This window comes from Paracidovorax wautersii (assembly GCF_031453675.1).
Taxonomy (GTDB): domain Bacteria; phylum Pseudomonadota; class Gammaproteobacteria; order Burkholderiales; family Burkholderiaceae_C; genus Paracidovorax.
Map to the genome: position 1 here is coordinate 3,863,728 of NZ_JAVIZX010000001.1, position 452,534 is coordinate 4,316,261.

400 protein-coding genes, 14 tRNA genes, 1 other RNA gene and 6 pseudogenes (2 of these 421 only partly in view) are annotated in these 452,534 nt (G+C 67.6%); 200 read left to right on the forward strand and 221 right to left on the reverse strand.

The window, feature by feature from the left end:
* From QE399_RS17375 to QE399_RS17395, 5 genes are all read right to left on the reverse strand, one after another.
* Positions 1-67: the 5' end (the start) of an adenylate/guanylate cyclase domain-containing protein gene (locus QE399_RS17375; protein ID WP_309830682.1), read on the reverse strand. Its footprint begins 887 nt before the window's first position; the window shows 67 of its 954 coding nt (coding positions 1-67); its start codon is at positions 65-67; its stop codon lies beyond the left edge, outside the window.
* 43 nt (positions 68-110) lie between these two features.
* Positions 111-1,034, reverse strand: a complete 924-nt coding sequence (locus QE399_RS17380; protein WP_309832163.1) for an LD-carboxypeptidase — start codon at positions 1,032-1,034, stop codon at positions 111-113.
* A complete protein-coding gene (tadA, locus tag QE399_RS17385) occupies positions 965-2,572 on the reverse strand; it encodes a tRNA adenosine(34) deaminase TadA (protein ID WP_309830684.1) in 1,608 nt (535 codons plus the stop codon). Before tadA ends, QE399_RS17380 begins: the two co-directional genes overlap by 70 nt.
* Before the next feature lie 54 nt (positions 2,573-2,626).
* Positions 2,627-2,872: a hypothetical protein gene (locus tag QE399_RS17390; RefSeq protein ID WP_309830686.1), complete on the reverse strand. Its 246-nt coding sequence runs from the start codon at positions 2,870-2,872 to the stop codon at positions 2,627-2,629.
* Positions 2,873-3,021: 149 nt separating this feature from the next.
* Positions 3,022-4,179 (reverse strand): branched-chain amino acid ABC transporter substrate-binding protein, encoded by a 1,158-nt coding sequence (locus tag QE399_RS17395; protein ID WP_309830688.1) that lies wholly within the window; start codon positions 4,177-4,179, stop codon positions 3,022-3,024.
* A gap of 220 nt (positions 4,180-4,399) precedes the next feature.
* On the opposite strand from QE399_RS17395, the gene QE399_RS17400 reads away from it, so the two are divergent.
* The 3 genes from QE399_RS17400 (at position 4,400) to QE399_RS17410 (ending at position 8,374) form a co-directional block, all read left to right on the forward strand.
* A complete protein-coding gene (locus QE399_RS17400; protein ID WP_309830690.1) occupies positions 4,400-6,406 on the forward strand; it encodes a peptidase U32 family protein in 2,007 nt (668 codons plus the stop codon).
* Positions 6,407-6,595: 189 nt separating this feature from the next.
* Positions 6,596-7,879 (forward strand): O-acetylhomoserine aminocarboxypropyltransferase/cysteine synthase family protein, encoded by a 1,284-nt coding sequence (locus QE399_RS17405; protein ID WP_309830692.1) that lies wholly within the window; start codon positions 6,596-6,598, stop codon positions 7,877-7,879.
* A 45-nt stretch (positions 7,880-7,924) separates the two neighbouring features.
* Positions 7,925-8,374: a TonB family protein gene (locus QE399_RS17410; RefSeq protein ID WP_309830694.1), complete on the forward strand. Its 450-nt coding sequence runs from the start codon at positions 7,925-7,927 to the stop codon at positions 8,372-8,374.
* An 87-nt stretch (positions 8,375-8,461) separates the two neighbouring features.
* Here the strand turns inward: QE399_RS17410 and egtB are convergent, their stop codons facing one another.
* Together egtB and egtD are read right to left on the reverse strand one after the other, a co-directional pair.
* Positions 8,462-9,835, reverse strand: a complete 1,374-nt coding sequence (egtB, locus tag QE399_RS17415) for an ergothioneine biosynthesis protein EgtB (RefSeq protein WP_309830696.1) — start codon at positions 9,833-9,835, stop codon at positions 8,462-8,464.
* A 10-nt stretch (positions 9,836-9,845) separates the two neighbouring features.
* Positions 9,846-10,739 carry an L-histidine N(alpha)-methyltransferase gene (gene egtD / locus QE399_RS17420; RefSeq protein ID WP_309832165.1) on the reverse strand — a complete coding sequence of 298 codons (894 nt, stop codon included), beginning with the start codon at positions 10,737-10,739 and terminating at the stop codon, positions 9,846-9,848.
* 467 nt (positions 10,740-11,206) lie between these two features.
* Here egtD and QE399_RS17425 point away from each other — a divergent pair, with 467 nt between their 5' ends.
* Positions 11,207-12,244 carry a metal-dependent hydrolase gene (locus QE399_RS17425; protein ID WP_309830698.1) on the forward strand — a complete coding sequence of 346 codons (1,038 nt, stop codon included), beginning with the start codon at positions 11,207-11,209 and terminating at the stop codon, positions 12,242-12,244.
* A gap of 93 nt (positions 12,245-12,337) precedes the next feature.
* Here the strand turns inward: QE399_RS17425 and QE399_RS17430 are convergent, their stop codons facing one another.
* From QE399_RS17430 to purL, 3 genes are all read right to left on the reverse strand, one after another.
* Entirely contained in the window at positions 12,338-12,973 is a 636-nt protein-coding gene (locus QE399_RS17430) for an OmpW/AlkL family protein (protein WP_309830700.1), read from the reverse strand.
* A 154-nt stretch (positions 12,974-13,127) separates the two neighbouring features.
* A complete protein-coding gene (locus tag QE399_RS17435; RefSeq protein WP_309830702.1) occupies positions 13,128-14,135 on the reverse strand; it encodes a DUF808 domain-containing protein in 1,008 nt (335 codons plus the stop codon).
* A gap of 114 nt (positions 14,136-14,249) precedes the next feature.
* Positions 14,250-18,260: a phosphoribosylformylglycinamidine synthase gene (gene purL, locus QE399_RS17440; RefSeq protein ID WP_309830705.1), complete on the reverse strand. Its 4,011-nt coding sequence runs from the start codon at positions 18,258-18,260 to the stop codon at positions 14,250-14,252.
* 179 nt (positions 18,261-18,439) lie between these two features.
* On the opposite strand from purL, the gene map reads away from it, so the two are divergent.
* Positions 18,440-19,255: a type I methionyl aminopeptidase gene (gene map, locus QE399_RS17445; protein WP_309830707.1), complete on the forward strand. Its 816-nt coding sequence runs from the start codon at positions 18,440-18,442 to the stop codon at positions 19,253-19,255.
* An 84-nt stretch (positions 19,256-19,339) separates the two neighbouring features.
* Entirely contained in the window at positions 19,340-21,976 is a 2,637-nt protein-coding gene (locus QE399_RS17450) for a [protein-PII] uridylyltransferase (RefSeq protein WP_309830708.1), read from the forward strand.
* A gap of 74 nt (positions 21,977-22,050) precedes the next feature.
* Here the strand turns inward: QE399_RS17450 and def are convergent, their stop codons facing one another.
* Entirely contained in the window at positions 22,051-22,590 is a 540-nt protein-coding gene (def, locus tag QE399_RS17455; protein ID WP_309830710.1) for a peptide deformylase, read from the reverse strand.
* A gap of 127 nt (positions 22,591-22,717) precedes the next feature.
* Between def and QE399_RS17460 the strand changes: the two genes are divergently transcribed.
* The 3 genes from QE399_RS17460 (at position 22,718) to QE399_RS17470 (ending at position 23,438) form a co-directional block, all read left to right on the forward strand.
* Complete coding sequence (locus QE399_RS17460; protein ID WP_309830712.1) at positions 22,718-23,143, forward strand: YbaN family protein; 426 nt, start codon at positions 22,718-22,720, stop codon at positions 23,141-23,143.
* An 81-nt stretch (positions 23,144-23,224) separates the two neighbouring features.
* A tRNA-Asn gene (locus QE399_RS17465) sits at positions 23,225-23,300 on the forward strand.
* Between the two features lie 62 nt (positions 23,301-23,362).
* Positions 23,363-23,438, forward strand: a tRNA-Asn gene (locus QE399_RS17470).
* A 244-nt stretch (positions 23,439-23,682) separates the two neighbouring features.
* Here QE399_RS17470 and ssrA read toward each other — a convergent pair.
* The 4 genes from ssrA to ompA all read right to left on the reverse strand — a co-directional run bounded on the left by ssrA (position 23,683) and on the right by ompA (position 26,195).
* Positions 23,683-24,061, reverse strand: a transfer-messenger RNA (tmRNA) gene (gene ssrA / locus QE399_RS17475).
* Positions 24,062-24,073: 12 nt separating this feature from the next.
* On the reverse strand, positions 24,074-24,748 hold the full coding sequence (locus QE399_RS17480) for an HAD family hydrolase (protein ID WP_309830714.1): 675 nt from the start codon (positions 24,746-24,748) through the stop codon (positions 24,074-24,076).
* Positions 24,745-25,458, reverse strand: a complete 714-nt coding sequence (ubiG, locus tag QE399_RS17485) for a bifunctional 2-polyprenyl-6-hydroxyphenol methylase/3-demethylubiquinol 3-O-methyltransferase UbiG (RefSeq protein WP_309830715.1) — start codon at positions 25,456-25,458, stop codon at positions 24,745-24,747. The genes QE399_RS17480 and ubiG overlap by 4 nt, the downstream gene beginning before the upstream one ends.
* A 77-nt stretch (positions 25,459-25,535) precedes the next feature.
* A complete protein-coding gene (ompA, locus tag QE399_RS17490; RefSeq protein ID WP_309830716.1) occupies positions 25,536-26,195 on the reverse strand; it encodes an outer membrane protein OmpA in 660 nt (219 codons plus the stop codon).
* A gap of 225 nt (positions 26,196-26,420) precedes the next feature.
* Here ompA and gyrA point away from each other — a divergent pair, with 225 nt between their 5' ends.
* The 16 genes from gyrA (at position 26,421) to mnhG (ending at position 45,375) form a co-directional block, all read left to right on the forward strand.
* Positions 26,421-29,069 (forward strand): DNA gyrase subunit A, encoded by a 2,649-nt coding sequence (gyrA, locus tag QE399_RS17495; RefSeq protein ID WP_309830718.1) that lies wholly within the window; start codon positions 26,421-26,423, stop codon positions 29,067-29,069.
* Between the two features lie 110 nt (positions 29,070-29,179).
* On the forward strand, positions 29,180-30,289 hold the full coding sequence (gene serC, locus QE399_RS17500) for a 3-phosphoserine/phosphohydroxythreonine transaminase (RefSeq protein ID WP_309830719.1): 1,110 nt from the start codon (positions 29,180-29,182) through the stop codon (positions 30,287-30,289).
* Between the two features lie 97 nt (positions 30,290-30,386).
* Positions 30,387-31,484, forward strand: coding sequence for a prephenate dehydratase (pheA, locus tag QE399_RS17505; RefSeq protein WP_309830721.1), 1,098 nt, complete (start codon positions 30,387-30,389; stop codon positions 31,482-31,484).
* A 60-nt stretch (positions 31,485-31,544) separates the two neighbouring features.
* Positions 31,545-32,429, forward strand: coding sequence for a prephenate dehydrogenase (locus tag QE399_RS17510; RefSeq protein WP_309830722.1), 885 nt, complete (start codon positions 31,545-31,547; stop codon positions 32,427-32,429).
* Positions 32,429-34,456 (forward strand): bifunctional 3-phosphoshikimate 1-carboxyvinyltransferase/cytidylate kinase, encoded by a 2,028-nt coding sequence (locus tag QE399_RS17515; protein WP_309830724.1) that lies wholly within the window; start codon positions 32,429-32,431, stop codon positions 34,454-34,456. The genes QE399_RS17510 and QE399_RS17515 overlap by 1 nt, the downstream gene beginning before the upstream one ends.
* 184 nt (positions 34,457-34,640) lie before the next feature.
* Complete coding sequence (rpsA, locus tag QE399_RS17520) at positions 34,641-36,326, forward strand: 30S ribosomal protein S1 (RefSeq protein WP_309830726.1); 1,686 nt, start codon at positions 34,641-34,643, stop codon at positions 36,324-36,326.
* Positions 36,327-36,419: 93 nt separating this feature from the next.
* Positions 36,420-36,737, forward strand: a complete 318-nt coding sequence (locus QE399_RS17525) for an integration host factor subunit beta (protein ID WP_309830728.1) — start codon at positions 36,420-36,422, stop codon at positions 36,735-36,737.
* Between the two features lie 152 nt (positions 36,738-36,889).
* Positions 36,890-37,207, forward strand: coding sequence for a LapA family protein (locus QE399_RS17530; protein WP_309830730.1), 318 nt, complete (start codon positions 36,890-36,892; stop codon positions 37,205-37,207).
* 14 nt (positions 37,208-37,221) lie between these two features.
* Entirely contained in the window at positions 37,222-38,379 is a 1,158-nt protein-coding gene (gene lapB, locus QE399_RS17535) for a lipopolysaccharide assembly protein LapB (RefSeq protein ID WP_309830732.1), read from the forward strand.
* A gap of 54 nt (positions 38,380-38,433) precedes the next feature.
* Complete coding sequence (locus QE399_RS17540; protein ID WP_309830733.1) at positions 38,434-38,835, forward strand: ComEA family DNA-binding protein; 402 nt, start codon at positions 38,434-38,436, stop codon at positions 38,833-38,835.
* Positions 38,836-39,176: 341 nt separating this feature from the next.
* Entirely contained in the window at positions 39,177-42,152 is a 2,976-nt protein-coding gene (locus QE399_RS17545; protein WP_309830735.1) for a monovalent cation/H+ antiporter subunit A, read from the forward strand.
* A complete protein-coding gene (locus QE399_RS17550) occupies positions 42,152-42,517 on the forward strand; it encodes a Na+/H+ antiporter subunit C (RefSeq protein ID WP_309830736.1) in 366 nt (121 codons plus the stop codon). The genes QE399_RS17545 and QE399_RS17550 overlap by 1 nt, the downstream gene beginning before the upstream one ends.
* The gene (locus QE399_RS17555; RefSeq protein ID WP_309830738.1) at positions 42,517-44,241 is read left to right on the forward strand and encodes a monovalent cation/H+ antiporter subunit D; all 1,725 of its coding nucleotides are present in this window, start codon (positions 42,517-42,519) and stop codon (positions 44,239-44,241) included. The genes QE399_RS17550 and QE399_RS17555 overlap by 1 nt, the downstream gene beginning before the upstream one ends.
* Positions 44,238-44,729, forward strand: coding sequence for a Na+/H+ antiporter subunit E (locus QE399_RS17560; protein ID WP_309830740.1), 492 nt, complete (start codon positions 44,238-44,240; stop codon positions 44,727-44,729). Before QE399_RS17555 ends, QE399_RS17560 begins: the two co-directional genes overlap by 4 nt.
* Positions 44,726-45,007: a K+/H+ antiporter subunit F gene (locus QE399_RS17565; protein WP_309830741.1), complete on the forward strand. Its 282-nt coding sequence runs from the start codon at positions 44,726-44,728 to the stop codon at positions 45,005-45,007. The genes QE399_RS17560 and QE399_RS17565 overlap by 4 nt, the downstream gene beginning before the upstream one ends.
* Positions 45,004-45,375 carry a monovalent cation/H(+) antiporter subunit G gene (mnhG, locus tag QE399_RS17570; RefSeq protein ID WP_309830744.1) on the forward strand — a complete coding sequence of 124 codons (372 nt, stop codon included), beginning with the start codon at positions 45,004-45,006 and terminating at the stop codon, positions 45,373-45,375. Before QE399_RS17565 ends, mnhG begins: the two co-directional genes overlap by 4 nt.
* 92 nt (positions 45,376-45,467) lie before the next feature.
* Here mnhG and QE399_RS17575 read toward each other — a convergent pair.
* Positions 45,468-49,178, reverse strand: a pseudogene (locus tag QE399_RS17575) (hydantoinase B/oxoprolinase family protein).
* Between the two features lie 203 nt (positions 49,179-49,381).
* Here QE399_RS17575 and QE399_RS17580 point away from each other — a divergent pair.
* Positions 49,382-51,187, forward strand: a complete 1,806-nt coding sequence (locus QE399_RS17580; RefSeq protein ID WP_309830746.1) for a peptidase M14 — start codon at positions 49,382-49,384, stop codon at positions 51,185-51,187.
* An 89-nt stretch (positions 51,188-51,276) separates the two neighbouring features.
* Here QE399_RS17580 and QE399_RS17585 read toward each other — a convergent pair whose 3' ends face one another.
* On the reverse strand, positions 51,277-51,807 hold the full coding sequence (locus QE399_RS17585) for a winged helix DNA-binding protein (RefSeq protein WP_309830749.1): 531 nt from the start codon (positions 51,805-51,807) through the stop codon (positions 51,277-51,279).
* 190 nt (positions 51,808-51,997) lie between these two features.
* Here QE399_RS17585 and QE399_RS17590 point away from each other — a divergent pair, with 190 nt between their 5' ends.
* The 3 genes from QE399_RS17590 to QE399_RS17600 all read left to right on the forward strand — a co-directional run bounded on the left by QE399_RS17590 (position 51,998) and on the right by QE399_RS17600 (position 55,006).
* Positions 51,998-52,990, forward strand: coding sequence for a TRAP transporter substrate-binding protein (locus QE399_RS17590; RefSeq protein ID WP_309832168.1), 993 nt, complete (start codon positions 51,998-52,000; stop codon positions 52,988-52,990).
* Positions 52,991-53,007: 17 nt separating this feature from the next.
* Positions 53,008-53,541: a TRAP transporter small permease gene (locus QE399_RS17595; RefSeq protein WP_309830751.1), complete on the forward strand. Its 534-nt coding sequence runs from the start codon at positions 53,008-53,010 to the stop codon at positions 53,539-53,541.
* A 154-nt stretch (positions 53,542-53,695) separates the two neighbouring features.
* Entirely contained in the window at positions 53,696-55,006 is a 1,311-nt protein-coding gene (locus QE399_RS17600; protein ID WP_309830752.1) for a TRAP transporter large permease, read from the forward strand.
* Between the two features lie 124 nt (positions 55,007-55,130).
* On the opposite strand, the gene QE399_RS17605 is transcribed toward QE399_RS17600, so the two are convergent.
* The 3 genes from QE399_RS17605 to QE399_RS17615 form a co-directional block, all read right to left on the reverse strand.
* On the reverse strand, positions 55,131-57,305 hold the full coding sequence (locus QE399_RS17605; protein WP_405044142.1) for an FUSC family protein: 2,175 nt from the start codon (positions 57,303-57,305) through the stop codon (positions 55,131-55,133).
* A gap of 178 nt (positions 57,306-57,483) precedes the next feature.
* Positions 57,484-59,019 carry a glutamate--cysteine ligase gene (gshA, locus tag QE399_RS17610; RefSeq protein ID WP_309830756.1) on the reverse strand — a complete coding sequence of 512 codons (1,536 nt, stop codon included), beginning with the start codon at positions 59,017-59,019 and terminating at the stop codon, positions 57,484-57,486.
* Positions 59,020-59,148: 129 nt separating this feature from the next.
* Entirely contained in the window at positions 59,149-60,072 is a 924-nt protein-coding gene (locus tag QE399_RS17615; RefSeq protein WP_309830758.1) for an SDR family NAD(P)-dependent oxidoreductase, read from the reverse strand.
* Positions 60,073-60,318: 246 nt separating this feature from the next.
* Here QE399_RS17615 and QE399_RS17620 point away from each other — a divergent pair, with 246 nt between their 5' ends.
* The 10 genes from QE399_RS17620 (at position 60,319) to tolA (ending at position 67,943) form a co-directional block, all read left to right on the forward strand.
* Positions 60,319-60,600, forward strand: coding sequence for a DUF427 domain-containing protein (locus tag QE399_RS17620; protein ID WP_309830760.1), 282 nt, complete (start codon positions 60,319-60,321; stop codon positions 60,598-60,600).
* A gap of 598 nt (positions 60,601-61,198) precedes the next feature.
* Positions 61,199-61,495, forward strand: coding sequence for a 2Fe-2S iron-sulfur cluster-binding protein (locus tag QE399_RS17625; protein ID WP_309830762.1), 297 nt, complete (start codon positions 61,199-61,201; stop codon positions 61,493-61,495).
* 348 nt (positions 61,496-61,843) lie between these two features.
* Positions 61,844-62,965, forward strand: a complete 1,122-nt coding sequence (gene ribBA / locus QE399_RS17630; protein WP_309830764.1) for a bifunctional 3,4-dihydroxy-2-butanone-4-phosphate synthase/GTP cyclohydrolase II — start codon at positions 61,844-61,846, stop codon at positions 62,963-62,965.
* A 69-nt stretch (positions 62,966-63,034) separates the two neighbouring features.
* Positions 63,035-63,499 carry a 6,7-dimethyl-8-ribityllumazine synthase gene (gene ribH / locus QE399_RS17635; protein ID WP_309830766.1) on the forward strand — a complete coding sequence of 155 codons (465 nt, stop codon included), beginning with the start codon at positions 63,035-63,037 and terminating at the stop codon, positions 63,497-63,499.
* A complete protein-coding gene (gene nusB / locus QE399_RS17640; protein WP_309830769.1) occupies positions 63,496-64,038 on the forward strand; it encodes a transcription antitermination factor NusB in 543 nt (180 codons plus the stop codon). The genes ribH and nusB overlap by 4 nt, the downstream gene beginning before the upstream one ends.
* A 109-nt stretch (positions 64,039-64,147) precedes the next feature.
* Positions 64,148-65,332: a pyridoxal phosphate-dependent aminotransferase gene (locus QE399_RS17645; RefSeq protein ID WP_309830771.1), complete on the forward strand. Its 1,185-nt coding sequence runs from the start codon at positions 64,148-64,150 to the stop codon at positions 65,330-65,332.
* Between the two features lie 19 nt (positions 65,333-65,351).
* Entirely contained in the window at positions 65,352-65,774 is a 423-nt protein-coding gene (ybgC, locus tag QE399_RS17650; protein WP_309830772.1) for a tol-pal system-associated acyl-CoA thioesterase, read from the forward strand.
* Entirely contained in the window at positions 65,771-66,472 is a 702-nt protein-coding gene (gene tolQ, locus QE399_RS17655) for a protein TolQ (protein ID WP_309830774.1), read from the forward strand. Before ybgC ends, tolQ begins: the two co-directional genes overlap by 4 nt.
* Before the next feature lie 17 nt (positions 66,473-66,489).
* Positions 66,490-66,915, forward strand: a complete 426-nt coding sequence (locus QE399_RS17660) for an ExbD/TolR family protein (protein ID WP_309830776.1) — start codon at positions 66,490-66,492, stop codon at positions 66,913-66,915.
* Positions 66,916-66,956: 41 nt separating this feature from the next.
* The gene (tolA, locus tag QE399_RS17665; RefSeq protein WP_309830777.1) at positions 66,957-67,943 is read left to right on the forward strand and encodes a cell envelope integrity protein TolA; all 987 of its coding nucleotides are present in this window, start codon (positions 66,957-66,959) and stop codon (positions 67,941-67,943) included.
* Between the two features lie 161 nt (positions 67,944-68,104).
* Here the strand turns inward: tolA and QE399_RS17670 are convergent, their stop codons facing one another.
* On the reverse strand, positions 68,105-69,445 hold the full coding sequence (locus tag QE399_RS17670) for an MFS transporter (RefSeq protein WP_309830779.1): 1,341 nt from the start codon (positions 69,443-69,445) through the stop codon (positions 68,105-68,107).
* A 263-nt stretch (positions 69,446-69,708) separates the two neighbouring features.
* Between QE399_RS17670 and cyoA the strand changes: the two genes are divergently transcribed.
* Genes cyoA through QE399_RS17705 form a run of 7 tightly spaced genes read left to right on the forward strand, consistent with a single transcriptional unit; the run spans position 69,709 to position 76,588 of the window.
* The gene (gene cyoA, locus QE399_RS17675; RefSeq protein WP_309830780.1) at positions 69,709-70,755 is read left to right on the forward strand and encodes a ubiquinol oxidase subunit II; all 1,047 of its coding nucleotides are present in this window, start codon (positions 69,709-69,711) and stop codon (positions 70,753-70,755) included.
* 51 nt (positions 70,756-70,806) lie between these two features.
* Positions 70,807-72,807, forward strand: a complete 2,001-nt coding sequence (gene cyoB, locus QE399_RS17680) for a cytochrome o ubiquinol oxidase subunit I (protein ID WP_309830782.1) — start codon at positions 70,807-70,809, stop codon at positions 72,805-72,807.
* On the forward strand, positions 72,800-73,432 hold the full coding sequence (cyoC, locus tag QE399_RS17685) for a cytochrome o ubiquinol oxidase subunit III (protein WP_309830784.1): 633 nt from the start codon (positions 72,800-72,802) through the stop codon (positions 73,430-73,432). Before cyoB ends, cyoC begins: the two co-directional genes overlap by 8 nt.
* On the forward strand, positions 73,432-73,854 hold the full coding sequence (gene cyoD / locus QE399_RS17690) for a cytochrome o ubiquinol oxidase subunit IV (RefSeq protein ID WP_309830785.1): 423 nt from the start codon (positions 73,432-73,434) through the stop codon (positions 73,852-73,854). The genes cyoC and cyoD overlap by 1 nt, the downstream gene beginning before the upstream one ends.
* A complete protein-coding gene (locus QE399_RS17695; protein ID WP_405043865.1) occupies positions 73,851-74,705 on the forward strand; it encodes an SURF1 family protein in 855 nt (284 codons plus the stop codon). The genes cyoD and QE399_RS17695 overlap by 4 nt, the downstream gene beginning before the upstream one ends.
* Positions 74,689-76,041 carry an ATP-binding protein gene (locus QE399_RS17700; protein WP_309830787.1) on the forward strand — a complete coding sequence of 451 codons (1,353 nt, stop codon included), beginning with the start codon at positions 74,689-74,691 and terminating at the stop codon, positions 76,039-76,041. The genes QE399_RS17695 and QE399_RS17700 overlap by 17 nt, the downstream gene beginning before the upstream one ends.
* Before the next feature lie 4 nt (positions 76,042-76,045).
* On the forward strand, positions 76,046-76,588 hold the full coding sequence (locus QE399_RS17705) for a response regulator transcription factor (protein WP_309830789.1): 543 nt from the start codon (positions 76,046-76,048) through the stop codon (positions 76,586-76,588).
* Positions 76,589-76,688: 100 nt separating this feature from the next.
* Here QE399_RS17705 and QE399_RS17710 read toward each other — a convergent pair whose 3' ends face one another.
* The gene (locus QE399_RS17710) at positions 76,689-77,462 is read right to left on the reverse strand and encodes a sulfite exporter TauE/SafE family protein (RefSeq protein WP_309830791.1); all 774 of its coding nucleotides are present in this window, start codon (positions 77,460-77,462) and stop codon (positions 76,689-76,691) included.
* 230 nt (positions 77,463-77,692) lie between these two features.
* Between QE399_RS17710 and QE399_RS17715 the strand changes: the two genes are divergently transcribed.
* Positions 77,693-78,583 (forward strand): LysR substrate-binding domain-containing protein, encoded by an 891-nt coding sequence (locus QE399_RS17715; RefSeq protein WP_309830793.1) that lies wholly within the window; start codon positions 77,693-77,695, stop codon positions 78,581-78,583.
* A 179-nt stretch (positions 78,584-78,762) separates the two neighbouring features.
* Positions 78,763-80,127, forward strand: coding sequence for a prephenate-dependent tRNA uridine(34) hydroxylase TrhP (gene trhP / locus QE399_RS17720; protein ID WP_309830795.1), 1,365 nt, complete (start codon positions 78,763-78,765; stop codon positions 80,125-80,127).
* Positions 80,128-80,355: 228 nt separating this feature from the next.
* Here trhP and QE399_RS17725 read toward each other — a convergent pair whose 3' ends face one another.
* The 6 genes from QE399_RS17725 to QE399_RS17750 form a co-directional block, all read right to left on the reverse strand.
* Positions 80,356-80,613, reverse strand: coding sequence for a DUF3079 domain-containing protein (locus QE399_RS17725; RefSeq protein WP_309830797.1), 258 nt, complete (start codon positions 80,611-80,613; stop codon positions 80,356-80,358).
* Between the two features lie 301 nt (positions 80,614-80,914).
* Positions 80,915-83,515, reverse strand: a complete 2,601-nt coding sequence (gene acnB, locus QE399_RS17730) for a bifunctional aconitate hydratase 2/2-methylisocitrate dehydratase (RefSeq protein WP_309830799.1) — start codon at positions 83,513-83,515, stop codon at positions 80,915-80,917.
* A 109-nt stretch (positions 83,516-83,624) separates the two neighbouring features.
* On the reverse strand, positions 83,625-84,251 hold the full coding sequence (locus tag QE399_RS17735) for a hypothetical protein (RefSeq protein WP_309830800.1): 627 nt from the start codon (positions 84,249-84,251) through the stop codon (positions 83,625-83,627).
* A gap of 47 nt (positions 84,252-84,298) precedes the next feature.
* Positions 84,299-85,309 (reverse strand): HpcH/HpaI aldolase/citrate lyase family protein, encoded by a 1,011-nt coding sequence (locus QE399_RS17740; protein WP_309830802.1) that lies wholly within the window; start codon positions 85,307-85,309, stop codon positions 84,299-84,301.
* Entirely contained in the window at positions 85,306-86,082 is a 777-nt protein-coding gene (gene tam / locus QE399_RS17745) for a trans-aconitate 2-methyltransferase (RefSeq protein WP_309830804.1), read from the reverse strand. The genes QE399_RS17740 and tam overlap by 4 nt, the downstream gene beginning before the upstream one ends.
* A gap of 21 nt (positions 86,083-86,103) precedes the next feature.
* Positions 86,104-87,090 carry a malate dehydrogenase gene (locus QE399_RS17750; protein ID WP_218386189.1) on the reverse strand — a complete coding sequence of 329 codons (987 nt, stop codon included), beginning with the start codon at positions 87,088-87,090 and terminating at the stop codon, positions 86,104-86,106.
* A 204-nt stretch (positions 87,091-87,294) separates the two neighbouring features.
* On the opposite strand from QE399_RS17750, the gene QE399_RS17755 reads away from it, so the two are divergent.
* The 7 genes from QE399_RS17755 to gltA all read left to right on the forward strand — a co-directional run bounded on the left by QE399_RS17755 (position 87,295) and on the right by gltA (position 93,250).
* Positions 87,295-88,083, forward strand: a complete 789-nt coding sequence (locus tag QE399_RS17755; protein WP_309830808.1) for a GntR family transcriptional regulator — start codon at positions 87,295-87,297, stop codon at positions 88,081-88,083.
* 131 nt (positions 88,084-88,214) lie between these two features.
* Complete coding sequence (gene sdhC, locus QE399_RS17760; protein WP_309830810.1) at positions 88,215-88,649, forward strand: succinate dehydrogenase, cytochrome b556 subunit; 435 nt, start codon at positions 88,215-88,217, stop codon at positions 88,647-88,649.
* Between the two features lie 55 nt (positions 88,650-88,704).
* Positions 88,705-89,070: a succinate dehydrogenase, hydrophobic membrane anchor protein gene (gene sdhD / locus QE399_RS17765; protein WP_309830812.1), complete on the forward strand. Its 366-nt coding sequence runs from the start codon at positions 88,705-88,707 to the stop codon at positions 89,068-89,070.
* Positions 89,071-89,096: 26 nt separating this feature from the next.
* Positions 89,097-90,902 carry a succinate dehydrogenase flavoprotein subunit gene (gene sdhA, locus QE399_RS17770; protein WP_309830814.1) on the forward strand — a complete coding sequence of 602 codons (1,806 nt, stop codon included), beginning with the start codon at positions 89,097-89,099 and terminating at the stop codon, positions 90,900-90,902.
* A gap of 28 nt (positions 90,903-90,930) precedes the next feature.
* Complete coding sequence (locus tag QE399_RS17775; RefSeq protein ID WP_309830815.1) at positions 90,931-91,632, forward strand: succinate dehydrogenase iron-sulfur subunit; 702 nt, start codon at positions 90,931-90,933, stop codon at positions 91,630-91,632.
* Positions 91,632-91,937, forward strand: coding sequence for an FAD assembly factor SdhE (locus tag QE399_RS17780; RefSeq protein ID WP_405043874.1), 306 nt, complete (start codon positions 91,632-91,634; stop codon positions 91,935-91,937). The genes QE399_RS17775 and QE399_RS17780 overlap by 1 nt, the downstream gene beginning before the upstream one ends.
* 2 nt (positions 91,938-91,939) lie before the next feature.
* Positions 91,940-93,250: a citrate synthase gene (gltA, locus tag QE399_RS17785; protein WP_309830819.1), complete on the forward strand. Its 1,311-nt coding sequence runs from the start codon at positions 91,940-91,942 to the stop codon at positions 93,248-93,250.
* A 149-nt stretch (positions 93,251-93,399) separates the two neighbouring features.
* Here gltA and QE399_RS17790 read toward each other — a convergent pair whose 3' ends face one another.
* Complete coding sequence (locus QE399_RS17790) at positions 93,400-94,422, reverse strand: GlxA family transcriptional regulator (protein ID WP_309830820.1); 1,023 nt, start codon at positions 94,420-94,422, stop codon at positions 93,400-93,402.
* Positions 94,423-94,702: 280 nt separating this feature from the next.
* Here QE399_RS17790 and QE399_RS17795 point away from each other — a divergent pair, with 280 nt between their 5' ends.
* Together QE399_RS17795 and fghA are read left to right on the forward strand one after the other, a co-directional pair.
* Positions 94,703-95,818: an S-(hydroxymethyl)glutathione dehydrogenase/class III alcohol dehydrogenase gene (locus QE399_RS17795; RefSeq protein ID WP_309832172.1), complete on the forward strand. Its 1,116-nt coding sequence runs from the start codon at positions 94,703-94,705 to the stop codon at positions 95,816-95,818.
* Between the two features lie 115 nt (positions 95,819-95,933).
* The gene (fghA, locus tag QE399_RS17800; RefSeq protein ID WP_309830822.1) at positions 95,934-96,803 is read left to right on the forward strand and encodes an S-formylglutathione hydrolase; all 870 of its coding nucleotides are present in this window, start codon (positions 95,934-95,936) and stop codon (positions 96,801-96,803) included.
* Positions 96,804-96,941: 138 nt separating this feature from the next.
* On the opposite strand, the gene QE399_RS17805 is transcribed toward fghA, so the two are convergent.
* The 5 genes from QE399_RS17805 to QE399_RS17825 form a co-directional block, all read right to left on the reverse strand.
* Positions 96,942-98,162, reverse strand: a complete 1,221-nt coding sequence (locus QE399_RS17805; protein WP_309830824.1) for a PepSY-associated TM helix domain-containing protein — start codon at positions 98,160-98,162, stop codon at positions 96,942-96,944.
* Positions 98,162-100,621, reverse strand: coding sequence for a TonB-dependent siderophore receptor (locus QE399_RS17810; RefSeq protein WP_309830825.1), 2,460 nt, complete (start codon positions 100,619-100,621; stop codon positions 98,162-98,164). The genes QE399_RS17805 and QE399_RS17810 overlap by 1 nt, the downstream gene beginning before the upstream one ends.
* A 286-nt stretch (positions 100,622-100,907) precedes the next feature.
* Positions 100,908-101,921, reverse strand: coding sequence for a FecR family protein (locus QE399_RS17815; RefSeq protein WP_309832173.1), 1,014 nt, complete (start codon positions 101,919-101,921; stop codon positions 100,908-100,910).
* A complete protein-coding gene (locus tag QE399_RS17820) occupies positions 101,921-102,478 on the reverse strand; it encodes an RNA polymerase sigma factor (protein ID WP_309830827.1) in 558 nt (185 codons plus the stop codon). The genes QE399_RS17815 and QE399_RS17820 overlap by 1 nt, the downstream gene beginning before the upstream one ends.
* A 65-nt stretch (positions 102,479-102,543) precedes the next feature.
* Positions 102,544-103,659 carry a PA0069 family radical SAM protein gene (locus QE399_RS17825; RefSeq protein WP_309830829.1) on the reverse strand — a complete coding sequence of 372 codons (1,116 nt, stop codon included), beginning with the start codon at positions 103,657-103,659 and terminating at the stop codon, positions 102,544-102,546.
* A gap of 194 nt (positions 103,660-103,853) precedes the next feature.
* On the opposite strand from QE399_RS17825, the gene rnk reads away from it, so the two are divergent.
* Positions 103,854-104,267: a nucleoside diphosphate kinase regulator gene (gene rnk / locus QE399_RS17830; RefSeq protein WP_309830831.1), complete on the forward strand. Its 414-nt coding sequence runs from the start codon at positions 103,854-103,856 to the stop codon at positions 104,265-104,267.
* A 19-nt stretch (positions 104,268-104,286) separates the two neighbouring features.
* On the opposite strand, the gene QE399_RS17835 is transcribed toward rnk, so the two are convergent.
* From QE399_RS17835 to QE399_RS17870, 8 genes are all read right to left on the reverse strand, one after another.
* Complete coding sequence (locus QE399_RS17835; protein WP_309830833.1) at positions 104,287-105,405, reverse strand: acyltransferase family protein; 1,119 nt, start codon at positions 105,403-105,405, stop codon at positions 104,287-104,289.
* A gap of 231 nt (positions 105,406-105,636) precedes the next feature.
* A complete protein-coding gene (locus tag QE399_RS17840; RefSeq protein WP_309830835.1) occupies positions 105,637-106,596 on the reverse strand; it encodes an NAD(P)H-dependent flavin oxidoreductase in 960 nt (319 codons plus the stop codon).
* Positions 106,597-106,846: 250 nt separating this feature from the next.
* On the reverse strand, positions 106,847-108,667 hold the full coding sequence (locus QE399_RS17845) for an acyl-CoA dehydrogenase (protein WP_309830837.1): 1,821 nt from the start codon (positions 108,665-108,667) through the stop codon (positions 106,847-106,849).
* Positions 108,668-108,752: 85 nt separating this feature from the next.
* Positions 108,753-109,685, reverse strand: coding sequence for an electron transfer flavoprotein subunit alpha/FixB family protein (locus QE399_RS17850; RefSeq protein WP_309830839.1), 933 nt, complete (start codon positions 109,683-109,685; stop codon positions 108,753-108,755).
* A 26-nt stretch (positions 109,686-109,711) separates the two neighbouring features.
* Complete coding sequence (locus tag QE399_RS17855) at positions 109,712-110,461, reverse strand: electron transfer flavoprotein subunit beta/FixA family protein (protein ID WP_309830841.1); 750 nt, start codon at positions 110,459-110,461, stop codon at positions 109,712-109,714.
* Between the two features lie 494 nt (positions 110,462-110,955).
* Complete coding sequence (locus QE399_RS17860) at positions 110,956-111,414, reverse strand: carboxymuconolactone decarboxylase family protein (protein WP_309830843.1); 459 nt, start codon at positions 111,412-111,414, stop codon at positions 110,956-110,958.
* 228 nt (positions 111,415-111,642) lie between these two features.
* Entirely contained in the window at positions 111,643-112,953 is a 1,311-nt protein-coding gene (locus tag QE399_RS17865; RefSeq protein WP_309830844.1) for a mechanosensitive ion channel family protein, read from the reverse strand.
* An 80-nt stretch (positions 112,954-113,033) separates the two neighbouring features.
* Positions 113,034-113,939, reverse strand: coding sequence for a histone deacetylase family protein (locus tag QE399_RS17870; protein ID WP_309830846.1), 906 nt, complete (start codon positions 113,937-113,939; stop codon positions 113,034-113,036).
* Between the two features lie 93 nt (positions 113,940-114,032).
* Between QE399_RS17870 and QE399_RS17875 the strand changes: the two genes are divergently transcribed.
* From QE399_RS17875 to mltB, 4 genes are all read left to right on the forward strand, one after another.
* The gene (locus QE399_RS17875; RefSeq protein ID WP_309830848.1) at positions 114,033-114,953 is read left to right on the forward strand and encodes an AAA family ATPase; all 921 of its coding nucleotides are present in this window, start codon (positions 114,033-114,035) and stop codon (positions 114,951-114,953) included.
* 3 nt (positions 114,954-114,956) lie between these two features.
* Positions 114,957-115,976: a DUF58 domain-containing protein gene (locus QE399_RS17880; protein ID WP_309830850.1), complete on the forward strand. Its 1,020-nt coding sequence runs from the start codon at positions 114,957-114,959 to the stop codon at positions 115,974-115,976.
* A gap of 108 nt (positions 115,977-116,084) precedes the next feature.
* A complete protein-coding gene (locus QE399_RS17885; RefSeq protein ID WP_309830852.1) occupies positions 116,085-118,127 on the forward strand; it encodes a transglutaminase TgpA family protein in 2,043 nt (680 codons plus the stop codon).
* Positions 118,128-118,136: 9 nt separating this feature from the next.
* Entirely contained in the window at positions 118,137-119,201 is a 1,065-nt protein-coding gene (gene mltB, locus QE399_RS17890; RefSeq protein WP_309830854.1) for a lytic murein transglycosylase B, read from the forward strand.
* 71 nt (positions 119,202-119,272) lie between these two features.
* On the opposite strand, the gene QE399_RS17895 is transcribed toward mltB, so the two are convergent.
* From QE399_RS17895 to QE399_RS17905, 3 genes are all read right to left on the reverse strand, one after another.
* Positions 119,273-122,125, reverse strand: coding sequence for an HD domain-containing phosphohydrolase (locus tag QE399_RS17895; RefSeq protein ID WP_309832175.1), 2,853 nt, complete (start codon positions 122,123-122,125; stop codon positions 119,273-119,275).
* Between the two features lie 212 nt (positions 122,126-122,337).
* Positions 122,338-123,603: a branched-chain amino acid ABC transporter substrate-binding protein gene (locus QE399_RS17900; RefSeq protein WP_405043883.1), complete on the reverse strand. Its 1,266-nt coding sequence runs from the start codon at positions 123,601-123,603 to the stop codon at positions 122,338-122,340.
* Positions 123,604-123,896: 293 nt separating this feature from the next.
* On the reverse strand, positions 123,897-124,580 hold the full coding sequence (locus tag QE399_RS17905) for a DUF2242 domain-containing protein (protein ID WP_309830858.1): 684 nt from the start codon (positions 124,578-124,580) through the stop codon (positions 123,897-123,899).
* A 314-nt stretch (positions 124,581-124,894) separates the two neighbouring features.
* Between QE399_RS17905 and QE399_RS17910 the strand changes: the two genes are divergently transcribed.
* A complete protein-coding gene (locus tag QE399_RS17910; RefSeq protein ID WP_309830861.1) occupies positions 124,895-125,272 on the forward strand; it encodes an Hsp20/alpha crystallin family protein in 378 nt (125 codons plus the stop codon).
* A 138-nt stretch (positions 125,273-125,410) separates the two neighbouring features.
* On the opposite strand, the gene tsaD is transcribed toward QE399_RS17910, so the two are convergent.
* Both tsaD and QE399_RS17920 read right to left on the reverse strand, forming a co-directional pair.
* Positions 125,411-126,460: a tRNA (adenosine(37)-N6)-threonylcarbamoyltransferase complex transferase subunit TsaD gene (gene tsaD, locus QE399_RS17915; protein ID WP_309830863.1), complete on the reverse strand. Its 1,050-nt coding sequence runs from the start codon at positions 126,458-126,460 to the stop codon at positions 125,411-125,413.
* Positions 126,461-126,574: 114 nt separating this feature from the next.
* On the reverse strand, positions 126,575-127,735 hold the full coding sequence (locus QE399_RS17920) for a branched-chain amino acid ABC transporter substrate-binding protein (protein ID WP_309830865.1): 1,161 nt from the start codon (positions 127,733-127,735) through the stop codon (positions 126,575-126,577).
* 444 nt (positions 127,736-128,179) lie between these two features.
* Between QE399_RS17920 and QE399_RS17925 the strand changes: the two genes are divergently transcribed.
* From QE399_RS17925 to QE399_RS17940, 4 genes are all read left to right on the forward strand, one after another.
* Entirely contained in the window at positions 128,180-128,806 is a 627-nt protein-coding gene (locus QE399_RS17925) for an ANTAR domain-containing response regulator (protein ID WP_309830867.1), read from the forward strand.
* Between the two features lie 407 nt (positions 128,807-129,213).
* Positions 129,214-130,458, forward strand: coding sequence for a CmpA/NrtA family ABC transporter substrate-binding protein (locus tag QE399_RS17930; RefSeq protein WP_309830869.1), 1,245 nt, complete (start codon positions 129,214-129,216; stop codon positions 130,456-130,458).
* A 63-nt stretch (positions 130,459-130,521) separates the two neighbouring features.
* Positions 130,522-131,487 (forward strand): nitrate ABC transporter permease, encoded by a 966-nt coding sequence (gene ntrB / locus QE399_RS17935; RefSeq protein ID WP_309830871.1) that lies wholly within the window; start codon positions 130,522-130,524, stop codon positions 131,485-131,487.
* Positions 131,484-132,290, forward strand: a complete 807-nt coding sequence (locus tag QE399_RS17940) for an ABC transporter ATP-binding protein (protein WP_309830873.1) — start codon at positions 131,484-131,486, stop codon at positions 132,288-132,290. Before ntrB ends, QE399_RS17940 begins: the two co-directional genes overlap by 4 nt.
* Before the next feature lie 161 nt (positions 132,291-132,451).
* Here the strand turns inward: QE399_RS17940 and QE399_RS17945 are convergent, their stop codons facing one another.
* The 4 genes from QE399_RS17945 to baeS form a co-directional block, all read right to left on the reverse strand.
* Positions 132,452-132,892: a CBS domain-containing protein gene (locus tag QE399_RS17945; protein WP_309830875.1), complete on the reverse strand. Its 441-nt coding sequence runs from the start codon at positions 132,890-132,892 to the stop codon at positions 132,452-132,454.
* A gap of 320 nt (positions 132,893-133,212) precedes the next feature.
* The gene (locus QE399_RS17950; RefSeq protein ID WP_309830876.1) at positions 133,213-134,874 is read right to left on the reverse strand and encodes a methyl-accepting chemotaxis protein; all 1,662 of its coding nucleotides are present in this window, start codon (positions 134,872-134,874) and stop codon (positions 133,213-133,215) included.
* Positions 134,875-135,130: 256 nt separating this feature from the next.
* Positions 135,131-135,844 (reverse strand): response regulator, encoded by a 714-nt coding sequence (locus QE399_RS17955; RefSeq protein ID WP_309830879.1) that lies wholly within the window; start codon positions 135,842-135,844, stop codon positions 135,131-135,133.
* A complete protein-coding gene (gene baeS, locus QE399_RS17960; protein WP_309830881.1) occupies positions 135,841-137,292 on the reverse strand; it encodes a sensor histidine kinase efflux regulator BaeS in 1,452 nt (483 codons plus the stop codon). The genes QE399_RS17955 and baeS overlap by 4 nt, the downstream gene beginning before the upstream one ends.
* Before the next feature lie 189 nt (positions 137,293-137,481).
* Here baeS and QE399_RS17965 point away from each other — a divergent pair, with 189 nt between their 5' ends.
* The 9 genes and pseudogenes from QE399_RS17965 to QE399_RS18005 all read left to right on the forward strand — a co-directional run bounded on the left by QE399_RS17965 (position 137,482) and on the right by QE399_RS18005 (position 151,924).
* Complete coding sequence (locus tag QE399_RS17965) at positions 137,482-138,798, forward strand: efflux RND transporter periplasmic adaptor subunit (protein WP_309830883.1); 1,317 nt, start codon at positions 137,482-137,484, stop codon at positions 138,796-138,798.
* A 12-nt stretch (positions 138,799-138,810) separates the two neighbouring features.
* Positions 138,811-142,008, forward strand: coding sequence for an efflux RND transporter permease subunit (locus tag QE399_RS17970; protein WP_309830885.1), 3,198 nt, complete (start codon positions 138,811-138,813; stop codon positions 142,006-142,008).
* On the forward strand, positions 142,005-143,597 hold the full coding sequence (locus QE399_RS17975; protein ID WP_309830889.1) for an efflux transporter outer membrane subunit: 1,593 nt from the start codon (positions 142,005-142,007) through the stop codon (positions 143,595-143,597). The genes QE399_RS17970 and QE399_RS17975 overlap by 4 nt, the downstream gene beginning before the upstream one ends.
* Before the next feature lie 703 nt (positions 143,598-144,300).
* Complete coding sequence (locus tag QE399_RS17980; protein ID WP_405043890.1) at positions 144,301-145,587, forward strand: NAD(P)/FAD-dependent oxidoreductase; 1,287 nt, start codon at positions 144,301-144,303, stop codon at positions 145,585-145,587.
* Positions 145,584-146,429, forward strand: coding sequence for a type IV pili methyl-accepting chemotaxis transducer N-terminal domain-containing protein (locus QE399_RS17985; protein WP_309830891.1), 846 nt, complete (start codon positions 145,584-145,586; stop codon positions 146,427-146,429). The genes QE399_RS17980 and QE399_RS17985 overlap by 4 nt, the downstream gene beginning before the upstream one ends.
* 77 nt (positions 146,430-146,506) lie before the next feature.
* Positions 146,507-149,345, forward strand: a pseudogene (locus QE399_RS17990) (nitrate reductase).
* 104 nt (positions 149,346-149,449) lie between these two features.
* Entirely contained in the window at positions 149,450-150,379 is a 930-nt protein-coding gene (gene ybiB, locus QE399_RS17995) for a DNA-binding protein YbiB (RefSeq protein ID WP_309830893.1), read from the forward strand.
* Positions 150,376-151,209: a uroporphyrinogen-III C-methyltransferase gene (gene cobA / locus QE399_RS18000; protein WP_309830894.1), complete on the forward strand. Its 834-nt coding sequence runs from the start codon at positions 150,376-150,378 to the stop codon at positions 151,207-151,209. Before ybiB ends, cobA begins: the two co-directional genes overlap by 4 nt.
* Positions 151,210-151,276: 67 nt before the next feature.
* The gene (locus tag QE399_RS18005; protein WP_309830896.1) at positions 151,277-151,924 is read left to right on the forward strand and encodes a type IV pili methyl-accepting chemotaxis transducer N-terminal domain-containing protein; all 648 of its coding nucleotides are present in this window, start codon (positions 151,277-151,279) and stop codon (positions 151,922-151,924) included.
* Between the two features lie 46 nt (positions 151,925-151,970).
* Here the strand turns inward: QE399_RS18005 and QE399_RS18010 are convergent, their stop codons facing one another.
* On the reverse strand, positions 151,971-152,471 hold the full coding sequence (locus QE399_RS18010; RefSeq protein ID WP_309832177.1) for an acyl-CoA thioesterase: 501 nt from the start codon (positions 152,469-152,471) through the stop codon (positions 151,971-151,973).
* Between the two features lie 98 nt (positions 152,472-152,569).
* Here QE399_RS18010 and QE399_RS18015 point away from each other — a divergent pair, with 98 nt between their 5' ends.
* From QE399_RS18015 to QE399_RS18035, 5 genes are all read left to right on the forward strand, one after another.
* Complete coding sequence (locus QE399_RS18015) at positions 152,570-153,694, forward strand: sterol desaturase family protein (protein ID WP_309830898.1); 1,125 nt, start codon at positions 152,570-152,572, stop codon at positions 153,692-153,694.
* Between the two features lie 161 nt (positions 153,695-153,855).
* Entirely contained in the window at positions 153,856-154,389 is a 534-nt protein-coding gene (locus tag QE399_RS18020; RefSeq protein ID WP_309830899.1) for a sigma-70 family RNA polymerase sigma factor, read from the forward strand.
* A complete protein-coding gene (locus QE399_RS18025) occupies positions 154,386-155,417 on the forward strand; it encodes a FecR family protein (protein ID WP_309830901.1) in 1,032 nt (343 codons plus the stop codon). Before QE399_RS18020 ends, QE399_RS18025 begins: the two co-directional genes overlap by 4 nt.
* A 149-nt stretch (positions 155,418-155,566) precedes the next feature.
* Positions 155,567-158,029: a TonB-dependent siderophore receptor gene (locus QE399_RS18030; RefSeq protein ID WP_309830903.1), complete on the forward strand. Its 2,463-nt coding sequence runs from the start codon at positions 155,567-155,569 to the stop codon at positions 158,027-158,029.
* A gap of 116 nt (positions 158,030-158,145) precedes the next feature.
* Entirely contained in the window at positions 158,146-159,474 is a 1,329-nt protein-coding gene (locus QE399_RS18035; protein ID WP_309830905.1) for a BaiN/RdsA family NAD(P)/FAD-dependent oxidoreductase, read from the forward strand.
* Between the two features lie 10 nt (positions 159,475-159,484).
* On the opposite strand, the gene QE399_RS18040 is transcribed toward QE399_RS18035, so the two are convergent.
* Positions 159,485-160,222: an ArsR/SmtB family transcription factor gene (locus QE399_RS18040; RefSeq protein WP_309830906.1), complete on the reverse strand. Its 738-nt coding sequence runs from the start codon at positions 160,220-160,222 to the stop codon at positions 159,485-159,487.
* Between the two features lie 86 nt (positions 160,223-160,308).
* On the opposite strand from QE399_RS18040, the gene QE399_RS18045 reads away from it, so the two are divergent.
* The 5 genes from QE399_RS18045 to QE399_RS18065 all read left to right on the forward strand — a co-directional run bounded on the left by QE399_RS18045 (position 160,309) and on the right by QE399_RS18065 (position 163,370).
* Positions 160,309-161,580, forward strand: coding sequence for an MFS transporter (locus QE399_RS18045; RefSeq protein WP_309832179.1), 1,272 nt, complete (start codon positions 160,309-160,311; stop codon positions 161,578-161,580).
* A gap of 39 nt (positions 161,581-161,619) precedes the next feature.
* The gene (locus QE399_RS18050) at positions 161,620-161,976 is read left to right on the forward strand and encodes an NIPSNAP family protein (RefSeq protein ID WP_309830908.1); all 357 of its coding nucleotides are present in this window, start codon (positions 161,620-161,622) and stop codon (positions 161,974-161,976) included.
* Positions 161,973-162,317, forward strand: a complete 345-nt coding sequence (locus QE399_RS18055; protein ID WP_309830910.1) for an antibiotic biosynthesis monooxygenase family protein — start codon at positions 161,973-161,975, stop codon at positions 162,315-162,317. Before QE399_RS18050 ends, QE399_RS18055 begins: the two co-directional genes overlap by 4 nt.
* 174 nt (positions 162,318-162,491) lie before the next feature.
* Complete coding sequence (gene rpsU, locus QE399_RS18060; RefSeq protein WP_007833691.1) at positions 162,492-162,704, forward strand: 30S ribosomal protein S21; 213 nt, start codon at positions 162,492-162,494, stop codon at positions 162,702-162,704.
* A gap of 219 nt (positions 162,705-162,923) precedes the next feature.
* Positions 162,924-163,370, forward strand: coding sequence for a GatB/YqeY domain-containing protein (locus tag QE399_RS18065; protein WP_309830912.1), 447 nt, complete (start codon positions 162,924-162,926; stop codon positions 163,368-163,370).
* Positions 163,371-163,553: 183 nt separating this feature from the next.
* On the opposite strand, the gene QE399_RS18070 is transcribed toward QE399_RS18065, so the two are convergent.
* Positions 163,554-164,528 carry a LysR substrate-binding domain-containing protein gene (locus QE399_RS18070; protein WP_405043896.1) on the reverse strand — a complete coding sequence of 325 codons (975 nt, stop codon included), beginning with the start codon at positions 164,526-164,528 and terminating at the stop codon, positions 163,554-163,556.
* 110 nt (positions 164,529-164,638) lie between these two features.
* Here QE399_RS18070 and QE399_RS18075 point away from each other — a divergent pair, with 110 nt between their 5' ends.
* Complete coding sequence (locus QE399_RS18075; RefSeq protein ID WP_309830917.1) at positions 164,639-165,727, forward strand: tartrate dehydrogenase; 1,089 nt, start codon at positions 164,639-164,641, stop codon at positions 165,725-165,727.
* A gap of 108 nt (positions 165,728-165,835) precedes the next feature.
* Here the strand turns inward: QE399_RS18075 and QE399_RS18080 are convergent, their stop codons facing one another.
* A complete protein-coding gene (locus QE399_RS18080; RefSeq protein ID WP_309832181.1) occupies positions 165,836-166,177 on the reverse strand; it encodes an antibiotic biosynthesis monooxygenase family protein in 342 nt (113 codons plus the stop codon).
* A gap of 37 nt (positions 166,178-166,214) precedes the next feature.
* A complete protein-coding gene (locus QE399_RS18085) occupies positions 166,215-166,841 on the reverse strand; it encodes an FMN-binding negative transcriptional regulator (protein ID WP_309830919.1) in 627 nt (208 codons plus the stop codon).
* A gap of 96 nt (positions 166,842-166,937) precedes the next feature.
* On the opposite strand from QE399_RS18085, the gene pdxR reads away from it, so the two are divergent.
* Entirely contained in the window at positions 166,938-168,437 is a 1,500-nt protein-coding gene (gene pdxR, locus QE399_RS18090) for a MocR-like pyridoxine biosynthesis transcription factor PdxR (protein WP_309830921.1), read from the forward strand.
* 31 nt (positions 168,438-168,468) lie between these two features.
* On the opposite strand, the gene QE399_RS18095 is transcribed toward pdxR, so the two are convergent.
* Complete coding sequence (locus QE399_RS18095) at positions 168,469-169,395, reverse strand: LysR substrate-binding domain-containing protein (protein WP_309830923.1); 927 nt, start codon at positions 169,393-169,395, stop codon at positions 168,469-168,471.
* A 119-nt stretch (positions 169,396-169,514) separates the two neighbouring features.
* Here QE399_RS18095 and QE399_RS18100 point away from each other — a divergent pair, with 119 nt between their 5' ends.
* The 4 genes from QE399_RS18100 (at position 169,515) to hpaI (ending at position 174,652) form a co-directional block, all read left to right on the forward strand.
* A complete protein-coding gene (locus tag QE399_RS18100) occupies positions 169,515-170,504 on the forward strand; it encodes a tripartite tricarboxylate transporter substrate binding protein (protein ID WP_309830925.1) in 990 nt (329 codons plus the stop codon).
* Positions 170,505-170,564: 60 nt separating this feature from the next.
* Positions 170,565-172,112 (forward strand): UxaA family hydrolase, encoded by a 1,548-nt coding sequence (locus QE399_RS18105; RefSeq protein ID WP_309830926.1) that lies wholly within the window; start codon positions 170,565-170,567, stop codon positions 172,110-172,112.
* 79 nt (positions 172,113-172,191) lie between these two features.
* Complete coding sequence (locus tag QE399_RS18110) at positions 172,192-173,664, forward strand: NAD-dependent succinate-semialdehyde dehydrogenase (RefSeq protein ID WP_309830928.1); 1,473 nt, start codon at positions 172,192-172,194, stop codon at positions 173,662-173,664.
* Positions 173,665-173,833: 169 nt separating this feature from the next.
* Positions 173,834-174,652 (forward strand): 4-hydroxy-2-oxoheptanedioate aldolase, encoded by an 819-nt coding sequence (gene hpaI / locus QE399_RS18115; RefSeq protein WP_309830930.1) that lies wholly within the window; start codon positions 173,834-173,836, stop codon positions 174,650-174,652.
* A gap of 61 nt (positions 174,653-174,713) precedes the next feature.
* Here the strand turns inward: hpaI and QE399_RS18120 are convergent, their stop codons facing one another.
* The gene (locus QE399_RS18120; protein WP_309830932.1) at positions 174,714-174,899 is read right to left on the reverse strand and encodes a hypothetical protein; all 186 of its coding nucleotides are present in this window, start codon (positions 174,897-174,899) and stop codon (positions 174,714-174,716) included.
* A gap of 306 nt (positions 174,900-175,205) precedes the next feature.
* On the opposite strand from QE399_RS18120, the gene QE399_RS18125 reads away from it, so the two are divergent.
* From QE399_RS18125 to QE399_RS18135, 3 genes are all read left to right on the forward strand, one after another.
* Positions 175,206-175,415: a hypothetical protein gene (locus QE399_RS18125; RefSeq protein WP_309830933.1), complete on the forward strand. Its 210-nt coding sequence runs from the start codon at positions 175,206-175,208 to the stop codon at positions 175,413-175,415.
* A gap of 143 nt (positions 175,416-175,558) precedes the next feature.
* A complete protein-coding gene (crcB, locus tag QE399_RS18130) occupies positions 175,559-175,939 on the forward strand; it encodes a fluoride efflux transporter CrcB (RefSeq protein WP_309830935.1) in 381 nt (126 codons plus the stop codon).
* Positions 175,940-176,001: 62 nt separating this feature from the next.
* Entirely contained in the window at positions 176,002-176,862 is an 861-nt protein-coding gene (locus QE399_RS18135) for an LOG family protein (protein WP_309830937.1), read from the forward strand.
* Between the two features lie 137 nt (positions 176,863-176,999).
* Here QE399_RS18135 and QE399_RS18140 read toward each other — a convergent pair whose 3' ends face one another.
* From QE399_RS18140 to QE399_RS18165, 6 genes are all read right to left on the reverse strand, one after another.
* The gene (locus QE399_RS18140; protein WP_309830939.1) at positions 177,000-178,199 is read right to left on the reverse strand and encodes an MFS transporter; all 1,200 of its coding nucleotides are present in this window, start codon (positions 178,197-178,199) and stop codon (positions 177,000-177,002) included.
* A 1-nt stretch (position 178,200) separates the two neighbouring features.
* Positions 178,201-179,928: a DNA recombination protein RmuC gene (locus tag QE399_RS18145; protein ID WP_309830942.1), complete on the reverse strand. Its 1,728-nt coding sequence runs from the start codon at positions 179,926-179,928 to the stop codon at positions 178,201-178,203.
* A 75-nt stretch (positions 179,929-180,003) separates the two neighbouring features.
* Positions 180,004-180,990 (reverse strand): 2-hydroxyacid dehydrogenase, encoded by a 987-nt coding sequence (locus QE399_RS18150; protein WP_309830943.1) that lies wholly within the window; start codon positions 180,988-180,990, stop codon positions 180,004-180,006.
* Positions 180,991-181,016: 26 nt separating this feature from the next.
* Complete coding sequence (locus QE399_RS18155; protein WP_309830945.1) at positions 181,017-182,426, reverse strand: sodium:proton antiporter; 1,410 nt, start codon at positions 182,424-182,426, stop codon at positions 181,017-181,019.
* Positions 182,427-182,499: 73 nt separating this feature from the next.
* On the reverse strand, positions 182,500-183,720 hold the full coding sequence (pncB, locus tag QE399_RS18160; RefSeq protein WP_309830946.1) for a nicotinate phosphoribosyltransferase: 1,221 nt from the start codon (positions 183,718-183,720) through the stop codon (positions 182,500-182,502).
* A gap of 212 nt (positions 183,721-183,932) precedes the next feature.
* On the reverse strand, positions 183,933-184,421 hold the full coding sequence (locus QE399_RS18165; protein WP_309830948.1) for an acyl-CoA thioesterase: 489 nt from the start codon (positions 184,419-184,421) through the stop codon (positions 183,933-183,935).
* A 243-nt stretch (positions 184,422-184,664) separates the two neighbouring features.
* Here QE399_RS18165 and QE399_RS18170 point away from each other — a divergent pair, with 243 nt between their 5' ends.
* From QE399_RS18170 to QE399_RS18180, 3 genes are all read left to right on the forward strand, one after another.
* A complete protein-coding gene (locus QE399_RS18170; RefSeq protein WP_309830950.1) occupies positions 184,665-185,213 on the forward strand; it encodes a phasin family protein in 549 nt (182 codons plus the stop codon).
* A 310-nt stretch (positions 185,214-185,523) separates the two neighbouring features.
* Complete coding sequence (locus tag QE399_RS18175; RefSeq protein WP_309830952.1) at positions 185,524-186,573, forward strand: extracellular solute-binding protein; 1,050 nt, start codon at positions 185,524-185,526, stop codon at positions 186,571-186,573.
* Positions 186,574-186,688: 115 nt separating this feature from the next.
* A complete protein-coding gene (locus QE399_RS18180) occupies positions 186,689-187,447 on the forward strand; it encodes a 3-hydroxyacyl-CoA dehydrogenase (RefSeq protein ID WP_309830954.1) in 759 nt (252 codons plus the stop codon).
* 217 nt (positions 187,448-187,664) lie between these two features.
* Here QE399_RS18180 and QE399_RS18185 read toward each other — a convergent pair.
* The 12 genes from QE399_RS18185 to folC all read right to left on the reverse strand — a co-directional run bounded on the left by QE399_RS18185 (position 187,665) and on the right by folC (position 195,410).
* Positions 187,665-187,741, reverse strand: a tRNA-Asp gene (locus QE399_RS18185).
* A gap of 49 nt (positions 187,742-187,790) precedes the next feature.
* Positions 187,791-187,866, reverse strand: a tRNA-Glu gene (locus QE399_RS18190).
* 26 nt (positions 187,867-187,892) lie between these two features.
* Positions 187,893-187,968, reverse strand: a tRNA-Ala gene (locus QE399_RS18195).
* A 64-nt stretch (positions 187,969-188,032) separates the two neighbouring features.
* Positions 188,033-188,109: transfer RNA gene (locus tag QE399_RS18200), tRNA-Asp, on the reverse strand.
* A gap of 49 nt (positions 188,110-188,158) precedes the next feature.
* Positions 188,159-188,234, reverse strand: a tRNA-Glu gene (locus tag QE399_RS18205).
* A 35-nt stretch (positions 188,235-188,269) separates the two neighbouring features.
* Positions 188,270-188,345, reverse strand: a tRNA-Ala gene (locus QE399_RS18210).
* A gap of 65 nt (positions 188,346-188,410) precedes the next feature.
* Positions 188,411-189,811 carry a glutamate--tRNA ligase gene (gltX, locus tag QE399_RS18215; protein WP_309830956.1) on the reverse strand — a complete coding sequence of 467 codons (1,401 nt, stop codon included), beginning with the start codon at positions 189,809-189,811 and terminating at the stop codon, positions 188,411-188,413.
* 12 nt (positions 189,812-189,823) lie between these two features.
* A complete protein-coding gene (locus tag QE399_RS18220; RefSeq protein WP_309830959.1) occupies positions 189,824-191,044 on the reverse strand; it encodes an O-succinylhomoserine sulfhydrylase in 1,221 nt (406 codons plus the stop codon).
* A 38-nt stretch (positions 191,045-191,082) separates the two neighbouring features.
* Positions 191,083-192,588: an amidophosphoribosyltransferase gene (purF, locus tag QE399_RS18225; RefSeq protein WP_309830961.1), complete on the reverse strand. Its 1,506-nt coding sequence runs from the start codon at positions 192,586-192,588 to the stop codon at positions 191,083-191,085.
* A gap of 72 nt (positions 192,589-192,660) precedes the next feature.
* A complete protein-coding gene (locus QE399_RS18230) occupies positions 192,661-193,149 on the reverse strand; it encodes a CvpA family protein (protein ID WP_309830963.1) in 489 nt (162 codons plus the stop codon).
* 42 nt (positions 193,150-193,191) lie between these two features.
* Positions 193,192-194,070 carry an SPOR domain-containing protein gene (locus tag QE399_RS18235; protein WP_309830964.1) on the reverse strand — a complete coding sequence of 293 codons (879 nt, stop codon included), beginning with the start codon at positions 194,068-194,070 and terminating at the stop codon, positions 193,192-193,194.
* 14 nt (positions 194,071-194,084) lie between these two features.
* Positions 194,085-195,410, reverse strand: coding sequence for a bifunctional tetrahydrofolate synthase/dihydrofolate synthase (gene folC, locus QE399_RS18240; RefSeq protein ID WP_309830966.1), 1,326 nt, complete (start codon positions 195,408-195,410; stop codon positions 194,085-194,087).
* Positions 195,411-195,510: 100 nt separating this feature from the next.
* On the opposite strand from folC, the gene QE399_RS18245 reads away from it, so the two are divergent.
* The 4 genes from QE399_RS18245 (at position 195,511) to argG (ending at position 198,537) form a co-directional block, all read left to right on the forward strand.
* Positions 195,511-195,903, forward strand: coding sequence for an ArsC family reductase (locus QE399_RS18245; RefSeq protein ID WP_309830969.1), 393 nt, complete (start codon positions 195,511-195,513; stop codon positions 195,901-195,903).
* A gap of 139 nt (positions 195,904-196,042) precedes the next feature.
* Positions 196,043-196,663, forward strand: a complete 621-nt coding sequence (locus QE399_RS18250) for a glycine zipper 2TM domain-containing protein (protein WP_309830971.1) — start codon at positions 196,043-196,045, stop codon at positions 196,661-196,663.
* A gap of 140 nt (positions 196,664-196,803) precedes the next feature.
* Entirely contained in the window at positions 196,804-197,121 is a 318-nt protein-coding gene (gene ppnP / locus QE399_RS18255) for a pyrimidine/purine nucleoside phosphorylase (protein ID WP_309830973.1), read from the forward strand.
* 72 nt (positions 197,122-197,193) lie between these two features.
* Positions 197,194-198,537 carry an argininosuccinate synthase gene (gene argG, locus QE399_RS18260; RefSeq protein ID WP_309830975.1) on the forward strand — a complete coding sequence of 448 codons (1,344 nt, stop codon included), beginning with the start codon at positions 197,194-197,196 and terminating at the stop codon, positions 198,535-198,537.
* Between the two features lie 109 nt (positions 198,538-198,646).
* Here the strand turns inward: argG and QE399_RS18265 are convergent, their stop codons facing one another.
* Complete coding sequence (locus QE399_RS18265) at positions 198,647-199,312, reverse strand: 7-cyano-7-deazaguanine/7-aminomethyl-7-deazaguanine transporter (RefSeq protein WP_309830978.1); 666 nt, start codon at positions 199,310-199,312, stop codon at positions 198,647-198,649.
* A 411-nt stretch (positions 199,313-199,723) separates the two neighbouring features.
* Positions 199,724-200,794: a UDP-N-acetylmuramate dehydrogenase gene (gene murB / locus QE399_RS18270; protein WP_309830980.1), complete on the reverse strand. Its 1,071-nt coding sequence runs from the start codon at positions 200,792-200,794 to the stop codon at positions 199,724-199,726.
* Positions 200,795-200,860: 66 nt separating this feature from the next.
* On the opposite strand from murB, the gene QE399_RS18275 reads away from it, so the two are divergent.
* From QE399_RS18275 to QE399_RS18300, 6 genes are all read left to right on the forward strand, one after another.
* Positions 200,861-201,346 (forward strand): YajQ family cyclic di-GMP-binding protein, encoded by a 486-nt coding sequence (locus tag QE399_RS18275; protein ID WP_309830981.1) that lies wholly within the window; start codon positions 200,861-200,863, stop codon positions 201,344-201,346.
* 36 nt (positions 201,347-201,382) lie between these two features.
* On the forward strand, positions 201,383-202,042 hold the full coding sequence (locus QE399_RS18280) for a retropepsin-like aspartic protease family protein (RefSeq protein WP_309832183.1): 660 nt from the start codon (positions 201,383-201,385) through the stop codon (positions 202,040-202,042).
* Positions 202,043-202,044: 2 nt separating this feature from the next.
* The gene (locus QE399_RS18285; protein ID WP_309830983.1) at positions 202,045-203,049 is read left to right on the forward strand and encodes an HD-GYP domain-containing protein; all 1,005 of its coding nucleotides are present in this window, start codon (positions 202,045-202,047) and stop codon (positions 203,047-203,049) included.
* A gap of 25 nt (positions 203,050-203,074) precedes the next feature.
* Positions 203,075-203,833, forward strand: a complete 759-nt coding sequence (gene aat / locus QE399_RS18290) for a leucyl/phenylalanyl-tRNA--protein transferase (protein WP_309830985.1) — start codon at positions 203,075-203,077, stop codon at positions 203,831-203,833.
* Positions 203,830-204,576, forward strand: a complete 747-nt coding sequence (locus tag QE399_RS18295; RefSeq protein WP_309830988.1) for an arginyltransferase — start codon at positions 203,830-203,832, stop codon at positions 204,574-204,576. The genes aat and QE399_RS18295 overlap by 4 nt, the downstream gene beginning before the upstream one ends.
* A 78-nt stretch (positions 204,577-204,654) precedes the next feature.
* Entirely contained in the window at positions 204,655-205,464 is an 810-nt protein-coding gene (locus tag QE399_RS18300) for an IclR family transcriptional regulator (RefSeq protein WP_309830990.1), read from the forward strand.
* A gap of 97 nt (positions 205,465-205,561) precedes the next feature.
* Here QE399_RS18300 and QE399_RS18305 read toward each other — a convergent pair whose 3' ends face one another.
* From QE399_RS18305 to QE399_RS18330, 6 genes are all read right to left on the reverse strand, one after another.
* A complete protein-coding gene (locus tag QE399_RS18305; protein WP_309830992.1) occupies positions 205,562-206,650 on the reverse strand; it encodes a serine hydrolase in 1,089 nt (362 codons plus the stop codon).
* A 115-nt stretch (positions 206,651-206,765) separates the two neighbouring features.
* On the reverse strand, positions 206,766-208,304 hold the full coding sequence (locus QE399_RS18310; RefSeq protein ID WP_309830994.1) for a 2-isopropylmalate synthase: 1,539 nt from the start codon (positions 208,302-208,304) through the stop codon (positions 206,766-206,768).
* 211 nt (positions 208,305-208,515) lie between these two features.
* Positions 208,516-209,349 (reverse strand): CDP-diacylglycerol--serine O-phosphatidyltransferase, encoded by an 834-nt coding sequence (gene pssA / locus QE399_RS18315; RefSeq protein ID WP_309830996.1) that lies wholly within the window; start codon positions 209,347-209,349, stop codon positions 208,516-208,518.
* A 201-nt stretch (positions 209,350-209,550) separates the two neighbouring features.
* Positions 209,551-210,567, reverse strand: a complete 1,017-nt coding sequence (gene ilvC / locus QE399_RS18320) for a ketol-acid reductoisomerase (protein WP_309830998.1) — start codon at positions 210,565-210,567, stop codon at positions 209,551-209,553.
* Positions 210,568-210,646: 79 nt separating this feature from the next.
* Positions 210,647-211,138: an acetolactate synthase small subunit gene (gene ilvN / locus QE399_RS18325; protein WP_309830999.1), complete on the reverse strand. Its 492-nt coding sequence runs from the start codon at positions 211,136-211,138 to the stop codon at positions 210,647-210,649.
* A 141-nt stretch (positions 211,139-211,279) separates the two neighbouring features.
* Complete coding sequence (locus QE399_RS18330) at positions 211,280-213,061, reverse strand: acetolactate synthase 3 catalytic subunit (RefSeq protein WP_309831001.1); 1,782 nt, start codon at positions 213,059-213,061, stop codon at positions 211,280-211,282.
* A gap of 286 nt (positions 213,062-213,347) precedes the next feature.
* Between QE399_RS18330 and QE399_RS18335 the strand changes: the two genes are divergently transcribed.
* From QE399_RS18335 to QE399_RS18360, 6 genes are read left to right on the forward strand one after another with little or no spacing between them, the layout of a single operon-like run.
* Positions 213,348-213,917 (forward strand): RNA polymerase sigma factor, encoded by a 570-nt coding sequence (locus QE399_RS18335; RefSeq protein ID WP_309832185.1) that lies wholly within the window; start codon positions 213,348-213,350, stop codon positions 213,915-213,917.
* Positions 213,914-214,381: a DUF3619 family protein gene (locus QE399_RS18340; RefSeq protein WP_309831003.1), complete on the forward strand. Its 468-nt coding sequence runs from the start codon at positions 213,914-213,916 to the stop codon at positions 214,379-214,381. Before QE399_RS18335 ends, QE399_RS18340 begins: the two co-directional genes overlap by 4 nt.
* Before the next feature lie 19 nt (positions 214,382-214,400).
* The gene (locus QE399_RS18345; RefSeq protein WP_309831005.1) at positions 214,401-215,258 is read left to right on the forward strand and encodes a DUF3106 domain-containing protein; all 858 of its coding nucleotides are present in this window, start codon (positions 214,401-214,403) and stop codon (positions 215,256-215,258) included.
* A 19-nt stretch (positions 215,259-215,277) separates the two neighbouring features.
* Complete coding sequence (locus QE399_RS18350; protein WP_309831007.1) at positions 215,278-215,859, forward strand: RDD family protein; 582 nt, start codon at positions 215,278-215,280, stop codon at positions 215,857-215,859.
* 57 nt (positions 215,860-215,916) lie between these two features.
* Positions 215,917-216,318 carry a diacylglycerol kinase gene (locus tag QE399_RS18355; RefSeq protein ID WP_309831008.1) on the forward strand — a complete coding sequence of 134 codons (402 nt, stop codon included), beginning with the start codon at positions 215,917-215,919 and terminating at the stop codon, positions 216,316-216,318.
* Complete coding sequence (locus QE399_RS18360) at positions 216,311-216,904, forward strand: LOG family protein (RefSeq protein ID WP_309831010.1); 594 nt, start codon at positions 216,311-216,313, stop codon at positions 216,902-216,904. The genes QE399_RS18355 and QE399_RS18360 overlap by 8 nt, the downstream gene beginning before the upstream one ends.
* Before the next feature lie 291 nt (positions 216,905-217,195).
* Here the strand turns inward: QE399_RS18360 and QE399_RS18365 are convergent, their stop codons facing one another.
* From QE399_RS18365 to QE399_RS18375, 3 genes are all read right to left on the reverse strand, one after another.
* On the reverse strand, positions 217,196-217,534 hold the full coding sequence (locus QE399_RS18365; protein WP_092950874.1) for a P-II family nitrogen regulator: 339 nt from the start codon (positions 217,532-217,534) through the stop codon (positions 217,196-217,198).
* 75 nt (positions 217,535-217,609) lie between these two features.
* Complete coding sequence (locus QE399_RS18370) at positions 217,610-219,262, reverse strand: NAD+ synthase (RefSeq protein ID WP_309831017.1); 1,653 nt, start codon at positions 219,260-219,262, stop codon at positions 217,610-217,612.
* A gap of 248 nt (positions 219,263-219,510) precedes the next feature.
* Positions 219,511-220,083: a flavin reductase family protein gene (locus QE399_RS18375; RefSeq protein ID WP_309831019.1), complete on the reverse strand. Its 573-nt coding sequence runs from the start codon at positions 220,081-220,083 to the stop codon at positions 219,511-219,513.
* 82 nt (positions 220,084-220,165) lie between these two features.
* Here QE399_RS18375 and QE399_RS18380 point away from each other — a divergent pair, with 82 nt between their 5' ends.
* Positions 220,166-221,575 (forward strand): GNAT family N-acetyltransferase, encoded by a 1,410-nt coding sequence (locus QE399_RS18380; protein ID WP_405043914.1) that lies wholly within the window; start codon positions 220,166-220,168, stop codon positions 221,573-221,575.
* Here QE399_RS18380 and QE399_RS18385 read toward each other — a convergent pair.
* Complete coding sequence (locus QE399_RS18385) at positions 221,572-222,489, reverse strand: LysR family transcriptional regulator (RefSeq protein ID WP_309831023.1); 918 nt, start codon at positions 222,487-222,489, stop codon at positions 221,572-221,574. The two genes, QE399_RS18380 and QE399_RS18385, sit on opposite strands and share 4 nt — an antisense overlap.
* A gap of 148 nt (positions 222,490-222,637) precedes the next feature.
* On the opposite strand from QE399_RS18385, the gene QE399_RS18390 reads away from it, so the two are divergent.
* Positions 222,638-224,074: a M20 family metallopeptidase gene (locus tag QE399_RS18390; RefSeq protein WP_309831024.1), complete on the forward strand. Its 1,437-nt coding sequence runs from the start codon at positions 222,638-222,640 to the stop codon at positions 224,072-224,074.
* 32 nt (positions 224,075-224,106) lie between these two features.
* Complete coding sequence (locus tag QE399_RS18395) at positions 224,107-225,099, forward strand: Bug family tripartite tricarboxylate transporter substrate binding protein (protein WP_309831026.1); 993 nt, start codon at positions 224,107-224,109, stop codon at positions 225,097-225,099.
* Between the two features lie 129 nt (positions 225,100-225,228).
* On the opposite strand, the gene QE399_RS18400 is transcribed toward QE399_RS18395, so the two are convergent.
* From QE399_RS18400 to QE399_RS18415, 4 genes are all read right to left on the reverse strand, one after another.
* The gene (locus QE399_RS18400; RefSeq protein ID WP_309831028.1) at positions 225,229-227,112 is read right to left on the reverse strand and encodes a methyl-accepting chemotaxis protein; all 1,884 of its coding nucleotides are present in this window, start codon (positions 227,110-227,112) and stop codon (positions 225,229-225,231) included.
* Positions 227,113-227,201: 89 nt separating this feature from the next.
* Entirely contained in the window at positions 227,202-227,711 is a 510-nt protein-coding gene (locus QE399_RS18405) for a chemotaxis protein CheW (protein WP_309831030.1), read from the reverse strand.
* 212 nt (positions 227,712-227,923) lie between these two features.
* Positions 227,924-228,463, reverse strand: a complete 540-nt coding sequence (gene ppa, locus QE399_RS18410) for an inorganic diphosphatase (protein WP_309831032.1) — start codon at positions 228,461-228,463, stop codon at positions 227,924-227,926.
* A 238-nt stretch (positions 228,464-228,701) separates the two neighbouring features.
* Complete coding sequence (locus QE399_RS18415) at positions 228,702-229,235, reverse strand: Mpo1 family 2-hydroxy fatty acid dioxygenase (RefSeq protein ID WP_309831034.1); 534 nt, start codon at positions 229,233-229,235, stop codon at positions 228,702-228,704.
* A 148-nt stretch (positions 229,236-229,383) separates the two neighbouring features.
* On the opposite strand from QE399_RS18415, the gene QE399_RS18420 reads away from it, so the two are divergent.
* Complete coding sequence (locus tag QE399_RS18420) at positions 229,384-230,091, forward strand: Crp/Fnr family transcriptional regulator (RefSeq protein ID WP_309831036.1); 708 nt, start codon at positions 229,384-229,386, stop codon at positions 230,089-230,091.
* Between the two features lie 87 nt (positions 230,092-230,178).
* On the opposite strand, the gene plsY is transcribed toward QE399_RS18420, so the two are convergent.
* The 3 genes from plsY to QE399_RS18435 form a co-directional block, all read right to left on the reverse strand.
* Entirely contained in the window at positions 230,179-230,811 is a 633-nt protein-coding gene (gene plsY / locus QE399_RS18425) for a glycerol-3-phosphate 1-O-acyltransferase PlsY (RefSeq protein ID WP_309831038.1), read from the reverse strand.
* Positions 230,812-230,900: 89 nt separating this feature from the next.
* Positions 230,901-231,401 (reverse strand): Cys-tRNA(Pro) deacylase, encoded by a 501-nt coding sequence (gene ybaK / locus QE399_RS18430; RefSeq protein ID WP_309831040.1) that lies wholly within the window; start codon positions 231,399-231,401, stop codon positions 230,901-230,903.
* Between the two features lie 264 nt (positions 231,402-231,665).
* The gene (locus tag QE399_RS18435) at positions 231,666-232,727 is read right to left on the reverse strand and encodes an aldo/keto reductase (RefSeq protein WP_309831042.1); all 1,062 of its coding nucleotides are present in this window, start codon (positions 232,725-232,727) and stop codon (positions 231,666-231,668) included.
* A 175-nt stretch (positions 232,728-232,902) separates the two neighbouring features.
* Between QE399_RS18435 and QE399_RS18440 the strand changes: the two genes are divergently transcribed.
* The 5 genes and pseudogenes from QE399_RS18440 (at position 232,903) to QE399_RS18460 (ending at position 238,984) form a co-directional block, all read left to right on the forward strand.
* Positions 232,903-233,829, forward strand: a complete 927-nt coding sequence (locus QE399_RS18440) for an alpha/beta fold hydrolase (protein ID WP_309831044.1) — start codon at positions 232,903-232,905, stop codon at positions 233,827-233,829.
* A 177-nt stretch (positions 233,830-234,006) separates the two neighbouring features.
* Positions 234,007-235,111, forward strand: a protein-coding gene (gene prfB, locus QE399_RS18445; RefSeq protein ID WP_309831046.1) for a peptide chain release factor 2 whose coding sequence is annotated in 2 segments (ribosomal slippage) — positions 234,007-234,087 and positions 234,089-235,111 — 1,104 coding nt in all. Because the reading frame shifts where the segments join, the coding sequence is not laid out codon by codon here.
* Between the two features lie 27 nt (positions 235,112-235,138).
* A pseudogene (gene pepN, locus QE399_RS18450) lies at positions 235,139-237,848 on the forward strand (aminopeptidase N).
* A 41-nt stretch (positions 237,849-237,889) separates the two neighbouring features.
* Positions 237,890-238,897, forward strand: coding sequence for a class 1 fructose-bisphosphatase (locus QE399_RS18455; RefSeq protein WP_309831048.1), 1,008 nt, complete (start codon positions 237,890-237,892; stop codon positions 238,895-238,897).
* A gap of 11 nt (positions 238,898-238,908) precedes the next feature.
* Positions 238,909-238,984, forward strand: a tRNA-Thr gene (locus QE399_RS18460).
* Positions 238,985-239,029: 45 nt separating this feature from the next.
* On the opposite strand, the gene QE399_RS18465 is transcribed toward QE399_RS18460, so the two are convergent.
* The 4 genes from QE399_RS18465 to QE399_RS18480 form a co-directional block, all read right to left on the reverse strand.
* Positions 239,030-239,785: a tyrosine-type recombinase/integrase gene (locus QE399_RS18465; RefSeq protein WP_309831049.1), complete on the reverse strand. Its 756-nt coding sequence runs from the start codon at positions 239,783-239,785 to the stop codon at positions 239,030-239,032.
* Positions 239,715-240,038: a hypothetical protein gene (locus QE399_RS18470; RefSeq protein ID WP_309831051.1), complete on the reverse strand. Its 324-nt coding sequence runs from the start codon at positions 240,036-240,038 to the stop codon at positions 239,715-239,717. Before QE399_RS18470 ends, QE399_RS18465 begins: the two co-directional genes overlap by 71 nt.
* Positions 240,035-240,964 (reverse strand): replication initiation factor domain-containing protein, encoded by a 930-nt coding sequence (locus QE399_RS18475; RefSeq protein WP_309831054.1) that lies wholly within the window; start codon positions 240,962-240,964, stop codon positions 240,035-240,037. The genes QE399_RS18470 and QE399_RS18475 overlap by 4 nt, the downstream gene beginning before the upstream one ends.
* Positions 240,965-241,437: 473 nt before the next feature.
* Positions 241,438-241,656, reverse strand: a complete 219-nt coding sequence (locus QE399_RS18480) for a hypothetical protein (protein WP_309831056.1) — start codon at positions 241,654-241,656, stop codon at positions 241,438-241,440.
* 425 nt (positions 241,657-242,081) lie between these two features.
* Between QE399_RS18480 and QE399_RS18485 the strand changes: the two genes are divergently transcribed.
* On the forward strand, positions 242,082-242,885 hold the full coding sequence (locus QE399_RS18485; protein WP_309831058.1) for a hypothetical protein: 804 nt from the start codon (positions 242,082-242,084) through the stop codon (positions 242,883-242,885).
* 19 nt (positions 242,886-242,904) lie between these two features.
* Here the strand turns inward: QE399_RS18485 and QE399_RS18490 are convergent, their stop codons facing one another.
* The 16 genes from QE399_RS18490 to rpsB all read right to left on the reverse strand — a co-directional run bounded on the left by QE399_RS18490 (position 242,905) and on the right by rpsB (position 258,192).
* Positions 242,905-243,675 (reverse strand): TrmH family RNA methyltransferase, encoded by a 771-nt coding sequence (locus QE399_RS18490; RefSeq protein ID WP_309831060.1) that lies wholly within the window; start codon positions 243,673-243,675, stop codon positions 242,905-242,907.
* A 73-nt stretch (positions 243,676-243,748) separates the two neighbouring features.
* A complete protein-coding gene (rnhB, locus tag QE399_RS18495; RefSeq protein WP_309831062.1) occupies positions 243,749-244,405 on the reverse strand; it encodes a ribonuclease HII in 657 nt (218 codons plus the stop codon).
* Positions 244,377-245,534, reverse strand: coding sequence for a lipid-A-disaccharide synthase (gene lpxB / locus QE399_RS18500; RefSeq protein WP_309831064.1), 1,158 nt, complete (start codon positions 245,532-245,534; stop codon positions 244,377-244,379). The genes rnhB and lpxB overlap by 29 nt, the downstream gene beginning before the upstream one ends.
* Before the next feature lie 16 nt (positions 245,535-245,550).
* A complete protein-coding gene (gene lpxA / locus QE399_RS18505; RefSeq protein WP_309831066.1) occupies positions 245,551-246,339 on the reverse strand; it encodes an acyl-ACP--UDP-N-acetylglucosamine O-acyltransferase in 789 nt (262 codons plus the stop codon).
* A gap of 20 nt (positions 246,340-246,359) precedes the next feature.
* On the reverse strand, positions 246,360-246,800 hold the full coding sequence (gene fabZ / locus QE399_RS18510; protein ID WP_309831068.1) for a 3-hydroxyacyl-ACP dehydratase FabZ: 441 nt from the start codon (positions 246,798-246,800) through the stop codon (positions 246,360-246,362).
* Between the two features lie 12 nt (positions 246,801-246,812).
* Entirely contained in the window at positions 246,813-247,793 is a 981-nt protein-coding gene (gene lpxD, locus QE399_RS18515) for a UDP-3-O-(3-hydroxymyristoyl)glucosamine N-acyltransferase (RefSeq protein WP_309831070.1), read from the reverse strand.
* A gap of 24 nt (positions 247,794-247,817) precedes the next feature.
* Positions 247,818-248,333 (reverse strand): OmpH/Skp family outer membrane protein, encoded by a 516-nt coding sequence (locus tag QE399_RS18520; RefSeq protein WP_309831072.1) that lies wholly within the window; start codon positions 248,331-248,333, stop codon positions 247,818-247,820.
* Positions 248,333-250,630: an outer membrane protein assembly factor BamA gene (gene bamA / locus QE399_RS18525; RefSeq protein WP_309831074.1), complete on the reverse strand. Its 2,298-nt coding sequence runs from the start codon at positions 250,628-250,630 to the stop codon at positions 248,333-248,335. The genes QE399_RS18520 and bamA overlap by 1 nt, the downstream gene beginning before the upstream one ends.
* Before the next feature lie 48 nt (positions 250,631-250,678).
* Positions 250,679-252,046, reverse strand: a complete 1,368-nt coding sequence (gene rseP, locus QE399_RS18530) for an RIP metalloprotease RseP (protein ID WP_309832187.1) — start codon at positions 252,044-252,046, stop codon at positions 250,679-250,681.
* Positions 252,047-252,190: 144 nt separating this feature from the next.
* Positions 252,191-253,369, reverse strand: coding sequence for a 1-deoxy-D-xylulose-5-phosphate reductoisomerase (ispC, locus tag QE399_RS18535; protein WP_309831076.1), 1,179 nt, complete (start codon positions 253,367-253,369; stop codon positions 252,191-252,193).
* The gene (locus tag QE399_RS18540) at positions 253,366-254,220 is read right to left on the reverse strand and encodes a phosphatidate cytidylyltransferase (protein WP_309831079.1); all 855 of its coding nucleotides are present in this window, start codon (positions 254,218-254,220) and stop codon (positions 253,366-253,368) included. Before QE399_RS18540 ends, ispC begins: the two co-directional genes overlap by 4 nt.
* 27 nt (positions 254,221-254,247) lie before the next feature.
* A complete protein-coding gene (uppS, locus tag QE399_RS18545; RefSeq protein ID WP_309831081.1) occupies positions 254,248-254,985 on the reverse strand; it encodes a polyprenyl diphosphate synthase in 738 nt (245 codons plus the stop codon).
* A 32-nt stretch (positions 254,986-255,017) separates the two neighbouring features.
* Complete coding sequence (gene frr / locus QE399_RS18550; RefSeq protein WP_309831083.1) at positions 255,018-255,578, reverse strand: ribosome recycling factor; 561 nt, start codon at positions 255,576-255,578, stop codon at positions 255,018-255,020.
* Between the two features lie 49 nt (positions 255,579-255,627).
* Positions 255,628-256,350 (reverse strand): UMP kinase, encoded by a 723-nt coding sequence (gene pyrH / locus QE399_RS18555; protein WP_309831086.1) that lies wholly within the window; start codon positions 256,348-256,350, stop codon positions 255,628-255,630.
* A 58-nt stretch (positions 256,351-256,408) separates the two neighbouring features.
* Entirely contained in the window at positions 256,409-257,335 is a 927-nt protein-coding gene (tsf, locus tag QE399_RS18560) for a translation elongation factor Ts (protein WP_309831089.1), read from the reverse strand.
* Positions 257,336-257,442: 107 nt separating this feature from the next.
* A complete protein-coding gene (gene rpsB, locus QE399_RS18565; RefSeq protein WP_309831091.1) occupies positions 257,443-258,192 on the reverse strand; it encodes a 30S ribosomal protein S2 in 750 nt (249 codons plus the stop codon).
* 169 nt (positions 258,193-258,361) lie between these two features.
* Here rpsB and QE399_RS18570 point away from each other — a divergent pair, with 169 nt between their 5' ends.
* The 4 genes and pseudogenes from QE399_RS18570 to QE399_RS18585 all read left to right on the forward strand — a co-directional run bounded on the left by QE399_RS18570 (position 258,362) and on the right by QE399_RS18585 (position 262,961).
* Entirely contained in the window at positions 258,362-259,732 is a 1,371-nt protein-coding gene (locus tag QE399_RS18570; RefSeq protein ID WP_309831093.1) for an amidase, read from the forward strand.
* A 50-nt stretch (positions 259,733-259,782) separates the two neighbouring features.
* Positions 259,783-261,031, forward strand: a pseudogene (locus QE399_RS18575) (FAD-dependent oxidoreductase).
* Positions 261,032-261,095: 64 nt separating this feature from the next.
* The gene (locus QE399_RS18580) at positions 261,096-262,616 is read left to right on the forward strand and encodes an NAD(P)H-hydrate dehydratase (RefSeq protein WP_309831094.1); all 1,521 of its coding nucleotides are present in this window, start codon (positions 261,096-261,098) and stop codon (positions 262,614-262,616) included.
* A 165-nt stretch (positions 262,617-262,781) separates the two neighbouring features.
* Entirely contained in the window at positions 262,782-262,961 is a 180-nt protein-coding gene (locus QE399_RS18585; RefSeq protein ID WP_309831096.1) for a hypothetical protein, read from the forward strand.
* Positions 262,962-263,051: 90 nt separating this feature from the next.
* Here the strand turns inward: QE399_RS18585 and QE399_RS18590 are convergent, their stop codons facing one another.
* The 4 genes from QE399_RS18590 to QE399_RS18605 form a co-directional block, all read right to left on the reverse strand.
* Positions 263,052-263,738 (reverse strand): hypothetical protein, encoded by a 687-nt coding sequence (locus tag QE399_RS18590; protein ID WP_309831098.1) that lies wholly within the window; start codon positions 263,736-263,738, stop codon positions 263,052-263,054.
* A complete protein-coding gene (locus tag QE399_RS18595; RefSeq protein ID WP_309831100.1) occupies positions 263,735-264,736 on the reverse strand; it encodes an MlaD family protein in 1,002 nt (333 codons plus the stop codon). Before QE399_RS18595 ends, QE399_RS18590 begins: the two co-directional genes overlap by 4 nt.
* A gap of 20 nt (positions 264,737-264,756) precedes the next feature.
* Positions 264,757-265,566: an MlaE family ABC transporter permease gene (locus QE399_RS18600; RefSeq protein ID WP_309831102.1), complete on the reverse strand. Its 810-nt coding sequence runs from the start codon at positions 265,564-265,566 to the stop codon at positions 264,757-264,759.
* Between the two features lie 137 nt (positions 265,567-265,703).
* A complete protein-coding gene (locus tag QE399_RS18605) occupies positions 265,704-266,162 on the reverse strand; it encodes a Cd(II)/Pb(II)-responsive transcriptional regulator (RefSeq protein ID WP_309831104.1) in 459 nt (152 codons plus the stop codon).
* A gap of 85 nt (positions 266,163-266,247) precedes the next feature.
* Between QE399_RS18605 and QE399_RS18610 the strand changes: the two genes are divergently transcribed.
* Positions 266,248-268,452, forward strand: coding sequence for a heavy metal translocating P-type ATPase (locus tag QE399_RS18610; RefSeq protein WP_309831106.1), 2,205 nt, complete (start codon positions 266,248-266,250; stop codon positions 268,450-268,452).
* A 65-nt stretch (positions 268,453-268,517) separates the two neighbouring features.
* Here QE399_RS18610 and QE399_RS18615 read toward each other — a convergent pair whose 3' ends face one another.
* Positions 268,518-270,659 carry a TonB-dependent siderophore receptor gene (locus tag QE399_RS18615; protein WP_309831108.1) on the reverse strand — a complete coding sequence of 714 codons (2,142 nt, stop codon included), beginning with the start codon at positions 270,657-270,659 and terminating at the stop codon, positions 268,518-268,520.
* A 425-nt stretch (positions 270,660-271,084) separates the two neighbouring features.
* On the opposite strand from QE399_RS18615, the gene QE399_RS18620 reads away from it, so the two are divergent.
* The 6 genes and pseudogenes from QE399_RS18620 to QE399_RS18645 all read left to right on the forward strand — a co-directional run bounded on the left by QE399_RS18620 (position 271,085) and on the right by QE399_RS18645 (position 276,104).
* On the forward strand, positions 271,085-271,708 hold the full coding sequence (locus QE399_RS18620) for a YitT family protein (protein ID WP_309831109.1): 624 nt from the start codon (positions 271,085-271,087) through the stop codon (positions 271,706-271,708).
* Positions 271,709-271,757: 49 nt separating this feature from the next.
* Positions 271,758-272,213, forward strand: coding sequence for a hypothetical protein (locus QE399_RS18625; protein ID WP_309831111.1), 456 nt, complete (start codon positions 271,758-271,760; stop codon positions 272,211-272,213).
* A gap of 187 nt (positions 272,214-272,400) precedes the next feature.
* Positions 272,401-272,895, forward strand: a pseudogene (locus QE399_RS18630) (cupredoxin domain-containing protein); the annotation flags it as partial.
* A gap of 89 nt (positions 272,896-272,984) precedes the next feature.
* Positions 272,985-273,500 (forward strand): DUF411 domain-containing protein, encoded by a 516-nt coding sequence (locus QE399_RS18635; protein ID WP_309831113.1) that lies wholly within the window; start codon positions 272,985-272,987, stop codon positions 273,498-273,500.
* Positions 273,501-273,744: 244 nt separating this feature from the next.
* On the forward strand, positions 273,745-274,749 hold the full coding sequence (locus QE399_RS18640; RefSeq protein WP_309831115.1) for a P1 family peptidase: 1,005 nt from the start codon (positions 273,745-273,747) through the stop codon (positions 274,747-274,749).
* Positions 274,746-276,104, forward strand: a complete 1,359-nt coding sequence (locus QE399_RS18645) for a TAXI family TRAP transporter solute-binding subunit (RefSeq protein WP_309831117.1) — start codon at positions 274,746-274,748, stop codon at positions 276,102-276,104. Before QE399_RS18640 ends, QE399_RS18645 begins: the two co-directional genes overlap by 4 nt.
* Positions 276,105-276,142: 38 nt before the next feature.
* Here QE399_RS18645 and QE399_RS18650 read toward each other — a convergent pair whose 3' ends face one another.
* The 3 genes from QE399_RS18650 to QE399_RS18660 all read right to left on the reverse strand — a co-directional run bounded on the left by QE399_RS18650 (position 276,143) and on the right by QE399_RS18660 (position 280,596).
* On the reverse strand, positions 276,143-278,290 hold the full coding sequence (locus tag QE399_RS18650) for a DUF1631 family protein (protein WP_309831118.1): 2,148 nt from the start codon (positions 278,288-278,290) through the stop codon (positions 276,143-276,145).
* 64 nt (positions 278,291-278,354) lie between these two features.
* Positions 278,355-280,016 (reverse strand): energy-dependent translational throttle protein EttA, encoded by a 1,662-nt coding sequence (ettA, locus tag QE399_RS18655; protein WP_309831120.1) that lies wholly within the window; start codon positions 280,014-280,016, stop codon positions 278,355-278,357.
* A gap of 139 nt (positions 280,017-280,155) precedes the next feature.
* Complete coding sequence (locus QE399_RS18660; protein ID WP_309831122.1) at positions 280,156-280,596, reverse strand: F0F1 ATP synthase subunit epsilon; 441 nt, start codon at positions 280,594-280,596, stop codon at positions 280,156-280,158.
* A 295-nt stretch (positions 280,597-280,891) separates the two neighbouring features.
* On the opposite strand from QE399_RS18660, the gene QE399_RS18665 reads away from it, so the two are divergent.
* Both QE399_RS18665 and QE399_RS18670 read left to right on the forward strand, forming a co-directional pair.
* Positions 280,892-282,670, forward strand: coding sequence for a DEAD/DEAH box helicase (locus QE399_RS18665; protein ID WP_309831125.1), 1,779 nt, complete (start codon positions 280,892-280,894; stop codon positions 282,668-282,670).
* 194 nt (positions 282,671-282,864) lie between these two features.
* Entirely contained in the window at positions 282,865-284,706 is a 1,842-nt protein-coding gene (locus QE399_RS18670; RefSeq protein ID WP_309831127.1) for a M14 family metallopeptidase, read from the forward strand.
* A gap of 311 nt (positions 284,707-285,017) precedes the next feature.
* On the opposite strand, the gene QE399_RS18675 is transcribed toward QE399_RS18670, so the two are convergent.
* Complete coding sequence (locus QE399_RS18675; RefSeq protein WP_309831129.1) at positions 285,018-286,757, reverse strand: cation:proton antiporter domain-containing protein; 1,740 nt, start codon at positions 286,755-286,757, stop codon at positions 285,018-285,020.
* A gap of 207 nt (positions 286,758-286,964) precedes the next feature.
* On the opposite strand from QE399_RS18675, the gene QE399_RS18680 reads away from it, so the two are divergent.
* The 4 genes from QE399_RS18680 to QE399_RS18695 all read left to right on the forward strand — a co-directional run bounded on the left by QE399_RS18680 (position 286,965) and on the right by QE399_RS18695 (position 289,294).
* A tRNA-Arg gene (locus tag QE399_RS18680) sits at positions 286,965-287,041 on the forward strand.
* Between the two features lie 89 nt (positions 287,042-287,130).
* Positions 287,131-287,553 (forward strand): hypothetical protein, encoded by a 423-nt coding sequence (locus QE399_RS18685; RefSeq protein WP_309831131.1) that lies wholly within the window; start codon positions 287,131-287,133, stop codon positions 287,551-287,553.
* 578 nt (positions 287,554-288,131) lie between these two features.
* On the forward strand, positions 288,132-288,353 hold the full coding sequence (locus QE399_RS18690; protein WP_309832189.1) for a helix-turn-helix domain-containing protein: 222 nt from the start codon (positions 288,132-288,134) through the stop codon (positions 288,351-288,353).
* Positions 288,350-289,294 (forward strand): hypothetical protein, encoded by a 945-nt coding sequence (locus tag QE399_RS18695; protein ID WP_309831133.1) that lies wholly within the window; start codon positions 288,350-288,352, stop codon positions 289,292-289,294. Before QE399_RS18690 ends, QE399_RS18695 begins: the two co-directional genes overlap by 4 nt.
* A 51-nt stretch (positions 289,295-289,345) precedes the next feature.
* Here QE399_RS18695 and QE399_RS18700 read toward each other — a convergent pair whose 3' ends face one another.
* On the reverse strand, positions 289,346-289,927 hold the full coding sequence (locus QE399_RS18700; protein WP_309831135.1) for a restriction endonuclease subunit S: 582 nt from the start codon (positions 289,925-289,927) through the stop codon (positions 289,346-289,348).
* 101 nt (positions 289,928-290,028) lie between these two features.
* Complete coding sequence (locus QE399_RS18705; protein WP_309831137.1) at positions 290,029-291,627, reverse strand: HsdM family class I SAM-dependent methyltransferase; 1,599 nt, start codon at positions 291,625-291,627, stop codon at positions 290,029-290,031.
* 501 nt (positions 291,628-292,128) lie between these two features.
* Between QE399_RS18705 and QE399_RS18710 the strand changes: the two genes are divergently transcribed.
* The 4 genes from QE399_RS18710 to mobF are packed head-to-tail and all read left to right on the forward strand — an operon-like array spanning position 292,129 to position 296,709.
* Positions 292,129-292,482, forward strand: coding sequence for a plasmid mobilization protein (locus QE399_RS18710; RefSeq protein ID WP_309831138.1), 354 nt, complete (start codon positions 292,129-292,131; stop codon positions 292,480-292,482).
* Positions 292,479-292,814 carry a hypothetical protein gene (locus QE399_RS18715; RefSeq protein WP_309831140.1) on the forward strand — a complete coding sequence of 112 codons (336 nt, stop codon included), beginning with the start codon at positions 292,479-292,481 and terminating at the stop codon, positions 292,812-292,814. The genes QE399_RS18710 and QE399_RS18715 overlap by 4 nt, the downstream gene beginning before the upstream one ends.
* On the forward strand, positions 292,811-294,085 hold the full coding sequence (locus QE399_RS18720) for a type IV secretion system DNA-binding domain-containing protein (RefSeq protein ID WP_309831141.1): 1,275 nt from the start codon (positions 292,811-292,813) through the stop codon (positions 294,083-294,085). Before QE399_RS18715 ends, QE399_RS18720 begins: the two co-directional genes overlap by 4 nt.
* On the forward strand, positions 294,079-296,709 hold the full coding sequence (gene mobF, locus QE399_RS18725; RefSeq protein WP_309831143.1) for a MobF family relaxase: 2,631 nt from the start codon (positions 294,079-294,081) through the stop codon (positions 296,707-296,709). The genes QE399_RS18720 and mobF overlap by 7 nt, the downstream gene beginning before the upstream one ends.
* Positions 296,710-296,746: 37 nt before the next feature.
* Here the strand turns inward: mobF and QE399_RS18730 are convergent, their stop codons facing one another.
* The 12 genes from QE399_RS18730 to QE399_RS18785 all read right to left on the reverse strand — a co-directional run bounded on the left by QE399_RS18730 (position 296,747) and on the right by QE399_RS18785 (position 308,352).
* Entirely contained in the window at positions 296,747-297,652 is a 906-nt protein-coding gene (locus tag QE399_RS18730) for a site-specific integrase (RefSeq protein WP_309831145.1), read from the reverse strand.
* A 16-nt stretch (positions 297,653-297,668) separates the two neighbouring features.
* Positions 297,669-298,484: a DUF6538 domain-containing protein gene (locus tag QE399_RS18735; RefSeq protein ID WP_309831148.1), complete on the reverse strand. Its 816-nt coding sequence runs from the start codon at positions 298,482-298,484 to the stop codon at positions 297,669-297,671.
* A gap of 105 nt (positions 298,485-298,589) precedes the next feature.
* Positions 298,590-298,665 (reverse strand) — tRNA-His (locus QE399_RS18740).
* Between the two features lie 55 nt (positions 298,666-298,720).
* Positions 298,721-300,634, reverse strand: coding sequence for a SurA N-terminal domain-containing protein (locus QE399_RS18745; RefSeq protein WP_309831150.1), 1,914 nt, complete (start codon positions 300,632-300,634; stop codon positions 298,721-298,723).
* 74 nt (positions 300,635-300,708) lie between these two features.
* Positions 300,709-300,784, reverse strand: a tRNA-Val gene (locus QE399_RS18750).
* Positions 300,785-300,799: 15 nt separating this feature from the next.
* On the reverse strand, positions 300,800-301,072 hold the full coding sequence (locus QE399_RS18755; RefSeq protein WP_309831152.1) for an HU family DNA-binding protein: 273 nt from the start codon (positions 301,070-301,072) through the stop codon (positions 300,800-300,802).
* A 300-nt stretch (positions 301,073-301,372) separates the two neighbouring features.
* Positions 301,373-301,942, reverse strand: coding sequence for a CDP-diacylglycerol--glycerol-3-phosphate 3-phosphatidyltransferase (gene pgsA / locus QE399_RS18760; RefSeq protein WP_309831154.1), 570 nt, complete (start codon positions 301,940-301,942; stop codon positions 301,373-301,375).
* A 63-nt stretch (positions 301,943-302,005) separates the two neighbouring features.
* Positions 302,006-303,964 (reverse strand): excinuclease ABC subunit UvrC, encoded by a 1,959-nt coding sequence (uvrC, locus tag QE399_RS18765; RefSeq protein ID WP_309831156.1) that lies wholly within the window; start codon positions 303,962-303,964, stop codon positions 302,006-302,008.
* Positions 303,965-304,072: 108 nt separating this feature from the next.
* Positions 304,073-305,050, reverse strand: coding sequence for a Bug family tripartite tricarboxylate transporter substrate binding protein (locus QE399_RS18770; RefSeq protein ID WP_309831158.1), 978 nt, complete (start codon positions 305,048-305,050; stop codon positions 304,073-304,075).
* Positions 305,051-305,129: 79 nt separating this feature from the next.
* Complete coding sequence (locus tag QE399_RS18775) at positions 305,130-306,116, reverse strand: Bug family tripartite tricarboxylate transporter substrate binding protein (RefSeq protein WP_309831160.1); 987 nt, start codon at positions 306,114-306,116, stop codon at positions 305,130-305,132.
* Positions 306,117-306,172: 56 nt separating this feature from the next.
* A complete protein-coding gene (locus QE399_RS18780; RefSeq protein WP_309831162.1) occupies positions 306,173-307,153 on the reverse strand; it encodes a hydroxymethylglutaryl-CoA lyase in 981 nt (326 codons plus the stop codon).
* Positions 307,150-308,352, reverse strand: coding sequence for a CaiB/BaiF CoA transferase family protein (locus tag QE399_RS18785; protein ID WP_309831164.1), 1,203 nt, complete (start codon positions 308,350-308,352; stop codon positions 307,150-307,152). The genes QE399_RS18780 and QE399_RS18785 overlap by 4 nt, the downstream gene beginning before the upstream one ends.
* Before the next feature lie 127 nt (positions 308,353-308,479).
* Between QE399_RS18785 and QE399_RS18790 the strand changes: the two genes are divergently transcribed.
* The 3 genes from QE399_RS18790 (at position 308,480) to efp (ending at position 311,222) form a co-directional block, all read left to right on the forward strand.
* Entirely contained in the window at positions 308,480-309,379 is a 900-nt protein-coding gene (locus QE399_RS18790; protein ID WP_309831166.1) for a LysR family transcriptional regulator, read from the forward strand.
* Positions 309,376-310,506, forward strand: coding sequence for an elongation factor P maturation arginine rhamnosyltransferase EarP (gene earP / locus QE399_RS18795; protein ID WP_309831168.1), 1,131 nt, complete (start codon positions 309,376-309,378; stop codon positions 310,504-310,506). Before QE399_RS18790 ends, earP begins: the two co-directional genes overlap by 4 nt.
* A 161-nt stretch (positions 310,507-310,667) precedes the next feature.
* Positions 310,668-311,222: an elongation factor P gene (efp, locus tag QE399_RS18800; protein ID WP_309831170.1), complete on the forward strand. Its 555-nt coding sequence runs from the start codon at positions 310,668-310,670 to the stop codon at positions 311,220-311,222.
* 267 nt (positions 311,223-311,489) lie between these two features.
* Here efp and rimO read toward each other — a convergent pair whose 3' ends face one another.
* The gene (gene rimO, locus QE399_RS18805; protein ID WP_309831172.1) at positions 311,490-312,902 is read right to left on the reverse strand and encodes a 30S ribosomal protein S12 methylthiotransferase RimO; all 1,413 of its coding nucleotides are present in this window, start codon (positions 312,900-312,902) and stop codon (positions 311,490-311,492) included.
* Positions 312,903-313,207: 305 nt separating this feature from the next.
* Positions 313,208-313,615: a winged helix-turn-helix transcriptional regulator gene (locus tag QE399_RS18810; RefSeq protein ID WP_309831174.1), complete on the reverse strand. Its 408-nt coding sequence runs from the start codon at positions 313,613-313,615 to the stop codon at positions 313,208-313,210.
* 294 nt (positions 313,616-313,909) lie between these two features.
* Between QE399_RS18810 and QE399_RS18815 the strand changes: the two genes are divergently transcribed.
* The gene (locus QE399_RS18815) at positions 313,910-314,422 is read left to right on the forward strand and encodes a nuclear transport factor 2 family protein (RefSeq protein ID WP_309831175.1); all 513 of its coding nucleotides are present in this window, start codon (positions 313,910-313,912) and stop codon (positions 314,420-314,422) included.
* Positions 314,423-314,499: 77 nt separating this feature from the next.
* Positions 314,500-315,096, forward strand: a complete 597-nt coding sequence (locus tag QE399_RS18820; RefSeq protein WP_309831178.1) for a hypothetical protein — start codon at positions 314,500-314,502, stop codon at positions 315,094-315,096.
* A gap of 93 nt (positions 315,097-315,189) precedes the next feature.
* Here the strand turns inward: QE399_RS18820 and phaR are convergent, their stop codons facing one another.
* The 4 genes from phaR to QE399_RS18845 all read right to left on the reverse strand — a co-directional run bounded on the left by phaR (position 315,190) and on the right by QE399_RS18845 (position 319,640).
* Positions 315,190-315,771 (reverse strand): polyhydroxyalkanoate synthesis repressor PhaR, encoded by a 582-nt coding sequence (gene phaR, locus QE399_RS18825; RefSeq protein ID WP_309831180.1) that lies wholly within the window; start codon positions 315,769-315,771, stop codon positions 315,190-315,192.
* A gap of 485 nt (positions 315,772-316,256) precedes the next feature.
* Positions 316,257-316,333: transfer RNA gene (locus QE399_RS18835), tRNA-Val, on the reverse strand.
* A 104-nt stretch (positions 316,334-316,437) separates the two neighbouring features.
* Positions 316,438-318,627: a RelA/SpoT family protein gene (locus QE399_RS18840; RefSeq protein WP_309832192.1), complete on the reverse strand. Its 2,190-nt coding sequence runs from the start codon at positions 318,625-318,627 to the stop codon at positions 316,438-316,440.
* A gap of 50 nt (positions 318,628-318,677) precedes the next feature.
* Positions 318,678-319,640, reverse strand: a complete 963-nt coding sequence (locus QE399_RS18845) for an alpha/beta fold hydrolase (protein ID WP_309831182.1) — start codon at positions 319,638-319,640, stop codon at positions 318,678-318,680.
* A 69-nt stretch (positions 319,641-319,709) separates the two neighbouring features.
* Here QE399_RS18845 and QE399_RS18850 point away from each other — a divergent pair, with 69 nt between their 5' ends.
* Positions 319,710-320,492, forward strand: a complete 783-nt coding sequence (locus tag QE399_RS18850; protein WP_309831184.1) for a 3-hydroxybutyrate dehydrogenase — start codon at positions 319,710-319,712, stop codon at positions 320,490-320,492.
* Positions 320,493-320,651: 159 nt separating this feature from the next.
* Here QE399_RS18850 and QE399_RS18855 read toward each other — a convergent pair whose 3' ends face one another.
* On the reverse strand, positions 320,652-321,308 hold the full coding sequence (locus QE399_RS18855) for an SIMPL domain-containing protein (protein ID WP_405043938.1): 657 nt from the start codon (positions 321,306-321,308) through the stop codon (positions 320,652-320,654).
* Between the two features lie 276 nt (positions 321,309-321,584).
* Between QE399_RS18855 and ompR the strand changes: the two genes are divergently transcribed.
* Positions 321,585-322,316, forward strand: a complete 732-nt coding sequence (gene ompR / locus QE399_RS18860) for an osmolarity response regulator transcription factor OmpR (RefSeq protein WP_309831188.1) — start codon at positions 321,585-321,587, stop codon at positions 322,314-322,316.
* Between the two features lie 106 nt (positions 322,317-322,422).
* Positions 322,423-323,922, forward strand: coding sequence for a sensor histidine kinase (locus QE399_RS18865; RefSeq protein WP_309831190.1), 1,500 nt, complete (start codon positions 322,423-322,425; stop codon positions 323,920-323,922).
* 232 nt (positions 323,923-324,154) lie between these two features.
* Here QE399_RS18865 and ispF read toward each other — a convergent pair whose 3' ends face one another.
* Positions 324,155-324,640: a 2-C-methyl-D-erythritol 2,4-cyclodiphosphate synthase gene (gene ispF / locus QE399_RS18870; protein ID WP_309831192.1), complete on the reverse strand. Its 486-nt coding sequence runs from the start codon at positions 324,638-324,640 to the stop codon at positions 324,155-324,157.
* 46 nt (positions 324,641-324,686) lie between these two features.
* On the reverse strand, positions 324,687-325,541 hold the full coding sequence (locus QE399_RS18875; protein WP_309831194.1) for an IspD/TarI family cytidylyltransferase: 855 nt from the start codon (positions 325,539-325,541) through the stop codon (positions 324,687-324,689).
* A gap of 428 nt (positions 325,542-325,969) precedes the next feature.
* On the opposite strand from QE399_RS18875, the gene mfd reads away from it, so the two are divergent.
* The 5 genes from mfd (at position 325,970) to QE399_RS18900 (ending at position 333,205) form a co-directional block, all read left to right on the forward strand.
* Entirely contained in the window at positions 325,970-329,455 is a 3,486-nt protein-coding gene (mfd, locus tag QE399_RS18880) for a transcription-repair coupling factor (protein WP_309832193.1), read from the forward strand.
* A 51-nt stretch (positions 329,456-329,506) separates the two neighbouring features.
* Positions 329,507-330,169 (forward strand): hypothetical protein, encoded by a 663-nt coding sequence (locus tag QE399_RS18885; RefSeq protein ID WP_309831196.1) that lies wholly within the window; start codon positions 329,507-329,509, stop codon positions 330,167-330,169.
* A 138-nt stretch (positions 330,170-330,307) separates the two neighbouring features.
* A complete protein-coding gene (locus tag QE399_RS18890; protein ID WP_309831198.1) occupies positions 330,308-331,291 on the forward strand; it encodes a Bug family tripartite tricarboxylate transporter substrate binding protein in 984 nt (327 codons plus the stop codon).
* A 172-nt stretch (positions 331,292-331,463) separates the two neighbouring features.
* Positions 331,464-332,177, forward strand: a complete 714-nt coding sequence (serB, locus tag QE399_RS18895; protein WP_309831200.1) for a phosphoserine phosphatase SerB — start codon at positions 331,464-331,466, stop codon at positions 332,175-332,177.
* A gap of 239 nt (positions 332,178-332,416) precedes the next feature.
* On the forward strand, positions 332,417-333,205 hold the full coding sequence (locus QE399_RS18900) for a MetQ/NlpA family ABC transporter substrate-binding protein (protein WP_309831202.1): 789 nt from the start codon (positions 332,417-332,419) through the stop codon (positions 333,203-333,205).
* A gap of 169 nt (positions 333,206-333,374) precedes the next feature.
* Here the strand turns inward: QE399_RS18900 and QE399_RS18905 are convergent, their stop codons facing one another.
* Both QE399_RS18905 and QE399_RS18910 read right to left on the reverse strand, forming a co-directional pair.
* Positions 333,375-333,767 (reverse strand): hypothetical protein, encoded by a 393-nt coding sequence (locus tag QE399_RS18905; protein ID WP_309831204.1) that lies wholly within the window; start codon positions 333,765-333,767, stop codon positions 333,375-333,377.
* Between the two features lie 110 nt (positions 333,768-333,877).
* The gene (locus tag QE399_RS18910; protein WP_309831206.1) at positions 333,878-334,528 is read right to left on the reverse strand and encodes a LysE/ArgO family amino acid transporter; all 651 of its coding nucleotides are present in this window, start codon (positions 334,526-334,528) and stop codon (positions 333,878-333,880) included.
* A 70-nt stretch (positions 334,529-334,598) separates the two neighbouring features.
* Here QE399_RS18910 and QE399_RS18915 point away from each other — a divergent pair, with 70 nt between their 5' ends.
* Entirely contained in the window at positions 334,599-335,501 is a 903-nt protein-coding gene (locus QE399_RS18915; protein ID WP_309831208.1) for an HTH-type transcriptional regulator ArgP, read from the forward strand.
* A 54-nt stretch (positions 335,502-335,555) separates the two neighbouring features.
* Here the strand turns inward: QE399_RS18915 and QE399_RS18920 are convergent, their stop codons facing one another.
* Positions 335,556-336,026: an RrF2 family transcriptional regulator gene (locus tag QE399_RS18920; RefSeq protein WP_309831210.1), complete on the reverse strand. Its 471-nt coding sequence runs from the start codon at positions 336,024-336,026 to the stop codon at positions 335,556-335,558.
* A gap of 88 nt (positions 336,027-336,114) precedes the next feature.
* On the opposite strand from QE399_RS18920, the gene ytfE reads away from it, so the two are divergent.
* Positions 336,115-336,855, forward strand: a complete 741-nt coding sequence (gene ytfE, locus QE399_RS18925) for an iron-sulfur cluster repair protein YtfE (protein WP_309831211.1) — start codon at positions 336,115-336,117, stop codon at positions 336,853-336,855.
* A gap of 38 nt (positions 336,856-336,893) precedes the next feature.
* Here ytfE and QE399_RS18930 read toward each other — a convergent pair whose 3' ends face one another.
* Complete coding sequence (locus QE399_RS18930) at positions 336,894-337,124, reverse strand: DUF3820 family protein (RefSeq protein ID WP_309831212.1); 231 nt, start codon at positions 337,122-337,124, stop codon at positions 336,894-336,896.
* Positions 337,125-337,128: 4 nt separating this feature from the next.
* The gene (locus QE399_RS18935) at positions 337,129-337,488 is read right to left on the reverse strand and encodes a translation initiation factor Sui1 (RefSeq protein WP_309831213.1); all 360 of its coding nucleotides are present in this window, start codon (positions 337,486-337,488) and stop codon (positions 337,129-337,131) included.
* Positions 337,489-337,670: 182 nt separating this feature from the next.
* On the opposite strand from QE399_RS18935, the gene QE399_RS18940 reads away from it, so the two are divergent.
* Positions 337,671-339,002, forward strand: a complete 1,332-nt coding sequence (locus tag QE399_RS18940) for a DEAD/DEAH box helicase (protein WP_309831215.1) — start codon at positions 337,671-337,673, stop codon at positions 339,000-339,002.
* Between the two features lie 112 nt (positions 339,003-339,114).
* Here QE399_RS18940 and QE399_RS18945 read toward each other — a convergent pair whose 3' ends face one another.
* The 3 genes from QE399_RS18945 to QE399_RS18955 all read right to left on the reverse strand — a co-directional run bounded on the left by QE399_RS18945 (position 339,115) and on the right by QE399_RS18955 (position 341,463).
* A complete protein-coding gene (locus QE399_RS18945) occupies positions 339,115-339,486 on the reverse strand; it encodes a DUF6172 family protein (RefSeq protein ID WP_309831217.1) in 372 nt (123 codons plus the stop codon).
* Between the two features lie 143 nt (positions 339,487-339,629).
* A complete protein-coding gene (cysE, locus tag QE399_RS18950) occupies positions 339,630-340,412 on the reverse strand; it encodes a serine O-acetyltransferase (protein ID WP_309831219.1) in 783 nt (260 codons plus the stop codon).
* A 166-nt stretch (positions 340,413-340,578) separates the two neighbouring features.
* A complete protein-coding gene (locus QE399_RS18955; protein WP_309831221.1) occupies positions 340,579-341,463 on the reverse strand; it encodes an RNA methyltransferase in 885 nt (294 codons plus the stop codon).
* Between the two features lie 223 nt (positions 341,464-341,686).
* Between QE399_RS18955 and QE399_RS18960 the strand changes: the two genes are divergently transcribed.
* The gene (locus tag QE399_RS18960; RefSeq protein WP_309831223.1) at positions 341,687-342,586 is read left to right on the forward strand and encodes an inositol monophosphatase family protein; all 900 of its coding nucleotides are present in this window, start codon (positions 341,687-341,689) and stop codon (positions 342,584-342,586) included.
* A gap of 314 nt (positions 342,587-342,900) precedes the next feature.
* On the opposite strand, the gene QE399_RS18965 is transcribed toward QE399_RS18960, so the two are convergent.
* Together QE399_RS18965 and QE399_RS18970 are read right to left on the reverse strand one after the other, a co-directional pair.
* The gene (locus tag QE399_RS18965) at positions 342,901-344,034 is read right to left on the reverse strand and encodes a response regulator (protein WP_309831225.1); all 1,134 of its coding nucleotides are present in this window, start codon (positions 344,032-344,034) and stop codon (positions 342,901-342,903) included.
* A 38-nt stretch (positions 344,035-344,072) separates the two neighbouring features.
* Positions 344,073-348,500, reverse strand: a complete 4,428-nt coding sequence (locus tag QE399_RS18970) for a response regulator (protein ID WP_309832194.1) — start codon at positions 348,498-348,500, stop codon at positions 344,073-344,075.
* A gap of 564 nt (positions 348,501-349,064) precedes the next feature.
* Between QE399_RS18970 and QE399_RS18975 the strand changes: the two genes are divergently transcribed.
* Both QE399_RS18975 and QE399_RS18980 read left to right on the forward strand, forming a co-directional pair.
* Positions 349,065-350,153 (forward strand): mechanosensitive ion channel family protein, encoded by a 1,089-nt coding sequence (locus QE399_RS18975; protein WP_309831227.1) that lies wholly within the window; start codon positions 349,065-349,067, stop codon positions 350,151-350,153.
* A gap of 86 nt (positions 350,154-350,239) precedes the next feature.
* Positions 350,240-352,078, forward strand: coding sequence for a gamma-glutamyltransferase family protein (locus QE399_RS18980; protein ID WP_309831228.1), 1,839 nt, complete (start codon positions 350,240-350,242; stop codon positions 352,076-352,078).
* Positions 352,079-352,213: 135 nt separating this feature from the next.
* Here the strand turns inward: QE399_RS18980 and QE399_RS18985 are convergent, their stop codons facing one another.
* Entirely contained in the window at positions 352,214-352,654 is a 441-nt protein-coding gene (locus QE399_RS18985) for a cupin domain-containing protein (protein WP_309831230.1), read from the reverse strand.
* A gap of 602 nt (positions 352,655-353,256) precedes the next feature.
* The gene (locus tag QE399_RS18990; RefSeq protein WP_405043948.1) at positions 353,257-353,691 is read right to left on the reverse strand and encodes a VOC family protein; all 435 of its coding nucleotides are present in this window, start codon (positions 353,689-353,691) and stop codon (positions 353,257-353,259) included.
* Between the two features lie 115 nt (positions 353,692-353,806).
* On the opposite strand from QE399_RS18990, the gene dnaG reads away from it, so the two are divergent.
* The 8 genes from dnaG to QE399_RS19030 all read left to right on the forward strand — a co-directional run bounded on the left by dnaG (position 353,807) and on the right by QE399_RS19030 (position 366,954).
* Positions 353,807-355,837, forward strand: a complete 2,031-nt coding sequence (dnaG, locus tag QE399_RS18995; protein ID WP_309831232.1) for a DNA primase — start codon at positions 353,807-353,809, stop codon at positions 355,835-355,837.
* A gap of 254 nt (positions 355,838-356,091) precedes the next feature.
* Positions 356,092-358,482 (forward strand): RNA polymerase sigma factor RpoD, encoded by a 2,391-nt coding sequence (rpoD, locus tag QE399_RS19000; protein WP_309831234.1) that lies wholly within the window; start codon positions 356,092-356,094, stop codon positions 358,480-358,482.
* A gap of 478 nt (positions 358,483-358,960) precedes the next feature.
* A complete protein-coding gene (locus QE399_RS19005) occupies positions 358,961-360,601 on the forward strand; it encodes a methyl-accepting chemotaxis protein (protein WP_309831236.1) in 1,641 nt (546 codons plus the stop codon).
* A 160-nt stretch (positions 360,602-360,761) separates the two neighbouring features.
* Entirely contained in the window at positions 360,762-361,670 is a 909-nt protein-coding gene (locus tag QE399_RS19010; protein ID WP_309831237.1) for a LysR family transcriptional regulator, read from the forward strand.
* 295 nt (positions 361,671-361,965) lie between these two features.
* Positions 361,966-362,922 (forward strand): ketopantoate reductase family protein, encoded by a 957-nt coding sequence (locus QE399_RS19015; protein WP_309832200.1) that lies wholly within the window; start codon positions 361,966-361,968, stop codon positions 362,920-362,922.
* 380 nt (positions 362,923-363,302) lie between these two features.
* Positions 363,303-364,496 carry an ABC-three component system protein gene (locus tag QE399_RS19020; protein ID WP_309831238.1) on the forward strand — a complete coding sequence of 398 codons (1,194 nt, stop codon included), beginning with the start codon at positions 363,303-363,305 and terminating at the stop codon, positions 364,494-364,496.
* Positions 364,493-364,981: a three component ABC system middle component gene (locus tag QE399_RS19025; protein ID WP_309831240.1), complete on the forward strand. Its 489-nt coding sequence runs from the start codon at positions 364,493-364,495 to the stop codon at positions 364,979-364,981. Before QE399_RS19020 ends, QE399_RS19025 begins: the two co-directional genes overlap by 4 nt.
* On the forward strand, positions 364,978-366,954 hold the full coding sequence (locus QE399_RS19030) for a DUF3732 domain-containing protein (protein ID WP_309831242.1): 1,977 nt from the start codon (positions 364,978-364,980) through the stop codon (positions 366,952-366,954). Before QE399_RS19025 ends, QE399_RS19030 begins: the two co-directional genes overlap by 4 nt.
* Before the next feature lie 330 nt (positions 366,955-367,284).
* Here the strand turns inward: QE399_RS19030 and QE399_RS19035 are convergent, their stop codons facing one another.
* Both QE399_RS19035 and QE399_RS19040 read right to left on the reverse strand, forming a co-directional pair.
* Complete coding sequence (locus QE399_RS19035; protein WP_309831244.1) at positions 367,285-367,413, reverse strand: hypothetical protein; 129 nt, start codon at positions 367,411-367,413, stop codon at positions 367,285-367,287.
* A 39-nt stretch (positions 367,414-367,452) separates the two neighbouring features.
* Positions 367,453-368,337 carry an AraC family transcriptional regulator gene (locus QE399_RS19040; protein ID WP_309831246.1) on the reverse strand — a complete coding sequence of 295 codons (885 nt, stop codon included), beginning with the start codon at positions 368,335-368,337 and terminating at the stop codon, positions 367,453-367,455.
* Positions 368,338-368,485: 148 nt separating this feature from the next.
* On the opposite strand from QE399_RS19040, the gene QE399_RS19045 reads away from it, so the two are divergent.
* Positions 368,486-369,556, forward strand: coding sequence for an aldo/keto reductase (locus tag QE399_RS19045; RefSeq protein ID WP_309831248.1), 1,071 nt, complete (start codon positions 368,486-368,488; stop codon positions 369,554-369,556).
* Positions 369,557-369,691: 135 nt separating this feature from the next.
* Here QE399_RS19045 and QE399_RS19050 read toward each other — a convergent pair whose 3' ends face one another.
* The 4 genes from QE399_RS19050 to QE399_RS19065 all read right to left on the reverse strand — a co-directional run bounded on the left by QE399_RS19050 (position 369,692) and on the right by QE399_RS19065 (position 373,596).
* On the reverse strand, positions 369,692-370,861 hold the full coding sequence (locus tag QE399_RS19050; protein WP_309831250.1) for a mandelate racemase/muconate lactonizing enzyme family protein: 1,170 nt from the start codon (positions 370,859-370,861) through the stop codon (positions 369,692-369,694).
* Between the two features lie 41 nt (positions 370,862-370,902).
* Positions 370,903-371,613 (reverse strand): SDR family NAD(P)-dependent oxidoreductase, encoded by a 711-nt coding sequence (locus QE399_RS19055; RefSeq protein WP_309831252.1) that lies wholly within the window; start codon positions 371,611-371,613, stop codon positions 370,903-370,905.
* The gene (locus QE399_RS19060; protein WP_309831254.1) at positions 371,603-372,583 is read right to left on the reverse strand and encodes a Bug family tripartite tricarboxylate transporter substrate binding protein; all 981 of its coding nucleotides are present in this window, start codon (positions 372,581-372,583) and stop codon (positions 371,603-371,605) included. Before QE399_RS19060 ends, QE399_RS19055 begins: the two co-directional genes overlap by 11 nt.
* 74 nt (positions 372,584-372,657) lie before the next feature.
* Positions 372,658-373,596 carry a dihydrodipicolinate synthase family protein gene (locus tag QE399_RS19065; protein ID WP_309831255.1) on the reverse strand — a complete coding sequence of 313 codons (939 nt, stop codon included), beginning with the start codon at positions 373,594-373,596 and terminating at the stop codon, positions 372,658-372,660.
* A 122-nt stretch (positions 373,597-373,718) separates the two neighbouring features.
* Here QE399_RS19065 and QE399_RS19070 point away from each other — a divergent pair, with 122 nt between their 5' ends.
* The 4 genes from QE399_RS19070 to QE399_RS19085 all read left to right on the forward strand — a co-directional run bounded on the left by QE399_RS19070 (position 373,719) and on the right by QE399_RS19085 (position 378,036).
* Positions 373,719-374,705, forward strand: coding sequence for a LysR family transcriptional regulator (locus QE399_RS19070; RefSeq protein WP_309831257.1), 987 nt, complete (start codon positions 373,719-373,721; stop codon positions 374,703-374,705).
* Between the two features lie 282 nt (positions 374,706-374,987).
* Positions 374,988-376,625 carry a sensor histidine kinase gene (locus QE399_RS19075; RefSeq protein WP_309831259.1) on the forward strand — a complete coding sequence of 546 codons (1,638 nt, stop codon included), beginning with the start codon at positions 374,988-374,990 and terminating at the stop codon, positions 376,623-376,625.
* Entirely contained in the window at positions 376,622-377,305 is a 684-nt protein-coding gene (locus tag QE399_RS19080; RefSeq protein WP_309831261.1) for a response regulator transcription factor, read from the forward strand. Before QE399_RS19075 ends, QE399_RS19080 begins: the two co-directional genes overlap by 4 nt.
* Positions 377,306-377,532: 227 nt before the next feature.
* Complete coding sequence (locus QE399_RS19085; protein WP_309831263.1) at positions 377,533-378,036, forward strand: SgcJ/EcaC family oxidoreductase; 504 nt, start codon at positions 377,533-377,535, stop codon at positions 378,034-378,036.
* Between the two features lie 121 nt (positions 378,037-378,157).
* Here QE399_RS19085 and QE399_RS19090 read toward each other — a convergent pair whose 3' ends face one another.
* The 8 genes from QE399_RS19090 to QE399_RS19125 all read right to left on the reverse strand — a co-directional run bounded on the left by QE399_RS19090 (position 378,158) and on the right by QE399_RS19125 (position 386,391).
* Positions 378,158-379,579, reverse strand: coding sequence for a sulfite reductase subunit alpha (locus QE399_RS19090; RefSeq protein WP_309831265.1), 1,422 nt, complete (start codon positions 379,577-379,579; stop codon positions 378,158-378,160).
* Positions 379,576-380,631, reverse strand: coding sequence for an FAD:protein FMN transferase (locus tag QE399_RS19095; RefSeq protein ID WP_405044148.1), 1,056 nt, complete (start codon positions 380,629-380,631; stop codon positions 379,576-379,578). The genes QE399_RS19090 and QE399_RS19095 overlap by 4 nt, the downstream gene beginning before the upstream one ends.
* 41 nt (positions 380,632-380,672) lie before the next feature.
* Entirely contained in the window at positions 380,673-381,476 is an 804-nt protein-coding gene (locus tag QE399_RS19100; RefSeq protein ID WP_309831267.1) for a DUF4198 domain-containing protein, read from the reverse strand.
* Positions 381,477-381,524: 48 nt separating this feature from the next.
* Positions 381,525-382,064 (reverse strand): DUF2271 domain-containing protein, encoded by a 540-nt coding sequence (locus QE399_RS19105; RefSeq protein ID WP_405043957.1) that lies wholly within the window; start codon positions 382,062-382,064, stop codon positions 381,525-381,527.
* Between the two features lie 18 nt (positions 382,065-382,082).
* Positions 382,083-382,712 (reverse strand): PepSY-associated TM helix domain-containing protein, encoded by a 630-nt coding sequence (locus QE399_RS19110; RefSeq protein ID WP_309831268.1) that lies wholly within the window; start codon positions 382,710-382,712, stop codon positions 382,083-382,085.
* A gap of 237 nt (positions 382,713-382,949) precedes the next feature.
* Positions 382,950-383,993, reverse strand: a complete 1,044-nt coding sequence (locus QE399_RS19115; RefSeq protein WP_309831270.1) for a tripartite tricarboxylate transporter substrate binding protein — start codon at positions 383,991-383,993, stop codon at positions 382,950-382,952.
* A 119-nt stretch (positions 383,994-384,112) separates the two neighbouring features.
* Positions 384,113-385,351, reverse strand: a complete 1,239-nt coding sequence (locus QE399_RS19120) for a CaiB/BaiF CoA transferase family protein (RefSeq protein WP_309831272.1) — start codon at positions 385,349-385,351, stop codon at positions 384,113-384,115.
* 41 nt (positions 385,352-385,392) lie between these two features.
* Positions 385,393-386,391, reverse strand: coding sequence for a hydroxymethylglutaryl-CoA lyase (locus QE399_RS19125; protein WP_309831274.1), 999 nt, complete (start codon positions 386,389-386,391; stop codon positions 385,393-385,395).
* A 113-nt stretch (positions 386,392-386,504) separates the two neighbouring features.
* Between QE399_RS19125 and QE399_RS19130 the strand changes: the two genes are divergently transcribed.
* The 3 genes from QE399_RS19130 to QE399_RS19140 all read left to right on the forward strand — a co-directional run bounded on the left by QE399_RS19130 (position 386,505) and on the right by QE399_RS19140 (position 388,465).
* The gene (locus QE399_RS19130) at positions 386,505-387,419 is read left to right on the forward strand and encodes a LysR family transcriptional regulator (RefSeq protein WP_309831276.1); all 915 of its coding nucleotides are present in this window, start codon (positions 386,505-386,507) and stop codon (positions 387,417-387,419) included.
* A 252-nt stretch (positions 387,420-387,671) separates the two neighbouring features.
* Complete coding sequence (locus QE399_RS19135) at positions 387,672-387,977, forward strand: winged helix-turn-helix transcriptional regulator (protein ID WP_309831280.1); 306 nt, start codon at positions 387,672-387,674, stop codon at positions 387,975-387,977.
* A gap of 128 nt (positions 387,978-388,105) precedes the next feature.
* Entirely contained in the window at positions 388,106-388,465 is a 360-nt protein-coding gene (locus tag QE399_RS19140) for an FKBP-type peptidyl-prolyl cis-trans isomerase (protein WP_309831282.1), read from the forward strand.
* Positions 388,466-388,566: 101 nt separating this feature from the next.
* Here the strand turns inward: QE399_RS19140 and QE399_RS19145 are convergent.
* The 5 genes and pseudogenes from QE399_RS19145 to ppsA all read right to left on the reverse strand — a co-directional run bounded on the left by QE399_RS19145 (position 388,567) and on the right by ppsA (position 394,997).
* Positions 388,567-389,398: pseudogene (locus QE399_RS19145) on the reverse strand (sulfite exporter TauE/SafE family protein).
* 123 nt (positions 389,399-389,521) lie between these two features.
* Entirely contained in the window at positions 389,522-389,977 is a 456-nt protein-coding gene (locus QE399_RS19150; RefSeq protein WP_309831285.1) for a hypothetical protein, read from the reverse strand.
* A gap of 195 nt (positions 389,978-390,172) precedes the next feature.
* Entirely contained in the window at positions 390,173-392,266 is a 2,094-nt protein-coding gene (locus QE399_RS19155; RefSeq protein WP_309831287.1) for a VC_2705 family sodium/solute symporter, read from the reverse strand.
* Positions 392,259-392,588: a DUF4212 domain-containing protein gene (locus QE399_RS19160; RefSeq protein WP_309831289.1), complete on the reverse strand. Its 330-nt coding sequence runs from the start codon at positions 392,586-392,588 to the stop codon at positions 392,259-392,261. Before QE399_RS19160 ends, QE399_RS19155 begins: the two co-directional genes overlap by 8 nt.
* 15 nt (positions 392,589-392,603) lie before the next feature.
* On the reverse strand, positions 392,604-394,997 hold the full coding sequence (ppsA, locus tag QE399_RS19165) for a phosphoenolpyruvate synthase (RefSeq protein WP_309831291.1): 2,394 nt from the start codon (positions 394,995-394,997) through the stop codon (positions 392,604-392,606).
* A gap of 254 nt (positions 394,998-395,251) precedes the next feature.
* On the opposite strand from ppsA, the gene ppsR reads away from it, so the two are divergent.
* Positions 395,252-396,073: a posphoenolpyruvate synthetase regulatory kinase/phosphorylase PpsR gene (ppsR, locus tag QE399_RS19170; protein WP_309831293.1), complete on the forward strand. Its 822-nt coding sequence runs from the start codon at positions 395,252-395,254 to the stop codon at positions 396,071-396,073.
* Between the two features lie 118 nt (positions 396,074-396,191).
* Here ppsR and QE399_RS19175 read toward each other — a convergent pair whose 3' ends face one another.
* Positions 396,192-397,166, reverse strand: a complete 975-nt coding sequence (locus tag QE399_RS19175) for a LysR family transcriptional regulator (protein ID WP_309831295.1) — start codon at positions 397,164-397,166, stop codon at positions 396,192-396,194.
* Positions 397,167-397,353: 187 nt separating this feature from the next.
* Between QE399_RS19175 and QE399_RS19180 the strand changes: the two genes are divergently transcribed.
* On the forward strand, positions 397,354-397,659 hold the full coding sequence (locus QE399_RS19180; RefSeq protein ID WP_309831296.1) for a DUF2798 domain-containing protein: 306 nt from the start codon (positions 397,354-397,356) through the stop codon (positions 397,657-397,659).
* Positions 397,660-397,962: 303 nt separating this feature from the next.
* Here the strand turns inward: QE399_RS19180 and QE399_RS19185 are convergent, their stop codons facing one another.
* The 3 genes from QE399_RS19185 to ahpC all read right to left on the reverse strand — a co-directional run bounded on the left by QE399_RS19185 (position 397,963) and on the right by ahpC (position 400,910).
* The gene (locus QE399_RS19185; RefSeq protein ID WP_309831299.1) at positions 397,963-398,307 is read right to left on the reverse strand and encodes a hypothetical protein; all 345 of its coding nucleotides are present in this window, start codon (positions 398,305-398,307) and stop codon (positions 397,963-397,965) included.
* Between the two features lie 284 nt (positions 398,308-398,591).
* Positions 398,592-400,160, reverse strand: coding sequence for an alkyl hydroperoxide reductase subunit F (gene ahpF, locus QE399_RS19190; RefSeq protein ID WP_309831301.1), 1,569 nt, complete (start codon positions 400,158-400,160; stop codon positions 398,592-398,594).
* A gap of 174 nt (positions 400,161-400,334) precedes the next feature.
* A complete protein-coding gene (gene ahpC, locus QE399_RS19195; RefSeq protein WP_309831304.1) occupies positions 400,335-400,910 on the reverse strand; it encodes an alkyl hydroperoxide reductase subunit C in 576 nt (191 codons plus the stop codon).
* A 276-nt stretch (positions 400,911-401,186) separates the two neighbouring features.
* Between ahpC and bfr the strand changes: the two genes are divergently transcribed.
* From bfr to flhC, 3 genes are all read left to right on the forward strand, one after another.
* Positions 401,187-401,663 carry a bacterioferritin gene (gene bfr / locus QE399_RS19200; protein WP_309831305.1) on the forward strand — a complete coding sequence of 159 codons (477 nt, stop codon included), beginning with the start codon at positions 401,187-401,189 and terminating at the stop codon, positions 401,661-401,663.
* A 552-nt stretch (positions 401,664-402,215) separates the two neighbouring features.
* Positions 402,216-402,545, forward strand: a complete 330-nt coding sequence (gene flhD, locus QE399_RS19205) for a flagellar transcriptional regulator FlhD (RefSeq protein ID WP_309831307.1) — start codon at positions 402,216-402,218, stop codon at positions 402,543-402,545.
* A 57-nt stretch (positions 402,546-402,602) separates the two neighbouring features.
* A complete protein-coding gene (gene flhC, locus QE399_RS19210; protein ID WP_309831309.1) occupies positions 402,603-403,142 on the forward strand; it encodes a flagellar transcriptional regulator FlhC in 540 nt (179 codons plus the stop codon).
* Between the two features lie 167 nt (positions 403,143-403,309).
* On the opposite strand, the gene QE399_RS19215 is transcribed toward flhC, so the two are convergent.
* Entirely contained in the window at positions 403,310-403,879 is a 570-nt protein-coding gene (locus QE399_RS19215) for a FlgO family outer membrane protein (RefSeq protein WP_309831312.1), read from the reverse strand.
* Positions 403,876-404,538: a hypothetical protein gene (locus tag QE399_RS19220; protein ID WP_309831314.1), complete on the reverse strand. Its 663-nt coding sequence runs from the start codon at positions 404,536-404,538 to the stop codon at positions 403,876-403,878. Before QE399_RS19220 ends, QE399_RS19215 begins: the two co-directional genes overlap by 4 nt.
* A 324-nt stretch (positions 404,539-404,862) precedes the next feature.
* On the opposite strand from QE399_RS19220, the gene QE399_RS19225 reads away from it, so the two are divergent.
* Complete coding sequence (locus QE399_RS19225) at positions 404,863-406,182, forward strand: AI-2E family transporter (protein WP_309832205.1); 1,320 nt, start codon at positions 404,863-404,865, stop codon at positions 406,180-406,182.
* A gap of 122 nt (positions 406,183-406,304) precedes the next feature.
* On the opposite strand, the gene yccS is transcribed toward QE399_RS19225, so the two are convergent.
* Positions 406,305-408,524, reverse strand: coding sequence for a YccS family putative transporter (gene yccS / locus QE399_RS19230; protein ID WP_309831316.1), 2,220 nt, complete (start codon positions 408,522-408,524; stop codon positions 406,305-406,307).
* Between the two features lie 130 nt (positions 408,525-408,654).
* A complete protein-coding gene (ppc, locus tag QE399_RS19235; RefSeq protein ID WP_309831318.1) occupies positions 408,655-411,504 on the reverse strand; it encodes a phosphoenolpyruvate carboxylase in 2,850 nt (949 codons plus the stop codon).
* A 128-nt stretch (positions 411,505-411,632) separates the two neighbouring features.
* On the opposite strand from ppc, the gene hemC reads away from it, so the two are divergent.
* From hemC to galU, 7 genes are all read left to right on the forward strand, one after another.
* On the forward strand, positions 411,633-412,565 hold the full coding sequence (gene hemC / locus QE399_RS19240) for a hydroxymethylbilane synthase (RefSeq protein ID WP_309831320.1): 933 nt from the start codon (positions 411,633-411,635) through the stop codon (positions 412,563-412,565).
* 31 nt (positions 412,566-412,596) lie between these two features.
* Complete coding sequence (locus QE399_RS19245; protein WP_309831322.1) at positions 412,597-413,409, forward strand: uroporphyrinogen-III synthase; 813 nt, start codon at positions 412,597-412,599, stop codon at positions 413,407-413,409.
* Positions 413,399-414,487: a uroporphyrinogen-III C-methyltransferase gene (locus QE399_RS19250; protein ID WP_309831324.1), complete on the forward strand. Its 1,089-nt coding sequence runs from the start codon at positions 413,399-413,401 to the stop codon at positions 414,485-414,487. The genes QE399_RS19245 and QE399_RS19250 overlap by 11 nt, the downstream gene beginning before the upstream one ends.
* A 25-nt stretch (positions 414,488-414,512) precedes the next feature.
* On the forward strand, positions 414,513-415,790 hold the full coding sequence (locus QE399_RS19255; RefSeq protein WP_309831326.1) for a heme biosynthesis protein HemY: 1,278 nt from the start codon (positions 414,513-414,515) through the stop codon (positions 415,788-415,790).
* A gap of 364 nt (positions 415,791-416,154) precedes the next feature.
* The gene (locus QE399_RS19260; protein ID WP_309831328.1) at positions 416,155-416,778 is read left to right on the forward strand and encodes a VOC family protein; all 624 of its coding nucleotides are present in this window, start codon (positions 416,155-416,157) and stop codon (positions 416,776-416,778) included.
* Between the two features lie 304 nt (positions 416,779-417,082).
* The gene (locus QE399_RS19265) at positions 417,083-419,956 is read left to right on the forward strand and encodes a valine--tRNA ligase (protein WP_309831330.1); all 2,874 of its coding nucleotides are present in this window, start codon (positions 417,083-417,085) and stop codon (positions 419,954-419,956) included.
* Between the two features lie 153 nt (positions 419,957-420,109).
* Positions 420,110-420,991 carry a UTP--glucose-1-phosphate uridylyltransferase GalU gene (galU, locus tag QE399_RS19270; protein ID WP_309831332.1) on the forward strand — a complete coding sequence of 294 codons (882 nt, stop codon included), beginning with the start codon at positions 420,110-420,112 and terminating at the stop codon, positions 420,989-420,991.
* A 110-nt stretch (positions 420,992-421,101) separates the two neighbouring features.
* Here the strand turns inward: galU and QE399_RS19275 are convergent, their stop codons facing one another.
* The 3 genes from QE399_RS19275 to cysM all read right to left on the reverse strand — a co-directional run bounded on the left by QE399_RS19275 (position 421,102) and on the right by cysM (position 422,918).
* A complete protein-coding gene (locus tag QE399_RS19275) occupies positions 421,102-421,329 on the reverse strand; it encodes a sulfurtransferase TusA family protein (RefSeq protein ID WP_309831334.1) in 228 nt (75 codons plus the stop codon).
* Positions 421,330-421,366: 37 nt separating this feature from the next.
* Positions 421,367-421,918 carry an NUDIX domain-containing protein gene (locus tag QE399_RS19280; RefSeq protein ID WP_309831336.1) on the reverse strand — a complete coding sequence of 184 codons (552 nt, stop codon included), beginning with the start codon at positions 421,916-421,918 and terminating at the stop codon, positions 421,367-421,369.
* A gap of 94 nt (positions 421,919-422,012) precedes the next feature.
* Positions 422,013-422,918 (reverse strand): cysteine synthase CysM, encoded by a 906-nt coding sequence (gene cysM, locus QE399_RS19285; protein ID WP_309831338.1) that lies wholly within the window; start codon positions 422,916-422,918, stop codon positions 422,013-422,015.
* Between the two features lie 43 nt (positions 422,919-422,961).
* Between cysM and QE399_RS19290 the strand changes: the two genes are divergently transcribed.
* Together QE399_RS19290 and QE399_RS19295 are read left to right on the forward strand one after the other, a co-directional pair.
* Positions 422,962-423,046: transfer RNA gene (locus tag QE399_RS19290), tRNA-Leu, on the forward strand.
* Positions 423,047-423,230: 184 nt separating this feature from the next.
* Complete coding sequence (locus QE399_RS19295) at positions 423,231-423,698, forward strand: DUF7448 domain-containing protein (protein ID WP_309831340.1); 468 nt, start codon at positions 423,231-423,233, stop codon at positions 423,696-423,698.
* On the opposite strand, the gene QE399_RS19300 is transcribed toward QE399_RS19295, so the two are convergent.
* The 9 genes from QE399_RS19300 to QE399_RS19340 all read right to left on the reverse strand — a co-directional run bounded on the left by QE399_RS19300 (position 423,678) and on the right by QE399_RS19340 (position 436,136).
* Positions 423,678-424,841 (reverse strand): glycoside hydrolase family 19 protein, encoded by a 1,164-nt coding sequence (locus QE399_RS19300; RefSeq protein ID WP_309831343.1) that lies wholly within the window; start codon positions 424,839-424,841, stop codon positions 423,678-423,680. The genes QE399_RS19295 and QE399_RS19300 overlap by 21 nt on opposite strands.
* Positions 424,838-425,119 carry a hypothetical protein gene (locus tag QE399_RS19305; protein ID WP_309831344.1) on the reverse strand — a complete coding sequence of 94 codons (282 nt, stop codon included), beginning with the start codon at positions 425,117-425,119 and terminating at the stop codon, positions 424,838-424,840. The genes QE399_RS19300 and QE399_RS19305 overlap by 4 nt, the downstream gene beginning before the upstream one ends.
* 41 nt (positions 425,120-425,160) lie before the next feature.
* Positions 425,161-425,577: a hypothetical protein gene (locus QE399_RS19310; RefSeq protein ID WP_309831345.1), complete on the reverse strand. Its 417-nt coding sequence runs from the start codon at positions 425,575-425,577 to the stop codon at positions 425,161-425,163.
* 9 nt (positions 425,578-425,586) lie between these two features.
* Entirely contained in the window at positions 425,587-427,317 is a 1,731-nt protein-coding gene (locus QE399_RS19315; protein WP_309831347.1) for a hypothetical protein, read from the reverse strand.
* Entirely contained in the window at positions 427,314-428,105 is a 792-nt protein-coding gene (locus tag QE399_RS19320; protein ID WP_309831349.1) for a hypothetical protein, read from the reverse strand. Before QE399_RS19320 ends, QE399_RS19315 begins: the two co-directional genes overlap by 4 nt.
* Positions 428,105-429,043, reverse strand: coding sequence for a hypothetical protein (locus tag QE399_RS19325; protein WP_309831351.1), 939 nt, complete (start codon positions 429,041-429,043; stop codon positions 428,105-428,107). The genes QE399_RS19320 and QE399_RS19325 overlap by 1 nt, the downstream gene beginning before the upstream one ends.
* Positions 429,040-433,905 carry a tape measure protein gene (locus tag QE399_RS19330; RefSeq protein WP_309831353.1) on the reverse strand — a complete coding sequence of 1,622 codons (4,866 nt, stop codon included), beginning with the start codon at positions 433,903-433,905 and terminating at the stop codon, positions 429,040-429,042. The genes QE399_RS19325 and QE399_RS19330 overlap by 4 nt, the downstream gene beginning before the upstream one ends.
* 443 nt (positions 433,906-434,348) lie before the next feature.
* Positions 434,349-434,912 (reverse strand): hypothetical protein, encoded by a 564-nt coding sequence (locus tag QE399_RS19335; protein WP_309831355.1) that lies wholly within the window; start codon positions 434,910-434,912, stop codon positions 434,349-434,351.
* Between the two features lie 9 nt (positions 434,913-434,921).
* A complete protein-coding gene (locus tag QE399_RS19340) occupies positions 434,922-436,136 on the reverse strand; it encodes a phage antirepressor N-terminal domain-containing protein (RefSeq protein ID WP_309832207.1) in 1,215 nt (404 codons plus the stop codon).
* On the opposite strand from QE399_RS19340, the gene QE399_RS19345 reads away from it, so the two are divergent.
* Positions 436,048-436,455, forward strand: a complete 408-nt coding sequence (locus QE399_RS19345; protein WP_309832232.1) for a hypothetical protein — start codon at positions 436,048-436,050, stop codon at positions 436,453-436,455. The genes QE399_RS19340 and QE399_RS19345 overlap by 89 nt on opposite strands.
* Before the next feature lie 57 nt (positions 436,456-436,512).
* Here QE399_RS19345 and QE399_RS19350 read toward each other — a convergent pair whose 3' ends face one another.
* Positions 436,513-436,683, reverse strand: coding sequence for a toxin-antitoxin system HicB family antitoxin (locus tag QE399_RS19350; RefSeq protein WP_309831357.1), 171 nt, complete (start codon positions 436,681-436,683; stop codon positions 436,513-436,515).
* 21 nt (positions 436,684-436,704) lie between these two features.
* On the opposite strand from QE399_RS19350, the gene QE399_RS19355 reads away from it, so the two are divergent.
* From QE399_RS19355 to QE399_RS19370, 4 genes are all read left to right on the forward strand, one after another.
* Positions 436,705-437,235: an Arc family DNA-binding protein gene (locus tag QE399_RS19355; protein ID WP_309831360.1), complete on the forward strand. Its 531-nt coding sequence runs from the start codon at positions 436,705-436,707 to the stop codon at positions 437,233-437,235.
* A 39-nt stretch (positions 437,236-437,274) separates the two neighbouring features.
* Complete coding sequence (locus tag QE399_RS19360) at positions 437,275-437,517, forward strand: hypothetical protein (protein ID WP_309831363.1); 243 nt, start codon at positions 437,275-437,277, stop codon at positions 437,515-437,517.
* Positions 437,518-437,823: 306 nt separating this feature from the next.
* A complete protein-coding gene (locus QE399_RS19365; protein ID WP_309831365.1) occupies positions 437,824-438,309 on the forward strand; it encodes a DUF4145 domain-containing protein in 486 nt (161 codons plus the stop codon).
* A 1-nt stretch (position 438,310) separates the two neighbouring features.
* The gene (locus QE399_RS19370; protein ID WP_309831366.1) at positions 438,311-438,604 is read left to right on the forward strand and encodes a hypothetical protein; all 294 of its coding nucleotides are present in this window, start codon (positions 438,311-438,313) and stop codon (positions 438,602-438,604) included.
* A 40-nt stretch (positions 438,605-438,644) separates the two neighbouring features.
* Here the strand turns inward: QE399_RS19370 and QE399_RS19375 are convergent, their stop codons facing one another.
* The 22 genes from QE399_RS19375 to QE399_RS19475 all read right to left on the reverse strand — a co-directional run.
* Positions 438,645-438,911 carry a hypothetical protein gene (locus QE399_RS19375; RefSeq protein ID WP_309831368.1) on the reverse strand — a complete coding sequence of 89 codons (267 nt, stop codon included), beginning with the start codon at positions 438,909-438,911 and terminating at the stop codon, positions 438,645-438,647.
* A 138-nt stretch (positions 438,912-439,049) separates the two neighbouring features.
* Positions 439,050-439,454, reverse strand: a complete 405-nt coding sequence (locus QE399_RS19380) for a hypothetical protein (protein ID WP_309831369.1) — start codon at positions 439,452-439,454, stop codon at positions 439,050-439,052.
* 6 nt (positions 439,455-439,460) lie between these two features.
* Entirely contained in the window at positions 439,461-439,898 is a 438-nt protein-coding gene (locus QE399_RS19385) for a Panacea domain-containing protein (RefSeq protein WP_309831370.1), read from the reverse strand.
* A gap of 128 nt (positions 439,899-440,026) precedes the next feature.
* Positions 440,027-440,335, reverse strand: a complete 309-nt coding sequence (locus QE399_RS19390) for a DUF1799 domain-containing protein (RefSeq protein ID WP_405044151.1) — start codon at positions 440,333-440,335, stop codon at positions 440,027-440,029.
* Positions 440,332-440,649, reverse strand: coding sequence for a phage tail assembly chaperone (locus QE399_RS19395; RefSeq protein WP_309831372.1), 318 nt, complete (start codon positions 440,647-440,649; stop codon positions 440,332-440,334). The genes QE399_RS19390 and QE399_RS19395 overlap by 4 nt, the downstream gene beginning before the upstream one ends.
* Before the next feature lie 89 nt (positions 440,650-440,738).
* Positions 440,739-441,395 (reverse strand): phage tail tube protein, encoded by a 657-nt coding sequence (locus tag QE399_RS19400; RefSeq protein ID WP_309831374.1) that lies wholly within the window; start codon positions 441,393-441,395, stop codon positions 440,739-440,741.
* 207 nt (positions 441,396-441,602) lie between these two features.
* Positions 441,603-441,959: a tail completion protein gp17 gene (gp17, locus tag QE399_RS19405; protein WP_309831376.1), complete on the reverse strand. Its 357-nt coding sequence runs from the start codon at positions 441,957-441,959 to the stop codon at positions 441,603-441,605.
* Complete coding sequence (locus tag QE399_RS19410) at positions 441,956-442,384, reverse strand: HK97-gp10 family putative phage morphogenesis protein (protein WP_309831378.1); 429 nt, start codon at positions 442,382-442,384, stop codon at positions 441,956-441,958. The genes gp17 and QE399_RS19410 overlap by 4 nt, the downstream gene beginning before the upstream one ends.
* A complete protein-coding gene (locus QE399_RS19415) occupies positions 442,381-442,707 on the reverse strand; it encodes a phage head closure protein (protein WP_309831380.1) in 327 nt (108 codons plus the stop codon). Before QE399_RS19415 ends, QE399_RS19410 begins: the two co-directional genes overlap by 4 nt.
* A complete protein-coding gene (locus QE399_RS19420; RefSeq protein WP_309831383.1) occupies positions 442,704-443,024 on the reverse strand; it encodes a head-tail connector protein in 321 nt (106 codons plus the stop codon). The genes QE399_RS19415 and QE399_RS19420 overlap by 4 nt, the downstream gene beginning before the upstream one ends.
* Positions 443,021-444,091: a phage portal protein gene (locus tag QE399_RS19425; RefSeq protein ID WP_309831385.1), complete on the reverse strand. Its 1,071-nt coding sequence runs from the start codon at positions 444,089-444,091 to the stop codon at positions 443,021-443,023. Before QE399_RS19425 ends, QE399_RS19420 begins: the two co-directional genes overlap by 4 nt.
* Positions 444,088-444,615, reverse strand: a complete 528-nt coding sequence (locus QE399_RS19430; RefSeq protein WP_309831387.1) for a hypothetical protein — start codon at positions 444,613-444,615, stop codon at positions 444,088-444,090. The genes QE399_RS19425 and QE399_RS19430 overlap by 4 nt, the downstream gene beginning before the upstream one ends.
* Positions 444,608-446,008, reverse strand: coding sequence for a phage portal protein (locus tag QE399_RS19435; RefSeq protein WP_309831389.1), 1,401 nt, complete (start codon positions 446,006-446,008; stop codon positions 444,608-444,610). Before QE399_RS19435 ends, QE399_RS19430 begins: the two co-directional genes overlap by 8 nt.
* A complete protein-coding gene (locus QE399_RS19440) occupies positions 446,008-446,364 on the reverse strand; it encodes a hypothetical protein (RefSeq protein WP_309831391.1) in 357 nt (118 codons plus the stop codon). Before QE399_RS19440 ends, QE399_RS19435 begins: the two co-directional genes overlap by 1 nt.
* A gap of 54 nt (positions 446,365-446,418) precedes the next feature.
* On the reverse strand, positions 446,419-447,990 hold the full coding sequence (locus QE399_RS19445) for a phage major capsid protein (protein ID WP_309831393.1): 1,572 nt from the start codon (positions 447,988-447,990) through the stop codon (positions 446,419-446,421).
* Between the two features lie 9 nt (positions 447,991-447,999).
* On the reverse strand, positions 448,000-448,581 hold the full coding sequence (locus QE399_RS19450; RefSeq protein WP_309831395.1) for an HK97 family phage prohead protease: 582 nt from the start codon (positions 448,579-448,581) through the stop codon (positions 448,000-448,002).
* 127 nt (positions 448,582-448,708) lie between these two features.
* A complete protein-coding gene (locus QE399_RS19455; protein WP_309831397.1) occupies positions 448,709-450,463 on the reverse strand; it encodes a terminase large subunit in 1,755 nt (584 codons plus the stop codon).
* Positions 450,408-450,794 carry a hypothetical protein gene (locus tag QE399_RS19460; protein WP_309831399.1) on the reverse strand — a complete coding sequence of 129 codons (387 nt, stop codon included), beginning with the start codon at positions 450,792-450,794 and terminating at the stop codon, positions 450,408-450,410. The genes QE399_RS19455 and QE399_RS19460 overlap by 56 nt, the downstream gene beginning before the upstream one ends.
* 113 nt (positions 450,795-450,907) lie before the next feature.
* Positions 450,908-451,573, reverse strand: a complete 666-nt coding sequence (locus tag QE399_RS20795; protein ID WP_405043974.1) for an HNH endonuclease — start codon at positions 451,571-451,573, stop codon at positions 450,908-450,910.
* Positions 451,574-451,593: 20 nt separating this feature from the next.
* A complete protein-coding gene (locus QE399_RS19465; RefSeq protein WP_309831401.1) occupies positions 451,594-451,899 on the reverse strand; it encodes an HNH endonuclease signature motif containing protein in 306 nt (101 codons plus the stop codon).
* 62 nt (positions 451,900-451,961) lie between these two features.
* Positions 451,962-452,336, reverse strand: a complete 375-nt coding sequence (locus tag QE399_RS19470) for a hypothetical protein (protein ID WP_309831403.1) — start codon at positions 452,334-452,336, stop codon at positions 451,962-451,964.
* A 104-nt stretch (positions 452,337-452,440) separates the two neighbouring features.
* On the reverse strand, positions 452,441-452,534 hold the 3' portion of the coding sequence (locus QE399_RS19475) for a hypothetical protein (protein ID WP_309831405.1). The gene runs 290 nt beyond the window's last position; 94 of the gene's 384 nt are visible here — the last part of the coding sequence; its start codon lies beyond the right edge, outside the window; the stop codon is at positions 452,441-452,443.

Consider the following 452,534-nt stretch of genomic DNA (forward strand, 5'->3'; position numbering starts at 1 on the left):
CCAGGGTGTCGAACAGGGCCGTGCTGCCGACGATGTCGGCGAACACGACGGTATGCACCGAACTCACGCGCGGCCTTTCCGCTGGGGAGGACTCAACCGGTCGGACCGCGTCAGTGGACGTGGCCCCAGTACAGCAGCGCGTCGCGTCCTTCGACCGAGAGCGACACCTGCCCGCCCACGGGCAGCAGCACCTTGGTCGGCACATGGCCGTAGGGCAGATTGGTGAGCACCGGTGCCTTGATCTGCGTGCGCAGCCAGTCGATCACGCTCTGCAGCTTGAAGCCCTTGTCGTGCGGGGACAGCTTGTAGTCGGTGAACTGGCCGAGGATCACGGCCTTCTGCCTCGCCAGCACGCCGGCGTGCAGCAGCTGCGTGAGCAGGCGTTCCACCCGGTAGGGATGTTCGTTCACGTCTTCGATGAACAGGATGCCGCCCTTCACCTCGGGCAGGTAGGGCGTGCCGACCAGGGAGCCCAGCACGGCCAGGTTGCCGCCCCACAGCGTGGCGTTCTTGATGTACACGTCGCGCACGGCGGGCTGGCCGTCGGCCCGGGGCTTTTCGGCGTTCATGCGCCAGCCGCTGCCCTCGCCATGGCCGGTGAACAGGTCGTCCAGGCAGGCCAGCATGATGTCGTCCGGCTCGCCTTCGCAGCCCAGATCGCCCACCAGCGCGGGGCCGGCCCAGGTCACGGCGCCGGTTTGGGCCAGCAGCGCGTTCTGGAAGGCGGTGAAGTCGCTCACGCCGATGAAGCGCGTGCCGCCCGCCACGGCCTTGGCGACGGCCTTGTAGCGGATGTCGCCCAGCAGCCGGGTGATGCCGTAGCCGCCGCGCGAGATCAGCGCGACATCGGCGCCGCTGGCGGCCGCGCGGTGGATGGCGGCCAGCCGCGTGGCATCGTCGCCGGCAAAGCGGGTGTGCGAGGCCAGCGCGTCCACGTCGACCTCCACCTCATGGCCCATCGCCTTCAGCCGTGCCACGCCCCGGCGGAACGCCGCCTTGTCGCGCACCGCCCCCGAGGGCGAGTAGATGTAGATGTGCTGCGGGCCGTGGTGGTGGCTGCAATGGGAATGGTCGTGGTCTGCGGACAAGAGGCGTTCAGGCCGGGCGGCCTGCTCCTAGGTGAATTAAGCGGTAGCGATCCCGAAGGCGGTTGCGGGCCGGGGCCTGCGTCAGGGGCGAAAGTATTCCACAGCCCGCTCGGCGATGGCCTGGCCCTGCTCGGGCAGGAAGCGCCCCCCCTCCGGCAGCACCCACACACGGGCGGGCACCCGTGCAGACGCTGGCGCAGCACGTCCGCAGCGTGGCGGCCAACAGCGTCGCGTTCTCCGGCAGCCAACGCACTCTTGCCGCGCCAGTCGCCCTGCCAGAAGGCCGACGAGGCCTCTTGCAGCGCGCCCATGTCCTGCCGGGCGACATCCGAGACGAGCGCACGCAGGCCTGCGCGGTAGCCGGCATCGGGAAACGGCGCGTCGTACGCCGCTGCCTCCGCAGCCGATAGCGCCGGGCCGTGCGCCGCCACCAGGGCACCGACGGCCGGAGCCTTTCGCAAGGCCACCGCGCGCAGATCCTCTTGCCAAGCGGCCGCAGCAGGGGCCGACGCCCCCGCGCCCTCCAGCGGCAGCGCCGCCGCGTCCAGCACCAGCAGGCCGCTGCAGCGTTGCGGCGCTGCCGCCGCCAGCGCCAGGGCCAGCGCCGTGCCTTCGCCATGCCCCACCAGCACCAGGCCGTGGGCATCCAGCCGCTCGATCCAGTCGAGCAATACCTGCAGGTGCCATGCGAGCCGGTGCGCGCCTTCCTTCTTGGGCTTGTCGCTGCGGCCGAAGCCGATCAGGTCCGGCGCCAGCACGCGGTCGCCCGCCGCGGTGAACACCGGCAGCATGTGGCGGTACAGGTAGCTCCAGGTGGGGCTGCCGTGCAGGCACAGCCAGGTGCGCGGCGCGTCCCGCGGGCCTTCGTCGAGGTAATGCAGCCGCAGGCCGGCCAGGGCCGGCAGGTCGCTCAGGTAATGCGGCGGCCAGGGGTAGCCCGGCAGAGCGGCCAGAGCGGCATCGGGCGTACGCAGCGCGTCGTCGCGCAGCGGGTGCGCTGCCAGGGCCTGGGCGCGCTGCTGCTGGCGGCGGGTGCGGAAGAAGGCGGCGAGCAGCGCACCGCACTCCTCGGCCAGCACCCCGCCCTGCAGCTGGGTGTGGTGGTTCAGGCGTGGCTCGGCGAATAGATCCACCACCGAGCCGGCGGCGCCGGTCTTGGCGTCGGCCGCGCCGTAGACCACGCGCGGCAGGCGGGCGTGGAGCATGGCGCCGCTGCACATGGCGCAGGGCTCCAGCGTCACGTACAGCGTGCAGCCGTCCAGCCGGTAGTTGCCCAGCCGCTGGGCGGCGGCACGCAAGGCGGCGATCTCGGCGTGGGCGGTCGGGTCGTGGCCGGCAATGGGGGCATTGCGCCCGGTGGCGATGACCTCGCCCTGGCGCACCACGACGGCGCCCACGGGCACTTCGCCGGCGTCGGCGGCCTCGCGGGCCTGCGCCAATGCCAGGCGCATCCAGTGCGCGTCGTCGTCGGCCAGAGAATGCATCGGTATCAAATTGATAGCTAGTGGCGCTTACGCATCAAGCGCTGGATGCCATTTTTACTTGGAATCTTCGTCCGGCATGGGCCGGGGCTGCTGCATCAGGCTTTCCACCTGCTGCTGGATCTGGCGCTGCACCTGCTGGCCCTGGACGCGGACGATCGCGTCGGAAGCGCCCTGTGCCGGCGCCGACGCGCCCGGAACAGCGGGCACGGTGACGCGGGTGGCATCCACCTGCTTTCTGGCCAGCACGGCCACGATCGCCAACGCGGCCAGCACGCCCGCCAAACCCCATCCCATCCGCATATGCCGTTCTCCTGTGCTTGGTGACCTGGTTCCCCTCACGCTACAAGGTGGGCGGACGGTCACGCCCCGCACTGTAGCGACAACGCGTGGTACCCGCAAAAGACAAACGGCCGCCCCGCAGGACGGCCGTTTCAAGCACCCGCTGCCGGTCAGTTCAGCGCCACGCGGGCGTTGGCGGGGTAGTGGTACAGCGTGACGGCCGGGGCCGTCAGCTCCCCCTTGGGCGTGAACGACACGTTGGCGGTCACCCCCTTGTAGTTGGTCTTGGCGATGAACGGCGTGTACTTGCGCGGGTCGACCGAGTCGGCGCGCTTCATGGCGTCCACCAGCACCATGGCCGCGTCGTAGGCGTAGGGGCTGTAGATCTGGAACTGGCCGGGGAACTTGGCGTCGTAGCGTTTCTTCCATTCGGCGCCGCCTTGCATCTTGGTGACCGAGGCACCGCCCGTGGCGCAGGTCACGTTCTTGAGCGCGGCCACCTTGCTGGCCAGCTCGGGCAGCTTCTCGGTGCACAGTGCGTCGCCGCCGAAGTACTTCACCTGGCCCAGGCCCAGCTGCTCCATCTGGCGCAGCATGGGGCCGGCCTGCGCGTCCAGGCCGCCGTAGAAGATGCCGTCGGGCTTCTTGTTCTTGAGCGAAGTGAGGATGGCCATGAAGTCCGTGGCCTTGTCGTTGGTGAACTCCTCGCCCACCACCGTCAGGCCCTTCTGCTGCGCCGTGGCCTTGAACACCTGCGCCACCCCCTGGCCGTAGGCCGTGCGGTCGTCGATGATGGCCACGGTCTTGAGCTTGAGGTGGTCGGCCGCGTAGATGGCCAGTGCCGCGCCCAGGGCGCTGTCATTGGCGATCAGGCGGAAGGCGGTCTTGTAGCCGGGCTTGGTCAGGTCGGGGTTGGTGGCCGACGCCGTGATGTGCGGCAGGTCGCACTTGTCGTAGATGGTGGATGCAGGAATCGACGTGCCCGACTGCAGGTGGCCCACCACGCCGGCCACCTTGAAGTCGCACAGCTTCTGCGCCACGGCCGTGGCCTGGCGCGGGTCGCCGGCGTCGTCTTCGGCGGCCAGCTCGAACTTGATCTTCTTGCCGCCGATCACCAGGTTCTGCGTGTTCAGCTCGTCCACCGCCATGCGCACGCCGTTCTCGGTGTCCTTGCCGATGTGGGCGATGCCGCCCGACACGGGGCCGGCGTGGCCGATCTTGACGGTCTGGACTTCCTGGGCGGAAGCGGCACCTGCGGCCAGGGCGCAGGCGATGGCGGTCAGCGCCAGGGGCGAGCGCAGGCGGGAAACGTTGGACGGCACGTTCATTCGATCTCCGGAAAATCAATCACTCACAACAGCCCAAGCCGGCTGCACAGCGGCGCCTATGCTAGCGGCACTGCGCCCCGTTTTCGTGCAAGCCAGCACCACAAAGGCGCACGCTCTGTGGATTTCTCAGCGGATTCGTCCAGCTAATGGTGCGGGTCGGGCCTCCCGGCGCCCGCCCCGCCCCCCCGCCATGGCGCGGCGCTGGGATAATCCGTGCCTTATGTCTTTGCTGCCCCACCAACTCGAACTCCTGTCCCCCGCCCGCGATGCCGACATCGGCATCGAGGCCGTGAACCACGGCGCCGACGCCGTCTACATCGGCGGGCCGGCCTTCGGAGCGCGGGCGACGGCGGGCAACGATATCCGCGACCTGGAGCGGCTCATCCGCCACGCGCACCGCTTCCACAGCCGCATCTTCATCACGCTCAACACCATCCTGCGCGACGACGAGCTGGAGGACGCCCGCCGCATGGCCTGGCAGGTGTACGAAGCCGGGGCCGACGCGCTCATCATCCAGGACATGGGCCTGCTGGAGCTGGACCTGCCCCCCATCCAGCTGCACGCCAGCACGCAGACCGACATCCGCACGCCCGAGAAGGCGCGCTTCCTGCAGGACGCCGGCCTGTCGCAGATCGTGGTCGCCCGCGAGCTGGACCTGGACCAGATCGCCGCCGTGCGGGCCGCCACCGACCCTGCCCGCACCACCATCGAATTCTTCGTGCACGGCGCGCTGTGCGTGGCCTATTCGGGCCAGTGCTATATCACCCACGCCCACACCGGCCGCAGCGCCAACCGCGGCGACTGCAACCAGGCCTGCCGCCTGCCCTACGAGGTGCTGGATGGCCAGGGCCGCATCCTGGCACACGAGAAGCACGTGCTCTCGATGAAGGACAACAACCAGAGCGACAACCTGCGTGCGCTGATCGACGCCGGCGTGCGCAGCTTCAAGATCGAGGGCCGCTACAAGGACATGGGCTACGTGAAGAACATCACGGCCCACTACCGCAAGCTGCTCGACGAGATCATCGAGGAGCGCGAGTTCACCGCGCAGCCGCTGGCGCGGTCGTCCTCGGGCCGAACCACCTTCACCTTCACGCCCGATCCCGATCAGAACTTCAACCGCGAGTTCACCGACTACTTCGTCAACGGCCGCAAGGAAGACATCGGCGCCTTCGATACGCCCAAGACGCCGGGCCGCGCCATCGGCTGGGTGACCCAGGTGGGCGAGAACTTCGTCGAGCTGGAGCTGTCGAGCCCCGAGACCGTGCTGCACAACGGCGACGGCCTGTGCTACTACGACCTGCAAAAGGAACTGGTGGGCCTGCAGATCAACCGCGCCGAGGCCGTGAACGCCCAAAAGGGCCGGTGGCGCGTGTTCCCCAAGGACCCCATCGCCGGCTTCAAGGACCTGCGCCGGGGCCTGGAAGTGAACCGCAACCGCGACATGGACTGGGTGCGCACGCTCGACAAGAAATCGAGCGACCGCCGCATCGGCCTGTGGGCGCAGCTGTCGGAGACTTCGGACGGCTTCGACCTGACGCTGACGGACGACGATGGCTTTGTGGGCAGCGCGGCCATTCAGCATGCCCACCAGCGCGCCACCGATGCCGCCCAGGCCGAGGCCACGCTGCGCGAGCAACTGGGCCGCTTCGGTGCCACGAGCTTCTCGGTACACGACATCGCGCTCAGCCTGTCGCAGCCCTGGTTCATTCCGGCGTCAGCGCTCAACCAGCTGCGCCGCGACGCCGTCGCCGCCCTGGAATCGGCACGCGCTGACGGCCTCGCGCGCCTGCCGCGCGCCACGCCGGTCGAGCCGCCAGCCCCCTTCCCCGAAGACACGCTCACCTACCTGGCCAACGTGTACAACCAGAAGTCCCACGACTTCTACATGAAGCACGGCGTGAAGGTGATCGACGCGGCCTACGAGAGCAAGGAAGAGGAAGGCGAGGTCAGCCTGATGATCACCAAGCACTGCGTGCGCTTCTCCATGAGCCTGTGCCCCAAGCAGGCCAAGGGCGTGATCGGCGTGAAGGGCACCATCAAGGCCGAGCCGCTGCAGCTCATCAACGGCAAGGAAAAGCTCACGCTGCGCTTCGACTGCAAGCCCTGCGAGATGCACGTGGTGGGCAAGATGAAGAAGTCGGTGCTGAACCAGCACGCCAAGGACATGCAGATTGCGCCGCTGCAGTTCTACCGCACGCGGCCCGCGCCCTCATCGCTCTCATAACCATAGCTGCCTGCGCTTGCTGCATAAGCACAACAGGCCGATTTGGCTTGGATTTTCAAGCCCCTTTGGCAAGGCATAAGCTCATCGCCAAAGATTCGATCCCTGGGCGAAGGCCCGGTGCCAGAATGGCCGCGACCCGCCCGCCCCGTGCGGTGCGCGGCACCCATTCACACACCGGAGACCTGCCGCATGAAGATCGAAACGCTTGCCGTCCACGCGGGCTACACGCCCGACCCCACGACCAAGGCCGTGGCCGTGCCCATCTACCAGACCGTGGCCTACGCCTTCGACAGCGCGCAGCACGGCGCCGACCTGTTCGACCTGAAGGTGGCGGGCAACATCTACACCCGCATCATGAACCCGACGAACGACGTGCTGGAAAAGCGCGTCGCGGCGCTGGAGGGCGGCATCGCCGCGCTGGCGGTGGCCTCGGGCATGGCGGCCATCACCTACGCCATCCAGACCATCGCCGAGGCGGGCGACAACATCGTGTCGGCCAGCACGCTCTATGGCGGCACCTACAACCTGTTCGCCCACACGCTGCCGCAGCAGGGCATCACCACCCGCTTCGCCGACCCGCGCGATCCGTCCAGCTTCGCCGCGTTGATCGATGAGAAGACGAAAGCCATCTTCATCGAGTCCATCGGCAACCCGCTGGGCAACGTGACCGACATCCGCGCACTGGCCGACGTCGCCCACGCGCACGGCGTGCCGCTGATCGTGGACAACACGGTGCCCAGCCCCTACCTGCTGCGCCCCATCGAACACGGCGCCGACATCGTCGTGCACTCGCTCACGAAGTACCTGGGCGGCCACGGCAACAGCGTGGGCGGCGCCATCGTGGACAGCGGCAAGTTCCCGTGGGCCCAGCACAAGGCGCGCTTTCCCCGCCTGAACGAGCCCGACGTGAGCTACCACGGCGTGGTCTACACCGAGGCGCTGGGCGAGGCCGCCTTCGTCGGCCGCGCCCGCGTGGTGCCGCTGCGCAACACCGGCGCAGCGCTCGCGCCGCAGAACGCCTTCCTGATCCTGCAGGGCATCGAGACGCTGGCGTTGCGCATGGACCGTATCTGCGACAACACGCTGGCGCTGGCGCAGTACCTGCAAAAGCATCCCAAGGTCGAGTGGGTGCGCTACGCGGGCCTGGCCGACCACCCGGACCACGCCATCGTGCAAAAGCAGCTGGGCGGGCGCGCATCGGGCATCCTGTCGTTCAGCCTGAAGAGCGACGGCGGCGAGCCGCGCGCAGCCGGGGCGCGCTTTCTCGATGCGCTGCAGCTCTTCACCCGCCTGGTCAACATCGGTGATGCGAAGTCGCTGGCCACGCACCCCGCGTCCACCACGCACCGCCAGCTCAACCCCGAAGAGCTGGCTAAGGCCGGGGTGAGCGAGGGCATGGTCCGCCTGTCCGTGGGCATCGAGCACATCGACGACCTGCAGGCCGACCTGGCGCAGGCGCTGGACGCGGTCTGACCTGGCAGGCCGCAGGGGGGCGATGTTGGGAGGATACTCAGGGGCATGAACCGCACTCATGCCCTCCTCTCCTGCCTGCTGGCCGGTCTCGTCCTGGCCGGCTGCTCCACCTCTTCGGTCAACCTGCCGCCGCGCGGTGCCGAAGCGACCGAGGTCGACGCCACCAACTTCCGCCAGGGCGAGGCCGAACGGATGCTGCGCCAGCAGATCAGCCCGCCGCTGGACGCACCGCTGCGCATCGTGGAGTTCGCCGAGCCGCGCTACCCGTCCTTCCTGCTGGCCGATAGCGCGCGCAGCCCCCGTGGGGACGTGGTGGTGTCGTTCGAACTGTTGCCCAGTGGGGCCGTGGGCGCGACCAAGGTGCTGTCGAAGACCGACGAAACCCTGAACAAGGCCGCCGTCGCCGCCATCCGCAGCTGGCGCTTTTCGCCGCCGCTGCGCGACGGCAAGCCGGCCCGGCTGTTCCTGCAGCACACCTTCCGCATCGAACCCTGAGCGGCCAGGCGCGCAAAGCCTGCCGTGCGTGCTGGCCGCCCGGCGGCGGCTTTTTCCATCGCCACGGGCGCGCCACTGCGCGCCAGCTCAGGCGTCGCGGGCCAGCCGCAGCCCGCTGAACTGCCACTGCGCCGTGGCAGGGAAGAAGTTGCGGTAGCTCGCCCGCACATGGCCTGCAGGTGTCGCGCATGAGCCGCCGCGCAGCACATACTGGTTCACCATGAACTTGCCGTTGTACTCGCCCACGGCCCCGGGCGCCGTGCGAAAGCCGGGGTACGCCGCGTAGCTGGACTGCGTCCATTCCCAAACGTCCCCGAACAGCTGCTGCAGCGCCGCGGATGGCCCCGTGGCACCGTCCAGCGCTGCGGACGGGACGGCACGCGGGTGCAGCACGCCGCCGTCGGCGAAGTGGCCGTGCTGCGGCGCAGCGCCCGTCGCCGCGGCCGCGGCCTCCCACTCCGCTTCGGTCGGCAGGCGCGCTCCGGCCCAGCGGGCATAGGCGTCGGCCTCGTAGTACGACAGATGCACCACGGGCTGGTCGGGCACCAGCGGCTGCAGGCCAGCCAGCGTGAACTCATGCCAGCCGCCGTGCCCGTCGCGCTGCCAATACATCGGCTGCTCCAGCTGCTGGCGCCGGCGCCAGTCCCAGCCCTCGGCCAGCCAGTGGGCTGGGTCCCGGTAGCCACCGGCCGTGATGAAGGCCAGGTAGTCGGCATTGGTCACCAGCCGCGACGCCATCTGGTACGGCGCCAGGTACAAGCGATGGCGCGGCGTCTCGTTGTCGAAAGCAAAGCCCGGCCCGCCGTGCCCGATCTCTTGCAGCCCGCCGCCGAAGCGGTGCCACGTCAGCGGCAAGGCTACCCGCCGTACCGCGCGCTCCTGTCCCTGTTGGCGCAGTGCGGCCGGCCCGTCCGCCTCGTGGTAGGCAGGCCAGAGCGGATTGCACGACAGCAGGTGCTTGACGTCGGTGACGATCAGTTCCTGGTGCTGCTGCTCATGCTGCAGGCCCAGTTCGACCAGGGCAGCCAGCTCGGCATCGTCGGCACGCGCGCGCAGCAGCTGCTGCATCCGCGCATCCACATGCGAGCGGTAGGCCAGCACATGGGGCAGTGCCGGGCGCGTCAGCAGCCCGCGCTGCGGCCGCGGGTGCTGTTCGCCCACGCCGTTGTAGTACGAGTTGAACAGCACGCGGAAAGCCGGATGGAACGGGGTGAAGTCGGCGGCATACCGCTCCAGCAAAAAGGTCTCGAAGAACCAGGTGGTGTGCGCCAGGTGCCATTTGACCGGGCTGGCGTCGGGCATGGACTGCGCGCAGCAATCCTCGTCCGACAACGGCTGCGCCAGAGCGACGGTCTGCTGCCGCACCTGGGCAAAACGCCGCTCCAGCAGCGTCTGCCGCCCCGGCAGCGGCGGGTACGGAGAAGGGACGGCAGAGGCTTCACGCGTGGCGATGGCAGACATCACCGTCTCCTCAGGTGCGGGCATGCACCATGGCATACCAACCGCGCTCGTCCGTCCACGCCTGCGGCTGCGAGAAGCCGGCCTGCGCCAGCATCTTGGAAAACACGGGCACGGTGTACTTGTAGCTGTTCTCCGTGTGGATGCGCTCGCCCGCAGCGAAGTCGCGCCCGCCACCGGCCCAGCGCACACGCTGCGGCGTCCGGGCTTCGAGGTGCATCTCGATGCGCGACGTCGCCGTGTTGAAGAACGCGCGGTGCTGCCACTGCTGCGGGTCGAAGTCGGCCTGGATGAGCCGGTTCACATGGGACAGGATGTTGCGGTTGAATGCCGCCGTCACGCCAGCCGCATCGTCGTAGGCGGCCTCCAGCACGGCCGTGTCCTTCGGCAGGTCGATGCCAATGAGCAGTCCGCCGTTGGCGCCCGCCAGCTCCCGCATGTGCGTCAGCAGCTCAACGGCCTGTGGCGGATCAAAATTGCCGATCGACGAGCCGGGGTAGAACACGAGCCGATGGGTCTGCGGCAGATCAGCCGGCAACTGCACGCCGCGCGTGATGTCGCCACCGACGGCCCGCGCATCCAGACCGGGCAGATCGGCGCGCAGGCGGGCCACGCCGTCCTGCAGATAGTCCGCCGAAATATCGATCCCGATGAAGTAGAACGGCTGGAGCAGCCTGCAGAGCCCACGCGCCTTTTCGCAGCTGCCGGCGCCCAGTTCGATGACCACGCCCCCCTTGCCGATGGCCCGGGCGATGTCCGGGCCGTGCCCGACCATCAAGGCGTGCTCGGTGCGCGTGGGGTAGTACTCCGGAACCTCCGTAATCTGGGTGAAGAGCTCGGACCCCTTCTGGTCGTAAAAATATTTGGGAGAGATGCCCGGCACCTCCCGCAGCAGCCCGTCGATGATGTCCTGGTAGGCATGTCGGCCCCGCGCGCGGGCATCGCCCCTCTGCTTCGGAGCGGCAGAAAGAGCCGCAGGCGTTCGCCGGTCAAACCAGGCGGTCCGGGGGAACAAGGAGGCGCGGGGCGAAGGAAGGGCTGTAGGCATAGGCTCATAGCCTAGGGTGGTACCGCCCCGCCTGGCGCAAGCCGGCATGGCGAGGCGCGGTAGGACGGTGGCGCGTACCGACAAAGCGCCCTTGCGCACGAGCGCCATTCGTGATGGGGCCTCCATGGCCGACGGGCATGCCTGCGGCCAACCTCATCAGGGTGCACCCGCACCACAATGCCCGGCGCAGCGCAGGCCCAACGGCCAGCGATGTGCAGCGTGCATGGAACTGCTGCACACTCGCGCCGCTCCAGGTTGTGGCGGCTGCGGCGACTGCCCATCCCCGGCGCCGCCTGGTCCGATATCCCACTTTTGCTTTTACCGCCATGGATTCACTGACCCAGATCGCCCTCGGTTCCGCCGTCACCCTGGCCGCCATGGGCCGGCGCACCGCCGCCTGGAAAGCCGTGTTATGGGGCGCCATCGCCGGCACGCTGCCCGACCTGGACGCGTTCATCGACCACGGCAACGCCATCGCCAACATGGTGCGGCACCGCGGCGAGAGCCACGCGCTGCTCTACCTCACGCTACTGTCCGTGCCGCTCGGCGGATTGGTAGCACGGCTGCACGGGGAGACGCAGCAGTGGCGGCGCTGGTGCTTCGCCTTGTGGCTGGCCCTCATCACGCACCCGCTGCTGGACTGGATGACGGTCTATGGCACGCAACTGCTGCTCCCGTTCACCGACTACCCGTTCGGCGTGGGCAGCATCTTCATCATCGACCCGCTGTACACCGTGCCCCTGCTGGTGGGTGTCACCGCCGCCCTGCTCCTGCACGACCGGAGGGGCTTGCACTGGAACGGGTGGGGCCTGGTCTGCAGCAGCCTCTACCTGGCCTGGAGCGTGGCAGCGCAGCATTACGTGACCGGGGTGGCGATGGCCTCGCTGCACGCCCAGGGCGTGCGGGCCGAGCGCGTTCTCGTCACGCCTTCCCCCTTCAACACCCTGCTGTGGCGGGTGGTCGCCGTCACCCCCACCCAGTACCTCGAAGGCTTCTATGCGCTGGCGGACGGCGATCGGCCGATGCGGTGGAGCCGGCACGAACGCGGCGCCGACCTGCTGGCCCGCTACCGGAGCCAGGTGCATGTGCAACGTCTGCAACGCTTCAGCCACGGGTTCATGCGCATGGAACAGGACGCACGCGGCCATGTCTTCGCGACCGACCTGCGCATGGGCCAGGAGCCGCATTACTTCTTCCACTTCGATCTGGGGCCGGCGGATGACTTGCAGGGCAGCGGCGGCCCCGTCACGCAGCACGGTACGCGTCCTGACATCGCCGCGGCCCTCCCGGCCTTGTGGCACCGCATGTGGGGCCGTGACGGAGGCGAAGGGGCTTACGGCGCAGACGCATCGGGCCGCCCCTGATCCTTCGCCCGTCCGGCCTCCTCGCTCACGCGTCCCCAACGAAAAAGGCCGGCGCATGCGCCGGCCTTCCCGCCATGAAGGAAACGGACCGTTTTAGAAGCGGTAGCCCACGCCCACGCCCACCAGCAGCGGGTCCACTTTGAACGTGCCCACCTTGGTGCCGGCCGAGCGCACGTCGGTCTTGATGTAGACCTTCTTCACGTCGAAGTTGAGGGACCAGTTCTTGTCCAGGGCGTAGTCGAAGCCGATCTGGAGCGCGCCGCCAAAGCTGTTCTTCTTGACGGAAGGCTGGAGGGCCGCGTCCACGGCGGGGTCGAAGCGCACGCTGGAGAAGCGGGTGTAGTTCACGCCAGCGCCCACGTAGGGCTTGAACGCGCCGAAGTTGGTGAAGTGGTATTGCGCCGTCAGCGTGGGCGGCAGGTGCTTGAGCGAACCGATCTTGCCCAGATTGCCCAGAGCGCCGTTGGAGCGCAGGTCGTGCTTTTGCGGGTACGTCAGGATCAGCTCGGCAGCGAAGTTGGGCGAGAAGAAGTAGCTGATGTCGAACTCGGGGAACGTTTTGTCGTTGATCGACAGACCCAGGTTGGGGTTGGTGGAGCCCCCGTTGTCGCTGTCCAGGTGCAGGGCACGCACCCGCACTTGCCATGGGCCAACGTCGGCCTGCTGCGCGAAGGCAGCACCAGAGGTCATTGCGCACAGGACGGCCACGGCCAGCAGATTCTTTTTCATAGGAACTCGATGCGGTTGAACGGGGACGACCCCCGTGCAACGTATTGGGCCTACAAAGCGTAGGGACTGCCTTGCCGCAGATCAAACGCTTCGCCGATGCCGCAGCGTCGCCCGCAGACGTTGCGCCCGTGCATCGGGCGGCCTGTGCAGCCGGTCAGGAGGCGTGGGGCGCAGCACCGCTGCGGCCGCGCAGCCGCTGCACCAGCGTGACGCCCATCAACACCACCGCACCCGCCACGATGCCGACCAGGGCGTTCAGCGCGCTGGAAGCCAGCACGCTCCAGAGGCCCGCCGCGGGGCCACGGGCGGCCGCCGCGGCCAGGCCCTCCACGGCGTGCGCCAACACGGGCACGCCATGCACCAGGATGCCGCCGCCGACGAGGAACATGGCCGCGGTGCCGGCCACCGACAGGCCCTTCATCAGCCAGGGCGCCGCGGCGACGATGCCGCGCCCCAGGGCCTGCGCCGCGCTGGCGTTCTTGCGGCTGAGCCACAGGCCCAGGTCGTCGAGCTTGACGATGCCGGCGACGAAGCCGTACACGCCCACCGTCATCAGCACGGCGATGCCCGCCAGCACGGCCACCTGCTGGCCGAACGGCGCGTCGGCCACAGTGCCCAGCGTGATGGCGATGATCTCGGCCGACAGGATGAAGTCGGTGCGCACGGCGCCCTTCACCTTGTCCTTCTCGAAGGCCGCCATGTCCACCGCCGGATGGGCGTTCGCCTGCGCGTGTGCCTCGCGGGCGGCGTCCTCGCGCGGCGCGTCGTGGCGGTGCAGGAACTTGTGGGCCAGCTTCTCGAACCCTTCGAAGCACAGGAAGGCACCGCCCACCATGAGGAGCGGCGTCACCGCCCACGGCAGGAAGGCGCTGATCAGCAGTGCCGCCGGCACCAGGATCGCCTTGTTGACCAGCGAACCCTTGGCCACCGCCCAGACCACGGGCAGCTCCCGCTCGGCGCGCACGCCCGTGACCTGCTGCGCGTTGAGCGCGAGGTCATCGCCCAGCACGCCGGCCGTCTTCTGCGCGGCGACCTTGGTCATGGCGGAGACGTCGTCGGCCATGGCGGCGCTCTTCTTGGCGGCCACCTTGGTCATGAGGGCCACATCGTCGAGGACGGTGGCGATATCGTCGAGCAGGGTGAGCAGACTGGCACCGGCCATGGGAGCGCTCCGGGAGGATGGATCGGAAGCGCATTATCAATAAAAATGCTCTCAGCGCTTGTCAGACAAGCGCTGAGAGCTATGCTTTTGATAGTGCGCCGATGCGGTGCGCGGTCAGCCCACCCACTTGCGCGCGTTGCGCCAGATGCGCATCCACGCGCTGAACTGGTCAGCGTCGCCGCTGGTCCAGCTCATCTGGATGTTGCGGAACACGCGCTCGGGGTGCGGCATCATGGCCGTGAAGCGGCCGTCCGCCGTGGTCACCGCCGTCAGGCCGCCCGCGCTGCCGTTCGGGTTGAACGGGTACTGCTCGGTGGCTGCGCCGTGGTTGTCCACGTAACGCATCGCCGCAATCGCCTGCGCCGCATTGCCGCGGCGGCTGAAGTTGGCGTAGCCCTCGCCATGTGCCACCGCGATCGGCAGCCGGCTGCCGGCCATGCCGGCAAAGAACAGGCTGGGTGACTCCAACACCTCCACCAGCGACAGGCGGGCCTCGAAGCGCTCGCTCTGGTTGGTGGTGAAGCGCGGCCAGGCTTCGGCGCCGGGAATGATGTCGGCCAGCTCGGCGAACATCTGGCAGCCGTTGCACACGCCCAGGCCGAACGTGTCGGTGCGGCCGAAGAAGCCCTTGAACTGGTCCGCCAGTACCGGGTTGAAGGTGATGGAACGCGCCCAGCCGATGCCGGCACCCAGCGTGTCGCCGTAGCTGAAGCCGCCGCAGGCGACCACGCCCTTGAAGTCGGCCAGATTCGCGCGGCCGGTCTGCAGGTCGGTCATGTGCACGTCGTACGCCTCGAAGCCTGCCTCGGTGAAGGCGTAGGCCATCTCGATGTGCGAGTTCACGCCCTGCTCGCGCAGGATGGCGACCTTCGGCTTGGCGAGGTTCAGGAACGGTGCGGCCACGTTCTCGGTCGGGTCGAACGTCAGGGCGACGTGCAGGCCCGGGTCGGTCGGCTCGCCGGCAGCGGCGTGCTCGGCATCGGCGCAGGCGGGGTTGTCGCGCTGCTGGCAGATCTTCCAGCTCACGGCGTCCCACACCTGGTGCAGGTCGGACAGCGTGGCGCTGAACACGCTCTTGGCATCGCGCCACACCTGCAGCTCGCCCTTGCCCACGTCCATGCTGGACGACTGCGGGCGCGTCTTGCCGACGAAGTGGCTCCACTTACTCAGGCCGTGCTCGCGCAGCGTCTGCATCACGTCATTGCGGTCGGCCGTGCGCACCTGCAGCACCACGCCCAGCTCTTCGTTGAACAGTGCCTTCAGCGTGAGTTCTTCGCGGCGCGCGCTCACCTGCTGGGCCCAGTTCTTGGCGTCGCCGGTTTCCATGCGGCTGTCGCTGATGCCGTCGCCTTCGGTGACCAGCATGTCCACGTTCAGTGCCACGCCCACGTGGCCGGCGAAGGCCATCTCGGCCGCTGCGGCCAGCAGGCCACCGTCGCTGCGGTCGTGGTAGGCCAGGATCTGGCCCTTGGCACGCAGCGCGTTCACGGCGTTGACCAGGTTCACCAGGTCCTGCGCGTCGTCGAGATCGGGCGCTACGTCACCGGCCTGGCCCAGCACCTGGCCCAGGATGGAGCCGCCCATGCGGCACTGGCCCTTGCCCAGGTCGACCAGCACCAGTGTGGTGTCTTCTTCCGTGGCGTCGAGCTGCGGCGTGAGCGTGCCGCGCACGTCGGGCAGCGTGGCGAAGGCGCTCACGATCAGGCTCACGGGCGAGGTCACCTTCTTGGCCGCGCCGGACTCGTCCTTCCACTGCGTGCGCATGGACAGCGAATCCTTGCCCACGGGGATGCTGATGCCCAAAGCGGGGCACAGCTCCATGCCCACGGCCTTCACCGTGGCATACAGATCGGCGTCTTCACCGGCTTCGCCGCAGGCGGCCATCCAGTTGGCGGACAGCTTCACGCGCGGCAGCTCGATAGGCGCGGCCAGCAGGTTGGTGATGGCCTCGGCCACGGCCATGCGGCCGGATGCGGGCGCGTCGATGGCAGCCAGCGGCGTGCGCTCGCCCATGCTCATCGCCTCGCCGGCAAAGCCTTTGTAATCGGCCAGCGTGACGGCGCAATCCGCCACCGGCACCTGCCAGGGGCCGACCATCTGGTCGCGGTGGCTCAGGCCGCCCACCGTGCGGTCGCCGATGGTGATCAGGAAGCGCTTGGACGCCACCGTGGGGTGCGCCAGCACGTCGATCACGGCCTTTTGCAGCGGCACGCCGGTCAGGTCGATGGGCGCCAGTTCCCGCTTCACCGTGGTCACGTCGCGGTGCATCTTGGGCGGCTTGCCCAGCAGCACTTCCATGGGCATGTCCACGGGCAGCTTCTGGTCTCCGGACGCAACGGCGGTGTCTTCCAGCACCAGCTGGCGCTCGCCCGTGGCTGTGCCGATCACGGCAAACGGGCAGCGCTCGCGCTCGCAGAACGCGCGGAACTGTTCCAGCGATTCCGGAGCGATGGCCAGCACGTAGCGTTCCTGGCTCTCGTTGGACCAGATTTCTTTCGGAGCCATGCCCGACTCTTCGAGCTGCACGGCGCGCAGGTCGAAGCGCGCGCCACGGCCCGCATCGTTGGTCAGCTCGGGGAAGGCGTTGGACAGACCGCCCGCGCCCACGTCGTGGATCGCCAGGATGGGGTTGGCCGCGCCTTGTGCCCAGCAGTGGTTGATGACTTCTTGCGCGCGGCGCTCGATCTCCGGATTGCCGCGCTGCACGGAGTCGAAGTCCAGCTCGGCCGCGTTGGCGCCCGTGGCCATCGAACTGGCCGCGCTGCCGCCCATGCCGATGCGCATGCCGGGGCCGCCCAGCTGGATCAGCAGCGAGCCGGCCGGGAACTCGATCTTCTGCGTGAGGCCGGAATCGATCACGCCCACGCCGCCCGCGATCATGATGGGCTTGTGGTAGCCGCGATCGATGCCGCCCACGGTCTGCTCGTATTCGCGGAAGTAGCCCAGCAGATTGGGACGGCCGAATTCGTTGTTGAACGCGGCGCCGCCCAGCGGGCCCTCGACCATGATCTGCAGCGGGCTGGCGATGTGCTCGGGCTTGCCGAACTCACCGCCCCACAGCTTGGACACGGTGAAGCCCGTCAGGCCGGCCTTGGGCTTGGAGCCCCGGCCCGTGGCGCCCTCGTCGCGGATTTCTCCGCCCGCGCCGGTCGATGCACCGGGGAAGGGCGAGATCGCCGTCGGGTGGTTGTGCGTTTCCACCTTCATCAGGATGTGGTTGGTCGCACTACTCTTTTCATAGCTGGAAGCGCTTGCTACACCTGCGCTGGAGGCCATTTTGGCCACAAAACGCTCCACCGGCACGCCTTCCATGATGGAGGCGTTGTCCGAGTACGCCACCACCGTGTGCTGGGGCGCCAGCTGGTGCGTATTGCGGATCATGGCGAACAGGCTCTTGTCCTGCTTTTCGCCGTCAATGGTGAACTGCGCGTTGAAGATCTTGTGGCGGCAGTGCTCGCTGTTGGCCTGCGCGAACATCATCAGTTCCACATCGGTCGGGTTGCGCTTCAGGGCCGTGAAGGCGTTGACCAGGTAGTCGATCTCGTCTTCCGCCAGCGCCAGGCCCCAGCGGGTGTTGGACGCCACCAGCGCCGCGCGGCCGCCGCCCAGCACATCGACGAACTCCATCGGCGCGGCCGGCAGCTCGGTGAACAGGCCGGACGCATCGGCGCGGCTCCACACCACCGATTCGGTCATGCGGTCATGCAGCAGCGCGGCGACCTGCTGGCGCTGCGCCTCGGTCAGCTCCGGCGCGCCCCCCAGCAGGCCGGCCTTGAGCGCCACACGGTACTCGGTGATGCGCTCCACGCGGCGGATGTCCAGGCCGCAGTTGCGGGCGATGTCCGTCGCCTTGGAGGCCCAGGGCGACACCGTGCCGATGCGCGGCGTGACGATGATGGCGGGGCCGTCGACCGGGCCGGTATAGGCATCGCCGTAGGTGAGCAGCGCCGACAGGCGCTCGCGCTCGGCGGGCGTGGGTTCGGCATCGGTCGCCACCACATGCACGAAGCGCGCTGCAATGCCGGTGATCTTGGGGTGGATGGCCTCGAGGGCGGGCTGCAGTTGCTGGGCGCGGAAGGAGCTGAGGGCATTGCCGCCCTCCAGCTGGGTCAAGTGCAAGGTCACGGTAGCGGCCTGTGTGGTGGGGAAACGGGGCGATGAAGAGCGCCATGCCGGGCGGCCGCTGAATGGGGCCGCGGCGTGCGGGGCGCCGGTATCTTTGGAAACCCTGCATTTTAGCGGTGCCGGCCCGCCACCCGCCGGCTGGCTGCAGGGAATGGGACCGGGTGGGATAATTCGGCCCCATGAGCATCAACATCAAAGACGCCGCGGGCATCGCGGGCATGCGCGAAGCGTGCCGGCTCGCCTCGGAAGTGCTGGACTACATCGCGCCCCACATCCGTCCCGGCATCACCACCAAGGACGTCGACCGCCTGGGCGCCGAATGCATGGCCCAGCAGGGCACCGTGTCCGCCACCATCGGCTACCAGCCGCCGGGCTATCCGCCCTACCCCGGCCACCTGTGCACCTCGCTCAACAACGTGGTCTGCCACGGCATCCCGAACGACAAGCCCCTGAAGAAGGGCGACATCATGAACGTGGACGTCACCGTGATCACCAAGGACGGCTGGTACGGCGACAACAGCCGCATGTACCTGATCGGCGACGTCTCCATCGCGGCCAAGCGGCTGTGCGCGTTGACCTTCGACGCCATGTGGCTGGGCATCCAGCAGGTCAAGCCGGGCGCGCGCCTGGGCGACGTGGGCCATGCCATCCAGAAGTTCGCCGAGGGGCATGGCCTGTCGGTGGTGCGCGAGTTCTGCGGCCACGGCATCGGCCAGAAGTTCCATGAGGAGCCGCAGGTGCTGCACTACGGCCGCCCCGGCACGCTGGAAGAGCTGGTGCCGGGCATGGTCTTCACGATCGAACCCATGCTCAACGCAGGCCGCCGCGAGGTGAAGGAACACGGCAACGACGGCTGGACCATCGTCACCAAGGACCGCAGCCTGTCGGCCCAATGGGAGCACACCGTCCTCGTCACCGAGACGGGCTACGAGGTGATGACCCTGTCGGCGGGCTCCCCGCCGTTGCCTCCGTTCGTGACCGCCACGCGCACCTGACGGCCAGCCGCCACACGGTGGCGGCCGCCTCCCGGGGTCACGTTCGGCGTGTCCATCGCATGTTTCTTGCATGATGCCGCTGCCATGTCCCTTCGCACGCCCTCGCCCCCTTCCACTCCCGCCTGCCTGGCGGAGCTGCACTCTCTGCGCGATACCTACCGGCGGGACAAGGCCGCACTGCTGGCCTCGCTGGCATCCGCCGGCGCCTCCACGCGCAGCATCCGCACATTGCTGGCGCGGCTGTCGGCACTGACGGACCGGCTGCTGTGCCAGCTCTGGCACCGGGCCGGCCTGCCGCAAGACGTGGTCCTGGCGGCGGTCGGTGGCTACGGCCGTGCGCAGCTGTTTCCACACTCTGACGTCGACGTGCTGGTGCTGCTGCCCGCAACGGCCGACTCTGGCGACTGCGGCCCGCTGCGCGCGCCGATCGAGGCCTTCATCGGCAGCTGCTGGGATGCGGGGCTGGAGATCGGCTCCAGCGTGCGCACCGTGGCCGAATGCCTCACCGAGTCCGCCGCCGACGTCACCGTGCAAACCTCGCTGCTGGAGGCCCGGCGCATCTGCGGCAGCCAGGCGCTGTTCGACGAGTTCAGGGTGCGCTACGACCAGCAGATGGACCCCGCCGCCTTCCTCGTCGCCAAGACGCTGGAGATGCGCCAGCGCCACAACAAGTACGAGAACACGCCCTACTCCCTGGAGCCCAACTGCAAGGAATCCCCGGGCGGCCTGCGCGATCTGCAGACCGTGCTGTGGGTGGCGCGCGCAGCCGGCCTCGGCAGCCACTGGAGCGAGCTGGCTGCCAGCGGCCTGGCCACGCCGCTCGAGGTGAATGCCATCGAGCGCACGGAAGCGCTGTTGTTCCTGATCCGCACCCGCCTGCATGCCATTGCGGGCCGGCACGAAGACCGGTTGGTGTTCGACCTGCAGACCGCCGTGGCCGAGGCTTTCGGCTACCGCTCCACCTCGCCCGACGGCAAGCGCCTGGCCATGCGCGCCAGCGAGACGCTGATGCGCCGCTACTACTGGGCCGCCAAGGCCGTGTCCCAGCTCAGCCAGATCCTGCTGCTGAACATCGAGGAACGGCTCAGCCCCTCCACGCACGAGCTGCGCCGCATCAACGATCGCTTCTTCGACAAGGCCGGCCTGATCGAGGTCGCCAGCGACGACCTGTACGAGAAGCATCCGCACGCCATCCTCGAAACCTTCCTGCTCTACGAGACCACGCCCGGCCTGCAGGACCTGTCGGTGCGCACGCTGCGCGCGCTGTACAACGCACGGGGCGTGATGGACGCGGCCTTCCGCCGCGATCCGGTCAACCGCGCCAACTTCATGCGCATCCTCAAGCAGCCGTCGGGCATCACCCACGCCATGCGGCTGATGAACCAGACCTCGGTGCTGGGGCGCTACCTGTGGCCGTTCCGGCGCATCGTCGGGCAGATGCAACACGACCTGTTCCACGTCTACACCGTGGACCAGCACATCCTGATGGTGCTGCGCAACGTGCGCCGCTTCTTCATGCCCGAGCACGCGCATGAGTACCCCTTCTGCTCGCAATTGGCCGGTGGCTGGGACAAGCCGTGGCTGCTTTATCTGGCCGCGCTGTTCCACGACATCGGCAAGGGCCGCGGCGGCGACCACTCCAAGATCGGTGCCGAGGAAGTGCGCCACTTCTGTCGCCAGCACGGCGTGGGCAAGGACGATGCGGCCCTCGTCGAATTCCTGGTCAGCGAGCATCTGGCCATGAGCCAGGTGGCGCAGAAGCAGGATCTGTCGGACCCCGACGTGATCGGTGCCTTCGCGCGCCGGGTGGGCAACGAGCGCAACCTGACAGCGCTGTACCTGCTGACCGTGGCCGACATCCGCGGCACCAGCCCCAAGGTCTGGAACGCCTGGAAGGGCAAGCTGCTGGAAGACCTGTACCGCGCCACGCTGCGCACCCTGGGCGGCCGCGCACCCGACGCCGCCGCCGAAATCGAAGCCCGCAAGCGCGAGGCGCTGGTGCTGCTGGCACTGAGCGCCCAGCCTTTCGAGGCCCACAAGAAGCTGTGGGACACGCTCGACGTGGGTTACTTCATGCGCCACGAGGCAGCCGACATCGCCTGGCACACGCGCCATCTCTCGCGCTTCGTGGGTTCCGCCAAGCCGGTGGTACGGGCACGCCAGTCGCTGGCGGGCGAGGGACTGCAGGTCATGGTCTATGCGGCGGATCAGCCCGACCTGTTCGCCCGCATCTGCGGCTACTTCGACCGGGCGGGCTTCAGCATCCTGGACGCGCGTGTGCACACGGCGAACAACGGCTACGCGCTGGACACGTTCCAGGTCGTGGCCTCCGACCAGGCCGGGCACTACCGCGAGCTGACCAACATGGTGGAAAACGGCCTGGTGCAGGCCATCGAGGAAGGCGGCCCCCTGCCCGAGCCGGCCCGACGGCGCGTGTCGCGGCGCGTGAAGAGCTTTCCCATCGCGCCCCGCGTGGCACTGCGCCCGGACGAAAAGGCACAACGCTGGCTCATCAGTATCTCTGCCAGCGACCGCGCGGGCCTGCTGTACCTGGTGGCGCGGGTGCTGTCGCAGCACCACCTCAGCGTGCAACTGGCCAAGGTCAGCACGCTGGGCGAGCGCGTCGAAGACACCTTCCTGGTGCAAGGGCCCGAACTGCAGAACAACGCGCGGCAGATCCAGATCGAGACCGAGCTGCTCGACACGTTGTCCGCGCACTGATTGCTACGCTTTATATAGCATCATGCGCTTATTCATGAAGCGCTGCAGCCTGTTTGATACGCAACAGGTCGACGTCAGTCATCCTCTGCCGCATCGATGCCGGGGAACAGCACCTCGGTGTAGCCGAACTGCGTGAAGTCGCGCACCCGCATCGGATAGAGCTTGCCCACGAGGTGATCGCATTCATGCTGCACCACACGCGCATGGAAGCCCTCAGCCACGCGGTCAATGGGGTCGCCGTACGGGTCCACGCCGGTATAGCGAATGCGCGACCAACGCGGCACCAGCCCGCGCAGGCCCGGCACCGACAGGCAACCCTCCCAGTCACTGTCTTCCTCCGGACCCAGGGGCGTGATCACCGGATTGATCAGCACCGTGGGTGGAACGAGAGGCCGGTCCGGATAGCGCGGATTGCGGTCGTTGGAGCCGAAGATGACGAGTTGAAGGTCCACGCCGATCTGCGGCGCCGCCAGCCCTGCCCCGTTCACCGACTGCATGGTCTCCCGCATGTCGCGCACCAGCAGGTGCAGCGCATCGGTATCGAACTCCGTCACAGGCTGGGCCACCCGCAGCAAGCGCGGATCGCCCATCTTCAGAATGGTGTGAATGGTCATGGGAATGCAGTGGGGGATAGATGGCAGCGGCTCCCAAGTCCTTGAACGCCGCCACACGTGACACGGACCGCAGCATAACCCTGTGTGCCCCGACAGACGCGCCCATGCAGGGCACAATCCACAGGCCATGCAGGAACCGCAGCCGCCCCTCCCTCCGCCTCCCCAACATAAACGCCTGCCGCTGGTTGCACGCTGGCTCCTGCTGCTGTTCGCTGCACTGTGCCTGGTGATGGGTGTGATCGGCATTTTCGTGCCCGGCCTGCCGACAACGGTCTTCATCCTGATGGCAGGCTGGGCAGCCGCCCGTAGCTCACCGCGCTTGCACGCCTGGTTGTGGCGCCACCCGCTCTTCGGATCCATTCTGCGCAACTGGGCCAACGGCGGCCGGGTGAGCCGTCGCGCCAAGTGGAGCGCAACCCTTCTGATGGCCCTGTGCGCCGTCGTTCTGATCGTGAGCAGCGCCCCGCGCTGGGTTGCACTCACGGCATCACTGTGCATGGGCTGCGTTCTGCTCTGGCTCTGGCGCCGGCCCGAACCGCCGTCGGTGCCGTAGGGCCGCACGCCAAGGCACCCCATCGCCTGGGCTTCGCTTTTCCTAAGAGCCCCATTTTTGTGTATATAATCTAAGTCTTGTTCCTCGATAGCTCAGTCGGTAGAGCGCCGGACTGTTAATCCGTAGGTCCCTGGTTCGAGCCCAGGTCGAGGAGCCAAGATTTTTGTCTTGTGCTTAGTCAACATCACAAGATCAACCGACATTCGACATACCGAATATTCCTCGATAGCTCAGTCGGTAGAGCGCCGGACTGTTAATCCGTAGGTCCCTGGTTCGAGCCCAGGTCGAGGAGCCAAACAAATGCCACCCTAGGGTGGCATTTTTTATTTCCAGATAGGCATTCACCGCTGGCCACGGACGTCGCCCACTTCACAGCGCCCCGCTTAACAGAACCACGTCCAATCTCAACCGACTGCAGCGGATAGTGACACCTTCTACACAAGTAGATGAGCGCGCAATTGAGACGCCAAACAACACCGGCAGCGGACAAAGAAAAACCGCCACAGCCCGGGTGATCCGGAGTGTGGCGGTGTCTTGGGTGGTGGAGCTGGGGGGAATTGAACCCCCGTCCGCAAGCCTTCTTCGGGCAGATCTACATGTTTAGCGGTCTGTTTTGAATCTCACTCCCGACATCGCGCAGTCGCACGCTATGCCGGAAGCCAGCACCCTTGGATCTCGCTCAACACCAAGGTACCCGGTGCCAAGCCAGCTGATGTGAATAACCTTGCAGCCGGGAGGCCTTGCGGCCCCCTTGCCCAGCCCATCAGCGTGCTGTTGCAAGGCTCACCGGTTATTAAGCGGCGAGTGCGAAACGTTCGTCGTTTGCAGTTAGTTTTTTGAATGCAGATTTACGAGCGCCACTCAAGCTCGACATGCACCACGCCGATTCCGAACCCACGTCGAAACCAGGGCAGCCCCTTGTCATCCATTTTAGTCCCAGCCCAGCCATTTCAAGAGCTCGACTGGAGATTTAATCAGGACGTCCGCTTTCCACGACGCCGGATCCTTGGCGGCCAGATAGCCCCAGGTGGCCGCAGCAGTTCGCATTCCTGCCGCACGACCTGCTTCGATGTCACGCTCATCGTCGCCCACGTACACACAGCGCCCGGGATCCACCCCCAACCGACGGGCAGCCTCGAACAAGGGCTCCGGATGCGGCTTGGAGTGTGGCGTGGTGTCGCCGCTCACGACGGTACCCGCGCTAGCGAAAAGCGGCAACGCGGCAGTCAAGGGCTCTGAAAATCGGGCCGCCTTGTTCGTCACCACCCCCCAAGGCACCGACCGCAGACGCAGGGCGGCGATCAGTTCCGGCACTTCCGCAAATATGACCGTTCGATCGTGGAGGCAGGCTTCGTAATTGCGAAAGAACTCTTCTCGCAATGACAAGAAGTCAACGTGGTCCGGCCCCATGCCAAACGCGACAGCCAACATGCCGCGCGCTCCGGCTCCAGCCATGGGCCGATAAAGCTCGTATGCCAGCGACGGCAGGCCACGGTCCGTTCGCAATTTGTCGGCTGCCGCACCCAGATCGGGTGCGCTGTCGACCAATGTGCCATCCAGATCGAAAAGGATGGCATCCACGCCGCCGAATGCACCTATCTTCATGCTGCAGGGCGCTTGGTGGCAAACATATAGTTCACGCTCAAATCGGCGCTCAGCCAATAACGCCCCGTCACCGGATTGTGCTCCAGCCCCTTGGTTTGCAAAACGTCCAGTTGCGCCCCACGGCAAGCAGACGCCAATTCGCTCGGGCGGATCAGCTTTCCATACTCGTGCGTCCCCTGCGGGAGCATTTTGAGCAGATATTCAGCCCCCACGATGGCCAACAAAAAGGCCTTGGCATTCCGGTTGATGGTCGAGAAGAAAACCCATCCACCGGGTTTGACCAGTTCGGCGCAAGCCCTCACCACAGACGCAGGGTCGGGCACGTGCTCAAGCATCTCCATGCAGGTCACGCTGTCGAAGGCACCCGGCATCTCGCGCGCCAAAGCCTCCACACTGATCTCTCGGTACTGCACGTTGGGCGTGCTGGCCTCGACAGCATGCAACTGGGCCACCCGGAGAGCCTTGGTCGCCAGGTCGATCCCCAGCACCTCCGCCCCGCTGCGCGCCATGGAGTCGGACAAAATGCCTCCGCCACAACCTACGTCCAAGACCTTCTGGCCCTGCAGAGGCGAGAGACCATTGATCCACTCCAGCCGAAGCGGGTTGATCTGGTGCAGAGGCTTGAATTCGCTTTCGGGGTCCCACCACCGATGGGCAAGTTCCGAGAATTTGGCCAGTTCAGCCGGGTCGGCATTCAAGGTTTCACTCATATCTTGATTGTCCCATCAGGAACCAAATGGGCATAAAAAAAGCCCCGTCGCCGGGGCTTTTCTTTGACCTGGGAAGATCAGTTGGAGGCGCGGGTGCCCACCACTTCGATTTCCACGCGACGGTTCTTCGCGCGGCCTTCCTTCGTCTTGTTGTCGGCGATAGGCTGCTTCTCGCCCTTGCCTTCGGTGTACACGCGGTTCTTTTCCACGCCCTTGGACACCAGGTACGCCTTCACGGCTTCGGAACGACGGACCGACAGCTTCTGGTTGTAGGCATCGCTACCGATGGAGTCGGTGTGACCCACGGCGATGATCACTTCCAGGTTGATACCCTTGATCTTGGACACCAGATCGTCCAGCTTGGCCTTGCCTTCAGGCTTCAGCACGGACTTGTCGAAGTCGAAGAACGCGTCGGCAGCGTAGGTCACTTTCGTGGCCACTGCGGGAGCAGGAGCGGGTGCCGGAGCGGGAGCCGGGGCGGCCGCAACGGGAGGAGCCACCGGAGCTGCGGCAGGAACCACCAGAGCGCCGTCGCAGCCAACAGCTGCCGTAGCAGGCGTCCAGCTCGCATTGCGCCAGCACAGTTCGTTGGTGCCGTTCTTCCACACCAGTTCGCCCGTGCCGTTTTGCCAGTTGTCGACGACCTTGCCGCCGTCAGCTGCCTGCACTTGAGCGCCGGCCGAGGTCGCAATCACGGCAGAGGCCAACAACATCGCCACTTTGTTCAGTTTCTTCATGGTTCTCCTCTTGGGGAAAAAGCCGCAGCCGGGCTGCGAATCAGGGACGTCGTCAGTGACCATCACTAAAAACGTTGAAATGATTGTGCCATACGTAACAACCCAAACGCCGCTCCGGTCCAGCCCCAACCGTAGGACAAAAGCGCAATACCCCCGGATGTGTTGCTAAGCTGCGACAGGCTCTTGGAACTAAAATGATCGCCTCCCGCCGCCCTCAAAGTCGCTATGACCCAGTTCGCTAAAGAAACCCTGCCCATCAGCCTAGAAGAAGAGATGCGGCGCAGCTATCTCGATTACGCCATGAGCGTGATCGTGGGTCGGGCACTGCCAGATGCGCGAGACGGTTTGAAGCCGGTCCATCGGCGCGTGCTGTTTGCCATGCACGAACTGAATAACGACTGGAACCGTCCATATAAGAAGTCTGCGCGTATCGTGGGCGACGTGATTGGTAAGTACCACCCGCACGGCGACAGTGCGGTGTACGACACCATCGTTCGCATGGCCCAGGACTTTTCGCTGCGCCACATGCTGGTGGACGGCCAGGGCAACTTCGGATCGGTGGACGGTGATAACGCTGCGGCCATGCGCTACACCGAAATCCGGCTCGCGAAGATCGCCCACGAAATGCTGGGTGACATCGACAAGGAAACCGTCGACTTCGGCCCCAACTACGACGGCTCGGAGAAAGAACCGCTGGTTCTGCCCAGCAAGCTGCCCAATCTGCTGGTGAACGGCTCGGCAGGTATTGCCGTGGGCATGGCCACCAACATTCCGCCGCACAACCTGAACGAAGTGGTGGATGCCTGCCTGCACATGCTGCGCAATCCGGAAGCCTCGATCGACGAACTGATGGAAATCATTCCGGCGCCTGACTTCCCTACGGCCGGGATCATCTACGGCATCAACGGCGTGAAGGACGGCTACCGCACGGGCCGCGGCCGCGTGATCATGCGCGCCAAGTGCCACTTCGAGGACATCGACCGCGGCCAGCGCCAGGCGATCATCGTCGACGAGCTGCCGTACCAGGTCAACAAGAAGACGCTGCAGGAGCGCATGGCCGAGTTGGTGCACGAGAAGAAGATCGAGGGCATCAGCCACATCCAGGACGAGTCCGACAAGTCGGGCATGCGTCTGGTGATCGAGCTCAAGCGCGGCGAAGTACCCGAGGTGGTACTGAACAACCTGTACAAGCAGACGCAGCTGCAGGACACCTTCGGCATGAACATGGTGGCGCTGGTCGACGGCCAGCCCCGCCTGTGCAACCTGAAGGACCTGATCGTCGTCTTCCTGCAGCACCGCCGCGAAGTGGTGACGCGCCGGACGGTGTTCGAGTTGCGCAAGGCGCGCGATCGCGGCCATGTGCTGGAAGGCCTGGCCGTCGCCTTGGCCAACATCGACGACTTCATTGCCATCATCCGCAACGCGCCCACGCCCCCCGTGGCCAAGGCGGAGCTGATGACCCGGTCCTGGGACAGCAAGCTCGTACGTGAAATGCTGACCCGCACCCGTGCCGACGGCGGCGTGGTCAGCGCCGATGACTACCGCCCCGAGGGCCTGGAGCGCGAGTTCGGCATGGGCCAGGACGGCCTCTACCGGCTGTCGGACACCCAGGCCCAGGAAATCCTGCAGATGCGGCTGCAGCGCCTGACCGGACTGGAGCAGGACAAGATCGTGGCCGAGTACAAGGACGTCATGGCGGTCATCGAAGACCTGCTGGACATCCTGTCCAAGCCCGAGCGCGTGTCGACCATCATTGGCGACGAGCTCACCTCGATCAAGCAGGAGTTCGGACAGCACAAGCTGGGCGCACGCCGCAGCATCGTCGAGCACAGCGCACAGGACCTCTCCACCGAAGACCTGATCACCCCGACCGACATGGTGGTGACGCTGTCGCACACCGGTTACATCAAGAGCCAGCCCCTGTCCGAGTACCGCGCTCAGAAGCGCGGCGGCCGCGGCAAACAGGCCACGGCCACCAAGGAAGACGACTGGATCGACCAGCTCTTCATCGCCAACACGCACGACTACATCCTGTGCTTCTCCAACCGCGGCCGCCTTTACTGGCTCAAGGTGTGGGAAGTGCCCGCCGGCTCGCGCGGCTCGCGCGGCCGTCCCATCGTCAACATGTTCCCGCTGCAGGACGGCGAGAAGATCAACGTCGTGCTGCCGCTCACCGGCGACATGCGCACCTTCCCGGCCGACCGCTTCGTGTTCATGGCGACCAGCATGGGCACCGTGAAGAAGACGGCGCTGGATGAGTTCAGCAATCCGCGCAAGGGCGGCATCATCGCCGTCAACCTCGATGATGGCGACTACCTCATCGGCGCGGCGCTCACGGATGGCAAGCACGACGTGATGCTGTTCAGTGATGGCGGCAAGGCCGTGCGCTTCGACGAGAACGACGTGCGCCCGCTGGGCCGGGCTGCGCGCGGCGTGCGCGGCATGATGCTGGAGGATGGCCAAAGCGTCATCGCCATGCTGGTGGCCGAGGACGAAACGCAGAGCGTGCTGACCGCCACCGAAAACGGCTACGGCAAGCGCACCAGCATCGTCGAGTACACGCGCCACGGCCGTGGCACCAAGGGGATGATCGCCATCCAGCAGAGCGAACGCAACGGCAAGGTCGTGGCCGCCACGCTGGTGCATGCGGACGATGAGATCATGCTCATCACGGACAAGGGCGTGCTGGTGCGCACCCGCGTATCGGAGATCCGCGAACTGGGCCGTGCCACCCAGGGCGTGACGCTGATCGCTCTGGACGAAGGCTCGCAATTGAGCGGCCTGCAGCGCATCGTGGAAAACGACGCGAACGTGGCGGATGCCGATGCCGACGCTCCGGATGCCCAGGAGACGCCGCCGGCCGGCGAAGCCTGAACCTGCCCTGCCTTGCAAGGCGCCCCGCTGCGCGGGGCGTTTTGCTACGGATAATATAGCTGCATGCGCTTATGCATCAAGCGCCAGCGCCCTGTTTGATGTCAAAGACCATGAACCGCCCGTACAACTTTTCCGCCGGCCCTGCCGCCATCCCCGCCGAAGTCCTGGAGACCGCCGCCGCCGAGATGCTGGACTGGCATGGCAGTGGCATGGGCGTGATGGAAATGAGCCACCGCGGCAAGGAGTTCATTGCCATCTACGAGCAGGCGGAAGCCGATCTGCGCGAACTGCTGGCCGTCCCGGCCCACTTCAAGATCCTGTTCATGCAAGGCGGCGGCCTGGCCGAAAACGCCATCGTCCCGCTGAACCTGTCCCGCGCCGCCACGGTGGATGTCGTCGTGACGGGCAGCTGGAGCCAGAAGTCGCAGAAGGAAGCGCGCAAGTACGCCTCCGAGGTGCGCGTGGTGGCCTCCGGCGAAGGCAGCCACTTCACCACCCTGCCCGATCCTTCCACCTGGCAACTCAGCCGTGGCGCCAGCTACGTGCACCTGTGCAGCAACGAGACCATCCACGGCGTCGAGTTCCATGAGCTGCCGGACCTGCAGGCGCTGGGCAGCGACGCGCCGCTGGTCATCGACTTTTCTTCGCACGTCGCCTCCCGGCCCGTGGACTGGTCGCGCGTGGGCCTGGCCTTCGGCGGTGCACAGAAGAACCTGGGGCCGGCCGGCCTCACCCTGGTCATCGTGCGCGAAGATCTGTTGGGCCACGCCCTGCCCGCCTGCCCCAGCGCATTCGACTACAAGGTGGTGGCCGATAACCAGTCCATGTTCAACACGCCGCCCACCTGGGGCATCTACATGGCCGGTCTGACCTTCCAATGGCTCAAACGCCAGAAGGAAGGCGACGCCACGGGCATCGCGGCCATGGAGCGCCGCAACATCGCCAAGGCGCAGCTGCTCTACAGCTACATCGACCAGTCGCAGCTCTACCTGAACAAGGTGGCACCCAACGCGCGCTCGCGGATGAACATCCCCTTCTTCCTGCGCGACGAGTCCCGCAACGACGCGTTCCTGGCGGGCGCCAAGGAACGCGGCCTGCTGCAGCTCAAGGGCCACAAGTCCGTGGGCGGCATGCGGGCCAGCCTCTACAACGCCATGCCGCTGGCCGGCGTCGAGGCGCTGGTGTCCTACATGCGAGAATTCGAGCAGCACCAGGCCTGAGCCGCGCGCGCGAACACGGCGCTCCCGCCGGCTGCACACGCGCCCGGCCGGCCTCCCCTGTAGACGGCTGCGCCGCGGCCGCACACACCAAATTCCGATGTCCTCTCCCCAAACCTCTCCCGACCTGTCCAGCCTGCGCGTGCAGATCGACAACATCGACCAGCAGCTGCTCACGCTGCTGAACCAACGCGCTCTGGTGGCCGAGCGGGTGGGCGAAGTCAAGAAGCGCGAGGGCACGCCTTTCTTCCGCCCGGACCGCGTAGCCCAGGTGATCGACAAGATCCAGCACGCCAACCCCGGCCCGCTGAAGGGCGCGCACGTGACGGCCATCTGGCGCGAGATCATGTCTGCCTGTCTGGCGCTGGAATCGCCGCAGCGCGTGGCCGTGCTGGGCCCGGCCGGTACGTTCTGCGAACAGGCAGCCGTCGAATTCTTCGGCGGTGCCGCAGACCTGATGTACTGCGCCAACTTCGACGAGGTGTTCCACGCCACGGCGGCCGGCAGCGCGCAGTACGGCGTGGTCGGCGTCGAGAATTCGGTCGAGGGCGTCGTCACGCGCTCGCTCGACCTGTTCCTGCACACGCCTTGCCATGTCGTCGGCGAGGTCAGCCTGCTCGTGCGACACAACCTGCTGCGCCAATCGAACGCGCTGGAAGGCATCGAAGTGGTGCTGGCCCATCCGCAGGCGCTGGCCCAGTGCCAGGCCTGGCTGACCAAGCACCTGCCGCATGCCGAGCGGCGGCCCGTCTCCAGCAACGCCGAAGGCGCCCGTCTGGCCGCCACCAACCCTGCGTGGGCGGGCATTGCCAGCGAGCGCGCGGCATCGCAGTTCGGCCTGCACATCGTGTCGCACGCCATCCAGGACGATGCCTACAACCGCACGCGCTTCGCCATCATCTGTCTGCCGCACACGCTGCAGACGCCGCCGGCCAGCGGCAAGGACTGCACCAGCCTGGTGGTCTCCGTGCCCAACCGGCCCGGCGCCGTGCACGATCTGCTGGTGCCGTTGAAGACCCATGGCGTGTCGATGACGCGCTTCGAGTCGCGCCCCGCCCGCACGGGCCAGTGGGAGTATTACTTCTACATCGACCTGGACGGCCACCCCTCGCAGTCCCATGTGGCACGCGCGCTGGAAGAGCTGCGCAGCCTGTGCGCTTTCTACAAGGTGCTGGGTTCCTACCCGGTGGCGCCATGAGCGGGAATGCCAACGGCGGGGCCGCCTGCGCGATGTGCCTCACGCGCGCCGGGAGCCGGCATGTTTGAGCAACTGGGCCTCATCGGCTGCGGCCTCATGGGCGGCTCCTTCGCGCTGGCCCTGAAAAAGGCCGGGCTGGTGAAGCGCGTGGTGGGCTACAGCAAATCGCCCTCCACCACGGACCGCGCGCGGCAGCTCGGGGTGATCGACGTCGAAGCGCCCTCGGCGCTGCTCGCCGTGGCCGGTGCGGACATCGTTCTGCTGGCCGTTCCGGTCGCCGCCACGGAATCGACGCTCAAGGCCATCAAGCACCTGGTGACGCCGCAGATGCTCATCATGGACGTGGGCTCCACCAAGGGCGACGTCGTGGCCGCGGCCCGCAGCGCGCTACGCGACCAGATCGGCTCTTTCGTGCCGGCGCACCCCATCACGGGGCGCGAAGTGTCCGGGGTTGAGTACGCCGATGCCGATCTGTACAGCGGCCGCCAAGTCATCCTGACGCCCATCGAACGCACGCTCACCCTGCAGCTACGCCGCGCCGAGGAAACCTGGGCCGCCCTGGGCTGCCGTGTGCAGAGCATGTCGCCCGAGTCGCATGACGCCGCCTTTGCGGCCGTCAGCCACCTGCCGCACCTGCTGGCGTTCGCCATGATGAACAGCATCACCGCCCAGCCCGAAGGCGATGCCTTCCTGTCGCTGGCCGGGCCCGGCTTCCGCGATTTCACGCGCATCGCCGCAGGCGATCCGAAAATGTGGCGCGACATCCTGCTGGCCAACCGCGAGGAACTGCTGACGCAGTCCAAGCTGTTCCAGCTGGCACTGCAGCAGTTCGAGCACGCCATGAAGAAGGACGACGCGCAGGCTGTCGAAGACATGATCACCCTGGCCAGCGAGACCCGGGCGCACTGGCGCATGGGTGCGCAGCGCACCTCCAAGCACTCCTGATGTACGACACCGCCTTTCTCGACCTGCCGCCGCTGGCTTCCGCCGGCGGAGAGGTTCTGCTGCCTGGCTCCAAGAGCATCTCCAACCGCGTGCTGCTGCTGGCCGCGCTGAGCGAAGGCACGACCACCATCCACGATCTGCTGGACTCTGACGACACGCGCGTCATGCTCACCGCGCTGCGCGAACTGGGCTGCCAGGTCACGCCCGCCCAGGCCACACCGGGCCAACCCGTGCAGATCACCGGCATCGATGGTGCCCTGCCCAACAATGCGCGCGTGCAATTGTTCCTCGGCAATGCCGGTACCGCCATGCGCCCGCTGACGGCGGCCCTGGCCGTGTTGGGCGGCAGCTTCGAGATGACCGGCGTGCCGCGGATGTACGAGCGCCCCATCGGCGACCTGGTGGACGCCCTGCGGCAGCTGGGCTGCCACATCGACTACCTGGGCAACCCCGGTTTTCCGCCGCTGCGGATCGGCCAGCCCGACTCCAGCCAGCTGAGCGATGCGCCCATCACCGTACGCGGCGATGTTTCCAGCCAGTTCCTGACCTCGCTGCTGATGGCCCTGCCCCTGCTGGCGACGGAACGCGACATTCATATCGAGGTGGTGGGCGAGCTGATCTCCAAGCCCTACATCCACATCACGCTGGAGCTGCTGGCCCGCTTCGGCATCGCTGTGCGCAACGAAGGCTGGCAGCGCTTCGTGATTCCGGCCGGCAGCCGCTACCGCTCGCCCAGCACGATCCATGTCGAGGCCGACGCCTCGTCCGCTAGCTATTTCATAGCGCTTGGCGCAATTGCAGCAAGCGCCGAAGGCCAAAATGGCATCAAAATCCTGGGCGTGGGCCTGGATTCGATCCAGGGCGACATCCGCTTCACGGAAGCCGCCCAGGCCATGGGCGCCGCCATCACCGGCGGGCCCAACTGGCTGCACATCCGGCGCGGCACGTGGCCGCTCAAGGCCATCGACCTGGACTGCAACCACATCCCAGACGCCGCCATGACGCTGGCCGTCATGGCGCTGTACGCCGAAGGGACGACCACGCTGCGCAACATCGCCAGCTGGCGGGTCAAGGAGACCGACCGCATCGCCGCTATGGCGACCGAGCTGCGCAAGCTTGGTGCCACCGTGGAGGAAGGCGCAGACTACCTCCGCGTCACACCGCCCGCCGGCCCGGGCGGCTGGCGCATCGGCAGCATCCACACCTACGACGACCACCGCGTGGCCATGTGCTTCTCGCTGGCGGCCTTCAACCCGGCGGGCCTGCCTGTGCGCATCGAAGACCCGAAGTGCGTCGCCAAGACCTTTCCGGACTACTTCGAGGCGCTGTTCAGCGTCGCCCACACGGCGACCGCGTCCGTGCCCGTGATTTGCATCGACGGTCCCACCGCCTCGGGCAAGGGCACGGTAGCGGCTGCGGTCGCCCGCCGCCTGGGCTACCGCTTCCTCGACTCCGGTGCCATGTACCGCATCACCGCGCTCGCTGCAGCGCGCGCCGGGCTGGCGATCGATGCGCAACACGAACCGCAGATCGCAGCCCTCGCCCGCACCCTGCCCGTGCGCTTCGAGGACGGCCGCATCTGGCTGGGCCAGGACGACGTGACCGATGCCATCCGTACCGAAGAGGCCGGCATGAACGCCTCCCGCGTCTCGGCCCTGCCCTCGGTGCGCGAGGCGCTGGTGGCGCTGCAGCACGGCTTCCGGCGCCTGCCGGGCCTCGTCGCTGACGGGCGCGATATGGGCACGGTGATCTTCCCGGAAGCCCCGCTCAAGGTCTATCTGACCGCCAGCGCCGCCTGCCGCGCGGAGCGCCGGCATAAACAATTGATTTCAAAGGGAATTTCGGCTAACATAGCCGACCTTCGCGCCGACCTAGAGGCGCGCGACGCACGGGACAGTTCTCGCAGCGTGGCGCCCTTGAAGCCTGCCGAAGATGCTTTGGTGCTGGACAACTCCACGCTCACGGTCGATGAGGCCGTTGAACAAGTGGTTGCCTGGTGGCTGGAGCGCCAGCCTTTCGCTACCTGAGCGGGGGCCGGCATCCGAAGCCGCGAGGCCTCGGGCGGGCCCGCACAGCCCCCATCGCGCCTCCAGCGCCCGGCCGTGCGGTTTCACAACCTAACCGCGGTTCTGCCGCAAAAAACCTCCGCAAGCAGCTATAAAAACGATGGCAACGGTGCCACCGGAATCCTGTTTGCGGCTGAGGAAACACATGTCTGAATCTTTTGCCGCCCTTTTTGAAGAGTCGTTGACGCGCACCGAAATGCGCCCAGGCGAAGTCATCACCGCTGAAGTCGTGCGCGTCGAGCACAACTTCGTCGTGGTGAACGCAGGCCTCAAGTCCGAAGCCTACGTGCCCCTGGAAGAGTTCAAGAACGACAAGGGCGAAGTCGAAGTCCAGGTGGGCGATTTCGTCTCCGTGGCCATCGGCTCGATCGAAAACGGTTACGGCGACACCATCCTGTCGCGTGACACCGCCAAGCGCCTGGCTTCGTGGCTGGCGCTGGAAAAGGCCCTGGAATCCGGCGAATTCGTCACCGGCACGACCAGCGGCAAGGTCAAGGGTGGCCTGACGGTGCTGGTCAACGGCATCCGCGCCTTCCTGCCCGGTTCGCTGATCGACACGCGTCCGATCAAGGACCTGACGCCCTACGAAAACAAGACCCTGGAATTCAAGGTCATCAAGCTGGACCGCAAGCGCAACAACGTGGTGTTGTCGCGCCGCGCTGTGGTGGAAGCCTCCATGGGCGAAGAGCGCGCCAAGCTGATGGAAACCCTGAAGGAAGGCTCCATCGTGCAAGGCGTGGTCAAGAACATCACCGAATACGGCGCGTTCGTGGACCTGGGCGGCATCGACGGCCTGCTGCACATCACCGACATGGCATGGCGCCGCGTACGTCACCCCTCGGAAGTGGTGACGGCTGGCCAGGAAATCACGGCCAAGATCCTGAAGTTCGACACCGAAAAGAACCGCGTGTCCCTGGGCCTGAAGCAAATGGGCGACGACCCCTGGATGGGCGTTTCGCGTCGCTATCCTTCGGGCACCCGCCTGTTCGGCAAGGTCACGAACATCGCCGACTACGGCGCGTTCGTGGAACTGGAACCCGGCATCGAAGGCCTGGTCCACGTGTCCGAAATGGACTGGACGAACAAGAACATCGCTCCTTCCAAGCTCGTGTCGCTGGGTGACGAAGTCGAAGTCATGGTCCTCGAGATCGACGAAGACAAGCGCCGCATCAGCCTGGGCATGAAGCAGTGCAAGGCCAACCCCTGGCAAGAGTTCGCCCAGAACACCAAGCGCGGCGACCGCGTGAAGGGCCCGATCAAGTCGATCACCGACTTCGGCGTGTTCGTGGGCCTGGCTGCCGGCATCGACGGCCTGGTGCACCTGTCCGACCTGTCGTGGAACGAGGCTGGTGAAGCCGCTGTCCGCAACTACAAGAAGGGCCAGGAAGTCGAAGCCATCGTGCTGGCCGTGGACGTGGACCGCGAACGCATCTCCCTGGGCATCAAGCAGCTCGACGGCGACCCGTTCACCACGTTCGTGACCGTGAACGACAAGGGCCAGACGGTGACCGGCAAGGTCAAGACCGTGGACGCCCGTGGCGCTGAAATCGACCTCGGCGAAGACATCGTAGGCTACCTGCGCGCTTCGGAAATCTCCCGCGACCGCGTGGAAGATGCCCGCAACGTGCTGAAGGAAGGCGACGAAGTCACGGCCGTGGTGGTGAACGTGGATCGCAAGACCCGCAACATCCAGCTGTCGATCAAGGCCAAGGACATGGCGGACGAGCAAGGCGCCATGGCTTCCCTGTCGCAACAGTCGGCCCGCGAAAGCGCCGGCACGACCAGCCTGGGCGCCCTGCTGCGCGCCAAGCTGGACAACTCCGACAAGTAAGCAAAGCGAAGGCATGCCGGCCGGGCTCTCCGGCTGGCAACGGCGGGCGCCTTGTGCGCCCGCCTCTTTTTGTGAACCACGCAGCTCCTTTCCATGACCCGATCTGACCTCGTCGAAGAACTGGCCGCGCGCTTTGGCCAGCTCACGCAGCGCGACGCCGAGTACGCCGTCAAGACCATCCTGGACGCTGTCGGCGACGCCCTGGTGCGCGGACACCGCATCGAGATCCGAGGCTTCGGCAGCTTTTCGGTCAACCGGCGGCCGCCCCGCATGGGCCGCAATCCCCGCAGCGGCGAGGCCGTGGCCATCCCGGAAAAGCGGGTGCCCCATTTCAAGCCGGGCAAGGCCCTGCGCGAGGCCGTTGATGCCCGCACCGCACAGTTGAAGGACAGGCCAGAAAACGCTATTTAAACAATAGCAAACTGCGCTTATCAGTCCTGCACCGAGGCCACTTTTGACATACAGTTGAACGTTCGCACACCTTAGCCTCTCCGGACGGCAACAGTGCTTGCGACCACCGGCCAGCACTCCTCTTAGAATCTCCCCACCACCCGAGGAGACGCATGAAATACCTCCTGTGGCTGCTCAAGGCAGCCATTTTTTTTACGCTTTTCGCTTTCGCGCTGAACAACCAGCAAGACGCCACCGTCCACCTCTTCTTCGGCACGCACTGGAGCGCGCCGCTGGTGCTGGTGGTGCTCACGGCGTTCGCGGCCGGCCTGATCGTCGGGGTGCTGGGCATGGTCCCGCGCTGGTGGAAGCACCGCAATGCCGCGCGCCGCGCACAGTCTGGCTCCCCCGCCACGGACGCCCCGCCGCCTGACGCAGGCCTGCGCGCCGCCGTCCCCTCCCCCGCCTCTTCCGCCGACCCTCTGGCCTGACCGGCCCGCGCTCCATGGAATTCGATCTCAGCTGGATCCTTCTGGGCCTGCCCCTGGCCTTCGTCCTCGGGTGGCTGGCCTCCCGCTTCGACCTGCGCCAGTTGCGCGAGGAAAACCGGCGCGCGCCCAAGGCGTATTTCAAGGGGCTGAACTTCCTGCTCAACGAGCAGCAGGACCAGGCCATCGACGCCTTCATCGAAGCCGTGCAGAACGACCCCGACACCTCGGAGCTGCACTTTGCGCTCGGCAACCTGTTCCGGCGCCGGGGCGAGTACAACCGCGCCGTGCGGGTGCACGAGCACCTGCTCTCGCGGGGGGACCTGAGCCGCAGCGACCGCGAACGGGCGCAGCATGCGCTGGCACTCGACTTCCTGAAAGCCGGACTGCTCGACCGGGCCGAGGACGCCTTGCGGCGCCTGGAGGGCAGCCCCTTCGAGGGCCAGGCCCGGCTGGCGCTGCTGGCCATCTACGAGCGCTCACGCGACTGGCCCCAGGCGACCGCCATCGCCGGCAAGATGCACGGCTCACACCAGGGCGACTTCAGCACCCGGCAGGCCCATTACCTGTGCGAGCAGGCCCTGGCCCAGGCGGCACACGGCGACCTGCCCGCGGCGCAAGCCCAGCTGCGCGAGGCCATCGCGGCAGCGCCGCAAGCGCCGCGCGCCTACATCGAACTGGCCCGCCTGCAACAGCGCATGGGCCAGCCGGCCGAAGCGCTGGAAACGCTGCTCAGGCTGGAGCAAACCGCGCCCGCCGCCCTGCCCCTGGCTGCGCCACTGCTGGTGGAAGCCGCCCAGGCCACGCAGCGCACCGACGCGGTGTACGACCTGCTGCGGGAGCGCTACGCCCAGGCCCCGTCGCTCGACCTGCTGGAAAGCATCGTGGCGATGGACGCAGCCTCGGGCCAGCCGGACGCGCCGGGCCGCGAATGGTATGTGCGCCATCTGGAGAAGGAGCCCTCGCTCGTTGCTGCCGCGAAATGGCTGGCTGGCGAAAAGCTCGAACACGAGCAGTTCCATCCCCAGATCCAGCGCGCCCTGGACCAAGCAGCCAAGCCGTTGACGCGCTACCGCTGCGCGGCCTGCGGCTTCGAGGCGCGCCAGCATTTCTGGCAGTGCCCTGGGTGCCAGACCTGGGACAGCTACCCTGCCCGCCGGGTGGAAGAGCTGTAAGAGCCTGTTCAAGGCCTGCCGCTGCCTGCCGTGGCGGGGTGCGCGCCCAGGCCCTTGCCCGGCCCGGATCAGTTTCACGTCAGCAAGGCAACCCAACATGGCTTGCGCAGCACCATCGCTGCGCAAGACAAGGGGTGGGTCATGTGGAAAAATTTGCTCGGCTTCATCGCCATGCTGGCGGCCGCCACGGCCTTCGCAGCCGTGGACATCAACAAAGCCTCGGAAGCCGACCTGGACGGCATCAAGGGCATCGGGCCGTCGCTGTCAGGCCGCATTCTGGCGGAGAGAAAGAAGGCGCCTTTCAAGGACTGGGCAGACCTGATCGCGCGGGTCCAGGGCGTGGGTCCAGGCTCCGCCCGCAAGTTTTCTGCCGAGGGGCTCACAGTGAACGGTGCTGGCTTCGACGCCACGCAGGCAGCAGCGGCTGGCGCGGCGGCCCAGCCTGCCAGCCGCTAGGTCGGGCACGAGCGCTGCGGCCCACGCGGACCCGCGCTTCGTGCACCGACGGCAGGCCTGCCGCGCTGCCCCCTGAAAACTGCCCCCTGAAACCTGCTCCGTGGCCCTGCCCGCGGCATCAACAGAGCACCCTGTGCCGCAGTAGCGCCCCGCCCGGTGCGGGCTAGAGCGATTGAAGCGGCATCCCTCCGGAAACGCGTAGAGGGGCCCTGAGCGAAACCCCCGGAAGAACGGCCAGACATTCATCGCATGTTTTCTGCTGCCGGCCCAAGGCCAATGGCCCGAGTCTGCTCGGGTTTTCATAGCGGCGGTTGGGGGCTTGCCCGTAGAATCTTTCGCACATGCCCCTCGTACTCCTCATCCTCCTGCCCTTCCTCGGCAGCCTGGTAGCCGCCGTGCTGCCGGCCAACGCCCGCAACACCGAGTCCACGCTGGCAGGGCTGATCGCCGTGGCCTGCACGGTGCAGGTAGCGATGTGTTTTCCGGAGATCGCTGCCGGCGAGGTGCTGCGGCAGGAGATCGCCTGGCTGCCATCCCTGGGGCTGAATCTGGTCATCCGCATGGATGGTTTCGCCTGGATGTTCTGCATGCTGGTGCTCGGCATCGGCTCGCTCGTCGTGCTGTACGCGCGCTACTACATGTCCGCGGCCGACCCGGTGCCGCGCTTCTTCTCGTTCCTGCTGGCCTTCATGGGCGCGATGACCGGCGTGGTGCTCTCGGGCAACATCATCCAGCTGGCGTTCTTCTGGGAGCTGACCAGCCTCTTCTCGTTCCTGCTGATCGGCTACTGGCACCACCGCCAGGACGCCCGCCGCGGCGCGCGCATGGCGCTGACGGTGACCGGCACCGGTGGCCTGTGCATGCTGGCCGGCATGCTGGTCATCGGCCACATCGTGGGCAGCTACGACCTGGACCGCGTGCTCGACGCCGCCCAGCAGTTGCGTGACCACCCGCTCTACCTGACGGCCCTGGTGCTGGTGCTGCTGGGCGCACTGACCAAGAGCGCGCAGTTCCCTTTCCATTTCTGGCTGCCCAACGCCATGGCCGCGCCCACGCCGGTGTCCGCCTACCTGCACTCGGCCACCATGGTGAAGGCGGGGGTGTTCCTTCTGGCGCGCTTCTGGCCGGCCCTGGGCGGCACCGAAGCCTGGTTCTGGCTGGTGGGCGGTGCCGGCGTGTGCACGCTGCTCATCGGCGGCTACGCCGCCATGTTCCAGCACGACCTGAAGGGCCTGCTGGCGTATTCGACCATTTCCCACCTGGGCCTCATCACGCTGCTGCTGGGCCTGAACAGCCCACTGGCCGCCGTTGCCGCCGTCTTCCACATCATGAACCACGCGACCTTCAAGGCCTCGCTGTTCATGGCGGCGGGCATCATCGACCACGAAAGCGGCACGCGGGACATCCGGCGCCTGTCCGGGCTGCGCAAGATGATGCCTGTGACCGCCACGCTGGCCACCGTGGCCAGCGCATCGATGGCCGGGGTGCCGCTGCTCAACGGCTTCATCTCCAAGGAGATGTTCTTCACCGAGACGGTCTTCCTGGATGCAACGCCCCTGGTCGCCACGGCCCTGCCCATCGCCGCCACCGTGGCCGGCATGTTCAGCGTGGCCTATTCCCTGCGCTTCATCGTCGACGTGTTCTGGGGCCCCGAGGCCACCGATCTGCCGCATGAACCGCACGAGCCGCCCCACTGGATGCGCGTGCCCGTGGAACTGCTGGTGCTGGCATGCCTGGTGGTGGGCATCGTGCCGGCGTGGTCCGTTGGCTCCTTTCTCAACGCGGCCGCCCTGCCGGTGGTCGGCGGTGAGCTGCCCGAGTTCAGCTTGGCCGTGTGGCACGGCTTCAATACGCCCTTTCTGATGAGCCTGGTGGCCATGGTGGGCGGCACGGCCCTGTACCTGCTGCTGCGCTGGCAGAGAGCGGCTGGCCGGGTCGATGCGCCGCCGCTGATGTACCGCATCAGCGGCCGCCGCGTCTTCGAAGGCACGCTGGCGCTGCTGACGCAGAGCGGGCGGCGCGGCCGTCGCATGCTCTCCACCCACCGTCTGCAGTGGCAGATGCTGTGGCTGGTGATCGCCGCGCTGGCCGCCGGAACCATGCCGCTGTGGACGCAGGGCCTGCAGCTGGGCGACCGCGGCACGCTGCCCCTGTCGCCGGCCTTCGTGCTGCTGTGGCTGCTGGGGGTGGTCTGCGCCGTAGGAGCCGCCTGGCAGGCCAAGTACCACCGGCTGGCTGCGCTCACCCTGATGGGCGGGGCGGGCCTGTGCACCTGCATTACCTTTCTGTGGTTCTCCGCACCTGATCTGGCGCTCACGCAGCTGGTGGTCGAAATCGTCACCACCGTGCTGATTCTGCTGGGCCTGCGCTGGCTGCCCAAGCGCGACGAGCGCCTGCGCGGCATGGATTCGGACGGCGCGGTGGCCAAGGCGCGCCGCGTGCGCGACCTGCTGATCGCCGTGGCGGCCGGCGGCGGCATGGCATGGCTCGCGTTCGCGATGATGAGCCGGCCATTCGCCGACAGCGCTTCCACCTTCTTCCTGGAACGTGCGCTGACCGAGGGCGGCGGCACCAACGTCGTGAACGTGGTGCTGGTGGACTTCCGCGGCTTCGACACGTTCGGCGAGATCGTCGTGCTCGGCGTCGTGGCGCTCACGGTGTATGCGCTGCTGCGCCGCTTCCGCCCCGCACGCGAGACCATGGACTTGCCCGAGCAGCAGCGCTACCTGCCAGCCGACCTGCAGACCGACCTGCTGAACCCGCGCAACGCCAAGGACACGGCCGTGGGCTACCTGATGGTGCCCGCCGTGCTGGTGCGCCTGCTGCTGCCCTTCGCCGCGCTGGTGTCGTTCTACCTCTTCATGCGCGGCCACAACCAGCCGGGCGGCGGCTTCGTGGCCGGCCTGGTGCTGTCGGTGGGCCTGCTGCTGCAGTACATCATTTCGGGCACCGAATGGGTCGAGGCGCACCTGCCGCTCTATCCGCGGCGCTGGATCGCTACCGGTCTGCTGTTCGCCCTGGGCACGGGCCTGGGTGCCGTGGCGCTGGGGTACCCGTTCCTCACCAGCCACACGGCCCACCTGAGCCTGCCGGTCATCGGCGAGATCCACGTGGCCAGCGCGCTGTTCTTCGACATCGGCGTGTTCGCGCTCGTCGTCGGCTCGACCCTGCTGATCCTCACCGGCATCGCCCACCAATCCGTGCGCGGCCACCGCTACCACGCCCGTTTGATGGAGGAAGCTCAGGAAGAGCGCGAGCGCCAGGACCAAGAAGCACAACAGGCAGCCAACGGCGCCGCACCGGAAGGAGCCCGCTGATGGAAATCGTCCTCACTATCGCCATCGGCATCCTGACCGGCTCGGGCGTGTGGCTGCTGCTGCGCCCGCGGACCTTCCAGGTGATCATGGGCCTGTCGCTGCTGTCCTATGCGGTCAACCTGTTCATCTTCAGCATGGGCCGCCTGGGCCTGGCCATCGACAAGGAGCCGGTGCTGGTGCCCGGCGTGCCGCAGGACCTGCAGCACTATGCCGACCCCATGCCCCAGGCGCTGGTGCTCACGGCCATCGTCATCGGCTTCGCCATGACGGCGCTGTTCCTCGTGGTGCTGCTGGCCTCGCGCGGCATCTCGGGCACCGACCATGTTGACGGCAGCCATTCGCGTGACGTGCAGGAAATGCCATGATGAGCCAGTTCAGTGCGCTCACGTCGGCCCTCATGCCGCACCTCATGCTGGCGCCCATCGCGCTGCCGCTGCTCACGGCGGCGCTCATGTTGCTGCTGCGCGAAGAGCGCCAGCGGCTCAAGCTCGGGCTCAACATCCTTTCCACCTTGCTGGGGCTGGTGATCTCCATCGCCCTGCTGCGCTGGTCGCACCAGGCGGGCAGCACGCTGACCATGGGCGTGTACCTGCCCGGGAACTGGCCGGCGCCCTTCGGCATCGTGCTGGCGCTGGACCGGCTGTCGGCCATGATGCTGGCGCTCACGAGCGGCGTGGCGCTGTGCTCCATCGTGTTTTCGGCCACGCGCTGGCACCGGGCCGGGGTGCATTACCACCCGCTGTTCCAGTTCCAGCTGATGGGCCTGGCGGGCGCCTTCCTGACGGCGGACCTGTTCAACCTGTTCGTGTTCTTCGAGATCATGCTGGCCGCCTCCTACGGCCTGCTGCTCCACGGCTCGGGCCGCACGCGCATCCAGGCCGGCCTGCACTACATCGCCATCAACCTGGCCGCGTCGTCGCTGTTCCTGATCGGCGCGTCCATGCTGTACGGCATCACCGGCACGCTCAACATGGCCGACCTGGCGCGCGCCATTCCGCAGGTGGCGGCCGCCGACCGCGGTTTGCTGCATGCAGCGGCCGGCATCCTGGCGACGGCCTTCCTCATCAAGGCCGCCGTCTGGCCGCTCAACTTCTGGCTGGTGCCGGCCTACAGCGCAGCCACGGCGCCGGTCGGCGCCCTGTTCGCACTGATGACCAAGGTGGGCGTGTACACGCTGCTGCGCCTGTGGACGCTCATGTTCAGCAGCGAGGCCGGTCCCTCGGCCCTGTTCGGGGGCCTGTGGCTCATAGGCGGCGGCATGCTCACCATGGCCTTCGGCGCCATCGGCATGCTGGGCTCCCAGCGGCTGACCCATCTGGCGGGCTTTGCGGCGGTGCTGTCGTCGGGAACGCTGCTGGCAGCGGCGGGCTTTGGGCAGAACCTGCTGACGGCGGGCTTGCTGTACTACCTGCCGAGTTCCACGCTGGCGGTGAGCGCGCTGTTCCTGCTGGCCGACCTGATCGACCGCTGGCGCAACGATGGCTCCTCGCTGGACGTGGACGACGAGGACGCGCCCTTCCTCAACGCCCAGCTCATCCCCACCCCCGGCCTGAACCTGGACGAGGACGAAGTGGTGCTGATCGGCCGTGTGATCCCCGCGGCCGCAGCCTTCCTCGGCCTGGCGTTCCTGGTGTGCACGCTGGTGGTTGCCGGGCTGCCACCGCTGTCGGGCTTCGTGGGCAAGTTCACGATGCTGACCGCCCTGCTCAACCCCATGGGGCTCGGCTCCTCCGCGGGCCACCAGCTGGGCCTGCCGGGCTGGACGCTGCTGGCGCTGATGATCGCCACCGGCCTGCTGGCGCTCATCGCGCTCACCCGCGTGGGGGTGCGCCACTTCTGGGCGGCGCACGACCGGCCCACGCCGCGGCTGCGCATTGCCGAAGGCCTGCCGGTGGCCGTGCTGCTGGCCGGCTGCATCGCCCTCACGCTGCAGGCCGATTCCGTGATGCGCTTCACCCTGGCTACCGCCAACGCCCTGCATTCCCCGGGCACGTACATCAACGCCGTCATGTCCACCGTGCCCCGCCCCGGCCCCACCCATGCGGGCCCATCGCCGGCGGCTACGACGCCGGGAGGAACGACCCCATGATCCGACGCCTGTTCCCTGCCCCGCTGCTGTCGGTGGTGCTGTTCATTCTCTGGCTGCTGCTCAACCATTCGGTGAGCGCGGGGCAGATGGTGCTCGGCTGCCTGGTGGCTATCGTCATCCCGGTACTGACCAGCGGCCTGCGCCCGCTGCCCGTGCGCATCCGCCGGCCCGGCACCGTGCTGCGGCTGGCCCTGCGCGTGGTGAAGGACACCATCGCCTCCAACCTGGCGGTGGCACGGCTGTTCATCCATCCCTCCAGCCGGCGCTACCCCTCGGGCTTCGTGCACATTCCCCTGAAAATGCGCGACCCCAACGGGCTGGCTGTGCTGGCCATGATCGTGTGCATCACGCCGGGCACGGCCTGGGCCGAGCTGTCCCTCGACCGCACGGTGCTGCTGCTGCACGTGCTGGAGCTGGACGACCCGCAGGCCACCATCGCGCACGTGCAAAGCTGCTATGAACGGCCCCTGATGGAGATCTTCGAATGAACGGCCCCATCCTCTCCTGGGCGCTGCCCGCCGCCCTGTTCCTGCTGGGCGTGGCGATGGCCTGCTGCCTGGTGCGCATGGTCAAGGGCCCCTCGGCGCAGGACCGCGTGCTGGCCCTGGACTGCATGTACCTCAACGGCATGCTGCTGATGCTGGTGCTGGGCATCTACTACGGCAGCTCCAACTACTTCGAGGCCTCGCTGCTGATCGCCCTGCTGGGCTTCGCCAGCTCCACGGCCATGGCCAAGTTCCTGCTGCGCGGCGAGGTGATCGAATGACCGACCCCGCGCTGCCCCTCTGGGCCGAGGCCCTCATCGCCGCCCTGGTGCTGCTGGGCGCCGCCATTGCCTTGCTGGGCTCGCTCGGCCTGCTGCGGCTGAAGACCTACTTCGAGCGGGTGCACGCGCCCTCCATCATCGCCACCATGGGGTGCTGGAGCATCATGCACGGCACGCTGCTGTACTTCTCGCTGCAGGGCCACGGGCTGGCGGTGCACGCGCTGATGATCGCGCTGTTCGTATCCATCACCGTGCCGGTCACCAACATCTTCCTGATGCGCGCCGCTCTGTTCCGCGCGCGGCGCGCCGGCAAGGACGTGCCGCCCAGCCTGAGCCGCACCGTCGCGGCCGATGAGCGCGATTCCTGAAGCCTCGGCCGCAGCCACGTTCATTGCTATATATTTTATAGCTGTAAGCGCTTATAAAAAAAGGGCTGCAGACCGATTTGGCTTGAAAACCCTCAGCGGCTACCGAACCCGCCGCCGCCGGGCGTGTGCACCTCGAACACATCCCCCGCAGCCATCTGCGCCTGGCCGATGTGGGCCAGCGTCTCCACCGTGCCATCGACCCGCACCACGCGGTTGATGCCGGGCTGGCCCGGCGCCCCGCCCGCCATGCCGAAGGCGCCGTGCTGGCGCCCGTTCGACAGAATGCTGGCCGTCATGGGCTCCAGGAACCGGATGCGGCGCACCCCGCCCGGCCCGCCCGGCCAGCGGCCGGCCCCGCCCGAATCCGGCCGCAGCGCGTAGCTTTCCAGCCGCACGGGGAAGCGGAACTCCAGCACCTCGGGATCGGTCAGGCGGGAGTTGGTCATGTGCGTCTGCACCACGCCCGTGCCGGCAAAGCCGCCCACCAGCCCGCCGGTCTCGTCGAAGAGCCCGCCCGCACCGCTGCCGCCCGAGATGGTCTCGTAGTATTGGTAGCGGTCGTTGCCGAAGGTGAAGTTGTTCATCGTGCACTGGCTGGCCGCCGACACGCCCAGCGCGCCCAGCAGTGCGTTGGTGATGCAAGTGGAGGTCTCGACATTGCCCGCCACCACCGAAGCCGGCGGGTGGGGGTTCAACATGGAGCCCGGCGGAATGATGACCTCGATGGGCTTGAGGCAGCCCGCGTTGAGCGGAATGTCGTCATCGACCAGTGAGCGGAACACGTACAGCACCGCCGCCATGCAGACGGCCGTGGGCGCGTTGAAGTTGTTGGCCTGCTGCGCGCTGGTGCCGGTGAAATCGATCACCGCGCTGCGCCGCGCGCCGCGTCGATGCGCACGGCCACCTGGACCTGCGCGCCGTTGTCCAGCGGCAGCGTGAAGCGGCCGTCCTGCAGCCGCGCGGCCAGCCGCGTGATGGCGCGGCGCACCGACTCTTCGGCGTTGTCCTGCACATGCCGCATGTAGGCCTGCACCACCGGCAGGCCGAACTGCTGCACCATGCGGCGCAGCTCCTGCACGCCCTTTTCGTTGGCCGCGATCTGCGCCTTCAGGTCGGCCAGGTTCTGCTGCGGGTTGCGGCTCGGGTAGCGCGCGCCCTCCTGGCCGTCCACGGCTTCACCGGCCAGCAGCGCCTGCATCTCGGCTTCGCGCAGCACGCCGCGCTCGACCAGCTTCACGTTGTCGATCTGCACGCCCTCTTCCGCGATGTGCGTGGAGAACGGCGGCATGGAGCCGGGCGTGATGCCGCCCACGTCCGCATGGTGCCCGCGGCTGCCCACGTAGAAGGTGGGCGCGGCCTCGTCGGCCAGGTAGACCGGGGGTGATGACGGTGATGTCCGGCAGGTGCGTGCCGCCGTGGTAGGGGTCGTTCAGCACGAACACGTCGCCGGGCTGCATGCGGCCCGCGTTGCGCGCGATCACCGTCTTGATGCTCTCGCCCATCGAACCCAGGTGCACCGGCATGTGCGGGGCGTTGGCGATCAGCTGGCCTTCGGCGTCGAACAGCGCGCAGCTGAAGTCGAGCCGCTCCTTGATGTTGACGGAGTGCGCCGTGTTCTGCAGCTGCAGGCCCATCTGCTCGGCGATGTTCATGAACAGGTTGTTGAACACCTCCAGCAGCACCGGGTCCACGGCCGTGCCGGCGGCGTGCTGCACCACGCGCGGGATGCGCCGCTCCAGCACCAGGTGGTCGCGCGCGGTCAGCATGGCGCCCCAGCCCGGCTCCACGATGGTGGTGGCATTCTTTTCCGCAATGATGGCCGGGCCGGCGATGGCGTCGCCGGGGCGCAGGTCCTCGCGCACCAGCAGGGCGGCGTCCTGCCATGCCGGCGCGCCATCGGCCCCCACGGTGTACATGCGCACGCTGCCGCGGCGCGGCGCCTCGCGCGCAGGCTGCAGCGGGTGCACGGCCTCGTGCGGCGCCTCGCCGGCGACCACCGCCTCGACCGAAACAGCCTCCGCCACCAACCCCTTTCCGGGCATCAGGAAGGCGAAGCGCTGCCGGTAGGCGGCCTCGAAGCCCGCCACGATGGAGGCCAGATCGCCGAAGGGCACGACCAGCGCGGCATCCGAGCCCTCGTAGCGCACATGCACTCGGCGGTTCACGCGCACGGGACCGGCGCCCGCGGGCTGCTGCGCCAGCGCTGCGTGTGCTGCATCGGCCAACCCATCCAGCGTGGCGGCAATGCCGCCCAACGCCGGCTGCGTCAAAGGCTGCTCCACCGACTGCTCGCGGATCACGCTCTGGTCCGCCAGCCCCATGCCGTAGGCCGACAGCACACCCGCCAGCGGATGCACGAACACGCGCTGCATGCCCAGCGCATCGGCCACCAGGCAGGCATGCTGGCCGCCCGCGCCGCCAAAGCACTGCAGCGTGTAGCGCGTCACGTCGTAGCCGCGCGCCACCGAGATCTTCTTGATGGCGTTCGCCATCTGCTGCACGGCGATCTGGATGAAGCCGTGGGCCACATCTTCGGCGCTGCGGCCCGTCTCGGCGGCCAGGGCCGCGAAGCGCTCGCGCACCACGGCATCGTCCAGCGGCTCGTCGGCCTTGGGGCCGAACACCCGGGGAAAATGGGCGGGCTGGATCTTGCCCACCAGCACGTTGGCATCCGTCACCGCCAGCGGCCCGCCCCGGCGGTAGCTGGCCGGACCGGGGTGCGCGCCCGCGCTCTCCGGCCCCACGCGAAAGCGCGCACCGTCGTAGCCCAGCAGGGAGCCGCCACCGGCCGCCACGGTGTGGATGCTCATCATCGGCGCGCGCATGCGCACGCCGGCCACCTGCGTCTCGAATTCCCGCTCGAACTCGCCCGCGTAGTGGCTCACATCGGTGGAGGTGCCCCCCATGTCGAAGCCGATCACGCGCACCGGGCCGGGGCCTGCCTCTGGGCCCGCCACGGCCTCCGTGGCGCCGCCAAAAGCCAGCTCCGCCGTGCGCGCCATGCCTACGATGCCGCCGGCGGGCCCGGACAGGATGGCGTCCTTGCCCTGGAAGCGGTGCGCGTCCGTCAACCCGCCTGACGACTGCATGAAGTACAGCGGCACGCCGGGCATCTCGGCAGCCACCTGCTCCACATAGCGGCGCAGGATGGGCGACAGGTAGGCATCCACCACGGTGGTGTCACCGCGGCTGATGAACTTCATGAGCGGGCTGGTGCCGTGCGAAGTGCTGATCTGCGTGAAGCCGGCGGCCTGCGCCAGCGCAGCGGCGCGCTGCTCGTGCGCGGTGAACCGGTAGCCGTGCATGAAGACGATGGCCACGCTGCGCAGGCCGGCATCGTAGGCGGCCCAGAGGCGTTCCTTGAGATGGTCCTCGTCCAGCGGCTCGATCACGTCGCCGTGCGCCCCCACGCGCTCGACGGCTTCGATCACGCGGCTGTAGAGCAGCTCCGGCAGCACGATGTGGCGATCGAAGAGCCGCGGGCGGTTCTGGTAGGCGATGCGCAATGCATCGCGAAAGCCGCGCGTGGTCACCAGCAGCGTGGGTTCGCCCTTGCGCTCCAGCAGCGCGTTGGTGGCCACCGTGGTGCCCATCTTCACGCATTCCACCTGGGCCGGCGTGACCGGCTCGCCCGGTTGCAGGCCCAGCAGGTGGCGGATGCCGGCCACGGCAGCGTCGCGGTACTGGCCGGGGTTTTCGGACAGCAGCTTGTGCGTCGCCAGGCTGCCGTCCGGACGGCGCCCCACGATGTCGGTGAAGGTGCCGCCGCGGTCCACCCAGAACTGCCAGAGTTTGGTCGCCATTGCCGTTTTCTCCCGGTGTGTATGCGTGCGGCGCGGGGCCGCCTCGCGGCATGAGCCGGCCCCGGCCCCGAGCACACAAAAATGCTTTTTGCCGATAAATCGTCATCGATATGATGACATGGAAGCCCGATTTGCAGGGACCGTGCCAGCCTCTGGCGCGGCACCTGTTTACGATCGGCCCACCCGCTCCCCCACAACGCGCCATGACCGACCACGCTGCTTCCTCCACGTTGCTCCTCGACACCACGGTGGAGCGCACCCTCACCGCCTGGGAGTCCGAATGGGCCCAGGCGCCTTGGCGCAACGCGCATGTCGAAGGCTGGCTGTTCGAAGGTGTGGCGGAGCGCCGCGCCGCCGAACGCCGCCTGGCCGCCGCGGGCGTGCACGCACGGCTGCGGTGCGCCTACAAGCCGCTGGTGCACTACTTTCTGGAAGAAGTGGCGGCCGAGCAGGTAGCGCAGGCCGTCGTCCGCTGCCCTGCGCCCATCCACGGAGCAGCACGGCGGTTTCAGGTCGAGGCCTATCCGCTGGCCGCTCTGCTGCGCCCCGGCGCCCTGCGGTGGGACGACACGCGCCCGGGCCACGGCCCCTGGTACGACGTCACGCTGACGATGGACGACGGCACGGTGCAGAGCCACCGCGTGTTCGTGCCCCTGCGCGCACACGCGGACGCCATCGGCGCCCCGCAGGTCTCACCGACCGGCTGGCTGCGCGTGGGCCGCGGCCCGGGCGGCGGGGAGCTGCGCGACGAGGCCGTCACCACCGACTTCGAGGCCCTCTTCGCCCACGTGATCGACACCGTGCGGCGCCACCCCTGGCCGCAGCAGGAGCCCTACTTCGAACGGTTGGACATCCGCATCGACCTGCATGGCTTCGAACAGGCGCTGCCGGGCATGGACGAGGTCATGAGCAGCTATGAGGCGCTGCACGAGGACGTGTACTTCTCGCTGCTGGAGATGTTCCAGCAGCACTCCGGCCGCGCCACCGGCGACCGGCGCCTGCAGCCGGGCCAGACCGTGCCCGATATCCGCCCGGCCACGGGCGCACCACGGGTGCGCATCGCGCTGCGGCCCTTCGACACCGCGGCCCAGGATGCGAGCGCCTGGACCGACGCCACCGCCGGCCAGCCCTTCGAGGCCATGGGCATGGCACCCCCGCCGGAGCGGGTGGCCGCCACGCTGGCGCAGTGGCCCGGCCAGCGCTTCGGCGCCACCTCGCGCCAGGGCCGTGCAGTGCAGGGGCTCTACCACCCCGGCAGCGACGTGCCCGTGTTCATCAGCGGCGGGCAGCATGCCAACGAGACCTCGGGCGTGGTGGGGGCACTGCGCGCGGCGCAGGCCCTGCTGGCGCAGCGGCCGGGCGCGCATTTCGCGCTGCTGCCGCTGGAGAACCCCGACGGCTACGCCCTGCACCGCGAGTTGGGCGCCCAGCACCCGCACCACATGCACCACGCCGCCCGCTACAGCGCCCTGGGCGACGACATCGCTTACCGTGAAGGGGAAGGCGCGCCGCTGTACGAGCGCGCCGCGCGCGAGCAGGCGCTGGCCCTGTCTGGTGCACAGCTGCACATCAACCTGCACGGCTATCCGGCACACGAGTGGACGCGCCCGCTGTCGGGCTACGTGCCGCGCGGCTTCGAGCAATGGATGCTGCCCAAGGGCTTCTTCCTCATCCTGCGCTGCCACGCCGGCTGGCAGGACCGGGGCCGCGCGCTGCTGCAGGCCGTCACCGCCGCGCTGCGCAGCGTGCCTGGGCTGCCCGAGTACAACGCGCGCCAGATGGCGCTGTACGCGCAGCATGCCGGTCCCATCCCCTTCGAGGTGCTGCACGGTACGGCCTGCCTGCAGTCGGAGACCTCCGATGGCGCACCCGTCACGCTCATCACCGAATTTCCGGACGAGACCATCGGCGGCGACGCCTTCCGTTTCGCCCATACGGTGCAGAAGGCGACCGTGCTGGCCGCGCAGCAGGCATGGCAGGAGATTGCCGCCAGGCCCCAGCAACCCTGAGCCGCGCCGCGGGGCGGCCGCACCATTCAAGAAAAAATCGGCCTCTAGCGCTTATCCATCAAGCGCATATAGCTATCAAATAAATAGCACTACAACGAAGCCGCCGCGCGGGCGGCCTGGTCGTACATGCCCGACAGCACGCGCAGCAGCCGGGCCAGTTCGCCAATGTCGCGGTTGAGCGCGTCGTCGGCGTTGAGCGCGTCGATCAGGCAGCTCTCGCGGATCTCGCGGTAGCGCTGCACATACGCCTTGCCGGCCTCGGTGGCGGCATAGGTCACGTCCTTGCCGTTCTTGCTCGACGCCACCACCCTCAGCGACAGGAGCTTCTTGAGCGAGTAGTTCACCACGTGGGTGTCCTCCACGTTCATGATGAAGCAGATGTCCGCCAGGCGCTTGTCGCGCGCCCGGTGCGTGACGTGGTGCAGCACGATCACGTCCAGCGGCGTCAGGTCGCGCAGGCCCGCCGCCGCCATGCAGTGCACGATCCAGCGCTCGAAGGCATTGCCCGCCACGATCAGTCCGAACTCGAACTCGCTCATCTCCGCGCTGTGGGCCGACACGAGATGCGCCGACGACACGATGGGCGCATGCCCGGGCTTGGGTTGGGCGGCTGGCTTCATGGCAGGAATCCCCTTCTTGGAACACGGTGCTGGCATGGCTTGTGCATGCCGACTGATTGTAGGCAGCACCCCGATGATTTGCCGGCGATTTGTCGACACACAGGTAAAGCCCCTAGGCCGTGCCGGCCCACCCCGGCTTACAGTCCGTCGCGGAAGCGAACGTCCCAACCACTGTGGAGTACCCAAGATGATGAAGCGTAGAACCCTTTCCTTGCTCGCCATCGGTCTGGCCGGCAGCCTGGGCGTGCCCTCGGCCATGGCCCAGACCAAGTGGGACCTGGCGTCCGCCTACCCGATCACCAACTTCCACACCGAGAACCTGCAGCAGTTCGCCAAGGACGTGGACGCGGCCACCAGCGGCAAGCTCAAGATCACCGTGCACGCCAACGCCTCGCTGTTCAAGGCCAACGAGATCAAGCGCGCCGTGCAGGGCGGCCAGGCGCCTGCGGGGGAAATCCTGCTGCCCAACTTCGAGAACGAGAACCCCATCTTCGGCGCCGACGGCATCCCCTTCCTCGCCACCTCTTATGCGGACTCCAAGCGCCTGTATGACGCGCAGAAGCCCGTGCTGGAGAAGCTGCTCAACGCCCAGGGCCTGCGCCTGCTGTACACCGTGGCCTGGCCGCCGCAGGGCATCTACGCCAAGAAGGAACTGGCCTCGGTGGCCGACCTGCGCGGCATCAAGTGGCGGGCCTACAGCCCCGCCACGGCCAAGATCGCCGAGCTGATCGGCGCGCAACCCGTCACCATCCAGGCGGCGGAACTGTCCCAGGCCATGGCGACCGGCGTGGTCGAGTCGATGATGACATCAGGCTCCACCGGGTACGACAGCAAGCTCTACGAGAGCATCAAGTACTTCTACGACACGCAGGCCTGGCTGCCCAAGAACGCGGTCATCGTCAGCAAGAAGGCATTCGACGCGCTCGACAAGCCCGCGCAGGACGGCCTGCTCAAGGCTGCGGCCGAGGCCGAGGCGCGCGGCTGGAAGGTCAGCGCCGAGAAGAATGACTGGTACAAGAAGGCCCTGACCGAGAAGGGCATGAAGATCCTGCCGCCCTCGCCCAAGCTGGTGGCGGACATGCGCCAGGTCGGCGACATCATGCTGGCCGACTGGCTCAAGAAGGCCGGCCCCGACGGCGAGGCCATCGTCGCCGCGTACCGCAAGTCCGCGCCGGCCAAGTGACGCGACGGACGCTGACGATGCGCCGCTTTCTTGACCGCCTCTATCTCGGCGCCGGCGCCCTGGGCGCCGTGTTCGTCGCACTCATCTGCGTGCTGATGATCGCCCAGAGCGTGCTGCGCGAGATGGGCGTGCGCACCGGCGCGCTGAACGACGTGGTGGCGTGGTTCTGCGCCGCCGCTGCCTTCTTCGCCATGGCACACGCCTTCAAGCACGGTGACTTCGTGCGCGTCACCCTGCTGCTGGAGAAGCTGCCGCCGCGGCGGCGCCGGCAGTTCGAGGTGGTGAGCCTGGCCATCGGCTCGGTGGCGGTGGCGTACCTGGCGTGGTCGGCCTGCCTGTTCACCTACGAAAGCTGGGAATTCAACGACATCGCCCAAGGGCTGCTGCCCCTGCCGATGTGGATTCCGCAGCTGAGCTTCGCCATCGGTTCCGTGCTGCTGCTGGTGGCCGTGGTGGATGAATTCGTCATCGTGCTGCGCGGCGGCGTGCCCACCTTCGTGCGCGAGGTCGAGGAGCGGCACGCACGCGGCGACTTCTCCTCCGACATCTGAGCATGGCGACCCCATGGCCCGGCCTGTCACGCTCCCGCACCCGGCAGCGCGCGGGCTGTGCGTTGCCCACTGCGCCGCCAGCACGGCAGCACGGCAGCACTGCGCAGCAGCTTGCGCCTGATCCCCTCCTCTCCCTAGGCTTCGAAAGTTCCCCATGGATATCCTGATGGTGGGCGGCATCCTGTTGCTGCTGATGATCGTGCTGCTGGCCGGCGGCGTGTGGATCGCCATGACGCTGGCCATCTGCGGCTGGGTCGGCCAGGCCTTCTTCACCTCGACCCAACCGGGCAAGAACCTGTTCTCGGCCTTCTGGGAGAGCAACGCCAGCTGGGAGCTGGCCGCCCTGCCGCTGTTCATCTGGATGGGGGAGATCCTCTTTCGCACCAAGCTCAGCGAAGAGATGTTCGAGGGCCTGCGCCCCTGGCTCAACCGCATTCCCGGCCGGCTGATGCACACCACCATTCTGGGCTGCGGCATCTTCGGCTCGGTGTCCGGCTCCTCGGCCGCCACCTGCGCCACCATCAGCAAGGTGGCCCTGCCGGAACTGCTCAAGCGCGGCTACGACGAGCGCATGGCGCTGGGCTCGCTGGCCACGGCGGGCACGCTGGGCATTCTGATTCCGCCGTCGATCACCATGGTGGTGTACGCCGTCGCGGCCGATGCCTCCATCATCCGCATCTTCCTGGCCGGCTTCCTGCCCGGCCTGCTGCTGATGCTGCTGTTCTCCGGCTACATCGGCTGGTGGAGCCTGCGCAACCCGGACAAGGTCCCGCCGGCCGACGCACCCACCACGTTCGCCCAGAAGATCCGCCAGTCGGGCAACCTGATTCCCGTGGCGGTGCTCATCGTCTTCATCGTGTGGGTGCTGGTGGCCGGCTACGCGACGGCCACCGAGTGCGCGGCCTTCGGCGTGGTGGGCTCGCTGGGCCTGGCGCTGTGGAGCCGGTCGCTCACCTGGAAGAACTTCAGCGAAGGGCTGATGAGCACCACGCGCACCAGCTGCATGATCATGTTCATCCTGGCCGGCGCGGCCTTCCTGACCAAGACCATGGCCTTCACCGGCATTCCGCGCGAGCTGGCGGAATGGGTCAACGCCATGAACCTGTCGCCCTTCGCCCTCATCGGCGTGCTGACCATCGTCTACCTGATCCTCGGCACGGCGCTGGACGGCATCAGCATGATCGTGCTGACCAGCGCCGTCGTGCTGCCCATGATCCAGAAGGCCGGGTTCGACCTGATCTGGTTCGGCATCTTCATCGTGCTGCTGGTCGAGATCGCCGAGGTCACGCCGCCGGTCGGCTTCAACCTCTTCGTGCTGCAGAACATGACGGGCAAGGACAGCACCCTCATCGCCAAGGCCGCCATTCCGTTCTTCCTGTGCCTGGTGGTGTGCATCGCGCTGATCACCGCCTTCCCCGAGATCGTCACCGCGCTGCCCGACATGGTGATGGGCAAGGAGCGCTGAACGCGCGCCAGGGCGGTTCGCCGATAACCACCCACTGCCCACACAGGGAGGGCACTGGGCACCGTCCACGCCACTTGGCCGAGGGATCGGGCGCCCCGTGCTACCCGGCCCGGCGCCCGCCGATTCAGACGAAGCGGCTGCGCACCTCATCGGCGTCGGCGCGCAGATCGGCCGCCAGCGCCTCGGCCAGCGCCAGCCGGCGCAGCAGCCACGGATGGAGATCGTGCTCGAACGGGTCCGGCAGCGGCTCGGGCCCCGCCGCCACGGCGCGCCGCCGGTCACCGTCCAACGGAGCCGCAGGGTGGGCCCCGGTAAGCACGGCGTCGATGCGTTCGGCCGTGTGCGCCAGCGGGCCCTCCACCCGCTCGGGCTGCAGCCGCCCCCGGCGCAGCAGCAGCATGGTCTTGACCGCCGTGAGCTGGGCCAGCAGCTGGTAGCAATGGGCCTGCAGGCGTTCCAACGTGGCGACCGGTGGCCGCACCGCGCGGGGCTCCCTGAGCGAGCGGCCGGTCGCCTGCACCAGGGCGGACAGGCTGTCGTAGGCCTCGCGCCGCGCCAGGCGCCAGGCCAGCTCAGGGGCGTTGTCCACCGCCTGCAGCTGGCCCAGCGCGAGCGCCACGCGCGCATGCCGCGCCTGGGCCGCCACCGTGCGGGCGACCAGCGCTGGAATCTGTGAGCGCTCCCACGACGGCAGCACGTAGCTGCACGCCCAGGCGATGCCCGTACCGATCAGCGTATCGGCCATCCGCTCGAACAGCGCGAAAGTCGTACTCACGCCGTGGTTGAGCATGTGCGACTGCACCAGCCCCAGCACCGTGGCCGCCACGGCGGTAATGAGGTAACGCCGCACCGCAAAACCATGCGCCACGGCCTGGGCCAGCGTCAGGCAGGCGATCAGCGCCAGCGGTGAAAAGTGCGCGGAGAGCACGCCCAGCGCCAGCACGCAGCCCAGGAGCGTGCCGGCCACGCGGGCGTTGCGCCGCTCCAGCGTCTGCGCCAGGCTGCCGCGCAGCACCACCACGATGGTCAGCAGAATCCAGTACGCATGGGTGCCCCAGGGCAGTGCGAGCGACACGGCATAGCCGGTGCCGATGGCCAGGGACGCCCGCAGCGCGTGGCGCAGCGGCGGCGCGTCCCACCGCCACAGGCCGGCGAAGGGCTGCCACGACCAGGCCGTGGGGCTCACGAACATCTGCCAGTTGGCGCGCACCACGGCCAGGTTGGGCTCGGCCGTTCCGCGCGCCAGGGCCACCAGCCGCTGCAGTTCGTCGCTGATGTGCCCCATGCGGTCGGCCAGTGCTCGGGCCAGCAACTGCGGCGAAGGCCCGCTTCCCTGGGCCGGTGGCAGGCCGGCATCGGCAGACCAGCGCAGCTCGGCCAGCCGGGCGCGGCGGTCGGGCACCGGCTGCGGCGTGCGGCCCAGCAGCAGGGCGTCGGCCAGGCGCGCCACATCACGGGCCATTTCGCGCAGCAGCGCCTGCAGACCCAGCAGCACCGGAGCATGGCCGGGATGGGCCTGCAGCGTATCCAGGTCGAGCTCGCAGGCCAGCAGGTGATCGCGCATCTCCAGCACCAGCACCAGCATGCCGGCCAGCCGCTGGCGCCGCGGCGTCCGGGGCGACTCCAGCACCACGTCGCGCGCCGACTGCAACTGGTCCGCCAGGGCCGCGTGGCGGCTCAACAGTTCCCCCGTCAGCGGCCGGCCCGCGGCACCATCGCCCCCGCGGCCGGTGGAGCCGAACTGGCGCATCTGCACGCGCATCAGCGCCGCCAGCGCCAGCAGCGCGTCGGCCACCAGCTGCACGCGGTAGCGCCCGTTGAGCGCCAGATGGGCAAGCACGCTGTACAGCACGTACAGGCCCGCGCCCAGGCCGAAGAAGCCAGTGGTGCGCAAGGACGCGGCGAGCGCGCCCGGCCCTTCGTGCGCGGGTACCGCCATCGAGAACAGGGCCGAGAACATCAGCGCCACCGCGATCGGAATGCCCCGCCGGCCCCAGGCCATCGCCAGGAAGGACACGAAGGTGGCCGGCACGATCAGCGCCCCCAGGGCCAGCAGCTGGTCCTGCAGCAACTGCACGCCGAGGAACAGCGGCAGCCCCAGCAAGGGCGCCGGCAGCATCTGCAGGAACTTGCCGCGGCGCGGCCCCGGCAGGTCCGGCGGCGCGGTGACGATCACCCCCACCGACGCCGCCGAGGCGGCCGCGGCACCGAACAGCACATGCACCAGGGCCGAGATGAGCATCAGCCCGACGGCCACCGAGATGCCATTGGCGACGTAGTGGCTCAGCGCCACGCGCATGGCGGCACGCAGCCGGCTGCGCACGGAGGAACGAAGAGGCAACGGATTCACGGAAGGCAGTGTGCGATGGCGGCCCCGGTGGCACAAGCGGCGCACCAGCGATGCACTGCGTAGGCCGCAGGCTCAGGACCGGTTTCTTGCGCGACGGTCCTGATCACCTGGCCACGTCGCCCCCCGCTCAAGCCAAGGGGCGGATGGCCATGTACTGCTGGCGCCAGGCCTCGAACGGCAGGGAGTCGGCCGCTTCGATGGCCTTCTGATCGGCCAGCGATTGCTCAGCCAAGGCCGCGAACTGACGCTGCTGGGCATCGCTCCAGGGCAGCGCCAGAAGATCGTCCCGGGCGACCTCGGCCCGGTGCAGCGCGAACGCGGTGAAGCTGTCGGCGTGGCGGCCCTGCAGTTCGGCCAGCACGCGGGCCGACGGCGTCTGCTCGGGCGCAGCCACGAGCGCCCTCGCCTGCTCCAGTGCGGCTGCATGGGCGTCGCCGCCCTGGGCCTTGTCCAGCGCGGCGGCCAGGGGCACGCATTCGGCCAGCACCTCGGCCGCCCAGTCGGCCAGGACAATGCTCTCGCCCCCCCGCTGCAGGCGCAGCCCAGGCTCGCGGCCGCGCTCGGCGGCCAGGTGCTGGTTGCGCTTGAGCTCGGCAATCTCCTGCGGCGTGTCCAGAGGGCTGTCCGACAGCAGGCAGTGCAGCAGGAAGACGTCGAGGAGGCGCATCGTCTGCGCGGTGATGCCGACGGAAGCGAAAGGGTCGAGGTCCATGAGACGCACCTCCACGTACTCCACGCCGCGCTCGTGCAGGGCGTCGAGCGGGCGCTCTCCGCTGCGCACCGTGCGCTTGGGGCGGATGGTGCCGTAGAACTCGTTCTCGATCTGCAGCAGGCTGGTGCCCAGCTGGTTGTATTCGCCGCCCGGATTGAGCACGCCGACGGCTTCGTAGGCCGGGTACGGCCGCGTCAGCGCCTCGTACAGCGAGCGCGCGTAGCCTTCCAGCCCGTTGTAGCTCACGGCCAGCGTCGCCTGCGCATCGCTCTGGTAGCCCAGGCGCCCCATGCGCAGCGAGGTGGCGTGCGGCAGGTACAGCGCATGCTGGCCGGTGCCGAGCGGCTGCAGCGCATGCTCGCGGCCGGCCACGAAACAGGGGCACAGCGCCGGCGAGGCACCAAACAGATACAGCAGCACGAAGGCCTGCCGGCGGAAATTGCGGATCAGCGCGAAGTACTCCTCGCTCGTCACGCCGGGCAGCGACCAGTTGTAGTGCACGCCCGAGATCGTCTGCATGCGCCGCCCGTAGCGGTGGCCCAGCCCCATGCGGTACACGCTCTTGGCCCGGCCCACGTTGGATGCGCCGTAGCGCGCCAGCGGAATGGTCTCGTCGGTGGGCAGTCCGCAGGGCATGCTGGACACCCAGAGCATCTCGCCCCCGGGCTGTTGCTGCTGGAGCACGCGGTAGACGAACTGGTGCGTGGCGGTGAGCTCGTCCAGGCTGGCCTGCACGCTCCGGTGGGCTCCGGTGATCAGCTCGATCTGCGATTCCGAATAGTCGGTGGTGATATGGGGATGCGTCAGCGCGGACCCCAGGGCCGGCGGATGCGGCGTGAGCGCAAGCCCGCCGCCAGGCAGCACGCGCAGGCCTTCCTTTTCGATGCCGCGGCGGATGCCGGCCAGGCGCTCGGGGGGCTGCGCTTGGATGCGCTCGTGCAGTTTGCTCATGTGTTTATTGCCGATCCATCTCTTGTGGGGCCGGAACTTAGCACGCCGGGCGCCCGGCTGCCCGGCGCCCCGTCAAGCGCTGGCCGGATCACAGGGCACTTTGGCCGTCCGCGCGCCTGCCCGTGCCGTTTACGGTATAGCGCGCGGCGTGCGGGCAGCGAGCGCCTTGCCCACCTCGTTCGTGCCCTGCGCCGCTCCGCTGGCCGGCACCGTATCGCCCGCGCGGTCCACCACCTCGCCCAGGCGGGCGGCCAGTTGCTCGGGGGCGTCGTCGCCCGCGCCGATGTGCACCCCCTGCGTCAGCGTGATGTGCGCGGCTTCGAAGGTGCCCGCCCCGGCGCACAGGATGGTGCGCGTCGGCGCGGTCTCGTGCGCCAGCACCAGCATCGCGGGCACCACCGCTTCGGGTTTGAGAGCAGCCAGCACGTCCTCGGGCATGAGGCCTTCCGTCATGCGCGTGGCGGCCGTGGGTGCGAGGGCGTTCACGTGGATGCCGTGCTTGGCGCCTTCGATGGCCAGCGTCTGCATCAGGCCCACCTGCGCCAGCTTGGCCGCGCCGTAGTTGGCCTGGCCGAAGTTGCCGTACAGGCCTGTCGACGAGGTCGTCATGACGATGCGGCCGTACTTCTGCTCCACCATGCGGGCCCACACCGCCTTGCAGCAGTGCGCGGCGCCCATCAGGTGCACGTCCACGACCAGCCGGAAGTCGTCCATGTCCATCTTGGCGAACGACTTGTCGCGCAGGATGCCGGCGTTGTTCACCAGGATGTCCACGCGGCCCCAGGCATCGACGGCCTGCGCCACCATCGCCTGCACGGCGGTGAAGTCGGTGACCGACGCGCCGTTGGCCAGCGCCTGCCCACCGGCCGCGCGGATCTCATCCACCACGGCCTGCGCGGCGGACACCGAGCCACCGCTGCCGTCAACCGTGCCGCCCAGATCGTTCACGAGCACCTTCGCGCCGCGGGCCGCGAGCGCCAGTGCATGCTGGCGGCCCAGCCCGCCACCGGCGCCGGTCACGATGGCCACGCGGCCTTGGAAGTCGAGGGACATGTCTTGGATCTCCTGGGTTGTGATTTGTGATGTAAGTGGAGGCGGTGTACCGGCCCGCAGTGGCTGCGCGGCCCGCCGTGCCACTCCGCGCGCCACTGTACGGCAGCCGCAGGGTGTCGCGCAGCATCCTGCGCGACGCACGGCCGGCGCGGCCCCCGCCACACAGGTCACGCCTGCGCCACCCACACCGGGCATGATGGGCGGCGGCATCCATCCCCCCTCCTCACCTCCCAGAAAGGAGTTCCCATGAAAGCCACCTGGAACGGCGCTACCCTGGCCGAGAGCGACGACACCGTGCTCGTTGAAGGCAACCATTACTTTCCTGAGGCTTCGCTGCGGCGCGAGCACTTCACGTTCAGCAACCACAAGACCTCCTGCGCCTGGAAGGGCCAGGCCACCTACCTGTCGCTGCTGGTCAACGGCGAGCTGAACGCGGACGCCGCCTGGACCTACGCGGACCCCAAGCCCGACGCCGAGCACATCCGCGGCCGCGTGGCCTTCTGGAAAGGCGTCAAGGTCGAGGAGTGAACGGCGGCGGCGCAGTTATGCCCGCATCCGCTGGACAATCGTGTGGATAACCCTGAACAACCGCTGTATGACCACGGCAAGTCGTTGATTTGCAAGGCCCATCGTCGTATTGCCTCCTTTTTAGGCAAGCGGGCATGGGGCAAACAGCCACCCTTGCGCGCATGGAACCGGGCGCCACCGAACGCGGCGCCAAAGCCTCACCGAGGCATCCATGGTGCGGCGAGGCCTCGGTTATCCCTGCGATCGCTGGACAATCGTGTGGATAACTGAGGACAAGCGCTGTATGGGGATTCCAAGTCCTTGATTTGCAAGGGATCCGGTCATGCTGCTGTTTTTTTAAGCACCCTGGCCCGCGCCGGGCCTTGGTTATCCCTGCCGGCGCTGGACAATCATGTGGATAAGTTTTGACAACCGCTGTATGGCGGCCGCAAGCCCTTGATTCATAAGGCAAGCCGCTGGAGTGCTGAAAAATGAGGCAGACGAGCGGGCAGCGCCTGCACGGCCAGCCGATCGATCAAATGCTATACTATTTATAGCTTTATGCGCTTATCCCATAAGCGCCAGAGCCACAAAACACCCTCAACACCTCGCACTGTCCATGGCCGACGCTCCCCTGCCCCCTTTCTTCATCGCCCGCGTGGGCGACGACGGCACCCAATGCGATGCCTGGCCCGAGCAGCCGCTGCTGCATTCGCTGGAGCAAGGCGGCATCGACTGGCCCAGTTCGTGCCGCAACGGCACCTGCCGCACCTGCATCGGCGTGCTGGCCCATGGCAGCGTGCGCTACGAGATCGAATGGCCCGGCCTCTCCGCCGAGGAAAAGGCCGAGGGCTGCATCCTGCCCTGCGTGGCCTACCCGACCAGCGACCTGCAGCTTGAAGCGCCCGGCATTTGACGTTGTCCAAGCCGGGGCGCCCTGCGCTTAGGGCGGCGCTGAACAAGTCACCGCGAAGCGGCGCGCCCTGCCGGGGGATGTGGCTGCAAGGCGCGAACCAAGGCACCAGCCGCCGCGATGGCGGGGGTTGGCAACGTGGCAGACCGCCCCCAGCAGAGATGCGCAGCGCGAGAGGAGTTTGTTCAGCGTTGCCTTAGAATCGCCCGCTGGGAGCGCAGCGCTCCCGCACCGTGCGGCCCCGCCGCATCGCCTGTTCTTTGGGAGCGGCTCCGCCAGCAGGAGCCCGCCGCCGCCTCCGGAGACACGCGTTGCGCCCGGCCCGGCGGCCCACCCGAAAGCCCCAGCCCCATGAACTCCCCCCTCAGTCCCGCCCCCATCTCGCCGGTCGAAGACATCGTGGCCGAGATGCGCGCCGGGCGCATCGTCATCCTGGTGGATGAGGAAGACCGTGAGAACGAAGGCGACCTCGTGCTCGCCTCCGACCACGTCACGCCCGAAGCCATCAACTTCATGGCCCGCTTCGGCCGCGGCCTGATCTGCCTGACCCTCACCCGCGAGCGCTGCGAACTGCTCAAGCTGCCGCCCATGGTGGCGCGCAACGGCACCAAGATGGGCACGGCGTTCACCGCCTCCATCGAAGCCGCGACGGGCGTGACCACCGGCATCTCGGCCGCCGACCGCGCGCGCACCGTTCAGGCCGCCGTCGCCCCGAATGCCGTGGCGGCCGACCTGGTGCAGCCCGGCCACATCTTCCCGCTGCAGGCCGTGGACGGCGGCGTGCTCATGCGCGCCGGCCACACCGAAGCCGGTTGCGACTTGGCCGCCATGGCCGGCTGCAGCCCGTCCTCCGTGATCTGCGAGGTGATGAAGGACGACGGCACCATGGCCCGCCTGCCCGACCTGCAGGTCTTCGCGGCCGAGCACGGCCTCAAGATCGGCACCATCGCCGACCTCATCGAATACCGCAGCCGCCACGAATCGCTGGTGCAGAAGGTCGGCACGCGCCAGCTGCCCACCGCCTTCGGCGAATTCACCGCGCACGCCTTCCGCGACGAGCCCAGCCAGGCCGTGCACCTGGCGCTCGTCAAGGGCGAGTGGGGTCCGGACGACAGCGTGCCCGTGCGCGTGCATGAGCCGCTGTCCGTGCTGGACGCGCTGGAAGTGAACCGCGCCATGCACTCGTGGGGCCTGGATACCAGCCTGCAGTACATCGCCAGCCAGGGGCGCGGCGTGGCCGTGCTGCTGAACTGCGGCGAGACGGCCGAGCAGCTGCTCGAACAGTTCGAGGGCAAGGCCCGCTCCGCGCACGCGCCCGAGCGAGGCCGCATGGACCTGCGCACCTATGGCGTGGGCGCGCAGATCCTGCGCGAATGCGGCGTGGCCAAGATGCAGCTCATGGGCCAGCCGCGGCGCATGCCCAGCATGGCCGGCTACGGCCTCGAAATCACCGGATACATCCCCAAGGCCTGACCGCCGGCGCACACGCGAACCGGCGCCTCCCGGCACGAGGGGCACGCAACGACAAGAAGGAACAGCACCATGTTTGGCGCAGACAAAGGAACGGCGAACAAGCTCGATGGCAAGAAGCTGCACATCGGCATCGTCCAGGCCCGCTTCAACGAAAGCATCACCAACACGCTGGCAGCAGCCTGCCGCGCGGAACTGATCGCGCTCGGCGTGCAGGAAAAGCACATCCACCACGTGCTGGTGCCCGGCGCACTCGAAGTGCCCGTGGCCCTGCAGGCCATGGCCGAGCGTGACGAATACGACGCGCTCATCGCCCTGGGCTGCATCATCCGTGGCGAGACCTACCACTTCGAGCTGGTGGCCAACGAATCCGGCGCCGGCGTGACGCGCCTGGCACTCGACTACCAGATCCCCATCGCCAACGCGATCATCACCACCGAGAACATGGAGCAAGCCATCGCCCGCCAGACTGAAAAGGGCGCGGACGCTGCCCGCGTGGCCGTGGAAATGGCCCATCTGCTGGAGGAACTGGCGTGAGCGATTCGACCCCCGGCGCCAAGCGCCCGCCGCGCCAGTCACGCACCGGCGTCACCAGCACCGGCGCCCGCAAGGCCGGCTCCAAGTCCACACGCAGCCGGGCCCGCGAATTCGCCCTGCAGGCGCTGTACCAGCATCTGGTGGCCCGCAACGAGGCCACGGCGATCGACACCTTCACACGTGACCTGGCGGGCTTCCACAAGGCCGACTCCGCCCACTACGACGCGTTGCTGCACGGCTGCATCAACACCGCCGAAGCGCTGGACGCGCTGATCGCACCGAAGCTGGACCGCAAGATGGCCGAGATCTCGCCCATCGAGCACGCCGCCATGTGGATCGGCGTGTACGAGTTCCAGCACTGCCTGGACGTGCCCTGGCGCGTGGTGATCAACGAATGCATCGAGCTGGCCAAGGAATTCGGCGGCACGGACGGCCACAAGTACGTTAACGGCGTGCTCAACGGCCTGGCGCCCCAACTGCGTGCGGCGGAAGTCGCGGCAGACAAGAGCCAGGCAGCACCCGCCGCGCCGGGAAACTGACGAGGGCCTGCTGCCGCATGCATCCCGTCGCAGGCAGCGTGCCTTCCGCCACTGTCTCGCCCCGCCCTCCCTGCATCGCCGGCGCTTCGCCCGCCGCAAACACCAGCCCATGAAGTTCTCCACACGCGCCGAGCGCATCGAACCGTTCTATGTGATGGAGGTGGCCAAGGCCGCCCAGGCCCTGGCGCGCAACGTGGCCGGCACGCGCGACCCGATGATCTTCCTGAACATCGGCGAGCCCGACTTCACCGCGCCCCCGCTGGTACAGGAAGCCGCCGACCGCGCCGTGCGCGCCGGCGCCACGCAGTACACCAACGCCCTGGGCCTGGAGGCCCTGCGCGAGCGCATCAGCGGCTGGTACGCACAGCGCTTCGGCGTCGACGTGCCGGCGCGGCGCATCGTGGTCACGGCCGGGGCCTCGGCGGCGCTGCAGCTGGCCTGTCTGGCACTGATCGAGTCCGGCGACGAGATCCTCATGCCCGACCCGAGCTACCCCTGCAACCGCCACTTCGTGAGCGCTGCGGAAGGCCGGGCGGTGCTGATCCCGACCACCGCCGAGGAGCGCTTCCAGCTCAGCGCCACCAAGGTCGAGGCGGCATGGGGCGCCAGGACACGCGGGGTGCTGTTGGCGTCGCCCTCCAACCCCACGGGCACGTCCATCGCCCCCGAGGAACTGCGCCGCATCCACGGCGTGGTGCAGGCGCGCGGCGGCATCACGCTGGTTGACGAGATCTACCTGGGCCTGTCCTACGAAGACGCGTTCAGCCAGACCGCCCTGGCCATCGACGAGAACGTCATCAGCATCAACAGCTTCAGCAAGTACTTCAACATGACGGGCTGGCGCCTGGGCTGGATGGTGGTGCCCGAGGCCATGGTTCCCGTGGTGGAGCGTCTGGCGCAGAACCTGTTCATCTGCGCCTCGACCATCGCGCAGCACGCCGCGCTCGCCTGCTTCGAAGCCGAAAGCATCGCCGAGTTCGAACGCCGCCGCGCGGAGTTCAAGGCCCGCCGCGACTTCTTCATCCCTGCGCTGCAATCGCTCGGCCTGACCGTGCCGGTGATGCCCGACGGGGCGTTCTACGCCTGGGCCGACTGCACGCAGGCCGCGCAGCGGCTGGGCGTGGAAGGCAGCTGGGACTTCGCCTTCGCGCTCATGCAGCGCGCCCACCTGGCGATCACGCCCGGCCGCGACTTCGGCACGGCAGACACGCAGCGCTTCGTGCGGTTTTCCACGGCCAACTCCATGGAGCAGCTGCAGGAAGCCGTGGCGCGGCTGCGCACGCACATCGGCTGAAGGCGGGCACGGCAACACCATGGCATTCCACTGGCCGGTACGCATCTACTGGGAGGACACCGATGCCGGCGGCATCGTGTTCTACGCCAACTACCTCCGATTCTTCGAGCGCGCGCGCACCGAGTGGCTGCGCTCGCTGGGCGTGGGCCAGCAGTCCCTGCGGGAACTCACGGGCGGCATGTTTGTCGTAACCGACGCGCAGCTGCGCTACCACCGTCCGGCGCGCCTGGATGACACACTGATTGTTACCGCCGACCTACAGGAAGCCGGTCGGGCTTCCATGACAATACGCCAGCAAGCGCTCCTGAAACCAGAGCAAATGACTGAATCTAGCCCTGTGCTGCTGTGCGAAGGCACGATCCGCATCGGATGGGTGGATGCCTCCACCCTGCGTCCCGCGCGCATTCCGGGCACCCTTCTGGAAACTCTCTCAAGACCATGAATTCCCAAGACATGTCCATCGTCAGCTTGGTGCTGAACGCCAGCTGGGTCGTCCAGTTGGTCATGCTGCTGCTCATCGGTGTCTCGATAGCGAGCTGGGCCGCCATCTTCCGCAAGCTGTTCGCGCTCAAGCGCGTGCGCTCGCTCAACGAAGACTTCGAGCGCGACTTCTGGTCGGGCAACAGCCTCAATGACCTGTATGCCGGCGCCGTGCAGAACGCCAAGAACGCCGGCCCGATGGAACGCATCTTCGCCAGCGGCATGCGCGAATACCAGAAGCTGCGCGAGCGCCGCATCTCCGACCCCGGCACGCTGCTGGACGGCGCACGCCGCGCCATGCGCGCGAGCTTCCAGCGCGAGATGGACGTGGTCGAGTCCAGTCTGTCCTTCCTGGGTTCTGTCGCCTCCGTTTCGCCCTACGTGGGCCTGTTCGGCACGGTGTGGGGGATCATGCACGCCTTCACCGGTTTTGCCGGCATGGAACAGGTCACGCTGGCCACGGTGGCCCCCGGCATCGCCGAGGCGCTGGTGGCGACCGCCATCGGCCTGTTCGCCGCCATCCCGGCCGTGATCGCGTACAACCGCTTCGCCCGCGACATCGACCGCGTGGCCACGCACCAGGAGACCTTCATCGAAGAGTTCTCCAACATCCTCCAGCGCAATCTGGGCTCGCAGCCCGGCTCGCCCTCGGGCCATTGACGTAACGGAGAGCTGATATGCCTGCAATGGCCTCCCGTGGCGGCAGCCGCCGCCGTTCGATGAACGAAATCAACATGGTGCCGTTCATCGACGTGATGCTGGTGCTGCTGATCATCTTCATGGTGACTGCGCCCATGCTCACGCCCAGCAGCATCAACGTCCCTTCCGTGGGCAAGGGCGTCAAGGCGCCCAAGACCTTTGGGCAGGTGATCGTCCAGCGCGACGGCAGCCTGCAGCTCAAGACGGATGGCAACGAGCGCACCGTCACCCTGGACAGCCTGGGCGCCGCAGCGCGCTCCTGGCAGGCCACGCAGCCCGAGGGCACGCCCGTGCTCATCACGGCCGACAAGGCCGTGAGCTATGAATCCGTGGTGAAAGCCATGGACGCCCTGCAGAAGGCCGGCGTCCAGCGCGTCGGCCTGTCCGTCAAGTCGGGCAGCTGACCGCCCGGCGGCTGCCCCGTTTTTTGCTTCTTTCCCAACGCATGCACGCCACCAACGACCGCGACCAGCTTGCCCCGCCCCGCCCTCCCGGCCGCATGCGCGCCGTGGCCCTCGCGGTGCTCGTGCACGTGGCGCTCATCGGCGCGCTGACCTGGGGCGTCAACTGGAAGAGCAGCGCGGACCAACCGGCCGTGGAGGCCGAGCTGTGGTCCGCCGTGCCCCAGCAGGCCGCGCCGCGCGAGGTCGCCCCGCCGCCACCGCCCGAGCCCGAGCCGCCCAAGCCGGAACCCGCCCCGCCCCCACCGCCAGCGCCCCCTCCTCCGCCTCCGCCCCCCAAGGCCGAGCCGGACACGCGCGAGGCCGACATCGCCATCGAGCGCGAGAAAAAGCGCCTGGAACAGGAAAAGAAGGCGCGCGAAGAGCAAGCCGAGCGGGACAAGCGCGAACGTGAGCGCAAGGAAAAAGCCGAGCAGGAGAAGAAGGACCGCCTGCAGAAGGAAAAGGCCGAGCGCGAAAAAGCCGAGAAGGCGGCCAAGGACAAGGCCGAGCGGGACAAGGCCGAACGCGAGAAGGCCGAGCGCGAGAAAGCCGCCAAGGCCGAGCAGGACAAGAAGAAGCAGGCCGAAGACAAGCGCAAGGCGGACGCCGAGGCCAAGCGCATCGAGGCACAGCGGCAGGAGAACCTGCGCCGCATGGCCGGCCTGGCAGGAGCGACCGGCGGCGAAACCGCCACCGGCAATGCCCAGCGCAGCTCCGGCCCTTCCGGCAGCTACGGCGGCAAGGTCGCGGCCAAGGTGCGGCCGAACATCGTCTATCCCGAAGCGGTGTCGGGCAACCCGCGTGCCGAGGTCGAGGTGCGGGCCGCGCCGGACGGCACCATCGTCAATGTGCGCCTAACCAAGTCCAGCGGCAACACGGCCTGGGACGAGGCCGTGGTGCGCGCCCTGCACAAGACCGACACCTTGCCCAAGGATGTGGATGGGCGGGTTCCCTCCTCGCTGACCATCGGCTTCAGCCCGAAGGACTGACCGCGGGCCGCGGGCCGCCAGGCTCGGCAATACGCCCCATGAAAAGGGCCTCAAGGAAAATCCCCTTGAGGCCCTTGATTCATAGGCGCTTGCAGCTATCTTTTTGATAGCAAATAGCCACTTATCCAAGGTAAGCCGTGGCCTCCCCTATGGCCGCTCGCTCACACCTCGCGCCGTTCCACCAGACGGTTGATGCGCAGGGCCAGCAACGTGCAGGCGGCGCCCGACAGCAGATAGAGCGTGACGGCCACCAGGCCGAACTTGGCTGACAAACCCAGTGCCACCAGGGGCGCGAAGGCGGCCCCGAACAGCCACGCCAAGTCCGTCGACAGCGCCGCCCCCGTGTAGCGGTAGCCCGACGAGAAGTTGGATGTCACCGTGCCCGATGCCTGGCCATACGACAGCCCCAGGAGGATGAAGCCGACGATGATGAACACGTTGTTGCCCAGCGCGCCGCCGCTCAGCAGCCACGGGGTGAACAGGCTGAAGAGGCCGATCAGCACCGCCATGGTGCCCAGTGTGTTGCGCCGGCCGAACCGGTCCGCCAGTTTGCCGGAGGCCATGATCGCCGCCGCCGCGCAGAACGCGCCAAACACCTGCACGCCCAGCACATGGGTGATCGACTGCTCGGAGTACATGGAGATCCAGGACAGCGGAAACACCGTGACCACATGGAACAGGGCGAAGCTGGCCAGCGCGGCGAAAGCGCCGATGACCACGTTGCCACCCTCGTCACGCACCAGCCGGGCCACGCCGACCGGCTCCAGCTCCCGCTGCTCCATCAGGTCGGCGTACGACTCGCCCACCACCAGCCGCAGCCGGGCGAAGAGCGCCACCACATTGATGGCGAACGCCACGAAGAAGGGATAGCGCCAGCCCCATTCCATGAACTCGGCCACGCTCATGTTGCTGTACAGGTAGGCGAACAGGCTCGCCGCCAGGGCAAATCCCACGGGTGCGCCGAGCTGGCCCACCATCGCATACCAGCCGCGGCGCTCCTGGGGTGCCGACATGGCCAGCAGGGACGGCAATCCATCCCACGAACCGCCGAGGGCCAGCCCCTGTCCGATGCGCAGCAGGATCAGCAGCACGATGGCGGCCGGCCCGATGGACTGGTAGCCGGGCAGGAACGCCATGCCCGCGGTGCTGGCTCCCAGCAGGAACAGCGCGATCGTCAGCTTGGTGCCGCGCCCCCAGCGGCGTTGGATCGCCATGGAGATCGCCGTGCCCACCGGGCGGGCAATGAACGCAACGGCGAAGATCGCGAACGCCATCAGCGTGCCGTCCAGCCGCGACATGAAGGGAAACAGCAGAGACGGGAAGACCAGGATGCAGGCGATCCCGAAGACGAAGAAGTCGAAGTACTCGGACGATCGGCCGATGACCACACCCACTGCGATTTCGCTGGGAGTCACGTCCTCGTGCGTGCCGGAATGGGCCAGATATTCCGAATGATGGGATCCGGAGGGGGAAAGTGTCGCGGTAGCACCAAGTCCACTCATCGCTAGGCTCCTTGTAGTCACGCTGATGACCACGTTCTACACCCATGCCCTGGGGTCCACAATGCGACTTTTTCTCACAACGCTGCGGATTTACCCTAGTTACATCCTTGTCCTGGGGCAACCGGCGGCGGGATCGGCCGGGCCAACGCCCCCTCTTTGACCGTGGACAAAATGTCCAATCGACAAATCTGCTGCTGGTATTACATTTGGCCCCATTCAGTAACCCGCGCTTCTACCTAGCGCGATTTTGGTGCGTCCCTAGAATGCTCAAACTCAAGGATCTCCGTAGGCCCGCGTGGCTTGCCGCGGCCGTGATGGCAGCCAGCCTGACTGGCTGCCAGAAGGCTGTCGTACTCAACCCAGCAGGCGACGTCGCTGCGCAGCAGGGCCAGCTCGTCGTGACCGCGACGCTGCTGATGCTGATCATCATCGTTCCGGTGATCCTGCTGATCTGCCTGTTCGCCTGGAAATACCGCCAGTCCAACACCGAGGCCGAGTACGACCCCGACTGGCACCACTCCACCACGCTGGAACTGGTGATCTGGACGGTGCCGCTGATGATCATCATTGCGCTGGGCGCCCTGACCTGGATCAGCACCCACAAGCTGGATCCGTACCGCCCGCTGGACCGCCTGGACGCGAGCCGCCCCATCCCTTCGCATGTGAAGCCGCTGGAGGTGCAGGTGGTGGCCATGGACTGGAAGTGGCTGTTCTTCTACCCCGAGCAAGGCATCGCGACGGTGAACGAGCTGGCCGCACCGGTAGACCGCCCCATCCTCTTCAAGCTCACGTCCACATCCACGATGAATTCGTTCTACGTGCCTGACCTGGCCGGCATGATCTATGCCATGCCGGGCATGCAGACGGAACTGAACGCCGTGATCAACAAGCCTGGCGTGTTCCATGGCCTGGCATCGCACTACAGCGGCGCCGGCTTCTCGGGCATGACGTTCAAGTTCCATGGCCTGTCGGATGGCGAGTTCACCCAGTGGGTCGACAAGGCCAAGACCGAAGGCAAGCCGCTGGACGCCAAGACCTACCTCGCCCTGGCCAAGCCCAGCGAGCGCAACCCGGTCGAGCGCTTCTCCACCGTGGAAACCGGCCTGTACGACAAGGTGCTGAACCGCTGCGTCGAAGAAGGCAAGATGTGCATGCACCACATGATGGCGATCGATGCCAACGGAGGCGAAGCCTTCCTGAAGGCCTCCGGCATGAACCTGCCCCAGGACGTGTGCACGGCCAACAACGCGGCCCAGGTGGTTGCGTCGCTGGAAACGCCTGCCGCCCCCCGCTCCACCACCCCGCAATAACTCTGCTGGGCCCGGCACGGCGTGCCGGGTCTGCTTTCCAAGAGACTCGATATGTCTGAACATCCTTCTGCGTCTCACTGGGCCCTGGGTCGGCTCACGTGGGACTCCGTACCGATGGCGCATGAGCCCATCGTGCTGTGGACCTTCATTGCCGTGGTGCTGGGCGGTCTGGCCGTCTTCGCCGCGATCACCAAGTTCCGCCTGTGGGGGCCGCTGTGGCGTGACTGGATCTGCAGCATCGACCACAAGAAGATCGGGATCATGTACATGATCCTGGGCATCGTCATGCTGCTGCGCGGCTTTGCCGACGCCGTGATGATGCGCCTGCAACAGGCCATCGCCTTCGGCGACAACATGGGCTACCTGCCGCCGCACCACTACGACCAGATCTTCACCGCCCACGGCGTGATCATGATCTTCTTCGTGGCCATGCCGCTGGTGACGGGCCTGATGAACTACGTGGTGCCACTGCAGATCGGCGCGCGCGACGTGTCCTTCCCGTTCCTGAACAACTTCAGCTTCTGGATGACCACCGCCGGCGCCATCCTGGTGATGGTCTCGCTGTTCCTGGGCGAGTTCTCCACCTCTGGCTGGCTGGCGCTGTCCAACCTGGGGGCGCAGAACCCGGGGGTGGGGCTGGACTACTACCTGTGGTCGCTGCAGATCGCAGGGGTGGGCACCACGCTGTCGGGTATCAACCTGATCGTCACCATCATCAAGATGCGCGCGCCCGGCATGAACCTGATGAAGATGCCCGTCTTCACCTGGACGGCTCTGTGCACCAACGTGCTGATCGTGGCCACGTTCCCCATCCTGACGGCCGCCCTGCTGCTGATGTCGCTGGACCGCTACCTGGGCATGAACTTCTTCACGAACGACCTGGGCGGCAACGCCATGCTGTACGTGAACCTGATCTGGATCTGGGGCCACCCTGAGGTCTACATCCTGATCCTGCCGATCTTCGGCGTGTTCTCCGAAGTCGTCGCCACGTTCTGCAAGAAGCGCCTGTTCGGCTACACCTCCATGGTGTACGCGACGGTGTGTATCACCATCCTGTCGTACCTGGTGTGGCTGCACCACTTCTTCACGATGGGCTCCGGCGCGAGCGTGAACACCTTCTTCGGCATCACGACGATGATCATCTCGATCCCGACGGGCGCCAAGATCTTCAACTGGCTGTTCACCATGTACAAGGGCCGCATCCGCTTCGAGCTGCCCATGATGTGGACCGTGGCCTTCATGATCACCTTCGCCATCGGCGGCATGACCGGCGTGCTGCTGGCCGTGCCCCCGGCCGACTTCGTGCTGCACAACAGCCTGTTCCTGATCGCCCACTTCCACAACGTGATCATCGGCGGCGTGGTGTTCGGCCTGTTCGCTGCCATCAACTACTGGTTCCCCAAGGCCTTCGGCTTCAAGCTGGACCACACCTGGGGCGTGCGCTCCTTCTGGCTGTGGGTGATCGGCTTCTGGGTAGCGTTCACGCCGCTGTACGTGCTGGGCCTGATGGGTGTGACCCGTCGCGCCAACCACTTCGAAGATCCGTCCCTGCAGATCTGGTTCGTCATCGCCGCCGTCGGCGCGCTGATGATCGCCGGCGGCATCGCCTGCTTCCTGGTCCAGATCGCGGTGAGCGTGCTCAAGCGCGACCAGCTGCGCGACGTGACGGGCGACCCTTGGGACGGCCGCACGCTGGAGTGGGCGACCTCCTCGCCTCCGCCCCAGTACAACTTCGCGTTCACGCCCGTGGTGCATGAGATCGATGCCTGGTGGGACATGAAGAAGCACGGCTATGCACGTCCGCTGAAGGGCTTCCAGTCCATCCACATGCCGCTGAACACGGGCTCGGGCGCGGTCATCTCCGCCCTGTCGCTGGTGCTGGGCTTCGCCCTGATCTGGCACATGTGGCTGCTGGTCGGCGCATCGTTCGCGGCGATCGTGATCGCCTCGATCGTCCACACGTTCAACTACAAGCGCGACTACTACATCCCGGCTGAGGACGTGGTCGCCACCGAAGAAGCCCGCACACTCCAACTGGCCCGCCATGTCTGATATCCGCCTCCAAGCAGGCGCCGCCGGCGCCCTGACCTCGCGCGACTACCACCTCGCCGAGGAGCCCCATCCAGAGAACGGCACCTCGCTGGGCTTCTGGCTCTACCTGATGAGCGACTGTCTCATCTTCGCGGCACTGTTCGCCACCTACGGTGTGCTGGGCCGCAGCTATGCCGCCGGCCCGACCGGCGCCCAGCTGTTCGACCTGGGGCTGGTGGCCATCAACACGGCCTTCCTGCTGGCCTCGTCCATCACCTTCGGCTTCGCCATGCTGCGCAAGCAGAAGAACGATGTGCGCGGCACGCTGCTGTGGCTGGCCATCACCGGCCTGTTCGGCCTGTGCTTCCTGGCCCTGGAAATCTATGAGTTCCACCACCTGATCCACCAGGGCGCAGGCCCGCAGCGCAGCGCCTTCCTGTCCGCGTTCTTCACGCTGGTGGGCACCCACGGCCTGCACGTGACCTTCGGCCTGATCTGGCTGGTGGTGCTGATGCTGCAGATCGGCAAGCATGGCCTGATCCACGAGAACAAGCGCCGACTGATGTGCCTGTCCATGTTCTGGCACTTCTTGGACGTGGTCTGGATCGGCGTTTTCACCTTTGTGTACCTGATGGGAGTGCTTTGATGAGCGCACAACACACGCATGCACACGCCCATGACGGGCATGACGACCACCACGGTGACGTGGGCCCGCACAGCACGTTCTCGGGCTACATGATCGGCTTCGTGGCCTCCGTGGTCCTGACGGCCATCCCCTTCTGGCTGATCATGGCCAAGGTGATCACCGATCGCAACACCGGCGCCCTGGTGCTGGGCGCCTTCGCGGTGGTGCAGATCCTGGTGCACATGGTGTACTTCCTGCACATGGACGGCAAGGCCGAAGGCGGGTGGACGCTGCTGTCCACGCTGTTCACCGTGATCGTGGTGGCCATCGCCGTCGCCGGCACGCTGTGGGTCATGTTCCACATGAACGCCAACATGATGCCCGACCACGCGATGCCGGGCAGCCCGCCCGCCACGTCCGCTCCGGCGGCCACGACGCCTTGAACGCCTCTGCGGCACCCTCGAACGCCGGCCCCCTGGGCCGGCGTTCCCGTTTCACCCGGGTACTGCTGGCCCTGGTGGGGCTGGCCCTGTTCGCCGGCTTTCTGGCACTGGGCACCTGGCAGGTGCAGCGGCGCGCCTGGAAGCTGGACCTGATCGAGCGCGTCGACCAGCGCGTGCACGCCAGCCCGGTGCCCGCGCCCGGCCCTGCCCTCTGGCCACAGGTGGATGCCGCTGGCTACGAATACCTTCCCGTGACGGCGCAGGGCCGCTGGCTGCGGGACAAGACGGTGCTGACGCAGGCGGCCACCGAGCTGGGTGCCGGCTTCTGGGTGCTGACCCCGCTACAGCAGGCCGATGGCACGCAGATCCTCGTCAACCGCGGCTTCATCCTGCCTGACCAGCGCCAGCGCTGGCTGGAGAGCGCCGCTTCAGCCCCGGCGGTGGATGCGGCATCGGCCTCGGCGCCGGTGCAGGTGCAAGGCCTGCTGCGCATCACCGAGCCGCGCGGCGGCTTCCTGCGCACCAACGACCCCGCCGCCGGCCGCTGGCATTCGCGCGACGTGGCCGCCATCGCCGCCGCGCAGGGCCTGACGCACGCCGCGCCCTATTTCATCGACCTCGGCCTGCCCGACCTGCGGGCGGCGCAGCCCGCCTTGCAGGCGCCGCCGGCCAACGGCGAACCCCGCTCCGGCATGACCGTGATCCGGTTCGCCAACAGCCACGCGGTGTACGCGTTGACGTGGTATGGCCTCGCCCTGATGGTGGTGGGCGCCGCCTGGTATGTGGCACGATACGAGCTTCGTCTGCGTGCCGCGCCCCGTGCGCCCTCCGTCCATGAGTCCCAGCGCTGAACCCGGCCCGCCCGCGACCGTTTCCGCCCCTGCCGCCCCCCCTGCTCCGCGCGCACCGCGCTCCGCCAACACCGCTGCCGGCCTGAAGAACCTGCAGCAGCTGATCCAGCTGCGCTGGATCGCCGTGATCGGCCAGGTGTTCACCATCGAGGTGGCGCACTACAGCCTGGGCCTCGCCCTGCCCCTGCGCGAGATGCTCATGGTGGTCGGCTGCCTGGCCGTGTTCAACACCATCAGCCTGCTGCGCTGGCGCACCGGCCGCGGCGTGCGCAACGTCGAGCTGTTCCTGGCGCTGTTGATCGACGTGGCGGTGCTCACCGTGCAGCTGTACCTGAGCGGCGGCACGGGCAACCCGTTCGTGTTCCTGTACCTGCTGCAGATCGCCCTGGGCGCCGTGCTGCTGCGCGGCGGGTACATCTGGTCCATCGTGCTGATCACCACCGCGTGCTTTACGCTGCTGGCGCAGAACCATCTGCCGCTTCCGCCCGAGCCGGACCTGCACCGCGGCTTTCCCAGCCTGTACATGCAGGGCCTGCTGGTGTGCTTCGTGATCAATGCCATCCTGGTGGTGATCTTCATCACCCGCATCGGCCGCAACCTGCGCCAGCGCGATTCGCGCCTGGCAGCCGCGCGCCAGCGGGCGCTGGAAGAGGAGCACATCGTGCGGCTGGGGCTGCTGGCCTCCGGCGCCGCGCACGAGCTGGGCACGCCGCTGGCCACCCTGGCCGTGATCCTGGGCGACTGGCGGCACGACCGCACGCTGGCCGGCAACGCCGCGCTGCAGGAGGACATCGCCGAGATGCAGGCCCAGGTGCAGCGCTGCAAGCACATTGTGAGCGGCATCCTGCTGTCCGCCGGCGAGACGCGCGGCGAGGCCTCGGCCCAGACCACCGTGCGCACTTTCGTGGATTCGCTGGCCCGCGACTGGCAGGCCACGCGCTCGGTCACGCGCTTCGAGTACGACAACCGCTTCGGCGCCGACACGCCCATGGTGTCCGACACCACGCTGGAGCAAATGGTTTTCAATGTGTTGGACAATGCGCGGGACGCTTCCCCCGAATGGGTCTGCCTGCGCGTAGACCGCGAGGACGACGCCCTGCGCATCACCGTGACCGACGGCGGCCCGGGCTTTGCACCGGCCATCCTGGCGCAGCTCGGCAAGCCCTACCAGTCCAGCAAGGGCCGCCCCGGCGGCGGCCTGGGGCTGTTCCTGGCGATCAGCGTGGCACGCACGCTGGGCGGCAGCGTCAAGGCGCGGAACCTGGCGGAGGGTGGCGCCGAAGTCGTCATCCACCTGCCCCTGGCAGCCATCGCGCTGCCATCAACCGGACACTGAATTCATGGACGTCGAGGAAGAACGCCTGCTGCTCATCGTGGAGGACGACGAGGCCTTCGCGCGCACGCTGGCGCGGTCGTTCGAGCGGCGCGGCTACCGCGTGCTGCAGGCCGACAGCCTGGCCGAGGTCGAGGACATGCTCACCCAGCACAACCCCGGCTACGCGGTGGTCGATCTGAAGCTCAAGGGCGAAGCCTCGGGCCTGGCCTGCGTGCAGAAGCTGCACGCGCGCAACGAAGACATGCTCATCGTCGTGCTCACGGGTTTTGCCAGCATTGCCACGGCCGTCGAAGCGGTGAAGCTGGGCGCCTGCCACTACCTGGCCAAACCGTCCAACACCGACGATATCGAGGCCGCCTTCGGCTTCACCGAGGGCAACACCGAGGTGGAACTGACCAACCGCTCCAGCTCCATCAAGACCCTGGAATGGGAGCGCATCCACGAGGTGCTGGCCGAGACCGGCTTCAACATCTCCGAGACGGCGCGCCGCCTGGGCATGCACCGCCGCACGCTCACGCGCAAGCTGGACAAGCGCCAGGTGAACTGAGGCCTTGCAAAAAGCATAGCTGCTTGCGCTTGATACGCTTGGTTTTCAGCATTCCAGGGCATGCAATCGCAATGAACACCAGCGCAAGCAGCTCTTTATTTCATAGCAACACAGCCCTGCCGGCCCACACGAGATAGCCGCCCAGCGCCAGCAGGCTCGCCAGCATGCAGCGCCGGAAAGCCGGGGGCGACAGCCGCTGGCGCAGCCACTGCCCGGCGGCCATGCCCAGCAGCGCAGGCACCAGCATCCCCAGCGACGCGACCCACACCGCGGGCGGCAGACTCGCCTGCGCGATCAGGCCACCGGCCAGGGCCAGCGTGGACACGGTGAAGCTCAGCCCCATGGCCTGCACCAGTGCATCGCGCTGCAAGCCCAGGGACTGCAGGTACGGAACGGCCGGCACCACGAAGACCCCGGTCGCGGCCGTCACGGTCCCCGTCACTACGCCCACCAGCGGCCCCAGCCAGCGCTCGTGCCGCGGCGGCGTCACCCCCTGCGCCCCGGCCAGCGACCACAAGGCGTAGGCGATCAGCGCCACGCCCAGGGCCAGGCGGGCGCCCTCCCCCGCGGGCGCACCCAGCCACCATGCGCCGCCCCATGTCCCGGCGCACACGCCCAGCTGCAGGCCGGCCAGCCGGCGCCACAACGGCGGCACGCCCTGCCAGGGACGCATCTGCCACACATTGGTCAGCAGCGAGGGCACGACCAGCAGCGCCGCGGCCTGCGCCGGCGCCATCCACAGCGCCAGCAGCGCCATGGCCACCGTGGGCAGGCCCAATCCGACGACACCTTTCACCATGCCCGCCACGGCGAAGACACCCGCCGCCGCCAGCGTGCCCCAGGCGGCAGTGCCGGCCAGGTCAGCGAAAGCCATACGCCCGCCCCCCATCCTGCGTTGTCCTCGATACCCTGGCCTGCATAGCGTGGCTCCGTCCGTTGCGATGCCGTATTGCAACCGCGCCGCGCCGCCCAGGGAATGCGGAAGAAGCGCAGGCCGGCTCAGGCCCCGCCTGAGCCCCCCGGCGCCACCGCGCCCCCCGGCCACAGAACCGCCCGCCGGCGCGGCGCACGCCGCTCCGGCACCGTCGGCGGCACAATGGGCCGATGCGCTTCGACCTCACCGACCTGCGGCTGTTCCTCCACGTCCACGAGGCCGGCACCATCACCGCGGGCGCCGAGCGGTCGCACATGACGCTGGCGTCGGCCAGCGAGCGCATCCGTTCGATGGAGCAGCAGCTGGCCACCCCGTTGCTCACGCGCACGGCCCGCGGCGTACAGGCCACGGCCGCCGGCGCCACACTGGTGCACCATGCGCGGCTGGTACTGGCGCAGATGGAACAACTGCGCGGCGAGCTGGGCGAACATGGCGCAGGGCTGGCCGCCCGGGTGCGCTTGCGGTGCAACACCTCCGCGCTCAGCGAACACCTTCCCGACCGGCTGGCGGCCTTTCTGGCACGGCACCCGCAGACGGCACTGGACCTGGAAGAGCACGGCAGCTCCCAGGTGGCCGAGGCGGTGCGCGATGGCCTGTGCGACATCGGCATCGCCTCCGACGCAGCCGACCTGCGCCATCTGCAGGTGCGGCCGTTTGCGGACGATCCGCTCGCGCTGATCGTGCCTGCAGGCCACCCGCTCGCAGGCTGGCAGACGGTCGCGCTGCAGGACGCCGCGGCCTACGATTTCATCGGCCTGCCCGACGCCACGCCGCTGCAGGCGCACGTGGCGCAGCAGGCGCGCTGGCAAGGACAGCGCCTGCGCTACCGCGTGCGCCTGCGGCATTTCGACGCCATCTGCCGGCTGGTGGGCCTGGGGGCCGGCATCGCCATCGTGCCGCGGGCCACGGCGGCCCGGCTGGCGCGTTCCAGCGGCGTGCGACGGCTGCGGCTGGCGGACGGCTGGGCGCAGCGCCGGCTGGTGCTGTGCACGCGCGATGCGCCCGACAGCCTGCCCGCTCCGGCACGGGCGCTCTTCGAACACCTGGCGAGTCGGGCCTGAACGACGCCGGGCAGGCGCCCCCCCCGGCAGCGCCCCGCTGCATCTTGGCAGCACCCTCGGCGTCTCGTTCGGGCCGATGCTTGACGGCCATCAAGGCACGGTGGCCAGCGGCTGCGCACAATCACGCGCCTTTCCAGCCTGACCGCGGCGGTGCTCTGCACCGTGGCGACGCCCCACCGATGACCTCCGCCCCCGAACTTCTGCTCCCCGCCGGCTCGCTCGACAAGATGCGTGCCGCCTACGATTACGGCGCCGACGCCGTCTACGCGGGCCAGCCGCGCTACTCGCTGCGCGCACGCAACAACGAGTTCCGGCTGGAGCAGATCGGCGAAGGCATCGCGCACGCCCATGCGCGGGGCAAGAAATTCTTCGTCACCAGCAACCTGCTGCCGCACAACGACAAGGTGCGCACCTACCTGCGCGACATCGAGCCCGTCATTGCCCTCGGGCCCGACGCGCTCATCATGGCCGACCCGGGCCTGATCATGATGGTGCGCGAACGCTGGCCGCACGTGCCCATCCACCTCTCGGTGCAAGCCAACACGGTCAATTACATGGCGGTGAAGTTCTGGCAACGCGCGGGCATCGCCCGCATCATCCTGTCACGCGAACTCAGCCTGGACGAGATCGAGAAGATCCGCCAGGAGTGCCCGGACATCGAGCTGGAGGTGTTCGTGCACGGTGCGCTCTGTATCGCCTATTCCGGCCGCTGCCTGTTGTCGGGCTACTTCAACCGGCGCGACCCCAACCAGGGCACCTGCACCAACGCCTGCCGCTGGAGCTACGCGCCCCGGGCAGGCACCGACGCCAGCGATACGGGCGAGGTGCTGCCGGCCGCGCGGCTGGACAGCGACTTCGCCTTCGCCGAGGAGCAGCAGGATGCGGACGCGCGCTTTGCGGCGTGCGGCGGCAGCGCGCGCCACCCACTGGCGGACCAGGTCTACCTGCTGGAGGAAAAGGAGCGGCCCGGCCAGCTCATGCCCATCATGGAAGACGAGCACGGCACGTACATCATGAACAGCAAGGACCTGCGCGCCGTCGAGCACGTGCAGCGCCTGGTGCAGATCGGCGTGGACTCGCTCAAGATCGAGGGCCGCACCAAGAGCCAGTACTACGTGGCGCGCACCGCCCAGGTCTACCGGCGCGCGATCGACGATGCCATGGCCGGCCGCGCTTTCGACCCGGCCCTGCTGACGCAACTGGAGAGCCTCTCCAACCGCGGCTACACCAGCGGCTTCCTGGAGCGGCGTCCGGCCCAGGACACCCAGAACTACGCCACCGGCAGTTCCACATCACAGCGCAGCCAGTACGTGGGCCAGGTGCTGTCGGCCGAGGGCGGCTGGGCCGAGGTGGAAACCAAGAACCGTTTTGCCGTGGGCGACACGCTGGAAGTGGTCCACCCCACGGGCAACCGGCAGGTGCGCGTGGAGCGCATGCGGTCCCTGGACGGCGCCGCGCTGGACGTGGCCGCCGGCAGCCCGCTGCGCGTGCGCATCCCCCTGGACGGCCCGGCGGACGGCGCCATGCTGGCGCGGCTGTTCTGATGGCGCTGCCGGGGATTCTCCGGCGCAATGCGCAACGAAGGATCGATCAGCAGATTCAAGCCGAATCGGGCTCCAGCGCTTTCCTATCCAGCGCAGACAGCTATCAAATCAAGAGCAATACCACCGAACAGGTGCAGGGTGTACCCCGCCTTCCAGGACCCGCGACCCGACGGTTCGAGCCCGTCGCGCCTGCCTGGTGCGCGAGGCCACCCGGGAGCTGGGCTGCCGCTACCGTTCCGCAGGCGCAGGCGCAGGCGGGGCGATGCCGGCGGACGCCTCCGTGCCGCACCCTTCGCCCTGCGCAGAGCCGCCCGTGCCTGGAGCGCTCCACTCCGCCCAGTCGTCACCGAACAGCTCCATGGGGTGCTGCGTGCGCTCCGACCCGTTGCCGCACAGCATCGACCCCGCCGCGCAGTACTTGTCGCACCCCCAGCAGTTGCGTTCGGGGTGCGGCGGATGGATGGGGAATTTCTTCGAAGTGGCCATGGCGTTTGCGGTCCCCTGGCGGCGCGCTGCCGGAGCCGGTGCACGGGCCGGCGCCGCAGGGAACGCCACCAGTGTGCGCACATGCGCCCCTCAGGGATTTGCTCCGGATCAAGGTGCCCCCCGCTTCTTCCCTTTGTCTTCCACCGTCTGGGCACCGCTGGGCTGCACTGCGCCCGCTGCCGAACGTTGTCACGGCCTTGCCATGGCGCGCCGCGCGCCCCCGCAGAAACGACAAAGCCCGCCGAAGCGGGCCTTGTTCAGGGGCTTGCCTCACCGACCGGGGCCGGTGCAGCGCGCCGGATCAGCAGGCGGGAGCGGCTTCGGCCTTGGCTTTCTCCGCGTACTCCTCGATCTGGTCGAAGTTCATGTAGCGGTACACGCTGGCCTTGTCCGCGTCGATGATGCCCATCTCCTTGAGGTACTCCTCCTTGGTGGGCAGCTTGCCGATGCGCGAGGCGATGGCGGCCAGCTCGGCCGAGCCCAGGAACACGTTGGTGTTCTTGCCCAGGCGGTTCGGGAAGTTGCGGGTGGAGGTGGAGATCACCGTCGCACCTTCACGCACCTGCGCCTGGTTGCCCATGCACAGCGAGCAGCCCGGCATTTCGGTGCGCGCACCGGCCGTGCCGAAGGCCGCATAGTGGCCTTCCTTAATCAGCTCGTTCTGGTCCATCTTGGTCGGCGGCGCGACCCACAGCTTGACGGGAATGTCGCGCTGGCCGCCCAGCAGCTTGGCGGCTGCGCGGAAGTGGCCGATGTTGGTCATGCACGAGCCGATGAAGGCTTCGTCGATCTTGGTGCCAGCCACTTCGGACAGGAACTTGGCATCGTCCGGATCGTTGGGGCAGCAGACGATGGGTTCCTTGATGTCGGCCAGGTCGATCTCGATGACGGCGGCGTATTCGGCGTCCTTGTCGGCTTCGAGCAGGTCGGGCTTGGCCAGCCAGGCTTCGACCTTCTCGATGCGGCGCTGCAGCGTCTTGGCGTCGGCGTAGCCGTCGGCGATCATGTTCTTCATCAGAACGATGTTCGACGTCAGGTACTCCTTGATCGGCTCGGGGTTGAGCTTGATCGTGCAGCCGGCGGCCGAGCGCTCGGCCGAGGCGTCGGACAGCTCGAACGCCTGCTCGACCTTCAGGTCCGGCAGGCCTTCGATTTCCAGGATGCGACCGGAGAAGGCATTGATCTTGCCGGCCTTGGCCACCGTCAGCAGGCCCTGCTTGATGGCGTACAGCGGAATCGCGTGCACCAGGTCGCGCAGGGTCACGCCGGGCTGCATTTCGCCCTTGAAGCGCACCAGGATGGACTCGGGCATGTCCAGCGGCATCACGCCCGTGGCGGCGCCAAAGGCCACCAGACCAGAGCCTGCGGGGAACGAAATGCCGATGGGGAACCGCGTGTGCGAGTCACCGCCGGTGCCCACGGTGTCGGGCAGCAGCAGGCGGTTGAGCCAGCTGTGGATCACGCCGTCGCCGGGACGCAGGGCCACGCCGCCGCGGTTGCTGATGAACGCCGGCAGCTCGCGGTGGGTCTTCACGTCCACGGGCTTGGGATAAGCCGCGGTGTGGCAGAACGACTGCATCACCATGTCAGCGCTGAAGCCCAGGCAGGCCAGATCCTTCAGCTCGTCGCGGGTCATGGGGCCCGTGGTGTCCTGCGACCCCACCGTGGTCATGCGCGGCTCGCAGTAGGTACCGGGGCGCACGCCCTGGCCTTCCGGCAAGCCGACAGCGCGGCCGACCATCTTCTGGGCCAACGTGAAGCCGGCATTCGTCGTGGCCGGAGCCGTGGGCAGGCGGAACGCGGTGGATGCGCTCAAGCCCAGGAACTCACGGGCCTTGGCGGTCAGCGAGCGGCCGATGATGAGGTTGATGCGGCCGCCGGCGCGCACTTCGTCGAACAGCACGTCGCTCTTGAGCTGGAATTCGGCCACGGTTCCGCCGTTCTTCACCAGCTTGCCGTCATAGGGCAGCACGTCGATCACGTCGCCCATCTCCAGCTTGGAGACGTCCACCTCGATCGGCAGCGAACCCGAGTCTTCCTGCGTGTTGAAGAAGATGGGGGCGATCTTGCCGCCCAGCGTGACGCCGCCGAAGCGCTTGTTGGGCACGAAGGGAATGTCCTGGCCGGTGGCCCAGACGATGGAATTGGTGGCCGACTTGCGCGAGGAACCCGTGCCCACCACGTCGCCCACGTAGGCAACCAGGTGGCCCTTCTTCTTCAGGTCGTCGATGAACTGCATGGGGCCGCGCTTGCCGTCTTCCTCGGGCTTGAAGGCCGCGTCGGGACGGGTGTTCTTGAGCATGGCCAAGTAGTGCAACGGGATGTCCGGGCGGCTCCAGGCATCGGGTGCGGGCGACAGGTCGTCGGTGTTCGTCTCGCCGGGCACCTTGAAGACGGTGACGGTGATCTTCTTTTCGACTTCGGGGCGCGAGGTGAACCACTCGGCATCGGCCCAGCTCTGCATCACTTCCTTGGCCTTGGCATTGCCGGCCTTGGCCTTGGTCGCCACGTCGTTGAAGAAGTCGAACATCAGGAGCGTCTTCTTCAGCGCGTCGGCGGCCACGCCAGCGACTTCCGCATCGTCCAGCAGTTCGATCAGGGGGTGCACGTTGTAGCCACCCACCATGGTGCCCAGCAGCTCGGTGGCCTTGGCCTTGGAGATCAGACCGACCTGGATGTCACCGTGCGCCACGGCCGCCAGGAAGCTGGCCTTGACCTTGGCAGCGTCGTCCACGCCCGGGGGCACGCGGTGGGTGAGCAGGTCCAGCAGGAAGGCGTCTTCGCCGGCGGGCGGGTTCTTGATCAGCTCGATCAGATCGGCCACCTGCTTGGCATCCAGGGGCAGCGGCGGGATGCCCAGCGCAGCGCGCTCGGCCACGTGGTCGCGGTAGGCTTTCAACATTTTCTTCTCCGGTGGGTTCTAGTTTCTCAAGTGGGGCAAAGCTGCGCCCAAGGCGCTGCGTGCGGCAGCCACCCTGCGGGCGCGGCAGGGTGCGCCGCGGGAAGGCGATTTACTTCGGATCGGGGTCGAGGACGCTGCGGGGCGGGTTCTTCTTGATGGCCTCGGCCACGAGCATCTGCTGCGGGCTCATGCATTCATCGGCCAGACGCTGCCCCGCCTTCTGGTTCATCAGCATGGACTTGTTGGCGATCTGCAGCCAGACCGCACCGCCGTTCTGGTCTTCCAGGCGCACCGTGCCGGTGGTCGTCGCCACGGGCGTCATGCGGTACTTGAAGCCCTTGCCTTCCAGGTTGAAGCGGCCGGGCGAAGCGGGATCGGCCTCGATGGTGACGTGCGCTCCCAGTTCGCAGTCGATGCGGCCGGTATACACGCGCTCGGCAATCGCCAGCTCGTCGGGCGACAGGGCGGCCTCGGCCGCCATGATGCCGGAGGCCACTTGGTTGGTGGCGCTCTTCAATTGGGTGCGGCTGCTGGTCGGCTTGGCCTTGGCCACCGTGGTCTTGTCCGCGGACTTGGCCTTGGCGGTGGACGACTTCTTGGCCGGGGCGTCGGACTTGGCCTTGGCGGCCGGCTTGGCGGCGGCCTTGGTTCCGGCCTTGGCAGGCTCGGAAGCGGTCTGCGCGAGCACCAGCGTGGGAGCCAGCAGCATCAGAGCGGAGGCGATCAGGTTCTTCATGGGGACTCCTGCGTGAGGACGGAAGCGTGAAAAATGACTCGGAACGGTCAGTGGGAAAGGGGACGGGTGTCGGCAAACCAGCCGCGCGCCGCGTCGGGCAGCGCTCGGCCGGTCTGGTGGGCACGCTCCAGGATCTGCCAGAAATAACGGTAACTGGCACGGTCGTGCAACACGCCGTCGGCGCTGATGGGGGCCCAGTCGGCACCGGCGGCGGCAGAGAGGATACGGGACGCCAGCTCGATCTCCGCAGTCTGCGGAGCGAAGGCGGCCAGGATGGGGCGGATCTGCCCGGGATGGATGCTCCACATGCGGGTGAAGCCGAACTCCTGCGCAGCCCGCTGCGCAGCGGCCTGCATGGCCTGCGGATCGTGGAATTCGGTCACCACACAATGCGAGGGCACCTTGCCGTGTGCATGGCAGGCCGCGGCGATCTCCAGCTTGGCGCGAACGACCAAAGGGTGCTCAAACTGGCCCTTGGCACTCATGCCGGCGGCCGGAATCGCGCCACCGTGCGCAGACACGAAATCCATCAGCCCGAAGCTCAGGCTCTGCACCCGCGGATGCGCCGCGATCTCGAACGCGCGCTGCACGGCGGCGGGTGACTCGATCAGGACGTGCAGCGGCAGGTGCCCTGCGCCGGCCGCCTGCAAAGCACGCTCGGCCTGCAGGACATCGTCGACCGACTCGACCTTGGGCAGCATCAGGTGGCAGAGGCGGTGGCCTGCCTCGCCGGCAATCGTGGCCACATCGTGGGCGAACGCGGGATGGTCCACCGCATGCACGCGGGCAGCCACGCGTGCCTCGGGAGCCGCATCCCGGGCCAGGGCGGCCACCAGCACGGCATGCTCTCGTTCCAGGCCCACGGGCGCTCCGTCCTCACAGTCGAGCGTCACGTCGAAAACGCAGTGGCCGTACTCCGCCGTCAGCTCGGCCTGCAACTGCAGGCTCTTGCGCATGCGCGATTCGACGCCGCTGTAGTGGTCGCAAACCGGCAGGCGATTCGCCCCCGCCTGCGCACCCAGCAGGATTTGCGCGGGATGGACGGACTGTGCGCTCATGAGGGCCTGCGCGCGATGAGGAACATGCGCGGGAATGCCAGCAGTCGGCTGCCGTCGCTGCGCACCGCGTAGGCCGCGTCGATGCGCTGTTCGTACTCGGCCAGATAGCTGGCCTTCAGGGGCTCGGTCAGCGGATCGATGAAGGGGCGCAGCCCGGTGCTGCGCACCCACTCGACGATGGCGCCGGCCGAGGGCATGACATGCTGGTACACGGCGTGCCAGACGTCCACATGGCTGGCATGCGGCGCCAGCCAGTCGTAATAGGTACCGATGCCAAAGAGATCGGTGCGCAGCCGCTCGGCATCTCCGATGGCATCACGCCACGGCGAGAGCTTCGCAACCTCGCGCATCAGGCGATGGGTGGGTTCATCACGGTTGTCCGGCATCTGGACGGCCAGCACGCCGCCGGGAGCCAGGCTGCGCAACAGCCGCGGAAAGAGTTGTTCATGCCCGCCCACCCATTGCAGGGCAGCGTTGGCATAGATCAGGTCGGGAGCCTCGTCGGGCACCCATTGGGCGATATCGCCCTGCACGAAGTCCACGCCGGGCAGCCGCGCGCGCGCGCTGGCCAGCATGGCTTCGGAACTGTCCAGCCCGGTCACCCGGGCCTGGGGATAGCGCTGCACCAGCAGTTCCGTGGAATTGCCCGGCCCGCATCCGAGGTCCACCACGCGGGTGGGCGCCGGGTGCGGCACGCGTGCCAACAGCTCCTGGGCCGGGCGCGTGCGCTCGTCCTCGAAGCGTCGGTAGAGCGCGGGATTCCAGTCGGCCATGCTCAGGTGGGTCGCCAGCGATTACAGCAGGTGCTTGACGCCGTCTTGCTCGCCTTGCAGTTCGGCCAGCGTCTTGTTGATGGCTTCTTGCGAGAAGGCATCGATCTCCAGGCCTTCGACGATCTTGTACTCGCCGTTTTCCGTGGTGACGGGGAAGCCGAACACGATGCCGGCAGGAATGCCGTACTCGCCATTGGAAGGCACGCCCATGGTGACCCACTCGCCATTGGAGCCCAGGGCCCAGTCACGGATGTGGTCGATAGCGGCGTTGGCGGCCGAAGCTGCCGACGACAGGCCACGGGCGGCGATGATCGCGGCACCGCGCTTGCCCACGGTGGGCAGGAAGGTCTCGGCGTTCCAGACCTGGTCGTTCACCAGGTCCTTGATCGACTTGCCGTTGGTGGTGGCGAAGCGGTAGTCGGCGTACATGGTGGGCGAGTGGTTGCCCCACACGGTCAGCTTCTTGATGTCGCCGACCTTGGTGCCGGTCTTGGCGGCCAGTTGCGAGGCAGCGCGGTTGTGGTCCAGGCGCAGCATGGCGGTGAAATTCTTGGCCGGCAGATCGGGCGCCGACTTCATGGCGATGTAAGCGTTGGTGTTGGCGGGGTTGCCGACCACCAGCACCTTGACGTTGCGCGATGCCACGGCGTTCAGGGCCTTGCCCTGGGCGGTGAAGATCTGGGCGTTGGCGGCGAGCAGGTCGGCACGCTCCATGCCGGGGCCGCGGGGACGGGCGCCCACCAGCAAGGCGTAGTCGGTGTCCTTGAAGGCTTGCAGCGGGTCGCTGTGGGCTTCGATGCCGGCCAGCAGCGGGAACGCACAGTCTTCCAGCTCCATGATCACGCCCTTCAGCGCGTTCTGGGCCTTCTCATCCGGGATTTCCAGCAGTTGCAGGATGACGGGCTGGTCCTTGCCCAGCATTTCGCCGGAGGCAATGCGGAACAGCAGGGCGTAACCGATTTGGCCTGCGGCGCCGGTAACGGCAACACGGACGGGCTTCTTGCTCATGTGAGAACTCCAGAAAGAATGAAGAAACGGGCGTGGATGCAAGGTTGCACCAGCGCCAGTCATCAGCAGCCCGTGCCCTGCAAAACAGCCTTGGAGTGTACCGCTGATTCATGCGCAGGGTCAATTTGTCTTATGTCTTATATAAGATATGATCTCTGCGTTGACCGGCTGCCGACATGGCGGGCGGCTCGCCTCCTCCGCTCCATGTCCTCCACGCCCTTCGCCACCTCCGACAGCGCCACCCCACCCCAGGGCGCGGGCGCCGCCACGCCGGCGTTCAGCCCCCTGTACCAGCAGATCAAGGCATTGATCCTGCACAGCCTGCAGCACGGCGAGTGGAAGCCCGGCGAGGCCATCCCCAGCGAAATCGAACTGGCCGCCCGCTTCAGGGTGAGCCAGGGCACCGTGCGCAAGGCCATCGACGAACTCGCCGCGGAAAACCTGGTGATGCGCCGCCAGGGCAAGGGGACGTTCGTCGCCACCCATGCCGAGCGGCATGTGCAGTACCGGTTCCTGAAACTGCAGCCCGACGTGGGCGACGCGCGCGAGGAAGGCCCGGCCCAGCGCCGCATCCTGGAGTGCCGGCGCATGCGCGCCACGGCGGAGATCGCCCGCTCGCTGGCGCTGCGCACCGGCGACCCGCTCATCCAGGTGCGCCGGGTGCTGTCGTTCAGCCACATACCAACCATCCTCGAAGACATCTGGCTGCCCGGCCAGGCGTTCAAGGGCCTGACGGCCGAGCAGATGGCCGATTACCAGGGGCCGACCTACGCGATGTTCGAGCTGGACTTCGGCGTACGCATGGTGCGCGCCCAGGAAAAAATTCGGGCCGTGGTGCCGGACGAGGGCCAGGCGCAGTGCCTGGAAATTCCCGCCACCACGCCCCTGCTGAGCGTGGAGCGCATCGCCTATACCTACAACGACGTTCCCATGGAGTTACGACGCGGCCTGTACCGCACCGACACGCACCACTACCGCAATGACCTGAGCTGAGGCACCCACGTCCTCTCCGGCGTCTCGAAAATACGCAGTCCCCACAACGCCCCCTTGCTGCATTGCAATAGAATTTTGGGCTGTCTGCACCCGCGCAATTACAACGCAGTTACATCCACGAAAGCACCGCCATGACCGAGCTAGCCAAAAAACGGCCTGAATTTCGCAACATCAACGCCATCACGGATCTGCCGACCTACCGGCTGCCGGCTGCCGGCTGGGTGTCCATCCTGCACCGCGTGAGCGGCGTCATCATGTTCGTGCTGCTGCCGTTCATCCTCTGGCTGTTCGACACCTCGGTGTCTTCCGAAATCTCCTTCGCCCGCTTCACGGCGGCCTTCACGGCCGGCATCGGCTTCGTTCCCGGCTGGTTCGTCAAGCTCGTGACGCTGGCCATCATCTGGGCCTACCTGCACCACTTCACCGCCGGCCTGCGCCACCTGTGGATGGACGTGAGCCACGACGCCGTGAGCAAGCAGTTCGGCAAGACCTCGGCCGTCGTCACGCTGGCCCTCAGCCTGGGCCTGACCGTGGTCCTGGGCGCCAAGCTGTTCGGCCTGTACTGAGGCTTGCCGGTACCCGCCTCGCCCCGCACATCCAAAACAAGATAAGGAAGACCCCATGTCCGTGAATTACGGCTCCAAGCGCACCGTCGTCGGTGCCCACTACGGTACGCGCGACTGGCTGAGCCAGCGCGTGACGGCAGCCCTGATGGCGCTGTTCACCATCGTTCTGCTCGCCCAGTTGATCTTCACCTCCGGCCCGATCGGCTACGACCGCTGGGCCGGCATCTTCTCCGCTCAGTGGATGAAGGTGCTGACGCTGTCGGTCATCGTCGCCCTCGCGTGGCACGTATGGGTCGGCATCCGCGACGTGTTCATGGACTACGTCAAGCCCGTGGGCCTGCGCCTGGCCTTGCAGGCATTCAGCATTTTCTGGCTGGTCGGCTGTGCCGGCTGGGGCATCCAGGTTCTCTGGCGTCTCTGATTCCCCGCGACTGAAGGCAAACAACAATGAGCTATACCAAAGCGAACATCACCACGCGCAAGTTCGACGTCGTCATCGTCGGCGCGGGCGGCTCCGGCATGCGTGCCGCCCTCGAACTCTCGCGCGCCGGCCTGAACGTGGCCTCGCTGTCCAAGGTGTTCCCCACCCGCTCCCACACCGTGGCGGCGCAGGGCGGCGTGTCGGCCTCCCTGGGCAACATGTCCGAGGACAACTGGCACTACCACTTCTACGACACCATCAAGGGCTCCGACTGGCTGGGCGACCAGGACGCCATCGAGTTCATGTGCCGTGAAGCACCCAACGTGGTGATCGAGCTCGAGCACTTCGGCATGCCGTTCGATCGCAACCCCGATGGCACGATCTACCAGCGCCCGTTCGGCGGCCACACCGCCAACTATGGCGAAAAGCCCGTGCAGCGCGCCTGCGCCGCGGCCGACCGTACCGGCCACGCCATGCTGCACACGCTGTACCAGCAGAACGTCAAGTCCAAGACCAACTTCTTCGTCGAATGGATGGCGCTGGATCTGATCCGCAACACGCAGGGCGACGTGGTGGGCGTGACGGCACTCGAGCTGGAAACCGGCGAGCTGTACCAGTTGCACGCCAAGGCCGTGCTGCTGGCCACCGGTGGCGCGGGCCGCATCTTCGCGGCCTCCACCAACGCCTTCATCAACACCGGTGACGGCCTGGGCATGGCGGCACGCGCCGGCATCCCGCTGCAGGACATGGAGTTCTGGCAGTTCCACCCCACCGGCGTGGCCGGCGCTGGTGTGCTGCTGACCGAAGGCTGCCGCGGCGAAGGCGCCATCCTGCTCAACAGCAACGGTGAACGCTTCATGGAGCGCTACGCGCCCACGCTGAAGGACCTGGCACCGCGCGACTTCGTGTCCCGCTCCATGGACCAGGAAATCAAGGAAGGTCGCGGCTGCGGTCCCAACAAGGACTACATCCTGATGAAGCTGGACCACCTGGGCGCCGACACCATCCGCAAGCGCCTGCCCTCGGTGGAAGAAATCGGCCACAACTTCGCCAACGTGGACATCACGAAGGAGCCGATCCCCGTGGTGCCCACCATCCACTACCAGATGGGCGGCATTCCGACCAACATCAACGGCCAGGTCGTCGTGCACGACGGCGTGCAGAACAAGATCGTCAACGGCCTGTACGCGGTGGGCGAATGCTCCTGCGTGTCGGTGCACGGCGCCAACCGCCTGGGCACCAACTCGCTGCTCGACCTGCTGGTGTTCGGCAAGTCGGCGGGCCGCCACATCGTCGAGTTCGTCAAGGGCTCGGGCGAGCGCCAGCCGTTGCCGGCCGACGGCGCCGACCGCACCCTGGCACGCCTGAACCAGCTCCAGGAATCGAACGAAGGCACCTACGCCCAGGACATCGCCAACGACATCCGCGCCACGATGCAGCAGCACGCTGGCGTGTTCCGCACGCAGGCCAGCATGGACGAAGGCGTGGTCAAGGTGAACGGCATCCGCGAACGTGTGGGTGCGGTCACGCTCAAGGACAAGTCCAAGGTCTGGAACACCGCGCGCATGGAAGCGCTGGAAGTGGACAACCTCATCGAAGTGGCCCAGGCCACGATGACGTCCGCTGCCGCCCGCACCGAATGCCGCGGCGCCCACACGGTGTACGACTACGAGCACCCGGCCGACCATCCCGAGTTCCCGCTCGGCCGCAACGACAAGGAGTGGATGAAGCACACGCTGTGGCACAGCGCTGACAACAGCCTCACCTACAAGCCGGTCAACCTGAAGCCCCTCACGGTGGACAGCGTGCCCCCGAAGGTCCGTACGTTCTGATCCCCACGCAGCCTCACGAGAACCCCACATGAAGCGCACCTTTCAAATCTATCGCTACGACCCGGACAAGGACGCCAAGCCCTACATGCAGACCGTCGAGATCGAACTCGACGGCCACGAGCGCATGCTGCTGGACGCCCTGGTCAAGCTCAAGGCCCAGGACCCCTCCATCTCGTTCCGCCGCTCCTGCCGCGAAGGCGTCTGCGGCTCGGACGCGATGAACATCAACGGCAAGAACGGTCTGGCGTGCCTGACCAACATGAACACGCTCAAGGGCACCATCGTGCTCAAGCCGCTGCCCGGCCTGCCGGTGATCCGCGATCTGATCGTGGACATGACGCAGTTCTTCAAGCAGTACAACTCGATCAAGCCGTACCTGATCACCGAAGGCATTCCGCCCGAGAAGGAACGTCTGCAGTCCCCCGAGGAGCGCGACGAGCTCAACGGACTGTACGAGTGCATCCTGTGCGCGAGCTGCTCGACGAGCTGCCCCAGCTTCTGGTGGAACCCCGACAAGTTCGTGGGCCCCGCCGGCCTGCTGCAGGCCTACCGCTTCATCGCCGACAGCCGCGACGAAGCCACGGGCGCGCGCCTCGACAACCTGGAAGACCCGTACCGCCTGTTCCGCTGCCACACCATCATGAACTGCGTGGACGTGTGCCCCAAGGGCCTCAACCCCACGAAGGCCATCGGCAAGATCAAGGAACTGATGGTGCGACGCGCCATCTGATGACAATGGCCGAAGAACTTTTGGACGAACGTGAAAAGGCCAAGCTGCAGTGGCGCTGCCGCCGCGGCCTGGTGGAGAACGATCTGTTCATCGAGCAGTTCTTCGCCACCTACGGCCCGCGCCTGACTGCCAGCCAGGCGCAAGGTCTCACGACCCTGATGGACCTGTCCGACAACGACCTGCTCGACTTGCTGCTGCGGCGCAAGGAGCCTGCGGGCGAGGTCGACACCCGGGAAGTCAGGGAAGTGCTTGAACAGCTGCGCCGCAGGGCGCCAGCATCCCCTCCGCTCAAAGAAGGAAACTGAAAATGAAACTGGCAGACAACAAAGCGACGCTATCGTTCAGCAACGGCAGCCCGAGTGTGGAACTCCCCGTGTACCAAGGCAGCATCGGCCCGGATGTCGTCGACATCCGCAAGCTGTATGCGCAGACGGGCATGTTCACGTACGACCCCGGCTTCCTGTCGACGGCCGCCTGCCAGTCTTCCATCACCTACATCGACGGCGACAAGGGTGAGCTGCTGTACCGCGGCTACCCCATCGAGCAGCTCGCCACGAACTGCGACTACCTCGAAACCTGTTATCTGCTGCTGAACGGCGAACTGCCCAACGACACGCAGAAGAAGGAATTCAACGACCGCGTGACCAACCACACGATGGTCCACGAGCAGATGCAGTTCTTCCTGCGTGGCTTCCGCCGCGACGCGCACCCGATGGCCGTGCTGACCGGTCTGGTGGGCGCCCTGTCGGCCTTCTACCACGACAGCACGGACATCAACAATCCGCAGCACCGCGAGATCTCGGCCATCCGCCTGATCGCCAAGATGCCCACCCTGGTGGCCATGGCGTACAAGTACGGCAAGGGCGAGCCCTACATGTACCCGCAGAACGACCTGTCGTACGCCGGCAACTTCCTGCGCATGATGTTCGGCACGCCCTGCGCCGAGTACAAGGTCAACCCCGTGCTGGAACGCGCGCTGGACCGCATCTTCATCCTGCACGCAGACCACGAACAGAACGCCTCCACCTCCACGGTGCGCCTGTGCGGCTCGTCCGGCACGAACCCGTTCGCAGCCATCGCCGCCGGCGTGGCCTGCCTCTGGGGCCCTGCCCACGGCGGCGCCAACGAAGCGGCCCTGAACATGCTGCACGACATCCAGGCCCAGGGCGGCGTGGAGAAGATCGGCGACTTCATCAAGCAGGTGAAGGACAAGAACTCCGGCGTTAAGCTGATGGGCTTCGGCCACCGCGTGTACAAGAACTACGACCCCCGCGCCAAGCTCATGCAAGAGACTTGCAATGAAGTGCTGGCCGAGCTGGGCCTGGAAAACGACCCGTTGTTCAAGCTGGCCAAGGAGCTGGAAAAGATCGCCCTGGAAGACGACTACTTCGTGCAGCGCAAGCTCTACCCGAACGTCGACTTCTACTCCGGCATCGTGCAGCGCGCCATCGGCATCCCGGTGAACCTGTTCACCGGCATCTTCGCCCTGGCCCGCACCGTGGGCTGGATCGCCCAGCTGAACGAAATGATCGGCGACCCCGAGTACAAGATCGGCCGTCCCCGCCAGCTGTTCGTGGGCGCCGAGCGCCGCGAAGTGCAGCCCATCGGCAAGCGCTGATCGGCCCCTGCGGACCGCTACGGTCTGCACGGAAAGCCCAGCCCGCAGGCATCGCTGCCTGCGGGCTTTTTTCATGGAGCGCCCGGTGACCGTCGGCAGCGCGCAGGCCACGGAGCCCCGCGCCGTGGTGGGCCCGCCGCCTTCCGGTTTCAGCGCCGTGCAGCGCCTCCGAAACGCTCGCGGTAGGCCTGCGGCGTGATGCCCAGGTGGCGCACGAAGAGATGGCGCAGCGCCTGTTCCGAACCCAGGCCCACGCGCGCGGCGACGGTCTTGAGCGGCAGGGCCGATTGGGACTCCAGCAGGCGCCGCGCGCCCTCCAACCGGGCGGATTCGACGAAGGCCGAGGGCGTCTGCCCCGTCTCCTGCGCGAACACGCGGCGGAAGTGGCGCTCGCTCATCGCGGCGCGCGCGGCCAGCGCCGCCAGCGGCATGGGCTCTTCCAGGTGCTGCAGCACCCAGTTCTGCACGGCATGGATGTCGCGGTGCACGGTGGCCTGGCTGGCCAGCTGCACGCTGAACTGCGATTGCCCGCCCGGCCGCTTGAGGTACATGACCAGATCGCGCGCCACTTCCAGCGCCAGTTCATGGCCGAAGTCCTCCTCCACCACTGCCAGCGCCAGGTCGATGCCGGCGGTCACGCCGGCCGAGGTCCACAGATGGCCGTCGCGCACATAGATCGCGTCCGGGTCCACATCGATGGCCGGGTAGCGCTGGCGCAGCAGGCCCGCCACGCCCCAGTGCGTGGCCGCGCGGCGGCCATCGAGCAGCCCGGCCGCGGCCAGAAAGAAGCTGCCCGAGCACAGCGCGATCAGCCGCGCCACCTGGGGCGCCACGCGCGCCGTCCACGCCACGAGGTCGGGCGAGGCGGCCAGCACCTGTTCGATGTTGCGCGAGCCGACCAGCAGGACGGTGCAGCCCGTGCCGTCCTGCTCCAGCTCGGCCAGGGTGTGCGTGGCGTTCAGGGCCATCAGCGTGTCCGACGGCACGGCGCCCTTGTGCGCGGCCACCACGCGCACCTCATAGCCGTCCGGCCGCCCGTGCTGGCGCAGGTGCACGTTGGCATAGTCGAAGACCGACATCGGCCCCACGGCCTCCAGCGCCTTGAAGCCGGGGTAGACGACGAGGTCGATGCGGTGGGCGTGGGCGTGAGCGTGCGGAGGGTGGTGGTCCATGGGGCGGCAAGAACAAGGCGAGGTGGCGGGTACGGGTGCCCGCGCGAAGGGCGCCCGACTATACGTGAGCGGGCAGGCGCCATGTCCGCACGGGCCGCGTACCCTCAGATTCGGCCATATCCCCAAAACGAGCGGCCATCCGCCCCGGTGGCCGGAGCACATCGCCTACAGTGCACCTTGTTCACCCGAGACCGTTCACCGCGTGTGACCGCCGGCCACCCACCGATGCCCGCGGCATGCGCGCCCTCCCCCCTGTACCGACATACACCACACCATGAGCATCAAGTCCAAAGCCGCCGTGGCCTTCAAGGCCGGAGAACCCCTGCAGATCGTCGAGATCGACGTGGCGCCGCCCCAGAAGGGCGAAGTGCTCATCAAGATCACCGACACCGGCGTCTGCCACACCGATGCCTTCACGCTCTCCGGCGAAGACCCCGAGGGCCTGTTCCCCGTGGTGCTGGGCCACGAAGGCGCGGGCATCGTGGTCGAAGTGGGCGAAGGCGTGACCAGCGTGAAGCCCGGCGACCATGTGATCCCGCTGTACACCGCCGAATGCGGCGAGTGCCTGTTCTGCAAGAGCGGCAAGACCAACCTCTGCGTGGCCGTGCGCGCCACCCAGGGCAAGGGCGTGATGCCCGACGGCACGACCCGCTTCAGCTACAACGGCCAGCCCATCTACCACTACATGGGCTGCAGCACGTTCAGCGAATACACCGTGGTGGCCGAGGTCTCGCTGGCCAAGATCAACCCCGACGCCAACCCCGAGCAGGTCTGCCTGCTGGGCTGCGGCGTGACGACCGGCCTGGGCGCCGTGAAGAACACCGCCAAGGTGCAGGAGGGCGACACCGTCGCCGTATTCGGCCTGGGCGGCATCGGCCTGGCCGTGATCCAGGGCGCCAAGCTGGCCAAGGCCGGCCGCATCATCGCCATCGACACCAACCCCAGCAAGTTCGACCTGGCCAAGACCTTCGGCGCGACGGACTGCATCAACCCCAAGGACTTCGACAAGCCGATCCAGCAGGTGATCGTGGAGATGACGACCTGGGGCGTGGACCACTCGTTCGAGTGCATCGGCAACACCCATGTCATGCGTGCTGCGCTGGAATGCGCGCACCGCGGCTGGGGCCAGTCGGTCATCATCGGCGTGGCCGGCGCGGGCCAGGAAATCAGCACCCGCCCCTTCCAGCTGGTGACGGGCCGCAAGTGGCTGGGCACGGCCTTCGGCGGCGTCAAGGGCCGCAGCGAGCTGCCCGGCATGGTGGAAGACGCCATGGCCGGCAAGATCCAGCTGGAGCCGTTCGTGACCCACACCATGGGCCTCGACCAGATCAACGAAGCCTTCGACCTGATGCACGAAGGCAAGTCCATCCGCTCGGTGGTGAAGTACGCCGCCTGATCCGTATGCAATAAAGATAGCAGCCAGCGCTTCAGCCATAAGGGTTTCAGATATAAAAGTATCTGAAACCCTTTATTTAAAAGCGCTACCAGCTATTGTTTTTGATGGAATTCCCATGGCCAGTCCTTTCGAACTCCTGAACGCGCATGCCTGCTTCGGCGGCGCGCAGCGCTTCTACCAGCACGACTCCGCAGAGATCGGCCTGCCGATGAAGTTCTCGGTCTACCTGCCGCCGAACGCCGTGGCGGGCGACAAGGTGCCCGCCCTGCTCTACCTGGCCGGCCTGACCTGCAACGAAGAGACCTTCATGACCAAGGCCGGTGCCCAGCGCCTGGCGGCCGAGCTGAACCTGGCCCTGATCGCGCCGGACACCAGCCCGCGCGGCGAGGCGGCTGAATCCATCGACGGCGCCAAGGCGAGCTGGGATTTCGGCATCGGCGCGGGCTTCTACCTCGACGCCACGCAGGCGCCCTGGCGCACGCACTGGCGCATGGAGAGCTACCTCGTCCAGGAGCTGCTGCCGCTGATCGCGCAACACCTGCCCATCGACGCCCAGCGCCTGGGGATCTTCGGCCATTCGATGGGCGGCCACGGCGCGCTCACGCTGGCCCTGCGCCACCCGGGCGTGTTCAAGTCCCTGTCGGCCTTCGCGCCCATCAGCGCGCCCACGCAGTGCCCGTGGGGCGAGAAAGCCTTCACCGGCTACCTCGGCCCGGACCGCAGCACCTGGACCGAGCACGACGCCACCGCGCTCATGCAGCACCAGCCGATCGCGCCCTACCCCGCCGGCATCCTGATCGACCAAGGCATGGCCGACAAATTCCTGCACGAAAAGCAGTTGCTGCCCGAAGCCTTCGAGGCCGCCTGCACCGCCATCGGCCAGCCCCTGACCCTGCGCCGCCAGCCGGGCTATGACCACGGCTACTACTTCATCCAGACCTTCATGGAAGACCACCTGCGGCACCACGCGCAGGCCCTGGGCTGAATCAGCTAGCGCCCGGCTCGGCGGCAGGGCCGCGTGCCTGCCGGCGGCAGGACCCCGCCTGGATGAGGGCCGCGCCCCGGCTTGGCGCAGGGAGCGCGGCCAGCCCGCCGGACGCCGTTGGCACGGCAGGCCAGCGCCTTACCGCATCCGCCGGGCGCGCGCTTTGCGCCGCCAGATCAGCACGCCCGTCACGCTGAGCAAGGCCACGCCGGCACCCGCGAGCGTGACCGCCAGCTTGTAGGGCCACCCGCCCACGGCCGCCATGTGCAGGCTGCTCATCCAGGTGACGAAGGTATCGCCCGCCGCGCCGCCGGTGGGCAGCCAGGCGAGCACCAGCGCGCCGGTGCCGGCGTCCAGAAACAGCCGAGTGCTGCCGCCCTGGTCCTTGATGTCCAGGCTGCTGCGCACGTCGTAGCGGTACAGCCCGCGCCCCGGGTCGTAGGCCAATGAGCTTTCAGCCAGCACCGTGAACCCGCGCTGCGCGGCGACCGTGTGCATCAGCTCCCGCGCGCGCTGGTGGGCAGCCGGCCAGTCCAGCGCGGGCTGGCGCAGCGGCGCGGCCCGCCGGGGCAGGTCGGCCAGCGCGGGCTGCTGCGGGACCACGCGCTGGAGCAACGGGTCGTGCCACTGGGGCAGGTTGAGGGCAAAGCTGCTCCAGGCCAGGACGAACAACGCGGGCCACAGCCACAGGCCGCCGGCGCGGTGCAGATCGAAGGTGGCGCGCCAGCGGCTGCCGAGGTCGAGCTGCCACGACCGCGCCCAGCGCGCAGCCCAGCCCGCGCGTCCCGTCTTGCCCCCGCGGGCCGCGCCGCTGGCCCTGGCAGGCAGCGTCAGGTACGCGCCCACGACGCTGTCGACCATCCACAGCAGCGACACCAGCCCCAGCAGCCAGGTGCCCACGCTTCCCAGCGCCAGCGAGTAATGCAGGCGGTACAGGAACGGCACCAGGTTGCGCCAGGTCTGCGACAGGTCGCCCCAGCGCCGCTCGCCGAGGATGCGGCCGGTGTAGGGATCGACGAAGACTTGGTCGTTGTCCAGCGCCGCGGCGCCGGGCTGGGGCCGCAGCCAGAAGACCGCGGCGCGGCCGGGCTCCTGGGCCAGGGGGACACGCGCCACTACCGCCCCGGGGTAGCGTGCCTGCACAGCGTCGCGCAGCGCCAGGCCGTGCAGCCTGGGCGCATCGGCGCTCGCGGGCGCCATCCGCAGCCAGTGGGGGTTGAGCGCCGCGTCCAGCTCTGCGTTCCAGGCCAGCACGCTGCCGGTCAGCCCGGCCACCAGCAGGAAGGCGGCCAGCGCCAGGCCCGCGACGCGGTGGGCCACCACCAGGGTGCCCCGCAGCGACGCGCGGCGCGTCGCCATCACCAGCGGTAGGTCAGGTTGGCGGCCACCTGGCGCTCGTCGCCGTAGCGGCAGATGGCGAACTCGCAGTGCGTGAATTTCTTGTCGGCCAGATTGGCCACGTTCAAGCTGAGGTCCCAGTGTGGGTCGATGCGGTAGCGGACCAGCGCGTCGAGCATGGTGTATGCCGGAATGGCCGTGGCGATGCCCGATGCTTTGGTTGCGCCCTTGTAGCGCGCGCCAATCCCCACGTTCAGGCCGGGTAGGCCCCACTGCGAGAAGCTGTAGTCGAGCCAGACCGAGACCTGGTTGTAGGGCGTGTCCTCACTGCGCTGACCAATTTCGCTGGCAATCGTGCTGCGGGTGATGCGTGCGTCGGTATAGGCGTAGGAGGCGACCGCGTTCACGCTCTTGCTCAGTGCTCCCTTGGCCTCCAGTTCCAGGCCGCGAGAGCGAACTTCGCCGGCCTGCAGGTAAAGGTCGCGGCTGGCGTCGTACTTCAGCACGTCGGTCTGACGCAACTCATAAACGGCAGCGCTCAGCAGAAAATCGCGGCCCGAGGGCTGGTAGCGCACGCCGACCTCGTATTGACGCCCGGCGGTGGGTTTGAACTGCTGACCGGCGGCATCGGCCGCCTGAACCGGGTAGAACGACTCGCTGTAGCTCAGGTAGGGCGCCACGCCGTTGTCGAACTTGTAGACCAGCCCGGCGCGCCAAGTGGTTGCCTGGTTGTCCTGCGTTGCGCGAGCCTGGTTGCGATGCTGGGTCTGCTTTTGGTCAGCCCAGTCGTGGCGCACGCCCAGCAGCGCGGTCCAGTGCTCGCCGATGTTGATCTGGTCCTGCATGTAGAGGCCGGCCTGGGTGGTTTCGATGAGCGATCCGCGGTCCAGGGCGGTGGTGCGCACGACGTTGACTGGCTGGCCATAGTCATAGGTCGCCAGGTTCAGCGAAGGCGCATTGGCGCGGAAGTTGGTCGAGTCCCATTCGGTCTTGTATGCGTCCAGGCCCACCAGCACGCGGTGTTCCACATCGCCGTGATGGGCGGTCCACTCCAGACGGGTGTCGGTGGCCAGGCCTTCAGGACGCTCGCGGCGGTCGCTGTACTGGCGGGCCAGGATGCCGGTGGTGGCCGCGGTACGGATGGCGGCGGCGCTGGTCTGCACCTGCAAATAGTTCCAATCGACTTCGGACTTGAAATAGCGGGCTCGGTGGCTGAGCTTCAGGCTGTCGCTGAACGTGTGGTCCAACTCATAGCCAAGCGCGAACATCTCGCCCTTCATCTCGTCGTAGCCCGGCTCGCCGATGAAGGCGCCACGGCTGATCCGGTAGGGGCCGGTGGCGTGACCGTCCACCAGTTGGTAGGGCAGCGGCGCGGAGAAGCGGGTGTTGGTCTTTTGATAGAACGAAAGCAGGCTCAGCGAGGTGGCAGCGCTGGGCTGCCAAGTGAGCGACGGGGCGAAGTAGATCTTGTCGTCCTGGATAAAGCGTTGCGCGGTATCGCTGTCGCGGCCCAGGAAGGTGAGGCGGTAGGCCACATCGTCGGCCAGGGCACCGCCGAAGTCGGCCGTGACCTGCTTGCGGCTGTGGTTGCCCAGTTGCAGGCCCACTTCGCGCAGCGGCGTGAAGGTCGGCCGTTTGCTGACCGCATTGACCAACCCGCCTGGCGACAACTGCCCATAGAGCACGGAGGCTGCACCACGCACCACCTCCACGCGTTCCAGACCGTAGGGTTCCTGCACGCCGTCGTAGGAGTTGCTTTGTAGCCGCAGGCCATCGCGCAGTGAACCGCCCGTGGCGGCCTCGACGTCCATGCCGCGGATGCGGAAGCGGTCGGCGGTGCGGCTGAAGCTGGTCGACTCGCTCGTCACGCCGGGCGTATAGGCCAGGGCCTGGCCCAGCGTCTCGGCCTGGCGGCTGCGCAGTTCATCGCTGGTCACCACCGAGATGGATTGCGGGATTTCGGCGATGGGCGTGTCCGTCTTGCTGGCCGTCGCGCTGCGCCGCGCGACGTAGCCGCGTACCGGGCCGGTCGCGGTCTCCCGCTCGGCACCGGCCGTCACCGTCACCTCGCGCAGCGTGGCCGCCGTGCCACCGGCCGCGGGCGCGCTCCGCAGCACGAAGGCCCCGCCCTGCTCCACGGCCAGCAGGCCCGAGCCCGTCAGCACCCGGTCCAGCGCCTCGCGCGGGGTGTAGCGGCCCTGCAGCGCCGGCGCCTGCCGGCCGGCGGCCAGCCCCGCGTCCACGGCAATGGCCGCGCCGGTCTGGCGCGACAGCGCATGCAGTGCGGACTCCAGCGGTTGTGCGGGCAGATCGATGGCCACGGAAGGGCTCTGTGCATGGGCCGCCGCCATGCTGCCGGGCCAGAGGCCGACCGCCGCAGCGCTGCCCAGGCCCAGCAGACAGGCGAGCGCGATCGGGCTGCGCGACGGGCCGTGCAGGGTGAGGAATGGAGGGCGGTGCGGGTGAGCGTCGGCGCGCATGGCGGGTGGTTTCCTTGGGAATTTGGAGAGAAATCACCCAGGAAGACGAACAGGTCGGCCGATACCCCACAATTTTTTTTGAACCCTGCGCGGCGGACGCGACGGCCAGGGGTCTGCGCGGCACGAGGCCTCGAAAGCGATCGGGGGTTCTGGCAAAGAAAGTGGTTGCCGGGGCCGCGGGTCCTGGATCCGAGATGGGCCGACCAGCCGGTTGGAGAAAGGGCCGCCGCGCCCCATTCGCAGGCCGTCCGCAGCCGACGACTCTTTCGTTCTGCCGCGCAGCCTCCTAGCCTGCAGGCTCGATGCGCCAGCCGTCGCCGTCAGGCCGCACGCGCACCGGCAGGGCGCGCGGCAACGCCTCCAGCAGCACCTGCGGCCGCTGGATCGGAAAGCTGCCCGTGAGGGTGAGCGCGGCAACGGCCGGCGCCACGTGCAGCGGCCGGGCGCTGTAGGCGCTGAATTCGGCGGCCACATCGGCCAGCGGCACCGCCGTGAACCGCCACCAGCCTTCACGCCAGGCGGCCACATCGGACAGGCCACCCTGGGCAAAGGAGTGCACATCGCCCAGCGTGGCGGTGGCCGAGCCGTCGCCACCGGGGTGCAGCACCACGGCCTGCCCCGCCACCAGGTCGCGGCGGGTGCCATCGCCAGAGCGCACCCGCACCTGGCCGCGCTCCACGCGCACCGCCACGTCGCCGCCCCGATCGCTCACGGCGAAGGCCGTGCCCAGCACCTCCACTTGGCCCAGCCGGGTCTGCACCGTCCAGGGCCGCTGCGGGTCGCGGGCCACATCGAAGTACGCATGCCCGCGGTCCAGCACCACGTTGCGATCCCGGCGCGAGAAACGGGCCCGCAGCGCGCCGTCGGCGGCCAGGGCCAGCACGCTGCCGTCGGGCAGCGGAATGCGCGGCAACTGCTCGCGCGGCCGCGTGGTCCACCGGGCTTCGTACGTGGGCGCATGGTTCCAGTGGCGCAGTCCGAACCAGCCGGAGAACGCGGCCATCCCCAGCAGGCCGGCGCCGCTGCCGGCACGGCGCAGCCACTGGCGCCGCGCCGCGCGGACCATGGGCAACGCTTCGTCGGGAAACACATCGGCCCGCAACTGCGGCGCCAGGCCGGCGACGGCCTGCCAGCGCGCATGGGCCGCCTGCCATGCGGATTCGTTGGCGGGCGTGCGGGCCCGCCAACGCTCGGCCTGCGCCTGGGCCTGGGCGGCGCGGGCCGCATCGCCGCCATGCAGGGCCGCCAGATAACCCAGCGCCTGCTGCACCCGGCGCGGGTCGGCCGCGTCTCCGTGCATCACGCGGCGCCCCCGGGCCTGCAACTGGCGGCCAGGTCGGAGAGATCGAACACCGCCCGTGCCACGTGCTGCTCCACGGCGCGCTGCGAGAGCCCGAGCGCCGAGCCCACTTCCGCGTGCGTATGGCCATGCAGGCGCACGCGGGCGAACACGTCACGGCGCAGGCGCGGCATGCGGTCGATGCGTGCGATCACGCGCGCCAGCTGCTCGCGCGCGGCAACGATGCGCTCGGCGCTGGGCACCGTGTCGTCCTGACGCGCGAGCCAGGCTTCCAGGACCGAGGCTTCGGTACGCCGCCGGCGCTGGCCGTCGATCCACAGATTGCGCGCCGCCTGGAACAGCAGCGCCCGCGCATTGGTGACCGGATGTTCCAGCGCGTGGGCATAGGCCTGCGCAAAGCTGGACTGCGCGATGTCGCCCGCATCGGCAGCGTTGCGCAGCCGCCCGGCCAGATAGTGGCGCAGGTCGGCGTAGCTGGCCAGCAGATCGGCCAGCGCCTGGCGCTGCGGCAGCGCGGCGCTGTGGGTCGGTTCCAGGGGTTCGCAGGATGCCTGCATGCGATGCCATTTATTGCAAATCGTTCGCATTCTAGGGCGCAACCGATGCCCCTGCCGGTCGTTTTTCAGAACAGGCAGCCCTGCCCCCGCGCCAATGCGGGCCGGAACTGGGTGACATCCAGTTCGATGCGCCGGCGGTTCAGACCCAGGCGCCGGCAGGCGTGGGCGAAGCGCTGGCGCAGCAGGTCGGCCCACAGCCCCGTGCCCTTCATGCGCGTGGCGTGGTCGGCGTCGTACGCCTTGCCGGCCGCACGGCCGGCCTCGTCGATGCCGTGGAGGTCCTGGATGCGCGCCAGCACCCGCGCGGCGCGCTGGGGGTAGTGCTGCTCCAGCCATTCGCGCATGAGCGGGTTCACCTCCCACGGCAGGCGCACGACGGTGTAGAAGGCCGACGTGGCGCCCGCATCGCGCGCGGCCTCCAGCACCTGCTCCATGTCTTCGTTGATGAAGGGGATCTGCGGCGCCACGCTCACGCCCACCGGAATGCCGGCCTCGGCCAGCGTGCGGATGGTGCGCAGCCGCCGGTGCGGGGCGGCCGCGCGCGGCTCCAGGATGCGGGCCAGGCGCGCATCCAGCGTGGTGATCGTGACGTAGGCCGCAGCAAGCCGCTCGTGCGCCAGGGGTGCCAGCAGGTCCACATCGCGTTCCACGCCGCTGGACTTGGTGATGAGCGAGAACGGATGGCGCGCATCGCGCATCACCTCGATGAGGCCGCGCGTCAAGCGCAGCTCCCGTTCCACGGGCTGGTAGCAGTCCGTCGCCGAGCCGATATTGACCAGCGTGGGCACGTGCGCCGGCCGGGCCAGTTCGCGGCGCAACAGGTCGGCGATGTTGTGCTTGGCGATGATCTGCGTCTCGAAGTCCAGCCCCGGCGACAGGTTCAGGTAGCTGTGCGTGGGCCGCGCGTAGCAATACACGCAGCCATGCTCGCAGCCGCGGTAGGGGTTCACGGACTGGTCGAAGAAGATGTCGGGCGAGTCGTTGCTTGTCAGCGCGCTGCGCGCCGTCTCCAGGATGACCCGGGTGGCAGGGGCCGCTGCGGGCTCGCCGCCGTGCACCTCGTCCAGCGTGCTCCAGCCGTCGTCGAACGCATCGCGTGCCTCGCGCGAGAAGCGGTGGGCGTGCTGCGAGGCCAGCCCGCGGCCCTTGATGGCTTGGACGGGAATGAAGGCGTCGGACATGGCGGCAGGCGTGCTTGAAGTAACTGTTTAAATATACAGTACTTATCAGACACGTGCCTGCCGGCTGCCGTCGTTCGGCGGGCTCGTGGCCGCGGCCATTGCCCCGCCGCCGCAGTGCGAGATTGCGCGTGGGCTACAGTCCCGCCCTTTCATCGAACCCTTTCCAACCACCCCTCCATCACAAGGTGAACACCATGGCGCGCAAGCCCTCCATCACACTGTCCTCCCTGGACGTGGACCGCATCGAAGCCCTCATGGCCGGCATTCCGGCCAGCGCCTTCCCGGGCAAGGCGGACCTGCAGGCGGAGCTGGACCGCGCCGACGTGGTGGCGCCCGAGCAAATGCCCGCCGACGTCGTCACCATGAATTCGACCGTGCAGTTCGCCATCCGCGAGACGGGCAAGGACTTCTGCCTGAGCCTCGTCTACCCGCGGGACATGGACGGCAGCGCAGACCGCGTGTCGATCTTCGCGCCCGTGGGCAGTGCCCTGCTGGGACTGTCCGTGGGCGACGAACTGGCCTGGCCCGGCCCGGGCGGCAAGCCCATGACCGTGCAGGTGAAGCAGATCGTCTACCAGCCCGAGAGCGCGGGCGACCTGCACCGCTGACGGGGCGACGGCGACGCGCTCAGCCCAGCAGCGCGCCCGCCAGCGCCACGGCCAGGCCGGTGCCCACCAGCCCGGCCTGCCAGCGCAGCGCCTGCGTCCACGACGGCACGTGGCGCTCCACCCGCTGGTACAGCAGCCGCCCCGCCATCAGCGACAGCAGGAAGGCCCCGGCCATGCCCAGAGCGTTGAGCAGCGGCGCGCCCGGCCACCAGTGGCTGACCAGGGCATTGACCAGCAGGCACACCGGGAAGTGCACCAGGAACACCGAGTACGACATGCGCCCGAGCCGCTGCAGGCGCTCGCCCCCCTGCGCCGCCCAGGCCGGAGCCGGTTCGCGCAGCAGGAACACGAGGACGATGGCCGTGCACAGCGCCAGGGCGATGCGCCCGCGGAAGTCCACCGCCAGCGACATCCCGCCCAGGAAGGCCATCGCCGCCAGCCAGAGCCCCGGCCGCGGCGAACGCACCGCCCAGCAGGCCATCATGCCCAGGCCGTAGGCGCCCCAGAAGTACAGGGCCCACATGTCCAGCCCCGGCTGGCGGTTGAAGACCAGCAGCGACGCCGCCGTGCCGGCCACCACCAGCACCTGGGCCACGCGCGCCTTGCGCTGCGCCTGCGCCCCCGGCCACAGGCGCACGGCCGCGAACAGCAGCGCCGTCACGGCGAACAGCTGGAAATCGATCGCCACGTACCAGACGCCGGCGGACAGGGCCTCTTCGCCCACGATGTCCTGCAGCAGCAGCGCGTTGGCAATCAGCTGCGACAGGCCCGGGTCGGCCGGCACGGACGGGTGGTCCATCCAGGGCCGCACGGCAGCGGCCGCCAGCACCGCGCCCACCAGCGCGACGGCGTACGGCACAACCAGCCGCACGAAGCGCCGCCCGATCTGCTGCGAGGCGCTGTCGAAGCGGGCCACGCCGGCGGGCGCCAGGCTGGCCGCCGCCAGGTAGCCGCCCAGCACCAGGAACACCTGCACCGCCATCCGGCCGTAGGTGCTGAACCAGTCCACGACCGCCGGCATGAGCGGCAGGGCCGCATCCGACATGGGGCCGTAGAACGCGAGGTGGTGGCAGACGATGGTGGCGCAGGCCAGGCCCTTGATCGCGTCGATCAAGGTATTGCGGGACGAGGAAGACATGCGGAAGGCGGAAAGCAGAAGCGCAGCGCGGCGGTGCTGTGGAGGGGATGCCTGCGGGGCAAAGCCCGCTATTGTGCCCCTGGCGTGCATCGCGTGCACGCCCCTGCGCACCGCGCCTTGCCCGTTGTGCCGGCCACATGACGGAGCGCGCTGCCGCGCGAGGGGCGCCGCCGCGCAGCGGCCGGTGCGCGGACGGCGGGCGCGGGTCCGCCCGCCTCCGTGCCGCCCGCGTCAGGCCAGGGCCAGCCGTTCGCGCGCTGCGCGGTACTCGCGCTCCAGGCGGGCGACCAGTTCGCCGGCGCCCACCACGGCATCGACCGCGCCGATGCCCTGGCCGCAGCCCCAGATGTCCTTCCAGGCCTTGGCCGCGCCAGCGCCGGCGAAGTTCATCGCGCTCGGGTCGGACACCGGCAGGTTGGCCGGGTCCAGCCCTGCCGCAACGATGGACGGCGCCAGGTAGTTGCCGTGCACACCGGTGAACAGGTTGGAGTAGACGATGTCGTCGGAGTCGGCATCGACGATGGCCTGCTTGTACGCGTCGCTGGCGCGCGCCTCGTGCGTCGCGATGAAGGCCGAGCCGATGTACGCGAAGTCGGCGCCCATGGCCTGCGCGGCCAGCACCGCGCCGCCCGAGGCGATGGAGCCCGACAGCGCCACCGGGCCGTCGAACCACTGGCGGATTTCCTGGATCAGCGCGAACGGGCTCTTCACGCCCGCATGGCCGCCGGCACCGGCCGCCACGGCGATCAGGCCGTCGGCACCCTTCTCGATCGCCTTGTGGGCGAACTTGTTGTTGATGATGTCGTGCAGCACCACGCCGCCCCAGCCGTGCACGGCCTGGTTCACGTCCTCGCGCGCGCCCAGGCTGGTGATGACGATGGGCACCTTGTACTTGGCGCACACCTGCATGTCGTGCTCCAGCCGGTCATTGCTCTTGTGCACGATCTGGTTGATGGCGAAGGGGGCCGAGGGGCGGTCGGGGTTCGCCCGGTCCCACGCGGCCAGGGTCTCGGTGATTTCCGCCAGCCACTCGTCGAGCAGTTCCGCAGGCCGCGCATTGAGCGCCGGCATGGAGCCCACGATGCCGGCCTGGCACTGCGCGATGACCAGCTTGGGGTTGCTGATGATGAACAGCGGCGAGCCGATCACCGGCAAGGCGAGTTTTTGAAGCACGGGCGGCAACTGGGCCATGGCGGGTCTCCTGTGTTGAATACGAACCAAAACCGGCTGCAGCGCTTATCCATCAAGCGCAAGCAGCTATTAATTCAATAGCAAATACTTCTGCATCCTGCTGTGCCGCCGCGACCGAGGGCTCTGCCGCGCACAGCCCAGGCCGCCCGGCGGCGGCTGCATGCCGGCGACCGCGCGGCCATCGCTCGCCACCTCTTGCCGCAGGCGATGCGAGGACGAGGCAGCGCGGCCACGCGGGGCGATGCGCCGTTCAGAACGCGTCCAGCGGCAACGCCGTCACGCTGCCCGCGCCTTCGACGATCGCATCGCGCAGGCCGCCGGCCTTGACGAGGATGTGCTCGGCATAGAAGCGCGCAGTGGCGATCTTCGCGTTCAGGAACGCCGTGTCCTGTCCCGTGGGCAACAGCGTCTGCGCCACCAGCAGGGCCCGCGCCATCTGCCAGCCGGCCACCAGGTTGCCCGCCAGCATCAGGTAGGGCACGCTGCCCGCGAAGACGGCGTTGGGGTCGGACTTGGTCTGGCCGGCCACGAAGCCCACCACGTCCACGAAGGCCTGCCGCGCCGCGGCCAGGCGCTGCGCGACGGCGCGGGCGGCCTCGGTACCGCTGGCCTGCAGTTCGGCCTCGGTCTTCTCGACCTGGGCTGCCAGGGCCTGGGCGGTCTGGCCGCCGTCGCGCGCCGTTTTGCGGCCCACCAGGTCGTTGGCCTGGATGGCGGTGGTGCCTTCGTAGATGGTGAGGATCTTGGCGTCGCGGTAGTACTGCGCCGCGCCCGTCTCCTCGATGAAGCCCATGCCGCCGTGCACCTGCACGCCCAGGCTGGTCACCTCCAGGCTCATCTCGGTGCTGTAGCCCTTGACCAGCGGCACCAGGAATTCGTAGAACGCCGCGTTGTCCTTAGCAACACGGGCATCCGGGTGGTGGTGGGACGCGTCGTAGGCGGCCGCAGCCGTGGTGGCCATGGCGCGGCAGCCCTCGGTGTAGGCCCGCATCGTCATCAACATGCGGCGCACGTCAGGGTGGTGGATGATGGGCGCGCTGCCCGCCACGCTGCCGTCCACGGGACGGCTCTGCACGCGGTCGCGGGCGTAGCCCACGGCCTTCTGGTAGGCACGCTCGGCGATGGCGATGCCCTGCAGGCCCACGGCATAGCGGGCGGCATTCATCATGATGAACATGTATTCCAGGCCGCGGTTCTCTTCGCCCACCAGATAGCCCACGGCGCCGGGTCCGGCGCTGTCCGCGATGCTCGCCGCCAGGCCGTCGCCGAACTGCAGCACGGCCGTGGGCGAGGCCTTGATGCCCAGCTTGTGTTCGATGGAGACGCAGTGCGCATCGTTGCGCTCGCCCAGCGAGCCGTCTGCGTTCACCAGGAACTTGGGCACCACGAACAGGCTGATGCCCTTGACGCCCTCCGGCGCACCGGCCACGCGCGCCAGCACCAGGTGCACGATGTTGGCGGCCATGTCGTGCTCGCCGTAGGTGATGAAGATCTTGGTGCCGAAGACCTTGTAGCTGCCATCGCCCTGCGGCTCGGCGCGCGTGCGCACCAGAGCGAGGTCACTGCCGGCCTGCGGCTCGGTCAGGTTCATGGTGCCGGTCCATTCGCCCGTCACCAGCTTCTCCAGGTAGGTGGCCTTGAGCTGCTCGCTGCCGGCGGTGATCAGCGCCTCGATGGCGCCATCGGTCAGCAGCGGGCACAGGGCGAAGCTCATGTTGGCGCTGTTCAGCATCTCGCTGCAGGCCGCGCCGATGGTCTTGGGCAGACCCTGGCCGCCGAAGCCGGCCGGGTGCTGCAGGCCCTGCCAACCGCCTTCGGCGTACTGGCGGAAGGCCTCCTTGAAACCTGGCGTGGTCGTGACCACGCCGTCTTTCCACGACGAAGGGTTGCGGTCGCCCTCCACGTTCAGCGGAGCGACCACGCCCTCGGTGAACTTGGCGCACTCCTCCAGCACCGCCTGCGCAGTCTCCAGGCCCGCATCCTCGAAGCCAGGCAGTTGCGCAACCTGGTCGATGCGCGCCAGGTGCTCGATGGCGAACAGCATGTCCTTGACGGGGGCGGTGTAGCTCATGTCGTTGTCTCCGGGGGCAAAAAATGTCGAAAAAAAGGCATCGCAAGCGATGCCTTCGTCAGCGCGCTGGCTCGGTCCGCGGCGCTTACAGCGCCTTGACCAGCTCCGGTACGGCGGTAAAGAGATCGGCCTCCAGCCCGTAGTCGGCCACGCTGAAGATCGGCGCCTCGGGGTCCTTGTTGATCGCCACGATCACCTTGGAGTCCTTCATGCCCGCCAAGTGCTGGATGGCGCCCGAGATGCCGGCTGCGATGTACAGTTGCGGCGCCACGATCTTGCCCGTCTGGCCCACCTGCAGGTCGTTGGGGGCGTAGCCCGCATCCACCGCTGCGCGGCTGGCGCCGATGGCCGCGCCCAGCTTGTCCGCGAGCGGCGTGATCACTTCGTTGAACTTCTCGCTGCTGCCCAGCGCCCGGCCACCGGAGACGATGATCTTGGCGGCGGTCAGCTCGGGGCGGTCGCTCTTGGTGACTTCGCGGCCCACGAAGCTGCTCTTGCCGGAGTCGGCGGCGGCGTCGGCTTTCTCGACCGCAGCGGACCCACCGGTGGCGGCTGCGGCGTCGAAGCCGGTGGTACGCACGGTGATGACCTTCACGCTGTCGCTGCTTTGCACGGTGGCGATGGCGTTGCCGGCGTAGATGGGGCGCTCGAAGGTGTCGGGGCTGTCCACCTTGGTGATGTCGCTGATCTGGGCGACGTCGAGCTTGGCAGCCACGCGGGGGGCCACGTTCTTGCCGCCGGCGGTGGCGGGGAACAGGATGTGGCTGTAGTGGGACGCAATGGCGAGCACCTGGGCGGCGACGTTCTCGGCCAGGCCGTCCTTCAGGCTGGCGCCGTCGGCCAGGATGACTTTGCTGACGCCGGCGATCTGGGCGGCGGCCTGGGCGGCGGCGTCGGCGCCGCTGCCGGCCACCAGCACGTGCACGTCGCCGCCGCAGGCGATGGCGGCGGTAACGGTGTTCAGGGTGGCGGGCTTGATGCTGGCGTTGTCGTGTTCTGCAATGACGAGTGCGGTCATGTCGTGTGTTCCTTGTCTCAGTCCGTTCAGATCACTTTGGCTTCGTTCTTCAGCTTGTCGACCAGGGCGGCCACGTCGGCCACCTTGACGCCGGCGCCGCGCTTGGCGGGCTCGGTCACCTTCAGGGTCTTCAGGCGCGGCTTGACATCGACGCCCAGGTCTTCGGGCTTGACGGTGTCCAGCTGCTTCTTCTTGGCCTTCATGATGTTGGGCAGGGTGACGTAGCGCGGCTCGTTCAGGCGCAGGTCGGTGGTCACCACGGCCGGCAGGCTCAGCTGCAGGGTCTCCAGGCCGCCGTCCACTTCGCGGGTGACGCTCACCTTGTCACCGGCCACTTCGACCTTGGAGGCGAAGGTGGCCTGGGGCAGTTCGGCCAGGGCCGCCAGCATCTGGCCGGTCTGGTTGCTGTCGTCGTCGATGGCCTGTTTGCCCAGGATGACCAGGCCGGGTTGTTCCTTGTCCACCAGGGCCTTGAGCAGCTTGGCCACGGCCAGGGGCTGCAGCTCTTCGGTGGTCTCCACCAGGATGGCGCGGTCCGCCCCGATGGCCATGGCGGTGCGCAGCGTTTCCTGGCATTGCGTGACCCCGCAGGAGACGGCGATGACCTCGGTGACCACGCCCTTTTCCTTCAGGCGCACGGCTTCCTCGACGGCGATCTCGTCGAACGGGTTCATGCTCATCTTCACGTTGGCGATGTCCACCCCCGTGTTGTCCGACTTCACGCGGACCTTCACGTTGTAGTCCACCACGCGTTTGACCGGGACCAAAACCTTCATTGCTGCGGCTCCTTGGAAATTGTTGATCGATTGACGTTCACGTAAACCGAACCATTTTATGCCCGGCCTCCGGACCGAATCCCTTCACGGGCTCAGGGTTGCGGCGGCAGCGGAGAAAAAAGAACGACCGTGCTTTTCGAAGGATTATAGCCAGCCCTTGGGGCGCGGAAAACGCAGGCGGCCTGTGGTGTCGCTGCGGCGACTTTGCTGGTCCCCGCCGAAGCGGACCGGACGCAGGAGCGAGCCGAGGCGGGCCTGGCACCCGCGGGCAGCGCTAGCGCCCTCTTCCCGATCTGGCGTGCTGCGCCCGTGCGTTGCGCTCGCGCCCGTCACAGGCAGCATGGCTTTCGGAGGGCAGGTCCGCAGCGGCGGTCCCCCGCGCGGGCCATCTGACGACCGTGCCTTGTCTGGAACGGCAGCATGGGCAGCGCGCGGCACTGTACCGTCGCCGCCGCAGGCCGCTCCCTCCCGGCAGCCCGCCCGCTAGGGCTGCATCAATGGCGGTCGGACCTGGCCCGCGGCTTCATGCGGAAGCTGACGCCCATGCGGTTGATCGCGTTCATCGCGGCGATCGTCAGCGTGAGATCGACCAGTTCCTTTTCGGAAAAGACGGCCGATGCCGCCGCGTAGGCCGCGTCGGAGGCGTGGGTTTCGCTGACCCGCGTAACCTCTTCCGTCCAGGCCAGGGCCGCCCGCTCCTGTTCCGAAAACAGATAGGCGGCCTCGTGCCACACGGGTACCAGCACCACGGTGTCGATCGCCATGCCGGCCTGGAGCAGGTCCCGCGTGTGGATGTCGATGCAGTGCGCGCACCCGTTCATCTGCGAGACGCGCAGAAAGACCAGATGGATGAGCCGGTCGGGCAAGCCTGTGCCCGTCGTGACGAAATGGTGCAGGCCCGAGACGGCCTTTGCTCCTTCTGGAGAAACCGCGAACCAGTTTGCGCGTTGCATACCTTCCAACCCTTGTGTGAAGTGCCATCGCCCCGCGGAACCGCCCGCAGGACAGAAGGGCATTCTGCGAACGCATGGCACAGCCCGCCAGAGCCAAGAATCACCCAACGGCATAGGCCATGCCGCAACGCAGAGGCCGGCGGCACGCCTGCGGTAGTCAGCTCGCCCTCCCCCTGCCGCCTGGGAGCGCGCAGTTTTTCCGTCCGGCGCAGCGCTGCCGAACCCGGCTCAACCTCGTCGGGGCGGCGGCTCCACGGCCTGCTGCACAGGCGAATCGGCAGCAGTCCGCACGGCCACGCTTTCAGCCCCTTTGATCTGCACGACGCGCTGCGGATAGGGAATGTCCACCCTGGCCGCGCGCAGGCCTTCGAGGATGGCGATATTGATGGCCGAGCGCAGGTTGACCGTGCCCGCGCCGGGGTCGCTCACCCAGAAGTTCAGGCTGAACTCCAGGCCGTCCGGCGCGAAGTTCACCAGATAGGCCACGGGCTCGGGCGTCTTGAGCACGCGCGGCTGCGCGGCGGCCGCGGCGCACAGGATCTGCTGCACCTGGGCCACGTCGCTGTCGTAGCCGACGACGATGTTGGAGGTGACGTTGAACTTGCGGTCGGCGTCCGAGAGGTTCTCCACGCGCTGGGTGATGAGCGTCTCGTTCGGCACGATGGATTCGCGCCCGTTGCCGGCGCGGATCAGGGTGTAGCGGGTCTTGATGTCGGTGATGCGGCCCTCGAAGCCGTCCACGCGCACGTTGTCGCCGATGCGCAGCGAGCGTTCCAGCAGGATCACGAAGCCGCTCACATAGTTGGACGCCAGCTTCTGCAGGCCGAAGCCCAGCCCCACGCCCACCGCGCCGCCCAGCACCGACAGCGCCGTCAGATCCACCCCCACCGCGGACAGCGCGAACAGCATGGCGATCAGCAGCAGTACGGCGCGGGTCGCATTGACCGCCACCTTGCGCATGGAAAGGTCGGCCACCGATCGGTCGAGCACGCGCCGCTCGATGGTGGACGAGATCCACAGCGTGACGACCAGCACCAGGCCGGCCGAGAGCGTGCCCTGCAGCAGCATCAGCAGGTTGGTCTGGGTCTTGCCGAAAGAGATGCCGATGCCGGCCAGTTCTTCGCGCACGACGGGCAGCAGCCCGACGATCCACAGCACGGCCACGCCCCAGGCCAGCCACGAGACGATGCGCTCCACCAGCCGCATCAGCGACGAGCGCGGAAACACCGTCGCCAGCACCCGCGCGCACAGCCGGATCAGCGCCAGCGACGTCAGCACCGGCACCGCCACGCGCAGCAGGAACACCGGCTGGTAATACGCCACGCCCACCTTGGCCGCGTAGACCAGCGCCAGCGCGAGCAGCGGGAACATCAGCCCGTCGACCGTGCGCCGGCCGAACCAGACGGAATCCGGCGGCTGCTGGCGCCCGACGGCGCGGCTTATAAAGTAGGCGGCGGCCAGGCACAGGGCCAGCACGCCCAGCTCCAGCCAGGTGCTGGAGTTGTTGAAGTCACGCAGCAGCTTGTCGAAAAGTTCCATGGTGTCCGGGCAGGGGCGCCTGCGCCGCGGGGGCGCAGGGTGCTTCGATTCAATATCGCAGGATCAGGGGTTCAAGCGTTTCAGAGATCGGCCAGCACGCGCAGGTGCGCTTCCACGCTGCGCGCCAGCGGGTCCATCATGTAGCCGCCCTCCAGGCAAGAGACGATGCGCCCCTTGCTGAAGCGGCGCGCCACGTCCTTGATGCGCTGGGTGATCCAGGTGTAGTCCTGCTCGGTCAGGCCGAGCTGGCCCATGTCGTCGTCCCGGTGGGCGTCGAAACCGGCCGAGACGAAGATCATCTCGGGCTTGAAGGCCTCCAGGCGCGGGATCCACATCATCTCGACGATCTCGCGCACATCCATGCCCTTGGTGTAGGCCGGCACGGGCACGTTCAGCATGTTGGCGGCCGGCGCCTGGTCGCCGCTGTAGGGATAGAACGGGTGCTGGAAGATGCTGACCATCAGCGCGCGCGGGTCGCCCGAGAGGATGTCTTCCGTGCCGTTGCCGTGGTGCACATCGAAGTCCACCACCGCCACGCGGCTGAGCTTGTAGCGCTGCAGCGCGTACTTGGCGGCGATGGCCACGTTGTTGAAGAAGCAAAAGCCCATGGCCTTGCTGCGCGTGGCGTGGTGGCCCGGCGGGCGCACGCAGCAAAAGGCGTTCTCCACATCGCCTGCCAGCACGGCGTCCGTCGCGGCCAGCGCCGCGCCAGCGGCCCGCAGCGAGGCGGCCCAGGTGTGGGTGTTGATGGAGGTGTCGGTGTCGATCTGCGCGTGCTCGGGGCCGCCCGCCAGCAGTTCCTCGGCCAGGCGGTCGGACATGCCGCGCAGCGAGGCCACGTACAGCCGGTCATGGGCCAGCTCGACGTCGGTGAGGGAGGCCTCGGGCGCTTCGTAGCGCTCCAGCGCGTCGGCCACGCCGGTGACGAGCAGGCGGTCTTCGATGGCGTCCAGCCGGGCGGGACATTCGGGGTGACCCGGACCCATCTCGTGCTTCCAGCATTCGCGGTGGGTGAAATAGCCTGTCTTGCTCACAGTGATTCCCCGATGCCTCGTTCTTTTTTCGGATAACGTCGCGCCATGCACGCACAGCACAAGATCAAGTCTCTTCTGGACCAGCTTAACACGGTGATCGTCGGCAAAGAGGCCCATGTGCAGGACTGCGTGGCATGCCTGCTGGCCGGCGGGCACCTGCTGATCGAGGACGTTCCCGGGGTCGGCAAGACCACCCTGGCGCACGCGCTGGCGCGCACCTTCGGGCTGCAGTTCTCGCGCGTGCAGTTCACGGCCGACCTGATGCCCAGCGACCTGACCGGCGTGTCGGTCTACGAGCGCGGGCGCGAGTCCTTCGTCTTCCATCCGGGCCCGGTCTTCGCCCAGGTGCTGCTGGCCGACGAGATCAACCGCGCCAGCCCCAAGACCCAGAGCGCGCTGCTGGAAGCCATGGAGGAAAAGCAGGTGTCGGTGGAAGGCGAGACCCGCGCCCTGCCCCACCCGTTCTTCGTGATCGCCACGCAGAACCCGCATGACCAGCTCGGCACCTTCGCCCTGCCCGAGTCGCAGCTGGACCGCTTCCTCATGCGGATCTCGCTCGGCTACCCCGACCGTTCCGCCGAGCGCCTGCTGCTGGCCGGCAGCGACCGCCGCGACATGGTCGATTCGCTGCTGCCGCTGCTGTCGCTGCAGGAGCTGGCCGCGCTGCAGCAGCAGGTGCTGGCCGTGCACACGGCCGACCCGCTGCTCAACTACGTGCAGGACCTGATCGCCGCCACGCGCTCGGGCCGCTGGTTCCTGCAGGGCCTGTCGCCCCGCGCGGGCATTGCCTTGATGCGCGCCGCCAAGGCGCAGGCGCTGATCGCCGGGCGCGACTATGTGGCGCCGGACGACGTGCAGGCCATCCTGCCGCAGACCATCGCGCACCGCCTGGTGCCCGTGGGCGACGCCGGCCGCGGCGCCGTGGAGCAGGTGCGCGCCATGGTCGACGCCACTCCGCTGCCCTGAGCCATGGCACCCCCCGCCGCCGCCCTGCCCGCGCCGGATGGCCGCGCACGTGTGCCGCATCCCTGGGCCGCACTCTCGCGCCGCTGGCAGCGCTGGTGGCAGGCCCGCCTGCCGCGCACCGATACGGTCACGCTCACGCAGCGCAACGTCTACATCCTGCCCACCGGCGCGGGCTGGATGCTGGCGCTCACGCTGCTGGTGCTGCTGATCGCGTCGATCAACTTCCAGCTCAACCTGGGCTACCTGCTCACCTTCCTGCTAGCGGGCAGCGCGGTGGTGGGCATGCACCTGTGCCACGCCACGCTGCGCGGCCTGACGCTGCACCTGCTGCCGCCGGAGCCGCAGTTCCTGGGCAGCAGCACGGCGTTCGAGATCCAGCTCACCAGCGCGCGCGCGTCCACCCGCTACGGCGTGGGTGTGGCGGTGCACGGCAGCGGCCAGTGGGTCTGGACGGACGTGCCCGCCGAAGGCAGTGCGACGGTGCACGTGGCCTTCCGCCCCGAGCGGCGTGGCCTGCACCCCGTGCCCACCCTCACGGCCGAGACGCGCTTTCCGCTGGGCACCTTCCGCGTCTGGACGCTGTGGCGCCCCGCCGCCGAGGTGCTGGTGTATCCCCAGCCCGAGATGCCGGCCCCGCCGCTGCCGGCGGGCGAGCCGCGCGTTGGGGGCGCAGGCAGCGCAAGTGCCCAGGGCATCGGCGAGTTCGACGGCGTGCGGGCCTACCGGCGCGGCGACCCGCTCAAGCTGGTGGTGTGGAAGAAGGCCGCCAAGTCGCTCGGCACGGGCACGGACGACCTGGTGAGCCGCGATGCGCAGCAGGCCCAGCGCCAGGAACTGTGGCTGGACCCCGGCGCCACCGGCCTGATGGACCCGGAAGCGCGCCTGAGCCGCCTGACGTCGTGGGTGCTGCAGGCCGACCGGCTGGGTGTGGAATACGGCCTGCGGCTGCCGGGTGGCGAGATCGCCCCGGACAGCGGAGCCGTCCACCAGAGGCGCTGCCTGGAGGCTCTGGCCCTGGCCTGACGCAGCGAACATGAGCATCAAATTGCCCTCCAGCGCAATATCCACAAGCGCATACAGCTACATTATTGATAGCAAACAACTCTGCAGCTTGTGTTGCGCGAGGGTCGCATGAGCCTGCGCCAGCAACTGCAGACCCTGCCGCGCGATGCGCGGGACACCCTGTTCCTGCTTGCCGTGGTGGCCTGGGTCATCCTGCCCCAGGTGGGCCGGCTGCCGCTGTGGACGAGCGCCTTCGCGGGCGCCTTGCTGCTGTGGCGCGGCGCGCTGGCCTGGCGCGGCCGGCCCCTGCCCGGCCGCTGGATGCTGGGCGGCCTGCTCGCGCTGACGCTGGCGCTCACCGTGGCCACGCACCGCACCATCGTGGGGGCCGAGGCCGGCGTCACGCTGATCGTGATGCTGCTGGCGCTCAAGACGCTGGAGCTGCGGGCGCGGCGCGATGCCATGGTGGTGTTCTTCCTGGGCTTCTTCACGATGCTCAGCAACTTCCTGCATTCGCAGTCGCTTCTGACCGCCGCCGCCATGCTGGTGGCCCTGCTGGGCCTGCTCACCGCCCTGGTGAATGCGCACATGCCGGTCGGCCGGCCGCCGCTGGCGCAGTCCATGCGCCTGGCCGGGCGCATGGCGCTGCTGGGCGCGCCCATCATGCTGGCGCTGTTCGTGCTGTTTCCGCGCATGGCGCCGCTGTGGGGCACGCCCAGCGATCCGAACCAGGGGCGCAGCGGCCTGTCGTCCGAGATGCGCATCGGCAACATCGCCTCGCTGGTGCTGGACGACAGCGTGGCGCTGCGCGTGCGCTTTCTCACGCCGGGCGGCCAGCCGCCGCCGCAGAGCGCGCTGTACTTCCGCGGGCCCGTTCTGACGGCCTTCAACGGCCGCGACTGGTATGCCCTGTCGCAGCCCGAGGGCCAGGCCCTGGCCGGCGCCTCGCCTGCGCCGGCCCGGCTGGAGGTGCAGGGCGAGCCGCTGCGCTACGAACTCACGCTGGAGCCGCACCGCCAGCCCTGGCTGCTGACGCTGGATGCGGCACCCGAAGCCCCCCAGGTGCCCGAAGGCCTGCGCGCCTTCATGTCGCCCGAGCTGGCGTGGACGGCCAACCGTCCCATCCGCGAAGTGCTGCGCTACCAGGCGCAGAGCTACCCGCGCTTCACCCACGGCCCGGAGACCCGCACCCGCGCCCTGCGCGCCTATGTGCAGCTGCCGGCCGGCCTGAACCCCCGCACGCTGGAGCTGGCCCGCCAAATGCGCCAAGACCCGCAACTGGCCGGGGCCGATGCCGAGGCTTTCGTGCAGGCCGCGCTGCAGCGGCTGCGCACCGGGGGCTACACCTACACGCTGGAGCCCGGCGTCTACGGCCAGCACACGGCCGACGAGTTCTGGTTCGATGCCAAGCAGGGCTTCTGCGAGCACATCGCCTCGGCCTTCGTGGTGCTGATGCGCGCGCTGGACATCCCGTCGCGCATCGTCACCGGCTACCAGGGCGGCGAGCTGAACGGCGTCGACGGCTACTGGACGGTGCGCCAGGCCGACGCCCACGCCTGGGCGGAGGTCTGGATGGAAGGCCGCGGCTGGCTGCGCGTGGACCCGACCGGCGCCGTATCGCCCAGCCGCGTGGGCGCGTTCCAGCGGCTGCAGGCGCCCCGGGGCGCCTTCGGCAACGCCATGGATGCGGTCATCGATCCGTCGCTGGTACAAAGCCTCCGCGCCGTCTGGGAGGCCGTGAACAATGGCTGGAACCAGTGGGTGCTCAACTACACGCAGGCCCGCCAGATCGACCTGCTCAAGGCCCTGGGCATCGAGAGCCCCAGCTGGCAGGACCTGGCACGGGCGTTGGGCGGACTGGCCGCGCTGGCGGCCCTGGGCGGATTGGGCTGGATGCTGTGGGAGCGCAGCCAGCACGATCCCTGGCTGCGCCTGCTCGACCGCGCACGCCGCCGCTTGGCGCGCGCCGGGCTGCCGCTCGCCTCCCACCTGCCGCCGCGCACGATGGCGGCCCGGGCCCAGGCACAATTCGGCCCATCCGCCGACGCGGTGGCCGCCTGGCTGCTGCGCGTGGAGCAGGCCCGCTATGCCGCCCGCCCGGCCAGCGCCATCGCACAGCTGCGGCGCGAGTTCCGCGGCCTGCCCTGGCCCAGCACCGCACCGTCTTCCTGAACGCCCCGCATGTCTTCGCTTGCCAAGAACGCTCTTCTTTTCATAGCTGCTTGCGCTTTCTCCATAAGCGCTGCAGCCCAAAAACCCTCCAAGAAGACAGCCGCCCCACCCGCCCCGGTTTACTACGCCCAGCGCGACGAGGCTTTGCGCTTCGCCGACGATCTGGCGGCCCGCCGCGACCTGGACCGCGAATGGGTGCGCCAGGCCATCGGCCAGGCCCGCTTCCTGCCACAGGTACCGCGTCTGATGCTGCCGCCTCCCGCCGGAACGCCCAAGAACTGGGCGCTGTACCGCAGCCGTTTCATCGACCCGGTGCGCATCCGCGCCGGCGTGCGCTTCTGGCAGGAGAACGCGGACACCCTGGCGCGCGCCGAGCAGGCTTACGGCGTGCCGGCCGAGATCATCGTCGGCATCATCGGTGTGGAGACGGTCTACGGCCAGCAGATGGGCAGCTTCCGCGTGATGGATGCGCTGGCCACGCTGTCGTTCGACTTTCCAACAGCGCACCCGCGCGCGGCCGACCGGGTGGCGTTCTTCCGCGGCGAACTGGAGCAGTTCCTGCGCCTGATGGACCGCACCGGCATCGACCCGTTCGAGCCGCGCGGCAGCTACGCCGGCGCCATGGGGCTGGGCCAGTTCATGCCGTCGAGCTGGGTGCGCTGGGCCGTGGACTTCGACGGCGACGGCCGCATCGACCTGTGGAAGAGCCCGGCGGACGCGATCGGCTCGGTCGCCAACTATTTCAAGGCGCATGGCTGGCAGACGGGCATGCCGGTCTGGTACGGCGTGGAGTTCGACGCGGCGCGCCTGCAGCTCGCCACCCTGCTCGGGCCCGACATCCTTCCCACCTTCACCGCCACCCGCATGGCCGAGCTGGGCGCCACGCCTCTGGGCGCGGGCCAGCAGCACATGGGCCCCTTGGCGCTGGTGGAACTGCAGAACGGCAACGCGGCGCCGCTGTACGTGGTGGGCACGCAGAACTTCTACGCCATCACGCGCTACAACTGGTCGAGCTACTACGCCATGGCGGTGGAAGAGCTGGGCCGCGAGGTCGCCGCGGCGCGCGGCCGGTAGCGGCAAGGCCTGCGCTCCCACCAGCCCATCATTGCGCCGGCGAGGGCGGCGCACACGACGCCGGCGCCGTGTCAGCCCAGGTACGGCCCGATATCTACCGCGTCGATCTGCTCGGGGGCCAGGAAGCGGTGTGCGTACTCCAGGTACACGCCCGATGTGAGGAACAGGTCGAACAAATCGCCGTCGATGTGCTTCTTGGCCTTGAACTTGGCCAGGATGCGCACGGCCTCCGACAGCGGCTTGGCCTTCTTGTACGGACGGTCGGATGCGGTCAACGCCTCGAAGATGTCGGCAATGGCCATGATGCGCGCCGGAATCGACAGCTGCTCCGCGCTCAGGCCGCGTGGGTAGCCGGTGCCGATCAGCGTCTCGTGGTGCGTGCCGGCGTACTCGGGGATGCGGCGCAGGTTGTCCGGCAGCGGCAGTTGTTCCAGCATCACGATGGTCTGCACGATGTGGTCGTTGATCTTGTAGCGCTCCTCGGCCGTGAGGGTGCCGTACTCGATCAGCAGGTTGTGCACCTCGCCCAGGTTGTACAGGTGCTCGGGCACCTCCATGTTGAAGCCGTAGCGCGGATCCTGCTGGTCGTGGCCGGTGCGCGGAATGATGTGCTGCGGCTTGTCGGCCAGCAGCGTCTCGACCGCCGGCAACGGCTGCGCGCGCACCTGCGCCAGGCGGGTCTCCTCGCCGTGCGACAGGCCCAGCCCGTCGTCGAAGTAGCGCAGCCAGGTCTGCCCGCCGATCTCCATCAGGCGGTCCCGGTAGCCGGGTGCCATGCTCTCGGTGCCGATGTTGCACACCGCGACGAACGCGAAGTCGTCCTGGAGCTGCTGGCAGCGGGCATGGAAGCGCGCCCGGGCCTCGGTCTCGCTGGCTCCGTCCAGGCGCTGACGCAACATGTCGATCTCCGCATCGCGCCGCAGCACCTCGAAGCGTGTACGGATCTCGTGGATGCGGTTGTAGATGGTTTCCAGCTTGGTCGCCTTGTCCACCACGTGCTCCGGCGTGGTGACCTTGCCGCAGTCGTGCAGCCAGGTACCGATGCGGAATTCGCGCCACTCGTCCTCGGTGGTGAAGCGAAACGACGCCAGCGGCCCGGTGTGGACCTCGCTCGCCTGCTGCGCCAGCATGGCGGCCAGCTCGGGGACGCGTGCGCAATGGCCGCCGGTGTACTCGCTCTTGGCGTCGATGGCGCTGGCCACCAGCCGGATGAGCGACTCCATCAGCTCGCGCTGGCTGCGCAGCAGCGACTGGTTTTCCAGCGCGATGCCGGCCTGCGATGCCAATGTCTGCGCATAGCGGGTGAGCGACTGATCGGCCGCGGGCTCCGATGGATCGCCGGGCGGCCGCAGCGGCACTTCCAGCACCATCACCCCCAGGCACCGGTCCTCGCGCGCCAGCACGGGCACGGCCACCACATGCATGTCGACACCGCCGCGCTGGGTCAGCCAGCTGGTGCCCTCGCGCCGCGCGTAGACGCGGCTGACCAGATCCTCTGCCGCCAGGTCATCGGGCTCGCTCCATACGCCCTGCTGGGCAACGAGCTGCAAAGCGTCGGGGCCGTTGCCCAGCCAGAACTGCCCGCCCTGGGCCCGGGCCAGGTCGCGCGCGCTCTCCAGCGAATGCAGCACCACCTCGTCCTGGTCGTGGCAGGCCGGCAGCTGCACGCCGCTGTCCACCAACCGCTCCAGGCGCTGGTGCGTGGCCTGCAGGGCCTGGTCGCGCTCCTTGAGCGCCTGCTTCATGGTGTGCTGCGCGCTGCCCAGCAGATCGATCTCGTAGAACATCGAACGGACGGGCTCGCCGCCGCTGAAGTCCAGCCGCTGGATGCGCTCGGACTCCGCCGTCAGCGCCCCCAGCGTGTCCGCCACCCGCCGCGAGGCAAAGTACGCCAGCGGCAGGAACACGCACAGCAGGCCCAGGCACGACAGCAGGATGTCGTCGCGGGCGCGCTCGATCATGCCCACGTAGGGGCTCATGGGCGCGAACGCCACCACATGCAGGGCGTTGTGGGGCGCCGAGCGCACGGCCTGCGTGGCATAGGCGTATTTCTCATCGCCCACCGGGACGATGCGGCTGCCCTCCTCGCCGTAGAAGCTGGCCGCGGCTGCGAGCAGCGGATGGGCCTGCTCTCCCAGCGCCCGCTGCCGCACGGGCACCGGCGCGGCCAGCGCTCCGGAGGCCTGGGCCGCCAGCACGCGGCCCAGCCGGTCGGTCACGACGATACCGCCCTCGCGTCCCGCGAGCGACGTACCCGCAAAGCCATCCAGCCCTGCCAGGCTGATGTCTGCACCCGCCACGGCGTCGCCGCCCGGCAGCGCCTGCGAGAGCGTGACACCCAGCGCCTGGGAAGACTCATACACATAGGGCTCCGTCATGTGCAGCCCCGCACGGGACCGCGCCGCCGTGTACCAGGGCCGGCTGCTCGGCCCGTAGGTGGCGGGTCCTTCGGCGCGGCCCAGCACGCGGCCTTCTGCCGACAGGAACTCCCACGACTCGTTGCGCTGGCCAGGAAAGGCCGGGTCCGCCAGGGTCACCCGCACGGCCGACGCCGTGCCCTCGGGCGCCTTCAGGGACTGGCGGATGCGGGCATCGTCGCGCACCCCGATGACCTGTATGAAGTCATCGTTCTCGAAACCCAGGTAGTAGCTGTAGCTGAACGGATGGATGCGCAGCGCCGTGACGAGCGCCGCCACCAGACGGTCGCGCCGCCCCGGATCACGCAGATCCTCGCTGCGCAAGGGCGCTTCGGATTGGTGGCGCACCACGCGCGCGGCGTCCTCGACGATCTCGGACAGCTGGTCCACATTGCGCTGTGCGATCAGCGAGAACACGTTGCGCGCGCTCTCCTCGCTCATGGTCTCGAACCGCGCGACGGCGATGGTGACCGTCACCAGCGTGATGACGACGAGAAACGTCGCCATCAACACGGTGGGCAGTAGATAAAACCGGAACCTGGGTTTCATGGGGTGCCCGACCGGAGCCGAGGTGCTGGCGAAAAGTCACATTCTGTAGCACTCGCCGGAAACCCACAACGGAAATAAAGGCGGCCCCAGCCGCCCCACAACGCAGCACAACGCAGCACAACGCCGCAAGCGCCGCGTAAGCCGGCTGCGTCACCGCAGCCGCGCGCCGTTCAGGACGGGCGCGCCATCTGGCAGGTCGTCGGCTGCTGCGCCTGTTCGGCCGGGATCTGGCGCACCACCCGGAAGCCATAGCCCGAGCCTTCCACGTCGAACTTCACGCCGGGCGTTCCCTGCTTCTGCATCACCCCTACCACCAGCGCCTGCTGGAACTGGTGGTCGGCGGCGCGCATGCTGCCCGCCTGGCCGCTGAGCTGCACGCTGGCCTTCTCCATCTGGCGTGCCACGGCTACCGCATCGGTGCTGCCGGCGCGCTCGATCGACTGCGCCAGCGCCTCGACCATGAGCTGCATGCGCATGTGGACATAGTCATCGGCCGGATGAGGGAAGCGGTCGCGGAAGGACCGGTAGAAGCCCTCGCTCTGCGCGCCTGGCACGTTGGGCAGCCAGTCGGCCACGGCCACGACCTTGCCCACCCCGGCGTCGCCCAGCGCGGCCGGCGCACCCAGCGCATTGCCGTAGAAGGTGTAGAACATGCCGTCGTAGCCGACCTCCCGCGCGGCCTTGACCAGCAGCGTCAGGTCGTTGCCCCAGTTGCCGGTGATGACGGCCTGGGCGCCGCTGGCCTTGATCTTGACGGCGTAGGGAGCGAAGTCCTTCACGCGGCCCACCGGGTGCAGTTCATCGCCCACCACGGCCACGTCGGGGCGCTGGGCGCCCAGCTGCTTGCGGGCTTCGCGCAGCACGGCCTGGCCGAAGCTGTAGTCCTGGCCGATGAGGTACACGCGCTGCAGCGCCTTGTCGCCCTGAATGACGCCCATCAGCGCGGCCATGCGCATGTCGGCATGGGCATCGAAGCGGAAGTGCCAGAAGCTGCACTTCTCGTTGGTCAGGATGGGATCGACAGCGGAGTAGTTGAGGAACACCACCCGCTTGCCCGGCTCGCGTTCGTTGTGCTTGTTGATGGCTTCGATCAGCACGGCCGCCGTCGCGGACGAATTGCCCTGCAGCACGAAACGTGCACCGTCATCGATGGCGGCGCGCAGCGCGGACAGAGCTTCCTCGTTCTGCCCCTTGCTGTCGAAGCGGGTGAGCAGCAGCGGGCGCACCCCGCCCGCGCTGGCCGGCAGGGCCACGCCGCCGCGCGCATTGACGCGCTCCATCGCCCAGGCCACGTTGCGAAAAACGGCCTCGCCGGTGTTGGCGAACGGCCCGGACAGGCTCTCGATCAGCGCCACCTTGATGGGCGTGCCGGCCGGAGCGGCCTGGGCGCGTACGGAGGGAGCGGCCACCAGGGCCGAAGCGGTCAACAAGACCATGGCGCAGGCCTTCCAGGCCTGGCGTCGTGCGAAAGCAATCATTCACTGATCCAAAAGAAAGCCGGCGTTCCGTAAGAACCTGTTCTAAGGACCGACGGCGGGGGATTTCCGGGTGGCGCGCAGTGTAGCCGTGCGTGCCCAGCGGCCCTGCCCGGTGCCGAGGGGATCGGCTTGCCCGCGGCAAGGCCCTGCCGCGAGCCTCTGCAGACAGACGCGGAGCCTGCCTCCAGCACCCAGCGCCCGGCCAGTTGCGGCCCGTGGCCCGCGCTGTCTGCCGCCCGCCCCCTTCTGACTTACTGCGGGGCGGGGGGCTGCGGCGGCTCGTTGTCCGCGGGGTCCACGGCCTCGCGCTCCTCCAGCGGCGCCGGGCGCGCCACCATGGGCGTCGCGGCATCGGCCCGGGCCATGGGCTGGGCACTGGGCGGGCGCACGTAGCGGTCGAAGAGCTGGAAGAAGCGGTCGTAGAAGCGCGCGTCGGTGACGGTCTCGCTGCCCACCTTGACCAGCGTGTCGTCGGTGGCGGACACGGGCAGGGACACCGAGCCCAGCACCCCGACGCCGAGAGAGGCCGAGTTGTTGATCTTCTTGATCACGTACCGATCCTGGAGGGCACTGGCGAAGGCGGCCGTGCGCTCCTGATCAGTGCCTTCCGCGGCACACACCACGCGCATCTCGACCTCGTAGTGCGTGTCGCTCGTGGGCTGGAAGTATTTGCGGCCCGTGACCAGTTCGGCCGTGGCAGTGTTCACCAGGTAGCCCTGGCTGAGCAACGCGCGGCGGGCGGCTTCACAGGCCTGCGCTTGCGGGGCACTGATGTGGCGCGTGTGCATGCTCACGCTGTCGAAGTCGTCGGGGTCGAAGCGCACCTTGCGCTCCAGGCTGGGCATGGAGTCGGAGACGCTGGAGCAGCCCGCCAGCAGCACCGCGCACAGCAGCAAGGCCAGGGCGGATCCCGAAGAAGAACGGAGTCGATTCATGGCAGTCAGCAATCAGGAAAGGGGCGGGGCATGGGGCGCACCCCGAACAGCGCCATTGTGACCCGGCGGCATGCCCCCATTTGGTTCGGTGGGACATTGGAGGTGGGCCTGGCCGGCAGGTTCACCCCGAGATGAAGCAGGCCAGGCCCCGGCCGGGCCCACCCCTCCTCGGACTGGGTACTTTTCACGCATTCGGCGGCATCGAAAAAAAGCCTCTTGAAATGTTTGCAGGCAATCGCATGTTGGATGCAAGCGGCAAACATCCCTGGCAAAAGTTGCCAACGGCCGCGAATCATCATCATCAGGAGTTAACCATGATCTTCGCCCCCGTGATCCACCGTGCCGCTTTTTCCGCCCCCCGTGCTGCCGATCTGGCCGTCCAGCGGTTCCTGCACAACACCCTGGCCTCCCCTGCCGCTCCTGGCTACAGCGCCACCCAGGATGACAAGTCCGTAACCCTGCAGCTGGATGTGCCCGGCCTGTCGCGTGAGCAGCTTCAGCTCACCATCGAAGGCAACCAGGTCCGCCTGAACAGCGTCGAGGGCGCGCCCCGCCAGGTCCAGCGTGCCTGGGAACTGGCCGACGAGATCGACGTGGCTGCCAGCTCGGCCAAGCTGGAGAACGGTGTGCTGACGCTGACGCTCGCCAAGATTGTGCCTGTCAGCAAGGCTGCGCAGCTGGCCATCCAGTAAGCGCCTCGCGTCCCGCCTCCGCCGCCAAATCAGTGGCGCCGAGACAGGACCTGCAAAGAGCAAGGGCTGCCGGATGGCAGCCCTTTTCTTTTTTCCGAAAGCGGCAGCGAAGGTGGAAACGCCCGTGCCGCAACGGCGTCAGGCCGCCTGCAGCAGGCTGTCCAGCGGCCAGCGCGGCTTCACGTCGAACGCGTAGTCGCGGTTGGGTTGCTGCTGGCCGGCCTGCAGCCGCATGGCCGCCGCCATGGCGATCATGGCGCCGTTGTCGGTGCACAGGTGCAGCTCGGGGTAGTGCACACGCACCTGCAAGCGGGCGCAGGCGGCGTCCAGCTGGGCGCGCAGCAGGCGGTTGGCACCCACGCCCCCGGCCACCACCACGCGGCGCAGCCCCGTGTCCTTCAGCGCCGCCAGCGTCTTCTTGACCAGCACTTCCACGATGGCCGCCTGCGTGCTGGCCGCCAGATCGGCCTTGCGGGCCTCCAGTTCGTCGCCCAGTTTCTTCGCCTGGGTGAGCACGGCCGTCTTCAGGCCCGCAAAGGAAAAGTCGAGGTTGCCGCTGTGCAGCAAGGGGCGCGGCAGCTTGAACGCGGTCGCATCGCCCTGCTCCGCCAGCCGCGACAGGGCCGGCCCGCCCGGGTAGCCCAGCCCCATCAGCTTGGCCGACTTGTCGAACGCCTCGCCCGCGGCGTCGTCGATGGTTTCGCCCAGCAGCGCATATTGGCCCACGCCGTCCACGCGCATGAGCTGCGTGTGTCCGCCAGAGACCAGCAGCGCGACGAAGGGAAACTCAGGCGGGTCCGCACTCAAAAAGGGCGACAGCAGGTGGCCCTCCAGGTGGTGCACGCCGAGCACGGGGCGGTCCAGCGCCGCGCCGAGGGCGCAGGCCACTCCTGCTCCCACCAACAGTGCGCCGGCCAGGCCGGGGCCGCGGGTATAGGCCACCACATCGACATCGCCCAGCGAGCGCCCGGACTCGGCCAGCACCGCCTCGGTGAGGGGGAGCACGCGCCGGATGTGGTCGCGGCTGGCCAGCTCAGGCACCACGCCACCGTAGGCCTGGTGCATCTCGATCTGGCTGTGCAGCGCGTGGGCCACCAGTGTCGGCACGGCCTGCGGCGTGGTGGACTCCACCAGGGCCACGCCGGTTTCGTCGCAGGACGATTCGATTCCGAGGATCAGCAAACTCATTCCCGGGAGTTTATGCGGGTGGCGCCCCGTCCGGGCGCCCTGGGCAGCAGCAGCCCCGCGGCGGGTACAGGCTTGGACACCCGGCCGGACCGGCCGCGCCGTAGCCTGCCGCGCCTACCAGCGGTCGGAGCGCATGCGCAGCTCCCAGTTGCCGCCGCGCAGCCCGTACACGCCCACCGCTCCGTAGCGCTGCTCCCCCTTGTCGTCCCAGGTCATGGAACCGGTCACCGGCGCGTAGCCGTTGAGCTGGTGCAGCGCGGCGGTGATGTCGCCGGGCTGGGCCGAGCCGGCGCGCTTGATGGCGGCAGACAGCACGTACATCGCGTCGTAGCTGTAATGGCCGCCATAGGCTGGCGGCTTCTTGAAGGCGGCCAGGTACTTCTCCAGAAACTGCCGGCCGGTGACGAACTCGCGCGCCTCCAGCACGGGCGAGGTGGCATAGATGGCATCCACCATGCCCTGGCCCTTGGCCATGTCCGTGGTCTTGATGGTGTCGCCCCCCAGGATCGACACGCGCGTGTGGCCGACCTTGCGCAACGCTTCCATCAGGGCCACCACCTGGAAGTCGTTCAGCGTGGTGACGATCACCCCGACCTGCGCGGCCTGCAACGCGGCGGCCAGGGCGTCGAACTGGGTGGTGCGGTCGTCGAACGACTGGCGCACCTGCACGGTCTTCTTTTCAGCCGCCAACTGCTGGGCGGCGCCGTCCGCCAGGCCCTTGCCGTAAGGCGTGCCGTCGTCCAGCACGGCATAGCGGTCAGTGGCCAGCTGCGTGGCGGCGAACGAGCCCATGGCCTTCGCCTGCAGCGTGTCGTTGGCCACCAGCCGGAACGTGGTGGGCAAACCCAGCTCCGTGAAGCGCGGGTTGGTCGAGATGGCCAGCTGGGCGACCTGCGCTGCACCGTAGATGGGCGCCGCCTCGATGCTGACGCCCGAGTTGAGGTGGCCGATGACCGCGATCACGCCGGCATCAACCAACTGCTGCGCTGCGGCCTTGCCCGAGGCTGCATCCGCACGGTCGTCCTGCGCCACCACTTCCAGCTTGACGCGCTTGCCGTCCACCACGAAGCCGGCCTGGTTCAGCTCGTCCACGGCCAGGGTGACGCCGTTGAGCAGGTCCTGCCCCAGCGCCGCGAGGTTGCCGGACAGCGGCTGGGCCACGCCGATCTTGAGGGTGTCGGGCACCTTGCTGCAGCCCGCCATGAGCCAGGCCGCCGCCAGTGCGGCGAGGGCCCCGCGGCCAAGGTTCCGATACCGATCCAAGCGCTTTGACATCTTCGACACTCCGTCTTGTAGAAATGAGAGGCTCCCGGTCCGCCGGGACCCGCAGCGACGGATCGCGGCGGGCACGCTGCCGAAGGGCACGGCGATGGGTATGGAAGCTCCCGATCCGATAGCAAGAATCAGCCCAGGAGCCTTTAGAACATGTTGACGATCTCCCAGGGGTTGCGCAGCGGTGCGGGCGGGATGGGATGCAAGGCGCGGTGCGCAGTGGATAGCTCGGCTATCCACCAGCGCCGCAACGCTGCAGACCGCCCGCCCACACCGCTGCCCTTCGGGTTGAAGCGAAATCGGGCGATTGAACGCCCCGGCTGCTTGCATGGGCACGAGCCCATGCGGCGCACCCGCAGCCTCCACTCATCCCGATTGCGCTCCAACGCGACCCCTACGAGATCGTCAACACGTTCTTAGGCGTATTTCTTGCTTCCACAGGCTCCCATGACCGAACCCCTGCGCATCGTGGTGGTGGCCCCCGACCTGGCCTTCACCGACCCGGACGACGAGCACGCCCTGCTTCAGGCAGAGCGTTCGCGGGCCCTGCGGATCGGCCTGCTGGAGAACCACTTCAACCTGGTCGCGACGCTGCCGGGCGATGTCTTTCTGGGCGAGCGGCTGGCGCAGCTGCAGCCGGACCTGGTCATCGTCGACGCCGAGAGCGAGGCGCGCGACGCGCTGGAGCACGTGGTGCTGGCCACCCGCGACGCGCGCCGGCCCATCGTGATGTTCACGAACGACGAGGACACCTCCCACGTGCGCGACGCCGTGGCCGCGGGCGTGACGGCGTACATCGTCGCGGGCCTGGCGCCGCAGCGCATCCGGCCGATCCTGGAAGTGGCAATGGCGCGCTTCCAGCACGAGCAGTCGCTGCGCGCCGAACTGGCCGACGCGCGCTCCGAGCTCAAGGACCGCAAGACCATCGACCGCGCCAAGGGCCTGCTGATGCAGCGCCAGGGCCTGACCGAACAGGCGGCCTATGAAAAACTGCGCAAGACAGCCATGGACAAGGGCCTGAAGCTGGTGGACGTGGCGCAGCGCATGCTGGACGTGGCCGACCTGCTGGGCTGAGCCTGCGCATCGACCGCGCTGCACCATGGTGCGGCGCACCATGTCCGCGCCACCGCTCTGGCAGGCGCACAACGCGGGTGCGCCGGCCCGCAAGTGCCAGGCACCCGCCGTGCGCGCGGCGCCCGCCGGCTGGATAGCGATTCAAACAGCCCGCGACACCCGAATCACAAGCGCCTGCAGCTATTATTTCAATAGTAGTTAGCAGCCCAGCACAAGCTGGCACACCGCTTGCATCAGGGCTGGCAGACCCTCAGGGGTCAGCGGTGTGCCCTCTTCAACGACGAAGCGGGCCATCCCCCAGGACAAAGGCGTCCCCACCCGTGCCAGGCAGCAGTCCGCTGTTGCCAGCCCGGCGTGAGGACGCCTTTTTTGTTTGTCGTTTCCCTCTCCTGTTTCGAGGACGCCCCATGACCGATCTGTTGAAAACCAGCCTCAACCGCCGCACCGTGCTCCAGGCCGCCGGCGTCGGTGCCGTCGGCATCAGCCCGGCACTGCGCGCTCTGGTCCATGCCCAGGGGTCCGACGCGCCCGAGAAGAAGGAAGTCAAGATCGGCTTCATTCCGCTGACCGACTGCGCCAGCGTGGTGATGGCGTCTGTACTGGGCATCGACCAGAAGTACGGCGTGAAGATCATTCCCAGCAAGGAAGCGAGCTGGGCCGGCGTGCGCGACAAACTGGTCAACGGCGAGCTGGACTTCGCCCACGTGCTCTACGGCCTGGTGTACGGCGTGCACCTGGGCGTGGGCGGCCCCAAGAAGGACATGGCCGTGCTGATGAACCTGAACCAGAACGGCCAGGCCATCTCGCTGAGCAAGAAGCTGGCGGACAAGGGTGCGATCAACGGCCCCACGCTCGCCAAGCTGATGGCCACCGAGAAGCGGGAATACACCTTCGCCCAGACCTTCCCCACCGGCACGCACGCCATGTGGCTCTATTACTGGCTGGCCGCCAACGGGATCGATCCGATGAAGGACGCCAAGGTCATCACCGTGCCGCCACCGCAGATGGTGGCCAACATGCGCGTGGGCAACATGGACGGCTTCTGCGTGGGCGAGCCCTGGAACCACCGCGCCATCATGGACGGCATCGGCATCACGGCCACCACCACGCAGGCGATCTGGAAGGACCACCCCGAGAAGGTGCTGGGCACCACGTCGGAGTTCGTGCAGAAATACCCCAACACGGCCCGCGCCGTGACCGCCGCCATCCTGGAAGCCGGCCGCTGGATCGACGAAGGCCTGGCCAACAAGAGCAAGATGGCCGAAACCATCGCCGGCAAGGCCTACGTGAACACCAGCGTGGACGCGATCAACCAGCGCATCCTGGGCCGCTACCAAGACGGCCTGGGCAAGACCTGGGACGACCCCGACCACATGAAGTTCTACAACGGCGGCGCGGCCAACTTCCCGTACCTGTCCGACGGCATGTGGTTCCTGACCCAGCACAAGCGCTGGGGCCTGCTCAAGGACCACCCCGACTACTTGGGCGTGGCCAAGTCCATCAACCGCATCGACCTGTACAAGCAGGCCGCCACCGCCGCCAAGGTGCCGTTGCCGTCCAGCGAAATGCGCACCGCCAAGCTGGTGGACGGCGTGGTGTGGGACGGCAAGGAGCCGAAGAAGTACGCCGACGGCTTCAAGGTGAAGGCCTGACGGCCCCTGCCGACGCCGCCCCGCGCCCCCACCGCCCTCTTGCCAACGCACCCGGAGCCCACCATGGTCAGTGCCGTCTTCCATTCGCCCCGCGACCCCGCGCCTGCGGCCGCAGCCCCCGCTGCAACTGCCGCATCGCCCGCTATCGCAAACATAGCTGCCAGCGCTTACCCAGTAAGCTCCAAAGGCCAAAATGACTCTCAGTTTGCGGTCGCCCCGTCCAAGCCGCCGCGCGACTGGGCCGCGCTCTCGCGCAGCTTCTGGCTGGCCGTGCTGCCGCCGCTGTGCGGCCTGGGCCTGCTGATCGGCGTGTGGGCCATCGTCTCGGCCACCACCGGCCAGAGCATTCCCGGCCCGGTCGAGACCTGGGCACAGGCCGTGGAGATCTTCAGCAACCCGTTCTACCGCAACGGCCCCAACGACCAGGGCGTGGGCTGGAACGTGCTCATGAGCCTGGAGCGCGTGGCCGTGGGCTTCGGGCTGGCGGCGGTGGTGGGCATTCCGGCGGGCTTCGTGATCGGCCGGTTCGCCTTCCTGTCGCGCATGTTCAACCCGCTCATCAGCCTGCTGCGCCCCGTGTCGCCGCTGGCCTGGCTGCCCATCGGCCTGCTGGTGTTCAAGGGCGCCAACCCGGCCGCCATCTGGACCATCTTCATCTGCTCGATCTGGCCCATGGTCATCAACACCGCCGTAGGCGTGCAGCGCGTGCCGCAGGACTACATGAACGTGGCCCGCGTGCTCAACCTCTCCGAATGGAAGATCGCCACCACCATCCTGTTCCCCGCCGTGCTGCCCTACATGCTGACCGGCGTGCGCCTGGCCGTGGGCACGGCATGGCTGGTGATCGTGGCGGCCGAGATGCTGACCGGCGGCGTGGGCATCGGCTTCTGGGTGTGGGACGAGTGGAACAACCTCAACGTCAAGAACATCCTGATCGCGATCTTCGTCATCGGCATCGTCGGGCTGCTGCTCGAATGGGCCCTCGTCAAGCTGGCCACGGCCTTCACATTCGAAGAGGTGAAATCATGAGCACTGCACCCAAGTTCATCGAAGTCCAGGGCGTCGCCCAGACCTTCAAGACCACCAAGGGCCTGTTTCCCGCCCTGCGCGACATCCACCTCACCATCGCCAAGGGTGAGTTCGTGGCCCTCATCGGCCACTCGGGCTGCGGCAAGAGCACGCTGCTGAACCTGATCGCAGGGCTTACCGTACCCACCTCGGGCGTGCTGATCTGCGCCAACAAGGAGATCACCGGCCCCGGGCCGGAGCGCGCGGTGGTCTTCCAGAACCACTCGCTGCTGCCCTGGCTCACCTGTTTCGACAACGTGTACCTGGCCGTGGAACGCGTCTTCGGCCGGCGCGAAACCAAGCCCCAGCTGCGCACGCGCACCGACGCAGCCCTGGCCCTGGTCGGCCTCACCCACGCCGCGCAGAAGCGCCCCGGCGAGATCTCGGGCGGCATGAAGCAGCGGGTGGGCATCGCCCGCGCCCTGTCGATGGAACCGCAGGTGCTGCTCATGGACGAGCCCTTCGGCGCGCTGGATGCCCTCACCCGCGCCAAGCTGCAGGACGAGCTGCTGGAGATCGTTGCGCGCACGCAAAGCACCGTGGTGATGGTCACGCACGATGTGGACGAAGCGGTGCTGCTGTCCGACAAGATCGTGATGATGACCAACGGCCCCGCCGCCACCATCGGCGAGGTCCTGGATGTCGGCATTGCCCGCCCGCGCAACCGCGTGCAGCTGGCCGAAGACCCGCGCTACCTGCAGTGCCGCAAGGCCGTGATCGACTTCCTGTACACGCGCAAGGGGCACGTCGAGAAGGCCGCCTGACCCGGCTGCGCCCGGGCGGATGGAGGCACGGCAGCGCCAACACCGGGTGCCAGCCCACGGCGCACGCCCTTCGCACCCCCGGTCTGCCGGGGCCGCCTGGCGCCGGGGCTTCGTCAAGGGCCGTGAAAGGCCGTGACACGGGGCAGCGGGTCAGCGCCCTGTCACCGGCCGCCGCCCGTGATGTACTGCTCCATCTGCTCGATGATGAACTGCTGCTCCGACATGATGTTCTTCACCAGGTCGCCGATGGACAGCAGCCCCACGAGCTGGCCGTCTTCGACCACCGGGAGGTGGCGCAGGCGGTTCTCGGTCATCAGCGCCATGCACTGCTCGCTGCTCTGCGCGGGCCGCACGAAGCGCACGGCGCGCGTCATCACGTCGCCCACCGGCGTATCGCCCGACGAACGCCCTTGCAGCGCCACTTTGCGAGCATAGTCGCGCTCGGTGAAGATGCCGGCGATCTGGTCGCCCTGCAGCACAAGCAGCGCGCCGATGCCCTTATCGGCCATCAGCCGCAAGGCCGTCAGCACGGTGTCCTGCGGCCCCACGGAAAAGACCTGCGCATGGGGTTTGGTCTTGAGAATCTCGGCAACTGTGGTCATGGCACCTCCCGGGCGGTTGAATGGACAGCGGGCCGCTCCGGCCCGCGCCGCACCTGCCCCGCATCCCCTTCTGTCGGTCTCTGATGGCAGGGCAGACGGCACGGCAGCGGCGAAGCGCGGCACGGCCCCAAGCGAGCAGGCCCGCCGGCACAGTGTCCGCCGAACCCGGGCGTTTGCGCAACCGCCCGCCTGGCCCGGAACGCCCCTGCCCTGCGGTGGGGGTTTCCTCTTGTTGCAAAGACCGGGCGCCGCCCGTTCACGAGTCGCTCACCGCCACACCGCGGCCGGAACCGCACCGCTGCATGTCGGACGCGCGAGGCTCAGGCGCTCCCGACGGAAGGCTGCGCGCTGCCTGTGTGGCTGGCGGTCTTCATCGATTTGCGCAGGGCCACCGCGTCGGGCACTGGGGCCCTGGCCCCGCCGTCGATGCGGAACACCTGGACCGTTTCGGTCACGGTCTGCGCCTGGGCCTGCAGTTGCAGGGCCAGGCCGGCGCTGTGCTCCACCAGGGCCGCGTTCTGCTGCGTGATGGTGTCCAGGTGCGCCACGGCGGTGTTTACCTGCGAGATGCCGGTCAGCTGCTCGTTGGCTGCACTGTGGATCTCGCCGATGAGCACGCCCACGTTGCGCACCAGTTCCAGCGACTCGGCCATGGTGGCCTGCGCGCCGTCGGTCTTGCGGTGCCCATCCTGCACCTTGGCGGCCGAGTCGTCGATGAGCGCGCGGATCTCCTTGGCCGCGTTCAACGTGCGGTGCGACAGGCTGCGCACCTCGGTGGCCACCACGGCGAAGCCCCGGCCCTGCTCGCCCGCACGGGCCGCTTCCACTGCGGCGTTCAGCGCCAGGATGTTGGTCTGGAAGGCGATGGAGTCGATCAGCTGCGTGATCTCGCCGATGCGCCCCGACGCCGCCTGGATCTGCTGCATGGTGGCGGCAACGCTGTTCACCGCGTCGCTGGTGCGCTCGGCCACATCGGTGGCCCGGGTGGCGAGTTGGGTGGCCTGGCGGGCGGACTCGGCCGTGAGCTTGACGGTGCCGGTGATCTCCTCCATCGAGGCCGCGGTCTGCTCCAGGTTGCTGGCCTGGGTCTCGGTGCGGGCCGACAGGTCGCGGTTGCCGGTAGCGATCTCCTGGGTGGCCGCGCGCATCTTTTCGCTTTCCTGGCGCGCATCGCGCACGATGGACAGCAGGTTCACGTTCAGCTGGCTCAAGGCTTTCTGCAGGTCGCCCACCACGTCCGCCCGCGTCACGCCCAGCGCCTGGGTCAGGTCGCCCGCGGCCATGCGGTTGGCGGCCAGCACCATCTGGCGCAGCGGCAGCACTGCCGAACGGTAGACATAGCCGGTGGCGAGCAGCGTCACGCAGGCCACGGCGATCCAGGCCGCCACGGCAGCGAGCGTGCCGGCACTGCCGCCGGCCCAGGCAGCCAGCAGCGCGGCGGCAAAGACCGCGCCGAATCCCAGCGCCACCTTGCCGCCCAACCCCACGCTCAACAGCTCGGCCAGCTGCCCCGCCGCCGTGCGCCGCACCACGCGCCCGGCACGCAGCACGTGGACCGGCCGCCCGGCCTCCTTCTCGGCCCGCATGCGGGCGTACAGCGCGTCCGAGGCCTGGATCTGTGCGCGCGTGGCCTCGGTACGCACCGACATGTAGCCGACCGGTCGGCCCGCCTCCATCAGCGGCGTGACGTTGGCCATCACCCAGTAGAAATCGCCATTCTTGCGCCGGTTCTTCACGGCCGCGGACCACGGCAGGCCGCTGGAAATGGTGTCCCACATGTCCCGGAACGCCTCTTCCGGCATGTCGGGATGGCGGATCATGTTGTGCGGCTGGCCGAGCAGGTCTTCGCGCTCGTAGCCGCTCACCTCGATGAACATGGGATTGCAGTAGATGATGCGCCCCTTGAGGTCGGTGGTGGACACGAGCGTCTCACCCTGGGGGAAAGCATATTCCTGCGTGCTGACGGGAAGATTCACGCGCATAGGGGAGAGCCTTTCGATCTGTCCAGGGGCCTGAGGCGGGCGGCAGCCCGCGGCGGAGGTCGGCGAATGCGTTACACCATGTTATGACAAGGGACTTCTGTTGCAAACAGGATTTTTGCGAACAGCCGCTGCGCCGGATCGCTGGCCCGCCAAGACCGGGCGCCTGGGGACTGTTGCGCCTTACTTCGACGCCCAAGATCGCCCTGACGTCTCGCTGACATAGGGGGGCGCCCGGCCGCCTATCCAGGGAATCGGTTCAGAGCTCCAGGCGAAAGCCGACGCCGTAGACCGCTCGGATGGGATCGCAATGCGGGTCGACCTGCTCCAGCTTGCGGCGCAGGTTGCGGATGTGGCTGTCCACCACCCGGTCGGAGACCACGCGGTGATCGTCGTGCAGGCGGGTGAGCAGCACATCGCGCGAGAACACATGGCCGGGCATGGCGGCCAAGGTCTTGAGCAGCCTGAACTCCACCGGCGTCAGGTCCAGCAGCACGCCCTGGAAGTAGGCGCGGTAGCTTTCCACATCCACCCGCAGCACGGGCACCACCGGGCCCGGCGCCGGAGCGCGGCGGCTGCGGCGCAGGATGGCCTTGACCCGGGCGACGATCTCGCGCGGGCTGAACGGGGTCTTGCAGATGTAGTCGTCGGCGCCGCACTCCAGACCGGCCAGGCGGTCGGCCTCTTCCACGCGTGCCGTGAGCATGACGACGGGCACGTCGCTGAAGCCGCGGATCTCTCGACACAGCTCCAGGCCGTCTCGGCCGGGTAGCATGACATCCAGCAGCACTAGGTCGGGCGCCTGTTCTCGTACGAAGGGCACGACGGCGGTGCCATCGGTCAGGCCATGGGCTTGGTAGCCCGCGGCCTTGAGGTAGTCCATGACCAGCGCAGCGAGTTTGGGCTCGTCTTCCACGACGAGGATGCGTGCGGCCGGCATCGCGGCGGTGGAGGTGGAGGTGGTCTCCGTCATGGATCGGCCCCTGGCAACGGCTGCGGCGGCAACACCGGAAAGTGCATGGCCACGCCCAGGCCGCCCAGCGGCGAGGGCCCGGCCTCGATCCGGCCGTGGTGAGCCTCGACGATGCGGCGGCTGATGGACAGGCCCAGTCCGGCCCCGCCGCTGGCGCGGCTGCGCGAGGCCTCGACCCGGTAGAAGCGGTCAAAAAGCCGCGGCAGATGCTCGGCCGCCACGCCAGGCGGCGAGTCGGAGAAACGCACGACGATCCAGTCGCCCTCGCGCTGGGCCTCGATGCGCAGCGTGCCGCCCCGGTCCGTGTAGCGCACGGCGTTCTCCAGCAGGTTGCCGAACAGCTGGTGCAGTCGCCGCGCATCGCCCGACATCACCAGCGCCTGGGCCGCAAGCCGCATCTCCAGCGCGACTCCGGCCTCGGCCAGGCGCGGCCGGAAGGTCGCCGCGCTGGCCTGCAGCAGCTCAGCGACGTCCAGCGGCGTGTGCAGGTAGGTCATTGCGCCAGCCTCGGCCAGTGACAGGTCGTACAGGTCGCTCACCAGCTTGTTGAGCGTGGCCACCTCGGCCTGCAGCGACTGGATGGAGGCCCGGGTGAGCGGGCGTACCCCGTCCTCCATGGCCTCCAGCTCGCCGTTGAGCACGCCCAGGGGCGTGCGCAGTTCGTGCGAGATGTCGGCCATGAAGTCACGCCGCATCTGCTCGTTGCGCTCCAGTGCCAGTGCCAGGCGATTGAAGTCGCTGGCGAGCTGGCCCACCTCGTCGCGCGAGGGCACCTCCACGCGGATGGCATAGTCGCCCGCCGCCAGGCGGTGCGTGGCCGCCGCCACTTGGCGCAGGGGCCGCAGCAGGGTGCGCGCCGCCCACAGCGCGATCAGCGCAGCCAGCACCACCGAAACCGCGCCCATGGTCCAGCTGGCGCGGTACTGGCTGCGCTCGAAGCGCACGTCGCCCGCGGCGCTCACGCTCTCGAACGGCATGGTGGTGATCCAACCGACGACACGCCCTTGCACCTCCAGGGGCCAGCGGTGGGCCGAAGGGCGGAAGTCGGCATAGCCCACGACGAACTGCTGGTCGGCGTCCAGCAGCGTGGAGCGCAGTCCCGCCCCGGTCAGGTCAGAAGCCAGCGGCGTGGCGCTGGGGGGGGCGCCATCGGCCGGCCCCACGGCAGCAGCCTGGCGCAGCAGCTTGAACCAGCGGGAGCGGTCGTTGCGCAGGAAGTCCCAACTCGCGCCGTTCTCCAGATAGGCTTCGACGAAGCGCGGCCGGGCGGACTGCAGCCGCTCGGCGGCCAGTTCGTTCAGGTAGCCGAGGAAGCCCCGGCTGAAGCTCCACTGCGCGGCCACGCCCATGGCCACCACCACGAAGACGGCGGTGGTCAGCACGGCCAGGAAGAGCTTGGCCGTGATACCGGGTTTGATGCGATGCCAGAACGAGGACACAGGGGACACAATCGGTGCGCGCCAGCCTGGCACACCCTGTGCAAGGCCGTCCGGCAGCGGAATGCGCCGGTCGCGCCGTCTTATTACATCACCCGCGTCGCGCTGCACGCGCCATGGCCCAGGCCGGCCAGGGGACCTCCCATGTTTCTTCAAGATTCAGGCCCAGAATGTTCGCCATAACAAGGATCGCGCCCGCACATGAATCCCACCCGCTGTGACCGCCTGCCCCTGAACCGCCCTGCCTTGACGCCTTCCTGCCCGACCACTGTTCCCCCCGGCCGCAGCCGCACCGGCCTGCGCCTGGCAGCCGCCGCGCTGCTCGCCCTGGCCGCCGCGGCCTGTTCAGACAAGTCAGCCCAGCAGCCGGCGCCGCGCGCGCCCGCCACCGTGGGCATGGTCACACTGCAGCCGGAGCGGCAGACCGTCACGACCGAGCTGCCGGGCCGCACCAGTGCGTTCCTCACCGCGGAAATCCGTCCCCAGGTGGGCGGCATCGTGCAGAAGCGCCTGTTCACCGAGGGGGCCGACGTCAAGGCCGAACAGGTGCTCTACCAGATCGACCCGGCCAGCTTCCAGGTGGCCCTGGCCAGCGCCGAGGCGGCGCTGGAAAAGGCGCGCGCCACCCTGGGCACCACCGAAACGAATGCCCGCCGCAACGCCGAGCTGGTGAAGATCGATGCCATCAGCCGCCAGGTCTTCGACGAGAGCCAGGCCGCCGCCGTGCAGGCGCGCTCCGATGTGGCCGTGGCCCGCGCCAACCTCGACACGGCGCGCATCAACCTCGGCTACACCGCCATCAAGGCGCCCATCAGCGGCCGCTCCTCCACCTCCACCGTCACGCCCGGCGCGCTGGTCACCGCCAACCAGACGACCGCCCTGACCACCATCACGCAGAACGATCCGCTGTACGTGGACGTGACCCAGTCCAGCACCGAGGTGCTGCGGCTCAAGAACGAGATGGCCCGCGGCCGCTTCCAGCGCGTGGGCAATGCCGAGGCGCGCATCACGATCAAGCTCGAGGATGGCAGCGACTATGCCCACCCCGGCCGGCTCCAGTTCAGCGGCGTCAGCGTGAACCCCACCACCGGCGCCATCACGCTGCGCGCGATCGTGCCCAACCCCGATGGCCTGCTGATGCCGGGCATGTACGTGCGCGCCGTGCTGCAGGCCGGAGTGAACGAACAGACACTGCTGGTGCCCCAGCAGTCCGTCACCCGCGACGCGGCAGGCAACCCCAGCGTGCTGCTGGTCACGGCCGACGGCAACAAGCTCGAGCGCCGCCGCATCACCACGGGCGCCGCCGTGGGCAGCCGCTGGGAGGTCGTCTCGGGCCTGGCCGCGGGCGACCGCGTGCTGGTGGACGGCGCGCAGCGCGCCCGGGCGGGCGATACGGTCAACCCCGTGCCCTGGCAACCAGCCCCCAACAAGGCCGCCAACGGCAGTGCGGCCCCGTCGGGCGCGCCGGCAGCTGCGGCATCCGTCCCCGCTTCGGCCCCCGCCAGCGCTGCACGCTGAAGGGCCCGCGCCATGGCCCAGTTCTTCATCAACCGCCCCGTGTTCGCGTGGGTGCTGTCCATCGTCATCATGCTGGCGGGGGGCATGTCCATCTACACGCTGCCGCTGGAGCAGTATCCCGAGATCGCGCCGCCGCGCGTGACGCTCAACACCACCTACACCGGCGCCTCGGCCGAGACGGTGGAAAACTCCGTCACGCAGGTGATCGAGCAGCAGCTCAAGGGCCTGGACCGGCTGCTCTACATGAGCTCCACCAGCGACTCCGCCGGCCGCTCGCGCACGACCCTCACCTTCGCCCCCGGCGCCAACATCGACGTGGCCCAGGTGCAGGCGCAGAACAAGCTGCAGGGCGCCGTCAACCGGCTGCCCGACGCGGTGAAGAGCCGCGGCGTGTTCGTCAACAAGGGCGGGCAGGACTACCTGGTGACCTATGTGTTCACCTCGCCCGACCCGAGCGTGTCGCAGGTGACCATCGGCGACTACCTCACCAGCAACGTGGTGGACGTGATCGCCCGCGTGGACGGCGTGGGCGACGTGACGGTGTTCGGTACCAACTACGCCATGCGCATCTGGATGGACCCGGCCAAGCTCGAGAAATATGCGCTGATGCCCACCGACCTGACGACGGCGCTCAATGCCCAGAACGTGCAGGTCTCCGCCGGCCAGCTCGGCCAGTTGCCCGCCGTGGGCAACCAGATGCTGAACGCCACGATCACCGCCCGCACGAAGCTGCAGACGCCCCAGGAGTTCCGCAACATCGTGCTCAAGTCGGCCACGGATGGCTCCGTGGTCACCATGGGCGACGTGGCCACCGTGGCACTCGATGCCGACAGCCTCACCGTCCGCTCCATCCTCAACGGCCAGCCCGGGGCCGGCCTGGGCATCGTTCTGGCCGATGGCGCCAACGCCATGGAAGTGGCCGACAACGTCGCCAAGAAGATCGCCGAGCTGGCCCCCTTCTTCCCCGACGGCATCACCGGCTTCGTCAGCTCGGACTCCACCCCGTTCGTGCGCTCCTCGATCGAGGAAGTGGTGAAAACGCTGGTGGAGGCCATGCTGCTCGTCACGCTGGTGATGTTCATCTTCCTGCAGAACCTCCGCGCCACGCTGATCCCCGCCATCGCGGTGCCGGTGGTGCTGCTCGGCACCTTCGGCGTGCTGTCGGCCATGGGCTACTCGATCAACATGCTGACCATGTTCGCCATGGTGCTGGCCATCGGCCTGCTGGTGGACGATGCCATCGTGGTGGTGGAGAACGTCGAGCGCGTGATGAACGAGGAAGGTCTGTCGGCCAAGGAGGCCACGCGCAAATCCATGGCCGAGATCACGCCGGCGCTGGTGGGCATCGGGCTCACGCTGTCGGCGGTGTTCGTGCCCATGGCGTTCTTCGGCGGCTCCGTGGGGGTGATCTACCGCCAGTTCTCGGTGACCATCGTCGCGGCCATGGCGCTGTCGGTGTTCGTGGCGCTCACGCTCACGCCCGCGCTGTGCGCCACGCTGCTCAAGCCCACGCCCCACCACCGGCACGACGCCGCACCGCGCGCGGGCGTGCTGGGCTGGGTGGACCGGTTCTTCCACTGGTTCAACCACCATTTCGACAAGAACGCGGGCCGCTACCAGAGCACGGTGGGCAAGCTGCTCAAGCGCACAGGGCGCATGGGAGTCCTCTTCGCCGTCATCGTGGGCGCCGTGGCCTTCATGTTCCACCGCCTGCCCACCTCGTTCCTGCCGAACGAGGACCAGGGCTTCGTGCGCGCCATCGTCACTTTGCCCTCCGGCGCCACCGACAAGCGCCTGATGGAGGTGATGGACCAGCTGCGCCTCTATTTCGAAGGCGTGCCCGAAGTGGTCAGCGTGAATGCCATCCTCGGCAACAACGGCAACCAGAGCTCGGGGTCGGTCTTCATCCGGCTCAAGCCGTGGGCGGACCGCCCGCTGCGCAGCCAGTCGGCCGAAGCGATCGCGAGCAAGGCCACCAAGGACCTCACCCGCATCCGCGACGCACGCATCTTCGTCACCCTGCCCCCCGCCGTGCGCGGGCTGGGCTCCAACGCGGGCATCAACTTCGTGCTAAAGGACCTGAACGGTCTGGGACACGATGCGCTGGTGAAGGCCAAGGACGACTTCATCGCCGCCACGCGTAACAAGCCGCAGCTGACCAACGTGCGCACCACCAATTTCGACGACACGGCCGAGCTGCGCGTGGTGGTGGACGACCGCAAGGCCTCCGCGCTGGGCCTGTCGCTGGCCGACGTGAACAGCACGCTGTCGAGCGCGATGGGCGGCAGCTACGTGAACGACTTCATCCACCAGGGCCGCGTCAAGCGTGTGTACATCCAGGGCGATGCGCCCTACCGCATGCTGCCGCAGGACATCGCGCAATGGTCGGTGCGCAACAAGAACGGCGAGATGGTGCGCTTCTCGGCCTTCTCCACCGTCACCTGGGCCAGCGGATCGCCGCAGCTCATGCGCTACAACGGCAGCCCTGCGCTGGAGATGGAGGCCGAAACACCCCAAGGCACCAGCTCGGGTGCGGCCATGGCGGCGGTGGAAGAGATCATGAAGACCATGCCGGCAGGCATCGGCATCGAATGGACCGGTGCCTCGCTGCAGGAGCGCCAGTCGGGCTCGCAGGCACCGCTGCTGTACGCCATCTCCATCCTGTTCGTGTTCCTGTGCCTGGCCGCGCTGTACGAGAGCTGGAGCGTGCCGGTGTCGGTGATGCTGGCCGTGCCGCTGGGCGTGATCGGCGCGCTGGTGGCCACCTACACGCGCGGCATGGCCAACGACGTCTACTTCCAGGTGGGCCTGCTCACCACCGTGGGGCTGGCGTCGAAGAACGCCATCCTGATCGTCGAGTTCGCCGTGCAGCTGCAGGAGCGCGGCATACAGTTGGTCGACGCCACGCTGCAGGCCGTGCGCATGCGGCTGCGACCCATTCTGATGACCTCACTGGCCTTCGGCTTCGGCGTGCTGCCGCTGGCCATCGGCACGGGCGCGGGCGCCGGCGGGCGCCAGGCCATCGGCACCTCGGTGCTGGGCGGCATGGTGTTCTCCACGCTGCTGGGCATCTTCTTCGTGCCGGTGTTCTTCCTGATCGTGCGCCGGCTGTTCGACCGCGGCGCCCGCAGCGACCACAGCGGCGGTGCGAACGGCCATCCGCCGCCCGCCCCGGCCTCGCACCCACCCGCACCGGAGGGCTCGGCATGAGCGCCCCCACCGTGAACCCTTCCGTTTCCGCCCCTGCCCGCTATCGCACGCTGCTGCTGGCGCCGGCCCTCGCGCTGGCCGGCTGCATGTCGCTGGCGCCGGACTACCAGGCGCCCGCCCTGCCCGTGCCGCCTACGCTGCCGGCAACGCCATCGTCCGCACCGGCACCCACGGATGCGGCCGCCCTGTCCGTGGCCGAAGGCCCCATCGCCTGGCGCGACTTCGTGCAGGAGCCGCGGCTGCGCGCGCTGATCGCGCTCTCGCTGGAGAGCAACCGCGACCTGCGCGTGGCCGTGCTCGCCATCGAACGCGGCCGGGCGCAGTACGGCGTGAGCCGGGCGGATCTGCTGCCGAGCGTGAACGCCACCGGCGCCGGCTCGCGCAGCCGCACGGCGGACGACCTGACTGCCGCGGGCCGCTCCAACACCGGCAGCCAGTACAACGCACAACTGGGCTTCACCAGCTACGAGATCGACTTCTGGGGCCGCGTGCGCAACCTGAACGAGGCCGCGCTGCAGGAGTTCTTGCGCGCCGCGGACAGCCGCCGTGCCGTGCAGCTGGGCCTGGTGACCGACGTGGCCAACGCCTGGCTCACGCTGGACGCCGACGCCCGGCGGCTGCAGCTGGCGCGCGAGACGCTGCGCACCCGCCAGCAGTCGCTGGACCTCACCCGCCGCAGCTACGAGCTGGGCGCGACCTCCGGCCTCACGCTGGCGCAGACGCAGACCTCGGTGGACAGCGCCCGCGTGGACGTGGCCACCTTCAGCGCCCAGGTGGCACGCGACCGCAATGCCCTGCAGCTGCTGGCCGGCGCGCCCGTACCCGCGTCCCTGCTGCCGGCCAGCGTGGCCGCGCTGCAGGCGGCCGAGACCGCCGACACCCGCGATGCGCGGGCCGACAGTCCCGCGCTGGTGCCGCCCGCGCCCGCCACCGCCTTGCTCGCCGTGCCGGCGGAGCTGCCGTCCACCGTGCTGCTGCGCCGCCCCGACGTGGGCGCGGCCGAGCGCACGCTGCGCGGCAGCTATGCCAGCATCGGCGCGGCGCGCGCGGCGTTCTTTCCCAGCATCACGCTGACGGGGTCGGTGGGCACGGCCAGCGTTGCGCTGTCGGGCCTGTTCGACGGGGGCAATGGCACCTGGAGCTTTGCGCCGCAGATCCGCCTGCCGATCTTCGACGCCGGCCGCAACCAGGCCAACCTGCGCGTGGCCGAGGTGGCGCAGCAGACCGCCGTGGCGCAGTACGACAAGGCCATCCAGACCGCCTTCCGCGAGGTGGCCGACGCCCTGGCCGACCGCAGCACGGTGGACGAGCGGCTGGCGGCCCAGCGTTCGCTGCTCGATGCGACGCAGCGCGCGTTCGATATCTCGCAGGGCCGCTTCCGCCTGGGCGCCGACAGCTACCTGGCCGTGCTGGACGCGCAGCGCTCGCTGTACGCCGCGCAGCAGACGCTGATCACGCTGCAGCTGGCCGAGCAGGCCAACCGGATCACGCTGTACAAGGTGCTGGGCGGCCATTGGGCCGATGGCGCCGTGGACCGGGACGACGTGGGCCGTGCGCCGGCAGGTGGTGGAGCCGCTTCGGCGCCCTGAGAACGTGTTTACGATCTCCCAGGGGCCGCGCAGCGGCGTTTGCGGGAGGGGATGCAAAGCGCGGCGCGCAGTGGATAGCTCGGCTATCCACTGCGCGCCGCAACGCCGCAGACCGCCCGCAAACGCCACTGCCCGAAGGGTTGGAGCGAAATCGGGCGATTGAACGCCTCGAATGCTTGCATGGGTATGAGCCCGTGCGGCGCATCCGAGACATCCACTCATCCCGATTGCGCTCCAACGCGACCCCTGCGAGACCGTAAACACGTTCTGAGAGCGGCCCACCCCGCCCTGGCCCGCGCCGGGCCGGGCCAGGGGGCTGAGGGACCGCCAGCACCCCGGCCCCATTCCGCCTTCGGCCGCCCGCGCACGCACCAGGCTGGTGAATCGACCGCCCACAGCGGGCAACGGGGCCGGTGGGCCAAACCCATATCACTATTATTTTGATAGCTTCATGCGCTTTACCCATAAGCGCCAGCGGCCTATTTCACTCCAACCTTCCGCAGCACCATCCACTGGCACGGCCATTGCTTGAATCCGGGGGCGGCCACTGCAGGCCGCACGGCGCACCCTCTCCAACGGCGGAGCGGGCCGCCAGGACGAAGGCGTCCCCACGTGCGTGCCAGGCCCAGCCCGGCGCGCCGTGCGGACGCCTTTTTTTCGTGGGTACCGGGCCGCATGGCCCGCTGGGCGGAGGGTGACGGCAATGGCAAGCAAACGACTGCGGCTGGTGATGGTGGGCAACGGCATGGCCGGCGTGCGCACGCTGGAGGAACTGCTGAAGATCGCGCCCGGGCTGTACGACATCACCGTCTTCGGCGCCGAGCCGCACCCCAACTACAACCGCATCCTGCTGTCGCCGGTGCTGGCCGGCGAGCAGACGCTGGACGACATCGTGCTCAACGGCTGGGAGTGGTATGCGCAGCACGGCATCACGCTGCATGCCGGCTGCCAGGTGCACACGGTGGACCGCGCGCGCCGCGTGGTGCACGGCACCGACGCGGCGGGCCAGGCCATCGAGACGCCCTATGACCGGCTCATTCTCGCCACCGGATCCGACCCGTTCATCCTGCCCGTACCGGGCCGCGCCCTGGAAGGCGTACTGGCTTACCGCGACATCGCCGACACGCAGGCCATGATCGATGCGGCCGCCCGCTACCGCGAGGCCGTGGTGATCGGCGGTGGGCTGTTGGGGCTGGAGGCCGCCAGCGGCCTGATGCAGCGTGGCATGCAGGTCACCGTGGTGCATGCCGGCGGCTGGCTGCTCGACCGCCAGCTCGACGCCGCAGCGGGCGCGCTGCTGCAGCGCTCGCTGGAGCAGCGCGGCATGCGGTTTCAACTGGAAGGCCAAACGGAGGCACTGGTCGGCGACGGCGACGCCGCGGACACGGGCCGCGTGCGCGCCGTGCGCCTGCAGGACGGCACCGAGCTGCCCGCGCAGCTGGTGGTGATGGCCGTAGGCATCCGCCCCCGCACCGCGCTGGCCCGGCAAATGCGCCTGCACGTGGAGCGCGGCATCGTCGTCAACGACACGCTGCAGACCGTGACCGACCCGCGCATCTACGCCGTGGGCGAATGCGCCCAGCACCGCGGCATCGCCTACGGGCTGGTGGCGCCGCTGTTCGAGCAGGGCCGCGTGCTGGCCAGCCACCTGGCCGAATGGGGCATCGGCCGCTACCAGGGTTCGCGCCTGTCGGCCAAGCTCAAGGTGACGGGCATCGACCTGTTCTCCGCCGGCAACGTGCAGGGTGGCGACGGCACCGAGGAGATCGTCGTGCGCGACCCGGCCGGCGGCGTCTACAAGAAGCTGGTGCTGCAGGACGGGCGCCTGGTAGGCGCCTGCCTGTACGGCGACACGGCCGACGGCAGCTGGTACTTCCGCCTGCTGCGCGAGGGACTGGCCGTGGAAGGCCTGCGCGAGCAGCTGATGTTCGGCGAGCCGCCCACCCCGGCCGGCACGGCCCTGCAGCCAGCGGCCCGGGAGGCCGCATGAACCACGACGCCACCTCCTGCCGCCCGGCGGCACAACGCCGCGCCTGGCTGGCGCAGGCCGGCGCCCTCGCCTGCGGCCTGGCGCTGCCGGCCACCGCCGCCCGCGCCCAGGTCAGCGACCTGAACGATGCCATCAACAAGGCCGGCCGACAGCGCATGCTGAGCCAGCGCATGGGCAAGGCCTGGCTGGCGCTGGCCCATGGGGTGGAGACGGCCGGCGCGCGCCAGGTGCTGAAGCGCTCCATCGCCCTGTTCGAGCGCCAGCTCGACGAGCTGCAGGCCTTTGCCCCGCGCCCGGACATCCGCGCCACCTATGCCGAGCTGGGCACGGCCTGGGCCCGCTACCAGGCCGCGCTCACCCGGGGCGCCCCCGCCGCGGCCGACGCCGCGGCGCTGCTGCAGGCCGACGCGCGCGTGCTGTCCCTGGCGCACCAAGGCACCGTGCAGTACGAAGCGGAGCAGGCCCAGCCGGTGGGCCGGCTGGTGAACATCGCCGGCCGCCAGCGCATGCTGAGCCAGCGCATGGCCAAGTTCTGCCTGGCGGCTGCGCTGGGCGTGGACGCCGCCGCCGCGCAGGCCGAGATCGCGCAGGCACGCACCGAGTTCCTGCAGGCCATGCAGACGCTGCGCCAGGCGCCCCAGGCCACCGACCGCATCCGCGGCGCGCTGCAGATGGCTGACGCGCAGTGGGTGTTCTTCGACGCCGCGCTGGGCCGGCTGCAGGGCGGCGACGGCCCGCGCGGCATGGGCACCCGTGCGCTGTCGGAAGTGTTCGTCGCCAGCGAACACCTGCTCACGGTGATGGACCAGGTCACCGGGCTGTACGCCGCCGTGAAGGCGTAGCGGAATAGCTACACATTGAATAGCTGGATGCGCTTTCTGGACAAGCGCTACAGGCCGAAAACACCATAAACCCCGCCATGCAAGAAACCCGTTCCACCTGCCCCTACTGCGGCGTCGGCTGCGGCGTTCTCATCGCCACGGAAGGCACGCAGATCACCGGCGTGCGCGGCGACCCGGAGCACCCGGCCAACTTCGGGCGGCTGTGCACCAAGGGCTCCACGCTGCACCTCACCGCCACGCAGCAGGTCACGCTGCAGACCCGCCTGCTGCAGCCGCAGTGGCGCACGGCACGCGGCCAGGCGCCCCAGCCCATGGATTGGGACACGGGCCCTGGACACAGCGGCGCAGCGCTTCGCCGACACCATCGCCCGCCACGGCCCCGACGCCGTGGGCTTCTACCTGTCGGGCCAGTTGCTGACCGAGGACTACTACGCCTTCAACAAGCTGGCCAAGGGCCTGATCGGCACCAACAACATCGACACCAACTCGCGCCTGTGCATGAGCAGCGCCGTGGCCGGCTACAAGGCCACGCTGGGCGCCGACGCGCCGCCCGCCTGCTACGACGACGTGAACCACGCGCAGTGCCTGTTCATCGTGGGCAGCAACACGGCCTGGGCGCACCCCATCCTGTTTCGCCGCATCGAGGACGCGCGGGCCGCCAACCCCCAGCTGAAGATCGTCGTGGCCGACCCGCGCCGCACGGACACCGCCGCTATGGCCGACCTGTTCCTGCCGCTGCTGCCCGGCAGCGACGTGATGCTGTTCCACGCCATGCTGCACGTGATGCTGCGCGAGGGCTGGGTGGACCGCGGCTACATCGCACGCCACACGCAGGGCTTCGACGCACTGGAGGCCCTGGTGGCCGACTGCACGCCCGCGCGCGCCGCGGCGGTGTGCGGCCTGCCGGCGGAGGACATCGTTACCGCGGCGCGGTGGTTCGCCGGCGTGGACGGCAGCGCAAACGGTGGCGGCGCTGCCCGTGCTCCCGCGCTCAGCCTGTACTGCCAGGGCCTGAACCAGAGCACCAGCGGCACCGCCAAGAACGCCGCGCTCATCAACCTGCACCTGGCCACGGGGCAGATCGGCCGACCCGGCGCCGGGCCGTTCTCGCTCACCGGCCAGCCCAATGCCATGGGCGGACGCGAGGTGGGTGGCATGGCCAACCTGCTGTCGGGCCACCGCGACCTGGGCAACGCACAGCACCGCGCCGAGGTGGCCGCGCTCTGGGGCGTGGCCGACGTGCCCGCCCGCCCGGGCAAGACGGCGGTGGAGATGTTCCAGGCCGCGGCCGACGGCGAGATCAAGGCGCTGTGGATCGCCTGCACCAACCCCGCGCAGAGCCTGCCCGACCAGGCCACCGTGCGCCGCGCGCTGGAACGTGCCGAGTTCGTCGTCGTGCAGGAGGCCTTCGCCACCACCGCCACGGCGCAGTACGCCGATCTGCTGCTGCCGGCCACCAGCTGGGGCGAAAAGACCGGCACCGTCACCAACAGCGAGCGCCGCATCTCCCGCGTGCGCCCCGCCGTGCCCGCGCCCGGGGCCGCACGCCACGACTGGGCGGCAGCGGTGGACTTCGCCCAGCGCCTGCAGGCCCGGCTGCGGGCCCCCGGTTCGGCCGACCTCTTCCCCTACCCGCTGGACGACGCAGAAGCCGGCGCCGAGGCCCTCTGGAACGAGCACCGCGCCAACACGCAGGGGCGCGACCTGGACATCACCGGCCTGTCGTGGCCGCTGCTGGAGGCGCGCGGCCCGCAGCAATGGCCCTGGCCCGCTGGACAGGCCCAGGGCACGGCGCGCCTGTACGCCGACGGCGTCTTCCCCACGTCCGACGGCCGCGCCCGCTTCGCGGCCCAGCCCTGGCAGCCCGTGGCCGAGCCCTGCGATGCGGACTATCCCTTCGCCCTCACCACCGGCCGCCTGCGCGACCAATGGCACGGCATGAGCCGCACCGGCACCCTGGGCCGGCTCTTCGGCCACGCGGCCGAACCCGCCGTGCAGCTGCATCCAGACGACATGGCCGCCCTGCGGGTGGCCGACGGCGATCTGGTGCGCCTGGACAGCCGCCGGGGCACCCTGGCCCTGCCGGTGCAGCCCGATGCCGGCGTGGCGCGCGGCCAGGCCTTCCTGCCCATGCACTGGGGCAGCGAATTCCTGATGGGCCGCGGCGCGGACGGCCGGCCTCTGGGCGGCGTCAACACGCTCACCAACCCGGCCTACTGCCCCGGCTCGCGCCAGCCCGAACTCAAGCACACCGCCGTGCGCATCGCCCGCGCGGGTGACTGGGCCTGGCACCTGCTGGCGCTGGCCTGGCTGCCTCAGGACAGCGCGCACACCACGCGCACGGCGTTGGCGGCGGTGCTGGCCGAGCTGCCCTACGCCCATTGCGTGCCCTTCGCCAACGCGGCCGGCCGCACCGGCGTGCTGCTGCGCGGAGCGGCCCCCAGCGCACCGACGTCTGGCCTGATCGAACGCATCGAAGGCCTGCTGGACCTGGCCGGCGAAGACACGCTGCGCTACGCCGACACCGCCCGCGGCCAGCACCGCGCCATGCGGCTGGCCGTGGACCCGGGCGGCCAGGCCACGCTGGAGGCCCTGCTGCTGGGCGGCGACGCCCGGGCCGGCGCCTGGCTGCGCACGCTGCTGCTGGACGCCCTGCCCGTGCAGAGCTACGGCCGCCTGCTGCTGCGCCCCGGCAGCGAGGCGCCGGTCGCGGTGGTATCGCGCGGCAAGCCGGTGTGCGTGTGCCTGGACGTGACCGACACCGCCATTGAAGCGCAGCTGGCGCAATGCCACGGCGACGATGCCGACCGGCTGGCCCAGCTGCAGGGCGCACTGCGCTGCGGCACGCAGTGCGGCTCGTGCGTGCCGCAGCTGCGGCGCATGGTGCGGCATTCGCTGTCCGCACAGCCCGCCTGACGCTTCTGCCGTCACGCTCCACCACACGGATATAACGGCTGGTTATCAAAGATCCGGGACAATATGCACCCTCTGTTTCCCGCTTCCCATTTCGCACATTGCCCATGGCCATCAGCCACTACCTGAAAGAGATCGGCCGCGGCGCGCGCGGCGCCAAGGCGCTCAGCCGCGAGCAGGCGGCCGACCTGTTCGGCCAGGTGCTCGACGGCCAGGTGACCGACCTGGAGATCGGCGCTTTCTGCATCGCCATGCGCATCAAGGGCGAGACGGCCGAAGAGATGTGCGGCTTTCTGGACGCAGTGCACGCCCGCATCGCGCGCGTGTCCGGCGGCGCGCCGGGCTGCCCGGTCATCGTGCTGCCCAGCTACAACGGCGCGCGCAAGCTGCCGGTGCTCACCCCACTGCTGGCCCTGCTGCTGGCCCGCGAAGGCCTGCCCGTGCTGCTGCACGGCATGCGCACCGAGGCCCGCCGCATTCTGGCGTCCGACGTGCTGGAAGCGCTTGGCGTGCCTGCGCTGGATGCTCCTCAGGCCATAGCACCCGGGCAGGTTGCGCACCTGCGCACCGAATTGCTGCATGCCGGCCTGGCACGCCTGCTGGCGGTGCGCGAGGTGGTGGGATTGCGCAATCCCGGGCACAGCGTGACCAAGCTGCTCAACCCGTGCGCGGGCCCGGCGCTGGTGGTCACCAGCTTCACGCATCCGGAGTACTTCGACATGCTCTGCAACACCTTCACCACGCTGCGGCTGAACGCCTTGCTCTCGCGCGGACTCGAAGGGGAAGTGGCCGCCGATCCGCGGCGCACGCCGCGCTACGACGCCTTCCTGCAGGGCACGCACCGCGTGGTGCAGGAGCAGCAGCCCGGCACCGCCGCAGACGTGCCCGGCCTGCCCACCGAGATCGACGTACAGACCACCGCCGCCTACACGCGCCGCGTGCTGGACGGCGACCTGCCCGTGCCGCCCGCGCTGGCCCGGCAGGTGGAACACATCTTGCAATTGAGCACGCAGACCACTGCGGAGACAACCCCATGAACGGCACCACCGACTCTCACTCCTCCACCCCGGGCACACCTGCCGGCAATGCACTGCGCGGCAGCTGCACGCTGGTGGGCGCCGGGCCGGGCGACCCGGAGCTGCTCACCATCAAGGCCCTGAAGGCCTTGCAGGCGGCCACCGTGCTGCTGGTCGATGACCTGGTGAGCGACGAGATCGTGGCGCTGGCCGCGCCAGGTGCGCGCGTCGTGCACGTGGGCAAACGCGGCGGATGCAAGAGCACGCCGCAGGCCTTCATCGAAAAGCTCATGGTCATGGCCGTGAACGAGGGCGAGAACGTCGTGCGCCTCAAGGGCGGCGACCCGTTCATCTTCGGCCGCGGCGGCGAGGAGGTCGAGCACCTGCGCGCGGCCGGCATCGAGGTCACGGTCATCAACGGCATCACCGCCGGGCTGGCCGGCATGACGCTGCTGGGCACGCCGCTCACGCACCGCGAGCACGCCCACGGCGTGGTCTTCGTCACCGGCCACGCCAAGCCCGGCGACGCCGGCACCGACTGGCGCCAGCTCGCGGCCACGGCCCGCGATGCCCGCCTGACGCTGGTGATCTACATGGGCGTGAGCAGCGCGGCGCACATCCAGCAGGAACTGCTCACCGGCCTGCCGCCCAGCACGCCGGTGGTGGTGATCCAGCACGTGAGCCTGCCGCACCAGCGCCATGCGCTCACCACGCTGGGCGAGCTGTGCCACACCATCGAGCGCGAGCAGTTGGGCAGCCCCTCGGTGATCGTGATCGGCGACGTGGTCCGCGGCGTGGCCGCGGCGCAGGCGCCCGGCGCCCTGCCGTTGATGAGGCACGCGGCGGGCTGACCCCGCCACCTCGGCACGCGGCTTGCAAGAGGCCAGGTACCGCCGCAGCGACTGCATCAGGAACCCCATGGCCACCCCACTCCGCACCAGCCCCATCTCCCTCGTGAACCTGGCCGCGCGGCAGCGCATGCTGTCGCAGCGCATGGTGCTGCAGACCATGCTCGCCACGCAGGGCAGCGAACCGCACCTGAAGGCCGCGCGCCAGTCCCTCGCCCTGTTCACGCAAAGCCAGGCCTCCCTGGTGGACACGCCCCGCACGCTGGATGCCGAGAGCGCCCAGGCGGTCCGCCAGGCCTACCACGGCCCTGCGGGTGTGGCGGCCACCATCGACGCCTTCGCCCGCCAGGTCGCCACCACGCTGGACCTGGCCGAACACCACAGCCCCCGCGCCGCAGCGGCCCTGGCCACGCTGGTGGAAAGCGTGGACGGCGCGCTGGAGGCCCTCAACACCGCCACCACCGCGTTCGACGTGTCCAGCAAGGCCCGTTCGGACGCGATGATGCAGGAGCTGAGCCACATCGTGGCTTCCATCCAGACCGTGGCGCGCGAGGCCAAGGTGGTGAGCTTCAACGCCCAGGTGATGGCCGCGCGGGCCGGCCAGCATGGGCGCGAATTCGCCGTGGTGGCCAATGTGCTGTCGGGCATCACGCATGAGATCGACAGCCTGTCCCTGCAGGCCGTGTCGCTGGCCGGGCGCAGCCGCGCAGCGGTCTGAACGCCAAGTCCGGGGCCAGGGCCCCGTCAGCCATCCAGGGAAGGGCTCAGGCCGCGGCCTGGCCGGCCGCCTCCAGCCGCACCTGCTCGAAACGCGCCGCCTGCTCCTTGCGCAGCTCCTTGCGCAGCAGCGCGGCCGCCCAGCGGCGGCGCTCGTCCGGCGTGGAGGGCGACAGCTGCGGCACGGCCGTCGGCTTGCGCGCCTCGTCCACGGCCACCATGGTGAAGAAGCAGCTGTTCACGTGCCGCACGATCTGCGTGCGGATCTCCTCGGCCACCACCTTGATGCCGACCTCCATCGACGAATGGCCGGTGTAGTTCACGCTGGCCAGGAAGGTCACCAGTTCGCCCACGTGGATGGGCTGCAGGAAGGTGACCTGGTCCACGCTGAGGGTGACGGCATAGCAGCCCGAATAGCGGGCCGCACAGGCGTAGGCCACCTGGTCGAGCAGCTTGAGCACGGCCCCGCCGTGCACGTTGCCCGAGAAGTTGGCCATGTCGGGAGACATCAGCACGGTCATGCTGAGCTGGTGCGCGGGAATATTCATTGTCATGCATCAATTTTAGGAGCGCCCGCCTGAGGTAGGCATGCTTGATGCTGCTTCGCTACACTCGCGCCTCATCTTTCCGCGGGATGGACCCACGCATGCTCGACAAACTCAACGAATTCACCGCCAGCCATGGCGAACTGCGCCCCGGCAAGGGCAAGATTTCCGGCGTGATCGCGCTCTCGCTGGGCATCCTGTGCTTTCTGGGGGTGCTGGCCTTCCACTTCCCGCAGTACCTGACCACGCCGGAGCTGCGCAAGGCCTACAACGTCGATGTGATCCGCATGATCATGCTCGCCGCGCTGGTCGTCGCGGGCGGGCTGTCGCTGGTCAACATCCTGTTCAACCGCTCGCGCTGGCTGTCCTCGGCCGCTTTCCTGCTCGTGGTGTCTTCCGCCATGCTGGGCGGCCACAAGGTGCCCGTGCACGACTTCGCCGACAACACGCCCTACATCGGGCTGGACTGGTTCATCCTGGACCTGCTGGGCAGCGCACTGATCTTCATCTTCATCGAGAAGCTGTTCGCCCACCGCAAAGACCAGCCCATCTTCCGCGCCGAATGGCAGTGCGACTTCCACCACTTCATCGTCAACCACATGGTGGTGGGCTTCGTGCTGCTGGCCACCAACCTGATGGTGCACAAGTTCTTCGGCTGGGCGGCCAACGACGGCATCCGCGGCTGGGTGCAGGGCCTGAACTTCTGGGTGGCGCTGTTCCTCATCATCCTGGTGGCCGATCTGGTGCAGTACTGGACGCACCGCGCCTACCACGAAGTGCCCACGCTCTGGCGCCTGCACGCCGTGCACCACAGCGTCAAAAGCATGGACTGGATGGCCGGCTCGCGCCAGCACATACTGGAGCTGCTCATCACCCGCACGCTGGTGCTCGCGCCCATCTACGTGCTGGGCTTCAGCAAGGAAGTGATCGATGCCTACATCGTCATCGTCGGCTTCCAGGCGGTGTTCAACCATGCCAACGTGAGCGTGCGCCTGGGCCCGCTGCGCTACCTGATCGTCACGCCCAACTTCCACCACTGGCACCACAGCCAGGACGACGCCGCGCTGGACCGCAACTACGCGGCGCACTTCGCCTTCCTCGACTACCTCTTCGGCACGGCCGTGAAGAGCGACGAGCTGTGGCCCAAGGACTATGGCGTGAAGGGCGACTACGTGCCCAACGGCTTCGTACAGCAGCTGAAGTTTCCGTTCACCTGGAAGGGCTGAGCGCCGCGGCGGACGGAATGCCGCCTCCCGTGCGCACGATCGCAGTTACGAACGATTGGCATTTAACGCTACCATCGCTCCCCTGAACCAGCCACGCCGTGCCCTCTCGTTGCAGCGCAGCCAGCCAGGTTGACCGCTTTCAACGCCCTGAGGAGCCACCCATGTCATCGCACAGCCTGCGCGGCCCGGCCGATCCGCCCCATCCGGCAAGCCGCTGGTATGCCAGCCACCACACCTGGCTGGTGGGCTGGCTGCACCGCAAGATCGGCTGCCCGCACGGCGCGGCCGACCTGGCGCAAGACACCTTCCTGCGGCTGCTGACTGCGCGGCCGATCGACCATGTGGCCGAGCCCCGGGCCTTCCTGACCACGGTCGCAAAGCGGGTGCTGTTCACCCACTGGCGCCGGCATGCGCTGGAGCAGGCGTATCTGCAGGCCCTGGCCGAACTGCCGCAGGCCACCGCGCCGTCGGTCGAAGACATGGCGTTGCTGCAAGAGGCGCTGCAGGCCATCGACCACCGCCTGAACGGCTTGCCGGGCAAGGTCCGGCAGGCGTTTCTGCTGCACCGCATCGACGAGATGACGCATGTGCAGATTGCCGCCGCCATGGGTGTGTCGGTGGCCAGCGTGGAGCGCTACGTGAAGCAGGCGTACCTGCACTGCTGCCGGCAGGACGGCGACGCCCACGCCCCATGAGCCCCCGCGTGCCCCCCGCCGCAGCCGACGACTGCATGGAAGCCGCCGTGGACTGGCAGGTGCGGCTGACCTCCGGCAACGCCTCGGCCGCCGACCGCGAAGCCCTCGCCCGCTGGCGCCAGGCCGATGCTCGCCACGAGGCCGCGTGGCAGCACGTGCAAGGGGTGCTGGCCGAGCCGGTGCGGCAGATCCACCGCATCGACCAGCACCACCCCGGGCAGTTGCCTGCCGTGCACCGCAGCCTCGACACGGCGCCCTCGCCGGCCGGGCGCCAGCGCAGGCGCATCGTGGGCGGCACCGCCCTGCTGCTGGTGGCCGGCGCCGTCGGGTACGCATCGCACCGCAGCCAACCGCTCCGTGATCTGCTGGCCGACGTGCACACAGGCACCGCAGAGACGCGGCACACCGTGCTGCCCGACGGCAGCGGCCTGGAGCTGAACGCGCGCAGCGCCGTGGACATCCGCTTCACCGCCGAACGCCGCCTGGTGACCCTGCGTGCAGGCGAGCTGCTGGTGCAGGTGGCGCGCGACCCGGCCGCCGATGCGCTGGCCCGGCCCTTCGTCGTGCAGAGCCGGCACGGCACAGCGCAGGCCCTGGGCACCCGCTACCTGGTGCGCGAGGAGGCCGACCGCAGTCTGGTCGTGGTGTTGGAGCACAGCGTCATGCTGCAGACCGGCGACGGCGTGCAGCAGCTCTTGCGCGAGGGCGAAGCCGCCTGGATGGACGGCCAGCGCATCGAGCGGGCCGCACAGCGCATGGCGCACCGCGCCGCGTGGGCCGAAGGCGTTCTGGATGTGCGCGACGAGTCCCTGGGCGAGGTCGTCGCGGCCCTGCGGCCCTGGCGCAAGGGGCTGCTGCGCATCAGCCCTGCGGCCGCGCGGTTGCGGGTGTTCGGCGTGTTCCGGCTGGGCGACACGCAAGGAGCGTTGCAGGTACTGGTGGACACTCAGCCCATCACCGTGACCACCTATGGCCCGATGCTGACCTTGATCGACCTGGATCCGGCGCAGCGAGCTGCAAGGCGTTGAAGACAGGCTTCGGGCAGATCCGGAAGAGAGCCTGGTGACCGACCGGGAGCCCGTCAGAAAAAAATGAACGGGTTTTGAGGGGTTTTGCCCGGCTCGTTCGACAGGGGAAGAACGCCTTCCTCCAACGCTCCGCACAGGAACCCGATCCCATGCCACACACCACCCTTCGCCCGCGCCTGCTGGGAGCGGCATTGGCCGCTGCCCTGGGCAGCGCCAGCTTCGCGCAGACCGCCACGACCGCTACGACCGCCGCGCCCTCCGAAGGCACACGTGCCAGCCCTGCCCAGGCGGCGCAGCACTGGGATCTGCCCGCCGGCCCGCTGGGCGACACCCTGGCCCGCATCGCGCGCCAGAGCGGCGGGGTGCTCTCCGCCGACCCGGCCCTGCTGCGCGGCAAGACGGCGCCCGCGGTGCGTGGCAGCTTCGGTAGCGAAGAGGCCGCGCAGCGCGCCCTGGCGGGCTCGGGCCTGGAGCTGCGGCGCCTGGGGGGCAACGCCCTCACCGTGCTGCCAGCCAGCGCACCGGCCGGGCCGGCGCCGGCCCCTGCCGGCAGTTCGGCCGCCGAGCGCAGCCTGGGCACCGTGACGGTGGAAGGCTCGCGCGACCCCAACCTGCTGTACCAGCCCTTCGCGGGCGGGCAGGTCGCCAAGGGCGCGCGCCTGGGTGCCCTGGGCAACACCGCGTTGCTGGACTCGCCCTTCGCCATCAGCGGCTACACCGAGCAGGCCGCGCGCGACGCGCAGGCCCGGCGTCTCATCGACGTGCTGGCGGTGGATCCGGCCGTGCGCTCCACCAACTCCGAGAGCCACGCCGTCGATGTGTTCTTCCTGCGCGGCCTGCCCATGCTGAGCCAGGACATCTCCTTCAACGAAACCTTTGCGGTGGTGGATGCGCGGCGTATCGCGGTGGAACAGTTCGAGCGCATCGAAGTCCTCAAGGGCCCCAGCGCGCTGCTGAACGGCATCGGGCCCAACAGCTCCACCACGGGCGGCACCATCAACCTGGTGCCCAAGCGCGGCACCGACGTGCCGCTGACCCGCCTGACCCTGTCGGGTACGTCCCATGGCCAGATGGGTGCGCACTTGGATGCCGGGCGCCGCTTCGGTCCCGACAACCAGTGGGGCGTACGCGTGAATGCAGCCACCCGCGATGGCGGCACCACCGGCGTGCACGACGAGAAGGTGGGCACCGACCACCTCTCGGCCGCGCTCGATTACGCGGGCGAGAGGCTGCGTGCCAGCCTGGACGTGGCCCAGAACCGCCGCCACTACGACGGCTTTCCGCAGTTCATGCGCTTCAACGAAGGCTTTGCGCTGCCCTCGCCTCCTTTGACGACCCACACCTACAGCCAGTCGTGGGACCGCAGCGACACCAAAAGCTCGGCCGCGGTGTCGCGCATCGAGTACGACCTGACGCCCGACTCCACCGTTTTCGGCGTGCTGGGCGGCGTCAACTACGAAGAGTCCAACGTGAATGCGGGCAACCCCCGCATCACCTCGGCCAGCGGCAACTTCAGCGCCCAGCCCAGCATCTTCAAGACCGAATCGCAGCTACGCTCATCCGAACTGGGCTGGCGCACGCGCTTTGCCACCGGCCCCGTCAAGCACCGCGTCGTGCTGGGCTATTCGCGCGTCACCGGCGTGGGGCAAAGCCTGAGCCAGCCCATGGGCCGCGCGCTCGCCAGCAACCTGTACAACCCCGTCTTCATCGACCAGCCCGCGCTGCCCACCGGCGGCAGGCTGCTGCGCTTTCAGGATACCAAGTCCGAGAGCCTGGCGCTGATGGACTCCCTGCACCTGCTGGATGAGCGCCTGCACCTGATCGCCGGTCTGCGCTACCAGAAGCTGGACATCGGCGAGTTCGCCGCGGGTGTGGAGCAGCGCCGCTTCGAGCAGAGCGCCACGGCGCCTTCGCTCGGTGCCAGCTTCAAGCTGATGCCCACTTTGTCGATCTACGCCAACTACGCCGAAGGCCTGTCGCAAGGCCCCGTGGCGCCGGGCTCGACCGCCAACGTCGGCCAGGTGTTTCCGCCGTTCAAGGGCAAACAGATCGAGACGGGCGTGAAATACGACGCCGGCCCGTTCGGCGCCAGTGCCTCGCTGTTCCAGATCCGGCAGCCCGTGTCGTTCGTGAACGGCTCGAACTTCCTGGTGGTCGACGGCGAGCTGCGCAACCGGGGCCTGGAGTTCTCGGTGTACGGCGAAGTGGCGAAGAGCGTGCGCCTGAATGCGGGCCTGGCGCTGTTCGATGCCGTGCAGTCCAAGACCCTGAACGGCGCCAACGACGGCAAGAAGGCCATCGGCGTGCCCGACTACAGCCTGGTGCTGAGTGGCGAGTGGGACCTGGCCCCCGTACCCGGCCTGACGCTCACCGGCCGCTACACCAAGGTCGCCAGCCAGGTCGCGAGCGCCAACAACGCGCAGCGCATTCCCGGCTACGACAGCTACGACCTGGGCCTGCGCTACGCCACGCGCCTGGCCGGCAAGGCCACCGTCTTCCGGCTCACCGTGGAGAACGTGGCGGACTCGTCGCACTGGTTGGCGGTGCGCACCGGCTTCCTCACGCGCAGCACGCCCCGCACCGCACTGTTCTCGGTCAGCACCGATTTCTGACCACGGCGGCGCCCGCCCGCGCCCCCAGGGCGCGCGGGCTACGCCAGCCCCGGTGGCCGGGCAGCCCGGGCGAAGGCGGCACAATCGCCTCCTTTCGCGCTACCCCACCCCACACCGTGCCGACACTTTCCTCCTTCGACGCCGTCATCATCGGAGCCGGCGCGGCCGGCCTTTTCTGCGCCGCCCAGGCGGGCCAGCGCGGCCTGAAGGTGCTGCTGATCGACCACGCCGAGAAGGTGGCCGAGAAGATCCGCATCTCGGGCGGCGGGCGCTGCAACTTCACCAACCGCGACCTGGACGTGCGCGCGCCGCACAAGCACTTCGTGGGGCAGAACCCGCAGTTCGCGCGCTCGGCCCTCTCGCGCTACACGCCGGCGGACTTCATCGCGCTGATGGACCGCCACGGCATCGCGCACCACGAGAAGCACAAGGGCCAGCTGTTTGCCGACCGGTCGGCCGAGGACATCATCCAGATGCTGCTGGCCGAGTGCGCGGAGGGTGGCGTGGAGCGCTGGCAGCCCTGCAGCGTGAAAAAAATAGCCTTTTCGACCTCCAGCGCAGATGCAGCAAGCGCAAGCAGCTATCAAATCGATACCGATCGCGGTCCGGTGCAGGCGCGCAGCCTGGTCATCGCCACGGGCGGACTGTCGATCCCGAAGATCGGCGCCACCGACTTCGGCTACCGGCTGGCGCAGCAGTTCGGCATTCCGCTCATCGAGCGGCGCCCAGGACTGGTGCCGCTCACCTTCGACGGCGAAGGCTGGGCGCCGTATGCGCAACTGGCGGGCCTGGCCTTGCCGGTCGAGATCAGCACCGGGATGCATCACAGCCCCCACGCTCCGCCGCTGAGCGGGTCGCTGCCCCCCGAGGGGGCCGTTTCTGCCTCGGGGCGGCCCAGCGGCAGAAAGAAAGACCGCATGGCCTTTCTGGAGGATCTGCTGTTCACACACCGCGGGCTCTCCGGTCCGGCCGTGCTGCAGATCTCCAGCTACTGGCAACCGGGTACGCCGCTGTCCATCGACCTGGCGCCGGGCAAGGACATCGCCGACGCACTGGCGCAGGGCAAGGCCCGCTCCCGCAAGCTCATCGCCAACGAACTCGCCGCGCATGTACCCAGCCGCCTGGCCGATGCCTGGGCCCAGCAAAGCCCCGATTGGCAGCGCCCCATCAACGAAGCGGCCGACAAGGCCCTGGCGCGCCTGGCCGAGCAGTTCACGCGCTGGCAGCTCACCCCCACCGGCACCGAGGGCTACAAGAAGGCCGAGGTGACGCTGGGCGGCGTGGACACGCGCGCGCTGTCGCAGCAGACGATGGAAGCCAAGGCGCAGCCGGGCCTGTACTTCATCGGCGAGGTCGTCGACATCACCGGCTGGCTGGGCGGCTACAACTTCCAATGGGCCTGGGCCAGCGCCTTCGCCTGCGCGCAGGCCCTGCCCGGCGCCTGAACGGGCCTGCTCAGCCGCCGGCCACTTCGGCCCAGCGGGCGTGGCCCAGCCCGTCGCGCAAGGCCACGGCGCCGCGCGGCGTGATCGACAGGGCCCGGGTGCCCGTGCCGCGCAGCAGCCAGCCGCTGTCCAGACTGTGCTGGCAGATCAGCGCGCCCAGCCGGCCCGCCAGGTGCGGGCGGCGCTCGCTCCAGTCCAGGCACGGGCGGCACTGCGGGCGCTTGCCGGCCTGGCCGGCCGCCATGGCAGCGGCCCCGATGTCGATGCCCAGGCGCTGCAGCACGCTGCCGGCGCGGTCCGTCACCTGGGCGGCCCCCTCGCCATCGAACACCACGGCGCCTTCTTCCAGCAAATGGCCCGCGAGGGCCACGCCCAGCCGCCCCGCCAGGTGGTCGTAGCAGGTGCGGGCCAGGCGCAGGGCCGCATCGCGCGGGCCGACCACCACCCGGCGCGGAGCAGCCTGCGATGAGGCCGACGGCACGGCCAGCTGCATCAGCCCCTCCAGCACGCGCGCCACCTCGGGCGAGGCCAGTCGGTGGTAGCGGTGGCGGCCCTGCCGCTCCACCTGCAGCAGCTGCGCCTCGACCAGCAGGCCCAGATGCCGGCTGGCCGTGGCCGGCGTGATGTGCGCGGCATCGGCCAGTTCGCAGGCCGTGAGCGCGCGGCCGTCCATCAGGGCCATCAGCATGGCCGTGCGGGCCGGCTCGCCCACCAGGGCGGCCACGTGCGCGATGCGGTTGGTGTTCATGCCCTGCAGTGTGCGGCAACTGCCGGCCGCCACGCTTCGTTCTGCAGCGAAGCATGGCCGCGCTGCGGCGGGGCACGATCACCGCCATGCTGCATCCGTCGTCTCCTCCCGCCCTCCCCGCGCCCCGCTTCCACGGCACCGCCGTCGTCCATGCGGCCTTCGTGATCGCGCTCTTCGGCTGGGGGGTGGGGTTCTACGGCCCCCCCATCTTTCTGTACGCCGTGGCTGCGCGCACCGGCTGGCCCCTCGCCCTGGTGTCGGCCGCCGTCACCCTGCACTTCCTGTGGGGCGCCGCCGTGGTGGCCTGCCTGCCCCGCCTGCACGCCCGCTGGGGCCTGCCGGCCGTCACGGTCGCGGGCACCGCGGCGCTGGCGCTGGGCGTGGCCGGATGGGCGCACGCGCAGCAGCCCTGGCAACTGGCTGCGGCGGCCCTGCTGAGCGGCGGAGGCTGGGTCACCATCGGAGCGGCGGGCATCAATGCCATGGTGTCGCCGTGGTTCGTGCAGCACCGTGTGGCCGCGCTGTCCCGGGCTTACAACGGCGCCAGCATCGGGGGCATGGTGTTTTCGCCGCTGTGGGGCGCCTTGATCGCGCGGTGGGGTTTTGCCACGGCAGCCTGGGTGGTGGGCGCGTGCATGGTGCTCACCATCGCGGTGCTTGCGCGCCGCGTGCTCGCGCCCACACCGGCCGCGCTGGGCCAGCAGGCCGATGGCAGCGGCGCGCCTGCGGCACCCGCTGCGCGGCGGGCCGCAGCGCCGGCCGCCGTCTGGGCGCCGCTGGCAGGCCGCGCGCTGTGGGCCGAGCGCCGCTTCCAGACCCTGGCCGCCGCCATGGCGCTGGGGCTGTTCGCGCAGATCGGCCTGGTCGCGCACCTGTACACCTTGCTGGTCCCGCACCTCGGCCCGCAGGGCGCTGGATGGGCCATGGCGCTGGCCACGGCCTGCGCACTGGGAGGCCGGGCGCTGGCTGCCCGGTGCCTGCGCTCGGTGGGCGACCGGCGGGCCGTGGCCTGCATCAGCTATGGGGTGCAGATGGCCGGCTCGCTCGTGCTGCTGGCCGCGCCGGGTGACGGGCCCGCACTGTGGCTGGGCCTGGTGCTGTTCGGCGCCGGGATCGGCAATGCCACCTCGCTGCCGCCGCTGGTGGCGCAGACGGACTTCGCCGCGCAGGACGTGGCGCGCGTCGTCGCCCTCATCGTGGCGCTGTCGCAGGCGCTGTACGCACTCGCGCCCATGGCCTTTGCGTTGCTGCTGGGCGCCAGCACAGGCACGGCACCGTTCTTCGCCGCTGCGGCGCTGCTGCAGCTCATCGCCCTCGTGCTGCTGTGGAGCGGGCGCACGAAGGGCATGGACGTCTAGATCGCCCGCATTCCTTCACCTTACCCACAGGAGCCCTGCATGACCCTCACCTGCTTCATCCGCTACGAGATCGACCCCTTCCAGCTCGACGCCTTCCGTGCCTACGCCGAACACTGGGGCAGCATCATCCCGCGCTGCGGCGGACACCTGGTGGGCTACTTCGTGCCCAGCGAAGGTACCAACTACGAAGCCTGGGGCTTGATCGCCTTCGACAGCCTGGCCGCGTACGAGGCCTACCGCGTGCGCCTGCGCGCCGATCCGGAGGGACGGGCCAACTTCGAGCGGGCGCAGCGCCAGCGCTTCATCCTGCACGAGGAGCGCACCTTCACCGAAGTGGTGGAAGGCACCTTCCAGCGGCCGGCCCAGTCCATCGCCCCTGCGGAGGTGTCGTCATGATCGCGGTCATCTTCGAGGTGCTGCCCAGCGAGGCCGGCCGGGCCGAGTACCTGCAGACGGCCGCCGAGCTGCGCGGGCAACTGGAGCAGATCGACGGCTTCGTCTCGGTCGAGCGGTTCGAGAGCCTGGGCCAGCCCGGCAAGCTGCTGTCGCTCTCGTTCTGGCGCGACGAGGCCGCCGTGGCCCGCTGGCGCGCGCTGCCTGAGCACCGCAGCGCCCAGTCCGCGGGCCGTGTCGGCGTGTTTGCCGACTACCGCCTGCGCGTGGCCGAGGTGCTGCGCGACTACGGCCTGCACGCCCGGCAGGAGGCGCCGCCGGACGCGCGCAACTACCACGGTTGATGCGGCCGGGCCCAGCATGCCTTGCCTGCCGTTTACAGGCCGCTATAATGTCGGGCTTTGCTGGCAAACCTCCGTCGGCCAATACTAGTTATAGACGGGGAAACCGCTATGTACGTCCTGAGGGCCCGATCTCCCGCAAGACCTCTGCAGGCACCATTTGGAAACCATTAGCTAATGACCACCATCCGTGTAAAAGAGAACGAACCCTTTGACGTGGCACTGCGCCGCTTCAAGCGCACCATCGAAAAGCTGGGCCTGCTGACCGACCTGCGCGCCCGCGAGTTCTACGAAAAGCCCACTGCTGAGCGCAAGCGCAAGAAGGCTGCCGCCGTCAAGCGCCACTACAAGCGCGTGCGCAGCATGCAGCTGCCCAAGAAGCTGTACTGAGTACCGCTTCCGGTTGAGCCCTCTTAGGAGGACCGCCGCAAAACCCGCGCTAGGGACGCCAAGCGCGGGTTTTCGTTTTTTCGGGTCTGCCAAAAGGCTTTCTGGCGTCGTTGCAACACCTTGTCGTAGCCACACTACTGCCTGCGGCGTTGACGCCTAGCCAGAAAGCCTTTTGGCAGACCCTCTGTCTCGTTTGCCTGATTAAAAAAGGAAGCCGCCATGAGCCTCAAGGACCAGATCACCGAAGACATGAAGACCGCCATGCGCGCCAAGGACAGCGAGCGCCTGGGTACCATCCGCCTGCTGCAGGCCGCGATGAAGCAGAAGGAAGTGGACGAGCGCGTCACACTGGACGACGCGGCCATCGTCGCCATCGTGGACAAGCTGATCAAGCAGCGCAAGGACTCGATCACCGCCTTCGAAGGCGCGGGCCGCCAGGATCTGGCCGACAAGGAAAAGGCCGAGATGGCCGTGCTGCAGGCCTACCTGCCCGAGCGCATGTCGGCCGAGGAAACGCAGGCCGCCGTGAAGGCTATCGTGGCCGAGCTGGGCGCCGCGGGCCCCGGCGACATGGGCAAGGTGATGGGCGTGGTCAAGACGCGCCTGGCCGGCAAGGCCGACATGGGCCAGGTCTCGGCCGCCGTCAAGGCCGCGCTGGCGGGCTGAACGCCCCTCGCCCGGCCGCCGGCCCGGCGCACGGTTGCGCGAAACGCGCTTCGAACGCGCCCCGTCGGTCGTTCGCTACCAAAAACAGAGCTGCTTGCGCTTGCTCCGCAATGATTTCAGGGTCATAAAACTTCGAAATCCAAGAGGTATAAGCGCAGGCAGCTTCGTTTTCGATAGCACCTTTCACGCACCGGCCGCGCCCGGGATCCCAGCCGCAGCGGGGTCCAGCCCGCTCTCGCGGAACCACTCCTGCAGAAACTCCACGCCCACGCGCACCTTGGCCGAGCGCTCCAGCCGCGTGGGGTACACGGCCCAGATGTTGGCCTCCTGCTGCCAGTCGGGCAGCACGCGCACCAGCCGTCCGGAGGCCAGCTCCGGCCCCACATCCCACAGCGAGCGCAGCACGATGCCGCGCCCATCCGCCGCCCACTGCACGGCCATCTCGCCGTTGTTGGCCGACAGCGGGCCGCGCACCTTCACCGTCTCGTCCACCGCGCCGCTGCGCAGCCGCCAGACGCCGAAGGGGTGGTCGCGCTCCTTGATCACCAGGCAGTCGTGGCTGGCCAGGTCGGCCACCGTGCGCGGTGCTCCCTTGCGCGCCAGGTAGGCCGGCGCGGCGCACAGCACGCGGTGGTTGTCGGCCAGGCGGCGGGCGATGAGGTGCGGCGCGATCTCGTCGCCCACGCGGATGTCCAGATCGAAGCCCTCGCCCGCCACATCCACCAGGCGGTCGAACACCTCCAGCCGCACCTGCAGGCCCGGATGCCGCTCCACCAGCCGCGACAGCGCGGGCGCCACCACGCGCCGCCCGAAGCCGAAGCTGCAGCTCACCCGCAGCAGGCCCCGCGGCTCGCGGCGGGTGACGGCCACCTCCTGCAGCAGCTGGTCCACGTCGTCCAGGATGCGCAGCGCCCAGTGGAAGACGCGCTCGCCCTCCTCCGTCACCGCCACGCGCCGCGTCGTGCGGTGCAGCAGCTTCACGGCCAGGTCGTCCTCCAGCAGGCGGATGCGCTTGCTGACGTAGGCGGGCGAGGCGCCCAGCTCGGTGGCCGCCTCGGCAAAGCTGGCCTTGCGGACCACGACGGTGAAGACGCGCAGGTCTTCGGTGGCGGGCGATTTATGCACGTTGTGTGAACAATGGAACCACAGTGGGCGCATTGTAGGGCGCGGCGTGTTCGCGCAACAATGCGCCATCCGCAGCCGTTGCAAGGGCCTCCCCGGCCCCGCGGCATGTCGTCCACCCCTACTTTTTCAGTTCAGGAGATCTCATGTCCCGTACCTACCAAATCGCCGTGCTGGCCGGCGACGGCATCGGCAAGGAAGTGATGCCCGAAGGCCTGCGCGCGCTGGAAGCCGCCGCGCGCCGCTTCGGCATCCCGCTCGCATTCAAGCACTTCGAATGGGCCAGCTGCGACTACTACGCCGCCCACGGCAAGATGATGCCGGACGACTGGAAGGCCCAGCTCTCGGGCATGGACGCGATCTTCTTCGGCGCCGTCGGCTGGCCCGCCACCGTGCCCGACCACGTGTCGCTGTGGGGCTCGCTGCTCAAGTTCCGCCGCGAGTTCGACCAGTACATCAACCTGCGTCCCGTGCGCCTGTTCGAGGGCGTGCCCTGCCCGCTGGCCGGCCGCAAGCCCGGCGACATCGACTACTACGTGGTGCGCGAGAACACCGAGGGCGAGTACACGTCGCTCGGCGGCATCATGTACGAAGGCACGGACCGCGAGATCGTGATCCAGGAATCGGTCTACTCGCGCCACGGCGCCAACCGCCTGCTGAAGTACGCCTTCGAGCTGGCCAACAGCCGCGCCAGAAAGCACGTCACGCTGGCCACCAAGAGCAACGGCATCGCCATTAGCATGCCCTGGTGGGACCAGCGCGCCGAAGAGGTCGCCAAGGACTACCCCGAGGTCGCGCTGGACAAGCAGCACATCGACATCCTCACGGCCCGTTTCGTGCTGCAGCCGGGCCGCTTCGACGTGGTGGCCGCCACCAACCTGTTCGGTGACATCCTGTCCGACCTGGGGCCCGCCACCACCGGCACTATCGGCCTGGCACCGTCCGCCAACCTGAACCCGGACCGCACCTTCCCCAGCCTGTTCGAGCCGGTGCACGGCTCGGCGCCGGACATCTACGGTAAGAACATCGCCAACCCGATCGCCATGGTCTGGTCGGGTGCGCTGATGCTGGACTTCCTCACCCAGGGCCAGGGCGCGGGCCGGCAGGCGCACGATGCGATCGTTGCGGCGATCGAGGAAGTCATCAAGAGCGGTCCGAAGACGCCGGACCTGGGCGGCACGGCCAACACCACGCAGGTGGGCGAAGCCATCGCGGCCGCCATCGCCGCGGCCTGACCAAGCGCTGCACCGTCGATAGACGCCGCGCAGCATGGTCGGCCGTCAACGGCCGGTCATCTTGCAACAGGCGCAACGGCGGCTCCGGCGCTCGGGCGCTGGCGGGGCTCAGCCCTTGCCGGGCGCCACAGGCCGCCCCGACAACGGGTGCTCGATGCGGCCATCGCCATGGCTGGCCACCACCTCGGCGATCACCACCTGGTAGCCCGCCAGCCAATCAGCCTGTCGCGCCTTGGCGGCGAGGTGGTCCGGGTGGTGCATCAGCACCTGCAGCGACGCCAGCGAATCCCAGTAGTAGACGTTGGACACCCGCCCCGTGGCCGGGTTCTCCCAGCTTTCCTCGCCCAGATACCCCGGAAGCGCCCTCGCGATGCCGGCGATGGTGTCGTCCAGGGCATGGAACGCGGCATCGTAGTTGCCGGGTGCGAAGGTAAACGTGGCGGTGACGATGCGGGGGGCGCCATCAACGGGCTTGCGCGCCGCCATCTCAGCCCGCCTCCTGCATGGCCTGGGCCATCGCGTGATGACCCCGCGCCTGCAGCGCGTCGGCCGCCCCCGTGCGATCGCGGGGCGCCTTGTTCTGGCTGAGCTTGGCCTTGCCCACCAGCGAGGTCACGGCGATCTCGATGCCGACGATGTGCGCCAGCAGTTCGTCCACGAAACCCGGCGCAGCATCCCCCATCTTCCAGGGCAAGGGTTCGCCGGCCTCGTGGCGCTGCGTGAGGCGGGCGATGACGCGGCGCACGAAGCGAGCGTCCTCGTGCACGGTCAGCAGGCCGTGCGCGTGCACCACCTCGTAGTTCCATGTGGGCACCTGGCGATGCGCCTTGTGCTTGCTCGGGTACCAGCTGGGCGAGATATAGGCCTCGGCCCCGCGGAAGACGACCATCACCGGGGCTCCGCCGGCGCAGCGCTGCCACACCGGATTGGCACGGGCCACATGGGCGCGCAGCGTGCCGTGCGGGCCTTCGTCCGCGTCGAACAGGAAGGGGATGTGGTCCGCATCCAGCCCACCGTCGGCCTGGTGCGTGACCAGCATGCCCAGCGGATGGGTGTGGACGACGCGGGCGAGCGCCTCGGGGTCGGTAACGGAAAAATGGGCGGGGATGTACATCGTGTGGGGCTCACGCAGACGCAGCGCGCGGGCTGCACAGCCTGCACTGTCGCGCACCACCGGCACAATGGGAAGGTCCAGTTTGAAGGGATTTCCATGGGCCAGTTGTTTCCGCAGCCCACCGCCCCGCGGGCTTCCGGTGCCGGCCGCCGCATCTACGGCCTGCTGCGCGCCCAGATCGCCGACGGCACGCTGCCGGGCGGCGCTCGGGCTCCGTCCACCCGGGCGCTGGCCGCAGAGCTGGGTGTGTCGCGCACGACCGTCACGGCGGCCTACGAGCAACTCGCGGCGGAAGGCTTTCTCGTCACGGCGCCTGGCCGAGCGGCCCGCATCGCCGGCCACCGAGGGCCGCAGCGCTCTGGCCTTCCCCCGGCGGCAGCAGCAGCAGCAACGCAGCCGAGTGCGCCGGCCCTGTCGGCCTACGGCCGCCGTGTGCGCGATGCCGTGCTGTCCGCCCTGCCGCCGTCGGCACCGGCGCGCTACGACTTTCTCTACGGCGCGGTGGCCGGGCGCGACTTCCCGGCGCTGGCGTGGCGCCGCGCCTGGCAGGCAGGCCTGCTGCGCCCGCAGCCGGCTCTGTACTACGCACCGCCCGAAGGCGACCCCGCCCTCCGCCGGGCGCTGCAGGGCTATCTCCGGCGCGCGCGGGGCATCACCTGCGATGCGCAGCAGATCCTCATCGTGCATGGCTCGCAGCAGGCCATCGACCTGTGCGCACGCCTGCTGCTGGACGCAGGCGACGCCTTCGCCTTCGAAGATCCCGGCTACCTGATGGCGCGGCGCAGCTGCGAGGCCACCGGCGCGCGCCTCCATCCGGTGCCGGTGGACGCGCTGGGCCTGGACACCGCGCACCTGCCCGAGGGCGATCCGCGCGTGCGCCTGGCCTATGTGACGCCCTCGCACCAGTTCCCGCTGGGCGGCGTGCTGCCCATCGGCCGCCGCATGGAGCTGCTGGCCTGGGCGCGGCGCTGCGGCGCATGGATCCTGGAGGACGACTACGACGGCGAATTCCGCTACGGCCAGCGGCCCATCGACGCCCTGCAATCCATCGACACCGAGGGGCGCGTGATCTATGCAGGCACCTTCTCCAAGGCCTTGTCGCCGCAGATCCGGCTGGGCTACCTGGTGCTGCCGCCGGCGCTGGTGCCCGTGTTCCGCCAGGCCAAGCGGCTGGCCGATCGGCATGCGCCGGTGCTGGAGCAGCAGGCGCTGGCCGCCTTCATCGACAGCGGCCAGTACGAGCGCCACGTGCGCCGCATGCGCCGGACGCATGAGCGCCGCCGTGCCGCGCTGGAGGAGGCCGTCGCGCGGCACCTGCCCGCAGGCGCACAGATCGCCGGCACGGCGGCCGGACTGCACGCGGTGCTGTGGCTGCCCTTCCTGTGGCCGCGGCACGAGGCCCTGGTGGCCGACGCAGCCCGCAGCGAAGGCGTGGGTGTCTATCCGCTCTCACCGCTCTTCGCTCGCGAACCCACGCAGCCGCCGCGACCGGCCGGGCTGATCCTGGGCTACGCCAGCCTTTCGCCCGAGGAGATCGCCCAGGGGGTGGAGATCCTCGGGCGCTGCGTGGCCGCCGTGGCGCGGCAGCAAGGCTGATGCCGCCCCCCCCCGCAACGGGTGGCGTGTGTCAGCGCGCCACCTCGTGCAGGCATTCGACCAGCGCGGCCGTCACCGGCGTGATGGCCTGCCCACGCAGCGTGATCAGTCCCACGGGCGGCAGTTCGATGGGCACAGGCAGGCGCACCACGGCCAGCATGCCCTGCGCGGCCCAGTGGCGGGCCACCGTGCGCGCCATGAAGGCCACCGCGCCGCGCTGGTGCAGGAAGGTGATCTGCGACAGGAACGAGGCCGACTCGACGATGTCGGCCGGCGGGTGCAGTCCGTGCGCGAAGAACTGCTGCTCCAGCTTGACGCGCAGCGAGGCCCATGGCGGCGGCAGCACACAGGGCTGCGCGGCCAGGTCGGCCCAGGTGGCGCGGCGCTTGCGCGCCAGGGGGTGGTCCGGCCGCACCACGGCCACCATCGGGTCCGCGTAGAGCGCCTCGGTCTCCAGGTCGGGCGAGGCATAGCCGGGCTCCAGCCGGCCGACGAACAGATCCAGCTCGCCCAGGCGCAGCTTGGGCAGCAGGCGCGTGAGGTCGCCTTCCTCGATCAGCACCGTGGTGTCGCGCGAGCGGGCCTTGAGCCGTTCCACCGCCTGTGCCAGCAGCACCGGCGTGGCGGCCACCATGGCGCCCACGCTGGTGCGGCCGCTGGCGCCGCTGGCCTGCGCGGCGATCTCGTCGCGCGTGCGCTCGTAGCCCGCCAGCACCGAGCGCGCGAAGCGCACCACGCTCGCGCCAGCGGCCGTGGGCTCGGTGCCGCGCGTGGAGCGCTCGAACAGCGGCTGGCCGAACATGCGCTCGATCTCCGCCAACGTCTTGGAAACGGCCGGTTGCGTGACGGACAAAAATTCCGACGCGCGCCCCAGGTGGCGGAACTGGTCCAGCGCCACCAGCAACTGCAGATGGCGCAGCTTGAGGTTGGAGCGCAGCACCCGGTCGATCTTGCTCATGGCATCGTTCCTTCTTTCATAACCTGCTGGCAATGAAGCCAGTCCATATTTTCATTGGATTGTCATGCAGCAGTTGCGAACAATTGGCGGCGTTCGCATACCAACAACAGGAGACAACCATGACCACCCCACGCAGCGGACGGCGCCAGCTCGTCCTCGGCGCGCTGGGCGCCGCCGCGCTCGCCGCCACCTCCAGCCGCCTCTTCGCGCAGGCCTGGCCCGAGCGCCCCATCACCTTCATCTGCCCCTGGCCTGCCGGCGGCACGGCCGACCAGTCCATGCGCACGCTGTGCACGGTGGCCGGTCGCATCCTGGGCCAATCCATCGCCGTGGAGAACCGCGCCGGTGCCTCCGGCATGATCGGCTCCAAGGCCCTGGCCTCGGCCAAGCCCGACGGCTACACGATCGGCCAGGTGCCGATCTCCGTCACGCGCTTTGCGCAGCTGGGCACGCTGCAGGCCGACCCGCGCAAGGACTTCACCTACATCGCCCGCACCTCGGGCCAGACCTTCGGCATCGCCGTGCCGGCCAGCTCGCCCTTCAAGACGCTGCAGGACTTCGTGCAGCACGCCAAGGCGAACCCCGGCAAGCTCACGTACGCGCATGCCGGCGTGGGCGGCGCCACGCACGTGGGCATGGAAGAGTTCGCCAGCGTGGCGGGCATCCAGCTCAACCACGTGCCCTACAAGGGCGGGGCCGAGGCGCTGCAGGGCGTGCTGGGCGGCCATGTGGATGCGCTGGCCGATTCCAGCTCCTGGGCGCCCCATGTCGAAGCCGGCAAACTGCGCCTGCTCGCAACGTGGGGCGAGCAGCGCACGGCCCGCTTCAAGGACGTGCCCACGCTGCGCGAATGCGGCTACGACGTGGTGGTCGATGCCCCCAACGGCATCGGCGCGCCCAAGGGCCTGGACCCGGCCATCGCCGCCAAGCTGCGCGATGCGTTCAAGCAGGCCGTGGCCAGCCGCGAGTTCAAGGCCGTGGCCGACAAGCTCGACGCCCCGCTGCTGTACCTGGACGGCCCGGACTACGAAAAGTATGTGAACACGGTGTATGCGAAGGAAACCGTGCTGATCGACAAGCTCAAGCTGCGCGAGCTGATGAAGAGCTGAAGCGCCGCTCGACTCCGCGCGCATCACCGATGCGCGCTCCCCACCCTACAAGGCTCCTGAATGAACGCCCCCACGGCCCCCGCCCTGCTCGCCAGCCCGCTGCTGCACCTGCACCCCCACGACAACGTGCTGGTCGCCAAGACCGCGCTGGCGCTGGGCCAGGAGATTCCCGAGCTGGGCGTGCGCACGCGCGCCCAGGTGCCCGCGGGCCACAAGATCGCGGCGCGGCGCATCGCCCAGGGCGAGCAGGTCAAGAAGTACGACACCGTGATCGGCGTGGCCACGCGCGACCTGGAGCCCGGCGACTACGTGCACAGCCACAACCTGCAACTGGTGGACTACTACCGCGACCCGGCCTTCGGTGCCGATGTGCGGCCGGTCGATTACGTGCCCGAGTCCCAGCAGGCCACGTTCCAGGGCTTTGTGCGCGCCGACGGCTCGGTGGGCACGCGCAACTTCGTCGGCATCTTGTCGTCGGTGAACTGCTCGGCCACGGTCATCAAGCAGATCGCCGCGCACTTCACGCCTGAACGCCTGCGGGACTTTCCGCACGTGGACGGCGTGGTCGCTTTCGCGCAGGCCAGCGGCTGCGGCATGTCGTCGCCCAGCGAGCATTTCGACGTGCTGCGGCGCACGCTGGCCGGCTATGCGCGCCACCCCAATCTGGCGGGCGTGCTCATCGTGGGCCTGGGCTGCGAGCGCAACCAGGTGGCGTCTCTCGTCGAATCCCAGGGCCTGCAGGAAGGCGAGCGCGTGCGCACGCTGGTTATGCAGGACGTGGGTGGCACGCGCGCCACCATCGCCGCCGGCATCGCGGCCATCGAGGCGATGCTGCCCCAGGCCAACGCGGCGCGGCGCAGCACGGTGAGCGCCCGCCACCTGAAGATCGGGCTGGAGTGCGGCGGCTCGGACGGCTTCTCGGGCATCACCGCCAACCCGGCGCTGGGCGCGGCGATGGACATCCTGGTGCGCCACGGCGGCACGGCCATCCTGAGCGAGACACCCGAGATCCACGGCGTGGAGTTCATGCTCACGCGCCGCGCCATCACGCCCGAGGTGGGCCAGAAACTGCTGGACCGCCTGGCCTGGTGGGAGCGCTATGCCGCCGGCCAGAACGCGCAGTTCAACGGCGTGGTGGGCCACGGCAACCAGGCCGGCGGCCTCGCCAACATCTTCGAGAAGTCGCTGGGCAGCGCGATGAAGGGCGGCACGACGCCGCTGCGCGCGGTGTACGAATACGCCGAGCCCATCACCGAGCACGGCTTCGTGTTCATGGACTCGCCCGGCTACGACCCGGTGGCGGCCACAGGCCAGATCGCCAGCGGCGCGCAGCTCATCTGCTTCACCACCGGGCGTGGCTCCATGTTCGGTAGCAAGCCGGCGCCCACCATCAAGCTGGCCAGCAACACTCCGATGTTCAAGCGCCTGGAAGAGGACATGGACATCAACTGCGGCGTGGTCGTGGACGGCGAACTCACGGTGCCCGAACTGGGCCAGCAGATCTTCGAGCAGATCCTGCGCCACGCCAGCGGCGAGGCCACCAAGAGCGAGCAGCTCGGGCTGGGCGACCACGAGTTCGTGCCCTGGCATCTGGGCATTGTTTCCTGACCCACGCCACTCGCTATACAAACGATAGCTGCCTGCGCTTGCTGTAAAAGCGCTACAGGCCCATTTCATTCAAATCGCCATGTCCCTGACCCTGACCCGCACCGACCTCATCCGCAGCGCCAACTTCATCGCCGGCCAGTGGCAGCCCGGCCCGGCCGGCGCGCTGCTGCCCGTGACCGACCCGGCCACGGGCGCCGTCGTCACCCAGGTGCCCGACTCGGGCGCGGCCGAGGCACGCGCCGCGCTGGACGCCGCGCATGCGGCCTTCCCGGCCTGGCGCAAGGTGCCCGCCAAGCAGCGCGCGGCCGTCATCAAGCGGTGGAACGACCTGGTGCTGGCCCATGCCGACGACCTGGGCCGGCTCATTTCGCTGGAGCAGGGCAAGCCCTTGGTGGAAGGCAAGGGCGAGGTGGCCTATGCCGCCAGCTACATCGAATGGTTTGCCGAAGAGGCCACGCGCATGAACGGCGAGGTCATCCCCGCGCCCGTGCCGGGCCGGCGCATGTTCGCGCTGAAGGAGCCCGTGGGCGTGGTGGCCGCCATCACGCCGTGGAACTTCCCCGCCGCGATGATCGCGCGCAAGATCGCGCCGGCGCTGGCCGCCGGCTGCACGGTGGTCTGCAAGCCGGCGGAAGACACGCCGCTCACCTCGCTGGCTCTGGTGCTGCTGGCGCACGAGGCCGGCGTACCGCCGGGCGTGCTGAACATCGTCACGGCCTCGCGCGAGAAGACGCCAGAGGTGGTCGATGTGTGGCTCGATGACAGCCGCGTGCGCAAGATCACCTTCACCGGCTCCACGCCCGTGGGTAAGCACCTCGCACGCCGCTCGGCCGACACGCTCAAGAAGCTCTCGCTGGAGCTGGGCGGCAACGCACCCTTCATCGTGTTCGAAGACGCCGATATCGGCGCGGCCGTGGAGGGCTTCATGGCCGCCAAGTTCAGGAACGGCGGCCAGACCTGCGTGTGCCCCAACCGCGTGTTCGTGCACGCCCAGGTGCACGACGCCTTCGCCACGCAGCTGGCGGCCCGCGTGGGCGCGCTGAAGGTCGGCCCGGCCAGCGACCCGGCCTCGCAGATCGGTCCCATGATCAACGACCGCGCCGTGGAGAAGATCGAGCGCCACGTGCAGGACGCCATCGCCAAGGGTGCCAAGGTGCTCACCGGCGGCCAGCGCCTGACGGCGCTGGGCGCCACCTACTACGCGCCCACGGTGCTCACCCGGGCCGATGCCACCATGGCCTGCGCCTGCGAGGAAACCTTCGGGCCGGTGGCGCCGCTGACCGTGTTTACCGACGAAGCCGAGGTGATCGCAGCCGCCAACGACACGCCGTTCGGCTTGGCCGCGTATTTCTACAGCCAGGACGTGCGCCGCATCTGGCGCGTGGCGGACGCGCTGGAGACGGGCATCGTCGGCATCAACGAAGGCGCGCTGGCCGCCGAGGCCGCGCCCTTCGGCGGCGTGAAGGAATCGGGCTACGGCCGCGAAGGCTCCACACATGGGCTGGAGGACTACCTGCATACCAAGTATGTGTGCCAGGGTGGGCTGGATTGATCTCACCCCCTGAGCGGCTGCGCCGCTTCCCCCTCTCTCCCTACGCGGGAGGGGGACGACGCCCTCGCTGCGGGGCGGCCCTTGCTTGGCGTCTCTCGCCTGGGCTGCGTCTGCTTTAGACCTCGCGCCACCTTGCCGGCTTTCCCACTCTTTTCAATCGAGACACACCATGCCCGCACACAACCCCTTCAAGACCGCCCTCGCCGCATGTCAGCCCCAGGTGGGCCTGTGGCTGTCCATGGCCGACCCGTACCTGGCCGAGGCGGCCGCCACCTGCGGCTACGACTGGCTGCTGATCGATGGCGAGCATGCGCCCAACGACCTGCGCCGCACGCTGGGGGCGCTGCAGGCCGTCGCGCCGCACGCCGCGCAGCCGGTGGTGCGCGTGGTGGAAGGCAACACGGCGCTCATCAAGCAGATGCTGGACATCGGCGCCAAGACGCTGCTGGTGCCCATGGTGGACACGGCCGAGCAGGCCCGCGCCATCGTGGCCGCCACGCAGTACCCGCCGCGCGGCGTTCGCGGCGTGGGCAGCGCGGTGGGCCGCGTCTCGCAGTGGAGCGCACGTACCGACTACCTGAACGTAGCGGATGACGAGGTGTGCCTGCTGGTACAGGCAGAGACGACGACCGCCGTCGCCCACCTGGAATCGATTTGCGCGGTCGATGGGGTGCACGGCGTGTTCATCGGCCCGGCGGACCTGGCCGCGTCGATGGGCCACCGCGGCAACCCCGGACACCCGGAGGTGCAGGCCGCCATCGAGTCCGCCATGAAGACCATCATCGCCAGCGGCAAGGCGGCCGGCACGCTGACATCCGATCCGGCGCTGGCCCAGCGCTACCTGGACCTGGGCTGTACCTTCGTGGCGGTGGGGGTGGACGTTCTGATGTTCGTGAACGCGGCACGCAAGCTGCGCACGCAGTTCCCGGGTGCGGCTGCCGCAGCGGTGGCGGCCGCCGTGCCCGCGCGCCCCAGCGCGGGCTACTGACGGACCAATCCCGCGCGGGCGGTGGCGCTGCGGCCGCCGGCCCCGCGCTTGGAAGGTGTTCTTACTGGGGTGCGCCGAGGCCCGTGGCAGCCACGAAGGTCACGGCGATCACGATGAACACGCCGACCAGGGCACAGGCCATCCAGAAAGTGGCGCCGTCTTCATCATCCTGGTGCGTGGGCTCCACAGGGGCGCGGTACACGAGATTGCCATAAGGGGCGGGGGCGGAGCGCTCTGAATTTTGCATGCGGGCGACTATCTCCCACCGCCGGCCCCTGCCCTGTAGGCCGCCGCCGCAATTGCGGCAGCAGCACGGCCGCCCGTCCTACAGCCCCGGCCCTGGCGGGCCCTGAAACTGCACTGGTCGATGCCCCTCGACACTCCCTCTCTTGCGATTTCGCAAGTTCAGCCCGCCGCGTGCGGGCTGTCTTTTTTGCCCCGCCCTTCTCCTACGCTGGGGCGCTGTCACCGCCGACCCATGTCCACCCCGCCGGGCCGCTCAATGGGTTCACAGGCGATGTTGCCTGTGCAGACCACATGACAGGAGACTTCCATGGCCAACCCATCCCAAGGTCAGCAAAACCCGCAACAGCAACCGGGCCAGCAGCCTCAGCAAGACCAGCAGAACCCGCAGAACGACCAGCAGCAGCAGACCAACGACCAGAAGCGTCAGCAAGGCTCGGAAGTGAACCAGGGCCAGAACCAGGTCAACAACGACCCGCAGAACCAGCAGCGCAACCAGAGCCAGAACCAGAACCGCTGACGGCTCGCTGCCATCCCCGCCGGATCGCCACCGGCCGGAACGCCCACCTCGATGGTGGGCGTTTTTCATTGGGGGGCGCCGCGGGAGCTTGCCAAGCGCAGCCTGCACCGAATCGCAACACGGGTGCCGGATAATCGGCCTCCATGCTGCTCAACGTCGCCGTGATCTGCCTTGCCGCCTGCGTCGGCGCCCTGCTGCGCTGGGGCTTCGCGCTCTGGCTCAATCCGGGCGGCTGGCTGCCCTGGGGCACGCTGGCGGTGAACCTCATCGGCGGCTACCTGATCGGCATCGCCATCGCCGTGTTCACGCAGCGCCCTGACATCGACCCTGCCTGGCGCCTGCTGATCATCACCGGCTTTCTGGGCACGCTCACCACCTTCTCCAGCTTCTCGGCCGAGATCGTCACCATGCTCACGCAGCAGCGCTATGGTGTGGCCCTGGCCACCCTGGCGCTGCATGTGGGCGGCTCCTTCGCCCTCACCTTCGCCGGCATGCGCAGCGCCCTGTGGTGGCTCGCACGCTGAGTCCTCTGCCCCAGGGGCCGGCACCCGCCCGCAGCCCTTCTCTTCGTCTTTACCCAGCACCCATGGAATCCAACGAACTCAACGACAGCCGCCTGGCCAATGCCTGGGCCGAACTGCAGAACCACGCCGTGAACGGCAATCCGCTGCACGCAGATGCCTATCGGCTGGCGTTCGCCGACCCCGAATTCCTGCTGCGCCGCGAGACGCGCGGCATCCGCTTCCAGCTGGAAATGCTCAAGCCCGACCTGGGCCAGACCGCCCAGGGCATCGAGAACACCGTGGTGGTGTATGGCAGCGCGCGCTTCGTGGCGCCCGACGAGGCCGCCGAGCAGTTGCAGGCGGCCGAGGCGAGCGGCGACACCGTCCGCATCGCCCGCGCCCAGCTGGCCGTGAAGAACGCGCACTACTACGATCTGGCCCGCCAGTTCGCGCGCCTGGTCGCCGAGCACAGCGAAGCCCAGCAGCCCGCCGACCGCATCTACATCTGCACCGGCGGCGGCCCCGGCATCATGGAAGCGGCGAATCGCGGCGCGCACGAGGCCGGCGCGCTCAATGTGGGCCTGAACATCGCGCTGCCGCACGAGCAGAGCGGCAACCGCTTCATCTCGCCCTCGCTGTCGTTCAAGTTTCACTACTTCGCGCTGCGCAAGATGCATTTCATGATGCGGGCCAAGGCGCTGGTGGCCTTCCCCGGCGGCTTCGGCACGCTGGACGAGCTGTTCGAGGTGCTGACGCTGGTGCAGACCGGCAAGGCCAAGCCCGTGCCCATCGTGCTGTTCGGCACGGCGTTCTGGAAGAAGCTGGTCAATTTCGAGGCGCTGGTCGAGCAGGGCACCATCTCCGAGGCCGACCTGAACCTCTTCCACTACACCGACGATCCGCAGGAAGCCTGGGACGTGATCAAGGCGTTCTACAAGCTCTGAGCGGCGGAGCCGGCCGGCGCGGCCTCCAGCGCCGGACTTCAAGCCTTTTGGGCCTCTAGCGCCCGTGGATACTGCGCATCCAGCTATTCATTCAATAGCGCAACAGCAAGTACAGGCTGTGCCGCCGCCCCACCGCCTCAGTGCGGCGGATGCTCACCGGCCGGGCCTGCGCCCATGCGCCAGGCCACGCGCGCGCCGCCGCCCACCGTGGCACCCACCACCCAGAACAGCCCGGCCACGCCGATCAGCGCGCCGGCCGAGCCGAACAGCACCGGCATCAGCACGCTCGACGCGTTGATGGTCATGAGCCGCAGGCCCAGCGCCTCGCCGTGGCGCGCCGGCGGCGTGAGCTGGTGCAGCATGCTCATGATCATGGGCTGCACCGAGCCCAGCGCAAAGCCCAGCAGCACCGAGCAGATGCCCAGCGTCCAGGCCGTGGGCATGAGCGGATAGACCGCGAACAGCAGTGCCGTGGCGACCATCGCCCCGGTCACCACGGCCGCCTCGCGCAGGCGCGCCGCGACGAGAGGCATCAACACGCGGATCAGCGCCGCGGCGATGGCGAACGCGCCCAGGATGGTCCCGATGACCGACGCCGACAGGCCGCGCTCGTGGCCCAGCAGCGGCACGACGAAGGTGTGCACGTCCCAGCACGAGGACAGCAGCCAGTTGACGATGAGCAGGCGGCGAAAGCCGGGCTCGGCCAGCAGGTCCCAGGCGCGGCGGCGCGGGCCGCCGGCCGCGGCGATCACCGGGGGCAGTTCCACCGTGTGCCGCACCCAGAACCAGGTGGCCAGCGGCAGGACGGCCATAAAGGCGAAGGCCGCCCGGTAGCCCGTGGTGCTGCCGGCACCCTGCCCCAGCACGCTGCCGGCATGGTCGATGAGCAGGCCCGCGGCGAACGGCCCGATGAAGTTGGACACCGCCGGCCCGATGGCCAGCCAGCTGAACACGCGCCGCAGGGCTGTGGCGTCGTGCGCCGCGCGGCCCACGTGCCGCTGCAGCGCGATGGTGGCCGCGCCCGTGGCGCCGCCCGTCATGAGCGCCGACACGCACAGCACCGGGAACACCGGAAACGCCAGCGCCAGCCCGGCGCCCGCGGAGGCCAGGGCCACCGAATAGGCGACCGGCCGCTTGAGCCCGTGCCGGTCGGCGAAGCGCCCCGCCGGCAGCGCCAGAAACACCTGGGTGAGCGCGAACAGCGCCAGCAGCACACCGACAGCCGCAGCGCTGTAGCCCTCGCGCAGCGCCAGCAGCGGCGCGGCCATGCGCATGCCCGCCATGCAGGCGTGGATGCAGATCTGCCCCAGGATCAGCCGCGCCAGCGCCCCGTCCACGTCATTCGCCTTCGTCGTCCAGCGACAGCCCCGCCTGCGCCGGCGGCACCGGCAAAGCCGTGCCCGCCGCGGTGGAGGCCGTGGGCGCGGGCAGCTCCTGTACGTCGCGCAGCTTGCGCTGGATGGCGCGGGTGCGCACACCCACGTCGTCGAACTTCTTGGCCGCCGCGTCGATGGACTTCTTGGCCGATTCGACGATCTCGCCGAACTTGGCGAACTCGGTCTTCACCGAGCCGAGCACACCCCACACCTCGGACGAGCGCTTCTCGATCGCCAGCGTCTTGAAGCCCATCTGCAGGCTGCTGAGCATGGCCGCCAGGTTGGCCGGGCCGGTGATCATCACGCGGCAGTCGTTCTGCACGGCCTCGACGAGGCCCGGGCGGCGGATCACCTCGGCGAACAGGCCTTCGGTGGGCAGGTACAGCACCGCGAAGTCGGTAGTGTGCGGCGGCGAGACGTACTTGCTGAAGATCTTCCTGGCTTCGAGCTTGATCGAGGTCTCGAACGCATTGCCCGCCGACAGGATGGCGGCCTTGTCGGCGGCGTCCTGTGCATCCAGCAGGCGCTGGTACTGCTCCACGGGGTACTTGGAGTCGATGGGCAGCCAGACGGGCTTTTCGTCGTTGCGCCCCGGCAGGCGGATGGCGAACTCCACCAGGTCGTCGCTGCCCGGCACGGCCTTGACGTTGCGCGCAAACTGGTCGGGCGTGAGCACGTTCTCGATGATGGCGCCCAGCTGCATTTCACCCCAGGTGCCGCGCGTCTTCACGTTGGTCATCACGCGCTTGAGGTCGCCCACGCTGCCGGCCAGGGTCTGCATCTCGCCCAGGCCCTTGTGCACCTGCTCCAGCCGGTCGCTGACCAGCTTGAAGGATTCGCCCAGCCGCTGCTCCAGCGTGGCGTGCAGTTTTTCGTCCACCGTGCGGCGCATCTCTTCGAGCTTGGCGGTGTTGTCGGCCTGGATGGCGGCCAGCCGTTCGTTGAGCGCGCCGCGCAGCGCCTCGGCGTTCTGCGCGCTGCCCTGCGCCATGGCGCCCAGCTGCTGCGAGACAGCGTCCTGCAGCACGGCGAACTGGTTGCGGATCTGCTGGCCATTGGCCTCCAGCTGGTCCTTGAGCGCGGTGGACACGGTACCCAGCTGCGTGTGGATGTCGCCCTTGAGCGAATCCAGCGTGCCGCGCGTGGCGGCCGTGAGCGCCTCGAAGCGCTCCTGGATGCGCTGCTCGAAAAGCTTCGTGCTCTCCGCCAGGGCCTCGCGCGAGCGGACGCTGTCGGACGCCAGCTGCTGCGCGGTCTGCGTGAGTTCGGTGCGGAAGGCGAGCAAGGTCTCCGAGAGCTCCTTGCGCGCCACGGCGGCATCAGCCTGGCCTTGCGCAAGCCGCTGCTCCAGCTTGGCCTCGAAGGCGCCGAAGGCCGCCAGCAGCTCGGCCCGGCCGGTGCGCGACTCGGCCACGGCCTGCGCCAGGCGCTCGTCCACCGCGCCGCGCAGGCCTTCCAGCGTGCCCTGGGTGGTCTGCGTGAAGCCGCGCAGCTGCTGCGCCATGCCGTCGAGCGCGCCGTCGTTCTTGGCCACCGCCAACTGGGTGGACTGCGTGGTGGCTTCCAGCGCCTGCAGGCGCGCCAGCCACTCGGGCGGCAGGTCGACGCGCGGGCGTCGCAGCAGCACGGCGCCCACCAGCGCCGCGATCAGCAGCAGCAAGAGCAGGACGGCGATCATTTCAACAGACATGGAACAAACACTACCAAATTGATAGCTGCCAGCGCTTACCCCATAAGCGCTAGATGCCAATTTCATTCAAACCTTTTACGCACGCTTGCCGGCCGGGGTGTTCACCGGCGTGAGCGGTCCACGCCCGTCGAAGAAGGCGATGAGGTTGTCGGCTGCCAGCTGGGCCATGGCCAGGCGCGTCGGCACGGTGGCGCTGGCGATGTGCGGCGTGAGGACCACGTTGGGCACCGTCAGCAGATCGGGGTGGACGGCGGGCTCGCCCTCGAACACGTCCAGGCCGGCCGCGGCGATGCGGCGCTCCTTGAGCGCCTTGGCCAGTGCCGCGTCGTCCACGATGCCGCCGCGCGCGATGTTGATCAGGTTGGCGGTGGGCTTCATCTGCGCGATCTCGGCCGCGCCGATGGCGTGGTGCGATGCGGGTGTGTACGGCAGCACCAGCACCAGGTGGTCGGCCGTGCGCAGCAGCTCTTCCTTGCTCACGTAGCGGGCCTTGCATTCGGCTTCGAGTTCGGGCGTGAGGCGCGAGCGGTTGTGATAGACCACGTTCATGCCGAAGCCGTGCGCGCCGCGCTTGGCGATGCCCTGGCCGATGCGGCCCATGCCCAGGATGCCCAGCGTGCTGCCGTGCACCTCGGTGCCGGCGAACAGGTCGTAGCTCCACTTCGTCCACTGGCCGGCGCGCAGGTAATGCTCGCTCTCGGCCATGCGGCGCGCCGTGGCCATGAGCAGCGCAAAGCCGAAGTCGGCCGTGGTCTCGGTCAGCACGTCGGGCGTGTTGGTGCCCTGCACGCCCGCGGCCGTCATCGCGTCCACGTCGAAGTTGTTGTAGCCCACGGCCATGTTGGCCACGATGCGCAGCCGGGGCGCGGCGGCCAGCAGCGCGGCATCCACGCGCTGGCTGCCGGTGGTGAGCGCGCCGTCCTTGTCCGCCAGTTTTTCGGCCAGTTCGGCCGGGGTCCACACCACGTCCTGCGGGTTCGACTCGACCTCGAAATGCTGCGACAGGCGCTCCACCACTTCGGGAAAGATGTTGCGGGCAACCAGGATGCGGGGCTTGGACATGGGAGAAAAATCCTTTCTTCGATCGGTCAACGGAACCAGAGGAATGTCATCACGGCGAACAGCGGCACCAGGATGCCGCCCGACCACAGCATGTAGCCGAAGAAGCTGGGCATCTTCACGCCGCGGTCCTCGGCAATCGCCTTGACCATGAGGTTGGGCGCGTTGCCGATGTAGGTATTGGCGCCCATGAACACGGCGCCGGCCGAGATGGCCGCCAGCGTGGGTGCCAGCGTTGTCATCAGCGCGGCGGGGTCACCGCCCGCCGTGTTGAAGAACACCAGGTAGGTGGGCGCGTTGTCCAGGAATGAACTGAGCGCGCCCGTGGCCCAGAAGTACATCGCGGGGTCGGGCGTTCCGTCCGGGCGGGTCACGGCGGACACGATGGCGGCGAACGGCCCGTTCACGCCCGCCTTGAGCATGGCGATGACCGGGATGATGGTGAGGAAGATGCCGGCGAACAGCTTGGCCACCTCCTGTATGGGACCCCAGCTGAACTGGTTGTCTGCGTGCACCCGGCGCGGCGTGAGCCAGAGGGACAGCAGCGTCACGCCGATCAGCCCCGCATCGCGCACCAGGCCCGGCAGCCCGACCGGCGTGCCGGCCACGTCCCAGACCACGGGTGATTTCCAGAAACCGCTCAGCAGCACCAGTACCACGACGGCGCCCAGCAGCGCGAAGTTGACGCGGCCGTCGAAGCCGATGCCGCGGGTGTCTGGCGTGGGATCGGCCGGCAATACGTCTTCGCGGCGCCGGTAGAACCAGGTATCCAGAAGATAGAACAGGACGAGCAGCGTGCCGATGAGGAACAGCGTCTCGGGAAAGATGTGCCGCACGGTCCAGAAGAAATCCACGCCCTTCAGAAAGCCCAGGAACAGCGGCGGATCGCCCAACGGGGTGAGCGAGCCACCCGCGTTGGAGACGATGAAAATGAAGAACACCACCACGTGCGCCACATGGCGGCGGCCGTCGTTGGCGCGGATCAGCGGGCGGATCAGCAGCATCGAGGCCCCGGTGGTGCCCATGAAGCTCGCCAGCACGGCCCCGATGCCCAGCAGCGCCGTGTTCAGCCCCGGGCTGCCGTGCAGGTTGCCGCGGATGTAGATGCCCCCCGCCACGGTGAACAGCGCGGTGAGCAGAATCACGAACGGCAGGTATTCGGCCAGCAGCGCGTGCACCAGACCGGCGCCCGCGACCGCCGGGCCGAACACCGCGGCGAACGGCAGCAGGAACGCCAGCGCCCAGGCGGCGGCCACCTTGCCGAAATGGTGGTGCCAGAACACGGGCGCCAGCAGGGGCAGCAAAGCGATCGACAGCAGCAGCCCCGCAAAGGGCACGCCCCACAGCACAGACAGCGCCGAGCCGTCCACATCGGCGGCCCGGGCCAGGGCCGGCGCCAGGCACAGGCCCAGCAGAGCCAGGGAGCGGGTACGGGTCATCGTTTGAAGGTCTTTCCTTGCCCTGGCCACGGTACTGGCGGCTCGCCGCCCCAGGCTCCGGAGTCGTTGTGGGTCACGCTGGAGACGGAATGTCGAACACCTGGCGCAGATAGGCCAGGTACTTCTCGTCGTCGCACATGTTCTTGCCAGGCGCGTCGGACAGCTTGGCCACCGGCTGCCCATTGCAGCGCGTCATCTTGATGACGATCTGCAGCGGCACATGGGCGGGCGGGTCGCCCAGGTCGTTGGTCAGGTTCGTGCCGATGCCGAATGCCAGCTGGCAGCGGCCCTGGAACTGGCGGTACAGCTCGATGGTGCGCGGCACCGTGAGCGCATCGCTGAAGATCAGTGTCTTGGTGAGCGGATCGACGCGGTTCTTGCGATAGTGCTCCAGCAGGCGCTCGCCCCAGGCGAAGGGATCGCCGCTGTCGTGGCGCGCGCCGTCGAACAGCTTGCAGAAGTACAGGTCGAAGTCGCGCAGGAAGGCGCTCATGCCATAGACGTCCGACAGCGCGATGCCCAGGTCGCCACGGTACTCCCGCGCCCACATCTCGAAACCATAGATCTGGCTGTCGCGCAGCCGCGGGCCCAGCGCCTGGCAGGCCTGCAAGTACTCGTGCGCCATCGTGCCCAGGGGCGTCAGGCCCAGCTTCATCGCGAACAGCACGTTGCTGGTGCCCGCGAACTGGCCGGGGCCGCTGGGGGCGTCAGGGCGGCGGTCGCCGGTGCCCAGGCGCGCCACCAGCACGCGCAGCACCTCCTCGTGCCAGGCGCGGCTGAAGCGACGGCGGGTGCCGTAGTCGGCAATCTTGAGATCCGCCAGACCCTCGCCCTGCAGCTGCGCGATCTTGGTGTCCAGCCGGCGCCGGCCCTCGGGGAAGTCGGGCACTTTCTGCGTGTTGCGGAAGTACACCTCGTTGACGATGGCCAGCACCGGAATCTCGAACAGAATGGTATACAGCCATGGCCCGGTGATGGTGATGTCGATCTCACCTGAAGGCAGCGCGGTGACGGTGATGTATTTCTCGTTGAGCTGGAACAGACCGAGGAAATCCACAAAGTCGCTCTTGATGAAGCGCAGGGACCGCAGGTACGCCAGCTCGGCATCCTGGAACCGCAGGCTGCACAACGCCCGGATCTCGTCGCGGATCTCGCTCACATACGGCGCCAGCGGAACGCCGGGGTTGCGGCACTTGAAGTGGTATTCGACCTGCGCCCCTGGGAACTGGTGCAGCACCACCTGCATCATGGTGAACTTGTACAGGTCGGTGTCGAGCAGGCTGGTGATGATCATGAAAAGCGCGCGGAGCGCGGAGCGCCGCGGGTCGTGGCGGCTGCGGCCGCCGGAAGAGATGTCTCGGCCGACATTGTGGCACCAAGCCCCGGCTGACGGACGGTAGCGAGCGCCCTGCCAACCAACGGCGTCGGGCCAGGCACGGCACTGGCCGCGTGCGCGCGTCGCGCTGCAGGACTGCAGAGCAGGCAATGCGCGATTGGCCTGTTGCGTCACCCCCGCTGCAAGGGCTCCAGCGCACTTCGCAGAATCGCGGGCAATTCGCGCGGCCGCCGGTCTTCGCGGCCCACGTACACGTGGACGAAATGGCCCTGCGCACTCGCCGTGGCAGCCCCCTCGGCGAACAGTCCCACTTCGTAGCGCACGCTGGAGCCTCCCAGCCGGGCGACCCGGATCCCGGCCTCGACGGTCTGCGGAAAAGCCAGCGGAGAGAAGTAGTTGCACTGGGTCTCGACCACGAGGCCAATGGTGTCGCCGCCGTGGATGTCGAGGGCACCCTGCTCGATCAGGTACGCGTTCACCGCCGTATCGAACCAGCTGTAATACACGACGTTGTTCACATGGCCGTAGGCATCGTTGTCCGCCCAGCGCGTGGTGATGGTGCGAAACGCCGCATAGGCCGCGCGCGGCTGCGGCACCGGGCGGGCACGGGTGCCATCAGAGGAAGAAGGGGAAGGAGAGGGAGAAGCAGGAGGATGCATGGCGGCATTCTGCGGCGAGGTGCCTCGCCCGACAGGCGCGCGCATGACAGCGGCCGCGCCACGGTAACGATCGGTCACGTGTTGAGCGTTGACTCTAATAATGCTGCAGTGCAACAAAAGGGCTTGCCCCAGCGCCGCAAATCCTGAAGAATCCCTTCCATGCTGCACTGCAACATAAACGAGTTGGTCAGCGCAGATGCTTCAACCACCCTGTCCGCAAGGACGCTTCCAGGAGATATTTCCATGTCGCTGACCCCCGAACAAGTGCTGGCATCCCACAAGGCCCATCTGGACACCCTGTTCAGCCTCACGAGCAAGGCGTTCGAAGGCGTGGAGAAGCTGGTGGAACTGAACGTCACCGCCTCGCGTGCGGCCCTGGCCGATGCCGCCAACCATACCCAGGCGGTGCTGGGCGCCAAGGACGCACAGGAACTGCTGGCCCTGCAGGCCAACCTGTTCCAGCCCATCGCTGAAAAGACGGCCGCCTACAGCCGCCATCTGTACGACATCGCCTCGGGCACCAGCTCCGAATTCGGCCGCACCTTCGAAGCGCAGGCTGCAGAAGCCCAGCGCAGCTTCAGCACCCTGGTCGACACCGCCGCCAAGAACGCGCCCGCGGGCACGGAAACCACGGTCGCCGTGATGAAGAGCGCCGTGTCTGCGGCCAACAGCGCCTTTGAATCGGTGCAGAAGGCGGTCAAGCAGGCCAGCGACGTGGCGGAGGCCAACTTCAACGCCGTCGCCAACACGGCCACCAACGCGGCCAAGTCCGCAGCTCCGCGCAAGCGCTGAGCCGCGACCGACCCGACACCGTTCAAGCGCCCCGGCGGCAGCGCCGGGCCCCCACCGTTGTCTCCTTGAATCCTTTCGAGGCTTGCCGCTTCAGGGATCCCTTCAAAGCCCGGCGCCCGCCGGGCTTTTTTTGGGCCCGCAGGGTTTCGCACGGACAACGCCAAACAGTGGGCAATACCACCACCGCGCCGCGCCCCAGACGGCGGCGACCGGAGGACGGTAATGCCACGCCCGACGTCAGGCCTTGTTAAGAACCATTCGCGTTCCCTTATCATCCCCGCGTCTCCATCCCTAAGAAAGAACGCTGTCCATGTCGATGCCCATCAAATCTCTGCTGGCGCTGTGTCTTGCTGCGTCGGGCGCCGCTGCCCTGGCGCAGGACCAGGTCGTCAATCTGTATTCGGCCCGTCACTACGCCACCGATGAAGCCCTGTACTCCGGCTTTACCAAGGCCACAGGCATCAAGATCAACCGCGTCGACGCGGACGATGCGGGCATCATGGCGCGGCTGAAGGCCGAAGGAACGGCCTCGCCGGCCGACGTCATCCTGCTGGTGGATGCAGCCCGCCTTTACCGCGGCGACGTGGATGGCCTGTTCCAGCCCATCCAGTCCAAGGTGCTGAACGATGCCATTCCCGCCAACCTGCGCAGCCAGCCGGCCGCCGACGGCGGCATCTCCTGGTACGGCCTGTCGACCCGCGCCCGTGTCATCGTCTACAACAAGGCCAAGGTCAAGGCGGAAGATGTGGACACCTACGAAGAGCTGGGCGACCCGAAAAACAAGGGCAAGATCTGCATCCGTTCTGGCTCGCATCCCTACAACCTGAGCCTGTTCGGCGCCGTCGTCGAGCACATGGGCGAGCAGCAGGCCGAGGCGTGGATCAAGGGCGTCAAGGACAACCTGGCGCGCGCTCCCAAGGGCGGCGACACCGACCAGATCAAGGCCGTGGCAGCGGGCGAATGCGATATCGCTGTCACCAACAGCTATTACCTCGCCCGCCTGATCCGTTCCGAAAAGCCTGAAGACAAGGCCGTGGCGGAGAAGGTATCGGTGGTATTCCCCAATCAGCAGTCGTGGGGAACGCACATGAACATCGCTGGGGGTGCAGTGGCCAAGCATGCCAAGAACCGCGCCAATGCCATCAAGTTCCTCGAATACCTGGCGAGCCCGGAAGCCCAGACGTACTTCGCCAACGGCAACAACGAGTGGCCAGCGGCAAAGAACGTCCAGCTCGAGAACCCTGCTCTCAAGCTCATGACCGGCGGCAAGCCCTTCAAGAGCGAGACCATCCCCATCGGCGCGGTGGGTGCCAACACCGTCAAAGTGCAACAGATGCTCGACCGCGCCGGCTTCCAGTAAAAAGAAGCTGCTACGAGATCAAAGCCCGGCCCTGCCGGGCTTTTTTGATGGGCTCAGCCGATGTCGGCTTGGGCATAATTGACGTTTACGTCAACGTCACTCACAGGAGACATTCATGGAGATCAATGGCAAGGTATTCGTCGTGACCGGCGGCGCATCGGGCCTGGGCGAAGGCACCGCCCGCGCCCTGGCAGCCCGCGGCGGCAAGGTGGTCATCGCCGACATGCAGACGGACAAAGGAGAGGCCGTGGCGCGCGAGATCGGCGGCATTTCCGTTCGCTGCGACGTCAGCAGCGAAACGGATGGACAGGCGGTGATCGACCGCGCTGTCGCGCTTGGCAAGCTGATGGGCCTGGTCAACTGCGCCGGCATCGCTCCTGCCGAGAAGACCGTCGGCAAGAACGGCCCCCATGCCCTGTCCAGCTTCAGCAAGACGATCACGGTCAACCTTATCGGCAGTTTCAACATGATCCGAATGGCAGCAGACGCCATGGCCAAGAACGAGCCCGAGGCGACCGGCGAACGCGGTGTCCTGATTTCCACGGCCAGCGTGGCGGCCTATGACGGACAGATCGGCCAGGCCGCCTACTCCGCCTCCAAAGGAGGGATCGTTGGCATGACCTTGCCTATTGCGCGCGATCTGGCCCGCAACGGCATCCGCAACATGACCATCGCACCCGGCATCTTCGGCACGCCCATGCTCTTCGGCATGCCGCAGGAAGTCCAGGATGCGCTGGCCGCAGGTGTCCCCTTCCCCAGCCGCTTGGGCACCCCGGAGGACTATGCGAAGCTGGCGGTGCACATCTTCGAGAACGACATGCTCAACGGCGAGGTGATCCGGCTCGACGGGGCCATCCGGCTCGCCCCGCGCTGATACTGCTGAGCTCGGGCCGATCGGATGCGCGGTCGACCCGGGCCTGTTGCGAGGCTCATGCAGCGCCATGACACACGGATCGAAGCGCCGTGCAGTCTTCGGCTTGTGCGGGCAATGGCAGCGGAGGTCGCGCCCTGCGCTCCACCGAAGAAACCTTGGTTCTGCCTTGAACAAGAAAAAACCCGCTGCCATCTTGCGATGACAACGGGTTGATCTTTGGCGGAGTGGACGGGACTCGAACCCGCGACCCCCGGCGTGACAGGCCGGTATTCTAACCAACTGAACTACCACTCCTGGCAGGCAGCTTTCGCTTGCGTATGTACACAAGCCAAGCGCTACAACTTGGCGACCCTACGGGGATTCGAACCCCGGTACTCACCGTGAAAGGGTGATGTCCTAGGCCTCTAGACGATAGGGTCAAAACCTGGAACTAACCTATAAATTGTGGTGGAGGTAAACGGGATCGAACCGATGACCTCTTGCATGCCATGCAAGCGCTCTCCCAGCTGAGCTATACCCCCACTGCTCTTTGGCTTGCACCAAAGAAAATCCTTTGCACATCAGCGACCTGCAAAGGACTTTGACTGGCGGAGTGGACGGGACTCGAACCCGCGACCCCCGGCGTGACAGGCCGGTATTCTAACCAACTGAACTACCACTCCTGGCAGGCAGCTTTCGCTTGCGTATGCACACAAGCCAAGCGCTACAACTTGGCGACCCTACGGGGATTCGAACCCCGGTACTCACCGTGAAAGGGTGATGTCCTAGGCCTCTAGACGATAGGGTCAAAACCTGGGAACTAACCGTTCTCTAACTTCAGATTGGTGGAGGTAAACGGGATCGAACCGATGACCTCTTGCATGCCATGCAAGCGCTCTCCCAGCTGAGCTATACCCCCACTTGACTTCGATATTCACACTGTGTTTATCGTCATCACCTGAGCCTTGAATTATAGACAGGTTTTTAGCCCTTTCGCAATCTCGCTGCAATTTTTTCGCGACCGACCAATTCAAGCACCGCATCGACCGATGGCGTGTGCGCAGTCCCCACCGTCAGCACGCGCACCGGCATGGCCAGTTGCGGCATCTTCAGGCCATGGGCTGCCAGTACCTGCTTGAACGCGGCGGCGATGGAGGCCTTGTCCCAGGCGCACTCCAGCAGCGCCGTGCGCAGGGATTCGATGGCAGGCCACACTGCCTCCGTCACATGCTGGGCACGCTCTTCGGCATGGGGCCTGACGTCTCCATAGAACACTTGGGCCCAATCCGCCAGCGCCACGGTGGTCTCGCAGCGGTCCTTGAAGAGTGCGCAAATGCGCGGCAGTCGGCCATCGGCCAGCACTTCCGAGGCCAGCCCCCGTTGCTCGAGCGTGCGCCCGATCAGGGCAGCCAGGGCGTCGTCCGGCATCGCCTTCAGATGTTGCGCATTCACCCAGCGCAGCTTGGCCTCGTCGAACTGGGCCGCGCTGCGGCCCAGGTGGTCGAGGTTGAACCACTGCAGGAACTGCTCGCGGCTGAAGATCTCGTCGTCTCCGTGACTCCAGCCCAGGCGCGCGAGGTAGTTCACCATGGCTTCGGGCAGGTAGCCCTCGTCGCGGTACTGCGTCACGGGCTTGGCACCGTTGCGCTTGCTCATCTTCTCGCCCTGCTCGTTGAGCACGGTAGGAAGGTGCGCATACACCGGCGGCTCCTTGCCAAGCGCGCGGAAGATGTTGATCTGGCGCGGCGTGTTGTTCACATGGTCATCGCCACGGATCACGTGGGAGATTTCCATGTCGATATCGTCCACCACCACGCAGAAGTTGTAGGTGGGCGTTCCATCGGGACGCGCGATCACCAGGTCGTCAAGCTCCTGGTTGCTTATCTCGATGCGACCCTTGACCTTGTCTTCCCAGGCGACCACGCCGTCCACGGGGTTGCGGAAACGCAGCACGGGCTGTACGCCTTCGGGAACAGGCGGCAGGGTCTTGCCAGGCTCCGGGCGCCACGTGCCGTCGTAGCGCGGCTTCTGCTTGGCGGCCATCTGGCGCTCCCGCAGGGCATCCAGTTCAGGCACGCTCATGTAGCAGGGATAGACGAGGCCCTGTTCCTGCATCTGCCGCAGCACTTCCTTGTAGCGGTCCATGCGCTGCATTTGGTAGAACGGACCTTCGTCAGGCTGCATGCCCAACCAGTCCATGCTTTCCAGAATGACGTCGACCGCCGCCTGGCTCGACCTCTCCAGGTCCGTGTCTTCGATGCGAAGGATGAAATCGCCCCCCGTTGCCCGGGCAAACGCCCAGGGATAGAGCGCGGAACGGATGTTGCCGAGGTGGATGAAGCCGGTAGGGGACGGTGCGAAGCGGGTACGGATGCGCTGGGTCATGGGTGGGGTCATTCAGTCCAGGGAGTCGAGGCCACGGGCCAGATCGTCGGTCAGGTCGCCGATATGCTCCAGGCCCACGGCGACACGGATCAAGCCCTGCCCGATGCCTGCAGCCTGCCGCTGCTCTTCTGTGAGGCGGCCATGCGAGGTGCTGGCCGGATGGGTGATGGTGGTCTTGGTATCGCCGAGGTTGGCGGTGATGCTGCACACGCGGGTGCTGTCGATCACGTGAAAGGCCCGGCTGCGGGCCGCGGCCGCGTCCCCTGCCGGCGCCTTGACGTCGAAGGACAGCACCGCGCCGCCCATTCCCGACTGCTGCTGCATGGCCAGCGCATGCTGGGGATGCGAAGCCAGGCCGGGATAGTAGACGCGCGAGACGCGCGGATGCGCTTCCAGCCACTGTGCCAACTGCTGCGCGTTGGCGCTCTGGGCCTTGACGCGGATGGACAGCGTCTCCAGCCCCTTGAGCACGACCCAGGCATTGAAGGGCGACAGGTTCATGCCGGCGCTGCGGATCAACGGCCCCAGTTTCTCGTCGATGAGCGCACGCGGACCGCACACGGCTCCTGCCATGACGCGGCCCTGCCCATCCAGGAACTTGGTGCCGGAGTGGATCACCAGGTCCGCACCCAGCCGCGCGGGCTGCTGCAGCACCGGCGAGGCGAAGCAGTTGTCCACCGCCAGCAGCACGCCCGCGCCGTGCGCGATCTCGGCCAGCGCGCGGATGTCGCACAGGTCGGTCAACGGGTTGGTGGGCGTCTCGGCGAACATCAGCCGCGTCTCGGGCCGCAACGCCGCCTTCCAAGCAGCCGCATCGGTCTGCGGCACGAAGGTGGTCTGCACGCCGAAGCGCGCGAGTTCGCTACCCAGCAGCTTGATGGTCGAGCCGAACATCGACTGGGAACACACGATGTGGTCACCCGTCTTCAGCAGGGCCAGGCACATCAGCAGGATGGCGGACATGCCGGTGGCCGTTGCGATGGCGCTTTCCGTGCCCTCCATGGCGGCCAGCCGGCGTTCGAAGGCGGTCACCGTTGGGTTACCGGTGCGGGTGTAGGTAAAGCCCTCCTCCTCGCCCGCAAAGCGCCGGGCCGCGGTGGCCGCGTCAGGCTGCACGAAGCTGCTGGTGAGATACAGCGCTTCGGAGTTCTCGCCGTACGCACTGCGAGGAATGGATTCGCGCACCGCCAGGGTATCGGGGTGCAGGCCGGGAGGAAGGGATCGGTCGGTCACGTGCGGATGTCCTGCAAGAAAAAGGCTGCGGGCGACGCTCAGGCGTCCTGGGCGTTCGGCAAGGCCAGGCGGGAAGTGTCTTCTTCCTGCTCTTCCTTGCCCACGCGGCCTTCATTCAGGCGCGCGATGTCCTGGGCCGTGATGTCGCCCGTGACGTAGATGCCGTCGAAGCAGGAGGCATCGAATCCCTCGATGCCACCGTTGAGCGAACCCACGGCCTTCTTCATGGCATTGACGTCCTGATAGATCAGCGCGTCGCAGCCGATGGCCTCGCGGATTTCCTCGACGGTGCGGTCATGCGCCACCAGTTCGCTGCTGGTCGGCATGTCGATGCCGTAGACGTTGGGGTAGCGCACTGGTGGAGCCGCGCTCGCCAGGTAGACCTTGCGGGCGCCGGCATCGCGGGCCATCTGGACGATTTCGCGCGAGGTGGTGCCGCGCACGATGGAGTCGTCCACGAGCAGCACATTGCGCCCTTTGAACTCGCTGGCGATCACGTTGAGCTTCTGGCGCACCGACTTCTTGCGCACTCCCTGCCCCGGCATGATGAAGGTCCGGCCCACATAGCGGTTCTTGACGAAGCCCTCGCGGTACGGAATACCCAGCAGGTGCGCGAGCTGCGTGGCGCTGGGGCGGCTGGATTCGGGAATCGGGATGATCACGTCGATCTCGTTGGGCGGTACAGTGGAGATCACACGCTTGGCGAGCGCCTCGCCCAGGTTCAGGCGGGCCTGGTAAACCGAAATGCCATCCAGCACCGAATCCGGGCGGGCGAGGTAGACGAACTCGAAAATGCAAGGATTCAGCTGCGCGGCATCGGCGCACTGCTGCGCATGCACCTGGCCATCCAGGGTCACGAACACGGCTTCGCCAGGCTGCACGTCGCGCTCGAACACATGGCTGGTCCCTTCCAGGGCCACGGACTCGCTGCCCACCATCACCGTGCCGTCCGCGCTGCGGCCCAGGCACAGCGGCCGGATGCCATGCGGGTCGCGGAAAGCGAGCAGCCCGTGCCCAGCGATGAGCGCCACGACCGCGTAGGACCCCTTCACCCGTTTGTGGACGGCTCGCACTGCGGCAAAGACGTCCTCCACCTGCAGGGGCACGCCCCGGGTCGATCGTTCGAGTTCGTGGGCGAACACGTTGAGCAGCACTTCGGAGTCGCTCTCGGTGTTGGTATGGCGGTGGTCGGTGGAGAACAGCTCAGCGCGCAGGGCCTGGGCGTTGGTCAGGTTGCCGTTATGTACCAGCACGATGCCGAAGGGCGCGTTCACGTAGAACGGCTGGGCCTCTTCCTCGCTGTAGGCATTGCCTGCCGTGGGATAGCGAACCTGGCCCAGACCGACCGCGCCTGGCAACGCGCGCATGTTGCGGGTGCGGAACACGTCGCGCACCATGCCCTTGGCCTTGTGCATGAAGAACTTGCGTCCTTCCTGCGTGACGATGCCGGCGGCATCCTGGCCGCGGTGCTGCAGGAGCAGCAAGGCGTCATAGATCAGTTGATTGACGGGAGTTGCGCTGACCACGCCGACGATTCCACACATATTCGCGTTCCATCCATAGGCGGAGCCAATCCGCCGAAAAAATCACCACCGCCACACTGGGCAGCCGGTACATCACGAGGGCAGGTGCCTCGCAAATCCTTCCGGTATCACCGGCTTCAAATCCTTGAGGGCCTGTTGCAATATGGGGGCGCCCCGCGACTCTTTCCACCAGTCCGTTTCCTGCAGTTGCGTCCACTGCGCCACCAGCCCCACCGCCAACAACAGGATCACGCCCCGCAGCACGCCGAACACGGCGCCGAGCGTCCGGTCCGCGGGCCGCAGTCCCACGGCCTCGATCAGCTTCTTCATCAGCCACGCCACGAATCCGCAGGCGAACACCGCCGCAATGAACACCACCACAAAACCCGCTGCGAGGCGCAAGGCGTCGTCCGCCTCACCCATCGGCAGCATGCGGCCCATGTCTGCAGCCCACCACTGCGCCGCAAAAAACGCCACCACCCAACCGGCCAGCGACAACAACTCGAAAACCAGCCCTCGCCAGGCCCCGACGACAAAGGAGCCCAGGAGCACCACGATGAAAATCCAGTCCAGCGCCGCCATGCCAGAGGTTCCGATTCCTGCGCCTGCCCAGAACGCGTCGGGCTACAGCGTCAGGACCGATGCAGGCAGTCCCATGCCCTTGATGCGTCCGGCCGCCTTGTCAGCCTCGGCCCGGTTGGCATAGGGGCCGACACGCACCCGCGTGCGCTTGCCGTCCTTGGTATCCACCATCTGGGTGTAAGTCTTCAGGCCGGCGCGCTCCAGCTTCGAGCGGATTTCCTTGGCCTTGTCGGCGTCCGCAAATGCGCCCACCTGCACGATCAAACGGCCTTCCTCGGCCTTGGGTGCAGCCGCACTGGCCGCAGCGGCGGACTCGCGGCCTTCCAGCAGCGCCCGCGCCCGCGCGGCATCGTCCGTGCGTGGCGCAGGCTTGGGTTCAGGGGCTGCAGGCTTGTGCTCCGGCTTGGATTCCTGCCGCGGCTCGGGCTTGGGCTCGGCGCGGGTCTCCGGCTTGGCTTGGGCGTGCGTATCGAGCTGCGGCAGCGGGGGCAGCGGCACGACCGGAGTCGATGCGCGAGCCGCCGGCTTGGGGCTGAGGACTTCCTCGCCCGCATCGAGGCCGGCAACCGACGAAGCCGAGGTATTGGCGGACGCGGCAGCCGACGGCACTGCAGGGGTCACGGGCTGCGTCGCAGCCTTGCCCGCAGCGGCGTCAGGCACCACCAGGGGCGCTACCTTGTTGCGATCGGGAATGTCGATGGGAATATCGACGGGGATGGGACGCGGCTGGGTGTCGAACAGCAGCGGAAATCCAACGATGCCGATGAGCACCAGCACTGCTGCTCCGATGAGCCGGTGCCGGGCGCGGCGGCGCATGGCGTCGATGCTTTCGGCCTGGGCGTTGCGGGACGACCGGCGGGCGGGCTTGGCTGTCTCGGCCTGGTCTTTCTGACCAAGCCAGCGGAACTTGAAAAATGCCATGGGGTGCGGACTCGTTAGGCGCCGAGATGCTTGGCCTGCAGGCGGGGCGTTCCGTGCTGGAGTACGCCGCCCACGGTGTAGAACGAGCCAAAGACCACGATTCTATCAGTGGGTTCTGCAGCAGCGACGGCGGCTTCCAGCGCCCTTTCCGGATCCGTATGCAGGCTGGTGGGCACCTGCCGGCGTCCTCCGGCCACGATCTGCAGGGCATTCCACTTCTGCTGCAGGCCGGCGGCCGTTTCGGCGCGGGACGTCGGCAGATCGGTGAAATACCAGCGGTCTACCAAGGGCGCGACCTTGGCCAGCATGGGCGCCAGGTCCTTGTCCGCCATGGCGCCGAACACGGCATGCGTGGTGGGAAAGTAGCCCATGGCATCCAGATTGGCCGTCAGCGCCGCAACGGAATGCGGGTTGTGCGCAACGTCCAGCACCAGCGTGGGCTGCCCCGGCACGATCTGGAAGCGCCCGGGCAATTCGACCAGCGCCAGCCCGTTGCGCACGGCTTGCGCGGTCACCGGCAAGCGATCTCGCAGTGCCTCCAGCGCCGCCAGCACGCCGGAGGCGTTGACCAACTGGTTCGCCCCCCGCAAGGCCGGATAGGCCAGGCCCGCGTAGCGCCGGCCGCGCCCGGCCCAGCCCCACTGCTGCTTGTCGCCCGAGAAATTGAAGTCGTGGCCGAAGCGCCAAAGATCCGCCCCGATCTCCAGCGCGTGGTCCAGCACGCTTTGCGGCGCCATCGGGTCGCTGACGACCACTGGCCGCCCTGTGCGCATGATGCCGGCCTTCTCCCGACCGATCGACTCCCGGTCGGGGCCAAGGAACTCGGTATGGTCGATGTCGATGCTGGTGATGACGGCGCAGTCGGCGTCGATCACATTGGTCGCATCCAGCCGCCCGCCCAACCCCACTTCCAAGATGGCCACATCCAGCCCGGCGTCGCTCATGCACCGCAGGATGGCGAGTGTCGTGAACTCGAAGTAGGTCAGCGAGACCTCTTCGCCCCCCTGGGTGCGGGCCGCTTCCACCGCTGCGAAGTGCTCCAGCAGCGAGGCCGCCGGCACGCTCTCGCCGTGCACGCGGCAACGCTCCTCGAAATGCACCAGGTGCGGCGAGGTGTACACGCCGGTGCGATAGCCCGCCTGCTGGGCGACGGCTTCGAGCATGGCGCAGGTCGAGCCCTTTCCGTTCGTTCCGGCCACGGTGATCACCGGGCACTCGAACCGCAGAGCCATGCGCTGCGCCACGGCGCGCACGCGGTCCAGTCCCATGTCGATGTTCTTGGGATGCAGGCGCTCGCAGTGGGCCAGCCAGTCGTCCAGGGTGAGAAGCGGGGTATGCATAGAGCCTGCGATTGTCGCCCAGCCACGCATTCCTTCCGGCGCCCATGGACACCTCGACCCTCGATTGCCGCGACCATCGCGGGTGCGCGATGATCCCGGCATGACACAACAGAACGCCTCCATCAAGCTCTACGGCATTCCCAACTGCGACACGGTGAAGAAGGCCCGCGCCTGGCTCACAGCGCAGGGCATCGATTACCGATTCCACGACTTCAAGAAGCAGGGCGTGCCCGCCGAGCGCCTTTCCGCATGGCAGAACGCCGTCGGCTGGGACAGGCTGCTCAACCGGCAGGGCACGACCTGGCGCAAGCTCGACCCCGCCATTCAAGCCGGCGTGGTAGACGCAGCCTCGGCCGGTGAGCTCCTGCAGGAGCAGCCCTCGGCCATCAAACGCCCTGTGGTCGAGTGGGGTGAGGGCCCCACAGCTCCGATCACCGTCGGCTTCGACGCCGCGGCATGGAACGAAGCGGCGCAGAATCTCTCCAAAGGCTGAGAACGCGACAGGCGTTTGTAGCGGCCTTGCAGGCAACTTTACGCACCTTTACGCCGCCAGACATCGAACCGCAGGGTCGGCGGCGCAACCTTCGGGCCATGTCGTGCGTTGTATACCGACCGAAAGGAGTTTCTCCATCATGAAAAAGATCATCGTCCTGACCGCCCTGGCCAGCGTTGCGGCGGTCGCTGCCGCGCAGGAGCAGGGGCGCGTTCTTTCCGTCACGCCCATCACGCAGCAGGTGGCCGTGCCCCAGCAGGTCTGCGGCAATGAAACCATCTACAGCGACTCCCGACCCTCCGGTGCTGGCGCCCTGCTGGGTGCGGTGGCCGGTGGTGCCGCCGGCAATGCCATCGGTGGCGGCAGCGGACGTGCGGCAGCCACCGTGCTGGGCGTGATCGGCGGCGCCGTGCTGGGCAACAACATCGAAGGCGGCCGGCCGGGCTACCAGAATGTGCAACGCTGCTCGACCCAGACCTACTACGAGAACCGCGCCATGGGCTACGACGTCACCTACGAATACGCCGGCCGCCAGTACACGACCCGCACCCAGAACGATCCGGGGCAATGGATTCCGCTGAACGTGCAGCCCGCCGTTCCGGGCATGGTCAGCTACGACCAGTACCCGCAGCAAGGGGTCGTGTCCACCTTGCCCGGTCCCGCAGCGTATGTGACGCCGCCCGTGAGCGCCGTCATCGAGTACCGCAACGGCTACGGCCGACCCTACTATCCGCCGCGGCACGATCCCTACTGGCGCTGAGCGCCGCACCATGCAAAGGAGCCTTCTGGCTCCTTTTTTCATGCCTGCCAGTAGCGCGCACGGCGCCGCTGCCGGGCTGCGTGGCCGCTGCGCCACTAGAATCTTCGGTTTCCTTCGTCCTCCCAACCCTGCCCGCATCCATGACCACCGAAAAGATCGACGGCGTGACCGTCACCACCCAGGCCAACGTGTACTTCGACGGCAAGTGCGTGAGCCACGGCATCACCTTCCCCGACGGCACGAAGAAGTCGGTGGGCGTGGTGCTGCCTGCCACGCTGACCTTCGGCACGGGCGCGCCGGAAATCATGGAATGCGTGGGCGGCTCCTGCGAGTACAAGCTCGCAGGCTCCGACACCTGGGTGAAGTCCGCTGCTGGCGACAAGTTCAGCGTGCCGGCCAACTCTAAGTTCGACATCCGCGTGACCGAGGCCTACCACTACATCTGCCACTACGGCTGATATTCAGAGCGTTTTTGGACTGCAGCGCTTATGTAGCAAGCGCAAGCAGCTATCATTTTTGAGAAGCATTCCATGGCAACCATCCTCCAGAACCTCCCCACCGGCCAGAAGGTCGGTATCGCCTTTTCCGGCGGCCTGGACACCAGCGCCGCTCTGCGCTGGATGAAGAACAAGGGCGCCCTGCCCTACGCCTACACGGCCAACCTGGGCCAGCCCGACGAGCCCGACTACGACGCCATCCCGCGCAAGGCGATGGAGTACGGTGCAGAGAAGGCCCGCCTGATCGACTGCCGCACGCAGCTCGCCCACGAAGGCATCGCCGCGCTGCAGGCCGGCGCCTTCCACGTGCGCACCGCCGGCGCCACCTACTTCAACACCACGCCCCTGGGCCGCGCCGTGACCGGCACGATGCTGGTGGCCGCCATGAAGGAAGACGACGTCCACATCTGGGGCGACGGCTCGACCTTCAAGGGCAACGACATCGAGCGCTTCTACCGCTACGGCCTGCTGACCAACCCGTCGCTCAAGATCTACAAGCCCTGGCTCGACCAGCTGTTCATCGACGAACTGGGCGGCCGCGCCGAAATGTCGGCCTTCATGACGAAGGAAGGCTTCGGCTACAAGATGAGCGCCGAGAAGGCGTACTCCACCGATTCCAACATGCTGGGCGCCACGCACGAGGCCAAGGATCTGGAGTTCCTGAACAGCGGCATCCGCATCGTGAACCCCATCATGGGCGTCGCGTTCTGGAAGGACGACGTGGCCGTCAAGGCCGAGGAAGTCTCGGTGCGCTTCGAAGAAGGCCAGCCTGTGGCGCTGAACGGCGTCGAGTTCAGCGACCCCGTGGAACTGTTCCTGGAAGCCAACCGCATCGGCGGCCGCCATGGCCTGGGCATGTGCGACCAGATCGAGAACCGCATCATCGAAGCCAAGAGCCGCGGCATCTACGAAGCCCCCGGCCTGGCGCTGCTGCACATCGCCTACGAGCGCCTGGTGAGCGGCATCCACAACGAAGACACCATCGAGCAGTACCGCATGAACGGCCTGAAGCTGGGCCGCCTGCTGTACCAGGGCCGCTGGTTCGACCCGCAGGCCATCATGCTGCGCGAGACCGCCCAGCGCTGGGTGGCGCGCGCCATCACCGGCACGGTGACGCTGGAACTGCGCCGCGGCAACGACTATTCCATCCTGGATACGGAAAGCGCCAACCTGACCTACGCGCCCGAGCGCCTGTCGATGGAGAAGGTGGAAGACGCGCCGTTCTCGCCGCTGGACCGCATCGGCCAACTGACCATGCGCAACCTGGACATCGTGGACACGCGCGCCAAGCTGGGCGTGTATGCCAACTCGGGCCTGCTGTCGCTGGGTGGCAATGCCGCACTGGCGCAACTGGACGACGGCAGCGCCAAAAAGTAAGCATCCAATCAGCCTCCAGCGCTTGATACACAAGCGCTGGCAGCTATCAAAAAAGAAACCGCCCTGTCTTGCGACCGGGCGGTTTTTCTTTGGGAGCCAGCTCGCAGGATCAGGCGGCCGCCGGCTCCGGCAAGCGGCGCATGGCCCGGGCAATCGCCGCCAGCGCCACGCCATAGGCCGGCACGAAGAACAGCAGGCTCACGACCAGCTTGATGACGTAATCCACCACGGCGATCTCGCCCCAGTGCGTGGCCATGAAGGCATCCGAGCTGCGCCAGAAGGCGATGCCGAAGAAGGCCACCGTGTCCAGCGCCTGTCCAACGATCGCAGCCGCCGTCGGCGCCAGCCACCACGCGCGGCTTTGCTGGCGGATGCGGTCGAACACCTGGATGTCGAGCAGTTGCCCCAGCACATAGGCCGCAAAACTGGCGAAGGCGATGCGGAACACGAAGCTGTTGAAGTCACCCAGGGCGCCCCAGCCATTGAAGCGCCCCTCGTGGAACAGCACGCCCACGACATACGACACCACCAGCGCGGGCAGCATGGCCCGCGTGATCACGCGCCGCGCGGGCGACTTGCCGATCAGCCGTACCGTGAGGTCGGTCGCCAGGAAGATGAACGGGAAACTGAACGCCCCCCAGGTGCTGTGGAAGCCAAACAGCGTGATCGGCAGTTGCACCAGGTAGTTGCTGGCGATGACGATGGCGATGTGGAACGCCACCAGAAGGGAGAGATACAGCGGCACGCGCGACGGCGGCGCCTGAACGGAGGTCATGGCAGTCCTTTTTGGGGTGGAGCGCTCTGCATCGTTACGGATGGTGCAGAACGTCCGTCATGGGGGCGAGGGAACCCATGGATTGACGAAAGGCGCGCATTCTACGCGAACGGCCCGAGGGGCATCCCCCTGAGGCGCTGCGCGCCTCCGAGCAACCGCCAGAGACGATAGCCCTTCCGGCACGTCCAAGCCTGCGCAGGCAGGCTTGGAGCCGCGGCCTTCAGCCCCTTCTCTCATCGCTGCGCGATGGGAAGGGGGACGACGCCAGTGGCCGGGCGAATCCCGTTCCACGGCGTCTGCTGGCATGGCCTGCTCCGCGGCCACTCGACGGGTACGGGCGTTGAATATTTGAACGAAAGTGGCCTTTAGCGCTTATGCAAAAAGCGCTTACAGCTATCAATCAAGGAGCATTCAAACAACTACTGGCTCGGGCTCCAGCCGGATGCCGAAGCGCTCGTACACGCTGGTCTGGATGGCCTTAGCCAGGGTCATCACCTCGCCGCCGGTCACGCTGTCGGCGCCCTGGCCGCGGTTGACCAACACCAGCGCCTGCTTCTCGTACACGCCGGCCTTGCCCACGCTCTTGCCCTTCCAGCCGCAGGCGTCGATGAGCCAGCCGGCGGCCAGCTTGATCGAGCCGTCGGGCATGGGGTAGTGCACGATCTTCGGCTCGCGCGCGATGATGTCGGCGCACTGGTCCGGCGTCACCGTGGGGTTCTTGAAGAAGCTGCCGGCGTTGCCGACCACGGCCGGGTCGGGCAGCTTGGCGCGGCGCACCTCGCACACCCAGTCAAAGACCTGCTGCGCCGTGGGCTGGTCGACACCGGCCTCGGCGCGCTTGCGCTCCAAGTCGAGGTAGCCCAGCTCGGGCTTCCAGGCCTTGGGTAAACGGAACCGCACGTGCGTGATCACTGCCCGGCCGGCCAGCCCCATGCCCCGCGGCAGGCCGCCTTCGCCCACGGCCTGCGGCGCATGCTTGAACACCGAGTCGCGGTAGCCGAAGGCGCACTGCGCGGCATCGAGCGAGAACGCCTGGCCCGTCGCCAGATCGATGGCGTCGAGCGAGTCGAAACGGTCCTGCAGTTCGACCCCATAGGCCCCGATGTTCTGCACCGGCGCTGCGCCCACGGTGCCGGGGATCAGCGCGAGGTTCTCCAGCCCGGGATAGCCGTGCGCCAGCGTCCAGGCCACGGCGTCGTGCCAGACCTCGCCGGCGCCGGCCTCGACGATCCAGTGGCGGTCGGTCTCGCTCACCAGGCGCAGGCCCTTGATCTCCATCTTGAGCACCACGGGCTTCACGTCGCCGGTGATGACGATGTTGCTGCCGCCGCCCAGCACGAACACGGGCTGGCGGCCCAGGTCGGCATCGGCCACCAGCGCCTCGACGTCCTGCACCGAACGTGCGCGCACCAGCGTCTGGGCACGGGCGACGATGCCGAAGGTATTGCAGTGCTGGAGGGGGGCGTTTTTCTCGACTAACATCACCCGAATTGTCGCACCCGCCCTGTTCCCGGGTCGGGTTCCTCCCTAGTTTCCGAGAGTGATGCCATGCCTTCTTTTGATACCGTCTGCGAAGCCAACCTGGTCAAGGTCAAGAACTCCGTAGAAAACACCGCCAAAGAAATCGGCACGCGCTTCGATTTCAAGGGCACCGCCGCCGCCATCGAGATCAAGGACAAGGAGATCACCCTGATCGGTGATGCCGAGTTCCAGCTCGAGCAGATCCAGGACGTGCTGCGCAACAAGCTGACCAAGCAGGAAGTGGATGTGCGCTTCCTGGACATCGGCGATGTGCAGAAGATCGGCGGCGACAAGGTCAAGCAGGTGCTGAAGGTGCGCAACGGCATCGAGAGCGAGCTGGCCAAGAAGATCCAGAAGCTGATCAAGGAAAGCAAGCTCAAGGTGCAGGCCGCCATCCAGGAAGAGAAGGTGCGCGTGACCGGAGCCAAGCGCGACGATCTGCAGGCCGCCATGGCCCTGCTGCGCAAGGAAGTGAACGACATTCCGCTGTCGTTCGACAACTTCCGCGACTGATCTCGCTTGCCCCCTCCCGCCCGGCCCGCCTTCGGCATGACCGCCCGCTCGCCCCTCCAGTGGATCGTCGCCGCTGCGCTGGGTGTGGCCGCGCTGGCCGGCCCGGGAGCGGCGCTGGCGCAGGCCGTGGCGCTCAGCGGCATTCTGGGCAGCAAGGCGCTGCTGGTGGTCGATGGTTCGGCACCGCGCGCCCTGGCGGCAGGCGAAAGCCACCAGGGCGTCACCGTGGTGGCGGTGGGCCGGGAGTACGCCACAGTCGAAGTGGCCGGCCAACGGCGCAGATTGCTGATGGGCGAGGCACCGGTCAGTGTCCGCTCCAGCACGGCCGGCCAGCGCGTCGTTCTGCGCGCCGACAGCACGGGCCATTTCGGCGGCGGCGGCGCGATCAACGGTCGCTTCATGCAGTACATGGTGGATACCGGCGCCAGCCTGGTGGCCATCGGCCAGCCCGATGCCGAGCGCTTGGGCCTGGCCTTTCGCAGCGGCCAGCCGGTGTTGCTCAGTACGGCCAACGGTCAGGTGCAGGGTTGGCGCATCAAGCTCGACACCGTGCGCATCGGCGACGTCGATGTGTATGGGGTCGACGCGGTGGTCACGCCCCAGGCCATGCCCTTCGTTCTGCTGGGCAACAGCATGCTCGCCGAATTCCAGATGACCCGTTCGCGCAGCGAGATGGTGCTGGAGAGGCGCCGCTAGCCATGCGATCCACCCTGGCCGCCCTGCTTCCGTCCACCGAGCGCACGGACAGCGACTACGAGGATCTGCTCGGGCTCTGGTCGGATCTGGAGTCGACACTGTCCGTTCTGCTGGCCAGGCCGCAGCACGTCCAGGATTTCGGCGCCAAGGTGCGCCAGTGCGACCAGTGGCTTCAGGACTTGGTGGCGCATGACATCGACGCAGCGCTGTATCTCATGTTCCAGCTCGCCTCGACCTCGACCGTCGGGTACAGCGCTGCCCACGCGCTGGTCTGCGGCACGCTGTGCCACATCCTTGCACAGGAGCTGCACCTGCCCCCTCACGAACGGGTATCACTGGTGCGTGCGGCGTTCACCATGAACATCGGCATGACGGCGCTGCAGGACGAACTGGCCCACCAGCGCGAACGCCCCAGCGCGGCGCAGCAGGAAGCCATCGACACCCACCCGCAGCACAGCCAGGAATTGCTCGAGGAATTGGGCATCGCGGACGACCTGTGGCTGGACGTGGTCGCCCGCCACCACCAACGGCAGGCCGAGAGCGAGCCTCTGGCACGGCTGCCCCCCCCGGAGCGGCTGGGACGGATCCTCGGCACCATCGATCGCTACGCCGCCATGATCAGCCCGCGCAAATCCCGCGCCGGCCGCAGCGTGACCGACTCGGTGCGCGCCATCGTCGGTCAGGATGTGGACGCCCAGGACGAAGTGGGCTTTGCGCTGGTGCGGACCGTCGGCCTGTGCCCGCCCGGCACCTTCGTGCGGCTGGACAACGGCGAAACGGCCGTCGTACTGCGCCGCAGCGAGAAGGCCAACTTCCCGCTGGTGGCCAGCCTGCTGGACGCTCGCGGAGGGCAACGCCCCCAGCCCGGCCTGTACCAGACGGCCCAGGGCCGGCCGCGCATCCAGGCCGCGCTGGCGCGCTCGGCCGTTGCCGTGGAACCGGACCATCGCACCATGGTGCGGCTCGGCCTGTATGCGGCGCAGGGCGGCCCCACGCCGGTGCTCTGACGCAGACATCTCGATCGCATCGCCCATGAGCACCGCTGCCCTGCCCTGGCTCGGACCGGACGACCCCTTTCCGCCGCCCGCACTCGCCTGGGGCGATGACACGCCGGCCCCCGGACTGCTCGCCGCGGGCGGCGTGCTGGACGCGCGCCATCTGCGCGACGCCTACGCGCAGGGCATCTTCCCCTGGTTCAGCGAAGGGCAGCCGGTGCTGTGGTGGAGCACGGCCCCCCGCATGGTGCTGCACGTGGCAGAGTTCAAACTGCACCGGTCGCTGCGGCGCACGCTGCAGCACTTCCGCACCGCGGCAGACTGCGAGATCCGTATCGACAGCGACTTCAGCGCTGTGATCCATGCCTGCTCGGCCACGGCCCGGGCGGGCCAGTCGGGCACGTGGATCGTGCCCGCCATGGTGCAGGCCTACGAGGAGTTGCATGCCCACGGCTACGCCCACAGCGTGGAAACCTGGAAGGCCGGGCAGTTGGTGGGCGGCCTGTACTGCATCGGCATCGGCCGGGCGGTGTTCGGCGAATCCATGTTCGCCCATGCCACCGATGCGTCCAAGATCGCGCTGGCGGCCCTGGTGGGACTGTGCCGCCATGAAGGCGTCGAACTCATCGACTGCCAGCAGAACACCCGCCACCTGGCATCGCTGGGCGCACGGGAGATTACGCGCGAAGCCTTTCTGCAACACATCGCGCAGGCCCAGAAATCGCCGCCCGTACCCTGGAAATTCGACCCCGTATACTGGAACGCGCTTCTGTCCTCCCCGGTGCCTGCGGTGTGACGCAACTCAACGACCTCCCCCTGCAAACGTTGCAGTTCTATGCGACTGCACCCTACCCCTGCAGCTACCTGCCGGGCAAGCAGGCACGCTCGCAGGTCGCCACCCCCAGCCACCTCATCCAGAACAGCGTCTATTCGGACCTGGTCGCCCGGGGTTTCCGGCGCAGCGGCATGTTCACCTACCGGCCGTACTGCGACGGCTGCCAGGCCTGCACCCCGCTGCGGGTGCTGGCCGGGGCCTTCCGGCCGGACCGCAGCCAGCGCCGGGCGTGGGCGCGCCATGCGCATCTGGAGGCGCGCGTGCTGCGGCTGGGCTATGTGCCCGAGCATTACCAGCTGTACCTGCGCTACCAGAACTCGCGCCACTCGGGCGGCGGCATGGACCACGACAGCATCGACCAGTACACCCAGTTCCTGCTGCAAAGCCGGGTCAACTCCCGGCTGGTCGAATTCAGGGAGCGCACGGACGACGGCACGCTGGGCGCGCTCAAGATGGTGTCCATTCTCGACGTGCTGGAAGACGGGCTCTCCGCCGTATACACGTTCTACGAGCCCGAGCCTACCGCCAGCTACGGCACCTTCAACATCCAGTGGCAGATCCAGCAGGCGCGCACGCTGGGCCTGCCTTACGTGTACCTGGGCTACTGGATCGAAGACAGTCCCAAGATGAACTACAAGTCGCGCTTCGGCCCACACGAGGTCCGTCTCAACGGCGAATGGACGCCCGGCACAGCGTCCCGCTGAGCGCCGGCGCGCTTGCACTCAGCGCGCCCGGATTTCACCAAGTAAAATGGCCGCACTTTGCCAAGCCAACGGGTCGCCATGAAGAAACACCAGTCCGATGTCCCTTCCAAGCCCAGCGTGCAGGTGCTGGAGCGCATGTTCACGCTCATCGATGTGTTGGCCTCGCGCGAGGACGCCATCTCGCTCAAGGAGATCAGCGAACGCACGGGCCTGCATCCCTCGACTGCGCACCGCATCCTCAATGACCTGACCATCGGCCGCTTCGTCGACCGCCCGGAGTCCGGTAGCTACCGGCTGGGCATGCGCCTGCTCGAACTGGGCAATCTGGTCAAGGCGCGCCTGAGCGTACGTGACGCCGCACTGCTGCCCATGCGGCAACTGCACAAGCTGATCCAGCAGCCCGTCAACCTGAGCATGCGCCAAGGTGACGAGATCGTCTACGTGGAGCGGGCCTACAGCGAACGCTCCGGCATGCAGGTGGTCCGCGCCATCGGCGGCCGGGCCCCGCTGCACCTCACCTCGACGGGCAAGCTGTTCCTGGCGGCGGACGACCCGCAGCGCGTGCGGGCCTATGCCACGCGCACGGGCTTGTCCGGCCACACGCGCAACAGCATCACCCAGCTGCCGCTGCTGGAGCGGGAACTGGGCAAGGCACGGCAATACGGCATCGCCCGGGACAACGAGGAACTGGAGCTGGGGGTGCGCTGCATGGCTGCCGGTGTCTACGACGACCAGGGCCAGCTGGTGGCCGGCCTGTCGATTTCCGCACCGGCCGATCGGCTGGACGAAGGCTGGCTCCCCAAGCTGCAGGCCACGGCCAACGAGATTTCCGAAGCGCTGGGGTACACGCAGGGGCACCGCACATCGCTGACCGGCCCCCTCAACTGAAGCGCACGGCCGGCGCGAAGCCGTTATGCAAAACGGCCTCCGAGGAGGCCGTTTTCACTGGTACGGTGTGCACCCGGCGCACAGACCTCGGGGCGGTTCAGCCCTTGACGTCGGTGCCGGCGTGCAGCGTGGGCGCACTGCCGATGGAGGGCGTCTTCTCCACCCAGTTGCGAACGCGCTCGGCATCACCCAGGCGGCTGAACTTGCCGGCCGAATCCAGGAACACCATGATGAGCTTGCGGCCCGAGACCTGCGCCTGCATGACCAGGCAGCGGCCCGCCTCGGAGATGTAACCCGTTTTCTGCAGGCCGATATCCCAGGCGGGGCTCTTCACCAGGCGGTTGGTGTTGTTGAACTGCACCGAGCGACGGCCCACGGCCACTTCATAGCTCGGCGAGGTGGTCAGTTCACGCAGCAGCGGATCGCCATGGGCGATGTTCACCAGCGTAGCCAGGTCGCGCGCGCTGGACTGGTTGCGGCTCGACAGGCCGGTCGGCTCCACGTAACGGGTTTCCGTCATGCCGAGCAGGCGGGCCTTGGCGTTCATCTGCGCCACGAACACGTCCATGCCGCCGGGGAAGGTGCGGCCCAGTGCGTGGGCAGCCCGGTTCTCGCTGGCCATCAGGGCCAGGTGCAGAAGTTCGCCGCGCGTGAGCGTTGTGCCCACGGCCAGCCGAGAGCTGCTGAACTTCTCGGTATCCACATCGTCCTGCGTAATGGTGATGGCTTCGTCCATCGGCAGGCGGGCTTGCGAAATGAGCAGGCCGGTCATGAGCTTGGTGATCGAGGCGATGGGCAGGACGGCGTGGTCGTTCTTGCTCAGCAGCACCTCATGCGTGTCCTGGTCCATCACCAGGGCCACGCTCGATTTCAGGTCCAGCGGGTCCACCACCTGGTGCAGGCCGGCGATCTGGCCAAAGGAGAGGCGTTCAGGCACCACGGCCGCCACGCGGGCAGGCGCCTTGGCGCTCTTGGCCATGACGCGCGTGGCCTTCACGCGGGTGACGGCCTTGCGGTCCACCACCGCTGCCTTGCGGACCACAGACTTCTTGGCGACCACTTCCTTCTTCGCCGGTGCCCTTTTGCGCTCCCCCGCATGCACCCCGGGCGCGATCAGCGAACAGGACAAGGTGGCGAGAGCCAGCGCGTGGAAGAAACGGGTGGCGATGCGGGGTCGGGGTTGCATCTGAATGCTCCAGGCAGCAAAAAGTGTGTGGCAGTGTACTTAATCAAAAAAAGTCGCGCAAGATCAATATCTTGCGCGACTCTTCTAGAAAGTGAGTGAATTATAAATTCGCAGCTCAACCTTGTGCTGCGACACGGTCGGCTTTACTTTGTAACTTGTTCAACGCGCTGAGGTACGCTTTGGCTGACGCGACCACGATATCCGGGTCGGCGCCCACGCCATTCACTACCCGTCCGCTGCTCTGCAGCCGCACGGTGACCTCCCCCTGGCTCTCGGTCGAGCCGCTGATGGCATTCACCGAATACAGCACCATTTCAGCGCCGCTCTTCACATGCGACTCGATCGCTTTCATGGACGCATCCACCGGGCCGTTGCCGTCCGAACTGCTCTGCACTTCCTTGCCGGCCACCGTGAACACGATCCGTGCCTGGGGGCGCTCGCCAGTTTCGCTGTGCTGGGCCAGTGAGACGAAACCGTATTGTTCCTTCTCGGTCGTCACGCTTTCGTCACTCACCAGCGCAAGGATATCTTCGTCAAAGATCTCGCTCTTGCGGTCCGCCAACTCCTTGAACTTCGCAAAGGCTGCGTTGATCTCGCCTTCGCTGTCCAACTGAACCCCCAGTTCCTGCAGGCGCTGCTTGAAGGCATTGCGCCCGCTGAGCTTGCCCAGCACGATCTTGTTGGCCGACCAGCCCACATCCTCGGCGCGCATGATCTCATAGGTATCGCGGGCCTTCAGCACCCCGTCCTGGTGGATGCCGCTGGCATGCGCAAAGGCATTGGCCCCCACCACCGCCTTGTTGGGCTGCACCACGAAACCGGTGGTCTGGCTGACCATGCGGCTGGCCGCCACGATGTGCTGGGCGTCGATGTTCAGGTCGAGGTTGAAGTAGTCCTTGCGGGTCTTCACCGCCATCACAACCTCTTCGAGCGAGCAGTTGCCCGCACGCTCACCCAGACCGTTGATGGTGCATTCGACCTGGCGCGCTCCACCGATCTTCACACCGGCCAGCGAATTGGCCACGGCCATGCCCAGGTCGTTGTGGCAGTGCACCGACCAGATGGCCTTGTCGGAGTTGGGAATGCGCTCGCGCAGCGTCTTAATGAAGTGGCCGTAGAGCTCGGGAATGGCGTAGCCCACTGTGTCGGGCACGTTGATGGTGGTGGCGCCCTCGGCGATCACGGCCTCCAGCACACGGCAGAGAAAGTCCACATCGCTGCGATAGCCGTCCTCAGGGCTGAACTCGATATCGCCTACCAGGTTGCGTGCAAAGCGCACCGACTGCTTGGCCTGCTCCAGCACCTGCTCGGGCGTCATGCGCAGCTTCTTCTCCATGTGGAGCGGGCTGGTGGCGATGAAGGTGTGGATGCGCGCGCTGTTGGCGCCCTTGAGCGCCTCCGCGGCACGCGCGATGTCGCGGTCGTTGGCGCGAGACAGCGAGCAGATCGTCGAATCCTTGATGGCCTGCGCAATGGACTGCACCGCCTCGAAATCCCCGTTAGAGCTAGCAGCGAAGCCCGCCTCGATCACATCCACCTTCAGGCGCTCGAGCTGGCGCGCGATGCGCAGCTTTTCGTCCTTGGTCATCGACGCGCCGGGCGACTGTTCCCCATCGCGCAAAGTGGTGTCGAAAATGATCAGCTTGTCGGTCATCGATGTTCTCCTGGACTGTGGGATGGTCCGCAACGCGGGAAATCTGGCGCACAAACCAAAAAGGCCCGCTGCGGGTGCATGCGGGCCTTTTTGAAACAGCGTCTGCGCGTGCGCTACCGTCTCAGCCCGCAAGGGGTTAGCAGTAGCGCGAACGAGGGCGTGTTCATGGCGTGCAATGTAGCACACGGGCCCTGCGGCCATGCCGCATGGCTCACTTGTGCAGGCCGCGCTCGTCCGGCTCGTCGGTGGACATGCTGATGACGCTGCTGTGCTGGCCCTTGGCCTTGCGCCATGCGTATACCGCGTAGCCCGACAGGCCGTACAGCACGAAGATACTGAACAGGACGGTGGGCGGATGGATGTTGATGATGGCGATGCCCAGCGCGATCAGCACGATCACGGCGAAGGGCACGCTCTTCTTCATCTGGATGTCCTTGAAGCTATAGAACGGCACGTTGGTCACCATGGTGAGACCGGCATACAGCGTGAAGGCGAACATGATCCACGTCACCTGCGCCCAGCTGAGCCAGCCGTCCTCGTCCGGCCGCACGCCCAACTCGGTCATCAGCCAGATGAAGCCGGCCACCAACGCGGCAGCGGCAGGCGACGGCAGGCCCTGGAAGTAGCGCTTGTCCACCACGCCCGTGTTCACGTTGAAGCGCGCCAGTCGCAATGCGGCGCAGGCACAGTAGACAAAGGCCGCGATCCAGCCCCAGCGGCCCAGGCCGCGCAGCGACCATTCATAGGCGATGAGCGCCGGCGCCGCGCCGAAGGACACCATGTCGGACAGCGAATCCATCTGCTCGCCGAACGCGCTCTGCGTGTTGGTCATGCGTGCCACGCGCCCGTCCAGGCTGTCGAGCACCATGGCGCAGAACACGCCCACCGCCGCCATGTCGAAGCGGCCGTCCATGGCCATCACGACCGCGTAGAAGCCGCCGAACAGGGCCGCCAGCGTGAACAGGTTGGGCAGGATGTAGATGCCCTTGCGCCGTTTGCGCACCATCACCCCCGGCTCCCCGGTGTGCTCATTGTTCTTCTGCATCAAATCACTCTCCAGCGCTTGGATATCAAGCGCAAGCAGCTATCAAAATCGTAGTACCTCCCTGCCGCGACCTTGCGCACGGCTGCGAGGCCCCGCAGTGTAGGCCGCGTCGCAGCCGTTTCCTGCGCGTGGCGAACAAAAAAGGCCACCTTTCGGTGGCCTTTCGGAGCCCGGCAATGCCGGGCAGCTGTCGACAACGGATCAGTTGCGGGTCTGGTCGACCAGCTTGTTCTTGGCGATCCAGGGCATCATGGCGCGCAGCTTGTTGCCCACCACTTCGATGCTGTGGTCGGCCGTGTTGCGGCGACGGGCCGTCATCGACGGGTAGTTCAGGCGGCCTTCCTGGATGAACATCTTGGCGTATTCGCCGTTCTGGATGCGCTTCAGGGCGTTGCGCATGGCTTCGCGCGACTGGGCGTTGATCACTTCGGGGCCCGTCACGTACTCGCCGTACTCGGCGTTGTTCGAGATCGAGTAGTTCATGTTGGCGATGCCGCCTTCGTAGATCAGGTCCACGATGAGCTTGAGTTCGTGCAGGCACTCGAAGTAGGCCATTTCAGGGGCGTAACCGGCTTCGACCAGGGTTTCGTAACCCATCTTGATCAGCTCGACGGCACCACCGCACAGCACGGCTTGCTCGCCGAACAGGTCGGTCTCGGTTTCTTCCTTGAAGTTGGTCTCGATGATGCCGGCCTTGCCGCCGCCGTTGGCTGCGGCGTAGGAGAGGGCCAGGTCACGGGCCTTGCCGGACTTGTCCTGATGCACAGCCACCAGGTGGGGCACGCCGCCGCCTTGGGTGTACGTGTTGCGCACGGTGTGGCCGGGGGCCTTGGGGGCGACCATCCACACGTCCAGATCGGCGCGGGGCACGACCTGGTTGTAGTGCACGTTGAAGCCGTGGGCGAAGGCCAGCGAAGCGCCTTGCTTGATGTTGGGTTCGACGTTGTTCTTGTAGACCGCTGCGATGTCTTCATCGGGCAGCAGGATCATGACCACGTCAGCGGCCTTCACGGCGTCGTTGACTTCCAGCACGTTCAGGCCGGCCTTGCCGACCTTGTCCCACGAGGCACCGCCCTTGCGCAGGCCGACCACCACCTTCACGCCGCTGTCGTTCAGGTTCTGTGCGTGGGCATGGCCCTGCGAGCCGTAGCCGATGATGGCCACGGTCTTGCCCTTGATCAGGCTGAGGTCGGTGTCTTTGTCGTAGAAAACTTTCATGTTGGCTCCAGGTTGAATCAGTTGATGGGTGGGTATTGAGATATTCGGGTGAGGAATGCGCGGTGCGTAGGCGTGCAGATCAGACACGCAGGATGCGCTCGCCGCGGCCGATGCCGCTGGCACCGGTGCGCACAGTCTCTAGGATGGCGGTGCGGTCGATCGCCTGCAGGAAGGCGTCGTTCTTGGACTGGTCGCCCGTCAACTCGACGGTGTAGCTCTTTTCCGTCACGTCGATGATGCGGCCGCGAAAGATGTCCGCCATGCGCTTCATTTCCTCGCGCTCCTTGCCCACAGCGCGCACCTTCACCATCATGAGCTCGCGCTCGGTGTAGGCGCCCTCGGTCAGGTCGACCACCTTGACGACCTCGATGAGGCGGTTCAGGTGCTTGGTGATCTGCTCGATCACGTCCTCCGAACCATGGGTCTGGATCGTCATGCGCGACAGGGAGGCATCCTCGGTGGGCGCCACGGTCAGCGATTCGATGTTGTAGCCCCGCGCGGAGAACAGTCCGACCACGCGCGACAGCGCGCCGGGTTCGTTCTCCAGCAGGACAGCGATGATGTGCTTCATAAGTGCAGATTCCTCTTTTCGCTGCCCTCCCCCGGCGCCGGTAAGCGTCGGGCTTGGCAGACAATAGATTCGTCAAAAGTGAATGCTATCTATTCGATAGCTATTGACGCTTGATGGACAAGCGCCGCAGGCCGATTTACCTCAAAGGTCTTCCGACCCCAGCAGCATTTCGGTGATGCCCTTGCCCGCCTGAACCATCGGGAACACGTTCTCGGTGGGGTCGGTGCGGAAGTCGATAAACACGGTGCGGTCCTTGAGGCGGCGCGCCTCGCGCAGGGCAGGCTCCACATCTTCGGGACGCTCGATCAGCATGCCGACGTGGCCATAGGCCTCGGCCAATTTCACGAAGTCGGGCAGCGAATCCATGTAGCTGTGGCTGTAGCGGCCGGAGTATTCGATCTCCTGCCACTGGCGCACCATGCCCAGGTAGCGGTTGTTCAGCGCGCAGATGATGACCGGTGTTTCGTACTGGCGGCAGGTGGCCAGCTCCTGGATGTTCATCTGGATCGAGCCCTCGCCCGTGATGCAGAACACCTCGGCCTGCGGCTTGGCCAGCTTGATGCCCATGGCATAGGGCAGGCCCACACCCATGGTGCCCAGGCCACCGGAGTTGATCCAGCGGCGCGGCTCGTCGAAACGGTAGTACTGCGCGGCCCACATCTGGTGTTGGCCCACATCGGACGTCACATACGCGTCGGCGTCCTTGGTCATGTTCCAGAGCGTCTCGACCACGAACTGCGGCTTGATCACGTCCTGGTTGCCCCGGTCGTACTTCAGGCAGTCCCGGCTGCGCCAGCCTTCGATCTGGTCCCACCAGGCGGCCAGGGCGCCGGCGTCGGGGCGCGTGGGGGTCTCGCGGATCATGGAGATCAGCTCGGTCAGCACGTCCTTGACGTCGCCCACGATCGGAATGTCGACCTTCACCCGCTTGGAGATCGACGAAGGGTCGATGTCCACGTGGATGATCTTGCGATCGTTCTGTGCGAAATGCTTGGGGTTGCCGATCACGCGGTCGTCGAAGCGCGCGCCCACCGCCAGCAGCACGTCGCAGTTCTGCATGGCGTTGTTGGCCTCGATCGTGCCGTGCATACCCAGCATGCCCAGGAACTTGCGGTCGCTGGCCGGATAGGCGCCCAGGCCCATCAGCGTGTTGGTGACGGGGTAGCCCAGCATGTCCACCAGCGTGCGCAGCTCGTTGGTGGCATTGCCCAGCAACACGCCGCCGCCGGTATAGATATAGGGGCGCTTGGCATTCAGCAGCAGCTGCAGCGCCTTGCGGATCTGGCCGCCATGGCCCTTGCGCACGGGGTTGTACGAGCGCATCTCCACAGTCTCGGGATAGCCGTGGTAGGGCACCTTCTTGAAGGACACATCCTTCGGGATGTCCACCACCACCGGGCCGGGACGGCCGGTGCGGGCGATGTGAAAGGCCTTTTTCAGCGTGACCGCGAGGTCGCGCGCATCCTTGACCAGGAAGTTGTGCTTGACGATGGGACGGGTGATGCCGACGGTGTCGCACTCTTGGAAGGCGTCCAGCCCGATGGCGGGCGTAGGCACCTGCCCGGAGATGATCACCATGGGGATCGAATCCATGTACGCGGTGGCGATGCCGGTGACCGCATTGGTCAGGCCGGGACCGGAGGTGACCAGCGCCACGCCCACGTCGCCGGTCGCACGGGCGTAGCCGTCGGCTGCATGCACGGCCGCCTGCTCATGGCGCACCAGCACATGGTGAATCGTGTCCTGCTTGTACAGCGCGTCGTAGATATAGAGGACGGCGCCGCCCGGATAGCCCCAGATGTACTGGACGTTCTCGGCCTGCAGGGATTTGATGAGGATTTCGGCGCCCATGAGGTCCTGGGTGCCCGCGTTGCCTTGAGCGGCAGCCGCTGCCGATGCGAGTTCGGCCTTGGAGATTTCCATGATCAACCTTTGCGAATTTCTCTAACGAAAAACCTTGGGTGCTCCTTGTACGAACTCTTGTGAAGCCGACTCGGAACTTGAGGCCGCGGACATGGGCGAGATGATTGCTGCGCCGGACCGGGACCCGTTTGCCTTTTGAATTGCAAGGCGGATTATGGCATTGCATCCTGTCCTACAGCCGCTGTGGACGGAAAAATACAAGCCCGGATGCAATAATCCCCCACCCGGCTCGTGGTGAACGTCGCCATACTGGGGCCCTCCAACCGCCCTCGCGGGCTTGCTGCCTTTGGCTACCGAACGAGAACTGTCCGACTTCCTCAAGAGCGTTGAAAAGCGTGCGTACAAGCGCTCGCTCTACCACGTGCGCAACGAGGAAGCGGCTCTGGATATCGTTCAGGACAGCATGCTCAAGCTGGCCGAACACTACGGCGACAAGCCCCCGGGCGAGTTGCCGATGCTGTACCAGCGGATTCTCTCCAACTGCACGCTCGACTGGTTCCGGCGCCAGAAAACCCGCAACGCCCTCTTCTCCAGCCTGAGCGATTTCGAGGGCCCGGGCGAGGATGGCGCTGATTTCGATCTGCTGGAAGCCTATTCGGGCCCCGAAAACGGCGAAACCGCCCAAAGCGCGGAAGATCTGGTGCGCCGCAAGCAGGTGTTCCAAGACATCGAAGCCGAAATTCAAGAGCTGCCGGCGCGTCAACGAGAGGCATTCCTGATGCGTTACTGGGAGGAAATGGATGTTGCAGAGACAGCCGCCGCCATGGGCTGCTCTGAAGGCAGTGTGAAAACGCACTGCTTTCGCGCCATCCAGACCCTCAGCAAGGCACTGAAGGCAAAAGGAATCGAACTATGAACCACCACCCCTCCCTGGCCGAACTGGACCTGGAAATCGCTGCCGACCGTTTCGCGCGCCGCGTGACCGCGCGCCTGACGGAGGGCAGTGCCAACCTGCCGTACGACATCTCCGAGCGCCTGCGGGCGGCACGCGTGCAGGCGATGGACAAGCGCAAACGGCCAGTGGCGGCTCCGGTGCGCCAGGCGGCGCCTGCCCGTGTGGTGGTCGGGGCCGACGGCGCTGCGATGCTTGGTGGCGGCTGGGGCGGCGAGGGCGGCAACTGGTGGCGGGCCACCGTGTCGGCGGTACCATTGCTGGCTTTGGTCGCGGGCCTGGTGTTCATCAGCACGTCCATGGCCGACAATTCCGAAGAAGTGGCTGAAGTCGATACCGCCCTGCTGACCGACGATCTGCCGCCTTCTGCCTACACCGACCCCGGCTTCGTGCAATACATCAAGGCCGGCGCCACCCCCGGCCGCTGAGCGCCCATCCCCCTGCTGCATGCACACATTGCCTCCCGACGCTCCCCGCATCCTGCCAGCCGCCGTGCTGGCAGTGGTCTTGCTGGGCGCGCTCGCAGCGGGAGGCTGGCTGGCCGCCAACCAGGTCGGAACCGCCCCCAGCACGCCCCTGCCCGCGCAAGCGCTGGACGACACCCACACGGCTACACCGCCGCAGAGCCGCCGCAAAGTGGAGACCCTGCAGCCGCCTCGCCAGGAAGACGGCCCCGGCTGGGTGACGCTGACCACGGCGCAAAAGGAAGTGCTCTACCCGCTGGCGCAGCGCTGGGCCTTCCTCAGCGATGCCCAGAAGCGCCACTGGCTCAACCTGGCTGCCGGCTACCGCTCCCTGTCCGAGGAAGAGCAGACCAAGATGGTCGCGCGCATCACCGACTGGGCCAACCTGAGCGCCCAGCAGCGCAGCCAGGCCCGGCTCAACTACGCGGCGGCCGCACGCCTTCCGGCCGACAGCCGCAAGGCCCAGTGGGAGGCCTACCAGGCACTGAGCACCGAGGAAAAGCAGCGCCTGGCCGCCGTGGCGGCCTTGGCCGCGCCCAAGCCGGCCGGTGCGGCGACCGCGCTGCGCCCCGTCTCCCCGAAAAAACTGGCCAAGGTGCCGGCGGCTACGACGGCCGCCAGCAAGGCCGCCGTCGCCACCCCGCGCCCGGCCAACCTCCCCAAGATTCCGCCAGTAGCCGACTTCCACGTCACACAGGCGCTGCCCGTGGTGGTCCCGCCGCCATCGGTTGTGGTAGAAACGGCGCCCATCGCCGTGCCGGTGGCCGTGCCCGCGCCCTTGCCTCCGCTGGAGGCGTCGCCGGGCGATGACGCCGACGCCCCCCTGCACCCGCCCCAGTAGCGCCGTCCGTTTGCCGTCCATGCCTGCCACCTCCCCTTCCGGCCCGTCTCCATCCACCGCCGAAGGGGCCGCAGCCCTGGGGACGGGCTCCCCGCTCAACGGTACCACGCCCTCCCTCCAGCGCCGCATGGCCTGCTGGCTGTACGAAGGCCTGTTGCTGTTCGGCGTGGTCTTCATCGCGGGCTACCTGTTCGGCACGCTGAGCCAGACGCGCAATGCGCTGGACAACCGCCACGCACTGCAGGGCTTTCTGTTCGTGGTGTTCGGCATCTATTTCGTGTGGTTCTGGGCCCAGGGCCAGACCCTGGCGATGAAGACCTGGCACATCCGCGTGGTGGGCCGGGACGGCCGCGCCATCAGCCAGAAGCGGGCACTGGGCCGCTACGTGCTGAGCTGGCTGTGGCTGCTGCCGCCGCTCGCTGTCGTGGCGCCGTTCCAGCTGTCGGGCGGCGAAACCACGGTCATCGTGACAGGCTGGGTGCTCGTCTGGGCGCTGCTGAGCCGCTTCCACCCGCAGCGCCAGTTCCTGCACGATGCGCTGGCCGGCACGCGGCTGATCCACTTCCAGGTGCCGGACACGCGCCGTCGGCGTCCGGCCTGACCCGCCGTGCCCGTGGCGCACGCTGCGCCACAATGGCGGATTGCGTTTTTTGCTCCCATGTCTTCCCTGCCCCCTGCTCCCCATCCCCACAAGGCCCGCACCGGGCTGAACCGCGTCTGGCATGCCGCCGGTTATTCCCTGGCGGGCCTGCGGGCCGGCTGGGGCGAGAAGGCCTTCCGCCTGGAGGCCTGCCTGTCACTGGTGATGCTGCCCGCCGCCGTGTGGCTGGGCCGCAGCTGGGTCGAGGTGGCCCTGCTCGCGGGATCGGTGCTGATCGTGATGATCACCGAGTTGCTGAACACCAGCATTGAGTCGGCCATCGACCGCATCGGCCCCGAGCTGCACGACCTGTCCAAGCGCGCCAAGGACATGGGCAGCGCCGCCGTTCTATTGAGTCTGCTGCTGTGCCTGGGCATCTGGGCCGCAGCGCTGTACCAGAGGTTTGCCCCCCATGTCTGATCCCACGTTCTCCATCTGCGTCTATCTGGGCTCGCGCCCCGGCAGCAACCCGCGCTTTGCGGAAGCGGCCACGGCCGTGGGCCACTGGATCGGCGAGCGCGGCGGGCAGCTGGTGTACGGCGGCGGCCGCAGCGGGCTGATGGGCACGGTGGCCGAGGCCACGCGCGTGGCCGGGGGCCGCGTGGTGGGCGTGATCCCGCAGGCGCTGGTCGACAAGGAGCTGGCCAACCAGCTGTGCGACGAGCTGCACATCGTCACCAGCATGCACGAGCGCAAGGCCATGATGGCCGAGCGCAGCGATGCCTTCGTCGCGCTGCCTGGCGGCATCGGCACGTTCGAGGAACTGTTCGAGGTATGGACCTGGCGGCAGCTGGGCTACCACGACAAGCCGCTGGGCCTGCTGAACGTGGACGGCTACTACGACGGCATGCAGCAGTTCCTGCGCACCAGCGTGGACAGCGGCCTGATGAGCCACTGGCAGATGGGCCTGCTGGCCTGGGGCAGCGACGTGGATGCGCTGATGCGCCAGCTGGTGCAGGAGGCGGGCACGAACACGGATTCAATCCCCTTGCGGCAGGTGATCTGAGGGCGCCTCAAAAACCATAGCTACCTGCGATTTCCTGGCAGGCATTTCAGATACTTTTTTGTCCAGAATGCTCTGAAATCAAGCGCAATCAGCTATTGAATCAATAGCGCGCCATTGACCGGACAGGTGCGCCGGGACGGAGGCGGCCTGCAAAGCGCCCGCTCATGGTGCGGCGAGCCGCCGGTTTCAAGGACCTGTCTGGAAGCCATGCCGCTCTGGGAATGGGCATTCGCAGGGGCCGTCGAAATGCCTCCGCCAGGGCCTCGCGCGCCAGCCTGGGAGGCCGCTGCGTCAGACGGCTGCGTCGTCCAAGTCGCCCGTGCGGATGCGCACCACGCGCTCCACTTCGGTCACGAAGATCTTGCCGTCGCCAATCTTGCCGGTGCGCGCGGCATTGACGATGGCGTCCACGCAGCGGTCCACGTCGTCGGACTTGACGACCACCTCGACCTTCACCTTGGGCAGGAAGTCCACCACATATTCGGCGCCGCGGTACAGCTCGGTGTGCCCCTTCTGGCGGCCGAAACCCTTCACCTCGGTCACGGTAAGCCCCGTCACGCCGCATTCGGCCAGCGCCTCGCGGACTTCTTCCAGCTTGAAGGGCTTGATGACGGCGGTGATCATTTTCATGGGTTGGCTCCTGGGATATGGGGGAAATGCGGTGTCAGGGGGCGTGGCGGTTCGTGCGGGCAGACGGGCGCCGGCTCACGCGCGGAACTTGCTCGTGATCGGGTAGCGCCAGTCCTTGCCGAAGCTGCGCCGCGTGACGCGGATGCCCACGGGCGCCTGGCGGCGCTTGTACTCGTTGAGCTTGATGAGACGCGTGACGCGTTCCACGTCGGCGCGGTCGTAGCCGTCTTCGATGATGGCCTCGATGGGCTCGTCGTTTTCCATGTAGCGCGCCACGATGGCGTCGAGCACCTCGTAGGGCGGCAGGCTGTCCTGGTCCTTCTGGTCGGGGCGCAGTTCGGCGCTGGGCGGACGGGTGATGATGCGCTCGGGGATCGGGCTCGCGCCCGTGCCGAACGGGTCGTTGGCGTTGCGCCAGCGCGCCAGGGCGAACACCTGCGTCTTGGCCACGTCCTTGATGACGGCGAAGCCGCCCGCCATATCGCCGTAGAGCGTGCAGTAGCCCGTGGCCATCTCGCTCTTGTTGCCGGTGGTGAGCACCACCGAGCCGAACTTGTTGGACAGCGCCATCAGCAGCGTGCCGCGGATGCGCGCCTGCAGGTTCTCTTCGGTCGTGTCTTCGGGCAGCCCGGCGAACTCGGTCGCCAGCGCGGCCTTGAAGGCCTCGAACTGCGGGGCGATGGCGATCTCGTCGTAACGCACCTTCAGCCGCTCGGCCATGTCGCGGGCATCGATCCAGCTGATGTCGGCCGTGTAGGGCGAAGGCATCATCACCGTGCGCACCTTGTCGGCGCCCAGCGCATCGACCGCGATGGCCAGCACCAGGGCGGAGTCGATGCCGCCCGACAGCCCCAGCAGCACGCCGGGGAAGCCGTTCTTGCCCACGTAGTCGCGCACGCCCAGCACCAGGGCGGACCACAGGTCGGCATCCAGCGAGGCGATGGGCGCCACCTCCGCTTTGATTTCAATAGCATCTTGCGCTGATTCCACCTGCGCAAACAGCAGTTTCTCCTCAAAACCCGGGCCGCGCAACGCGACGAAGCCGTCGGCATTCAGCGCGAACGAGCGGCCTTCGAACACCACCTCGTCCTGCCCGCCCACCAGGTGGGCGTAGACCAGCGGCAGGCCGGTCTCGGTCACGCGCTCGCGCATGATCTGCTCGCGCTCGGAGCTCTTTCCGACGTGGAAGGGCGAGGCGTTGATGCTCACCAGCAGCTGCGCGCCGGCGTCCTTCGCCTGCTGAGCGGCGGCGGGGAACCAGGCGTCCTCGCAGATCAACAGGCCCAGGCGCACGCCATCCACCTCGAACACGCAGGGCGCATGGCCGGGCGTGAAGTAGCGGCGCTCGTCGAACACCTGGTAGTTGGGCAGCTCCTGCTTGGCATAGGTCTGCTCGATGCGGCCATGACGCACCACGCTGGCGGCGTTGTGGCAGCGCTCCAGGCCGGCGACCACCGACCGCTGCGGGTGGCCGACCACGATGGCCAGGCCCGGCAGCGATTGCGACGCCTGCACCACCTCGGCCAGGGCCGCGTCGCAGGCCGACAGAAACGCCGGCCGCAGGTACAGGTCTTCCGCCGCGTAGCCGCACAGCGCCAGCTCCGGCGTCAGCAGCAGCCGTGCGCCGGCAGCATGCGCGTCGCGTGCAGCCTGGATGATCTTCTGGGCGTTGCCCTGCAAATCGCCCACGACGAAATTGAACTGGGCGATGCTGATGACGAATGGCATACGGAGGGGAGAAAAGGACTCGGATGATTATGTCATCCGCACCAAGCCAGCCGCGGGCTGCGGGGCTCTGCGCCAGGCGTGACGAAGCCCCGACAAGGGGCCGATGGCGACAAGCGTTGCGCCATGGGCGTTTGAAACGGGCGCGGCCCAAGCCAGGGCAGCCGAGCAAGGGCCGCCCCGCAGCGACGGCTGCGTCCCCCCGCCCGTCTTGCGCAGCAAGCGAGAGCGGGGGGAAGGCCCGCAGGGCCTCAGGGGGGTGTTCCGACAAATCCACCCGGCAGCAGGTAGTGCCCGCCGGCCACATGGTGCAGCGTGCGCAGCCCCTCGTGGCCTTCGAAGTGCCAGCGGCCGTGCGAGAAAACCCGCTCGTCAGCCCAGGCGCCGATCACCTCGCCCAGGAACAGGTCGTAGGTCTGCTGGATGTGCGGCTCGGGCAGCAGCCTGCAGGCCAGCCAGGCCACGCAACCGTCCACCAGCGGCGCAGGGCTGGCGGGCTCGTCGATCCAGGCCAGGCCGGGCAGCGTGGCGGCCTTGTCGATCTCCTGGCCCGTGCTGCCGCCGATGGCGGACGTGAGCGCGGCCTGGGCATGGCAGGGCACGCTCAGCGTGAAGTGGCCCGACGACTCGATGAGCCCCCGCGTGAAGGTGATCTTGTCGATCACCACCGCCACCTTGGGCGGGGCGAAATCCAGCGCCATGTTCCAGGCGGCGGCCATGACGTTGCTGCGCCCGCCGTGGGTGGCGCTGACCAGCACGGTGGGGCCGTGGTTGACCAGGCGCGTGGCGCGGTCGAGGGGGACGGGAAGGCGGTGGGAACTCATGCGCTGCATTGTCGGCCCGGGCGCCGCGGTGCGCGCGTCGGCGGCTGCCGCAGGGCGGCGCGGGTCTTTGCGCTGTGGCACGATGGCCGCTTCCTGGAACACCCCTGCCGCCTTGCCCTCCTCCACCCCGTATGAACTGCGCGTTGCGGACGCCCCGGCCGACGTCGACGCCGCCGCCTGGGACGCGCTGCTGGCGACCCAGCCGCAGGCCACGCCCTTCCTGCGCCACGCCTATCTGGCAGCCTTGCACGACAGCGGCAGCGCCACGCCGCAGACCGGCTGGACACCGCTGTTCTTCACGCTGTGGCGCGGCGACGCGCTGCAGGCGGCGTGCGCGCTGTACGTCAAGCCGCACTCGTACGGCGAGTACGTGTTCGACTTCGCGTGGGCCGACGCCTATGCACGCCACGGGTTGGACTACTACCCCAAGGCCGTGGTGGCCGTGCCCTTCACGCCGGTGCCGGGCGCGCGGCTGCTGGCGCGGGACGCCGCATCGCGCACGGCGCTGCTGCGGGCACTGGTCGCCTGGTGCGGAGAGGCGGAGCTGTCGTCGCTGCACCTGCTTTTCGGGGCCGACGCCGATGTGGAGGCCGCCCGCGAGGCCGGCCTGATGCTGCGCCATACCGTGCAGTTTCATTGGAAGAATGTGGCCCCCACGCTCCCCGCTGCGCGTGGTTCGCTGCCCCCCGAGGGGGCCCCACCCGCCTTGGGGCGGCCCGGCGGCGGGTTGGATGCGGCCCCTACGCTCCCCGCTGCGCAGGCTTCGCCGGCCGACGACGCGGGGCCCCCCGCCCTGGCGCCACATGGCGACGAAGGGTCTGCCGGCCGGCCGTTCCACGACTTCGACGATTTCTTGGCGAGCCTGGCGCAGGACAAGCGCAAGAAGATCCGCCAGGAGCGGCGCAAGGTGGCCGAGGCGGGCGTGACCTTCCGACATGCCCAAGGGGCGGGCATCTCCACGGACGACTGGGATTTCTTCTACCGGTGCTATGAGCGCACCTACCTGGAGCACGGCAACCCGCCCTACCTGTCGCGGGACTTCTTCCACCGCATGCAGCGCGACATGCCCGAGGCCTGGGTGTTGTTCATCGCGGAGCGCGGCGGCCAGGCCATCGCTAGCAGTTTGATAGCTATTGGTGCAAACCCCACCTGCGCTAACAGCCCAAAAGACCCTGAACCCGCGGTCGCGTTCGGCCGCTACTGGGGCGCGCTGGAGCGTGTGGACTGCCTGCACTTCGAGGCCTGCTACTACCAGCCCATCGCCTGGTGCATCGCCCACGGCGTGCAGCGCTTCGAGGGCGGCGCCCAGGGCGAGCACAAGATGGCGCGTGCCCTGCTGCCGGTGCAGGCCACCAGCGCCCACTGGCTGGCGCACCCGGCGTTCGCCGAGGCGGTGGACCGCTTCCTGGAGCGCGAGGGCGACGGCATGGCCCAGTACCTGGATCACCTGCAGGCGCGCAGCCCGTTCAGGAAACCGCAGGCGCCGGATTAGGGCCTGCCCGCCGCCCCGCCGATGGCAGCCACCATGCGCTCGACGCAGGCGGCCACCGGGGGCGGCAGCGTGCGCCCTTCCAGCGCCAACACCAGCAGACGGCGCTGCTCCAGCACCGGCTCGCCGAACGGCCGGGCCACCGCGCGGCCGGCGTCCAGCAGGTGCTGCACCGTCAGCACGCCGGACAGCAGCACCTGGGGCGAACGCAGCAACGGCAGCATCACCGAAGAGAAGTTGCTCACCAGCACCGGCGTGTAGCGCAATCCCTGCGCACTGCAGGCCAGGTCGAACAGCTGGCGCGCCGTCACGCCCTTGCTGCCCACCAGCAGCGGGTAGCGGACCACCGCGGCCAAGGTCACCGTCTCCTGCGCCGCCAGCGGATGGTCGGGCGGCATGACGGCCATCACCGGCGCCGGGGCGGCGTGGGCCACGCGCAGGCCCAGCTCGGGCGCCACCGCGTATTTGAGGCCGATGTCGGCCTCGCCACGCAGCAGCCACTGGCTCACATCCTCGGGCGACCCCACCAGCAATTCGATCTGGCTGCCGGGCATTTCGGCGATGAAGGTTTGCATGAAGGCCGGCATGAACCCGGCGGCAAAGCCTTCGGTGCAGCACACGCGCACACGCGCCGCCGTCTGCGCGCCCAGGTGGCGCACCTGGTCCAGCACCGCCTCGCCGTCCAGCACTGCATGCTGCAGGTGGCCGGCCAGGCGCTGGCCGGCCGGCGTGAGCACCATGCCCCGTGATTGCCGCTCGAACAACGGCGTGCCCAGCGCATCCTCCAATTTGGCGATCTGCCGGCTCACGGCCGACGGCGCGACGCACAGCCGCGCAGCGGCCTGGTTGACGGAGCCGGCCTGGGCCACCTCCAGAAAGTGGCGCATGGGAATGCTGAGCAGAAACGGGGAAGCCATGGCGGTACCAAAAAGCAGAGCGGTGTCCGGATTGTGGCGTGCCATGCATCTGCGTTGCATTTGAGGCAATACCCTCATGCGAAAAGAGTACTTCCCGCAACAGGCATCTGGCTTTGTACTTGCGAGGTCTCCCTGCCCCGAGGAACCCATGCAACGCAACGACGCGCTCGATCTGGCGAGCACCTATTTCGACGACGGCCGCTTCTTCGCCGACCTGCAGCGGCGCGTCGCGCTGCACACCGAGAGCGATACCGGCACCGTCCCGCCGTCCCTGGACGCCTATCTGCGCGATGAACTGGTGCCGCCGCTGACGGCGCTCGGCTTCGACTGCAGCATCCTGCCCAACCCGGCTCCGAGCGGCGGCCCGTTCCTGATCGCCCGCCGGGTGGAAGACTCGGCCCTGCCCACGGTGCTGGGCTACGGCCACGGCGATGTGACCAGCGGGCAGGACGCCGCTTGGCGCGCCGGCCTCAATCCCTGGGTGCTGACGGCCGAGGGCGACCGCCTCTATGGCCGGGGCACGGCCGACAACAAGGGGCAGCACACCGTGAACCTGGGGGCGCTGGAGGCCGTGCTGCAAGCGCGCGGAGGGCGACTGGGCTACAACCTCACCTGGCTCATCGAGATGGGCGAGGAAGCCGCATCGCCCGGCCTGCACGCGCTGTGCGAAGCGCAGCGCGAAGCCCTGCGCGCCGACGTGTTCCTGGCCAGCGACGGGCCGCGCGTGAATGCGTCCCGGCCCACGCTGTTCCTGGGCTCGCGGGGCGCGATCAACTTCACGCTGCGGCTCAAGGAGCGCCCCCGCGCCTACCACTCGGGCAATTGGGGCGGCGTGCTGGCCAACCCGGCCACCATCCTGTGCAACGCCGTCGCCAGCATGGTGGACGCGCGGGGCCGCATCACCATCGACGGGTTGCGTCCGCAGCCCATCACGCCGGCGGTGCGCACGGCGCTCGCGCGCATCGCCATCGGTGGCGGCGCGGACGACCCGGCGCTGAGCGAATGCTGGGGCGAGCCCGGCCTGTCGGCCGCCGAGCGGCTGATGGGCTGGAACACGCTGGAGGTGCTGGCCATGGGCGCCGGCAACCCCCAGCGCCCCGTGAATGCCATTCCCGGCGAAGCCGTCGTGCATTGCCAGCTGCGCTTCGTGGTGGGCACGCCATGGCAGCGCCTGCAGGAGATCGTGCAGGCGCATCTGGAGGCGCGGGGATTCCACGGCATCGACGTGAGCATCACGCTGGCCGGCGCCGCCACCCGCCTGGAGCCCGACCATCCCTGGGCGCAATGGGCGCAGGCCTCCATCGAGCGCACGGCGGGCCAGCCGCCGGACGTGCTGCCCAACCTGGCCGGGTCGCTGCCCAACGATGTCTTCGCAGAGCTGCTGGGCCTGCCCACGCTCTGGGTGCCGCACTCCTACCCCGCCTGCGCACAGCACGCACCCAACGAACACCTGCTGGCCCCGGTCGTGCGCGACGGTTTGCGCGTGATGGCCGGCCTGTACTGGGACCTGGGCGAGCCTGCAGACGCAGGTGGCGCCCCCTGGCCCGTCCGTGCAGCCGCGACTGCCACCGCTGCCGCCGCGTGATGCCCGCTTCTTCCTCTGTGCCCTCCGCCGCCATGACGCATCCTCTCTCCCGCCGCGCCTTTACTCTTTCCGCTCTGTCGCTCGCCGCCGGCGGCGCGGCGCCCGCCGTTCAGGCCCAGCCGGATGCCTGGCCCGCACGGCCGGTCAAGCTGGTCGTGCCCTTCCCGCCCGGTGGCGGCACCGACCTGGTGGCACGCGGCGTGGGCCAGAAGCTGGCGGAGCGGCTGAAGCAGCCGGTGGTGATCGACAACCGGCCCGGCGCCTCGACCATCATCGGCTCGGACGCCGTGGCCAAGGCCGCGCCGGATGGCTACACGCTGCTGCTGTCCGGCTCGACCAGCTACACCGTCAACCCGGCCCTGCGCAGCAAGCTGCCCTACGACCCGCTGCGCGACCTGGCGCCCATCCTCATCGTCGCGCGCACGCCGCTGGTGCTGGTGGTCAACGCCGAGAAACCCTGGCGGCACGTGAACGACCTCATCGCCGCGGCCAAGGCCCAGCCCCGCTCGCTGCACTACCCCACGTTCGGTCCGGGTTCTGCGCCGCACCTGGCCGGCGAACTGTTCGCCCTGGCCGCCGGCGTGCAACTGCAGGACGTGCCGTACAAGGGCAGCGCGCAGGCCATCCTGGCGCTGATGAGCGGCGAGATCGAGCTGGCCGTGGACACCGCCCCCTCCGTCGCGCCCCACATCAAGTCCGGCAAGCTGCGCGCGCTCGGCATCGTGGGGTCCACGCGGGCGAGCCTGCTGCCCGGCGTTCCCACGCTGGGCGAACTGCGGTTGCCGGACGCGGTGTTCGACGGCTGGTACGCGCTGTCCGCCCCGCGCCAGACGCCCCAGGCCATCGTGGACCAGCTGGCCCGCGAGACCACGGCCGCCATGGCAGACCCCGGCTTGCAAACGCAGCTACGCAACCAGGGCATGGAGCCGGTGGCCATCGGCGCGGCGATGTTCCGGCAGATGATGGAGCAAGAGATCAGCCGCTACCGCGCACTCGCCCACCGGGTGTCCCTTGTGGTGGATTGAGCGCAGCCCCCTCGCAGGTGCGGGCTGCGGAGCGGCCAAGCCAAGAAAAAAGCCCGCTTGCTGCGGGCTTTTTTGTGGCGGCGTCTTTCCGATCCGCCGGGTGGGGCGTTGCGGCCAGTGGCCAACGCGTCAGAATGTTTCCCAGTCGTCGTCCGAGCCTGCCGTGGGCTTGTTCCGCGCAGGCGCGGGAGCTGGCATGGCCGCGGGCGCTGGCGCGGCGGGCCGTGGGGTGTGCGACCTGGACGGCGCCTTGGCGGCTGCCGCAGCGGGCTTGGCCGGCGCGACCGATGAAGCCGGCCCCGCAGCCGGTGCCGGGGTCGGTGCAGATCTTGACGAGGCCAGTGCCAAAGCCTTGTGGGCCGAGGCCACAGCGGGAGCGGTCGCAGACTGCGCCGCAGGTGCAACGGCCGCAGCCGGTGCCACGGACGCGCTCACCGACGGCCGCGCCATTGCGGCCGCCCCGCCCTGCGGCAGGCGGAACACCGCCACCGCCTCTACCAGCTGCCCGGCCTGCGTCTTCAGGCTACCCGCCGCTGCCGCACTCTCCTCCACCAGCGCCGCGTTCTGCTGCGTCGCCTGGTCCATCTGCGTGATCGCCTCGCCCACCTGGCCCACGCCCGCGCTCTGCTCGCTGCTGGCCGCGCTGATCTCGCCCATGATGTCCGTCACCCGCCGGATGGCGCTCACCACTTCCGTCATCGTCGCGCCCGCGCGGTCCACCAGCTGCGTGCCCTGCTCCACCCGCTGCACGCTGGTGCCGATCAGCGCCTTGATCTCACGCGCCGCCTCGGCGCTGCGCCCGGCCAGGGCCCGCACCTCGCCGGCCACCACCGCAAAGCCCCGGCCCTGCTCGCCGGCGCGGGCCGCTTCCACGGCCGCATTGAGCGCCAGGATGTTGGTCTGGAAGGCGATGCCGTCGATCACGCCGATGATGTCGGCGATCTTGCGGCTGGCGTCGTTGATGCCCTTCATGGTGTCCACCACTTCGGCCACCACTTCGCCGCCCTGGGCGGCCACGGTGCTGGCGCTCATGGCCAGCTGGTTGGCCTGGCGGGCGTTGTCGGCGTTCTGGCGCACGGTGGAGCCCAGTTGCTCCATGGATGCGGCGGTTTCCTCCAGCGCGCTGGCCTGCTGTTCGGTGCGGGCCGACAGGTCGTTGTTGCCCTGCGAGATCTCGGCGCTGGCCGTGGCCACGCTCTCGGCGTTGCTGCGCACGCCGGACACCACGCGCGTGAGGTTGTCGCGCATGTCCACCAGCGCCTGAGTGAGCTGGCCCAGTTCGTCCTTGCCATGCACCGTGAGGTCGACCGCCAGGTTGCCCTGGGCGATCTCGCGGGTGGCCGCCACGGCCTGCACCACCGGCCGGGTGATGAGGCGCGTGATCCACAGGCCCAGCAGCGCCGCGATGGCGACGGCGGCGATCAGCACCGCGGCGACGGCACCCCGCGCCTGGCCGTAGGCGCCCTGGGAATCCTCATAGGCCTGCGCCGATCCGTCGGCGTTGATCTTGGCCAGCTGCCCGACGGTTTCCGCCAGCGCCGCAAAGGCTTGCTGAGAGTCTTGCTTGAGCAGGCGGGCGGCGTCCGCATAGCTGAAATCGCCGGCGGCGACCAATTCGACCAGCTGCGCCTGCACCTTGAGATAGGCGTCGCGCTGCGCCTTGTAGCGTTCGTAGGTCTGCGCTTCCGAGGGGGTGATCATCTCGGCATAGCGCTTTTCGCTCTCGGCCAGCGCCTGCACGTTGCGCTTGAGTTCGTCCTCCAGCCGCATCTTCTCGGAAGCATCCGGCGTCAGCACCAGCGCGACTTCGGTGGCGCGCATCTGGTTGGCCGTGGCGCGCATGTCGCCCAGCGCCTGGATGCTGGGCAGCCAGTTGGTGGCGATGTCCCGGGTGTCCCCGTGGATCGATGTGAGCTGCAGCATGGCGATGCCGCCCTGCAACGCACTCAGCAGCACCAGGGCCAGAAAGGCCAGGCCCAGTTTCACCCCCACGCGCATGTCCGACAGACCCATGGCGACACCCCTCTACGACACAACAATGATGGAACGCAAGAACGGAAAAAGTCAGGGACGGCGGTGGCCGCCCCGCTGGCGCCGGTGGCTCAGGCCTGGGTGGCCGAGCGCACCAGCCCCATGTCGGCGCTGCTCAGCAGGGACTCGATGTCCATGACGATGAGCATGCGCTCGCCGACGGTGGCGATGCCGCGGATGAAGGCCGCGTCCACCTGGCTGTCGAACTGGGGCGCGGGCTTGATGTCGCTGGCCTGCAGCGCCACCACGTCGGCCACGGCGTCCACCACCGCGCCCAACACGGCGTTGCCCACGTTGAGGATGATGACCACGGTGAAGTCCGTGTACTCGGCCTGCGGGCAGCCGAGCTTCAGACGCAGATCGATGATGGGCACGATCACGCCGCGCAGATCGATCACGCCCTTGATGAATTCCGGCGCGTGGGCCATGCGCGTGGGCTGCTCGTACGAGCGGATCTCCTGCACGCGCAGGATGTCGATGCCGTACTCTTCCTGGCCCAGGCGGAACGTGAGGTATTCGCCAGGAGACTGGCCCGCGCCTGCGGTGCTGCCGGAGGTGCGGGGGGTGGATGAAAACGACATGGCGATCCTTCTAGCTGCGATGGGAACCCCGCCTGCGGTGGCCCGTCAGGCGGCAACAGGCCAGCATAGCAGCCCGTCGTTACGTTCGCTGACAATTTACACATTCCCGCAGGCGGCGGCGGGCCTTGGTCGTGGCGCATTCCCCGGCCCGCCATGAAAAAAGCCTGCAGGCGAACCTGCAGGCTGTCACGGGAGCGCGCGCGGGCAGGCGATCAGGCCTGTTGCGCCTTCTCGTGGTTGGCCACGCCGTCCAGGATTTCCTTGTGGGCGGCTTCGATGCCTTCCCAGCCCAGCACCTTGACCCACTTGCCTTCTTCCAGGTCCTTGTAGTGCTCGAAGAAGTGGCTGATGGCCTTGAGCTTGCCGGGCTCCACATCGTCCAGCGACTGGATGTGGGCGTACGACTTCAGGATCTTGGTGGTGGGCACGGCCAGCACCTTGCCGTCCACGCCGGCTTCGTCTTCCATCTTCAGGATGCCCAGCGCGCGGCAGGGCACCACCACGCCCGGCGGAAGGCGGTAAGGGGACAGCACCAGCACGTCCACCGGGTCGCCGTCGCCCGACAGCGTCTGGGGCACGTAGCCGTAGTTGCAGGGGTAGTACATGGCCGTGCTCAGGAAGCGGTCGACGAAGACGGCGCCGGTTTCCTTGTCGACCTCGAACTTGACCGGATCGGATTCGGCGGGAATCTCGATGACCACGTTGAAGGCGTCGGGAAGCTTCTTGCCAGGGGTGACGTTGTTGAGGGACATGCGTTCTCGAAAAGAAAGGTGGATGGGAAAGCGAAATCGCTCCCGGCACCGGGCCGGGATTCCTCCGGGATTTTAGGCGTTCGCACCCGCCCCCCCGGCGCCGCCCTCGCCCCAACGGCGGCAGGCGCCTGTGCCGACGCCGGCCGCAGCCGCCATGCGCCAGCACCGCAAAGTCGCACCGCTACTTAATTGATAGCAACTTGCGCTTGCTGTATCTGCGCCAGCAGCCTGAAAGGCTTCAAACGCCGGCGACGGCGGGCTGCGGACGCAGCCGCACCGGCCCCGAACGCGCTTCGATCTGCTGCCGCACTTCCTTGCGCAGGCCCAGCGTAAAGCCCAGTTCGGCCGCCACGAACAGGGGCCCGATGAGCAGGCCCACCAGATCGTCCACGAAGGCCGGCTTGCGCCCCTCGTAGTGATGCCCGACGAACTGGATCACCCAGCCGACCACGAACAAGCCCATGCCTGCGCCCAGCCACAGCGCGGTCGCCTGGCCGGCCAGCCACTGGCCCACGGCCAGCATCGCCGCCAGCACCAGGGCCATGGTGGCGCCGTAGCGGGTGTCCAGGCGGAAGTAGAACAGGCAGCTCGCCAGGGCCGCCAGTAGCGCCAGCGACAGCGGCAGGCCGCCCACCGTCCACGCCGGCCGCGACAGCAGCACGGTCACGGCCAGCATGATCATGGGCACGCCCACGAAATGGGTGCGGATGTTGCGCGGGTCGCGGTGGTAGTCCGCGTACTGCGACAGGTGGTCGATGAGGTTCTTGCGCATGCCGGTCTCCTGTGTCGTGTCGTCGTTGTGCCCGGGCCTGCCCCGGGATGGCCCTCTGTCCCGGGGCGGCTGGGTGGCCGAATAATCGGCCGCGGCAGGCCTTGATGTCTGTCAGGCAGCCGACACAACCCCTCCCGCCTCCCACCCGATGAGCACCGTCTCCGATCACCTGCCCACGCTGGCCCGCGGCCGCTGGTTTGCCGGCCTGCCCGCCGAGCTGGCCCAGGCGCTCCTGGGCATGGCGCAGCTGCGCGCCCTTCAAGCCGGCGAGGCGCTGTTCCTGCGCGGCGATCCGGCCTGCGGGCTGTATGCCGTGGTGCGGGGGGCCATCGACATCTCCGGCGCGGGCGGCCACAGCGACCAGGGCCGCGCGGCGCTGCTGACACGGCTGGAGCCACCGGCCTGGTTCGGCGAGATCGCGCTGTTCGACCGGGCCGTGCGCACCCACGACGCGCGTGCAGCGGCCGCGTGCACGCTGGTGCATGTGCCGCAGGAACCGCTGCTGGCCTGGCTCGACCACCACCCGTCGCACTGGCATGCGCTGGCCCTCCTGCTGACCGACAAGCTGCGCACCGCCTTCATCGCCATCGAGGAACTGGCCCTGACGCCCGCACCCCAGCGCCTGGCACGGCGCCTGGTGATGATGGCCGAGGGCTATGGGCAGTGGAGCGGCAGCGCACCGGCATCACGCCGCAGCATCGCGCTGTCGCAGGAGGATTTGTCGCTGATGCTGTCCATTTCGCGCCAGACGGCCAACCAGATCCTGCGGGACCTGCAGGCTCGCGGGCTGGTTCGCGTGCACCGGGGAGCCATCGAGATCTGCGACTTGGATGGGCTACGCGCCGCGGGCGGGTAGCCACATGCGCCCGTCAGCGGGGAAAAGCGGAAAGAAGAAAAACGAAGGCGCCGGGCTCCGCGGAGCGGCAGCGCCGGCCGGGCCGCGTCAGGCCTTCTTGCGCGAGCCCAGCCGCGACTCGGTGCCGGCCATCAGGCGCTTGATGTTCTCCTGGTGCCGCCAGGCCAGCAGCCCCGCCATCACCGCGATGGCCACGCCCACGCGGGCATCCATGGTCCAGAACACGCCGCCGAACAACACGTAGTACAGCGGCGCGAACACCGCCGCGGCCAGCGAGGCCAGCGACGAATAGCGGAAGAAGAACGCCACGATGATCCAGGTGAGCAGCGTGGCCAGCCCCAGCCAGCCGCTGATGCCCAGCAGCACGCCCAGCGCCGTGGCCACGCCCTTGCCGCCTTCGAAGCGGAAAAATACCGGCCACAGATGGCCCAGGAAGGCGGCCAGGCCCACCAGGGCCATGGTGCCCTCTTCCAGCCCGTACGGCTCGCCGAACCAGCGCACCAGCACGACCGGCAGCCAGCCCTTCACGGCGTCCAGCAGCAGCGTGATGATGGCCGCGGCCTTGGAGCCCGAGCGCAGCACATTGGTGGCGCCGGGGTTCTTGCTGCCGTAGGTGCGCGGGTCGCTCAGCCCCATCACGCGGGTGACGATGACGGCGAACGACAGCGAGCCCAACAGGTAGGCAGCGAGGGTGGCGAGGACGGGATACAGGGCGGTCAAGGTGTTGTCTCTTGTCGTGAAGGCGGGTCACCCGCGCGGGCAGGAAGCCTGGCAGGTGCGTGCGGCGGCACGCCGCGCGCAAAGGCGGCCTATTCTGCCAGCGCGCACTGCACCGGCCGCGCACCGAGCCACTGCACGCACACCTGCGGATCGATCTGGACCAGAAAACCGCGCCGCCCGCCGTTGATGGCGATGCGCGGCAGCGCCAGGATGCTCTCCTCGACATAGACCGGCATGTCGCGCCGCGTGCCGAAGGGCGAGGTGCCGCCCACCAGATAGCCGCTGTGGCGGTTAGCCACCTCGGGCTTGCACGGCTCCACCGACTTGGCCCCGATCTGCCGCGCCAGATTCTTGGTGGACACCTTGCGATCGCCGTGCATCAGCACGATCAGCGGCTTGGCGTCCTGGTCCTGCATCACCAGCGTCTTGACCACCGCATGCTCGTCCAGCCCCAGCTGCCGCGCCGACTCCGCCGTGCCGCCATGCTCCACGTACTCATACGGATGCTCGGTGAACGCCACGTGGTGCGCCCGCAGCCACTGCGTGGCCGGCGTCTCGCTCACATGCGCCGTCTTGTCTTTCTTGGCCATGATTTCAAAAATGATAGCTATTAGCGCTTGACAGATAAGCGCCGAAGGCCATTTTCACCCATAAATCACGGTCCCTCGCTACGCAGCCGTCGCACCGCTTCGCCAGCGCCGCTGATGCACAAAGACTCAGAAGGCCGCGGAGCAGGCCAAGCCAGCAGACGCCGTGGAACGGGCTTCGCCCGGCCACTGGCGTCGTCCCTCTTCCCATCGCGCAGCGATGAGAGAAGGGGGAAGCGGCGCAGCCGCTCAGGGGGATGCTCCGAATCACTGCGCCGGGTCGCGCAACTCCCACCGGATCGCATCGATCTGCGCCAGCAGCTCCGGCGACAGCGCCGTGCCCCAGGCGTCCAGGTCCTCGTCCAGCTGGGCCACGGAGGTCACGCCGATGATGGTGCTGGCCACGCGCCAGTTCTGGTAGCAGAACGCCAGCGCCAGCTGGGTGGGCGTGAGGCCATGGTCGCGCGCGAGCTGGTTGTAGCGGCGGGCGGCCACCAGCGATTCGGGCCGGCCCCAGCGCTGTTTGCGCACCGATTCGTAGCGCGCGATGCGCGCAGCCTGCGGCGCGCCCGGATCGGTGGGCGCGTGGTCGTCGAACTTGCCCGTCAGCAAGCCAAAGGCCAGCGGCGAATACGCCAGCAGGCCCACGTCCAGCCGGTGGCAGCTCTCGTCCATGCCGTTTTCCCAGCTGCGGTTGATCAGGCAGTACGGGTTCTGCACGCTGGCCACGCGCGGCAGGCCGTGCTGCTCGGCGAGGCGCACGAACTCATGCACGCCCCAGGGCGTTTCGTTGGACAGGCCCACGTGGCGCACCTTGCCGGCCTTCACCAGCCCGGCCAGCGCGTCCAGTTGCTCGCGGATCGGCGTCTGCGAGGTCTCCTTGGCCGGGTCGTAGTACAGCGCGCCGAAGGCCGGCACGTGCCGCTCAGGCCAGTGGATCTGGTAGAGGTCGATCACGTCGGTCTGCAGGCGCTTCAGGCTGGCGTCGCACGAGGCCACGATGTCGGCCGCCGTCATGCCCTTGCCTTCGCGCACCCAGGGCATGCCGCGCGACGGGCCGGCCACCTTGCTGGCGAGCACCACCTTCTGGCGCACGCCGGGGCGCTTGGCGAACCAGCGGCCCAGGATGGTTTCGGTGGCGCCATAGGTTTCGGCGCGGGCCGGCACGGAGTACATCTCGGCCGTATCGAGGAAATTGACGCCGCGCTCCAGCGCGCGGTCGAGGATGGCGTGGGCATCCGCCTCGTTCACCTGCTCGCCGAAGGTCATGGTGCCTAGGCAGATGGGGGTGACGCGCAGATCGCTCTGGCCCAGCAAAATCGTGTTCATGCAGTGCGGCTCATGGATGGACAAGCGGGGCAGTTTACGGCGTGCCGGCAAAGGCTGCAGGCGCCCGCCGGCACCCGCACAGCCACGCCGGATGCCCGCCCGGCGCGAGCGGGCTCCGCCGCCGCTGTCGCCCCCGGGCCAGCCGGCGGTCCGGCGCTCCGGAATAATCGCGCGCATGTACCAGCCCCTTCGCGCCTTCCGCTCCGAATTCGTTCCCGTCCGCACGCTCAGCTACCACGTCCGCCTGTGGGGAGCGCCCACGCCCGGCAGCGTGCCGCTGGTGCTGATGCATGGATGGATGGACGTCGGCGCCTCCTACCAGTTCGTGGTCGATGCGCTGTCCGAGGCTTTCTTCGCCAACCGCCTCATCCTGGCGCCCGACTGGCGCGGCTTCGGGCTCACCATGCCGCCCGCGCCGTGCGACCACTACGAGTTCTCCGACTACCTGGCCGACCTGGACCACCTGCTGGACCACTATGCGCCCGGCCAGAGCGTGGACCTGGTGGGCCACAGCATGGGCGGCAACGTAGTGACGACGTATGCCGCCGTGCGCCCCGGCCGCATCCGCCGCCTGGTCAACCTGGAAGGTTTCGGCATGCCCGACGTGCCCGCCGCCAAGGCCCCGGACCGCTACGCCCAGTGGCTGGACGAACTGCGCGAGTTCCAGCGCGGCGAAAAGGCCTTGAAGAGCTACGACAGCGCCGACGGCGTGGCCCGGCGGCTGATGAAGACCAACCCCCGCCTGCCCGCCGACAAGGCCGCCTGGCTGGCCACGCAGTGGGCGCGGCCCGACGCGGACGGCCAGTGGCAGGTGCTGGGCGATGCAGCCCACAAGATCGTGCGCCCCCACATCTACCGCGCCGACGAGACGCTGGCGCTCTACGCCCGCATCGCCGCGCCGGTGCTGGCCATCGAAGCCAGCGACGACAGCCTGGGCCAGTGGTTCAAGGGCCAGTACACGCTGGCCGACTACCACGAGCGCCTGCAGCACGTGCCCGACTGCCGCACGGCCCTCGTCGAGGATGCCGCCCACATGCTGCACCACGACCAGCCCCAGGCGGTGGCCGCTCTGATCGAAGAGTTCCTGTCCTCGGCCGCCTGAGCCAAATCTGCGCCAAACGGCCGCCAGCGCCCGCCCTTCATGGGCCTTCCGCTATCGTTATTGATATTTCAGATGCGCGATGCCGGTGCGGCAAGCGCCGGCGCGGGGCATTGGTCCGTCCTGCCCCACCGCATGAGAAAATCGCCGGTTACTTCCCAAGAACACAGGACACGCACCATGGACGCAGAACGCATCAACCTCATCGGCACCACCCTCGAAGACCTGGCTCTGCGCACGCAAGAGTTACGGAGGTATCTTTGACTTCGATGCCAAATTCGAACGCCTGCGCACGGTAAACGCCTCCCTCGAAGATCCTTCCGTCTGGAACGACCCCAAGAAGGCCCAGGAACTGGGCAAGGAACAGAAGTCGCTCTCCAGCGTGGTCGTCACGCTGGACAAGCTCACCCGCGAGCTGGCCGACAACGCCGAGCTGTACGAGATGAGCAAGGAAGAAGGCGATGAAGCGGGCCTGGAGACCATCGAGGCCGAGACCGCCAAGCTGCGCCCGCTGATCGAAGAGCTGGAATTCCGCCGCATGTTCAGCAACGAGGCCGATCCGCTGAACTGCTTCGTCGACATCCAGGCCGGCGCTGGCGGCACCGAGGCCTGCGACTGGGCCAGCATGCTGCTGCGCCAGTACCTGAAATACGCCGAGCGCAAGGGCTTCAAGACCACGGTCGAGGAGGAAACCCCGGGCGACGTGGCCGGCATCAAGAGCGCCACGATCAAGATCGAGGGCGAATACGCCTACGGCCTGCTGCGCACCGAAACCGGTGTGCACCGCCTGGTGCGCAAGAGCCCGTTCGACTCGTCCGGCGGCCGCCACACCTCGTTCGCCTCGCTCTTCGTCTACCCCGAGATCGACGACTCCATCGAGATCAACATCAACCCGGCGGACGTGCGCACCGACACCTACCGCGCCTCCGGCGCCGGCGGCCAGCACATCAACAAGACCGACTCGGCCGTGCGCCTGACGCACATCCCGACCGGCATCGTCGTGCAGTGCCAGGACGGCCGCAGCCAGCACAGCAACCGTGACGTGGCCTGGCAGCGCCTGCGCTCGCGCCTGTACGACTACGAGATGCGCAAGCGCCAGGAAGAACAGCAGAAGCTGGAAGACACCAAGACCGATGTGGGCTGGGGCCACCAGATCCGCAGCTACGTGCTGGACAACAGCCGTATCAAGGACCTGCGCACCAACGTCGAAATCTCCGCCACCCAGAAGGTGCTGGACGGCGACCTCGACGCCTTCATCGAAGCCTCCCTCAAGCAGGGCGTGTAAGACGCGCCCGGAAAGCCCCAAGCCATGATGCGAGAAGGACAAGCCACGGCCATCCACCGCGCCGACTACGCTGCCCCGGCGTACTGGATCGACACGGTGGATCTCACGTTCGACCTGGACCCGGCCAAGACCCGCGTGCTCAACAAGATGCGCGTGCGCCGCAACCCCGCCGTGCCCGCCGCGCCGCTGCGCCTGGACGGCGACGAGCTGAACCTGGCACGCGTGCTGGTCAACGGCGCCGGCACGTCGTTCAAGATGGAAGGCCGCTGCCTGGTGCTGGAGAACCTGCCGGAGGGCGACGCGCCCTTCGACCTGGAGATCTTCACCACCTGCTGCCCCGAAAAGAACACGCAGCTGTCGGGCCTGTACGTGAGCCAGGGCACGTTCTTCACGCAATGCGAGGCCGAGGGCTTCCGCCGCATCACCTACTTCCTGGACCGGCCCGATGTGATGGCCAGCTACACCGTGCTGCTGCGCGCCGACAAGGCCCAGTACCCAGTGCTGCTGTCCAACGGCAACCTGATCGAGCACGGCGAGCTGGACGGCGGCCGCCACTTCGCGCGCTGGCAGGATCCGCACAAGAAGCCCTGCTACCTGTTCGCGCTGGTGGCCGGCAAGCTGGTGGCACGCGAGCAGCGCATCCCGCGCGCGCAGCGGCAACGACCATCTGCTGCAGATCTACGTGCGCCCGGGCGATCTGGAGAAGACCGAGCACGCGATGAACTCCCTCATGGCCAGCATCGCCTGGGACGAAGCGCGCTTCGGCCTGCCGCTGGATCTGGAGCGCTTCATGATCGTCGCCACCAGCGACTTCAACATGGGCGCCATGGAGAACAAGGGCCTGAACATCTTCAACACGAAGTACGTTCTGGCCAGCCAGGCCACGGCCACGGACGTGGACTTCGCCAACATCGAAAGCGTGGTCGGCCACGAGTACTTCCACAACTGGACGGGCAACCGAGTCACCTGCCGCGACTGGTTCCAGCTGTCGCTCAAGGAAGGCCTCACGGTCTTCCGCGACCAGGAATTCAGCCAGGACCTGTCGGGCGGCGCATCCGCCCGCGCAGTCAAGCGCATCGAAGACGTGCGCGTGCTGCGCACCGTGCAATTCCCGGAAGACGCCGGCCCGATGGCCCACCCCGTGCGGCCCGACAGCTACGTCGAGATCAACAACTTCTACACCGTCACCATCTACGAGAAGGGCTCGGAAGTCGTGCGCATGCAGCAGACCCTGGTGGGGCGCGAAGGTTTCGCCCGGGGCATGAAGCTGTACTTCGAGCGCCATGACGGGCAGGCCGTGACCTGCGACGACTTCGCCCAGGCCATTGCCGACGCCAACCCGGACAGCGATCTGGCCCGCCTACTGCCGCAGTTCAAGCGCTGGTATGCCCAGGCCGGTACGCCGCGTGTACGAGCCACCGGCACGTACGACGCTGCTGCCCGCACCTACACGCTGACGCTTGCCCAGAGCTGCGCCCCCACGCCCGGCCAGCCCACCAAGGAACCGTTCGTGATCCCGGTCGCGCTGGGCCTGCTGGGCGAAAGCGGCCGGCCGCTGCCGCTGCAACTGGAAGGCGAAGCCGCCGCCGGCGCTGCCGACCGCACCGTGGTGCTGACCGAGGCCCAGCACACCTTCACCTTCGTGAACGTGGACGAGCCGCCCGTGCCGTCGCTGCTGCGCGGCTTCAGCGCGCCAGTGCTGCTGGACATCGACTACAGCGACGACGCCCTGCTCACCCTGCTGGCGCATGACACCGACGCCTTCAACCGCTGGGAGGCCGGCCAGCGCCTGGCCCTGCGCATTGCTATCAATACAATAGCTGACAGCGCAATCACCGTAAGCGCTGGCGGCCAAATCGACCACAATCTACTACCGGAGCGATTCGTGGCCGCCATGCGCGATGTGCTGCGCCACCCGACGCTGGACGCCGCCTTCAAGGAGCTGGTTCTCACCCTGCCCTCCGAAGGCTACATCGCCGAACAGCTGGACGTGGTGGACCCACAGCGCATCCACGCCGTGCGGGAAGCCCTGCGCGCGCAGCTGGCCACGGCCCTGCAGGCCGACTGGGCCTGGGCCTGGGAGCAGCACCACGACACCGGGGCCTACCGCCCCGACGCCCTCTCGGCAGGGCGCCGCGCCCTGGCCGGCATGGCGCTGAGCATGCTGTGCCTGGCGGCACGCCCGTCGGGCGACACGGTCTGGCCCGGCAAGGCCTACCAGCGTTTCAAGGACGCCGGCAACATGACGGACCGCTTCAACGCGCTGACCGCCCTGGTGACCAGTGGCCATGACTTGGCCCAGCCGGCGCTGGCGCGCTTCCACGCGCTGTTCAAGGACGACGCCCTGGTATTGGACAAATGGTTCGCGCTGCAGGCCGGCACGCCCGACCGCGGCGGCAACGTGCTGCCCGCGGTCAAGCAGCTGATGAAGCATGCCGACTTCAGCATCCGCAACCCCAACCGGGCGCGCAGTGTGATCTTCAGCTACTGCAACGCCAACCCGGGCGGCTTTCACCGCACGGACGCGGCCGGCTACGTGTTCTGGGCCGACCGCGTGCTGGAGCTGGACGCCATCAACCCGCAGGTTGCCGCCCGCCTGGCGCGCGCGCTCGACCGCTGGAAGAAGCTGGCCGAGCCCTACCGCACGGCCGCCCGCGAAGCCATCGCCCGCGTGGCCGCCAAGCCCGACCTGTCCAACGACGTGCGCGAGGTCATCACCCGCGCGCTGGCCGACTGACCGGCCCGACCGATTCCCACCATCCCACAAGGAACCCGTTCATGACCGAACGCATCAGCCTGACCCGCTACCTCGTCGAACAGCAACGCGAGGACGGCCGCATCCCGCCGCAGTTGCGCCTGCTCATCGAGGTGGTCGCCCGCGCCTGCAAGCGCATCAGCCTTTCCGTGAACAAGGGTGCGCTGGGCGGCGTGCTCGGCACCGCCAGCAGCGAGAACGTGCAGGGCGAGGTGCAGAAGAAGCTGGACATCATCGCCAACGAGGTGCTGATCGAAGCCAACGAATGGGGCGGCCACCTGGCCGCCATGGCGTCCGAGGAAATGGACGGCATCTACGTGGTGCCCAACCGCTACCCGCAGGGCGAATACCTGCTGCTGTTCGATCCCCTGGACGGCTCCTCCAACATCGACGTGAACGTCAGCATCGGCACCATCTTCAGCGTGCTCAAGAAGCCCGAAGGCCACCCCGGCGTAACCACGGACGACTTCCTGCAGGCCGGTGCCCACCAGGTCGCGGCCGGCTACTGCATCTACGGCCCGCAGACCACCCTGGTGCTGACCGTGGGCGACGGCGTGGCCATGTTCACGCTGGACCGCGAACAGGGCTCCTTCGTGCTGGTGCAGGAAAACGTGCGCATTCCTGAAGACACCAAGGAATTCGCCATCAACATGAGCAACATGCGCCACTGGGACGAGCCGGTCAAGCGCTACATCGACGAATGCCTGGCCGGCAAGGAGGGCCCGCGCGGCAAGGACTTCAACATGCGCTGGATCGCCAGCATGGTGGCCGACGTGCACCGCATCCTCACGCGCGGCGGCGTGTTCCTCTACCCATGGGACAAGCGCGAGCCGAACAAGCCCGGCAAGCTGCGCCTGCTGTACGAAGCCAATCCCATGGGCTGGCTGGTCGAACAGGCAGGCGGCGCCGCCACCAACGGCCGCCAACGCATCCTCGACGTGGTGCCCCAGCAATTGCACGAGCGCGTCAGCGTGATCCTGGGCTCGAAAAATGAAGTCGAGCGCGTGACGAGCTACCATTCCGGTATATAATTCAAGTCTTCGCCGGTGTAGCTCAGTCGGTAGAGCAGCTCATTCGTAATGAGAAGGTCGGGTGTTCGATTCATCTCTCCGGCACCAAATGAAAAGCCCTGATTCGCAAGAGTCAGGGCTTTTTTCATGTAGTCAGAATGTGCCCGAGAAAACATTATCGAGGCGCGACGCCGCAATCTGCAACCCTTCCGGCGCTACGTGGGCATAGCGCTCGACCATTTCCAACGTTTTCCAGCCGCCCAGGCGTTGCAATTCATGCGTGGGCGTTCCCGCCTGCCGGTGCCATGTGGCGAAGGTGTGCCGCAAGTCGTGCCACCGGAAATCCTCGATCCCTGCACGCTTGAGTGCTGCCCGCCATGCCTTCGTGTTCACCTGCACGATGGGCCTGCCCTCGTAGGTAAACACGTTCGCCGGATGATCGCCCATGCGCTTTTGGAGCACCTGCATCGCAGGCTCATTCAAGGGCACCGCGTGCGCTCTCCCGTTCTTGTGATCCTCTGCCGCAACCCATAGATGCCGCCGCTCCAGGCTGATTTGCCGCCATTGGAGCTTGGTCACATTGCCCTGCCGCAGACCCGTTGCCACCGAGAAGATGGCCATATCGCGCAGATGCTCCGGCAACTGGTCCAGCAGGCGCGCGAATTCCTCTTTGGTCAACGCTCGGATGCGCCCACCCTGATCGCGCAGCATTCCCACCTTGGGGACGCGATCCAGCCATTCCCAGTCGTAGCAAGCTTTGCGCAAGATGGCACGCACCAGGGCCATGTACCGGTTCACGGTCGCAGCAGCCACCCCTTTAGCACGCTTGGCTTTCACTTCATCCAGCAACGCCCGATTGATTTCGTCCAGGGCTTTCCCCCCTAGATACGGATGGAACCAGCGCAGCATGGACTTGTCCCAGGCCTGAACGCTTGTGCGTTGTCTCCATCAGAAAGCGCTCTGCAGCATCGTCCCAGGTGCGGCGCGGCTTCACATCGAGCTTGTCTTGCTCCCAGCGCTCGGCCTTGAGCTTGTCGTGGTACTGCTGTGCTTGGCGCTTGTTGGCCGTGCCGCTGGAGATTTGCAGGGGTTTCAGCTCGCCCTTGATCGGAGCAAGACGTATCCACCAGTACGGCGAGTTTTCGCGTTTGTAGAGGCTCATACAACAGCCTCCCGAAGCTCCCAATCCAGCATCGCCGGGTCGTGCTTCACGTGATAGCTATAGGGGTCGATGCGAGCCGGAATGCCAGGGCGCAGCAGCTTATCGACAACCGCCACATAGTCCCCCTGCATCACTTGCATCATGAGGTTGACCAGCTTGCCGCAGTGCTGCTTTGCGTTATCGACCGCAGCGTCGAATGCGATCTGCGCAGCTTTCGTCACCGTCTTGATAACGGACTGCTCTTCACTCAGGAACGACAGGCAAGGGTAAGCGCTAGCAAGATAGTGGCTAGGACGAATAAGGACGTCATAGGGGATGAACCGATCTTCCGCACGCCATTCAACTTCGACACGCGTCCAGGGGTTAGAGGAGTCGCCTAGTTGCTTACCCTTTTCGTAGATGCGGGCGTACTTGCCGCTGGCCCGGTTGCCAATGCCGAGCGTTCGACCCTTGGTAGATGCATCCCCTTCAAGCCAGTCGCCATAGCACGCATGAATGGGCTTACGCCCGCCCGCGTTGAAGCCACCGCCCTGGTACTGCTGGATGGCCCAGGCGATGGACACCAGATGCCCTGCGAAGTCGTCATAAGCCAAATCGGCGCGCTTGATAGTAGCCCTGTGACGCTCCAGCCAGCAGGCCAGATCGGCCCACCTAGACACCATCGAACAGCCCTTGCCCATGAGGCTGAAATACACCCTGCCCTTCTGGCTTTCACCTCCCCACGCGATGACGCCTGCGCTATCCCCAAAGCGCGCCGAGAAGCGGAAGCCGTACAAGCCGCGGCGATGCTCCAGGTCTGCTATTTCCATGAACTGGGCCATTTCCCGCAGCACCCAGGCGTAGGACTGTTCATCGGGCGGTACCACAGAGAAAGCCAAAGCATCGACCAGTGCAACGCCTTCGCGGACAGGTTGAACTGGTTCCATGTGCCGAAGCACTGTCGCCCCATATGGCCTGATAAATACTTCAACCCGCTCCCCTGTCTCTGGGTCTAGGTGTGGCGCCTCAACAGTCGTTTCGGGAAGGTTCTTTCTCCCCGTAGTTACTACACGGGGCGACGATGCCGCCTCGCAGCGTGCCGCTGACGCGTCCCGCAACGATGCGTCATCGCCGAGCCGTGCGCGTGATTCTTGGGAAAACTCCATAACGAACTCCATGCGTGTGAGTTCGCCGCAGGCATGCAGCAGCGAACCCGATTGAAGGGATTCGCAACAGCATTCTGAGGAGTAGGAGGAGTGCCAGTGCTTCTAAGCTGTTTAGCAGGGGGCATCGTGCGTCAGGCCCAAGTTTCCTGCATCTGGCGTTTGATCTGTAGCGCGTGTTTCGCTGGACGAGTTTCCGTGCGCCGACCGTTAGTTGCCCCTCAATGCTACCGCGAAGCTCTCATTCAGAGCAAGCGCTATAGCCAACGCGCCGAGGCTTCATCGGCCTCAACGTCATCAACATGGCGGAACTGGTACGTGACGCGGCGACGTTCGCGATCACAAGAAGCGATCAATTTGAAGCGCTTTCCGATTACCTGGACTAGCAATGGATCATCGGACAACAGGTCAGCAATCCGCATAACGTAGTAGTCCTCCGCAATCAGGGATACTTGAGGTGCTGCTTTGTTTTTCATAGCGCCGTTCCCATAGCATGCGCTGCGTCACCAGGGGGCTGCGCCCCCTCCTTGCGCTTCGCTCCAGCCCCCGAGGTGGCTTCGCCCCCTCCGCTTCGCGGCACCTCCCCCAATACCTGCCGACCAGGAATAAACGCTCTGCGCATATGTAGCTCCGATGTAGTTCAAAGGTTGAAAACACCGGGTACAAACCGACTCGCGTCAGAGAGAGGCCATCCCGGGAGGCCTTCGTAATGAGAAGGTCGGGTGTTCGATTCATCTCTCCGGCACCAAACAAAAAAGCCCTGATTCGCAAGAGTCAGGGCTTTTTTCATGGCACTATCGCGCATCCCGCAACGCGTTGCAACAATTGCGTAGCCACTGCTGGCGACGATCCCAAGGACAAAGTGGCTAGACTGCTGCGGTCATCCAACAGAGGGAATACCGTGAAGCAGATACCCGTCGCCATTGCCTGTGCCATCTTTTCCTTGGGTGCAGCAGCCATCGACCTGGCCGCCTATCCGCAGGTCTTCGGCGGTCCACAGGGCATGGAGGTCGTCCTCGCCCCCAGCAAGGACGGCAAGCAAGCCTTGATGCAGGTGAGCGGCGTCAACCACCCCATCGACAAGGTCGTCTTCCTCGGGCAGCAGGAGCAGCGCGGTGCGTCGACACAGGCTTACGTGACCACGCTCGACGGACGCAGCTACGGGCTGGTGCACAAGCAGACCAGTCCGTACGGCGGTGGCGAACAGTACGTGGTCTACCTACCTGGGCAACAGGGCGCGACGGCCCTGTCCTACGACCAGAAGAAAAGCAAGGCGCTCGACACGGCAGCGCTGCAAGCCACCTACCAGCGCCAGGAGAAGGAGGGCGTCCAGTCCCGGCTGGCGCGATTCGACAAGGACAAGCGCATCGCCTCCACCGCGCAGGCCCTGCAGCGCGCGGACCAGACGGCCAGCGAGTCGTGCGGCAGCCAGGTGAAAACGATGGTGGACTGGAACTCCATCAGCGAAGACCAGCTCAAGACGCTGAGCATCGCCGGCTATTGCGGCGAAGTGGCGTCTCAGCTGGACAATCTGTGCCGCAGCACGCCCGCCGTCAAGCCCAAGGTGGCCGCCATGGGCCAGGTGACGTGCCAGTTCGGCCCGGAAATGAAACTGCGCACAGAAGGCCAGCGCCTGGTCTTCACTACGCAGCAGGACGCCCCCAACCAGGGCGACTTCATTCTTCAGTTCCTGCGCAATCAGTAGTCCCGCGTCACCGACTCCGTCAGCGCGCAGCTGCGCTGGCGTGCAGGCAAATCGCCGCAGCGGCTGCCACGTTCAGAGACTCCTCGCCTCCCGGCTGCGTGATCCGGATGTGCTGCGCAGCGCGCGCCTGCAGTTCGGACGAAACGCCCTGCCCTTCGTGCCCCAGAACCCACCCGCACGGCCAGGGCAACGCGGCTTGGTGAAGGTAGTCGCCCTCGTGCGAACTGGTGGCCAGCAGCGGCAGTTCCAGTGCCAGCAAGTCCTCGGGTGCCAGGCCCTCGACCATGCGCAGGGCGAAATGTGCGCCCATGCCGGCGCGCAGCACCTTGGCGCTCCACAGCGCGGCAGTTCCTTTGACCGCCGCGATCTGCACGAATCCGAAGGCAGATGCGCTGCGCAGGATGGAGCCCACATTGCCCGCATCCTGCAGCCGGTCCAGCACGACCGTGGGCAGCCCAGGCTGCAGGCCGGCCGCGGAGGGCAGATCGACCAGAAAACCCATGGGCGCAGCCGATTCCAGCCCACTGATGTCCGCCATGAGGGCATCGGCGATCACCACGTTCTTGACCGCGGCCTGCCCGTAAGAAACCTGTGCCTGGGGCCAGAAGGATTCGGAGAAAACGGCCATCGCGGGCCGGATACCCCGCGTGAGCGCAGCGCGGCACAGGTGGTCGCCCTCCAGCCACACACGCCCCTGCTTGCGGTACGCCGTGCTGTCCTGGGCCAGGCGGCGCAAGTCCTTGACGAGTGCGTTGTCGCGCGATTGGATGACGGTAATGGAAGAGGTCATGACAGATGTTGCTGGGTTGGCCGGCTCGCGGCGGCCACCGGACCAGTGGGTTGACAAGGCTGAGGCCGGAGCCTCACGCCATCGCCAGCACCACCTCGGAGATGCCCGCTGCCCGTACGCCCACCTGGGCCACGGGTGCAAAGGAGCGTCGATGCTGTGGACAGGCGCCATGCTCGCGCAACGCCAGCATGTGCTCGGCCGTGCCGTATCCCTTGTGCGCCGCGAAACCATACTGCGGAAACTCATCGTGCAGTTGCTGACACCACCGGTCGCGGTGCACCTTGGCCAGGATGGAGGCGGCGGAGATGGCCTGCACCCGCGCATCGCCCTTGACGATGGCATCGGCCGGTACGTCCAGTTGCGGCAGACGGTTGCCATCCACCAGCACATGGACCGGACGCAGCCGCAACCCCATCACGGCCCGCCGCATCGCCAGCATGGTCGCCTGCAGGATGTTCAGCGCATCGATCTCCTCGACGGTGGCCTCGGCGATGCTGCAGCACAGCGCCTTGGCGCGGATCTCGTCGAACAGCGCCTCGCGCCGCGTGGCCGTCAGCACCTTGGAGTCGGCCAGTCCGGCGATCGGATGGAGGTCGTCCAGGATCACCGCGGCGGCCACCACCGGGCCGGCCAGCGGCCCGCGGCCGGCCTCGTCCACACCGGCCACGAGACCGGGCGGATGCCAGGGCAGGCTGGCCTGCTCAGGCGGAGAGGATTTTCTGGATCGCATCAGCGGCCAATCGGGGGGTGTCGCGGCGCAGGCTCTCGTGCAGGGCCGTGAAGCGCTGCTCCAGCGCGGAGAGCGCCGCAGGATCGTGCGTGCGCGCATCCAGCCAGCGCTCGACCGCCTGGGCCAGCGCCTGCGGCGTGGCAGCGTCCTGGAGCAGCTCGGGCACCACGAAATCCCGGCAGAGGATATTGGGCAGTCCCACCCACGGCTGCAGCTGCTTGCGCTGCATCAGGCGCCAGCTGATGGGGTGCATGTGGTAGGCGATGACCATGGGGCGCTTGAAGAGCGCGGCTTCGAGCGTCGCGGTGCCGCTGGCGATCAGCGTGCAATCGCAGGCAGCCAGCACCGTGTGGGACTGCCCCGCGACGATGTGCAGCGCATCGCGCACGCCGCATTCCGCAGCGATCTGCTCAATCCGGGCATGCAGCGCCAGCACCGCGGGCACCACCATCTTCAGGCTGGGCCGCGTCTTGCGCAGCAGTGCAGCCGCCTGGAAGAACGGCCGGGCGATATAGGCCACCTCGGCGGACCGGCTGCCGGGGAGGATAGCCAGGACTTCGTCGTCCGAGCCCAGCCCCAACTGCGCGCGCGCCGCCAGCCGGTCAGGGACCAGCGGAATGACCTGGGCCAGGGGGTGCCCTACATAGGTGGCGTCGATGCCGTGGCGAGCGAGCAGTTCGGGCTCGAACGGGAAGATGCACAGCACATGGTCGGCGCTGCGGCGGATCTTGTCGACCCGCTCAGCACGCCAGGCCCAGATGGATGGGCATACGAAGTGCACGGTCTTGATGCCCGCAGCGCGCAGGTCGGACTCAAGACCCAGGTTGAAGTCGGGCGCATCCACACCGATGAAAACATCTGGACGCTCCGTCAGCAAATGCGCGCGCAGCTGCTTGCGGATGCGCAGGATGCCCCACAGCCGGCGCACCAGCTCGATGCTGTAGCCGTGCACCGCCAGACGCTCGCTGGGCCACAGGGCCCGAAACCCCCGGCGTTCCATCTGCGCGCCACCGATGCCTTCCGCGGTCACTGCAGGCCACTGCACATGCAGGCCGTCCAGAAGCAGGCCGGCCAGCAGGTCGCCGGACGTCTCGCCGGCCACCATCGCGATGCGCGGGGTGTCTTGCATGGCTGCGCGCTCCGGTTCAGCGCGCGATGCCGCGCGTGGAGGATGCGATGAAGTCCCGTAACAGGGCGATATCGCCTTCGGCCTCCGGATGCGCCGCCGGGAGTTCTTCCAGTGCCTTCATGGCGGCGTCGAGCGTAAGGCCCTGGCGGTACAACAGGCGGTGCGCCTGCTTGATCGCCGCGAGGCGCTCGGCAGAGAAGCCCCGCCGGCGCAGCCCTTCCAGGTTCAGGCCGCGCACCGCCAGCGGATTGCCGTCCACCATCATGAAGGGCGGTACGTCCTGCGAGATATGGCTGGCGAAACCGGCCATCACGTGGGCGCCCACCTTGGTGAACTGGTGGATGCCGGTCAGGCCGCCGATGATGGCCTGGTGGCCCACGGTCACATGCCCGGCCAGCGTCGCATTGTTGGCCAGCACGGTCTGGTTGCCCACCACGCAATCGTGCGCGATGTGCACGTACGCCATGATCCAGTTGTCGTCGCCGATGGTGGTCACCGACCTGTCCTGGGTGGTGCCCGTGTTGAACGTGCAGAACTCGCGGATGGTGTTGCGGTCGCCGATGACCAGCTCGGTGGGCTCGCCGGCGTATTTCTTGTCCTGCGGCGCCGCGCCCAGCGACGCGAACTGGAAGATCCGGTTGTCACGCCCGATGGTCGTGTGGCCTTCGATCACGCAGTGCGCGCCCACCGTGGTCCCCGCTCCGATGGAGACGTGCGGACCGATGACCGCGTACGGACCGATGCTGGCGGACGCATCGATGCGCGCCGCCGGGTCGACGATGGCTGTGGAATGGATGGTGCTCACGTACCCGCTGCCTCAACCCATCAGACGACGGAGCGCATGGTGCACATGATCTCGGCTTCGCAGGCGATGCTGTCGCCCACGCGGGCCACGCCCTTGAACTTGTAGATGCCGCCCTTGATGCGGTCCAGTTCCACCTCGAGGATCAATTGGTCCCCCGGTTCCACCGGGCGCTTGAAACGCGCGCCGTCGATGCCGACGAAATAGAAGACCTTGTCGTCGCCGGGCGCCTCGCCCATCATGTCGAACGACAGCAGCCCCGCGGCCTGGGCCAGGGCTTCCAGCATCAGCACGCCGGGCATCACCGGACGGGCGGGAAAGTGCCCCGTGAAGAACGGCTCGTTGATGGTGACGTTCTTCAGCGCCTGGATGCGCTTGCCCCGGTCGAGCTCGACCACACGGTCCACCAGCAGAAACGGATAACGGTGCGGCAGCAGCTTGAGAATTTGGTGGATGTCCATCATTGGTTGGGCGGTCTAGCCGTCCTTTAGTGTTTGTTCGAGAGCCTTGATCCGTTCGCGCAGGCGATACAGCTGCCGGAGCGTGGCGGCGTTCTTTTCCCACTTCGCATTTTCGTCCATTGGGAACACGCCCGTGTACTGGCCGGGCCGCGAAATGGAATGCGACACCACGGTGTTCGTGGAAATGTGCACATGGTCTGCAAGCTGCAGATGACCGAGGATGGAAGCCGCGCCCGCGATCGTGCAGTGCGCGCCGATCGTCGTGCTGCCCGCCACGCCGGACATGCCCGCCATCGCGGTGTGCTTGCCGATGCGCACGTTGTGGGCGATCTGGATGAGGTTGTCCAGCTTCACACCATCGTCGATCACGGTGTCGTCCAGCGCCCCGCGGTCGATGCAGGTGTTGGCACCGATTTCCACGTCGTTGCCGATACGCACCGCTCCGAGCTGCTCGATCTTGACCCACTCACCCTGGTGAGGCGCGAAGCCGAAGCCGTCGGCACCTATCACCACACCGGGATGCAGCAGGCAGCGGTCACCGATCTGGCAACCCTGGCCCACGGTGATGCGCGACGTCAGCACCGTCTGCGCCCCGATGCGCGCGCCCCGCTCCACCACGCACAGGGGTCCGATCACCGCCGTAGGGTCCACTACGGCATCCGGATCCACTACCGCGCTCGGATGCACCCCGGCTGCAGCACCGCCGGCCTGCGCGCGCTTCCACAACTGGGTAGCGCGGGCGAAGTACACATAGGGCGATTCGGCCACGATGCAGGCACCGCGAGCCAGCGCTGCCTCTCTCATCGAAGGCGCCACAATGACACAAGCCGCCCGGGAGGCGGCCAGTTGCGACTGGTATCTCGGGTTGTTCAGAAAGGCCAGATCGCCAGGCCCGGCGGATTCCAGGGAGGCGATACGGAGAATTTCCGTATCCCTGCTCCCCCCTTCCAACGTGCCACCGAGCGCATCGACGAATTGGCCGAGACGCAAGCTCACGCGCAGTCCGTCACAGCACCGGCATCACTTGCCAGCGCCATTCAGCGCCTTGATCACCTTGTCGGTGATGTCGTGCTTGGGATTGATGTAGACGGCTTCCTGCAGGATCACGTCGTACTTCTCGGCTTCGGCGACCTGCTTGACGACCTTGTTGGCGCGCTCGAGCACCTGGCCCAGCTCTTCGTTCTTGCGCGTGCCCAGGTCTTCCTGGAACTCACGGCGCTTGCGCTGGAAGTCGCGGTCCTGATCGACCAGCTGGCGCTGGCGCGTGGTGCGCTGGCTCTCGGCCATCGTGGGCGCTTCACGTTCGAACTTTTCCGATGCGCTCTTGAGCGCATTGCCCTGCTCGATCAGGTCCTTCTCACGCTTGGAGAATTCCTGCTCGAGCTTGGCCTGCGCCGCCTTGGCGGTGGAGGCCTCGCGGAAGATGCGGTCGGTGTTCACGAAGCCGGCCTTGAACTCCTGCGCCTGCACCGGTGCAGCGACAGCGACGGAGCCCAACAGAACCAGCAGCGAAATATGGCGAGACAGAGGTTTCATTAGAAAGAGGTTCCGATTTGGAATTGCAGTTTTTGGATTTTATCGCCTGCAAATTTGCGAACGGGCTGGGCGTACGCGATGCGCAGCGGACCCAGGGGGGAAATCCAGCTCAGGCCCAGGCCGGTGGAAGCGCGCATCTCGCTGAACTCCACCTTCTCGCCGTCGCCGTACACGTTGCCGGCGTCCAGGAAAGTGAACACGCGCAGCGTGCGGTCATTGCCGGCACCTGGGAAAGGAGCGACCAGTTCGGCGTTGAGCGTCACCTTCTTGGAGCCGCCCAGCGAAGCGCCGGTCACGTCGCGCGGGCCCAGGGTGCCCTGCTCGAAGCCGCGCACCGATCCGAGACCGCCCGAGTAGTAGTTCTTGAACACGGGGAAAGGCCGGCCGTTCATGCCCTTGCCCCAGCCCAGCTCACCATTGAAGGCCACGGTGAACTGCTTGTTCAGCGGCACATAGTGCTGGTACTGGTAGTTGCCGCGCACGTACCGCGCGTCGCCCGCCACCGACAGTTCGGAATTCAGGCGCTGGTAGCGCCCGCTGTTGGGCGCCAGGGCGCTGTCGCGGTCGTCGCGCGACCAGCCGATGGTCAGCGGCACAGCCAGGCTGGTCGAGCCGTAGCGATCCTGGTAGGCCAAGTAGGCGGCGGGAATGTTTGTGCCGGACTGGATCTCCGTCTGCTCGACGCCACCGCCGAAGAACACGGTGTCGGTCTCGCTGAACGGGATGCCGAAGCGTACGCTGGAGCCCAGGGTGGCCAGTTTGTAGTTGCCGCCCTGGTCCTGGTAGGGCCGGGTCGTGCGGTAGTACAGGTCCACGGTGCGGGAAATGCCGTCCTGGGTGAAGTACGGGTCGGTCGTGCTCAGGACCAGCGTCCGGTTGTATTTGCTGGTGTTGACGTCGATGCCCAGGTAATGGCCCGAGCCGAACACGTTCTCCTGCTTGATGCCGAAGGACAGCGAGATCTTTTCGGCACTGGAGAAGCCGGCGCCCAGCTGCAGCGAGCCAGTGGGCTTTTCCACGACATTCACCACCAGGTCGACCTGATCGGCGGTGCCCGACACTTCCTGCGTTTCGACGTTCACCTCGGTGAAGAAGCCCAGGCGGTCCACGCGGTCGCGCGACAGCTTGATCTTGTCGCCGTCGTACCAGGACGCCTCGTACTGGCGGAACTCGCGGCGGATGACTTCGTCGCGCGTCCGGTTGTTGCCGCCCAGGACGATGCGGCGCACATAGGCGCGGCGTGCCGGCTCGGCCCGCAGGACGATGGCCACGCGGTTGTTCTCGCGGTCGATCTCCGGAACGGCCTCGACGCGCGCGAAGGCGAAGCCGAAGTTGCCGAAGTGGTCGGTGAAGGCTTTGGTGGTCTCGGCGACCTTGTCGGCGTTGTAGGGCTCGCCCGGAACGATGGTGATGAGCGACTTGAACTCGTCTTCACGCTCAAGGTAGTTGCCCTCGACCTTCACGCCGGACACGACGTAGCTCTGGCCTTCCGTCACGTTGACCGTGATGGAGATGTCCTGCTTGTCCGGCGAGATGGCCACCTGCGTGGAATCCACGCGGAACTCCAGATAGCCGCGCGACAGGTAGTACGAGCGCAGGGTTTCCAGGTCGGCGTTGAGCTTGGCACGGGAGTAGCGGTCGGACTTGGTGTACCAGCTGAGCCAGCCGCCCGTGTCCTGGTCGAACAGGCCCTTGAGCGTGGATTCGCTGAAGGCCTTGTTGCCGACGATGCGGATGTCCTTGATCTTGGCGGGCTCGCCTTCGGTCACCGTGAAAGTCAGGTTCACGCGGTTGCGCTCGATGGGCGTGACGGTGGTCACCACCTCGGCGCCGTACAGGCTCTTGTTGATGTACTGGCGCTTGAGCTCCTGCTCCGCGCGGTCGGCCAGCGCCTTGTCGAAGGGCCGCCCTTCCGTCAGGCCCACGTCGCGCATGGCCTTCTTGAGAGTGTCCTTGTCGAATTCCTTGGTGCCGGCGAAGTCCACGTCGGCGATGGTGGGCCGCTCTTCCACAACCACCACTAGCACGTTGCCGGTGGCTTCCAAGCGGACGTCCTTGAACAGGCCCAGTGCGAACAGCGCACGGATGGCGGCGGAGCCCTTTTCATCGTTGTACTCGTCGCCCACGCGCAGCGGCAGCGATGCGAAGATGGTGCCGGGCTCCACCCGTTGCAAGCCTTCCACCCGGATGTCCTGCACCCTGAAGGGCTCCAGTGCCCAGGCGGCGTTGGCGGCAAAGACCATTGCGGCAACGGCTGCCGCGGTGCGCACGCCCATGCGATTGATGTGTTTTTTCATGAATGAAGCAGGAGGAACCGACCTTGCGACTGGCAGGCGGCGAACAGGTTAGCCAAAGAGCCGGGTGACATCGTTGAACAGGGCGATGGACATCATCAGGAGAAGCACCACGACACCGCCGCGCTGCAGCCGCTCCATCCAGGCTTCAGACACGCCCTTGCCGGTCACACCTTCCCAAAGATAATACATCAGGTGCCCCCCATCGAGGACGGGCAGCGGCAGCAGGTTGAGCACCCCCAGACTGACGCTGATCAGCGCCAGAAACACGAGGTACTGGGTGAGGCCCAGGCTGGCCGAACGGCCGGCGTAATCGGCAATGGTCAGGGGACCGCTGAGGTTCTTCAGCGAGGCTTCGCCGATGACCATGCGGCCCATCATGCGCAGCGTGAGCACCGACACCTCCCAGGTGCGGACCACACCGTTCCACAGGCCTTCGACCGGGCCGTGGCGCACGGTGACGAATTCGGGCTGCGCACCCACGTAGGCGCCCAGGCGGCCCACGGCCGCGCCCGAAGCGTCGCGCTGCAGTTCCGGTGTCACCGGCAGCGTGAGTTCCTGCCCATCGCGCAGCACGCGCCAGGGCTGCTGCAGCGGCTGTCCATCGCGCACGGAGGTGCGGATCAGCTCGCGCAGTTGCTGGCCGTCCACCACGTCCGTGGCACCGACGCGCTGCACCACGTCTCCCTGGCGCAGCCCAGCCCGTTCGCCGGCGCTGCCTTCCATGATCTCGCCCAGCACCGGGCGCGTCCACGGGCCCAGGATGCCGATCTTGCGGAACAGCTGGGCGTCCGCCTCACGGGTCTCGATCGCGGCCAGATCCAGCACGATCTGCCGATGGACGGCGCCCGGCGCGGGCTCGACGTCCAGCCGCACGTTCACGCCATCCAGCGCGCCGCGGGTCAGCGTCCAGCGCAGGTCCTCAAAGGAGCGGACGGCCTCCGGCTCTTCGCCGCCCAGGGCCGCGGACACCACCAGCTCGCCGCCGCGCAGGCCCGCCTGCTGGGCGACCGATCCGGCCACCGGGCTGGCCAGAAACGCCTTGGGCTCGTCCACACCAGCCCAGTTGACCACCGCATACAGGACGATCGCCAGCAGCAGGTTGGCCGCCGGACCCGCAGCCACGATGGCCGCACGGGAGCGCAGCGGCTGGGTGTTGAAGGCCAGATGGCGCTCGTGCGACGCGACGGGCGCCTCGCGCTCGTCGAGCATGCGCACATAGCCACCTAGCGGAACGGCGCCGATGACAAATTCGGTCGGCGAACCCTTGGGCTGCCAGCGCAATAGCGGGCGCCCGAAGCCGACCGAGAAGCGCAGCACCTTGACGCCGCAGGCCACGGCCACGCGGTAGTGGCCGTACTCGTGGACGGCGATGAGCAGCCCGAGCGCGACGATGAAAGCAACGACGGTCAGCAAGATGAATCCTTCAACGGGGTCGGCCTATAACTTCTGAATTCATAGCACACAGCGCTTGTCCAGCTTGCACTTCAAAGCCATTTGATATGCAAATGCCCGACACATAAGCGCATGCAGCTTCGGATTTCATAGCACTCCGAGGCCTGCTCAGTCCGCCAGCCGGCCGATGCACTGCCGCGCAACGGCACGGGCCTCGGCGTCCAGCGCCAGCAGGGCCGCCAGCGAATCCGGCTTGGAGGGTGCCAGGGCCTGCAAAGTTGCAAGATTGAGCTGGTGGATCTGGTCGAAGCGGATGCGCCGCCCGAGAAAGGCGTCCACCGCCACCTCGTTGGCCGCATTCAGCACGGCAGTCGTGCCGGGCGCGGCGCGCAGGGCCTGCCACGACAGGTGCAGGCCGGGAAAGCGGCGGGCGTCCGCCTCTTCGAAGGTCAGGGCCGCGAGCGTAGTGAAGTCCAGCCGCCCCGCCCCGCTCTCGATGCGCTCCGGCCAGGCCAGTCCGCAGGCGATGGGCACGCGCATGTCCGGCGTGCCCAGCTGGGCGATGACAGAAGCGTCCACGAACTGCACCATCGAATGGATGATCTGCTGCGGATGGATCACCACCTTGATCTGCTCGGGCGCCAGGTCGAAGAGCCAGCGCGCCTCGATGACCTCCAGCGCCTTGTTCATCATGGTGGCGGAGTCCACCGAGATCTTGCGGCCCATCGCGAAGTTGGGATGCGCGCAGGCCTGCTCGGGCGTGACGTCGCGCAGCGTGGCCGGATCGCGCGAACGGAACGGCCCCCCAGAGGCGGTGAGCAGGACATGGTCCACGCGCCGGGCCCAAGTGGACGGGTCTTCGGGCAGGCTCTGGAAGATGGCCGAATGCTCACTGTCGATGGGCAGCAGGGTCGCGCCGCCGTCGCGCACGGCGGCCATGAATACCTCGCCGCCGACGACCAGGGCCTCCTTGTTGGCCAGCAGCAGCCGCTTGCCGGCGCGGGCCGCCGCGAGGCAGGGCGCCAGGCCGGCTGCACCGACGATGGCGGCCATCACGGCATCCACCTCGGGATGCGACGCGATCTGCTCCAGCGCGTCCGGCGCCTCCAGCACCTCGGTGGGCAGGCCCCGGTCGCGGATACTGCGGGCCAACTCCCGCGCATGCTCGGCACTGGCCATGACGGCGAAGCGTGGGCGCAGACGCGCGCACTGGGCCAGCAGCAGGTCCACCTGCGTGGCCGCGCTCAGGGCGAAGACTTCGTAGCGATCGGGGTGGCGCTCCACCACATCGAGCGTGCTGGTGCCGATCGAACCCGTCGACCCCAGAACCGTGAGACGTTGTTTCATGCGGCAGCGAAAAGAGAAAGCATCATGGCCAGCGGCAGCGTCGGCAGCAGCGCATCCACCCGGTCCAGCACGCCGCCGTGGCCCGGCAGCAGGCCGCTGCTGTCCTTCACGCCGGCGCTGCGCTTGATGAGCGATTCGACCAGGTCACCCACCACGCTCATGGTGGCCATGAAGACGGCGCCGAGCAGCAGCAGCCACCAGCCCTTGGCGGCCAGACGGCTGTAGAAGCTGGGCACCGCGGCCTGCGTGGCGGCATCCACGGCAACCCAGGCGATGGCCAGGACCACCACCCCGGCCATGCCGCCCCACACGCCCTCCCAGCTCTTGCCGGGGCTGATCGCCGGGGCGAGCTTGTTCTTGGTGAAACGCAGGCCGAAGGTGCGGCCGGCGAAATAGGCAAAAATATCGGCCACCCACACGAGCACCAGCACCGACAGCAGGAAGTTGATGCCGACCATGCGGGCCTGGACCACGGCCAGCCACGCCATCCACAGCGCCAGGACGCCGGCGACCAGCCGCAGCCCGGCGGGCACGCGCGGCCAGCCCGGGACGCCCGCGCGCAGCAGCCAGGCGCCCGCCAGCACCCACAGGCCGCCGCCGATGGACCACAGCCACGGCCAGCCACGCTCCAGCCCGCCCAGCACCCAGGTCGCTCCGCACAGCGCCACGCAGGCCGCACCCACCAGCACCGCCGCGGCACCGCCGAGACCATTGAGACGTGCCCATTCCCAGGCCGCCGCGCCCATCAGGACCAGGACGACCAGCGTGAACGGCAGCGGCGAGGGATAGAACAAGGCCGGCAGCAGAATAGCCAGCAGAACCAGGGCCGTGATGACACGCTGTTTGAGCATGGAAGCCCTTTCGTTGGGAGGGAAGGATCAGGCGCGCAGCGGGCCTTGGGCCGCGGGTTGCGCCACCTGGGCCGACGTCTTGCCGAACCGGCGCTCGCGCGCGACGTACGCCGCAATGGCTTCGTCCAGGGCGGCCTCGTCGAATTCGGGCCACAGGCGCTCGCTGAAGTACAGCTCGGAATACGCAGCCTGCCACAGCAGGAAGTTGCTGATGCGCATCTCACCGCCGGTGCGGATGAGCAGATCCGGGTCTGGCACGTGCGCCAGCCCCATGACCGTGTGAAGGCTTGCTTCGGTGATCACCTCGCCGCGCGCGGCCAGCGTGGCAGCGGCCTGCGTGATGTCCCAACGGCCACCGTAGTTGAAGCAGATATTGAGGACCATCCGCTGGTTGGCGGCCGTCATCTCTTCCGCCTGCCGCAAGCCCGCGCGCACAGGCTCCGACAGGCCATCCTTGTCGCCCACGAAATGCAGGCGCACACCGTCACGCAGCAAATCGGGCACCTCTCGCGACAGCGCCTTGACCATCAGTTCCATGAGGCCGGAGACCTCGTCTGCGGGACGGCTCCAGTTCTCCGACGAGAAGGCGAAGACGGTGAGCACGCCGACGCCACGTGCCGCACAAGCCCTCACGCAGCGGCGCAGGGCATCCACTCCGCGCTTGTGGCCTGCCAGCCGGGGCAGGAAGCGGCGCGTGGCCCAGCGTCCATTGCCATCCATGACGATGGCGATGTGATGGGGCATGGCGCCCGGGATTGACGGCATGGAGGGCAAACGATCGGCTCCGGCGATGCGGATCAGACCGCCATGATTTCCTGTTCCTTGGACGCGACCAGGGCATCGATCTCGGCGATGTGCCGGTCGGTGACCTTCTGGACATCGGCTTCGGAACGCTTCTGGTCGTCCTCGGAGGCCAGCTTGTCCTTGACCAGCTTCTTGACGCCTTCGTTGGCGTCGCGGCGCAGATTGCGGATGGCCACCTTGGCGCCCTCGCCTTCGTTGCGCACGAGCTTGGTCATTTCCTTGCGACGCTCTTCGCTCATGGGCGGCATCGGCACGCGGATCAGGTCACCCATCGACGCGGGGTTCAAGCCCAGATCGCTCTCGCGGATGGCCTTCTCGATCTTGGCGCCCATGCCCTTTTCCCAGGGCTGCACGCTGATGGTGCGCGAGTCGATCAGGGACACGTTGGCCACCTGCGACAGCGGGACGAAGGAGCCGTAGTACTCGACCTGCACGGCATCGAGGAGCGCGGGGTTGGCGCGGCCGGTGCGGATCTTGGTCAGGTTGTTCTTGAATGCCGCGATGGACTGGTCCATCTTGGTTTCGGCGGTCTTCTTGATATCGGCAATGGTCATGTTGTTTCCTCAGCAGGAGCGGCGGTGGCGCAGCAGCGGCACCGAACCGTCAAGCGTACACCAGCGTGCCTTCGTCTTCGCCCATCACCACGCGCTGAAGAGCGCCGTGCTTGATGATGGAAAACACGCGGATGGGCAGTTTCTGGTCGCGGCACAGCGCAAAGGCCGTGGCATCCAGGATGCCCAGGTTGCGGGACATGGCCTCGTCGAACGACAGCTTGGTGTACCGCGTGGCCGACGGATCCTTCTTGGGGTCGGCCGTGTACACGCCGTCCACCTTCGTGGCCTTGAGCACGACCTCGGCACCGATCTCGGCGCCCCGCAGCGCGGCGGCGGTATCGGTCGTGAAGAACGGGTTGCCCGTGCCGGCGGCGAAGACCACCACCTTGCCTTCTTCGAGGTACTGCAGGGCCTTGGGGCGCACATAGGGCTCCACGACCTGCTCGATGCCGATGGCGGACATCACGCGCGCCGTCAGGCCCTGCTTGTCCATGGCGTCGGCCAGGGCCAGGGCGTTCATCACCGTGGCCAGCATGCCCATGTAGTCGGCCGTGGCGCGATCCATGCCAACCGAGCCGCCGGCCACGCCGCGGAAGATGTTTCCACCACCGATCACCACCGCCACCTGCACGCCCAGGCGCGTGACCTCGGCAATCTCCTCCACCATGCGGACGATGGTGGCGCGGTTGATGCCGAACGCGTCGTCCCCCATCAACGCCTCACCAGACAACTTGAGCAGAATGCGCTTGTGGGCTGGCTTGGCGAGGGTCATGGGGCGTTCTCCGTGAGGCAATGCAGTGGGGTTCAGGGTGGAAATACCAGTCAGCCGATCAAGCGGCAGACTTGGCAGCGGCGACCTGGGCAGCCACTTCGGCAGCGAAGTCGTCGACCTTCTTCTCGATGCCTTCGCCGACCACGTACAGCGTGAAGCCCTTGATGGTCGTGTTGGCAGCCTTGAGCATCTGGCCCACAGTCTGCTTGCCGTCGGCGGCCTTCACGAAGACCTGGTCGAACAGGGACACTTCCTTCAGGTACTTCTGCACGCCGCCTTCGATGCGCTTGGCAACGATTTCGTCGGACTGCACGGGTTTGCCTTCGGCTTCGGCCTTGGCCTTGTCTTCCGCAGCCTTGGCAGCGGCGACCGAACGCTCCTTCTCGATCAGCTCAGCAGGCACGTCAGCGCTGGTCAGGGCCACGGGCTTCATGGCGGCGATGTGCATCGCAACGTCCTTGGCGGCCACTTCGTCGCCTTCGAACTCGACGACCACGCCGATGCGCGTGCCGTGCAGGTAGGAAGCCAGCTTGGTGCCGGAGAAGTGCTTGAAGCGGCGGAACGACATGTTCTCGCCGATCTTGCCGATCAGGCCCTTGCGCACTTCTTCCAGCGTGGGGCCGAAGCCGTCCTGGCTGTAGGGCAGTGCACCCAGGGCTTCGACGTTGGCGGGATTGTGCTTGGCGACCAGTTCGGCAGCGGCCTTGGCCAGACCGATGAAGCTGTCGTTCTTGGACACGAAGTCGGTTTCGCTGTTCACTTCGATCAGGCCACCGTTGGAGCCGTCGATGAAGCTGGCGACCACGCCTTCAGCGGTGATGCGGGCAGCGGCCTTGCCAGCCTTGGTGCCCAGCTTCACGCGCAGCAGTTCTTCGGCCTTGGCCAGGTCGCCGTCGGCTTCCGTCAGGGCCTTCTTGCATTCCATCATGGGCGCGTCGGTCTTAGCGCGCAGTTCAGCCACCATGCTTGCGGTAATTGCAGCCATCTGTATTTCTCCAGTCTCTAATCAGTTCGTTACACGACAAAGGGTAAAAAAAAGGGGGCTCACCAGGGGCCCCGCTTTTCTTCGCGACGAATCGCGCGGCCGGGACTTCAGGCAGCGGTTTCTTCCACTTCCACGAATTCGTCCGAACCTTCCTTCACAGCCTTGACCACGTCGGTCACGGCGTTGGCGCGGCCTTCGATGATGGCGTCGGCGATGCCGCGGGCGTACAGCGTCACGGCCTTGGCCGAGTCGTCGTTACCGGGGATCACGTAGTCGATGCCTTCGGGCGAGTGGTTGGAGTCCACCACACCGATCAGCGGAATGCCCAGCTTCTTGGCTTCGGCCACGGCGATCTTGTGGAAGCCCACGTCGATGATGAAGATGGCGTCGGGCAGAGCGGTCATGTCCTGGATGCCGCCGATGTCGCGTTCGAGCTTGGCGATTTCGCGGGTGAACGTCAGCTGTTCCTTCTTGCTCAGGCTGTCCAGGCCGGTTTCCAGCTGGGCCTTCATGTCCTTCAGGCGCTTGATGGAGGTCTTGACCGTCTTGAAGTTGGTCAGCATGCCGCCGAGCCAGCGTTGGTCGACATAGGGCACGCCGGCGCGCTGCGCTTCGGTGGCCAGGATTTCGCGGGCCTGGCGCTTCGTGCCGACCATCAGGATCGTGCCGCGGTTGGCAGCCAGCTGCTTGGCGAACTTCTGGGCGTCCTGGAACAGCGGCAGCGTCTTTTCCAGGTTGATGATGTGGATCTTGTTGCGATGGCCGAAGATGTACGGGGCCATCTTGGGGTTCCAGAAGCGGGTTTGGTGGCCGAAGTGGACACCGGCTTCCAGCATTTCGCGCATGGTGACGGACATAGAAATCTCTCCGAAGGTTGGGTCTAAAATCCGGCCCCAATACTTGCGACCTGCAGCAATGCACAGGCCGCAACACCTTGACAGGGCCGGTTTGCGATTGGTTTTGCCTTCAGGTTACCCACACGCGGCGGACAGCCATCAGCAAAACCCAAAGATTCTAGCACACGCCATGCACCCCACCCTTGAGACGCTCCGCCGCCGGATCGCGGCCGGGCAAGCCCGTGCCGACGAGGAAATGGAGCGGTCGATCGCCGCTGCGCAGTCGCCCGTCTGTGCCGCGGTGTTCCGGCAGACGCTGTTCGGCAGCGCTCGCCAGGAGGCCTCGCAACCCGGCGTGCAGCAGTTGCCGCTGGCCGGCCTGGCGGTGTCCGTCAAGGACCTCTTCGACATGCAGGGCCTGGCGACCGGGGCCGGCTCCACGATCCGCGCAGCGGAGCCGCCCGCCGCGGCGGACAGCCCGGCCGTCGCCCGGCTGCGGCAGGCCGGCGCCGCCTTCATCGGCCGCACGCACATGGTGGAGTTCGCCTTTTCCGGCGTGGGCGTGAATCCGCACTTCGGCACGCCCGCGGCCCACGATGGACGCCACGGCGCCCTGCCCGGCCCGGCCCGCGTGCCGGGCGGCTCGTCGTCGGGCGCTGCGGTGTCGGTGGCCACCGGCGCTGCGCACATCGCACTGGGTTCCGACACGGGCGGCTCCATCCGCATTCCGGCGGCGCTCAACGGCATCGTCGGCTTCAAGAACACGGCGCGGCGGGTGCCGACCGAGGGCGCGGTGCCGCTGTCCACCACGCTCGACACGGCCTGCGCACTGACCCGCTCGGTGGGCGATGCCATCGTGGCGCACGAGATCCTGTCCGCGCGGCGCGTGGTGCGCAGTCCCGCCGCGTTGCCGGCCTGGCGCCTGGCCGTGCCGACGCACACCTTTCTCGACGGTCTGGAGCCCGCCGTCGCCACCGCGTTCGAGCGGACCATCGGCACGCTGCGGCGCTCCGGCGCCCAGATCACCGAGGTCCCCCTGCACGCCACGGAGCAGCTGGCCGAAGTGAACGCCACCGGCGGCTTCTCGGCCGCCGAGAGCTATGCCTGGCACCGCCATTTGCTGGCGCGCCACCGCGACCGGTACGACCCACGGGTGCGCGCCCGCATCGAGCGTGGGGCACAGATGACGGCCGCCGATTACATCGACCTGCTGCACGCGCGGCGGGGCTGGATCGCCCGCATGGAGGCCGACATGCAGGGCTTCGACGCCTTCCTGTCGCCGACCGTCCCCCTCACCGCTCCGCCCCTTGCGGACGTGGCACCGGCCGACGGCGCCGACCCCGCGGCCGACGCCCGGCGCGACGCTGAGTTCGCTCGCGTCAACGGCCTGCTGCTGCGCAACACCAGCGTGGTCAACGTCCTCGACGGCTGCGCACTGTCCCTGCCCTGCCACCTGCCCGGCGAACTGCCGGTGGGCCTGATGGTCTGGCAGGGTGCCATGCGGGACGATGCCGTGCTCGCCGTTGGCCTGCTGATCGAGAAGGTACTACAAAAACAATAGCTGCCTGCGCTTATTCCGCAAGCGCCAGGACCCTGAAAGCCTTGAAACCCATGCACATCGCCATTGTGGGCGCCGGTATCGTCGGTGTCGCCACTGCCTATGAACTGGCCTGTGACGGCCACGCCGTCACCGTCTTCGAACAACGCAGCGCTGCGGCGGAGGAGGCCAGCTTCGCCAACGCCGGCGCCTTGGCGCCCTCCCTGCTGATTCCCTGGGCCGCGCCCGGCATCGGCGGCCCGCTGCGCCGCCAGCTCTTCGGCGCGCAGGCGACCCTGCGCTTCGCCGGCGGCGTCCGGCGCTCCGAGTGGGCCTGGCTGTGGCGCTGGCGCCAGGCGGGGCGGCGCCCCGCGGCTGCGGCGACTCTGGCGGCCCTGGCACGCCTGGGGAGCTACAGCCTGGACCTCACCCGCCGCATCGCCGCCGATCTGGAGCTGGACCCCGAGACCAGCCGCGGCGCGCTGGTGGTGCTGCGCACCGCCCAGGACGTGGCCCTGGTGCAACCGGCCCTGCAGGTGCTGCGGGATGCGGGCGCCCAGGTGGCCGAGGTGGACGCCGATACGGCGCGGTTGATCGAACCGGGCCTCTCCCCCGACACCCCGCTGGCAGGCGCCCTGCACATCGCGGACGGGGAAGCCGCCAACTGCCGGCTCTTCGCCCAGATGCTGCGCTATGCGGCGCAGGAACGTGGCGCGCAGTTCGTCTTCCAGTCGCGCGTCGAGTCACTGCGCACCGCTCCGGCAGGCGTGCGCCTGGCGGGCGAGGCCGATGCACGGCGCTTCGACGCGGTGATCGTCTGCGCCGGGCTCGCTTCGCCCGCGCTGCTGCGGCCGCTCGGCCTGCCGCTGCCGGTGACGGCGCTGCATGGCTATTCGATCAGCGCGCCGTTGCGCGAGGACTCCCACGCGCCGCAGGGCACCGTCATCGACCCGCTGCACCGCTTGACCATCACGCGGCAGGGCCAGCGGGTGCGCGTGTCGGGCGGCGCCGAGATCGGCCAGGGCGACGGCAGCCACCACGCCCCCCACCCTGCAGACCCTGTACCACGCGCTGTCCGGCTGGTTCCCCGGCGGGGCGCAGCTGTCGTCCACGCAGGTGCAGGTGTGGCGCGGCGCACGGCCCATGCTGCCCGACGGCGCCCCGGTGGTGGGCGCTAGCGGCCTGCCCGGCCTGTGGATCAACACGGGCCATGGCGCGGCGGGCTGGGCGCAGGCCTGCGGCAGCGCCCGTGCCGTGGCCGACTTGGTGGCCGGCCGGTCGCCAGAGATCGACCTGCAGGCCCTGGGCATGCGCCGGTTCTGAGAACCGGTTCACAGCACGGCGCCGCACGCCGGCCGCGCCGGCGCAGGGGCGCGACAATCCGGCCATGCGCCGCATCACCGCCGACCAGCCCCATCCCCTGCATGACACGGCCGCCACCCGGCGCCTGGAATCCACTGCCGCTGCGCAGTTGCCGCCCGGCACGCTGATGCAGCGCGCCGGCACGGCCGTGGGCCGACTCGCTTTGGCGCTCGCGCCCCATGCCCGCACGGTCTGGCTGGCCTGCGGGCCCGGCAACAACGGCGGAGACGGACTGGAAGCGGCCAGGCATCTGCGTCTGGCGGGCCGCCAGGTCGCCGTGACGTGGCTGGGCACGCCCGACGCCGCCCCCGCCGACGCCCGCCGGGCCTGGGAGCGTGCCCGGCAAGCGGGCGTCGTCTTCACCGACGGGCCGCCGGCCTCCCTCGGCCCGCAGGACCTCTGTGTGGACGCGCTGCTCGGCATCGGCCTGTCCGCGGCTGCCCGGCGGGGCGGCACGGGCGCGCGCCTGCAGCACCTGCTGGCAGCGCTGCACGCCAGCCCCGCGCCCGTGCTGTGCGTGGACCTGCCCTCCGGGCTGCTGGCGGACACGGGACGGTTCGCCGAAGGATGGGCTCCCGCCACTCCCGCACGCCACGCGCCGCGGCGCACGCTGAGCCTGTTGACCCTGCACCCTGGCCTGTTCACGGCCGCTGGGCGGGACGCGGCGGGCGAGGTGTGGTTCGACGACCTGCAGGTCGATGCCGCGGCCGAAGCCCCATGCGCCCTGCTTTCCGCTCCGCCCCGGCCGGCCGGGCGGGCGCACGACAGCCACAAGGGCAGCTATGGCGACTTGGCCGTGGTGGGCGGCGAAGGCCTGCCGGCCCGCGGCATGGGCATGACCGGCGCCGCGCTGCTGGCCGCCAGTGCCGCGCTGCACGCGGGTGCCGGCCGGGTGATGCTGTCTCTCTTGGACGGCGGCCTGATGACCCACGACGCGCAGCAGCCCGAATGCATGCTCCGCCGCTTCGATGCCCTGGCGCTGGAAGACCTCACCGTCGTCTGCGGATGCGGTGGCGGCCTGGCCGTGCGCCCCGTGCTGCCCGCCGTGCTCCAGCATGCGGCGCGCCTGGTGCTGGATGCCGACGCCCTTAACGCCGTGGCCGAGGAGCCCGCGTTGCAAGCCCTGCTGCACGACCGGTCAGCGCGCGGCCAACCCACCGTGCTGACCCCGCATCCGCTGGAAGCCGCGCGCCTGCTGGGCTGCAGCACGGCGGACATCCAGGCCGACCGGCTGGCAGCAGCGCACGCGCTGGCGCAGCGCTACCAAAGCACGGTGGTCCTCAAGGGCTCGGGCAGCGTGGTGGCCGCGCCGGGCGAAACGCCCCGCATCAACCCCACGGGCAACGCCCGGCTCGCCGCGGGAGGAACCGGCGACGTGCTGGCGGGACTGACCGGCGCGCGCCTGGCGGCCGCACCGCCGGGAACCCAGGGAGCGTTCGACGCCGCAGTGCATGCCTGCTGGGAGCATGGCCATGCAGCGGATGCCTGGCCTGAGGATCGGGCACTGACCGCCTCGGCCCTGGCGCGTGCGCTCCTGCCTGCCTGATGTGAAATCCGCGCCCGGCAGGCAAACGCAACCAACGGTAAATCACGTCACAACACCGCTGTTTCAGTCAATGTCTGACAGTTTCTGTCAGGTGGAGTGGTTGTAATCGAGGCATCCACTCACCGGGCTCACGCCCTTACCATCACCGCCGCCGAAGGACCTGCCATGAAACGCCATCTCCGCCCCGGAACCCGCGCGTTTGCAGCGTTTACCGTCACCGTCCTGCTGGCGGTCGCGGCCACGGCCATGACGTTGGTGCCCGACGAGGCCGTCCAGGCGGCCGATTCTCTCGTCAATCTTCCGGACCACCTGGACCAGATCCTGCCCGTTGCCTCGTTCGAGTGACGGCATAGGTTCTGGCCGACCACCCTCCGCGCCTCGCCAGTCGTGAGCCGCCTTCGGGCGGCTTTTTCATGAGCGTGCGCCTGCCCCGAGTCAGCGAGGCGCGCCCTGCCGCTCGACCAGATCGATGCGGCGGCGCAGCGTTGCCGCCTCGGCAGCATCCCCGGTCTGCTCCGCGCGCTGCGCGCGCAGCAGCAGCCACGCCAGCAGGGGCCGGCGCCAGCCCCGGTCCGACGCGGTGTCGGTCGCGGTGGCGGCCAGTGCCGACGTGGCGCGCCCGGCCTGCGCGGCGACCCCCAACGCCACCAAGCGAGACAGCGGATCGGCCAGCCCGGCGATCGCCGCAGCATCCAGCGCCGCGGCCCGCTGCGGCGCGGGCAGCAGATCGGCACGGGCCGGCTCCAGGCGGCCGGCCAGGTAGTCGGCATACGCCTGGTCCTGCGGCGTGGCATCGCTGCGCAGCGCCTCGAACGCCGTGCAGGGTTGCAGATCGAGGCTGGCGACCTGGGCGGCGCAGCGCATCAACTCCAGGCGGGCCAGATGGTCGGGCCGGCCGGTCCGGGCCAGTTCGGCGCGGGCGCGGTTCCATTCCAGATCGGCCACGCGCGTGTCGCCGGACAGATAGGCCTCGGTGGCCTTCTCGGCCGCGCTGTGGGCGCTCATCTGCCACTCGGGGGCCTGGGGTTTGCTGCTCCCGCAGCCGGCCAGTACCGCCGCCATGCCCACGGCGAGCAGTGATGCACGCAGGCCTGTGCACGGCGAGAAGAAGGACGGGTTCATGGCAGCTTCAGCTCCGTGTCGCGCGCAAAGGGCCATTTGCGCTGGATGTCGTTCACCAGACCGTCCACCTTGCGCAGGCTGGACTCGACCTCGGCCCGCAGCGTGCCCAGGTCGGTGGTGGCCTCGCGGGCATTGGCGCCAATGGCCTGGGCCTCGGCCAGCACGGCGTCCACCTTGGCCAGGCTTTGCCGCGTGTCCGCCAGCACGCCGTTGAGCTGGACCACGGTGGCGCGCACGTCGGCCATCAGCCCCGCATCGGCGCCTGCGCCGAACACCTGGCGGTCCGCCTTGGCGGCCATGCCGTCGATGCGCGCCAGCAACTGGTTGGTGCGATCGAGCGTGGCGACGATCTTCTTGGCATCGGTCTCGCTGCCCATCAGCACATTCAAAGCGCCGCCGGGGCCGTTGAGCCGCTCGGTCAGGGTGCGCACCTGGGCCATGGTGCCCCCCAGGGGGGAGTCCTGCGACGTCATCGCGTTCAGGTTGCCCAGCAGCTCGCGGGCCGCGGCCATGAGCTGCGGGATCTCGGCGGTGGCGTCGCCGCGCAGCACCGGTCGCTCGGCCCCCTCGGCCAGAGGCGGGTCGGTCAGGATGCCGCTGTAGGCCTTGATGGTCGTGCCGCCGACGATGCCGCGCACCAGCGTGAACACGCTGGACTCGCGCAGCCAGTGCGCATCCTTGCGCGGCACGTCGATCAGGATGCGCACATTGCCGTCGGGCGCGAGTTCGATACGGCGCACCCGGCCGATGGGAAAGCCGGAAAAGGTCATGTCCATGCCCACCGACACGCCTTCGGAATCGTCCGCAGTCAGCACCAGGCTTTGGGTGGCCTCGAAGGCGCCGCGGGCATAGAGCAAATACAGCGCAGAGCCCAGCACCAGCGCCAGCGTGAACAGCAGCAGCGCCCCCGCCTTGGCATGCAGATGTGCCACGGGGCGCAGCAGGTCCTCGGGCGGCGGCGGCTGGGGGGGCGCGGGGTCTCGGGTGGCGTCGTTCATCGTGGGGTCGGTCGGCGGATTCAGTAGTAGTTGCCCATCAGCGAGGCGATCTCGATCAGCAGCAGCACGGCGAACATGCGGGCCAGGCCGCCGAGTTCGGAATCGGGCTGCATCGCACGCGCCGGCCGGTCGGTCTCGTACCAGCCGGCGGCCATGGGGATGAGCGCCACGGCCAGGCTGAAGAAAAGCGTCTTGAGCGCGAACAGCAGCGTGATCTGCGGCGTGAATACCTGGCCGAACATGCGGGTATAGCCGGGCAGCTCAGCCGTGTTGAAACCGTACACGCCCAGGTAGGCCATCACCAGCGCCACCACGCACGACAGCGCGGCGAGGGTGATGCTGGCGTAGATGCCGGCCACGACGCGGGGCAGCAGCTCGATGCGGATCGGGTCGGCGCCCTGGTCGCGCAGCGCCTGCAGCCGGCCGGCCTGCCGCATCAGCGCCAGCTGCGTGCCGTTGGGGATGGTGGCGCGCATGGCCACGAAGAGCGCCGCCGTCAGCGGGATCAGCTCCAGCACCAGCACGCGGATGACCATTTCGAGCGCGTAGCGCGACAGGCCGTAGCTCAGCGCCGTCACCACCACGATGCGCGTGATCACCAGGCTGATGAGCGCCGCCAGCACCGTGAAGCCCAGCAGGATGGGCGCCGTGTCGCGGTACATGTGGCGCGCCAGGCGCCAGCGCGTGGCATGGCCGTAGCTGGACGGCGACAGCATCAGCACCAGCACGACGGCCCCCAGATACAGGATGCGCCACCACGCCACCGCCCAGCGCCGGGCGGTGCGCCAGAGGCGGTCGGTCAGCGGGGCGGGACTCAGGCCGGCAATCATGCGGCGATCATAGTGGACGAGGCGCTGAATTCAGTAACAAATAGGCTGGCAGCGCAGTGGATACAAGCGCCTTTAGCTATTAATTACATAGCAACCGCATGGCAGGTGCCACTGCACCCGGCGGGATGCACGGCGCACTAGACGTGTCGCTTGGCGGCAGGCGCCGGGGACGAGACAGGCTGCGCGTCTGCGCGCTGGTGCAGCGCCTCGATCACGAGGCAGTGCGCGCCGGCACCGCTGCAGCGCCCGCGCAGCGACAGCAGTTCCTGCTCCAGCGTCTGCAACTCCATCAGGCGGGTGCGCACGTGCTGCAGGTGTTCGTCCAGCGTGTCGCAGGCGGCGTGGTCGGCCTCGGCGCTGGTCGCATCCAGCGCCAGCAGCGTACGCACCTCGTCCAGCGACATGTCCATGGCCCGGCACAGGCGGATGAAGCGCAGCCGGTGCACCTCTTCGTCGTTGTACAGCCGGTACTGGTTGCCGGCCCGCGCCTGCGCCGGCAGCAGGCCTTCCTTCTCGTAGTAGCGGATGTTGGCGGCGGACACGCCGGACAGGCGGGCGGCATCTCCGATACGGTGTTGGGGGCTTTGGACGGACACGGCTTGACCTTCGAGCGACTTCAAGGTTTCCAATCATGGCACAGCAGCGCACCGACTGCGCTCACCACCAAAAACAGGGAACACCATGACGGACCACAGCCACCGCCACGCGCACGCCGGCCACCCGCACCCCGCCCCCGCGGGCAGCGCCGACACGCCGATCACCGCCGCCTCTCTGCCTGCCGCCATCCCAGCGCGCAGCGGCAAGCCGCGCATCGAGGTGTCGTGCTGCGGCGGCGGGGGCTGCGCGGCGCCCGCCCCGTCTGCCCCAAAGACAGCCCACGCCCCGGCAGAGCATGGGCATGCCCACGACCACGGAGCAGCGGGTGCCCCGGCGGCCCATGACGACCACGACGGCCACGACCACGGCGCCCTGCCCGGCTGGGGTCGCATCGGCGCCGCGCTGGTGGCGGCCCTCGGGGCCGAACTGCTGCACCTGGCCGCGCCGGACACCGCCGTCTGGCACTACGGCGGCATGGCCCTGGCCGCGGCGGCCATCCTGCTGGCCGGGTTGGGCATCTACCGCAGCGGCTGGAAGTCGCTGCTGCGCGGGCAACTGGGCATCAGCGCGCTGATGGCCGTGGCCGTCACCGGCGCCTTCCTGATCGGCCAGTGGCCCGAGGCCGCCATGGTGATGGCGCTTTACGCGCTGGCCGAGCGCATCGAGGAACGCGCCGTGGGCCGCGCCCGCGACGCCATCGGCGCCCTGCTGGCCCTGAGCCCCGACGAGGCCGACATGCAGCAACCGGACGGCCAATGGCGCACCGTGGCCGCGGCCGAGGTGCCCGTGGACGCCATCGTGCGCGTGCGCCCCGGCGGCCGCGTCCCGCTGGACGGCGTGGTCACCGCCGGCCGCAGCGCCGTCGACGAATCCAGCGTGACCGGCGAGAGCCTGGCCGTGGACAAGGCGCCCGGCGACAAGCTGTACGCCGGCACGCTCAACGCCCAATCCGAGCTGGAACTGCGCGTGACCGCCGCCACCGGCCACACCACGCTGGACCGCATCATCCGCGCCGTGGAAGAGGCCCAGGGCGCCCGCGCGCCCACGCAGCGCTTCGTGGACCGCTTCGCGGCCGTCTACACGCCGGCCGTGTTCGTGCTGGCGCTCGGCGTGGCCGTGGGCGCGCCGTTGCTGCTGGGCTGGACATGGCTGGACGCCATCTACCGCGCACTGGTGCTGCTGGTCATCGCCTGCCCCTGCGCGCTGGTGCTGGCCACGCCCGTCACCGTGGTGAGCGGCCTGGCCGCGGCCGCGCGGCGCGGCATCCTCATCAAGGGCGGCAACTGGCTGGAGCTGGCCCGCGGCGTACGCGCCGTGGCCTTCGACAAGACCGGCACCGTCACGGCCGGCCGGCCCGTGCTGGTGGGGCAGCAAACGCTCGGCGACGACAGCGCCCGCGACGTGGCCGCCGCCCTGGCGGGCCGCTCGGACCACCCCGTGTCCCTGGCCATCGCCGCCGGCCTGGCCGCTCAGGACGCGGCCGCGCACGAGCCGCTCGCGGTGCAGGATTTCACCGCCCTGCCCGGCCGCGGCGTGCAGGCGCACGTCGGCGGCGGCCTCTGGTGGCTGGGCAACCGCCGCCTGATGCAGGAGCGCGGCCTGTGGAACGACACCGTGGAAGCGGCCGCCGCCCGGCACGAATCGCAGGGCCGCAGCGTGACCCTGCTGGCCGACACCACCGCCGTGCGCGCGCTTTACGCCGTGTCCGACACCCTGCGCCCGCAGGCCAGGGATGCCGTGGCCGACCTGCGCGCTTTAGGCATCGTGCCCGTCATGCTCACGGGCGACCACGCCGCCGCCGCCCAGGCCGCCGCGCGCGAGGCCGGCATCGACGAAGTGCAGGCCAGTCTGCTGCCCGAACAGAAGCTCGCCGCCATCGCCGCGCTGCAGCAAAAGCACGGCATGACCGCCATGGCCGGCGACGGCATCAACGACGCGCCCGCCCTGGCCAAGGCCGACATCGGCTTTGCCATGGGCGGCGCAGGCACTGACGTCGCCATGGAAACGGCCGACGTGGTCATCATGAACGACGACCTGCGCCGCGTGGCCGAGACGGTGCGCCTGTCGCGCCGCACGCATGCGGTGCTGATGCAGAACATCGCCCTGGCCCTGGGCATCAAGCTGGTGTTCTTCGGCCTGGCCCTGGCCGGGCAGGCCACCATGTGGATGGCCGTGTTCGCCGACATGGGCGCCAGCCTGCTGGTGGTGGGCAACGGGCTGCGCATGCTGCGGGCTGAGCGCCCGGAGGCGACGCTCTCAAAACAAGAGCATGCTGCGCCGGCCGCATAAGCCCCAGAGCCATTTTTTTGCCATGACCGACTTGGTGCATTTCCGGCCCGCGGCGTCGCGGCCCCTCAGAACCGGACGGTGGCGCTGAGGTTGAAGCTGCGCGGGTCGCCCGCCTTGACGTAGTTGCCGTACTGGTAGAGCCAGTACCGCTTGTCAGCCGCGTTGTTGAGGGCGAAGCGGAAGGTGGTGTCGTGGCCGCCCACCACCGTGTCGTAGGTGGCGCCCAGGTTCAGCAGGGTGAAACCATCGGTGCGCAGGTCATTGGCGGGGCGCAGCATGGTCGGGCCGGTGTGCTTGACGCCGGCCGTCAGCTGCAGCCCCGGCAGCTGGGGCACGCGGTAGGCCACCTGCGCCGTGGCCACCACCTTGGGCGCGCCCACGACGCGGTTGCCGGCATAGGCATTGCCCCGGCCATATTCGGGATCCAGCAGCATCAGGCTGCCGCCCACGCGCCACGGACGGCCCAGGCGGGCCGTCGCGCCCAGCTCCACCCCCTGTAAGGTGGACTCGCCGTCCTGCACCAGCGTGTTGCTGGCATTGACGTACTCCGCCTTCTTCTCGATGCGGAACACGGCGGCCGTGGCGGACCAGGCAGCGCGTTCGGTCTTCACCCCCAGTTCGTACTGCCGGCTCTTGAGCGGGTCGAGCACGGCGCCGTAGTTGGTGTACGCAAGGTTGGTGACGGCAGTGCCCGGTTCCAGCGCCTCCACATAGCTGGCGTACGCCATCGTCTGCGGCGCAAACCGGTACATCAAGGCCAGGGACGGCGTCAGCACCCCCGACTGGCTGTAGCGCGAGGACTCTGCCCCGCTGGTGCTGAAGCTGCGCTGCACGTAGTTGGTGTAGCGCAGGCCGGCCAGCACGGACCATTGTTCGTTGAGCGCCACGGTGTCGCTGGCATACACCGTCTTCTGGGTGGTCTCGGCGGCGCGGTACAGACCCAGGCTGCCGAAGTCGCCCACGCTGTAGTACGGCAGGTTGTTCTGCGTGCCCAGGTTGCCGGTGCCGACCGGGCCATAGAAACCCGCGGACGAATAGTCATTGCCCTGCTGCTGCCAGCTGGCGCCTGCGACGATCTGGTGGCTGATGCCGCCAGTGCGCAAGCGGCCCTGCACCTGGGCATCGAGCTGGTTGAACTGGTAGGACTCGCCGTAGTCGGACCGGTCGTTGCTGTAGTTGCCGGCGGCGTCCAGCAGATTTAGCACCGATTCGTTGCGGCGCGTGCGCGTGCTGCTGTGGCTATAGGCCGTGCGCACCTGCCAGTCGGGGGCGATCTGGTATTTGAGGCCCGTCGAGACGTACTTGAACGTGTTGTCGGCGTAGGCGCCGGGCCCGACCATGCGGCCGTTGTCGTTGTCCACGGGCGAGGGCAGGCGGCCGCCCGTGATGCCGAAGGTGGTGATGGTGGGCTCGGCGTCCTTGGACAGCCTGTCCTGGTACAGCGCCTGAAAGTCCCAGGTCAGATCGCGGCTCAGGCGCGCGTCCAGTGCGAGCGACAACGCATTGCGGCGCAAATGGCCCTCGTTGAAGGTATCGCCCTCCTCGCGGGTGGCGTTCAGGCGGTAGCCGATCTGGCCGTCCTGGCCCAGGCGCCCGCCCAGGTCGGCATGGCCGCGCCACAGCCGCTGGGACATGACACCCAGGGTCACGCTGCGCACCGGCTCGGCGGTGGGCTTCTTGGTGACGTAATTCACCAGCCCGCCCGGCGCACCGAACCCGTACATGAAGCCGGTGGCGCCCTTGAGCAGTTCGACCTGTTCCATGTGCTCGTACGGCAGCACCGTCACGTAGCTGATGAAGGGATGGCCGTCGATGCGGTAGCCGTTCTGCCAATCCAGCTCCAGGCCGCGCACCGTGAGGTAGCTCGCCCAGGCGCCCACGCTGGCGCTGTTGTCGGACACCGAAGCATCGGTGAAGAAAACGTCGCCCAGCTTGTTGGGTGTGGTCTGCTCGATGGTCTCGGCCGTCACCACCCGGCTGGAATACGGGGTATCAAGCGCGCTGCGGTCGCCCAGCGCACCGTTGGCGACCGGGCGGCGCAGTTGCAGGTCGGTGGCATCCTCCAGCGCGGCACGCACGGTGACATCGGTCAGCCGGGCTTCCGATGCAGCGCCCTCCTGTGCGTGTGCGGCAGCGCAGGCCAGCACACTGGCCAGGAAGAGGGGCGAAAGGGTCGCGGAGGGACGGGCAGAGCGGGAACGGCGCATGGCTTGTGATGATTGCAAATGAGAATGATTATTATCAAATAAATCTTCTGAAGATCGAACGCCGTGCCGACGCCGATCCGCGCTGTTGCACGCAGATCACACCCCCGACGCGTGCCAGCCCTTCCTGCGGGCAGGCAGAGCATCAACCACCCGCCATGGCGGAGGGGTGACAGCGCTGGCGCATGTCTTGCTCAAGACACACACAGAGCGTGCCGTACGCCCCTTCCGGCCCTTCACCGATCTAATGGTTTTCCCTAGAATCTCGTCCATCGTTCAGCACAGCAAGGTCCGGCGCTCTTGTTTCGGGAGCGCCCGGCCGATCCCGCGCCAGCGCTTGACGCAGCACAAGCGCGGCGCCGCACCAGCGTGGTGCAATCCGCGCCCGCGCGCCTGACTGCCACCGCACCCGTTCAAAGACCGCCACCATGAGCACATCCACCTCTGCCCTGCCCCCCGCGGTTCCGCACAGCACCGTCGAAGACACGCTCGCCCTGTTCACCGGCGTGCTGCTGATCTCCGTCGGCGTGGCGTTCTTCACCAGCGCTGGCCTGCTCACGGGCGGCACGGCGGGCCTGGCCTTCCTGCTGCACTACGCCACGGGCATCAGCTTCGGCAAGCTGTTTTTCGTGCTCAACCTGCCGTTCTACTGGCTGGCCTGGCGCAAGATGGGGCGCGCCTTCACGTTCAAGACCTTCCTGGCGATCCTGCTGCTGTCGGTGCTGACCGAGCTGCAGAGCCGCTTCCTGCAGATCAACAACCTGCAGCCGCTGTACGCCGCCATCGCGGGCGGGCTGATCACCGGCACCGGCTTCCTGGTGCTGTTCCGCCACCGCTGCAGCCTCGGCGGCGTGGGCATCCTTGCGCTGTACCTGCAGGACCGCTACGGCTGGCGCGCCGGCAAGGTGCAGATGGGCGTGGATTGCTGCATCGTGGCGCTGGCCCTGTTCACCGTGCAGCCCATGCAGGTGCTGTGGTCCATCGTGGGCGCCGTGGCGCTCAACCTGGTGCTGGCCATGAACCACCGGCCGGGGCGCTACACAGCCGTCTGACCGCAGCCCGCGCCAGGAACTCCCGGCGCGGCGCCGTATCATCCCTTCCATGCGCCGTGGCCTGTTTCTGCTGCTGATCGTGCTGACCGCCTTGCGGGGCCTGGCCGGCCCGGCCATGGCCGCTTCGCACGCTGGCCCTGGCGCCATCGAGTCCGCAGCATCGGTGGCGCATGCCGTCCATGCCGCAGCCGGTAGTGCGGCCCCGTCTGCGGCCCACCACAGCGCCGCAGCGCCGAAGACGGACGCATCCGCGCCCGGATGCCACGGCGCCTCGGCGCAGCACGGCGACGCCACCGGCACCGCGAACTGCGCGGCGCACGATGCCGGCGGCGCAGCGCATCCGCATGCGGCCTGCTCCGACTGCGAGATCTGCCACACGGCGGTGGCTGCTCCACCTGCCGGCCCCGGCGCAGTGCTGGCGGCCGCCGGCCCCGCCCCTGACCGGCACTCCACCCGCTTTGCCAGCGCTCCCGCGGCGCAGGCCATCAAGCCGCCCATCGCCTGAGGCGGGCGGCGCACGCGCCCTCGCTACCACCGCAGCGCCCCGGCGCCGCGCCAGCCACCCTGCAGGCGCAAGCCGGCGCGCTCCGCCCTCCTCCGAACAACGTCCTGCTTCCCGCACCGGACGGTCTGGCCTGACCAGGCCTCTCCGTGACGCGCCGAGGCCGTGACCCCTGATGACTTGATCGACCATGAAAACTATCAAAACAATAGCTGCCTGCGCTTTACTGGCAAGCGCCATGGGCGCTTTTGCCCATGAGCCCGGCGCACATCCCCCGGCCGGCACGCACGGTGCGGCCCACGCCGCGCCGGCACAGCAGGCCTGGGGCATTGCCGCCCCGCAAGGTGCCAAGGCCCGCACCATCGATGTGACCATGACCGATGCCATGCGCTTCGAGCCTGCGCACATCGACGTGCGCCAAGGCGAGACCGTGCGCCTGCGCGTGCACAACCGCGGCCAGGCCATGCACGAGCTGGTGCTGGGCACCGACCCGTCGCTGGCCGAGCACGCGCAGATGATGCGCAGCCACCCCGGCATGCCGCACGATGCGCCCTACATGGCCCATGTCCCGCCGGGCCGGTCCGGCACCATCCTTTGGACCTTCAACCGCCCGGGGCAGTTCGCCTTCGCCTGCCTGGTGGCGGGACATTTCGAGGCCGGCATGGTGGGTACGCTCACCGTCCGCCCCGCCGGCAGCGATCGACCCGGCCGTGCGCCCGCCCACGCCCATCCCGCCCCCGCCACGCCCTCCACATCTCAGGAAAGGACCCACCCATGACTGCACGCCTTCACACCTCCACGCGCCGCCGCTGGATCGGCCAGACGCTGCCCCTCTTGGCGCTGGCGAGCCTCCCCGGCCTGCTGCGCGCCGCACCGCCCGCATCGCCGGCGGCCACGGCCGTCGAGGTCTGGAAAGACCCGAACTGCGGCTGCTGCAAGGACTGGATCGACCACATGCAGGCCCACGGCTTCCAGATGACCGTGCACGAAAGCGGCAATGCCGCCGTGCGCAGCCGCCTGGGGCTGCCGGCCAAGCTCGGCTCCTGCCACACGGCCCTGGTCGGCGGCTATCTGCTGGAAGGCCACGTGCCCGCTGCTGACGTGCAGCGCCTGCTGCGCGACAAGCCCCGCGCCCTGGGCCTGGCCGTACCCGGCATGCCCGTGGGTTCGCCCGGCATGGACGGCGCCATCTACGGCGGGCGCAAGGACCCGTACGAGGTGTTGCTCGTCGCCCGCGACGGCAGCACCACCGTGTTCAGCCGCTACCACCAGGGCAAGGCGCCGGCCTGAGCTTGGCGGCTCCAAGCCGTGCAGCACGGTGCGGCGGTGCGGCCATGCACCGGGCAGAGCGGGCCGCATCGGGTGCCCGGTTGGCCGGCCATGCACCGCGGCCGCCACCGCTCCTTTTTCGATAGCTGTTAGCGCTTTCCTACAAAGCTCTGGCGGCATTTTTGACCTGAAACTTCGTCGCCCCCGCGGCAGGGCCGTCGTCTTCGGCTATGGTGGCGCCTTCCCCGCTGCAGCCCGCCCCGCCATGCCTGACCGCTCCGACACCGATCCCGGCTCCATCACCCGCGTGGCGGGTATCGAGGTCGGCCATTTCACCGACCCGCGCCGCCCCACGGGCTGCAGCGTGGTCATCGCCCGGGCCGGCGCCGTGGGCGGCGTGGACGTGCGCGGCGCCGCGCCCGGCACGCGCGAGACCGATCTGCTGGAGCCCACCCACCTTGTCGACCAGGTACATGCCATCGTGCTCGCCGGCGGCAGCGCCTGGGGGCTGGAGGCCGCGACCGGCGCCGTGCGTTGGCTGGAGGAGCGCGGCGTGGGCCTGGACGTGGGCTACGGCCGCCTGCCCCTGGTGCCGGCTGCCGTGCTGTTCGACCTGCCCGCGGGCGATGCGCGCATCCGCCCGGACGCCGCGGCCGGCTACGCCGCCTGCGCCGCCGCCACGCGCGGCGATCCGGCCGAAGGCAACGTGGGCGCCGGCGCGGGCGCTGTGGTGGGCAAGGTGTTCGGGCTGGACCGGGCCATGAAGGGCGGCATCGGCACGGCCAGCATCACCGTGGACGGCATCACGGTAGGCGCCCTCATCGCCTGCAACGCCTTGGGCGATGTGATCGACCCCGACACCGCGCAGCCCGTGGCCGGCGCACGCACGCCGGACGGCCTGCGGCTGGCCGACACGCGCCGCGCCCTGCTGCGCGGCGAGGGACCCTGCCCCGTGCTGGCCGGCAGCAACACCACCATCGGCGTGATCGCCACCGACGCCACCCTCACCAAAGCCCAGGCCCGCCGCCTGGCCGTGGCCGCGCACGACGGCCTGGCGCGCAGCATCAACCCGGTCCACACCATGTCGGACGGCGACACGCTCTTCACCCTGGGCACCGGTGCCGCCGGACGCACGCTGGGCATGATGACCCTGTCGGCCATGGCCGCCGAGGTCACGGCCCGTGCCACGCTGCGGGCCGTGCGCGCCGCACGGTCGCTCACCACCGACAGCGGCCTGTGGCTGCCCTGCGCGGCGGAACTGGCGCCATGAGCGCATTCGGCACCCGTTCGCGCAGCGCCGGCCGGCGGCTGCGCACCGCCCTGCTCAACGTGCGCGATCTGTTGCTGTCGGCCGGGCCGCTGGCCTTTTTGGCCGTGGCGCTGGTCGTGCTGGCGTACTGGTGGCTGCAGCCCAATCCGCCGCGCCGCGTCACCCTGGCCACGGGCCCTGCGCAGAGCGCGTACGCCGAATTCGGCCAGCGCTACCAGAAGGCCCTGGCGGCCGAAGGCATCGAGGTGGTGCTGCGCGAGAGCGACGGCTCATCGGCCAACCTGCAGCTGCTGCGCAGCGGAGAAGCCGACCTGGCCTTCGTACAGGGCGGCACCGGGGAACTGCAGCCCGAGGACAGCGACACGCTCGAATCGCTGGGTAGCCTGTTCGTCGAACCCGTGTGGCTGTTCTACCGCGAGGACGCCGCACGCCGCGTCGACCGCAGCGGCCGTCTCACCCGCCTGGCCCAGCTGCGCGGCCTGCGCGTGAACGTGGGCACGACCGGCAGCGGCGTGCCCACGCTGATGGACAAGCTGCTGGAGGCCAACCGCGTGGAGCCACAGGCGCTGAAGCTGTCGCAGCTGGCGCAGACTCCTGCCACCGTAGACTTTCTAGCCGGCCGGCTCGACGCGCTGGTGTTCGCCTCGGCGCCCGAATCCCTGATGGTGCAGATGCTGCTGCAGACACCCGGCGTGCGGTTGATGGACTTTCCGCAGCACGAGGCCTATGGCCGGCGCTTTCCTTTCCTCACGCCCGTCACGCTGCCGCGCGGCGTGGTGGACCTGGCGGCCAACGTGCCGCCCAGCGACGTACGGCTGGTGGCCTCCACCACGTCGCTGCTGGCGCGCGAAGGCACCCATCCGGCGCTGCTGCAACTGTTCGCCCAGGCCGCGCAGACGCTGCACGGCAATGCCGGCTGGTTCAACCGGGCGCGCGAGTTTCCCAACACCCGCAACAGCGAACTGCCCATCGCCGCCGAAGGCGACCGCGCCATCAACGAGCCCGCGCCGCTGCTGCAGCGCTACCTGCCGTTCTGGCTGGCCAACCTGGTCGAACGCATGTGGCTGGTGCTGGGCATCCTGCTGGCTGCCATGCTGCCGCTGTCGCGCATCGTCCCGCCGCTCTACCAGTTCCGGGTGCGGTCCCGGGTGTTTCGCGGGTACGGCCGGCTGCGCGAAATCGAGGACGAGATGGAGCTGGGCAACGCCGCGCCCGACGCGCTGCGCGAACAGCTCGACCGCCTGGAGCACCAGGTGGAAAAGGTGAGCGTGCCCCTGTCGTACGCCGACGAGCTGTATGCGCTGCGCAACCACATCCAGCTGGTGCGCCGCAAGCTGCCCCGCCCTGCGGCCTGACCGCTGATGGCTGGCCGTTGCCGCTGCCGGCGCCGGCCTCAGGCGGGGCGGCCCGACCCGCTCGCGCTGCCGTCGCCGATCACCTCCAGCTGCCCTTGCGCTGCCAGGCGGGACAGCATGCGCAGCGTCATGGATTGCGTGCTGCCATCGGCCGCAGTGAACAGGAACAGGGTGCGCTGCGGGCTGGACCAGGTGAGCTGGGTGCGCACTGTCTGCTGGTGCCGTCGCAGCGCGATCCACTGCCCGATCTGCAGTGGCAGCGGCACCGGCGTGTCTGCCGCGTCGGGTGCGCCCGCCAGGCGGGTGCCTGCGGAGGGGGCCATCGCCGGGGCCGTCTGAACCGGCTCGCTGCCTGCCGCGTCATGCATGTGCCGTGCGGGCCGGCCGGCCTCGTCGTCCGCCAACGCGCTGCCGGGCAACGCGCCGGCCGGGGGCGGCACTCCGCGTTCCAGCGCATCCAGTGCGGCGTGGTGCCACGCCACGATGCGCTCCAGCACCGCATCGGTCTGGGTACCCGGATCGTGGAGGCGCTGCAGGCCCTCGCGAACGGTGCCCAGCAAACCTGCCACGGCAGCGCCCCTGCGGTCCGGCGCAGCGCGCAGCCGGTCGGGTTGGACGCAATCGAACAGCAGAGGCACCACGGCGCGGTAGCCGCCAGCATCTTCGTCGCGGCCTGGCGCATCGCCCTGCGCGGCGGCCACCACCCGTGCCCACGGCCCGGTGGCAAAGGCCAGCACGTCCGCCGGCACCAGGGCCGCGTCGGGCAGCAGGCGGAAGGCCGCCGCGGCCTCTTCCGCCTGCAGCCGCTGCCCCTCGGTCTGCATCAGCGCCCGCGCCTGTCCGTCGCGGCGCTCCCGCAGCCGGTCATCGAGGACGTCCCAGGCGGACTGCAGCACGCCCAGCGCGCGCTCGAACGGCTCGGCATCGCGGATCTCGGCCGACGCCAGGTAGGTGACCGCATCGTCCAGGAGCCGCAGAAAGCGTGGAAACCCCGGACCGTCGCCGGCAAAGTCCAGACTGCGCAGGGTGAGCGCATTCAGCAGGCGCCGCGCCGGGTGTTGTTCATCGGTGAAGAAGCGTGCATCGTGCCGCACCAGGCGGCGGATGGGCGCCTTGAGGTGGCGCAGCGCTTGCTGCACCGCGGGATCCAGCCGCGCATCCTGCGCCAGCGCTTCCAGCATGCGGTGCACGACCTCGGTGGCCCGCCGGGAGGCGTTGCCTGCGGCGGCAGTGGCTGCCTCTGCGGCGCCCGGCTCTCCGGTCAGGTGGCCGAGCCGCGCCTGCAGCGCCGACCATTCCGCAGCGGCCGTGTCCTGGGCGTCACCCAGCCCCTCCGTGAAGCCGCCACTGGACAGAGCCCCCTCGCCGCCGGCCATTTCTGAGACGGGCTGCGCACCTGCACGGCCCCGGAGCGCCCATGGCGCGTGCAGCAGGGACGGCACGCTGTCGCCGTCAGCCAGCATCGGCACACGCTGCTCCCCCTTGCGGATGTCCACCCCATCGCCCGCCGTCGCCGTATCCAGGCGGCCAGCCACGGCATGGCCGACCGGCGCCACGCCTTGCTCGCGGAGGTTCCGCGCCGCACGTTCGTACGCGGGAGCGAGCAGGTGCGACATTGCATCGCCCAAATGCGGCATCCAGGCTTGACGAACCGCGGCCGGCACGCCGGTATCGGCCACCACCTGCTGCAGGGCGCGGAGGTAGTTCTCAGGGCGCAAGGGGTTGCTGCCGGGCCGCACACTGGGCATCGCCAGTGCCGCGCAGACCAGGGCATCAAGCTCCGAGAGGGCCGGCTGTGCCGCATGCAGCACGCCCTGCCGGAGGCGGGCCCATTGCAGCTGGGCGGTGATCTCGGCGTCGTCCATCAGGGCCAGCTCGCCGAAGCCGGGCTCAGCACCAGGGTCCCGGCGCAAGGGCTCCGCATGCAGCGGGGCCGTGTCGGCAAAGCAAGCCGCCAGGGCCGGGCCCCATGCCGCCGCCAGACCGGCGGCTTGCTGGCGCAACTGCTGCAGCGCCTCGTCGGCCTGCTGGCGCTGCAGCGGTGACTGCGCAGCCCTCTGGGCGCGGCCCAGGGCGTGCTGCGCGGCATCGGTCATTTCCCGCATGAGCGCCTCACCCTCCTGCGCGGCGCGGGCCACGCAGGCATGGAGCGCCGCAGAGGCACCGGGTACGGACGCAACAGCCATACGGCGGAAGATGGGGCAGCAGCGTGGCCAGCGCAACGCCGGCCGCGAAGACGCCCGCGGCTGCTTACTTCAGCGCCTTGTAGCGCATCCGCTTGGGCTTGGCGCCCTCTTCGCCCAGGCGCTTCTTCTTGTCGGCTTCGTACTCCTGGTAGTTACCGTCGAAGAACACCCACTGGCTATCGCCTTCGGCCGCCAGGATGTGCGTGGCGATGCGATCGAGGAACCAGCGGTCATGGCTGATGACCATCACGGTGCCCGCGTACTCCAGCAGCGCGTCTTCCAGGGCCCGCAGGGTTTCCACGTCCAGGTCGTTCGAAGGCTCGTCGAGCATCAGCACGTTGCCGCCCTGGATCAGGGTCTTGGCCAAATGCAGGCGGCCTCGTTCACCGCCGGACAGGTTGCCGACCTTCTTCTGCTGGTCCTGGCCGTTGAAGTTGAAGCGGCCCGCGTAGGCCCGCGAAGCCATCTGGAACTTGCCCACGGTGATGATGTCCAGGCCGCCCGAGATGTCTTCCCAGACGGTCTTCTCGTCCGCGAGCGCATCGCGGTGCTGGTCCACGAAGGCCATCTTCACGGTCTGGCCGATCTCCACTTCGCCCGAATCGGGCTGCTCCTTGCCGGCGATCAGCTTGAACAGCGTGGACTTGCCGGCGCCGTTCGGGCCGATGATCCCGACGATGGCGCCGGCCGGGATGTTCATCGACAGGTTGTCGATCAGCACGCGGTCGCCGAACGACTTGGAGACGTTCTTGAACTCGATCACCTTGCTGCCCAGGCGCTCGGCCACAGGAATGAAGATTTCCTGCGTTTCATTGCGCTGCTGGTATTCGTAATCGCTCAGTTCCTCGAAGCGCGCGATACGGGCCTTGGACTTGGCCTGGCGCCCCTTGGCGTTCTGGCGCACCCATTCCAGTTCCTTCTTCAGGGCCTTGGCGCGGGCTTCCTCGCCCTTCTGTTCGGCTTCCAGGCGGTTGCCCTTCTGCACCAGCCAGTCGGAGTAATTGCCCTTGTAGGGAATGCCGTGGCCCCGGTCCAGTTCCAGAATCCACTCGGCCGCGTTGTCCAGGAAGTAGCGATCGTGGGTGATGGCCACCACGGTGCCTGTGAAGCGGTGCAGGAACTGCTCCAGCCAGTCGACGGACTCGGCGTCCAAGTGGTTGGTGGGTTCGTCCAGCAGCAGCATGTCGGGCTTTGAGAGCAGCAGCTTGCACAGCGCCACGCGGCGCTTTTCGCCCCCAGACAGCAGGCCGACCTTCGCGTCCCAGGGCGGCAGGCGCAACGCGTCGGCTGCGATTTCCAGCTGGTGTTCCGAGTCGGTGCCGGCGGCGGCGATCACGGCCTCCAGCTGGCCTTGCTCTGCGGCCAGGGCATCGAAATCGGCGTCGGGTTCGGCGTAGGCGGCGTACACCTCTTCCAGGCGGGCGCGGGCGTTGTTGACCTCGGCCATGGCTTCTTCCACCGCCTGGCGCACGGTGTGCTCAGGATCGAGCTGCGGTTCCTGCGGCAGGTAACCGATGGACAGGCCCGCCATCGGGATGGCTTCACCCTCGATTTCCTTGTCCACGCCGGCCATGATCTTCAGCAGCGACGACTTGCCCGAGCCGTTGAGGCCCAGCACGCCGATCTTGGCACCAGGGAAGAACGACAAGGAGATGTCCTTCAAGATCTGCCGCTTGGGCGGCACGGTCTTGGTGACGTGATTCATTGAAAAAACGTATTGCGCCATTGGCTCTCTTTCCTAAAGGGGGTTGCGTGTCCGGCAGAACGAAAAAAAGCGGCCTGCAGCGAGGCCGCGCCGGAAGACGCGTTGGTCGCATTATCGGATGCTTTGGCCGGCGAGCCCTTCCGCCCGGGGAAGCGGCCCTTCAGGAGCGCTTGCTGCGGCGGATTTCCTGGCTCCACTGGGCTGCAGCCTGCACGAGCTCGGCCTGCAGCTGCGCATGGTCGATGCCGGCCAGTTCGGAATGCAGCAGGCTGGACGCTTCCTGCCGCGCGGCATCGGCGCGGGCCGCATCGAGGTCGGCGCTGCGCACGGCCGTGTCCGCCAGCACCGTGACCCCCTGCGGCTGAGACTCGACGAAGCCGCCGGACACATAGACGGAAATGCGCTCGTCCTGTGGCGTCACCACGTGCACGAAACCCTCGCGCAGGCGGGTGAGCAAGGGGGTATGGCCGCGCAGAATGCCGAAGGCACCCTCTGCGCCCGGCAGCGTGACAACCCGCACGGCGCCGGACCAGACGACGCCCTCCATATTGACGATTTCCAGCCGCAGGTCGCTCCCCGCGTTCGATTCAGCAGATGACATGCCGCCCACTCTACTCCTGCAGTCCGCCGCGGCGGGTGATCCACCGCAGCCCTGGAGACGAAAATCAGTGTATCGGTGCGCCGGGTGCCGAACCACGCTCCGGCGCAAGTCGTGACACAATAGGGCCTCAGCCGCCGGCTCCAGTTACCGGCGGCCTCAGCGATCCGCTGGGGACATGGACGCAGCCTTGCGCTCCGGCTCCCACTTCTGAACCCATCTGCCTTTGACTGGCTGCAGCCCCACGGGCTTGCAACAGGCCGATGCCCCAGGCGCCCTGGACAGGGTGCTTCCTTGAATGAACTTTGACGAACTGAACCTGGCCCCCGCCATTCTGCAGGCTGTGCGCGAACAGGGCTACGAGACTCCCACGCCCATCCAGGCGCAGGCCATTCCCGCTGTGCTCGACGGCCACGACCTGCTGGCCGGCGCACAGACGGGCACCGGCAAGACCGCTGCCTTCACCTTGCCCATGCTGACCCGCCTGTCGCAGGGCACGGCTCCCAAGAGCAAGTTCGGCGGCAAGGGTATCCGTGCCCTGGTGCTGACCCCCACCCGCGAACTCGCCGCGCAGGTCGAAGAGTCCGTGCGCGACTACGGCAAGTACCTCGATATCAATTCCACCGTCGTCTTCGGCGGCGTGGGCATGAACCCGCAGATCGACCGCATCAAGCGCGGTGTCGACGTGCTGGTCGCCACGCCCGGCCGCCTGCTGGACCTGCAGCAGCAGGGCTTCCTGGACCTGTCCACCGTCGAGATCCTGGTGCTGGACGAAGCCGACCGCATGCTCGACATGGGCTTCATCCATGACGTGAAGAAGGTCCTGGCCCTGGTGCCCAAGGACAAGCAGAGCCTGCTGTTCTCCGCCACCTTCAGCGACGAGATCCGCGAGTTGGCCAACACGCTGCTCAAGAACCCCCAGAGCATCCAGGTCACGCCCCGCAACACGACGGTGCAGCGCATCACGCAGGTGATCCACCCCGTGGGCCGCGGCAAGAAGAAGCAGGTGCTGCTGCACATCATCCAGCAGCACAACTGGAGCCAGGTGCTGGTGTTCACGCGCACCAAGTTCGGCGCCAACAACGTGGCTGAATTCCTCACCAAGAACGGCGTGCAGGCCATGGCGCTGCACGGCAACAAGAGCCAAAGCGCCCGCACGCAGGCACTGGCCGGCTTCAAGAGCGGCGATATCCGCGCACTGGTCGCCACCGACATCGCGGCCCGCGGCATCGACATCGACGAGCTGCCGCACGTCGTCAACTACGAAATCCCCAACGTTCCTGAAGACTACGTGCACCGCATCGGCCGCACGGGCCGCGCCGGCGCCACCGGCGAGGCCGTGAGCCTGGTCTGCATGGACGAAGAGGGCTTCATGATGGAGATCGAACGCTTCACCAAACAGGAGATCCCTGTGCAGGTGCTCGAAGGCTTCGGTCCCGACGCCGATGAAAAGGCCGAGCCCATCGCCATGGGCCGCCAGACCATCTGGGGCGGCGCGGGCAAGCCGCCCAGCCGCGAGGTCATGCAGGCGGCCGCCAAGGCTGCACGCAGCGAAATGATGGACCGCATCCGCGCCAACAAGGCCGGCCAGGGCGAGTCGCGCGGCGCCGGCAAGCCCTCGGGCGGTGGCGGCAACGGCGGTGGACAGCGCGCCAATGGCGGCGGCCGCGGCAACGGCCCGCGTGCCGGCGGCCCCAATGGTCCTGCCGGTGCTCCGCGCGGCCAGGGTCAAGGCCAGGGCCAGGGCGGCAATGCCGCTGGCCGGGGCCGCAATCGCCCCCGCTCCGGTGGCGGTGACGGCGAGCGCTTCGACGACAGCCAACCGCGCCGCGAGAACGCCCACCTGGGCACGCAGCTGGGCACGCATCTCGGCGCGGGCCGCGGCGGCTCCGGCGGCGGCCAGCCCGATCCGATGCGCACCAGTGTGGACAGCATGGCCGGCGGCCGTGGTCGCCATGGCGGCGGCTTCCGGGGCGGCAACGGCGGTGGGTTCGGCGGCGGTGGCCGCAGCGGCGGCGGCGGTGGTGGTGGGAACCGGGGCCCCCGCGGCGGCGGTGGCGGCGGCTACGGCCGTTGAGCGATTACGCGAGCGAGCACGCTCGCACGCAAGAGCGGCCTTCGGGCCGCTTTTTTTTTGGTGCATCCGCTAGCGACTTCCTATTCACCGGCGCAACAATCCCCGCCACCGGGTAAGCCAGCCTACAGACCCATCTTTTGCGGCGGGTAACATTCGTCACAAGAGCAGCTTGCGCCTCACCAAGGCACCATCCCATGTACCAGCCTGACGCCCCCAGCGCATCGACCCGCGCGTTCCACCGTAACCGCATCGCTGCGGTATGCCCCCCGCGCCTTGGCGTCTTGGCGGTCGCAGCCCTGCTGGCCGCCTGCAGCAGCACGCCGCTGCCACCCTGGCCCACCCAGGGCGGGAGCCCATCGCCGACGGCACCTGCGCAGTCCACCCGCCCCGTCCCGCCGCCACTGGGCAGTTCCGCTCCGACGCGTGCGGAGGTCGTGACCTCTCCGGTCACCTCGTCCCCGCTGGCGACGGGATCCGCAGAGCCTCCGGCCACCGCGCTGCCCTACTCGGCCGCCGTGGCCGCGCGGTTTCCCGACCCGTCCGTGCGCTACGACACCCCCGGCCTGGCCGACGGCCGCCGCAGCTTCACCACCAACGCCGAAGCGGCGCAGTGGCTGCGCAATATCGCCGCCGCACCGGGCCGTGCCACGCGCGCGGCCGTGCTGGACATCGGCACGTCCCAGCGCGGCACGCCGCTGCAGGCACTGGTGGTGACCCGCGCCGCAGGCACCGACGTGGCCGCGCTCGACGCCAGCGGGCGGCCCACGGTGTTGCTGATCGGCCAGCAACACGGCGATGAGCCGGCTGGCGGCGAGGCGTTGCTGGTCGTGGCGCGGGAACTCTCCCAAGGCCTGCTGGAACCGCTGCTGGACCGCATCAACGTGATCGTGGTGCCGCGGGCGAACCCCGACGGCACGGAAGCCGGCCAGCGGGTCACCTCCAACGGCGTGGACATGAACCGCGACCATCTGCTGCTGAACACGCCCGAGGCGCAGGCGCTGGCCATTCTGGCGCGCAACTACCGTCCCATCGCTGTGATCGACGCGCACGAGTACACCGTCACCGGCCGCTTCCTGGAGAAGTTCAACGGCATCCAGAAGTACGACGCGCTGCTGCAGTACGCCACCACGGCCAATGTGCCCGAGTTCATGACCAAGGCGGCGAACGAGTGGTACCACCCCCCGATGGTGAGCGCCCTTGGCGCCCAGGGACTGACCCACGAGTGGTACTACACCACCTCCACCGATCCCAACGACCGCAGGATCTCCATGGGCGGCACGCAGCCGGACACGGGACGCAACGTGAATGGGCTGAAGAACGCGGTCAGCCTGCTGATCGAGACGCGCGGCGTGGGCATCGGCCGCACCCATATCCAGCGCCGGGTGCACACCCAGGTCACCGCCATTTCGAGCGCGCTGCGCAGCACCTCCGAACGCGCGGCCAACCTGGAGCAGGTGCGCTCCTTCGTGGCGCGCGATACGGCATCGCAGGCCTGCCGCGGCGACACGGTGGTCGAAGCCGGCCCGACGCAGACCCAGCGCGATCTGCTGATGCTCGACCCCGAAACAGGGGTCGACCGCAGCGTGCGCGTGGAGTGGAACTCTGCACTTCAGCTGCGCACCGTGAAGTCTCGCCCGCGCCCCTGCGGCTACTGGCTGGCTACCAGCGCCGCCCTGGCCGTGGATCGCCTGAAGATGCTGGGCCTGCAGGTGATGCGGGTCGCCGAGCCCGGTTCGGTGCTGGCCGACACGTACCAGGAGGTGCGCCGCGAGACCTCTGCGCGCCCTGACGTGCGAGGCACGGTTGCAGGCAGCGGCGAGATCATCCGCGTGCAGACGCAGCTGTCGCGCACGGCCATCGATGCGCCCGCCGGCAGCTTCTATGTGCCGCTGAACCAGCCCCTGGCCAACCTGGCCATCGCCGCGCTGGAGCCCGACACCCAGAACAGCTACTTCGCCAACCGCCTGATCGGCGGACTGGGCGACACGGCACGGGTGATGGCCACGCCGTCACTGGTCTTCGAGGAAACGGACTGAGTACGCCCCTGCGGGGCGCTGTCTCGACAGGCATGCTGGTCAGCGACCGCCAGCATGGCCTGCCTGACAGGGCGTTCCCGGGCGTCTCGACGGGCAGACAGCTTTGGACATCTGCGGGCAACCAGCAGCGGCGCACGACCGGCTGATTACTATCAATTCGATAGCTACATGCGCTTGATACACGGGCGCTTGTGGCGGATTTGACCTAAAAACGCAGCACAACCAGAGCACGGGCGATTCGCGCGGATCTGAGGACAACGCGGTCGAATGGAGGGCATTGCGCCCACGGCCGTCGTCAGCCGCTCAGCCGCTCAAGCGTGGTGGTGCTGATGGAGCGCACCCGGCACGGTGTGCGGCACATTGCGCTCGCGCGCCCGCTCCAGCACGTGCTCGGTCATCGCCACCGCAAGCGTCTCCTCGCCCAGGAACACCTTGCCGCCGCTCTCCTGTTCCAGCAGGCCAGCCTCTTCCTCATTGTGGCTGCGCACCACGGTTTCTATGTCAGGGTTGAGCGTACGTGCCGTGTGGATGATCTGCCGCACGTCCAGCGTGTTGGGCGTGGCGATCACCAGCATGTAGGCCCGCGCGATGTGGGCCTGGATCAGCACGGAAGGATCGACCGCATCGCCATACACCGCCGCCATGTCGGCCTTGCGCAAGGCCTCCACCAGGTCCCGGTTCTGCTCGGCCACAACGAAAGGAATGTCGTGGGCCGTCAACGCAGCCGCAATGCGGCGCCCCACCCGTCCATAGCCCACCAGCACCACCTGGCGTGCCAGGTACTTGTGGTCCGTGCTCATGGGCAACTCGGCCAGGGGGTCGTCGCGCTGCTCCAGCTTTCGAGCCAGCGCCGACCGCGCCCGCAACCAGTCCTGCAAGGGCGCGATGGCCCGGAACAGCAGCGGGTTCAACGCGATGGAGATGAGCGCGCCGGCCAGCACGAGGCTGGCGCCCTCCGGCGGCAACAGACCGAGCGACGCGCCGAGGCCGACGAGAATGAACGAGAACTCGCCGATCTGCGCCAGACTGGCAGACACCGTCAGCGCCGTGTTGAGCGGATAGCGGAACGCCAGCACCAGGGCCGCGGCCGCCAGTGTCTTGCCGAAGATGATGATGGCCACCACGGCCAGCACCTGCAGGGGCCGCTCGACCAGCACCCAGGGATTGAAGAGCATGCCCACGGACACGAAGAACAGCACGGCGAAGGCATCCCGCAACGGCAAGGACTCCTGCGCAGCCCGGTGGCTGAACTCCGACTCGCGCATCACCATGCCGGCAAAGAACGCGCCCAGCGCGAACGACACGCCGAAGAGCGCAGCCGATCCGAAGGCAATGCTCACGGCGGCCGCCACCACGCACAGCGTGAACAGCTCGCGGGAGCCGGTGCGGGCCACCTGCCACAGCACCCAGGGAAACACCCGGCGCCCCACTACCAGCATCAGCGCCACGAAGCCGCCCACCTGCAACAGCGTCCACCCGAGGGTGCGCCAGAGATGCGTGGGCGCCTCGCTGCTGCCCGTGCCGCCCAGCCAGCCGCCCAACGGCGGCAGCAGCACCAGCACCAGCACCATGGCCAGATCCTCGACCACCAACCAGCCCACGGCGATGCGACCGGTATACGAGTCGAGAATGCCCAGGGTCTCCAGCGCCCGCAGCAGCACCACGGTGCTGGCCACTGACAACGACAGCCCGAACACCAGCGCACCACCCCACCCCCAGCCCCACCAGCGGGCGACGCCCATGCCGAGCAAGGTAGCCACGGCCATCTGCACGACTGCGCCCGGCACCGCGATCTTGCGCACCGCCAGCAGATCGCCGAACGAGAAGTGCAAGCCCACGCCAAACATGAGCAGCATCACCCCGATCTCGGCCAGTTGGCTGGCCATTTCCGCATCCGCCACGAAGCCGGGAGTGAAAGGCCCGATGAAAACCCCCGCCAGCAGATAACCGACCAAGGCAGGCAGCTTCACCCGCGTGGCCGCAAAACCCAGGATCAGCGCCAGACCCAGGCCGGCCGCGATCGTATTGATGAGAGAGATGCTGTGCGGCATGGCGGGAGGATGCGAAAGGGTGTGGATGGGAAAGGCCGTGCCGCAGGGATCGGCGGAAGTGGTTACCGTTATAACCGGAACACCCGCAGCCCAGCAAAAGTCGCGCCCGCCCGCAGTGGAGGGCTGCCGGACGGTTATGATCCGCACCCTAGGCACGGCCGGCCGCACATCCTGCGTGCCCCGCTGCCTGCGGCATCACGCCCGCATCTGCCCGTAGCTCAACCGGATAGAGCAATTGCCTTCTAAGCAATAGGTCGGGGGTTCGAGTCCCTCCGGGCAGGCCATTGCCCCCATCCGTTCATAATGGGGCTTCCACCGGGCGCGCCGAAACCGCGGAGCCTTCCGGAAACGCCACCGCCCTCTGCCCCACTCCATGCGCTCCACACTCGCCTGCGTTCTGCTGGCCTGCCTTCCCCTCGCCGCCCTCGCGGACGGCGAGTGGTTCACCGTGTATGGAGAGCCTGCACAGGTCGACCGTGATCTGATCCAGATCCGTCCCACGTCCATCACCTACCTGGAGCCTGACCTTCTCAGCGTGCAGGTGCGGGTGTCGCGCTCGGCGGCGCGCGAGGCCTATGGCGGCGGCCACTACCGGGGCCACCAGAGCACGGCCACGGTGGACTGTGCCGGGCGCAACGCGTGGTACACCCGCATGCGTTTCTATGGGCAGCCCGGCTGGAGCGGGCCGGTCATCATGGACCGTTCGTTCAGGCAGGGAGAGGCGCCCTTGGTGTTCAAGGAGATTCCGGACCAGGCGGACCGCCTGATCCGGGCAGCGTGCCGACTGCGGCGCTGACTCGCGGGCCAATCAAAGACACGGCCTTCCCCGGCAAGGCACGGGCGCGTGCCCGAGCGGCCTTCCATCGATCTGTCGTCTGGCAATGCATCCGGTTCGATGAACGAGGTGAGCGAAGCCTCGACCGTCCCGGAGTCCGCATCACCCAGCACACAAGGCGCAGCCCGCTTCATTGCCCTTGACGAGCGATCACAACGGATGGTGCGGACGCTCGGCACAAGCCTATTTCGGATCCCCGTTAGGGCTCTGCTCTTCCGTACCCGCCCGGCCCATGCAAGGCAAAAAAAAGCGCCGCAACAAGTGCGGCGCTTTTCATTTCTTGGGGTGGCTGATGGGGGACCATTGGCCACCTGCGAACCCCAGTGTTTTCGCGGCTTTCCGGCCGGTGCGACACGGGTCTGGGATACAGATTGTGTGACAACATGAATCCGCCGACAACCCCGGGCAAGCCGACGCGGCATCGACTGGTTGCACGGTGACAGCTGCTCCTAGGCGCGACTGGGATGGGTCGCACGCAATTCAGACAATGGTACTCATAGCCCGTGGACTCATTGTCATCAATCAGAGCCAATTGGATGATGCAGTCGCCCGACCATCACGCCGATTTAGTTCAGTTCGGACAACGCTTGCGAGCCCTTCGCGCAGCGAAAGGCTTCTCTCAGGAAGCACTCGCCCTGTCGTCTGGGCTTGACCGAAGTTATGTAGGCGGAGTTGAACGAGGCCAGCGAAACGTGAGCCTTGTGAACATACTCAAGCTCGCGACTGCTCTCAAGGTTGAACCACGGGAGCTATTCAGTTGACAGTAACGCCAGCCACCGCCGAACGCATTCTACAAGCTGATGCGCAGCGAGTTATCGACGAGATAAACGCATTCACCTCCGAAACGTTTAAGACCAGAGGGGGGCGCCTTGGAAGCGGCATGGGCAGCCTAATCGAAGCGATGTGGGTCTACTACATGAATAGGGTGCTCCAGAACGAAGGCGGCGAAGCTCAACAATGCGAAATTGCGTGGTTACAAGACCATGAGCCGGCCGATTTCGCCTGCCTGACTCGCGGCGCCACTTGGGACCCTGCAGCACGACTCGGCGAGTTATTCCGCATTGAAGCAAAGTCGATGAACATCGGCGTAGATGAAGCCAAGGGACACTTCACCAACTTGCGCAGCGAAACTCGAGCCAATGACCAACTCTTAGTCTTAGTCTGGTCCTGGACTTCAATTGCCAATCAGTACTTCTGGCCTCGCATCCACGATTACTTTTTGGGACCTGCTCAGCCGATAATAGAACTTCGGGATGCACTACACCGTCAACGGGGCGGAACTTTCGTTGACCCCCAAAATTGCCCGGATGGTTGCGTTCCCGGCGCATGCACTCACGTAGGCGAACCATTAAACGCTGCTGGAAAGCGGGAGCGCCGGTCAGGGCCGAAAACGTGTAAGCCAGCCAACGTTGAATATGCGGCCAATTTTGGCGGCCTTATTCGAATGCTAAAAACAGACAACGACTCGGCCCGCGAGCGCTTCCGAGAGCTTAGACGGGTTAATCCGGTGGCGCACCGTTATATTTCATTTATTCACAGACACTACCCCACAGAAGAAGTAAATCAGTATCGCAAAGCAGAGTGGCAAACAGCGCTAAGACGTGCAGGTCTGCCTGCAAATGGCCAAAGTGCCATTGATGCGAATTTGGCACTTCGCCAACACTGCCCGACCTATCAGGACCTGCTAAAGGATACTTTCTAGTACGCATTAGCATCGTACTTAGGGATTTAAGGGCCGTCTTAGCCTGTGGACTCAGTTGGGCGTATCGTCGAGACCGCCAATAGCTTTCATCAGCGCGTCGAGTTGTTGCTCAGGAAGTTCCTCTAGCCTTTGACGAAGGCCCCTCAATTCTTGGTCCGTAGCCTCTAGTTGTCGTGCGATTTGCTGCTGTATTGACAATGGCGGCAACGGAACTTTGATGCTGAGCAGGTCATCAGTTGCCATGCGCGGCAACGAGGCACCTACACGAAACTTTTCCACCAAGCGCGACACGAAGGGCGAAGCAATGATATGCCGAACATATCGTGCGTTCACCCGAGACGCTATTGGAACAAGCACAATAAATTCACCTGAGCAAATCCCATCGGCAGGCTCTCCATCTACCAAATAGACCTTATTCAACTCTGGCCTAAGACGGCCGAAGAGAACATCGCCGGTTCTAAAAATTTTGGAGCGAGACTTAATACTCTTGGCCGCTCTGGGTTCGAAATCCACCAACTCCCCCGTCCGGGCACGAACGTTTTCAAGTCCAAGATAAGAAATTTGTAGCTCGCCGAGCGTCTGAGGGTCAACTGCACCCTTTCTTTCCGACACAAGTTGCCGAAGTTCGACCATTTCATGGACCGAACTCGGGGAGTCCTCCGCTCCGAAGAAAAATGAAGGTGTCCATCGTCCTGACCTGACAAGATTTGAATGGTCGATAGTAATACAACGCATTACCAGCCCTCCTCAGCAATGAAATCTTGGAATTGATTTAACAGCTCACCCAAGTCAGAGCGGGAACTCCTACGTCCACTAGCATCGTATCCAACGTCTGAAACTTCACTCAAGAATACCTTCCTGCCCGGGTCAGGCTCTTCGCCAGGCCGAAGTTTCGTTAGTATCAACACGCTTGTCTTGATATTTGCCCCGAATGGCGAGAATGTATCGGATGGCAAACTGACGATGGCGCGAATCACAGCACGCTCGACCAACCAATCTCGAACGTACTGGGTGCTTTTATTGCTGAGCACGCCATCCGGAATCACAATGGCAAGCCGGCCACCTGGCTTTAAGAGCTGGAGGCACCTTTCTATAGCAACAATTTCGAGAGAAATGGTGCTTTTGCGGTCCAACGCTAATTCAAATGGACCAAATTGATGCAGCGCATCCGCCGGCAAGTCGACTCCAAACGGAGGATTGGTAGTCACCAAGTCAAAGGTTTCCCGATACAAGTCCGGATAGTTTTCAAATGGCAACAGTGCATCCGTGCAGCGGATATTGCTATGCCCATCACCATGGAGCCGCATGTCCGTCATTGCAATCCGCACCATGCGGTCGCTCTTTTCGATTCCGTGCAGGCGGGTGAATGCGAACTCATGAAACAGCTTGTCGGCTTTTCCGTGTGACTTGCGCACACAGTCCAATGCCGAAGTAAGAAAGTGCCCCGAGCCGCAGAATGGGTCAATCACCAGCTCGCGGACATTTGGACTCATCATTCGAACAATCAGGTCAATGACCTCCTTCGGAGTGAAATACTGTCCCATACCGGAGCGCACGGCGGGCTGCAAAACGTTTTGAAACGCACGTCCTTTTATGTCGATTGGCGAAGAGGATATGTCGTAGTGCTGCAGAAGCTCTGTCGCTCTAACAATAGCCGCACTCGACAACTGGAGAGTCTCTTTAAATACTCCTCGAGAACGGTCGTACGACGGAATTTTGTTCGAGAAAATCGCTTTATCGTCGCTTATTGCTGCATCATAGAGCCGACGAATTTCAGCCGCACATTCCTCAACGCTGCATCGCCCCGACCGCTGAAAGACGACCTCCCCCGAACGGTTGGAATTTTCTTCATCGAACAGCTTCGCATACACCAGTTTGCATATTTCCTCAAGCGCTTCCGGGGCATGTAATCCATCAATGTCACGAAAGGCGCTGTGAATTTCAAATAAAAGATTTTCGACGCGCTGGGTGAGCGGCCTTAGAGATGATTTAGCAATCTTTTCAGAAGGCAAAAGAACGCTGGAGCTGTCCAAATTTGCAACCAGGTCAAAATCACCTGTTCTAAAACTCTTTCTTAGAACTCTTACTATTTTATAGTCTTCACTCACCAAGGCGCCAACGCTCATGGTAGACGACGTCCGAAGGGTATCTTTCAGATAGTCCTCGGCTTCCTTGTAGGAAGCATTTGCAAAGGCAAACGCGAGATACTTTGTGGCCCGCTCGTTCTGGACGGTGAAGATTTCGAAGGCCTCTCTTTGTGCCTCCTTGAAGACAAGGTGAGTCGGAGGAACACTGAGTACCTCTGAAAGTTGCACTGCAATCTTATTGCTCATTTAAGACGTTCAGTCGTTCTCAATGAAGACAGTCTGTCATAAAAGTTCGGGCTTGTCTACGAGGCTGGGCCCCGCCAGCTCTAGGTGCTTGGCGCGCCATCGCGATTGAAGCGCTCCACTGGCTGGGGGTTGCCAGTTATTGCTTCCTCAATTTGGTCTGCGAGCCCAGTTTTTGGGCTCGATGAGGTGACCCACGCGTTCGACACCGCCACTGGTGCACGGTGGTCTCATCTTGAACCTCGTCAGTCACTCATACCTGGTGCCTACACGGCTTGTCCATCAACTTTTTGGAGAAGCCGAAATGAAGCCTTCTATCCTGCCCAGGCAGGCCCTGAGAACGATACACACCCCTGCAATCTTTGATAGCGGGTGTCAAACGCCGGGGAACCGCGCCAATGCTGGCTTTGCGCGGTCCACGGCTCCGAATGAAGCGGTCCACGTTTGTGGCCCTCTGGCCAGCTTGCCCAGTGTTGGCGCGGCGTCGGGCCTGGGGAGCCCGCGATGAGCGAGCGCAGCCGGTTCATCAAGGTGCGCGTGAGCGAGAACGAGCACAAGGCGCTACGCCAGCGAGCCGACGCACAAGGCGTGACCATCTCCGAGCATGTGCGCGCCACCGTGACGGCGGTGCACCAATCGCTGGACGTGGCCGCCGAGCTGGCGGCGCTGCGCAGCCAGGTGCGGCAGACGCCAGCGCCAGCGGCGACGCAGGGCGACAACGCCGGCACTGACCAGCGCGAGATGCTGCTGTTGCTGCGCGAGCTGGCAGCGGCGCGTGACGCGCAGATTCTGGCGCGCGTCCGAGCGCAGCTGGCCCCGCGCGTCGGCAACCCTCAGCAGCGCGGAGGTGTGGCATGAAGACGCACGACGCATTCCTTCGCCACCTGTTCGGCGCAGTCGACCGCGCGGTGGTCTGGACGGTGCTCTCCGTGGTGCTGTCCGCCGTAACGTGGACCGCCGTCTGGGAGCGCGGCCTGGGCTTGCCGGTCCTGGACGGCTGGCGTGTGCTCGGCCTCGCGCTGCTCGGGCGGGAGACCGACCGCACGGCGCTGACGCTGCTTGTGCTGTGCGCCCTCGTCGGCGTCATGGGCGCCGCCGTGGTGGGCGGCTGGCTGTTCCGCCGCTGGCAGCGCCGGGCAGAACTCGATGTGATGCGCCTGCGCGGCGCCCGGTGGGAGGGCGACCGATGATGCAAGCGGCCTGGGAGCGCTTCTGCTCGTGGCGAGCGCAAGCGCGCAACCCCGAGCCCATGTCCGGCGGACATCGGCTCCTGACGCTCGGCGGCCTGCCCTGGCCCGTCGAGCTGGAGACCCTGCACCTGCTATTGGCCGGCACCACGGGTGCGGGGAAGAGCACGCTCGTCGAAGAGCTGCTGGACGGCATCGGGGAGCGTGGTGAGAGAACCGTCGTGTGCGACCCGAACGGTAGCTTCGTGCGCCGGTTCGCCAAAGAAGGTGACCGACTGCTGAACCCCTTTGACGCTCGCACGGAAGGCTGGACCGTATTCAACGAGCTGCGCGCGGACTTCGACGCCGACCGCCTCGCCGCCAGCATCGTGCCGGCCGGGCATGGCGAGTCTGCGCCCTGGCATCACTACGCCCAGGTACTGCTGGCGGAAGTGCTGCGCGCCTTGGTGCGCAGCGGAGAGACGACGACCGAGCGCCTGCTTCACTGGTGCACCAGTGCGCCGGCCCGCGAGCTGGGCGCGATGCTGGCGGGCACGCCGGCGGCGGGCTTGTTCGACGAGGGGGCGGACAAAGCGCTGGCCAGCACGCGGTTCGTCTTGACCGCCCATCTGTCACCGCACCGCTTCATCAAACCCGGCAGCTTCAGCCTTCGGACTTGGCTGGAGCACGAAAGCGGAAGTCTGTTCATGACATGGCGCGCCGATATGCAAGCGGCGCTGGCACCGCTGCTGGCGACTTGGGCGGACATCACCACCAATGCGGTGCTGACGTTGCCGCCCGACCCCGCTCGGCGCGTGTGGCTCGTGCTCGACGAGTTGGCCGCGCTCGGCAAGTTGAATGGTCTGGAGATGGGTCTGACGCTCGGCCGCAAACATGGCTTGTGCGTGGTGGCAGGCTTGCAAAGCACGGCCCAGCTGGACCGGCTGTATGGCCGCGAGTCGGCCGTCGTGCTGAGGGCGTGCTTTCGCAACTTGGCGGTGCTGGCGATTGCGAAGAGCGACCCGGCCACGGCGGATGAACTCTCCCGCGCCCTCGGCGAGCGCGAGGTGTTGCGCCACGAGCTGAGCCGCAGCAACGGCGCCAGCGGCCTGGGCGAATCACAAAGCCTACGGCATGCCCAGGAGCGCTTGGTGATGGCCAGCGAAATCGCTGGCCTGCCGAACCTCGCCGGCTATCTGGCGATGGCCGGTGATGAGCCGGTGCGCCGGCTGCGCCTGACGCCGCAGGCCCGCGAGGACGTGACCGAGGCCTTCGTGCCGGAGGCCGCATGCTGACGCTTGCCAAAGTTGTTTCCGCTGCGTCGGCCGCGAGCTACTACGAGGGCGGCGACGACTATTACAGCGAGGACGGGCGCGCGCCCTCGGCCTGGTGGGGCACTGGCGCCGACGCGCTGGGCCTGCATGGTGAGGTGGACAGCGGTGACTTCCGTGCGCTGCTGGAGGGTCGGCTACAGGATGGGACGGAGATGCATCGCGGCGGCGAAGGCCGCACCGCCGGCCTGGACCTGACATTCAGCGCACCCAAGTCCCTGAGCATGCAAGCCCTTATCGGCGGCTCGACAGAACTGCTCGACGCGCATCAGCAGGCCGTCACCCACGCGCTGCGGTATGTGCAGGCCGAACTGGCCGCGTACCGCAGCACGCAGAATGGCGAGACGGTCTCGGTGCGCAGTCAGAACGTGGTCGCCGCCCGGTTCGACCACGACTTGAGCCGCGAGCTGGACCCGCAAGTTCACACGCACTGCGTCCTGTTGAACGTGACGCAGCGGCCGGACGGCCAATGGCGAGCACTCGATGCACACGCGCTGTACGAGCAGCAGAAGCTGCTTGGCATCTTGTATCGAGCCGAGCTGGCCAAGCGCGTACAGGAGCTGGGCTACGGCATCCGTCGCACACACCAGGACGGCCGGTTCGAGCTGGCGCACATTACCCGCGAGCAGGTCGAGGCGTTCAGCACGCGCAGTCGCGCCATCGACTTGGCCTTGGCGGCGAAGGGCGAGAGCCGCGCGACCGCCTCGGCCGAGATGCGCGAAATCGCCGGCTTGAGCACGCGGCGGGCCAAGGACGCCAGCGTACGGCGCGACGAATTGCGCGAGACATGGAACGCCAAGGCGGCAGCGCTTGGTGTGAACTGGATGCCCGAACTGCGCATGGCGGCGCTCGAACGCGCGGAAGTCGAGACGCGCACCCGCGAGTCGGTGGATTTCGCCGTGGCGCACCTGACCGAGCGCAGCGCAATCGTCAGCAGGCTGGCCATCGCGCAGGAGGCGCTGGCGCACGGCACCGGCCATTTGGGCCTCGCCGACGTGCAGGTCGACATCGACCGCCGGTTGGCCGGCGGTGAGATGCTGGCGTCGGCCGATGGGCGGCGACTCACGACACCAGGCGCGCAGGCGATGGAGCAGGAGCTGCTGGACATCGAGCGGCGCGGCAAGGAGGCGTTGACGACGGCCATCTGGGAGCCGCAGCAAGGGCGGCTCTTCGAGGCCTCCGCCCCTGCGCCGGCTCCAGCACCAGCGATTGCCGTGCACCTGACAGCCGGCCAGCGCAAGGCGGCGGAGTTGGTGCTGTCCACCCGCAATCGCGTCGTGGGCGTGCAGGGGCTCGCAGGCACCGGCAAGACGGCGATGCTGCGCACGGTGTCCGCGAACCTGGGCGACGGGTTCAAGGCCGTTGGACTGGCACCTTCGGCTGCGGCTGCTCGCGAGCTGTCGGCTGCTGGCTTCGAGGCAATGACCATCGCGGGCTTCCTTGCCAGTGGCCGTGCACTGGACGAGCGGACCCTGGTGGTCGTGGATGAAGCCGGCATGGTGAGCTTGCGCGACATGCACGCGCTGATGGCGGCCGTGGAGGAAGTCGGCGCTCGCGCAGTGCTGGTCGGCGACACCGGTCAGCTCAAAGCCGTGGAAGCCGGGGCGCCGTTCCGCCAGCTTCAAGAGCAAGGCATGGCGGTAGTTCGGATGGCCGACATCTTGCGCCAGCAGAACGACAAGTTGCGGGCCGCCGTGGTGGATGCGGCAGAAGGCAAGGTCAAGGACTCGCTGGAGAAGCTGGAGGCGACGGTTGCCGAGGTGCCGCACTCGACCGAACGCTACGAGCGCATCGCCAGGGACTACGCATCGCGCCTGCCCGAAGAACGGCTGCAGACTTTGGCGGTGGCGGGCACGAACCGCGCCAGGCAGGCCATCAACCAGCGCATTCGCCAGCGGCTCGGTCTGGCAGGCTCCGGCGTCGCCGTCGATGTGCTGGAGGGTCGCGACCTGACAAGGGCGCAGGTGCAAAGCTCGCTGAGCTACGCGGCCGGCGACATCGTCGAGGCGCTGCGGCACTACGACAGCATTGGACTGCGGCGTGGCGACACGGCGGAAGTCGTCGAGACCGCGCCCGGCTGCATCACGCTGCGCCGGCAAGATGGTCAGACAGTGCAGTGGCGGCCGACCGCGATGCCGCATGTGGCCGTGCATCGTGCAGAGCAACGCGAGGTCGCGGCCGGCGACCGCATCCGGTTCACGGCGAACGACTACGGGCTTGGCGTCGTCAACGGCCAGGTCGGCACGGTCGAGTCCATCGACCTCGCCGCCCGTGAGCTGACGGTCAACGTCGGGCTGGAGCGCTCGCTGACGCTGGACATGAAGCGACCGCTGCGGGTGGACCATGCCTACTGCACGACGGTGCATGCCGCGCAAGGCCAGACCTGCGACCGGGTGTTGGTGGACGCCGACGTGAGCGGGGCGATGGCCAATCAAAGTCTCTACTACGTCGCAATCAGCCGTGCCCGCCACGGCGTGACGCTCTACACCGACGACAAAGAACTGCTGCCTAGGGCGATGTCGCGGCTGGACATCAAGCAGGCGGCGCTTGACCTGCATCGACCATCGAGCCGTGGGATGTCGATGTGAAGCGGGGCGCCTTCGCGCGCCCCGTTCTCTTTCTATGTCAGTCGTCGCCCTTCAAGCTCACAGAGCCGCGCCCCGGCTCCCAGGGCCGCGCGGGGATGGCAGCGAACTTCACGCGCGAGAAGTGCCTGGCCAGGCGATTGAATGGCAGGTCGGAGCCGTAGCCGTCCGTCACGTTGCCATCGCCCGTGGTGTGGCCCAGCATTCGCTGCAGGTACTTCGACGGGACGCCAGCCGCTTCGAGCATGTCTTTCATGCAGTGGCGGAACGAGTAAAGCACCTTGCGCTTGTCGATGATGCCGAGAGCGCGCTTGTAGCGACCGAAGAACTTCGAGAACGACCCGGACAGCTTGCCGTGGAAGTCCTTCTTCAACGTCGGGAAGAGCACGGTAGCCTTGCGAGCGCGCAGCCATTCGACGTAGCGCAGCAGGCCGAGGTCGATGAGTTCCTGGGCAATCGGCACGCGCCGGATGGACACCGCGTTCTTGAGGGTACGGCGGTGGGACTCGGGCACCTCGTCGTCGTCGAACAAGTCGAGGTCGTCGTCGCAGGGGCGGTCGATGATGTTCAGGTACCAGCCCAGCTTCGGGTCATTCACGAGGTCGCTCAGCGCCAGGCCCGCCAGTTCTTCGGGCCGGGCGCCGGTGTAGTACATCAGCACCGGAATCCAGTAGCTGGCCTCGCCGGACTGCCCTCTGGAGCGCTTATGCTGCGTGAAGACCTCGGAGCCGAAAATCGTCTGCAGGTCGGTTGCGTCGAAGGGCAACCGGCGCTTCTTGCGCTTCTTGGCGCCGCTCTCCTTGACGCCGAGCGTGCCGGTCGCGGGGTTCACGCGCAGGACGTGCTTGCCGACCGCAATCTTGTAGATGCCCCGGATTTTGGTCAGGCGCTCGTTGAGCGTGGGCACCCCGAGGCGGGGCCGCATGTCCTCCACGAAAGCGGTCATCAGCTCAGGCGTCACGTCACCCGGCATATCGACGCCCTGGGTCGCGGCGAAGCGCCGAAGGTCGCGCCAAGCTGTCTGCGAGGCGATGGTCGTCGGCTTCGGGGCGGTTCTCGACGTAATCGCGCCACTTCTCAAACACCTTGTCCCAGGTGGGCAGGTCCGGGTCCACCGCCACGCGCTCCGGTGCGATGACCTGCAGCGGATGCACCGCCGGTGGCGCGACCTTGTCCGTATCGACGATGTCGCCGCGTTGCCGAGTGAGTTGGTGGTCGAGCGTTTCGACGACAGTGCGCAGGAAGGCGTAGCTGGCGCGCTTGGCCTCATCCTCGTCGGGATTGAAGTCGAGCCCGCAGAGGAATAGGAAGCCGTGCAGCGCCGGGAAGATGTTCAGGCTCTTGCCCTGCGCCAGCATGCGCCCGAGTTCGGCGCGCTGTGTGGTGAGCTGTTCGCCGAGTTCGTCGAACTCTGCATCGTCAAGGCCAGCCTCACGTCGGCTGTCGTCGTTCTGCAGCACCTGACGCACCCAGAACTTGGCGACCGCCTGCAGTTGCTCGTCGTCGAGCCTGGAGATGCGCTTCGCGGCCAGCGAGGCCCGGCTCAGCTCCAGTTCCTGGCGCTTCTGCTGGAACTCGGCGTCGATGCGCGTGTTCTCGGCCCGTGCCAGTTCCTTGAACGCGCGACGGTCCGACGTGCCCAGGCTACGGGTGATGTGCTCTTGATGAGCGGGATATGCCGCGCGGATGGCGGCAGGGATGCGGCGACGCACGTACAGGTTGCCGTGCTTGCCGCGTGCATAAACGTTTTCGGAAACTACTCTCAAGGTCTGCTCCACAAAGGGTTGTGTGACAGACCGTGTAGCAACCGGCTGTTTAGCCTAAAGCGACAAGGCCTTGATTCCTAAGGAAATCAAGGCCTTGCGCGTACAACTAGAGTTCTTTGGGGTGGCTGATGGGGCTCGAACCCACGACAACAGGAATCACAATCCTGGACTCTACCAACTGAGCTACAGCCACCGTAGCCTCGAATTATATCCAGATTTCAGCGCCCATCTGGAAATCGCTGCATTTTTTACTGCGATTCCTGCGCAGGGCGAGGCGCCTTGATCTGGACCTTGAAGCGCTTCTTGAGCGTTTCGTAGTAGGCGAGGGCCTCGGCATTGCCCCAGGTCTGCAGATATTGCTGGTGCTGCTGGCTCTCGGTCGCAGCGTCCACAGCATCGCGCGGCAGCACCCGGTTGACCTTCAGTACTGCATACCCTTGCGCGCCCAGGTCCACGCCGGACCAAGCTGGCAGCGCGTCCACCGGGGCGTGCAGGGCGGCTTCGAGCACCTGGCGGGGTTGGTTGCGCGGCTGGTCACGCGACACCACGGCAGGCGCTGACAGAGCCGCGACCGGACCCGAAGCCGATTTCCACTCTGCCAGCTTGGCCTCGCCTTCCTTGCGCGCCAGTTCGGCAGCCTTGTCCGCCACGTACATCTGGCGCACCTGGGCCTGCACGGCTTCATAGGGCAGGGTTTGGGCAGGCGCGTACTTCACCACCCGGCCGGCAGCCATCGTGTTGGCAGCGATTTCGACGGCTTCCGTGTTGCGCTTGCTTTCGAGCGATTCGGGCTGGAACAACGCCTCCAGGAAACGCGCATTCGCCAGAGGACCCGCGGCTCCAGGCGCCGCCGTACGGGCCACGCCTTCAGCCGTCTGCACCTTCAGCTTGAGCTTGTCGGCAACGGGTTGCAGGCTGTCCGGCTGCTCATACACGCCGTTGGCAAACGCCTCGGCCACCTCGGCGAACTTGCGCAGGGCCTGCTGCTGCTTGAGCTCGTTCTCCAGAGAGGCACGCACCATGTCGAAGGAGGGCTGCGGCGGGCGCTTGATTTCCGTCACCGTGATGATGTGGTAGCCGAAATTGGTTTCCACCACATCGCTGATGTCGCCCTTCTTCAAGGCGAAGACCGCGTCTTCGAATGGCTTGACCATCGCGCCGCGACCGATGAAGCCCAGATCGCCGCCGGCGGCGCTGGAACCAGGGTCCTGCGAGTTCTTGCGCGCCACGTCGGCAAAGCTGCCCGGCGCCTTGCGTACCTGCTCCAGCAGTTCCGTAGCGCGCGCCTTGGCCTTTTCGCGGTCGGCGCTGGAAGCCCCTTGGGGCGCATTGATCAGGATATGGCTCGCACGGCGTTCCTCGGCACCCGACAGGCGCTCGAGGTTTTCCTTGTAGTACGTGCGCAGGTCATCCTCGCTCAGCGTGATACCCGCCTGGACGGCAGCCAGGTCGAGCACGACGTATTCCACGCTCGCCTGTTCGGCACGCTGGAACTTGGCAGACTGGGCTTGGTAGTAGGCCTGCAGGTCCGAATCCGACGCAGCCACCTTAGCGGCATAGTCGGCGGGGTTGAAACTCGCTACCTGGATTTCGCGGCGCTGGTAAAGCGCATCCACGGCGAGCTTGGATTGCGCCGTGCCGGCGATGGCCGATTCCATCACGCTGCCCATCACCTGGTTGGTGGCGATCTCCCGCCGAATGGCGGCCTCGAAGCCTTCCGGCGTCAGCCCCTGTGCGCCGACCAGCGCCCGGTAGGCATCGCCATCGAGCGTGCCGTCGGGGCGCTTGAGGTTGGCGATGGCGGGCATAGCCTGCAGTTCGCGAGCCAGGCGTGCATCGCTGGTCAGCAGGTGCATATCGCTCGCAGCGGCCTGCAGCACCCGGTCGCGCACCATGCGCTCCAGCGTTGCATAGCGTGCTTCGGGCGAGTCCAGCAGGCGGCCATCGATGGAGGGTGACTGCGCGCGGATGCGGTCCACTTCAGCACGATGCGCGTTGTCCCAGTCGGCCTGCGTGATGTCGTGGCCGTCAACGCGGGCCACCGCAGCGCTTTTCTCGGAGAAGTAGTTGTGGTCGATACCGACGAGGACGAACGACGGAATGATCAGCAAGAACAGCAACACCATCGCGATCTTGGAGTGCTTGCGGATGGACTCGAACATGGTCAGGCTTTCAAAAACTGCAATTCACAGCGGCAAAAGAAAAGGCGAACTCTCGTTCGCCTTTGCTCGGGTGGTGGTGGGTGCTGACGGGGTCGAACCGCCGACCTACGCCTTGTAAGGGCGCCGCTCTACCAACTGAGCTAAGCACCCCACCTTAACTAAACATCAATTCAGGGCATCTTTCAACGCCTTGCCCGGACGGAACTTCGGAACTTTAGCAGCCTTGATTTTAATCGTAGCGCCAGTACGGGGATTACGGCCGGTGCGGGCAGCGCGCTTGCCCACGGCGAAAGTACCGAAACCGACCAGAGACACCGTACCACCCTTCTTCAGGGTCTTCTTCACCGCATCGATCGTGGACTCCAATGCGCGCGCAGCGGCTGCCTTGGAAATATCGGCGTTGTTAGCAATGTGCTCAATCAGTTCGGTTTTATTCACAAGAAGCCTCTCGGGAAAAGAGTGGATGGAATTGTCTTTTGCAAATCTGATCCTCATGCCCTGAATGGCGGCGCGGCCGGATCAGTGGATGAAGAGGCGTTGGAACAACGGCAGATCATGCTGCGTCAGATTAAAGCCATCGGCTTTCCGGGTGTCAATACGACACTTGGTCTGCGGCAGTCCAGCGGCGGATTCTAGTCGCATTTGCACCGCAGTCCGGGCGCAAAAGCCGGTTTTCAAGCCCGAAAGGCGCGTCTAGGCACATTCAGGGATTGACATGCTGCTCATGCAAGCGCACCGCTATTTGGTCACGCGTGCGCGGATCTCCGGGAGTGCCTTCTGCAGGTAATACACCATGGACCACACGGTGAGCACCGCGGCAATCCAGATCAGCCAAGTGCCCCACACGCCGGTGTCGATCACGCCCAACAGGCGTCCGTCGTAGAGCAGAAAGGGGATCGCCACCATCTGCACCGTGGTCTTCACCTTGCCCAGCATGTGAACGGCCACGCTCTTGCTGGCGCCGATCTGCGCCATCCACTCGCGCAGGGCCGAGATGGCGATTTCGCGTCCGATGATGATGAGGGCCACGAACACATCGGCCCGTTGCAGATGCACCAGTACCAGCAACGAGGCGCAGACGAGGAACTTGTCGGCCACCGGGTCCAGGAACGCGCCGAAGGAAGAGGTCTGGTTGAGCTTGCGGGCCAGATAGCCGTCGAGCCAGTCGGTCGCGGCGAAAACGACGAACATCACCGTGGCGATGAGGTTGCGGGTGGCCGGGTCCAAGGGCGAATAGAACACCCCCACGATCAAAGGTATCGCGACGATGCGCGTCCAGGTCATGATGGTGGGGATGGTGAAGAACATGGTGCGATTGTGTCATGCGCCAGCCCGCCCGGGTGGCTGGTGTCGCAGCCTTGTCCGGCTGCGTCAGCGCAGCGCGCGGTAGATCTCCTCCGCCAGGTCGCGCGAGATGCCATCGACCGTGACCAGGTCCTCCACACTGGCCGCAGCCACGCCGCGCACGCCGCCGAAGCGCTGCAGCAGGCGCGCCCGCTTCTTGGGTCCGACGCCGGGAATGTCCTCCAACTGGCTGCCACCCACACGCACCTTCGCGCGCGCTGCACGCATGCCCGTGATGGCGAAGCGGTGGGCCTCGTCACGGATTTGGGCCACCAGCATCAGTGCGGCCGAATCGCGGCCCAGGTAGACCTTCGGGCGCCCGTCGGCAAACACCAGTTCCTCCAGCCCGACCTTGCGGCCTTCGCCCTTCTCCACGCCGACGATGCGGGAGAGGTCCAGGCCCAGCTCCGTGAAGACCTCGCGCGCCATGCTCACCTGGCCCTTGCCGCCATCCACCAGTACGAGATCAGGCAGGCGCGCCTGGCCGGCACCAGGCTCCGCTCCACCCGCCTCGCGCAGCGCCTCGGCCACCTTGCTGTAGCGGCGCGTCAGCACCTGGCGCATGGCGGCATAGTCGTCACCGCCGGTGATGCCTTCGATCTTGAAGCGGCGGTACTCGCTGCTCTGCAACTTGTGGTGATGAAAGACCACGCACGACGCCTGCGTGGACTCGCCCGCCGTGTGCGAGATGTCGAAGCACTCGATGGTGAGCGCTTCCAGGTCCTCCAGTTCCAAGTCGAGCGCCTCGGCCAGCGCGCGCGTGCGCGCCTGCTGGGAACCCTCTTCGGCCAGCAGCCGCGCCAGCTGGATATCGGCATTCTTCTGCGCCATGTCCAGCCACGCGCGGCGCTGCTCCCGCGGCTGGTGCACCGCACTCACCCGGACGCCGCCCTGCAGGGACAGCGCATCGACAAGCGCGCGCTCGATGGGCTCGCTGGTGATCAGCGTGGGCGGAACCTGGATGCCGATGTAGTGCTGCGCGATGAACGCTTCCAGCACCTGGATCTCCACCGGCCGCGGGACTGCCGCGGCGCCCCCATCCTCTGCCGTGTCCTCTGCCAGGAACACGGCAGCTGCATCCTCGACATGCACGGGGAAGTAGGCGCGGTCGCCCAGGTGGCGGCCGCCGCGCACCATGGCCAGGTTCACGCAGGCGCGCCCGCCCTGCACCCGCACGGCCAGGATGTCCACATCCTTGTCCAACAGGGTTTCGATGGCCTGCTGGTGCAGAACGCGCGAGAGCGCGGTGATCTGGTTGCGCACATCTGCTGCCTGCTCGAATTCCAGCCGCGTGGAATGCTCCAGCATGCGGCCTTCCAGCGCGCGCAGCAGCTCCTGCGTTTCGCCGCGCAGCATGGCCTCCGCATGGGCCACGTCCGCCGCATACGATTGCGGCGAGATCAGATCCACGCATGGCCCGCTGCAGCGCTTGATCTGGTACAGCAGGCAGGGCCGCGTGCGGTTCGCGAACACGGTGTCTTCGCAGGTGCGCAGGCGGAACACCTTCTGCAGCAACTGGATGGTTTCCTTGACCGCCCAGGCGCCCGGGTAGGGACCGAAATAGCGGTGGCGCTTGTCCACTGCGCCCCGGTAGTAAGCCATGCGCGGAAAGCGCTGGCCAGGCGCCTCGCCCTCCCCATCCTTCGCGGCCACACCGGTGATCTTGAGGTACGGGTAGCTCTTGTCGTCGCGGAACAGGATGTTGTACTTGGGGTTCAGCGACTTGATGAGGTTGTTTTCCAGCAGCAGCGCCTCGGCCTCGGAGCGCACCACCGTGGTCTCCAGCCGCGCGATCCGCCCCACCATGTGGCCGATGCGCGTGCCGCCATGGGTCTTGGTGAAATAGCTGGAGACGCGCTTCTTCAGGTTGCGGGCCTTGCCCACATAGAGCAAGCCATCCTGCGCGTCGAAATAGCGGTAGACGCCCGGCAGGGGCGGCAGCGCGGCCACCTGCGCGAGCAGTTCGGGAGAATGCACATCGGACATGGCGCTATTGTGGCCAGTGTCCGGCCCGGGTTGGCGCAGCCGGGTCATTCACCCGTCGCACTCCGCAGGCAGCGGGGCAGGAGCCCCTCCCCCGCCGACCCCGGTGCTTCACTCCGCTTCGATGCGCGAAGCCTTCACCACCTGTGCCCAGTTGGCCAGATCGGCCTTCACGCGCTCGCCCAACTGCTGCGGGCCCAGGTAATCCGCCGTGGCGCCCTGCTCCTGCGCCTTCTGCTGGAAGGCCGGGTTCTGCACGACAGTGCGCACGTCCGCCACCAACTTGTCGACGACGGGCTTGGGGGTCTGGGCCGGGGCGAACAAAGCGAACCAGGAGGTCGCATTCACCTGCGGGTAGCCGGCCTCTGCCGTGGTGGGCACATTGGGCAGACTGGGCAGGCGCTCCTTGCCGGTCACGGCCAGCACGCGCAGTTTGCCCGCTTGGATGTGGGGCATGAAGGGCGGTGCCGTGCCGAACGTCAGATCCACCTGGCCGCCCAGCAGATCCTGCAACGCGGGGCCGGTGCCCTTGTACGGCACGTGCACCATCTTGATGCCGCCCTGCTGCTCCAGCATGGCGCCCGTCACGTGCTGCAGCGAGCCATTGCCCGACGAGGCGTAGTTGAGCTTGCCGGGATTTGCCTTGGCGTAGCTGACCAGCTCGCCCAGCGTCTTCACAGGCAGCCCATCCCGCACGACGATGATCTGCGGCGCCGAGATGACGTTGGCCACAGGCTGGAAGTCGCTCTGCTCCCAAGCCTTCTGCTTGGTGAGCAGCGGCGAAATCACGTGGTAGCCCGAGTACTGCATGAGCAGCGTGTACCCATCCGGTTCCGCACGCTTCGCAGCGGCCGCGGCGATGTTGCCGTTGCCGCCGCCCTTGTTGTCCACCACCACCGATTGCCCCAGCACGGGGCCCAGCGCCTGGGCCAGCATGCGGGCCGAGAGGTCGGTCGTGCCGCCGGCCGCCGTGGGCACTACCAGGGTCACTGGCTTGGCGGGATAGCTGGCCTGGGCATGGGCCAGCCAAGGCGTGCAGGCAGCCAGCAAGGCCACAGCCCACTGTCGTCGCGTCGAAATCGTTGTCATGCATGTCTCCGTTGTTGTGATGAGGGAAAGCGCAAAGCCCAGTCAGGGCGAGTGGGAGGCGGGACAGGCCGACAGCCCGTCAGTCGACCGTGGCGCCGGTGTCCTTGACCACCCGGGCCCACTTGGGCAAATCGGTCTGTACCAGCGTCTTGAGCTGCGCAGACGTGCCGCCGAACGGCTCGCAGCCGACGCTCGCCAGCTTGTCGACCACGTCCTTTTGCTCAAGTGCCCGCGCCACCTCGGCCTGCAGCCGTGCGACGACGGGCGCAGGGGTGCCCGCCGGGGCGAACATCGCGTACCACGGCGCCTCGCCAAAACCTTGGAGCGTTTCGCCGATGGTGGGCACGTCCGGCAGCACGGCCACACGCCGAGGGTTCACCACACCCAGCACCTTGAGCTTGCCGGCCTTGATGAAGGCGATCGACGAGGGCAGGCTCTGCACCGACAGCGGCACCTGCCCGCCCACCACGTCCGTGGCCGCGGCGGCAGAGCCCTTGTAGGGAATGTGCAGAAGGCGGATGCCCGCCGCCTTCTGCAGCATCTCGCCGATGAGGTGGTTGAGCGTGCCGTTGCCTGCGGAAGCGATGGTGTAGTGCCCCGGCTGCGCCTTGGCCAGCGCCACGAGCTCGGCGACGCTGCGGGCAGGGAAGGACGGATGGGCCACCAGCACATAGCCGGCCGTGGCGATGGGCGCCACAGGCTCGAAGTCCTTGAGCGGATCGAAGCCGGGATTCTTGTACAGCGCAGGGCCGACCACGTGGGCACTGTCGGAAGTCACCAGCAGCGTGTAGCCGTCGTTTCTGGCGCGCGCCGTGGCGGCGGTGGCCAGCATGCCGCCGGCGCCGGGGCGGTTGTCCACCACCACGCTCTGGCCCATCTGCTCCGTCAGGCGCTGCGCCAGCACACGGGCGATGGCATCGTTGGCACCGCCAGCCGCCTGCGGCACCACCAGCGTGATGGGCTTGGTGGGGTAAGCATCCTGCGGGCCGGCGCCCCAAGCGCTGGCGCACAGGCCTGCAGCGACGGCGACGACGGCTTGGCGCCGGTTGAATGGCAAGGGGTGCATGGTCGTTGTCTCCTGGTTGTAATAGGGCTGGATAAGGGACCGCGGCGGTGGGCCGGTTAGCGTGCCATCGCCCGCGCACGGATGGCCTCGAAGTCCGCAGGCACCGGGTGCAGCGCCCAGCGCGGCCCCGCCTTGGCGATCTGGCTGGGTATGTCGTGGCCGATGAGCGCGGGCAGCCGCCCGGCTGCCGCCACCAGCGCGGACAGATCGACGCCGGTGTCGTAGCCCATGCACTGCAGCGCGTGCACGATCTCTTCGCTGCAGACGTTGCCCGAAGCGCCCGGTGCATACGGGCAGCCGCCCAGGCCGCCCAGCGAAGCGTCGAACCGGTCCGCCCCCGCGTCGATGGAGGCCAGCACGTTCGCCAGTCCCATGCCGCGGGTATTGTGGAAATGCAATGTGGTCTGCAATGCCGACCAGCGCAGGCGCACCGCCGACACGATGCCGGCCACCTGCGCCGGATGCGCCATGCCCGTCGTATCGCACAGCGTGACGCCGCCCACGCCCAGTTGCGCAAATCGCTGCACGTAATCGAAGACCTCCGCCTCGGCCACGTCGCCCTCCATCGGGCAGCCGAACACGCACGACAGCGATACGTTCACGGCCACCTGCGCGGACTGCGCCAGCGCGATGACCTGCGCTAGTGCCGCGAAGGATTGTTCGCGTGTCATGCGCAGGTTGGCGAGGTTGTGGGTCTCGCTGACGGACATCACCAGGTTCAGTTCGTCCGTTCGGGCCTCAATGGCACGCTCGGCGCCGCGCAGGTTGGGTACCAGCGCCGTGTAGACCACGCCCGGCCGCCGCTCGATCTCGCGCATCACGATCTCGGCATCCTTCAACGCGGGGATCGCCGTGGGCGAGGTGAAAGACGTGACCTCGATCTTCGCCAGCCCGGTGGCGGACAGCGCGTTCACCAGCGCGATCTTGTCGTCCGTCGGCACGAATGCCGACTCCATCTGCAGCCCGTCGCGCGTGCCCACCTCCTGCATGTGGATGCGGCGTCCTCCCCCCTTCCAAACCGATGCGACCTGGCTCATTGCACCACCCCCTTTTCACGCAGCACGGCGATCTGCGCTGCGCTGAGGCCGGCCTCGCGCAGCACGGCGTCGGTGTCGTCGCCCAGGTGCGGTGCACTGGAGCGGATGGTGCCCGGCGTGGCCGACAGCTTGGGCACGATGCCCGGCACCTGCACGTCGTAGCCGTCGCGCGTGGTCTGCGTGAGCAGCATGTCGCGTGCGGCGTAATGCGGATCCTGTGCGATGTCCTGGGCCGTGTAGACCTTGCCGGCCGGAACGCGCGCGCCGCCCAGCACCTGCATCACTTCGGCCACCGAACGGGAGGCCGTCCAGGCGCCGATGGCGGCATCGATCTCGCCCACGCGCGCCACGCGGCCGGCGTTGCTGGCCAGGTCGGGGGCATCGGCCAGATCCTGCCGGCCGATGGCGGCCATCAGGCGCTTGAAGATGCTGTCGCCGTTGCCGGCCACCAGCACCCAGCCGTCTTGGCAGGGGTAGGCGTTGGAGGGTGCGATGCCGGGCAGCGCGCTGCCGGCCGCCTCACGCACGGCGCCGAACGCGCTGTATTCGGGGATCAGGCTTTCCATCACGTTGAAGACCGCCTCGTGCAGCGCCACGTCGATGACCTGGCCCTGCCCTCCATTCACCTTGCGGTGGTAGAGCGCCGTCAGCACGCCGATGGCGCCATGCAGCGCCGCCAGCGTGTCGCCGATGGACACCCCCACACGCACCGGCACGCGGCCAGGCTCCGCCGTCAGGTGGCGCAGCCCGCCCATGGCCTCGCCGATCACACCGAAGCCGGGCAGGTCTCGGTACGGTCCCGTCTGGCCGTAGCCCGAAATGCGCAGGATGACCAGCCCCGGGTTGAGTGCGTGCAGCTCTTCGGGCGACATGCCCCAGCCTTCCAGCGTGCCGGGGCGGAAATTCTCGATCAGGACGTCGGCCTCTGCGATGAGCTGGCGGGCGATGTCCTGCGCCTCGCTCTGGCGCAGATCGAGCGCCACCGAACGCTTGTTGCGCGACTGCACCTGCCACCATACCGAGGTGCCGTTCTTGATCATGCGCCAGTTGCGCAGCGGGTCGCCCGCGCCCGTGGCCTCGATCTTGATGACCTCGGCGCCGAACTCGCCCAACGTCTTGCCGCAGAAGGGGCCGGCGATCAGCTGGCCCATCTCGATCACACGCACGCCTGCGAGGGCGGCCGGGGTAGCGACTTGCATTCCATCCATCCTGCTTGTCTCCTTGCAGCCGCATGATGCCCCCGGCCACGGCCAGCACAAAACGCTGAAAGGCGAAGCCGCCATCGCAAACCGGCATAGCCGATCGCCGGCCGGTACCATCGGCCCCATGAAACTCGACCCCGTGTCCCTGCGCCTGTTCGTGGCAGTGATGGAAGAAAACGCCATCGCCCGCGCCGCCGCGCGCGAGCACATCGCCGCCTCGGCCGCCAGCCGCCGGCTCGCCGAGCTGGAGGATGCGCTGGGCGTGGCTCTCTTCGCGCGCAGCAACCGCGGCAGCGAGCCCACGGCCGCGGCGTACGCCCTGCTGAACATGGCGCGCGGCGTGCTGCACGACCTGGACGGCATCGCCGTGCAGATGCGCGACTACCAGGCCGGCGTGCGCGGCCATGTGCGCCTGGTGGCCAATGTCTCGGCCATCACGCAGTTCCTGCCGGACGATCTGCAGCGCTTCATGGCATCGCACACGCAGGTGCAGGTACAGCTGCAGGAGCAGATCAGCACCGCGGTGGCCCGTTCGGTGGCCGAGAATGCGGCCGACCTGGGCATCCTCAACGAAGGCAACTACGGCGACCGTGTGGCCCTGGAGCCCTACCGCACGGACGAACTCGTGCTGGTGGTGCCCGCCGGCCATGCCCTGGCGCGACGGCGCCAGCTGCGCCTGGCCGATGCGCTGGTGCACGACTTCGTGGGCATGCACCCGGGCAGCGCCATCAACAACCAGCTCACGCGCGCCGCAGCCGCGCTGGAGATGCCGCTCAAGCTGCGCATCCAGGTCACCGGCTACGACGCGCTGTGCCTGATGGTGGCGGCCGGCCTGGGCGTGGGCGTGATGCCGCGCGGCAGCGCCCGCCTGTACGGCAGCGCGCTGGCCGTCCGCACCATCACCCTGGACGAACCCTGGGCCCGGCGCCAGCTGATGCTGTGCCGGCGTTCGCACGAATCCCTCTCGCCCGCCGCGCGCCTGCTGGCGGACCACCTGCGCGCTACCACGGCGCCGATGCCATGACGACGTCCCGCCTCCCCCCGAGCCCCCTCACCTGGGATGTGTTCTGCCAGGTCATCGACAACTTCGGCGACATCGGCGTGTGCTGGCGCCTCAGCGCCGACCTGGCGGCCCGGGGCCACGCGGTGCGGCTGTGGACGGACGATGCCAGCGCGCTGGCCTGGATGGCGCCGCAGGGCGCGGCCGGCGTGCAGGTGCTGCCCTGGCCGCGGCAGCCGCCCCCCAGCGGTCCGGGCGACGTGGTCGTGGAGGCCTTCGGCTGCGAGATCCCGCCGGCCTTCCAGGCCGCCATCGGCGCCGCAACGCGTGCGGCGGCGAACGGTGCAAGCCGGGCGCCGCTGTGGATCAACCTCGAATACCTGTCCGCAGAACCTTACGTGGAGCGCAGCCACCGGCTGGCCTCGCCGATCTTCAGCGGCCCGGCGGCCGGCTGCACCCGCTGGTTCTACTACCCCGGCTTCACGGCGGGCACGGGCGGCCTGCTGCGCGAGCCGGCGCTGGCGCAGCGGCAGGCGGGCTTTGACCGCGCCGCCTGGCGGGCGCGGCATGCCATCGCGCCGGGCGACTGCGCCATCTCGCTGTTCTGCTATGAGCCCCCGGCCCTGCCCGCCCTGCTCGACCAGTGGCACAGCGGCCCGGCCACGCGTTTGCTGGTCACGCCCGGCCGCGCTGCGGCGGCAGTCCGGGCCTGGCAGGCGGGCCACAACGACGAAACGCCGCAGCGCCCGCAGCGGCCCGGCCATCCGCTATCCATAACCTACCTCGAACCCTGCCCGCAGCCCGCCTTCGACGAGATGCTGTGGGCCTGCGACCTCAACTGCGTGCGCGGGGAAGACTCGCTGGTGCGGGCCCTGTGGGCCGGCCAGCCGTTCGTGTGGCACATCTACCCCCAGGAAGACAACGCGCACCACGCCAAGCTGCAGGCGTTTCTCGACTGGCTGCAGGCCCCGGCCTCGCTGCGCGCGATGCATGCGGCATGGAATGGCCTGGAGCCCGGCGCGACGCTGCCCCTCGTGGACGCATCCACGCTGCAGACGTGGCGCGCGTGCGTGCTGGCCGCGCGCCAGCGGCTGCTGGCACAGGAGGATTTGTTGACTCAGCTGCTGGGGTTCGTGGCCGAAAAAAGCTAAAATCCGTGGTTTTGCGCCATCACCAGGCCGCACTTCTTGAATGCAATGAGTGCCCAGCCGGCGCACCCCGCCGCGGAACATGCGCTGGCGCGGGGCCTGCCGCCACGGCAGCGCCTTCCGCGAACCGGCACGTAGAGCGGCTCCAACCCAAGCAATCTGCTATGAAAATCGCTCAAGAAATCCGCGCCGGCAACGTCATCATGCACGGCAAGGACCCGATGGTCGTCCTGAAGACCGAGTACGCCCGCGGCGGCCGCGGTGCAGCCACCGTGCGCATGAAGCTCAAGAGCCTGATCGGCAACTTCGGCACCGAAAACGTGTTCAAGGCCGACGACAAGATCGACAACGTGATCCTGGACAAGAAGGAGTGCACCTACTCCTACTTCGCCGATCCGATGTACGTCTGCATGGACACCGAATACAACCAGTACGAAGTCGAAGCCGAGAACATGGGCGACGCGCTGAACTACCTGGAAGACGGCATGGCCGTCGAAGTGGTGTTCTACGACGGCAAGGCCATCTCGGTCGAACTGCCCACCGCCGTCGAGCGTGAAATCACCTGGACGGAACCCGCCGTCAAGGGCGACACGTCCGGCAAGGTGCTCAAGCCCGCCAAGATCGCCACCGGCTTCGAAGTGGCCGTTCCGCTGTTCGTGGCCCAGGGCGACAAGATCGAAATCGACACGCGCACGGGCGAGTACCGCAAGCGCGTCTAAGCGCACGGCGCTCCGCGGGGCGACGCGCAGCCGCCGTCCCGCCCATGAAAAAGGCTTCTCATCGAGAAGCCTTTTTTTTATGCCTGCCGGTCTGGTACGTGGCGCCTGCACGACGCCGGCCGTCCAAAGCCATATAAAAAATATAGCAGCTGGCGCTTGACCTGCCTCGATTTCAAAGCGACTTCAGATCGAATCGCTTTACAGCCAAGCGCAAGCAGCTCACTATTTCATAGCGAAAGACTTCGCCACTCCAAGCGATCGCGCAGGTCAGATCGGCCGCGCCACCAGATCGTGGCCCTGCACGCCGACGATGCGCGCGCGGGTGAACTCGCCCACCTTCAGCGTCTTGCTGATCTTCTCGGGCGGCAGCAGGTGCACCACGCCGTCGATCTCCGGCGCATCGCCGTAGCTGCGGCCCGTGCCGCCCTTGCGGCCCAGCGCCGGCGCATGGTCCACCAGCACCTGCATGGTCGCGCCCACCCAGCTGTGCAGCCGCGCGATCGACACCTCTTCGGCCACGGCCATGAAGCGCGCGCGGCGCTCCTCGCGCACTTCCATGGGCAGCATGCCGGGCAGCTCGTTGGCGGCGGCGCCGTTCACATCGCTGTAGGCAAAGCAGCCGGCGCGGTCGATCTGCGCCTCGCGCACGAAGTCCAGCAGGTGCTGGAACTCTTCCTCCGTCTCGCCGGGAAAGCCGGCGATGAAGGTGCTGCGGATCACCAGCTCGGGGCAGATCTCGCGCCAGCGCTGGATGCGCTCCAGGTTGCGCTCGCCGCTGGCGGGGCGCTTCATGCGCTTGAGCACGTCCGGATGGCTGTGCTGGAACGGCACGTCCAGGTAAGGCAGCACCTTGCCCGTCGCCATGAACGGAATGATCTCGTCCACGCTCGGGTACGGGTATACGTAATGCAGGCGCACCCAGGCGCCGTAGGGCTCGGCGATCTCGCCCAGCGTCTGCACCAGCTCCAGCAGCCGCGTCTTGACGGGCTTGCCGTCCCAGAAACCCGTGCGGTACTTCACGTCCACGCCGTAGGCCGACGTGTCCTGGCTGATCACCAGCAGCTCCTTCACGCCGCCCTCGAACAAGGCCTTGGCCTCGCTCAGCACGTCGCCGATGGGGCGCGACACCAGGTCGCCGCGCATCGACGGGATGATGCAGAACGTGCAGCGGTGGTTGCAGCCTTCGCTGATCTTCAGATAGGCATAGTGCTTGGGCGTGAGCTTGACGCCCGCCACGCCGAAGCTGCCGGGCACCAGGTCGATGAAGGGATCGTGCGGCTTGGGCAGGTTCAGGTGGATAGCATCCATCACCTCCTGCGTCGCGTGCGGGCCCGTCACGGCCAGCACGCTGGGGTGCATCTCGCGCACCATGTTGCCACCGCTCTCGGACGCGCGCGCGCCCAGGCAGCCCGTCACGATGACCTTGCCGTTCTCGGCCAGGGCCTCGCCGATCGTGTCCAGGCTCTCGCGCACGGCGTCATCGATGAAGCCGCAGGTGTTCACGATGACCAGGTCAGCGCCCTGGAAGGTCTTGGAAGTCTCGTAGCCCTCCGCGCTGAGCTGCGTGAGGATCAGCTCCGAATCGGTCAGGGCCTTGGGGCACCCAAGACTTACCATACCAATGCTGGGCGCGCGCTTCTTCGGTGCCGCCAGGGCGGCGTCTTCGGTGATCGCATTCATCGTGTTGTACCTGTGGAAATTGGAGAGGGCCTGCGCCCTGCTGCGGGCGATTCTGAGCGCCCTGCTGCCTGCCCGCCGCGCCATTCATTCGTTCACTCGAGCGGCAACGGTACCGCCGGCGGGTTCTGTTCAAGGGCCGTTACTGCTGCCGCGCAGCGAAAGGCCCGGCATCGAAGGAGAGCGGGCAGCGCTCCGGTGAGTCAGGGCTGTCCTGCAGTGGGGCCCCACGCGACTGCGGAGAGCGCCATCAAGGAGCCGCGGAGCTGCCGTGCGGAAGGCCGCGGATTATACCCGGCGCCCTGTTTTCAGGCTGCGGCGGCGCTGCGCGCAGCGAACACGCCCGAAAGATTGGTCTCGATCCAGTCGGTCAGGCCCTGCACCAACTGGCTGATTTCTTCGCCCATGGGCGTGAGCGAGTACTCGACATGGGGCGGCACCACCGGCATGGACACACGGCGCACGAAACCATCGGCCTCCAGCGACTGCAGCGTCTGGGCCAGCATCTTCTCGCTCACCCCGCCGATCTTGCGGCGAATCTGGCTGTAGCGCAGCGTTCCGCCGCGCAGCGCGATCAGCACCAGCACGCCCCAGCGGCTGGTGACATTGGTCAGGATGGCGCGGGCAGGACAACCCACCGCGAAGACATTGCCGCGTGACAGCTTGTCCTCCAGGGTGCCTTCGCCGGCCGGGGCGACAGAGGGATTTGAATGCATCACTAACCTTTTCGTGCGTACTTGCTAATAGTTAGTTTAAGTGAAAGCATCCGGCCCGTGACACCGAGCAAGGGACACCGCATGAATTTTCACGAACGCACCAGGCACGCCGGCAAACGGCCTGACCCCGGGACGCCCAGCGCCATGGCGGTGACGCGCCTAGGCGCGCAAACGGGGCGCGGTGCGATGAGCGAGCAGCCAGCGGGCTCGCGGTGTGCCGCAACCTCTTCCATCCCGCTGCTGCGCCCGGGTGCCGCAGCGCTTCCCCTCTTCCTCTAACCCTCCCACCACACCATGCGACGCCTGACTGCCTTCACCCTCACCCTCTCCCTCTCCCTGTGCGGCCTACTCGGGTCGGCCCACGCCCAGGAAGCCGTGACCGCGGCGCCGGACGCCGAGGCGCTGTTCACCAGCCCCGACCCCCAGCTGCATGCCAACAAACAGGTGGCCTACGCCATCATCCGCGAACTGCTGGAGGCGGGCCAATGGGACCGCGCCGACCGCTACCTGTCCGAGCGCTATGTGCAGCACAACCCCAACGCCCAGTCCGGACGCGCGGCCGTGGTGCGCTACTTCGTCGATGTGCTCAAGGTCATCCCGCGGCCCCTTCCCGAGCGCATCGCCACGCCCATCGTCGCAGTCATGGCCGAGGGCGACCTGGTCACCGTGCTCTACCCGCGGTCGGTCAATGGCCCCACCGGCCGCTACACCACGACCTGGTTCGACACCTGGCGCATCCGCGATGGCAAGGCGGACGAACACTGGGATCCCGCGCTGAAGGGCGAGGCGCCCGACATCACCCGCTGACCGCCATCACCGAGCCCAGCGGCGCCACCACCCCAGCCACCCAGTCCCCGCCTTTTTCCGACGGCACCGCTTCCACCATGATGTTCAAAACCGCCGTAGTCTTCATCCATCTCATCGCCATGGCGCTGGCCGTGGGAAAGATCCTGGAGTTCGACGTGCGCTTCCTGCTGCACGCGCGTGCGCCCCTGACGCGCTCCATGCTGGAATCGCTCCAACTCACCAAGACGGTCGTGACGGCCTGCCTGGGCGTGCTGTGGATCACCGGTCTGGCGCTCGTGGGCCAGGGCTATCTGGAGTCGCCCCAGTATCTCGACAACCAGAAGCTCTGGGTCAAGGCTTTCGTCGTGCTGTGCCTGACGGTCAACGGCTGGGCTCTGCACCACTGGGCCTTCCCGCTCCTGCAAGGCCCGACACCCTTCCTGGGCCTGCCCACCTTGCAGATCGCGGGGCTGGCCGCACTGGCAAGCGCCTCGTCGGTCTCGTGGATGTATGCGAGCTTTCTGGGCATTGCACGGGGATGGAACCACACGGTGGTCTACAGCTACCCGGCCAGCATCTATGTGGCGCTGCTGCTGGCCGCGTGGGCGGGCGGCGCCGCAGCGCTGTTGTGGCTGTCGCGCGCACGCAGGCAGGATTTTGCGGAGACCCAGCCCTGCCCCGGCTTGCGCGGATGACGGCAGCCACGGCGCCCTCGCCGCCGCAGCCCATGATGCGGCATCCGCAGCGGCGACGGACACGCCCCTTGGCGTCAGCCGTGCAAGGCCGTATCAGCGCTGCTTGATGCCGAAGGCGCCCAGCATCTGCTCGGTCTGTTTCTGCATCTGCTCCTGCATCTGCGTGAACATGGCCTGGGACTGCTCCATATAGCTGCCCATGGCGCCCGTGAGCATGGGGGACTGCAGGTTCATGAACTTCGTCCACATCTCCGGTGTGACGCCCCCCGATTGCTCGGCCAGCTTGGCCTGGATATCGGTGAAGACCTGCACGTTCTTTTCCAGATAGGCGCCCATGAAGCCCTGCATGGCATGCCCGTAGAAGCGAATGATGTTGGCCAGCACCGCCTCGGTGAACATCGGCGCGCCGCCAGCCTCTTCCTCCAGAATGATCTGCAGCAGGATGCTGCGCGTGAGGTCTTCGCCCGTCTTGGCATCGCGCACCACGACGCTTTCGCCTTCCATCACCAACTGCTTGACTTCGGTCAACGTGATGTAGGTGGACGTGGAGGTGTCGTATAGACGCCGGTTCGGGTACTTCTTGATGACGCGCTGTGCGGCGGAAGCGGGTGCCGATGCAGCAGCGGCGGAATGGGGATCTGGCACAGCGGGCTCCTCGGGCCTGCGGCCCTTCATGTGTTCGTTTGCAGTGCCTGGGATTCTAGGCAGCGCAGCCCTCCCCTTCGCGCAGGAATACCCTATGCGCCCGCTGCGGCGGCTGGTGCGGGGCAATCGAGAGGCGCTCAACGTGATCGCCCCGCCTTTCCGCGTTGCCGGCTTCGCAGTGGGCATGCTCTGGCACGAACGCAACCATGGTCACAGCGGGCACCGCTGGTTCGCGAACGGATCACCGAAGTGGCCCGTCAGCACTGAGGAGATACACGCAAAAGGCAGGACGTGTGCAACACGCCGATCAGCGCTCTGCGTCGTGCATCAAGCAGGCTTCGAACCGCTGGGCGCACCCTGCGCGGCTTTGACGGGCAATTCACTGACGCTGAAGCGAAGGACCGGCGGAAATGAAAAAGCCGCCCAGAGGGGCGGCTTGATCGGAGAAAGAACCTGAAAGGTTCGCCAAGATTTCCCGGGCATTCTGAAGCCTGGTCAACTTCAGAGGGAAAACTTGGTAGGCGCGATTGGACTCGAACCAACGACCCCCACCATGTCAAGGTGGTGCTCTAACCAGCTGAGCTACGCGCCTGTGTGTATTCGAGAAGCGAGATTGTAGCAGTAAAAAATCCGGCTTTCGGCGACTGCGCGGAATTTGTGAAACCACGCATGCAGCGCTCCGCTCCGCTGCGCGGCTCAGCGACGCCGTGCGGAGCGCACGCCCTGCACCGACGCGACGATGCCCAGCACCTTGTTCAGCCGGCCCGCGTCGGACACTTCCACGGTGAACGTCATCCATGCCGTGCCCTTGACGGACTGCGTCTGCACGCCGATCACGTTGGTCTTCTCGCGCGCGAACACCTCGGAGATATCGCGTAGCAGGCCCTGCCGGTCTGAGGCCTCCACCGCCACGTCCACCGGGTACAGCGCGGCGCCGACCGCCGCCTTGGGCAAGCCCCATTCGACCTCGATCACCCGCTCCGCATTGCGTGCCTGCATTTCCCGGAAGTTGCTGCAATCGGAACGGTGCACGCTCACGCCCTTGCCACGGGTGACGAAGCCGCGGATCTCGTCCGGCGGCGCCGGCTTGCAGCACTTGGCCAGCTGCGTCATGAGCGAGTCGATGCCTACGACCAGCACGCCGCCCTTGGGCGCGCTGTCGCCGTGCCGCGATTTCTTGAGCAGCAACTGGTCGTCCGGTGCGATCACCGGCTCGGGCGGGCGCAGCAGCGCCTCGATGGTACGCACGGAGAACTCGTCCTTGCCCACCACTTCGAACAGCGCGTCGGCCGATTTGAATCCCAGCTGCACAGCCAGGTCGTCAAGCTTCAGCGCCGTCTTGCCTTCGCGCTGCAGCAGCTTTTCGACCGCCTCGCGGCCACGCGCGACGGTCTCGTGCGTGGCCTGGGCATTGAACCAGGCACGCACCTTGGCGCGTGCACGGTGGCTGGTCAGATAGCCCAGTTCGGGGTTGAGCCAGTCGCGGGACGGCCGCCCTTCCTTCACCGTGGTGATCTCCACCGTCTGCCCGTTCTGCAGTGGCGTGTTCAGCGGCACCATCGCGCCATCGATGCGCGCGCCCCGGCAGCGGTGGCCCACGCTGGTGTGCACCGCATAGGCGAAGTCCACCGGCGTGGCGCCCTGCGGCAGCTCGACCACGGCGGCGTCGGGCGTCAGCACATAGATGCGGTCCTCGAACAGGCCACTGTGCCGGGCCGAGCCGACCAGGTCGCGCTCCCAGGCGAGCAGCTGGCGCATCACGGCGATCTTGGCGTCGTACTCGCTGCTGGCGGTCACGCCGGCGTAGCCCTTGGTGCCGGCTTCCTTGTAGGCCCAGTGCGCCGCCACGCCGTGCTCGGCGTGGTCGTGCATGGCCTGTGTGCGGATCTGGATCTCGATCGCCTTGCCGTGGTCGTCGCGCACCACCGTGTGCAGCGACTGGTAGCCGTTGGGCTTGGGCTTGGCGATGTAGTCGTCGAACTCCGCCTCGACCGGGTGGAAGTGCTGGTGCACCCACGACAGGGCGGCATAGCAGTCCTTGACCGAGGGCACGACCACGCGCAGCGCGCGGATGTCGAACACCTGGTCGAAGTTGAGCGACTTGCCGCGCATCTTCTTGACGATGCTGTAGATATGCTTGGGCCGGCCCTGCACGCTGGCGCTGATGCTGCGGCTGCGCAGTTCGGACTCCAGCCGGCCGCGCAGCTGCTCCATGTACAGCTCGCGCTCGGCCCGCTTCTCGTCGAGCAGGCGGGCGATCTCCTTGTACGTATCGGGCTCCAGGAAGCGGAAGGACAGGTCCTCCAGCTCCCACTTCATCTGCCAGATACCCAGCCGGTTGGCCAGCGGGGCGAAGACCTGCAGCGCCTCGCGCGCAATGCCGGGCGACACCGGCCGCTTGCTGGCCGCGTAGAAGCGCAGCGTCTGCAGGCGAGAGGCCAGGCGCAGCATGACCACGCGCAGATCGCGCGAGAACGCCAGCAGCATCTTGCGGATGTTTTCGGTCTGCGTGGCAGGATCGTCCACCTGCAGCCCCGCCACGCGCGCCTCCCGCGCCTGCTGCTGCACGCGCATGAGCTTGGTGGTTTCCACCGCCAGGGCCGCGAAGTGCTCGCCGAAGGCCTTGCTGATGACCTCCTCGGGCTTGTTCAGGTGCGAGCAGGCATGCACCAGGTAGCTGGCCGCCTGCATGGCCTCGGAGCCACCGATGCCTTTGAGGATGGCCGCCACCGCGTCGGCATGGGCCAGCGTGTTCTCGCCGGTTTCCAGCGTCTCGCCGATCAGCAGCGGCTCTGCGAACGCACGGGCGCGCACCAGCGCATCCACCTGCTCGGGCAGCGCGTGGGCCGTGGCCGTGATGAGCTGCGGCACGGCGTCCTGGCGCATCACGGCAAGCCCGGCTGCGTGGCCCGCTGCGTTGGATACGGGATGGCTCTTCATGCCGTGGCCGCCTCTCCCGCATCAGCACCCAGCAGGAATCGCTCCACCACGGCCACCTGATCCGGCGCGACCAGCGTGGGCGCGTGCCCCACCCCCGCGAATTCCACCAGCTCCGCCCGCGGGCCGCGCTGCGCCATCTGCTGCGCCGTGGCGGTCGAGAGCAGATCCGATTGCGCGCCGCGCAGCAGCAGCACCTGGGCCTGGACCTGGTCGTACAGCTGCCACAGCAGCGCCTCGCCGGCCCGCGCGGCATCTTCGGTCAGTGCGCGGAAGGGTTCGGCAATGGCCGGGTCGTAGTGCAGCACCCAGCCACCTTCAGGGCCGGGCCGCACCATGGCCTGCGACAGCGCCTGCCACGCTTCGGGCGTGTGCGGTCCGAAGCTCTGCGAGATCAGCCACAAGGCATCGGCCGCCTGCTCGCGCGAGGCGAACTGCACCGGCCGCCCCAGGTAGGTACCGATGCGCTGCAGCGCCTGCCACTCGATGGCGGGCCCCACGTCGTTGAGCACCAGCCGGCGCACCGGCACGGGCAGCGGCAGTCCCGGCTGGCCGCACACGCCCAGGCCGATCAGCCCACCCATGCTCGTGCCCACCCAATCGAGCGTGGCGATGGGCGCCTGGTGGTGCAGTTGCGCCAGCAAGGCCAGCATGTCGGCCGCATACACGGGCACCTGGTAGCCCTGCGGATCGGCCAGCCAGTCGCTCTGCCCGCGGCCCACCACATCGGGACAAACCACGCGGGCGTGCTGGCTCAGCCGGCGGGCCAGCACGTCGAAGTCCCGTCCCTGCCGGGACAGGCCATGCACACAGACGATGACGTGCGGATGGGCCGGGTTGCCCGTCGCGTTCCACTCCCAATACGCCATGCGGTGCCCCGCCGCGGGGGCCTGCCCGGCGGAGGCCGATGCAACGGCATCGGGCGCGGGGCAATGTACGTAGTTCAGCGTAGGTTCAATCATGGAAACGCGGGCGCCAGAGTGCCCCTCGATAATGTTCTCGTTCATCCTAATTCATTCGGAGAGACTCACATGCTCAAAGGCAAGACTGCCCTCGTCACCGGTTCCACCAGCGGCATTGGCCTCGGTATCGCGAAGGCGCTGGCGCGCCAGGGTGCGAACATCGTGCTCAACGGTTTCGGCGATGTGGACGGCCCGCGCGCCGAGGTGCTGCAGGCCGGCCAGGCCGCAGGGGCACAGGTGGCCTACCACGGCGCCGACATGAGCCGCGCGGCGGACATCGAGGACATGCTGAAGTACAGCGCGAGCCAGTTCGGCCGCGTGGACATCCTGGTCAACAACGCCGGCATCCAGCACGTGGCGCCGGTCGAGCAGTTTCCGGTGGAGAAGTGGGACGCCATCATCGCCATCAACCTGACCAGCGCCTTTCACACCACGCGCCTCGCACTGCCCTCCATGCAGGCCGCCGGCTGGGGCCGCATCATCAACGTGGCGTCGGTGCACGGCCTGGTGGGCTCGGCGCAGAAGTCGGCCTACGTGGCCGCCAAGCACGGCATCGTGGGCCTGACCAAGGTGACGGCACTGGAGAACGCCACCACCGGCATCACCTGCAACGCGATCTGCCCGGGCTGGGTGCTCACGCCGCTGGTGCAGAAGCAGGTGGATGCCAAGGCCGCGGAGCACGGCCTGTCGAACGAGGACGCCAAGAAGCTGCTGCTGGGCGAGAAAGAGCCCTCCATGCAGTTCACCACGCCCGAGGAACTGGGCGAGCTGGCGGTGTTCTTCTGCTCGGCGGCGGCCAACAACGTGCGCGGCGTGGCCTGGAACATGGACGGCGGCTGGGCTGCCCAATGAGCCGGCGCACGGGCAATCCGTGCGCTGCCGCGTCCATGCCTCGATTGCTACATCATTGATAGCTGCCTGCGCTTACTGGATAAGCGCCAGAGGCCTAAAACACCTCAAAATCTGAGGCCGGGGCGCCCCTTTTGCATTCGGCGCCCCGGCGCTCGTTCATCAGCGCAGCTGGACGGAACCGGACACATTCACCACGACCTGTGCCTTGCCGGCCTCGACTGGCACCGGCGCGTCGGCGGACATCGACGCCGCCTTGGCCTCCATGGCCATCATGCGTGGGCGCGGGCCGGGGATCATCTCGTTGCTGTTCACCGAGACCTCGCGCAGCGTATAGCCGGCAAAGCCGAAGCCCTTGGCCAGATCGGTCGCGCGGGCCTTGAACTGCTCGATCGCGCGGGTCTGGGCCTCGCCCTCCACCTTGGCGCGCGCTTCGGGAGACACATCGAACGCCACCTGGCTGATCGGCATGGTCTGGATGCGCCCCGCGGTGGAGGTGATGCGGGCGAAGTCGCGGCCCTGCAGCACCAGCTCGGCGCGGCCCTGCCAGCCGGTGATTTTGCCGTCCTTGCCATAGCGCGGGAACAGTCCGAAGCCGCCCGTGCGCACATCCATCTGGCCGGCCTGCGCATTGCGCTTGGCCTCTGCGAGCGCCGAGTCAAGCGCCTGCTTGAGCTGCGTCTGCACCTGGCCGGCGTCTGCGGCCTCCTTGGTGGTGGCCAGGGTCAGCACCAGCAGATCCTGCTGCACCTCGACCGTACCGGCGGCCGACAGCTGCAGCACGTTCTGCAGCGGGGGCACATGGGATTCCTGAGCCATTACGCCTGCAGCGCTCGCCAGCAAAGCAGTTGCCGCTATCATTTTTTTAATGTTCTTCGTCATTGTCAGTCCTTTGGATCAGTGATCGCAGGCAGCCAGACGCCTGCGCCATGACACGGTAACCGCTCTTCCCAGGCTGCTTCGTGAAGGGCCGATAGCGCCAGTGCGAGACGGCGCAAGATTTGTAACAGTTAGTCAAAAACCCTTCAAAAACGCGAACTTACAGCTGCGACGTGGTCAGAATCGGCTCTGTTACAAATTGGACTTGGGAAAGAAATGGCCTCAACAACCAACCGTACCGACAAAGTTCTCGTCGTGGACGACGACGCGCGCATCCGTGATCTGCTGCGCCGCTATCTCACGCAGGAAGGCTTCGAAGTCATGGTGGCGGAAGACGGCAAGGCCCTCAACCGCATCCTGCTGCGTGAAACCGTCGACCTGATCGTGCTTGACCTGATGATGCCCGGCGAAGACGGCCTGTCCATCTGCCGCCGCCTGCGCGCCGCCAACGACCGCACGCCCATCATCATGCTGACCGCCAAGGGCGAGGACGTGGACCGCATCGTCGGCTTGGAAGTGGGTGCGGACGACTACCTGGGCAAGCCCTTCAACCCGCGCGAGCTGCTGGCCCGCATCCACGCCGTGCTGCGCCGCCGCCCGCCGCAGGAAGCGCCCGGCGCGCCTTCCGGCGACAACGAGGTCGTGACCTTCGGCCCCTTCACCTTCGACCTGGGCACCCGCGCGCTGCAGAAGAACGGCGAGGAACTGCCGCTGACCACCGGCGAATTCGCCATGCTCAAGGCCCTGGTGCGCCACCCCCGCCAGCCGCTGTCGCGCGAAAAGCTCGCCCTGCTGGCCCGCGGCCGCGAGTTCGAGCCGTTCGACCGCAGCCTGGACGTGCAGGTCTCGCGCCTGCGCAAGCTGGTCGAGGTGGACGCCGCCGCGCCCCGCTACATCCAGACGGTGTGGGGCGTGGGTTACGTGTTCGTGCCGGATGGAACGAGCTGACCTGCCGCCTTTCCCGCGCCGCAGCAGGCGCACCGCGGCGGTGGCGGGCACGCAGTCCGCTCCGCCGCCCCTCCTTCTGCGGTGACTTCGACCTTCCCCACACGACATGAGCGCTTCGTACGACGCCTCCTCGGACGCGACCAGCCCGGCTCCGCTGGAGACTCCCAGCCGCAAACGGCCCCAGCGCGCGCGCGTGGGGCTCAATCTTTTCTGGCGCACCTTCTTCCTGCTGGCCCTGCTGCTGGTGGGGAGCATCCTGGCGTGGCTGCAGACGCTGCGCGCGCTGGAGTTCGAACCCCGCACGCTGCAGACGGCGCAGCAGATCGCCTCGCTGGTCAACCTGAGCCGGGCGGCGCTGGTGCATGCCGACGCCATTGCCCGGGTCTCCCTCATCAAGACCATGGCCGACCAGGAGGGCGTGCGCATCCTGCCGCGCGAGCCGGGCGACAAGTTCGAACTGGTCAACGAAGGCGCTCTGGGCAACCGACTGACCGAGGAGCTGAGCCTGCGCCTGGGCCCCGGCACCATCGTGGCCAGCAATGTCAATGGCGAGAGTGGCCTGTGGGTGGGCTTCACCATCAACGGCGACCCCAACTGGCTGCTGCTGGATCCGTCGCGCCTGAGCACGGCCGGCGGCAAGACCTGGATGATCTGGCTCATCACCGCCGCGGCACTGTCGCTGGCTGGCGCTGCCGCCATCGCACGGCTGATCAACCGCCCGCTCAAGCAGCTGTCGTATGCCGCCAACCGCGTGCGTGACGGCGACTTCGCGGCCAGCCAGCTCGACGAAGAGGCGGTGACCAACGAGATCCGCGAGGTGAACATCGGCTTCAACCGCATGGCGCAGAAACTTGCCAAGCTGGAGCAGGACCGCGCCGTGATGCTGGCCGGCATCTCCCACGATCTGCGCACCCCGCTGGCCCGCCTGCGGCTGGAAACCGAGATGAGCGTGACCGACGACGTGGCGCGCGAGCACATGGTGGCCGACATCGTGCAGCTCGATGCCACCATCGACAAATTCCTGGACTACGCACGGCCCGACACCGTGACGCTCACGCCGGTGAACCTGCATGCGGTGGTGTCGTCCTGCGTGTACGCCGTGCAGGACCACCGCGAACTGCAGATCACCATGTCCGGCGTGCCCGAGGACCTGAACGTGATGGCCGACGAGGTGGAGCTGGCGCGCGTGATCTCCAACCTGCTGGAGAACGCCCGCCGCTACGGCAAGAACCCCGAGACCGGCACCACGACGGTGGACATCGCAGCCAAGGGCCGCGAGAAATGGGTGCTGGTGAAGATGCGCGACCACGGCCCGGGCGTGTCGCCCGAGCAGCTGGCCAACCTGACCAAGCCGTTCTTCCGCGGAGACTCGGCACGTACGGCGGCGGCGGGGGCGGGCCTGGGCCTTTCGATCGTGGACAAGACGGTGCAGCGCATGGGCGGCATCTTCGCGCTGGCCAATTCGGCCTCGGGCGGGCTGGTGGCGCACATCCAGCTGCAGCGCGCCGACCTGCCTGCCGGCAAGGACCCCAAGCAGCGCCTGCAGCGCCCGCAGATCAAGCGCCACCTGCCGCCGAAGGAAACCGTCTCCGGCCAACTCACCTGACGGCAAGGCGGGAAGCCACAGGCCCTGCCCCCGGCCTGTGCCCGGCGATGGCGCTTAGAACGTGTCTGCGATCTCTCAGCGGGCGCAAAGCGGCGTGGTCAGAAGGGGTGCAAGCCGCAGTGCACGGTGGCTCGTCCTGCTGTCGACCAGCGCCGAAGCGCTGCAGACCACCCGCCACTCCGCGGCCCTCCGGGGTTGGAAGGCGATCCCTTGCGGGATCGCCAACGCGTCCTCAGCCTACCTTGCGCACCAGCAGCGTGGCGGCGCGTGCCTCCATGGCCTTGCCCTCGCCCACCGGGCCCATGCGCTCGGCCGTCTTGGCCTTCACGTTGACCTGGTCGATGTCCAGCCCCAGCGCCCCGGCGATGCGCGCGCGCATGCCGGGAATGTGCGGCGCGAGCTTCGGCGCCTCCGCAATCACGGTGCTGTCGATGTTGCCGATCTCGTAGCCCTTGGCGCGCACGCGGCGCGCCGCCTCCACCAGCAGCACCACCGAGTCCGCGCCCTTGAACTCTGGATCGGCGTCGGGAAAGTGGCGGCCGATGTCGCCCAGAGCAGCCGCGCCCAGCAGCGCATCGGTGATGGCGTGCAGCAGCACGTCGGCATCGGAATGGCCGAGCAGGCCCACGGTATGCGGAATCTCCACGCCGCCGATGATGAGCTTGCGGCCCTCGGCCAGGGCGTGCACGTCCCAGCCTTCGCCAATTCGGAAATCCATGGAATGCGATCCTGTTCGTTCGTTGTGGTGTTGGCGGCGCCGGCCGTCAGAAGATGGTCTTGCCGGGCAGCGGCGAAGCCTGGCCGCGGTGCCCGCCGAAGCGCTCCAGCGTGGCGGCGTGCATGCGCTGCGCGAGCACGGCCTCGGCCAGGGCGAAGTCTTCCGGGTAGGTCACCTTGAAATTCTGCGCGCCGCCGGGCACCAGGCGCGGGTGCAGGCCCATGGCCTCCATGGCGCTGGCCTCGTCGGTCGCGGCCGGGCCGAGCCGGCGCAGCGCCTCGCGCAGCGGGCCGAGCCGGAACATCTGCGGCGTCTGCGCCAGCCACTTGTCGCTGCGGTCGATGGTGGAGGCCACGCGCACGCCGCCGGGGCCATCGCTGGCGGTCTTGAGCGTGTCGGCCAGCTTGTGCGCCAGCAGCCCGCCCACGCTGTCGCCGGCGCAGGCATCGATGAGCGCGTCGATCTGCGCGGTGGTCACCAGGCAGCGCGCCGCATCGTGCACCAGCACCCAGTCGTCGTCCTGCGCGCCGCGCTCGGCCAGCACCTGCAGCCCGCCGAGCACCGTGTCGGCCCGCGTGGCGCCGCCGCAGGGCGCGACGAAGCAGCCCGCCACGGCATGCGCCTGCAGAAAGCCGTCGCCCGGCGCCACCGCCACCAGCGTGCCCAGCAGCCGGTGCACGCCGGTAAAGGCAGCCAGCGTGTGCAGCACCATCGGAAGCCCCGCCACCGGTTGGTACTGCTTGGGCAGGGGCGCACCATCCGCCCCGGTGCGGACCGCGGCAGCGGCATCGCCCGTGGGCACGGCCCGTGCGCCAACGCCCGCGCAGGGCACCAGCGCCCAGAAGCGGCCGGACACGGACAGGGGCGGAGGCGGCAACGAGGTCAGCGGGTGGGCGGTCATGGAGGGCGCATTCTAAGAGCCTGGTCACGATCTTCCAGGGGTCGCCCCGTGGCCCCTTGCCGGCTGGCAAAAGCGGCTGCCGCGGCGCGTGCTGCAGACACGGCTCTGGTCTGGATCGCGTGGGCACCGGGAGAGCAGCCCTCTTGCCGCCGCTGCCGCGAAGACTTTCCGTCTTTCGATACGGCTTCGGGGTCTTTTAGGGCTCTAGCACAACAGATACAAGCGCACATAGCTACTCTTTCAATAGCAAAAATCCAGAAAGGCTTGCAACCGGCGCGCCGCGCCCCCATGTGCCCCCGACGGGCGGATGCGGCCGAGTCCTGCCAGCGCAGGCTCTTAAAATGCCCGAGGCTGCTGGTGTGCAGCCCCGCTGCGCGCGCGTCCGCGCCCAGGGCCCGGACCCGGCCACCGACCACAGCGTCTCCCGCATGGAACTCCCCAAACTCTCCCCCGGAAAACGATTCACCCTGCCCCGCCCCGTGGGCAGCGCCGACGCCCTGCTGCTGGCGCGCCTGGGCGAGCGCGAGAAAGCCCAGCGCCGCACCGTCGCCATCGTCACGGCCGATGCGACGGATGCGCAGCGCCTGATCGACGAGATCGGCTTCTTCGCGCCCGGCCTGCGCTGCGCGCTGTTTCCCGACTGGGAGACCCTGCCCTACGACACCTTCTCGCCGCACCAGGACCTGATCAGCGAGCGGCTGGCGACGCTGTGGCGCATCAGCCAGAAAGACCACGAGACCGGCGCCGACGTGGTGCTGGTGCCAGCCACCACGGCGTTGTACCGGCTCGCGCCGCCGTCGTTTCTGGCGGGCTACACCTTCCACTTCAAGGCCCGGCAGAAGCTGGACGAGGCCAAGTTCAAGGCGCAGCTCACGCTGGCGGGCTACAGCCATGTGTCGCAGGTGGTGAGCCCGGGCGAATACGCGGTGCGCGGTGGGCTGATCGACCTGTTCCCGATGGGCTCGCTGGTGCCGTACCGCGTGGATCTGTTCGACGATGAGATCGACTCGATCCGCACCTTCGACCCCGACAGCCAGCGCAGCCTGTACCCCGTGCCCGAAGTGCGCCTGCTGCCCGGCCGCGAGTTCCCGATGGACGACGCGGCGCGCGCGAAATTCCGCAGCCGATGGCGCGAACTGCTGGAGGGCGACCCGACCAAGAGCCGCATCTACAAGGACATGGGCAACGGCGTGGCCACCGCCGGCATCGAGTACTACCTGCCGCTGTTCTTCGACGAGACGGCCACCGTGTTCGACTACCTTGGAGACGAAGCCACGGTGGTGCTGCACGGCGACCTGGAGCCGGCCTTCCAGCGCTTCTGGCAAGACACGAAGGAGCGCTTCCGCCTGGTGCAGGGCGACCCCGACCGCCCGGCGCTACCGCCGGAATCGCTGTTCCTGGGCACCGAACAGTTCTACACCCGGGCCAACACGCACGCCCAGCTGGCGCTGCGTCCCGGCGTGGAAGACATCGCCGACAACGCGCACTTCCAGAAGCTGGGCGATTTGTCGGTGGTGCGCGGCGCCGAAGACCCGCTGGCACGCCTGCACACGCACCTTCGCAACACCCAGCACCGCGTGCTGCTGCTGGCCGAAAGCGACGGCCGGCGCGAGAGCCTGCTGGACTTTTTGCGCGCTTCGCAGCTCAACCCGCCCGCGTTCGATTCGCTGGCCGAGTTCCAGGGCAGCGCGGACGAGAAGATCGGCATCGCCACCGCCGCGCTCGCCAACGGCTTCGCCTGGCTGGAAGACGGCATCGACTTCGTCACCGAGACCGAACTGTTCGCCGCGGGCGCCACCACACGCCGGCGCAAGAAGCAGGAGCAGGTCAGCGATGTCGAGGCGCTGATCAAGGACCTGTCCGAACTGACGCTGGGCGACCCGGTGGTGCACAGCGCGCACGGCATCGGCCGCTACCGCGGACTGATCCACATGGACGTGGGCCAGAAGAACCCCGACGGCACGCCGGCGATGCAGGAGTTCCTGCACCTCGAATACGCCGACAAGGCCGTGCTGTACGTTCCGGTGAGCCAGCTGCAGCTCATCAGCCGCTACACGGGCGTTTCCGCCGACGAGGCCCCGCTGCACAAGCTGGGCAGCGGCCAATGGGAGAAGGCCAAGCGCAAGGCCGCCGAACAGGTGCGCGATTCCGCCGCCGAACTGCTCAACATCTACGCGCGCCGCGCGGCGCGCGAGGGCCATGCCTTCCGCTACAGCCCGCAAGACTACGAGCAGTTCGCCAACGACTTCGGCTTCGAGGAGACGGCCGACCAGAACGCGGCCATCCACGCCGTCATCCAGGACATGATCTCGCCCCGCCCCATGGACCGGCTGGTCTGCGGCGATGTGGGCTTCGGCAAGACCGAAGTGGCCCTGCGCGCAGCTTTCGTGGCCGTCACGGGCGGCAAGCAGGTGGCTTTTCTCGCGCCCACCACGCTGCTGGCCGAGCAGCACTACCAGACGCTGGTGGACCGCTTCAGCAAGTGGCCGGTGAAGGTGGCGGAGGTGTCGCGGTTCCGGTCGGGCAAGGAGATCACGTCGGCGATCAAGGGCATCGGCGACGGCACGGTGGACATCGTGGTGGGCACGCACAAGCTCTTGAGCGAATCGACCAAGTTCCACAACCTGGGCCTGCTCATCATCGACGAGGAACACCGTTTCGGCGTGCGCCACAAGGAACAGATGAAGGCGCTGCGCGCCGAGGTGGACGTGCTCACGCTCACGGCCACGCCCATCCCGCGCACGCTGGGCATGGCGCTGGAGGGCCTGCGCGACCTGTCCGTGATCGCCACCGCGCCGCAGCGGCGCCTGGCCATCAAGACCTTCGTGCGCAACGAGGGCACGGGGGTGATCCGCGAGGCGGTGCTGCGTGAACTGAAGCGCGGCGGGCAGTGCTACTTCCTGCACAACGAGGTGGAGACCATCGAGAACCGGCGCCAGAAGCTCGAAGAGATATTGCCCGAGGCCCGCATCGCCGTGGCCCACGGCCAGATGCCCGAGCGTGAGCTGGAGAAGGTCATGCGCGACTTCGTGGCGCAGCGCTACAACATCCTGCTGTGCTCGACCATCATCGAGACCGGCATCGACGTGCCCACGGCCAACACCATCATCATGAGCCGCGCCGACAAGTTCGGCCTGGCTCAGTTGCACCAGCTGCGCGGCCGCGTCGGGCGCTCGCACCACCAGGCGTACGCCTACCTCATGGTGCCCGACACCGAGGGCCTGACCAAGCAGGCCGCGCAGCGGCTCGACGCCATCCAGCAGATGGAAGAGCTGGGCAGCGGCTTCTACCTCGCCATGCACGACCTGGAAATCCGCGGCGCGGGCGAGGTGCTGGGCGAGAACCAGAGCGGCAACATGCTGGAGGTGGGCTTCCAGCTCTACAACGAGATGCTGTCGGAGGCCGTGCGCTCGCTCAAGGCGGGCAAGGAGCCCGACCTGCTGGCGCCGCTGTCCGTCACTACCGACATCAACCTGCACGCGCCCGCACTGCTGCCCAACGACTACTGCGGCGACGTGCACCTGCGCCTGTCGTTCTACAAGAAGCTGGCCACGGCCAAGACCAACGACCAGATCGACGCGCTGCTGGAAGAGATCGTGGACCGCTTCGGCAAGCTACCGCCGCAGGCACAGACGCTGATCGACGTGCACCGGCTGCGCACGCTGAGCCAGCCGTATGGCGTGGTGAAGGTGGACGCCGCCCCCGGCGTGATCACCATCACCTTCAAGCCGCAGCCGCCGGTCGATCCGATGGCCATCATCCACCTGATCCAGAAGAACAAGCACATCAAGCTGGCCGGCAACGAGAAACTGCGCATCGAGCGCGAATTGCCCGAGGTCAAGGACCGTGCGCAAATGGTGCGGGACGTGCTGCGCAGCCTGGGGCAGCCGCTGGCGCAGGGCGCACCGGCCTGATAGGCTGGGCCGGCCGGCCGATCCCTTCACGGGGCCGCGGCACCGCCCACCATGCTCCTCGAAACCCTGATCGCCCTGGCCGCGCTGGCGGGCGCCCTGGCCGTGCGGCCCTGGCGCCTGTTGGGCAGCCGCGCGGTGCCCGGCGAGCCCGGCACGCGCGCCGCCTCGCCCCTGCTCACCCCGCTGCTGGCCACGCTGGTGATGCTGCCCTGGGCATGGGCCCTGCCCACGCTGCACGCCATGCCGCTGCAGCTGCAGTGGTCGGGCGCCTGCCTGGTGGCGCTCCTGCTGGGCTGGCCGCTGGCGGTGCCGGTGTTGCTGGCGGTGGCGGGCATCGCCGGCCTGCTGTCGCCCACGCTCGCCTGGCCCGACGCCCTCGGGCTGGCGGTGTGGAACGGCGTGGTGCCGGCCACCTTCGCGCTGCTCCTCGGCGTGCTGCTGCGGCGGGTCACGGGCACGCGGCTCTTCGTGTACGTGCTGGGCCGGGCGTTTCTGGGGACGGCGCTGTGCCTGTTCGCGGCCAGCACGCTGTCGCAGTGGATGGGGCACACGCTGCCCGGCGTGGGCGCGCACCTGTCGCTGGTGGCGCGCTGGCTCATGGCCTGGGGCGACGCGGTGGTCACGGGCATGCTGTGCGCGGTGTTCGTGGCCTTCAAGCCCGAATGGCTGGCGACCTGGTCCGACGCCCTGTATCTTCAGGCCAAAAAGCCTTGAGGCGCCTGATAAATAAGCGCATGCAGCTATACAAAAAATAGCAAACCGGCAGCACGCGCGGCGCGGTGGAGCACCTCTCCACCGGCAGGTGCAGGAATTGCTTGGCAGCTTCCATCCCTATTCCGCGCTGGAGCTGCCATGTCCCATCCCCATCCCTGTTCCTTCTTTGCCCTGGCCTGGGCGCTGTGCGCCGCGGCCCTGGCCCCGCAGGCGCTGGCCCAGGCCGGCTACCCGGAGCGGCCGGTGAAGGTGATCGTCGCGCTGCCCGCCGGTGGCAGCGCCGACATGATCGCCCGCATGGTCACCCAGAAAATGGCGGCCGACCTGGGCCAGCCCTTCGTGGTGGACAACAAGGCCGGCGCATCGGGCCAGATCGGCACGCCGCTGGTGGCCAAGGCGGCGCCGGACGGCTACACGCTGATGGTGTCGCCCGCATCGTTCCTCACCACCAACAAGAGCATCTTCAAGACGCTGCCGTACGACCCGCAGGCCGACTTCGTGCCCATCACCAAACTGGTGAACCAGCCCATGGTGCTGGTGGTGAAGGACGCGCAGAAGTTTCCCGATGTGGCCGCCGTGCTGGCTGGCGCACGGGCCGCGCCGGGCCGACTGACCTACGCCTCGTCCGGCGACGGCAGCCCGCAGCATCTGGCGGCCCTGATGTTCAGCACCCGCACGGGCGCGCGCATGCTCCACGTGCCCTACAAGGGCGGCGCACCGGCCATCAACGACACGCTGTCCGGCCAGGTGGACATGCTCTTCGCGGTACTGCCCGAGGCCCTGCCGCACATCCAGTCGGGCAAGCTGCACCCGGTGGCCCTGATGGGCCCGAAGCGATCGCCGCTGCTGCCCGGCGTGCCGACGATGGCCGAGAGCGGCGTCGCGCAGGTGGAGCTGTCCGCCTGGGTCGGCCTGCTGGCCCCTGCCGGTACGCCGCAGCCCATCCTCGACAAGCTGCAACGCGCCGCCCACGCGGCACTGGCGGGCGACACGGCCACCAGGCTGGCCGCCAACGGCATGGAAGTGGCACCGGGCACGGGCGAGCAGCTCAAGGACAGCATCGCGCAGGAGATCCGCGTGCATTCCGAACTGGTGAAGGCCGCCGGACTCACCCCCCAGTAGCCCACAAGGCAGACAGACAGGCAGGCAGGGCGACAACGCTGGCGGCTGGGCCCGTGCGGGGGCAGGGATAATCCCCCGCTTTGGCGTACGCCACCTGCCGCCGCCCCGCCCTTGCAGGGCCCCATGTGCAGGCCAGCCGCCGTCCACCCACCTCTTCGCCCGCCCGATTCCCATGAGCGCTCCCACCGCATTCGCCCCCGGCCTCGTCATCCAAGGCATCCAGCCCCCGCTGCGCCTGTCGGACTTCAAACTCATCGCGTTCGACATGGACTCTACGCTGATCAACATCGAATGCGTGGACGAGATCGCCGATGCCGCGGGCCGCAAGGCCGAGGTGGCCGCCATCACGGAAGCCGCCATGCAGGGCCTGATCACCGACTACAAGGAAAGCCTGCGCCAGCGCGTGGCCCTGCTACGGGGCGTGAGCGTGTCGCATCTGGAAAGCGTGTTCACCGAGCGGCTGCGCTTCAACCCCGGCGCGCGCGAGCTGATCGACGCCGCCAAGGCCGCGGGCCTGACCACGCTGCTCGTCTCGGGTGGCTTCACCTTCTTCTCGGACCGCGTGAAGGCCGGCCTGGGCATCGACTTCGCGCGTTCCAACCGGTTGGAAGTGGAAGGCGGCCTGCTCACGGGCCGCATGGTGGACCAGCCCTGGGGCGACATCTGCGATGGCGCCGAGAAGCGCCGCACGCTGCTGGAAGTGGCCTCGCTGATGGGCATTGACCCGTCGCAGGCCATCGCCGTGGGCGACGGCGCCAACGATCTGCCGATGATGGGCGCCGCCGGCCTGTCCGTGGCCTACCACGCCAAGCCCGCCGTGCGTGCGCAGGCCAAGGTGGCCATCAACGAGGGCGGGCTGGATCGGCTGTTGGAAGTGCTGCGCTGATCCGCGGAACGCCACGCGCTATTGAATAGATAGCTACCTGCGCTTTACCCACGAGAGCCAGAGGCACTTTCACATGAATATTGATACCACCCGATCGCCACATAAGAGAGCGACGCGTTATATCAATATGAAAATAAAAACGTCCGACGCACCATTTCAGGGAATTACACTGTGGCCCATGCAGACGGCCTTCCGAGCCGTCGTGCACGCCGCAACCCTCTCCCTGAAAGCCGATCGCCATGTTGAAGAAAACGCTCTCCGCCCTTGCCATCGCCACCCTTGCCTTCAGCGCACAGGCCGCTGATGCCGTCCTGAAGGTGGCCGCCTCGGCCGTGCCGCACGCCGAGATCCTGAACTTCGTGAAGCCCCAGCTCAAGGCCCAGGGCGTGGACCTGCAGGTGCGCGAATTCAGCGACTACATCCAGCCCAACGCGGCGGTGGAAGACAAGCAGCTGGACGCCAACTTCTTCCAGCACCAGCCCTACCTGGACAGCTACAACAAGGACCGCAAGAGCAGCATCGTCGCCGTGCCGGACGGCAAGGTGCATGTGGAGCCCTTTGGCGGCTACTCGAAGAAGATCAAGGCGGTTTCTGCGCTGAAGGACGGCGCCACGGTGACCATCCCCAACGACCCGTCCAACGCCGGACGCGCGCTGATCCTGCTGCAGAAGCAGGGCCTGATCAAGCTGAAGGACCCGAAGAACATCACCGCCACGCCGGTGGACATCGTCAAGAATCCCAAGAAGCTCAAGTTCCGCGAACTGGAGGCCGCGCTGCTGCCCCGCGCGCTGGACGACGTGGACCTGGCGCTGATCAACACCAACTACGCGATCGAAGCCAAGCTCAATCCGACGAAGGACGCGCTGTTCATCGAATCGGCCGATTCGCCCTACGCCAACTTCATCGCCGCCCGCAAGGACCGCGCGAATGATCCCAGCATCCAGAAGCTCGTGAAGGCCCTGCACACGCCGGAAGTGAAGAAGTTCATCCAGGACAAGTACCAGGGCGCGATCGTTCCCGCGTTCTGACCGCGGGGGGCCGCAAGGCCGGCCTCTGGACCACCACCGAAAGCGCTGCCATGGCAGCGCTTTTTTTCTGCCTGAAGCAGGCCTGGGCGGCCACACCCACCATCCGCTTCCAAAGCGCCGGTCGCTGCCATGCAGCGTGCAGCGCCCATGTCGATGGGTTCGCGACGGCTTAGAGCGATGGCACCGACGCCGTAGTCTGCGCCGGCGTGGCGGACGGCGGTGCCGCCGGGGTCTGGGCAGGCGTCAGGGCCGGCTGCGCGGCACGGGTCTGCGCCGGCGTCTGCGCGGTGGGGGCCGCGCGCGTCTGTGCCGGGGCCTGGGCGGCGGGCACGTCGGGCGACTGTGCCGGGCACAGGGCCGGCGCCGGGTCGGCCGTCTGCGCCGGCGTCTGCGCGGCCAAGGGCGCAGGCCCGGCAGAGCCGGCAGGCGCCGGTTCCAAGGTGGCGGGCGCGCCGGGCCGCAGCCCCGGTACGGAAGCCGGCGAATAGAGGCCCTGGGCCGCGGCCAGCACGCCCGTCAGGGCCATGCTGCCCGCCAAAACGCAGCGAACCATCGATTGCATGGAGAGCTCCTGGTTGAGAGGCCCCCAGTGTGGCCAGTGCGCCATGCGGCGCGCGTCAGCCGGATTCGCCGGAGCGGCGTCCCGTGCTCAGGCAGCGCCGCGGTCCGCGCTCAATCCCACAGGCTGCGGCCCACCCACCACGCCAGCACGAACATCATCACGCCGGTGAGGCCGTCCAGCACCCGCCACGCCGTGGGGTTGGCGAACACGCCCTTCAGCTTGCGGCCGGCCAGGGCCAGCAGCAGGAACCACATCAGGCTGGCGGATGCCGCCCCGACCACGAAGACCCATTTGAGGCCGCCGTCCTGCCGAGCGCCGATGGAGCCGATCAGCACGACGGTGTCCAGGTACACGTGGGGGTTGAGCAAGGTGATGACCGCCAGCGCGCTCAGCACCCCGATCACGCCACGCTCGGCCCGGCTGCCCTCCGCATCCAGGCCGCCGCCGGTAGCGAACCACGCCCGGTGCCAGGCGAACACGCCGTAGGCAAACAGGAACAGCGCGCCGCCCAGGCTGAGGTAGTGCGCCAGCGTGGGCGAGCTGCCCAGCAACCGCGCCATGCCCGCCACGCCCAGGGCCACCAGCAGTGCGTCGCTCACCACGCACCAGACCACGCAGGCCCGCACATGCCGCCCCGCCACGGCCTGGCGCAGCACATAGAGGTTCTGTGCGCCGATGGAGACGAGCAGCGAAAGGCAGACGGTGAAGCCCGCCAGCCAGGACGAGGAAACGGCAGCCGAAGAAAAGGAAGAGGTCCACATGCAGCCGATTCTGGGTAGACGCACAATTTAAGTAAACTTAAATCATCTAACCCATATTAAGCAACGCTACATGCTCGACTACGCCGGACTGGAAGCCCTCGCGGCCGTGGTGCGCGAGGGCAGCTTCGAACGCGCGGCACGCAAGCTGCACGTGACGCCCTCGGCCATCTCGCAGCGCGTGAAGCAGCTGGAGGAGCGGGTCGGCCAGGTGTTGGTGCAGCGCGGCACGCCCTGCACGGGCACCGAGGCCGGGCGCCGCCTGTGCCTGCACGTGGAGCAGGTCGCGCTGCTGGAGAACCAGCTGCGCCGGGCCAATCCCGACCTCATGCCCGACACGCAGGCGCCCGCCCCCACCGTCAAGCTGGCCGTCAACGACGACTCGCTGTCCACCTGGTTCATGGACGCCATGTCCAGCTTCACGGCCGGCGGCAACGAGCTGCTGGACGTGCGCATCGACGACCAGGAACACACGGCGCAGCGCCTGCGCGAAGGCGAGGTGATCGCCGCCGTCACCGCCACGGGCACGCCCATCGCCGGCTGCAACACCTGGCCGCTGGGCACCATGCGCTATGTGGCCGCGGCCAGTCCGGAGTTCGTGGCGCAGCACTTCGCCGCCGGCGTCTCGGGCGACGCGCTCGCCACCGCGCCCCTGATGGCCTATGGCCGCAAGGACCGGCTGCAGGACCAGTGGATGCACCAGCAGGGCCTGGCCTCGCGCCGGCACCCGCCCAAGCACTACCTGCCCAGCAACTACGCCTACGTGCGCGCCTGCGAGGAAGGCATGGGCTGGGGCATGCACCCGACCATCCTCATCCGCGAACAGCTGGACAGCGGCGTTCTGGTGGAGTTCGCTCCGGGAACCGCCATGCCCGTGCCCATGTACTGGGCCCATCCGCGCACCGCACAGGCCGGGCTGGAGCGGCTCACGCAGTGCGTGATGGCCGCGGCGCAGGACTGGCTGGACGTGGACTGAGCCGGCGCGCGTCCTACATGGCTCGGGGAAGGCCGCAGAAGGCCGCAGCCCGGTTCAGGCCGGCTGGGGCAGGCCCGGCACCCAGCGGATCTTGCGCGATGGCGTAACGGCAGCCCCGCGCGGCGGCACCAGATCCGCCAACGTCAAGCCGTCGAGCACCGCCAGATAGGCGGCGGTGGCCTGGTGCAGCACGCCCTTGAGGTGGCAGCGGCCGTCGAGCCGGCACAGGTTGGTCTCGCCGTTGAAGCATTCCACCATGTCGAAATCGGTCTCGGTGGTGCGCACCAAGGCGCCCAGATTGATCTCCTGCGGCGCCATCAGCAACCGCATGCCGCCGCCCCGCCCGCGCATGGTTTCCAGCAGGCCGCGGGCCGACAGTTCCTGGACGATCTTGGTCAGGTGGCTGCGCGAGATGCCATGCTGCTCGGCAATCTCGGTGATGGTCACGGGCTGCTCGCGCCCCTGCGTCGCCGCGCAGTACATGAGCACGCGCAGCGTGTAGTCGGTCCATTGGGTCAGCCGCATCGGTTTGCCTTGGGTCAGGATAAATATGCAGAACGCGTGCATTTTATTGAATAAAATATTCACACCAAATGAATCTTTAAGGACCGCCATGAACGCCCGGCTTCCCTCCTCCGCATCTGCCATTGATGCCCGCCAGCCCATCGGCCAGATCGCCGTGCAGTTGCCCGGCGCCACCGCCGTCTTTCGCCGCCACAAGCTCGACTTCTGCTGCGGCGGCCACGTGAGCCTGCAGCAGGCGGCCGCAGACAAGGGCCTGGACATGGAGGCCCTGCTGGCCGAGCTGTCGGCTCTGCAGCACCCGGCCGAGGCGCCCGCCATCGGAGACCCTGCCCAGCTGATCGGCCACCTGCTCCAGCGCTACCACGCCGTCCACCGCGAACAGCTGCCCGAGCTGATCCGCATGGCGCGCCGCGTAGAGGCCGTGCACCGCGGCCATCCCGACGTGCCGGCCGGGCTGGCCGATCTGCTCGAGGACATCCACGACGAACTGCTCTCGCACATGCACAAGGAAGAGGCCATCCTGTTCCCGGCCCTGCAGGCGGGCGGCAATCCCTTCGTGGACCAGCCCATCCAGGTGATGCGCAGGGAGCACACCACCCACGGCGAAGCACTGGAGCAGCTGGCAGCCCTCACACACGACGCCACGCCTCCCCAGGGCGCCTGCAACACGTGGCGTGCCCTGTACACCGGGATCGGCCAGTTCAGCGACGACCTGGTGCAGCACATCCATCTGGAGAACAACCTGCTGTTTCCGCAGTTCGAGGCGGCATCCGCAACGACCGCACCCGCTCAGGGCTGTGGATCGGGATCGGGCTGCGGTTGCCAGTAAGGCGCCCGGCGCGCGGACGGCCGCCAGGGCGCCGCCGCTCAGCGCGGGCGCCGGGCCGCTGCCGCCCGCAGCGGCGCCAGCAGGTCCGACAGGCCGTTGTGGTCGATCTCGTGCATCAGCGCCAGCAGGCGGCCGATGTCGCCGGGCGGAAAGCCTTCGCGGGCGAACCAGTTCAGGTAGTTGCCGGGCAGGTCGGCGATCAGCGTGCCCTGGTGCTTGCCGAAGGGCATTTCCACGGTCAGCAGGCGCTGCAGTTGCTGCGGGTCCATGGCCTCAGCCGCCCGCGCGCTTGACGGTGTGGCCCAGCTTCTTCAGCGCGTCCATCACGCGCTCCACGTGGTCGCCCTGCACTTCGATCACGCCGTCCTTCACCGTGCCCCCGGTGCCGCAGGCGGCCTTGAGCTGCTTGCCCAGCGCCACCAGCTCCAGCTCGGCCAGCAGCACGCCGCGCACCACGGTGACGGCCTTGCCGCCACGGCCCTTGGTCTCGCGGGAGACGCGCACGATGCCGTCGCCCTGCGGCACGGCCTGCGCAGCGCGGCAGGTGCACTGGCCGACCGGCTGCCGACAGCCGGGGCACATGCGCCCGGCGTCGGTGGAATAGACCAGGCCGCCCAGATCGCTCAGGCGCATGCCGGCCTCCGCAAAGGCAGAGCGGCCTGGAAGCCCACAGGGGCGCAAGGGAAGGAGCGAGACAGCGACACGGCGATGGCGGGAAGAGGACGACGCGCCATTATCCCGTGCACCCGGCACGCGCCCGCGCCACTGCCGCACAATCGCGGACTGCATTCCTTCTTGCGCACCGCGCCGCCTCCATGCCCTTTTCCGCCCTCGGCCTCTCCCCTGCCCTTGTCCACGCTGCCGGCCAGATGGGCTTTTCCGCGCCCACGCCCATCCAGGCCGAGGCCATTCCCGCCGTGCTGCGCGGGGCCGACGTGCTGGGCTGCGCGCAGACCGGATCGGGCAAGACGGCCGCCTTCGGCCTGCCGTTGCTGCAGGCCGTGCTGCCCGCGGCCACCGCCGCAGCGCCGGGCCAGGGTCCGCGGCGCGTACAGGCGCTGGTGCTGGCGCCCACGCGCGAACTGGCGGCCCAGGTGGGCGAGGTGCTGCGCGGCCTGGCCGCCGCATTGCAGCCGCAGCGGCTGAAGATCGCGGTGGCCTTCGGCGGCGTGTCGATCAACCCGCAGATGATGGCGCTGCGCGGCGGCGCCGACGTGGTGGTGGCCACGCCCGGCCGCCTGCTGGACTTGGTGGCGCACAACGCCGTGGACCTGTCGGCCGTGCAGATGCTGGTGCTGGACGAGGCCGACCGCCTGCTCGACCTGGGCTTTGCCGACGAGTTGCAGCGCGTGCTGGCCCTGCTGCCGGCGCGGCGCCAGAACCTGCTGTTCTCGGCCACGTTCCCCCAAGGTGTGGCCGCTTTGGCCGAAGGCCTGCTGCGCGACCCCGTGCGCATCGCCGTGCCCGATGCGCCCGAAACGGCCCCGGACATCCTGCAGCGCGCCATCGCCGTGGACGCACGGCGCCGCACGCAGCTGCTGCGCCATCTGGTGCAGCAGGAAGGCTGGTCGCGCGTGCTGGTGTTCGTGGCCACGCAGTACGCGGCCGAGCATGTGGCCGAAAAGCTCTACCAGGCAGGCATCTACGCATCGCCCTTCCACGGCGGGCTGAGCCAGGGCGCGCGCACGCAGGTGCTGCAGGAGTTCAAGGACGAGCGCTGGCAGGTGGTGGTGACCACCGATCTGGCGGCACGCGGGTTGGACATCGCGCAATTGCCGGCGGTGGTGCAGTACGACCTGCCCCGCGCGCCGGCCGATTACGTGCACCGCATCGGGCGCACGGGCCGCGCGGGCGAACGCGGTCTGGCGGTGAGCTTCGTCACGGCCGAGACGCGCGCGCACTTCGAGCACATCGCCAAGCGCCAGGGCCTGCAGTTGCCGCTGGAAGAGGTGGCGGGCTTCGAGCCCCAGGATGTGCCGCCCCCGCCCGTGGGCAACCAGCCGCCGGGCACGGGCGGCATCAAGGGCAAACGGCCGAGCAAGAAGGACAAGCTGCGGGCTGCCGCTGCCGCGGCCCAGGCGGCCGAGGGCGGCGGTTCGCCCTCCAATCCCTCCACACCGGCCAGCGGCCCGTCGACGGCGGATTGACGGGGCCGCCGCCGCGCGCGGGCCCGGCAGGCGCAGCGGGGCGCTCTGAAGGACTGCGGGCGTACCTGCCCGCGAGGACCGGGACTACCGGCGACCCGCGCCGGCCAACGGCTCAGTCGCCGTCGCCGCCACCGTCCGAGCCATCGGCGCCATCCGATGCGTCGTCCACCCCATCGGCACCGCTGCCCTGCCCACCGGCAGGCCGCTCGCTGCGCAGCGCGGGCCGCGCCAGGATCTCGACGTAGAACTGCGCGGCGCCACTGCCTGCCGCCTCGTCGATGCGGGATTTGATGTCCTCGACCGCCACGGGCTGGGCGTCGGCCTGCGAGGCGCCGAAGCGACAGTCGAAGGCCCAGGTATCGAAGCCGGCAGGCGGTGCGCGGCGGCGTTCGCGGCGCAGGTAGCGGTGGATGTCGTGGCGCGCGGCGTCCAGGAGCCGGTCCCGCTGCTTGCCTTCGAGGTTCAGCTGAAAAGTTTTTCTCATGGGTGATCGTACCGCCGATCCAGCAACCACCGGGCGGCCCGCCGGAATGCGGCCCTGGTTCGAAATAGTGGGGTCAAAATGGCCTGCAGCGCCCTACGGACAAGCGCAACCAGCTATCAATAGAAGAGCATCAGGCCGCCAGCCTACTTGCCCACCAGCTCGTTGAGCTTGCGGGCCTCGAACTGGCCTTCGAGCGCCGCGTCACCAGGCACGCAGTCGCGCGCCTGCTGCGAGGTGGCGGAGAGCTTCTCGATCGCCTGCCACAGCAGCGTGATCTGGTGCTCCTGCGACGAGGCGTTGTCGATCAGCCCGCGCATGGCCTGCGACAGCGGATCGTCTTCCTGCGTGATGCCGTAGGCCGTGAACGGTCGCGCCTGCTGGGGTTCCGTCACGTCGGCGCTCTGCCCCTGCCTGGACGGGATGATGCGCGCCGGAATGCCCACCGCCGTGGCGCCGGCGGGCACGGGCTTGATGACCACGGCGTTGCTGCCGATCTTGGCGCCGTCGCCCACCTCGAAGCCGCCCAGCACCTTGGCGCCGGCGCTTACCACCACGTCCTTGCCCAGCGTGGGATGGCGCTTGGCGCCCTTGTACAGCGAGGTGCCGCCCAGCGTGACGCCCTGGTAGATGGTGCAGCCGTCGCCGATCTCGGCCGTCTCGCCCACCACCACGCCCATGGCGTGGTCGAAGAACACGCGCTCGCCGATCTTGGCGCCCGGGTGGATCTCGATGCCCGTGAGCCAGCGCGAGAAGTGCGAGATGAAGCGGCCCAGCCACTTCAGGCCGTGGCCCCAGCACCAGTGGGCCGGGCGGTGCAGCCAGATCGCATGCAGGCCCGGATAGCAGGTGACGACCTCCCAGGTGCTGCGGGCAGCCGGGTCGCGGTCGAGGATGCACTGGATGTCGGATCGCAGGCGGGCAAGCATGGGGCGGGTGGTGATGTCTACGGAAAAAGAGCCGAGCAGTCTATCGCCTGCCGGCGCGGCGCGCTTTGCGCGGGTGGCGAAGGCCTGCCTGCGGGGCGGCCACTGCGGCGCGGGCGAAGCGAGCGGCGGCGGGTGTCGGCGAACGCAGGCGGCGCCGCCGGCAGCGTCACGGTCCGGAAGCCGGCGCCTCGGCCTGCGGCTGCGCAGGGGCGGCGGCACCGGGCCGGCCGTGCGCCGCTTCGGTCATGGCCTTGGCCACGCCGCGCAGGATGTGGATCTCTTCGGGCATCAGCTGGGCGCGGTTGAACAGCTGGTTCAGGCGCGGCATGAGCTTCTTGGGTGCGGCCGGGTCGAGAAAGCCGATGTCCACCAGCGCGCGCTCCCAGTGCGACAGCATGCCCGCCACCTGGGCTGCATCGGCGCGCACGGGCGCCAGCGGCGCAGCGTCTGCCGGGGCCGCATCGGCCGCCGCGAAGCCACCGAGTGCCATGCGCCATTCATAGGCCACGACCTGGATCGCCGCGCCCAGGTTCAGCGAGCCGAAGCCGGGGTTGGTGGGAATCGACAGCGCCACGTGGCATCGGTAGACGTCCTCGTTGGCCATGCCGAAGCGCTCGGAGCCGAACAGAAACGCCACGCCGGCCTCGGCGCCAGTGGCCGCGCCTTCGGGCGTCTGGACCGCACCGTCTGCCGGGGGCTGTCCCGCCTGCGTGGCCTGCGCAGCCTGCGCGGCACGTTGCGGGCCCATGAGCCACTCGAAATGCGCACGCGGGGCCCGTGTGGGCGGGCCGAAATCGCGCGGCGTCATCGCCGTGGCGCACAGGTGGCTCATGCCATCGAGCGCTTCGTCCAGCGTGGCGACGATGCGCGCGTTCTCCAGCACGTCCAGGGCGCCGCTGGCGCGCTGGATGGTCTCCTCGCGCCGCAGCACATTGGCCCAGCGCGGCGCCACCAGCACCAGGTCGTCGAAGCCCATGGTCTTCATGGCCCGCGCGGCGGCGCCCACGTTGCCGGCATGGCTGGTCTGGATCAGGATGAAGCGGGTTTTCATGGCGGGCAACGGTGCGGAGCGAACCCGCGATTGTCGCCGCAAGCCGTCACCGCTCGGCAGGCGCCGGTGGCCGATGTGCCAGGGCCGACAGCCGCCGACCGGGGCGCCCGGCAGACCGCCGCCTGCGCGTTCCGGCCGGCGCGGGTAAAATCCCGCCTTTCGCGCCCGCATCGCCGGGCGCCTTCCTGCCCGCCGCGGGCCCCGCTCCTTCATCACAATCCACATGTCGTCCTCCAATCTGCATCCCATGCTCAACGTGGCCATCAAGGCCGCACGCGCCGCCGGCGCCATCATCAACCGCGCTGCGCTGGACGTGGAATCCGTGCGGATCTCGCAAAAGCAGATCAACGACTTTGTGACCGAAGTGGACCATGCCAGCGAGCAGGCCATCATCGAAACGCTGCTGACGGCCTACCCCGGCCACGGCATCCTGGCCGAGGAATCGGGCAACGAATACGGCGCCAAGGATTCGGAGTTCGTCTGGATCATCGACCCGCTGGACGGCACCACCAACTTCATCCACGGCTTCCCCGTGTACTGCGTGAGCATCGCCCTGGCCGTGCGCGGCAAGGTCGAGCAGGCCGTGGTGTACGACCCCACCCGCAACGACCTGTTCACCGCCACCAAGGGCCGCGGCGCCTACCTGAACGAGCGCCGCATCCGCGTGTCCAAGCGCACCCAGCTGCGCGAAAGCCTGATCTCCACGGGCTTCCCGTTCCGCCCGGGCGACAACTTCAAGAACTACCTGAACATCATGGCCGACGTGATGCAGCGCACGGCCGGCCTGCGCCGCCCCGGCGCCGCCGCGCTCGACCTGGCCTACGTGGCCGCCGGCTTCACCGAAGGCTTCTTCGAAACCGGCCTGTCGATCTGGGACGTGGCCGCCGGCTCGCTGCTGGTGACCGAAGCCGGTGGCCTGGTGGGCAACTTCACGGGCGAGGCCGACTTCATGGAGCAGCGCGAATGCCTGGCCGGCACGCCGCGCATCTACGGCCAGCTGGTGCCCGTCCTGTCCAAGTACAGCAAGTTCGCCAGCGCCGGCGACAAGGCGGCCGTGCGGCAGGCTGCGGACAACCTCGACGTGCCGGTCTCCGGTGCCGCGGCAGCGCCGGCAGCTGAATAAAAAAGAGAGCAGCTTGCGCTTGCCTAGCAAGGGTTTCAAATAGTTTTCTATTTGAAATCGTTTGGCGACAAGCGCAGCGAGCTATATTTTCAGTAGCATAGGGAGGGCCGCCGGGCCGCTTGCGGAGCTGGGCCGGCACGTACCGGCTGCGCCGGCGGGCCCGCTGACGGCGCCCGGGTGGCGGTCCGCCGCCGCCATCATTGCGCCTCCAGCGCCCGAGGCCGCAGGGTTCAAGCCAGCGCTCGCCTGATCCCGGCCCGCATCCCCCACGCGGCAGGGACGGCGGAGCGGCGGCGCACCACCAACGGCTTGCGTCAGTCCGGATCGGGGTACTTCAGGGCGATGTCGCGGAAGTCGCTGGACAGCTCGACGAAGGCGTCCACCATGTCCGGATCGAAGTGGCTGCCGCGGCCCTTCACGATGATCCCACAGGCCTGCTCGTGCGAGAACGGCGGCTTGTAGACCCGCCGGCTGATCAGCGCGTCGTACACATCCGCCAGGGCCATGAGCCGCGCCGAGAGGGGAATGGCCTCGCCGGCCAGCCCTTCCGGGTAGCCCGTGCCGTCCCACTTCTCCTGGTGGCTGTAGGCGATCTCCTTGGCCACGCTGAGGAAGGCCACGCGCATCCCCAGGCGCCGCTCGGCCTCCTGGATGGCATTGCGGCCGAGCGTGGTGTGGGTCTTCATGACCTCGAACTCCTCCACCGTGAGCTTGCCCGGCTTGAGCAGGATGCTGTCCGGAATGCCGATCTTGCCGATGTCGTGCAGCGGCGCGGACTTGTACAGCAGCTCGATCATGCGGTCGTTGAGCAGGTACTCGAAGCGCGGGTGCGCGCGCAGATGTTCGGCCAGCGTCTTCACGTACAGCTGCGTGCGCCGGATGTGGTTGCCCGTCTCGTTGTCGCGCGTCTCGGCCAGGGAGGTCATGGCCATGATGGTCACGTCCTGGATGGCCTGCACCTCCAGCGTGCGCAGGGCCACCTCGCGCTCCAGGTAGGCGCTCTTGTCGCGCAGGAAGTCGGCGGTGGCCTTCAGCGCCAGGTGGGTGTTCACGCGCGCCAGCAGGATGGGCGGGCTGATGGGCTTGGTGATGTAGTCCACGGCGCCCAGGGCCAGGCCCTCGCGTTCGTCGTCGGGGTTGGAGCGGGCCGTGAGGAAGATCACCGGAATGTCGCGCGTGGACGCCCGGGCCTTGAGCTGGCGGCAGACCTCGTGCCCATCGAGTCCAGGCATCATGATGTCGAGCAGGATCAGGTCGGGCGGGCTGTCGGACTGGGCGATCTTCAGGGCCTTCTCGCCGCTGTTGGCCACCTTGACCTGGTAGTGGTCGCGCAGCAGGCTGCCCATGAGCGTGAGGTTGTCGGGCGTGTCGTCCACCACCAGCACGGTGGCGACGGGCCGCTCCACGTAGGTGGGCGAAGGATCGAGGGCGGTGCGAGAGGGGTCCATGGGAATTCCTGCCAGAGGGGCTCTTCGGGTCGTTGCGCTCAGGGGCCGGGGGGTGCGCCGCCGCCGGGCGCAGCGTCGCGGAGCGCGTCCAGCTGGGCCAGCGCCCGCTCGAACTCGAAGCCCCACGTGTTCTTCTCCAGCGCTTCGTAGCCGCCGCCCAGCAAGCGCAGGAACAGCGGCCGCTGCTGCTGCAGATAGTCCACCGCCGCGGGATCGTCGGTGCGCAGCAGCGTGCGAAGGTGCGCGAGCGCGCCCTCGGCGGCAGCCGCATCCGTGGCTGCGGATGCGCCTGCGGCAGCGCCCTGCCCGGCGGCGTCCACCTTCCGCACCCAGACGTCGATGCCCTGCACGATGGCCGCCAGCGCGCGGCCGAGTGCCTGCTGCAGCGGCCGCAAGGCCTGGGGTGGCTGGCGTTCGCGCAAGGCCTGCTCCAGGGCATGGGCATGCTCGGACAGCGGCTGCGCTCCCACGTTGGCGGCCACCGAGCGCAGCGTGTGCGCCAGGCGCTCGGCCAGCGCCAGATCGCCCGAGGCCAGCGCCTCGGCCAGTTCGGCATCGACATTGCGCTGCCCCTGGACGAAGCGGCGCAGCATGCTGGCGTACAGCGCGGGCTTGCCCAGCGCGCGCTGCAGGCCCAGCGCCGGGTCCAGGCCCGGCACGTCGCCGGGCGGCTCCAGCGAGGCCGCGGCCTCGGCCGCCAGCCCTGCCGTGGCCTGCAGAAACCCGCTGGAGGCCGGCCCAGCAAGCGCGGCCGGGGCGCCGCCCTGCCCTTGGGCCGGCGTGCGGATCCAGCGCGTCAGCGCCGCCCACAGCACCGGCGGATCGATCGGCTTGGCCACGTGGTCGTTCATTCCGGCGGCAAAGCAGCGCTGGCGGTCGGCCTCCATGGCATTGGCGGTCATGGCGATGACGGGCAGATCGGCGTGGCGCGGGTCGGCGCGCAGCTTGCGCGTCGCCGCCTCGCCATCCATCACGGGCATCTGCATGTCCATCAGCACCGCGTCGTAGCGCTGCGCGGCGATGCGCTGCAGCGCCACCAGGCCGTTCTCGGCCACGTCTACGATGAACCCCGCGTCGCGCAGCAGTTCCACCGCCACGAGCTGGTTGAGCTCGTTGTCCTCCACCAGCAGCACCCGCGCACCGCGCAGCGCCTGCGGCAGCACGCAGGGAACGGGTGCCACCAGACGGGCATGCCCCGGCATCCAGCCATGCTCCAGCGGCTGCATCAGCGTATCGTGCAGCACCGAGGCGCTGACGGGCTTGACCAGCACCGTCTCGATGCCCTCGGCGCGGGCCGCGTGCAGGACCTCCTCGCGCCCGTAGGCGGTGACCATGAGCATCTGGGGCACATGGTCCAGCCCCATGTCGCGGATGCGGCGCGCCAGCTCGATGCCGTCCATGTCGGGCATCTGCCAGTCCAGCAGCAGCAGGCCGTAGGCGCTGTGCTCCTGCGTGGCCTCGCGCAGCAGGGCGAGCGCCCGCTCGCCGCCGTGGGCCTGGGTCACTTCGAAGCCCATGGCGTGCAGCATGTCGGCCAGCACGCTGGCCGCCGTGTGGTTGTCGTCCACCACCAGCACGCGGCGCTCGCGCAGGCCGGCCTGCGGTACCTGGGGACGGGCCACCTCGCTGCGCTCCAGCGGCAGCGTCACCCAGAAGGTGGAGCCCTGGCCCAGGGTGCTCTCCACGCCGACCTCGCCGCCCATGAGCTCGGCCAGGCTCTTGCAGATGGCCAGCCCCAGCCCTGTGCCGCCGTAGCGGCGCGTGGTGGAGGTGTCCGCCTGCTGGAAGCTCTGGAACAGGCGCGGCAGCTGCTCCGGCCCCACGCCGATGCCGGTGTCGCGCACCTCGAAGCGCAGCACCACGCGCGGGCCGGCGGCTTCGGCCAGCCGCACGCGCACATGCACCTCGCCACGCTCCGTGAACTTGATGGCGTTGTTGGCGAAGTTGATGAGGATCTGCCCGAGCCGCAGCGAATCGCCCACGAGGTGCGGCGGCACGTCGGCCGCCACGTCAAGCACCAGTTCCAGGCCCTTGGCCCCGGCCTTGTAGCCGACCACGTCGGCCACGCCCTCCAGCACCCGGTCCAACACGAAGGGCTGCTTCTCGACGATGAGCTTGCCGGCCTCGATCTTGGAGAAATCCAGGATGTCGTTGATCACGCCCAGGAGGTGCTGGCCGGCCTGCTGGATCTTGGCGACGTAGTCGCTCTGGCGGGGGTCCAGCCCTGACTTGAGCGCCAGGTGCGACAGGCCGATGATGGCGTTCATCGGCGTGCGGATCTCGTGGCTCATGTTGGCCAGGAAGTTGGACTTGAGCGCCGCCGTCTCCTCCGCCAGCTCCTTGGCGCGCAGCAGCTCCTGCTCGGCGCGCTTGCGGTCGGTGATGTCCACGAAGGTGCCGATGGCGCCGCCCGGCGTGCCATCGGGCTTGGCGAAGCCGTGCAGCCAGAACAGCGTGTGGTGCACCTCGCCGTCGGCATAGGGCAGATCGACCTCCCGGTGCACGAACTGCTCGCTGGCCAGGGCCTGGTCGGTGTCGCCCTCGAACTGCTCGCGGTCGGCGTCGGGCAGGAAGCCCAGGTCGAGCACGGTCTTGCCGATGAGCGCGTCGCGCTGCACGCCGAAGGCCTGCTCGTAGGCGCGGTTGAAGCCGATGTAGCGGCCGTCCGCACCCTTGTAGAAGAGCGGCACCGGAATGGCGTCCACCAGGGCCTGCTGGAAGACCAGCTGCTCGGCCACCTGCCGCTCCAGCAGGCGCTGGTCGGTCACGTCCTCGATCACCCACAGCGAGGCCGCCTGGCAGCCTTCCATCTTGAGGCTGCGGCCCGCCATGCGCACCTCGCAGGGCGATCCGTCCTGGCGCAGCAGCGTGGCGCTCTCGCGCACCGGCAGGCCGGCCGCCAGCGCGCCCTGCACGCGCTCCAGAAAAGCCGCATGCGCGGCATCGTCCCCGAACAGCGTCTGCCAGCGCGCGCCCAGCAGGCGCGACGCCGTGGTGCGCACCAGCTCGGTGAAGGCCGGGTTGAACTGCCGGAACACGCCGTCGCACACCAGAACGATCGGCGGCGCGTTGTCGAAGATGGCCGTCTGCTGCTCCAGCAGCTCGTTGAGCAGGCGTTCGCGCTGCTCGCGCTCCTTGGCCTCCTTGATGCGGGCCGAGGCATCCTCGTGCAGCCCCACGATGGCGATGCACCGGCCGCGTCCGTCGTACACGGGTGAAAGGATGGCTTCGTCGTGGTAGAGCGTGCCGTCCTTGCTGCGGTTGAGAAAGCGCCCCTGCCAGGAGCGCCCGGCAATGAGGTGGGACCACATATCGTGGTACGTGGCGGTGGGCGTCTGCCCGCTGGCCACCACCGCGGGCTTGCGGCCGCGCACCTCGTCCAGCGTGTAGCCGGTCTTGCGTTCGTACTGCGCATTCACCCAGTCGATGCGCCCCTGGGCGTCGGTGATCACCACCGACACCGGACTGCTCTCCAGAGCAGCGCCCAGCACCTGGAAACGCTCCATCGCCACCTGCATGCGCCGGCGGTTGCGCAGGATGTCCAGCACCATGCCGCCGAGCAGGGCCAGCAGCGCGAAGGCCGCGCCGCCCACCTGCCAGCGCTGGGCCGCCGGCATCAGCACACTGACGTCGTCCAGCATCACCAGCTGCCAGGCGCCGCCCGGGTCCTGCCAGTCGATGTCGTGCCGGTCCAGCGCATAGGTCACGCCGTCGATCACGGCCTCGCGCGAGTCGCGCAGGAAGGGCAGCGCCGAGGCCACGCCGTTGTCGAAATGCCGACCGAACTGCCGCAGTTGCCGCACCGCGTCGATGCGCTCCTGCGTGAGGGGAGGCTCCATGGCGTACTGCCATTCCGGCCGCGTGGACGCAAAGGCTACGCCCTGCGGAGACAGCAGCAGCATGGGATGGCCCACGCGCCCGAGCATGGCGTCGTACGCGTCGAACGCCACCTTCAGCAGCACCGCGCCGATGATGTTGCTGGCCGGGCTGTCGCCCTCGTACAAGGGGGCCGCGTGGTACAGGCCGCGCTCCAGCGTGTTGGTGCCCACGGCGGCATACACGTTCACGGCCCCCGCCATGGCCTGGCGGAAGTACGGCCGGAAGGCCAGGTTCTGCCCTATGGCCGCCGTGTCCGCCGTGTCGTGCGCCACCACGGTTCCATCGGCCGAGAGCACGTAGACCGCGTTGACCAGGAAGCGCCCGCGCGCCACGCCCATGCGCGCCAGCGCTTCCGGCGCCTGCGGCGGCAGGCGGCCCAGGGCCACATCCTTCAGAGCCGGCTCGCTCAGTCCCATGAGCGTCACCGCGCCCAGCATGGGCCCGCCGGTGGTCAGGCCGATGAGGTTGTCGGCAGTGCGCTGCAGGATCTGGGTCCGCTCGCGGGCACGGTCCGCCGCGCGCAGGTGGGCCAAGCCCTCCACCACGGCCCAGGCGCCGGCGAGCGCGACGAGCACCACCACCAGCATGCCGCGCCAGCGGTGGGCGCCCCGGTCGCCGATGCGCTCCAGCAGCGAGGACAGGCTGCGCCCCGAGCGCTGACTCACGGCCGTGCCTCCGGCCGCGCAGCCGCCCTGCGCGGCGCGATGGCAGCCGCTGCAGGGCCTGCCGGGTGATGGTGATAGTGCCTGTGCCGCTTCATCCTGCTCCCTACGATGGCGGTGGACGCTGCTCCGCCGACGGCGGAACGCGTGGTGTGGGTACTGCAATCATGTGGATTCTCGACCGCGCTGCAAACGGCAGGCTGACACCGCAGCCGGGCGCTGGAGCAGGCAGGCGAAAACGCACAGTATGTCAAAACGTAACGAATTTGGCGCTTTTTGTTGCGAGATCGCAAGGCGTTTGCAAGCAAGGCCGGCATGGCGCGATGCGGGACGAATTCCCACACGCGGGCGTGACGCCGCCGTTTACCCTGCTGCAGCAACCGCCTTGTCTTCAACCCACCGCACCCGTACGCGGGCGCGCTGCGCGGCGGCGCGCATGGCACCGGGGATGCACCGCCCCTACCGCCACCGCCTGGCCGCTCCCAACCCATGATCGATCTAGACCCCCTGCAACTGTCTCCCTGGCTGGCCACCGCCCTGGCGGCGCTGATCGCCGTCACCGCAGCCGCGCTCTTGCATCGCATCGCCGTCGTGGTGGCGCTGCGGGCCACGCGCTCCACGCCGCTGCTGCACGCCATCGTGCGGTCCTGCATACCGGTCATGCGCGTGTTTCTGCCCCTGGTCGCCCTGCAGCTGGTGTGGCAGGCCGCCGCGAACGAGCAGCGCTACATCGACAGCGTGCGCCACCTCAATGGCCTGGCCGTGATCGCCTGCGCCACCTGGCTGCTGATGCGGGCCATCCGCGGGCTGGCCAACGGGGTGATCGCGCGGCACCCCGCCGATGTGGAAGACAACCTGCAGGCCCGCCGCATCGCCACGCAGGCCCGGGTCCTGGCCCGCACGGCCATGACGGGCGTGTTCATGGCCGGCCTGTCGCTCATGCTCATGACGTTTCCCGGCGCACGGCAGGTGGGCGCCAGCCTGCTGGCGTCGGCCGGCGTGGTCGGCCTGGTGGCCGGCATCGCGGCGCGGCCGGTGTTCAGCAACATGATCGCCGGGCTGCAGATCGCGCTGGCCCAGCCCATCCGCATCGACGACGTGCTCATCATCGAAGGCGAATGGGGCCGCGTGGAAGAGATCACCGGCACCTATGTGGTGCTGCGCATCTGGGACGAGCGCCGCCTGATCATTCCGCTGCAGTGGTTCATCGAGAACCCGTTCCAGAACTGGACGCGCACCAGCTCCGAGATCCTGGGCACGGTTTTTTTGTATGCCGACTACCGGCTGCCGCTGGACCCGCTGCGCGCCGAGCTGGACCGCATCCTGGAGACCGCGCCCGAATGGGACAAGCGCGTGAAGGTGCTGCAGCTCACCGACGTGACCGAGCGCACCATCCAGATCCGGGTGCTGGTCTCGGCCCGCTCGTCGGGCCTCGCCTTCGACCTGCGTTGCCGCGTGCGGGAGGGCCTGGTCACCTACATCCAGCGCGAATTTCCCGATTGCCTGCCCCAGGTGCGCGCCCCGGCCGACGCCGTGCCCCGCAGCGATGCCGCCCTGCCCCCGGCCCAGAAGCCCTGAGCGCAGCCGCCCGGCCGGCGTAAACAGCCCCCGCCACCGGGCCCGCGCACTACGATGCACCTTCCCCCATCCGGACGGAGACTCCCATGACCCAGAACCTCTCCCGCGCACGCTGGGCCGCCATCGCGGCGGCCGTGGTGCTCACGGCCTGCGCCAGCGGACCGCATTTCGACTACACGGTGCCGGACCAGCCCGAAGGCTCGTCCGGCTACACGGAGAAGCCGGGCTGGGCGACCAAGCGCTTCGCCGTGGCGGCCGCCAACCACCTGGCCACCGACGCCGGCTACCAGGTGCTCAAGGCGGGCGGCACGGCGGTGGACGCCGCCATCGCGGTGCAGATGGTGCTGACGCTGGTGGAGCCGCAGTCCAGCGGCATCGGCGGCGGGGCCTTCCTGCTGCATGCGGCGGGCAGCAAGGTGGAGGCCTACGACGGCCGCGAGACGGCTCCGCGCGGCGCCACCGAGAACCTCTTCCTCCAGGCCGACGGCAAGCCCATGGCCTTCCACGATGCCGTGGTGGGCGGCCGTTCAGTGGGCGTGCCCGGCACGGTGCGCATGCTGGAGCAGGCCCACAAGGAGCACGGCAAGCTGGCCTGGTCGGCCCTGATGCAGCCCGCCATCCAGCTGGCCGAGAACGGCTTCAAGGTGAGCGCCCGGCTGCACACCCTGCTGGCCAGCGAGAAGTACCTGAAGCAGGACCCGGCCGCCCGCGCCTACTTCTACGACGCCGCCGGCCAGCCCTGGCCCGTGGGCCACGTGCTGAAGAACCCCGAGCTGGCCGACGTGCTCCGGGGCATTGCCCGCCGCGGCTCCAAGGCGCTGCTGGAGGGCGACGTGGCCGAGGCCATCGTCGCCAAGGTGCAGCGCCATCCCACCAACCCCGGCACGCTCACGCTGGCCGACCTGGCCGGCTACCAGCCCAAGAAGCGCGACGCGCTGTGCTCCGACTACCAGCTGGGCGCCAAGGACTTTCAGCTGTGCGGCTTTCCGCCGCCCAGCTCCGGGGCCATCGCCGTGGCGCAGATCCTCGGCATCCTGAAGAACACCGACGCCACCGCGCTGCCGCTGCAGGAAGGCCCCGGCGGCGCGCAGGACCCGCTGGGCCAGGTGCCGAGCGCCGATTGGCTCTATCTGTACAACGAGGCGGCCCGCCTGGCCTTTGCCGACCGCGCCCTGTACGTGGCCGACCCGGACTTCGTACAGCCGCCCGCCGGCAGCTGGAAGAGTCTGGTGGACCCGGCCTACCTCGCCAAGCGCGCCAAGCTCATCGGCCCCCAGAGCATGAAGACCGGCCAGCCCGGCACGCCCCGCGGCGCCCAGCGCATGGCCTACGCGCCCATGCCGGAGCAGCCGGAGTACGGCACCAGCCACATCAGCATCGTGGACGGCCAGGGCAACGCGGTCGCCATGACGACCACCATCGAGGACCAGTTCGGCTCGCGCCAGATGGTCAAGGGCTTTCTGCTCAACAACGAGCTGACCGATTTCAGCCTCGCCCCGCGCGACGCCAGCGGCCAGCCCATCGCCAACCGGGTCGAGCCCGGCAAGCGCCCGCGCTCGTCCATGGCACCCACGCTGGTGTTCGACAAGGCCACGGGCGAGCTGCTGATGAGCGGCGGCAGCCCCGGCGGCGCGATGATCATCCACTACACCGCCAAGACGCTGTACGGCATCTTCCACTGGGGCCTGACGCCCCAGCAGGCCATCAACCTGCCCAACTTCGGCACGCTGGGCGGCCCGACGCTGCTGGAGGAAAAGCGCTTCACCTCGGCCACGGTCGAATCCCTGCGCCAGCGCGGCGCCGAGGTGCGCGAGATGAACATGACCAGCGGCCTGCAGGCCCTTACCCGCGCCCACATCCACGGCGAGCCCATGTGGCTGGGCGGCGCCGACCCGCGCCGCGAAGGCGTGGTGATGGGGGACTGACACCCAGCCCAAATGGCCTCAAGCGCCTGATGCTGCTGCGCAAGCAGCTATCGAACAAAGAGCACCCGCGGGTGCTCTTTGTCGTTAGGGTGCGCGGCCCGCCGGCACACCCTGCTGCGCGCCAGCCGCGCCGGGCTACTGCTCGGCGATCACGTCCACGAACACCAGCGGCTCGGTGCCGGTGTTGGTCAGGCCATGGGCCTCGCCCTTGCGCACGATGGTCACGTCGCCGGCCTTCACCGGAACCTCCGCACCGTCCTTGTCCTTGAAGCTGCCGCGGCCGGACACGATGATGTAGGTGTCCTCGTTGGTGGTGTGCTTGTGGTAGCCGATGGAGTCGCCGGGCGCCAGCGTGAGCCAGCTGATCTCCTTGATGGCATGGTCCTTCAGCGCCTTGTCGCGGGTGAAGGCGTACTCGCCCACCAAGGTGCCCTTGCCGCCGCCGGCCGACTCCTTGTTGGCCTTGATGAGCTGCTCCTTGGTGAACACATCGGCCGCGGCGGGCACGGCGGACAGCGCCAGCAGCAGGGCGCAAGCCGTGGCGGCAACGGGGTGGTGGGGTCGCTTTTTCTTCATGGGTGTCTCCTCCGGGATGGTGGTGGTGTCGTCCCGGCTCCGCGGGGACTGGCATCCCTCGGGCGTCGCAAGCGCCGAGGGCCCCATGGCGCCCCGTGCCGGGATCGGCGGGATCTTAGAGCCTGTTCACGATCTTCAGGGGTCGCGCAGCGGTCTTTGCGGGATGGCGTGCAAGGCGCGGTGCGCTGTGGATAGCTCGGCTATCCACCAGCGCCGCAACGCCGCAGACCGCCCGCAAAGGCCACTGCCCGAAGGGTTGGAGCGAAATCGGGCGATTGAACGCCTCGAATGCTTGCATGGGCACGAGCCCATGCGGCGCATCCGAGGCATCCACTCATCCCGATTGCGCTCCAACGCGATCCCCTGTGAGATCGTGAACAGGCTCTTAGGCGCGGCCTGCCCTGCGCCGCACTGCGTGAAACCCCAACGGCAGGGGCCGGCGCGGGCGGCGCGGGCGGCGCGCCTGGCCGGGCCCGGCCAGCGCCGCTACGCGCCCCGGGCGAGGCGCCCGGCAGAACTCAAGCAAAAACGCCCTCCAGCGCTTATGCAGCAAGCGCATATAGCTATACTTAATATAGCAATCAACCCGCCAGGGAAGCGCCTCAGGCCGCGTAGATCGCCTCGACCGTCTTGAAGCCCTTCACCTCGATCGGGTTGCCGAAGGGATCGCGGAAGAACATCGTCCACTGCTCGCCGGGCTCGCCCTCGAAGCGCACCTGCGGTGCCAGCACGAAGTCCGTGCCGGCCTGCTGCAGCCGCTCGGACAGCGCCTTCCATTCCGGCAGCAGCAGGATGATGCCGAAGTGCGGCATGGGCACCATCTTGCTGCCGACCTTGCCGGTGGCGGCCGTGGCGAAGGGCTCGCCCAGATGCATCGAGATCTGGTGGCCGAAGAAATCGAAGTCCACCCAGGTGTCGGTGCTGCGCCCCTCCCGGCAGCCCAGCACGCCGCCGTAGAAGGCGCGGGCCGCGTCCAGGTCGGTCACGTTGAAGGCGAAGTGGAAGATCGAGGGCACGGGCAAGGTGGTGTTAGTCATGGGGCGCAATGGGTGGGGCGACGGAACAGTCCTGCAGCGTGCCACAGTTTGCCGGACACCGCCGCGTCCGGCCCTACAAGCCAGCCACGGTCCGCGCATCGGCGAAAATACCCGCGTGGCCATCCCCCAGTCGTTCATCCAGGAGTTGCTTTCGCGCGTCGACGTGGTCGACATCGTCGGCCGCTACGTGCAGCTCAAGAAGGGGGGCGCCAATTTCATGGGGCTGTGCCCCTTCCACGGGGAGAAGTCGCCCTCGTTCAGCGTCAGCCCCTCCAAGCAGTTCTATCACTGCTTCGGCTGCGGCAAGAACGGCAACGCCATCGGTTTCCTGATGGACCACGCCGGCATGGGCTTCATCGAGGCCGTGACCGACCTGGCCCAGCAGGTCGGCCTGCAGGTGCCCGACGACAACATCTCCCCCCAGGAACGCGAACGCGCCAACGCCCAGCGGCAGAAGCAGGCCACCCTGACCGACGTGCTGGAGAAGGCCGGGGAGTCCTGGCGCAAGCACCTGCGGGAGGCGCCCCGCGCCATCGAATACCTCAAGGGCCGGGGCCTCTCCGGTGCCATCGCCAAGCGCTACGGCCTGGGCTACGCCCCCGAAGGCTGGCGCGGCCTGGCGAGCGTGTTTCCGCAGTACGACGACCCGCTGCTGGAGGAAAGCGGCCTGGTGATCGTGAACGACGAGGACGGCGGCAAGCGCTACGACCGCTTCCGCGACCGCATCATGTTCCCCATCCGCAACGTCAAGGGCGAATGCATCGGCTACGGCGGGCGCGTGCTGGGGGACGAGAAACCCAAGTACCTCAACTCGCCGGAAACCCCGGTCTTTCACAAGGGCCGCGAACTCTACGGCCTGTTCGAGGCGCGCACCGCCGTGCGCGAGCACGGCTTCGCCCTCGTCACCGAGGGCTACATGGACGTCGTCGCCCTGGCCCAGCTCGGTTTTCCCAATGCCGTGGCCACGCTGGGCACGGCCTGCACGGCCGACCATGTGCACAAGCTGTTCCGCTTTACCGATACCGTGGTCTTCAGCTTCGACGGCGACGGCGCCGGCCGGCGCGCCGCACGCAAGGCGCTGGACGGCGCCCTGCCCTACGCCACCGACACGCGCAGCGTGAAGTTTCTCTTTCTGCCGGCCGAGCACGACCCCGACAGCTTCATCCGCGCCCACGGCACCGATGCCTTCGCGCGCCACGTGACCGAAGCCATGCCGCTGAGCCGCTTCCTCATCGAGGCCGCCCGGGAGGACTGCGACCTCACCACCGCCGAAGGCCGCGCCCGCATGCTCAGCAACGCCCGCCCGCTGTGGACGACCCTGCCCGACGGCGCGCTGCGCCGGCAGCTGCTGACCGAATTGGCCAGCCTGGGCCAGCTCGATGCCAAGGACCTGGCCGAGCTGTGGAATGCCGCCAGCGCCCAGGACGCGGCCCGCCAGCCCGGGGGCCGAAGCGCCCCGGCCGCCGCTGCGCCCCGGCCCGCCCTGGCCGAGCCCGACCCGTACGCCGACGAGCCGCCCTGGGGCATGTCCGCACACGAATCCACCTGGCTGCCACCCGGGGACGCCCTGCCTGCGGGCGGCGGTGGCGGCTTCGAGCGGCGCAATTTCAGCAAGGGCAAGGGCGACTGGAAAAGCGACTGGAAGGGCAAGGGCAAGTGGCGCAAGGACGAGCGCCCCCCGCAGCCGCCGCTGCCCCGAACCCCTGCCGCCAGCCGTACCGACCATGCGGCCCGACTGCTGCTGTCGCACATGGAATTCCTGGAAGACCTCACCCACGAGGACCACGCCACGCTGTGCGCCCAGCCGACGCCGCACGGCCCGCTCTTCACCTGGCTCGAAGGGCAGTTCCACGAGCACGGCCCCCAGGCCTGGGCCGTACTGCGCGAGGCGCTGCGCGACCATGAATGCGAGGCCCTGGCCGAGCGGGTCATGACCGGCTCCCACGCCCAGACCGAAGGCGACGAGGCCGAACTGCGCTGGGAACTGCGGGGCCTGCTCAACCGCATGCTGGTGGAAAGCATCAACCAGCAGCAAAAAATCCTGGTGCTGGCCGCCAGCCAGGACCCGGCGGCCCTGGTGCGCTACAAGGAATTGGAAGTGCGGCGCAAGGCATTGCTTGACAACGGCCAGAAACTTGAGTCTTGAAAACCGCCGGATCGGTATAATGTAGGGTTTGTCGGCAAGAGCGACAGCAGCACCTCCGGGCCGGGCAACCGTGACAAACACGCACAACCGCCCTTCATACCGCAAGGACTGCACTCCAAATGTTCGCCCAGACATCTTGCCCCTGAGGGTTGCCCCTCGACTGCACAGGCCCCCGCGCCTGCGCCGTGCCACCGCGCCAGAACGCTGAGGCGCTTGCGTTTTCTTTGTGTCCGTTTTTGACCCTGAGGTTGTCCATGCCCGCTCAAAAGTCCGCGAAGTCGCCCAAGTCCGCCCCAGGCACTGCTGCGAAGGCCGCTCCCCCCACCGCCGCCAAAGCCCCCGCCAAGGCCGCTCCTGCGAAGGCTGCAGCCGCTGCCAAGGCTCCAGCCGCCAAGAAAGTCCAGAACGTGTCGTTGAAAAGCCAAGCCGAGCTGAAAAAAGCTGCCGATGAATTGCTGAAGAAGAAGCCCGCCCGCGCCAAGGCGGAGCCTGCTGCCGAAGAAGAGACCCCCAAGAAGCGCCCCGGCCGTCCGGCCAAGGCCGCAGGCGACGCCACCGCCGCCGCCAAGACGCCCGCCAAGCGCGGCCGCAAGCCCAAGGCCGCTGCGGCCAGCGACGACGGCGCGGACGACACCGACCTGTCCGACATCGAGTCGGATCTGGAAGGCGAGGTCGAAGCCGAAGCCGAGACCCCTGCCGCCGCTGCCGCCCCGGCAGAGAAGGTCAAGCCGCTGCGCATGAAGATCAGCAAGGCCAAGGAACGGGCCTTGATGAAGGAATTCGGCCTGGACGAAACCGTCCTGTCCGAAGAAGACATGGCCAAGCGCCGCTCGCAGCTCAAGAAGCTGATCACGCTGGGCAAGACGCGCGGCTACCTGACGCAGGTCGAAATCTCCGACCACTTGCCCGACAAGCTGGTCGATGCCGAGACCATGGAAGTCGTGGTCACCATGCTCAACGACATGGGCGTGGCCGTGTACGAGCAGACGCCGGATGCCGAAACGCTGTTCCAGAACAACGTGACGCCCACGGCCACTACCGTGGAAGAAGCCGAGGAAGAAGCCGAAGCCGCCCTGTCCACCGTGGACAGCGAATTCGGCCGCACGACCGACCCGGTCCGCATGTACATGCGCGAAATGGGCACGGTCGAACTGCTGACCCGCGAAGGCGAAATCGAGATCGCCAAGCGCATCGAAGGCGGCCTGATGGCCATGATGGAGGCGATCTCCGCATCGCCCGCCACCATCGCCGAGATCCTGGCCATGGGCGAGGAGATCCGTGAGGGCAAGGTCGTCATCTCCACCATCGTGGACGGCTTCTCCAACCCCAACGAGGCCGACGACTACGTGGCCGAAGAAGACTTCGACGAATTCGACGAAGAGGACGACGACGACGGCAAGGGCGGCTCCAAGGCCCTGACCAAGAAGCTGGAAGAGCTGAAGAACGAAGCGCTGCGCCGGTTCGACAACCTGCGCGGGCTCTTCGAGAAGATGCACAAGATCTACGACAAGGAAGGCTACGGCACTCCGGCGTACATGAAGGCGCAGCAGGCCCTCTCGGCCGAGCTGATGACCATCCGCTTCACCGCCAAGACCATCGAGAAGCTGTGCGACATGGTGCGCGGCCAGGTGGACGACGTGCGCAAGAAGGAGCGCGAGCTGCGCCGCATCATCGTGGACAAGTGCGGCATGCCGCAGGAAGTGTTCATCAAGGAGTTCCCGCCCAACCTGCTGAACCTCAAGTGGGTCGAGAAGCAGGCCGCTTCCGGCAAGCCCTGGAGCACCGTCCTGCAGCGCAACATCCCGCCCGTGCAGGAGCTGCAGCAGCGCCTGATGGATCTGCAGTCCCGCGTGGTGGTGCCGCTCACGGAACTCAAGGACATCAACAAGCGCATGAACGAGGGCGAATCGACCTCGCGCGATGCCAAGAAGGAAATGATCGAGGCCAACCTGCGCCTCGTGATCTCCATCGCCAAGAAGTACACGAACCGCGGCCTGCAGTTCCTCGACCTGATCCAGGAAGGCAACATCGGCCTGATGAAGGCCGTGGACAAGTTCGAATACCGCCGCGGCTACAAGTTCTCCACGTACGCCACGTGGTGGATCCGCCAGGCCATCACGCGCTCGATCGCCGACCAAGCCCGCACCATCCGGATCCCGGTGCACATGATCGAGACGATCAACAAGATGAACCGCATCAGCCGCCAGCACTTGCAGGAGTTCGGCTTCGAACCCGATGCATCCATCCTGGCGGCCAAAATGGAGATTCCGGAAGACAAGATCCGCAAGATCATGAAGATCGCCAAGGAGCCGATCTCCATGGAAACGCCGATCGGCGACGACGACGACAGCCACCTGGGCGATTTCATCGAAGACAGCGCCAACACCGCGCCCATCGATGCCGCCATGCAGGCCGGCCTGCGCGACGTGGTGAAGGACATCCTGGACGGCCTGACGCCGCGTGAAGCCAAGGTGCTGCGCATGCGTTTCGGTATCGAGATGTCGACCGACCACACTCTGGAAGAAGTGGGCAAGCAGTTCGACGTGACCCGCGAACGCATCCGCCAGATCGAAGCCAAGGCGCTGCGCAAGCTCAAGCACCCCAGCCGCTCCGACAAGCTGCGCAGCTTCATCGACTCGCTGTAAGCACTGCGACCGGCCCCGCCCGGTGGCTCCAAAGGCCTGGCCTGCGAAAGCAGGCCAGGCTTTTTTCATGCGTGCAGCCCTGCGCCCCCCGCGTTGAAGAGTGGCGAAAGGCACATGCCACCCGCCTGCCCCGCCGCGCTCAGTAACGCAGCCGCAGCACGGCGCGGCCCGTCGCGATTCGCAGACCGCCCCCCAAACCATCTGCCTGCAGACCATTCCAAATTCGAAAGCGCCGGTTTCCCAAATTTCGCTTTTTGTTCCGTGGTGTGAAACATAAACTTACCGCGCTGCAGAATCCGTCGGCTCAGCGCCAGGATCTGCCGGTAGCCCGGGAGGGGTCCACCACACGCCAACCACGTACTGGCGCGCTCCATACAGGGGCCGCGCGCTCCGACGTACCCATGCTTGCCGCCGGCAGATTCAGGCACCCCGAAGGAGTGCATTCAAGAATCTCTTCAGTGAACCAGGAAAACGGGCAATGAGTACCAAGGGCTTCGGCAATCTGCGGATCGGCTACCGCATCGGGCTGGCGTTCGCCGCCACCATCGTGCTGCTGATCGTCGTGGCGGTGCTGTCCGTCACGTCGCTGGACCGCGTGAACGATGCGCTGCACTCCGTCACCAAGGACTACTACGTCAAGGTGCGTCTGCTGGACGACATCGCCGATGAGGTGGACCTGCAGGCCCGCCTGGTCCGCAACCTGTTGATCTTCGAGGCCCCCGAGGTCCGCGCGCGCGAGGTCAAGGGCATCGAGACCAGCTACGCCACCGTGACCACGCTGTACGCGCGCCTCACCGAAATGGTGAGGCAGGAAACCGGCAAGAAGCTGCTGGCGGAGGTGCAGACCCGGCGCACCCAGTACTCCAAGGACATCGACACCTTCCTGGCCCTGGTGCGCAGCGAGCAGATCGCCGAGGCCAAGGTGCACCTGGAGAACGCGCTGCGCAACAGCCAGCTCAGCTACATGGCATCGATGAAGGCCCTGGCGGACTACCAGCAATCCATGACGGACAAGGCTAGCGAATACGCCAACCAGCAGGTGCGCTCGGGCACGCTGATCGTGCTGGCCATTGCGGTGGCCGCCGTGCTGGTGTCGGTGGTGCTGGGCTGGCTCATCACCCGTTCCATCACCCGGCCCATCGGCCGCGCTGTCGAAGTGGCAGAGACCGTGGCCGCGGGCGACCTCACCTCCCGCATCGAGGTCAGCAGCCGGGACGAAGTGGGCCAGCTCCTGGCCGCGCTGCAGCGCATGAACGCCAGCCTGGTGGACATCGTGGGCAACGTGCGTACCGCGTCCGACTCGATCGCCACCGGCTCGGTGCAGATCGCCAACGGCAACGCAGACCTGAGCCAGCGCACCGAGGAACAGGCCAGCAACCTGGAGGAAACCGCCGCCTCGATGGAAGAGCTGACCTCTACCGTGCAACAGAACGCCGACGCCGCGCGCCGGGCGCAGCAGCTCGCCGCCACCGCCACGCGCGTGGCCACCGACGGCGGCTCCGTGGTGGGCGACGTGGTCTCGACCATGAACGACATCAAGACCAGCTCCGGCCGCATGGCAGAAATCATCGGCGTGATCGACGGCATCGCCTTCCAGACCAACATCCTGGCGCTGAACGCGGCGGTGGAAGCAGCGCGTGCGGGCGAACAGGGCCGCGGCTTTGCCGTGGTGGCGGGCGAAGTGCGCAGCCTGGCCGGCCGCAGCGCCGAGGCCGCCAAGGAAATCAAGGCCCTCATCGAGGCCAGCGTGGCCCGCGTGAACACCGGCGGCGACCTGGTCGAACAGGCCGGCCGCACCATGAACGATGTGGTGTCGCAGGTCACGCAGGTGTCGTCGCTGATCTCCGAGATCAGCGCCGCCAGCGCCGAGCAGTCCAGCGGCATCAACCAGGTGGGCAACGCCGTGCAGCAGCTCGACCAGGTGACCCAGCAGAATGCGGCCCTGGTGGAGGAAAGCGCCGCCGCGGCCGACAGCCTGAAGTTCCAGGCGGAAGCGCTGTCGCGCGTCGTGGCACAGTTCCGGCTACCGTCGGACGGCATCGCCACCGCCGCCTCGCCCACAGCCATTCGGGGCTCAGCCACTGCTTCGCCCTTGCTGGTGGGCGCCACGGCCTACTGAGGCCTGCGGGGCGCGGGCCCCCAACCGGCCCCGCGATGGAGCGATGCGGACGGCGGCACGCAGGCTGGCCGGACGCTGCAGGCATTCTGTGCCGCAGCCCCGCTGGCCTTGGCACCACCCGGGGGCGTGAACGCCCGCCCCTCTTTTTCTCCGTCACTCCATGGACCTCAGAACGCTTCGTTTATTCGTGGAGATCGCAAGGCTGGGAAGCTTTGCGGAAGCCGCCAAGACGGTGTTCACCACCCAGTCGACCGTCAGCAAGGCCATCAAGAATCTGGAGGGCGAGCTGGGCGTGCGGCTGGTGGAACGCTCCGGCCGCAGCAAGGGGCTGACGCAGGCGGGCGAGCTGCTGTACCAGCGCGCGCTCAACATGCTCGACGAGATGAGCCATCTGGAGATCGAGCTTGCCCAGATCCAGGGCCTGCAGCGCGGCAGCCTGCGCATCGGGTTTCCCAAGATGGGCACCAGCGCGTTCTACGCCGGGCTGTTCGCCAAGTTCCGCCAGCGCTACCCCGACATCGACGTGCACATCTCCGTGGAGCCGCTGCAGCGGCTGGAAGACCAGTTGCGCGATGGCGATGTCGATCTGGCCGCCCTGCTGGCCCCCGAATCCACCGACTTCGACTGGCAGCACGTTCGCACCGAATCGCTGATGGCCCTGGTGCCGCAGCCCTTCCTGTCCACGCCGCGCACGCACATCACGCTGGAAGAACTGGCGCGCTGGCCCTTCATCCTGTTCGAGGATGGCTGCACGCTGAACGAGGCCATCGTGCAGGCCTGCGCCCGCCAGGGCGTGCAGGTGCACATGGATCTGGTCAGCACCGGCCAGATCGATTTCATCACCGAGCTGGTGGCCTCGCGCCTGGGCGTGAGCCTGCTCCCGCGGGCACTGACCCAGTGGCGCCAGCATCCCGAAGTGCGCTACCTGGAGGTGCCGGAGCTGCAAGGGCTGTGGCAGTTCACCCTGGCATGGCGCCGCGGTGCCCACCTCTCCTACCCCGCCCGGGCGTGGCTGGCCCTGGCGCAAGAACACTTCAAGCAGGCTCCGACGCTACCGGCAACGGCCTGACGGAACAGGCCGCAGCACGGGCCGGCGCTGCAGCCGCAGCCAACCAGCCAGCACTCACGGGCACAGGCGTGCCGCGCCCGGCTCTGCAGGGCACCGCACAGCGCCGCACCACGCCGTGCTGCGCCACACGGGCAGACCCGACAGAGGCAACGGCAAGCCCGGAGACAAACGCGTCAACGATGCGCCGAGAAGGCGGCTAGCATCGTCCCGCTGTCATCCATTCATCCATTCATTACATCCCGCGCCCATTCGTCCGCCAGACCCAGGAGCCCCGATGCCTGCCCACCACACGCCCATGGCTGAACCCACGTCCCCAGCGACACCCACCACCGCGACCCCGTTGCTGCGCATCGCCGTGCTGGGCGCGGGCGCCGTGGGCTGCTACTTCGGCGCCCTGCTCGCGCGGGCCGGCCATGCCGTCACGCTGATCGGCCGCCCGGCGCATGTGCAACAGGTGCAGGCCCACGGCCTGCGCCTGCAGACCGCCAAGCTGGATGAACAGGTGCCCCTGGCCGCCACCACCGAGGCCAGCGCGGTGGCCGGCGCCGACGTGGTGCTGTTCTGCGTGAAATCCACCGACACCGAAGACGCCGCCCGCCAGATGCGCCCGCACCTGGCCCCGCACACCCTGGTGCTCACGCTGCAGAACGGCGTGGACAACGACGAGCGCGTGCGCGCAGCGCTGGGCACCGGCGACGACGCCCCGCCCGTGGCCGCCGCCGTGGTCTACGTGGCCACCGACATGGCCGGCCCCGGCCACGTGCGCCACCACGGCCGGGGTGAGCTGGTGATTGCGCCGTCACCGGTCAGCAATGCGGTCGCGCAGCAGTTCAGCGCCGCAGGCATCGCCACCGAATTCTCGGACAACGTGCGCGGCGCGCTGTGGGCCAAGCTGGTGATCAACTCCGCGTACAACGCCATCTCAGCCCTGTCGCAACAGCCTTATGGCCGCCTGGTGCAGACGCCCGGCGTCACCGACCTGATCGAAGACGTGGTGGCCGAATGCCTGGCCGTGGCCGAGGCGGACGGCATCCGCATGCCGGGCGACGTGCGGGCCGCCGTGCGCGGCATCGTGGCGACCATGCCGGGGCAGTTGTCCTCCACCGCGCAGGACGTGGCGCGCGGCAAGCCGAGCGAGATCGACCATCTCAATGGGTATGTGGTGCAACGCGGGGCGGTGCTGGGGGTGGCTACGCCGCTGAATCGGGCGTTGTGGGTGTTGGTGAAGTTGGTGGAGGCGAAGAGGGTTTGATGCCGTGCAGTTAATGCCAATTTGAACTGCTGCTTTAGGCTGGAAGCGGCAGTTCCTCAATGTCCGCTACTGAGCAGGCTGTCGCGCCGGCAGGCATCTGTCAAATGCCCTTGGTCAGCTCTCGAACGCGGCTGCCGCCGCCGGAATTGGCAGTCCTGCATAGCGCGCCGGTTCCTCATAGACATCCAATTCAACGCGCGCTAAAAACAAGGCGATCGTGCTCGCGCGTCGCCTCGACGCACGTCTGGCTCCACTTTCTGTATGTTTCCTGGAGCTATACGTGCGTCAGTGACCATGGCGCCAGCGTCGGCAGGACCTGAAAACCTATGACATGGGCATCAGGTGCCCGTGACGGGTTGTGGGCAAGCAAGGGAGGACAAGTGGCAACGCAAACAGACAAGTACGCTGCCGGCGAGCAAGGACTCGGCTACGTCTATCAGATTCGCTTCGCGCTCGCGCACCTAATGAAGCAGGACGAGAGCCAAGCACTGCTAATCGAGGCCGACGACGATGTCGAACTGAGAGACGTTGAGGGCAAAAAGACGCTGATTTCGCTGAAGCACAAGCAGGTCGGCGAGACCGTCGGCACGCTGTCGACCGATTTTTGGAAGTCTGTCCGTATCTGGCTCGACCGGTACATCCGCGACGGCAACCTCGCCTGCGACCACTCATATTGCATGGCAACGACGGCGCGCGTAGGTCCAACCTCACTGCTTCGGTATTTCCTAGCCGGCGCCGATGTCAAGCCAGCGGACTTTGCAAAGCAGCTTGTCGCAGAGCTCAAGGGCTCGAGGGCGGCGCTGAGTGCGCAGATTGATACCACGTTCAGCTCGTTGACCTCTGCCCAACAGGACGACTTCCTGGCCCGCATCGTGATTGCCGACAGTTCACTGCGGATCATGGAGCTCGACACCGCCTTTGCCCCGCTGCTGCGGTCGGTGGCGGCCAAATTCCGCGTCGATGTCCGCGAACGCATAGAAGGTTGGTGGCTCAGGGAAGCCATCGAGCTGATTCAGGGCGAGCGCAAGCCCATCACCGGCGCAGAGGTTTGGGCGAAGTTCGCGCAGGTCAACAGCGAGTACTACGACGAGCGTCTGCCAATCACCTTCGACGACGCGTATCCAGACCAAGAAATCGACGCGATGAAAGACACGCGTCAGTTCGTCGAGCAGTTGCGAGCGATTGGCATGTCCAGCGACAGCCTAGAGATGGCCATCCTAGACTTCTACCGTGCGTTCTCACAACGCGCACACTGGACCCGAGTTAACGCCCTTGTAGGCGGCGAGATTAGGAAGTTCGAGCTGCGCCTGATCGAAGAATGGAAGCGCGCCAGAGGTTGGGCTATGGTGAATGCGCCTCAGAACGAGGCCGAGTTCCAGGCAGCAGGTCGCCAGCTATATGACTGGGCCGAGAACCAGTCCAAGGGCTTGCAAATCCGCAAAGACGTCACGGAGGACTTCGTTCGCCGCGGCAGCTTTCACATCCTCGCAGACGAGAAACCGCTGCCTCGTGTGCACTGGCATCCCCAGTTCCTTGAGCGCCTGAAGGCTGCCACGTCCAAGGTGCCTGCATGAGGGACTGGTCATATCGCCCTTTTGAGGAGCGCAACCTCTTCAACCCGGCTTTCTGTGCGGTAGTCTTGGCTGCAGCCATTCGCGAGTACGAACGCGTTGCGAGTAAGCCCATGCCCTACTCCTTGACGCTGCTTGTGCTGCCGATGTGCCTTCACCAGGCCTCGAGAGAGGAGATTCTGGAGAACAAGAGGCTATCCGTTCTGCGTGTATTTGCGCTTCGCCCGGACCTGCTGATCAACTTCGCTGAACGGGCACGGTCGCTGGTCCAGTACGCCACAGAGGCCTTCGCACTGCTCGCAAGCAAGGGCTGCATCACTGTAGGTGATGACGGCTGCATCAGCCTCATTCCCAGACGAGTGGCACCTCGGCCGTTGAACACCGACGACACCGAGAGGTGCCGTGCCGCCGCAATCGTCCTCGGTCGCGATTTCGCCCAGATCAACGACCGCGTGACGGTCTACACCAGTTTGTCCATCCGCCCATGAAGATTGCTTCGATTCACATCTACAGCCACGACGGCCGCAGGCGCGACCTCAACCTGAATCCCGATGGGCTGAACATCATCACTGGCCTGGCCTCGACGGGTAAGTCGTCCCTCTCGGACATTGTCGAGTACTGTATGGGCGAGGACGAGTGCAAGATAGCGGAGGGCTTCATCCGCGAAAAGGTGTCCTGGTTCGCGGTCACCTTCCAGTTTCCGCACGAGCAGGTGTTTGTCGCCAAGCCCAACCCCAAACCGGGTCAGGTTAAATGCTCGCTCGCAATGGTTACGCGCGGCAGGCGGATTCAGACGCCGGATTTCCACGCACTAAAGGACAACGGTGGCGACGAGCTTGTCCATGAACTACTATCGTCGCTGCTAGGCATCCCAGAGACCAAGACACCGGTTTCTGAGCGCAGCAGTCGCACCGGCTACTCCGTCAACGTCAAACACACGGCTTTCTACCTCTTCCAGAAGCAAGGTCTTGTGGCCAGCAAGGAACTGCTGTTCTACAGACAGGCAGAGGAATATCTTCCCCAGACTATCCGTGACACCTTTGCCGTCCTTTTTGGCATCTCCAATGTCGGCGACATGGAGACTGAGGCGAACCGACGCGCGACGCAGCGCGAGCTGAAGATTGCTCAGAAAGAGCTGAAGCTGGCACAGGAGACAGAGGATGCGCTGGACACGCGCGGCGTGGGTCTGCTGGCTGAAGCGCGGACTGTGGGTATCCCCTTCAGCAACTCGCCAGGCCGTGCCGGACCGGGCATAGACGGAGCCGAGAGTGATCTGGTCGCATCCCTCAGAGAAGTCCTTAGCTGGCGGCCTGGGCAGATAGCACTTATGGCCGAGAGTGAAATGGCGAAGCTCCAGGCGCGTCGTTCAAATCTGCGGGCAGAGCGCCGCCAGGTCCTGGACCAGATTGCATCCGCGCAGAGGTACGTCAAAGGGGCGTCCGACTTCCAGACCGAAGCCCAGGAGCAGCGTTCCCGCCTTGAGTCCATCAATTCGCTACCGCGTGCGTCGAATGGCGCCTGGCAGTGGCCGTTCCTGAAAGAGGAAGACGCCCGCATGGATGGCATTGCTCAATCGCTGATGGCCGAGCTATCGAGCCTGGACAGCGAGCTTGAGCACGTTGGCGGCGCTCGCCCTCGCCTGGATGAGCACCTGGCAGCGCTCACGGACCGCTCTAGCCAACTGAAGGACGCCATCCGTGAGGTCGAAATCGCCCTCAACGCTGCGATCCAGACCGATGAGAAGGCAGCAGCGCAAGAGGACGCCAACGCGCGTGCTCTGAAGGTTCAAGGTCGAGTCAGCTTCTATCTGGACAGCTTGAATCCAAGCAATGTCATCAGCACGCTGAAACTCAAGGTCGAGCGGCTACAGGCGAAGCTCGACCAGATTAACCAGAGTGCGGGCACCGTCGACGATGCAGACGAGCGTATGGAATCGGTCATTACCCACATCTCCAACACCATGACCTCGCTGGTGAAGGAGTTCAAGGCCTTCTTCTCGGAGTTTCCGTTCCGGCTGGATATGCGCAACCTGACCGTGGTGGTGCAGCGTCCCGGCAATCCAGTTCCGATGATTCGCACCGGCGGCGGCGCGAACTGGTTGGCGTATCACATCTCGGCTCTGCTGGCCTTGCACCACTACGCATCGGAAAACCGCGTGCCTATTCCTCGCTTCCTGATGCTGGACCAGCCGACGCAGGTCTATTTCCCGTCGCAGACTATCTATGAATCGGTGGCGGGGGATGCGGAGCAGGTCAAGCGCGTGGACGCCGACCTGGAGGCCGCCAAGAAGCTGTTTGAGACACTGCTGAACTACACGAAGGAGTTGGTCCCGGGCTTCCAGCTCATCGTCACCGAACATGCCAACTTCGCTGATGACTGGTTCCAGGACGCCCTGATCGAAGAGCCGTGGATGAATCCGCCGGCGCTGGTGCCGCAAGACTGGCCCAGCTGGAACAAGTAAGGCGACGATGGTGTTGCCATCCATGCCGCCGAGATCAACGAGGAACACATCAAGGTCAGCGTCGAGGAAATCAGCTACGAGCTAGAGTACGGCAACGACTAGCGCGCTCGCCCGAGGCTCTGGCGCCGGTCAACTAAGGCTTTGAACGACCGCTTAAGGGCTTCAAGTCCTGCAAAGCGAAGGACCGCAACCGCTGCATAGCAGCCTCATATCGGACCACCCAACAGGATGCAGCCACAACAAGAGTCAAAAATGAATGGCCGCAAATCGGACACTCAATTTCATAGCTACTAGCGCTTACCCCATAAGCGCTAGCGCCCTATTTCCCCCTCAAGATGCCAGCGCACGCATCTCGACAATCAGGTCCGACTTGCCCTCAAAGCCGATGCCCGGCAGCGGCAGCGGCAGCAGAAGCGTGACGTGACCGCCCTCTTTCACCCATCGATCGGCACCAACCATTGCGCGTCTCTCGCCAACCTGCAGCTTTCATGATCAGCGTTACCCCGCCCGCAACCGCTGCGCATCCTTCGCCGGCGACATGCCAAACGCGCGCCCGTAGTCCCGGCTGAACTGCGAGGGGCTTTCGTAGCCCACGTGAAAGCCGGCGTTGGCGGCGTCCATGCTTTCCGCCACCATCAGGCGCCGGGCTTCCTGCAGGCGCAACTGCTTGCGGAATTCCAGGGGGCTCATCGATGTCACGGCCTTGAAGTGGGCGTGGAAGCTGGAGCGGCTCATGCCGGCCACCCGGGCCAGGTCGTCGATGCTCCATGGCTGCGCGTAGCGCTCGCGCAGCCAGGCGATGGCACGGGCGATCTGGTTGAGGTGGCTGTTGGCCTGGGCCATCTGCCGCACCAGGCCGTTGCCCGGGCCGGTGAGCAGGCGGTAATGGATCTCGCGCTGCACCAGCGGCGCCAGCTCGGCAATATCGGCGGGCGTGTCCATCAGCGCGGTCAGGCGCACGGCGGCCTCCAGCAACTGCGGCGTGGTCTGCTCCAGTCCGATGCCACGCGGCGGCGGCATGCCGCTGCCGCTCTCGGGCGCGGGGTGGCGCAATGCCAGGTCGCTCAGCAGCGCCATGTCCAGATCGAGCACCAGGCAGAGATAGGGCTGTTCCGCGCTGGCCTCGATCACCGAGCCGGTCACGGGCAGGTCCACCGAGGCGATGAGGTAGCGCGCCGCGTCGTACACATAACTGGTCGAGCCCAGCAGCGCGCGCTTGCGGCCCTGGGCCACCAGACACAAGGTGGGTTCGTAGACCACGGGCATGGGCAGGGTCGGCTCCGAGGCACGCACCAACGACACACCGGGGATGGCCGTGGCATGGGTGCCATCGGTGGCGGCATGGCGGCCCAGAAGTTCGACAAGGGTGGCGAGCGGGTGCATGGCGGCATTGTCCACCCGCCGCGCGGCGTGCGAACGGCGCGCTGGAGGATCGTGCAAGAACCAGAGACGAACGGTCTACGCCGTGCAGAGGCATGCGGGCAAAACTAGAGCCCATCAACGACCTACCGCATGACAAGGAGCTTTCCCCATGGCATCTTCCAACGCACTCAACCACTACCGCCTGCTCGGACGATCGGGCATGCGCGTCTCGCCCATCGCCCTGGGCACCATGACCTTCGGCACCGAATGGGGCTGGGGCGCCGATGGCACCGAAGCCGGCCGCATCTTCGACCTCTATGTGGAGCACGGCGGCAACTTCATCGACACGGCGGTCAACTACACCGGCGGGGCTTCCGAGCGCATGCTGGGCCAGTTGATCAAGGGCCGGCGCGACCGGCTGGTGCTGTCCACCAAGTTCACCATGGCGCGTGACCCGGCCGACCCGAACTCGGGCGGCAACCACCGCATGAACCTCATGCGCTCGGTGGAGGCCAGCCTGCGGCAGCTGGACACCGACCGCATCGAACTGCTGTACCTGCACGCCTGGGACTTCACCACCTCGCCCGACGAGGTGATGCGCGGCCTGGACGACCTGGTGCGCAGCGGCAAGGTGCTGTACGTAGGCATCTGCAACACGCCGGCCTGGCAGATCGCCCGCATGCAGACGATCGCCGACCTGCGCGGCTGGGCGCCGCTGGTGGCGCTGCAGATCGAGTACAGCCTGCTGGAGCGCACGGTGGAGCATGAGCTCATCCCCATGGCGGCGGAACTGGGCCTGGGCGTGCTGCCCTGGTCGCCCCTGGGCGGCGGCGTGCTGACGGGCAAGTACGGGCGGGCCGACCTGGCGCAGCAGGCCGAAGCCGGCGTGTCGGCTTCGCGCAAGGGCGTGATCGCCTCGTCGGGCCACATGACCGCCCGCGCGCTGGACATTGCCGATGCCGTGGGCCAGGTGGCGCAGCAGATCGGCGCCACGCCGTCCCAGGTGGCGATCGCCTGGACGCTGGCCCAGCCGGCCGTGACGGCCCCGGTGATGGGCGCCCGCACGGTGGAGCAGGCGCAGGACAACCTGAAGGCCCTGGCGCTGAACCTGACCGACGAGCACCTGGCCCTGCTCGACCAGGCCAGTGCGCCCGCGCCGATCTTTCCGGAGCGTTTCATCGGCATGCCCATGCCGCAGCGGCTGATCTTCGGCGACTCGCAGGTGCGCCGTCGCCGCTGACCGACGCGGCTTCAGGGCGCGGTGCCGGTGGCCGGCAGCGCCTTGCGGGGCCGGCCAGCATCCTCTGGGCGACGGGCCATCAAAATTGATAGCTGCCTGCGCTTATTCCATAAGCGCTAGCGCCTTATTTCACCCTCAAGATGCCAGCGCGCGCATCTCCGCGGCCAGGTCCGACTTGCCCTCAAAGCCGATGCCCGGCAGCGCCGGCAGCGTGACGTAGCCGTTCTCCACCTTCACGCCATCGGGGAAGCCGCCGTAGGGCTGGAACAGGTCGGGGTAGCTTTCGTTGCCGCCCAGGCCCAGGCCCGCGGCAATCGCCAGCGACATCTGGTGGCCGCCGTGCGGGATGCAGCGGCTGGGGGACCAGCCGTGTTCCTTGAGCATGTCCAGCGTGCGCAGGTACTCGACCAGGCCGTAGCTCAGCGCGCAATCGAACTGCAGCCAGTCGCGGTCCTTGTGCATCCCGCCGTGGCGGATGAGGTTGCGCGCGTCCTGCATGGAGAACAGGTTCTCGCCCGTGGCCATGGGGCCTTTGTAGACCTCGCCCAGCTTGGCCTGCAGTTCGTAGTCCAGCGGGTCGCCGGCCTCTTCGTACCAGAACAGCGGGTACTGCGACAGGGCACGGCCGTAGTCGATGGCGGTTTGCAGGTCGAAGCGGCCGTTGGCGTCCACAGCCAATTGCTGGCCGGGGCCGAGGATCTTCAGCACCGACTCGATGCGCTCGCAGTCTTCGGCCAGCGTGGCGCCGCCGATCTTCATCTTGACCACCGAATAGCCGCGGGCCAGGTAGCTTTCCATTTCCTTCTTGAGACCGTCCAGGCCCTTGCCGGGGTAGTAGTAGCCGCCGGCCGCGTAGACGAACACGCGCGGGTTGGCCGGCGTGCCGTTGCCGTAGCGCTCGGCCAGCAGCTGAAACAGCGGCTTGCCCGCGATCTTGGCCACGGCGTCCCACACGGCCATGTCGATGGTGCCCACGGCCACCGAGCGTTCGCCGTGGCCGCCGGGCTTCTCGTTGATCATCATGCGGGCCCAGACCTTGTGGGGGTCGAGGTTCTCGCCGGTTTCGTCCACCAGGCTGCCGGGTTCGGCCTCCAGCACGCGCGGGATGAAGCGGTCGCGCATCAGCGCGCCCTGCCCGTAGCGGCCGTTGGAGTTAAAGCCGTAGCCGATCACGGGCTTGCCATCGCGGATGACGTCGGTGACCACGGCCACCAGGCTCAGCGTCATCTTGGAGAAGTCGATGTACGCGTTGCGGATGTCGGACTTGATGGGACGGGTGGATTCGCGGATATCGACGATTTTCATGGTGGTCGTGGCGGTTGAGAAAGCGAGAAAAAAGAGAGGGATCAGCGGGCGAGCGAAGAGCCCCCGCAGATGGCGATGTCCTGCCCCGTGATGGCGGCGGCAGGCGTTGAAAGAAGAAAGCCGACCAGCGCGGCGATCTCGGCCGGTTCGATCAGGCGGCCGATGGGCGGCAGGCGCGGCGCGCTGCCCGCGCGGGCCGGGTCGCTCAGCATGCCGGTGGCGGTGGCGGCGGGCGAGACGACGTTGACCGTCACGCCCTGCCCCGCCACCTCGGCCGCCCAGCTGCGCGCCAGCGCGATGAGCGCGGCCTTGGTGGCCGCGTACTGCCCGCGCCCGGCCATGCCCTGCGCCACCCGGCTGCCGATGAAGACCACGCGGCCGCTGCCGCGCTGCGCCATGCCCGGCACCAGCGCATCGGCCAGGCGCGTGGCCGCGTCCACATGCAGGCGCCACATCAGCTCGCCGCCGGCATGGTCGAGCTGGCCCAGCGGGCCCACGCGCAGCACGCCGGCGGCGTGCACCAGCGCATCCACCGCAGGCAGTGCGGCGGCCACGCGGGCAATGTCCCCGCCGTCCGCCAGGTTGACGGGCCAGTGGGCGAAGCCGCCGTGCACGATGGCCGGCTGCGCTACGTCCAGGCCGCTCACGCGCCAGCCGTCGGCCAGCAGCGATTCGGCGATGGCGCGGCCGATGCCGCTGCTGGCGCCGGTGACGACGGCGTGGCGCGGGGCCCGTCCCTGCTCATTCGGCACGGATGTTCCCTTCGGTCACGATCTTCTGCGAGCGCTCCATGTCGGCGCGCTGGAACTTGGCGAAGTCCTCCACGCTGCCCGGCGTGGGCAGCAGGCCCTGCTCCTTGAGCTTGGGTGCCATCTCGGCCAGCGCCTTGTTCACCTCGGCGTTGAGGCGCTGCACCAGCGCGGGCGGTGTCTTGGCGGGCGCCCACAGGCCGTACCAGCTGTAGAACTCGTAGCCGGGAATCGTCTCGGCCACGGTGGGCACGTCGGGCAGGTTGGGCACGCGCTGGTCGGATGTGACGGCCACCACCCGCAGCATGCCGCCCTTGTGGTACTGGAGGGAGCCGAGGATGGGGTCGATGAAGCCGTCGATCTGCCCGCCGATCAAATCCTGGAAGGCTGGGGCCGTGCCCTTGTACGGAATCACCAGGTACTGGATGTTGCCCGCGCGCTTGAGCAGTTCGGTGGACAGGTGCCCGGCCGAGCCGATGGAGCCCACGGCGAAGGTCATCTTGCCGGGGTTGGCCTTGGCATAGGCCAGCAGCGATTTGATGTCGGTAATCGGCAGGTTCTTGTTGATGGCGACCGACAGCGGCGCCTTGGCCACCAGCGCGACGGGCGCGAAGTCCTGCGTGACGTTGTAGGGCACCGTCTTGAGCGTCATCGGCGCCGTGGTGTGCGTGGACGCGCTGAACAGCAGCGTGTAGCCGTCCGCCGCGGCCTTGGCCACCGTGTCGCCGCCGATCACGCCGCTGGCGCCGGGCTTGTTCTCGATCACGAAGGGCTGGCCCGTCTGGTCGCTGAGGCGCTGGGCCAGCATGCGGCCCACCACGTCAAGCGTGCCGCCCGGCGGGAACGGAATGACCACGCGCACGGGCTTGTTGGGATAGGCGGGCGCCTGCGCGATGGCGCCGGCCGCCATCGCGAGCGTGGCGGCACCGAGGACGGTACGAAGGGCCGTGCGGATGAAATGTTGGCGTTGCATGGTGTCTTGTCTCCTGTCGGTTTTTTATAGGGACCCCACGCGCAGGGGATGTGCTCCCCTGCGCTGTCTGCCGCTCAGCGCTTGAGCAGCCCGGCCTGCTGGACGGCGGCGCGCAGCGCTTCCACTTCCTTGGCGTTGGGCGCCTCGGTGGGGGGGCGCACGGTGGCGTCGTCGATCACGCCGGCCAGGTACATGCCGCCCTTCATGCGGGCATGGGCCTCACCGGTGGGCTCGCCGCCGCCGTAGACCGCGTCCTTGAGCGGGGTGATGACGGCCTGCACTTCCATGGCCTTCTTCAGGTCGCCCGCCTTCACCGCGTTCCACAGGTCGATGATGAGCTGCGGGATGAAGGTGGCAAAGCCCACCAGCGCGCCGTCCACGCCCTGCACCATCGAGGCCAGCAGGTATTCGTCGTGGCAGGTCAGGATGGCCTTGGAGGCATCGGCCTCGCGGATCGCCTGGATGTCGCGGGCGTACTTGTTCATGTCGCGCTGGCCCACCTTGAAGGCCTGCAGGTAGGGCAGCTTCGCCAGGTCGGCCAGCAGTTGCGACGAGTACGAAGCGCGCGTCCAGGCCGGGTACACGTGGCAGACCAGATCGGCATTCGGCGCGGCCTGGTGGATGGCCTCGAAGTACTGCAGCGCATGGCCCGGCGTGAAGCCGAAGCGCAGCCAGTGGTGCGGGGGCATCACGTCCAGCGCCACGGCGCCCGCCTCGACGGCGGCACGGGCGTGGTCGGCCGCGTCCTTGAGGCCTTCGCAGACGATGGACGAGATCACCGGGCAGCGGCCCTTGAGCTCGTCGGCCACGATGCGGGTGACCTCCGCGCGCTCGGCCGGCGTGAGGGAGAACACCTCGCCGGTGTGGCCGTTGGTCATGATGGCGACCACGCCGTCGTGCCCGGCCAGCCACGAGGCCAGCTTGCGCAGCGCGGGTTCGTCGATGCGGTGGTCCGGGGTGAAGGGGCACGAGATGGCGGGGATGATCCCGCGATAATTCGCGATGGCAGGCATGGGCTCTTGTCTCCGTTGGAAAAGCTGGTGAACGACAACGGAGGGGATGATTTCGCACCCGGCGCGGCCCGTCCAATACCCGAAACGCATACAACTATCCAGCAGCGGAGACACGCACCACCATGGGACCCGGCAACCGCCCCCTCGACCTGGAATGGCTCGAAGACTTCCTGGCCCTGGCCGACGCGGGCAACTTCTCGCGCGCGGCCGAGGCCCGCGCCATCGCCCAGCCCGCCTTCAGCCGGCACATCCGCGCGCTGGAGGACTGGGTGGGCGTGGAGCTGTTCGACCGCAGTGCGCACCCGGCCGCTCTGACGCCTGCCGGCCAGCGCTTTCGCCCCCTGCTCGAATCCGTGCTGGCCGACCTGGAGGCCGCGCGCATCAAGGCCCGCGCGGCGCACGACCAGGCCGCCGCCAGCCTGCGCTTTGCGGCCACGCATGTGCTGTCGCTCACGTTCTTCCCGCGCTGGCTGGGCACGCTGGAGGCGCAGCTGCGCCTGGGGCCCATCCAGACCATCTCGGACAGCTACCACGCCTGCGAGGACGAGGCGCTGCAGCGGCGCGTGCAGTTCGTGCTGTGCCACGGCCACCCCGAGGTGCCGGGGCGGCTGGACGATGCGCAGTACCCGGTGCTGCGCCTGTCCGGCGATGTGCTGATGCCCGTCTGCGTGCCGGCAGCGCCGGGCTCGGGCACGCCGCTGCACGCCATCGAGCCGGCGCCGGAGGCGGCAGCGGCGGGCAGCGGTGCGGCGCCCTTGCCGGTGCTGGCCTATGGCGAGGCCTCGGGCCTGGGCCGCATCATGCGGGCCCGCATGCGCGGGGTGTTCGGCGACGGCACAGGCTCGGCCATTGCGCAGGGCGTGTCGGTGGTGTTCACCGCGCACCACGCCGCGCTGCTCAAGACCATGGCGCTGGAGGGCCGCGGCGTCGCCTGGCTGCCGCAGAGCCTGATCGCCGACGAACTGCGCACGGGCACGCTGCTGCCCGCAGGCGACACGGCCTGGAACGTGCCGGTGGACATCCGCCTGTACCGCCAGCGCGCCGAGATGGCACCGGCGGCCGAGGCGCTGTGGACGCTGGCGGCCGGGGCGGCTGCGCCGCGCGGTTGACGGCGCGGCTGGACGATTTCAATCCAAATAGGCCTGCAGCCCTTTATCCATAAGCGCAAGCAGCTATTATTTAAATAGCAAACAGAGAGCAGGGTCCGAGCTGCCCTGCGCGAGCGTCAGAACCCGTAGCTGGCGGAGATCCACAGCCGGCGCCCTTCCTGGCTGTGGATGGCGCGGTTGCCGTAGCGCACCGGCGGCGTCTGGCCGTGCACGGCGTAGCCAAGGATGCCAGCGGCCCATAATCCGGCGCACGCCATCCGTCCCTCCCACCCCACGCACCCCATGTACCGCGCCCGCCTCTCCCTCGCGTTCGCCGCGCTCGTCGCACTGGTCGTCATCCAGGCCGCCCTGGTGCACTGGGGCGTGCAGCGCGTGAACGACTACACCCAGCACAGCCGGCTGGCGAGCGACATCCTCACCGAGCTGCTCGACCTGTCCTCCGCCAAGCAGCGGCTGCGCGTATGGGCCACCCAGCAGCTGATGAATGCCGAGGCCGAGCCGCAGGTGCGCACGCGCCTGCTGGAGCAGATGCACGCCAACGCCCACGCGCTGACCGAGCTGGCGCGGCGCGACATGGCGCTGTGGACGCAGATCGCCACGCGCGACGGCATGTCGCTGCCGCAGGAGGTGCCGCAGCTGGTCACCGTGACCGAGCTGCTGGACGAGAACATCCAGGCCGTGGAAGCACGCCTGGCCCAGCTGCAGCCCCTGCAGCCGGATGCGGACTTCGCCGCGGTGTTCGCCGAACTCAACGCCACCTTCGACATGGCCCGCGGGCGCGACCTGCGCGAGCTGATCAATGGCGCCATCGACCGGCAGCGCGCCGCCGTGCCGCTGGCCCGGGCGAATACCGAGCGCGGCCTGGAAGAGCTGCGCCAGCGCGCCATCGCCATGGTGCTGATCACCCTGGCCGTGGCCACTGCGCTGGCGCTGCACCTCAACCGCCGGCTGCAGCGCCCGCTGCAGGGCCTGCTGCAGGGCACGCGCGCCCTGCAGGCCGGCGAGCTCAACCACCGCGTGCCGCTGGCCGGCACGCACGACGAATTCGACCGCGTGGCCCAGCACTTCAACGCCATGGCGGCCGAGCTGCAGCAGCACCGCGCACGTGCCGACGCCGCGCGCCGCGACCTGGAAGACGCCGTGGCCGCCCGCACGCGTGAGCTGAGCGCGGCGCACGATGCGCTGCAAAGCGCCGACCTGCGCCGCCGCCAGCTGTTCGCCGACCTGGGCCACGAGCTGCGCACACCGGCCACCGCCATCCGCGGCGAGGCCGAGATCGCCTTGCGCGGCGGCGACCGGCCGGCCGACGACTACCGCCAGACGCTGCGGCGCATCGTGGGCGGCGTGGACCAGCTCACGCAGGTGATCCGCGACCTGCTGCTGGTGGCCAAGGCCGAGGCCGACCGCCTGGTGATGCAGCCCCGCAGCGTGGCGCTGGCGCCGTTGCTGGCCGACGCGGCCGAGCAGGCCGGTGCGCTGGGAGCCGAGCGGGGCGTGCAGATCGAGAACCGGTGCGCCCCCGGCACGGCGGCACCGCAGGGCGCGGCAGCCGTGGTGCACGCCGACCCCGACCGCCTGCGGCAGGCGCTCATGATCGTGCTGGACAACGCCGTGCGCTATTCCACCGCGGGCGGCACCGTGCAGCTGGCCTGCCGGTGCGAGGGCGACAGCGTGGAGATCACGGTGACGGACCACGGCATCGGCATCGATGCGGACGACGTGCCGCGCGTGTTCGAGCGCTTCGTGCGCGGCCAGCGCGCGCGCGCGCACCGCGCGGACGGCACGGGCATCGGCCTGTCGATCGCGCAGGCCATCGTGGAGGCGCACCATGGCCGCATCGCCATCGCCCGCACGGCCCCCGGCGAGGGCACGCAGGTGTCGCTGACGCTGCCCCTCGCCACCGAAGGAGACAGGGCATGAACATCCTGGTGGTGGAAGACGATGCACGGGTGGCGGACTTCCTGACCCGCGGGCTGCGGGCGGAGGGCTACACGGTGGAGCTGGCCCGTACCGGGCCGGAAGGCCTGGCGCTGGCGCGCGCCGCAGACTCGGGCGTGCTGGTGCTGGACCTGATGCTGCCCGGCCTGAACGGCCTGGAGCTGTGCCAGACGCTGCGCGCCGAGGGCTGCCAGCTGCCGGTGCTGATGCTCAGCGCACTCAACGAGACCGAGGACAAGGTCAACGGCCTGCGCCTGGGCGCTGACGACTACCTGACCAAGCCCTTCGTGTTCGACGAACTGCTGGCCCGCATCGAGGCGCTGCTGCGCCGCGGCCGCGAGCAGCGCCCGCGCGCCACCACGCTGCAGGTGGCCGACCTGGTGCTCGACCGCGAACGCATGCAGGCCAGCCGCGCCGGGCAACCCATCGCGCTCACCGCGAAGGAGCTGGCCTTCCTGGAACTGCTGATGAGCGCGCCGGGCCGTGTCTACAGCCGCGAGCGCATCCTGTCGAACGTGTGGGGCACCAACGAGGACCCGCTGACCAACGTGGTCGATGTGTATGTGCGCCGCCTGCGCGCCAAGATCGACGAAGGCCACGCCGTGGCGCTGCTCAAGACGGTGCGCGGCTTCGGCTACCGGCTCGACGACCAGCCCGACTAAGGCGGCGAAACGGCCCCGCTCCAGCTCGGCCATCCGCCGCTGCGCGGCGTGCTGCCGCGTTCATCCGCCGTTCATTTTTCCGTCATGCGGCCTTCATGCCACGCGCAGGTTCGCGTTCATGCGCGCCCCGAAGAATAGGTTCTGCAACGCCACCGCGGTGCAGCGCCAGCCCCCCCCGGGCCGGCGCGTTCTCAAAACCTACTGCTACACAAAGGGACGCACACACCATGAAGCTGCTTCGACTCTCTCTCTCGGCCGCAGCCCTGACCACGCTCGCCGCCACGGCACCGGCCTTCGCGCAGGGCGCACAGCCCGCCGCCGCCAGCACCGCCGCGCCGGCCTGCGCACCGATCACCGACACGCAGGTCCGCGGCCTGTTCGACCGCTGGAACGCTTCGCTGCGCACGCTGGACCCGGACAAGGTCACCGCCAACTACGCACCGGACGGCGTGCTGCTGCCCACCGTGTCGAACAAGCCGCGCACCACGCCGCTCGAAATCCGCGACTACTTCGTGAAGTTCCTGCAGGCCGAGCCGGTGGGCAAGATCGACAACCGCGTCATCCGCATCGGCTGCAACGTGGCGCAGGACGTGGGTACCTACACCTTCACGTTCAAGGACGGCAAGAGCGTGAACGCCCGCTACACCTATGTGTACGAGCACGTGAACGGCCAGTGGCTCATCGCCCACCACCATTCGTCGGCCATGCCGGAAGTGGCGGCGGCCAAGTAAGCCGCAGCCCTGCGCGGGGCGACGGGCAACATCGCCGGCATGCCCTGCGCAGCCGCTCTGCCCGGCCGGTGCTTCGCCTGCCGGGCTGCACCGTCGCCGCCGCCATGGAGCGTCGTCGGGCTCAGTACACGTCGCGGCGGTAGCGCCCGCTGCGCACCAGGGCTTCCAGCCGCTCGGCGCCCAGCACCTCCTGCAGGGCGGCATCCACCCCCTGCGCCATGCCCTGCAGGCTGCCGCACACATACACCGCGGCCCCCTCTTCTACCCAGGCGCGCAGCGTGCCCGCCGCCTGGACAAGCACGTCCTGTACATACCCGCGCCCGCCGCCATCGCGTGAGAACGCCAGGTCCAGCCGCTGCAGCGTGCCGCCGGCCTGCCAGGCCTCGATCTCTTCACGGTACAGAAAGTCGCAGGCACGCTGGCGTTCACCGAACACCAGCCAGTGCGGCGCCGTGCTGCCGGCCGCGCTGCGCGCGCGCAGGTGGCTGCGCAGGCCGGCGATGCCCGTGCCGTTGCCGATCAGGATCAGCGGCCGGCCGGCGTTGCCCTGCAGGCGGAAGTTGCCGTGGGGCCGCAGGCGCAGCTCCACGGTATCGCCCAGCGCCAGGCCGGCGCACAGCCAGCCCGAGGCCACGCCCGGCCTGCCGTCGTCCCGCACGCTCTGGCGTACGGTCAGGTGCACGCGGCCATCGGCCGGTGCCGAGGCGATGGAATAGTCGCGCGGATGGGCCGGATCGGCCGGCACGCGCACCTGCACCAGATCGCCCGACTCCCAGGCCGTTGCATCCGGCGGCAACGGCCCGGCCGGCTCGAATTCGAGGTGCACCACCGCCCCGCCCTGGCTGCCCGGGTTGAGGTGCCGGCGCGCCACCAGCCGCCACGGCGAGAACGCGGGGGACTGCCAGGACGGGCCGGCCATCGTGTCGAGCGCGGCCACGTGGCCCAGCTGGTGCTGCCAGGACTGCAGCGCCGCGGTGTCGCCGTTGTCCATCTCCACCCGTTCGAACAGCGGCGTGGCGCCCTGGGCGGCGAGCCACGCATCCAGCTGGCGGCCGAAGCCGCAGAAATGCGTGTACTGCCGGTCGCCCAGCGCGAGCACGCCGTAGCGCAGCTGAGGGAGCACATCAGGCGCGGCGCGGCGTTGTGCGCCCATCACCGCATCCTGGAACAGGCCGGCGTTGTCGGGCGCATCGCCTTCGCCGTAGGTGCTGACGATGAACAGCGCCCGCTGCGCGGCGGCGAGGGCGGTGGCATCCACGGCGTCCAGCGGGCACAGCCGCACGGGCTCGCCAGCGGCGTGCAGCAGCCGCGCGGTTTCACGGGCCAGCGCCTCGGCCTGGCCGGTCTGGCTGGCGTAGGCCACCAGCAGCGGCACGGCACCCTCGCGCGCCGCGGCCAGCGAAGCCGCCTCTTGCCGGGCGCAGCGCGCGCGCCGGCGCTCGCGCCAGGCGATGGAGCCGCACATCAGCGCGTACAGCGCCACGGCCGCCAGGGCGGCATACCACCGCAGCGCCGGAACGGCCAGCCCGAACACGGCGGTCATGCCACCAGCGCGTCGAAGGCGGGCGTGGACGCCCACGCCATGCCGTGCGGCGTGCGCTCTCCCAGCAGCAGGGCCAGCCCGTGCTGCTGCGCAAAGACGAGACCGTCAGCCGGGCCCAGCACGGTGATGACGGTCGCCAGTGCATCCGCGTGCATGCATTCGGCATGCAGCACGGTGACGCTGGCGAGCGCATGCTGCACCGGCTCGCCCGTGCGCGGATCGAGCGTGTGCGGGTAGCGGCGGCCGCCCTGCTCGAAGGCGTGCCAGCGGTCGCCCGAGGTGGCGATGGCCCCGCCCCGCAGCGCCAACGCCCGTGGGGCGGAGGCCGGGGACTGCGCCGCCTCCGCCACGGCCACGCGCCAGGGCGTGCCGTCGGGCCGCTGCCCGCTGGCGCGCAGCTCGCCGCCCACCTCGACGAGCGTGTCGCTGAACCCCAGCGATTGCAGGCGCTGCACCACCAGGTCGACCGCGAAGCCCTTGGCGATGCCGCTCAGGTCGAGGCGCAGACCGCCTGGCTGCAACGCCGTGCGGCGGCCGGCATCGAGTGCGAGGCGGCCAAAGCCCACCTGCGCGCGCGCCTGGGCCAGGTGCCCCTCTGTGGGTACGTGCGGCGTGCCATGGGGGCCGAAGCCCCACGCATCGACCAGCGGGCCGATGGTCGGGTCCCACGCGCCGCCGCTGGCCTGCGCCCAGTGGCAGGCGGCCTGCAGCACCTGGAAGAACTCCGGCGACAGCACGTGCCGGCTGCCCGGCGCAGCGCGGTTGAAGCGCGAGAGCTCGGAGCCGGGCGCCCAGTGGCTCATCTGCGCCACCACGCGGGCCAGCGCGTCCTCGATGGCAGCGCGCACGGGTGCCAGAGGCTGGAAGGCCGGGTTGGCCAGCCGCACGCTCCAGGTGGTGCCCATGGTCTCGCCCGCCAGCGTCTGCAGCGCAGCCGGGTCGCCGCGGCGCGGCGCGGCCGGCACGGTGGCCGCACCGCCCTGGGCAAAGGACGCACCGGCGGCCGGCCGGAGCGCCAACGGCGGCGCGGTCAGCGCAGGGGCATAGCGCACGGGCACGGCGCTGGCGCCCCGCGCATGGGCGGGCACAAAGCTCAGGGCAGCACCTCGAACGTGCCCACGTACGACAGGCGGCGCTCCCGGGCCTGCGGCAGCGAGGTCTTGGCGTCCGACGCGTCGGCGTCCACCCAGTACATGCCGGCGGCGGGCCAGGTCACGCTGAACTCGCCCTTGGCATCGGTGGTGGCCTTGATCTCTTCCTTGTGGTCGCGGTAGCGGGTGGCGCCGGGCACCAGCACCACCTCCAGGCCGGGCGCGGGCTGGCCGTCCACGTGGAAGGCGAAGGTGGCCTTGTCGCCCTTGACCAGATCGTTCGGGTGCGTGACGGCCACCAGTTCCAGCCCCTTGCCGGTGGGCTTGACGGGGCTGGGCTTGCCCACGGTGACGAAGGTTTCGATGCGGCCCACCGACTGCGTGACCTTCAGGTCCTGCGCATCGCTCGGCACTTCCGCAGCGAACTTCTCGGCCGTGCCGCGCCAGCGCTTGGCTTGGCCGGCCCGGTCCTTGTAGGTGGCGAACAGGCCATTGCTGACCACGGCCAGCTGGTAGGTGCCGGTCTGCGTCAGGTTCAGGTCGAACACGCTGCGCAGCTTGCCCTTGTGGGCGTTTTCGGGCGCCACGGCGGCGCCGTTCGGCGCGGTGACGACGAGGTTGTCGAGCCCCAGCGGGAAGTGGTTGAAATAGAACAGGTCGTTGGACACCGCCGCATCGACGGTGATCCATTCGGCCTTGGACAGCACGGTGGACGACGGCAGCAACCACACGTTGTGGGCCTGGGCCGTGCCGAGGGCGCCGCAGAGCACGGCGAGGCAGGTGGCGATACGGGTCTTGAAATGCATGGAGGGTCTCCTGGAGGAAGGCGAGGGAACGGGAGGCAGGTGGATGCGTCAGGGCTTGAGGTCGAGCGTGACCTCGCCCAGCTCGCTGTGGCCCTTGGCCCGCAGCTGCTCGCCCTTGGCAGCCGGCCAGGAAAACGGAATCGTCACCAGCTCCCGGCCGCCCACCTCGCGCGCGGCCTCCACCACCAGCTTGTAGTGGCCGGCTGGCAGTTGGGCGAAGGGGTTGGTGCCTTCGGTGAACTGCACCTGGTGCCGGCCCGCGGGCCGCGTGGCACCCGTCACGCCGTCGATGGGCAACGCCAGCTCGCGCCCCGTGCGGCGCCACCACTGGCGCATGTCCTTGAGCCACTTGGCGCCCTCGTCGTTCTTGAGCTTCACGTCGTACCAGACGGCGAGCGTGCTGGCGACGGTGGCGTCGGCGCGTTCGACCCAGATCGCCACGTAGGGGCGGTGGTATTCGGCCACGTCCAGGCGGGGAATCTCCACGCCCACACCCAGGCCCGCGGCAAAGGCCGGCGCGCCCAGGCAGGCGCCCAGCGCCACGGTGGTGCGCAGCGCCATGGGCTGCTGCATCGGTGCATGCTTCATTGGTCGTCTTTCTTCGGTTCAGTGGATCAACAGGAGCGCCAGCAGCAACGGCACGACCAGCCCCGCGCCCACCATGGGCCAGGTGAAGGGCCGGTTGCCCGCATGCATCTTCAGAATGAACAGCCCGGTGAGGCAGAACACCAGGCAGGCGGCGGCAAAGAGGTCGATGAACCAGCTCCATGCGGCGCCGGTGTGGCGGCCCTTGTGCAGGTCGTTGAAGTAGGAGATCCAGCCCCGGTCGGTGCGCTCGTACTCGGCCGCGCCGTCGGCCAGGCCCACGCGCAGCCAGGCATCCCCGCCCGGGCGCGGCAGCGAGAGGTACACCTCGTCGGCCGACCATTCGGCGTCGCGCCCGGCCGTGTCGATCTGCCATTGCGCCTGGGCCCACTGCTGCAGCGCCGCGGGCAGCGGCGCGCGATCCCGGCCCGCGGGCGGCTGCGCGTCGGCCAGCACCGGCGCAGGCACGGTGGCCTGCAGGCTGGTGACGCGCGGCTTGGCCTCGATCTGCCCCGCGTGGTTGAGGGTGAAGCCGGTCACCGCGAAGAGCAGCATGCCGACGAGGCACAGCGCGGAGCTGACCCAGTGCCATTCGTGCAGGATCTTGAGCCAATACGATCGGCGGCGGGCGTCGGGGGAGGAAGGGGGCATGCGGGCGCACCAATGCTGGAATCACGGCGGGACGCGCAGCGGGCGGGCCACTGGCGAAGCGCGGATTCTAGTGCGCCTAAATAATAATGAATTGCATTTACAAATTCTTTACCTGCCCTCCTGCAAAGGAGGAAAGCGCTACGCTGCACGCGCACGCAGGCCCTTCAAATCCAAGCCCAATCGGCCTCTAGCGCCCTATACATAAGCGCACATAGCTATCATTTAAATAGCATCCGGTCAATCGATGCTGACGCGCGCCGCCTTCACCACCTGCGCCATGCGCGTGGCCTCGCTGCGAAAGAAGGCGGCGGCGGCCTCCGGCGGCGTGAGCTTGATCTCGTAGCCCTGGGCGACCAGCGCATCGCGCGCCTCGGGCATCGCCATCGCAGCTTTGAAGCCCGCGTACAGCCGGTCCACCTCGGCCTTGGGCAGGCCGGCCGGGCCGATGGGCGCGATCCATCCCTCCAGCTCGAAGCCGGCCACGCCCTGCTCGGCGATCGTGGGCACGCCCGGCAGCGAGGGTACGCGCGTGGCCGTCGTCACGCCGATCGCCCGCAGCGCCCCCGATTTGATGTGTGCCGCCGCCGGCGCGACGGCCACCACGGCCAGCTGCACCTGGCCGCCCAGCACGTCGTTCATGAGCGGGCCCATGCCCTTGTACGGGATGTGCTGGATCGCCAGCTGGGCCTGGTCCACGAACATGGCCGCGCCCAGGTGCAGGATGGTGCCGTTGCCGGACGAGCCGTAGTTCAGCGTGCCAGGCCTGGCCTTGGCGTAGGCGATGAGCTCCTGCACGTTCTTCGCCGGGACGCCGGGGTGGGCCACCAGAACGAAGGGCGTGGCGCCCAGGATGGTGATGGGCGTGATGTCGGCCAGCGAGTCGAACGGGATGTTGCGGTACACGCTCGGGTTCACCACATGGTTGTTGGAGACCACGCCGATCACTGAGCCGTCCTTGGGCGCGCGCACGATCTGCGCCGTGCCGGTGACGCCGCCCGCACCGGGCAGGTTCTCGATCACGACCGGTTGGCCGAGCGCCTTGGCCAGGCTGTTGCTGATGGCGCGCATGGCGCCGTCCGCGCCCGAGCCGGCCGACAGCGGCAGGATCACCCGCAGCGGCTTGTCACCGGGCGGCTGGGCCCACGACAGGCCCGGCCGGCCGATGGCAGCGGCGCCCAGCACGGCTGCACCGCCGGCCAGCAGATGGCGGCGGCGGACCGGCACGCGATCGGACACCGCAGAACGCCCGGTGGCCGAAGAAGGGGAAAGGGGGTGCGTCATGTCTTGTCTCCGTTGTCGTTATCGATCTGTTCGGGGGCTGCTCGATCGTCGGCCGCGCTGGGTGCCCCCCACCGTTGGCGGCCGCAGGTGACGGCCTGCGGTCGCGGGTGCGTGGGCTGCTAGGCCACGGCGGCCACCTCGTGCAGCGCGGCGATGGCCTGCGGTGTGTAGCCCAGGCCGGCCAGCAGTTCCTGCGTGTGCTGGCCCAGCTGGGGCGGGTCCAGGCGCACGCCCATGCGCTGGCCGCCCAGGCGCAGCGGCAGCAGCGTGACCCGGGCCGTGCTGCCGGCCCGTTCGCCGTCGGGCAGCGTCACGTCGGCCAGGCCGCCGGTGGCGTTCAGGTGCGGGTCGTCGAAGAGCTGCTCCGGCCGTGCGATCGGCGCGAACGGCAGGCCATGGCGCTCGAAAATCGCGGCCAGCTCCTCGGCCGTGTGCAGGGCCAGGCGGCGGCGCAGTTCGGGCAGCAGCGTGGCACGGGCGCGCACGCGGTCGTTGTTGGTGGCCAGGCCAGGGTCGGCCTGCAGGTCGGCGTAGCCCATGGCGCCGCAGAAGGTGAGCCACTGCGCGTCGCTCACCGCCGCCAGGAAGATCTGCCCGCCGTCCTTTACGCTGAAGACGTCGTACACCGCCCAGGACGAGATGCGGTCGGGCATGGGGGCCGCAGGCTGGCCGGTGACGGCGTACTGCATCATGTGCTGGCCCACCAGGAACACGTTGTTCTCGAACAGGGCGGAGTCCACCTCCTGCCCTCGCCCGGTCACGCCGCGCTGCATCAGCCCCGCCATGGCGCCGATGGCGCCGAACATGCCGCCCATGATGTCGTTCACGCTGCTGCCGGCGCGCAGCGGGTCGCCGGGGCGGCCGGTCATGTAGGCCAGGCCACCCATCATTTGCACCACCTCATCCAGCGCGGTCCGGTGCTCGTAGGGGCCGGGCAGAAAGCCGGTGTGGTTCACATAGATCAGCCGCTCGTTCAGGCGCGAGAGCGCGGCGTAGTCCAGCCCGTACTTGGCCATCACGCCGGGCTTGAAGTTCTGCGCCACCACGTCGGCCGACGCGGCCAGGCGGATCGCCACCTCCAGCCCCTCGGGCTTGCGCAGGTCCAGCGCAATGCTTTTCTTGTTGCGGTTGAACATGGGGAAGAAGCCCGCGCCCGCGCCCAGCAGGTGGCGCGTGCGGTCGCCGTCCACGGGCTCGACCTTGATGACCTCGGCGCCCAGGTCGGCCAACACCATGCCGCAGGTCGGGCCCATGACCATGTGGGTGAACTCGACCACGCGCAGGCCCGCCAGAGGCAGGCGGGCAGCGGCGTTGTCTGCGGGGTGTGCGGAGGCGTTGTCGGTGGCGGCAGATGGCATGGCAGGTTTGATCGGCAGAAAAAAGAGGACGCGCGGGCCGCTCAGGCGGAGATGGCGGCCAGGGTGGCCGGGGCGGCCGGGACCGGCACGACAGCGGCGGCGGGCGCCGCCGTCTTCGGCAGGCCGGCCTGCCACAGCGTACCGTGCAGGGTCTCGCCCTGCAGCCATCCGGCCACCCGCTGGCGCAGCACCAGCAGGGCGGCCACGTCCTGCCCGGTGGCCACGCCCATGCGCTCCAGCATGAAGACGAGGTCCTCGGTGGTCACGTTGCCACTTGCCCCCGGCGCATGCGGGCAGCCGCCGATGCCGGCCAGACAGGCATCGAAGCGGGTCACGCCGGTCCGCCAAGCGGCGTAGGCATTGGCCAGGCCCATGCCGCGCGTGTCGTGGAAGTGGGCGCAGGCCAGGCGCTCGCCCACCAGGGCGCGGGCCTTGCCGAAGAGACGTTCCACGCTGGCCGGATCGGCATAGCCCACGGTGTCGGCCAGGCTGACGCGGTCGGCGCCGGCGTCCAGCAGCGCTTGCATCAGGCGCAGCACCTCGCTTTCGGCCACGTCGCCCTGCAGCGTGCAGCCGAAGGCCGTGCCCACCCCACCCTCGATCAGCGTGCGGCTGCCGGCGGCGTCGCGCGCGGCGCGGATGCGGGCCACCTCGGCCACCACCTCGTCCGGCGTCTTGCGCAGGTTGGCCAGGCTGTGGGCTTGGCTGGCGGACAGCGGCACCACCATCAGGTCGGCGCCGCAGTCGATGGCGCGCTCGGCACCTTTCAGGTTGGGCACCAGCACCGAGGCGACCAGGCCCGGCAAGGTCTTGGCATGCGCCAGCACCTCGGCCGTGTCGCCCAGTTGGGGCAGCAAACGGGCAGGCACGAAAGAGCCCACCTCGATCTCGCGCTGGCCTGCGGCGTAGGCGGCGTCGATCCATGCCGTCTTGAAGCCCGTGGGCACGATGGTGGCGATGCTCTGCAGGCCGTCGCGCAGGCCCACTTCGCGCACGATCGCACAGGGACGCGCGCTGGGCGCGGTGTCGGGGGGCAGCATGGTGGTCTCCGTGGAATGCTTGTACGGACCATTCTAGGAATTCCAAACCCACCCATTTCATCTATTTAAGAAGGCTTAAGCTTCCGAAACGGAAACCCTGGAGTGAGCTCGCGATGCGCCCCCTGGACCTGCATACCCTGAAGCTGTTCGTCGCCGTCTGCGAACACCGCAACATCGCTCGCGCGGCCGAGCAGGAGGCCATCGTCGGGTCGGCCGTGAGCAAGCGGCTGGCGCAGCTGGAGGACACGGTGGGCACGCCGTTGCTGGTGCGCCGGCGGCACGGCGTCGCCCCCACGCCCGCAGGCGAAACGCTGCTGGAGCATGCACGGGACCTGCTGGCCAGCGTGGGCCGTATCGAGCGTGACATGGCCGCCTTCGCCACCGGCATCCGCGGCCACGTGCGCATGCTGGTCACTGCGTCGGTGATGGCCGAGTCGCTGGCGGAGGACGTGGCCGCCTTCCTGCACGACCCGGCGCACCGCGACATCCAGGTGAGCATGGAAGAGCGGGTGAGCCCGGAAGTGGTGCGCGGCATCCGCGAAGGCAGCGCGTCCGTCGGCATCTGCTGGGATGCGGCCGACCTGCAGGGCCTGGAGACGCGCAGCTACCGCAACGATCACCTGGCCATCGTCGCGCACCCCAGTCACCCGGTCGCGCAGCAGCCCAGCGTGCGCTTTGCCGACGTGCTGGAGCACGAGTTCGTCAGCATGCCGGCGCTCAGCGCCGTGCAGGTGCTGCTGGCCCGGGCTGCGGCGGTCGAGGGCAAGACGCTGGCGCATCGGGTGTTCGTCTCCAACTTCGACGCGGCCCTGCGCGTGGTACGCGCCAACCTGGCCATCAGCGTGGTGCCGCGCGAGGTCGCCCAGCCGTTTGCCGCAGCCACCGGCGTGCGCGTGGTGCCGCTGAGCGACCCGTGGGCGCAGCGGCGCTTCGCCATCTGCTTTCGCGACGCGGCCCAGCTGGCGCCGGCCGCCCGGCTGCTGGTGCAGCACCTGGAGGGCGCCTCGCTGCGTATGGACGGGCTCTAAGAAGCTGTTCCAAGCCCACGTTTTCATCACGCGGCGGCGGCGGTACGCCGGACCAATCGGACCCGCGTGGCACCGCCGCAACAGTTGCCATCCTTCGCGGTTTTTTACAGTCTGGCGCAAGTAGGCCCTTCGTCGAGAGCTATTAAACTTGTAGCAAAATCGTTTACACGCTATATTGATAGCGTTTACGCGGGCTCCTCTGTTCGGTGCAGCGGTCCGCACGTTCTTACTACTGAGCAAGGAGAAGCGTCCATGAGCTCCAAGGAAAACGCCGCCATCAACCAGCTGTTCGAGAAGCTCGAATGCCGCTATGCGTTGCGCGTGCTGTGGGCCCTGCGCGATGGCCACCCCCAGACCTTCCGTCTGCTGCAGGACAGCGTGGGCGGCATCACGCCCAACACCCTCAACACCCGCATCAAGGAATTGCGCGAAGCCGGCCTGCTGGACCACGGCAGCGACGGCTATACCGTGACGCCCTCCGGTGTCGACCTGCTCAAGCGCCTCTCGGACGTGCAGGCCTTCGCCACCCGCTGGGTCGCTGCCCGCGTCAAGAAATAAGACGGCTGCCGGCGGTCACCCGCCCCGCTCGGCCCGCCACCCGGCGGGTTTGGTCTTTTTAGGGCTCCAGCGCACGGCTGATGTGCGGTTACAGCTCTCTTTTCCATAGCACCATCCAAGGATCTTCCATGGCATTCACCACCACCCCCTCCGGCCTGCAGTACGAAGACACCGTCGTCGGCGAAGGCGCCGAAGCCACGCGCGGTCACCATGTGCGCGTGCACTACACCGGCTGGCTCTACAACGACGGCCAGCAAGGCGCCAAGTTCGACTCCAGCCGCGACCGCAACGATCCCTTTGAATTCGGCCTGGGCGCCGGCATGGTCATCAAGGGCTGGGACGAAGGCGTGCAAGGCATGAAGATCGGTGGCCAGCGCACCCTCATCATCCCCGCGGCCCTGGGCTACGGTGCCCGCGGCGCCGGCGGGGTGATTCCTCCCAATGCCACGCTGAAGTTCGACGTGGAACTGCTGGGCGTGGGCGGCTGAGCGCTGCCCGTCGGCTCCCCAGAGCGGCCTGCGGGCCGCTTTTTTTTTGGTGGGGCCGATTGCGTGCCGGCGATGTGGCCGGTGCAATCGCGTGGACGGTCCTAGAACCCCACGCTGCTGCGGTACAGCATGTAGGCCGCCAGACTGCCCAGCAGCACGGCGAACACCTTCTTGAGCGCCACGACGTTCATGCGGTGGGCGGCGCGGGCGCCCCACGGTGCGGCGCAGACGCTGCACAGCACGATCAAGGTCAGCGCCGGCAGATAGAAGTAGCCCCAGCTACCGGGCGCTGCGGGCGGCAGGTGCCAGCCGCTTGCGGTGTATCCGATCACGCTGGCCAGCGCGATCGGGAACCCGAGGGCCGCGCTGGTGGCCACGGCCTGGTGAATGGGCACGCTGCAGCGCGTCATGTAGGGCACGGACAGAAAACCGCCGCCCGCCCCGACCAGCCCCGACAGGAAACCGATCACGCTGCCGACGACGCCCAGCCCGCGCCAGCCATGCACCCCTTGGCGGGCCCCTGCCGGGTTGGTGCTGCCCTTGAACATGCGCCAGGCGGAATACCCGACGAACAGGCCGAAGCCCAGCCCCAGCACCTGCCCCTTGAGGACCGCGAACGCGCCGGCCCCTGCCAGCAGCCCCCCGCCGACGATGCCCGGCGCCAGCCCGCGCACGATCTCCCAGCGCACGGCTCCACGCCGGTGGTGCGCCCAGACACTCGACAGGGACGTGAACAGGATGGTCGCCATGGCGGTGGCGATCGCCATCTTGATGGCCACGTCGCCGGCCACACCCCTGCCGGCCCAGCACCAGCACCAAACAGGGCACCAGTACCATGCCGCCCCCGATGCCGAGCAGGCCGGCCAGAAAGCCGCCGGCCAGGCCGATCGCCAGCAGCATCAGGATCAGGGAGGTGTCGAGGCTTACGAACATGCAGTCAGTCATCCTTGCCGCCACACCGGCCACTGCTGCAGCAAGAGGAAGAGCAGCACCGGACCGCGCGGTGGCCCGAGCTTACGCCAGGACCGGCCTGCAGCACCGCTGCCGAGCGGCCGCTCAGGCGAACAGTGCGCGCTCCAGCCGCGTGTACCGGTCGGCACCGACGGCATCGCGGATCTTGGGGGCCAGCGCGGCCAGGTCGTCGTAGCTGGTGGCGCCTTCCACGGCCAGATTGAGGCGGAAACCGCGCAGGCCCAGGGCGGCCGTCAGCTCGGTGGCAATGGGATAGGCCGTCTGGTAGCGCTCCTGGCTGGACCGGACGCCGCCCGGGGCCTGCGCCGCGGCCAGCGCCGTCGTCGGCTCCAGGGCAACCGCCGGTGCCTCCAGCAGGCCTTGTTCGACCATCACGTCCACGTCGGCCTGGGTGATGCCCATCCCCGCCGTGGCCGCCAACACCTCGGCCAGCGTGCGCTTGCCATCGAACAGGATGAAGGCCGAACGCTGGCGCGGAGTGAGACCGCCGTGGCGGTCCTTCAAGGCCTCTTGCCCGGCCGGTGTCTTGAGCAGAATCATGGGAACCCCTTGCTGCGGCAGCCGCCGACATCGCCGGGCTCGCAGGCGCGGAGAGTGGCACGCCTGTAGCAATTTGTGAATGGGGTTTGCCCATATCCCTGCGCTCGGCGGGTGCAATGGGGTACTCGCCCGTGCAACCCATGCAACCGCGGCGATGCCGGAGCCCGGCTGATGGGCCGCCGCCGACACGGGCCCCTACAGCGCCCGGCCTCCGGCGGCCGGCCCACTGGCCGGCGCTGCACCCGACCGGGTGAACACGCTCACCACGCAGGCTACGGCCAGACCCATCGGCACCCCGAACACCCCCGCGGAAATCGGTTGGATGCCGAACCAGAGGTTGTCCACCAGCAACAGCCCGGGCACCAGGGCCCGCACGCCGTCCACATGCGACAGCATGTAGTACACGGTGACGGCCAGCCCCGAGAGCATGCCCGCCACCGCCCCCTGGCGCGTGGTGCCGCGCCAGAAGATGCCCAGCACCATGACCGGCACGAACGCCGATGCCGCCAGCGAGAAAGAGGCCGACACCATGGGCAGGATCTCGGACGGCTTGAGCGCGGCCACGAAGGCCGCGATGAGCGCCACGGTGAGCAGCATGAATTTGGACAGGATCACGCGCTGCTCCGCCGTGGCCTTGCGACGGCTCTCCTGGAAGTACAGGTCGCGCACCAGGGCATTGCTGATGGTGAGCAGCAGGCCATCGGCCGTGGACAGCGCCGCCGCCAGACCACCCGCGGCCACCAGGCCCGAGACCACGTAGGGCAGCCCGCCCAGCTCGGGCGTGGCCAGCATGATCAGGTCCGCCCCGAAGCGGATCTCGGCGAACTGCAGCACCCCGTCGCCGTTCACGTCCTCCACCGACAGCAGCGACGTGTCCACCCGCGCCCACTGTGCCATCCAGTTGGGCAGCGCGTCGAAGCTGCTGCCCACCAGATTGCTCATGACCTCGTACTTCACCAGCACCGCCAGCGCGGGCGCGCTGAGGTACAGCAGCGCGATGAAGAACAGCGACCAGGCCACGGACGAGCGCGCCCCCGCCACGGACGGCGCCGTGTAATAGCGCGTGAGCAGGTGCGGCAGGCCGGCCGTGCCGACCATCAAGCAGAACATCAGCGCGAGAAAATTGCGGCGCGCGTTCTGGTAATCCTGCTGCTCCTGCGGCGTGCCGTCCGGGTCGCCCGCAAAGGCCTGGCTGTGCGCCGGCAGCCCGCCCAGCGGCTTGGCCCGCTCGTAGTTGTCGCGCATCTCGCGCGTCCAGCGCTCGCGGGCGGTCGCCTCGTCCCGCGGCATGGAGGCCAGCTCGCGGCTGGCGGCGACGATCAGGCCCACGTCGGCATTGCTCGCGCGCAGCTGCTGTACCCGCTCGCGCGCGGCCTCGCGTTCGCGCTCCAGCGCCGCGCCGACGTCCTGCAGCCGCGCCTCGTACTCGCGGGCGCGCCGCAGGTAGGTTTCGATCACCTGGTGTTCGGCGGGCGACCCGAGCAGCGCCTCTTCCATCTCGGTGATCTTGCCGATCTGCGCGCCGTACACCGCCGCCGCCATCGGATTGCCCAGTTGCTTGTAGGCCAGCCATGAGACGGGAATCATGAACGCCAGCAGGATCACCACGTACTGCGCCACCTGCGTCCACGTGATGGCCCGCATGCCGCCCAGGAACGAGCACAGCAGCACGCCGCCCAGGCCGAGCATGATGCCGATCTCGAACTGCACGCCTGTGAGGCGCGAGGCGATCAGCCCGATGCCGTAGATCTGCGCGACCACGTAGGTGAAGGAACACAGCACCGCCGCCAGTGCCGCGATCACGCGGGGCCAGCGCCCCCCGAACCGCACCTGGAAGAAATCCGGAATGGTGTAGAGATTCATCGCCCGCAGGTGCGGCGCGATGAGCACGGCCACGAGCACGAAGCCGCCCGTCCAGCCCAGCAGATAGGCCAGCCCGCCGGCCTGCGCCGGCAACCCCGAGAAGCCCTGCAGGTAGAGCGCGCCGGAAAGGCTGATGAAAGAAGCGGCGCTCATCCAGTCCGCCGCGGCCGCCATGCCGTTGTAGACCGGCGGGATGCGCCGGCCCGCGACGTAATACTCCTCCGGGTCCGTCGTGCGGCCGTACACGCCGATGCCGGCGTACACCATCACGGTGAGAAACAGGAAGATCGGCCCGATCCAGTGGCGCGACAGCCCCCGGGATTCGGCCCACGCCATGGCGGCCAGGAACCCCAGCACACCGAGCACATACAGCACCAGAAAGCGGTGCAGCCGCCGTGCGTAGGCGCGCGCGGCGTCTTCAGGCATCGCGTGACGCCGCGGCACGGGCCGCTGCGGCACGCGCGTCCTGCCGCTCGAAGCGGTTCATGGCCCAGCAATAGAGGAACACCAGGGCGATGAACATCAGCACTGCGCCCTGGGCTGCCATCCAGTAGCCCAGGGGCCAGGGGCCCACCGGCCACTGCAGGTCGCGCGCAAAGTAGCAGGCACCGAAGGAGACCAGCGCCCAGACCACCAGCAGCCCGGCCTTCAGCCAGAGGTGCCGCGCATCGTGCAGATCGGGCGGAAAAGGCGTGCCGATCGGGGCGCCCTCTTCCGTGGTCCGGTGCTGCAGGGACGGATGCGCCATGCGCCTAGGGGGCGTCTAGCGCGCCGCCAGCTGCTGCCAGGTATCGATCACGCTGTCGGGGTTGAGCGAGATCGAGGAGATGCCCTCATCGGCCAGCCACAGCGCGAAGTCCGGATGGTCGCTGGGGCCCTGGCCGCAGATGCCCACGTACTTGCCCTGCGCCTTGCAGGCACCGATGGCCCGCTTGAGCAGCGCCTGCACGGCCGGGTCGCGCTCGTCGAAGTCGGCGGCCAGCAGTTCCAGGCCGGAGTCGCGATCCAGGCCCAGCGTGAGCTGGGTCAGGTCGTTGGAGCCGATCGAGAAGCCATCGAAGTACTGCAGGAACTCGTCGGCCAGCACGGCATTGGAGGGGACCTCGCACATCATGATGACCTTCAGGTCGGCCTCGCCCCGCTTCAGGCCGTGCTTGGCCAGCAGCTGGGTGACCCGGTCGGCCTGGCCCAGCGTGCGCACGAAGGGCACCATCACCTGCACGTTGGTCAGGCCCATCTCGCCCCGCACGCGGCGCAGCGCCTCGCACTCCATGGCGAAGGCTTCGCCGAAGTCGGCACTGATGTAGCGCGCAGCACCACGGAAGCCCAGCATGGGGTTCTCTTCTTCCGGCTCGTAGCGGCTGCCGCCGATGAGCTTGCGGTATTCGTTGGACTTGAAGTCCGACAGGCGCACGATGACCGGCTTGGGCCAGAAGGCCGCGGCGATGGTGGCCACGCCCTCGGCCACCTTGTCGACGTAGAACGCCTTGGGCGATGCGTGGCCACGCGCCACGGATTCCACGGCCTTCTTCAGGTCGGCATCGACGGCCGGGTAGTCCAGGATGGCCTTGGGGTGCACGCCGATGTTGTTGTTGATGATGAACTCCAGCCGGGCCAGGCCCACGCCTTCGTTGGGCAGCTGGCAGAAGTCGAAGGCCAGCTGGGGGTTGCCCACGTTCATCATGATCTTGGTGTCGATCTTCGGCATCTCGCCGCGCTGCACCTCGGTCACCTCGGTTTCCAGCAGGCCGTCGTAGATCTTGCCGGTGTCGCCCTCGGCGCAGCTCACCGTCACCAGCGTGCCGTCCTTGAGCCGGCTGGTGGCGTCGCCGCAGCCCACCACGGCGGGGATGCCCAGCTCGCGCGCGATGATGGCCGCGTGGCAGGTGCGCCCGCCGCGGTTGGTGACGATGGCGCTGGCGCGCTTCATCACGGGCTCCCAGTTGGGGTCGGTCATGTCGGTGACCAGCACATCGCCGGGCTGCACCTTGTCCATCTCGGCGATGTCGCTCACCAGGCGCACGGGGCCGGTGCCGATCTTCTGGCCGATGGCGCGGCCTTCGGCCAGCACGGTGCCGGTGCCCTTGAGCTTGAAGCGCTGCTCGGCCTGGCCCTTGGACTGGCTCTTCACCGTCTCGGGACGGGCCTGCAAGATGTAGAGCAGGCCGTCGGTGCCGTCCTTGCCCCACTCGATGTCCATCGGACGGCCGTAGTGCTTCTCGATGACCACGGCGTACTCGGCCAGCTGCTGCACCTCGGCGTCGGTCAGCGAATAGCGGTTGCGCAGCTCGGTGGGCACGTCGGTGGTCTTGACCAGCTTGCCCGAGGCCTTCTTTTCCTCGGCCGAGGCGAACACCATCTGGATCAGCTTGGAGCCCAGGTTGCGGCGGATCACGGCCTTGTTGCCGGCGGCCAGCATGGGCTTGTGCACGTAGAACTCGTCGGGGTTCACGGCGCCCTGCACCACCGTCTCGCCCAGGCCGTAGCTGGAGGTGATGAACACCACGTCCTCGAAGCCGGACTCGGTGTCGATGGTGAACATCACGCCGGCCGCGCCCTTGTCGGAGCGCACCATGCGCTGCACGCCGGCCGACAGGGCCACCACGTCATGGGCGAAGCCCTTGTGCACGCGGTAGCTGATGGCGCGGTCGTTGTACAGGGAGGCGAACACCTCCTTCATCTTGTGCAGCACGTCTTCGATGCCGACGACGTTCAGGAAGGTCTCCTGCTGGCCGGCGAACGAGGCGTCGGGCAGGTCTTCCGCCGTGGCGGAGGAGCGCACGGCGAAGCTCGCCTCGGCATTGCCTTCGGACAGCTTGGCGAACGCGTCGCGCACGGCCTGCTCCAGGTCGGCGGGGAAGGGCTGGGCTTCGAGCCAGCCGCGGATCTCGGCACCGGCGGCGGCCAGGGCGCGCACGTCTTCGGTGTCGAGCGTGGCCAGGCGCTGGCTGATGCGGTCGGCGAGGCCTTCGTGCTTGAGGAATTCGCGGAAGGCATGCGCCGTGGTGGCGAAGCCCGTGGGCACGCGCACGCCCTGCGGCAGCTGGGAGATCATCTCGCCGAGGGAGGCGTTCTTGCCGCCCACCGACTCGACGTCGGTCATTCTCAGGTTCTCAAACGGAACGACCAAGGCGGTCGCGTCGAACAGTGCAGACATGGGAAAGCTCCAGAAGTTGAAACCGGGTCTGCGCCTGCGCCCGACGGAATGTCCATCGTCGAACGAGCGCCCATGCACGGCTGCTGGCTTTGCTGTTGTGGTTGTGGGCCGCCGCGGTGCATGGTGAGAATTTGGATAATGGGCGCCATTGTAGGGGGACGATCCGGTGTCGTGCTGGCCTGTTGCCCCGTTCCTGCGCCGGCCCTGTCCTACCCGGCGCGCCCCCGGCCTTGCGGCCCGAAAGCCCCGCTTCCATGCACACGCGCACCGTTTTCTTCATCTCCGACGGCACCGGCATAACGGCCGAGACCTTCGGCAATGCCATCCTGGCCCAGTTCGACATGAAGCCGCGCCACGTGCGCCTGCCCTTCATCGACACCGAGGACAAGGCCCACCAGGTGGTGCGCCAGATCAACCACACGGCCGAGCTGGAGGGCAAGAAGCCCATCGTCTTCACCACGCTGGTGAACATGAGCGTGCTGCGCATCATCCAGGAGGGCTGCCGCGGCATGCTGCTGGACATGTTCGGCACCTTCATCCGCCCGCTGGAGACCGAACTGGGTGTGAAGTCGCTGCATCGTGTGGGCCGCTTCTCGGACGTGAGCCTGAGCAAGGAGTACACGGACCGCATCGACGCCATCAACTTCAGCCTGGACCACGACGACGGCCAGAGCCACCGCGACCTGGACGGCGCCGATGTGATCCTGGTGGGCGTGTCGCGCTCGGGCAAGACGCCCACCAGCCTGTACCTGGCCATGCAGTGCGGCCTGAAGGTGGCCAACTACCCGCTGATTCCCGAGGACTTCGATCGCAAGCAGCTGCCCCCGGCCCTGGTGCCGCACCGCAAGAAGATCTTCGGGCTGACCATCCTGCCGGAGCGGCTCTCGCAGATCCGCAACGAGCGGCGGCCGGGCTCCAAGTACGCCGACCTGGCCAACTGCCGCCACGAGGTGGCCGAGGCCGAGGCGATGATGCGGCGCTCGGGCATCCGCTGGCTGTCCACCACCACCAAGAGCATCGAAGAGATCGCCACGACCATCCTGCAGGAAGTGCGGCCCGAACGGCTGATGTACTGAGCCTGGCCCGCGCCACTGCGCGCGGCGGCCGTTATCAAAACGATAGCTGGATGCGCTTTCCCATCAAGGGATTGGGAATGAAAAATATTCCAATCGCTTATCTGACAAGCGCAACACGCTATTTTTTTTGAATCTCAGCGGCACCTGAAGTCCCGGCGTCCCAGCGCAGATGCGGCTGCTGCGGCAGCACCTCCACCAGGTAGTCGACGAAGGCCCGCACCTTGGCGGGCACGTACTGGCGGTCGCGGAAGCAGGCGAAGAAATCGAGCGTGGCCTCTGGGTCGAACTGCAGCTGACCGCGCCGCGCGGGCCGCAGGCGCAGCGGCTCCAGCAGGCCCTGGCGCACGTAGCGGTGCGCGATGAAGGCGCCGAGCCACACGATGCCCGCCCCGGCCGCGGCCATCTCAGCCAGGGTGTCGACGTCGGTGCCGATGGCGGCCACGCGCAGCGCCGGGTCCACCCGCTGACCGTCGCGCGTGAAGGGCCAGCGCATGAAGCGCCCATCCGCCTCGCGGCGGTAGAGCAGGCAGGCGTGGTCGAGCAGGTCCTGCGCGGTCTCGGGCCGGCCGTGCGCCTGCAGGTAGGCCGGCGCGGCGCAGAGGATGCGCGGCACTGCGGCCAGGGGGCGTACCGTCATGCCCGGCTCCAGCACGTCGCGGTAGCGCACGCTGACGTCCACGTCTTCCTTGAGCACGTCCACCTGCCGGTCGACGACCAGCAGATCGAGGTTGAGCTGCGGATGCCGCGCCGCAAACGCCGGCAGCAGCGGCGCCATCACGTGCCGCCCGAAGGCCGCCATGCAGGCCACGCGCAGGCGGCCTTGCAGTGCGCCGTGCAGCTGCGAGACATCGGACTGCGCCTGCTCCAGCTGCTGCAGCACCGGCGCGACACGCGCCAGGTACCGCTCGCCGGCCTCGGTCAGCGCCAGGGAGCGCGTGGTGCGCGTGATGAGGCGCGTGCCCAGTTCGCGCTCCAGCCGGGCGATGTGCTGGCTGGCAGCGGCCGGGCTCATTCCGAGCTGGCGTGCGGCGGACGCGATGCTGCCGCCCTCCAGCGTCTTCACGAAGGTTTCGATGGCGCGCAGATTCGGCATGAGACTGGAATGATCAGGCAATCGATTCGCAACTATAGCTTTCGATTGCCGTAAGGCGCCTGCGGCTACCGGGCGGCGGCCGTGCTGCGTACAGTGCGGGTCTTGCCGACCTTGCTGCAGCAGATCTTCCGCCAGCCCGCCGGCCGCCCCTCCCAACCCTTCTGCGCCATCCGGCCCGCCCCATCGCATGACCTCTGTGCCCCCCTCCGCCGCAGCCACGCCCTTGCCCGCCGATGCGGCCCCACCCCGCATAGGACGCCTGCCGCGCAAGCTGCACCGGCGCTTCGCGCCCGTCGTGTTCGCCTTCTACATGGCCGGCATCATGGCCTTCCTGATGTGCTGCGTGATCGTAGGTGCAAGCGGCGGCATCGACGCCGGCTACCTGCAGCGTGTGCTCAAGGCCTATGCCCTGGCCATGCCGGTGGCCTTCGGCTGCGTGATGCTGGTGCGCCCCGTGGTGGGCCGGCTGGTGGCGGCGACCGTGCATCTGTAGCGGATCGGCGCGCCGCTGTTCAGAGAGACCGCGACACAGACAACGACGCCCGGATGGCGCGTGCGGCCGGCAATTCGGCCTAGACCTCTCAGCCAGCGGGCGGAGGAGCGTGGCCAGCCCCGGCCTCGACGCTGCTCGGTGGGCAGCATGCGCACAGCGCGCGCCAGCGGCGAACGCCGCGCACCGCCACCGTGGCACCTGCCCGGGCACCGGGGTGCGGCAGCAGCGGGCCTGTCTTCTGCGATGGGGACGACGACTGCATTGGCGCCGGCCCCTTCGCGCCGCGCCCGCCTCGGGCCACCGTCATTGCAGCGACTCGGGCGCGGCGTGCCACAGGGCCCGGCCAGGGTCCGCGGGCTGCGCACGCACCTCCTCGTCTTCCTGCGCCGCTGCCTGCTTGACGGCCTGCGTGGCCCAGCGCACCTGCAGGTTCCAGAGCATGGTGCGGAAGTGCGGCGTCAGGGCGTCGAGCTGCGACAGGTTCTGCAGGTTGGCGACGATCTTGCGGCCCATGGCGTCGCGGTGGCTGTCGCTGCTGCCTTGTGCATACCCGGTCATCAACGCCAGGGTGCCGGCCAGCAGCGCCTCGGCGCAGGGCAGGCTGTATTCCTCGGTATCGGCAGAGGACGGGGCAGGGTTCGTGGACATGGATGCGCTCCTGGAAAAGGAATGGCTGAGATCGGCGGCGGTGATGCGCCCCCCGAGAGGCCGCGCCGTACCGGACCGCGGTCGGTATCCAGGCTGGCTCCAGGTCGTACCGCCGTGTCAGCGGTCCGCCCTTGGCTGGCAGATGACGCCAGTATATGAGAATCGTTATCAATACAGGCAGACCCATTCCCGGGCGCGAAGGGCGCGCGTGCAAGAAAAAAGGGAGCGCCCTTTTCAGGGCGCTCCCTCAGGGCGCAGAGCGGCAAGGCCTCGCAGCCTGGCCCTCAGGCCGGTGCGGACGTACGGATCAGGTGGTCGAACGCGCCCAGCGCGGCCTTCGCACCCTCGCCCGCGGCGATGATGATCTGCTTGTACGGCACCGTGGTGCAGTCGCCCGCAGCGAACACGCCCGGCACGCTGGTGCGGCCATGCGAATCCACCACGATCTCGCCGAACCGCGACAGCTCCACCGTGCCCTTGAGCCAGTCGGTGTTGGGCAGCAGGCCGATCTGCACGAAGATGCCTTCCAGTGCCAGCACATGGTGCTCGTCGGTCGTGCGGTCCTTGTAGCTCAGGCCGGTCACGCGGTTGCCATCGCCCTTCACCTCGGTGGTCTGGGCGTTGAGGATCACGTCCACGTTGGGCAGGCTGCGCAGCTTGCGCTGCAGCACGGCGTCGGCCTTCAGCTCGCCCGCGAACTCGAGCACCGTGACATGGGCCACCACGCCGGCCAGGTCGATGGCCGCTTCCACGCCGGAGTTGCCGCCGCCGATCACCGCCACGCGCTTGCCCTTGAACAAGGGGCCGTCGCAGTGCGGGCAGTAGGTCACACCCTTGGTGCGGTACTGCTCCTCGCCCGGCACGTTCATGTTGCGCCAGCGCGCGCCCGTGGAGATGATCACCGAGCGGGACTTGAGCGTGCCGCCGTTCTCCAGCTCGACCTCGATCAGGCCGCCCTCGGTGGCGGCCGGCGTGAGCGACTTGGCACGCTGCAGGTTCATCAGGTCCACCTCATAGTCGCGCACGTGCTGCTCCAGCGCAGCGGCGAACTTGGGGCCGTCGGTCTTGCTGACGGAGATGTAGTTCTCGATGTCCAGCGTGTCGTTCACCTGGCCGCCGAAGCGCTCGGCCGCGATGCCCGTGCGGATGCCCTTGCGGGCGGCGTACACAGCGGCGGCAGCGCCGGCCGGGCCCCCGCCGACGATCAGCACGTCGAACGCTTCCTTGGCCGACAGCTTGGCGGCTTCGCGCTGGGCTGCGCCGGTGTCGAGCTTGCCGACGATCTCTTCAATGGTCATGCGGCCGGAGCCGAACACCTGGCCGTTCAGGAAGACCATGGGCACGGCCATGATCTCGCGGTCGGTCACTTCCTGCTGGAAGGCGCCGCCTTCGATCACGGTGGTGCGGATCTTGGGGTTGAGGATGGCCATGAGCGACAGGGCCTGCACCACGTCCGGGCAGTTGTGGCAGGTCAGGCTCATGTAGACCTCGAAGCCGAAGTCGCCGTCGAGGGCCTGCACCTGCTCGATCACGTCCTGCTCGACCTTGGGCGGATGGCCGCCGGTCCACAGCAGCGCCAGCACGAGCGAGGTGAATTCATGGCCCAGCGGCAGGCCTGCAAAGCGCAGGCTCGTCTGGGTACCGGCGCGCTGCAGCGTGAACGAGGGCTTGCGGGCGTCGTCGCCATCGGTGCGCAGGGTGATCTTGTCGCTGCGCAGGGACTGGATGGTTTCCAGCAGCTCGCGCGTCTGGTCGGAGGTTTCGCTGCCGTCCAGCGATGCCACGATCTCGAACGACTGGGTCACGCGCTCCAGATAGGCGGAAAGTTGGGATTTGAGTTGGTCGTCGAGCATGGTGGTGTCCTTGTAAATTCGAGTTATGTATCTGACAGGCGCCGCCAGGAGCCGGCACTGCGCCATGACAAATGGGGGCGAACGGGCGAAAAAAAGCCGGACGGCATGGCGCGCACGCCATGCGTTGGTCCGGCCCAGGGCGCCGGGGCGCCCTGCTCTGCGAGAACGCGGAGCTTAGATCTTGCCGACCAGATCCAGGGAAGGCGTCAGCGTCTTGGCGCCTTCCTTCCACTTGGCGGGGCACACCTGGCCAGGGTTGGCGGCGGTGAACTGGGCAGCCTTCAGCTTGCGCAGGGTTTCCGACACGTCGCGGGCGATTTCGTTGGAGTGGATTTCCAGGGTCTTGATCACGCCATCGGGGTTGATCACGAAGGTGCCGCGCAGTGCCAGGCCTTCTTCGGGGATGTGCACGCCGAAGGCGTTGGTCAGTTGGTGCGTCGGGTCGCCGACCAGGGGGAACTTGGCCTTGCCCACGGCGTCGGACGTTTCGTGCCACACCTTGTGCGAGAAGTGCGTGTCGGTGGTCACGATGTAGACCTCGGCACCGGCCTTCTGGAATTCGGCGTAGTTGTCGGCCGCGTCTTCGATCTCGGTGGGGCAGTTGAACGTGAAGGCTGCAGGCATGAAGATCAGCACCGACCACTTGCCCTTCAGGCTCTCTTCGGTCACGGTGATGAACTCACCCTTGCCGTTGCGGTTCACGAAAGCTTCGGTCTTGAAAGGCTGGACTTGGGTATTGATCAGGGACATTGCTGTTTCCTTGGTGAGGGTTGGACTGAAAGACAAGACTGAAGTCTAGGCCCATTCCCGCCATCAATCCAATTAATTGAACACATGATTTCAATTGACCCAGACTATTCAAAACCGCACTGCGATCCGTAACCCTTTGCATGGCGCGGAGCAGGCTTCAAACAAGAACGCGACTCAGCATCACACGCACGCAGACCGCATGGACGGGGACTTGGCTTGCCGGGCATGACCTGCATCAGGAACAATGCGGGCAACCACACACTACAGGAGAGCCCCATGAAAGGCGACGATCAGGTCATTGCCCATCTGCAGGCCCAGCTCAAGAACGAACTCACGGCCATCAACCAGTATTTCCTGCATTACCGGATGCTCAAGCACTGGGGCTTCGACAAGCTGGCCAAGAAGGAGTATGACGAGTCCATCGGTGAGATGAAGCACGCCGACAAGATCATGGACCGCATCTTCATGCTGGACGGCCTGCCCAATCTGCAGGATCTGGCGAAGCTGCAGGTCGGCGAAGACGTCCCGGAGATCCTCGAATGCGACCTGCGCTCCGAACTCGGCGCCCAGGCCACCATCAAGGCCGGCATCGCCCACTGCGAGAAGGTGCTGGACTATGTCTCGCGCGATCTGCTGCAGGGCATCCTGGACGATACGGAAGAGCACATCGACTTCCTGGAAACACAGCTCGCCCTGATCGGCCAGGTGGGCGTGCAGAACTACCTGCAGTCGCAAATGGGCGACGAGGACTGAGCGGCGCCCACGGCACGCCTGGTAGATCCCTCACGAGAGAGCGCTCCACGAAGACCGGAAACAGGTCACCACAAAAGAAAGAAAAAACGGGCTGCGGCCCGTTTTTTCATGGGCTGCACGCCCTGCAGCCCCTGCGCCGCACCAGTGTGCGGCATCGTGCTAACAAATCCATAGCACATATGCGGCGTGGAAATTTCGGCATGAGCCCCGTTTTTCGCCTTCTTTCCAGCCTGTCGGGGCCTGGTGGAAATGTAAAAGTCGGGAGGGCTCTATTCCGGCCTGCCCAACGGCACGGAAACCCCGGGTACAGCGCCTGGATCGCGCACTGACGGGGTTTCAGAGGGAAGCCCCGCCCGGGAAGTTGAATAGCGACGGCGCTCCCGGACAGGCTTGTAAGGCAAATTCCTACACAGCCGTGACCGCGACCAGACGCCACGCATTGCCGAACCCCGACTTAATTTTTGTTTGGCCCAAATTCACAATCCATTTCAACGGATCACGCAAGGCAGCACACGCTGCGACAGCAAGGTCCGGTACTGGAAAGGATTGACCATGACCTCCGAACAACTTCTCGCTGAAATCCGCGAAGCCAACCTCACTTACCTGATGCTGGCCCAGACCCTGATCCGCCAGGACAAGGCGGAAGCTGTGTTCCGTCTGGGTCTGAACGAAGAGGCTGCCGACATCCTGGCAAGCCTGTCGGCAGCACAGGTGCTCAAGCTGGCCTCCCGCAACACGCTGCTGTGCAGCTTCCGCGTGGATGACAACCTGGTGTGGAGCCTGCTGACCAACCACAACACGCCGAAGAAGGCGATCAACGAAGCCACGAACACGCTACACGCCAACATCCTGATGGCCAGCCGCGTCTCCGAAGTGCTCTGAGCCTGCGCCGCTGACGCACGCAGCCGCCCCACCCTTCTTCCTTTCCGAAAGCCCGCCATGTCCGCACCCGTCAAGAGCGTTCTCAACGAATCCAAGCAGATCGAACGCGCCGCCATGCTGATCGAGATGGGCGCCCGCATGCAGGTGCTGGAGTCGGAGACCACGCTGTCGTACGAGCGCCTGATCCGCCTGTACAAGGAGATCGCCGGCAAGTCGCCGTCCAAGGGCCAGCTGCCCTTCTCGACCGACTGGTTCCTGACCTGGCAGGAAAACATCCACAGCTCGCTGTTCCTCAACATCTACGAATACCTGTCCAAGGGCGTGGACCTGGATTCGGTGGAACTGCTGACGAAGGCCTACCGGCTGTACAACGAGCAGGTCGCTGCCGCCGAGATCGAGCCCCTGTTGTCCTTCACCCGCGCCTGGCGCCTGGTGAAGTTCGTGGACGCCGGCATGCTGACGCGCACCAAGTGCTCGCAGTGCAGCGGCCAGTTCGTGACCGAGCTGTACGAGAACCGCCACTTCACCTGCGGCCTGTGCAACCCGCCTGCACGCGCCGGCAAGAGCAAGAGCGCTGGCGCGCTGATGCTGCACTGATCATTAGGAGTGTTTTTGGCCTGCAGCGCTTTCATTGATTTCGCCTGCAGCTACACAATCAATAGCACATAGCGATTCGCAACCGCTGCAGCCCGGCCTCGTCCGGGCTTTTGCTTTTGGGGCAGCCCGGGCCTTTTGAACCGCGCAAGGTAGGCGGTGCGGCGCCGTCAGTTGGCCAACAGCCCGCGCAGGCCCGCATCCATGGGCAGGCTGTAGTCGTAGGCCGCCACCACGGCGTTGCCCAGCGGGTTGACCAATTTCAAGCTCACGTACACCGCCTGGGAAGACGCTGTATACGTTCCCACCACCACGGCCTGGGCGGACTGGGCCTGGCTCACCTCGCGCACATCGCGCGACAGCAGCAGCTCGCCCTGGCCGGGCCGCATGGCCAGCGTCTCGCGCAGGCGCAGCTCGGTCACGCGCACGCCGCGCTGGGCCAGGCGGCCGGCAACCTGCTCCGAGATCAGCCGGCCCAGCCGCGTCGATTCGGACAGCCGGTCTGCGTTCACGACCGTGGCGACCAGCACCGGCAGCGACGGATCGAGCGGCGGGCCCTGCAGCAGCGCGTCCGCGGCCTGGTAGCTGCTCTCCACCAGATCGACCGGGCCACTGCCCAGGGGCGGACCGTAGTAGTAGCGCGCGCAGCCCGTGGCGCCGGCGGCCGCGGCGGCCAGCAGCGCAGCCAGCGCAGCGCGGCGACCTCGGACCGAGGCAACGGGGGCGGGTGCCGCGGTCATGGCGTCACCGCCCAGGTCTTGGTCGGCGTAGGCGCGGACAGCGGCAGCGGGATGCGCGCCTGGTAGAGCGCCGCATCGTCCTGCGCAATGGTGTAGACGGCCGAGGTGCGCACCAGGAACCGCTGGTCGCGCTCCAGCGAGGTGGTGACCAGGATCTCGGTGCGCATGGGGCCGGCATCCACCAGCGCCGCGGCGGGCACGGGGGCGTAGCCGGCAGGGTTGCGCACCACGACCACCTGCGGCGACAGCCGCGCGCCGCTGGACGTGAGGGTCGCGCCCGCGCGGTGCTGGACGATCTGGGTGGTCACCGCCAGTTGCGCGGCGGCCGTCGGCTCGGATGACACCGTCACGCCGCGCTCCACCAGATGGGTGACCAGCAGCTGGCGGAAGCCGAGGTTGAAGTCGGACGCGTCGGGGCCCACGGCCACATGGATGGGATGCTCGCCGGCCGGCCACAGGCGCAGCCGGTCGGCCACATGCGCGGCCACGTCGTCGGCCATCACGTCCCAGTGGTGGGCCGCCCGCACGGTCTTCTGCGCCGACGGCGCATGGGCCTCTTCGCGGGGCAGGTCGGGCGTCGATGCAGTGCAACCCGCCGCCAGAACCAGCGCGCCCCAGGCGGCCAGCGGTCCCAGGGACCGGTATGTGATGGTACGCACGCGCTTTTCCTCCGATGGCATGCGCGGATGCTAAGCGGATGGCGCAACGCGCATCGGCCGAACAGCGGGCCTTTCGGGGTGCAGCTTGGCGATTGCGGGATGGGGCGCCGCCCGCCGGGCGCACCGTAGCGGCTGCTACTCATCAAAAATCATAGCGCATTGCGCTGATATCCATTGGCCTGGCGGCCGATTTCATTCAATACGTTTCATGGGGAGTGCCCGGCCTGCAGCGCCGGCCATGCCGGCTGCGCGCACCCATGCGCCTGAGGAGCCCGCCTACGTGGCAGAGGGCTGCGGCAGCGGCACAATCCGCGCATGCCAGAAATGCCCTCGCCGCCAGCGCCCACGCCCGAGCCTCCCCCTGCCGAGGCGCCCCCACCACCGCCGCCCGATGCGGCCGAGGCTGCAGACGCGGCGTCTCCGCCCGCGCCGCCACCGGCCGCACCGCCGCCGCCAACCCCACCTCCGGCGCAGCCCGCCGCTGCCGCGTCTGCCGTGGAGGCGACGGCCACGGTACTGCCGCTGTCTGGCGATCCGTCCCAGCCGCGCGTGCTCCTGCACATGCCCGTGGATGTGCGCAGCGTCTCTCTCGGGCTGTTGACGCTGTTCGCCGCGGTCACGCTGCTGCACTGGGCCAGCGCCGTGTTCATTCCGCTGATGCTGAGTTTGCTGCTGACCATCGCCCTGCAGCCCGCCGTAGGCTTCCTGCACCGCTGGCACCTGCCACGCTGGCTGGCGGCGGGCCTGCTCTTGATCACCATCGTCACCAGCATCGGCGGGGCGGCGTGGTACCTTAGCGATGGCGCGGCGGAGCTGGTGGATTCCGTGCCCGTGGCCGCCCGCAAGGTGCGCGACGCCATGCGCCCGCACATGCGCGGCCCCAGCCCGCTGGACACCATGCAGAAGGCCGCGACCCAGATCGAAGAAGCAGCCACGCAGAGCATTCCGCCGCAAACGCGCCGCGGCGTGCAGCGCGTGGTGATCGAACGGCCTCCGTTCAACATCCGCGACTATGTCTGGAGCGGCACGGTGGGGCTGATGTCGGCCGTCGGGCAGCTCACGGTGGTGATCTTCCTGACCTTCTTCTCGCTGGCCTCGGGCAACCTCTTCCGGCGCAAGCTCATGCGCATCGCCGGCACGAGCCTGGAGCGGCGCAAGATCACCATGGAGGTGCTGGACGACATCTCCGGCCAGGTCCAGCGCTACCTGCTCGTGCAGGTGTTCACCAGCGTGCTCGTGGGCATCGCCACGGGCTTGGCGTATGCCGCGCTGGGGCTGGAGAACGCCGCCGTCTGGGGCGTGGTGGCCGGGGTGCTCAACCTCGCGCCCTACATCGGCTCGGTGGTGGTGACGGGGGCTTCGGCGCTGGTGGCCTTCCTGCAGTTCGGCACGGTGGACATGGCGCTGGCCATCGGCGGTGCCTCGCTGGTGATCCACACCATCGTCGGCAACCTCATCACGCCTTGGCTGACCAGCCGCACCAGCCGCATGAGCCCGGTCGCCGTCTTCGTGAGCGTGCTGGTATGGGGCTGGCTGTGGGGCCTGTGGGGCCTGCTGCTGGGCATTCCCGTGATGATGGCCGTGAAGGCCGTGTGCGACCGGGTGGACGACCTGCGCGTGGTGGGCGAAATGCTGGGCGACTAGAGCCTCTTCAGGCCCTGGGCGCTGCGGCGGGCGCTGCGGCGGGCGCTGCGCGGGTAAAGCGCAGCCCAGCAAAAGCGAAAGTCCCATCCCAGGCGCCGGCCCGGGGCCAGGCCTCGCCGCGTTCAAGCGGCGCCTGTGTCCGGCTCCCGCGGCGTGCCCGCCAGCAGCTGCTGCGCCATGGCGCGCAGCGGCGTGATCTGCCGGCAGACCAATGCCAGCTGGGTCTGCAGCAACCGCAGGGTGTCGCCCTGGGTACCGGCCGCCTCTTCCAGCGCCCGCTCCAGCGCCTGCGCCATGGCGTCGGAGGCGCCGTCATCCCCTGCGGGCAGCGGCGCCCGCCCCTGCAGCGCCAGCGCAATGCCCTCGATCTGCTGGGCCGCATGGTCGGCCGCCCGCATCACCAGCGGGTCGTTGTCATCCGCCGCCAGGCGGTCGCGGTGCGCCCCCAGGGCCGACAGATAGTTCAGCAGCGTGTGCGACAGCACCAGCATCTGCATGCCGGGGCGCGCATGGCGGCGCACCCAGCGCGGTTCCTGCAGCATGTGCGACAGCGTGGTGGACAGGGCCGCATCGGCGTTGTGTGCGGTGCGCCGCGCCAGGCGGTAATCCAGATCGTCCACCTTGCCCGTGGCGTACTGGGTCATGATCTCGCGCAGGTACAGCGCGTTGGTGAGCACCGCCTGCGCGGCCACTGCGGCCAGCCGGCGGCCCTGCCAGTCGGGCAGCACCAGGAACATCGCCGCCGCCGCGATCGCGCTGCCGAGCAGCGTGTCCAGCAGCCGCGGCCAGATCAGCGCATAGCCATCGCCCGTGCTCTGGTTGAAGCACATCAGCACCAGCAGCGTGATGGCCGCCGTGGCCGTCATGTAGCGCGTGGTGCGCGTGACGAAGAACAGCACGCCCGAGGCCACCGCGAACAGTGCCTGCAGGTGCAGGCTGGGAAACAGCCGCAGCAGCGCCCAGCCCGCCACCAGGCCGATGGCGGTGCCGGCGATGCGTTGCGTCACCTTGGACAGCGTGGCGCCGTAGGTGGGCTGGCACACGAACAGCGTGGCCAGCAGGATCCAGTAGCCGTGCGCCGGATCGGTCACCTGCATGGCCGCATAGCCCACGGCCAGGGCCAGCGACAGCCGCACGGCGTGGCGCAGCAGCGGCGAGCGGGTGTGCAACTGCGCCCTGACGCGGGTCCAGGCGTCGGCCAGCGAACGGGGCGTACGGTCCAGCAGGCTGGTATCGCCGGGCCGCTCCCCTCCTTCGGGGTGCGCTGCCGCCTGCAGCTGCGCATCCAGCGTGGCCAGGTTGCGCGCCAGCGCGCGCAAGGAGCGCAGGGGCCTGCGCCAGACGGGCTGCTCCTGGCGCTCCAGGTAGGCGATGGAATCGTGCAGGTCGGCCATGGCGCGCTGGCCCTCGTCGCCCTGCACGAAGGGCCGGTGCAGCTGCAGCGCCTCGGCCAGCTGCGTGCAGGCCACGCCCTGCAGCTTGAGCACGCGCTGGCAGCGGTACAGCACGTCGCTGTGGAACAGCACATCGGCCCAGTCGTTGTAGTAATAGTGCGAGGAGCTGGCCCGCTCGTGGATGTCCTGCGCGATGAAGTACAGGTTCAGGTGGCGCAGCATGCGGCCTTCGGGCGCGTGGCGGCCCAGGCGGCTGAACAGGCTTTCCTTGGTGGTGTTGAGCGCCGCCACGACCTTGCCGTTGGTCTGCGCCAGCGCCAGGCGGCGGCGCTCCACGTCGATGGCACGCACCGGCTCGAACATGCCGGCCTTGAGCCGCAGATACACGCCCATCTGGCCGTACAGCCGCGCCAGGTTCTGCCGCACGGCCTGGTGCGGGAAGGCGGCGCACCAGGCCAGCGACAGCAGGCCGTACCAGGCCGCGCCCGCCAGCAGCAGCGCGGGCGTGTGCCACCAGGCACCGCCCGCCGCGTGCGCAGCGCCAGGCGCCACGCTGATGGCGGTGTACAGCGCCAGGATGACCGTGGCGGAGGCGATGGCCCGGTAGCGCTCGCCGAGCGCCCCGAGCATGGTGAAGCCGAAGGTGGACAGCGCCAGCCCGGCGACGAACCACACCGGCCACGGCAGCAGCGCCTTCACGGAGAACGCGGCCGTGGCGAAGCACGCGAGGGTGACCAGCAGCGCGCGCAGCCGGCCGCGCCAGCTGTCGTCGGTCTCGGCCAGCGCGCTGGCGATGATGCCCAGAAAGAGGGGAATGACCAGCGGGACCCGGTCCAGCCACCAGCACAGCGCCATGGCGCCGCTGAGCGCCACGAACACCCGCAGGCTGTACACGAACGCATCCTGCGCCCAGAGGCGCCGCAGCAACCCCGCGATTCCGTTTTCCACGATCTCGATCCCGTTCACCTGTCATTGAAGACGCCGCGGCATGCGGCGCCTGTCCCGCCCCGCTGGCCGGCACCCATGCCGGCAGCAAGTTCCGAGCCCGAGCCCCCACCGGGGCGCATATGGCGGGCCGTCAGCCGGTGTTGCGCAGGCCGGCGGCAATGCCGTTGATGGAGATGTGGATACCCGTCTGTACGCGGTCGTCGCCCTGCCCCGCGCGCCAGCGGCGCACCAGCTCGACCTGCAGGTGGTGCAGCGGGTCGATGTAGGGGAAACGGTGGCGGATGGAGCGCGCCAGCGCCGTGTTGTGCGTGAGCCGGTGCTTCTCGCCCGTGATGCGGGCGAGCGCATCGCTGGTGCGCTGCCATTCCGCCTCGATGGCGCCGAAAACCTTTTTGCGCAGTCGCGCATCGGCCACCAGTTCGCTGTAGCGCGAAGCCAGCGCCAGGTCGCTCTTGGCCAGCACCATGTCCATATTGGACAGCAGCGTGCGGAAGAACGGCCACTGCCGGTACATCTTCTGCAGCAGCGCCAGCTGCGCCTTCGGGTCCCGCCCGGGCGCCTTCACGAAGGCCTCCACCGCGGCGCCGAAGCCGTACCAGCCCGGCAGCGTGAGACGGCACTGGCCCCAGCTGAAACCCCAGGGAATGGCGCGCAGGTCCTCGATCTTCTGGCTGGCCTTGCGCGATGCGGGGCGCGAGCCGATGTTCAGCTCGGCGATCTCGCGGATCGGCGTCGCGCTGAAAAAATAGTCGGTGAAGCCCGGCGTGTCGTACACCAGCGCGCGGTAGGCCGACATGCTGGCCTGCGACAGCTCGGCCGCGGCTTCCAGGAAAGCCTTGGTGGCGGGCTTGGTGGGCTGCAGCAGCGTGGCCTCCAGCGTAGCTGCCACCAGCGTCTCCAGGTTGCGCCGGCCGATCTCCGGGTTGGCGTACTTCGACGCGATCACCTCGCCCTGCTCCGTCAGGCGGATCTGGCCGCGCACGGTGCCGGGCGGCTGCGCCAGGATGGCCTGGTAGCTGGGGCCGCCGCCCCGGCCCACCGTGCCGCCGCGGCCGTGGAACATGCGCAGCTGGATGGCCGGGCCGGGCTGGGCCGCATTCATCTCGTCGAACAGCGCCACCAGCGCGATCTCGGCGCGGTACAGCTCCCAGTTGCTGGTGAAGATGCCGCCGTCCTTGTTGCTGTCGCTGTAGCCCAGCATGATGTCCTGCTCGGCCCCGCTGGCCCGCACCAGGGCGGCAAAGCCCGGCAGCGCATACAGCTCGCGCATGATGGGCGCGGCATTGCGCAGGTCTTCGATGGTCTCGAACAGCGGCACCACGATCAGGTCGGCCGTGCATTCGCTGTCCAGCGTGCCGTGCATCAGGCCCACTTCCTTCTGCAGCAGCAGCACTTCTAGCAGGTCGCTCACCGTCTCGGTGTGGCTGATGATGTAGTGCCGGATGGCCTGCCGCCCGAAGCGTTCGCGCATCAGGCGCGCCGTCTCGAAGATGGCGATCTCGCCCCGGGTGTGCTCGGAATAGTCGGCGCCCACCACGCGCAGCGGCCGGGCGTCGGACAGCAGGCGCAGCAGCAGCGAGCGGCGTTCCGGCTCGGGCAGCGCGCCGTAGTCCGGCTCGATGCGGGCGGTGTCCAGCAGCTCGGCGATCACGCGCTCGTGCTGGTCGGAACTCTGGCGCAGATCCACCGTGGCAAGGTGGAAGCCGAACACCTCCACGGCACGCACCAGCGGGTGCAGGCGCTCCGCGGCCAGCGGGGCGCCGCGGTGGGAGCGCAGCGAGGCCTCGATCACGCGCAGGTCCGCCAGGAACTCTTCCGCGGTGGCGTAGGCGTTCTGCGGCGCCACGGCGTGGCGGGCGGCGTCGCCGCCGGTCAGGTTCTTCAGCGTGGCCGCCAGGCGCGCATAGATGCCGGTGAGTGCGCGGCGGTAGGGCTCGTCCTGGCGGTGCTCGCTGTGGTCGGGCGAGCGTTCGGCCAGCGCCTGCATCTCGGGCGAGACCTGCACCAGCCGCGCCGACAGCGACAGTTCGCCGCCCAGAAAGTGCACTTCGGTCAGGTAGTGGCGCAGCGCCACCTCGGCCTGCCGGCCCAGGGCCAAAGACAACGTGGCCGCGCTGACGTTGGGGTTGCCGTCGCGGTCGCCCCCGATCCACTGGCCCATGCGCAAAAAGCTGGGCACCGGCTGGCTGCCCAGCTCCCGCTCCAGGTCGGCATACAGCTTGGGGATCTCGGTGAGAAAGGTCGACTCGTAGTACGACAGCGCGTTCTCGATCTCGTCGGCCACGGTGAGCTTGGAATAGCGCAGCAGGCGCGTCTGCCACAGCTGCGCCACGCGGGCGCGCAGCCGCGCCTCGTTGGCGGCCAGCTCGCGGGGGGTCAGCGCATCCTTGGCGCTGTTGTAGAGCTGGGCGCGCGCCTGCAGGTCGTCGCGCTCGGCCAGCAGCTCGGCGATGTCGCGCTCGGCATCCAGAATGCTCTTGCGCTGCACCTCGGTGGGGTGGGCGGTCAGCACGGGCGCCACGTAGCTTTTGGCGAGCGTCTGCGCCACGGTGCGGGGCGCGATGCCGGCCCAGCGCAGGCGCGCCAGGGCCACTTCGATGCTGCCCTCTTGCGCGCTGCCGGCACGCTCGTGCACCGTGCGGCGGCGGATGTGGTGGCGGTCCTCGGCCAGGTTGGCCAGGTGGCTGAAGTAGGTGAAGGCGCGGATCACGCTCACCGTCTGGTCGCCGGTCAGGCCCTTGAGCAGCTTCTTGAGCGCCTTGTCGGCGTCCTGGTCCGCATCGCGGCGGAAGGCCACCGACAGCTTGCGCACCTGCTCCACCAGGTCGTAGGCGGCCACGCCCTCCTGCTCCCGGATCACGTCGCCCAGAATGCGCCCCAGCAGCCGGATGTCCTGGATCAGCGGCAGGTCCTTGTCGGCCTTGCGGGGCACGGCAGTCTTGTCGCTGGCAGCGTCGGTCTTGCGGGCGGTCGTCGTCATGCGAGAGGCTCTCCTGGCGCGCTCCGCGCCCGTGTTTTTGACTTGAATCAAGAAGGGATACTGCAGCGCACCATGCTAGCATCCCGCGCACGCTGTCCGGCCCCGGGGGCGGTGACAATGACACGGTGATGAAGACCTCTGCCCCGCCCCCCTCCCCCCTCGTGATCGCCACGCGCGAAAGCCGCCTCGCCCTCTGGCAGGCCGAGCATGTCCAGACCCTGCTGCGCGCCCGCGGACACGATGTGTCCTTGCTGGGCATGACCACCAAGGGCGACCAGATCCTGGACCGGTCGCTGAGCAAGGTGGGCGGCAAGGGCCTGTTCGTGAAGGAGCTGGAAGTCGCCCTCGACGAAGGCCGCGCCCACCTCGCCGTGCACTCGCTCAAGGACGTGCCCATGGACCTGCCCGAGGGCTTCGCGCTGGCCTGCGTGATGGAGCGCGAGGACCCGCGCGACGCCTTCGTCTCCCTCCGTTACGCCTCCCTGGCCGAACTGCCGCAGCGCGCTGTGGTCGGCACCTCCAGCCTGCGCCGCCAGGTGCTGCTGCAGGCCCTGCGGCCCGACCTGCGCATCGAACCGCTGCGCGGCAACCTCGACACCCGCCTGCGCAAGCTGGACGAAGGCCAGTACGACGCCATCGTGCTGGCCGCCGCCGGGCTCAAGCGCCTGGGCCTGGACACACGCATCCGCGCCACCTTCGATCCCGAACATATGCTGCCCGCCGCCGGCCAGGGCGCGCTGGGCATCGAGGTGCGCACCGAACGGCAGGATCTGATCGAGGCGCTCGCCCCGCTGGCCCACATGCCCACCTGGCTGACCGTGACGGCCGAACGCGCCGTGAGCCGCAGCATGGGCGGCAGCTGCTCCATGCCGCTGGCGGCCCACGGCCGCTGGTCCGGCAGCATGTTGACGCTCGATGCCGCCTGGGGCGACCCGGAAGGCCGCAAGCCGCTGGTCCACGCCAGCGGGCAGGCAGAAATTTCCACGCTGGCCCAGGCGCAGGCACTGGGTGAATCGGTCGCGGCGCAGCTGCGCGCCGGTGGCGCCGAAGGCGCCTGCTGAAACGGCGCCCTACCCAGCGCCCGCCGCCCCCATGCCCCGCCGCCGCGCCATCGTCACCCGGCCGCAGCGCGATGCGCGGCAGTGGGCCCAGGATCTGCTGGCCGCCGGCATCGAGGCGGTGGCCCTGCCCTTGATCACCATCCGCGGCGTCCACGACCCGGCCCTGCAAAGCGCCCTGCTGCGCGCCCGCGCCGAGTGCCACAACTACCGGGCGCTGATGTTCGTGAGCGGCAATGCCGTGCACTATTTCTTCGAAGGTTTTCCGGATCCAGCACTTGCTGCGCCTGCGCATGCAGCTATCAATACCAGAGCATGGGCACCCGGCCCCGGCACCGCCCAGGCCTTGCGCGACGCCGGCGTGCCGGCCGGCCGCATCGACCGGCCCGCACCCGATGCCGCGCAATTCGATTCGGAATCGCTATGGCAGCAGGTCGCTCCTCAGATCGGCCCGGGGGACCGGGTGCTGATCGTGCGCGGCGCCGCCGGCCCGGCCACCGAGGGCGGCTCCGGCCGTGACTGGCTGGCACGGCAGATCGCTGCGGCGGGCGGCTCCGTGGAGTTCGTCGCCGTGTATGAACGCGCCGCGCCCGTGCTGTCGCCAGCGCAGCAAGTGCTGGCACAGGAGGCGGCCACGGACGGCTCGGTCTGGCTGCTCAGCAGCTCCGAAGCCGTCACCCACCTGCGCGCGGCCCTGCCCGGCCAGGACTGGTCTCGCGCTCATGCCCTGGCGACGCATCCACGCATTGCAGGCGCCGCGCGGGCGGCCGGTTTCGGCACGGTCACCGAATGCCGCCCGGCCTTCGATGACGTGGTGGCGTCGATAGAATCGCTGCATGAGCTTTGAGCCCGACAAGGACCTGTCCGCCCCGCCACAGGCCCGCGTGAACCCCGCAGCCCCCGCCCTCTCCGTGGGCGCCCGCACCGCGCTGTACGTGCTCGGCACGGTCGCGCTGGCCAGCCTCGTCAGCAGCGTGCTGCTGTGGCAGCGCCTGTCGGGCATCCAGGAACAGCTCGCCCGCCAATCGGCCGACTCCGGCGCGCAGGCCATCGAGGCCCGCACCATGGCCCGCCAGGCCCAGGAACTGGCCCGCGATACCGCCGCGCGCGTGGCGGTCAGCGAGACCCGGCTGAGCGAGGTCGCCCTGCAACGCAGCCAGCTCGAAGAGCTGATGCAGAGCCTGTCGCGCTCGCGGGATGACAACCTGGTGGTGGACATCGAATCCAGCGTGCGCCTGGCCCAGCAGCAGGCCCAGCTCACCGGCAGCCTGGAGCCGCTGGAAGCCGCCCTCAAGAATGCCAACCAGCGCATCGAGCGCGCGGCCCAGCCGCGCCTGGCGCCGCTGCAGCGGGCCATCGGCCGCGATCTGGAGCGCCTGACCCGCGCCTCCGTCACGGACACCGCCGGCCTGCTGGGCCGCCTGGACGATCTGGTGCGGCAGGTGGACGAGCTGCCGCTGCTCAATGCCGTGGCCCAGGCCTCCGCCATGCGCCGCATGGCCAACGCACCGGATGCACCGGCAACCGCCGCCGCCCCGGCCGCGGACGTGCCCCGATGGCAGGCGGTGCTGTACGGCGCCTGGGAAGTCGTGCGCGACGAAGCCCGCGGGCTGCTGCGCGTGAGCCGCATCGACCGCCCGGAGGCGGTGCTGGTGTCGCCCGAGCAGGCCTTCTTCCTGCGCGAGAACCTGAAGCTCAAGCTCATCAACGCCCGCCTGGGCGTGCTGGCACGGCAGCTGGATTCGGCCCGCGCCGATCTCAGCGCTGCGACCGTATCGATCAACAAGTATTTCGACCCTGCCTCGCGCCGGGTGCAGAACGCCGCCACCATGCTGCAGCAGGCCCAGGCCCACATGAAGGCGGCCGAGCTGCCGCCCCTGGACGACACGCTGGCCGCACTGGCCACGGCGGCGGCCGGCCGCTGAACAGACGAAAGCACGGCACCCCGCTATGCGCGCAGCACTCTGGCTTCTGGCACTTTTCGGCGCCGCCGTGGCGGTGGCCCTGTTCGCGGGCAACAACCAGGGCACGGTGACGCTGTTCTGGCCGCCTTACCGCATCGACCTATCCCTCAACATGGTGCTGTTGCTGCTGTTCGGCGGCTTCGGCACGCTCTACGCCGCACTGCGCGGCCTGGCGGCACTGCTGGAGCTGCCGCGCCAGGCGCGCCGCTGGCGCCTGCAGCAGAAAGAGCGCGTCATGCACGCGGCGCTCATGGACGCACTCTCGCAGCTGCTGGCGGGCCGCTTCCTGCGATCGCGCAAGGCGGCCGTGGCCGCGCTGTCGCAGGAAAGCGCGCTGGAGGCAGCGGGCCAGGCCGTCCCCCATGCGCGCCAGCTGCGCACGCTGGCCCACCTGGTCGCCGCCGAAAGCTCCCACGCCCTGCAGGACCGCCCCACGCGCGAGGCGCACCTGCAGCAAGCGCTGCAGAACATTCCCGACCGGGCCTCCACGGCCGAACTGGAACTGCGCGAAGGCGCCCAACTGCGAGCCGCACGCTGGTCGCTGGACGAACACGACGCCCAGGCCGCGCTGGAGCATCTGGCGGCCCTGCCCCAGGGCGCAGCCCGGCGCACGCTGGCGCTGCGCGCCCGCCTGAAGGCCACGCGGCTGTCGCACCGCACGCAGGAGGCGCTGGACACGGCGCGGCTGCTGGGCAAGCACCGCGCCTTCTCGCCGGCCGCAGCGCAGAGCATCGTGCGCGGCTTGGCCATGGAGCTGATCAACGGAGCGCACGACCCGGCGCAACTGCAGCGCATCTGGCTGTCCCTGGAGCCCGCCGAGCGCAACATGCCCGAACTGGCGGTGCACGCCGCCCAACGGCTGAGCCTTCTCGGCGGTGACGCCACGCAGGTCCGCAGCTGGCTGGCGCCGGTCTGGGACCGGATGGTGTCTGCCCCGGAAGGCCTGCCCGAGGCCCAGGCGCACAAGCTCATCCGCGCGCTGGAGCACAACCTGGACGTGGTGGACACGGCCTGGCTGGCGCGCATCGAAGCCGCACAGCAGGGCAACCCGCGCGACGGCCGGCTGCAGTACTTGGCCGGCATGGCCTGCCTGCGCCGCCAGCTCTGGGGCAAGGCCCAGCAGCTGTTCACCCAGGCCGCCCAGCAGCTCACCGACCCCGGCCTGCGCTGCAGCGCCTGGCGCCACCTGGCCGAACTGGCCGAGCAGCGCGGCGACACGGAAGCCGCCGCCACCGCCTGGAAGAACGCCGCGCTCGCGGCCTGAGCAAGGCTGGGCATTGGCGCCCCTGCACAGGGCGCCAGTTCGACGCTCCCTGTGTGACGCGACGTGGGACGGTGCCCCCTCGCAATTGCTGCACGCCACCTGCGGACGGTCTGCCGGCCCGCGTTCGTGACCGGCTCGGCCCCCACACGCTCGACCTGCCAAGCCCGTCTCACATCCGTCCATTGACGGCTATCACCCCGACGCCACGCAGTGCCCGCCGCGGCGAACTGCACCCGTTCATGTCCGACCTATCTCCGGCCGCTCTCGCAGCCTCTCGACGGACCCGCACGCCGGCGGTCAATTCATCTAACGTAAATCAATTACGAATAGTAGAATCACACCATTCCAAGACTTGGAGACCTGCATGAACGCCGTACTCGCACCCGCAACGTTCGCCAGCCTGCCAGCGCCAGCGCCCATCCAGCAACTGCACCACTACGCCTACAAGGCCCGTGATGCAGAGGAAACGCGCCATTTCTACGAAGACATCCTGGGTCTGCCGCTCTACCACATCATCCAGAGCGACTACGTGCCCAGCACGGGCGAGTACTGCCCTTACACCCACTTCTTCTTCCGGCTGCAGGACGGCTCATTCATCGCCTTCTTCGACCTGGGCGACGACGTGAAAGCGGAACCCTCGCCCAACACGCCGCTGTGGGTCAACCACATCGCCTTCCGCGTCAATACGGTGGAGGAACTGGAGAACACCAAGCAGCGCCTGGAGGCGCACGGTATCGAGGTGCTCGGCGTGACCGACCACCACATCTTCAAGAGCATTTACTTCTTCGACCCGAACGGCATCCGGCTGGAGCTGTCGGCCCAGCTCGCCGACGCCCAGCAGATGCACAAAGACAGCACGGTCGCCCACCAGCGGCTGCGCGAATGGACGGCGCGCAAGGAGCAATGGCGCAAGGAGCGCGCCGAAGGCAAGGATGCGGCGCCGCTGAAGCCGCAGCAGAACGACCGTCCGGAGCTTGCAAAGCCCTGATGGATTAGAAGAGAAATATGCCGTAACCTCTTATCTAGCAAGCGCATATAGCTATATCAACAATAGCAAGGCAGTCACCGCAGGCGGGCTCGTACCGCCGTCCCCAAGCCCGGCGCGCTCCGGCCACCCGGCGCAGACCACCGCCGGCATCTGGTCTGCCCCCTTGTCCCTTCGCCTGCGGCGGCGGGAAGGCCTCGCCCGCCGCCGCCGCGCTGCACCGCCGCAGAGGCCTGTCTTAGAATGGTCGGTTCCCCTCATCGACACCGGGCGCCGCTGCCGGCGCCCTTCTCACCTGCCTGAAGCCATGAGCGCCCCCCTGCACCAACCCGGCCTTGAGAGCCTGTCCAAATCCTTCGAGCCCGCCGCCCTGGAGGCCCACTGGGGCCCCGAGTGGGAGCGCCGGGGCTATGGCGTGGCAGGCCACCGCGGCAAGCAGCAGCCCGATGCGAACGCACCCGCTTTCTCCATCCAGCTGCCGCCGCCCAACGTGACGGGCACGCTGCACATGGGCCATGCGTTCAACCAGACGATCATGGACAGCCTGACGCGCTACCACCGCATGCTGGGCCACAACACCCTGTGGGTGCCAGGCACCGACCATGCCGGCATCGCCACGCAGATCGTGGTGGAGCGCCAGCTGCAGGAGCAGGGCGTGAGCCGCCACGACCTGGGCCGCGAGAACTTCACCAAGAAGGTCTGGGAGTGGAAGGAAAAGAGCGGCAACACCATCACCACGCAGATGCGCCGCATGGGTGACAGCGTGGACTGGAGCCGCGAATACTTCACCATGGACGACAAGCTCTCCAAGGTGGTGACCGACACCTTCGTGAAGCTCTACCAGCAGGGCTTGATCTACCGAGGCAAGCGCCTGGTGAACTGGGACCCGAAGCTGCAGTCCGCCGTGTCCGACCTGGAAGTGGAGAGCGAAGAGACGGACGGCTCGCTCTGGCACATCGCCTACCCGCTCACCGATGGCTCCGGCAGCCTGACCGTGGCCACCACGCGCCCTGAAACCATGCTGGGCGACGTGGCCTTGATGGTGCACCCCGAAGACGCGCGCTACACCGCACTCATCGGCAAGACCGTGACCCTGCCCCTGGTGGGCCGCGAGATCCCGATCATTGCCGACGACTATGTGGACAAGGAATTCGGCACCGGCGTGGTCAAGGTCACGCCCGCGCACGACCCCAACGACTACCAGGTGGGCCAGCGCCACGGCCTGCCCATGATCGTGGTGCTGACGCTGCAGGCCACCATCAACGAGAACGCACCGGCCAAGTACCAGGGCATGGACCGCTTCGTGGCACGCAAGGCCATCGTGGCCGATCTGGAAGCCGCCGGCGCCCTGGTCGAGACCAAGAAGCACAAGCTGATGGTGCCCATCTGCACGCGCACCGGCCAGGTGGTCGAGCCCATGCTGACTGACCAGTGGTTCGTCGCCATGAGCAAGGTGAGCGACCAAGACCCCACGGGCAAGAGCATCGCCCAGAAGGCCATCGATGCCGTGGCCTCGGGTGATGTGCAGTTCGTGCCCGAGAACTGGGTGAACACCTACAACCAGTGGATGAACAACATCCAGGACTGGTGCATCAGCCGCCAGCTCTGGTGGGGCCACCAGATTCCGGCCTGGTACGACGAAGCCGGCAACGTGTACGTGGCCCGCAGCGAGGCGGACGCCCAGGCGCAGGCAGGAGCCGGCGCCAAGCTCACGCGCGATGCCGACGTGCTGGACACCTGGTACTCCGCCGCGCTCGTGCCCTTCTCCTCGCTCGGCTGGCCCGAGGCCCTTGAGGATCAGAACGCCACCAAGGACTACGACCTGTACCTGCCCTCCTCGGTGCTGGTGACGGGCTACGACATCATCTTCTTCTGGGTCGCCCGGATGATCATGATGACCACGCACTTCACAGGCCGCGTGCCGTTCAAGCACGTGTACATCCACGGCCTGGTGCGCGATGCGCAGGGCAAGAAGATGAGCAAGTCCGAGGGCAACGTGCTCGACCCGGTGGACCTGATCGATGGCATCGCGCTGGACCCGCTGCTGGAAAAGCGCTCCACCGGCCTGCGCCGCCCCGAGACGGCGCCCCAGGTGCGCAAGAACACGCAAAAGGAATTTCCTGAAGGCATTCCCGCTTACGGCGCCGACGCACTGCGCTTCACCTTCGCGGCACTGGCCAGCCTGGGCCGCAGCATCAACTTCGACAGCAAGCGCTGCGAGGGCTACCGCAACTTCTGCAACAAGCTCTGGAACGCCAGCCGCTTCGTGCTGATGAACTGCGAAGGCCAGGATTGCGGCCTGCAGGACCACACGCAGGCCGAATGCGATGGCGGCTACCTGGAATTCAGCCAGCCGGATCGCTGGATCGTCTCGCTGCTGCAGCAGGTCGAGGCCGAGGTCGCCAAGGGCTTCGCCGAGTTCCGCCTGGACAACGTCGCCAACACGATCTACGACTTTGTCTGGAACGAGTTCTGCGACTGGTACCTGGAAATCGCCAAGGTACAGATCCAGACCGGCACGCCGGCGCAGCAGCGCGCCACGCGCCGCACGCTGATCCGCACGCTGGAGACCATCCTGCGCCTGGCCCATCCGATCATTCCGTTCATCACCGAAGGTCTGTGGCAGCAAGTGGCGCCCGTGGCCGGCCGCGCTGGCGCCTCGGTCAGCATCGCCGCCTACCCGCTGGCACAACCCGAGAAGATCGACCCCGCCGCCATCGCCTATGTCGCGCGCCTCAAGTCGCTGGTGGACGCCTGCCGCACGCTGCGCGGTGAGATGAACGTCTCGCCCGCCACGCGCCTGCCGATGTATGTCGTCGGTGACACCGAATTCATGCGTGGTGCCGCGCCGGTGCTGCAGGCGCTGGCCAAGCTCAGCGAAGTGAAGGTGTTTGAAGACGAAGCCGCCTGGGCGACTGCTGCGCAGGCGGCTCCTGTGGCCGTGGTGGGCGAGGCACGCATGTGCCTGCACATGGAGATCGACGTCGCTGCCGAGAAGGCCCGCCTGTCCAAGGAAGTGGCGCGCATCGAAGGCGAGATCGCCAAGGCCTCCGCCAAGCTGTCGAACGAGGCCTTCGTGGCCAAGGCGCCGCCTGCGGTGATCGACCAGGAGAAAAAGCGCGTCGCCGACTTCGGGACGACGCTGGCGCGGCTGAAGGACCAGCTGGGCCGCCTGCAGTAAAAACCGTTGGCAAAAACCGCATTTCGTAAGAGATGCGGCTCCAGGTAAGCAACGTGCGCGGGCCCCCTATGCAGCGCGATGGACTACAGCAAAGCGCTGCCAGCGCCACGTATGATGCGGGGCGCTTTTTTATTCATCCAGAGAAACGAACGCATGACCGAACCCACCGCAACGATTCGCAAGGCTGTTTTCCCCGTCGCAGGTCTTGGCACCCGCTTCCTGCCCGCCACGAAGGCGCAGCCCAAGGAAATGCTGCCCGTGGTGGACAAGCCGCTGATCCAGTACGCCGTGGAAGAAGCCTATGCCGCGGGCATTCGCCAGATGATCTTCATCAATGGCCGCAACAAGCGCGCCATTCCCGACCACTTCGACACGGCTTACGAGCTGGAGTCCGAGCTGGAGTCCAAAGGCAAGGACGAACTGCTGTCCCTGGCCCGCTCCATCGTGCCGGACGACATGGAATGCATCTACATCCGCCAACCCAAGGCCCTGGGCCTGGGCCACGCGGTGTACTGCGCACACAGCGTGGTGGGCAACGAGCCCTTCGCCGTGCTGCTGGCCGACGACCTGATGGTCGGCAAGCCACCCGTGCTCAAGCAGATGGTGGACCAGTTCGCCGAGTGGCAGGCCACCATCCTGGCCGTGCAGGAAGTGCCGGACGAGCACACCCGCCGCTACGGCATCGTGGCCGGCAAGTCCATCAACGACCGTCTGCTGGAGCTGTCGCACATGGTCGAGAAGCCCGCCCCTGAAGACGCGCCGTCGCGCCTGGGCGTGGCCGGCCGCTACATCCTCACGCCCGGCGTGTTCCGCGAGATCGCAGCCCTGCCGCGCGGCGTGGGCGGGGAGATCCAGCTGACCGACGGCATCGCGGCCCTGATGCGCCGCGAGAAGGTGTTCGCCTACCGCTACGACGGCAAGCGCTACGACTGCGGCAGCAAGGAAGGCTTCCTGGAGGCCAACGTGGAACTGGCCCTGGCCCATCCGCAACTGGGCGCAGACTTCCGCACCTACCTCAAGAATCTGGCACTCTGAACACGCAGCGCGCACCCGCAACGCCAAAACAAAAGGCCCGCATCAGCGGGCCTTTTGCTTGAGTGAGTGGCGTGCGGTGCGGCGCGCGTCCCCACCGGCAGGCGCGGTGCTCAGCGGCGGCGCAGCACGTGGATGTATTCCTCGCCCACCGTCTGCTGCTCCACCAGTTCGTTGCCCGTCTGCTTGGCGAATGCCTGGAAGTCGCGCAACGAGCCGCCGTCCGTTGCCAGCACCTTGAGCAACTGGCCGCTGGCCATGTCCGCCAGCGCCTTCTTGGCTTTCAAGATGGGCAGCGGGCAGTTCAGGCCGCGCGTGTCGATTTCCTTGTGGACGTTCATCGTTGATTCCTGGGCAAAAGCGATTTTTTCATTGTAGTCACGCGGCTTCTTCCTCTCGGTCGTCGCGGCCAAAGAAGTCGGCAAACGGCGGTTCGATCCCGCGTGCGCGCAGCCACGCAGCCAGCGCGTAGCCGGTGCCGGCAGGCCAGCAGACCAGCTTCTCGGGCGCGATCAGCCGGTACTCCAGCAGCTCGGGCGAGAGCTGTACCTCGCCATGCGCCACCGCGTGGTAGGCGATGATGACCTGGTTCATGCGCTGGAAGTCGTAGACGCCGATCAACTGCAGCGCGCTCACGTCAAGCTGCGTCTCTTCCTTGATCTCGCGCGTGATGCCTTCCTCGGGCATCTCGCCCGCTTCCATGAAGCCGGTGATGAGCCCGAAGGCCTTGCCGGGCCAGGCCGCATTGCGCGCCAACAGCACGTGCCCCTCCCGCTCCACGATCGCGGCCAGCACGGGCGTGGGATTGTTCCAGTGCGTCCAACCGCAGGCAGGGCAGCGCAGCCGCGCCACATCCCCGCTGTCTTCGCGCAGCGTGATGGACTCCAGCGCGGTGGCGCAGTGGGTGCAGTAGCGCGTTTCGTAAGCCATAGGGTTGGAAAGCCGCGGATTTTGCTACTACTTAGATAGCAAAAATCCAAGCATGGACGGGCGTTTCCGAGGAATTTTTCTGGTATCTCCGCACTCAGGCGGGGAACACGCCCGTGGAGAGGTAGCGGTCGCCGCGGTCGCAGACGATGAAGACGATCGTGGCGTTCTGCTCGCGCTGGCTGATCTGCTGCGCCGCGTGGCACGCACCCGCTGCGGAGATCCCGGCGAAGATGCCCTCCTCCCGCGCCAGGCGGCGGCACATGTCCTCGGCATCGTCCTGGCCCACGTACACCAGTTCGTCCACGGCCCGGGGGTCGTAGATCTTGGGCAGGTATTCCTGAGGCCACTTGCGAATCCCCGGAATGCGCGAACCTTCGTTGGGCTGGACGCCGACGATTTGGATCGCCGGGTTCTTTTCCTTCAGGAAGCGCGACACGCCGGTGATGGTGCCCGTGGTGCCCATGGCGCTCACGAAATGGGTGATGCGCCCTTCCGTCTGCTCCCAGAGTTCGGGCCCCGTGGTTTCGTAATGGATGCGCGGGTTGTCCGCGTTGGCGAACTGATCCAACACGACGCCCTTGCCCTGCTTGACCATGGTGTCCGCCAGATCGCGGGAGTATTCGATGCCGCCGCTCTTCGGGGTCAGGATCAGCTCGGCGCCATAGGCCTTCATGGTCTGGGCACGTTCGATCGACAAGTCCTCCGGCATGATCAGCACCATGCGGTAGCCCTTGATCGCTGCGGCCATGGCCAGCGCGATGCCGGTGTTGCCCGAAGTGGCTTCGATCAGCGTGTCGCCCGGTCGGATGTCTCCGCGCTCTTCGGCACGGCGGATCATCGAGAGTGCCGGCCGGTCCTTCACCGAACCCGCGGGATTGTTGCCTTCAAGCTTTCCCAGCACCACGTTGCCGCGCGCCGTATGGTCCTGCGCTCCGATGCGCTGCAAGGCGACCAGGGGCGTGCGCCCGATCGCGTCTTCAATGGTTGGGTAGGTCTTCATAGACCCGTTACTGTGCCATAATTCCCGACTTCGCATTGGCGTCGCCCGGGTGGTGAAATTGGTAGACGCAGGGGACTCAAAATCCCCCGCCGCAAGGCGTGCCGGTTCGATTCCGGCCCCGGGCACCAACGATCGAGCGCTATTGTTTCAGGAGCTTTTGGCGCATCGTTGGCGCACACATTGGCGCAATGCAAGTGATCTCCGGGGGTTCGAGTCCCTCCGGGCAGGCCATTGATTCCTCTCTGAGAATCCATCCCTCTGACCCGACTCAGGGAAGAACCAGGGAAGTATTCGGCGACTGCAGGAGTATTTATGGCACTAACACACAAGCAAGAACGCGGCCCGGACCCCCTGGGCCACTACGACTACGGTTACGACCTCGGCCTATTGCTTGGCAAGACCCTGGTCAAAGTTGAAGGGGATGTGTATTCAGAGCTGCTACACATGCTGGGAGAAGATGGCACAGCGTACGTACTTGGCAACGCTCAAACACGGGACGACGGCTATGAGTGGGGTCTTGTTCAAATCGAAGACATAGCAGGCGATCTCAACGACCTTGTGGGCTCTCCGATTACCCAGGCAGAGGAAGTCTCCGACCTGTCGAAGCGCGGCATTTGCGGCTGGACTTTCTACCGCCTGAGTACCGCCAAGGGTCAGGTCGTTATTCGTTTTTGCGACAACGACTACGACACCTTTTACGCGCGCTGGGTGGACTTCATGATCTTCCCGCCGGAGGCGCCCGGCAGTTCTCCAGCGCCGTCAACCCCCGGCAATCTTTGAATCACTCTTCCGCTGACTGCTGAAGCTGGTCCCCAGCCAGTACGCGCCCACAACACCCAGCAGCGCCAGGATGGCCGTCACGATCTGGATCCGCAGTGTGTCGTTGTAGACATCGGGATGCACGAACAGCATGTCCAGCAGGATCAGCAGCGGCATGAGCAGGAAGCCGGCCGAGACCCAGAACGCTGGATTGAGCCAGAAGCCCGGCGCGTTGGGCTGCAGGTAGACCGCATTGGCCTCCCGCGCCGCCGCGATGCCGCCTCCCACCTCTTCCAGGCGGAACCACTGCGCCTCGATGGCGGCGCGAACCGCGCCGGCCGCCTCCGGATCGGCCTTGATGGTTTCCATCAGCTCCTGCTCATTGCGTGCGCCGATGGCCTCCTTGGCAGCAGACACGACGATCTCGGCCGCCTTGATGTTGCGTTCGGACGTTTCAGAGCCTGAGCTGAACAGCTTGCCCAGCTTGGGCACCAAGTCGATGAGGGATGGCAGCACTGCTGCGACGAATGGGGTCATGGGGGCCTCCGTGGTGGCGATGGGTTGTGCGGGGGTGGATAAGTCAATGACCGGGACATCGGGGGCGCCGGCGCTCAGCGCATCTTTCACGCGCGCCCAGCGAGCAAGGCGGTCGGCCTGCCCGTTGAGCCCGCCGTTGATGCGCCGGGTGATCAGCTCGAAGTTGCCGGCGTCGGCCAGGACGTTGAGGCCTTTGTCATCCCAGTAATCGGCGGCGCTGACAGCCGCCCACTCCGGCAGTGCCAGCAGTTCGGGGGATTCCTCGAAGTCCGGGACATCGGGCCCGAGCCGCTCGCGCAGGCGATCACGCACCCGGCCGTGGTTGTAGCGGCCGGTGGTCTGGATCAGGCCATGGCCCTTGAAGCGCGCGCCATCGCCCGGCTGGGTGTTGCCCAGATCCTTGCGGCCTTCGTACCGCTGCTGGGCGGCGGTCGGCCCCCACAGTTCGGTGGTGTAGCGAAAGCCGCCGGACTCGTGACCGACCTGGGCCAGGAAGGCGGCCACGCGCGCCGGTGTGTCGATGCCGTACAGCCCGCAGGCCGCAGTGACGTGATTCAGCCACCGGTCAGCCAGTGCCTGTGTGGCCCCGGCCGCGCGCAGGGCTGCGGCGGTGATGATCTGCGTCACTTACGGCTCCCCGGCTCAGCCGCCCGGCCGCGCAGGATGGCCAGCGATTCCTTGATCTCCTGGTTGCTCTTCTGCAGGTCCGCCACCTGGGTCTTGATCTCCTTCAGCGCGTCCTTGGTGGTCTCGCGATCCTTGTCGGCCAGGACTTCCACCTGGGCGATGCGCCCGTCCTGCTTCACCTGGTCTTCCCGGTAGCCGCCGTACGCGGTAGCCACCCCGATGATGAACACCAGCGTTTGAATGATGGTCCCGGTGCTGACGGTGGGGTCGAATTTCATGAATCGTCCGGTTGGTGTTGTTTTGGTCATAGCTTGGTCCCTCACAGATCCGCCGCCATCCGGAACAGGTCGTCCAGCTGCTCAGAGGTGCCGCCCAAGCTGGCCCACATCTGCTGCACGAACGCATTGCCGCGCTCCCAGGTGTCAGCCTCGTACTCGATCTGCGCGGCGCGGCGCTCGGTGTCGTCGGTGATGGCTGCGATGGCCTGCTCCACGTCGTCCAGGTGGCCGGCAGCCAGAAGAGCCAGCCGACCCTGGCGGCGGGTGCAGGACTGCGGAACGGGGTCAGACTGCGGCTCGGGCGGCACGATCCGCGCCAGCGGGATGGTTGGAAACGAATCGTGCGCCTCCTGCAACACCTGATCCGTCAGGGGCCGCGGGAAGGCGATGGTGGGATTGCGGGCGTACCAGTCGCCCTCACTCAGGCGCTGCCCTGTTTCGATGATCTCGATTTGCATGTATCCCCCTTAGATTGGTGAAAGCCGCATGGCGCGGACCTTGTAGCTGGTCGTTTTGGCAACCGTGATCTGCCTGCCGGGCTGGGCGGCATCGAAGGCCTGTGCCCAGACGGTGCTGGCGTCGTAAGCTGTGGCGGACAGGTAGGTGACGCCTGTACCCCAGTCGAAAGCCTCTGCGCCGCCCACGCGAAATGGCAAAGATGACGTCAGGAACGGGTTGCCGCCTGATAAATAAATCGTGTTGGCAGGAATCGTCACCGCCGGGTCGCTGGCCTTGTAGCCGTGGCGGTTACTGGTGTCTGCCGGTGCGCCGAAGCGTTGGTACGTGTTGTTAGGCGATGCTGCCCTGTCGGCCGTGGCGTAGTTGTTGGCCGTCGCGGGCTTGAGTCCACGGTATGCCGCCTCCAGCATGTCGCGCGTGGGCACTACCCAATCGGTCTTGCCGCCCAGATTGAGGGCCGCCGCCCACGCATGCGCAGGTGCCAGCGATGACGTTGCGCCCGCAGCCGCTCGCATCGCGGCCTGCGCGATGGCGCCCTCCGTGAGCGTCCACGCGTCGATGGGCAGCGTGAGCGCAGAGTCCGCAATGCTGACCGTGGTCTCGCCGCCCGACTTCGGCGCGACCACCACCCGGTGGCTGGCCATCAGCACCCAGTCGGACGCCGTGCCGCTGCTGCCCGCCGTGACGTTGATCGACAGCAGGCCGTTGGCCGCGCCGGTCACTGTCCCCAGCATCATGGTTGCGGGGTCGGATGCGCTCTTGAGCCAGACCGTCTGGCCGCCGTACACCTTGGGGTTGCCAATCATCCCCGGCATGTGGAGGTTGACCGCACCCTGGGCGACGGCACGCGACACCCCGCCTTGCTCGGCCTCCAGCATGGCCCACAGGTTGTAGCCGGTGTAGTACCCACCATCGAGCGCCGCGCCGACTGCCGGCGTCGCCTGTGGAGTGGGGATGTAGCTGTTGGTCCCAAACGCCATGGCGCCGCGCACGTCACCCAGCGTGTTGCCATCCAAAATGACGAACTCGGCGCCGACGATAGAGCGACCCGGCTGCCCGCCAGCCGCAGGTGCGCGCGTGCTGTTGACCGGACCGACACTGGTGTTTGCCGTACTCCCAGAACCTCCCTGCTGACCCGGCAGGCCACCGTCCCCCCCTTTTCCGCCAGTGGCGTGGTACGTGCCATCACCATTGCGTACACCCGATCCGCCAGTGTTGCCGGTGGTGGAGCCGCCATTGCTGGCGCCCATACCCCCGCTTCCGCCCGCAGAGTTGTACTGCCCGTTGGGTGAGTCGATGGTGATGCCCTGGCCGCCGCCACCACCGCCGCCACCGCTTGCGATCATCCCGGTGCCGACAAGGCGCACCGGCCAAGAGAGCTTGAGCCCGTCGTACCCCGTACCGCCCACCGTTGCCGCGGCGCTGCCGATGGTGGCGCCGCCGCCTGTGCCGCCAGTACCTCCGCGCCCGATGATGGAGCCATTGCGCACAATGGTGACAAGACTGCCATCGGGCAGCGCGGGAACGGTGAAAGCAGCAGCGCCGGCCGCCGTTGACGTGCCGTAGACGATCGCCCCGGCCGCAATGGTCACGGTGGCGATCAGGGGCCGGATGCCATCCCAGCCAGCAGCGATGGCCGCGGTGTTGAGGTTGTAGTCGGCCACCAGACCCGAGAGCGTGGCGTTGTACTCGTACCCCCCACCGGCGAAAAATGCACCCTCGCAAACGCCCGGCGTCATTGCATCACCACGAAGACGATGGAGCCGTTGTCGATCATCACGAAGATGAAAGTCGGCACGCCGCTTTTGAACACGATTCCGGCAGCGCTGGGGGTGGGCCACAGCGTGCCATCAGCCTTGCGCCAGCCTCCATTGGGGCCGACTGCGGGCCATGAGCCAGTGCGCCCCGCCAAGCCCTCGCAGCGCAGACGCACCGCCGCAGAGACAACGCCTGCGGGCAGGTTGGCAAACGCTACGGTGTAGTTGCCCAGCACGTTGAAGCGCTGCACGCTGCCGGCCTGCACGTTGATGGTGGCCGTGCCGTTGGCCGCGATGTCGCCCAGGTCCACGAAGGGCGAGACCATGCGCGTGACCACGGCTCCGTCCTTGTCGGCCTTGCCCTGGATGGCCGGCAGCGTGGCTGGGTTGATGAAGACCGGCTGATTGGCAGCGCTGGCGACCAGCATCCATCCGGGAGTGCGTGCCGGTAGGCCTGCGCCGTTCTGCGCGAGGATCGCAGCGGTCTCCGCAGCCTCCTTGGCGGCAACCGCCGCCGCTGCGTCGCCGGCCACCTGGCCTGCCGCCTCATTGACGGCGGTAAGCACCTCGCCAGCAGCGTCTGCAGCGGCGAAGGCCTCGCCGGCGTTGTGCGCCACGTTCATTGCCACGGCCAGCAGCTCGCCGTTGAACGTGACCGACATGTGCGTGCCAAAGTTGTAGGCGCTCTGGTTGTACGTGCCCGCCGCACGCTCCGACAGGGCCGGAAAGTGCGGGACAGGCGTCATCGACGGAACGGGTTGGATGGCCATCAGATGTTGCCCTTTATGTTGAGTTGGAGCGATGCGATGCCGTAGCTGTCGGGCGAGATGGAGCCCGTGACGAAGCCCAGCGTGTTGAGGTAGCCGTAGCGCGGCAGATCGGATGCCTCGAAGGGCACAGCCACATCGAGGATTTCGCCCAGCACGGCGTCGGCGTACATGGCCTGATCGCCGCTGAGCTTCACGCTGCACGACACGTCGCGCGAGCTGCCGCGCTTGACGGTGGTGTAGGTGCCGTCGCTGGCGTACTCGCGGTAGGTGTAGCTCTTGCGCTCGGTGCGCGCGCCATACTCCACGCCGCCCAGTTCGCTGTCGCCGATGAGCTGGCGCCAGTCGCCCAGCTTGATGTCGCCAATGGCCACGGCCGCGCCGCCGGCGGCTTCCACCGTGATGGTGACTTCCGCGCCCGGCAGGATGGGCAGATCGTCCATGCCCACTTGGTCCACCATGGGCAGGTTGGTGAACAGCAGTTCGTAGAGGCCAGCGGCCTGCGCGAACAGGCTGAAGGTCTGCGTCTTGACCACCGTGCCGCCAGGCGAATCCCGCACGGTGATCGTGCAGGTGTCGCCCTCGGGCCCGTAGACCTTCACCGCGCCGAAGAACCCGGGCTGGATCACGTAGCCGATCGAGCCCGTGCCGCGCGCCTTGGTGGAGGTGTAGTCGTCAAACGGCGCCATGCGGTCCGTGGGTCCACTGCGGATCCAGTAAGCACCATCGACCTCGGGCAGCGCTGTGCGGCCGGAGTGATCCTGCCGGGCGAGCCAAATGGAGCCATTGGAAGTGCGCTCGTTGCCGGCGGTATAGGCGGCACCCGATACCCAAGCCACCTCGCCATTGGCGGTGTTGGGCTCGGGCACCGTCGTTCCGGCTTTCACCATGCCGGCCACAATCTTCACGGGGACCATTACCCGGGCTGCGGTCTTGCTCATGCCATGGCCTCCTTGATGGCCTGGGCCAGCTGCTTGACGTTCATGATCTCGGCGCGCTGCGCGTTGCCCCCATCGGTGGAGCTGTCTTGCTGGGTGGCCATCTGGTCGTTGCTGTCCTCGATGGCAGCAAGGCGCTGCTCGAGCCGCTCGATCTGCGCGCTGACGGTTTGCAGGGCCTGCACCACCTGGGCGCTGCCGTTGTCGCCGCCGCGCATGGCGGCCGCAATCTGCTGCTGGTTCCAGATGCGCGCAGGCCCCGTGGCTTCGATCTCCCAGCCGCGCTCACCCACCACCCGCAGGCCGCCTGCGTGGTAGCCGCCTTCGGCGAACGCCGGCAGCTTGATGCCGTAGTTCTTCTCCCACAGCGCGCGCAATTCGGGGATGCGCTTGGCCACCTCGACCAGCGACTCACCAGCGCGGATGTAGCTGACGATTCCATCGGCACCGGTAAAGGCGGCCATGTTGTTGTTCAGCTTAGTGAAGCTCGCGCCGTTGAACGATGCGTCCGTGTACTTGTTGCCGACCTTGCCGAAGCCGGCCAGGTCGTTGAAATACGCGTCGTAGTCCGCCTGCATCTTGGCGAACGACTCCGCCACCGTCTGCGCCGCACCACGATCCGCGCCCTGGTAGCCCTTGCCCAGGATCTCATAGAGCGCCCCGGCAAAGCCGGTCAGATTGGCGTTGAGCGCCTGAAGCTCCGACACGGAGGCATTGGCCGCCGCGGCAATGGACTCCTGCAGGCTGGCTTGTGCTTCGCTGGTGCTGAGCACGCTCGCCAACTTCGCCTCCGCCAGTACGCGGTCGCGCAGGTACTCAGCCTGCGTCGCGGTCCCGGCCTTGCTTGCCTCCAGGAATGCATCCGCTGCACTGCCCAGCTTGCCCGCGGCTGTCGAATCGCCGCCAAGGGCTGCGATGGTCAGTGAGTCAAACTCCGCCTTCGTCGCTGCATAGCGTGCTGCGGGGTCCATTTGGGCCGTGGTCTGCTCGCGCAGGCGGTCGAGAGACGATTGGATGCTGCTCGCCGCGCTGCGCCACGATGCGGCAGCCGCCTGCGCTGCGCTTGCCTGGGCTTGCGCTGCCGCCTGGGCCTGCGCGCTCACCGAGCCGAACATCTTGTCGATGGCCGCCTGGGCGTCGTTGACATAGCCCTGCTCCGCAGCCTTGCGGTCCACATCGGCAAAGTAGGCATCCGCGCCTGCCTGCAGCGCTGCAGCGGCGTCGATGATGGCCCAGATATCTCGTTGGATGCCCTGCGCGGCGGGACCAAACTGCTCCAGTGCCGCCAGCTCGCGTTGCCGCTCGATGGCCACGGCCGCCAGCTCGTTGCCCTGCGCGCGCAGCAGCTGGATCTGCAGGTCTTGCTCTTTGGACCGCGATGCCTCCGCTTGACGCGCTTGCGCCGCCGCTGCCGCCGCCGCTGCCGCCGCCGCGTCTTCGGCGGACTGCGTGATGCCGGCAAATGCGCCGGACAGCTGGATGAGCACGGCCCAGGCCTTGCGGCCGGCTTCCGTCGTCAAGTCCAGCGCCTCGGCCTGAGCACGCCACTGGGCGCGCGCATCGGCGGCGTCGATGTCGGGCAGCGTCAGGTCCAGCTTGTCGAGCGCGGCCTGCAGTTGGCGCTCCATCGCGGCGCGCTGCTCGTCCTCCGAGTAAAAATTCTGGAAATAGCTGCCCGTCGCCGAATTGAATCCATCCGCCCCGCCGAACAGATCGACCAGCTGGCTCGCCATATCGGCGCCGGCCAGGCTGGAGGCGTAGAGCGTCTGGCTGAGATTTTCAAAGACGCCATTGACGGCCGACAAGCTTCCCGACAGCCGCCCAAGGGTCTGCACGGCGGTTTCACCATTGCGTGTGAACTCCGTGGTGCCCAGGGTCTGCGACGACAGCGATTCCGCGATCTTTTCAAACTCAGCCTTCAGCGCATTCTGAATGCCAGCCTCGTCCAGGCCGTTGAAGCTGATCTTGATCGAGGCGGTGAAATTGTCGATGGCGTCCGTGCCCAGGCCCAGGATCTTCGCCATCTCCGAGGTGCCGGCCTGCAGCGCGCCGAATTGGTCAGCCAGACCAGAGCGCAGGTCTTCGTCCAGCTCGCCGTAGCGGGTCTTGTTCGACCGAAACAGGCCTCCCTTGTAATACTGGTACGTGCGGCCCTCGAAGTCGGTTTCGCCACCGAACGTGCCTTCGATGCCTTGGTCCTTCAACTTGCGGCCAAACAACCCGCTGATGATGTCGCCGCCGAAGAGCGCGCCCACGCCGGCAAGGGCCCAGCCCCAACCGGGAATGGCTCCAAGCGCCCCCGCTATTCCGCCCGCCGCTGGCGGAGCGCCTGCAGCTGCGGCAAGAGTGCCAGCAGGCAACGCGGTGGCCGTGCCTGCAGCAGCCGCTGCATTGGCGGCCACTGCGGCCTGAGCTGCTGCCTGCGCCCCTGTGGCCACACCCGCCCACATGCCATTGGCCGCAGCCAGCGCACCGATGGCATCGCCACCGATCATGCCCACTGCGTTCGCGTAGCCTAAGGACGCCATTGAGGCGCCTGCAGATGCTCCGAAGAGCGCCTGGCTTCCAGCTCCAAACAGGGAGTTGATGTTGCTGGCCGACTGGACCGCGCCCATGACTCCACCGCCACCCGACGAACCAGCACTCCCCAGGCCCAAGGCGCCCATCGCACTTCCGACTCCCATCTGCACGACAGGCTGCAGCACCAGCGTGGCAAACAGGCGCTTGAGGTACTGCGCCGCGTCCTTGCCGCCGCCCATGATGTAGTCGGCCAGGGTGTCGCTGATGGTCTGCGACGTTTTCTCCCAAGCTCGCGCCGCGTCTTCGGCTGCGCGGTCGTTGGCTTCGCGCGCAGCCTTCGTACCCATCAGGCCCAACAACTCCCTGCGCGCCTTGATCTCGCGCTGCAGGTTGTTCCAGCCCTCCGACCCCTCGTAGAAGCCGGCTTGCTTTTCTTCCAGCCGAGCAATCGTCACCAGTTCGACGGCCTCCGCCAGGCTGATGTTCAGCGACCGCGACATCGCAATCGCTTCCTCTTCGTCCTTCATGGACGTGATGCGGTCCTTCACGGAATCGACCGCCTTCTGCGCGGCCTGCTCCTGCGCACGAATCCACTCGTCAATGCCGTCCGCTTCCTTCTTGCGCGCGGCTGCGATCTGCTGCGCCGTCTTCATCGCATCGGCGGCGGCCTTGTTGCGGGCCTCTTCGGCGGCGAGTGTGTCCACCAGAGCGAGCGCTGACGCGCGGTGCGCGCCGACCAGCTCCTGCTCCACACGGATGCGTAGCTTCTGCGACTCGGTCAGCTTCTCGCCGCTGGCGAGCTCTTCGCGCTCTTGGGCGATCTTTTCCGAGATGGTCTTGGTGAGCGACTCGTAGGCGCGCGCCTCCTTGTCAATCGTGTCCTTGCGGCCGCCATCACCGCCACTGGCCGGGCTGGCTTTCGGCGCGGCAAGATCGACCCGGCGCGGGTCATTCGCGGCGGACGCATTGCGCGTCGCCCACTTCGCGTACTCCTCCTGCGCCTTCCGAGCGCCCAGGATGCGCTCCGTTGTCGCATCGACTTGGCGCCGCGCTTCTTCGGCGTCCGCCACCATTTGCTCGCGGATGGCGCGCACCCCTGCAAAGTTGAATTGCGCCGCTGCCGCTGCTTGGGCTGCAAGGCCGCCAATCTCATTCCCGACCTGCGTCAGGACATAGGCCACATTTACCCCCAAGACCGCGACCGTCTCAAACACTGTCGCGATCCCGTCTTGGATGGTCTTCAGGGCCCCAAACTGCTTCCCGCTGCTGTCCGCCGCTTCACCCATGGCCCGCAGGATCGTGGTTGCGTCGTTGATCGCGCCATTTGCCAGGGTCACGCTGTCGTAGATAAGGGCGCCCGCGTTCTGCTGGTTGATAGTGCGGAACAACTCATCCCAGGTATCGCCTAGCTCCGAGATCGCGCCATCAAGCGTTTGGGCGCGCTGAACCATCGCGCCTCCGAACTCCTTGTTGCCGATGCCCTCAAGGTAGGCGGTGATTTCCTGTGCGTTCTTCCCAATGGTGGTTGTGACACCCTGGAACGTCAGCGCCACCTTCTCGCCTTCTTGCTTTACGGTGATGCCGAAGTCACGCAGACGCTCAAATTGGAAACTCGAAGCGTCGGCGACTGCTTCAATCATCTGGTTCAGGCTCTTGCCCATCGCAGATGCGGTGTTGCCAAAGCTGGTGAGCGCGGCTCGCGTTGGGTCAAGGCCCAGCGATTTCATTTTGACGAACGCCTGTGTGGCCTGCGCAAGGCCGAATGGCGTCTCTTTCGCGAAGGTTTTCAGCCATCCAAGTTCGCGCTCAGCAGCCTCACTGCTGCCAGTCACCGTGATCAAGCTGGAATTCAGAACGTCGAACTCCCGCTGTACGGCCACCAGCTTGCCGGCGAACCCATACAGGGCAGTCGCAGAGAAGGCTGCAGTGATCAGCGGTGCGAGCTTTCCCAGTTCCGTGCGCCACGAAGCCGTTGCGGTCTGTGCCTCAACCGTTTTTGAACGCACTGCATCAAGCTGATCCAGCAGTGGCCGCAGGGCAGCAGCATTGACGCCGCGCTGGCTCGCCAACGACTCCCAGTACTCGCGGCTCGACTTGCTGCCGGCCTGCTGCTCGGCAATCAGGCGCTGGATGCTCGCCTGCATGCTGCGGGTGGCGGACTCCACCTTTTTGGACGAGCGATCGGCGCCCTCTCCCATTGCGCCAAGGCCAGTACCCGCATCCCTCCCCGTGCGTGCGGCGGCCTGCCCCAGGTCCGCCAGGGAACGCTTCACGCGATTGACACCAGCCTCGACGCCAGTAGTGTTGGCGCCGAACTGGATGTCTTCTTTCAGGTCTTCTGCCATTCGTTCGCCCAAAGAAAAAGCCCCACGACTTGCGCCGTGAGGCTTGAAATGAAAAACCCGCCGAAGCGGGTCTGAGGACTTTCTGCTATCTCTTCAATTTGCCGACCATGCGACCTAGGGCGCGGCCGGCACTGACGGCCCCGCTTGACGGCCTGCGGGCCTCTGACGCGTGACCCGCAGAACTGGCAAGCGACTTGCCGACCGGCGTATCCAGTGGAACCAGCCGATCACTGCCACATGACGGGCAGACCTCATGCTTTGAAGAGAGGCGCCATATTGAGTAAATGAGCCCAGGCACGATGAAACACAGCCACAGCACTACCTCGACCATCATTGACCCACGCGCCTGCGTCTTCGATTCACCAACAGTCCCGCAATCCTTGCATGCAGTCTCCATGTTCCCTCCTTGAAGAAGGGGAGCATGTTACCCGTCGAGCCGCACATCATCGAGGGTGGAATTCCACCTCCGTCAGCGACAACCCGTCGAAAAAGCACTTCGCGAATGCTTTAGCTTGGTTCTCGGCCTCATTTGGCAGTTCGACCTCGACAGTCACGACGGTCCGCCCCGCTACGGCCCTGTACACGCTTGCGTCAGCGAAGATGCAAGGCCCATTAACCCGGGCCCTGATAGCCTCATGGCAAATCTCAACTAGCTGCTGCTCATCCAGCCACTTCGATTTCTCGTTCTGCGACACCGACTGGCGCTTGGCGAGCACTTCTTCTTCCGTGATGAAGAAGCGCTCGCCGTTGTCGCAATCCGCGAAGAACACGATCTTGTCGGGAGGCGTGCTTCTGGATTCGCTCAGCGCAACTGTGTGAAGTCGGTCGCATCGAGGTGAAGACGCAACAATCTCTGCCGCCGGCTGCATCAGCTCATTGATTCGCCGGATGCCCTCATCTCCCCATGCCGCATGTGTCTTTGGATATGACTCACGGGTGATCGGCAGGACTGCACCTTCAGCTATTGAACCCATACCCCCTCCATCAAGAAAGGAAGAAAGGGGCATGGTAATAGATCATCGCGCCGCGCCCAGGTACTGAATTCCCGAGGGGCGCGGCAGTCCGAGCTGCTCAGGGTAGCCAATCCGGTCATACCGGTCGTTCGGGTCCAGCTTCTTGCGGAACATGATCGACAAGCCGCGCGACTGGTCGGCCCATGCCTCTGCCGTGCCGTCCATGCGCCGGAACATCCGACGGAAGTCTTCAAGCACCTGGCGCACTTCCATGAGTTCTCCAAGGGCGTCGCGCATCGCCAGAAGCCGTACGCGCACGCCCTCCACGTCATGGCCGTCTTTGCTCAGCGCCTCGACCAGTTCCATCTCCAGCGCGCGGTTCTTCGGGTCCAGCAGCCGTTTCGCCGACAGCGACGAATGGGGGAAGGGCTTGATGCGGTCATGGGGCTCCGCAGCCGACAAGGGGAACCGGTAGCCACCTCCGCGTCGGTTGACCGCTGCAACAAGCGGGGCGAACAACACAGCGGGCACGCCGTTTGGGCTGTCGATTTGCTTCACCCACCGGGCGACCTGTTCATTGATGGTGTTCGCGCGCTCGTCTTCCTCCACCACCTCCCACTCGGCGGCATGGCGGGCAAGGATCGAAACCGCCTCACTGAACTCGTGATCCGGTATCTGGCGATACCCTACCCTGAAGTGGGCCTTCAGTTTGCTCCAGCCTTGGCGCATGGCCAGGGCTTGGCGCGATTTTGGCAGCCGCTCGACCGAACTCGTCAGCATTAGTCGCAACGTTTCCGCCTGCTCAGCGCTGATGGTTTGGTTCGGCGCCACTGAATAGGTGGCGCGTGGATTGACCGCGATGCCATCGTTCCAGTATTGCCAGAGCACGTCGTCGCACTCGTCTTGATACTCGCGCACCTTCACACGCGCTTCCTCGCTCTTCACCTTCCCAGCCTCAATGCCAGAAAGCCATCCCGGCAGTTTGCGCAAAGGCATGCAAAGCATGTCTTGCAGGCCGCCTGGCGAAGGTATTCTCAACTCAAGAACACCCCAGCGACGGCTGTTGGCCTTGATCTTCGCGTGCTGGCCGTGCCAGGTCAGACCCATCCCCGTGATGATCGGCTTCATCGGCGCGTAAGGCTGGGCCTGATGCTCAACGACACACAGGTCCGATCCGTGAAACGGGACGGTGATTGCCCGAATTGCGATTTCAGGGGATGTAGACGTTGACTCGCCCAAGATCGCCGATGTCGGCGCTGAGAACGAGCGTCCGGCCAAGCTTTTTGAGTCCTTCTTCGTATTCTTTGCAGTCTTTGTCTGCGACGAAGCATTCACTCCAGCTGCCATCCGGTCGCTGGAGCATCCAGCAATCGTCTTGATAGAGGGAGATGAGCAGGTATCCATCTGCGTCGTGCTCGATGGTGAATTGACGTTCTCCACCGTCTTTCTTGGCGATTGCCGCCGTCCGGCGGACTGCTTCGTGGTCTTCGAGGCTCCGAACAAGTCTCCAGACGCTTTCGGGGATTGGCTTGTGCATACAGATGATTGTGCTGCAGCGATCTGCTGGGTAGAATTCGCCATGTTGCTTTCCTTGTGATAGGGGTTTGCTTCAACCAAAGCCTCGGTTGTTCCACCAACCGGGGCTTTTTCTTTTTCAGGCGGCTTCCGCATGCCGCGCCTCCTGGGACTCCTTGGCCTGCGCCAGGAACTTGTTGACCAGCCAATTCATGGAGCGGTCTTGCTCCTTGGCCTGGGCCTTAATCCATTCATGCACCTGGGTTTGCAGCCTGACCTTCAGCTGCTCGCCCGCTTGAGTTGATTTCATGGCTTCCTTTCATGAACCTAAATGGTCCACGCCACCAATGTACCTTTTAGGTCCATTGTCGTCAACACCTATTTGGTCCATCATCCGCACCCGATGAAGCAGACCGACCCGCAGTACAAGCTCCGAATCCCCCCCGATCTGAAAGAGCAGATCGAGATTGCCGCCAAGGCATCGGGGCGCTCCATGAACGCCGAAATAGTTGCTCGGCTGCTCTCAACCTTTACGGCAGAACGCGCATTCGTAAGTACGCAGGAGCCGTGGGAGGTGGCTGCAGCGAAAGCCAGGAGCGCCCTGGATCCCCTCGAAGACCAATTCCAGCGGGCACGCGCTGAGTTGGAAGCTGCAAGCCCAAACGCCATGGCGAAGCGCATGATTGAAGAAATGCGCGCGCAAGAGCAGGCCGACCTCAAAAAGCTAATCGCAGACGCAATGGGTCCAACCATTGAAGACCAGATCCATAGAGCCATGGAAGACCAGCGCAAGTGGCTGGAAGAAATGGCGAACGTCGGCATCGTCAATCGCGCCATGAAAAGCAAGCCGGCGAAGAAGTAGCCCTCGACAATCCAAAACTCAGCCAACCTAGGAGCCGCAATGAGCCAAGCCTTCTTGTCGCAATCCATCGCCGTCATAGATAGCGCCGGCCAGCACCGTTCTGTCGAGGTCTGGACAACCCCGATTCAACACAAAGCGCTGCCGAGCAGCGTCAAGATCATCAACGGCACGGACGAATTCTTCGTGGATGGCCAGTCAGTGAACAAGCTCAAGGACGGCACTTACCAGGTCGTTCAGACCGATGAAATCCTTACTCCGCTGCCTGAGCAAGGTGACGACTGAGCTCCCCCGCCTTGCCTCCAAACAGCAAAGCCCTCTTAGGAGGGCTTTTTCACGTTCAAGTGCCGCTGTAAGTTTCGCGAAGGTGGATGATGTATGGTTACATCTACACACAATCGGAGCATGTGAATGAAATGTCAGCACTGCGACATCGCCTTTAGTCCCAAAACTGCTGACGCTTACTTTGACGCAAGCGGAGCGCTGAGTCTTCCAACAGATGGGGTGTGGATGGTGCGTCTTTCCGTTTGCCCAGAATGTCACAAACCGACTATCCATCTACACACCCGCACTGGGCACCTTCCTCTGTTCATGACCGACGGAATCTGCGTGTATCCAAACGGCCAAACTTCCCGAACTGCCGAGAAAGAAGTACCCGCTGAAGTTGCCAAGGATTTCAACGAAGCCGCAGCCGTTTTCCCAATAAGTGCGCAAGCTTCAGCCGCTCTAAGCCGCCGATGCCTTCAGCACGTTCTTGAACACGCAGGTTTCAGCCACAAGGATCTCAGCAAAGCGATTGAGGCGGCAATAGCGTCCGGCATCCCTTCGTATCTCGCTGAGGGTTTAGACGCAATCCGGAACATCGGGAATTTCGCCGCTCATCCAACGAAAGATAAAAACACTGGAGAAATCGTGCCAGTTGAGCCCGCTGAAGCGGAATGGAATCTTGACGTGCTTGAACTTTTGTTTGACTTCTACTTCATCCAACCAGCGGTCGCACTCAGTCGCACTGAGGCGCTAAATGCAAAGCTCGAGGCTGCCGGCAAGAAACCTATGAAAACCGCATCCAAGGACTGAAATGATCTTCACCCTGAATATAGACAAAGAGATCCCCGGCCACTACTCCGCCCATGTGAGCGAAGGACAGCAGGAAATTTTCAGTTCGAGCCACGCTTCTATCGCTGAAGCCATCGCGAAGCACGGCGCTGACAGCGCTGCCGACGCTGTCGCCTTCAACGTCTGGTATGGCTGGGTCAGCATCGGAACGATCGGCGTCAATGAGATGCGGACCAAGTCCGCAGAGTTGGCTACTGAACTTGTGCGACGCGCAGCCATGGTGGAAGAAGCTCTTCGGATTCGGGACCACTCCTGAAATGAAAAAACCCGCCTTGGCGGGTTGTGCGTGTACGGGATCAGGGGTTCTCGTTGAACCGCTTCTTGAACTCGAATTCCAGTTCCTGGCAGCCGCTGGTCCCTGCAGCCTGAGCCCGGGGCGCTTTGCCACTCAGCGACATCCAGCACTGCACGATCGCGGCGCGCCCCTCTGTCTTCGCTTTGCCATCGACGGAATTGTTCATCCAGGTAGTGACCGCCATCAGCACGCCGACCGCCACTACAGGAAGCGCGAAGGCCAATTTCACGCCCCAACTCATGCCCTGCTTGGGCTTGTTCTGTTCCATCTGCATCCTCGTTTCAACACAAGGATGCTAGCTGAGCTTTGCGGATCAAAACACCCCGTATCGCCAGGCGAAGTACAGCGCGGCTGCAACGCCGACGACGGAGAGGATGGTCATCGCGCGAGCCATGTGCTGTGCCAGCTAATGGTCATAGAGATTGAACGCCCGATCAAACCAGACCACATGAAAAACCTCGTTGGTCCGAAAGCCGACCATCGGCGCCATACCGTGGAACCTGAAAGCATAGATGGTCACATCAGCCGTTAAAGCCGAAGGAAAGCGCCCTTTGATTGAGCTGCGATCGATCGCTTCAAATCCTTGCTTGTGGCGATGAGCTTGCGAAAGCTCTTGCCATGTCTGCTGACTCATCTCATGAATGCGGTCTGCAAACGCCGCTTTTTCCTCCAGCGTACATTTGGAGAGGCAATGGTCCTTCTGCAGGTGCTCAAGGCAAAACTTGGGGCGCATCCGCTGCGACGAACCTGCACTGGAATCACTCGGGCGGATTCGATCGCCCTTCGACGGCTGCGGCGCCTTGATTTTCACGGCTTTTCAGTGAACAAGCGTTCTGAAAAAGTCTCGCATTGCGCCGTGAGAAATCACGCTGTCAGGTGCCTGTCCATAGGCCGTGACCCACGGGGCTTCCTCATGCGTCATGTTTCTCAGCTTCCATGCTGAGTATTGCCCATAAACCTGATAAACCTCAGCCAACAATTCTTGCTCTGCGTTTGTCAGCGCGTCCAAGTCACATTGAGCGCGAGGGATGGGATTGCCACCATGCTGCTTGTAGTCGCGATATACCTCTGCGACGACAGGACCATGTGTCCACGCGCGAATCTCATTCTCAAACAACGGTCGATCAAACAGAGCCAGGTGGAAGCCTTGCGCGTAATACAAAAGCTTTTGAAGCTTCAGATTCGATACATCATCTCCAGCCTCGTCCTCGGCAAGCGAAAGAAAGTATCGAGCGACGTTCGATACATCGGCCATTGACAATTCTCCAGTTGGGTAAGTTGCACACACTTTCAACACCGGTTATCCACAGGTGGTGCACAGTTTTGTACAGATCATACTCTCAAGCTGCCGCGGCCTTTATGTCATCGTGCGAGCACCCTCTCTTACTTCTTCTGCTGCCGCTCCATCTCCTTGAGCGCCGCACCCTCCAGCACCTCAAGGTCTTCCAGCAGCGCATCCCACTCGTCGGGCGCCAGGCCCAGGCGGTCCATCAGGGGATAGACAGCCTCCCAGCGCAGGCCGCCGATCCGCCAGCGCGTGCCCAGCCTGCGGAAAAAATGAAACGCCCGGCTGTTTTCCGGCCAGATGTACACCGGATCGTCGTCTTCGTAGTCCTCCAGGGAAAGCCCGTGCGCATCGAGCTCTTCCTGAGTCGGGAGCCGCTGGTACAGCGCGGCCCCCAGCTCCCTCAGTTTCCCAAGCGGGCGCCGGCGTTCTGCTCGATGTACTTGTCCACGATGGCCCGAGCGCTGCCGAGGTAGTTCTTCACCAGCTTGCCGACGTTCTCGTCGCCGAAGGCATCGGACAGCTCCCAGCCGGAAACAACATCCAGCACCAGGGCCGTGTCGTCGCTGTAGTTGGAGATGTTCTCGATGAACGTCTTGAAGTCATCGGCGGTGCGATGCTTGAACGTGAATTCGATCTTCTGCGCCTTCTTGCCAGGCACAGGGATGTCCACCTTGGCGGTGAAAGTGGGCACTGCGTCGAGGGAAAATTCTTTGATCATTTTTTGCTTTCAGGTCTGAGAAAAAGACCCTCGCCGCATACGGTCGGCGGGGCATGAAAAGGCCCCGGAGGGCCGGTGGCAGCGCGAGATCAGGCGACGGTGCCGCTGTAGCGCGTGGGGCGTGCGCGGCCATTGAAGGACACACGCAGACGGTTGATCTGGCCTTCTTGCAGCACAGGGATGGGGTTCATGGCCACATAGCAGGGCATGTACGTGGGGTTCTTGTTGCCCTTCATCAGGATGCGCAGGGCGGTCTCGGACTGCTCGTCCGACGCCTTCAGCACGGCGGCGTAGCCGGGGGTCTCGATGTCGTCATCGATCTCGATCGTGTAGCCGGTCGCGCTGAAGCCGTTGTTGATCTGGTACTCGTTCTCGTCTTCCAAGAACTCGTACGTCACGGGCTTGGGCTCGCCGCCGCTGGTGTTGGGGTTCATGACCTTCGGCACCTGCGTCCATGCCGTGATCTTGCGGAACGAGCCAGCGCTGGAGCCTGGCGGGAACGAGGCGGTGCTGGTGGTGTCGATGTTCACCAGGGCAAACGTGGTGGCGGACAGCTGATCCACCTTGAAGATGCGACGGTTGAGCTTGGTCCAGCCAGTCGTCAGTTCCACGATGTCGCCGTCGGCCAAGCCGTGGGCCGCCGCGGTGACAACGCCCTCTGCGGCATTGCTGATGTCAGTGACAACGATGGACGGGCCGAAGCCCGTAGCGATGGCGAACGTTGCGCCTTTCGGGAGTTGAGCCATGGTGGGCCTTTCGCGATGAAAAAAGCCCCTTGCGGGGCCGATTTCTGCGAGGCGTCATGGCTGCGAGTCCCGGCGGGAGTGGCAGGCCTGCGAGGCAGGGTGATGGATCGGGAGGTCAGGCTTGCTTTTGCAGCCATGCCTCCCAGGCGGAAATTGCGCCCTTCGCGAGGCGGATCAGCGCTTCGTGCAGGGTCTTGGTGTGTGGGCTCATCGGGCTCCCCAGATGGAAAAGTCTTGTCGGGCTCCGTGGAGCTTCGTGTCTGGCTCGTAGGTGCCAATGGCGGCGCCCAGCGTTTCGCACTGGAGTCCTTCAGCAAGGATCAGCGCGGTCTCCGCCTGAAGAATCAGGCTCTTCGCCTCCGCCGGCGTGCCCGCCCATGCGGCCACCTGGATGCGGGCGTTCTGCTTGTCGGGCACCGCGTCATCGACGTAGTTGAGGCCCTTGCCTCCCACCTGTTGGCAAACGAACCGTGGGGCTATCGCGTCGTGAGGCGCGACATTCCAGTGGACGCCGCCAGCGACTAACGGTCGCAGCGCGTCACGAATGAGGACTTCCATGGTCATGACAGGCCCACCTTGATGCGTTCTCTCATCGTCTCTTTCGCGGCCAGGACCGCCGCATCTCGCACAGCGTCATAGCCGGGCCGAAGGAATGGTTGCGCGGCCATGCGGCTGGTGCCGAACTCCACGAATCGGGCGTAGAAAGCGTCCTTCCGGTTCCACGAGATGCGATAGCGCGCCGATCCGTCGCCGGACTGCTCGCGCATGTAGGCCTGATAGATTCTGTCGCGCAGATTTCCGGGCTGAAACGTCTGCTTCTTGCCCTTCGTGCTGTGCGGCTTGTCGGAGACCGGGGCGCGCTGTCGCACCTCGTCGTAAAACACCTGCGCTCCAGCCTGGGCTGCTGGACGCGCCGCCTTCTTCGCGGCGTCCTTCACCCTGTCCATGCGCGCGTTGATGCGGCTGAAGTCGAACGAGGCCGTGATCACGTCACCACCTCACAAACAAGGTCCAAGTGCTCGCGCCCAGCGGCGTCGGGCAACACAGCGACGATGGAGTAATTCACTCCGCCGTGCAGCACGCGCATGCCGGCGGCAATGTCGGTGCGGTAACGGATGCGGATGGACGTTTTCACGATGGAGGCCTCGGCGTCAGCCTTGATCGCGCCGAGGCCCGACAGGTTGCGGATGCTGGCCCAGGCCTTGGTCACGTCGTCCCAGGCATCCGGCAGGGGCGTGCCCCAGTCGTCGGTGCCTGCGCCCTTGCGCTGGATGGTGATGCGGCGGTTCAGGTCTCCGGCGTCTAGCGTCATGCGAGCACCTTTCTGCGCAGCGGGGCGAGCAGCGCGGTGATCGGCGGCGGCAGCCGGCCGTCTTCAAACGCTTTCTTCTCGTCGCCGCTCGGGTAGCGGTAGAGGTAGCCGACCAGCAGGAGTACCGCGGCGCGCACGGTGGGCCGCACCTGGGCGTCTGCGCCCTCTTCCGCCGGCAGGTAAGGCGACACGCCGTTGAGATGGAGGGTGACGCGCTCGCATGCCGCGGCCAGCTTGAGGGTCAGGTCGCCGTCCGCGTCCGGGCCGTCGATGCGCAGGTGTTGCTTCACCTCTTCGAGAGTGGCGAGCGGGGTCATACCGAAACTCCCTTGGTCGCGTCGCGCCCGCGCTTCACCGCCAAGCGCCAGCCGTTCGATCCGGGCTCGCCAGGGTGGCCCGTGGGCGCATCCTTCTGCGCGATGAAGAACGAGCCGCCCCAGGTCACCCCGTCGCCTGCTTCGTAGTCGGTGCCCGCCTTGAACACGCCCTTGTCCACCAGGGCGGCGAGCTTGATGCTCTTGGCAACCTCGGCGCCGCTCGACGTGCGTGCCACCAACGTGAATTCGCGGCCGTCCTGGTCGATCCGCAGATCAGCGATTCCGTCCACAACGCATTCCCAGCCGTGCAGGCCCTTAGTGGCCTCGAAGGCGCGCCAGAGGCCACCGGCATGCTTAGCGTAGGTGCCGCGAGCGTAGGTCTTCTCCAGGTCGATCGCCGGCTGCAATTCCAGTTGCAGAGCATCGCGGCCTGGCGCGCCGTCCTTCGGCGCGGCCACGGCGCTCAGCGCCTTGGTGACGGCTTCGTCCACCATGCGCTGCACTGCATCGGCCGGGACGGACTCGCCGTCTTTCGGACGAGGAATCGAAGCAACCGCCTTCGACACCTCTTCGCTTACCAGGGGGGCCACATCCTCAAGAGTGACGCTTCGGCCATCCTGCGGCTTGGGGATCTCCGCGACGGCCTTCGCAACCAGCGCAGCGACTTCTTCAGGATCAGCATCCTTGCCATCCTTCGGGGCCGGAATTTCGGCCACGGCGCTCTTCACCAACTCGGCCAGCATAGGGACGACGTCCTCGGCAGTGACGCTTGCGCCGTCTTTGGGCGCGGGGATGGCCTGCACCGCCTTAGCCACTTGCTCCGCGACCAAGGGAGCCAGGTCTTCGGCGGTCACGCTGGCGCCTGGCTCGCCATCTTTGGGGCGCGGCAGTTCGGCCACAGCGTCAACGACAAGCTGTTTGACCAGGCTCGTGCATTCCGCGCGCTCACGTAGTTGGCCTTCCACGGCTTCGATCTGCTTTTGCAGCGGTTCGACTGCCGCGCGAATCGCGCTATCCAGTACCGGGGCAAGACCATCAACCAGGGCCTGCAACTCTTTGATGTTCATCGGCAGTCCTCTGGCATTCGGTTTTTCTTTCGGGCGTTCTCAGATCGAGTGATCACCCGCAGGTTCTCCGCGCAGTGCAATCCGCAGACGCGCTCACCCCTCAAGGGGTAATAGTGGTCGACTTCGTGGCGCACGCCCGTAGCGGCAGAAATCTGCACCGCCTTTTGGTAGACAGCCTCGATCTCTTCCTTGTTAGCCCATGAGGGCGTGGCACGAAGCTGAGCAGCCACCCTTGCGGCATTTCTGGCGTAGACCTTGCCCTTGTTCTCACTGGCCCAGCGCGCGTAGTTCGCGGCACGGCGATCACCGTTCGAGGCACTCCAGTCCGCCCACGCTTGACGCTTTCGACCATGATTCTTTTCGGACCAGAGACGATACCCATCGGGATTTGCGGCACGCCATGCGCGGTTCCGGGCGGCAGCACATTCCTTGCAGGTGTGACAGAGGCCATCCTTTGAGGCGACTCTCTTGCTGAACGCTTCGCGCGGCTTCTCAGCCTTGCACACGTTGCATGCCTTAAGCATGGAGCCGCTTGAAGAGCAGTGCGCTACCCAGCGCTTTGATCTCTTCCTCATTCAGGCTCTCATCACCTGTTTGGGGGTCATTCGCAGCCTTCGGTGGCGCTGGCGCATCAACCAGCGCGACCCGATTGAGCCGTACCTGATCAAGCGGCATGTCCTGTTGCTGCATGTACACCGTATCGCCACCCAGCAGTGGGGCGAGGTTCAGTTCGCGGCGGCCTTCGTTGGGCGTCTTCACACCGCCACCGACCAGTTTCACGATCACCTCAGCATTCGTAGCTGGGTCCATGCGCAGGAGGTTCTCCAGCTCCAGTTCCGTGCGATAGCCCAACGGCAGAGAGAGGCCGTCGTCCAGGCACAGTTCCATTTCCTCAATGAGGGAGTGCAGCGCGTCGTTGAAGTAGATCTGGTTCAGGTCGCCGACCTTCTGGCCTGCGGGGATCGGCCCGCCGACCTTGAACGCCGGCACGTGGAACACCTGCGCCACCATCTCGGAGGTGAGCGTGATCTGCTCCTTGGTCTGGGCGTCCGAGGCCGTCATGCGGATGGGCTCGTACTTGAGGTTGTCACCCACCACGGCCACCTTGCCCGAGTTCGGCCCGGTGAAGTTGTCGTTCCAGTAGGTCTGCAAGCGCTTGGCGTCTTCATCGGCGATTTCGCCCGGCGCCACCAGCAGGCCGCTGGGCTTGGCGCCCTGGTTGAAAAAACGTCGCGAGTCGCGCAGCATTTCGAGGCCACCGGAGGCCGGCAGGCTGGCCGCGAACAGCGGGGACACGCCCACCAGCGGGTGGAACATGCAGTTCATCCGGTCGTGGATGATCTCCGAGGCCGGCACGAACACAGTGGCGTCCTTCAGCCCAGACAGGTTGTCCTGGCCGAGCTGATAGAAGATCGACCCGTCCGGCGCAATCAGCGGCTGGACCAGGCCGGGGTCAAGGATGTACAGCGCCACGACGACACCACGGCCGTCGCGAATCTTGAGCGCGTAGGTGTTGCCCCAAGTCAGCTTCGAACAGATCCACCACTGCTTGAACTGGATCTGATTCTGGTAGTGGTTGGGCCGGCGCAGCACTGGCGAGTAGGCCGGGTTGGCGCTCTCCGTCCAGATGCCGCTGGCCTGCTGCTGCATCAACCGCGTGCGCAGCTTGCCGATGTCGTTGTAGATCAGGGACACGCAGGCGAACACCGCAGGAAACGACAGCACGGTCTCCGGGCGGACGTTGATGTCCATCTGAAAATAGCCGGGCGGCTGCGCCGGCGTGATGTCGTGCCACACCCCATCGGTGTGCGGCGACACCAGGCCGCGCGGCTGCGCAGTGACGATGCCCTTCTCCACATCACCGCCGCCGCTTGGCGCCGTCGCCCCGCGGCTGACGAGATTGCGGATAAATCCCATCACTTGGAGCCATCCTCATCGGCGGCAGCGTCCAGCAATGCAGCCAGGTCGGCCTTCAGCGTCACGCCTTCGGGAATCTCGATTCCCTTTGCGACAAGAGCGGCTTTCAGGTCGGCGACTTTCAGGCCTTCGGATGGCTTCGTTGCAGCCGTTCCGACCTGCAAAGGATTGGAAGGGCTGGCAGCCTTCGTCACCTCAGACTTCACAGCTGTCGTCTGGTATGCCTCAGCAGGAGCAGCGCGACCAATCGCCTGCAGCACGCGCGCATCGACGCGCGAGGCGGTGAAGCCGTCCCCGGCTTTCAGCGCGCGGCCGGCGTAGGTGAACGACTTGGTTGCTTTCAGGTTTTCTCGCATGGCTGCTCCGCGGTGGTTGTGAGGGGCGGGCCATTCAGGGCCCGCCGGTTTGCCTTACGGCGTCTCAGGAGCGCCGTAGTCGGCGCCGGTCACGAAGGCCACGGCAGATGCACGGCGCTTTGCGAAGTTGATGGAGCGCACCACCTTGATGGCGGTGGACTCGCTCTGGAACATCGAGGTGTAGTTCGCGGACGCGCCCGTGGGCGTGTCAGTGGCGCCGGTGGGAGCAGTGTCTTGCTCGATCATGGCTTCGCGCGAGATGGACACCTGCACGCCGGAATCGCCGATGCGGTAGATGTCGGAAGGCTTCAGCATGATCATCTGGCCGGCGCCCACGTTGTCGCCCGTCGTCACCGTGTCGCCCAGCAGCGTGCCGCCGGATGCGTTGATGGTGGGGAACTCAGCCAGGCCCAGAGCGTTGGTCATCAGCTGGATGGACTTGGCCAGGGATGGCGTCGTCACCAGCTGCAGACCGTTCACGTTCTTGGCCGCGATGAAAGGGGCATACAACGCCTTGATGTCGGCACGAAGGCCTGCACCGTCAGTGCCAGCGGACGTGATGCCCGTCAGGCCGTTCAGGATGCCGGCGGGCGACACACCCGCCACCCCGGCGGCAGCGCTCAGGAACGTGGTGTCCACGCGCTGAGAGCTGGCTTCCACCAGGGCATCGCGAACCAGTTGCTCAGCGGCAGGGCTCGAATCGCGCAGCAGCTCGTTCGATACCACGGCCAGAGCAGCGACCTTCAGCGGCGTCAGGGTGACGTTCATGAAGTCGGCCGTGGTGGCGGGGATGGCCTTGGACTGGCCGACCCAGTAAGCGGTGGCCGCGCCGTCCTGGCCCTTGATCTGCACGTTGGCTGGCACCTGGCGCAGGGCCAGCTTGTCGTAGACCGTCTGGGAGTACAGGTACTCGATGAAGTCGCCGGTGTAGCGCTGGTCGATGGCGGCCAGTTCCGCGCCCCACTCACCCGCGCCGGTGCCGCCACCAGGCACCGCGGCCTTCATGACGTTGATCAGCGTGGGGTTGGTCTTGCCCCAGCGAGCTTCAGCGATAGCCAGGGGCGACACATCACCGTCGGCCAGACGGGAGAGCGCCTTGGCGATCACGATGCGGGTGTAGTTCTGGCCCTTGAACTTCTCATCGGCGTCCTTGTTGACGTGGATCGCAGGGCCGGCGCCGGTGGCGAGCGCGCCGCGGGCGACCGCGCCAGGTGCTGCGCCAGCGGCGGAGCCGGCACCGGTGGCGGGCACTGCCTTGGTGACTTGCAGCGCCTCCAGAGCGCGCAGGTCTTCGAGTTCGGCGTCGATTTGAGCGATGTCAGCGGACAGGCCTTTGAACGCTTCGCGCTCGCTTTCGTCCTTCGTGCGGCCTTCATTCAGTGCCTTGTTCTGCACACCCTCCATCTCCAGCGCCTTTGCGGTGCGGGTGTCCTGCAAGCGCTTGATCTGGTCTTGCAGCGAGCGGGTTTCACCGGTCATGAAAGGCATGGCGCCGGCAGCGCCGAGGGCGGCCATCACGTCAGGCGGGAGGTAGTTGGCAACCGGGTGGCCGGTCAGCGCGAAGAGGCAGGCAAGCGCCGCGACGGCGACGATGGTCCAGGCGAAATGGGAACGGGTCAGTTTCATGGTCATCTTTCAGGGATTGAGGTAAACGACGCCCTTGCGGGCTTGAGGTTGTCCCGAGACGCCGGGAGGTAACAACCGCACGACACGGTCTTGCTTGTGGCCTGTCGCGGCCAGCAGCGCGTTGTCGAGCGACTTGATGGTGGTGATCGATGCGTCGGCGTTGGCCGGCACCGTGACTGCGGAGAGTTCGAACCACAGCCACTTCGTGTAGCGCATGCCGTAAGTGCCTTCGATGCGGGCTGCCTCCAGCGGCTTGAGCCCGACGGACAGGCCGCGCACCAGCTTGGCCTTCAGCATTTGCCAGGCGGTCGTGAGACGTTCCTTCAGTGGGCCGTCTTCATCGATCTGGGCAACTTCGCCCTCGACCTCGATGCCCTTCTCCGTCACGCGCGCGGCAGTGATCCAGCCGATCGGGTCGCCGTTGTCGTGCTGCCAGAGGAAAGGGATGGGCAGTTTGAACACGGCGCCCTTGGGCTCCACGATGTCGCCCGTCCGGTCGGTGGACGGAGTTGAGGCGATGCCCTTGAACGTGCGCTTGCCACCCTCGTCGCTGAGGGCCTTGATCACGAGGGTCGAATACGCACGTTCCATGCAGCACTCCAATGAGAAGGCCCGCGCTTGGCGGGCCTGTTAGATGATGATCAGCTGGTGCTTCTTCTTGGGCGTGCTCACGACGGAGTTCGCCGCACCGAAGGCCATGCACAGCGCCACCGCAGCGTCAATCTTGTTGATGGACCGCGTTTTGGCGAGCCAGCTGTTGCCCCCATTTGTCCTCTTCGGTCACCGCGGACATCATTGCGGAGATGAGGACCGGGTTGCGCCGCAGCCGGATCCGACCCTCAAGGAGGGCGTCTTCCAAAAGTCGCAGAGAGCCAGGCATCCAGAGGCCCTCAGGCTTCTCCTTTTTTGCTTCGGCGGCCTTCTTCATCGCCTCGCTGGGCTGGCCCTTCTTGGTGCCGCCTTGCGGGTGCTCCAAAAACTCAAGCACGAGCCCAATTTCCGTAACGGCCTCTTCGAACCGCTTGAATGCGTAGCGGTCGTACGCGACCAGCTGCAGGTTGAACTTCTCGGCATCCTCGGCCAGCGTCTGGGCCACATGCCGGTAGTTAATGTTTTCGCCCTGGGGCGCGTGGATGAATCCTTGGTCGCGCCAGACGGTGTACGGCATCTTGTCCCGGAGCTCGCGCGCCAGGATCGTGTCGCCAGGTGTCCATGCCTCAATCCAGGCATCGAACGTCGGCTTGTTGTCCTTGGTCAGGCCCGTCTGGACCACCGAGGCCTTCGCCGTGATGTCTCTGTTCTGGGACAGATCCAGGCCGGTGAACACCTTCTTGCCGGCGTGCTCCGCTTCCGGGTCGAAGTCTGCAAGGGCCGGCTCCAGCGTCGCGCGGGTCATCCACGCCGTGTCAGCATCCGTCCACACGCAGAAGTGCAGCCGGAGAATGCCGTTCAGCTGCCCGGGAATGGCCTTCGCCTGCGCAACCACGTCCTTCAAGTACTGTTCGGTGATCGTCACGCCTAGCAAGGGGTTCGCCTTTGCCCAGCAGGATGGATCCCGCAAGGGGTCGTCCCCCTGGTCGAGCGAGCACACGAAGCTGAACGTCGTGTCATCGATCACATCGCCGACATAGGTGGGGTCGTTCACGGCCTCCGTGTGTCCTGCCGCCACCTTCACGGCGTGCTCGTGTTCTTCCCAGCACACAGAGTTGCGATCGCTGCCGCTGTTGGTGATCATGAACAGCAACGGCTGCCGGCGGAACTTGAAGCCCCGTTCCAGCATTTCGATGCTCTTGCGATCCGGCAATTCGTGGACTTCATCAGCCAACACGAAGTGGGGCCGAGGTCCCGATCCGGTCTTGCCGGTGTCGCGAGAGACTGGACGGAAGAAGCTGCCATTCGGATGGAATGCGATGTTGTACTCGCGCCCCTCGCCCCCGGAGAACTCCAAGCGCTGCCTCAGCTTCTTCGAAGCCTTCACCATCTTCACCGCGTCGGAGAACAGAATGCCCGCTTGCTCCTTCTTCGCCGCCGCAGCGTACACCTGGGCACCGGCCTCATGGTCTGCAGTCAGGCCATACAGGCCGATGCCGCCAGCCATCGGGCTCTTGCCATTTCCCTTGCCCTGCTCGATGAACGCCCGGCGAAACCGGCGCGTACCGTCCGCCCGCTTCCACCCGAACAGCGAACCGATGATGAAAGCCTGGCTGGGATGAAGGCGAAAAGGGGTTCCTTCGAACTGCCCTTCCGAGAGCATCAACATGCCCTCGAAAAAGCGGAACGCATAGTTCGCCGCCTCAAGGTCAAATTTCAGACCCCGCTTGCGGCCTTCCTTCAAGTCCTGCAGGTGGCGCCGACATGCATTGCGCACGTGCGGGCCCGCCACGATCTCACCGGCCACGACGGCCGAGGCATACGCCTTAGTGCGGTCTACCGAAGAACTCGTCTGAGGGGTCTTCTTCTTCGCTGCCGCCATGGTTGACCTTGCTGACATCAACGGGCGTCGCACCCAGTTTGGACAGGATGCTGGCCAGCGCACTGGAAGCGGCAACACCCAGATCATCCTCTTCCATCCGGGCGATCCATGAGCATGCGAGCCGGACCATGATCCGGTCAGAGCTGGTTAACCAGGGCATCTCGTACTGGATCTCGGCCCATGCCACCTTCTGCTCGGCGGTCATGGTGGCGTACGGCTCACCCAGCGGGCGGTTGCCCTTCGGCCCCTTTCGATCCTTGAAGCGAGCGGCGTTCTTGGCCGCCGCCCCGGACACTTCGGCCTTGGCCTTCGGCGTTCTTTGTCGTGGCATTGCCCTGTATCCTGAATTGTGGATGCGCGAAGAAGGGGAACAGGTCGGTTTCCCAGGGGGTCGCCCTTTCTCGGGCCCTCACCCCCCCCTACCCCTTGCCCGGCTCGATCCCTTCAGGCATGCCCCTCAGGCTTGCGAGGCGCCCCGTGGATCGCCGATCCCAGCAGGCTCGCACCCTTGGCTCTATTGCACCTTCGGCACGCACAGCGCGTGTTCTCGTAGGTGTGGTCGCCTCCTGCAGCCAGAGGGATGACGTGGTCCAACTCCGGGGCCGAGTCGTCCTGGGTTCCGCTCTTCGCCATGGGCGTGTCACACCCGCAGAGGTAGCAGCGCCACCCGTCGCGCTCGAAGACCTTGCGCTTGCTGACCGGTTCGTACTTGCCGCCGTTTTTCTCTGCTCTCCTGCGGTGGCAGCTCCCGCTTCGCACCTTGCGCTTGGCCTCATCCCGGCACGTCGTGGTGCAGTAGGTGCGGCGCAGACTTCCGTACTCAGGGATGAACTTAGCGCCGCAGTAGTTGCATGGTCGTTCCGTGCTGTCACGGCGGGCTGCCTGCTTGTCCCGGTTGTTGATCTTGGTCTGACACTTCCGACTGCAGAAGCGGGAATGGGCCGCGCGCGGAACGAACGACTGTCCGCATCCCCCACCACACACCCGAGGCGTTGAATCCTTCAGGACGTAGGGCACGCCCTTGGGGCGCCCTCGCCTTCGTGGTTCAGCAATGAGGCAGACGAGACCAAGCCCGCCTATGCGCAGGCGCGCGTAGTCTGTGTCTGCCATACAGACCTCGCTTCGGTGATTCAGGGGTTCGGGTCTATCGGCCAGCCGTCCAGACCAATGGCCTGGCGCAGCTGGTATCCCATGTCTTTCGCTGTCTTCTTGGCGTGGCAGCCATCCGGGCCGCAGCACAGCACCTGGGTGTTGGACTCAATGTCCTCACCGGTGCCGCTGTCAGCCTTCAGGGCCTTGATGTGGTCGAGTTGGAAGCCGCGGCCAGGGATGTCGTTGAACTCCACCAGCTTCCCGCACATTGCGCAGTAGGGATTTTTGCTCCAGACCTTGAGGCGGCGGGACTGTAGTCGTCGGCCGCTAATGCGATCCGCCATATCGAATCCACAAATGAAAAAGCCACCCGAAGGTGGCTGGCGATTGAAGTCTCGACAGACTGCTAGGCGCTTCGTATTCCTCGATCAGCGTTAGACATCTCAACGATGTCTTCAATCTCGCCATCTGGGTACTGCTGCCGGACGGCATTGGCAAACTTGACCGACTCATCGTCCGCCACGGCGGGAGAGGGGCCGGAATCCTGCCCAAACACATGCGTGACTACCGCGAGTGCGCCCTCGTCCCTGAAATCCAGATTAATCACATCGCCACTTGGTGTTTGAAGCTGAATTGCGTTCTTGTAATGCTTGCTGGCGTGATGGCCATCCACGACCACATATCCATTGACTGCAGAAAGCTTTTCTCGAAGAACCGGCGCAGGCCCTTCAAATGACACCAGCCTAAAAGCATCCATCCTCTTGGGTTGTTCTTGTCCCATGTCCGCCCTTTCACAGCAACGTTGACATTCTTAATGTATGGGCTGCGACAGCGGACTCAAGCCTATTACTTACTCCCGAACTGACGCAGATCAATAGCGGTGGTTCAGCGTTCGCCGACTGTCGCGGTGTGCGTAGCGAACTCCATTTCTCTAAGTTTGTGTGGCGACTTTTTTGTGCCACCACCACCGCCTGATGGA

Coding starts and splice junctions, on each gene's coding strand:
- tadA (WP_309830684.1), bottom strand. CDS start 2,572: ATGCATTCTCTGGCCGACGACGACGCGCACTGGATGCGCCTGGCATTG.
- QE399_RS17390 (WP_309830686.1), bottom strand. CDS start 2,872: ATGCGGATGGGATGGGGTTTGGCGGGCGTGCTGGCCGCGTTGGCGATC.
- QE399_RS17395 (WP_309830688.1), bottom strand. CDS start 4,179: ATGAACGTGCCGTCCAACGTTTCCCGCCTGCGCTCGCCCCTGGCGCTG.
- QE399_RS17400 (WP_309830690.1), top strand. CDS start 4,400: ATGTCTTTGCTGCCCCACCAACTCGAACTCCTGTCCCCCGCCCGCGAT.
- QE399_RS17405 (WP_309830692.1), top strand. CDS start 6,596: ATGAAGATCGAAACGCTTGCCGTCCACGCGGGCTACACGCCCGACCCC.
- QE399_RS17410 (WP_309830694.1), top strand. CDS start 7,925: ATGAACCGCACTCATGCCCTCCTCTCCTGCCTGCTGGCCGGTCTCGTC.
- egtB (WP_309830696.1), bottom strand. CDS start 9,835: ATGTCTGCCATCGCCACGCGTGAAGCCTCTGCCGTCCCTTCTCCGTAC.
- QE399_RS17425 (WP_309830698.1), top strand. CDS start 11,207: ATGGATTCACTGACCCAGATCGCCCTCGGTTCCGCCGTCACCCTGGCC.
- QE399_RS17430 (WP_309830700.1), bottom strand. CDS start 12,973: ATGAAAAAGAATCTGCTGGCCGTGGCCGTCCTGTGCGCAATGACCTCT.
- QE399_RS17435 (WP_309830702.1), bottom strand. CDS start 14,135: ATGGCCGGTGCCAGTCTGCTCACCCTGCTCGACGATATCGCCACCGTC.
- map (WP_309830707.1), top strand. CDS start 18,440: ATGAGCATCAACATCAAAGACGCCGCGGGCATCGCGGGCATGCGCGAA.
- QE399_RS17450 (WP_309830708.1), top strand. CDS start 19,340: ATGTCCCTTCGCACGCCCTCGCCCCCTTCCACTCCCGCCTGCCTGGCG.
- def (WP_309830710.1), bottom strand. CDS start 22,590: ATGACCATTCACACCATTCTGAAGATGGGCGATCCGCGCTTGCTGCGG.
- QE399_RS17460 (WP_309830712.1), top strand. CDS start 22,718: ATGCAGGAACCGCAGCCGCCCCTCCCTCCGCCTCCCCAACATAAACGC.
- QE399_RS17480 (WP_309830714.1), bottom strand. CDS start 24,748: ATGAAGATAGGTGCATTCGGCGGCGTGGATGCCATCCTTTTCGATCTG.
- ubiG (WP_309830715.1), bottom strand. CDS start 25,458: ATGAGTGAAACCTTGAATGCCGACCCGGCTGAACTGGCCAAATTCTCG.
- ompA (WP_309830716.1), bottom strand. CDS start 26,195: ATGAAGAAACTGAACAAAGTGGCGATGTTGTTGGCCTCTGCCGTGATT.
- gyrA (WP_309830718.1), top strand. CDS start 26,421: ATGACCCAGTTCGCTAAAGAAACCCTGCCCATCAGCCTAGAAGAAGAG.
- serC (WP_309830719.1), top strand. CDS start 29,180: ATGAACCGCCCGTACAACTTTTCCGCCGGCCCTGCCGCCATCCCCGCC.
- pheA (WP_309830721.1), top strand. CDS start 30,387: ATGTCCTCTCCCCAAACCTCTCCCGACCTGTCCAGCCTGCGCGTGCAG.
- QE399_RS17510 (WP_309830722.1), top strand. CDS start 31,545: ATGTTTGAGCAACTGGGCCTCATCGGCTGCGGCCTCATGGGCGGCTCC.
- QE399_RS17515 (WP_309830724.1), top strand. CDS start 32,429: ATGTACGACACCGCCTTTCTCGACCTGCCGCCGCTGGCTTCCGCCGGC.
- rpsA (WP_309830726.1), top strand. CDS start 34,641: ATGTCTGAATCTTTTGCCGCCCTTTTTGAAGAGTCGTTGACGCGCACC.
- QE399_RS17525 (WP_309830728.1), top strand. CDS start 36,420: ATGACCCGATCTGACCTCGTCGAAGAACTGGCCGCGCGCTTTGGCCAG.
- QE399_RS17530 (WP_309830730.1), top strand. CDS start 36,890: ATGAAATACCTCCTGTGGCTGCTCAAGGCAGCCATTTTTTTTACGCTT.
- lapB (WP_309830732.1), top strand. CDS start 37,222: ATGGAATTCGATCTCAGCTGGATCCTTCTGGGCCTGCCCCTGGCCTTC.
- QE399_RS17545 (WP_309830735.1), top strand. CDS start 39,177: ATGCCCCTCGTACTCCTCATCCTCCTGCCCTTCCTCGGCAGCCTGGTA.
- QE399_RS17550 (WP_309830736.1), top strand. CDS start 42,152: ATGGAAATCGTCCTCACTATCGCCATCGGCATCCTGACCGGCTCGGGC.
- QE399_RS17555 (WP_309830738.1), top strand. CDS start 42,517: ATGAGCCAGTTCAGTGCGCTCACGTCGGCCCTCATGCCGCACCTCATG.
- QE399_RS17560 (WP_309830740.1), top strand. CDS start 44,238: ATGATCCGACGCCTGTTCCCTGCCCCGCTGCTGTCGGTGGTGCTGTTC.
- QE399_RS17565 (WP_309830741.1), top strand. CDS start 44,726: ATGAACGGCCCCATCCTCTCCTGGGCGCTGCCCGCCGCCCTGTTCCTG.
- mnhG (WP_309830744.1), top strand. CDS start 45,004: ATGACCGACCCCGCGCTGCCCCTCTGGGCCGAGGCCCTCATCGCCGCC.
- QE399_RS17580 (WP_309830746.1), top strand. CDS start 49,382: ATGACCGACCACGCTGCTTCCTCCACGTTGCTCCTCGACACCACGGTG.
- QE399_RS17585 (WP_309830749.1), bottom strand. CDS start 51,807: ATGAAGCCAGCCGCCCAACCCAAGCCCGGGCATGCGCCCATCGTGTCG.
- QE399_RS17590 (WP_309832168.1), top strand. CDS start 51,998: ATGAAGCGTAGAACCCTTTCCTTGCTCGCCATCGGTCTGGCCGGCAGC.
- QE399_RS17595 (WP_309830751.1), top strand. CDS start 53,008: ATGCGCCGCTTTCTTGACCGCCTCTATCTCGGCGCCGGCGCCCTGGGC.
- QE399_RS17600 (WP_309830752.1), top strand. CDS start 53,696: ATGGATATCCTGATGGTGGGCGGCATCCTGTTGCTGCTGATGATCGTG.
- QE399_RS17605 (WP_405044142.1), bottom strand. CDS start 57,305: ATGCGCGTGGCGCTGAGCCACTACGTCGCCAATGGCATCTCGGTGGCC.
- gshA (WP_309830756.1), bottom strand. CDS start 59,019: ATGAGCAAACTGCACGAGCGCATCCAAGCGCAGCCCCCCGAGCGCCTG.
- QE399_RS17615 (WP_309830758.1), bottom strand. CDS start 60,072: ATGTCCCTCGACTTCCAAGGCCGCGTGGCCATCGTGACCGGCGCCGGT.
- QE399_RS17620 (WP_309830760.1), top strand. CDS start 60,319: ATGAAAGCCACCTGGAACGGCGCTACCCTGGCCGAGAGCGACGACACC.
- QE399_RS17625 (WP_309830762.1), top strand. CDS start 61,199: ATGGCCGACGCTCCCCTGCCCCCTTTCTTCATCGCCCGCGTGGGCGAC.
- ribBA (WP_309830764.1), top strand. CDS start 61,844: ATGAACTCCCCCCTCAGTCCCGCCCCCATCTCGCCGGTCGAAGACATC.
- ribH (WP_309830766.1), top strand. CDS start 63,035: ATGTTTGGCGCAGACAAAGGAACGGCGAACAAGCTCGATGGCAAGAAG.
- QE399_RS17645 (WP_309830771.1), top strand. CDS start 64,148: ATGAAGTTCTCCACACGCGCCGAGCGCATCGAACCGTTCTATGTGATG.
- ybgC (WP_309830772.1), top strand. CDS start 65,352: ATGGCATTCCACTGGCCGGTACGCATCTACTGGGAGGACACCGATGCC.
- tolQ (WP_309830774.1), top strand. CDS start 65,771: ATGAATTCCCAAGACATGTCCATCGTCAGCTTGGTGCTGAACGCCAGC.
- QE399_RS17660 (WP_309830776.1), top strand. CDS start 66,490: ATGCCTGCAATGGCCTCCCGTGGCGGCAGCCGCCGCCGTTCGATGAAC.
- tolA (WP_309830777.1), top strand. CDS start 66,957: ATGCACGCCACCAACGACCGCGACCAGCTTGCCCCGCCCCGCCCTCCC.
- QE399_RS17670 (WP_309830779.1), bottom strand. CDS start 69,445: ATGAGTGGACTTGGTGCTACCGCGACACTTTCCCCCTCCGGATCCCAT.
- cyoA (WP_309830780.1), top strand. CDS start 69,709: ATGCTCAAACTCAAGGATCTCCGTAGGCCCGCGTGGCTTGCCGCGGCC.
- cyoB (WP_309830782.1), top strand. CDS start 70,807: ATGTCTGAACATCCTTCTGCGTCTCACTGGGCCCTGGGTCGGCTCACG.
- cyoC (WP_309830784.1), top strand. CDS start 72,800: ATGTCTGATATCCGCCTCCAAGCAGGCGCCGCCGGCGCCCTGACCTCG.
- cyoD (WP_309830785.1), top strand. CDS start 73,432: ATGAGCGCACAACACACGCATGCACACGCCCATGACGGGCATGACGAC.
- QE399_RS17700 (WP_309830787.1), top strand. CDS start 74,689: ATGAGTCCCAGCGCTGAACCCGGCCCGCCCGCGACCGTTTCCGCCCCT.
- QE399_RS17705 (WP_309830789.1), top strand. CDS start 76,046: ATGGACGTCGAGGAAGAACGCCTGCTGCTCATCGTGGAGGACGACGAG.
- QE399_RS17710 (WP_309830791.1), bottom strand. CDS start 77,462: ATGGCTTTCGCTGACCTGGCCGGCACTGCCGCCTGGGGCACGCTGGCG.
- QE399_RS17715 (WP_309830793.1), top strand. CDS start 77,693: ATGCGCTTCGACCTCACCGACCTGCGGCTGTTCCTCCACGTCCACGAG.
- trhP (WP_309830795.1), top strand. CDS start 78,763: ATGACCTCCGCCCCCGAACTTCTGCTCCCCGCCGGCTCGCTCGACAAG.
- QE399_RS17725 (WP_309830797.1), bottom strand. CDS start 80,613: ATGGCCACTTCGAAGAAATTCCCCATCCATCCGCCGCACCCCGAACGC.
- acnB (WP_309830799.1), bottom strand. CDS start 83,515: ATGTTGAAAGCCTACCGCGACCACGTGGCCGAGCGCGCTGCGCTGGGC.
- QE399_RS17735 (WP_309830800.1), bottom strand. CDS start 84,251: ATGAAGAACCTGATCGCCTCCGCTCTGATGCTGCTGGCTCCCACGCTG.
- QE399_RS17740 (WP_309830802.1), bottom strand. CDS start 85,309: ATGAGCGCACAGTCCGTCCATCCCGCGCAAATCCTGCTGGGTGCGCAG.
- tam (WP_309830804.1), bottom strand. CDS start 86,082: ATGGCCGACTGGAATCCCGCGCTCTACCGACGCTTCGAGGACGAGCGC.
- QE399_RS17750 (WP_218386189.1), bottom strand. CDS start 87,090: ATGAGCAAGAAGCCCGTCCGTGTTGCCGTTACCGGCGCCGCAGGCCAA.
- QE399_RS17755 (WP_309830808.1), top strand. CDS start 87,295: ATGTCCTCCACGCCCTTCGCCACCTCCGACAGCGCCACCCCACCCCAG.
- sdhC (WP_309830810.1), top strand. CDS start 88,215: ATGACCGAGCTAGCCAAAAAACGGCCTGAATTTCGCAACATCAACGCC.
- sdhD (WP_309830812.1), top strand. CDS start 88,705: ATGTCCGTGAATTACGGCTCCAAGCGCACCGTCGTCGGTGCCCACTAC.
- sdhA (WP_309830814.1), top strand. CDS start 89,097: ATGAGCTATACCAAAGCGAACATCACCACGCGCAAGTTCGACGTCGTC.
- QE399_RS17775 (WP_309830815.1), top strand. CDS start 90,931: ATGAAGCGCACCTTTCAAATCTATCGCTACGACCCGGACAAGGACGCC.
- QE399_RS17780 (WP_405043874.1), top strand. CDS start 91,632: ATGACAATGGCCGAAGAACTTTTGGACGAACGTGAAAAGGCCAAGCTG.
- gltA (WP_309830819.1), top strand. CDS start 91,940: ATGAAACTGGCAGACAACAAAGCGACGCTATCGTTCAGCAACGGCAGC.
- QE399_RS17790 (WP_309830820.1), bottom strand. CDS start 94,422: ATGGACCACCACCCTCCGCACGCTCACGCCCACGCCCACCGCATCGAC.
- fghA (WP_309830822.1), top strand. CDS start 95,934: ATGGCCAGTCCTTTCGAACTCCTGAACGCGCATGCCTGCTTCGGCGGC.
- QE399_RS17805 (WP_309830824.1), bottom strand. CDS start 98,162: ATGGCGACGCGCCGCGCGTCGCTGCGGGGCACCCTGGTGGTGGCCCAC.
- QE399_RS17810 (WP_309830825.1), bottom strand. CDS start 100,621: ATGCGCGCCGACGCTCACCCGCACCGCCCTCCATTCCTCACCCTGCAC.
- QE399_RS17815 (WP_309832173.1), bottom strand. CDS start 101,921: ATGCACGGAGACGCGGCCGACCCGCGCCGGGTGCAGCAGGCGCTGGGT.
- QE399_RS17820 (WP_309830827.1), bottom strand. CDS start 102,478: ATGCAGGCATCCTGCGAACCCCTGGAACCGACCCACAGCGCCGCGCTG.
- QE399_RS17825 (WP_309830829.1), bottom strand. CDS start 103,659: ATGTCCGACGCCTTCATTCCCGTCCAAGCCATCAAGGGCCGCGGGCTG.
- rnk (WP_309830831.1), top strand. CDS start 103,854: ATGGCGCGCAAGCCCTCCATCACACTGTCCTCCCTGGACGTGGACCGC.
- QE399_RS17835 (WP_309830833.1), bottom strand. CDS start 105,405: ATGTCTTCCTCGTCCCGCAATACCTTGATCGACGCGATCAAGGGCCTG.
- QE399_RS17840 (WP_309830835.1), bottom strand. CDS start 106,596: ATGGCCCAGTTGCCGCCCGTGCTTCAAAAACTCGCCTTGCCGGTGATC.
- QE399_RS17845 (WP_309830837.1), bottom strand. CDS start 108,667: ATGAGCTACACCGCCCCCGTCAAGGACATGCTGTTCGCCATCGAGCAC.
- QE399_RS17850 (WP_309830839.1), bottom strand. CDS start 109,685: ATGACCGCACTCGTCATTGCAGAACACGACAACGCCAGCATCAAGCCC.
- QE399_RS17855 (WP_309830841.1), bottom strand. CDS start 110,461: ATGAAGGTTTTGGTCCCGGTCAAACGCGTGGTGGACTACAACGTGAAG.
- QE399_RS17860 (WP_309830843.1), bottom strand. CDS start 111,414: ATGCAACGCGCAAACTGGTTCGCGGTTTCTCCAGAAGGAGCAAAGGCC.
- QE399_RS17865 (WP_309830844.1), bottom strand. CDS start 112,953: ATGGAACTTTTCGACAAGCTGCTGCGTGACTTCAACAACTCCAGCACC.
- QE399_RS17870 (WP_309830846.1), bottom strand. CDS start 113,939: ATGGGTCCGGGTCACCCCGAATGTCCCGCCCGGCTGGACGCCATCGAA.
- QE399_RS17875 (WP_309830848.1), top strand. CDS start 114,033: ATGCACGCACAGCACAAGATCAAGTCTCTTCTGGACCAGCTTAACACG.
- QE399_RS17880 (WP_309830850.1), top strand. CDS start 114,957: ATGGCACCCCCCGCCGCCGCCCTGCCCGCGCCGGATGGCCGCGCACGT.
- QE399_RS17885 (WP_309830852.1), top strand. CDS start 116,085: ATGAGCCTGCGCCAGCAACTGCAGACCCTGCCGCGCGATGCGCGGGAC.
- mltB (WP_309830854.1), top strand. CDS start 118,137: ATGTCTTCGCTTGCCAAGAACGCTCTTCTTTTCATAGCTGCTTGCGCT.
- QE399_RS17895 (WP_309832175.1), bottom strand. CDS start 122,125: ATGGCGACGTTTCTCGTCGTCATCACGCTGGTGACGGTCACCATCGCC.
- QE399_RS17900 (WP_405043883.1), bottom strand. CDS start 123,603: ATGGTCTTGTTGACCGCTTCGGCCCTGGTGGCCGCTCCCTCCGTACGC.
- QE399_RS17905 (WP_309830858.1), bottom strand. CDS start 124,580: ATGAATCGACTCCGTTCTTCTTCGGGATCCGCCCTGGCCTTGCTGCTG.
- QE399_RS17910 (WP_309830861.1), top strand. CDS start 124,895: ATGATCTTCGCCCCCGTGATCCACCGTGCCGCTTTTTCCGCCCCCCGT.
- tsaD (WP_309830863.1), bottom strand. CDS start 126,460: ATGAGTTTGCTGATCCTCGGAATCGAATCGTCCTGCGACGAAACCGGC.
- QE399_RS17920 (WP_309830865.1), bottom strand. CDS start 127,735: ATGTCAAAGCGCTTGGATCGGTATCGGAACCTTGGCCGCGGGGCCCTC.
- QE399_RS17925 (WP_309830867.1), top strand. CDS start 128,180: ATGACCGAACCCCTGCGCATCGTGGTGGTGGCCCCCGACCTGGCCTTC.
- QE399_RS17930 (WP_309830869.1), top strand. CDS start 129,214: ATGACCGATCTGTTGAAAACCAGCCTCAACCGCCGCACCGTGCTCCAG.
- ntrB (WP_309830871.1), top strand. CDS start 130,522: ATGGTCAGTGCCGTCTTCCATTCGCCCCGCGACCCCGCGCCTGCGGCC.
- QE399_RS17940 (WP_309830873.1), top strand. CDS start 131,484: ATGAGCACTGCACCCAAGTTCATCGAAGTCCAGGGCGTCGCCCAGACC.
- QE399_RS17945 (WP_309830875.1), bottom strand. CDS start 132,892: ATGACCACAGTTGCCGAGATTCTCAAGACCAAACCCCATGCGCAGGTC.
- QE399_RS17950 (WP_309830876.1), bottom strand. CDS start 134,874: ATGCGCGTGAATCTTCCCGTCAGCACGCAGGAATATGCTTTCCCCCAG.
- QE399_RS17955 (WP_309830879.1), bottom strand. CDS start 135,844: ATGACGGAGACCACCTCCACCTCCACCGCCGCGATGCCGGCCGCACGC.
- QE399_RS17965 (WP_309830883.1), top strand. CDS start 137,482: ATGAATCCCACCCGCTGTGACCGCCTGCCCCTGAACCGCCCTGCCTTG.
- QE399_RS17970 (WP_309830885.1), top strand. CDS start 138,811: ATGGCCCAGTTCTTCATCAACCGCCCCGTGTTCGCGTGGGTGCTGTCC.
- QE399_RS17975 (WP_309830889.1), top strand. CDS start 142,005: ATGAGCGCCCCCACCGTGAACCCTTCCGTTTCCGCCCCTGCCCGCTAT.
- QE399_RS17980 (WP_405043890.1), top strand. CDS start 144,301: ATGGCAAGCAAACGACTGCGGCTGGTGATGGTGGGCAACGGCATGGCC.
- QE399_RS17985 (WP_309830891.1), top strand. CDS start 145,584: ATGAACCACGACGCCACCTCCTGCCGCCCGGCGGCACAACGCCGCGCC.
- ybiB (WP_309830893.1), top strand. CDS start 149,450: ATGGCCATCAGCCACTACCTGAAAGAGATCGGCCGCGGCGCGCGCGGC.
- cobA (WP_309830894.1), top strand. CDS start 150,376: ATGAACGGCACCACCGACTCTCACTCCTCCACCCCGGGCACACCTGCC.
- QE399_RS18005 (WP_309830896.1), top strand. CDS start 151,277: ATGGCCACCCCACTCCGCACCAGCCCCATCTCCCTCGTGAACCTGGCC.
- QE399_RS18010 (WP_309832177.1), bottom strand. CDS start 152,471: ATGAATATTCCCGCGCACCAGCTCAGCATGACCGTGCTGATGTCTCCC.
- QE399_RS18015 (WP_309830898.1), top strand. CDS start 152,570: ATGCTCGACAAACTCAACGAATTCACCGCCAGCCATGGCGAACTGCGC.
- QE399_RS18020 (WP_309830899.1), top strand. CDS start 153,856: ATGTCATCGCACAGCCTGCGCGGCCCGGCCGATCCGCCCCATCCGGCA.
- QE399_RS18025 (WP_309830901.1), top strand. CDS start 154,386: ATGAGCCCCCGCGTGCCCCCCGCCGCAGCCGACGACTGCATGGAAGCC.
- QE399_RS18030 (WP_309830903.1), top strand. CDS start 155,567: ATGCCACACACCACCCTTCGCCCGCGCCTGCTGGGAGCGGCATTGGCC.
- QE399_RS18040 (WP_309830906.1), bottom strand. CDS start 160,222: ATGAACACCAACCGCATCGCGCACGTGGCCGCCCTGGTGGGCGAGCCG.
- QE399_RS18045 (WP_309832179.1), top strand. CDS start 160,309: ATGCTGCATCCGTCGTCTCCTCCCGCCCTCCCCGCGCCCCGCTTCCAC.
- QE399_RS18050 (WP_309830908.1), top strand. CDS start 161,620: ATGACCCTCACCTGCTTCATCCGCTACGAGATCGACCCCTTCCAGCTC.
- QE399_RS18055 (WP_309830910.1), top strand. CDS start 161,973: ATGATCGCGGTCATCTTCGAGGTGCTGCCCAGCGAGGCCGGCCGGGCC.
- rpsU (WP_007833691.1), top strand. CDS start 162,492: ATGACCACCATCCGTGTAAAAGAGAACGAACCCTTTGACGTGGCACTG.
- QE399_RS18065 (WP_309830912.1), top strand. CDS start 162,924: ATGAGCCTCAAGGACCAGATCACCGAAGACATGAAGACCGCCATGCGC.
- QE399_RS18070 (WP_405043896.1), bottom strand. CDS start 164,528: ATGCGCCCACTGTGGTTCCATTGTTCACACAACGTGCATAAATCGCCC.
- QE399_RS18075 (WP_309830917.1), top strand. CDS start 164,639: ATGTCCCGTACCTACCAAATCGCCGTGCTGGCCGGCGACGGCATCGGC.
- QE399_RS18085 (WP_309830919.1), bottom strand. CDS start 166,841: ATGTACATCCCCGCCCATTTTTCCGTTACCGACCCCGAGGCGCTCGCC.
- pdxR (WP_309830921.1), top strand. CDS start 166,938: ATGGGCCAGTTGTTTCCGCAGCCCACCGCCCCGCGGGCTTCCGGTGCC.
- QE399_RS18095 (WP_309830923.1), bottom strand. CDS start 169,395: ATGAGCAAGATCGACCGGGTGCTGCGCTCCAACCTCAAGCTGCGCCAT.
- QE399_RS18100 (WP_309830925.1), top strand. CDS start 169,515: ATGACCACCCCACGCAGCGGACGGCGCCAGCTCGTCCTCGGCGCGCTG.
- QE399_RS18105 (WP_309830926.1), top strand. CDS start 170,565: ATGAACGCCCCCACGGCCCCCGCCCTGCTCGCCAGCCCGCTGCTGCAC.
- QE399_RS18110 (WP_309830928.1), top strand. CDS start 172,192: ATGTCCCTGACCCTGACCCGCACCGACCTCATCCGCAGCGCCAACTTC.
- hpaI (WP_309830930.1), top strand. CDS start 173,834: ATGCCCGCACACAACCCCTTCAAGACCGCCCTCGCCGCATGTCAGCCC.
- QE399_RS18120 (WP_309830932.1), bottom strand. CDS start 174,899: ATGCAAAATTCAGAGCGCTCCGCCCCCGCCCCTTATGGCAATCTCGTG.
- QE399_RS18125 (WP_309830933.1), top strand. CDS start 175,206: ATGGCCAACCCATCCCAAGGTCAGCAAAACCCGCAACAGCAACCGGGC.
- crcB (WP_309830935.1), top strand. CDS start 175,559: ATGCTGCTCAACGTCGCCGTGATCTGCCTTGCCGCCTGCGTCGGCGCC.
- QE399_RS18135 (WP_309830937.1), top strand. CDS start 176,002: ATGGAATCCAACGAACTCAACGACAGCCGCCTGGCCAATGCCTGGGCC.
- QE399_RS18145 (WP_309830942.1), bottom strand. CDS start 179,928: ATGTCTGTTGAAATGATCGCCGTCCTGCTCTTGCTGCTGCTGATCGCG.
- QE399_RS18150 (WP_309830943.1), bottom strand. CDS start 180,990: ATGTCCAAGCCCCGCATCCTGGTTGCCCGCAACATCTTTCCCGAAGTG.
- QE399_RS18155 (WP_309830945.1), bottom strand. CDS start 182,426: ATGACCCGTACCCGCTCCCTGGCTCTGCTGGGCCTGTGCCTGGCGCCG.
- pncB (WP_309830946.1), bottom strand. CDS start 183,720: ATGATCATCACCAGCCTGCTCGACACCGACCTGTACAAGTTCACCATG.
- QE399_RS18165 (WP_309830948.1), bottom strand. CDS start 184,421: ATGCATCCTCCTGCTTCTCCCTCTCCTTCCCCTTCTTCCTCTGATGGC.
- QE399_RS18170 (WP_309830950.1), top strand. CDS start 184,665: ATGTCGCTGACCCCCGAACAAGTGCTGGCATCCCACAAGGCCCATCTG.
- QE399_RS18175 (WP_309830952.1), top strand. CDS start 185,524: ATGTCGATGCCCATCAAATCTCTGCTGGCGCTGTGTCTTGCTGCGTCG.
- QE399_RS18180 (WP_309830954.1), top strand. CDS start 186,689: ATGGAGATCAATGGCAAGGTATTCGTCGTGACCGGCGGCGCATCGGGC.
- gltX (WP_309830956.1), bottom strand. CDS start 189,811: ATGACCCAGCGCATCCGTACCCGCTTCGCACCGTCCCCTACCGGCTTC.
- purF (WP_309830961.1), bottom strand. CDS start 192,588: ATGTGTGGAATCGTCGGCGTGGTCAGCGCAACTCCCGTCAATCAACTG.
- QE399_RS18230 (WP_309830963.1), bottom strand. CDS start 193,149: ATGGCGGCGCTGGACTGGATTTTCATCGTGGTGCTCCTGGGCTCCTTT.
- QE399_RS18235 (WP_309830964.1), bottom strand. CDS start 194,070: ATGGCATTTTTCAAGTTCCGCTGGCTTGGTCAGAAAGACCAGGCCGAG.
- folC (WP_309830966.1), bottom strand. CDS start 195,410: ATGCATACCCCGCTTCTCACCCTGGACGACTGGCTGGCCCACTGCGAG.
- QE399_RS18245 (WP_309830969.1), top strand. CDS start 195,511: ATGACACAACAGAACGCCTCCATCAAGCTCTACGGCATTCCCAACTGC.
- QE399_RS18250 (WP_309830971.1), top strand. CDS start 196,043: ATGAAAAAGATCATCGTCCTGACCGCCCTGGCCAGCGTTGCGGCGGTC.
- ppnP (WP_309830973.1), top strand. CDS start 196,804: ATGACCACCGAAAAGATCGACGGCGTGACCGTCACCACCCAGGCCAAC.
- argG (WP_309830975.1), top strand. CDS start 197,194: ATGGCAACCATCCTCCAGAACCTCCCCACCGGCCAGAAGGTCGGTATC.
- QE399_RS18265 (WP_309830978.1), bottom strand. CDS start 199,312: ATGACCTCCGTTCAGGCGCCGCCGTCGCGCGTGCCGCTGTATCTCTCC.
- murB (WP_309830980.1), bottom strand. CDS start 200,794: ATGTTAGTCGAGAAAAACGCCCCCCTCCAGCACTGCAATACCTTCGGC.
- QE399_RS18275 (WP_309830981.1), top strand. CDS start 200,861: ATGCCTTCTTTTGATACCGTCTGCGAAGCCAACCTGGTCAAGGTCAAG.
- QE399_RS18280 (WP_309832183.1), top strand. CDS start 201,383: ATGACCGCCCGCTCGCCCCTCCAGTGGATCGTCGCCGCTGCGCTGGGT.
- QE399_RS18285 (WP_309830983.1), top strand. CDS start 202,045: ATGCGATCCACCCTGGCCGCCCTGCTTCCGTCCACCGAGCGCACGGAC.
- aat (WP_309830985.1), top strand. CDS start 203,075: ATGAGCACCGCTGCCCTGCCCTGGCTCGGACCGGACGACCCCTTTCCG.
- QE399_RS18300 (WP_309830990.1), top strand. CDS start 204,655: ATGAAGAAACACCAGTCCGATGTCCCTTCCAAGCCCAGCGTGCAGGTG.
- QE399_RS18305 (WP_309830992.1), bottom strand. CDS start 206,650: ATGCAACCCCGACCCCGCATCGCCACCCGTTTCTTCCACGCGCTGGCT.
- QE399_RS18310 (WP_309830994.1), bottom strand. CDS start 208,304: ATGACCGACAAGCTGATCATTTTCGACACCACTTTGCGCGATGGGGAA.
- pssA (WP_309830996.1), bottom strand. CDS start 209,349: ATGCAGAAGAACAATGAGCACACCGGGGAGCCGGGGGTGATGGTGCGC.
- ilvC (WP_309830998.1), bottom strand. CDS start 210,567: ATGAAAGTTTTCTACGACAAAGACACCGACCTCAGCCTGATCAAGGGC.
- ilvN (WP_309830999.1), bottom strand. CDS start 211,138: ATGAAGCACATCATCGCTGTCCTGCTGGAGAACGAACCCGGCGCGCTG.
- QE399_RS18330 (WP_309831001.1), bottom strand. CDS start 213,061: ATGGAAATCTCCAAGGCCGAACTCGCATCGGCAGCGGCTGCCGCTCAA.
- QE399_RS18340 (WP_309831003.1), top strand. CDS start 213,914: ATGAACCACCACCCCTCCCTGGCCGAACTGGACCTGGAAATCGCTGCC.
- QE399_RS18345 (WP_309831005.1), top strand. CDS start 214,401: ATGCACACATTGCCTCCCGACGCTCCCCGCATCCTGCCAGCCGCCGTG.
- QE399_RS18350 (WP_309831007.1), top strand. CDS start 215,278: ATGCCTGCCACCTCCCCTTCCGGCCCGTCTCCATCCACCGCCGAAGGG.
- QE399_RS18355 (WP_309831008.1), top strand. CDS start 215,917: ATGTCTTCCCTGCCCCCTGCTCCCCATCCCCACAAGGCCCGCACCGGG.
- QE399_RS18360 (WP_309831010.1), top strand. CDS start 216,311: ATGTCTGATCCCACGTTCTCCATCTGCGTCTATCTGGGCTCGCGCCCC.
- QE399_RS18365 (WP_092950874.1), bottom strand. CDS start 217,534: ATGAAAATGATCACCGCCGTCATCAAGCCCTTCAAGCTGGAAGAAGTC.
- QE399_RS18370 (WP_309831017.1), bottom strand. CDS start 219,262: ATGCCATTCGTCATCAGCATCGCCCAGTTCAATTTCGTCGTGGGCGAT.
- QE399_RS18375 (WP_309831019.1), bottom strand. CDS start 220,083: ATGAGTTCCCACCGCCTTCCCGTCCCCCTCGACCGCGCCACGCGCCTG.
- QE399_RS18380 (WP_405043914.1), top strand. CDS start 220,166: ATGGCCGCTTCCTGGAACACCCCTGCCGCCTTGCCCTCCTCCACCCCG.
- QE399_RS18385 (WP_309831023.1), bottom strand. CDS start 222,489: ATGGCTTCCCCGTTTCTGCTCAGCATTCCCATGCGCCACTTTCTGGAG.
- QE399_RS18390 (WP_309831024.1), top strand. CDS start 222,638: ATGCAACGCAACGACGCGCTCGATCTGGCGAGCACCTATTTCGACGAC.
- QE399_RS18395 (WP_309831026.1), top strand. CDS start 224,107: ATGACGCATCCTCTCTCCCGCCGCGCCTTTACTCTTTCCGCTCTGTCG.
- QE399_RS18400 (WP_309831028.1), bottom strand. CDS start 227,112: ATGGGTCTGTCGGACATGCGCGTGGGGGTGAAACTGGGCCTGGCCTTT.
- QE399_RS18405 (WP_309831030.1), bottom strand. CDS start 227,711: ATGTCGTTTTCATCCACCCCCCGCACCTCCGGCAGCACCGCAGGCGCG.
- ppa (WP_309831032.1), bottom strand. CDS start 228,463: ATGTCCCTCAACAACGTCACCCCTGGCAAGAAGCTTCCCGACGCCTTC.
- QE399_RS18415 (WP_309831034.1), bottom strand. CDS start 229,235: ATGCGCAAGAACCTCATCGACCACCTGTCGCAGTACGCGGACTACCAC.
- QE399_RS18420 (WP_309831036.1), top strand. CDS start 229,384: ATGAGCACCGTCTCCGATCACCTGCCCACGCTGGCCCGCGGCCGCTGG.
- ybaK (WP_309831040.1), bottom strand. CDS start 231,401: ATGGCCAAGAAAGACAAGACGGCGCATGTGAGCGAGACGCCGGCCACG.
- QE399_RS18435 (WP_309831042.1), bottom strand. CDS start 232,727: ATGAACACGATTTTGCTGGGCCAGAGCGATCTGCGCGTCACCCCCATC.
- QE399_RS18440 (WP_309831044.1), top strand. CDS start 232,903: ATGTACCAGCCCCTTCGCGCCTTCCGCTCCGAATTCGTTCCCGTCCGC.
- QE399_RS18455 (WP_309831048.1), top strand. CDS start 237,890: ATGACCGAACGCATCAGCCTGACCCGCTACCTCGTCGAACAGCAACGC.
- QE399_RS18465 (WP_309831049.1), bottom strand. CDS start 239,785: ATGCTGCGCTGGTTCCATCCGTATCTAGGGGGGAAAGCCCTGGACGAA.
- QE399_RS18470 (WP_309831051.1), bottom strand. CDS start 240,038: ATGAGCCTCTACAAACGCGAAAACTCGCCGTACTGGTGGATACGTCTT.
- QE399_RS18475 (WP_309831054.1), bottom strand. CDS start 240,964: ATGGAACCAGTTCAACCTGTCCGCGAAGGCGTTGCACTGGTCGATGCT.
- QE399_RS18480 (WP_309831056.1), bottom strand. CDS start 241,656: ATGAAAAACAAAGCAGCACCTCAAGTATCCCTGATTGCGGAGGACTAC.
- QE399_RS18490 (WP_309831060.1), bottom strand. CDS start 243,675: ATGACCTCTTCCATTACCGTCATCCAATCGCGCGACAACGCACTCGTC.
- rnhB (WP_309831062.1), bottom strand. CDS start 244,405: ATGCGATCCAGAAAATCCTCTCCGCCTGAGCAGGCCAGCCTGCCCTGG.
- lpxB (WP_309831064.1), bottom strand. CDS start 245,534: ATGCAAGACACCCCGCGCATCGCGATGGTGGCCGGCGAGACGTCCGGC.
- fabZ (WP_309831068.1), bottom strand. CDS start 246,800: ATGATGGACATCCACCAAATTCTCAAGCTGCTGCCGCACCGTTATCCG.
- QE399_RS18520 (WP_309831072.1), bottom strand. CDS start 248,333: ATGAAACCTCTGTCTCGCCATATTTCGCTGCTGGTTCTGTTGGGCTCC.
- bamA (WP_309831074.1), bottom strand. CDS start 250,630: ATGAAAAAACACATCAATCGCATGGGCGTGCGCACCGCGGCAGCCGTT.
- ispC (WP_309831076.1), bottom strand. CDS start 253,369: ATGAAACAACGTCTCACGGTTCTGGGGTCGACGGGTTCGATCGGCACC.
- QE399_RS18540 (WP_309831079.1), bottom strand. CDS start 254,220: ATGCTCAAACAGCGTGTCATCACGGCCCTGGTTCTGCTGGCTATTCTG.
- uppS (WP_309831081.1), bottom strand. CDS start 254,985: ATGCCGTCAATCCCGGGCGCCATGCCCCATCACATCGCCATCGTCATG.
- frr (WP_309831083.1), bottom strand. CDS start 255,578: ATGACCATTGCCGATATCAAGAAGACCGCCGAAACCAAGATGGACCAG.
- pyrH (WP_309831086.1), bottom strand. CDS start 256,350: ATGACCCTCGCCAAGCCAGCCCACAAGCGCATTCTGCTCAAGTTGTCT.
- tsf (WP_309831089.1), bottom strand. CDS start 257,335: ATGGCTGCAATTACCGCAAGCATGGTGGCTGAACTGCGCGCTAAGACC.
- rpsB (WP_309831091.1), bottom strand. CDS start 258,192: ATGTCCGTCACCATGCGCGAAATGCTGGAAGCCGGTGTCCACTTCGGC.
- QE399_RS18570 (WP_309831093.1), top strand. CDS start 258,362: ATGCACCCCACCCTTGAGACGCTCCGCCGCCGGATCGCGGCCGGGCAA.
- QE399_RS18580 (WP_309831094.1), top strand. CDS start 261,096: ATGCGCCGCATCACCGCCGACCAGCCCCATCCCCTGCATGACACGGCC.
- QE399_RS18585 (WP_309831096.1), top strand. CDS start 262,782: ATGAAACGCCATCTCCGCCCCGGAACCCGCGCGTTTGCAGCGTTTACC.
- QE399_RS18590 (WP_309831098.1), bottom strand. CDS start 263,738: ATGAACCCGTCCTTCTTCTCGCCGTGCACAGGCCTGCGTGCATCACTG.
- QE399_RS18595 (WP_309831100.1), bottom strand. CDS start 264,736: ATGAACGACGCCACCCGAGACCCCGCGCCCCCCCAGCCGCCGCCGCCC.
- QE399_RS18600 (WP_309831102.1), bottom strand. CDS start 265,566: ATGATTGCCGGCCTGAGTCCCGCCCCGCTGACCGACCGCCTCTGGCGC.
- QE399_RS18610 (WP_309831106.1), top strand. CDS start 266,248: ATGACGGACCACAGCCACCGCCACGCGCACGCCGGCCACCCGCACCCC.
- QE399_RS18615 (WP_309831108.1), bottom strand. CDS start 270,659: ATGCGCCGTTCCCGCTCTGCCCGTCCCTCCGCGACCCTTTCGCCCCTC.
- QE399_RS18620 (WP_309831109.1), top strand. CDS start 271,085: ATGAGCACATCCACCTCTGCCCTGCCCCCCGCGGTTCCGCACAGCACC.
- QE399_RS18625 (WP_309831111.1), top strand. CDS start 271,758: ATGCGCCGTGGCCTGTTTCTGCTGCTGATCGTGCTGACCGCCTTGCGG.
- QE399_RS18635 (WP_309831113.1), top strand. CDS start 272,985: ATGACTGCACGCCTTCACACCTCCACGCGCCGCCGCTGGATCGGCCAG.
- QE399_RS18640 (WP_309831115.1), top strand. CDS start 273,745: ATGCCTGACCGCTCCGACACCGATCCCGGCTCCATCACCCGCGTGGCG.
- QE399_RS18645 (WP_309831117.1), top strand. CDS start 274,746: ATGAGCGCATTCGGCACCCGTTCGCGCAGCGCCGGCCGGCGGCTGCGC.
- QE399_RS18650 (WP_309831118.1), bottom strand. CDS start 278,290: ATGGCTGTTGCGTCCGTACCCGGTGCCTCTGCGGCGCTCCATGCCTGC.
- ettA (WP_309831120.1), bottom strand. CDS start 280,016: ATGGCGCAATACGTTTTTTCAATGAATCACGTCACCAAGACCGTGCCG.
- QE399_RS18660 (WP_309831122.1), bottom strand. CDS start 280,596: ATGTCATCTGCTGAATCGAACGCGGGGAGCGACCTGCGGCTGGAAATC.
- QE399_RS18665 (WP_309831125.1), top strand. CDS start 280,892: ATGAACTTTGACGAACTGAACCTGGCCCCCGCCATTCTGCAGGCTGTG.
- QE399_RS18670 (WP_309831127.1), top strand. CDS start 282,865: ATGTACCAGCCTGACGCCCCCAGCGCATCGACCCGCGCGTTCCACCGT.
- QE399_RS18675 (WP_309831129.1), bottom strand. CDS start 286,757: ATGCCGCACAGCATCTCTCTCATCAATACGATCGCGGCCGGCCTGGGT.
- QE399_RS18685 (WP_309831131.1), top strand. CDS start 287,131: ATGCGCTCCACACTCGCCTGCGTTCTGCTGGCCTGCCTTCCCCTCGCC.
- QE399_RS18690 (WP_309832189.1), top strand. CDS start 288,132: ATGCAGTCGCCCGACCATCACGCCGATTTAGTTCAGTTCGGACAACGC.
- QE399_RS18700 (WP_309831135.1), bottom strand. CDS start 289,927: ATGGTCGAACTTCGGCAACTTGTGTCGGAAAGAAAGGGTGCAGTTGAC.
- QE399_RS18705 (WP_309831137.1), bottom strand. CDS start 291,627: ATGAGCAATAAGATTGCAGTGCAACTTTCAGAGGTACTCAGTGTTCCT.
- QE399_RS18710 (WP_309831138.1), top strand. CDS start 292,129: ATGAGCGAGCGCAGCCGGTTCATCAAGGTGCGCGTGAGCGAGAACGAG.
- QE399_RS18715 (WP_309831140.1), top strand. CDS start 292,479: ATGAAGACGCACGACGCATTCCTTCGCCACCTGTTCGGCGCAGTCGAC.
- QE399_RS18720 (WP_309831141.1), top strand. CDS start 292,811: ATGATGCAAGCGGCCTGGGAGCGCTTCTGCTCGTGGCGAGCGCAAGCG.
- mobF (WP_309831143.1), top strand. CDS start 294,079: ATGCTGACGCTTGCCAAAGTTGTTTCCGCTGCGTCGGCCGCGAGCTAC.
- QE399_RS18730 (WP_309831145.1), bottom strand. CDS start 297,652: ATGACCGCTTTCGTGGAGGACATGCGGCCCCGCCTCGGGGTGCCCACG.
- QE399_RS18745 (WP_309831150.1), bottom strand. CDS start 300,634: ATGTTCGAGTCCATCCGCAAGCACTCCAAGATCGCGATGGTGTTGCTG.
- pgsA (WP_309831154.1), bottom strand. CDS start 301,942: ATGTTCTTCACCATCCCCACCATCATGACCTGGACGCGCATCGTCGCG.
- uvrC (WP_309831156.1), bottom strand. CDS start 303,964: ATGTCCGATGTGCATTCTCCCGAACTGCTCGCGCAGGTGGCCGCGCTG.
- QE399_RS18770 (WP_309831158.1), bottom strand. CDS start 305,050: ATGACAACGATTTCGACGCGACGACAGTGGGCTGTGGCCTTGCTGGCT.
- QE399_RS18775 (WP_309831160.1), bottom strand. CDS start 306,116: ATGCACCCCTTGCCATTCAACCGGCGCCAAGCCGTCGTCGCCGTCGCT.
- QE399_RS18780 (WP_309831162.1), bottom strand. CDS start 307,153: ATGAGCCAGGTCGCATCGGTTTGGAAGGGGGGAGGACGCCGCATCCAC.
- QE399_RS18785 (WP_309831164.1), bottom strand. CDS start 308,352: ATGCAAGTCGCTACCCCGGCCGCCCTCGCAGGCGTGCGTGTGATCGAG.
- QE399_RS18790 (WP_309831166.1), top strand. CDS start 308,480: ATGAAACTCGACCCCGTGTCCCTGCGCCTGTTCGTGGCAGTGATGGAA.
- earP (WP_309831168.1), top strand. CDS start 309,376: ATGACGACGTCCCGCCTCCCCCCGAGCCCCCTCACCTGGGATGTGTTC.
- efp (WP_309831170.1), top strand. CDS start 310,668: ATGAAAATCGCTCAAGAAATCCGCGCCGGCAACGTCATCATGCACGGC.
- rimO (WP_309831172.1), bottom strand. CDS start 312,902: ATGAATGCGATCACCGAAGACGCCGCCCTGGCGGCACCGAAGAAGCGC.
- QE399_RS18810 (WP_309831174.1), bottom strand. CDS start 313,615: ATGCATTCAAATCCCTCTGTCGCCCCGGCCGGCGAAGGCACCCTGGAG.
- QE399_RS18815 (WP_309831175.1), top strand. CDS start 313,910: ATGCGACGCCTGACTGCCTTCACCCTCACCCTCTCCCTCTCCCTGTGC.
- QE399_RS18820 (WP_309831178.1), top strand. CDS start 314,500: ATGATGTTCAAAACCGCCGTAGTCTTCATCCATCTCATCGCCATGGCG.
- phaR (WP_309831180.1), bottom strand. CDS start 315,771: ATGAAGGGCCGCAGGCCCGAGGAGCCCGCTGTGCCAGATCCCCATTCC.
- QE399_RS18840 (WP_309832192.1), bottom strand. CDS start 318,627: ATGCGCCAGGACGCCGTGCCGCAGCTCATCACGGCCACGGCCCACGCG.
- QE399_RS18845 (WP_309831182.1), bottom strand. CDS start 319,640: ATGATTGAACCTACGCTGAACTACGTACATTGCCCCGCGCCCGATGCC.
- QE399_RS18850 (WP_309831184.1), top strand. CDS start 319,710: ATGCTCAAAGGCAAGACTGCCCTCGTCACCGGTTCCACCAGCGGCATT.
- QE399_RS18855 (WP_405043938.1), bottom strand. CDS start 321,308: ATGGCTCAGGAATCCCATGTGCCCCCGCTGCAGAACGTGCTGCAGCTG.
- ompR (WP_309831188.1), top strand. CDS start 321,585: ATGGCCTCAACAACCAACCGTACCGACAAAGTTCTCGTCGTGGACGAC.
- QE399_RS18865 (WP_309831190.1), top strand. CDS start 322,423: ATGAGCGCTTCGTACGACGCCTCCTCGGACGCGACCAGCCCGGCTCCG.
- ispF (WP_309831192.1), bottom strand. CDS start 324,640: ATGGATTTCCGAATTGGCGAAGGCTGGGACGTGCACGCCCTGGCCGAG.
- QE399_RS18875 (WP_309831194.1), bottom strand. CDS start 325,541: ATGACCGCCCACCCGCTGACCTCGTTGCCGCCTCCGCCCCTGTCCGTG.
- mfd (WP_309832193.1), top strand. CDS start 325,970: ATGGAACTCCCCAAACTCTCCCCCGGAAAACGATTCACCCTGCCCCGC.
- QE399_RS18885 (WP_309831196.1), top strand. CDS start 329,507: ATGCTCCTCGAAACCCTGATCGCCCTGGCCGCGCTGGCGGGCGCCCTG.
- QE399_RS18890 (WP_309831198.1), top strand. CDS start 330,308: ATGTCCCATCCCCATCCCTGTTCCTTCTTTGCCCTGGCCTGGGCGCTG.
- serB (WP_309831200.1), top strand. CDS start 331,464: ATGAGCGCTCCCACCGCATTCGCCCCCGGCCTCGTCATCCAAGGCATC.
- QE399_RS18900 (WP_309831202.1), top strand. CDS start 332,417: ATGTTGAAGAAAACGCTCTCCGCCCTTGCCATCGCCACCCTTGCCTTC.
- QE399_RS18905 (WP_309831204.1), bottom strand. CDS start 333,767: ATGCAATCGATGGTTCGCTGCGTTTTGGCGGGCAGCATGGCCCTGACG.
- QE399_RS18910 (WP_309831206.1), bottom strand. CDS start 334,528: ATGTGGACCTCTTCCTTTTCTTCGGCTGCCGTTTCCTCGTCCTGGCTG.
- QE399_RS18915 (WP_309831208.1), top strand. CDS start 334,599: ATGCTCGACTACGCCGGACTGGAAGCCCTCGCGGCCGTGGTGCGCGAG.
- QE399_RS18920 (WP_309831210.1), bottom strand. CDS start 336,026: ATGCGGCTGACCCAATGGACCGACTACACGCTGCGCGTGCTCATGTAC.
- ytfE (WP_309831211.1), top strand. CDS start 336,115: ATGAACGCCCGGCTTCCCTCCTCCGCATCTGCCATTGATGCCCGCCAG.
- QE399_RS18930 (WP_309831212.1), bottom strand. CDS start 337,124: ATGGACCCGCAGCAACTGCAGCGCCTGCTGACCGTGGAAATGCCCTTC.
- QE399_RS18935 (WP_309831213.1), bottom strand. CDS start 337,488: ATGCGCCTGAGCGATCTGGGCGGCCTGGTCTATTCCACCGACGCCGGG.
- QE399_RS18940 (WP_309831215.1), top strand. CDS start 337,671: ATGCCCTTTTCCGCCCTCGGCCTCTCCCCTGCCCTTGTCCACGCTGCC.
- QE399_RS18945 (WP_309831217.1), bottom strand. CDS start 339,486: ATGAGAAAAACTTTTCAGCTGAACCTCGAAGGCAAGCAGCGGGACCGG.
- cysE (WP_309831219.1), bottom strand. CDS start 340,412: ATGCTTGCCCGCCTGCGATCCGACATCCAGTGCATCCTCGACCGCGAC.
- QE399_RS18955 (WP_309831221.1), bottom strand. CDS start 341,463: ATGAAAACCCGCTTCATCCTGATCCAGACCAGCCATGCCGGCAACGTG.
- QE399_RS18960 (WP_309831223.1), top strand. CDS start 341,687: ATGTCGTCCTCCAATCTGCATCCCATGCTCAACGTGGCCATCAAGGCC.
- QE399_RS18965 (WP_309831225.1), bottom strand. CDS start 344,034: ATGGACCCCTCTCGCACCGCCCTCGATCCTTCGCCCACCTACGTGGAG.
- QE399_RS18970 (WP_309832194.1), bottom strand. CDS start 348,500: ATGCTGGTGGTGGTGCTCGTCGCGCTCGCCGGCGCCTGGGCCGTGGTG.
- QE399_RS18975 (WP_309831227.1), top strand. CDS start 349,065: ATGATCGATCTAGACCCCCTGCAACTGTCTCCCTGGCTGGCCACCGCC.
- QE399_RS18980 (WP_309831228.1), top strand. CDS start 350,240: ATGACCCAGAACCTCTCCCGCGCACGCTGGGCCGCCATCGCGGCGGCC.
- QE399_RS18985 (WP_309831230.1), bottom strand. CDS start 352,654: ATGAAGAAAAAGCGACCCCACCACCCCGTTGCCGCCACGGCTTGCGCC.
- QE399_RS18990 (WP_405043948.1), bottom strand. CDS start 353,691: ATGACTAACACCACCTTGCCCGTGCCCTCGATCTTCCACTTCGCCTTC.
- rpoD (WP_309831234.1), top strand. CDS start 356,092: ATGCCCGCTCAAAAGTCCGCGAAGTCGCCCAAGTCCGCCCCAGGCACT.
- QE399_RS19005 (WP_309831236.1), top strand. CDS start 358,961: ATGAGTACCAAGGGCTTCGGCAATCTGCGGATCGGCTACCGCATCGGG.
- QE399_RS19010 (WP_309831237.1), top strand. CDS start 360,762: ATGGACCTCAGAACGCTTCGTTTATTCGTGGAGATCGCAAGGCTGGGA.
- QE399_RS19015 (WP_309832200.1), top strand. CDS start 361,966: ATGGCTGAACCCACGTCCCCAGCGACACCCACCACCGCGACCCCGTTG.
- QE399_RS19025 (WP_309831240.1), top strand. CDS start 364,493: ATGAGGGACTGGTCATATCGCCCTTTTGAGGAGCGCAACCTCTTCAAC.
- QE399_RS19030 (WP_309831242.1), top strand. CDS start 364,978: ATGAAGATTGCTTCGATTCACATCTACAGCCACGACGGCCGCAGGCGC.
- QE399_RS19035 (WP_309831244.1), bottom strand. CDS start 367,413: ATGGTTGGTGCCGATCGATGGGTGAAAGAGGGCGGTCACGTCACGCTT.
- QE399_RS19040 (WP_309831246.1), bottom strand. CDS start 368,337: ATGCACCCGCTCGCCACCCTTGTCGAACTTCTGGGCCGCCATGCCGCC.
- QE399_RS19045 (WP_309831248.1), top strand. CDS start 368,486: ATGGCATCTTCCAACGCACTCAACCACTACCGCCTGCTCGGACGATCG.
- QE399_RS19050 (WP_309831250.1), bottom strand. CDS start 370,861: ATGAAAATCGTCGATATCCGCGAATCCACCCGTCCCATCAAGTCCGAC.
- QE399_RS19060 (WP_309831254.1), bottom strand. CDS start 372,583: ATGCAACGCCAACATTTCATCCGCACGGCCCTTCGTACCGTCCTCGGT.
- QE399_RS19065 (WP_309831255.1), bottom strand. CDS start 373,596: ATGCCTGCCATCGCGAATTATCGCGGGATCATCCCCGCCATCTCGTGC.
- QE399_RS19070 (WP_309831257.1), top strand. CDS start 373,719: ATGGGACCCGGCAACCGCCCCCTCGACCTGGAATGGCTCGAAGACTTC.
- QE399_RS19075 (WP_309831259.1), top strand. CDS start 374,988: ATGTACCGCGCCCGCCTCTCCCTCGCGTTCGCCGCGCTCGTCGCACTG.
- QE399_RS19080 (WP_309831261.1), top strand. CDS start 376,622: ATGAACATCCTGGTGGTGGAAGACGATGCACGGGTGGCGGACTTCCTG.
- QE399_RS19085 (WP_309831263.1), top strand. CDS start 377,533: ATGAAGCTGCTTCGACTCTCTCTCTCGGCCGCAGCCCTGACCACGCTC.
- QE399_RS19090 (WP_309831265.1), bottom strand. CDS start 379,579: ATGACCGCCGTGTTCGGGCTGGCCGTTCCGGCGCTGCGGTGGTATGCC.
- QE399_RS19100 (WP_309831267.1), bottom strand. CDS start 381,476: ATGCATTTCAAGACCCGTATCGCCACCTGCCTCGCCGTGCTCTGCGGC.
- QE399_RS19105 (WP_405043957.1), bottom strand. CDS start 382,064: ATGAAGCATGCACCGATGCAGCAGCCCATGGCGCTGCGCACCACCGTG.
- QE399_RS19110 (WP_309831268.1), bottom strand. CDS start 382,712: ATGCCCCCTTCCTCCCCCGACGCCCGCCGCCGATCGTATTGGCTCAAG.
- QE399_RS19115 (WP_309831270.1), bottom strand. CDS start 383,993: ATGACGCACCCCCTTTCCCCTTCTTCGGCCACCGGGCGTTCTGCGGTG.
- QE399_RS19120 (WP_309831272.1), bottom strand. CDS start 385,351: ATGCCATCTGCCGCCACCGACAACGCCTCCGCACACCCCGCAGACAAC.
- QE399_RS19125 (WP_309831274.1), bottom strand. CDS start 386,391: ATGCTGCCCCCCGACACCGCGCCCAGCGCGCGTCCCTGTGCGATCGTG.
- QE399_RS19130 (WP_309831276.1), top strand. CDS start 386,505: ATGCGCCCCCTGGACCTGCATACCCTGAAGCTGTTCGTCGCCGTCTGC.
- QE399_RS19135 (WP_309831280.1), top strand. CDS start 387,672: ATGAGCTCCAAGGAAAACGCCGCCATCAACCAGCTGTTCGAGAAGCTC.
- QE399_RS19140 (WP_309831282.1), top strand. CDS start 388,106: ATGGCATTCACCACCACCCCCTCCGGCCTGCAGTACGAAGACACCGTC.
- QE399_RS19150 (WP_309831285.1), bottom strand. CDS start 389,977: ATGATTCTGCTCAAGACACCGGCCGGGCAAGAGGCCTTGAAGGACCGC.
- QE399_RS19155 (WP_309831287.1), bottom strand. CDS start 392,266: ATGCCTGAAGACGCCGCGCGCGCCTACGCACGGCGGCTGCACCGCTTT.
- QE399_RS19160 (WP_309831289.1), bottom strand. CDS start 392,588: ATGGCGCATCCGTCCCTGCAGCACCGGACCACGGAAGAGGGCGCCCCG.
- ppsA (WP_309831291.1), bottom strand. CDS start 394,997: ATGTCTGCACTGTTCGACGCGACCGCCTTGGTCGTTCCGTTTGAGAAC.
- ppsR (WP_309831293.1), top strand. CDS start 395,252: ATGCACACGCGCACCGTTTTCTTCATCTCCGACGGCACCGGCATAACG.
- QE399_RS19175 (WP_309831295.1), bottom strand. CDS start 397,166: ATGCCGAATCTGCGCGCCATCGAAACCTTCGTGAAGACGCTGGAGGGC.
- QE399_RS19180 (WP_309831296.1), top strand. CDS start 397,354: ATGACCTCTGTGCCCCCCTCCGCCGCAGCCACGCCCTTGCCCGCCGAT.
- QE399_RS19185 (WP_309831299.1), bottom strand. CDS start 398,307: ATGTCCACGAACCCTGCCCCGTCCTCTGCCGATACCGAGGAATACAGC.
- ahpF (WP_309831301.1), bottom strand. CDS start 400,160: ATGCTCGACGACCAACTCAAATCCCAACTTTCCGCCTATCTGGAGCGC.
- ahpC (WP_309831304.1), bottom strand. CDS start 400,910: ATGTCCCTGATCAATACCCAAGTCCAGCCTTTCAAGACCGAAGCTTTC.
- bfr (WP_309831305.1), top strand. CDS start 401,187: ATGAAAGGCGACGATCAGGTCATTGCCCATCTGCAGGCCCAGCTCAAG.
- flhD (WP_309831307.1), top strand. CDS start 402,216: ATGACCTCCGAACAACTTCTCGCTGAAATCCGCGAAGCCAACCTCACT.
- flhC (WP_309831309.1), top strand. CDS start 402,603: ATGTCCGCACCCGTCAAGAGCGTTCTCAACGAATCCAAGCAGATCGAA.
- QE399_RS19215 (WP_309831312.1), bottom strand. CDS start 403,879: ATGACCGCGGCACCCGCCCCCGTTGCCTCGGTCCGAGGTCGCCGCGCT.
- QE399_RS19225 (WP_309832205.1), top strand. CDS start 404,863: ATGCCCTCGCCGCCAGCGCCCACGCCCGAGCCTCCCCCTGCCGAGGCG.
- ppc (WP_309831318.1), bottom strand. CDS start 411,504: ATGACGACGACCGCCCGCAAGACCGACGCTGCCAGCGACAAGACTGCC.
- hemC (WP_309831320.1), top strand. CDS start 411,633: ATGAAGACCTCTGCCCCGCCCCCCTCCCCCCTCGTGATCGCCACGCGC.
- QE399_RS19245 (WP_309831322.1), top strand. CDS start 412,597: ATGCCCCGCCGCCGCGCCATCGTCACCCGGCCGCAGCGCGATGCGCGG.
- QE399_RS19250 (WP_309831324.1), top strand. CDS start 413,399: ATGAGCTTTGAGCCCGACAAGGACCTGTCCGCCCCGCCACAGGCCCGC.
- QE399_RS19255 (WP_309831326.1), top strand. CDS start 414,513: ATGCGCGCAGCACTCTGGCTTCTGGCACTTTTCGGCGCCGCCGTGGCG.
- QE399_RS19260 (WP_309831328.1), top strand. CDS start 416,155: ATGAACGCCGTACTCGCACCCGCAACGTTCGCCAGCCTGCCAGCGCCA.
- QE399_RS19265 (WP_309831330.1), top strand. CDS start 417,083: ATGAGCGCCCCCCTGCACCAACCCGGCCTTGAGAGCCTGTCCAAATCC.
- galU (WP_309831332.1), top strand. CDS start 420,110: ATGACCGAACCCACCGCAACGATTCGCAAGGCTGTTTTCCCCGTCGCA.
- QE399_RS19275 (WP_309831334.1), bottom strand. CDS start 421,329: ATGAACGTCCACAAGGAAATCGACACGCGCGGCCTGAACTGCCCGCTG.
- QE399_RS19280 (WP_309831336.1), bottom strand. CDS start 421,918: ATGGCTTACGAAACGCGCTACTGCACCCACTGCGCCACCGCGCTGGAG.
- cysM (WP_309831338.1), bottom strand. CDS start 422,918: ATGAAGACCTACCCAACCATTGAAGACGCGATCGGGCGCACGCCCCTG.
- QE399_RS19295 (WP_309831340.1), top strand. CDS start 423,231: ATGGCACTAACACACAAGCAAGAACGCGGCCCGGACCCCCTGGGCCAC.
- QE399_RS19305 (WP_309831344.1), bottom strand. CDS start 425,119: ATGAAATTCGACCCCACCGTCAGCACCGGGACCATCATTCAAACGCTG.
- QE399_RS19310 (WP_309831345.1), bottom strand. CDS start 425,577: ATGCAAATCGAGATCATCGAAACAGGGCAGCGCCTGAGTGAGGGCGAC.
- QE399_RS19315 (WP_309831347.1), bottom strand. CDS start 427,317: ATGACGCCGGGCGTTTGCGAGGGTGCATTTTTCGCCGGTGGGGGGTAC.
- QE399_RS19320 (WP_309831349.1), bottom strand. CDS start 428,105: ATGGCCATCCAACCCGTTCCGTCGATGACGCCTGTCCCGCACTTTCCG.
- QE399_RS19325 (WP_309831351.1), bottom strand. CDS start 429,043: ATGAGCAAGACCGCAGCCCGGGTAATGGTCCCCGTGAAGATTGTGGCC.
- QE399_RS19330 (WP_309831353.1), bottom strand. CDS start 433,905: ATGGCAGAAGACCTGAAAGAAGACATCCAGTTCGGCGCCAACACTACT.
- QE399_RS19335 (WP_309831355.1), bottom strand. CDS start 434,912: ATGCCCCTTTCTTCCTTTCTTGATGGAGGGGGTATGGGTTCAATAGCT.
- QE399_RS19350 (WP_309831357.1), bottom strand. CDS start 436,683: ATGAAATCAACTCAAGCGGGCGAGCAGCTGAAGGTCAGGCTGCAAACC.
- QE399_RS19355 (WP_309831360.1), top strand. CDS start 436,705: ATGGTCCACGCCACCAATGTACCTTTTAGGTCCATTGTCGTCAACACC.
- QE399_RS19360 (WP_309831363.1), top strand. CDS start 437,275: ATGAGCCAAGCCTTCTTGTCGCAATCCATCGCCGTCATAGATAGCGCC.
- QE399_RS19365 (WP_309831365.1), top strand. CDS start 437,824: ATGACCGACGGAATCTGCGTGTATCCAAACGGCCAAACTTCCCGAACT.
- QE399_RS19370 (WP_309831366.1), top strand. CDS start 438,311: ATGATCTTCACCCTGAATATAGACAAAGAGATCCCCGGCCACTACTCC.
- QE399_RS19375 (WP_309831368.1), bottom strand. CDS start 438,911: ATGGAACAGAACAAGCCCAAGCAGGGCATGAGTTGGGGCGTGAAATTG.
- QE399_RS19385 (WP_309831370.1), bottom strand. CDS start 439,898: ATGGCCGATGTATCGAACGTCGCTCGATACTTTCTTTCGCTTGCCGAG.
- QE399_RS19395 (WP_309831372.1), bottom strand. CDS start 440,649: ATGATCAAAGAATTTTCCCTCGACGCAGTGCCCACTTTCACCGCCAAG.
- QE399_RS19400 (WP_309831374.1), bottom strand. CDS start 441,395: ATGGCTCAACTCCCGAAAGGCGCAACGTTCGCCATCGCTACGGGCTTC.
- gp17 (WP_309831376.1), bottom strand. CDS start 441,959: ATGACCATGGAAGTCCTCATTCGTGACGCGCTGCGACCGTTAGTCGCT.
- QE399_RS19415 (WP_309831380.1), bottom strand. CDS start 442,707: ATGACGCTAGACGCCGGAGACCTGAACCGCCGCATCACCATCCAGCGC.
- QE399_RS19420 (WP_309831383.1), bottom strand. CDS start 443,024: ATGACCCCGCTCGCCACTCTCGAAGAGGTGAAGCAACACCTGCGCATC.
- QE399_RS19425 (WP_309831385.1), bottom strand. CDS start 444,091: ATGAACATCAAAGAGTTGCAGGCCCTGGTTGATGGTCTTGCCCCGGTA.
- QE399_RS19430 (WP_309831387.1), bottom strand. CDS start 444,615: ATGCTTAAGGCATGCAACGTGTGCAAGGCTGAGAAGCCGCGCGAAGCG.
- QE399_RS19435 (WP_309831389.1), bottom strand. CDS start 446,008: ATGGGATTTATCCGCAATCTCGTCAGCCGCGGGGCGACGGCGCCAAGC.
- QE399_RS19440 (WP_309831391.1), bottom strand. CDS start 446,364: ATGCGAGAAAACCTGAAAGCAACCAAGTCGTTCACCTACGCCGGCCGC.
- QE399_RS19445 (WP_309831393.1), bottom strand. CDS start 447,990: ATGAAACTGACCCGTTCCCATTTCGCCTGGACCATCGTCGCCGTCGCG.
- QE399_RS19450 (WP_309831395.1), bottom strand. CDS start 448,581: ATGGAACGTGCGTATTCGACCCTCGTGATCAAGGCCCTCAGCGACGAG.
- QE399_RS19455 (WP_309831397.1), bottom strand. CDS start 450,463: ATGGCGGCAGCGAAGAAGAAGACCCCTCAGACGAGTTCTTCGGTAGAC.
- QE399_RS19460 (WP_309831399.1), bottom strand. CDS start 450,794: ATGCCACGACAAAGAACGCCGAAGGCCAAGGCCGAAGTGTCCGGGGCG.
- QE399_RS20795 (WP_405043974.1), bottom strand. CDS start 451,573: ATGGCAGACACAGACTACGCGCGCCTGCGCATAGGCGGGCTTGGTCTC.
- QE399_RS19465 (WP_309831401.1), bottom strand. CDS start 451,899: ATGGCGGATCGCATTAGCGGCCGACGACTACAGTCCCGCCGCCTCAAG.
- QE399_RS19470 (WP_309831403.1), bottom strand. CDS start 452,336: ATGGGACAAGAACAACCCAAGAGGATGGATGCTTTTAGGCTGGTGTCA.